Origin of the sequence: Streptomyces sp. NPDC047085 (genome assembly GCF_040643735.1) — a bacterium.
Classification (GTDB): Bacteria; Actinomycetota; Actinomycetes; order Streptomycetales; family Streptomycetaceae; genus Streptomyces.
The window spans coordinates 359,909-816,953 of record NZ_JBEYUW010000003.1 but is presented as its reverse complement, the minus strand read 5'-3'; the positions used below and the strand labels follow the sequence as shown (position 1 = coordinate 816,953).

At 71.3% G+C, this 457,045-nt stretch carries 401 protein-coding genes, 2 tRNA genes, 5 pseudogenes and 1 riboswitch (2 of these 409 cut by a window edge); of the genes and pseudogenes, 174 read left to right on the top strand and 234 right to left on the bottom strand.

Annotated features, from left to right (window positions below; translation table 11 throughout):
- The 3 genes from ABZ865_RS14715 to ABZ865_RS14705 all read right to left on the bottom strand — a co-directional run.
- Positions 1-400: the start of a serine/threonine-protein kinase gene (locus tag ABZ865_RS14715; protein WP_361229199.1), read on the bottom strand. It extends 608 nt beyond the left edge of the window; only the first 400 of its 1,008 coding nucleotides appear in the window; its start codon is at positions 398-400; its stop codon lies beyond the left edge, outside the window.
- A gap of 133 nt (positions 401-533) precedes the next feature.
- Positions 534-2,960 (bottom strand): endopeptidase La, encoded by a 2,427-nt coding sequence (gene lon / locus ABZ865_RS14710; protein WP_361229196.1) that lies wholly within the window; start codon positions 2,958-2,960, stop codon positions 534-536.
- 56 nt (positions 2,961-3,016) lie between these two features.
- Positions 3,017-3,946 (bottom strand): rhomboid-like protein, encoded by a 930-nt coding sequence (locus tag ABZ865_RS14705; protein WP_361229193.1) that lies wholly within the window; start codon positions 3,944-3,946, stop codon positions 3,017-3,019.
- A 407-nt stretch (positions 3,947-4,353) separates the two neighbouring features.
- Between ABZ865_RS14705 and ABZ865_RS14700 the strand changes: the two genes are divergently transcribed.
- The 4 genes from ABZ865_RS14700 to ABZ865_RS14685 all read left to right on the top strand — a co-directional run bounded on the left by ABZ865_RS14700 (position 4,354) and on the right by ABZ865_RS14685 (position 11,090).
- On the top strand, positions 4,354-5,031 hold the full coding sequence (locus ABZ865_RS14700; protein WP_361229190.1) for a spermidine synthase: 678 nt from the start codon (positions 4,354-4,356) through the stop codon (positions 5,029-5,031).
- A 118-nt stretch (positions 5,032-5,149) separates the two neighbouring features.
- Entirely contained in the window at positions 5,150-5,890 is a 741-nt protein-coding gene (locus ABZ865_RS14695) for a response regulator transcription factor (protein WP_100828203.1), read from the top strand.
- The gene (locus tag ABZ865_RS14690) at positions 5,887-7,008 is read left to right on the top strand and encodes an ATP-binding protein (protein ID WP_361229186.1); all 1,122 of its coding nucleotides are present in this window, start codon (positions 5,887-5,889) and stop codon (positions 7,006-7,008) included. Before ABZ865_RS14695 ends, ABZ865_RS14690 begins: the two co-directional genes overlap by 4 nt.
- A 290-nt stretch (positions 7,009-7,298) precedes the next feature.
- A complete protein-coding gene (locus tag ABZ865_RS14685) occupies positions 7,299-11,090 on the top strand; it encodes a multifunctional oxoglutarate decarboxylase/oxoglutarate dehydrogenase thiamine pyrophosphate-binding subunit/dihydrolipoyllysine-residue succinyltransferase subunit (RefSeq protein WP_361229183.1) in 3,792 nt (1,263 codons plus the stop codon).
- Positions 11,091-11,174: 84 nt separating this feature from the next.
- Here ABZ865_RS14685 and fxsT (ABZ865_RS14680) read toward each other — a convergent pair whose 3' ends face one another.
- From fxsT (ABZ865_RS14680) to ABZ865_RS14620, 13 genes are all read right to left on the bottom strand, one after another.
- Complete coding sequence (fxsT, locus tag ABZ865_RS14680) at positions 11,175-14,915, bottom strand: FxSxx-COOH system tetratricopeptide repeat protein (protein WP_361229181.1); 3,741 nt, start codon at positions 14,913-14,915, stop codon at positions 11,175-11,177.
- Positions 14,912-16,228, bottom strand: a complete 1,317-nt coding sequence (locus tag ABZ865_RS14675) for a CHAT domain-containing protein (RefSeq protein WP_361229178.1) — start codon at positions 16,226-16,228, stop codon at positions 14,912-14,914. The genes fxsT (ABZ865_RS14680) and ABZ865_RS14675 overlap by 4 nt, the downstream gene beginning before the upstream one ends.
- A complete protein-coding gene (locus ABZ865_RS14670) occupies positions 16,225-18,162 on the bottom strand; it encodes a magnesium chelatase (protein WP_361229176.1) in 1,938 nt (645 codons plus the stop codon). The genes ABZ865_RS14675 and ABZ865_RS14670 overlap by 4 nt, the downstream gene beginning before the upstream one ends.
- A gap of 8 nt (positions 18,163-18,170) precedes the next feature.
- Positions 18,171-19,115: an AAA family ATPase gene (locus tag ABZ865_RS14665; protein ID WP_361229173.1), complete on the bottom strand. Its 945-nt coding sequence runs from the start codon at positions 19,113-19,115 to the stop codon at positions 18,171-18,173.
- Positions 19,112-19,555, bottom strand: a complete 444-nt coding sequence (locus ABZ865_RS14660) for a CU044_2847 family protein (protein WP_361229171.1) — start codon at positions 19,553-19,555, stop codon at positions 19,112-19,114. Before ABZ865_RS14660 ends, ABZ865_RS14665 begins: the two co-directional genes overlap by 4 nt.
- Positions 19,556-19,659: 104 nt before the next feature.
- Positions 19,660-22,668, bottom strand: coding sequence for an FxSxx-COOH system tetratricopeptide repeat protein (fxsT, locus tag ABZ865_RS14655; protein WP_361229168.1), 3,009 nt, complete (start codon positions 22,666-22,668; stop codon positions 19,660-19,662).
- 128 nt (positions 22,669-22,796) lie between these two features.
- Complete coding sequence (locus ABZ865_RS14650) at positions 22,797-24,290, bottom strand: HEXXH motif-containing putative peptide modification protein (protein WP_361229720.1); 1,494 nt, start codon at positions 24,288-24,290, stop codon at positions 22,797-22,799.
- Positions 24,290-25,498: an FxsB family cyclophane-forming radical SAM/SPASM peptide maturase gene (locus tag ABZ865_RS14645; protein ID WP_361229165.1), complete on the bottom strand. Its 1,209-nt coding sequence runs from the start codon at positions 25,496-25,498 to the stop codon at positions 24,290-24,292. Before ABZ865_RS14645 ends, ABZ865_RS14650 begins: the two co-directional genes overlap by 1 nt.
- 170 nt (positions 25,499-25,668) lie before the next feature.
- Positions 25,669-25,887, bottom strand: coding sequence for an FxSxx-COOH cyclophane-containing RiPP peptide (gene fxsA, locus ABZ865_RS14640; RefSeq protein ID WP_361229162.1), 219 nt, complete (start codon positions 25,885-25,887; stop codon positions 25,669-25,671).
- Between the two features lie 40 nt (positions 25,888-25,927).
- Entirely contained in the window at positions 25,928-29,533 is a 3,606-nt protein-coding gene (locus ABZ865_RS14635; protein WP_361229159.1) for an SAV_2336 N-terminal domain-related protein, read from the bottom strand.
- Between the two features lie 7 nt (positions 29,534-29,540).
- A complete protein-coding gene (locus ABZ865_RS14630; RefSeq protein WP_361229156.1) occupies positions 29,541-30,572 on the bottom strand; it encodes a MoxR family ATPase in 1,032 nt (343 codons plus the stop codon).
- Between the two features lie 109 nt (positions 30,573-30,681).
- On the bottom strand, positions 30,682-32,976 hold the full coding sequence (locus tag ABZ865_RS14625; protein ID WP_361229153.1) for a trypsin-like peptidase domain-containing protein: 2,295 nt from the start codon (positions 32,974-32,976) through the stop codon (positions 30,682-30,684).
- Positions 32,973-33,605, bottom strand: a complete 633-nt coding sequence (locus ABZ865_RS14620; protein ID WP_361229150.1) for a CU044_2847 family protein — start codon at positions 33,603-33,605, stop codon at positions 32,973-32,975. The genes ABZ865_RS14625 and ABZ865_RS14620 overlap by 4 nt, the downstream gene beginning before the upstream one ends.
- Before the next feature lie 205 nt (positions 33,606-33,810).
- Between ABZ865_RS14620 and ABZ865_RS14615 the strand changes: the two genes are divergently transcribed.
- The 3 genes from ABZ865_RS14615 to ABZ865_RS14605 all read left to right on the top strand — a co-directional run bounded on the left by ABZ865_RS14615 (position 33,811) and on the right by ABZ865_RS14605 (position 36,490).
- On the top strand, positions 33,811-33,990 hold the full coding sequence (locus tag ABZ865_RS14615; protein ID WP_023586593.1) for a DUF6104 family protein: 180 nt from the start codon (positions 33,811-33,813) through the stop codon (positions 33,988-33,990).
- A 405-nt stretch (positions 33,991-34,395) separates the two neighbouring features.
- The gene (locus ABZ865_RS14610) at positions 34,396-35,376 is read left to right on the top strand and encodes a DUF4097 family beta strand repeat-containing protein (RefSeq protein ID WP_361229146.1); all 981 of its coding nucleotides are present in this window, start codon (positions 34,396-34,398) and stop codon (positions 35,374-35,376) included.
- A gap of 1 nt (position 35,377) precedes the next feature.
- Positions 35,378-36,490 carry a helix-turn-helix transcriptional regulator gene (locus ABZ865_RS14605; protein WP_361229143.1) on the top strand — a complete coding sequence of 371 codons (1,113 nt, stop codon included), beginning with the start codon at positions 35,378-35,380 and terminating at the stop codon, positions 36,488-36,490.
- A 96-nt stretch (positions 36,491-36,586) separates the two neighbouring features.
- Here the strand turns inward: ABZ865_RS14605 and ABZ865_RS14600 are convergent, their stop codons facing one another.
- Positions 36,587-37,552 carry a zinc-binding dehydrogenase gene (locus tag ABZ865_RS14600; RefSeq protein ID WP_361229140.1) on the bottom strand — a complete coding sequence of 322 codons (966 nt, stop codon included), beginning with the start codon at positions 37,550-37,552 and terminating at the stop codon, positions 36,587-36,589.
- A 191-nt stretch (positions 37,553-37,743) separates the two neighbouring features.
- Positions 37,744-38,967 carry an NADP-dependent malic enzyme gene (locus tag ABZ865_RS14595; RefSeq protein WP_361229138.1) on the bottom strand — a complete coding sequence of 408 codons (1,224 nt, stop codon included), beginning with the start codon at positions 38,965-38,967 and terminating at the stop codon, positions 37,744-37,746.
- 579 nt (positions 38,968-39,546) lie between these two features.
- Between ABZ865_RS14595 and ABZ865_RS14590 the strand changes: the two genes are divergently transcribed.
- Genes ABZ865_RS14590 through ABZ865_RS14580 form a run of 3 tightly spaced genes read left to right on the top strand, consistent with a single transcriptional unit; the run spans position 39,547 to position 42,266 of the window.
- Positions 39,547-40,509 carry an ABC transporter substrate-binding protein gene (locus ABZ865_RS14590; protein ID WP_361229135.1) on the top strand — a complete coding sequence of 321 codons (963 nt, stop codon included), beginning with the start codon at positions 39,547-39,549 and terminating at the stop codon, positions 40,507-40,509.
- Between the two features lie 30 nt (positions 40,510-40,539).
- Complete coding sequence (locus ABZ865_RS14585) at positions 40,540-41,469, top strand: amino acid ABC transporter permease (protein ID WP_361229132.1); 930 nt, start codon at positions 40,540-40,542, stop codon at positions 41,467-41,469.
- Positions 41,466-42,266: an amino acid ABC transporter ATP-binding protein gene (locus ABZ865_RS14580; protein ID WP_361229129.1), complete on the top strand. Its 801-nt coding sequence runs from the start codon at positions 41,466-41,468 to the stop codon at positions 42,264-42,266. The genes ABZ865_RS14585 and ABZ865_RS14580 overlap by 4 nt, the downstream gene beginning before the upstream one ends.
- A 225-nt stretch (positions 42,267-42,491) precedes the next feature.
- Here the strand turns inward: ABZ865_RS14580 and ABZ865_RS14575 are convergent.
- Positions 42,492-42,623 (bottom strand): annotated as a pseudogene (locus ABZ865_RS14575) (SigE family RNA polymerase sigma factor); the annotation flags it as partial.
- A 128-nt stretch (positions 42,624-42,751) separates the two neighbouring features.
- Positions 42,752-43,510: a class I SAM-dependent methyltransferase gene (locus ABZ865_RS14570; RefSeq protein ID WP_361229126.1), complete on the bottom strand. Its 759-nt coding sequence runs from the start codon at positions 43,508-43,510 to the stop codon at positions 42,752-42,754.
- Between the two features lie 100 nt (positions 43,511-43,610).
- On the opposite strand from ABZ865_RS14570, the gene ABZ865_RS14565 reads away from it, so the two are divergent.
- Positions 43,611-44,240 carry a CGNR zinc finger domain-containing protein gene (locus ABZ865_RS14565; protein ID WP_361229123.1) on the top strand — a complete coding sequence of 210 codons (630 nt, stop codon included), beginning with the start codon at positions 43,611-43,613 and terminating at the stop codon, positions 44,238-44,240.
- On the opposite strand, the gene sodX is transcribed toward ABZ865_RS14565, so the two are convergent.
- Positions 44,144-44,578 (bottom strand): nickel-type superoxide dismutase maturation protease, encoded by a 435-nt coding sequence (gene sodX / locus ABZ865_RS14560; protein ID WP_361229717.1) that lies wholly within the window; start codon positions 44,576-44,578, stop codon positions 44,144-44,146. The genes ABZ865_RS14565 and sodX overlap by 97 nt on opposite strands.
- Before the next feature lie 145 nt (positions 44,579-44,723).
- On the opposite strand from sodX, the gene sodN reads away from it, so the two are divergent.
- Positions 44,724-45,119 (top strand): superoxide dismutase, Ni, encoded by a 396-nt coding sequence (gene sodN, locus ABZ865_RS14555; protein ID WP_100828187.1) that lies wholly within the window; start codon positions 44,724-44,726, stop codon positions 45,117-45,119.
- Between the two features lie 126 nt (positions 45,120-45,245).
- Positions 45,246-46,028, top strand: a complete 783-nt coding sequence (locus ABZ865_RS14550) for a VOC family protein (RefSeq protein ID WP_361229119.1) — start codon at positions 45,246-45,248, stop codon at positions 46,026-46,028.
- 46 nt (positions 46,029-46,074) lie between these two features.
- On the opposite strand, the gene ABZ865_RS14545 is transcribed toward ABZ865_RS14550, so the two are convergent.
- From ABZ865_RS14545 to ABZ865_RS14530, 4 genes are read right to left on the bottom strand one after another with little or no spacing between them, the layout of a single operon-like run.
- A complete protein-coding gene (locus tag ABZ865_RS14545) occupies positions 46,075-46,407 on the bottom strand; it encodes a DUF952 domain-containing protein (protein ID WP_361229116.1) in 333 nt (110 codons plus the stop codon).
- A 9-nt stretch (positions 46,408-46,416) separates the two neighbouring features.
- Positions 46,417-46,839 (bottom strand): YciI family protein, encoded by a 423-nt coding sequence (locus ABZ865_RS14540; RefSeq protein WP_361229113.1) that lies wholly within the window; start codon positions 46,837-46,839, stop codon positions 46,417-46,419.
- A 7-nt stretch (positions 46,840-46,846) separates the two neighbouring features.
- Positions 46,847-47,065, bottom strand: coding sequence for a hypothetical protein (locus tag ABZ865_RS14535; protein ID WP_361229110.1), 219 nt, complete (start codon positions 47,063-47,065; stop codon positions 46,847-46,849).
- 26 nt (positions 47,066-47,091) lie between these two features.
- The gene (locus ABZ865_RS14530; RefSeq protein WP_361229107.1) at positions 47,092-47,676 is read right to left on the bottom strand and encodes a dihydrofolate reductase family protein; all 585 of its coding nucleotides are present in this window, start codon (positions 47,674-47,676) and stop codon (positions 47,092-47,094) included.
- Between the two features lie 142 nt (positions 47,677-47,818).
- On the opposite strand from ABZ865_RS14530, the gene ABZ865_RS14525 reads away from it, so the two are divergent.
- On the top strand, positions 47,819-48,409 hold the full coding sequence (locus ABZ865_RS14525; protein ID WP_361229105.1) for a TetR family transcriptional regulator: 591 nt from the start codon (positions 47,819-47,821) through the stop codon (positions 48,407-48,409).
- A gap of 74 nt (positions 48,410-48,483) precedes the next feature.
- On the opposite strand, the gene ABZ865_RS14520 is transcribed toward ABZ865_RS14525, so the two are convergent.
- The 3 genes from ABZ865_RS14520 to ABZ865_RS14510 all read right to left on the bottom strand — a co-directional run bounded on the left by ABZ865_RS14520 (position 48,484) and on the right by ABZ865_RS14510 (position 52,185).
- Positions 48,484-49,089: a GNAT family N-acetyltransferase gene (locus tag ABZ865_RS14520; protein ID WP_361229102.1), complete on the bottom strand. Its 606-nt coding sequence runs from the start codon at positions 49,087-49,089 to the stop codon at positions 48,484-48,486.
- A 401-nt stretch (positions 49,090-49,490) separates the two neighbouring features.
- On the bottom strand, positions 49,491-50,666 hold the full coding sequence (locus ABZ865_RS14515; protein ID WP_361229099.1) for a family 2 encapsulin nanocompartment cargo protein polyprenyl transferase: 1,176 nt from the start codon (positions 50,664-50,666) through the stop codon (positions 49,491-49,493).
- A 112-nt stretch (positions 50,667-50,778) separates the two neighbouring features.
- Positions 50,779-52,185, bottom strand: coding sequence for a family 2B encapsulin nanocompartment shell protein (locus ABZ865_RS14510; protein WP_361229096.1), 1,407 nt, complete (start codon positions 52,183-52,185; stop codon positions 50,779-50,781).
- Between the two features lie 196 nt (positions 52,186-52,381).
- Here ABZ865_RS14510 and ABZ865_RS14505 point away from each other — a divergent pair.
- A pseudogene (locus tag ABZ865_RS14505) lies at positions 52,382-52,657 on the top strand (N-acetylmuramoyl-L-alanine amidase); the annotation flags it as partial.
- Positions 52,658-52,735: 78 nt separating this feature from the next.
- On the top strand, positions 52,736-53,665 hold the full coding sequence (locus ABZ865_RS14500; protein ID WP_361229093.1) for a pyridoxal-phosphate dependent enzyme: 930 nt from the start codon (positions 52,736-52,738) through the stop codon (positions 53,663-53,665).
- Between the two features lie 51 nt (positions 53,666-53,716).
- Here the strand turns inward: ABZ865_RS14500 and ABZ865_RS14495 are convergent, their stop codons facing one another.
- A complete protein-coding gene (locus ABZ865_RS14495) occupies positions 53,717-55,312 on the bottom strand; it encodes a Na+/H+ antiporter (RefSeq protein WP_361229090.1) in 1,596 nt (531 codons plus the stop codon).
- A gap of 61 nt (positions 55,313-55,373) precedes the next feature.
- Between ABZ865_RS14495 and ABZ865_RS14490 the strand changes: the two genes are divergently transcribed.
- From ABZ865_RS14490 to ABZ865_RS14480, 3 genes are all read left to right on the top strand, one after another.
- Positions 55,374-55,634, top strand: coding sequence for a UBP-type zinc finger domain-containing protein (locus ABZ865_RS14490; RefSeq protein ID WP_361229087.1), 261 nt, complete (start codon positions 55,374-55,376; stop codon positions 55,632-55,634).
- A gap of 273 nt (positions 55,635-55,907) precedes the next feature.
- Positions 55,908-56,324 (top strand): anti-sigma regulatory factor, encoded by a 417-nt coding sequence (locus tag ABZ865_RS14485; RefSeq protein WP_100828178.1) that lies wholly within the window; start codon positions 55,908-55,910, stop codon positions 56,322-56,324.
- A gap of 17 nt (positions 56,325-56,341) precedes the next feature.
- Positions 56,342-57,415, top strand: coding sequence for an RNA polymerase sigma factor SigF (locus ABZ865_RS14480; protein WP_361229084.1), 1,074 nt, complete (start codon positions 56,342-56,344; stop codon positions 57,413-57,415).
- A gap of 29 nt (positions 57,416-57,444) precedes the next feature.
- Here ABZ865_RS14480 and ABZ865_RS14475 read toward each other — a convergent pair whose 3' ends face one another.
- Entirely contained in the window at positions 57,445-57,909 is a 465-nt protein-coding gene (locus tag ABZ865_RS14475; RefSeq protein WP_361229082.1) for a hypothetical protein, read from the bottom strand.
- A gap of 158 nt (positions 57,910-58,067) precedes the next feature.
- Between ABZ865_RS14475 and ABZ865_RS14470 the strand changes: the two genes are divergently transcribed.
- Together ABZ865_RS14470 and ABZ865_RS14465 are read left to right on the top strand one after the other, a co-directional pair.
- Positions 58,068-59,036 (top strand): diacylglycerol kinase family protein, encoded by a 969-nt coding sequence (locus ABZ865_RS14470; protein ID WP_361229079.1) that lies wholly within the window; start codon positions 58,068-58,070, stop codon positions 59,034-59,036.
- A gap of 319 nt (positions 59,037-59,355) precedes the next feature.
- Complete coding sequence (locus ABZ865_RS14465; RefSeq protein ID WP_003992873.1) at positions 59,356-59,613, top strand: WhiB family transcriptional regulator; 258 nt, start codon at positions 59,356-59,358, stop codon at positions 59,611-59,613.
- A 167-nt stretch (positions 59,614-59,780) separates the two neighbouring features.
- Here the strand turns inward: ABZ865_RS14465 and ABZ865_RS14460 are convergent, their stop codons facing one another.
- Together ABZ865_RS14460 and ABZ865_RS14455 are read right to left on the bottom strand one after the other, a co-directional pair.
- On the bottom strand, positions 59,781-61,256 hold the full coding sequence (locus ABZ865_RS14460; RefSeq protein ID WP_361229076.1) for a PAS domain-containing sensor histidine kinase: 1,476 nt from the start codon (positions 61,254-61,256) through the stop codon (positions 59,781-59,783).
- A 335-nt stretch (positions 61,257-61,591) separates the two neighbouring features.
- Positions 61,592-62,191: a TetR/AcrR family transcriptional regulator gene (locus ABZ865_RS14455; protein ID WP_361229072.1), complete on the bottom strand. Its 600-nt coding sequence runs from the start codon at positions 62,189-62,191 to the stop codon at positions 61,592-61,594.
- A gap of 117 nt (positions 62,192-62,308) precedes the next feature.
- Between ABZ865_RS14455 and nagB the strand changes: the two genes are divergently transcribed.
- Positions 62,309-63,094: a glucosamine-6-phosphate deaminase gene (gene nagB, locus ABZ865_RS14450; protein WP_361229069.1), complete on the top strand. Its 786-nt coding sequence runs from the start codon at positions 62,309-62,311 to the stop codon at positions 63,092-63,094.
- A gap of 78 nt (positions 63,095-63,172) precedes the next feature.
- Here the strand turns inward: nagB and ABZ865_RS14445 are convergent, their stop codons facing one another.
- The 4 genes from ABZ865_RS14445 to ABZ865_RS14430 all read right to left on the bottom strand — a co-directional run bounded on the left by ABZ865_RS14445 (position 63,173) and on the right by ABZ865_RS14430 (position 67,934).
- Positions 63,173-64,672 carry a glycoside hydrolase family 3 protein gene (locus ABZ865_RS14445; RefSeq protein WP_361229066.1) on the bottom strand — a complete coding sequence of 500 codons (1,500 nt, stop codon included), beginning with the start codon at positions 64,670-64,672 and terminating at the stop codon, positions 63,173-63,175.
- Positions 64,673-64,681: 9 nt separating this feature from the next.
- Complete coding sequence (locus ABZ865_RS14440; RefSeq protein ID WP_361229063.1) at positions 64,682-65,539, bottom strand: carbohydrate ABC transporter permease; 858 nt, start codon at positions 65,537-65,539, stop codon at positions 64,682-64,684.
- The gene (locus tag ABZ865_RS14435; RefSeq protein WP_361229060.1) at positions 65,536-66,522 is read right to left on the bottom strand and encodes a sugar ABC transporter permease; all 987 of its coding nucleotides are present in this window, start codon (positions 66,520-66,522) and stop codon (positions 65,536-65,538) included. The genes ABZ865_RS14440 and ABZ865_RS14435 overlap by 4 nt, the downstream gene beginning before the upstream one ends.
- A gap of 131 nt (positions 66,523-66,653) precedes the next feature.
- Positions 66,654-67,934: an extracellular solute-binding protein gene (locus tag ABZ865_RS14430; RefSeq protein ID WP_361229058.1), complete on the bottom strand. Its 1,281-nt coding sequence runs from the start codon at positions 67,932-67,934 to the stop codon at positions 66,654-66,656.
- A 406-nt stretch (positions 67,935-68,340) separates the two neighbouring features.
- Here ABZ865_RS14430 and ABZ865_RS14425 point away from each other — a divergent pair, with 406 nt between their 5' ends.
- The 6 genes from ABZ865_RS14425 to ABZ865_RS14400 all read left to right on the top strand — a co-directional run bounded on the left by ABZ865_RS14425 (position 68,341) and on the right by ABZ865_RS14400 (position 75,468).
- The gene (locus ABZ865_RS14425) at positions 68,341-69,105 is read left to right on the top strand and encodes a GntR family transcriptional regulator (RefSeq protein WP_361229055.1); all 765 of its coding nucleotides are present in this window, start codon (positions 68,341-68,343) and stop codon (positions 69,103-69,105) included.
- Between the two features lie 182 nt (positions 69,106-69,287).
- A complete protein-coding gene (locus ABZ865_RS14420) occupies positions 69,288-69,554 on the top strand; it encodes a DUF3311 domain-containing protein (protein WP_361229052.1) in 267 nt (88 codons plus the stop codon).
- Positions 69,551-71,179, top strand: coding sequence for a monocarboxylate uptake permease MctP (gene mctP, locus ABZ865_RS14415; RefSeq protein ID WP_361229049.1), 1,629 nt, complete (start codon positions 69,551-69,553; stop codon positions 71,177-71,179). Before ABZ865_RS14420 ends, mctP begins: the two co-directional genes overlap by 4 nt.
- Before the next feature lie 74 nt (positions 71,180-71,253).
- On the top strand, positions 71,254-71,760 hold the full coding sequence (locus ABZ865_RS14410; RefSeq protein WP_361229045.1) for a GNAT family N-acetyltransferase: 507 nt from the start codon (positions 71,254-71,256) through the stop codon (positions 71,758-71,760).
- A gap of 22 nt (positions 71,761-71,782) precedes the next feature.
- Positions 71,783-71,940, top strand: a riboswitch (cobalamin riboswitch).
- A gap of 124 nt (positions 71,941-72,064) precedes the next feature.
- On the top strand, positions 72,065-74,455 hold the full coding sequence (locus ABZ865_RS14405; RefSeq protein ID WP_361229042.1) for a ribonucleoside-diphosphate reductase subunit alpha: 2,391 nt from the start codon (positions 72,065-72,067) through the stop codon (positions 74,453-74,455).
- Positions 74,455-75,468 (top strand): ribonucleotide-diphosphate reductase subunit beta, encoded by a 1,014-nt coding sequence (locus ABZ865_RS14400; protein ID WP_361229039.1) that lies wholly within the window; start codon positions 74,455-74,457, stop codon positions 75,466-75,468. Before ABZ865_RS14405 ends, ABZ865_RS14400 begins: the two co-directional genes overlap by 1 nt.
- On the opposite strand, the gene ABZ865_RS14395 is transcribed toward ABZ865_RS14400, so the two are convergent.
- Positions 75,381-75,644 (bottom strand): hypothetical protein, encoded by a 264-nt coding sequence (locus ABZ865_RS14395; RefSeq protein WP_361229036.1) that lies wholly within the window; start codon positions 75,642-75,644, stop codon positions 75,381-75,383. The genes ABZ865_RS14400 and ABZ865_RS14395 overlap by 88 nt on opposite strands.
- Before the next feature lie 93 nt (positions 75,645-75,737).
- On the opposite strand from ABZ865_RS14395, the gene ABZ865_RS14390 reads away from it, so the two are divergent.
- The gene (locus ABZ865_RS14390) at positions 75,738-76,700 is read left to right on the top strand and encodes a helix-turn-helix domain-containing protein (RefSeq protein WP_361229033.1); all 963 of its coding nucleotides are present in this window, start codon (positions 75,738-75,740) and stop codon (positions 76,698-76,700) included.
- Positions 76,701-76,773: 73 nt separating this feature from the next.
- Here the strand turns inward: ABZ865_RS14390 and ABZ865_RS14385 are convergent, their stop codons facing one another.
- The 10 genes from ABZ865_RS14385 to ABZ865_RS14340 form a co-directional block, all read right to left on the bottom strand.
- Positions 76,774-78,144, bottom strand: coding sequence for a cytochrome P450 (locus tag ABZ865_RS14385; RefSeq protein WP_361229031.1), 1,371 nt, complete (start codon positions 78,142-78,144; stop codon positions 76,774-76,776).
- On the bottom strand, positions 78,144-79,223 hold the full coding sequence (gene cyc1, locus ABZ865_RS14380) for an epi-isozizaene synthase (RefSeq protein ID WP_361229028.1): 1,080 nt from the start codon (positions 79,221-79,223) through the stop codon (positions 78,144-78,146). The genes ABZ865_RS14385 and cyc1 overlap by 1 nt, the downstream gene beginning before the upstream one ends.
- Before the next feature lie 272 nt (positions 79,224-79,495).
- Positions 79,496-80,146 carry a peptide deformylase gene (def, locus tag ABZ865_RS14375; RefSeq protein WP_361229025.1) on the bottom strand — a complete coding sequence of 217 codons (651 nt, stop codon included), beginning with the start codon at positions 80,144-80,146 and terminating at the stop codon, positions 79,496-79,498.
- Positions 80,147-80,217: 71 nt separating this feature from the next.
- Positions 80,218-81,225, bottom strand: coding sequence for a hypothetical protein (locus ABZ865_RS14370; protein ID WP_361229022.1), 1,008 nt, complete (start codon positions 81,223-81,225; stop codon positions 80,218-80,220).
- Between the two features lie 131 nt (positions 81,226-81,356).
- Positions 81,357-82,565, bottom strand: a complete 1,209-nt coding sequence (locus ABZ865_RS14365; protein ID WP_361229019.1) for an HD domain-containing protein — start codon at positions 82,563-82,565, stop codon at positions 81,357-81,359.
- A gap of 28 nt (positions 82,566-82,593) precedes the next feature.
- Positions 82,594-83,907: an HD-GYP domain-containing protein gene (locus ABZ865_RS14360; RefSeq protein ID WP_361229016.1), complete on the bottom strand. Its 1,314-nt coding sequence runs from the start codon at positions 83,905-83,907 to the stop codon at positions 82,594-82,596.
- Between the two features lie 135 nt (positions 83,908-84,042).
- Positions 84,043-84,345 carry a mycothiol system anti-sigma-R factor gene (gene rsrA / locus ABZ865_RS14355; RefSeq protein WP_361229013.1) on the bottom strand — a complete coding sequence of 101 codons (303 nt, stop codon included), beginning with the start codon at positions 84,343-84,345 and terminating at the stop codon, positions 84,043-84,045.
- Complete coding sequence (locus ABZ865_RS14350) at positions 84,342-85,049, bottom strand: sigma-70 family RNA polymerase sigma factor (protein ID WP_361229010.1); 708 nt, start codon at positions 85,047-85,049, stop codon at positions 84,342-84,344. Before ABZ865_RS14350 ends, rsrA begins: the two co-directional genes overlap by 4 nt.
- A 258-nt stretch (positions 85,050-85,307) precedes the next feature.
- On the bottom strand, positions 85,308-85,934 hold the full coding sequence (locus ABZ865_RS14345) for an alpha/beta family hydrolase (protein ID WP_361229007.1): 627 nt from the start codon (positions 85,932-85,934) through the stop codon (positions 85,308-85,310).
- 50 nt (positions 85,935-85,984) lie between these two features.
- Positions 85,985-86,800 carry an SOS response-associated peptidase gene (locus ABZ865_RS14340; protein WP_361229004.1) on the bottom strand — a complete coding sequence of 272 codons (816 nt, stop codon included), beginning with the start codon at positions 86,798-86,800 and terminating at the stop codon, positions 85,985-85,987.
- Between the two features lie 50 nt (positions 86,801-86,850).
- Between ABZ865_RS14340 and ABZ865_RS14335 the strand changes: the two genes are divergently transcribed.
- From ABZ865_RS14335 to ABZ865_RS14320, 4 genes are all read left to right on the top strand, one after another.
- Positions 86,851-87,576, top strand: a complete 726-nt coding sequence (locus ABZ865_RS14335; RefSeq protein ID WP_361229001.1) for a M50 family metallopeptidase — start codon at positions 86,851-86,853, stop codon at positions 87,574-87,576.
- A gap of 180 nt (positions 87,577-87,756) precedes the next feature.
- Positions 87,757-89,064, top strand: coding sequence for a 3-phosphoshikimate 1-carboxyvinyltransferase (gene aroA / locus ABZ865_RS14330; RefSeq protein ID WP_361228999.1), 1,308 nt, complete (start codon positions 87,757-87,759; stop codon positions 89,062-89,064).
- Positions 89,065-89,080: 16 nt separating this feature from the next.
- Positions 89,081-90,091, top strand: coding sequence for a ribosome small subunit-dependent GTPase A (gene rsgA / locus ABZ865_RS14325; RefSeq protein WP_361228996.1), 1,011 nt, complete (start codon positions 89,081-89,083; stop codon positions 90,089-90,091).
- A gap of 84 nt (positions 90,092-90,175) precedes the next feature.
- Entirely contained in the window at positions 90,176-90,499 is a 324-nt protein-coding gene (locus tag ABZ865_RS14320; protein ID WP_361228994.1) for a multidrug efflux SMR transporter, read from the top strand.
- A 22-nt stretch (positions 90,500-90,521) separates the two neighbouring features.
- Here the strand turns inward: ABZ865_RS14320 and ABZ865_RS14315 are convergent, their stop codons facing one another.
- On the bottom strand, positions 90,522-91,127 hold the full coding sequence (locus ABZ865_RS14315) for a helix-turn-helix domain-containing protein (RefSeq protein ID WP_361228991.1): 606 nt from the start codon (positions 91,125-91,127) through the stop codon (positions 90,522-90,524).
- A 156-nt stretch (positions 91,128-91,283) separates the two neighbouring features.
- On the opposite strand from ABZ865_RS14315, the gene hisN reads away from it, so the two are divergent.
- Together hisN and ABZ865_RS14305 are read left to right on the top strand one after the other, a co-directional pair.
- Positions 91,284-92,084, top strand: a complete 801-nt coding sequence (gene hisN, locus ABZ865_RS14310; RefSeq protein WP_361228988.1) for a histidinol-phosphatase — start codon at positions 91,284-91,286, stop codon at positions 92,082-92,084.
- A gap of 178 nt (positions 92,085-92,262) precedes the next feature.
- On the top strand, positions 92,263-92,658 hold the full coding sequence (locus ABZ865_RS14305) for a CBS domain-containing protein (RefSeq protein ID WP_361228984.1): 396 nt from the start codon (positions 92,263-92,265) through the stop codon (positions 92,656-92,658).
- An 86-nt stretch (positions 92,659-92,744) separates the two neighbouring features.
- Here ABZ865_RS14305 and ABZ865_RS14300 read toward each other — a convergent pair whose 3' ends face one another.
- Positions 92,745-94,196, bottom strand: a complete 1,452-nt coding sequence (locus tag ABZ865_RS14300; RefSeq protein ID WP_361228980.1) for a catalase — start codon at positions 94,194-94,196, stop codon at positions 92,745-92,747.
- 142 nt (positions 94,197-94,338) lie between these two features.
- On the opposite strand from ABZ865_RS14300, the gene ABZ865_RS14295 reads away from it, so the two are divergent.
- A complete protein-coding gene (locus tag ABZ865_RS14295) occupies positions 94,339-94,755 on the top strand; it encodes a Fur family transcriptional regulator (protein ID WP_361228977.1) in 417 nt (138 codons plus the stop codon).
- A 113-nt stretch (positions 94,756-94,868) separates the two neighbouring features.
- On the opposite strand, the gene ABZ865_RS14290 is transcribed toward ABZ865_RS14295, so the two are convergent.
- The 4 genes from ABZ865_RS14290 to ABZ865_RS14275 all read right to left on the bottom strand — a co-directional run bounded on the left by ABZ865_RS14290 (position 94,869) and on the right by ABZ865_RS14275 (position 100,025).
- Positions 94,869-94,942, bottom strand: a tRNA-Met gene (locus ABZ865_RS14290).
- 81 nt (positions 94,943-95,023) lie between these two features.
- Positions 95,024-96,826 carry a tetratricopeptide repeat protein gene (locus ABZ865_RS14285; protein WP_361228974.1) on the bottom strand — a complete coding sequence of 601 codons (1,803 nt, stop codon included), beginning with the start codon at positions 96,824-96,826 and terminating at the stop codon, positions 95,024-95,026.
- A 204-nt stretch (positions 96,827-97,030) separates the two neighbouring features.
- Positions 97,031-97,104: transfer RNA gene (locus tag ABZ865_RS14280), tRNA-Met, on the bottom strand.
- Positions 97,105-97,145: 41 nt separating this feature from the next.
- Entirely contained in the window at positions 97,146-100,025 is a 2,880-nt protein-coding gene (locus ABZ865_RS14275; protein WP_361229714.1) for a UPF0182 family protein, read from the bottom strand.
- Positions 100,026-100,189: 164 nt separating this feature from the next.
- Between ABZ865_RS14275 and ABZ865_RS14270 the strand changes: the two genes are divergently transcribed.
- Positions 100,190-100,732 carry a PPA1309 family protein gene (locus ABZ865_RS14270; RefSeq protein WP_361228971.1) on the top strand — a complete coding sequence of 181 codons (543 nt, stop codon included), beginning with the start codon at positions 100,190-100,192 and terminating at the stop codon, positions 100,730-100,732.
- A gap of 180 nt (positions 100,733-100,912) precedes the next feature.
- On the opposite strand, the gene ABZ865_RS14265 is transcribed toward ABZ865_RS14270, so the two are convergent.
- The 4 genes from ABZ865_RS14265 to ABZ865_RS14250 form a co-directional block, all read right to left on the bottom strand.
- A complete protein-coding gene (locus ABZ865_RS14265; RefSeq protein WP_361228968.1) occupies positions 100,913-102,010 on the bottom strand; it encodes a PDZ domain-containing protein in 1,098 nt (365 codons plus the stop codon).
- A gap of 50 nt (positions 102,011-102,060) precedes the next feature.
- A complete protein-coding gene (locus tag ABZ865_RS14260) occupies positions 102,061-102,234 on the bottom strand; it encodes a hypothetical protein (protein WP_361228965.1) in 174 nt (57 codons plus the stop codon).
- Between the two features lie 160 nt (positions 102,235-102,394).
- Complete coding sequence (locus ABZ865_RS14255; protein WP_361228963.1) at positions 102,395-102,856, bottom strand: molybdenum cofactor biosynthesis protein MoaE; 462 nt, start codon at positions 102,854-102,856, stop codon at positions 102,395-102,397.
- 136 nt (positions 102,857-102,992) lie between these two features.
- Positions 102,993-104,105: an SDR family oxidoreductase gene (locus tag ABZ865_RS14250; protein WP_361228960.1), complete on the bottom strand. Its 1,113-nt coding sequence runs from the start codon at positions 104,103-104,105 to the stop codon at positions 102,993-102,995.
- A gap of 192 nt (positions 104,106-104,297) precedes the next feature.
- Here ABZ865_RS14250 and ABZ865_RS14245 point away from each other — a divergent pair, with 192 nt between their 5' ends.
- A complete protein-coding gene (locus ABZ865_RS14245; RefSeq protein ID WP_361228957.1) occupies positions 104,298-105,704 on the top strand; it encodes a zinc-dependent metalloprotease in 1,407 nt (468 codons plus the stop codon).
- Positions 105,701-106,222: an NUDIX hydrolase gene (locus ABZ865_RS14240; RefSeq protein WP_361228954.1), complete on the top strand. Its 522-nt coding sequence runs from the start codon at positions 105,701-105,703 to the stop codon at positions 106,220-106,222. The genes ABZ865_RS14245 and ABZ865_RS14240 overlap by 4 nt, the downstream gene beginning before the upstream one ends.
- Before the next feature lie 67 nt (positions 106,223-106,289).
- Here ABZ865_RS14240 and ABZ865_RS14235 read toward each other — a convergent pair whose 3' ends face one another.
- The 4 genes from ABZ865_RS14235 to ABZ865_RS14220 all read right to left on the bottom strand — a co-directional run bounded on the left by ABZ865_RS14235 (position 106,290) and on the right by ABZ865_RS14220 (position 110,173).
- Positions 106,290-107,045, bottom strand: coding sequence for an AIM24 family protein (locus ABZ865_RS14235; RefSeq protein ID WP_361228951.1), 756 nt, complete (start codon positions 107,043-107,045; stop codon positions 106,290-106,292).
- Between the two features lie 17 nt (positions 107,046-107,062).
- Positions 107,063-107,743, bottom strand: coding sequence for an AIM24 family protein (locus ABZ865_RS14230; RefSeq protein ID WP_361228948.1), 681 nt, complete (start codon positions 107,741-107,743; stop codon positions 107,063-107,065).
- A gap of 11 nt (positions 107,744-107,754) precedes the next feature.
- Positions 107,755-109,452 (bottom strand): TerD family protein, encoded by a 1,698-nt coding sequence (locus ABZ865_RS14225; protein WP_361228946.1) that lies wholly within the window; start codon positions 109,450-109,452, stop codon positions 107,755-107,757.
- Positions 109,453-109,576: 124 nt separating this feature from the next.
- Complete coding sequence (locus tag ABZ865_RS14220; protein ID WP_361228943.1) at positions 109,577-110,173, bottom strand: M48 family metallopeptidase; 597 nt, start codon at positions 110,171-110,173, stop codon at positions 109,577-109,579.
- 266 nt (positions 110,174-110,439) lie between these two features.
- Here ABZ865_RS14220 and ABZ865_RS14215 point away from each other — a divergent pair, with 266 nt between their 5' ends.
- Together ABZ865_RS14215 and ABZ865_RS14210 are read left to right on the top strand one after the other, a co-directional pair.
- Positions 110,440-111,738: a TOMM precursor leader peptide-binding protein gene (locus ABZ865_RS14215; RefSeq protein ID WP_361228941.1), complete on the top strand. Its 1,299-nt coding sequence runs from the start codon at positions 110,440-110,442 to the stop codon at positions 111,736-111,738.
- Positions 111,731-113,101, top strand: a complete 1,371-nt coding sequence (locus ABZ865_RS14210) for an AarF/ABC1/UbiB kinase family protein (protein ID WP_361228938.1) — start codon at positions 111,731-111,733, stop codon at positions 113,099-113,101. Before ABZ865_RS14215 ends, ABZ865_RS14210 begins: the two co-directional genes overlap by 8 nt.
- A 25-nt stretch (positions 113,102-113,126) precedes the next feature.
- On the opposite strand, the gene ABZ865_RS14205 is transcribed toward ABZ865_RS14210, so the two are convergent.
- The 5 genes from ABZ865_RS14205 to ABZ865_RS14185 all read right to left on the bottom strand — a co-directional run bounded on the left by ABZ865_RS14205 (position 113,127) and on the right by ABZ865_RS14185 (position 117,022).
- Complete coding sequence (locus ABZ865_RS14205) at positions 113,127-113,339, bottom strand: hypothetical protein (protein ID WP_361228935.1); 213 nt, start codon at positions 113,337-113,339, stop codon at positions 113,127-113,129.
- A 136-nt stretch (positions 113,340-113,475) separates the two neighbouring features.
- Entirely contained in the window at positions 113,476-113,802 is a 327-nt protein-coding gene (locus tag ABZ865_RS14200) for a hypothetical protein (protein ID WP_361228932.1), read from the bottom strand.
- On the bottom strand, positions 113,799-114,167 hold the full coding sequence (locus tag ABZ865_RS14195; protein ID WP_053664703.1) for a WhiB family transcriptional regulator: 369 nt from the start codon (positions 114,165-114,167) through the stop codon (positions 113,799-113,801). The genes ABZ865_RS14200 and ABZ865_RS14195 overlap by 4 nt, the downstream gene beginning before the upstream one ends.
- 174 nt (positions 114,168-114,341) lie before the next feature.
- The gene (locus ABZ865_RS14190; protein ID WP_361228929.1) at positions 114,342-114,662 is read right to left on the bottom strand and encodes a hypothetical protein; all 321 of its coding nucleotides are present in this window, start codon (positions 114,660-114,662) and stop codon (positions 114,342-114,344) included.
- 164 nt (positions 114,663-114,826) lie between these two features.
- Positions 114,827-117,022: an ATP-dependent DNA helicase UvrD2 gene (locus ABZ865_RS14185; RefSeq protein ID WP_361228926.1), complete on the bottom strand. Its 2,196-nt coding sequence runs from the start codon at positions 117,020-117,022 to the stop codon at positions 114,827-114,829.
- Positions 117,023-117,227: 205 nt separating this feature from the next.
- On the opposite strand from ABZ865_RS14185, the gene ABZ865_RS14180 reads away from it, so the two are divergent.
- Entirely contained in the window at positions 117,228-117,470 is a 243-nt protein-coding gene (locus ABZ865_RS14180) for a mycoredoxin (RefSeq protein WP_361228923.1), read from the top strand.
- A 96-nt stretch (positions 117,471-117,566) separates the two neighbouring features.
- Here the strand turns inward: ABZ865_RS14180 and ABZ865_RS14175 are convergent, their stop codons facing one another.
- The 6 genes from ABZ865_RS14175 to ABZ865_RS14150 all read right to left on the bottom strand — a co-directional run bounded on the left by ABZ865_RS14175 (position 117,567) and on the right by ABZ865_RS14150 (position 128,807).
- Complete coding sequence (locus tag ABZ865_RS14175) at positions 117,567-118,166, bottom strand: class I SAM-dependent methyltransferase (protein WP_361228920.1); 600 nt, start codon at positions 118,164-118,166, stop codon at positions 117,567-117,569.
- Between the two features lie 10 nt (positions 118,167-118,176).
- On the bottom strand, positions 118,177-119,121 hold the full coding sequence (gene nudC / locus ABZ865_RS14170) for an NAD(+) diphosphatase (RefSeq protein ID WP_361228917.1): 945 nt from the start codon (positions 119,119-119,121) through the stop codon (positions 118,177-118,179).
- A gap of 155 nt (positions 119,122-119,276) precedes the next feature.
- On the bottom strand, positions 119,277-120,680 hold the full coding sequence (locus ABZ865_RS14165) for a dipeptidase (protein WP_361228914.1): 1,404 nt from the start codon (positions 120,678-120,680) through the stop codon (positions 119,277-119,279).
- A 10-nt stretch (positions 120,681-120,690) separates the two neighbouring features.
- On the bottom strand, positions 120,691-124,359 hold the full coding sequence (locus ABZ865_RS14160; RefSeq protein WP_361228911.1) for an ATP-dependent DNA helicase: 3,669 nt from the start codon (positions 124,357-124,359) through the stop codon (positions 120,691-120,693).
- A 186-nt stretch (positions 124,360-124,545) separates the two neighbouring features.
- Positions 124,546-128,091 carry an ATP-dependent DNA helicase gene (locus tag ABZ865_RS14155; RefSeq protein WP_361228908.1) on the bottom strand — a complete coding sequence of 1,182 codons (3,546 nt, stop codon included), beginning with the start codon at positions 128,089-128,091 and terminating at the stop codon, positions 124,546-124,548.
- 284 nt (positions 128,092-128,375) lie between these two features.
- Positions 128,376-128,807, bottom strand: a complete 432-nt coding sequence (locus tag ABZ865_RS14150) for an MGMT family protein (protein WP_361228905.1) — start codon at positions 128,805-128,807, stop codon at positions 128,376-128,378.
- Between the two features lie 186 nt (positions 128,808-128,993).
- On the opposite strand from ABZ865_RS14150, the gene ABZ865_RS14145 reads away from it, so the two are divergent.
- The 3 genes from ABZ865_RS14145 to ABZ865_RS14135 all read left to right on the top strand — a co-directional run bounded on the left by ABZ865_RS14145 (position 128,994) and on the right by ABZ865_RS14135 (position 134,554).
- Positions 128,994-131,861, top strand: a complete 2,868-nt coding sequence (locus ABZ865_RS14145; RefSeq protein ID WP_361228903.1) for a lysylphosphatidylglycerol synthase domain-containing protein — start codon at positions 128,994-128,996, stop codon at positions 131,859-131,861.
- Between the two features lie 90 nt (positions 131,862-131,951).
- Positions 131,952-133,496, top strand: coding sequence for an alpha/beta hydrolase (locus tag ABZ865_RS14140; RefSeq protein ID WP_361228900.1), 1,545 nt, complete (start codon positions 131,952-131,954; stop codon positions 133,494-133,496).
- 884 nt (positions 133,497-134,380) lie between these two features.
- Complete coding sequence (locus tag ABZ865_RS14135; RefSeq protein ID WP_361228897.1) at positions 134,381-134,554, top strand: hypothetical protein; 174 nt, start codon at positions 134,381-134,383, stop codon at positions 134,552-134,554.
- A gap of 78 nt (positions 134,555-134,632) precedes the next feature.
- Here the strand turns inward: ABZ865_RS14135 and moeZ are convergent, their stop codons facing one another.
- The 12 genes from moeZ to ABZ865_RS14075 form a co-directional block, all read right to left on the bottom strand.
- On the bottom strand, positions 134,633-135,811 hold the full coding sequence (moeZ, locus tag ABZ865_RS14130; protein ID WP_361228894.1) for an adenylyltransferase/sulfurtransferase MoeZ: 1,179 nt from the start codon (positions 135,809-135,811) through the stop codon (positions 134,633-134,635).
- 63 nt (positions 135,812-135,874) lie between these two features.
- Positions 135,875-136,624 carry a spherulation-specific family 4 protein gene (locus ABZ865_RS14125; RefSeq protein WP_361228891.1) on the bottom strand — a complete coding sequence of 250 codons (750 nt, stop codon included), beginning with the start codon at positions 136,622-136,624 and terminating at the stop codon, positions 135,875-135,877.
- Positions 136,612-137,571 carry an NAD-dependent epimerase/dehydratase gene (locus tag ABZ865_RS14120; RefSeq protein ID WP_361228888.1) on the bottom strand — a complete coding sequence of 320 codons (960 nt, stop codon included), beginning with the start codon at positions 137,569-137,571 and terminating at the stop codon, positions 136,612-136,614. The genes ABZ865_RS14125 and ABZ865_RS14120 overlap by 13 nt, the downstream gene beginning before the upstream one ends.
- A 388-nt stretch (positions 137,572-137,959) precedes the next feature.
- Positions 137,960-139,117 carry a hypothetical protein gene (locus ABZ865_RS14115; protein WP_361229711.1) on the bottom strand — a complete coding sequence of 386 codons (1,158 nt, stop codon included), beginning with the start codon at positions 139,115-139,117 and terminating at the stop codon, positions 137,960-137,962.
- A gap of 509 nt (positions 139,118-139,626) precedes the next feature.
- Positions 139,627-141,366, bottom strand: coding sequence for a DUF3492 domain-containing protein (locus tag ABZ865_RS14110; RefSeq protein WP_361228885.1), 1,740 nt, complete (start codon positions 141,364-141,366; stop codon positions 139,627-139,629).
- A 227-nt stretch (positions 141,367-141,593) separates the two neighbouring features.
- Positions 141,594-143,264 (bottom strand): ABC transporter ATP-binding protein, encoded by a 1,671-nt coding sequence (locus ABZ865_RS14105; RefSeq protein WP_361228882.1) that lies wholly within the window; start codon positions 143,262-143,264, stop codon positions 141,594-141,596.
- Positions 143,261-144,259, bottom strand: a complete 999-nt coding sequence (locus ABZ865_RS14100; protein ID WP_361228879.1) for an ABC transporter permease — start codon at positions 144,257-144,259, stop codon at positions 143,261-143,263. The genes ABZ865_RS14105 and ABZ865_RS14100 overlap by 4 nt, the downstream gene beginning before the upstream one ends.
- On the bottom strand, positions 144,256-145,335 hold the full coding sequence (locus ABZ865_RS14095; RefSeq protein WP_361228876.1) for an ABC transporter permease: 1,080 nt from the start codon (positions 145,333-145,335) through the stop codon (positions 144,256-144,258). Before ABZ865_RS14095 ends, ABZ865_RS14100 begins: the two co-directional genes overlap by 4 nt.
- 3 nt (positions 145,336-145,338) lie before the next feature.
- A complete protein-coding gene (locus ABZ865_RS14090; protein WP_361228873.1) occupies positions 145,339-147,057 on the bottom strand; it encodes an ABC transporter substrate-binding protein in 1,719 nt (572 codons plus the stop codon).
- A gap of 191 nt (positions 147,058-147,248) precedes the next feature.
- Positions 147,249-147,344, bottom strand: a complete 96-nt coding sequence (locus ABZ865_RS14085; RefSeq protein ID WP_361228870.1) for an Ms4533A family Cys-rich leader peptide — start codon at positions 147,342-147,344, stop codon at positions 147,249-147,251.
- Positions 147,345-147,400: 56 nt separating this feature from the next.
- The gene (locus tag ABZ865_RS14080; RefSeq protein ID WP_361229708.1) at positions 147,401-148,882 is read right to left on the bottom strand and encodes a DUF3152 domain-containing protein; all 1,482 of its coding nucleotides are present in this window, start codon (positions 148,880-148,882) and stop codon (positions 147,401-147,403) included.
- Positions 148,883-149,268: 386 nt separating this feature from the next.
- Positions 149,269-150,315, bottom strand: coding sequence for an alpha/beta hydrolase (locus ABZ865_RS14075; protein ID WP_361228867.1), 1,047 nt, complete (start codon positions 150,313-150,315; stop codon positions 149,269-149,271).
- Positions 150,316-150,554: 239 nt separating this feature from the next.
- Here ABZ865_RS14075 and ABZ865_RS14070 point away from each other — a divergent pair, with 239 nt between their 5' ends.
- The 4 genes from ABZ865_RS14070 (at position 150,555) to ABZ865_RS14055 (ending at position 152,414) form a co-directional block, all read left to right on the top strand.
- On the top strand, positions 150,555-150,773 hold the full coding sequence (locus ABZ865_RS14070; protein WP_361228864.1) for a hypothetical protein: 219 nt from the start codon (positions 150,555-150,557) through the stop codon (positions 150,771-150,773).
- Between the two features lie 166 nt (positions 150,774-150,939).
- The gene (locus ABZ865_RS14065) at positions 150,940-151,581 is read left to right on the top strand and encodes a TetR/AcrR family transcriptional regulator (RefSeq protein ID WP_361228861.1); all 642 of its coding nucleotides are present in this window, start codon (positions 150,940-150,942) and stop codon (positions 151,579-151,581) included.
- 134 nt (positions 151,582-151,715) lie between these two features.
- Positions 151,716-151,943, top strand: a complete 228-nt coding sequence (locus ABZ865_RS14060) for a DUF3107 domain-containing protein (RefSeq protein ID WP_361228858.1) — start codon at positions 151,716-151,718, stop codon at positions 151,941-151,943.
- Positions 151,944-152,144: 201 nt separating this feature from the next.
- Positions 152,145-152,414: a hypothetical protein gene (locus ABZ865_RS14055; RefSeq protein WP_361228855.1), complete on the top strand. Its 270-nt coding sequence runs from the start codon at positions 152,145-152,147 to the stop codon at positions 152,412-152,414.
- Positions 152,415-152,571: 157 nt separating this feature from the next.
- Here the strand turns inward: ABZ865_RS14055 and ABZ865_RS14050 are convergent, their stop codons facing one another.
- Entirely contained in the window at positions 152,572-153,327 is a 756-nt protein-coding gene (locus tag ABZ865_RS14050) for a ferritin-like fold-containing protein (RefSeq protein WP_361228852.1), read from the bottom strand.
- 500 nt (positions 153,328-153,827) lie between these two features.
- Between ABZ865_RS14050 and ABZ865_RS14045 the strand changes: the two genes are divergently transcribed.
- Positions 153,828-156,287 (top strand): DEAD/DEAH box helicase, encoded by a 2,460-nt coding sequence (locus ABZ865_RS14045; protein WP_361229705.1) that lies wholly within the window; start codon positions 153,828-153,830, stop codon positions 156,285-156,287.
- Between the two features lie 108 nt (positions 156,288-156,395).
- The gene (locus tag ABZ865_RS14040; protein ID WP_361228849.1) at positions 156,396-157,277 is read left to right on the top strand and encodes an alpha/beta hydrolase; all 882 of its coding nucleotides are present in this window, start codon (positions 156,396-156,398) and stop codon (positions 157,275-157,277) included.
- On the opposite strand, the gene ABZ865_RS14035 is transcribed toward ABZ865_RS14040, so the two are convergent.
- Positions 157,274-158,179, bottom strand: coding sequence for an NYN domain-containing protein (locus ABZ865_RS14035; protein WP_361229702.1), 906 nt, complete (start codon positions 158,177-158,179; stop codon positions 157,274-157,276). The genes ABZ865_RS14040 and ABZ865_RS14035 overlap by 4 nt on opposite strands.
- A 196-nt stretch (positions 158,180-158,375) precedes the next feature.
- On the opposite strand from ABZ865_RS14035, the gene ABZ865_RS14030 reads away from it, so the two are divergent.
- Positions 158,376-158,528, top strand: a complete 153-nt coding sequence (locus ABZ865_RS14030) for a hypothetical protein (protein ID WP_184968404.1) — start codon at positions 158,376-158,378, stop codon at positions 158,526-158,528.
- Positions 158,529-158,616: 88 nt separating this feature from the next.
- On the opposite strand, the gene ABZ865_RS14025 is transcribed toward ABZ865_RS14030, so the two are convergent.
- The 4 genes from ABZ865_RS14025 to ABZ865_RS14010 all read right to left on the bottom strand — a co-directional run bounded on the left by ABZ865_RS14025 (position 158,617) and on the right by ABZ865_RS14010 (position 161,808).
- Positions 158,617-159,222, bottom strand: a complete 606-nt coding sequence (locus ABZ865_RS14025) for a MarC family protein (RefSeq protein ID WP_361229700.1) — start codon at positions 159,220-159,222, stop codon at positions 158,617-158,619.
- 135 nt (positions 159,223-159,357) lie between these two features.
- On the bottom strand, positions 159,358-160,215 hold the full coding sequence (locus ABZ865_RS14020) for a PHP domain-containing protein (RefSeq protein ID WP_361228845.1): 858 nt from the start codon (positions 160,213-160,215) through the stop codon (positions 159,358-159,360).
- 215 nt (positions 160,216-160,430) lie between these two features.
- Complete coding sequence (locus ABZ865_RS14015) at positions 160,431-161,072, bottom strand: DUF6758 family protein (RefSeq protein WP_361228842.1); 642 nt, start codon at positions 161,070-161,072, stop codon at positions 160,431-160,433.
- Between the two features lie 151 nt (positions 161,073-161,223).
- On the bottom strand, positions 161,224-161,808 hold the full coding sequence (locus ABZ865_RS14010; RefSeq protein ID WP_361228839.1) for a suppressor of fused domain protein: 585 nt from the start codon (positions 161,806-161,808) through the stop codon (positions 161,224-161,226).
- A gap of 459 nt (positions 161,809-162,267) precedes the next feature.
- On the opposite strand from ABZ865_RS14010, the gene ABZ865_RS14005 reads away from it, so the two are divergent.
- Together ABZ865_RS14005 and ABZ865_RS14000 are read left to right on the top strand one after the other, a co-directional pair.
- Positions 162,268-163,392, top strand: a complete 1,125-nt coding sequence (locus ABZ865_RS14005) for a magnesium and cobalt transport protein CorA (protein ID WP_361228836.1) — start codon at positions 162,268-162,270, stop codon at positions 163,390-163,392.
- Between the two features lie 41 nt (positions 163,393-163,433).
- The gene (locus ABZ865_RS14000; protein WP_361228834.1) at positions 163,434-163,961 is read left to right on the top strand and encodes a hypothetical protein; all 528 of its coding nucleotides are present in this window, start codon (positions 163,434-163,436) and stop codon (positions 163,959-163,961) included.
- Between the two features lie 67 nt (positions 163,962-164,028).
- Here ABZ865_RS14000 and ABZ865_RS13995 read toward each other — a convergent pair whose 3' ends face one another.
- On the bottom strand, positions 164,029-164,766 hold the full coding sequence (locus ABZ865_RS13995; RefSeq protein ID WP_361228831.1) for a hypothetical protein: 738 nt from the start codon (positions 164,764-164,766) through the stop codon (positions 164,029-164,031).
- Between the two features lie 199 nt (positions 164,767-164,965).
- Between ABZ865_RS13995 and ABZ865_RS13990 the strand changes: the two genes are divergently transcribed.
- From ABZ865_RS13990 to ABZ865_RS13980, 3 genes are read left to right on the top strand one after another with little or no spacing between them, the layout of a single operon-like run.
- Complete coding sequence (locus ABZ865_RS13990) at positions 164,966-166,342, top strand: CBS domain-containing protein (protein ID WP_361228828.1); 1,377 nt, start codon at positions 164,966-164,968, stop codon at positions 166,340-166,342.
- Positions 166,332-166,955, top strand: a complete 624-nt coding sequence (locus ABZ865_RS13985; RefSeq protein ID WP_361228825.1) for a DUF1003 domain-containing protein — start codon at positions 166,332-166,334, stop codon at positions 166,953-166,955. Before ABZ865_RS13990 ends, ABZ865_RS13985 begins: the two co-directional genes overlap by 11 nt.
- Positions 166,956-166,998: 43 nt before the next feature.
- Positions 166,999-168,132, top strand: a complete 1,134-nt coding sequence (locus ABZ865_RS13980; protein WP_361228822.1) for an Mrp/NBP35 family ATP-binding protein — start codon at positions 166,999-167,001, stop codon at positions 168,130-168,132.
- Between the two features lie 72 nt (positions 168,133-168,204).
- Here ABZ865_RS13980 and ABZ865_RS13975 read toward each other — a convergent pair whose 3' ends face one another.
- The 3 genes from ABZ865_RS13975 to ABZ865_RS13965 all read right to left on the bottom strand — a co-directional run bounded on the left by ABZ865_RS13975 (position 168,205) and on the right by ABZ865_RS13965 (position 171,362).
- Entirely contained in the window at positions 168,205-168,876 is a 672-nt protein-coding gene (locus ABZ865_RS13975) for a hypothetical protein (protein ID WP_361228819.1), read from the bottom strand.
- A 244-nt stretch (positions 168,877-169,120) separates the two neighbouring features.
- Positions 169,121-169,627, bottom strand: a complete 507-nt coding sequence (locus ABZ865_RS13970) for a sec-independent translocase (protein ID WP_361228816.1) — start codon at positions 169,625-169,627, stop codon at positions 169,121-169,123.
- Between the two features lie 85 nt (positions 169,628-169,712).
- Entirely contained in the window at positions 169,713-171,362 is a 1,650-nt protein-coding gene (locus ABZ865_RS13965) for a trypsin-like peptidase domain-containing protein (RefSeq protein WP_361229697.1), read from the bottom strand.
- Here ABZ865_RS13965 and ABZ865_RS13960 point away from each other — a divergent pair.
- Positions 171,357-171,572, top strand: a complete 216-nt coding sequence (locus tag ABZ865_RS13960) for a hypothetical protein (RefSeq protein ID WP_361229756.1) — start codon at positions 171,357-171,359, stop codon at positions 171,570-171,572. The genes ABZ865_RS13965 and ABZ865_RS13960 overlap by 6 nt on opposite strands.
- A gap of 633 nt (positions 171,573-172,205) precedes the next feature.
- On the opposite strand, the gene ABZ865_RS13955 is transcribed toward ABZ865_RS13960, so the two are convergent.
- Entirely contained in the window at positions 172,206-173,198 is a 993-nt protein-coding gene (locus ABZ865_RS13955) for an anti-sigma factor (protein WP_361228813.1), read from the bottom strand.
- Positions 173,195-173,908: an RNA polymerase sigma factor SigE gene (sigE, locus tag ABZ865_RS13950; protein ID WP_361228810.1), complete on the bottom strand. Its 714-nt coding sequence runs from the start codon at positions 173,906-173,908 to the stop codon at positions 173,195-173,197. The genes ABZ865_RS13955 and sigE overlap by 4 nt, the downstream gene beginning before the upstream one ends.
- A gap of 234 nt (positions 173,909-174,142) precedes the next feature.
- Here sigE and ABZ865_RS13945 point away from each other — a divergent pair, with 234 nt between their 5' ends.
- Positions 174,143-174,841, top strand: a complete 699-nt coding sequence (locus tag ABZ865_RS13945) for an O-methyltransferase (protein WP_361229694.1) — start codon at positions 174,143-174,145, stop codon at positions 174,839-174,841.
- A gap of 162 nt (positions 174,842-175,003) precedes the next feature.
- On the opposite strand, the gene ABZ865_RS13940 is transcribed toward ABZ865_RS13945, so the two are convergent.
- On the bottom strand, positions 175,004-175,171 hold the full coding sequence (locus ABZ865_RS13940) for a DUF3117 domain-containing protein (protein WP_018544333.1): 168 nt from the start codon (positions 175,169-175,171) through the stop codon (positions 175,004-175,006).
- 376 nt (positions 175,172-175,547) lie between these two features.
- Between ABZ865_RS13940 and ABZ865_RS13935 the strand changes: the two genes are divergently transcribed.
- Positions 175,548-176,351 carry an enoyl-CoA hydratase-related protein gene (locus ABZ865_RS13935; RefSeq protein ID WP_361228807.1) on the top strand — a complete coding sequence of 268 codons (804 nt, stop codon included), beginning with the start codon at positions 175,548-175,550 and terminating at the stop codon, positions 176,349-176,351.
- A gap of 20 nt (positions 176,352-176,371) precedes the next feature.
- On the opposite strand, the gene ABZ865_RS13930 is transcribed toward ABZ865_RS13935, so the two are convergent.
- Both ABZ865_RS13930 and ABZ865_RS13925 read right to left on the bottom strand, forming a co-directional pair.
- The gene (locus tag ABZ865_RS13930) at positions 176,372-176,947 is read right to left on the bottom strand and encodes a DNA-3-methyladenine glycosylase I (protein WP_361228804.1); all 576 of its coding nucleotides are present in this window, start codon (positions 176,945-176,947) and stop codon (positions 176,372-176,374) included.
- Positions 176,944-177,297 (bottom strand): DivIVA domain-containing protein, encoded by a 354-nt coding sequence (locus ABZ865_RS13925; protein ID WP_361228801.1) that lies wholly within the window; start codon positions 177,295-177,297, stop codon positions 176,944-176,946. Before ABZ865_RS13925 ends, ABZ865_RS13930 begins: the two co-directional genes overlap by 4 nt.
- 139 nt (positions 177,298-177,436) lie before the next feature.
- Here ABZ865_RS13925 and folP point away from each other — a divergent pair, with 139 nt between their 5' ends.
- The gene (gene folP, locus ABZ865_RS13920) at positions 177,437-178,297 is read left to right on the top strand and encodes a dihydropteroate synthase (protein ID WP_361228798.1); all 861 of its coding nucleotides are present in this window, start codon (positions 177,437-177,439) and stop codon (positions 178,295-178,297) included.
- Positions 178,298-178,396: 99 nt separating this feature from the next.
- Here the strand turns inward: folP and ABZ865_RS13915 are convergent, their stop codons facing one another.
- Together ABZ865_RS13915 and dapE are read right to left on the bottom strand one after the other, a co-directional pair.
- Positions 178,397-179,155, bottom strand: a complete 759-nt coding sequence (locus ABZ865_RS13915; protein ID WP_361228795.1) for a TIGR00730 family Rossman fold protein — start codon at positions 179,153-179,155, stop codon at positions 178,397-178,399.
- A gap of 116 nt (positions 179,156-179,271) precedes the next feature.
- Positions 179,272-180,351, bottom strand: a complete 1,080-nt coding sequence (dapE, locus tag ABZ865_RS13910) for a succinyl-diaminopimelate desuccinylase (protein WP_361228792.1) — start codon at positions 180,349-180,351, stop codon at positions 179,272-179,274.
- Between the two features lie 95 nt (positions 180,352-180,446).
- On the opposite strand from dapE, the gene ABZ865_RS13905 reads away from it, so the two are divergent.
- Complete coding sequence (locus ABZ865_RS13905) at positions 180,447-181,475, top strand: heavy metal transporter (protein ID WP_361228789.1); 1,029 nt, start codon at positions 180,447-180,449, stop codon at positions 181,473-181,475.
- Between the two features lie 276 nt (positions 181,476-181,751).
- The gene (locus ABZ865_RS13900) at positions 181,752-182,192 is read left to right on the top strand and encodes an ATP-binding protein (protein WP_361228786.1); all 441 of its coding nucleotides are present in this window, start codon (positions 181,752-181,754) and stop codon (positions 182,190-182,192) included.
- 159 nt (positions 182,193-182,351) lie between these two features.
- On the opposite strand, the gene ABZ865_RS13895 is transcribed toward ABZ865_RS13900, so the two are convergent.
- Positions 182,352-183,443, bottom strand: coding sequence for a bifunctional succinyldiaminopimelate transaminase/glutamate-prephenate aminotransferase (locus ABZ865_RS13895; protein ID WP_361228783.1), 1,092 nt, complete (start codon positions 183,441-183,443; stop codon positions 182,352-182,354).
- A gap of 120 nt (positions 183,444-183,563) precedes the next feature.
- The gene (gene fdxA, locus ABZ865_RS13890) at positions 183,564-183,884 is read right to left on the bottom strand and encodes a ferredoxin (RefSeq protein WP_355935930.1); all 321 of its coding nucleotides are present in this window, start codon (positions 183,882-183,884) and stop codon (positions 183,564-183,566) included.
- A gap of 140 nt (positions 183,885-184,024) precedes the next feature.
- Here fdxA and ABZ865_RS13885 point away from each other — a divergent pair.
- Positions 184,025-185,017, top strand: a pseudogene (locus ABZ865_RS13885) (GNAT family N-acetyltransferase); the annotation flags it as partial.
- Between the two features lie 374 nt (positions 185,018-185,391).
- Positions 185,392-186,243, top strand: coding sequence for a transglutaminase-like domain-containing protein (locus ABZ865_RS13880; RefSeq protein ID WP_361229691.1), 852 nt, complete (start codon positions 185,392-185,394; stop codon positions 186,241-186,243).
- A gap of 10 nt (positions 186,244-186,253) precedes the next feature.
- Here ABZ865_RS13880 and ABZ865_RS13875 read toward each other — a convergent pair whose 3' ends face one another.
- The 9 genes and pseudogenes from ABZ865_RS13875 to ABZ865_RS13835 form a co-directional block, all read right to left on the bottom strand.
- Entirely contained in the window at positions 186,254-186,868 is a 615-nt protein-coding gene (locus ABZ865_RS13875) for a response regulator transcription factor (RefSeq protein ID WP_361228779.1), read from the bottom strand.
- On the bottom strand, positions 186,865-188,058 hold the full coding sequence (locus ABZ865_RS13870) for a histidine kinase (RefSeq protein WP_361229688.1): 1,194 nt from the start codon (positions 188,056-188,058) through the stop codon (positions 186,865-186,867). Before ABZ865_RS13870 ends, ABZ865_RS13875 begins: the two co-directional genes overlap by 4 nt.
- Positions 188,059-188,063: 5 nt before the next feature.
- Entirely contained in the window at positions 188,064-188,804 is a 741-nt protein-coding gene (locus ABZ865_RS13865) for an ABC transporter permease (protein WP_361228776.1), read from the bottom strand.
- Complete coding sequence (locus tag ABZ865_RS13860) at positions 188,801-189,730, bottom strand: ABC transporter ATP-binding protein (protein WP_361228773.1); 930 nt, start codon at positions 189,728-189,730, stop codon at positions 188,801-188,803. The genes ABZ865_RS13865 and ABZ865_RS13860 overlap by 4 nt, the downstream gene beginning before the upstream one ends.
- A gap of 179 nt (positions 189,731-189,909) precedes the next feature.
- Complete coding sequence (locus ABZ865_RS13855) at positions 189,910-192,312, bottom strand: hypothetical protein (RefSeq protein WP_361228770.1); 2,403 nt, start codon at positions 192,310-192,312, stop codon at positions 189,910-189,912.
- 155 nt (positions 192,313-192,467) lie between these two features.
- A complete protein-coding gene (locus tag ABZ865_RS13850; RefSeq protein WP_361228766.1) occupies positions 192,468-192,884 on the bottom strand; it encodes a DUF6113 family protein in 417 nt (138 codons plus the stop codon).
- Positions 192,881-193,810: an N-acetyl-1-D-myo-inositol-2-amino-2-deoxy-alpha-D-glucopyranoside deacetylase gene (mshB, locus tag ABZ865_RS13845; protein WP_361228763.1), complete on the bottom strand. Its 930-nt coding sequence runs from the start codon at positions 193,808-193,810 to the stop codon at positions 192,881-192,883. Before mshB ends, ABZ865_RS13850 begins: the two co-directional genes overlap by 4 nt.
- Before the next feature lie 9 nt (positions 193,811-193,819).
- Positions 193,820-194,193: pseudogene (locus ABZ865_RS13840) on the bottom strand (ATP-binding protein); the annotation flags it as partial.
- 459 nt (positions 194,194-194,652) lie between these two features.
- Positions 194,653-194,847, bottom strand: a complete 195-nt coding sequence (locus tag ABZ865_RS13835) for a hypothetical protein (protein ID WP_361228760.1) — start codon at positions 194,845-194,847, stop codon at positions 194,653-194,655.
- A gap of 198 nt (positions 194,848-195,045) precedes the next feature.
- On the opposite strand from ABZ865_RS13835, the gene ABZ865_RS13830 reads away from it, so the two are divergent.
- The gene (locus ABZ865_RS13830; RefSeq protein ID WP_361228757.1) at positions 195,046-197,184 is read left to right on the top strand and encodes a prolyl oligopeptidase family serine peptidase; all 2,139 of its coding nucleotides are present in this window, start codon (positions 195,046-195,048) and stop codon (positions 197,182-197,184) included.
- 129 nt (positions 197,185-197,313) lie between these two features.
- Here the strand turns inward: ABZ865_RS13830 and ABZ865_RS13825 are convergent, their stop codons facing one another.
- From ABZ865_RS13825 to ABZ865_RS13805, 5 genes are all read right to left on the bottom strand, one after another.
- Positions 197,314-198,408 (bottom strand): dipeptide ABC transporter ATP-binding protein, encoded by a 1,095-nt coding sequence (locus ABZ865_RS13825; RefSeq protein WP_361228754.1) that lies wholly within the window; start codon positions 198,406-198,408, stop codon positions 197,314-197,316.
- Entirely contained in the window at positions 198,392-199,375 is a 984-nt protein-coding gene (locus ABZ865_RS13820; RefSeq protein ID WP_361228751.1) for an ABC transporter ATP-binding protein, read from the bottom strand. Before ABZ865_RS13820 ends, ABZ865_RS13825 begins: the two co-directional genes overlap by 17 nt.
- Before the next feature lie 263 nt (positions 199,376-199,638).
- Positions 199,639-200,622 (bottom strand): ABC transporter permease, encoded by a 984-nt coding sequence (locus ABZ865_RS13815; RefSeq protein ID WP_361228748.1) that lies wholly within the window; start codon positions 200,620-200,622, stop codon positions 199,639-199,641.
- Complete coding sequence (locus tag ABZ865_RS13810) at positions 200,615-201,538, bottom strand: ABC transporter permease (protein ID WP_361228745.1); 924 nt, start codon at positions 201,536-201,538, stop codon at positions 200,615-200,617. The genes ABZ865_RS13815 and ABZ865_RS13810 overlap by 8 nt, the downstream gene beginning before the upstream one ends.
- Before the next feature lie 6 nt (positions 201,539-201,544).
- On the bottom strand, positions 201,545-203,182 hold the full coding sequence (locus ABZ865_RS13805; protein ID WP_361228742.1) for an ABC transporter substrate-binding protein: 1,638 nt from the start codon (positions 203,180-203,182) through the stop codon (positions 201,545-201,547).
- Positions 203,183-203,696: 514 nt separating this feature from the next.
- Between ABZ865_RS13805 and ABZ865_RS13800 the strand changes: the two genes are divergently transcribed.
- The 7 genes from ABZ865_RS13800 (at position 203,697) to ABZ865_RS13770 (ending at position 211,724) form a co-directional block, all read left to right on the top strand.
- Entirely contained in the window at positions 203,697-204,725 is a 1,029-nt protein-coding gene (locus ABZ865_RS13800; RefSeq protein ID WP_361228739.1) for an ABC transporter permease, read from the top strand.
- 76 nt (positions 204,726-204,801) lie between these two features.
- Positions 204,802-206,562, top strand: a complete 1,761-nt coding sequence (locus ABZ865_RS13795) for an ABC transporter substrate-binding protein (protein WP_361228736.1) — start codon at positions 204,802-204,804, stop codon at positions 206,560-206,562.
- A 97-nt stretch (positions 206,563-206,659) separates the two neighbouring features.
- Complete coding sequence (locus tag ABZ865_RS13790; protein WP_361228733.1) at positions 206,660-207,640, top strand: ABC transporter permease; 981 nt, start codon at positions 206,660-206,662, stop codon at positions 207,638-207,640.
- A gap of 51 nt (positions 207,641-207,691) precedes the next feature.
- A complete protein-coding gene (locus tag ABZ865_RS13785; RefSeq protein WP_361228731.1) occupies positions 207,692-208,729 on the top strand; it encodes an ABC transporter ATP-binding protein in 1,038 nt (345 codons plus the stop codon).
- Between the two features lie 24 nt (positions 208,730-208,753).
- Positions 208,754-209,797: a dipeptide ABC transporter ATP-binding protein gene (locus ABZ865_RS13780; protein ID WP_361228728.1), complete on the top strand. Its 1,044-nt coding sequence runs from the start codon at positions 208,754-208,756 to the stop codon at positions 209,795-209,797.
- 240 nt (positions 209,798-210,037) lie between these two features.
- Complete coding sequence (locus tag ABZ865_RS13775; protein WP_361228725.1) at positions 210,038-210,787, top strand: methyltransferase domain-containing protein; 750 nt, start codon at positions 210,038-210,040, stop codon at positions 210,785-210,787.
- Positions 210,788-210,929: 142 nt separating this feature from the next.
- The gene (locus ABZ865_RS13770; protein ID WP_361228722.1) at positions 210,930-211,724 is read left to right on the top strand and encodes a BTAD domain-containing putative transcriptional regulator; all 795 of its coding nucleotides are present in this window, start codon (positions 210,930-210,932) and stop codon (positions 211,722-211,724) included.
- A gap of 7 nt (positions 211,725-211,731) precedes the next feature.
- Here ABZ865_RS13770 and ABZ865_RS13765 read toward each other — a convergent pair whose 3' ends face one another.
- The 11 genes from ABZ865_RS13765 to ABZ865_RS13715 form a co-directional block, all read right to left on the bottom strand.
- Positions 211,732-215,190, bottom strand: coding sequence for a BTAD domain-containing putative transcriptional regulator (locus tag ABZ865_RS13765; protein WP_361228719.1), 3,459 nt, complete (start codon positions 215,188-215,190; stop codon positions 211,732-211,734).
- A gap of 82 nt (positions 215,191-215,272) precedes the next feature.
- Positions 215,273-216,505, bottom strand: a complete 1,233-nt coding sequence (locus ABZ865_RS13760) for a hypothetical protein (protein ID WP_361228716.1) — start codon at positions 216,503-216,505, stop codon at positions 215,273-215,275.
- Positions 216,493-217,566, bottom strand: coding sequence for a HesA/MoeB/ThiF family protein (locus tag ABZ865_RS13755; RefSeq protein WP_361228713.1), 1,074 nt, complete (start codon positions 217,564-217,566; stop codon positions 216,493-216,495). The genes ABZ865_RS13760 and ABZ865_RS13755 overlap by 13 nt, the downstream gene beginning before the upstream one ends.
- Positions 217,567-217,629: 63 nt before the next feature.
- Positions 217,630-217,770 (bottom strand): hypothetical protein, encoded by a 141-nt coding sequence (locus tag ABZ865_RS13750; protein ID WP_361228710.1) that lies wholly within the window; start codon positions 217,768-217,770, stop codon positions 217,630-217,632.
- A gap of 138 nt (positions 217,771-217,908) precedes the next feature.
- Complete coding sequence (locus ABZ865_RS13745) at positions 217,909-219,048, bottom strand: dipeptide ABC transporter ATP-binding protein (protein ID WP_361228707.1); 1,140 nt, start codon at positions 219,046-219,048, stop codon at positions 217,909-217,911.
- Positions 219,049-219,070: 22 nt separating this feature from the next.
- On the bottom strand, positions 219,071-220,135 hold the full coding sequence (locus ABZ865_RS13740) for an ABC transporter ATP-binding protein (RefSeq protein ID WP_361228704.1): 1,065 nt from the start codon (positions 220,133-220,135) through the stop codon (positions 219,071-219,073).
- Between the two features lie 10 nt (positions 220,136-220,145).
- Positions 220,146-221,126 carry an ABC transporter permease gene (locus ABZ865_RS13735; protein ID WP_361228701.1) on the bottom strand — a complete coding sequence of 327 codons (981 nt, stop codon included), beginning with the start codon at positions 221,124-221,126 and terminating at the stop codon, positions 220,146-220,148.
- Between the two features lie 91 nt (positions 221,127-221,217).
- Positions 221,218-223,026: an ABC transporter substrate-binding protein gene (locus ABZ865_RS13730; RefSeq protein ID WP_361228698.1), complete on the bottom strand. Its 1,809-nt coding sequence runs from the start codon at positions 223,024-223,026 to the stop codon at positions 221,218-221,220.
- A 141-nt stretch (positions 223,027-223,167) separates the two neighbouring features.
- A complete protein-coding gene (locus ABZ865_RS13725; RefSeq protein WP_361228695.1) occupies positions 223,168-224,202 on the bottom strand; it encodes an ABC transporter permease in 1,035 nt (344 codons plus the stop codon).
- Positions 224,203-224,754: 552 nt separating this feature from the next.
- Positions 224,755-226,662 (bottom strand): translational GTPase TypA, encoded by a 1,908-nt coding sequence (gene typA / locus ABZ865_RS13720; RefSeq protein WP_361228692.1) that lies wholly within the window; start codon positions 226,660-226,662, stop codon positions 224,755-224,757.
- 141 nt (positions 226,663-226,803) lie between these two features.
- A complete protein-coding gene (locus ABZ865_RS13715; RefSeq protein WP_361228689.1) occupies positions 226,804-229,029 on the bottom strand; it encodes an ABC transporter family substrate-binding protein in 2,226 nt (741 codons plus the stop codon).
- Between the two features lie 290 nt (positions 229,030-229,319).
- Between ABZ865_RS13715 and ABZ865_RS13710 the strand changes: the two genes are divergently transcribed.
- The 4 genes from ABZ865_RS13710 to ABZ865_RS13695 all read left to right on the top strand — a co-directional run bounded on the left by ABZ865_RS13710 (position 229,320) and on the right by ABZ865_RS13695 (position 233,284).
- The gene (locus tag ABZ865_RS13710; protein ID WP_361228686.1) at positions 229,320-229,610 is read left to right on the top strand and encodes a hypothetical protein; all 291 of its coding nucleotides are present in this window, start codon (positions 229,320-229,322) and stop codon (positions 229,608-229,610) included.
- 109 nt (positions 229,611-229,719) lie between these two features.
- Complete coding sequence (locus tag ABZ865_RS13705; protein WP_361228683.1) at positions 229,720-230,541, top strand: hypothetical protein; 822 nt, start codon at positions 229,720-229,722, stop codon at positions 230,539-230,541.
- 23 nt (positions 230,542-230,564) lie between these two features.
- Complete coding sequence (locus tag ABZ865_RS13700) at positions 230,565-232,517, top strand: fumarate reductase/succinate dehydrogenase flavoprotein subunit (RefSeq protein WP_361228680.1); 1,953 nt, start codon at positions 230,565-230,567, stop codon at positions 232,515-232,517.
- Positions 232,514-233,284 carry a succinate dehydrogenase/fumarate reductase iron-sulfur subunit gene (locus ABZ865_RS13695; RefSeq protein WP_361228677.1) on the top strand — a complete coding sequence of 257 codons (771 nt, stop codon included), beginning with the start codon at positions 232,514-232,516 and terminating at the stop codon, positions 233,282-233,284. The genes ABZ865_RS13700 and ABZ865_RS13695 overlap by 4 nt, the downstream gene beginning before the upstream one ends.
- A gap of 49 nt (positions 233,285-233,333) precedes the next feature.
- On the opposite strand, the gene ABZ865_RS13690 is transcribed toward ABZ865_RS13695, so the two are convergent.
- Both ABZ865_RS13690 and ABZ865_RS13685 read right to left on the bottom strand, forming a co-directional pair.
- On the bottom strand, positions 233,334-233,633 hold the full coding sequence (locus tag ABZ865_RS13690) for a hypothetical protein (protein ID WP_361228674.1): 300 nt from the start codon (positions 233,631-233,633) through the stop codon (positions 233,334-233,336).
- 129 nt (positions 233,634-233,762) lie between these two features.
- Positions 233,763-234,896 carry a hypothetical protein gene (locus tag ABZ865_RS13685; protein ID WP_361228671.1) on the bottom strand — a complete coding sequence of 378 codons (1,134 nt, stop codon included), beginning with the start codon at positions 234,894-234,896 and terminating at the stop codon, positions 233,763-233,765.
- 173 nt (positions 234,897-235,069) lie between these two features.
- Between ABZ865_RS13685 and ABZ865_RS13680 the strand changes: the two genes are divergently transcribed.
- A complete protein-coding gene (locus ABZ865_RS13680) occupies positions 235,070-236,686 on the top strand; it encodes a hypothetical protein (RefSeq protein ID WP_361228668.1) in 1,617 nt (538 codons plus the stop codon).
- Positions 236,687-237,061: 375 nt separating this feature from the next.
- Here ABZ865_RS13680 and ABZ865_RS13675 read toward each other — a convergent pair whose 3' ends face one another.
- The 6 genes from ABZ865_RS13675 to ABZ865_RS13650 form a co-directional block, all read right to left on the bottom strand.
- Positions 237,062-239,650, bottom strand: a complete 2,589-nt coding sequence (locus ABZ865_RS13675) for a SpoIIE family protein phosphatase (protein ID WP_361228665.1) — start codon at positions 239,648-239,650, stop codon at positions 237,062-237,064.
- A 305-nt stretch (positions 239,651-239,955) separates the two neighbouring features.
- Positions 239,956-240,384, bottom strand: coding sequence for an ATP-binding protein (locus tag ABZ865_RS13670; RefSeq protein WP_361228664.1), 429 nt, complete (start codon positions 240,382-240,384; stop codon positions 239,956-239,958).
- 398 nt (positions 240,385-240,782) lie between these two features.
- Complete coding sequence (locus tag ABZ865_RS13665) at positions 240,783-241,193, bottom strand: (deoxy)nucleoside triphosphate pyrophosphohydrolase (protein ID WP_361228661.1); 411 nt, start codon at positions 241,191-241,193, stop codon at positions 240,783-240,785.
- Positions 241,194-241,242: 49 nt separating this feature from the next.
- A complete protein-coding gene (locus ABZ865_RS13660; RefSeq protein ID WP_100828050.1) occupies positions 241,243-241,434 on the bottom strand; it encodes an SPOR domain-containing protein in 192 nt (63 codons plus the stop codon).
- Between the two features lie 419 nt (positions 241,435-241,853).
- A complete protein-coding gene (locus ABZ865_RS13655; RefSeq protein WP_361228657.1) occupies positions 241,854-242,606 on the bottom strand; it encodes a GntR family transcriptional regulator in 753 nt (250 codons plus the stop codon).
- Positions 242,607-242,766: 160 nt separating this feature from the next.
- Positions 242,767-244,026, bottom strand: a complete 1,260-nt coding sequence (locus tag ABZ865_RS13650) for a DUF4190 domain-containing protein (RefSeq protein ID WP_361228654.1) — start codon at positions 244,024-244,026, stop codon at positions 242,767-242,769.
- Positions 244,027-244,135: 109 nt separating this feature from the next.
- Between ABZ865_RS13650 and ABZ865_RS13645 the strand changes: the two genes are divergently transcribed.
- Both ABZ865_RS13645 and ABZ865_RS13640 read left to right on the top strand, forming a co-directional pair.
- Positions 244,136-245,401, top strand: a complete 1,266-nt coding sequence (locus ABZ865_RS13645; RefSeq protein ID WP_361228651.1) for a serpin family protein — start codon at positions 244,136-244,138, stop codon at positions 245,399-245,401.
- Positions 245,398-246,597, top strand: coding sequence for a serpin family protein (locus tag ABZ865_RS13640; protein WP_361228648.1), 1,200 nt, complete (start codon positions 245,398-245,400; stop codon positions 246,595-246,597). Before ABZ865_RS13645 ends, ABZ865_RS13640 begins: the two co-directional genes overlap by 4 nt.
- Here the strand turns inward: ABZ865_RS13640 and ABZ865_RS13635 are convergent.
- A complete protein-coding gene (locus tag ABZ865_RS13635) occupies positions 246,586-247,035 on the bottom strand; it encodes a MarR family transcriptional regulator (protein WP_361228645.1) in 450 nt (149 codons plus the stop codon). The genes ABZ865_RS13640 and ABZ865_RS13635 overlap by 12 nt on opposite strands.
- A 134-nt stretch (positions 247,036-247,169) precedes the next feature.
- Between ABZ865_RS13635 and ABZ865_RS13630 the strand changes: the two genes are divergently transcribed.
- Positions 247,170-248,150, top strand: coding sequence for a superoxide dismutase (locus tag ABZ865_RS13630; protein WP_361228642.1), 981 nt, complete (start codon positions 247,170-247,172; stop codon positions 248,148-248,150).
- A gap of 20 nt (positions 248,151-248,170) precedes the next feature.
- Here the strand turns inward: ABZ865_RS13630 and ABZ865_RS13625 are convergent, their stop codons facing one another.
- Positions 248,171-250,885 (bottom strand): AAA family ATPase, encoded by a 2,715-nt coding sequence (locus ABZ865_RS13625; protein ID WP_361228639.1) that lies wholly within the window; start codon positions 250,883-250,885, stop codon positions 248,171-248,173.
- A gap of 264 nt (positions 250,886-251,149) precedes the next feature.
- Here ABZ865_RS13625 and ABZ865_RS13620 point away from each other — a divergent pair, with 264 nt between their 5' ends.
- Positions 251,150-251,956 (top strand): arylamine N-acetyltransferase, encoded by an 807-nt coding sequence (locus ABZ865_RS13620; RefSeq protein ID WP_361228637.1) that lies wholly within the window; start codon positions 251,150-251,152, stop codon positions 251,954-251,956.
- Between the two features lie 51 nt (positions 251,957-252,007).
- Here the strand turns inward: ABZ865_RS13620 and ychF are convergent, their stop codons facing one another.
- Positions 252,008-253,096 (bottom strand): redox-regulated ATPase YchF, encoded by a 1,089-nt coding sequence (gene ychF, locus ABZ865_RS13615; protein ID WP_361228634.1) that lies wholly within the window; start codon positions 253,094-253,096, stop codon positions 252,008-252,010.
- Between the two features lie 188 nt (positions 253,097-253,284).
- Between ychF and ABZ865_RS13610 the strand changes: the two genes are divergently transcribed.
- Positions 253,285-253,896, top strand: coding sequence for a DUF6542 domain-containing protein (locus tag ABZ865_RS13610; RefSeq protein ID WP_361228631.1), 612 nt, complete (start codon positions 253,285-253,287; stop codon positions 253,894-253,896).
- A 349-nt stretch (positions 253,897-254,245) separates the two neighbouring features.
- On the opposite strand, the gene ppgK is transcribed toward ABZ865_RS13610, so the two are convergent.
- Together ppgK and ABZ865_RS13600 are read right to left on the bottom strand one after the other, a co-directional pair.
- Positions 254,246-255,007 carry a polyphosphate--glucose phosphotransferase gene (ppgK, locus tag ABZ865_RS13605; RefSeq protein ID WP_361228628.1) on the bottom strand — a complete coding sequence of 254 codons (762 nt, stop codon included), beginning with the start codon at positions 255,005-255,007 and terminating at the stop codon, positions 254,246-254,248.
- A 73-nt stretch (positions 255,008-255,080) separates the two neighbouring features.
- Positions 255,081-256,097 (bottom strand): 4-hydroxy-3-methylbut-2-enyl diphosphate reductase, encoded by a 1,017-nt coding sequence (locus tag ABZ865_RS13600; RefSeq protein ID WP_361228625.1) that lies wholly within the window; start codon positions 256,095-256,097, stop codon positions 255,081-255,083.
- A 148-nt stretch (positions 256,098-256,245) separates the two neighbouring features.
- On the opposite strand from ABZ865_RS13600, the gene xseA reads away from it, so the two are divergent.
- The 3 genes from xseA (at position 256,246) to ABZ865_RS13585 (ending at position 258,485) form a co-directional block, all read left to right on the top strand.
- A complete protein-coding gene (gene xseA / locus ABZ865_RS13595) occupies positions 256,246-257,454 on the top strand; it encodes an exodeoxyribonuclease VII large subunit (protein ID WP_361228622.1) in 1,209 nt (402 codons plus the stop codon).
- Between the two features lie 23 nt (positions 257,455-257,477).
- Positions 257,478-257,720, top strand: coding sequence for an exodeoxyribonuclease VII small subunit (locus ABZ865_RS13590; protein WP_361228619.1), 243 nt, complete (start codon positions 257,478-257,480; stop codon positions 257,718-257,720).
- A gap of 174 nt (positions 257,721-257,894) precedes the next feature.
- A complete protein-coding gene (locus ABZ865_RS13585; protein ID WP_361228616.1) occupies positions 257,895-258,485 on the top strand; it encodes a malonic semialdehyde reductase in 591 nt (196 codons plus the stop codon).
- 81 nt (positions 258,486-258,566) lie between these two features.
- Here the strand turns inward: ABZ865_RS13585 and ABZ865_RS13580 are convergent, their stop codons facing one another.
- On the bottom strand, positions 258,567-259,091 hold the full coding sequence (locus ABZ865_RS13580) for a DUF4245 domain-containing protein (RefSeq protein ID WP_361228613.1): 525 nt from the start codon (positions 259,089-259,091) through the stop codon (positions 258,567-258,569).
- A 128-nt stretch (positions 259,092-259,219) separates the two neighbouring features.
- Here ABZ865_RS13580 and glpX point away from each other — a divergent pair, with 128 nt between their 5' ends.
- A complete protein-coding gene (glpX, locus tag ABZ865_RS13575; RefSeq protein WP_361228610.1) occupies positions 259,220-260,254 on the top strand; it encodes a class II fructose-bisphosphatase in 1,035 nt (344 codons plus the stop codon).
- Positions 260,255-260,346: 92 nt separating this feature from the next.
- On the opposite strand, the gene ABZ865_RS13570 is transcribed toward glpX, so the two are convergent.
- Together ABZ865_RS13570 and ABZ865_RS13565 are read right to left on the bottom strand one after the other, a co-directional pair.
- Entirely contained in the window at positions 260,347-260,721 is a 375-nt protein-coding gene (locus ABZ865_RS13570; protein ID WP_361228607.1) for a WhiB family transcriptional regulator, read from the bottom strand.
- Positions 260,722-260,861: 140 nt separating this feature from the next.
- Complete coding sequence (locus ABZ865_RS13565; protein ID WP_361228605.1) at positions 260,862-261,599, bottom strand: DUF1707 domain-containing protein; 738 nt, start codon at positions 261,597-261,599, stop codon at positions 260,862-260,864.
- Positions 261,600-261,775: 176 nt separating this feature from the next.
- On the opposite strand from ABZ865_RS13565, the gene ABZ865_RS13560 reads away from it, so the two are divergent.
- Positions 261,776-263,446 (top strand): fumarate hydratase, encoded by a 1,671-nt coding sequence (locus ABZ865_RS13560; RefSeq protein ID WP_361228602.1) that lies wholly within the window; start codon positions 261,776-261,778, stop codon positions 263,444-263,446.
- Between the two features lie 60 nt (positions 263,447-263,506).
- Here ABZ865_RS13560 and ABZ865_RS13555 read toward each other — a convergent pair whose 3' ends face one another.
- Together ABZ865_RS13555 and ABZ865_RS13550 are read right to left on the bottom strand one after the other, a co-directional pair.
- The gene (locus ABZ865_RS13555; protein ID WP_361228599.1) at positions 263,507-263,728 is read right to left on the bottom strand and encodes a DUF397 domain-containing protein; all 222 of its coding nucleotides are present in this window, start codon (positions 263,726-263,728) and stop codon (positions 263,507-263,509) included.
- Complete coding sequence (locus ABZ865_RS13550; RefSeq protein WP_361228596.1) at positions 263,721-264,521, bottom strand: helix-turn-helix transcriptional regulator; 801 nt, start codon at positions 264,519-264,521, stop codon at positions 263,721-263,723. Before ABZ865_RS13550 ends, ABZ865_RS13555 begins: the two co-directional genes overlap by 8 nt.
- A 79-nt stretch (positions 264,522-264,600) precedes the next feature.
- Here ABZ865_RS13550 and ABZ865_RS13545 point away from each other — a divergent pair, with 79 nt between their 5' ends.
- The 3 genes from ABZ865_RS13545 to ABZ865_RS13535 all read left to right on the top strand — a co-directional run bounded on the left by ABZ865_RS13545 (position 264,601) and on the right by ABZ865_RS13535 (position 269,183).
- The gene (locus ABZ865_RS13545) at positions 264,601-265,986 is read left to right on the top strand and encodes a class II fumarate hydratase (RefSeq protein ID WP_361228593.1); all 1,386 of its coding nucleotides are present in this window, start codon (positions 264,601-264,603) and stop codon (positions 265,984-265,986) included.
- Positions 265,987-266,092: 106 nt separating this feature from the next.
- Complete coding sequence (locus tag ABZ865_RS13540; RefSeq protein ID WP_361228590.1) at positions 266,093-266,782, top strand: DUF402 domain-containing protein; 690 nt, start codon at positions 266,093-266,095, stop codon at positions 266,780-266,782.
- Between the two features lie 295 nt (positions 266,783-267,077).
- Positions 267,078-269,183, top strand: a complete 2,106-nt coding sequence (locus ABZ865_RS13535) for a SpoIIE family protein phosphatase (RefSeq protein ID WP_361228587.1) — start codon at positions 267,078-267,080, stop codon at positions 269,181-269,183.
- An 89-nt stretch (positions 269,184-269,272) separates the two neighbouring features.
- On the opposite strand, the gene ABZ865_RS13530 is transcribed toward ABZ865_RS13535, so the two are convergent.
- Positions 269,273-271,612, bottom strand: a complete 2,340-nt coding sequence (locus ABZ865_RS13530; RefSeq protein ID WP_361228584.1) for a transglycosylase domain-containing protein — start codon at positions 271,610-271,612, stop codon at positions 269,273-269,275.
- Positions 271,613-271,865: 253 nt separating this feature from the next.
- On the opposite strand from ABZ865_RS13530, the gene ABZ865_RS13525 reads away from it, so the two are divergent.
- Genes ABZ865_RS13525 through ABZ865_RS13515 form a run of 3 tightly spaced genes read left to right on the top strand, consistent with a single transcriptional unit; the run spans position 271,866 to position 275,406 of the window.
- The gene (locus ABZ865_RS13525) at positions 271,866-272,390 is read left to right on the top strand and encodes a PadR family transcriptional regulator (protein WP_361228582.1); all 525 of its coding nucleotides are present in this window, start codon (positions 271,866-271,868) and stop codon (positions 272,388-272,390) included.
- Complete coding sequence (locus ABZ865_RS13520) at positions 272,387-273,076, top strand: ABC transporter ATP-binding protein (RefSeq protein WP_361228579.1); 690 nt, start codon at positions 272,387-272,389, stop codon at positions 273,074-273,076. The genes ABZ865_RS13525 and ABZ865_RS13520 overlap by 4 nt, the downstream gene beginning before the upstream one ends.
- The gene (locus ABZ865_RS13515) at positions 273,073-275,406 is read left to right on the top strand and encodes an FtsX-like permease family protein (RefSeq protein WP_361228576.1); all 2,334 of its coding nucleotides are present in this window, start codon (positions 273,073-273,075) and stop codon (positions 275,404-275,406) included. The genes ABZ865_RS13520 and ABZ865_RS13515 overlap by 4 nt, the downstream gene beginning before the upstream one ends.
- 55 nt (positions 275,407-275,461) lie before the next feature.
- On the opposite strand, the gene ABZ865_RS13510 is transcribed toward ABZ865_RS13515, so the two are convergent.
- From ABZ865_RS13510 to ABZ865_RS13495, 4 genes are all read right to left on the bottom strand, one after another.
- A complete protein-coding gene (locus ABZ865_RS13510) occupies positions 275,462-275,890 on the bottom strand; it encodes a hypothetical protein (RefSeq protein WP_361228573.1) in 429 nt (142 codons plus the stop codon).
- A 3-nt stretch (positions 275,891-275,893) separates the two neighbouring features.
- The gene (locus ABZ865_RS13505) at positions 275,894-276,280 is read right to left on the bottom strand and encodes a roadblock/LC7 domain-containing protein (protein ID WP_361228571.1); all 387 of its coding nucleotides are present in this window, start codon (positions 276,278-276,280) and stop codon (positions 275,894-275,896) included.
- Between the two features lie 61 nt (positions 276,281-276,341).
- Positions 276,342-277,256, bottom strand: a complete 915-nt coding sequence (locus ABZ865_RS13500; RefSeq protein WP_361228568.1) for a MarR family transcriptional regulator — start codon at positions 277,254-277,256, stop codon at positions 276,342-276,344.
- Positions 277,257-277,393: 137 nt separating this feature from the next.
- The gene (locus tag ABZ865_RS13495; RefSeq protein ID WP_361228565.1) at positions 277,394-278,386 is read right to left on the bottom strand and encodes a LysR substrate-binding domain-containing protein; all 993 of its coding nucleotides are present in this window, start codon (positions 278,384-278,386) and stop codon (positions 277,394-277,396) included.
- A gap of 133 nt (positions 278,387-278,519) precedes the next feature.
- On the opposite strand from ABZ865_RS13495, the gene ABZ865_RS13490 reads away from it, so the two are divergent.
- Together ABZ865_RS13490 and ABZ865_RS13485 are read left to right on the top strand one after the other, a co-directional pair.
- Positions 278,520-279,074, top strand: coding sequence for a peroxiredoxin (locus ABZ865_RS13490; protein WP_361228562.1), 555 nt, complete (start codon positions 278,520-278,522; stop codon positions 279,072-279,074).
- A 3-nt stretch (positions 279,075-279,077) separates the two neighbouring features.
- Positions 279,078-279,611, top strand: coding sequence for an alkyl hydroperoxide reductase (locus ABZ865_RS13485; protein WP_361228559.1), 534 nt, complete (start codon positions 279,078-279,080; stop codon positions 279,609-279,611).
- A 323-nt stretch (positions 279,612-279,934) separates the two neighbouring features.
- Here the strand turns inward: ABZ865_RS13485 and ABZ865_RS13480 are convergent, their stop codons facing one another.
- The 5 genes from ABZ865_RS13480 to ABZ865_RS13460 all read right to left on the bottom strand — a co-directional run bounded on the left by ABZ865_RS13480 (position 279,935) and on the right by ABZ865_RS13460 (position 286,717).
- Complete coding sequence (locus ABZ865_RS13480) at positions 279,935-281,338, bottom strand: AI-2E family transporter (protein ID WP_361228556.1); 1,404 nt, start codon at positions 281,336-281,338, stop codon at positions 279,935-279,937.
- 247 nt (positions 281,339-281,585) lie between these two features.
- On the bottom strand, positions 281,586-282,281 hold the full coding sequence (locus ABZ865_RS13475; RefSeq protein WP_361228554.1) for a transglycosylase SLT domain-containing protein: 696 nt from the start codon (positions 282,279-282,281) through the stop codon (positions 281,586-281,588).
- 421 nt (positions 282,282-282,702) lie between these two features.
- Positions 282,703-284,028, bottom strand: coding sequence for a PhoH family protein (locus tag ABZ865_RS13470; RefSeq protein ID WP_361228551.1), 1,326 nt, complete (start codon positions 284,026-284,028; stop codon positions 282,703-282,705).
- 469 nt (positions 284,029-284,497) lie between these two features.
- Positions 284,498-285,271, bottom strand: a complete 774-nt coding sequence (locus ABZ865_RS13465) for an isoprenyl transferase (RefSeq protein ID WP_361228548.1) — start codon at positions 285,269-285,271, stop codon at positions 284,498-284,500.
- A gap of 660 nt (positions 285,272-285,931) precedes the next feature.
- A complete protein-coding gene (locus ABZ865_RS13460; RefSeq protein WP_361228545.1) occupies positions 285,932-286,717 on the bottom strand; it encodes a class I SAM-dependent methyltransferase in 786 nt (261 codons plus the stop codon).
- A gap of 52 nt (positions 286,718-286,769) precedes the next feature.
- Here ABZ865_RS13460 and ABZ865_RS13455 point away from each other — a divergent pair, with 52 nt between their 5' ends.
- The gene (locus tag ABZ865_RS13455; protein WP_361228542.1) at positions 286,770-287,282 is read left to right on the top strand and encodes a DinB family protein; all 513 of its coding nucleotides are present in this window, start codon (positions 286,770-286,772) and stop codon (positions 287,280-287,282) included.
- Between the two features lie 21 nt (positions 287,283-287,303).
- Here ABZ865_RS13455 and ABZ865_RS13450 read toward each other — a convergent pair whose 3' ends face one another.
- Entirely contained in the window at positions 287,304-287,771 is a 468-nt protein-coding gene (locus tag ABZ865_RS13450; RefSeq protein WP_361228539.1) for a GNAT family N-acetyltransferase, read from the bottom strand.
- Between the two features lie 58 nt (positions 287,772-287,829).
- Positions 287,830-288,702, bottom strand: coding sequence for an LLM class flavin-dependent oxidoreductase (locus ABZ865_RS13445; protein ID WP_361228536.1), 873 nt, complete (start codon positions 288,700-288,702; stop codon positions 287,830-287,832).
- Positions 288,703-288,823: 121 nt separating this feature from the next.
- Here ABZ865_RS13445 and ABZ865_RS13440 point away from each other — a divergent pair.
- Positions 288,824-289,080: pseudogene (locus tag ABZ865_RS13440) on the top strand (hypothetical protein).
- A 128-nt stretch (positions 289,081-289,208) separates the two neighbouring features.
- Here the strand turns inward: ABZ865_RS13440 and ABZ865_RS13435 are convergent.
- The 3 genes from ABZ865_RS13435 to ABZ865_RS13425 form a co-directional block, all read right to left on the bottom strand.
- Entirely contained in the window at positions 289,209-289,670 is a 462-nt protein-coding gene (locus tag ABZ865_RS13435) for a hypothetical protein (protein WP_361228533.1), read from the bottom strand.
- Positions 289,671-289,731: 61 nt separating this feature from the next.
- The gene (locus ABZ865_RS13430; protein ID WP_361228530.1) at positions 289,732-291,576 is read right to left on the bottom strand and encodes an alpha/beta hydrolase; all 1,845 of its coding nucleotides are present in this window, start codon (positions 291,574-291,576) and stop codon (positions 289,732-289,734) included.
- A gap of 9 nt (positions 291,577-291,585) precedes the next feature.
- Positions 291,586-292,155, bottom strand: a complete 570-nt coding sequence (locus tag ABZ865_RS13425; RefSeq protein WP_361228527.1) for a hypothetical protein — start codon at positions 292,153-292,155, stop codon at positions 291,586-291,588.
- A gap of 395 nt (positions 292,156-292,550) precedes the next feature.
- Between ABZ865_RS13425 and ABZ865_RS13420 the strand changes: the two genes are divergently transcribed.
- The 4 genes from ABZ865_RS13420 (at position 292,551) to ABZ865_RS13405 (ending at position 296,484) form a co-directional block, all read left to right on the top strand.
- Complete coding sequence (locus tag ABZ865_RS13420) at positions 292,551-293,090, top strand: hypothetical protein (protein WP_361228525.1); 540 nt, start codon at positions 292,551-292,553, stop codon at positions 293,088-293,090.
- 60 nt (positions 293,091-293,150) lie between these two features.
- Positions 293,151-294,818 carry a hypothetical protein gene (locus tag ABZ865_RS13415; RefSeq protein ID WP_361228524.1) on the top strand — a complete coding sequence of 556 codons (1,668 nt, stop codon included), beginning with the start codon at positions 293,151-293,153 and terminating at the stop codon, positions 294,816-294,818.
- Positions 294,815-296,047, top strand: a complete 1,233-nt coding sequence (gene mycP / locus ABZ865_RS13410; RefSeq protein WP_361228521.1) for a type VII secretion-associated serine protease mycosin — start codon at positions 294,815-294,817, stop codon at positions 296,045-296,047. Before ABZ865_RS13415 ends, mycP begins: the two co-directional genes overlap by 4 nt.
- 68 nt (positions 296,048-296,115) lie before the next feature.
- Positions 296,116-296,484 carry a DUF192 domain-containing protein gene (locus ABZ865_RS13405; protein ID WP_361228518.1) on the top strand — a complete coding sequence of 123 codons (369 nt, stop codon included), beginning with the start codon at positions 296,116-296,118 and terminating at the stop codon, positions 296,482-296,484.
- An 82-nt stretch (positions 296,485-296,566) separates the two neighbouring features.
- Here ABZ865_RS13405 and ABZ865_RS13400 read toward each other — a convergent pair whose 3' ends face one another.
- The 16 genes from ABZ865_RS13400 to ABZ865_RS13325 form a co-directional block, all read right to left on the bottom strand.
- Entirely contained in the window at positions 296,567-296,959 is a 393-nt protein-coding gene (locus ABZ865_RS13400) for a hypothetical protein (RefSeq protein ID WP_361228515.1), read from the bottom strand.
- Positions 296,956-297,237 carry an Arc family DNA-binding protein gene (locus ABZ865_RS13395; protein WP_361228512.1) on the bottom strand — a complete coding sequence of 94 codons (282 nt, stop codon included), beginning with the start codon at positions 297,235-297,237 and terminating at the stop codon, positions 296,956-296,958. Before ABZ865_RS13395 ends, ABZ865_RS13400 begins: the two co-directional genes overlap by 4 nt.
- Before the next feature lie 73 nt (positions 297,238-297,310).
- A complete protein-coding gene (locus tag ABZ865_RS13390) occupies positions 297,311-297,934 on the bottom strand; it encodes an OmpA family protein (RefSeq protein WP_361228509.1) in 624 nt (207 codons plus the stop codon).
- Positions 297,935-297,941: 7 nt separating this feature from the next.
- Positions 297,942-298,517, bottom strand: coding sequence for a hypothetical protein (locus tag ABZ865_RS13385; RefSeq protein ID WP_361228506.1), 576 nt, complete (start codon positions 298,515-298,517; stop codon positions 297,942-297,944).
- A 26-nt stretch (positions 298,518-298,543) separates the two neighbouring features.
- Positions 298,544-299,077, bottom strand: a complete 534-nt coding sequence (locus tag ABZ865_RS13380) for a pilus assembly protein TadG-related protein (protein WP_361228503.1) — start codon at positions 299,075-299,077, stop codon at positions 298,544-298,546.
- 56 nt (positions 299,078-299,133) lie between these two features.
- Complete coding sequence (locus ABZ865_RS13375) at positions 299,134-299,331, bottom strand: hypothetical protein (RefSeq protein WP_100827996.1); 198 nt, start codon at positions 299,329-299,331, stop codon at positions 299,134-299,136.
- A gap of 113 nt (positions 299,332-299,444) precedes the next feature.
- Positions 299,445-300,203, bottom strand: a complete 759-nt coding sequence (locus ABZ865_RS13370) for a response regulator transcription factor (protein ID WP_361228500.1) — start codon at positions 300,201-300,203, stop codon at positions 299,445-299,447.
- A gap of 19 nt (positions 300,204-300,222) precedes the next feature.
- A complete protein-coding gene (locus ABZ865_RS13365) occupies positions 300,223-301,434 on the bottom strand; it encodes a histidine kinase (RefSeq protein WP_361228497.1) in 1,212 nt (403 codons plus the stop codon).
- 235 nt (positions 301,435-301,669) lie between these two features.
- Positions 301,670-302,557 carry a DUF5936 domain-containing protein gene (locus ABZ865_RS13360; protein WP_361229685.1) on the bottom strand — a complete coding sequence of 296 codons (888 nt, stop codon included), beginning with the start codon at positions 302,555-302,557 and terminating at the stop codon, positions 301,670-301,672.
- A gap of 21 nt (positions 302,558-302,578) precedes the next feature.
- Complete coding sequence (locus ABZ865_RS13355; RefSeq protein WP_361228494.1) at positions 302,579-303,523, bottom strand: type II secretion system F family protein; 945 nt, start codon at positions 303,521-303,523, stop codon at positions 302,579-302,581.
- 85 nt (positions 303,524-303,608) lie between these two features.
- Positions 303,609-304,946 carry a CpaF family protein gene (locus tag ABZ865_RS13350; protein ID WP_361228492.1) on the bottom strand — a complete coding sequence of 446 codons (1,338 nt, stop codon included), beginning with the start codon at positions 304,944-304,946 and terminating at the stop codon, positions 303,609-303,611.
- 35 nt (positions 304,947-304,981) lie between these two features.
- Positions 304,982-305,386: a TadE/TadG family type IV pilus assembly protein gene (locus ABZ865_RS13345; RefSeq protein WP_361228489.1), complete on the bottom strand. Its 405-nt coding sequence runs from the start codon at positions 305,384-305,386 to the stop codon at positions 304,982-304,984.
- 1 nt (position 305,387) lies between these two features.
- Positions 305,388-305,732, bottom strand: coding sequence for a TadE/TadG family type IV pilus assembly protein (locus tag ABZ865_RS13340; RefSeq protein ID WP_361229682.1), 345 nt, complete (start codon positions 305,730-305,732; stop codon positions 305,388-305,390).
- A 111-nt stretch (positions 305,733-305,843) separates the two neighbouring features.
- Entirely contained in the window at positions 305,844-307,097 is a 1,254-nt protein-coding gene (locus tag ABZ865_RS13335; protein WP_361228486.1) for an AAA family ATPase, read from the bottom strand.
- Between the two features lie 12 nt (positions 307,098-307,109).
- Entirely contained in the window at positions 307,110-307,817 is a 708-nt protein-coding gene (gene cpaB, locus ABZ865_RS13330; RefSeq protein WP_361228483.1) for a Flp pilus assembly protein CpaB, read from the bottom strand.
- A 242-nt stretch (positions 307,818-308,059) separates the two neighbouring features.
- A complete protein-coding gene (locus ABZ865_RS13325) occupies positions 308,060-308,929 on the bottom strand; it encodes a hypothetical protein (RefSeq protein WP_361229680.1) in 870 nt (289 codons plus the stop codon).
- Positions 308,930-309,311: 382 nt separating this feature from the next.
- Between ABZ865_RS13325 and ABZ865_RS13320 the strand changes: the two genes are divergently transcribed.
- The 4 genes from ABZ865_RS13320 to ABZ865_RS13305 all read left to right on the top strand — a co-directional run bounded on the left by ABZ865_RS13320 (position 309,312) and on the right by ABZ865_RS13305 (position 312,692).
- Complete coding sequence (locus tag ABZ865_RS13320) at positions 309,312-311,030, top strand: glycoside hydrolase family 18 protein (RefSeq protein WP_361228480.1); 1,719 nt, start codon at positions 309,312-309,314, stop codon at positions 311,028-311,030.
- Positions 311,031-311,418: 388 nt separating this feature from the next.
- The gene (locus tag ABZ865_RS13315) at positions 311,419-311,817 is read left to right on the top strand and encodes a hypothetical protein (protein ID WP_361228478.1); all 399 of its coding nucleotides are present in this window, start codon (positions 311,419-311,421) and stop codon (positions 311,815-311,817) included.
- Between the two features lie 52 nt (positions 311,818-311,869).
- The gene (locus ABZ865_RS13310) at positions 311,870-312,295 is read left to right on the top strand and encodes an Imm50 family immunity protein (RefSeq protein WP_361228475.1); all 426 of its coding nucleotides are present in this window, start codon (positions 311,870-311,872) and stop codon (positions 312,293-312,295) included.
- The gene (locus tag ABZ865_RS13305; RefSeq protein ID WP_361228472.1) at positions 312,282-312,692 is read left to right on the top strand and encodes an Imm50 family immunity protein; all 411 of its coding nucleotides are present in this window, start codon (positions 312,282-312,284) and stop codon (positions 312,690-312,692) included. Before ABZ865_RS13310 ends, ABZ865_RS13305 begins: the two co-directional genes overlap by 14 nt.
- Before the next feature lie 109 nt (positions 312,693-312,801).
- Here ABZ865_RS13305 and ABZ865_RS13300 read toward each other — a convergent pair whose 3' ends face one another.
- On the bottom strand, positions 312,802-313,695 hold the full coding sequence (locus tag ABZ865_RS13300) for a hypothetical protein (protein ID WP_361228469.1): 894 nt from the start codon (positions 313,693-313,695) through the stop codon (positions 312,802-312,804).
- 32 nt (positions 313,696-313,727) lie between these two features.
- A complete protein-coding gene (locus ABZ865_RS13295) occupies positions 313,728-314,135 on the bottom strand; it encodes an ATP-binding protein (protein WP_361228466.1) in 408 nt (135 codons plus the stop codon).
- A gap of 205 nt (positions 314,136-314,340) precedes the next feature.
- Between ABZ865_RS13295 and ABZ865_RS13290 the strand changes: the two genes are divergently transcribed.
- Genes ABZ865_RS13290 through ABZ865_RS13280 form a run of 3 tightly spaced genes read left to right on the top strand, consistent with a single transcriptional unit; the run spans position 314,341 to position 316,083 of the window.
- The gene (locus ABZ865_RS13290) at positions 314,341-315,192 is read left to right on the top strand and encodes a helix-turn-helix transcriptional regulator (protein WP_361229677.1); all 852 of its coding nucleotides are present in this window, start codon (positions 314,341-314,343) and stop codon (positions 315,190-315,192) included.
- An 8-nt stretch (positions 315,193-315,200) separates the two neighbouring features.
- Positions 315,201-315,398: a DUF397 domain-containing protein gene (locus ABZ865_RS13285; RefSeq protein ID WP_361229674.1), complete on the top strand. Its 198-nt coding sequence runs from the start codon at positions 315,201-315,203 to the stop codon at positions 315,396-315,398.
- 7 nt (positions 315,399-315,405) lie between these two features.
- Positions 315,406-316,083, top strand: coding sequence for a hypothetical protein (locus tag ABZ865_RS13280; RefSeq protein ID WP_361228463.1), 678 nt, complete (start codon positions 315,406-315,408; stop codon positions 316,081-316,083).
- A 372-nt stretch (positions 316,084-316,455) separates the two neighbouring features.
- On the opposite strand, the gene ABZ865_RS13275 is transcribed toward ABZ865_RS13280, so the two are convergent.
- The gene (locus tag ABZ865_RS13275; protein ID WP_361228460.1) at positions 316,456-316,914 is read right to left on the bottom strand and encodes a hypothetical protein; all 459 of its coding nucleotides are present in this window, start codon (positions 316,912-316,914) and stop codon (positions 316,456-316,458) included.
- An 11-nt stretch (positions 316,915-316,925) separates the two neighbouring features.
- Entirely contained in the window at positions 316,926-317,105 is a 180-nt protein-coding gene (locus ABZ865_RS13270) for a hypothetical protein (protein WP_361228458.1), read from the bottom strand.
- A gap of 153 nt (positions 317,106-317,258) precedes the next feature.
- Between ABZ865_RS13270 and ABZ865_RS13265 the strand changes: the two genes are divergently transcribed.
- The 3 genes from ABZ865_RS13265 to ABZ865_RS13255 all read left to right on the top strand — a co-directional run bounded on the left by ABZ865_RS13265 (position 317,259) and on the right by ABZ865_RS13255 (position 320,983).
- Positions 317,259-318,509, top strand: coding sequence for a DUF1266 domain-containing protein (locus ABZ865_RS13265; protein ID WP_361228455.1), 1,251 nt, complete (start codon positions 317,259-317,261; stop codon positions 318,507-318,509).
- Positions 318,510-318,889: 380 nt separating this feature from the next.
- A complete protein-coding gene (locus ABZ865_RS13260) occupies positions 318,890-319,357 on the top strand; it encodes a lamin tail domain-containing protein (RefSeq protein ID WP_361229672.1) in 468 nt (155 codons plus the stop codon).
- A 270-nt stretch (positions 319,358-319,627) separates the two neighbouring features.
- Positions 319,628-320,983: a M14 family metallopeptidase gene (locus ABZ865_RS13255; RefSeq protein WP_361228452.1), complete on the top strand. Its 1,356-nt coding sequence runs from the start codon at positions 319,628-319,630 to the stop codon at positions 320,981-320,983.
- A 15-nt stretch (positions 320,984-320,998) separates the two neighbouring features.
- Here the strand turns inward: ABZ865_RS13255 and ABZ865_RS13250 are convergent, their stop codons facing one another.
- From ABZ865_RS13250 to ABZ865_RS13230, 5 genes are all read right to left on the bottom strand, one after another.
- Positions 320,999-321,553 (bottom strand): hypothetical protein, encoded by a 555-nt coding sequence (locus ABZ865_RS13250; protein ID WP_361228449.1) that lies wholly within the window; start codon positions 321,551-321,553, stop codon positions 320,999-321,001.
- Positions 321,554-321,627: 74 nt separating this feature from the next.
- Positions 321,628-323,106 carry a gluconate:H+ symporter gene (locus ABZ865_RS13245; RefSeq protein ID WP_361228446.1) on the bottom strand — a complete coding sequence of 493 codons (1,479 nt, stop codon included), beginning with the start codon at positions 323,104-323,106 and terminating at the stop codon, positions 321,628-321,630.
- A 112-nt stretch (positions 323,107-323,218) separates the two neighbouring features.
- Positions 323,219-323,629, bottom strand: a complete 411-nt coding sequence (locus ABZ865_RS13240) for a RidA family protein (protein WP_361228444.1) — start codon at positions 323,627-323,629, stop codon at positions 323,219-323,221.
- A gap of 26 nt (positions 323,630-323,655) precedes the next feature.
- Positions 323,656-324,438 (bottom strand): IclR family transcriptional regulator, encoded by a 783-nt coding sequence (locus ABZ865_RS13235; RefSeq protein ID WP_361228441.1) that lies wholly within the window; start codon positions 324,436-324,438, stop codon positions 323,656-323,658.
- The gene (locus tag ABZ865_RS13230) at positions 324,435-325,634 is read right to left on the bottom strand and encodes a PfkB family carbohydrate kinase (protein WP_361229669.1); all 1,200 of its coding nucleotides are present in this window, start codon (positions 325,632-325,634) and stop codon (positions 324,435-324,437) included. The genes ABZ865_RS13235 and ABZ865_RS13230 overlap by 4 nt, the downstream gene beginning before the upstream one ends.
- A gap of 218 nt (positions 325,635-325,852) precedes the next feature.
- Between ABZ865_RS13230 and ABZ865_RS13225 the strand changes: the two genes are divergently transcribed.
- Positions 325,853-327,130 (top strand): alanine racemase, encoded by a 1,278-nt coding sequence (locus ABZ865_RS13225; RefSeq protein WP_361228438.1) that lies wholly within the window; start codon positions 325,853-325,855, stop codon positions 327,128-327,130.
- Positions 327,131-327,160: 30 nt separating this feature from the next.
- Complete coding sequence (locus ABZ865_RS13220; RefSeq protein ID WP_361228435.1) at positions 327,161-328,786, top strand: D-aminoacylase; 1,626 nt, start codon at positions 327,161-327,163, stop codon at positions 328,784-328,786.
- A gap of 49 nt (positions 328,787-328,835) precedes the next feature.
- On the opposite strand, the gene ABZ865_RS13215 is transcribed toward ABZ865_RS13220, so the two are convergent.
- Entirely contained in the window at positions 328,836-329,678 is an 843-nt protein-coding gene (locus ABZ865_RS13215; protein ID WP_361228433.1) for a serine protease, read from the bottom strand.
- Positions 329,679-329,849: 171 nt separating this feature from the next.
- Positions 329,850-330,740, bottom strand: a complete 891-nt coding sequence (locus tag ABZ865_RS13210; RefSeq protein ID WP_361228430.1) for a hypothetical protein — start codon at positions 330,738-330,740, stop codon at positions 329,850-329,852.
- 128 nt (positions 330,741-330,868) lie between these two features.
- On the opposite strand from ABZ865_RS13210, the gene ABZ865_RS13205 reads away from it, so the two are divergent.
- The 6 genes from ABZ865_RS13205 to ABZ865_RS13180 all read left to right on the top strand — a co-directional run bounded on the left by ABZ865_RS13205 (position 330,869) and on the right by ABZ865_RS13180 (position 337,324).
- Positions 330,869-332,080 carry a pyridoxal phosphate-dependent aminotransferase gene (locus ABZ865_RS13205; RefSeq protein WP_361228427.1) on the top strand — a complete coding sequence of 404 codons (1,212 nt, stop codon included), beginning with the start codon at positions 330,869-330,871 and terminating at the stop codon, positions 332,078-332,080.
- Between the two features lie 117 nt (positions 332,081-332,197).
- Entirely contained in the window at positions 332,198-332,617 is a 420-nt protein-coding gene (locus ABZ865_RS13200; RefSeq protein WP_361228424.1) for a hypothetical protein, read from the top strand.
- A gap of 264 nt (positions 332,618-332,881) precedes the next feature.
- Positions 332,882-333,964: a substrate-binding domain-containing protein gene (locus tag ABZ865_RS13195; protein WP_361228421.1), complete on the top strand. Its 1,083-nt coding sequence runs from the start codon at positions 332,882-332,884 to the stop codon at positions 333,962-333,964.
- Between the two features lie 30 nt (positions 333,965-333,994).
- Positions 333,995-335,194, top strand: a complete 1,200-nt coding sequence (locus ABZ865_RS13190; protein ID WP_361229666.1) for a toxic anion resistance protein — start codon at positions 333,995-333,997, stop codon at positions 335,192-335,194.
- Positions 335,191-336,735, top strand: a complete 1,545-nt coding sequence (locus ABZ865_RS13185; RefSeq protein WP_361228418.1) for a VWA domain-containing protein — start codon at positions 335,191-335,193, stop codon at positions 336,733-336,735. The genes ABZ865_RS13190 and ABZ865_RS13185 overlap by 4 nt, the downstream gene beginning before the upstream one ends.
- A complete protein-coding gene (locus ABZ865_RS13180) occupies positions 336,722-337,324 on the top strand; it encodes a hypothetical protein (RefSeq protein WP_361228415.1) in 603 nt (200 codons plus the stop codon). The genes ABZ865_RS13185 and ABZ865_RS13180 overlap by 14 nt, the downstream gene beginning before the upstream one ends.
- A 101-nt stretch (positions 337,325-337,425) precedes the next feature.
- On the opposite strand, the gene ABZ865_RS13175 is transcribed toward ABZ865_RS13180, so the two are convergent.
- The gene (locus ABZ865_RS13175; RefSeq protein ID WP_361228412.1) at positions 337,426-339,414 is read right to left on the bottom strand and encodes a calcium-binding protein; all 1,989 of its coding nucleotides are present in this window, start codon (positions 339,412-339,414) and stop codon (positions 337,426-337,428) included.
- A 316-nt stretch (positions 339,415-339,730) separates the two neighbouring features.
- On the bottom strand, positions 339,731-341,554 hold the full coding sequence (locus ABZ865_RS13170) for a phosphoenolpyruvate carboxykinase (GTP) (protein ID WP_361228409.1): 1,824 nt from the start codon (positions 341,552-341,554) through the stop codon (positions 339,731-339,733).
- A gap of 280 nt (positions 341,555-341,834) precedes the next feature.
- On the opposite strand from ABZ865_RS13170, the gene ABZ865_RS13165 reads away from it, so the two are divergent.
- From ABZ865_RS13165 to ABZ865_RS13150, 4 genes are all read left to right on the top strand, one after another.
- Positions 341,835-342,548, top strand: a complete 714-nt coding sequence (locus tag ABZ865_RS13165; protein ID WP_361228406.1) for a hemolysin III family protein — start codon at positions 341,835-341,837, stop codon at positions 342,546-342,548.
- A 149-nt stretch (positions 342,549-342,697) separates the two neighbouring features.
- On the top strand, positions 342,698-344,269 hold the full coding sequence (locus ABZ865_RS13160; protein ID WP_361228404.1) for a DHA2 family efflux MFS transporter permease subunit: 1,572 nt from the start codon (positions 342,698-342,700) through the stop codon (positions 344,267-344,269).
- A 2-nt stretch (positions 344,270-344,271) separates the two neighbouring features.
- On the top strand, positions 344,272-344,913 hold the full coding sequence (locus tag ABZ865_RS13155) for a TetR family transcriptional regulator (protein WP_361228401.1): 642 nt from the start codon (positions 344,272-344,274) through the stop codon (positions 344,911-344,913).
- 33 nt (positions 344,914-344,946) lie between these two features.
- On the top strand, positions 344,947-345,681 hold the full coding sequence (locus ABZ865_RS13150) for a Mut7-C RNAse domain-containing protein (protein ID WP_361228398.1): 735 nt from the start codon (positions 344,947-344,949) through the stop codon (positions 345,679-345,681).
- On the opposite strand, the gene ABZ865_RS13145 is transcribed toward ABZ865_RS13150, so the two are convergent.
- The 6 genes from ABZ865_RS13145 to ABZ865_RS13120 all read right to left on the bottom strand — a co-directional run bounded on the left by ABZ865_RS13145 (position 345,678) and on the right by ABZ865_RS13120 (position 355,136).
- A complete protein-coding gene (locus ABZ865_RS13145) occupies positions 345,678-348,074 on the bottom strand; it encodes a galactose oxidase-like domain-containing protein (RefSeq protein ID WP_361228395.1) in 2,397 nt (798 codons plus the stop codon). The two genes, ABZ865_RS13150 and ABZ865_RS13145, sit on opposite strands and share 4 nt — an antisense overlap.
- A gap of 37 nt (positions 348,075-348,111) precedes the next feature.
- The gene (locus tag ABZ865_RS13140; RefSeq protein ID WP_361228392.1) at positions 348,112-349,383 is read right to left on the bottom strand and encodes a glycosyltransferase family 2 protein; all 1,272 of its coding nucleotides are present in this window, start codon (positions 349,381-349,383) and stop codon (positions 348,112-348,114) included.
- Positions 349,380-351,032, bottom strand: coding sequence for a glycosyltransferase family 39 protein (locus tag ABZ865_RS13135; protein WP_361228389.1), 1,653 nt, complete (start codon positions 351,030-351,032; stop codon positions 349,380-349,382). Before ABZ865_RS13135 ends, ABZ865_RS13140 begins: the two co-directional genes overlap by 4 nt.
- Positions 351,029-352,297, bottom strand: coding sequence for a glycosyltransferase (locus ABZ865_RS13130; RefSeq protein WP_361228387.1), 1,269 nt, complete (start codon positions 352,295-352,297; stop codon positions 351,029-351,031). The genes ABZ865_RS13135 and ABZ865_RS13130 overlap by 4 nt, the downstream gene beginning before the upstream one ends.
- A 234-nt stretch (positions 352,298-352,531) precedes the next feature.
- Entirely contained in the window at positions 352,532-354,565 is a 2,034-nt protein-coding gene (locus tag ABZ865_RS13125) for a thioredoxin domain-containing protein (RefSeq protein WP_361228384.1), read from the bottom strand.
- Entirely contained in the window at positions 354,546-355,136 is a 591-nt protein-coding gene (locus tag ABZ865_RS13120; protein ID WP_361228381.1) for a helix-turn-helix domain-containing protein, read from the bottom strand. The genes ABZ865_RS13125 and ABZ865_RS13120 overlap by 20 nt, the downstream gene beginning before the upstream one ends.
- A 124-nt stretch (positions 355,137-355,260) precedes the next feature.
- On the opposite strand from ABZ865_RS13120, the gene ABZ865_RS13115 reads away from it, so the two are divergent.
- Both ABZ865_RS13115 and ABZ865_RS13110 read left to right on the top strand, forming a co-directional pair.
- Positions 355,261-355,698: a hypothetical protein gene (locus ABZ865_RS13115; protein ID WP_361228378.1), complete on the top strand. Its 438-nt coding sequence runs from the start codon at positions 355,261-355,263 to the stop codon at positions 355,696-355,698.
- A 77-nt stretch (positions 355,699-355,775) separates the two neighbouring features.
- The gene (locus ABZ865_RS13110) at positions 355,776-358,979 is read left to right on the top strand and encodes a tetratricopeptide repeat protein (protein ID WP_361228375.1); all 3,204 of its coding nucleotides are present in this window, start codon (positions 355,776-355,778) and stop codon (positions 358,977-358,979) included.
- Between the two features lie 8 nt (positions 358,980-358,987).
- Here the strand turns inward: ABZ865_RS13110 and ABZ865_RS13105 are convergent, their stop codons facing one another.
- Together ABZ865_RS13105 and mca are read right to left on the bottom strand one after the other, a co-directional pair.
- Positions 358,988-359,233 (bottom strand): hypothetical protein, encoded by a 246-nt coding sequence (locus ABZ865_RS13105; RefSeq protein ID WP_361228372.1) that lies wholly within the window; start codon positions 359,231-359,233, stop codon positions 358,988-358,990.
- Positions 359,226-360,107, bottom strand: coding sequence for a mycothiol conjugate amidase Mca (mca, locus tag ABZ865_RS13100; protein ID WP_361228369.1), 882 nt, complete (start codon positions 360,105-360,107; stop codon positions 359,226-359,228). The genes ABZ865_RS13105 and mca overlap by 8 nt, the downstream gene beginning before the upstream one ends.
- Before the next feature lie 102 nt (positions 360,108-360,209).
- On the opposite strand from mca, the gene ABZ865_RS13095 reads away from it, so the two are divergent.
- A complete protein-coding gene (locus ABZ865_RS13095; RefSeq protein WP_361228367.1) occupies positions 360,210-360,608 on the top strand; it encodes a DUF4307 domain-containing protein in 399 nt (132 codons plus the stop codon).
- A gap of 198 nt (positions 360,609-360,806) precedes the next feature.
- Positions 360,807-361,307 carry a transcription elongation factor GreA gene (gene greA, locus ABZ865_RS13090; RefSeq protein WP_361228364.1) on the top strand — a complete coding sequence of 167 codons (501 nt, stop codon included), beginning with the start codon at positions 360,807-360,809 and terminating at the stop codon, positions 361,305-361,307.
- Positions 361,308-361,380: 73 nt separating this feature from the next.
- Here the strand turns inward: greA and ABZ865_RS13085 are convergent, their stop codons facing one another.
- The 3 genes from ABZ865_RS13085 to ilvA all read right to left on the bottom strand — a co-directional run bounded on the left by ABZ865_RS13085 (position 361,381) and on the right by ilvA (position 364,678).
- Positions 361,381-362,238 carry an ABC transporter permease gene (locus ABZ865_RS13085; RefSeq protein WP_361228362.1) on the bottom strand — a complete coding sequence of 286 codons (858 nt, stop codon included), beginning with the start codon at positions 362,236-362,238 and terminating at the stop codon, positions 361,381-361,383.
- A complete protein-coding gene (locus ABZ865_RS13080; protein ID WP_361228360.1) occupies positions 362,235-363,218 on the bottom strand; it encodes an ATP-binding cassette domain-containing protein in 984 nt (327 codons plus the stop codon). The genes ABZ865_RS13085 and ABZ865_RS13080 overlap by 4 nt, the downstream gene beginning before the upstream one ends.
- 230 nt (positions 363,219-363,448) lie before the next feature.
- Positions 363,449-364,678, bottom strand: a complete 1,230-nt coding sequence (gene ilvA, locus ABZ865_RS13075) for a threonine ammonia-lyase (protein WP_361228357.1) — start codon at positions 364,676-364,678, stop codon at positions 363,449-363,451.
- 145 nt (positions 364,679-364,823) lie between these two features.
- Between ilvA and ABZ865_RS13070 the strand changes: the two genes are divergently transcribed.
- From ABZ865_RS13070 to ABZ865_RS13060, 3 genes are all read left to right on the top strand, one after another.
- Positions 364,824-365,345: a MarR family transcriptional regulator gene (locus ABZ865_RS13070; RefSeq protein WP_361228354.1), complete on the top strand. Its 522-nt coding sequence runs from the start codon at positions 364,824-364,826 to the stop codon at positions 365,343-365,345.
- A gap of 134 nt (positions 365,346-365,479) precedes the next feature.
- Positions 365,480-365,983, top strand: a complete 504-nt coding sequence (locus ABZ865_RS13065) for a sigma factor-like helix-turn-helix DNA-binding protein (RefSeq protein WP_361228351.1) — start codon at positions 365,480-365,482, stop codon at positions 365,981-365,983.
- 37 nt (positions 365,984-366,020) lie between these two features.
- On the top strand, positions 366,021-366,269 hold the full coding sequence (locus ABZ865_RS13060) for a hypothetical protein (RefSeq protein ID WP_361228349.1): 249 nt from the start codon (positions 366,021-366,023) through the stop codon (positions 366,267-366,269).
- Between the two features lie 7 nt (positions 366,270-366,276).
- On the opposite strand, the gene ABZ865_RS13055 is transcribed toward ABZ865_RS13060, so the two are convergent.
- Positions 366,277-367,434 carry a cystathionine gamma-synthase gene (locus ABZ865_RS13055; protein WP_361228346.1) on the bottom strand — a complete coding sequence of 386 codons (1,158 nt, stop codon included), beginning with the start codon at positions 367,432-367,434 and terminating at the stop codon, positions 366,277-366,279.
- 142 nt (positions 367,435-367,576) lie between these two features.
- Between ABZ865_RS13055 and ABZ865_RS13050 the strand changes: the two genes are divergently transcribed.
- From ABZ865_RS13050 to ABZ865_RS13040, 3 genes are all read left to right on the top strand, one after another.
- Entirely contained in the window at positions 367,577-368,695 is a 1,119-nt protein-coding gene (locus tag ABZ865_RS13050; protein ID WP_361228343.1) for a hypothetical protein, read from the top strand.
- Between the two features lie 267 nt (positions 368,696-368,962).
- On the top strand, positions 368,963-370,597 hold the full coding sequence (locus tag ABZ865_RS13045; protein WP_361228341.1) for a M48 family metallopeptidase: 1,635 nt from the start codon (positions 368,963-368,965) through the stop codon (positions 370,595-370,597).
- Between the two features lie 87 nt (positions 370,598-370,684).
- Positions 370,685-371,794 carry a hypothetical protein gene (locus tag ABZ865_RS13040; RefSeq protein ID WP_361228338.1) on the top strand — a complete coding sequence of 370 codons (1,110 nt, stop codon included), beginning with the start codon at positions 370,685-370,687 and terminating at the stop codon, positions 371,792-371,794.
- Positions 371,795-371,816: 22 nt separating this feature from the next.
- Here the strand turns inward: ABZ865_RS13040 and ABZ865_RS13035 are convergent, their stop codons facing one another.
- On the bottom strand, positions 371,817-372,416 hold the full coding sequence (locus tag ABZ865_RS13035) for a TetR/AcrR family transcriptional regulator (RefSeq protein ID WP_361228335.1): 600 nt from the start codon (positions 372,414-372,416) through the stop codon (positions 371,817-371,819).
- Between the two features lie 212 nt (positions 372,417-372,628).
- Here ABZ865_RS13035 and ABZ865_RS13030 point away from each other — a divergent pair, with 212 nt between their 5' ends.
- Complete coding sequence (locus tag ABZ865_RS13030) at positions 372,629-373,171, top strand: ATP-binding protein (protein WP_361228332.1); 543 nt, start codon at positions 372,629-372,631, stop codon at positions 373,169-373,171.
- Here ABZ865_RS13030 and ABZ865_RS13025 read toward each other — a convergent pair.
- The gene (locus ABZ865_RS13025) at positions 373,160-375,940 is read right to left on the bottom strand and encodes an AAA family ATPase (RefSeq protein WP_361228329.1); all 2,781 of its coding nucleotides are present in this window, start codon (positions 375,938-375,940) and stop codon (positions 373,160-373,162) included. The two genes, ABZ865_RS13030 and ABZ865_RS13025, sit on opposite strands and share 12 nt — an antisense overlap.
- A gap of 245 nt (positions 375,941-376,185) precedes the next feature.
- Between ABZ865_RS13025 and ABZ865_RS13020 the strand changes: the two genes are divergently transcribed.
- Together ABZ865_RS13020 and ABZ865_RS13015 are read left to right on the top strand one after the other, a co-directional pair.
- The gene (locus ABZ865_RS13020) at positions 376,186-377,400 is read left to right on the top strand and encodes an epoxide hydrolase family protein (protein ID WP_361228326.1); all 1,215 of its coding nucleotides are present in this window, start codon (positions 376,186-376,188) and stop codon (positions 377,398-377,400) included.
- Between the two features lie 187 nt (positions 377,401-377,587).
- Complete coding sequence (locus ABZ865_RS13015; protein WP_361228323.1) at positions 377,588-378,409, top strand: hypothetical protein; 822 nt, start codon at positions 377,588-377,590, stop codon at positions 378,407-378,409.
- Between the two features lie 76 nt (positions 378,410-378,485).
- On the opposite strand, the gene ABZ865_RS13010 is transcribed toward ABZ865_RS13015, so the two are convergent.
- Positions 378,486-379,526, bottom strand: coding sequence for an NAD(P)-dependent alcohol dehydrogenase (locus ABZ865_RS13010; RefSeq protein WP_361228320.1), 1,041 nt, complete (start codon positions 379,524-379,526; stop codon positions 378,486-378,488).
- Between the two features lie 179 nt (positions 379,527-379,705).
- Between ABZ865_RS13010 and ABZ865_RS13005 the strand changes: the two genes are divergently transcribed.
- The gene (locus ABZ865_RS13005) at positions 379,706-380,605 is read left to right on the top strand and encodes a helix-turn-helix transcriptional regulator (protein ID WP_361228317.1); all 900 of its coding nucleotides are present in this window, start codon (positions 379,706-379,708) and stop codon (positions 380,603-380,605) included.
- A gap of 238 nt (positions 380,606-380,843) precedes the next feature.
- On the opposite strand, the gene ABZ865_RS13000 is transcribed toward ABZ865_RS13005, so the two are convergent.
- The 5 genes from ABZ865_RS13000 to ABZ865_RS12980 form a co-directional block, all read right to left on the bottom strand.
- Complete coding sequence (locus ABZ865_RS13000; protein WP_361228315.1) at positions 380,844-384,152, bottom strand: S8 family serine peptidase; 3,309 nt, start codon at positions 384,150-384,152, stop codon at positions 380,844-380,846.
- A 242-nt stretch (positions 384,153-384,394) separates the two neighbouring features.
- The gene (locus ABZ865_RS12995) at positions 384,395-385,078 is read right to left on the bottom strand and encodes an ABC transporter ATP-binding protein (protein ID WP_361228312.1); all 684 of its coding nucleotides are present in this window, start codon (positions 385,076-385,078) and stop codon (positions 384,395-384,397) included.
- 41 nt (positions 385,079-385,119) lie between these two features.
- On the bottom strand, positions 385,120-386,556 hold the full coding sequence (locus ABZ865_RS12990) for an ABC transporter permease (RefSeq protein WP_361228309.1): 1,437 nt from the start codon (positions 386,554-386,556) through the stop codon (positions 385,120-385,122).
- 142 nt (positions 386,557-386,698) lie between these two features.
- The gene (locus tag ABZ865_RS12985) at positions 386,699-387,946 is read right to left on the bottom strand and encodes an Ig-like domain-containing protein (protein WP_361228306.1); all 1,248 of its coding nucleotides are present in this window, start codon (positions 387,944-387,946) and stop codon (positions 386,699-386,701) included.
- Positions 387,947-388,237: 291 nt separating this feature from the next.
- Positions 388,238-388,570 carry a hypothetical protein gene (locus tag ABZ865_RS12980; protein WP_361228303.1) on the bottom strand — a complete coding sequence of 111 codons (333 nt, stop codon included), beginning with the start codon at positions 388,568-388,570 and terminating at the stop codon, positions 388,238-388,240.
- Between the two features lie 109 nt (positions 388,571-388,679).
- On the opposite strand from ABZ865_RS12980, the gene ABZ865_RS12975 reads away from it, so the two are divergent.
- Together ABZ865_RS12975 and ABZ865_RS12970 are read left to right on the top strand one after the other, a co-directional pair.
- The gene (locus ABZ865_RS12975; RefSeq protein ID WP_361228301.1) at positions 388,680-389,030 is read left to right on the top strand and encodes an LAETG motif-containing sortase-dependent surface protein; all 351 of its coding nucleotides are present in this window, start codon (positions 388,680-388,682) and stop codon (positions 389,028-389,030) included.
- Positions 389,031-389,072: 42 nt separating this feature from the next.
- Complete coding sequence (locus ABZ865_RS12970) at positions 389,073-389,867, top strand: hypothetical protein (RefSeq protein ID WP_361228298.1); 795 nt, start codon at positions 389,073-389,075, stop codon at positions 389,865-389,867.
- Positions 389,868-389,974: 107 nt separating this feature from the next.
- Here the strand turns inward: ABZ865_RS12970 and hutH are convergent, their stop codons facing one another.
- The 3 genes from hutH to ABZ865_RS12955 form a co-directional block, all read right to left on the bottom strand.
- A complete protein-coding gene (gene hutH / locus ABZ865_RS12965) occupies positions 389,975-391,513 on the bottom strand; it encodes a histidine ammonia-lyase (protein ID WP_361229664.1) in 1,539 nt (512 codons plus the stop codon).
- Between the two features lie 85 nt (positions 391,514-391,598).
- Positions 391,599-392,741, bottom strand: coding sequence for a GGDEF domain-containing protein (locus ABZ865_RS12960; protein ID WP_361228296.1), 1,143 nt, complete (start codon positions 392,739-392,741; stop codon positions 391,599-391,601).
- 129 nt (positions 392,742-392,870) lie between these two features.
- On the bottom strand, positions 392,871-393,665 hold the full coding sequence (locus ABZ865_RS12955) for an enoyl-CoA hydratase-related protein (protein ID WP_361228293.1): 795 nt from the start codon (positions 393,663-393,665) through the stop codon (positions 392,871-392,873).
- Between the two features lie 291 nt (positions 393,666-393,956).
- On the opposite strand from ABZ865_RS12955, the gene ABZ865_RS12950 reads away from it, so the two are divergent.
- A complete protein-coding gene (locus ABZ865_RS12950; RefSeq protein WP_361228290.1) occupies positions 393,957-394,778 on the top strand; it encodes a hypothetical protein in 822 nt (273 codons plus the stop codon).
- 10 nt (positions 394,779-394,788) lie between these two features.
- Here the strand turns inward: ABZ865_RS12950 and ABZ865_RS12945 are convergent, their stop codons facing one another.
- Both ABZ865_RS12945 and ABZ865_RS12940 read right to left on the bottom strand, forming a co-directional pair.
- Entirely contained in the window at positions 394,789-395,913 is a 1,125-nt protein-coding gene (locus ABZ865_RS12945) for an adenylate/guanylate cyclase domain-containing protein (RefSeq protein ID WP_100827927.1), read from the bottom strand.
- A gap of 343 nt (positions 395,914-396,256) precedes the next feature.
- Complete coding sequence (locus tag ABZ865_RS12940; protein WP_361229661.1) at positions 396,257-397,096, bottom strand: biotin--[acetyl-CoA-carboxylase] ligase; 840 nt, start codon at positions 397,094-397,096, stop codon at positions 396,257-396,259.
- Positions 397,097-397,358: 262 nt separating this feature from the next.
- Between ABZ865_RS12940 and ABZ865_RS12935 the strand changes: the two genes are divergently transcribed.
- The 4 genes from ABZ865_RS12935 to ABZ865_RS12920 all read left to right on the top strand — a co-directional run bounded on the left by ABZ865_RS12935 (position 397,359) and on the right by ABZ865_RS12920 (position 400,056).
- Complete coding sequence (locus ABZ865_RS12935) at positions 397,359-398,954, top strand: acyl-CoA carboxylase subunit beta (RefSeq protein WP_361228288.1); 1,596 nt, start codon at positions 397,359-397,361, stop codon at positions 398,952-398,954.
- Positions 398,955-398,988: 34 nt separating this feature from the next.
- Entirely contained in the window at positions 398,989-399,198 is a 210-nt protein-coding gene (locus ABZ865_RS12930) for an acyl-CoA carboxylase epsilon subunit (RefSeq protein ID WP_361228285.1), read from the top strand.
- A gap of 83 nt (positions 399,199-399,281) precedes the next feature.
- Complete coding sequence (locus tag ABZ865_RS12925; protein ID WP_361228282.1) at positions 399,282-399,410, top strand: hypothetical protein; 129 nt, start codon at positions 399,282-399,284, stop codon at positions 399,408-399,410.
- Positions 399,411-399,432: 22 nt separating this feature from the next.
- Positions 399,433-400,056: a nucleoside triphosphate pyrophosphatase gene (locus ABZ865_RS12920; RefSeq protein WP_361228279.1), complete on the top strand. Its 624-nt coding sequence runs from the start codon at positions 399,433-399,435 to the stop codon at positions 400,054-400,056.
- Here ABZ865_RS12920 and ABZ865_RS12915 read toward each other — a convergent pair.
- Positions 400,022-400,621 carry a hypothetical protein gene (locus tag ABZ865_RS12915; RefSeq protein WP_361228276.1) on the bottom strand — a complete coding sequence of 200 codons (600 nt, stop codon included), beginning with the start codon at positions 400,619-400,621 and terminating at the stop codon, positions 400,022-400,024. The genes ABZ865_RS12920 and ABZ865_RS12915 overlap by 35 nt on opposite strands.
- Positions 400,622-400,996: 375 nt before the next feature.
- Here ABZ865_RS12915 and ABZ865_RS12910 point away from each other — a divergent pair, with 375 nt between their 5' ends.
- A complete protein-coding gene (locus ABZ865_RS12910; protein ID WP_361228273.1) occupies positions 400,997-402,769 on the top strand; it encodes a biotin carboxylase N-terminal domain-containing protein in 1,773 nt (590 codons plus the stop codon).
- Between the two features lie 96 nt (positions 402,770-402,865).
- Here the strand turns inward: ABZ865_RS12910 and ABZ865_RS12905 are convergent, their stop codons facing one another.
- Together ABZ865_RS12905 and ABZ865_RS12900 are read right to left on the bottom strand one after the other, a co-directional pair.
- A complete protein-coding gene (locus ABZ865_RS12905; protein WP_361228270.1) occupies positions 402,866-403,807 on the bottom strand; it encodes a DeoR/GlpR family DNA-binding transcription regulator in 942 nt (313 codons plus the stop codon).
- Positions 403,808-403,973: 166 nt separating this feature from the next.
- Positions 403,974-405,422 carry an NAD(P)H-quinone dehydrogenase gene (locus ABZ865_RS12900; RefSeq protein ID WP_361228268.1) on the bottom strand — a complete coding sequence of 483 codons (1,449 nt, stop codon included), beginning with the start codon at positions 405,420-405,422 and terminating at the stop codon, positions 403,974-403,976.
- A gap of 129 nt (positions 405,423-405,551) precedes the next feature.
- On the opposite strand from ABZ865_RS12900, the gene ABZ865_RS12895 reads away from it, so the two are divergent.
- The 5 genes from ABZ865_RS12895 to ABZ865_RS12875 all read left to right on the top strand — a co-directional run bounded on the left by ABZ865_RS12895 (position 405,552) and on the right by ABZ865_RS12875 (position 409,376).
- Complete coding sequence (locus ABZ865_RS12895; protein WP_361228265.1) at positions 405,552-405,989, top strand: gamma-glutamylcyclotransferase; 438 nt, start codon at positions 405,552-405,554, stop codon at positions 405,987-405,989.
- 27 nt (positions 405,990-406,016) lie between these two features.
- Positions 406,017-406,325 (top strand): hypothetical protein, encoded by a 309-nt coding sequence (locus tag ABZ865_RS12890; protein WP_361228262.1) that lies wholly within the window; start codon positions 406,017-406,019, stop codon positions 406,323-406,325.
- Entirely contained in the window at positions 406,322-407,146 is an 825-nt protein-coding gene (locus tag ABZ865_RS12885) for a purine-nucleoside phosphorylase (RefSeq protein ID WP_361228259.1), read from the top strand. Before ABZ865_RS12890 ends, ABZ865_RS12885 begins: the two co-directional genes overlap by 4 nt.
- Positions 407,147-407,218: 72 nt before the next feature.
- A complete protein-coding gene (locus ABZ865_RS12880; protein ID WP_361228256.1) occupies positions 407,219-408,850 on the top strand; it encodes a phospho-sugar mutase in 1,632 nt (543 codons plus the stop codon).
- 322 nt (positions 408,851-409,172) lie between these two features.
- Entirely contained in the window at positions 409,173-409,376 is a 204-nt protein-coding gene (locus tag ABZ865_RS12875) for a hypothetical protein (RefSeq protein WP_361228254.1), read from the top strand.
- Between the two features lie 416 nt (positions 409,377-409,792).
- On the opposite strand, the gene ABZ865_RS12870 is transcribed toward ABZ865_RS12875, so the two are convergent.
- Positions 409,793-410,494 (bottom strand): PH domain-containing protein, encoded by a 702-nt coding sequence (locus tag ABZ865_RS12870; RefSeq protein WP_361228251.1) that lies wholly within the window; start codon positions 410,492-410,494, stop codon positions 409,793-409,795.
- Between the two features lie 169 nt (positions 410,495-410,663).
- On the opposite strand from ABZ865_RS12870, the gene deoC reads away from it, so the two are divergent.
- Genes deoC through ABZ865_RS12855 form a run of 3 tightly spaced genes read left to right on the top strand, consistent with a single transcriptional unit; the run spans position 410,664 to position 413,969 of the window.
- Positions 410,664-411,623 carry a deoxyribose-phosphate aldolase gene (gene deoC / locus ABZ865_RS12865; protein ID WP_361229658.1) on the top strand — a complete coding sequence of 320 codons (960 nt, stop codon included), beginning with the start codon at positions 410,664-410,666 and terminating at the stop codon, positions 411,621-411,623.
- Positions 411,624-411,628: 5 nt separating this feature from the next.
- Positions 411,629-413,065: an aldehyde dehydrogenase family protein gene (locus ABZ865_RS12860; protein WP_361228248.1), complete on the top strand. Its 1,437-nt coding sequence runs from the start codon at positions 411,629-411,631 to the stop codon at positions 413,063-413,065.
- Positions 413,058-413,969, top strand: a complete 912-nt coding sequence (locus ABZ865_RS12855; RefSeq protein WP_361228244.1) for an aldehyde dehydrogenase family protein — start codon at positions 413,058-413,060, stop codon at positions 413,967-413,969. The genes ABZ865_RS12860 and ABZ865_RS12855 overlap by 8 nt, the downstream gene beginning before the upstream one ends.
- Positions 413,970-414,033: 64 nt before the next feature.
- On the opposite strand, the gene ABZ865_RS12850 is transcribed toward ABZ865_RS12855, so the two are convergent.
- Positions 414,034-414,438 (bottom strand): hypothetical protein, encoded by a 405-nt coding sequence (locus tag ABZ865_RS12850; RefSeq protein WP_361228241.1) that lies wholly within the window; start codon positions 414,436-414,438, stop codon positions 414,034-414,036.
- 338 nt (positions 414,439-414,776) lie between these two features.
- On the opposite strand from ABZ865_RS12850, the gene ABZ865_RS12845 reads away from it, so the two are divergent.
- From ABZ865_RS12845 to ABZ865_RS12805, 9 genes are all read left to right on the top strand, one after another.
- Positions 414,777-415,442, top strand: coding sequence for a helix-turn-helix transcriptional regulator (locus ABZ865_RS12845; RefSeq protein ID WP_361228239.1), 666 nt, complete (start codon positions 414,777-414,779; stop codon positions 415,440-415,442).
- Between the two features lie 231 nt (positions 415,443-415,673).
- The gene (locus tag ABZ865_RS12840; protein ID WP_361228237.1) at positions 415,674-415,937 is read left to right on the top strand and encodes a phosphopantetheine-binding protein; all 264 of its coding nucleotides are present in this window, start codon (positions 415,674-415,676) and stop codon (positions 415,935-415,937) included.
- 3 nt (positions 415,938-415,940) lie between these two features.
- The gene (locus tag ABZ865_RS12835; RefSeq protein WP_361228234.1) at positions 415,941-417,389 is read left to right on the top strand and encodes a methylmalonyl-CoA mutase family protein; all 1,449 of its coding nucleotides are present in this window, start codon (positions 415,941-415,943) and stop codon (positions 417,387-417,389) included.
- A 31-nt stretch (positions 417,390-417,420) separates the two neighbouring features.
- Complete coding sequence (gene ccrA / locus ABZ865_RS12830; protein WP_361228231.1) at positions 417,421-418,764, top strand: crotonyl-CoA carboxylase/reductase; 1,344 nt, start codon at positions 417,421-417,423, stop codon at positions 418,762-418,764.
- The gene (locus ABZ865_RS12825; protein WP_361228228.1) at positions 418,761-420,287 is read left to right on the top strand and encodes an amino acid adenylation domain-containing protein; all 1,527 of its coding nucleotides are present in this window, start codon (positions 418,761-418,763) and stop codon (positions 420,285-420,287) included. Before ccrA ends, ABZ865_RS12825 begins: the two co-directional genes overlap by 4 nt.
- Positions 420,280-420,528, top strand: a complete 249-nt coding sequence (locus tag ABZ865_RS12820; RefSeq protein ID WP_361228225.1) for a phosphopantetheine-binding protein — start codon at positions 420,280-420,282, stop codon at positions 420,526-420,528. Before ABZ865_RS12825 ends, ABZ865_RS12820 begins: the two co-directional genes overlap by 8 nt.
- Positions 420,512-421,780 carry an MFS transporter gene (locus ABZ865_RS12815; protein ID WP_361228222.1) on the top strand — a complete coding sequence of 423 codons (1,269 nt, stop codon included), beginning with the start codon at positions 420,512-420,514 and terminating at the stop codon, positions 421,778-421,780. The genes ABZ865_RS12820 and ABZ865_RS12815 overlap by 17 nt, the downstream gene beginning before the upstream one ends.
- Before the next feature lie 48 nt (positions 421,781-421,828).
- Positions 421,829-424,654, top strand: a complete 2,826-nt coding sequence (locus ABZ865_RS12810; protein WP_361228219.1) for a condensation domain-containing protein — start codon at positions 421,829-421,831, stop codon at positions 424,652-424,654.
- Positions 424,651-425,577 (top strand): diiron oxygenase, encoded by a 927-nt coding sequence (locus ABZ865_RS12805; protein WP_361228216.1) that lies wholly within the window; start codon positions 424,651-424,653, stop codon positions 425,575-425,577. Before ABZ865_RS12810 ends, ABZ865_RS12805 begins: the two co-directional genes overlap by 4 nt.
- 52 nt (positions 425,578-425,629) lie before the next feature.
- Here ABZ865_RS12805 and ABZ865_RS12800 read toward each other — a convergent pair whose 3' ends face one another.
- The 3 genes from ABZ865_RS12800 to asnB are packed head-to-tail and all read right to left on the bottom strand — an operon-like array spanning position 425,630 to position 431,083.
- On the bottom strand, positions 425,630-427,696 hold the full coding sequence (locus ABZ865_RS12800) for a condensation domain-containing protein (protein ID WP_361228214.1): 2,067 nt from the start codon (positions 427,694-427,696) through the stop codon (positions 425,630-425,632).
- Positions 427,689-429,245, bottom strand: a complete 1,557-nt coding sequence (locus tag ABZ865_RS12795; protein WP_361228211.1) for an AMP-binding protein — start codon at positions 429,243-429,245, stop codon at positions 427,689-427,691. Before ABZ865_RS12795 ends, ABZ865_RS12800 begins: the two co-directional genes overlap by 8 nt.
- Complete coding sequence (gene asnB / locus ABZ865_RS12790) at positions 429,245-431,083, bottom strand: asparagine synthase (glutamine-hydrolyzing) (protein WP_361228208.1); 1,839 nt, start codon at positions 431,081-431,083, stop codon at positions 429,245-429,247. Before asnB ends, ABZ865_RS12795 begins: the two co-directional genes overlap by 1 nt.
- Positions 431,084-431,300: 217 nt before the next feature.
- On the opposite strand from asnB, the gene hisC reads away from it, so the two are divergent.
- On the top strand, positions 431,301-432,407 hold the full coding sequence (gene hisC / locus ABZ865_RS12785) for a histidinol-phosphate transaminase (protein ID WP_361228205.1): 1,107 nt from the start codon (positions 431,301-431,303) through the stop codon (positions 432,405-432,407).
- A 63-nt stretch (positions 432,408-432,470) separates the two neighbouring features.
- Here hisC and ABZ865_RS12780 read toward each other — a convergent pair whose 3' ends face one another.
- From ABZ865_RS12780 to aroF, 7 genes are all read right to left on the bottom strand, one after another.
- The gene (locus ABZ865_RS12780; protein WP_361228202.1) at positions 432,471-433,661 is read right to left on the bottom strand and encodes an FAD-dependent oxidoreductase; all 1,191 of its coding nucleotides are present in this window, start codon (positions 433,659-433,661) and stop codon (positions 432,471-432,473) included.
- Positions 433,658-434,872 (bottom strand): nickel pincer cofactor biosynthesis protein LarC, encoded by a 1,215-nt coding sequence (larC, locus tag ABZ865_RS12775; protein ID WP_361228200.1) that lies wholly within the window; start codon positions 434,870-434,872, stop codon positions 433,658-433,660. The genes ABZ865_RS12780 and larC overlap by 4 nt, the downstream gene beginning before the upstream one ends.
- Positions 434,869-435,681 (bottom strand): nickel pincer cofactor biosynthesis protein LarB, encoded by an 813-nt coding sequence (gene larB, locus ABZ865_RS12770; protein ID WP_361228198.1) that lies wholly within the window; start codon positions 435,679-435,681, stop codon positions 434,869-434,871. Before larB ends, larC begins: the two co-directional genes overlap by 4 nt.
- Complete coding sequence (gene larE, locus ABZ865_RS12765; RefSeq protein ID WP_361228195.1) at positions 435,671-436,573, bottom strand: ATP-dependent sacrificial sulfur transferase LarE; 903 nt, start codon at positions 436,571-436,573, stop codon at positions 435,671-435,673. The genes larB and larE overlap by 11 nt, the downstream gene beginning before the upstream one ends.
- Positions 436,570-438,045, bottom strand: a complete 1,476-nt coding sequence (locus ABZ865_RS12760) for an isochorismate synthase (RefSeq protein WP_361228192.1) — start codon at positions 438,043-438,045, stop codon at positions 436,570-436,572. The genes larE and ABZ865_RS12760 overlap by 4 nt, the downstream gene beginning before the upstream one ends.
- Before the next feature lie 2 nt (positions 438,046-438,047).
- Positions 438,048-439,160 (bottom strand): phenazine biosynthesis protein, encoded by a 1,113-nt coding sequence (locus ABZ865_RS12755; RefSeq protein WP_361228190.1) that lies wholly within the window; start codon positions 439,158-439,160, stop codon positions 438,048-438,050.
- Between the two features lie 379 nt (positions 439,161-439,539).
- Complete coding sequence (aroF, locus tag ABZ865_RS12750; RefSeq protein WP_361228187.1) at positions 439,540-440,586, bottom strand: 3-deoxy-7-phosphoheptulonate synthase; 1,047 nt, start codon at positions 440,584-440,586, stop codon at positions 439,540-439,542.
- 459 nt (positions 440,587-441,045) lie between these two features.
- On the opposite strand from aroF, the gene ABZ865_RS12745 reads away from it, so the two are divergent.
- The 6 genes from ABZ865_RS12745 to ABZ865_RS12720 all read left to right on the top strand — a co-directional run bounded on the left by ABZ865_RS12745 (position 441,046) and on the right by ABZ865_RS12720 (position 448,062).
- Entirely contained in the window at positions 441,046-441,717 is a 672-nt protein-coding gene (locus tag ABZ865_RS12745) for a cyclase family protein (RefSeq protein ID WP_361228184.1), read from the top strand.
- 66 nt (positions 441,718-441,783) lie between these two features.
- Positions 441,784-443,001, top strand: coding sequence for a DUF362 domain-containing protein (locus tag ABZ865_RS12740; protein ID WP_361228181.1), 1,218 nt, complete (start codon positions 441,784-441,786; stop codon positions 442,999-443,001).
- Between the two features lies 1 nt (position 443,002).
- Positions 443,003-444,346 (top strand): aldehyde dehydrogenase family protein, encoded by a 1,344-nt coding sequence (locus ABZ865_RS12735; protein WP_361228178.1) that lies wholly within the window; start codon positions 443,003-443,005, stop codon positions 444,344-444,346.
- Between the two features lie 59 nt (positions 444,347-444,405).
- Positions 444,406-445,503 carry a hypothetical protein gene (locus ABZ865_RS12730; RefSeq protein ID WP_361228175.1) on the top strand — a complete coding sequence of 366 codons (1,098 nt, stop codon included), beginning with the start codon at positions 444,406-444,408 and terminating at the stop codon, positions 445,501-445,503.
- Between the two features lie 85 nt (positions 445,504-445,588).
- Positions 445,589-446,812 (top strand): ATP-grasp domain-containing protein, encoded by a 1,224-nt coding sequence (locus tag ABZ865_RS12725; protein WP_361228172.1) that lies wholly within the window; start codon positions 445,589-445,591, stop codon positions 446,810-446,812.
- Positions 446,809-448,062, top strand: a complete 1,254-nt coding sequence (locus tag ABZ865_RS12720; protein WP_361228169.1) for an ATP-grasp domain-containing protein — start codon at positions 446,809-446,811, stop codon at positions 448,060-448,062. The genes ABZ865_RS12725 and ABZ865_RS12720 overlap by 4 nt, the downstream gene beginning before the upstream one ends.
- A gap of 98 nt (positions 448,063-448,160) precedes the next feature.
- Here ABZ865_RS12720 and ABZ865_RS12715 read toward each other — a convergent pair whose 3' ends face one another.
- Positions 448,161-449,528, bottom strand: coding sequence for a hypothetical protein (locus ABZ865_RS12715; protein WP_361228162.1), 1,368 nt, complete (start codon positions 449,526-449,528; stop codon positions 448,161-448,163).
- 145 nt (positions 449,529-449,673) lie between these two features.
- On the opposite strand from ABZ865_RS12715, the gene ABZ865_RS12710 reads away from it, so the two are divergent.
- Positions 449,674-450,906 (top strand): MFS transporter, encoded by a 1,233-nt coding sequence (locus tag ABZ865_RS12710; RefSeq protein ID WP_361228159.1) that lies wholly within the window; start codon positions 449,674-449,676, stop codon positions 450,904-450,906.
- On the opposite strand, the gene ABZ865_RS12705 is transcribed toward ABZ865_RS12710, so the two are convergent.
- The gene (locus ABZ865_RS12705) at positions 450,880-452,274 is read right to left on the bottom strand and encodes an FAD-binding oxidoreductase (RefSeq protein ID WP_361228155.1); all 1,395 of its coding nucleotides are present in this window, start codon (positions 452,272-452,274) and stop codon (positions 450,880-450,882) included. The two genes, ABZ865_RS12710 and ABZ865_RS12705, sit on opposite strands and share 27 nt — an antisense overlap.
- Before the next feature lie 84 nt (positions 452,275-452,358).
- The gene (locus tag ABZ865_RS12700) at positions 452,359-453,351 is read right to left on the bottom strand and encodes a DUF5937 family protein (RefSeq protein ID WP_361228152.1); all 993 of its coding nucleotides are present in this window, start codon (positions 453,349-453,351) and stop codon (positions 452,359-452,361) included.
- A gap of 67 nt (positions 453,352-453,418) precedes the next feature.
- Between ABZ865_RS12700 and ABZ865_RS12695 the strand changes: the two genes are divergently transcribed.
- Both ABZ865_RS12695 and ABZ865_RS12690 read left to right on the top strand, forming a co-directional pair.
- Complete coding sequence (locus tag ABZ865_RS12695; protein ID WP_361228149.1) at positions 453,419-454,651, top strand: MFS transporter; 1,233 nt, start codon at positions 453,419-453,421, stop codon at positions 454,649-454,651.
- A gap of 103 nt (positions 454,652-454,754) precedes the next feature.
- Positions 454,755-455,390 carry a uridine kinase gene (locus tag ABZ865_RS12690; protein WP_361228146.1) on the top strand — a complete coding sequence of 212 codons (636 nt, stop codon included), beginning with the start codon at positions 454,755-454,757 and terminating at the stop codon, positions 455,388-455,390.
- A gap of 160 nt (positions 455,391-455,550) precedes the next feature.
- On the opposite strand, the gene ABZ865_RS12685 is transcribed toward ABZ865_RS12690, so the two are convergent.
- Positions 455,551-456,324 carry a SigE family RNA polymerase sigma factor gene (locus tag ABZ865_RS12685; RefSeq protein ID WP_361228144.1) on the bottom strand — a complete coding sequence of 258 codons (774 nt, stop codon included), beginning with the start codon at positions 456,322-456,324 and terminating at the stop codon, positions 455,551-455,553.
- 229 nt (positions 456,325-456,553) lie between these two features.
- Between ABZ865_RS12685 and afsQ1 the strand changes: the two genes are divergently transcribed.
- Positions 456,554-457,045: the 5' portion of a two-component system response regulator AfsQ1 gene (gene afsQ1 / locus ABZ865_RS12680; RefSeq protein ID WP_107069296.1), read on the top strand. 186 nt of this gene lie beyond the right edge of the window; the window shows 492 of its 678 coding nt (coding positions 1-492); its start codon is at positions 456,554-456,556; the stop codon falls past the right edge of the window.

Here is a 457,045-nt window from a genome sequence, read left to right as displayed (position 1 = left end):
GGGCGGCGTCGAGCGCGGACGCCAGCTGGGCGGCGATCCGCAGCGCCACCGGTACGGGCAGCGGGCCGTCCCGGTCCAGCAGGGCGCGCAGGTCGAGGCCGGTGACGTAGCACATCGCGATGTACAGGATCCCGTCGGTCTCGCCGGCGTCGAAGACGGGCACGATGTGCGGGTGGTCGATGGCGGCGGCCACCCGGGACTCGTGGGCGAACCGGCGCCGGAAGGCGTCGTTGCGGGCGTACTCGGGGGCGAGGAGTTTGAGGGCGACCGTGCGGCCGAGGCGCAGGTCGGTGGCGCAGTAGACGACGGCCATGCCGCCGTGGCCCAGCTCGCGCTCCACCCGGTAGCCCGCGATCTCCGCCCCGATCAGGGCGGAGGGCCGGCCCACCTGCCCACTCACGCCTGAATTCTACCGAGTTGACCATGCGCGTGCCTGCTCATGGCCAGGGCATGGCGGAGGCCCGGGCCTCCCTCACGGAACCCGGGCCTCGCCCTTCCCGCACCCGCGGGCGGAGCCCGCCATGGACACCGCGTCACGCCGCCACGGGAACCTCCGGCGTCGCGTCGTTCGCCGCCGTGGCGGGCGCGAGCGCCAGCTCCAGGACCTGGCGGACGTCGGTCACGGCGTGGACGTCGAGCTTGTCCAGCACCTCGGCCGGGACGTCGTCCAGGTCGGGTTCGTTGCGCTTGGGGATGATCACGGTGGTCACCCCGGCGCGGTGCGCGGCGAGCAGCTTCTGCTTCACGCCGCCGATGGGCAGCACCCGGCCGGTCAGCGAAACCTCGCCGGTCATCGCCACGTCCGTGCGGACCAGCCGGCCGGAGAGCAGGGAGGCGAGGGCGGTGGTCATCGTGATGCCCGCGCTCGGACCGTCCTTCGGGACCGCGCCCGCCGGGAAGTGGATGTGCACGCCCCGGTCCTTCAAGTCGGCCACCGGAAGCTCCAGTTCGGCGCCGTGGCTGCGCAGGAAGCTCAGCGCGATCTGCGCCGACTCCTTCATCACGTCGCCCAGCTGGCCGGTCAGGGTCAGGCCTGCCGCGCCCGTCTCCGGGTCGGCGAGGGACGCCTCCACGTAGAGGACGTCGCCGCCGGCGCCGGTGACCGCGAGGCCGGTCGCCACGCCCGGGACGGCCGTGCGCCGCTCGGCCGGGTCCTGGGCGGACTCGGGCACATGGTGCGGGCGCCCGATCAGACCGCGCAGGTCCTCGTCCCGGACGGTGAACGGCAGTTCCCGCTCGCCGAGTTCGTGCTGGGCCGCGACCTTGCGCAGCAGCCGTGCGATGGACCGCTCCAGGGTGCGCACGCCCGCCTCACGGGTGTACTCGCCGGCGAGCTTGCGCAGCGCGCCCTCGTCGATGGTGACCTCGTCCTTGTCCAGGCCGGCCCGCTCCAGCTGGCGCGGGAGCAGGTGGTCACGGGCGATGACGACCTTCTCGTCCTCGGTGTAGCCGTCCAGGCGGACGATCTCCATACGGTCGGCGAGCGCCTCCGGGATGGCCTCCAGGACGTTGGCGGTGGCGAGGAAGACCACGTCGGACAGGTCCAGTTCCACCTCCAGGTAGTGGTCCCGGAAGGTGTGGTTCTGGGCCGGGTCCAGGACCTCCAGCAGGGCCGCGGCCGGGTCGCCCCGGTAGTCCGAGCCCACCTTGTCGATCTCGTCCAGCAGGACCACCGGGTTCATGGACCCGGCCTCCTTGATGGCGCGGACGACGCGGCCGGGCAGCGCGCCGACGTACGTGCGCCGGTGGCCGCGGATCTCGGCCTCGTCCCGGACGCCGCCGAGGGCGACGCGGACGAACTTGCGCCCCATGGCGTGCGCGACGGACTCGCCGAGGCTGGTCTTGCCGACGCCGGGCGGGCCGACGAGCGCGAGCACGGCACCGCCGCGCCGCCCGCCGATCACACCCAGACCGCGCTCGCCGCGCCGCTTGCGCACGGCCAGGTACTCGGTGATGCGCTCCTTCACGTCCTCCAGGCCCGCGTGCTCGGCGTCGAGGACGGCCTGGGCGCCCTGGATGTCGTAGGCGTCCTCGGTCCGCTCGTTCCACGGCATCTCCAGGACGGTGTCCAGCCAGGTGCGGATCCAGGAGCCCTCCGGGGACTGGTCGCTGGACCGCTCCAGCTTGTCGACCTCCTTGAGGGCGGCCTCGCGGACCTTCTCCGGCAGGTCGGCGGCCTCGACGCGGGCGCGGTAGTCGTCGGACTCCTCGGCCGAGTCCTTGGAGTCGCCGTTCAGCTCGCGCAGTTCCTTGCGGACCGCCTCCAGCTGGCGGCGGAGCAGGAACTCGCGCTGCTGCTTGTCGACGCCCTCCTGGACGTCCTTGGCGATGGTCTCGGCCACGTCCTGCTCCGCGAGGTGGTCGCGCAGCTGCTGCGTGGCGAGCTTGAGGCGGGCCACCGGGTCGGCGGTCTCCAGCAGCTCGACCTTCTGCTCGGTGGTCAGGAACGGCGAGTAACCGGAGTTGTCGGCGAGCGCGGAGACGTCGTCGATGGCCTGGACGCGGTCCACGACCTGCCAGGCGCCGCGCTTGCGCAGCCAGGCCGTGGCGAGGGCCTTGTACTCCTTGACGAGTTCGGTGACGTGACCGGGCAGCGGCTCGGGCACGGTCTCGTCGATCCGCGCCCCCTCGACCCACAGCGCCGCACCCGGGCCGGTGGTCCCGGCGCCGATCCGCACGCGGCCACGGCCGCGGATCAGCGCGCCCGGATCACCGTCGGCCAGCCGGCCGACCTGCTCGACGGTGCCGAGCACACCGGTGCCCGGGTACGACCCGTCGATGCGGGGCACCAGGAGGACCTTGGGCTTCCCGGGCTCGGAGCGGGCGGCGGCCTGCGCGGCCTCCACCGCGGCGCGTACGTCGGGGTCGTTCAGGTCCAGCGGCACCACCATGCCGGGCAGCACGACTTCGTCGTCGAGCGGCAGCACGGGGAGGGTGAGCGATGCGGGCGTCGAAGCCATGATTTCCCCTTCGGCAGTCAAGTTGAGCTATGCCGACTCAACTGCGGGGCCTCGGCTCATGTTCCCGGGTTGCTGTTCGCTGTGAGCGATCGAGGGGTGACGTTGGGGTCCCCGCAGATGGGAGGGGTTGAAGTCCCCTGGGGCCGCTGGGGCCGCTGCGCCCAGCGGCGTACCAGAGGCCAGGTGGTGAGGCCGATCGTCAGGGCGATCAGGTGGCCCCAGTTGGTCATGGGGTCCTGGAAGGCGAGGAGGTCGTCGAGGAGGGTGGCGGCGAAGAGGGTGAGGAGGGGCCAGCGGAGCCAGGGGGTGAGCAGGCCGGCCAGGGCGCCGATGCTGGCGGCGACGCCGAAGCTGATGCCGTAGTCGAGGCGGTGCAGAGAGCTGACAGGGAGGTGGCCGGCCAGGACGGCGAGGCCCACCGGGACCTCCGTCGCCAGGGTGGCCAGGATGTGCCCGGCCAGGAAGACACCGGCCGCCCGCAGCCCGCCTATGCGCCGCTCCAGGGCGGTCAGCACCAGCACGAAGGCGGCCGCGTACGGCGACACGATCCCGCCCGCGACCCACAGCGCGCTGGCCACCAGCACCAGTACGGGGCTGTGCAGCAGGTGGGCGACGTCGGTGCTGGAGTCCTGGTAGAGGGTGTGCACCAGTCCGGGGTCGGCCAGGGCCGCCACCACGGAGGTGACGGCCAGGACGGCCGCGTAGGCGAAGGTGAACGGCGTGGCGGCGGGCGTCGGGAAAAGGCGCAGGGGGCGGGGGCGGCGGGAGGGCGCGGACACCGGGAAGGTGGCAGGCGCCGAGAGAGCCGCGGGCGCCGCAAGAGGCGCGGGCACCGGGAAGGTCGCGGGCACGCGCGGTCCGGGCATCGCGTCCAGGAGGCCGGCGACCTCCGTGAACGGCGGATCGAGCGTGACCGGCGGGTCGGGAAGGGGCGTGCCCGGGGGTGTCGGCACGGCCGCCGCAGGGCCCGTCGCGGTGCGTTCCACGGTGAGGCGCTCCTTCCGTCGCGCCCCACCCTTTGGGTTCCGCATGCCCCTGTCTATGACCGACGCCACGCGAGAGCGGATTCACAACAACCTCAGAGGCATCGCACGCGTCCGCCTCCCGGCACCCACCCGTTCCCGCGTCCCCGCCGGTCACGGAACGGCCGTTCATCGGTGACGAGTTCTACACTCCCGAGCGCAACTGGTGTGGTCGTTGCGCCGAGTTTGTGAAAATGAGGCCCCTGAGGCCCCCGTGAGGTGTGATCGCGATGTCCGGATTTCATCGCCCTCCGCCCACCTCGCCCGGGGCGGCTACAAGCGCGTGCGGGCGGGCTCGGCGCCGTCCGCGCGGTCGGCGTGTCATCGGAAATTCCCGTGTACGCCGAGCCCAGTTCAAGCAGGATGGCGGTATGACTGCCGTGTACGACACACCTGTGATCCTGGACCGGCGCGAGGGCCCCTACGGCGAAGTGGTGCTGCGCAGGCACGGGGATTTGCTGCAGATCATCGCCAACGGCTGCTTTCTGATGGACACCTCCGACGGCCGCTCGGAGCGGTTGCTGATCGACGCCGCGCGGGACGCGCTGGACGGCCGTCCGGCGCCGGACGTGCTGATCGGCGGGCTGGGCGTGGGATTCTCGCTCGCACACGCGGCCGCCGACCCGCGGTGGGGACGGATCACCGTGGTGGAACGGGAATCCGCCGTCATCGACTGGCATCGCACGGGTCCCCTGTCCGAGGTGTCCCGCGAGGCCCTCGCCGACCCGCGCACCGAGATCGTCGAGGCCGACCTGGTCGCGTACGTCAATGAGACATCGGCCACGTTCGACGTACTGTGTCTCGACATCGACAACGGCCCCGGCTGGACCGTCACCGAGGAGAACGACTCCCTGTACGCGCCGCCCGGACTCGCGGCTTGCGCAAGGGTGTTGAGGCCCGGCGGGGTGCTGGCGGTATGGTCGGCCGAGCCCTCTCCGGAATTTGAAGGAACCATGCGGAATGCCGGGTTCCAACAGGTGCGTACCGAAGAAGTGCCCGTTGCCCGGGGCGTTCCGGACGCGGTACACCTCGCTGTCCGACCTGGATAGCGACGGCACGGGGAGTCCCCGTAGGGTGCATCCCTGACGCGGATCATTCAAGCGTCAATCGCAGTCATGGGATCACCCCACGGATTCCGGAAAGCAACATAGGCAACAGGGGCGGGCGATGGAGCAGACACACACCTCCCAGACCGGCGCGGCGACGACCACTCCGGGTGCGCAGCGCCGGGTGCTGGTCGTCGAGGACGATCCCACGATCGTCGACGCGATCGCGGCCCGGCTCCGCGCCGAGGGATTCCTCGTGCAAACCGCGGGCGACGGTCCGGCCGCGGTCGACACGGCCGAGGCCTGGCAGCCCGACCTGCTGATCCTCGACATCATGCTGCCCGGCTTCGACGGGCTGGAGGTCTGCCGCCGCGTGCAGGCCCAGCGTCCGGTGCCGGTGCTGATGCTGACCGCGCGGGACGACGAGACCGACATGCTGGTCGGGCTCGGGGTCGGCGCCGACGACTACATGACCAAGCCGTTCTCGATGCGGGAGCTGGCCGCGCGGGTACACGTGCTGCTGCGCCGGGTGGAGCGGGCCGCGATCGCGGCCGCCACGCCGCGCTCGGGCATCCTGCGCCTCGGCGAGCTGGAGATCGACCACGCGCAGCGCCGGGTGCGGGTGAAGTCCGAGGACGTCCACCTGACGCCCACCGAGTTCGACCTGCTGGTGTGCCTGGCGAACACCCCGCGCGCGGTGCTCTCCCGGGAGCAGTTGCTGGCCGAGGTGTGGGACTGGGCGGACGCCTCCGGCACCCGGACCGTCGACAGCCACATCAAGGCGCTGCGCCGGAAGATCGGCGCCGAGCGGATCCGCACGGTGCACGGCGTCGGATACGCGCTGGAGACGCCGACGCCATGAGCGACGGGCGTAAGGCCGCACGCAGGAGCGCCCAGGGCCCCGGCGAGGATCCCTGGGGCGGCGTACGCCCGTTCTCGATCAAGACCAAGCTGGGCGCGCTGGTCGTCATCGCGGTGCTGATCACGACGGGTCTGTCGATCGTCGCGGTGCACACCAAGACGGAGCTGCGCTTCATCACGGTCTTCTCGATGATCGCCACACTGCTGATAACGCAGTTCGTGGCGCATTCGCTCACCTCACCGCTGGACGAGATGAACGCGGTGGCCCGCTCCATCTCGCAGGGCGACTACACGCGCCGGGTGCGCGAGAACCGCCGGGACGAGCTGGGCGACCTGGCCCAGACGATCAACGTCATGGCGGACGAGCTGGAGGCGCAGGACCAGCAGCGCAAGGAGCTGGTGGCCAACGTCTCGCACGAGCTGCGCACCCCCATCGCCGGCCTGCGCGCGGTGCTGGAGAACATCGTCGACGGGGTCACCGAGGCCGACCCGGAGACCATGCGCACCGCCCTGAAGCAGACCGAGCGGCTCGGCCGGCTGGTGGAGACCCTGCTGGACCTCTCCCGGCTCGACAACGGCGTCGTACCGCTGAAGATGCGCCGCTTCGAGGTGTGGCCGTACCTGTCGGGCGTGCTGAAGGAGGCCAACATGGTCGCCTCCGCGCGCGCGGGCATCGCCTCCGGCTCGGGCAGCCACACGCGGACGGACGTCCATCTGCACCTCGACGTGTCCCCGCCGGAGCTGACCGCGCACGCGGATCCCGAGCGCATCCACCAGGTCGTCGCCAACCTGATCGACAACGCGGTCAAGCACAGCCCGCCGCACGGCCGGGTGACCGTGAAGGCGCGGCGGGGGCCGCGGCCGGAGTCGCTGGAGCTGGAGGTCCTGGACGAGGGGCCGGGAATTCCCAGGTCGGAGTGGCACCGGGTGTTCGAGCGGTTCAACCGGGGCGCGGTCACCCGGCCGCACGGTCCGGGCAGCGACGGCGGCACCGGGCTCGGCCTGGCGATCGCCCGCTGGGCGGTCGATCTGCACGGCGGCCGGATCGGTGTGGCCGAATCCGAGCGGGGCTGCCGGATCATCATCACTCTCCCGGGACTGTCCTCCGTCCCAAGTTGACGTAAAGTTCGAACCGGAAGCCCAAGATCCACCAGCGTCCGCGCAGCCGGACACGTGTGATCAGGCACGGGCCCGGACGCCGTCGCGCCGGGCCTCCTTCGTCGCACCCGCACACCCTTATCCGCATGCGGAACCACGCTTGTTTCCCGCCAAATCAAGCCCTGAAACAAGATCTCCGGTGTGACTTACGCGACGATGAACGGGCCCGACCTCACCTTCGCCGTCTTGGAGGCGTAGCCTTTATTTCCGCTGTCCATCACCTTGTGAAGCGGAAGAGGGCGGTTGCCGCCGTGTCGCCACAGTCCCCCAGTAACCCGAGCGTCTCGACCGACGACCAAGCCGGGAAGAACCCCGCAGCTGCGTTCGGTCCCAACGAGTGGCTCGTCGACGAGATCTATCAGCAGTACCTCCAGGACCCGAATTCGGTAGACCGTGCCTGGTGGGACTTCTTCGCCGACTACAAGCCGGGCGCTCCTGCCGCCGCGGCTCCGGCGGGTACTGCGGCCGCGGGGGCCGCAGAGACCACCGCCACGGCTGCTCCCGCGGTCCCGGCGGCTCCCGCAGCCGCTCCGGCGGCCCCGAAGCCCGCCGCCGCGCCGGCCCCGGCCCCCGCTCCCGCGGCCAAGGCCGCCCCCGCCCCGGTCAAGCCGGCGCAGCCCGCACAGGCGCCCGCTCAGCCGAAGGCGAAGGCCGCCCCCGCCGCCGAGGCCCCGGAGGGTCCCGAGCTGGTCACGCTGCGTGGCCCGGCCGCCGCGGTCGCGAAGAACATGAACGCCTCGCTGGAGCTGCCGACCGCCACCTCGGTCCGCGCGGTCCCGGTGAAGCTGCTGTTCGACAACCGCATCGTCATCAACAACCACCTGAAGCGCGCCCGGGGCGGGAAGATCTCCTTCACGCACCTGATCGGCTTCGCGATGGTGCAGGCCATCAAGGCCATGCCGTCGATGAACTGGTCGTTCGGCGAGAAGGACGGCAAGCCGACCCTCGTCAAGCCGCCGCACGTCAACCTCGGCCTGGCCATCGACCTGGTCAAGCCGAACGGTGACCGCCAGCTCGTCGTGGCCGCCATCAAGAAGGCCGAGACCCTGAACTTCTTCGAGTTCTGGCAGGCCTACGAGGACATCGTCCGTCGCGCCCGCGACAACAAGCTGACGATGGACGACTTCACCGGCGTCACGGTCTCCCTGACCAACCCCGGCGGCCTCGGCACCGTCCACTCGGTCCCGCGTCTGATGCCTGGCCAGTCGGTCATCATGGGCGTCGGCTCCATGGACTACCCCGCGGAGTTCCAGGGCACCAGCCAGGACACCCTGAACAAGCTCGGCATCTCGAAGGTCATGACGCTCACGTCGACCTACGACCACCGGGTGATCCAGGGCGCCGCCTCCGGCGAGTTCCTGCGCCAGGTCGCGAACCTGCTGCTCGGTGAGAACGGCTTCTACGACGACGTCTTCGAGGCGCTGCGCATCCCCTACGAGCCGGTCCGCTGGCTCAAGGACATCGACGCCTCGCACGACGACGACGTCACCAAGGCCGCCCGCGTCTTCGAGCTGATCCACTCCTACCGGGTCCGCGGCCACGTCATGGCCGACACCGACCCGCTGGAGTACCGCCAGCGCAAGCACCCCGACCTGGACATCGTCGAGCACGGCCTCACCCTGTGGGACCTGGAGCGCGAGTTCGCGGTCGGCGGCTTCGCCGGCAAGTCGATGATGAAGCTGCGCGACATCCTCGGCGTGCTGCGCGACTCGTACTGCCGCACCACCGGCATCGAGTTCATGCACATCCAGGACCCGAAGCAGCGCAAGTGGATCCAGGACCGCGTCGAGCGCCCGCACTCCAAGCCGGAGCGCGAGGAGCAGCTGCGCATCCTGCGCCGTCTGAACGCGGCCGAGGCCTTCGAGACCTTCCTGCAGACGAAGTACGTCGGCCAGAAGCGCTTCTCCCTGGAGGGCGGCGAGTCCGTCATCCCGCTGCTGGACGCGGTCATCGACTCCGCCGCCGAGTCCCGCCTGGACGAGGTCGTCATCGGCATGGCCCACCGCGGCCGCCTGAACGTCCTCGCGAACATCGTCGGCAAGTCGTACGCGCAGATCTTCCGCGAGTTCGAGGGCAACCTCGACCCGAAGTCGATGCACGGCTCCGGCGACGTGAAGTACCACCTGGGCGCCCGCGGCACCTTCACCGGCCTGGACGGCGAGCAGATCGCGGTCAGCCTGGTCGCGAACCCCTCCCACCTGGAGGCGGTCGACCCGGTCCTGGAGGGCGTCGCCCGCGCCAAGCAGGACATCATCAACAAGGGCGGCACGGACTTCACCGTCCTGCCGGTGGCGATCCACGGCGACGCGGCCTTCGCGGGCCAGGGCGTGGTGGCCGAGACCCTGAACATGTCGCAGCTGCGCGGCTACCGCACCGGCGGCACGGTCCACGTGGTCATCAACAACCAGGTCGGCTTCACGGCCGCCCCGGAGTCGTCCCGCTCGTCGATGTACGCGACGGACGTGGCGAGGATGATCGAGGCCCCGATCTTCCACGTGAACGGCGACGACCCCGAGGCCGTCGTCCGCGTCGCGCGGCTCGCCTTCGAGTTCCGCCAGGCGTTCAACAAGGACGTGGTGATCGACCTCATCTGCTACCGCCGCCGCGGTCACAACGAGTCGGACAACCCGGCCTTCACCCAGCCGCTGATGTACGACCTGATCGACAAGAAGCGCTCGGTGCGCAAGCTCTACACCGAGTCCCTGATCGGTCGCGGCGACATCACCCTGGAAGAGGCCGAGCAGGCTCTGCAGGACTACCAGGGCCAGCTGGAGAAGGTCTTCACCGAGGTCCGCGAGGCTACGGCCCAGCCGGCCACCGGTGACGCCCAGGCCCCGCAGGACGGCTTCCCGGTCTCGGTCCCGACCGCGATCTCCTCGGAGGTCGTCAAGCGGATCGCCGAGTCCCAGGTCACCATCCCCGACCACATCACCGTCCACCCGCGTCTGCAGCCGCAGCTGCAGCGCCGGGCGGCCATGGTCGAGGACGGCACCATCGACTGGGGCATGGGCGAGACCCTGGCCATCGGCTCCCTGCTGCTGGAGGGCACCCCGGTCCGCCTCGCGGGCCAGGACTCCCAGCGCGGCACCTTCGGCCAGCGCCACGCGGTGCTGATCGACCGGGAGACCGGCGAGGAGTACACCCCGCTGCAGTACCTCTCCGAGGACCAGGCCCGCCTGAACGTCTACAACTCCCTGCTCTCCGAGTACGCGGCGATGGGCTTCGAGTACGGCTACTCGCTGGCCCGCCCCGAGTCCCTGGTGATGTGGGAGGCCCAGTTCGGCGACTTCGTCAACGGCGCCCAGACGGTCGTGGACGAGTTCATCTCCTCGGCCGAGCAGAAGTGGGGCCAGACCTCCGGCGTCACCCTGCTGCTCCCGCACGGCTACGAGGGCCAGGGCCCGGACCACTCCTCGGCCCGCCCGGAGCGGTTCCTGCAGCTCTGCGCGCAGAACAACATGACGGTCGCGATGCCCACGCTCCCGTCGAACTACTTCCACCTCCTGCGGTGGCAGGTGCACAACCCGCACCACAAGCCGCTGATCGTCTTCACCCCGAAGTCGATGCTGCGCCTGAAGGCCGCCGCCTCGAAGACGGAGGAGTTCACGAGCGGCGAGTTCCGCCCGGTCATCGGCGACAGCACGGTCGACCCGGCCGCGGTCCGCAAGGTCGTCTTCTGCGCCGGCAAGGTCTACTACGACCTCGAGGCCGAGCGTCAGAAGCGCGGCGCCACGGACACGGCGATCATCCGCATCGAGCGCCTGTACCCGCTGCCGGGTGCCGAGCTCCAGGCGGAGGTCAACAAGTACCCGAACGCCGAGAAGTACCTGTGGGCCCAGGAGGAGCCGGCGAACCAGGGTGCCTGGCCGTTCATCGCGCTCAACCTGATCGACCACCTCGACCTGGCGGTCGGCGCGGACATCCCGGCCGGCGAGCGGCTGCGGCGCATCTCGCGCCCGCACGGCTCGTCCCCGGCGGTGGGCTCCGCCAAGCGCCACCAGGCCGAGCAGGAGCAGCTGGTGCGTGAAGTGTTCGAGGCGTAGGCCTCCGGCGGCCCAGCCGAACACCTGGGGCCCGGCACCGAGTTCGTACTCGGCGCCGGGCCCTTTCGCCTCTTTGGGGTGCGCTCAGGTGGTCTGTGGTTCGAAGTCCCAGCAGGGGCGGTTGCGGGAGCGGGCCGAGACGGTGTGGACGTGCTGGGGGCCCAGCGTGGCGGCGAGGTCGGACAGCGCCGCCGCCTCGATCCGGTCCGCTCGTTGACGTTCTCTCATGGCTCGTAGGTCTGCCGCGTGGGCGACCCGGGCGGAGAGGGTGAGAGGGTGGGTGCCGCCCAGGGTCTCGGCGGCACGCCTCGCCGTGGCCTCGCTGAGCTCGGCCGCGGTCTCCACGTCACCGACCAGGTTGCGCAGCCCGGACGCGTTGACGGCACAGCCCAGGGTGTGGGGGTGCGTGTCGCCCAGTGCGGCGGTCATGTCGGCCAGTGCCTGCTCGCTGAGGACGTGGGCGTGCTCCCGCTCACCGACGGCGCGCAGGATCAGGGCGTGGTTCGCCTGGGCGCCGATGACGAACGGGTGCTCTTGCGGAAGGAGTACCTGGTAGCGGGCGAGGAGAGACTCACTCGTCTCGCGGGCCTGGTCGATGTCGCCGTGCTCCCGGGCGACGCAGCTATGGCTGACGGCGGCGCCGAGCGTCTCCAGATGCGTGTCGCCCAGCTTGCGGTCGTAGCCCTCCATCACCTGGGCCAGGAGCGCTCCGGCCGACCGGCGGTCGCCGGAACGGTACTGACACAGCGCCAGGTTGAGTTCGGCGCGGAGGGTCTGCGGGTTGCGGGGGCCCAGGACCAGGCGGCACTCCCGCACGGCCCGCTCCTGGACGGAGACGGCTTCGGGATAACGGCCGAGCAGCCGGAGGTCGATGGCGTAGGACGTCTCCGAGAAGAGCGTCCAGGGGTGGCGGCTCCTCAGCAGCCGGCGTCGTTCCTCCATCGTCCGCCGGTCGATGCCCAGGGCCTCGTCGTAACGTCCCAGCAGGCGCAGTGAGAAGCCCAGGTTGTTCAACGCGTTCAGGGTCCGCGCGTCCTGGTCGCCGAGCACTCCCCGGTAGGTCGTGTACAGCCAGTCGCACAGTTCCCGTGCCTCGTCGTACCGGCCCAATCCCCACAGGTCCGCCGCGAGGCCGCTCGCCGCCCGCAGGTACACCAGGTCGTCCGGGCCGCGCTCTTCCCGCAGGTGTTCCACGGCGGCCCGCTCGAAGGCCTCGGTGGTCGCGTAGTGGCCGGCCGAGCGCAGCAGGTTGGCGTAGTGGTAGGTCAGGTCCCAGATCTGCGGATGGGACTCGCCGAGCAGGTCCTGCCAGAGCTCCAGGGTGCGCCGACCCAGGTCGATCCCCTCCGCGTACTCGCCGGCGAACCACAGGTAGCGCAGGCAGTTGAGGACCAGTTTCTGCGCCTCGGGGTCGGTGCTGCGCATCATGTCGGCGTACGGCAGATGCGGCACGATCTCCGCGTACGAGGCCCAGGCGCGGGTGTCGGTGGGGCGCCCGGGATCCGCCGCGGTGAGCGCCCGGCGCACCACCTCGATGAGCTCCTGCCGGTCCTGCTCGGGCATGTCCCGGCGCACGGTCTGGTGGATCATGCGGTGCAGGTAGAGGGTCCCTCCGGAGTACGAGGCCTCGCCCGTGGCCGACTCCGGGGACTCCAGGCGGACGATCGAGTACTGGCGGAGCTGGTTGATCGCCTTGTTCCACAGCAGCGGATCGTCGAAAAGCGGGGACAGGTGCTCGGGCACCTCGTCGCGGGGCAACTCCCTCAGCAGGCGTACGGGGATGTGGCCCGGTGCGAAGAAGGTGCACAGGCGCAGCAGGTCGACGGACTCGGGGACGGTCTCGCGGAGTTTGTTCAGCAGTATCGACCACGCGGTCTGGAAGGCGAGCGGGAAGTCCGCCGAGACCTTGACGATGTCGTGGTCGATGCCGCCGTCCAGCAGGGCGATGTACTCCTCCACCGACAGGTCGGAGTCGCTCAGCCAGCCCGCCGTCTGGTCCAGCAGTAGCGGCAGGTCCTCCAGGACGCCGGCGAGCAGGTCGGCCTCCTCCTCCGACAGGCGGGGCGCGCGGCGCCGGATGAAGGCCACGGACTCGTCGCGGCCGTAGGCGGGCACTTCGAGGAGTTTGCTGTTGTGCTCACCCCACTCGGGGTTGCGGGAGGTGATGATCACGTGGCCGGGGCCGGTCGGGACCAGGTCCCAGATCTGTTCGGGTTCGTCGGCGCCGTCGAGGACGAGCAGCCAGCGGGAGTAGGGGTCGCCGCGGCGCAGTGAGTCACGGACGGCGCGCAGCCGTTCGCCGTACTCGTCGCCGGTGGACAGACCTAGCTTCGGCGCCAGATCGGCCATGAGGCGGCGGTAGGTCACCCGCCTCTCGGCATTGACCCACCAGACGACGTCGTACTCGGAGCCGAAGCGGTAGACGTACTCTGCGGCCAGCTGGGTCTTGCCGACTCCGGACATGCCGTGCAGGGTGAGGACGCCGGCGCCGGACCCGCTGCCCTGGAGCAGGTGATAGGCGTCGTTCAGGAGCGGCTCGCGGCCGGTGAAGCGGGTGTTGCGGCGCGGCACACCGCCCCACACCTCGGGCATGGCCGCCGGGAAGCGTGGCCCCCGCCGGCTCCCGGCGGGCTCGGGCAGGGGGAGGACCGGCAGGTTCAGCCGGTCCAGCAGGCGCCGTTCGGCCTCCTCCGCGCCCATGTTGGTCAGGTCGACCGCGGAGAGGACAGCGGCGCCGGAGGGCACCGGCGCGTTGGTGACGGACACCGCCGCGAACCGGGCCGGGTCGGGCGCCACGACCTCGCGCAGGGCCGCGTTCCACTCCTCGTGACTGCGCGAGCCGAGCTGGAAGTACCACTCGCTGACCACGATCAGGATCCGGCCCTCGGCCAGGGTGAGATCACGCAACAGGCCGGCGAGGGGCTCGTCCGCCGGCGGCTCCCAGCGCAGGTACACCACCCGCACACCGCGCCGTTCCAGCCTGTCCCCGATCCACGCCGCCCAGGCCCGGTTGAACCCGGCGAAGCTGATCGTGACCGTGGGGCGCCCGCTCTGTCCGGCCCGGCGGTCCCGCTCACGGCGTGCCTCTCGTACCGCTGCTGCCTCTCGTTCCTCTCGCTCCTCCTGGGCTCTGCGCGCCTCTCTGGCCTCGCTCTCCTCTCGGGCCCTTGCGGCCTCCAGTGCCTCCGATGGTGTCCCCGGCGCCCCTGGTGCCGCTCGCTGTGGCCGTTCGGCCGGGGCTGAGCCTTCGCCGCGCGCCCGTCCTCCGGTCTCCCCCTCCCGTCCGAGCAGCCGGGAGAGCGCGCGCCGGAAGTCGCGGCCGGTGCGGCTCGCCGAGGGCGCGGGGGCGGCCGGCGAGGGCAGCGCCGGGTGTTCGCCGGCGGGTCTGGCCGCCGGTGTCCCGCCGGGTTCGCGTGCGCGGATCTCCGCACGCAGCTCCGCCTTGCGCACGGGCACGCCCCACTGGTTGCTGACGGTCAGCCAGAGGGACGCGGTGCCGGTCTCGCGGCCCGTCGACACGGAGAACCGCGCCGGGCCGTACGTACCGCCGAACCGGTGCAGCACGACGCTGGGTTCGTCGAGGGCGGCGCAGACGAAGAACGGGGAGCCCTCCAGGGTGACGGTGAAGGCCAGTTCCTCCTCCGCGCCCGGCCAGCTGGGCTCGGCCCCCTCGTGTTCCGGGAGCGGGCCGCGCAGATCGACGGTGACCAGGTAGTCGCAGTCCGTCTCGGCCTGGCGCGGCCACGCGACGACAGGCTCGATCAGCAGCGGTGGCTCACCGGCCCCCACCGCGTCCGCGCCCTCTCGTCCGTCGCGCCCGGTCATCCTCGTCCGGTGCCCCCTCCCCCGTCGCACGCGACGAGCCGCAGCGTGGTGAGCGGGTGCCCGTAGTAGTGGAACATGAAGGCGTACAAGAGCCTCAGGACCCGCTTCTGTCCGACGCTGTCGACCTCGCCGTCGTCGTTGTAGATGCTCGGTATCGCGGCCAGCGGACCGAACTCCTCGACCGCGCGGGCCCGGAAGGCCCGCAGCTTCTCGGTGACCGGTTGCTGCGGCCGCGCGGCGACCTCCCGCACCAGCCGGCGCACCAGGGCCCGGGCTTCCAGGTCTCCGACCTTCCCCGCGGTGACGATGCAGCCGCCGGCCCCCTTGCGCAGGAACAGCTCGGCGAACCCGCGCAACGCCTCCTCGCCCTGTGCCCTGTTGTCGACGAAGCGGCCGGAGTGACAGGCGTTGAGGCAGACCAGGGCGCTGTCCCGGCGCAGCACATGCATCTTCTCGCCGTTGTACTCGGCCCAGGTGCGCTCCCCCAGCCGCAGCCCGCTGACGGTGGGGCCGTACCAGCCGTGGCAGCCCATGTAGACGAGGCCGGTGCGGTCCGCCGGATCGTCGAGGGCCTTGAGGAACGGGGTCAGCGTCCCGTGCATCCGGTGTGCGTAGGGCGCGAAGACGCTGCCGTCGTCGGCCATGTCCCGGTGCAGATAGCCGAGGACGCGGCCGTGGCTCTGGCCCGTCTCGCGCGGCAGGTCGTGGTCGACGTCGTGCACGGTGGTCCAGCGGGACATGACGACGAGCGCGCCCAGCAGCCCGCCCGGCATCCCGAGCCGCGGGTCGTCCGGGAGCCAGAACAGCTCCCACGGCAGTTCGTACCCGGTGTCGTCCCACACGATGAGGCGCAGCCCGGCGCCGTGCCGTGCCCGGGCCTGGTTGATCCAGTCGGCGAGCTGCCGCTGGTTGCCGGACCAGAGGCGGATGCCGCGCAGGACCTCCGAGGGGTATGCGCCGCCGTCGCCCTGTTTGAGGTTGGCGAGGCTGACGGCGGGAGCGGGGAGCCGGCCCGGCCCGGCCTCGCAGGTGACGGTCAGGGTGCCGCACCGGCCCTGCAGCCGGTACCCGTCCCGGCCGTCGGCGCTGTGGCTGCGCACCACGAACAGCACCGCGAAGCCCTCCGGCAGCCGGGCGCCCGGCCTGGCCGCCGTCGTTCCGAGGCCGGACGGTGGCTGCTCGGAGGGGCGCAGATGGGGTGCGGCGCCGGCCTCCCGGCGTACCGCCGCCTTCAGCCCGGGCAGCGCGGTCCGGCGTACGGCGCTGCCGGCCTGCGTCAGCCAGCGGGGGCCGCGCTGCTGCTCGGCGGTCACGGCCCGTCCCCCCGCTCCGGTGTGGGCGCGCGGCCCTCGACCACCATCCCGCCCAGGGCGTCGGCCAGTTGGCCCGGAAGGTGCCCGTAGGCGTCCGGGGCGGGATCGACGACGGCGGTGTGCACCCGGGTGCGGTCCATGGCCGCGATGCCTCGCGCGGTCTCCAACGCGTCCGCGACACCGGTCGCGCCGACCTCGCCGGCCGGCCTGCCGGTGTGACTGACGTCCAGCGGGACGTTGCCGCGGCCGTCGGTGACCGCGACGACCCAGGCCTCGGTGAGTCCCCTGCCGTGCTGCCGGAAGGCCCGCCGCAGCACGCGTACGGCCTCTTCGATGCCGTGGGCCAGCGGCGTGGCGCGGCCCGCCGGACGGTACAGGGCTTCGAGGACACGCGGGTCCAGGACGCTGCGGGCGGAGAAGGAGTCGGCTCTCAGTTCGTCCCGCGCCCGCGCGCTGCCGACCTCGATCGTCTGCACCGCGGCCCGCTCCGTGTAGGCCCACTGCAGGAACGGGGTGAGGGCGTCCTGCCAGTCCCAGTCCTCGGCGCGGCAGGTGTGGTCGAGGATCAGCACGAGCATGCGTTCGGGTGCGCCCGCGCGGATGTGGCTGTGCAGGTCGACCGGCGCGACGGTGAACCGCTCGGTGCGGCGCAGCCGTTGGTGCACGGCGGCCTCGCGGACCGTGCGCACGTGGGCGAGGTCCCGCAGGCTGCCGCCGCGCCGGGTGCCCACCACGGTGCCGCGCGCGGAGGCGGGGCCGGTGGTGCGCTGCCAGGGGCTGCGCAGCGGCGCGAAGTCGGGCGGCACGGTCGCGTCGTCCTCCGGGAAGGGGGTGACGAGGACGCCGGGAGTGGTTCCGGGGCCGCTGCCGATCGGCTCGGCGGGTTCGGTCTCCAGCAGGGGGCGTGCGGCGGCGGGGTCCCGCTCGTCGCGGCCCGTCGCGCCCCGGTCGGCGGTCCCGCCGCGCGGCGGAGGGGCGGACAGGAGCGAGGGCCCCGGGGGCGGTCCCGCGCCCGGAGCCGTGGGCCGGGGGATGTCCGGATCGGCCAGGCCGATGAGCCGCGCCGCCGCCTCGGCGTGACCGGGCCCGGCCGTGGGCTCGCCGCCCAGCGCCGCGACCGCCCGGGCGAGCCGGGCCAGGGCGAGTTCCCTGCGCACGCTCGGGCCGGGCCCGAGCAGTTGCCGTACCCGTGCGAGGGCCTCGTCGGTGACCGTCACGGAGGTGACGTCGCGGGCGGTGGTGTGCCACGAGGAGGCACCGTCGGCGAGCAGCCGTCCCGGCGCCGGGAGCCGGAGCCCGGCCACGGACAGCCGTACGGCGAACCGGTCCAGGAGATGGCCGCTCAGCCGTCCCGCGTCGGTCGAGCGGCAGGTGGCCAGCCAGCGCGCCCGCGGTCCGGCCGTGTGGCTGAGTCCGTTGTGTTCGACCACCGCGACGTCGGCGCCGAGCAGTTGTACGGCGGCACGCATGCCGGAGACGCTGAGCCGGGTCAGGTCGGGGACCACGACCAGGGGCGGCGGCCCCGGGCGGCCGTCCCCCTCGATCAGGGGGCCCGGCACCGTGCGGAAGGAGACACCGTCGCGCTCGGGGCGGAGCCGGACGCGCGTCCACAGGTCCTCGTCGCGGCTCGCGGCTCCCAGCATGACCGGCGCCGTCGCGGCCGGCTCGGTGGTCCCGGTGAGGATGCCGGTGAAGAGGCGGGCGACGGGTTCGACGAGCCAGGGTTCCAGGTCGAAGAGCAGCACCCCGGACAGGGCGGGGTCGGCCGCCGCGCAGGTCAGGGCGAGGGTGAGTCGCCTGGTGAGGGCGTCCGGGCCCGCGCCGAGCCCGTCGCGGGCGGGCGGATCGGGCGCGGGCGGATCGGGGGCGGGCGGGCGGGCGGCGAGCGGGCCGGCGGCGGGCGGGTCGGGGGTTTCGGGGCGCTCGGTGTCCATGGGGTGCTTCAGGCCGTCTCGAAGAGGTCACCGACGTGGGCGTCGTCCTCGGGCCCCCAGTCGAAGGCGGCGCCGTGGGCGGTCTCCGGTCTGCGGTGCCGCAGCGCCATGGGCAGGACGCGCCGCAGGTGTCCGGGACCGGCCTCGTCCGCCCCCTCCAGCGCGGCGAGGGCACGGGCCGCCAGGGTGGCGACGATCTCGCCCCGCTGTCCTACGGCACCCACCCGCTCGGCCGCCGTCGCGCACAGGCTCAGGACACCGTCGGGCACGTGGACGGACGACACGCGCTGCCGCGCGGCCTCCAGCCGCTTCCGTATGCCGGCGTCGTCCTCGCCGGCCGCCGCCAGCCAGCCGGACTCCTCCTTCGTCCGCTCCTGCTCGAAGTCGAGCACCGTGCGGATCATGCGCTGCCGGGCGGGCACGTCGAGCTGTCCGGCGGTGACCATCAGACCGAACCGGTCCAGCAGTTGGGGCCGCAGGCCGCCCTCTTCCGGGTTCATGGTGCCGACGAGCCCGAAGGACAGGTGTTTCGCGGTGGCCAGCCCCTCTCGCTGCACGGAGAGCACGCCGGTGGAGACGACGTCGAGGATGATGTTGACGAGGTGGTCGTCGAGGAGGTTGACCTCGTCCACGTAGAGCAGGCCCTTGTCGTCCGCCTCTTCCAGGAGGCCGGGCTGTGGGCAGGCCTCGCCCCGGAGGAGCGCGTTGAGCTCCCAGCCGCCGAGGACCCGGTCGTCGGTGGCGTTGATCGGCAGGGTGACGGGCAGCTCGCCGTGGGCCATGCGGGCGAACGCCCGGACGAGGGTGGACTTGGCGGTGCCGCGGGTGCCGGCCATCAGCACGCCGCCGATGCGCGGCTCCACGTGGTTGAGTTCGAGCGCCAGCTTCAGCTCTTCCTGCCCGACGACCCGCGAGTACGGCAGGATGTGCACGCCGTTCGCGGCCCGGCTCACGAACCGGCTCCTTGCGCGTCCCCGCCGCCCTGCGGGTCCCCGCCCGCCGCGCGCGCCCCGCTGCCGGGCCGCCACCGGAGGGTGATCTGCAGCTGGGCCTCCGCACCCGTCTTGACCAATGCCGCCACCGAGGCGTCGATCTTGATGGCGAGCTGCATCTCGACCTCTTCGGGCCGCACGCCCTCCCCGAGCGCCTCGAAGCGCCGCACCGCCTGTGCCGCGCACCGCCGGGCGAGGTCGAGCCCCTCGGTGTAGGCGTCCCGGGCGACCCGCACCACCCGCTGGGCGGCTCCGTCCCGGGTCGCCTCGTCGCCGTAGACGAGATCGAGTCCGTCGGTGGAATGGAGTCCGTCGGTGGAGGCGGGAACCAGGACCGCCTCGACCTCTACGGGAATGGGTCCGTCCGCTCCGTCGGGAGTGGGCCCCACTAAGATCGTCACACGTCCCCCTGGTGCAACTCACTTATGTCATAGGCAAGTTGAGAGACCCGGTACCTTCCCCGGCGCGCGTCGGGTTATGCGCGCCGAGGCCGGCACCGGACGGGTCAGCTCGCCTGGGGTTCGAAGTCCCAGTAGGGGCGGTTGCGGGAGCGGGCCGAGATGGTGTGGACGTGCTGGGGGCCCAGCGTGGCCGCGAGGTCGGACAGGGCTTCCTGCTCGACCTTCTCCGCCTGCTGACGGTCCCGCAGAGCCCGCAGGTCGGCCGCGTGGCTGATGCGCGCGGAGAGAGTGAGGGGGTGGGTGCGGCCGAGGGCCTCGGTCGCCCGGGTGATGGTGATCCTGCTGAGTTCGGCGGCGGACTCGGGCTCTCCGACGAGGTTGCGCAGGGCCGAGGCGTTGATGGCGCAGCCGAGGGAGTGCGGGTGGCTCTCCCCGAGGGCCGCGGACATGCCCGCCAGCGCCTCCTCCATGACCACGTGCGCGTGTTCCCGCTCACCGACGCTGCGCAGGATCAGGGCGTGGTTGGCGCGGGCTCCGATGATGAAGGGGTGGCCTTCCGGGAGCAGCAGTTCGTAGCGGGCGATGACCGACTCGCTGGCCTCGCGGGCCTGGTCGATGTCGCCGTGTTCGCGGGCGAAGCAGCTCTGGCTGACGGCGGCGGCCAGGGTGTGCACATGGGTGTCGCCCAGTTTGCGCTCGTAGCCCTCCAGGACGTGGGTGAGCAGTTCACCCGCGGTGGCCCGGTCACCGCCGCGCAGCTTGCACAGGGCCAGGTTGTGCTCGGCGCGCAGGGTGCTCTGATGGTCCCGGCCCATGACGAGATGGTGTTCCCGCACGTTCTTCGTCTGGGCGGACTCGGCCTCCGAGTACCGGCCGAGCAGGCGGAGGTCGACCGCGTACGACACCTCGGAGAAGAGGGTCCAGGGATGGCGGCCCTTGAGGAGCAGGCGGCGCGCCTCCAGCGTCTTCAGGTCGATGGCCCTGGCCTCCTCGTAGCGGCCCTGGAGCCGCATGGTGAAACCGAGGTTGTTCAGGGCGTTGAGGGTGCGTGAGTCCTGCTCGCCGAAGAGGTCGCGGTACGTCGGGTAGAGCCACTCGTCCAGTTGGAGAGCGTCGTCGTAGCGGGCGAGTTCGCGCAGGTCGGCGGCGAGTCCGCCGGCCATCCGCAGATGGTCCAGGTCGTGCTCGCCCCGGTCCTGCCGCAGCTGCTCCATCGCCGCCCGGTCGATGGCCTCCGTCTCCTGGAAACGGCCCGCGGAGCGCATCAGGTTGGCGTAGTGGTACGTCACCTCCCACACCCGGGGATGCGACTCGCCGAGCAGCCGGCGCCAGGCGCGCAGGGCTCGCGCGCCGAGCTTCACGCCGGCGGAGTACTCGCCCGCGAAGAGCATGTACCGCAGACAGTTCAACACCAGCGACTGCACCCTGCGGTCCTTGCTCTGCAGCACGTCCGCGTATTTCAGATGCGGCACGATCTCCGCGTACGCGTCCCAGTTGCGGGTGTCGGTGGGGCGGCCGGGGTCGGCTTCGGCGAGGGCTCGGCGGACGACTTCGATGAACTCGTGCCGGTCCTGCTCGGGCATGTCCTTGTGGACGATCTGGTGGACCATGCGGTGCAGATAGACGGACTCGCCGGAGGAGGCGGCCTCGTCGATGGCGGCCTCGTGGGACTCCAGGCGGACGACGGAGTACTGGCGGAGCTGGTTGACCGCCTTGTTCCACAGCAGCGGGTCGTCCAGCAGTCCGGCGAGCTGTTCGGGGAGGTCGTCGTGGGACATCTCCTTCAGCAGCCGGACGGGGATGAATCCGGGGGCGAAGAAGGTGCACAGGCGCAGCAGGTCGACGGACTCGGGGACGGTCTCGCGGAGTTTGTTCAGCAGTATCGACCACGCGGTCTGGAAGGCGAGCGGGAAGTCCGCGGAGACCTTGACGACGTCCTGGTCGATGCCGCCGTCCAGCAGGGCGATGTACTCGTCCACGGACAGGTCGGAGTCGTTGAGCCAGCCGGCCGTCTGGTCCAGCAGCAGCGGGAGGTCCTCCAGCGCCTCGGCCAGCTGGTCGGCGTCCGTCTCGGTCAGGCGGGGCGCGCGGCGCCTGATGAAGGCCACGGACTCGTCGCGGGCGTAGACGGGCACTTCGAGGAGTTTGCTGTTGTGCTCGCTCCACTCGGGGTTGCGGGAGGTGATGAGCACGTGGCCGGGGCCGGTCGGGACCAGGTCCCAGATCTGTTCGGGTTCGTCGGCGCCGTCGAGGACGAGCAGCCAGCGGGAGTAGGGGTTGCCGCGGCGCAGTGAGTCACGGACGGCGCGCAGCCGTTCGCCGTACTCGGGGCCGGTGGCCAGGCCGAGCCGGGGCGCGAGTTCGGCGAGGAGGCGGCGGTAGGTGACGCGCTTCTCGGCGCCGACCCACCAGACGACGTCGTACTCCGAGCCGAACCGGTAGACGTACTCGGCGGCGAGCTGGGTCTTGCCCACCCCGGACATGCCGTGCAGGGTGAGGACGCCGGCGCCGGACTCGCTGCCCTGGAGCAGGTGGTAGGCGTCGTTCAGGAGCGGCTCGCGGCCGGTGAAGCGGGTGTTGCGGCGCGGTACGCCGCCCCAGACGTCGGGCATCGAGGCGGGGAAGCGCGGGGCGGGGCGGCCCGCATCCGTGGTCACCGGCGTGTCGTAGGGCACGTCGAGGCGGTCCAGCAGGCGCCGTTCGGCCTCGTCCGCACCCATGTTGGTCAGGTCGACGGGGGCGAGGACGGCGGTGGCGGAGGGCACGGTGGTGTTGGTGACGGACACCGCCGCGAACCGGGCCGGGTCGGGTGCGACGACCTCGCGCAGGGCGGCGTTCCACTCCTCGTGGGTGCGCGGGCCGAGCTGGAAGTACCACTCACTGACCAGGATCAGGGTGCGGCCCTCGGCCAGGGTGAGGTCACGCAACAGACCGGCCAGGGACTGGTCAGGCGGGGCGTCCCAGCGCAGGTACACGACCCGCAGGCCGCGCCGCTCCAGCCTGTCCCCGATCCACGCCGCCCAGGCCCGGTTGAACCCGGCGAAGCTGATCGTGACGGTCTGCCTCGCGGCCCCCTTCCCGGTAGACCGGACCGGCGTACGAGCTTCAGACATGCAGCGGCCTCCAGCGCGTAGTCATGAAATCGTAGAACCTCGGCGCGGCTCTGGGGAGTCCGGCGACTGCCCCAGCGAAGGCCTCGGCGCGACGATCTTCCCGCAGCGAAGGGTGGGAATTCGGCATTTCACGGATTCGGGAGCGGGGGCGCCGGAGGCTGACGCTGCGTCCACAGGGTGCGAACGGCTTTGACGTACGCCTGAGCGCGCGCCGTGTACCCCCGGGGTGCCGGACGCGTGGCGAGCCGTTCGTGGACGGCGACCATGCCGTCGACGAAGCGCCGGCCGACCGGTGTCAGGTCGGGCGAGCCGACGAGCGCGGGCAGGGCAGCGCCGACCTGGGCGTGGTAGCGGGCGTGTTCCGCCCAGGCGGACTCCCGCCGGGCCGGGTCCGCCAGCGCCCGGCGCTGGAAGAAGTCCGCGAGCGCCAGGTGGGAGTAGGTGCCCTGGAGCAGTCCGTCGTACGGCCGCGGGTCCGGGCGCCAGGGGGCGAAGTAGCGGGCCTCGGGGCCGGCCCGGTGCAGTTCCACCATCTCGCTGAGCACGGCGAGTTTGGTGTGCTGCAGTTCGTGCACGAGGGTGGCGGCGAAGGCCACCGGGGTCGCGGGCGCGCTGCTGAGGAGCGCGCCGAACGCCTCGCGCCGGGTCGCACTGCAACTGCCGCGGCCGTCGGCGCCGGGCGGCAGCTCCAGCGGGACCAGACAGCGCAGCAGGGTGAGCGCCTCGGCGAGCCGGTGCTCGCCCCCGCTCCGCAGCACGGCCGCGGTGCCGGACCAGGTCCCCAGCCAGCGCTTGCGCTCGGCGTCGTCGGGGGCGGCGGGGCCGCTCAGCGCGTACTGGTCGGGCTCGCGGGGCGGGACGCGGTAGGGGTCGAGATCGTCCAGGGGCATGGGGGCGGCACCGGGCACCAGCCCGGGCAGGGCGTGGGCCGAGGTCCAGGCGGGCGTCCCGGACCAGGCGCCGATGCCCTGTTCCAGGTGCACGGTGACATCGGACGCACCAGGCCGGCGGAGCGTCAACCGACCGTCGGCATACCGGACTTCTACTCGTACGTCGTCCCGCTCGCCCGTGCGCAGGGCGCCGAGGGAGGGGAGGGTCAGCACGCCGTCGCGTGCGGTGAGGGACGTGGTGAACGGCAGCCCGGCGCGGGCCGCGGCGACGGCGGCGACCGCACTGAAGTGGGCGAGGTCCAGGAGGAGTTCGCGTCGGGCGTCCGCGGTGAGCCGATCCGCCGCGAGCGGGCCGGTGGGGGTCAGCCTGGTCAGGCAGCGCCGGACCCAGGGGCCCATCAGCGGGTGGAGCAGCCGCGCCCGGGCCGGCGAGTCGGCGCCCCCCATGTCATGCGCCGGCGCCCCGGCATCGCCCACACCGCGCGCCGGCGCGCCCGCACCGCCCCCGGTGGCCCGGTCGGCCGCCGTCAGCAGGGCCCAGTCCTCCAGCAGCCTGCGCTTGGCCGCGCCGGGGCAGACGGCGGGGTCGGCGGCCTCGGCGGCCTCGAGCACAGCGCGCAGCATGAGCAGGCGCCGGGTGTCCTGGTCCCTGACGAGGAGCGCGAGGGTCTCGGGTCCGCCCTCGGTGCGGCCGAGTTCGGCAAGTGCCCGGTCCGGGACCGCCGGAAGTATCACGGGGTGCCCCCTTCGAGAGAGGCCGGGACCGCGGGGCGGGTGCCCCGGGTGTCCCCGGCGAGCCGTCCGGCCACGTGCTGGATGAAACGCTGCAGGTCCGCGCAGTACACGGACGGGTTCCGGAAGCCCCCTCCGGCCCGGTAGCGGTGGGCGTAGTGGCCGCCGCCGCACACCGTGACCAGCGGACAGGCCCGGCAGCGGTCGGCGAGGCCCGCGAGGCCGGCCTGCCGCGCCGCCACCCCGGGGTGGCGCAGGGCCTGGTCGAAGTCGTGCCGGAAGACGTCCAGACCGGTCTCGGCGGCGCCCTCGTACGCCGACTTGAGGGAGTCGACCTGCTCGATCGAGCCGTCCGTCTCGACCACGACGGCGTCGAAGGGCTGGAGCCCGAGCGACTCGGTGGCGGCGGGCAGGCCGAGCAGCAGGGCGAGGCACTCCTCGAAGAGCCGCACCCGGGTCTCCCGCCGTCCGGCCGACCACCAGCGGTCGAAGACCCGGCACAGCCACTCCCCGTGCCGGGCGCCGCCCCAGTGCGGTGGCGGCGCCGACCAGTTCCCGTGCGGCAACAGCAGATCCAGCGCGGGCGGGCCGAGCGCGAGCAGGGACTCGTAGGTGTCCACCGGATCGCTGGTGGGGTCGACGACGAGGAGGAGGCCGGCGTACGACCCCGGGAAGTGCTCGGCGACCAGGCGGGCGCCGCGCTCGGCGGCGGGCCAGGAGGGCCGTCCGGCGTGGTCGACGCGCCGGGCGTTGTGCGTGGCGCGGCCGCCGTCGAGGCTGATGCCGACACGGATGCCGTGCCGGGCGAGGACGGTCATGCGCGCGTGGGTCAGCAGGGTGGCGTTCGTCTGGACGGTGGCCTGGACGGCGCAGCTGGCCGGGACGCGGGCGCGGACGTCGTCGGTGAAGCGGGCCAGCGTGTCCGCGCCGGCCAGCAGGGGTTCTCCGCCGTGCAGGACGAGGGAGACGGTGGTCAGGGCGTGGGCGCGGGCGTGCCGCGCGATGCGGTCGGCGGTGCGCTCCAGGACCTCGGCGGGGGCGGCGGCCGGGCGCGTGCGCCAGGTGTGGTCGGGGCCCTCGTACAGGTAGCAGTAGGTGCAGGCGAGGTTGCAGCGGCCGTGCACCTTCACGATGAACTGCCGGAAGGGACGGGAGGGTTCACGGCGAGGAGTCTCGGGCGGCGGCGGGGCGGCGGTGTTTCCGGACACTCCAGCACCCCCATGCCGTACGCCCCGCGCGGCTGCGATACGAGCGCGCCACGGCCCTTCCGCCCGTATGGACGCGCATTCCCGGCCAGTGGCTGGGGGCAAACCCCTGGCACTCTAACTTGGCTTTTTCTGCCCCTAGTTGACCGATAGTGTTGGTTGTTTCGTCACGTTCAGAGGCAGTTGTTGAAGCCCCAGAGCATCTCGCTCGGACGCTCCGCGCGCTCGCGCAGCCCCGCCAGCACCTCCCTGAGGACGGGGTGCTCGACGGTGCGCAGCTCCTCCAGGTCCAGCGCCGTGAGTTCCGGCAGATCCGGCAAATCCGGCACATCTGTCAGATCCTGCGGCGGCCCGGCGTTCTCCCGTGCGGGCGCGTCGTCCCGTGCGCTCATGTCCCCGTTCCCCTCTCCCCTGTGGCCCCTGCCTGCGTGCTCATTCCAGCTCGGCCAGCCGGCGCGCCGTGTCCGCGGCCGTCGGCCCGCCCGTGCCGAGGCTGCCGTCGGGCAGCCGCGACCACTCGGCGCGGGCCGCCCGGTAGGCCTCGCGGGCCGCGCGTGGGCGGGCGGCCGCCTCGTAGGACATACCCCGCCAGTGGTGCGCTTGCGCACCCAGTTCCACCGCGTCCTGGCGCCTGCGCTCCGTTTCGGCCTCCTCCTCGGCCTCCCGCGCCGACTCGGCCGCCGACCGGAAGGCGTCCACCGCGTCGTCCAGGCGGGTGGGCCGGCCCAGGCTCCGGTAGGCCTCGTACTGCGCCTGCCCCAGCTCCAGCCCGCAGCGGGCGGCCAGCAGCGGATCGTCCGCCTCCGCGGCCGCCAGGCCGAAGAGGTGCTCCGCCTCCCGCAGGTCGACCCGGTCGCCGCGCAGCCGGTAGCGCAGGATCAGCGCCCGGCCCAGCATCAGCAGCCGGTACGCCGTGTGCGGACTGCCCGTGGGTGTCTCCGTACGGCAGTCCCGCAGCACGCGGATCGCCCGGGACAGGGGTTCCCAGGCGCGGGCCGCGCTCTCCGCGCCCGCCCGGCGCAACAGCGCCTCGCCCCACTCGGCGAGCACGTCGGAGTAGCCGGCCGCGTCCCTCGACATGTCCCCGGCGGCCAGCGCGAACGAGGCGGCGGCGTCCCGCAGTTCGCGCAGATCGCCGGACTCGGCGTACCGGGCGGCCTTGACGCGTCCGGCGCGCACGTGGAGCAGGGAGCGCAGGCTGCGCCGGGTGGTGCTCGCCAGCGCCTCCTCGACCTGGTCCTGGGCCTCGGCCAGGTCCCCGCCCGACTTCAGCAGGGCGTCGACCAGGTCGAGGTGGATCCGGATCCGCTCCCGGGCCCGGTCGGCACCCCCCGGGGTCTCGCCCGGAGTCTCACCCGGGGTGGCGCCCGCGGTCTCACCCTGGGTCTCGCCCGAAGCCTCGGCCGCCAGCGCGTCGCGCAGGGACCGGGTGGCCTGCTCGGCGTAGCCGCGGGCCTGCTCCGGGTCGGTCGTGGCGTCCGCCAGGCGCAGCAGGAGCCTGCCGTGGGCGAGCGGGAGTTCGGGCGGGCGGTGCCGGCGGTCCGGCCAGATGTCGGCGAACGCCTCCAGCATGCCGACCGCGCCCTGGAGCAGCGCGCTGTCACCGCCGAGCCGCCACTGCGTCTCCAGCGCGCCCACCCGCTCCAGCGTCAGCCGCAGCGCCTCCTTCGGGTCCAGCTCGGGCGCGGCACAGGCCACCGCGTACTCCCGGTCGGCGCGACTCAGCAGGTCCAGGGCGCCGTGCTGGTCGCCGCGGCGCCTGCGGTCGGTGGCGGCGGCGCGCAGCACCCGGGCCAGCGCCGCCCGTTCGCGCAGCGCGTGCGGGTGCGCCACGGCCCGCTCGGCGGCATTCTCCGCCTCCCGCAGCAGCTCGGCCCCGCCCTGCACCTCCCACAGCCGCAGCGTGGCGTACGCGTACTCCGCCCACAGCCCGGGGTCGGCTCCGGCCGGGCGCTCGTGCCCGGTGGCGCCGCGCAGCAGCTGTACGGCGTCGATCACGTCCTGCACCATGCCCTCGGCGTCGAACCGGGCGAGCAGGGTGCGGGCCCGGACCACCGCCGGGTGTGTCGGCCGCTCCCCGGCCGGGGCGCCGCCGCCCCGGGTGCCGTAGAGGCGGAACTGTTCCGGCAGCGGCATGAAGCGTTCCAGCACCCGGGCGGCGACCTCGGCGAAGGGCTGCGGGACCAGCGTCGCGTCGCCGTTGTCGCCGTTCTCTCCGGGGTAGCCGGTGCCGGGCGTGTAGGCGCGTCCCGGGGGCGCGCCGGGCTCCTGCCCCCGCTCGGCCGCCAGGCCGGTACCGCCGCCGAGCTGGGCGAGCGCCAGGGCCGGGAAGTTGGCGCCGCCCTTGCCGAAGCGCTGCTCGATGTACTCGGAGCAGTGCTTGAGGACCAGGACCGCCTCGTCCCGGCCGAGCGTCGACAGCAGCGCCTCCCGCACGTCCGGATCCATCTCGTACCACTGGCCCGCGTCCCGCCCGTAGTCCTCCTCGGCCTCGGCGCGCTGGACGAGGCCGCCGAGCAGCACCTCGGCGAGTTCGGAGGGGCCGGAGCCGGGCAGCATGGTGCGCTGCACCAGCTGCATCACCGGCAGACACAGCGGGGCGGCGGCCAGATAGACGGCGAGGCGTCCGGCGGTCGGGGAGGCCGCGGAACGGAACCGGCTGACCCGCTCCACCGACGTCGGCCTGCGCGTCTGGCGCGGCCTCGGCGCGGGCGGCTGGTCCGCGCGCACCCAGCCCACCGCTCCGGCGACCGGCCCGGTGCCGGCCCCGGACAGCAGCCGCGCCCAGGCGCCGAGGGCCACCGGCTCGGGCGGCAGCACCGGTACGGGCAGGACGCCCGGCGGCGGGACCACCGGGGCACCGTCGGGGGTGCGCACCCGCAGCGCGGTGCCGCCCAGGGCGTCGCCGCGGGCGAGCCGGCCGTACGTCACGGGCAGCCGGGTACGGTTCCACAGGCGCTGGGGCAGCGGCTGGAGCACGGCGACGGGGGCGAGGCGGGCCAGGTGGTGCAGCAGGCGGTGCGCGTGGCCGCTGCGCCACAGCGGGCCGGCGCAGTCGCTGACCAGCAGGGTGATCCGGCGGCCGGTGGGGTCGCTCAGCCGGTCCGCGGTGTGCAGCGGGGCCGCCTCGGCGTCCGGGCTCCGGCTGACCGCGGGCCCGCCGTCCGGACCGGCGTGCAGATGGCTGACCTGGATGTCCCCGAAGGCGCCCAACTGGGCGAACACCTGCTGGAGTTCGGCGAACATGCGGTCCCACACCCGCATCGAGGGCGCGGCGTCCAGCACGAGCTGAAGGCGGGCGTCACCCCGGGTCACGGCGCGGTGGACGGGCAGGATCAGACCGCCCGCACGAGCGCTCAGCTCGGCCGTGGCCGTCTCGTCCAGCTCCGTGCGCAGCGGCGGCGCGGCACTGCGGTACGCCTGCAACGGCCGCAAGGCGCGCTGGAGTTCGAGCGGCGCGGGCAGGACGGGGGCGACGGGCACGCCGACCGGAAGCGCCGTGATCCGCCCGGTCGCCTGGGCGCTCGGGGCGCCGTCGCGAGGTAACGGGTACAGCGTCACCCGGCGGTCGGGCCCGGCGGCGGCCGGCTGTGGTTCCGGCCATCGCGCGGGCGGCTCGGTCGCGGGCTCGGGGCCGCTCCTGCCGCCCTGCCCGGACACGGTCTCGCCCGCTCCCGTCCCCGGCGGGACGGAGGTCCCTGCGGCGCCTGCCGTCCCCTTCGTCTCGTCCTCGTCCCCCGACCCGGCCCACCGCGCCAGCCACAGCGCGTCGCTCAGCCCCTCCGCATCGGGCTCCATCCCGATCTCCCGCAGCCGGAGCACGAGTTCGGCCAGGGGGTCGCCGCCGGTCGTACCGGCAGTGGGGCCGTCGTCGGTCATGCCGAAGGAGGGGTCGTTGCCGGTCATGTCGAAGGCGGGATCGCCGCCGGGCAGGCCGACGGTGGGGTCGGAGTCGGGCAGGCCAGGCCGGTCGGGCAGGCCGGGCCGGTCGGAGGGGTCCGGCGGGACCGGGCCGTGTCGTGCCGCTGCGTCGGGCATCGGCGCCTCACCTCGAACGGTCGAGCCGCTGGATGAGCAGATCGGCGAGTCGCTCGCGGCTGGGCGGGGCGGCCGCGTCGGTGAGGTAGATCGCGTTCAACAGCTGGTCGGCAGCGAGGAGTTCGCTGCGGGAGCGCTCCAGGAAGCGGGCGATCAGGTCGTCGCCCGCCCGCGCGGCCTCGTCACCGAGGTGGGCGCGGACGAAGGTGGCGAGCCGGTTGTGGTCGGGCCGGCCCAGCTCCAGGTGGATGCAGCGGCGCATCAGCGGGGCCGGGAAGTCCCGTTCCCCGTTGCTGGTGAGGACCACGAACGGGAAGGCGCGGCAGCGCACCCGGCCGTCGCGGACGCGGACCTTGGTGCCGTCGGCGGTGAGCACCTCGGCCTCGCCGTCGGGCAGCCGGTCGGCTATGCGCTGCAGCTCGGGTATCTCGAACTCGCCCTCCTCCAGCACGTTCAGCAGGTCGTTGGGCAGGTCGATGTCGCTCTTGTCGAGTTCGTCGATCAGCAGCACGCGCGGGGTGTCCGAGGGCAGCAGGGCCGTACCGAGCGGCCCGAGCCGGATGTAACTGCCGATGGCCTCGACGGCCCCGGGGCTGCCGGCCGCCGCCCCGTACCCGCCCTGCGCGGCGATCTGGACGTCCTGGAGCCGAGCGATGGCGTCGTAGTGGTACAGCCCGTCCTGGAGCGTGGTCCGGCTGACGATGGACCAGCGCAGCACCTCGCCCAGGCCCAGCTCGTACGCCACCGAATGGGCCAGCGTGCTCTTGCCCGCGCCGGGGCTGCCGGTGACGAGCAGGGGGCGGCGCAGATAGAGCGCCGCGTTGATCATCTCCAGCTCCTCGGCGCCGGGCCGGTGCAGTTCGGCCAGGTGCCGGTGCGCGCCGAGCCTACGGTCCCGGGAGCCGTCGCCGTCGCCTTCCCCGTCCGCGTCGTCCCGGCCGGAGAAGTCCCGCCAGGGCGGTGGCGGGGGCAGCCGGCTCATGCCGTCGTGCGGTTCCCCGGCGCCTCGGTAGATGAGCCACTCACTGGATTCGGTCATGTCCGGTCCTCGTCGTCACTCGTCCGCCACGGCAGCCGTCGAACGTGCATCACGGTATCGATCCGCTGGACACCTGGTAAGGGGATCCGGAGGGAACGCGCGCACCGCGTCACGGCGCCTCCAGAAGATCTCCGGTTCCCGGCAGGGGCCTGTGCGGATCGTCGTACAACAGTGCTACTCCATGGGCCCAGTAGGCTTCGGTGAGCCCCGCGTGCATCTGCTTGCGCAGCCCGTGCACCGCGTCGGGCAGGAAGGCCACGCCGTTGCCGTCGTCGACGACCGTCTTGGCGCCCCGGTGGAACTCCCCGCACACGGACTCGGGTTGCCGCCGCCAGCGGCGCCACATCGCCACCCCGAAGCCGGCCCGCAGGATCCGGCCGAGCGCGGCGGGGTCGCTCTCGTAGCGCAGGTCGCCCAGGCGGCACAGCACCGGCACCGTGTGCGGCGCGAGGCCGCGCAGCGCCGCCGTGTCCGGTACGGGTCTGCGCACCCCGTCGTCGCAGTCCAGCACTTCGGCCTGCGCCTGCCAGGCGTGCAGCCGGCGCCAGCGGTCCCGGCGCTCGCCGTCCTCGTCGCCCTCGTCGCCTTCGTCGCCGTACTGCTCCCAGGCCGCCGCCGGCCACGCGCCGGGGCCGTCCGCCCCCTCGTCGGGCAGCTGGTCGCGGTCCGAGCAGCGCACCAGGACCGGCCGTTCGACGCCGAGCGGGACGCCGTCGGACCGCAGCCGCCAGTCGTCCACCGCCGCGCCCAGGAGGAGGTGCGGCAGGGCCACGTAGAGGGTGGCGGGCCGCCCCGGCCCGTCGCACTGCCGGAACGCCTCGGTGAGCGGGGCGGCCACATGGGCGTCGAGGTCGGCGAGCGGGGTGCGCTCGGTCTCGTGCAGCAGCGTCGTGCCGCCGTCCGTGTCCGCCACCGAGATCGACCAGTCGCACCGGTCCGGCTCCCAGCCCCGGCGCAACACCACCAGCAGTACGGAAGGGCCGGGCGGCGCGAGAGACGGATGCTGCGCGGCGTGCTCGGTCAGCACCTGGCCGGGGCCGTCGTCGACCCGCTCGTGTGCGGGATGCGCACGGCCGAGCAACTCGGCGCGCTGCAGGGCGAGTTCGGTGCGGTAACCGGCGTCCAGTCCCGTCGACGCGTGCCTCACCCACTCCCAAAGGGCCGCTTCGGCGGCGCGCACACTGGGCCGCCGGTCGCGCTCGGCCGCCAGGATCCGCATCGCGTAGTCGATGACGAGTTTGCGCGCCCCGTCCTGCCGCGCGTGTTCGTACAGCACGCCCAGGCCGTCCCGCCAGCCGCGCGGGGCGGGCACCAGGGCCGGAAGCCGGAAGTTGGGCAGGGAACGGAGGATGTCGAGCAGGGTGCGGGTGCTGGCCGGCGGCGGTAAGTCGGCCAGCCGGCCGAGGAGTTCACCGCGCTCGTGCGGGCTGAGTGCACGCCCGGGACGCGCGCCGAGTTCGCCCTGGATGTCGGCCCAGGTGGGCGCCGGCGAGTCGGAGGGCTGCTGGCGGTCGCGGTGGTAGCGGTCGTGGGCGTGGAAGACGGCTTGGTAGAGGTCGGCGGGGTGGGGGGTGTCGGGAGGGGGGTTGTTCGGAGGGGGGTTGTCCGCATGGGTGCCGCTGGGGTGGGCTTCGGTCGGACGGGCGTCGGTCAGATGGGAACCGCTCTGCCGAGGGTCGATCGGGTGGGCGTCGGTGTGGCCGGTCCCTGGCGCACCCGTCGGCAACTGGAGGGTGCGAAGCTGCTCGACCCCGATGGACGTGCCGCCCGTACCGTGGTCCGCGCGTGACTTCAGAACGCCGACGACCTCACCCCGCACGGGATCGATCACCGGGCCGCCCGAGACACCGGGCGGCAGATCGTTCTGCCCCAGCCGCACCTGCTCCTCCGGCGACCAGGCGCTGATCGTCCCCTGGACGGAGAGGTATCCGTCGAGGATCTCGAGCCGGCCCCGGGCGCCCGTCCAGCCCGCGTAGTACACCCTGCTCCCGCCGAAGTGCGGGTTGGGACGCTCGGAGACGTACACACACGTGTGCCCGACGGGCTCACCGAGCCGGACCAGCGCGAGGTCCGGGGCGGGCCAACTGCCGGGCACGAGTCGGCCAGCGTGCTCGGGCAGGGTCGCCGCCACCTTTCCGGGCACGGCGCGCGGGTCCTCGTAGGGGCTGGTCCGGTACACCACGGTGACCTCGCCCCCCTCCTCGGCGTGAACCACGTGTGCGCAGGTCAGAACCCAGTTCGGCGCGACGAAGAATCCGCTGCCGAGGAAGCTGCCGGGCTCGTCGTGGGCATACCCGGCACCCGCGTGATGAATGCGCACGGTCGCCGCGAGAACGAGTTCACGGAGGGCAAGCTGGGCAGCATCGAAGCCGTCCGGTGCGCCCCCGTCGTACCGCTCCGTCATACCGCGCCCCCGACGCCGCCGCCCCCGACACCCCCGTGCCCCCGAACGCCGGTGGACGCGCCGGTGTGCGGGGAAGGAGTGGCGTCGCCGGAGAGGTCCGGTGCCGGGGTTGCGGGTGGGGCCGGAGGTGCTTGAGGTGTCGGCGGGGCGGGGGGTGCTGGTGGGACCGGGGGTATGGGTGGGGCCGGCTGGCCGGGGATGCCCTGGGGCGGGGCGGCGGGCGTGCCCGGGTCCGCGCCGGCGTCCGCGCGGGCGTCCGCGCGGGCGTCCGGGTCCGGCGGGCCGTCGCCGTTCCACGTCAGGGTGACCGTGATGGCGGCCTTGGCCTCGCCGTCCGCGAGCAGGCCCACCACCTTCCCGGCCTTCGCGGTCAGCTCGATGCCGAACTCGACGCTCACCTCGTCCGGCCGCACCGCCCGCAGCGGGCCGGACAGCGATCGGGCGACACCGGTGATCAGCGATTGCAGGCTCTCGACGCTCGCCTCCACCCGCTCGGCGAACCCGGTGTCCGTGTACGACAGCCCGCCGGACGACGGCGCGGACAGCTCCTCGGCCCCCGATATCCGGGCCCACACCGGCGTCCCGTCCGGCAGCTGGATCCTCGCTACCCGCGTCGACTGCTCGCTCATCGCGCTCCCCCGTCCCCTCGCCCCGTTGTCGCCCCGTCGCCCCGCCCGGACCGCCTGCCCGTCGGGCCGGACGGCCTGCCTATCATTTTCCTGTTCTCGCCCGGCTCCTCAGGCGGAAAAGCGGCATCTTCCACCTCTCACAGGTTGAGGGTTCTTCCCGCCCGGGAGCGGCCCTACCCCTGCACTGACCGACGGAGCGGCATCCATGTACTTCACCGACAGAGGCATCGAAGAACTGGAGAAGCGGCGCGGCGAGGAAGAGGTCACCTTCGAGTGGCTCGCCGAGCAGCTGCGCACGTTCGTCGACCTGAACCCCGACTTCGAGGTCCCGGTGGAACGCCTCGCGACCTGGCTGGCCCGCCTGGACGACGAGGACGAGGAGTAGTCCGGTCGTACGACAGCAGGCAGTACGAGCGTGAATCCGTACTGCTCACCAGGGGGCCGCCGCGTGCGGCCCCCTACGCAGTAGCAGCGCCTTCTCCTCTTCATCCGCCACGCAGGGGGCGATCTTCCGGCCATCGCCCAGGCCATCCCCGGCCATCCCCGGCCTGCGGACCCACGGCCCCCTCGACCGGACCCACGGCCCCCTCGACCGGACCCACGGCCCCCTCGACCGGACGCGCCCGCCCTCGCGGGCCCGCCCGCGCCGTTCCCCGCCTCCCGCGCCTTGGCTCACCAACCCGAAAGGGTGTCTTGACTTTCCGTGACCACGATATATCGTGAATGAGGAAAGACGCGATATGGCGTGTCGCGACCGCGCTCCGCCCCGCCGCGCCCGAGGAGGCCCCCCATGTCCGAGTGGTCCGTCGCCGAGCCCCAGAAGCTCACGTTCGACACCCCCGTGAGCGATCTGCACGTGCGCATCGTGAACGGAACGGTGAACGTCGTGGGCACCGACGAGGGTTCCGCGCGCCTGGAGGTCTCCGAGATCCAGGGCCCACCCCTGATCGTCACGCAGGAGGACGGCATCCTCACGGTGGCCTACGAGGATCTGCCCTGGAAGGGCTTCCTCAAGTGGCTCGACCGCAAGGGCTGGCGGCGCAGTGCCGTCGTCTCGCTCGCGGTGCCCGCCGACACGCGCGTGGAGGTGGGCGTGGTCGGCGCCGGCGCGGTCGTCTCCGGCATCCGGGGCCCATCGGTGGTCAAGGGCGTCACCGGGGACACGACCCTCGTCGGCCTCTCCGGCCCGGTCCGCGCGGACACCGTGTCCGGCAGCCTGGAGGCGCAGGCCGTCACCGGCGAGCTGCGGTTCAACTCGGTCTCGGGCGACCTGACCGTCGTGGAGGGCTCGGGCCCCACCGTCCGCGCCGACTCGGTCAGCGGCTCCATGATCATCGACCTGGACCCGGACGGCCCCACCGACGTCCGGCTGACCAGCGTCTCCGGCGAGATCGCCATCCGCCTGCCGCACCCCGCGGACGCGGAGGTCGAGGCGAACACGGCGAGCGGCACGATCTCCAACGCCTTCGACGGCCTGCGCGTGCACGGCCAGTGGGGCGCCCACAAGATCACCGGCCGCCTCGGCCCGGGCAACGGCAAGCTCCGCGCCACCACGGTCTCCGGTTCCATCGCCCTGCTGCGCCGCCCCCCGCGCGAGGACGAGGAGGACACCCCCTGGGAGACCGAGCCCCCGACCGCACCGGCATCCACCCCGACGTCCGGCCCGGCATCCGACCCCCAGCCCACCCTGGGAGACAATTCCGTCTCCGGTCAGAGCACCGAAGCCACCAGTGCTCCGTCCGACGGCACGACCGACAAGAAGGTGCTCTGACATGCCTCCCGTCTTCGCCCATGGCCGCCTCCGTCTCTACCTGCTCAAGCTGCTCGACGAGGCCCCGCGCCACGGCTACGAAGTGATCAGGCTGCTCGAAGAACGCTTCCAGGGTCTGTACGCCCCCTCGGCGGGCACGGTCTACCCCCGCCTGGCCAAGCTGGAGGCCGAGGGCCTGGTCACGCACACCACCGAGGGCGGCCGCAAGGTGTACGCCATCACCGACGCCGGCCGCGCCGAACTGGCCGACCGCAGTGGCGAACTGGCCGACCTGGAGCTGGAGATCCGCGAGTCGGTCGCCGAACTCGCCGCCGAGATCAAGGCCGATGTGCGCGGCGCGGCCGGGGATCTGCGCCGCGAGATGCGCGCGGCCGCCTCCGAGGCCCGCAAGGGCGCCACGGCTGGCACCGGCCGGACGGGGGCCTTCGGGGAGTTCGGCGACCTGGGCGAGGCCGAGGCCTGGCGGGCCGCCAAGGAGGAGATGCGCCGGGTCAAGCAGGAGTGGAAGGAGCAGGCCCGGCGCGCCAAGGACGAGAGCCGCCGCGCCCGCGAGGAGGCCCAGCGGGCCCGCCGCCAGGCCCAGGAGGCCCAGACGCGGGCCCGGGCCCAGGCGCAGGAGGAGATGCAGCGCATCGCCCGCCGGGTCCAGGGCCGGGTCCAGGACCACTTCACCCGCGGCGACTGGCCGACCGGCGTTCGGGAGGGCATCGCCGAACTCGCCAAGGAGTTCAGCGAGTTCGGCAAGGAGTACGGCGTCGACTTCGGCAAGGACCGAGGCCCCGGCCGTACCCCGGAAGGCGCCACCACGGGCCCGGACCTCCGCAAGTCGGCCCCCGCCAAGGGACCGAACCACCCCTCCCCGGCCGACTCCACCCCGCATTACTCCACCACCCCGGAGGACTTCCCGGCGGAGTACGAGCCCTCCTGGGCGCACGAGGACAGCACCGGCGACCCGGCCCGTGACCTGGACCGCCTGCTGGACCGCTTCCGCGACGACATCCGCGACGCGGCCCGCGACCACGGCGTGACCGACGACCAGCTCCGCGACGCCCGCCACCGGCTGTCGACGGCGGCGGCCCACATCGGAGCGATACTGCGCCGCCCCCGGGTCTGATCCACCGGCCACGGACGAGGCGGAGAAAGCGGCAGCGGAGGCGGACCCGGCACCCCGCCTCCGCCCCCGCCTCCCCGTCGCCTGACAAGGCCTGCCTCAGGAGTTCGTGAGCACGATCTTCCCGAACTGCTCGCCGGATTCGAGCCGTTCGAAGCCCTCGCGGGCCCGGTCCATGGGGAGCACCTCGTCGATGACGGGTCGTACGCCGGTCGCGGCACAGAAGGAGAGCAGGTCCTCCAGCTCCTCCTTGGTGCCCATGGTGGAGCCGACGACCTTCAGTTCGAGGAAGAAGATCCGGGTCAGCTCGGCGTGCGAGGGGCGGTCGCCGCTCGTGGCACCGGAGATGACGATCGTGCCGCCCGGCCGCAGGGACTTCACCGAGTGGGACCAGGTCGCGGCGCCCACGGTCTCGATGACGGCGTCGACCCGCTGCGGCAGCCGCGCTCCCGACTCCACCGCCTCGACGGCCCCCAGCTCCAGGGCTCGCTTGCGCTTCGCCTCGTCCCGGCTGGTGGCGAAGACCCGCAAGCCCGCCGCCTTGCCGAGCACGATGGCGGCCGTGGCGACTCCCCCGCCCGCGCCCTGTACGAGGACCGAGTCACCGGGCCGTACCCCGGCGTTGGTGAAGAGCATCCGGTACGCCGTCAGCCAGGCCGTCGGCAGACAGGCGGCCTCCTCGAAGGACAGCTCCTTCGGCTTGGGCAGGATGTTCCAGGTGGGTACGGCGACCTGCTCGGCGAAGGTGCCCTGGTAGCGCTCGGTGAGGATCGAGCGGGGCTCGTCGGGGCCGACGCCGTGACCGGTCTGGCCGATGACGGAGTGCAGGACGACCTCGTTGCCGTACTCGTCGATCCCGGCGGCGTCGCAGCCGAGGATCATCGGCAGCCGTTCCTCGGGGAGTCCGACACCCCGCAGGGACCAGAGGTCATGGTGGTTGAGAGAGGCGGCGCGGACCGTGACGTTACTCCAGCCGGGGCGGGCCTCGGGGGCCGGACGCTCCCCCAGCTCAAGGCCGGAGAGCGGCTGGTCGCGGTCGATTCGGGCGGCGTAGACAGCGAACATGGCGTCGACGATAGGTGCGCCGTGCAGTCAACGGAACCACAGGGCCCTGTGACACACGCCCTCTTGCGTGACGAGAGCGCTATGCATCCTGAGCCAGGGGCACCATCAGGGCACCCCCTGCTCACCCGGTCGGCGGGCGGGTGGGCAAAGAAATGGCCCCACCCGAACGGGCGGGGCCATTCAGCGGGGCGTCACCGACGCGCGACGCCCTCGGCACGAGCGGCGGCGGCCACCGCCGCCGTCACCGCGGGAGCGACCCGCTCGTCGAAGGGAGACGGAATCACATAGTCGGCGGCGAGATCGTCACCGACGACCGCGGCCAGGGCCTCGGCGGCGGCGATCTTCATGCCCTCGGTGATCCGGGTGGCCCGCACCTGCAGCGCGCCCGCGAAGATCCCCGGGAAGGCCAGCACGTTGTTGATCTGGTTCGGGAAGTCCGAGCGGCCGGTCGCGACGACCGCCGCGTACTTGTGCGCCACCTCGGGGTGGACCTCCGGGTTCGGGTTGGCCATCGCGAAGACGAAGGCGCCCTCGGCCATGGAGGCCACGGCCTCCTCGGCGACCGTGCCGCCGGAGACGCCGATGAAGACGTCCGCACCCGCCAGCGCGTCCTCCAGCGAGCCGGTGATGCCGGCCTTGTTCGTGAAGGAGGCCAGCTCCCGCTTGACCGAGGTGAGGTCCTCGCGGTCCGCCGAGACGACGCCCTTGCGGTCCGCGACCGCCACGTCCCCGATGCCGGCCTCGACCAGCATCTTGGCGATGGCGACGCCGGCCGCGCCGGCGCCCGAGATGACGGCCCGCAGCTGTCCGATCTCGCGACCGCTGAGCCGCGCCGCGTTCCGCAGCGCCGCGAGCGTCACGACGGCCGTACCGTGCTGGTCGTCGTGGAAGACCGGGATGTCCAGCCGCTCCTGGAGCCGACGCTCGATCTCGAAGCACCGCGGCGCCGAGATGTCCTCCAGGTTCACTCCGCCGAACGAGGGAGCGAGCCGGACGACGGTCTCGACGATCTCGTCCACGTCGGTGCAGTCGAGCGCGATCGGCACCGCGTCGACTCCGCCGAACTGCTTGAACAGGATCGCCTTGCCCTCCATCACGGGGAGGGAGGCCTGGGGACCGATGTCCCCGAGTCCGAGAACGGCCGTACCGTCGGTCACGACGGCCACCACGGAGGACTTCCATGTGTAGTCGTTGACCAGCTCCGGCTGTTCCGCGATCGCGGTGCACACGCGCGCGACGCCGGGCGTGTACGCGAGGGAAAGGTCGTCCTTGTCACGGACCGGCACCGTGGCCTGCACAGCCATCTTGCCGCCGCGGTGCAGCGCGAACACCGGGTCGAAGGAATCGAGGGGCTCGGCCCCGGACTCCTGATCCGTACTGTTGTCGCTGCGAGGATTGACGATCTCCGCTGCCACTTTGTCTTACCCCTTAGGTATGCATGGTTTGAGGGTCGACCACTCCTGGTGAGGGGTGGGCGGGCACCGCGTACGGCCCGAATGCTTGATACGTGCAGGCCCTACGCGACGGGCGCGCCGCACACGCGCCCTGAGCCCCGGATGAGGGGTGTAAAGAACCTTCTTACCGGACGGACGGCGCCGACGACGAGTCCAATAGGTGCAAGGTCACATCTGGCGACCAGAAAGCCACACGCAAGTGACACGCCGCTGACGGGTGCGCGGAGCGTGCGGCGGAGCGGGCACCCGGGGGCGCGAACGCCGCGAAAAGCCACCACTCCGGCGTCCACATCGTGAGATACGCCGAAGAATTTCCGGCTGGAGGGCTTGATTCCCGCAGATGTTCGATGGCGGTGAACCAAGGTTGTACCGACCTGAGACGGTTCGGGGGTCACCCGTTATCCGATTTTGACATGGCGACGCCCCTGAATGGCGTAGTCCGAATGGCAGGATGCCGTAAACCCACGAGGTCGCGACACACGATGGCGTGTGCTGTCGTCGACCCAACGGCATCTCCACACCTTCCGCGGAGGAACCACCATGACCGCAAGCTCCACCCGTCGTACGACCGCCCGTGCCAGGACTGCCGCGGTCGGTGCGATCGCGGTCGCTGGCGCCCTGATCCTCACCGGCTGCGGTGACCAGACGGACAAGGGCAATGACAGCGGCTCCACCTCGTCGTCCTCCGCCGCCGCGCCGCTCGCCGACAAGCTCCCCGCGGACATCAAGAAGTCCGGTGTCATCAAGGTGGGCTCCGACATCGCCTACCCGCCGGTCGAGTACATGGAGGGCGGCAAGGCCGTCGGTATCGACCCGGACATCGCGGACGCCCTCGGCAAGCAGCTGGGTGTGAAGTTCGAGTTCCAGAACGGCAAGTTCGACCAGCTCATCGTGGGTCTGCAGGGCGGCCGGTCCAACGTGATCATGTCGGCGATGAACGACACGAAGGACCGCCAGAACGGCATCGACTCCGACACCGGCAAGAAGGTCGGCAACGGCGTCGACTTCGTCGACTACTTCACCGCCGGCACCTCGATCCTGGTCCAGAAGGGCAACCCGAAGGGCATCAAGTCGCTGGACGACCTGTGCGGCAAGGTCGTGGCCCTGCAGCGCGGCACCACGTCCGAGGGCATCGCCAAGGCGCAGAGCAAGAAGTGTACGACGGACGGCAAGAAGGCCATCACGCTGCAGACCTTCGACACCGACCCCGAGGCGCTGCTCCGTCTGAAGCAGGGCGCGTCCGTCGCGGACCTGAACGACTTCCCCGTCGCGGCCTACAACGCCAAGACCTCCGGCGGCGGCAAGGACTTCGAGGTGGTCGGCGACCAGATCGAGGCCGGCCCGTACGGCATCGCGATCAGCAAGGACAAGGCCCAGCTGCGCGACGCGCTCCAGGCCGCCATGAACGCGATCATCAAGAACGGCGACTACCAGAAGATCCTGCAGAAGTGGAACGTCACGCAGGGCGCGGTCACCGAGGCGAAGATCAACGGCGGCTCCTGAGCAGCTTGAGCAACACTGAAGGGCTGTCCTGTGACTGACACGGTCGACAAGACTCCGGCGCCATCCGTGCCGCCGGAGCAGATCAAGGCCATCCCGGTGCGCCACTACGGCCGCTGGGTGGCGGGCGCCGCCGTCGTCGCCGTTCTGGTGCTGATCGGTATCGCCTTCTCGAACGCGAAGATCAACTACAGCATCATCCCGGACTACCTGACGGACGGAACGATTCTGTCCGGTGTCTGGCACACGCTGTACATCTCCGTGCTCGCCATGGCGCTGGGCCTCGTCCTCGGCGTCGTCCTCGCGGTGATGCGGATGTCGTCGAATCCGGTCACCAGCTCCGTCGCGTGGCTGTACATCTGGTTCTTCCGCGGCACCCCGGTGCTGGTGCAGCTGCTGCTCTGGTACAACCTCTCCCTCGTGTTCCCCATCCTCAACCTGGGGTTCTACAAGGACGAGATGAACCAGGTGATGACGCCGTTCCTGGCGGCGCTGCTGGGTCTCGGCCTGAACGAGGCCGCATACATGTCGGAGATCGTGCGCGCCGGCATCCAGTCGGTCGACCTGGGGCAGACGGAGGCCTCGCACGCACTGGGCATGACCCAGGGCAAGACGCTGCGCCGGGTGATCCTGCCGCAGGCGATGCGGGTGATCGTGCCGCCGACCGGCAACGAGTTCATCAACATGCTGAAGACCTCGTCGCTGGCCTACGCGGTGCAGTTCAACGAACTCATCAAGCGCTCGACGGACATCTCCAGCACCTCGCTGGCGGTCGTCGAGATGTATTTCGTCGCATCGATCTGGTACCTGATCCTCACCAGCGTCTTCAGCGTCGGGCAGTATTACCTTGAGCGGCGTTACGCCCGCGGTTCGACGCGCAACCTGCCGCCGACCCCGTTCCAGCGCCTGAAGAAGAACCTCCGACTGTTCGGTTCGTTCCGCCGCCCGGAGGTGGCCCGATGACCGGTCTCAGCAAGGACATCACCCCGCCCACCAGCGGCGCGCCGATGGTCAAGGCCGAGGGCGTGCACAAGTCCTTCGGGCTGTCGCACATCCTCAAGGGCATCGACCTGGTGGTGAACCCCCGCGAGGTCTTCTGCCTGATCGGCCCGTCCGGTTCTGGCAAGTCCACCTTCCTGCGGTGCATCAACCACCTGGAGAAGATCAGCGCCGGCCGGCTGTACGTGGACGGCCATCTGGTCGGCTACCGGCAGAAGGGCGACAAGCTCTACGAGCTGAAGGAGAAGGAGGTCGCGGCGCAGCGACGGGACATCGGCATGGTGTTCCAGCGCTTCAACCTCTTCCCGCACATGACGGCGCTGGAGAACGTCATGGAGGCGCCGGTCCAGGTCAAGGGCGAGGCCAAGGCGGTCGCCCGGGAGCGCGCCGAGCGACTCCTGGACCGGGTGGGCCTCGGTGACCGCAAGGGCCACTACCCGGCTCAGCTCTCCGGCGGTCAGCAGCAGCGCGTGGCCATCGCCCGGGCTCTGGCGATGCAGCCGAAGCTGATGCTCTTCGACGAGCCGACCTCGGCCCTCGACCCGGAGCTGGTCGGCGAGGTCCTCGACGTGATGCGGGACCTGGCCGAGGACGGCATGACGATGATCGTCGTCACCCACGAGATGGGCTTCGCCCGCGAGGTGGGCGACAGCCTGGTGTTCATGGACGACGGCGTGGTGGTCGAATCCGGCCATCCGCGCGATGTCCTGACGAACCCTCAGCACGAGCGGACGCAGTCGTTCCTGTCCAAGGTGCTGTAAGGCGTCACTGCACGAGAGGGCGGTACGGATTTCCCGTACCGCCCTCTCGCGTACTCCCGTTCGTCAGGGCAGCAGCTCCGGCTTCAGTACCAGTGCGCGCAGCTGGGCGCGGGTGAGCGGGAACGACTTCAGCACCGGGCCCTGGGAGCCCTTGCCGAGGAAGCCCTTCCAGTCCTGCACGTACAGCGCACGACCGTCCTTCAGCAGCAGCCGTGTCTGCAGCCCCTTCACGAGCGTCGTCTGGACGAGGTCCTCCGCCTCGTCGCGGTTGCCGCACAACAGGTATGCGCTGCGGAACAGCGCCGTGCGCCTGCCCTCGACGAAGGCCTGCAGAGCCGCTTCCCCGCCCCGCGTCATCCCTCCCCCTTTCCGCCGGCCCACCGGTTACGGACCGTCTCACCCGTACCAGTGCGGTGGGACGCCCGCGGGGACGCAGAAGAGGCGGTACGAATTTCTCGTACCGCCTCCGGCCTGCGTGGCGTGCCCTACTTCAGGGCGAGGAGCAAGGTGTCGGAGGGCGAGCACCACACCGCCCGGGCCTCCCCGAACCCCTTCTCCCGCAGGGTCCGCGCATGCCAGGCCACGGAGGGCATGTCCCCGTCGGCGTGCTCCCCGTAGATCTCGAAGCGGCGGGCGGTCGGCTCGGCGAGGACGGGGTCCTTCGCGGCCAGCTGCCACCAGTCGGCCCAGTCCAGCGCGCCGTCCCGCTTGGCCTGTTCCATGCGGGCGTGCCGCCGGGCGCGCTCGGCCGCGTTGATCCGGGGCGTGGTGTCGTCGATCATGTGGTCCGCGTTCATGAAGACACCGCCGTCGCGGACCAGTTCCGCGACCTGACCGTAGAGGGCCGCGAGGGGTTCGCTGTGCAGCCAGTGCAGGGCCGTGGCGGTCAGGACCGCGTCGTAGGAGTCGTACGGCAGTTTCGCCGGCCAGTCGGGGTCCTTGAGGTCGGCGGTGACGAAGGAGACGCGGTCGTCGCCCTCGAAGGTGCCCCGGGCGATGGCCAGCAGGGCCGGGTCGAGGTCGACTCCGGTGCTGGTCGCCTCGGGGAAGCGCGCCAGCAGCCGGGCGGTGATGCTGCCCGTGCCGCAGGCGAGATCGAGCACGCGCGGGGCCGTGCCGACGAGCGCCTCGACCATGTCGAGCATGATCCGGAACCGCTCCTCGCGGTCCGGCATGTACCACTCCTGCTGTCGGTCCCAGCTCTCCTGCCACGCGGCCCAGTCGGTTCCGGTACTGGTGGTCATGGATTCCCCGTCCCCTCACACACGCGTAATACCCTGGAAGCACGACCGGCTGTTACCCGACCGCAGACACGACCATAGAGCGCCCCCGTAAGGACTACAAGTGGAACTGGCCTATTACTCGGATTACGCCGTACGCCTCGTCAACAGCGAGGAGCCGGTCCGCGGCAAGGACTCCCTGACCTCGGTGGAGGCCGTCCGCGACCTCTTCGGCGCGAACTCGTCGGCGGCCCGCCGCGCCGGCGACGCCGACGTCACGCGCTTCCGCTCGGTCCGGGCCCGGCTGCGCGCGGTCTTCGAGGCGGCCGACAAGGGCGACGAGACGCTCGCCGTGGACCTGCTGAACTCCCTCCTCCTGGAGTTCCCGGTGAGCCCGCAGATCTCCGGCCACGACCACCGCGACGAGGACGGTCGCCCCCTGTGGCACATGCACCTGGCCGACCATCCGTCCAACCCGACCGCCGGCTACGCGGCGATCGCGGCGATGGGCCTCGCCTTCCACCTGACCGAGTACGGCGTCGACCGCCTCGGCCTGTGCCAGGCGGCACCCTGCCGCAACGCCTACCTGGACACGTCCACGAACCGCTCCCGGCGCTACTGCTCCGACCGCTGCGCGACCCGCGCCAACGTGGCCGCCTACCGGGCCCGCAAACGCCTGGAGGCCGACCGGTCCGACAGCAGCGGCCTGGCCGCCGAGAACGCCCAGCGCAGCAGCGCGAGCGGCGAACGCTGACCGCGCCCGAGCGGCCGGTAGCGGAACCACGCCTTCCCCAGGATCAGCTCCTCCGGCACCACCCCGTAGTCGGTGCTGTCCCCGCCCGCGTACGGGTTGTCCCCGAGCACCCACCAGCCGCCCTCGCGCCGCTCCACGGCACGCTTGACCACCAGCAGGTCCTGCTGGAACGGGTGGCGCAGGACGACGACGTCCCCCGGCCTGACCGAGGCCCCGTACTGGACCAGCAGCTGGTCCCCGTGATGCAGCGTGGGCACCATGGACGGCCCCGTCACCTCGGCCAGTCCGAAGGGCGCCACTGCCCTCCCCCGATCGGTCTCCTGCGACAGCTCCGGCATCCCCGGCACCTCCCCGGTCCGTTCCTCCACCAGTCTCAGTCTCACCCTGGACTTTTGTCCTAAGCCCTGGGGGGCACTCGGGAAAACCCGTCCCTCAGGGAGTAATGTCCCACCTGAGAAGACGATCACGAGGAAGGAATGCTCCATGCTTTCCCGCCTGTTTGCCCCCAAGGTCAAGGTCAGCGCGCACTGCGACCTGCCCTGCGGCGTGTACGACCCGGCCCAGGCCCGCATCGAGGCGGAGTCGGTGAAGGCCGTGCAGGAGAAGATGGCCGCCAACGACGACCCGCACTTCCAGGCTCGCGCCACCGTCATCAAGGAGCAGCGCGCCGAGCTTGCCAAGCACCACGTCTCGGTGCTCTGGAGCGACTACTTCAAGGCCCCGCACTTCGAGAAGTACCCGGAGCTGCACCAGCTGGTCAACGACACCCTGAAGGCCCTCTCGGCCGCCAAGGCGTCCACCGACCCGGCCACCGGCCAGAAGGCGCTGGACTACATCGCCCAGATCGACAAGATCTTCTGGGAGACCAAGAAGGCCTGACGGTTCTTCTCGTCGCCAGGGGCCCGGCACTCACCCACCGACCGGGCCCCTTCGCCGTCTCTGGGCCCCTTCGCCGCGTCCGGGCTCGGACCCTGTTGCCGGTTGTCCGTGCTTAGGATCACCGCCATGACCACCACGACCGCCATCCGCTGGACGTACGCCTTCGTCGACCGACCCGCCGACCGGCTCGCCGAGGCCGGGGCCTTCTGGTCGGCCGTCACCGGGACGCGGCTGTCCGAACCGCGCGGGGATCAGGGTGAGTTCATGACCCTGTTGCCCGAGGGCGCGGACACGGACGCGTGCGTGAAGCTGCAGGGGGTCGCCGACGGGGCGGGTGGCGCGCATCTCGACCTGTGTGTCGAGGACGTGCCCGCCCTGGTGCGGACGGCCCGGGAACTCGGCGCGGACCTGGTCGCGGACCACGGCGACTGGGCCGTACTGCGCTCCCCCGCCGGACAGTTGTTCTGCGCCGTGCCCTGGCACGAGGAGTCGGTACGGCCGCCCGTGATCGAGGGCAGCCGCCTGGACCAGGTGTGCCTGGACATCCCCCCTTCCCGGTACGACGCCGAGACCGCCTTCTGGACCGCGCTGACCGGCTGGGACCAACCGGGGGCCTCCCGGCCGGAGTTCCGGGTGCTGACCCCGCCGCCGGGGCTGCCTGTCCGTTTCCTCCTCCAGCGCCTCGGCGACGAACGCCCGGCCGGCGCCCACCTGGACATCGCCTGCGCGGACCGCCGGGCGACCCGTGCCCGGCACGAGCGGCTGGGGGCCGTGTTCGTCGCCGAGCAGCCCCACTGGACGGTGATGCGCGATCCGGTCGGCGGCACGTACTGCCTGACCGGACGCAACCCCGAGACCGGCGGGCTACCGGCGGCTGCCGACAAGCCCCCGGCGCCTGCGCGCGACTGACGTCACCCCTGTCACGCCCGTCACCCCCGTCGTCCCGTCGTCTCCGTCACCTCCAGGGCTCCACGTCCACTACGGCGTCGACCGGCACCGGGCCGTACACGTGCGGGAACTCCTCCCCGCCCGGCTTCATGGCCTCGTACTTGAGCGGCACGTCGAGCCGGGCCGGGTCCACCACGAGCACCACCAGCTCGTCCGGGCCCGCGTAGTCGCCGTACAGGAGGGCGCCGATGTGCGGGAGTTGCTCGCGGGTGGAGAAGTGGATGAAGCCCTCTTCCTGGAGGGTGCGGCCGCGGGTCGACACCTCATAGGTGCCGCGCTCGCGGGCCTCCTCCCACAGGGAGCGCTCGGTGACGTGGACGATGTGCGGAAGTTTCGGCATACGGCCACGCTACGGCCACGGCCCGGCCGCGGCACCGTCCATGATCGGCCGGATCACCACGGGATAGTCGGGCAGGCCCTCGGGTCCGGGGCAGCGGGTGACGCGTTCGGCGATCTCGGTGGCCCGGTCCAGGCCGGCGCAGTCCACCACCCAGTAGCCCACTATGTGCTCCTCGGTCTCCCCGTACGGCCCGTCGGTGATCACCGTGTTGCCGTCCTCGTCGCGCCCGACCAGCCGGGTCCGGGCGGGCTCGGCCAGGCCCTGGGCCTCGACGAGTTCGCCCGACTCGGCGAGGTCGTCGTTGATCGCGTTCATGTACAGATACATGGCCTTGAGCTGCACCTCGGTCCAGGCCGGGGAGTGCGCGGAGGGTCTGCCCGCCATCGCGTCGTAGTCCGCCTGCGTGCCCTGCACCATCACCAGGTACTTCATGGTCCGCTCAGGGTTCCTTCGCGGAGGATTCCTCGGGTCGCGGCTGGTCGTCGGTCCCGGACTCCGGTGCCGCCGGCTCGGCAGGTCCCCCGTAGGCCTCGCAGTCGGGGTTGTGGCACGGGCCGGGGGCCCACACCGGTACCCAGGCGCCCAGCGTCTTGTGCCGCCCCACGATGGTCCCGACGGGCTGTCCGCAGACGGGACAGACATGTTTCACCCTGCCCATGTCCCCAGGGTAGGGCGGGCGCGGGTTCAGCGCTTCCTGCGGTACGTCCGCATGAGCGCGCCGTTGCCGAAGGTGCGCACCGAGTCCAGGGTGAACTCCTTGATGTCGAGGCCGGTGCCGAACATCGGCATGCCCGTGCCGTAGACGATCGGGTAGGTCTTGATGACCAGTTCGTCGATCTCGTCGAGCAGGGCTCCCGCGAGCCGCGAGCCGCCGCACAGCCAGATCCCCAACCCACCCTGCTCCGCCTTCAGTTCCCGGACCCGGCCGACCACGTCCTCGGCGATGATCTCGATGTGCGGGTCGGGCGAGGCACCCAGGGTGCGTGAGGCGACGTACTCGCGCAGATGGGCGTAGGGGCTGGTGATGCCCTCCTTCAGCGCCGGTTCGTAGCTGCCCCGGCCCTGGATGACGGTGTCGAACCGCTTGTTCTCCAGGCCGTCGGCGCCGTACTGCTTGCGGACGTGCGTGGGCAGGGTCTCCGGGAACTCCGTCGTGAGGAACGCGAGGTACTCCTCGTCGAGGAAGCGGAACATCGCCGTGGCGTCGCCGGCTTCGTCGCCGATGAAGCCGTCGAGCGAGCAGGCGATGAGGTACGTGAGCTTTCGCAAGCTGTTCTCTTTTCGTAGGCTGCCGGGCGGCGGTGTAACCACTCCGGTTGTAGTGCTCCATTTGTAGTACTCCAGTTGTAGTGGTGCAAGGTGTTTCCGGGAGAAGTCTCGGGACGAGGGCAAGTGGGAGAGGTGGTTCCGCATGGCGGGGAATCCGGAACGGCGGGCGGCACTGGTGGACGCCGGGATCACGGTGCTCGCGCGGGAGGGCGCACGAGGCCTGACGTTCCGTGCCGTGGACGCCGAGGCGGGTGTGCCCACCGGCACCGCCTCGAACTACTTCACCGGCCGTGACGACCTGCTCCGCCAGATCGACGCCCGGCTGCACATCCGGCTCGCCCCGGATCCCGAGGTGATGGAGGGACTGCTGCGGGGCGCCCGGGACCGCTCGCTCGTCACGGCCCTCATGCGGGACCTCATGAACCGCGCGGTCCGCGACCGCACTGGCTACCTCGCCCTGCTGGAGATGCGCCTGGAGGCCACCCGGCGCCCCGAACTGCGCGCCTCCTTCACCACGTCGGTACGCGGCGACCTGGAGCAGGGCATGGAGTTCCACCGACAGGCCGGCCTGCCCGGCGGGGACGAGACCGTCACCGTCCTCTACCTCGCCATGCTCGGCCTCATCCTGGAACACCTGACCCTTCCTGGAGTCCTGGACGGCGCCCTGGACGGGGTGAGCGTGCCGGAGGGGCTGGTCGAACGGATCGTGGCGACGGTGGTCCCCGAGAAGTAGACCGACGGATCCAGGGGCTCGGCTTCAGGAAGCCGACTTCAGCAGGCCGGCTTCAGGAGGCCGGCTTCGGCAGGTCAGCCGCGCGGTTCCCGCCACATCGGCCATACGCGCGGGCCGTCGGGCAGGTCGAGGGGCTCGCGGTCGGTGAAGCCGAGGCGCTCGTACAGTCCCCGGCTGCCAGGGTTGCTGGCTTCCAGGTAGGCGGGCAGACCCTCGCGGTCGCAGCGGTCGAGGACGGGCCCGAGAAGTGCCGTACCCAGGCCCTTGCCCTGCCGGTCGGGCAGCACGCCTATCAGCGGCAGATACAGATGCGCACGGTCCGAGGGATGCGCCGCACCCGTCAACCGGCCCACCAGTTCCACGCGTTCGTTGTCCGGGTCGATCGCCTCGCGCAGCCGGGCCGGGCCGTCGTCCTCGGCGTGGGCGCCCTTGTCCCGCGCGGGCTCGGACAGCCACAGGGCGCATGCCGAGCCGTCCTCGGTGACGTCGGCCCACCCCTCGTTCAGCACGAGTCCGGTGAGGGCGGCCACCAGTCGGGGATGCACCGCACGGCGGTACTCCGGGTCCGGGAACAGCCAGCCGCTGACCGGATCGCTCTGGAAGGCCGCGTCCAGGATGCCGATCAACAGATCCCGGTCACCCTGCCCCGCCGTCCTGACCCTCACTGTCCGCTCGCCCATGGTCGCCCCCGCGCTCTTCCCCGTAGTCCCCGTGGTCTCCTGTCCCGTCCGGCTCCGCCGCCTTCGACGTCACCGGCCGTCACTGTGAGAACGCACCGCGTCTCCACCGGGTTCCCGAGCGATCGACTTTCGCGAGCGAATTTCTCGCGCCCTCTCCGCACCCGCGATGGAGATGGGGACGGGCCCCGCACACTGTGGGGATGTGCGGGACCCGAGGGCCGGAGCCCCCGGTGACCGTGCGGGGTCAGGAGCCGCACGGTCCCGGAGGCTCCGGGTTCTTGTGGCCGCCCGGGCCGATCGGCTGCCCTGGCCGACCGGCTGCCCAGGCCGCTCGGGCCGAGCCGCTCCGGCCGCTCGGGCCGCTCAAGCCGCTCGCGCGGCCGATCACTCTCGGCCCGGTCTCAGCTGCTGCGCCGGGTCACGAACTCCGCCAGTGCCAGCAGGCCGCCCGCCGAATCCGGGGCGGGCACGGCGCGGGCCAGCTCCTGCATCGCCCGCCCCATCCGGTCGGCCGCCTCGGCCTGCGCCCAGTCCCGGCCGCCCGCCTGCTCCACGGCCAGGGCCGTCCGCGCGAGCTCCCCGTCGTCCCCGCTCTCCGTCGCGACGTACGGCTTGCCGTACAGCTCGGCGAGTTCGGCCGCCGCCGGAGTGCCGGAGACGAGCGCCGCCACCACCGGCAGGGACTTCTTGCGGACCGCGAGATCCGCACCGGCCGGCTTGCCGGTGCGCCGCGGATCTCCCCATATGCCGATGACGTCGTCGATCAGCTGGAAGGCGAGCCCGGCCTGGCGGCCGAAGGCGTCCAGCGCCGCCACCTCCTCCTCCCCGGCGCCCGCGTACAGCGCGCCGAGTGCGCAGGCGCAGCCCAGCAGCGCGCCGGTCTTCGCCTCGGCCATGGCGAGCACCTCGTCCAGGGTGACCTCGTCGGGGGCGCGCTGCTCCATGGCGGTGTCGGTGTGCTGTCCGGCGCACAGTTCGACCACGCAGTCCGCGAGCCGGGCGGCGGCCGGACCGGAGGCCGGGTGCGGGTCCTCGGCGAGCAGCCGCAGGGCCAGCGCCTGCAGCGCGTTCCCGGCGAGGATCGCGTCGGGGACCCCGAACACCGTCCATGCCGTGGGCCGGTGCCGACGTGTGGTGTCCCGGTCCATCACGTCGTCGTGCAGCAGCGTGAAGTTGTGGATCAGTTCGACCGCGGCGGCGGCCCGCACGGCCGCCGCCCGCGCCCCCGGGCCGCCCAGCGCGGTGGCCGCGGCGAGCACGAGGGCGGGCCTGATCGCCTTGCCGGCGCTGCCCGCCGCCGGGGTGCCGTCCGCCTGCTGCCAGCCGAAGTGGTAGAGCGCGATCCGGCGCATGGGGCCGGGCAGCGACTCGACGGCCGCGCGCAGCTCCGGGTCGACGAGGGACCGGGTCCGCTCCAGCAGCGCCGGCGCCTCCTGCCCGTCGAGCGGACCGGTCCCGGCGTCAGCGCCCGGACCGCGCCGCTCGCGCGGTCCTGGTGGCGCGGGCTCCTCCCCCGGCCCGCCGGACCGTGTCTCCCCCGTTGCGTGCTGTTTGGTCTCCGTCATGAACTCGGCCATGGTTCCCCCTCGCGGAGTCCGCGGACGGCGGCGCTTCCGCTCCGGCTGGACGCATACCCCGAGGATGTACCCGCCCCGGAGGGCAGGAACACGGCCGCGAAGTGCGGAAACGTCACCGCCACCGGCCGATCTCGACGTTCTCCAGCACGCCGAGCGCGTCTGGCACCAGGACGGCGGCCGAGTAGTAGGCCGTCACCAGGTACTTGATGATGGCCTGTTCGTTGATGCCCATGAAACGCACGGACAGGCTCGGCTCGATCTCGTCCGGGATGCCGGACTGCCTCAGGCCGATGACACCCTGGTCCGCCTCGCCGGTCCGCATGGCGATGATCGAGGTCGTCCGGGCTTCGGTGACCGGGATCTTGCTGCACGGGTAGATCGGCACGCCCCGCCAGGTGGGGATGCGGTTACCGCCCATGTCGATGGTCTCCGGGACCAGTCCGCGCTTGTTCAGCTCGCGTCCGAACGCGGCGATCGCGCGCGGGTGGGCGAGGAACAGCTTGGTGCTGCGCCGGCGGCTGAGCAGCTCGTCCATGTCGTCCGGGCTCGGCACGCCGTCGTGCGGCTGGATCCGCTGGTCGTACTCGCAGTTGTGGAGCAGGCCGAAGTCCCGGTTGTTGATCAGCTCGTGCTCCTGGCGCTCCTTCAGCGCCTCGACCGTGAGCCGCAGCTGCTGCTCGGTCTGGTTCATCGGCTGGTTGTACAGGTCGGCCACGCGCGTGTGGATGCGCAGCACGGTCTGGGCGATGCTCAGCTCGTACTCGCGGGGCCGGGCCTCGTAGTCGACGAAGGTGTGCGGGATGTCGGGCTCACCGGAGTGACCGGCGGCCAGCTCGACCTCCTTCTCGCCGTACTTGTTGGTCCGCTGCTCGGGGACGGAGCGCAGCTGCTGGACGTGGTCGCGCAGCGAGTCGGCGCGCTCGGCGACCTGCTCGAAGTCCTGGCGGCTGAGGATCAGCACCGTGCACGCGGTGTCCGCGCGGGCGGTGTACTCCCAGATGGCGTCCGGGTCCACCAGCGCCTGCTCGCCGAAGTAGGCGCCGTCGGCGAGGACGCCGAGGACCGCGTCGTCGCCGTAGGGACCGGTGCCGACCTTCTCGACCCTGCCGTGGGCCAGCAGGTACACCTCGTCGGTCTGGCTGCCGAAGGACGCGATCACCTCGCCGGGCGCGTAGTCCCGCTGCCGGCAGCGCCGGGACAGCTCCGTCAGCACGTCGATGTCCTCGTACGACCGCAGCGCCGGCAGCTCGCCGAGTTCGGCCGGGATGACCTCCACCTGGTCGCCGGTCTTCACGAAGGTGATGCGGCCGTCGCCGACGGCGTAGGTCAGGCGCCGGTTCACCCGGTACGTGCCGCCGTGTACGTCCACCCACGGCAGGGTGCGCAGCAGCCAGCGGGAGCTGATCTCCTGCATCTGGGGTACGGACTTGGTCGTGGTGGCCAGGTTCCGCGCTGCCGCCGTGCCGAGAGACTGCTGCGGCTTGCCCTGATCCGTGCGGACCTCTTCGCCTACCGACATAAGGAAATGCCCTCCCATGTACGCCCGGTGCCGGATCTCACCTGGCACCGGTCTCACTGAAACGAGCCTTCCATCACGCAGAGCACGCGCACCATTACCCAAAAGAGCGGGAATGGATCATCCGACTACTGGGCAGAAAGAGGGATCTAGCCCTCTGTCGCCCTCGCTGCACCGATTGTCCGGATCGGCTCGCACAGGCCCCTGGGGCCCGGTCCACGGCGTGATGATCCACCACACCGTCACCCGGGGCGGCCGGCACACCGTCGAGCTCGGCGACGGCGAGGATCCCTGGCCCGAGGAGCAGCTCGACGCGATCGTGCGGGCCGCGGCGGCGGTGTGCCGACGGCACGGCTGGACGGAGCGGTCGGTCATCGGCCACCGGGAGTGGCAGCCAGGGGAGGGTGGATCCGCGGGGGTTCACGATGGCGTCCCTGCGGACCGGATCAGGGAACGGCTGAAGGACGGCGGCTGAGGAACAGCGGCAGAAGGACTGGGGGCCGACCCGCCCTGGGGCCGGGCGCGGGCTCCGCCGCTCGGCGACAATGGGCGCGTGACCAGCGCCGACCCGCTCGCCCCCGTGCTCCCCTCTCCCCTCCAAGAGGTCCGCGACGACCGATTCGAGCGGCAGAGTGTGCGGCTGCTGCTCAAGCGGGACGATCTGATCCACCCGGAGCTGATCGGCAACAAGTGGCGCAAGCTGATGCCGAACATCGAGGCGGCGCGGGGCCGGCCGCTGGTCACCTTCGGCGGGGCCTACTCCAATCATCTGCGAGCCACCGCCGCAGCGGGCCGCCTCCTGGGGCTGCCGACGGTCGGCGTGGTCCGCGGCCAGGAGCTGGCGGACCGCCCGCTCAACCCGTCGCTGTCCCGGTGCGCGGCCGACGGCATGCGACTGCACTTCGTCGACAGGTCGACGTACCGGTGCAAGGGCGAGCCGGAGACCTTGGCGGCGATTCTGCGCGCGGCCGGCGCGGAGGCGTCGTACGTCGTGCCCGAGGGCGGCAGCAACGCCGAGGCGGTGCGCGGCTGCGCGGCTCTCGGCGAGGAGATGCGCGGGCGGGCCGACGTCGTGGCGGTGGCCTGCGGCACCGGCGGCACCCTAGCCGGACTCGCCGCCGGGCTGGGCACCGGGCAGCGCGCGCTCGGCATACCGGTCCTCAAAGGCGGCGGCTTCCTGGAGGCCGACATAGAGGCCCTCCAGGAGCGCGCGTTCGGCGCCCGCACCGGCGTCTGGTCCCTGGACGACCGCTTCCACTTCGGCGGTTACGCCCGTACGACACCGGAACTGGACGCCTTCGCGGAGGACTTCGAGCAGCGGCACGGCCTGCCCGTGGAACGCCTGTATGTCGCCAAGTTGCTGTACGGACTTGTCGCCCTGGCGGAAGAAGGCGCCTTCGCGCGCGGGACGACGATCGCGGCGGTCGTCACCGGACGGCCCTTCCCGCCCACCCAGCCGGCCCAGCCGCCCCCGCCCTCCTAGCCCACCCAGACCAACCGGCCACGACGGCCGCCGGACAGCCCGCCGGGCCGCCTAACCCGCTTCCCGGTAGGCCGCCGCCTCCTCCAGGTCGAGCCTGCGCAGCAGCGCCCGCAGCATCTCGTCGTCGATGTAGCGCAGGTCGCGCAGCTTGACGAAGACCTCGCGCTCGGCGCCGATCATCTCGCGGGACAGCCGGCGGTAGGTGTCGTCGACGGACTCGCCGGTGACCGGGTTGACCTGGCCGAGCCGCTCCCAGACGGCGTTGCGGCGGCGCTCCAGGACGGCGCGCAGCCGGTCGGCGAGGGGCGGGGGCAGGGCGTTGCGCTCGTCGGAGAGGAGTTCGTCGAGGTGGGTCTCGGCGGCCCGGGAGGCCTGCGCCTGGGCGTTGGCCTCGGCGAGCGTCTCGGCCTGCTGGTCGCGGCCGGGAAACTTGAGCAGGTGGATCAGCGGGGGCAGGGACAGTCCCTGCACGACCAGCGTGCCGATGACGGTGGTGAAGGTCAGGAAGAGGATCAGGTTGCGCTGCGGGAAGGGCTGGCCGCCGTGCACGGTCTCGGGGATGGAGAAGGCGATGGCCAGGGAGACGACGCCTCGCATGCCGGCCCAGCTGGTGACCATCGCCCCTCTCCAGGTGGGGTTGTCCTCGCGTTGCCTGACGCGCTCCGAGAGCACGCGGGGCCCGAAGGCCGCCGGGTAGACCCAGACGAACCGGGCCAGCACGACGACGAGGAAGAGGGCGACGGCGTACCAGGCGGCGCGCGGGCCCTCGGACGCGCCGAGGCCCTTGAGGACGACCGGGAGCTGGAGGCCGATCAGGGCGAAGACCGCCGACTCGAGGATGAAGGCGACCATCTTCCACACCGCCTCCTCCTGGAGCCGGGTGGCGAAGTCGACCTCCCACGCGCGGTGGCCGAGGTAGAGCGCGACGACCACGACCGCGAGCACCCCGGAGGCGTGCACCTGCTCGGCGACGCCGTAGGCGACGAACGGGATGAGCAGGGACAGGGTGTTCTGCAGGAGGGCTTCCTTCAGGTGCGTGCGCAGCCAGTGCAGGGGCGCCATGAGGACGAGGCCGACGCCGACGCCGCCGACCGCGGCGATCAGGAACTCGCGGATGCCGCCCGCCCAGGTCGCGCCCTCGCCGATGGCGGCGGCCAGGGCCACCTTGTAGGCGGTGATCGCGGTGGCGTCGTTCAGGAGCGACTCGCCCTGGAGGATCGTCGTGATCCGGGACGGCAGCCCGACCCGGCGCGCGATCGCCGTGGCGGCCACCGCGTCGGGCGGCGCCACCACGGCGCCCAGCACCAGCGCGGCGGGCAGCGGCATCCCGGGGACGAGCAGATGGACGGCCCAGCCGACGACGACGGTCGCGAAGAGCACGTAGCCCACCGACAGCAGTGCCACCGGTCTGAGCTGGGCCCGCAGGTCGAGGTAGGAGCTGTCGCTCGCCGAGGTGTACAGCAGCGGGGGCAGCAGCAGCGGGAGGACGACCTCGGGGTCGAGGGTGTAGTCGGGCACCCCGGGCACGTAGGACACCGCGAGGCCGGCCGCGACCAGCAGCAGGGGCGCCGGCACGGGGGTCCGCCGGGCCGCGCCGGCGACCGCGGCGCTGCCCGCCACCAGGAGCAGCAGCGGCAACACGTCCATGATCCTCGCCCACCCTCTTTTTCCGCGCGGTCACCCGCACGCCCGTCGTAACCTGGCAATCATGAAACAGTGCACGCACGCCGACGCGCTGCCGCACCCGGAACCCGGGCCGCTCAGCGAGACCTGCCTGGAGTGTCTTGCGGAGGGGACGCATCCGGTACAGCTGCGGCTCTGCCTGACCTGTGGCCACGTCGGCTGCTGCGACTCCTCGCCGAAGCAGCACGCGACGGGGCATCACACGGAGTCCGGACACCCCGTGATGCGGAGCTTCGAACCCGGAGAGGACTGGCGGTGGTGCTTCGTCGACCACGTTCTCGTGTGACACTGCACGGGAGACGACATGCGGCCGCCACCGCGGACGGTTCGGGCGTCTGACGCCGGGGTACGTCAACCCGGCGCGCGCTCTTCCCATTTGGGCCCGCAAACCCTCTAGACACGGAGCGTATCCGCAGCTTTACTGTGAGTGACGCCAGGGGGTTGGGGTCCCAGGGACAGGAACGTTCCGAGCGCGATAGCGTCACCGCGGAACCACGTACGCGTTACCCCGGGGGGCGACCCTCGGCCCCGTAAAGCTTGTACCACCATGGAGGTGAGGGTGTCCCAGATCGCAGGCGAGCCCGCGGCGAACCAGGACTTCGTGGAAGTCCGTCTGCCGGCTGCGGGTGCCTACCTGTCGGTGCTGCGGACGGCCACGGCCGGTCTGGCGGCCCGCTTGGACTTCACCCTGGACGAGATCGAGGACCTGCGCATCGCTGTGGACGAGGCCTGCGCGATCCTGCTCCAGCAGGCCGTGTCGGGCTCCGTGCTGAGCTGCGTCTTCCGGCTCGTCGACGACTCGCTGGAGGTCACGGTGTCGGCGCCGACCACCGACGGCCACGCCCCCTCGCGGGACACCTTCGCCTGGACCGTGCTCTCGGCCCTCGCGGGCAAGGTCTCGTCCGCCGTCGACGAGGACAAGACCGTGTCGATCAGCCTCTACAAACAGCGCGGCGCGGGTCCCGGGCCGGCGTGAGGAACGGGGACGGTCCGGTGCGTGACGAAGAGCGCGGCACACGGGAGCTGCCGACGGGGGGCACCAGCCCCTCGAACGGCTCCCGACGCATGACCGACGGCATCGACGGCATCCCCGAGCAGGCCAGACCCCACCCGGAGGACGACTCCGCGCAGGTCGGCCATGACGGTGCCGTGCAGAGCGCGCCTGCGCAGGAGCGCGGCGGACCCCGGTCCGCCCCGCACGCGCAGGCGAGGGCTCGGGGAAGGGTGACGGGCGGGACGATGAGCGAGCACGAGCGAGACGCCGAGGACGCCGCGCCGGGCGCGGAGGCCGTGCAGGCGGCACAGCACGACCCCCAGGACCGGAGCGGGGCGCGCGCGATGTTCGTCGAGCTACGGGGGCTCAAGGAGGGCAGCCCGGAGTACGCGGAGCTGCGCAACCAGCTGGTCCGCATGCATCTGCCGCTCGTCGAGCACCTGGCGCGCCGCTTCCGCAACCGCGGCGAGCCGCTGGACGACCTCACCCAGGTCGCCACGATCGGCCTGATCAAGTCCGTGGACCGCTTCGACCCGGACCGTGGTGTGGAGTTCTCCACGTACGCCACCCCGACCGTCGTCGGCGAGATCAAGCGGCACTTCCGGGACAAGGGCTGGGCGGTCCGGGTGCCGCGCCGGCTGCAGGAGCTGCGGCTCGCGCTGACCACCGCGACCGCCGAGCTGTCCCAGCAGCACGGCCGCTCCCCCACGGTCCACGAGCTGGCGGAGAAGCTCGCCATCTCGGAGGAGGAGGTCCTGGAGGGCCTGGAGTCCGCGAACGCGTACTCCACGCTGTCCCTGGACGTCCCCGACACCGACGACGAGTCGCCCGCGGTCGCCGACACACTCGGCGCCGAGGACGAGGCGCTGGAGGGCGTGGAGTACCGCGAGTCGCTCAAGCCGCTGCTGGAGGACCTGCCGCCGCGCGAGAAGCGGATCCTGCTGCTGCGGTTCTTCGGGAACATGACGCAGTCGCAGATCGCGCAGGAGGTCGGCATCTCCCAGATGCACGTCTCCCGGCTGCTCGCCCGGACACTGGCCCAGCTGCGGGAGAAGCTCCTCGTCGAGGAGTAGGACCCCTGCGAAGAGTCCGCTGCGGGCGCCTACTCGGCGCGGCCCGGTCCCTTGATCCCGAGGGCCTGGGTCGTCGCCGGGTTCACCAGCAGCACCAGCGAGGCCACGGCGACCACCGCGAGCGCGATACCGGCGCCGATGGCCATGCTGTCGGCCTTGAGCAGGTTGTAGGCCACGGGAAGGGCCATGATCTGCGTGATGATGGCGGGCCCGCGGCTCCAGCCACGCCTGAGCAGCAGCCCGCGCGCGGCGAGCAGCGGCAGCAGCGCGAGCACGGCCAGCGTGATCCCGCCGGTCACGGCCTGCTGCCGGTCGTCCGGGTCGCCGGTGAGCCCGAGAACGAGGATCCAGACGCCCCCGACCACCAGGGCGAGCCCTTCCAGCGCGGCCAGCGCGGCCGCGTACGTCAGCCGACGCGGGCGCGCTCCGGCGGCGGCACCGGATGCCTCGGTGACCGGGGCGGTGTCCTGGGCGGGCTTCTGCTCACTGCTCACCCCAGAAGCGTAGCCCTGCGCCCTGCGGCGGCCGCCTCCACCCCGCGCGCCGCGCGGTCGTGGGCGCCGACGTGCGTGTCCAGGCTCACGCCCCCGTCTCTTACCGGATCCCTACCTCGGTCTGGGCCGAGTACCACCCAGTAGGTACGCTGCCATCCATGCGTGCACTTCTCGTGGTCAATCCGGCGGCAACCACCACAAGCGCACGCAGGCGTGATGTGCTCATCCACGCGCTGGCGAGCGAGATGAAGCTCGAGGTGGTCACCACCGAGTACCGCGGCCACGCACGGGACCTCGGCCGGCAGGCGGCGGAGAGCGACGACACGGACATGGTCGTGGCCCTCGGCGGCGACGGCACCGTCAACGAGGTCGTCAACGGTCTCCTGCACGGCGGCCCGGATCCGGAGCGGCTGCCCGGCCTCGCCGTGGTCCCCGGCGGTTCCACCAACGTCTTCGCCCGCGCCCTGGGCCTGCCCAACGATCCCGTCGAGGCCACCGGCGCCCTGCTGGACGCCCTGCGCGAGGGCCGCGAGCGCGTCGTCGGCCTGGGTCTCACCTCGGGCACGCCCGGCACCGAGGACGAGGCGGTGCCGGACCGCTGGTTCACCTTCAACGCCGGGCTGGGCTTCGACGCGGGCGTCGTCGGCCGGGTCGAGCAGCAGCGCGAGCGCGGCAAGAAGTCGACGCACGGGCTCTACGTCCGTCAGGTCGTCCGGCAGTTCCTCGGCGAGCCGCACCGCCGGCACGGCACGATCACGCTCGAACGGCCCGGCGCGGACCCGGTCACCGATCTTGTTGTCGCCATAGTCTCGAACACGTCCCCTTGGACGTATCTCGGCAATCGTCCGATGTACACGTCACCTAAGGCGTCGTTCGATACGGGCATCGACGTACTCGGTCTCAGCCGCCTGTCGACGGCCGCGGTTGCCCGGTATGGCACGCAGTTGCTCACTTCGTCCCCCGAGCGCGGACCCCACGGCAAGCACGCTGTCTCCCTGCACGATCTGGACCGCTTCACCTTGCATTCGAAGGCTCCTCTGCCCCTCCAGATGGACGGCGACCATCTGGGACTGCGTACGAGCGTGACGTTCACAGGCGTACGCCGTGCACTGCGTGTGATTGTGTGAGCGGAACAGGCAAAAGTCCTTTCACTCGAACGTTTAGGCCAGGGTCCACCCCATGGAAGTACGGCTGTGACCTAGTCGACACCGAGGAATCAAAAAAAACTTTCCGGAAGGGGTTGTATCCGCCGCTGAGGTTTGCGAGTCTCTACGTGGCGATCGGGACGGCCCGCAACACCGGCCTCCACAGATCACCGGAACCCCTCTTCAATCAAGGACCACGCCGGGGAAGACTCTGCGGTCGGCCCTTCACTTGTTGAGGGATTCGTGAAAGCGTTCACATTCACAAGCAACTTGCACGTAATACCAAGGAGAGGTAGCAGCCATGGACTGGCGTCACAACGCCGTTTGCCGCGAGGAAGACCCCGAGCTCTTCTTCCCCATCGGCAACACCGGTCCTGCGCTGCTGCAGATCGAGGAAGCCAAGGCCGTCTGCCGTCGCTGCCCGGTGATCGAGCAGTGTCTGCAGTGGGCGCTCGAGTCCGGCCAGGACTCCGGCGTCTGGGGTGGTCTCAGCGAGGACGAGCGCCGCGCCATGAAGCGTCGCGCCGCCCGCAACCGGGCTCGTCAGGCCTCCGCCTGACATCCCACCCCTGCTGACAGCCTGAGCTTGGCGGCGCGTACAGCACGTACGCATCTCCCGCCCCCGAGCCGCAGCGCGCAGTACCCCCGATGCGCATAGCTTCGAGCCTTCAGCCCCGGACCACGAAGTGGCCCGGGGCTCAATGCTGTTCGGGGCGGGGTCAGTAGCTACTTCTGCGCCCGCACCGGGATGTCGAGGATCACCCGGGTCCCCCGCTCCGGCGCCGGGACCATGTCGAAGGTGCCGCCCAGCTCCCCCTCCACCAGCGTCCGTACGATCTGCAGGCCGAGGTTGCCCGCGGTCTGCGGGTCGAAGCCCTCGGGCAGACCGACGCCGTCGTCCTGGACGGTGACGAGGAGGCGGGCCTCCTTGGTGGTGCCGCCGCGGACCGCGGAGACCTCGACCGTGCCGGTGTCGCCCTCGCGGAAGCCGTGCTCCAGGGCGTTCTGCAGGATCTCGGTGAGGACCATCGACAGCGGGGTGGCGACCTCGGCGTCGAGTATCCCGAACCGCCCGCTGCGCCGGCCGGTCACCTTGCCCGGCGAGATCTCGGCGACCATCGCGAGCACCCGGTCGGCGATGTCGTCGAACTCCACCCGTTCGTCCAGGTTCTGAGACAGCGTCTCATGGACGATGGCGATCGAACCGACCCGGCGGACGGCCTCCTCCAGGGCCTCCCGGCCACGCTCGGAGTCGATGCGCCGGGCCTGCAGCCGCAGCAGGGCCGCGACGGTCTGGAGGTTGTTCTTCACCCGGTGGTGGATCTCCCGGATGGTCGCGTCCTTGGTGATCAACTCCCGTTCACGACGCCGCAGTTCGGTGACGTCCCGGCACAGCACCAGGGAACCGGTGCGGGTGCCCTTGGGCTTGAGCGGAATGGCCCGGAACTGGATGACGCCGTCGTTCGCCTCGATCTCGAACTCGCGCGGGGCCCAGCCGCTGGCCGCCTTGGCGAGCGCCTCGTCCACCGGGCCCCGGGTCGGGGCGAGTTCGGCGGTGGTCTGCCCCAGGTGGTGACCGACCAGGTCGGCGGCGAGGCCGAGACGGTGGTAGGCGGACAGGGCGTTCGGGGAGGCGTACTGGACGATGCCGTCCCCGTCCAGCCGGATCAGGCCGTCGCCGACGCGCGGCGAGGCGTCCATGTCGACCTGCTGGTCGGGGAAGGGGAACGATCCTGCAGCGATCATCTGCGCGAGGTCCGAGGCGCTCTGGAGGTAGGTCAGCTCCAGCCGGCTCGGGGTGCGGACGGTCAGCAGGTTGGTGTTGCGGGCGATGACGCCGAGGACGCGGCCCTCACGCCGTACCGGGATGGACTCGACCCGTACGGGGACCTCTTCGCGCCATTCCGGGTCGCCCTCGCGCACGATCCGGCCCTCGTCGAGCGCCGCGTCCAGCATGGGCCGGCGGCCGCGCGGGACCAGGTGGCCGACCATGTCGTCCTGGTAGGAGGTCGGGCCGGTGTTGGGGCGCATCTGGGCGACGGAGACGTACCGGGTGCCGTCGCGCGTGGGGACCCACAGGACCAGGTCGGCGAAGGACAGGTCGGAGAGCAGCTGCCACTCCGAGACCAGCAGGTGGAGCCACTCGAGGTCGGAATCGCCGAGTGCGGTGTGCTGGCGTACGAGTTCGTTCATGGAGGGCACGTTGTGAGCGTACCCGGGGTCGCACGAGTGGCCGAAAAACACCCGCGGGCCGCGGCGCCTGGGAGGGACCCTCAACCCTCCCGGCACCGCAGCCCGGAGCATCATCGGCCGCGGGGTGTGCGGTCCCGGTCGGCCGAAGGTCGAGGAGCCGGGGCAGTCAGGGCAGAGAGCTCCGGTTCCTCGTCCGCCTTCCTGTGCGGGGAAGACGGAGGCTTCTTCACTTGGATTGTGGACTAGACCACAAAGGTGTGTCCATGGTCTTGTCGGTATGCACGAGACGCATGGCATCCGATCTACGGATGGCACCCGATGCCACGCAGCCTAGCCCGCCCGGGTCAGCTGCGGGGCCAGATGGCCATGGCAATTTCCGCGAGGGCCTCCAGTTCCTCCCGGCTCGCCCCGTCCCGGGCCTGCTGGGACATGCCCTGGATCATCGCCGCGGTGTGCCGGGCGAGCGCGGCGGAGTCGGTGCCGGCGGGCAGCAGGCCGGCCGTCGCATCGGCGCGGATCCGGGCTTCCAGGGCGGCGACTGCGGCGGTGCGCCGCTCCCGCAGCAGCCGCTCGACCTCGGGGCTGGTGCAGTTGGTGGCCGCGTGGGCGACCAGGCAGCCGTAGGGGTGGGCGGGGTCGGTGTACGCGGCGGCGGCCTGGCGCAGCGTGCGCTCGACGGCGGCGCGGGCGGTGGGCTCCTCGGCGAGGGCGCGGTCACCGAAGGCGCCGTGGGTGTCGGCGTAGACCCGGACGACCTCCTCGAACAGGGTCCGCTTGTCACCGAAGGCCGCGTAGAGGCTGGGGGCGCCGATGCCCATGACCCGGGTGAGGTCCGCGACGGAGGTGGCCTCGTAGCCGTGCCTCCAGAAGGCCAGGAGCGCCTTCTCCAGGGCGGTGGCACGATCGAAGGAGCGCGGGCGGCCACGCGATCCGGGGGTCACCATGGCGGGCATTTTATAGCGGACCCTAGAGAAATAAAGCGGCCCTCCGGGACCCCGATTCTGTTAGATTGGTCTAAACCAGTCAGACGTCCAGAGCCCTCTTCAGAACGGCAGGCCAGCGTGGAAGTTGTCATCGTTCCGGACGCCGCGGCGGGCGGCGAGCTGATCGCCGAGGCCATGGTCCAGCTGCTGCGGCGCAAGCCGGACGCCCTGCTCGGTGTGGCCACCGGCTCGACGCCGCTGCCCATCTACCAGGCGCTGACGGCCAAGGTGCGCTCCGGCGCCGTGGACACCTCGCGGGCGCGGATCGCCCAGCTCGACGAGTACGTGGGCCTGCCCGCCGAGCACCCCGAGTCCTACCGCTCGGTGCTGCGCCGGGAGGTGCTGGAGCCGCTCGGGATCGGCATGGACGCGTTCATGGGGCCGGACGGCACGGCCGAGGACGTCCAGGCGGCCTGCGAGGCGTACGACAGGGCGCTCGCCGGGGCCGGCGGCGTGGACCTCCAGCTGCTCGGCATCGGCACCGACGGGCACATCGGCTTCAACGAGCCCTGCTCCTCGCTCGCCTCGCGCACCCGGATCAAGACGCTGACCGAGCAGACCCGCGTCGACAACGCGCGGTTCTTCGACGGTGACATCGAGCAGGTACCGCACCACGTCATCACCCAGGGCATCGGCACCATCCTGGAGGCCCGGCACCTGGTGCTGCTGGCGACCGGCGAGGGCAAGGCGGACGCGGTCGCCGCGACCGTCGAGGGCCCGGTGGCGGCCGTCTGCCCCGCCTCCGCGCTCCAGCTGCACCCGCACGCCACGGTGGTCGTCGACGAGGCCGCCGCGTCCAAGCTGAAGCTGGCCGACTACTTCCGGCACACCTACGCCAACAAGCCGGAGTGGCAGGGGATCTAGAAACACGCCGCGCCCCTGAGGCAACGGAAGGCGCCGGTCGCTCTCATGCGTCCGGCGCCTTCCGTGTCGTAGGGGCTGCTACACCCCCGCGATCACCTCCGCCGCCGCCTGCCCGCACACCCGGGCCGCGCCGTGGGTGGCCAGGTGCAGGGCGCCTCGGGCGGGGGCCTGCGGAACGCCCATCTCGACCACGACGGTGTCGGGGCGGGCCGCGAGCAGGATGTCGAGGGCCTCGGCCATCCAGGGGTGGCGGTGTTCGTCGCGGACCACGGCGACGACGCGGCGCTCGCCCGCCGCGGCCAGCGCCTCCTTCCCCGCCGTCTCCCCCGTGAAGCTGCCGGTCTCGGTGCCGGGCAGCAGGCGGCCGAGTTCGGCGGCCACGCCCCACGGCGTCTCGTCGCCGACGGCGATGTTGGCGACGGGCGAGAACGCGGCGACGTACGGCGCTTCGGTCAGCGGTGTGAAGGACGCGCCGCCCGTCATCCTCAGGGCGCGACGGGCCGCGCGCAGGCCCACCTCGGGGTCGGGGGCGGTGTCGGTGCCGGCCGCAGCGGTCCGGGCGGCCAGCTCCCGTACCCGGCGGGCCGCGTCCGCGAGCCGCTCCGCGGGCAGTTCGCCGGAGCGCACCGCCGCCACCAGGGCGTCCCGCAGCCGCAGTACCGTTTCCTCGTCCGCAAGGCCGCCGCCCACGCAGATCGCGTCGGCGCCGGCGGCGACGGCGAGGACGCTGCCGTGCTCGATGCCGTAGGTGTCGGCGATGGCCCGCATCTCCATGCCGTCGGTGACGATCAGGCCGTCGTAGCCGAGTTCGCCGCGCAGCAGGTCGGTGAGGATGCCCCGGGAGAGGGTCGCGGGGCGGTCCGGGTCCAGGGCCGGGACCAGGATGTGCGCGCTCATCACGGCCCGGGTGCCGGCGGCGATGGCCGCGCGGAAGGGGACCAGGTCCCGGGCGTCCAGGACGTCGGCGGCCACGTCGATGCGGGGCAGCGCGTGGTGGGAGTCGACGGCGGTGTCGCCGTGCCCGGGGAAGTGCTTGGTGCAGGCCGCGACCCCCGCCGACTGGAGGCCGGTGACGTAGGCGGCGGTGTGCCGGGCGACCAGGTCGGGGTCGGCGCCGAAGGAGCGGACGCCGATGACCGGGTTCGCGGGGTTGGAGTTGACGTCGGCGGAGGGGGCCCAGTTGAAGTTCACTCCGCAGGCCGCGAGGCGGCGGCCGAGTTCGCGGGCCACGGCACGGGTCAGCTCGACGTCGTCCACGGCGCCGAGGGCGTGGTTGCCGGGGAAGCTGGAGCCGCCCCGCACCTCCAGACGCGTGACGTCTCCGCCCTCCTCGTCGATCGCGACCAGGACGTCGTCCCGTTCCGCGCGCAACTGGGCGGTCAGTGCGGCGAGTTGTTCCGGGGAGGCGATGTTGCGGCCGAACAGGCCCACGGACGCCAGGCCCTCGCCGAGGCGGCGGAGCAGCCAGTCGGGGGCCGTGGTGCCGGTGAAGCCGGGCTGGAGCACGGTGAGGGCGTCACGCGCGAGGTCGTCCTTGTCCGGGTCGAACGCGGTGATGCCGCCGGCGAGTGTCGTCATCGGGTGAGGTCATCCCTTCACGGCGCCGGCGGTCAGGCCCGCGGCCATCTTGCGCTGGACGAGGAGGAACAGGACGACGATCGGCACGGCCATCATCGTGGCGCCGGCCATCATCGGGGCGTACTCGGTGCCGTGCTTGGTGGTGAAGTTGCCGAGCCAGACGGTCGCGGTCTGGTGCTCCTGGCTGAGCAGCATCAGGGCGTACAGGTACTCGTTCCAGGCCTGGATGAAGGCGTAGACCGAGGTGGCGACCATGCCGGGGGCGAGCAGCGGGAAGACGACGCGGATGAAGGCGCCGGTGCGGGAGCAGCCGTCGACCATCGCGGCCTCCTCCAGCTCCCGGGGGATGTTGACGATGAAGCCGCGCAGCGTCCACACCGTGAAGGGGAGGATGAAGGTCAGGTAGGTGATGATCAGGCCGGACAGCTTGTCGTACTGGTCCAGGTCGTTGAGCAGCAGGAAGACCGGGATGATCATGGCGACCAGCGGGACCATCTGGACCGCGAGGATGCCGACGATCACGATCTTGCGGCCGCGGAAGGCGAATCGGGAGATGGCGAGCGCGGCCAGCATGCCGACGACGATGCCGATCGCCACGACGGCCAGCGACACGATCAGGCTGCGGCCGACCGGGCCCCAGAAGTCGGCGATGTCCAGCGCGCGGCGGAAGTTGTCCAGGGTGAAGCCCGTGGGCAGCAGGCTCGGGTCCGGGTCGATGGCGTCCTTGGCCGGCTTGAACGCCGTGTTCAGCATCCAGTACACGGGGAAGCCGGCGGTGACGAAGACGAGGAGGCCGAGGAGGTTCCAGCCGAGCCTCGGAAGCCGGCGGCGGCCCGTGGAGGCGGCGGCGCTGCTCATGCTGCTCATTCGACTTCCCCGATCTTCAGCATCTGGCGCATGTACACGGCGACCACACCGAGCAGCAGGACGACCGTGATGAGGGCGATCGCCGATCCCTGCGCGTAGTCGTTGACCACGAAGGCGCGGTCGTAGGAGTAGGTGGTCAGCAACTGGAACTCGGCCTCCGGGTGCCCGTTGCGCATCACGAAGACCTGCGGGAAGACGCCCATGTCCCAGATGACCGAGAGGGTCGTGAGCATCACGATGATCGGCTTCAGGATGGGCAGGGTGACGTACCGGAAGACACCCCAGGCGCCCGCGCCGTCGAGGCGGGCCGCCTCCTCCAGCTCCTTGGGGACCTGGGTGAGGCCGGCGCTGAGCGTGATGACGACGAAGGGGACCGCGCCCCAGACCACCAGCAGCATGATCACGGCGAGGCCCTCGGGGCCGCTCGCGAACCAGTTGTGGCCGATCATGTCGACGCCCGGCAGCTTGCTGATCAGGGCGTTGAGGATGCCGTAGTCGGCGTCGAAGAGCCACTTGAAGACGGTGGTGGCGACGATGACGGGCATGCCCCAGCTGGCCACCAGCGCGATGTTGATCAGGGTCTTCACCCAGCCGGAGACGCGCTGCAGCAGCAGGGCCACCAGCATGCCGAGGACCATGGTGAAGATCACCGAGCCGGCCGCGAAGACCATCGTGCGCAGCACGACCTGCCAGAACTCGCTGTCGCCCAGCACCGAGGAGAAGTTGTCGAACCCGGCGGACTCAGCCGGCTGGAAGCCCCACAGCTGGGACTGCCCGAACTTCTGGAAGGACAGGGTGACCAGGCGGACCAGGGGATAGCCCATGACCAGGGCGAGGACGATCAGACAGGGGGCGAGCAGCAGCCAGGGGGTGGTCGCTCCGCCGGTTCTGCTCGATCCGCGTGGTCGGTCGGGGGCGCCCGGTGGCGGCGCCTGCCGCGGCGGCGGCACCTTGGCAGGGGTGGTCGTGTCTGCGGCACTCATCGCGCGCTCCTCAGCGGTCCCTCTGGTCGTACGAAGCAAGGCCGCGCGGCGCCGGACACCGCGCGGCCGTACGGGGAGCGGGGCCCCTCCCCCGGTCACCGACCGAGATCGAAGGGGCCCCACGACTCAGGTCACTTGGTGTTGATGACCTTGTCGATCGCGGCGTCCGCTTCCTTCGCGGCGTCCTCGACCGACTTCTTGCCGGTGCCGATGTTCTGCAGCATGGTCTGCAGGACCTGGGCCTTCTCGACCTGGCCCCAGCCGGGGGCCATCGGGACGAACCAGTTGGACTCGGCCGCGGTGGCCGGGACGAGGGTCGCCGGGTCGTTCTTCAGGGTGGCGAGGTCCGTCTTGTTGTTGGGCAGGTTGCCCTTGGCCATCAGGCCCTTCTGCCCGGAGGGACCGGTGAAGGCGTTGATCCACTCGGCGGCGACGGCCTGGGCCTTGGACTTCACCGGGACGGCGAGGTCGGAGCCGCCGAGGAAGACCGGCATGTTCTTGCCGGACGGGCCGGGCAGCACGAAGTTCTCGAGGTTGTCCTTGAGCTTGCCGGTCTTGTCGTTCTTCGGGTCGGCGGCGGTCGCGCCCTCCCAGGCCGCGCCGAAGATCAGGTCCGACTTGCCCTGGCCGTAGACGATGTAGCGGTCGGACTCGTCCTTGGTCTTGTCGCCGTGCATGTACTTGTCGAGGACGCTCTTGAACTCGCCCAGACCCTTGAGGGACTCGGGCGAGGAGAGGTTGGCCTTCCACTGGCCGCCCTCCTCCTTGGCGATGGAGCCGCCGGCGTCGTAGACGAAGGACATGGCCGCGTACCAGTCGCGGGTGGGCTGGTACCAGGCGTTGAACTTGGCGCCCTGCTTCTTCTGGATCTTGTCCAGGTCGGCGGTCAGCTCGGCGTAGGTCTTCGGGGTCGCCTTGATGCCGGAGGCGGCGGCGATGTCCTTGCGCCAGGTGCCGACGCGGCCACCGGCGTAGTACGGGACGCCGTACGTCTTGCCCTGGTAGGTCACGGAGGCCTTGAGGCCGTCCAGCCAGGCGGAGGAGTTGTCGAACTTGGCCGGGTCGACGGGGGCGAAGGCACCCTTGACCATGTAGCCGAGCATCTCGGTGTTGCCCATCTCGACGACGTCGGGGGCCTTGTCGGTCGCCAGGACGGCGTCCAGCTTGGTGTTCTTGTCCGGCCAGCCGTAGTACTCGTGCTTGATCTTGATGCCCGGGTGGTTCTTCTGGACGGCGGCGTCGGCGGCCTTCACCAGGTTGGGCCAGTTGTTCTGGGCGTCGACGGTGAGCCAGACGGTCAGCTCCTTGGCGTCCGCCCCCTGTGCCTTGTCGTCCTTCTTGTCACTGCCACACGCCGCGATGGAGACGACCATGCCCGCGATACCGATCGCGGCTATCAGCTTGCGCTTCACGCCACCCTCCTCAGGGATGCCACAAACCCCCCTGCCTCCCCGCGGTGACCGTCAAGCCGTCGTACCGCCCGTGGGGCCGGGACTGGACCAATGGTGTAGACCAGCACCGGGAGCTTGGCCCAGACCAATAGGCCTGTCAAGGGTGTTCAAGCAGGCTCCGGGCGTCCGTGACGCGACCGAGATATGCAGGGACCTTTCATTACGCAAGCGACAGATCGGACGGACCAGTTCCGTTGGACCATTCCACCTCGCGGGGCGATGGACTAGACCAACCGAAGGTGCGACGGTATACAGAGGAGATCACGGAGCGTGCGGGTGAACCCCTGCCACGAAGCCGTGCCACGATGTGAGCCGTGGCCGATGGGATGTCGGTCGCTTTCGGCATCCGGAGCCGGGAAGGCAGAGCATGAGCACCGACGTCAGCAGTGCGGAGAACGAGGCCGGCGCGACCGTCCGTACCGCGCGCGTCCCCAAGTACTACCGCCTGAAGAAGCACCTCCTGGACATGACGGAGACGCAGGCGCCCGGCACGCCGGTCCCGCCCGAGCGCACGCTGGCCGCGGAGTTCGACACCTCCCGCACCACCGTCCGGCAGGCCCTGCAGGAACTGGTCGTCGAGGGCCGGCTCGAACGCATCCAGGGCAAGGGCACCTTCGTCGCCAAGCCGAAGGTCTCGCAGGCGCTGCAACTGACCTCCTACACCGAGGACATGCGCGCCCAGGGCCTGGAGCCGACCTCGCAGCTGCTGGACATCGGCTACATCACCGCCGACGACCGGCTCGCCGAGCTGCTCGACATCACGGCCGGCGGACGCGTGCTGCGCATCGAGCGGCTGCGCATGGCCAACGGCGAGCCGATGGCCATCGAGACCACCCATCTGTCCGCCAAGCGCTTCCCGGCCCTGCGCCGCTCGCTGGTGAAGTACACGTCCCTCTACACCGCGCTCGCCGAGGTCTACGACGTCCATCTCGCCGAGGCCGAGGAGACCATCGAGACCTCCCTGGCCACCCCGCGCGAGGCCGGCCTGCTCGGCACCGACGTCGGCCTGCCGATGCTGATGCTCTCCCGCCACTCCGTGGACCGCGAGGGCAAGCCGGTGGAGTGGGTGCGCTCGGTGTACCGCGGGGACCGGTACAAGTTCGTGGCGCGGCTGAAGCGGCCGGTGGACTGAGAACCGGCGGAGGGCCGAAATCCGGCCGAAACGGGCCTTGTGGCGGCGGGAGTTGCCGTCTTCACGGCACGCGCGCCAAATCGACATGCCGATATCCGGACGAGGTCTTCCGCTTCCACGACACCGTCACCTAGATTGCCTGCGCATTACACAGGTCATCAGCGAGGGGACGGAGCCGTGCCATGCCCGAAACGCCTGAAGTGAGACCACCGGTGGTGACACCGGTCCGCGTCGTCATCGCCCTGTGTCTCGTCGCGCCGTTCGCGGCGATGCTGTGGGTCGGCTCGTACGCCAAGACGGACCCGGCGTTCATCGGGATCCCGTTCTTCTACTGGTACCAGATGCTGTGGGTGCTGATCTCGACCGCCCTCACCATGCTCGCGTACCAGCTCTGGCAGCGCGACCAGCGTGCCCGGAAGGCCGCACGGGACGGAGGTGCGGCGAAGTGAAGGACGGAGTCAACGGCGTCGCGCTCGGCGTCTTCATCTTCTTCTTCCTGGCCGTCACGGTCATGGGCTTCCTGGCCGCGCGCTGGCGCAAGGCCGAGAACGAGCACTCCCTGGACGAATGGGGCCTGGGCGGACGGTCGTTCGGCACCTGGATCACCTGGTTCCTGCTCGGCGGCGACCTGTACACGGCGTACACCTTCGTCGCCGTACCGGCGGCGATCTACGCGGCGGGCGCGTCCGGCTTCTTCGCGGTGCCGTACACGATCCTGGTCTACCCGCTGATCTTCACGTTCCTGCCCCGCCTGTGGTCGGTCTCGCACCGCCACGGCTACGTCACGACCTCCGACTTCGTGCGCGGCCGCTTCGGTTCGAAGGGCCTGTCGCTGGCGGTCGCGGTCACCGGCATCCTCGCCACCATGCCGTACATCGCGCTCCAGCTCGTCGGCATCCAGGCGGTGCTGGACGTGATGGGCATCGGCGGCGGCGACAACACGAACTGGTTCGTCAAGGACCTCCCCCTGCTGATCGCCTTCGGGGTGCTCGCGGCCTACACGTACTCCTCGGGTCTGCGTGCGCCCGCCCTGATCGCGTTCGTCAAGGACGCGCTGATCTACATCGTCATCGCGGTGGCGATCATCTACATACCGATCAAGCTGGGCGGGTTCGACGACGTCTTCGCCAAGGCCGGCCACGCGTTCGGCCAGGTCAACCCGGTGACGGGCAAGCCGCGCGGCGCGCTTGTCTCGGGCGAGGCGCAGCAATGGACGTACGCCACGCTGGCGTTGGGCTCCGCGCTCGCGCTGTTCATGTACCCGCACTCGATCACCGCGACGCTCTCCTCCAAGAGCCGTGAGGTGATCCGCCGCAACACCACGATCCTGCCGCTGTACTCCCTGATGCTCGGCCTGCTGGCCCTGCTCGGCTTCATGGCGATCGCGGCCGGTGTGAAGGTCACCAACGGCCAGCTGGCGATCCCGCAGCTGTTCGAGAACATGTTCCCGGACTGGTTCGCGGGCGTGGCCTTCGCGGCGATCGGCATTGGAGCCTTGGTCCCGGCGGCCATCATGTCCATCGCGGCGGCGAACCTCTTCACCCGCAACATCTACAAGGACTTCATCAAGCCGGATGCCACGCCGAAGCAGGAGGCGCAGGTCTCCAAGGTCGTGTCACTGCTGGTGAAGGTCGGCGCGCTGGTCTTCGTCCTCACCATGGACAAGACGGTCGCGATCAACTTCCAGCTGCTGGGTGGCATCTGGATCCTGCAGACCTTCCCGGCCCTGGTCGGCGGCCTGTTCACCCGCTGGTTCCACCGCTGGGCGCTGCTCGCCGGCTGGGCAGTCGGCATGGTCTACGGCACGCTCGTCGCCTACGGGGTGCCGTCGCCGACGAACCCGACCCAGAAGCACTTCGGCGGCTCGGCGAAGGAGATCCCGGGCATCGGCGAGATCGGCTACATCGGCCTCACGGCGTTCGTCCTGAACCTGGCGGTCACGGTGGTCCTCACCCTCGTCCTCAAGGCCGTGAAGGCCCCCGAGGGCCTGGACGAGACCAGCCCTGGGGACTACACGGCGGACGCGGGCGACCCGGGCGTACAGCAGGAACTCCCGGCAGGCGCCGCTCACTGATCCACGTCACCACCTGCAGCGGGCCGCCGAAAATCAAGCACCACGGCGGCCCGCTGTCGTACACACTCACGCACATGGACATGCACATCCGCCTCGCCGAACCCGGCGAATACGCCGCTCTCGGCGAGATCACGGCCCAGGCCTACCTCCAGGACGGCCTCCTCGATTTCGGCGAGAGCGACTGGTACCTCGGCGAACTCCGGGACGTGGCCAAGAGGGCCGCCGCCGCGGACGTCCTCGTGGCCGTCCGCAGCGGCGTTCTCCTCGGCGGGGTCACCTTCGTCCCCTCCGGCGGCCCGATGGCCGACATCGCCCGCCCCGGAGAGGCCGAGATCCGCATGCTCGCGGTCGGCCACGCGGCCCGCGGCCAAGGCGCCGGCGAGGCCCTCGTGCGCGCCTGCGTCGACCGTGCCCGGGCCACGGCCGGCTGCACGGCCGTCGTCCTGTCGACCCAGCGCACCATGCACACGGCCCACCGCATCTACGAACGCCTGGGTTTCGTCCGCGTCCCGGAGCGCGACTGGAACCCGATCCCGGAGCTGGACGACATCACTCTCCTCACCTACGAGTTGACGCTCTGAGACCGGTACGACACAACATCTGGGGGTGACACGACAGCCCGGCACTAGATGTATGCTCATCCTCGCTGTCGCCGCAGGGGAATCCGGTGCGAATCCGGAACTGTCCCGCAACGGTGTACGTGCGTGCGTATCCGCACGCCTGTGTCAGTCCGAGGACCTGCCGGCAGCGTGCGCCCGGCCGTCCGGTCCGGGTGCCTTCAGACGTCCGGGCCTCGTGGAGTGGGTCGGTGGACGCGGACGCCGTGCGCGCTCGTGCTGCCCCTGCCCTCCGCCAGGCCCCGTGCCGAGCGAGGGAGAGCCCCACGTGACCATCGCGCCAGCCGACCCGGCTTCAGCCGTCCCGGCGACCGAGGCCCCGGTGGAGACCGACGGTCCCGGTGCCGCGCTGCTGCGGACCCTGACCGAGCTGACCGCCGACCTGCCCGACGCCGACCCCGGCCGGGTCGCCGCGGCCGCGCTGCGCGGCCGGTCGGCGCGGGCCGACGAGGCGGAGCTGCGCGAGCTGGCCACGGAGGCCGCCGCCGGTCTGATCTCCGAGGACCCCGCCTACTCGCGGCTGGCCGCCCGCCTGCTGACCCTCGCGATCCGCGCCGAGGCCGCCTCGCAGGGCGTGGCCTCCTTCACCGAGTCGGTGGCCGTGGGCCACCGCGAGGGCCTGATCGCCGACCGGACCGCCGCGTTCGTGCGACTGCACGCCGAGCGCCTGGACGCGCTGATCGACCCGGTCGCCGACGACCGCTTCGGCTACTTCGGCCTGCGCACCCTGCACAGCCGCTACCTGCTCCGCCACCCGATCACCCGCAAGGTGATCGAGACGCCCCAGCACTTCATGCTGCGGGTCGCCGCGGGTCTCGCCGAGGACGACACGACCCGTGCCCTCGACGAAGTCGCCGCGCTCTACGGGCTCATGAGCCGGCTCGACTACCTGCCCTCCTCCCCCACGCTCTTCAACTCCGGCACGCGGCACCCCCAGATGTCGTCCTGCTACCTCCTCGACTCCCCGCTGGACGAGCTGGACTCCATCTACGACCGCTACCACCAGGTCGCCCGTCTCTCGAAGCACGCCGGCGGCATCGGTCTGTCGTACTCCCGGATCCGCAGCCGCGGTTCGCTGATCCGGGGCACCAACGGGCACTCCAACGGCATCGTCCCGTTCCTCAAGACCCTCGACGCCTCGGTGGCCGCCGTGAACCAGGGCGGCCGGCGCAAGGGCGCGGCCGCGGTGTACCTGGAGACCTGGCACTCCGACATCGAGGAGTTCCTGGAGCTGCGGGACAACACCGGTGAGGACGCCCGCCGTACGCACAACCTGAACCTCGCGCACTGGGTCCCGGACGAGTTCATGCGCCGGGTCAACGCCGACGAGCAGTGGTCGCTGTTCTCCCCGGCGGACGTGCCCGAGCTGGTCGACCTGTGGGGCGCGGAGTTCGACGCCGCCTACCGCAAGGCCGAGGCGGACGGGCTCGCGCGGAAGACCATCCCGGCCCGTGACCTGTACGGCCGGATGATGCGCACCCTCGCGCAGACCGGCAACGGCTGGATGACCTTCAAGGACGCCGCCAACCGCACCGCCAACCAGACGGCCGAGCCGGGCCATGTCGTCCACTCCTCCAACCTCTGCACGGAGATCCTGGAGGTCACGGACGACGGGGAGACGGCGGTCTGCAACCTGGGCTCGGTGAACCTGGGTGCCTTCGTCGACACCGCGGCCGGCGACCTCGACTGGGAGCGGCTGGACGAGACGGTCCGCACCGCCGTGACCTTCCTCGACCGGGTCGTGGACATCAACTTCTACCCGACCGAGCAGGCGGGCCGGTCCAACGCCAAGTGGCGTCCCGTCGGCCTCGGCGCGATGGGCCTGCAGGACGTCTTCTTCAAGCTGCGCCTGCCCTTCGACTCCCCGGAGGCGCGCGCCCTGTCCACCCGTATCGCCGAGCGCGTCATGCTCGCCGCGTACGAGGCCTCCGCCGACCTCGCCGAGCGCAACGGTCCGCTGCCGGCCTGGGAGAAGACCCGTACGGCCCGGGGTGTGCTGCACCCCGACCACTTCGACGTGGAGCTGAACTGGCCCGAGCGCTGGGCGGCGCTGCGCGAGCGGATCGCCTCCGTCGGCATGCGCAACTCGCTGCTCCTCGCGATCGCGCCGACGGCCACCATCGCCTCCATCGCAGGCGTGTACGAGTGCATCGAGCCGCAGGTGTCCAACCTGTTCAAGCGCGAGACGCTGTCCGGCGAGTTCCTGCAGGTCAACTCGTACCTGGTGCAGGATCTGAAGGAGCTGGGCGTGTGGGACGCGCGCACCCGCGAGGCGCTGCGCGACTCGGGCGGCTCGGTGCAGGAGTTCGTGTGGATCCCGGCGGAGGTGCGGGCGCTGTACCGCACGGCGTGGGAGATCCCGCAGCGCGGGCTGATCGACATGGCCGCGGCCCGCACCCCGTTCCTGGACCAGGCGCAGTCCCTGAACCTCTTCATGGAGACGCCGACCATCGGCAAGCTCTCCTCGATGTACGCGTACGCCTGGAAGCAGGGCCTGAAGACGACGTACTACCTGCGTTCGCGCCCGGCGACCCGCATCGCCCGCGCCGCCCAGGGCCAGGCGCAGGCCAAGTCCCCCATCCCCGTGCAGCAGGTCGCCGACCCCGACGCCGTCGCCTGCTCCCTTGAGAACCCCGAGTCCTGCGAGGCCTGCCAGTAATGACCACCGAAGCCAAGAACCTGCTCGACCCGGGCTTCGAGCTCACCCTGCGCCCCATGCGCTACCCGGACTTCTACGAGCGCTACCGGGACGCGATCAAGAACACCTGGACCGTGGAGGAGGTCGACCTCCACTCGGACGTGGCCGACCTCGCGAAGCTGTCCCCGGAGGAGCAGCACCTGATCGGCCGGCTGGTGGCCTTCTTCGCGACGGGCGACTCGATCGTCGCGAACAACCTGGTGCTGACGCTGTACAAGCACATCAACTCCCCCGAGGCGCGGCTCTACCTGAGCCGGCAGCTGTTCGAGGAGGCCGTGCACGTCCAGTTCTATCTGACGCTGCTCGACACCTACCTTCCCGACCCGGACGACCGCGCGGCCGCGTTCGCGGCGGTGGAGAACATCCCGTCCATCCGCGAGAAGGCCGGGTTCTGCTTCAAGTGGATCAACGAGGTCGAGAAGATCGACCGCCTGGAGTCCCGGGCGGACCGCCGGCGCTTCCTGCTCAACCTGATCTGCTTCGCGGCGTGCATCGAGGGCCTGTTCTTCTACGGTGCCTTCGCGTACGTGTACTGGTTCCGCAGCCGGGGTCTGCTGCACGGTCTCGCCACGGGCACCAACTGGGTGTTCCGCGACGAGACGATGCACATGTCCTTCGCCTTCGACGTGGTCGACACCGTCCGCAAGGAGGAGCCGGACCTGTTCGACGACGAGCTGCGGCAGCAGGTCACCGACATGCTGCGGGAGGCCGTCGAGGCCGAGCTGCAGTTCGCGCGCGACCTGTGCGGTGACGGCCTCCCGGGCATGAACACCGAGTCGATGCGGCAGTACCTGGAGTGCGTCGCCGACCAGCGTCTGACGCGGCTCGGCTTCGCTCCGGTGTACGGCTCGGAGAATCCGTTCTCCTTCATGGAGCTGCAGGGTGTTCAGGAGCTGACGAACTTCTTCGAGCGCCGCCCGTCGGCGTACCAGGTCGCGGTGGAGGGCACGGTCGACCTGGACGAGGACTTCTGAGCCTCCTTTTCCCGCTTGTCCCGCTGATTGCCGGTCCTGGCCTCCTGGGCCTCCCTGAGCTGCCGGTCGATGCGCCTGTCGCGCACGATGCCGAGCACGGACGGGAGGACCAGGAGGACCAGGATGCCGAGCGTCGCGAGCATTCCGATCAGGCCTTCGATCTGGTTTCCGTTCATGGACACCACTGTCGCGCCTGACGCTCCTTACCGGGAGTGGCAGGACTGCCGCGTACCCTCGATTTACTGCCAGGACCGAGGCACACTGGCAGGATGCTGAAGAACGTGGCCGCCGTACTGCTGGACGGGGTGCATCCCTTCGAACTGGGCGTCGTGTGCGAGGTGTTCGGCATCGACCGCAGCGACGAAGGGCTGCCGGTGTACGACTTCGCCGTGGTCTCGGCGGAGGGGCCCACCCTGGGCACCCACTGCGGGTTCACGGTGTCGACCCCGTACGGCCTGGAGCGGCTGGAGGACGCCGATCTCATCGCCGTGCCGGCGGGCGAGACCTACGCGGCGCGGGAGTATCCGCCGGAGCTGCTGGCGGCGCTGCGCCGGGCCGTCGGCCGGGGCGCCCAGGTACTCAGCGTCTGCTCCGGGGTGTTCGTGCTGGCGGCCGCCGGGCTGCTGGACGGGCGCCGGTGCGCGGTGCACTGGCACCACGCCGAGCAGCTCGCCCGGCGCTATCCCCGGATCACCGTCGAGCCGGACGTGCTCTACGTCGACGAGGACCCGGTGATCACCTCCGCCGGCACCGCCGCCGGTATCGACGCCTGTCTGCACCTCGTGCGCAAGGAGCAGGGCCCCGAGGTCGCCAACAAGATCGCCCGGCGGATGGTGGTGCCTCCGCACCGGGACGGCGGACAGGCGCAGTACATCGAGCGGCCGCTGCCCACGAGCCCCTGCGACACCGTCGGCGAGGTCCTGGTGTGGATGGAGGAGCACCTGGCCGAGGAGGTGACCGTCGAACAGCTCGCCGCCCGCGCCCACATGGCGCCGCGCACCTTCGCCCGGCGCTTCCAGCAGGAGACGGGGACCACGCCGTACCGCTGGATCCTGCGCCAACGGGTGCTGCTGGCGCAGGAGTTGCTGGAGGGCTCGGACGAGACGATGGACGCGATCGCCGGGCGCACCGGGTTCGGTACGGCGGCCGCGCTGCGCCACCAGTTCGTCCGCGCGCTGGGCACGACCCCGAACGCCTACCGGCGCGCGTTCCGGGGCCCGCAGGCCGCCTGAGCGCGCGCCGGTACCAGGAGCAGTGCCAGGAGTGGTTACCAGGAGCCGGCCTTCCTCTCTGCCGCTCAGCCCCTCACCACGGCACGGGCTTCAGCAGCAGGTCGTGCGGGCGGAGCGTGATGCCCACACGGGTGGTGTCGTTCGACCCCCTGACCTGCTCGAAGCGGTACTTCGCCGAGATCGCCGCGGTGATCAGGCTCAGCTGGGTCATGGAGAAGTGGTCGCTGGGGCACTTGCGGTTGCCCACGCTGAACGGGCTCATCGCGTACTTCGGCACCTCCTTGGCCCGCTCCGGCAGCCAGCGGTCGGGGTCGAAGTCGAGATGACGCTCGTAGGAGCGGGCGTCGCGCTGAATGGCGTAGGGGCTGTAGATGATGTCCGCCCCGGCCGGAATGCGATAGCCGCCGAGCTCGGTGTCGTTCACCGCGCGCCGCGTCAATATCCATACGGCGGGCCTGAGCCGCATGGCCTCGGTGACGACATTGTTCGTGTGCGTGAGCGAGCGGACGTGCTCGAATCCGACGGGCCGGCCGCCGGTCACGGATTCGACCTCGGCGCGCACCCTCTCGGCGTGTTCCGGGTGTTCCGCGAGGACCTGGAGCAGCCACATGATCGTGGACGCGACTGTTTCGCTGCCGGGGGTCAGGATGGCGACGACCTGATCGTGGATCTCCTGTTCTCCGATGGGGTCGCCATTGTCGTCCTTCGCCTCCAGCAATGCCGTCAGCAAATCGTTCGGCTTTTGACCAGACGCCCTCCGCTCGGCGACGATCTCGTCGACCAGCAGATGCAAATCGGCCAGGGCTCGGTTGAATTCGCGGTTGGCCGGGAACGGCAGCCGGTACAGCGGCCCGAGCGGGACCACCATCCGGCGGTACATCCCGCGGAACACGGTGGCGAGGTCGATGCTCAGCCGTTCCGCGCGCTCGTCCATGTACTCGCCACGCAGCAGGCAGCGGGCGGCGATGCGCACGGCGACCCGGAACGACTCCGAGGTGCACTCGACGGTCTCCCCGGGCCGCCAGCGCTCGGTGAGCGCGTGCGCCTCCTCCTCCATGACCGGGCCGTAGTGGGGGATGGCGTCCAGCCGGAACGCGGGCTGGATGGTGCGTCGTTGACGGCGGTGCCGGGGGCCGTTCGCGGTGGCCACGCCCTCCTTGCCGAGCAGGCCCTCGAGGGACTCCCACAGGGGTCCGTCGATCTTGTAGTCGGGGTTGAGCGCGAGCGCGCCGGTGAGCGCCGGCGTGGTGACGGCGTACACGGTCTTGGGGCCGAGCTTGAGGCGTACGACGTCGCCGTGGTCGCGCAGCCCGGACATGAACGCGAGCGGATCTCGGACGAGCTTCAGGCCGTGCCCGAGCACCGGGACGGCGCCGCCGGCGAGAGGTGGTTCACGCAGCTCCGACGCCTCGGGCGTCACGGGCTTCACAGACTCCAGGGTCATCACTCACCTGCCGCTTCGTTGTTGACGTACGGGGGTGTGGACCGGTCGTCCCAGCTGTCGACCATGTACCGGCCGGACTCGTGGTGGAACCAGTAGACGGAGCTGAACCAGTTCCGCATATTGCCGACGCAGGCGCGCACGGCGACGCCGAGTTCCTTTCCGCGCACGGTGCCGTCGTCGAGTTCGTCGGCGAACCGCAGCGCGCCCTGCTCGGCGTCGAGGAATTCTCTGATGCATTCCTCGACGCGCCGCCGCACTTCTTCCACCGCTTCTTCGAGTGACAGTCCCTCATGGGCGATGAGACTGATTCCGAGATTGTGGACCTCGTCGCCCGCTATTTCCTTCGGCAGGGAGCACAGATCGTTGTACCAGGCGGCGAATTCCTGGCTGAGCAGTGCCGGACGGCGATAGGCCGGGTTTTTCCGTACGTCCTCCGGGAGTTCACATCCGGCGCTCGGCTCCAGCAGGTCCGTCCATATCCAGTGGGCGAAGGTGAGACGGCGCAGGGCGAGGTACTCCGCGACATCGGGGATGTATCCCCGGGTGCGATTGCGGAACTCCCGGTCGTACGCCTCGATCACGGCGTGGAAGTGGCGGGCGAACCGCTGGTTCCAGGTGCGCGGCAGGAACCCGTACAACCGCAGCACGCTGTCGGCGAACCCCGCGACCAGGGGGTCGGGATGGTACAGATGATGCCTGGGTGCGTCGAGTGCCGCGTGCAGGCGGTGCCTGAGCCGCCGCCAGTCACCGGTGCGGCCGTGGACGATGTCACGGTCGTGGCGGTCGTCCCAGACGAAGAACCATGCGCTGAAGTCCGCTATGGCCTGCAGGACCTCGTCCGGGGCACCCAGGTAGTACCCCGCCATGAGGTCCGTATAGCACAGGCCATCGGCATATTCCTTGACCTTGTCCGCCGGCATCAGCCGTTTTTCCAGCAGCCACTGGCGGGTCTTCTCCTGAAGTTTCGGCCAATACGGGTGGAGTTGCCGGGGAAACACGTCCTCGATCACCGGGAGGGCGAGAGACGGCGGTACTGCGACCGCGGTCGACGATGTGATGCCGTGTGAGAAAGCGTGCACGAACAGTCCCCTCTCAGCCGCCAGGAGCGCACGCCCCTCCATGTGGTGCCGGGCGTGCGCCGTTGCGTATCCCCGCACTTACCATTCAGCACCACAACTGACCGTTAAGGGAACGGATTTGCTTCATTCACCACCCCAACATGCCGGGAATCATGCGGCGAACATATGAACGACGCCCGGCCGGGAAGGATCCCGGCCGGGCGTCGCAGGGGGGCGTCGTCGCTGCTCCGTACGGTCGGGTACGTCCCGCGCGTACGGCCGCTCCGCGCCTCTCAGTCGTTGGCGACCACGGGGTAGCGTGGCTCGTTCTCGGCCATCTGCCGCAGCGCGTCCTTGCGGTCGCGCTTGGACAGCCGGTCGATGTACAGGTAGCCGTACAGGTGATCGGTCTCGTGCTGCAAACACCGTGCGAAGTACCCGGTGCCGCGGACCTTGACCGGGTTGCCCTTCTCGTCCTGGCCGGTGACCTCGGCGTAGTCGGGACGAGCGAGCGGCGCGTACGCGGTCGGCACCGACAGGCAGCCCTCGTTGCTCTCGTCCAGGTGGCGCCGGTCGGCGGGCAGGTCGACCAGCTTGGGGTTGCAGACCACGCCGACGTGCCGGGCGCCCTCGTCGTCCTGGCAGTCGTAGACGAAGACCTTCAGGTCCACACCGATCTGGTTGGCGGCCAGGCCCACGCCCTCCGCGGTGCGCTGGCTGGCGAACATGTCCGCGACCAGCTGCTCCAGCTCCGCGCCGAACTCGGTGACGTCCTTGCACTCCTTGTGCAGCACCGGGTTGCCGACGACCGTGATCGGCCGCGAGGTCCCCCGCTCCCGCCAGTCCTTCTCGCGCTCCTCGCAGTTCTCCGTGTCGACGACGTACCCCTCGTCGTCGACGGGGAGCACGCCCGCGTGCTGCTGATCGGTGTCCTGCTGGGCCATGACCGACGTAAGCCTTCCTGAAAGCCGAAAAATCTGCGAGTACAGCCTAAAGGGGGCTGGTCACGCGTGGCTCAGCAAACCTCTTCGAGGTCCCTCCAGTCCCGGGAATCGGGACTGTCCGCGACCCACCCGTCCAACAGCCCCCGCACGAGCGAGGCCGGCGCGGCCACCCCGCACTCCCGCTCGGGCACCCAGAGCTGGCCGTCCGTCCGATGCCCCAGGGGCCCGGGATGCCCGGGCTCACTGTGGTCGTGCGGATCCAGGTGGACGCCCTCGCCCTCGTCGGAGGGCATACGGGACTCCGAACACATCCGGCACAGCAGCCGCACCGAGGAGGACCAGTCCTCCGCGGCGAACCCCGCGTCGGCGGCCAGCTGCTCCAGCGCGTCCCGGTCCGCCTCGGTGGCCGCCTCCAGCAGCACCACCCAGGTGGGCACGGGTGAGGGTGCCCACAGCTCGATCTCGTCGAAGACCGGGTAGGAGTGCCCGGAGGACGTCGTCCGCTCGCCGTGCGGGACGCCGTCGTGCAGCACGACCTCGCCCCAGCGCCGCCCGGACGAGGGAAGCGGGATGGACAGCACCTCGATCCGGGCCGGGTCCAGCCTGCGGCCCCACACCACCTCGGCCTCCCCCTCCGGGGACAGCCGTACGGCCGCGCTGCCCAGCTCCATGCCGAGCGGCTCGCCGGAGGCGGTGGAGCCCGCCCCGGGCTTCGGCCGGGAGGAGCCCCCCGGCACCCTGAGCCCGTAGGCCTGCCAGGCGCGGCGGGCCAGCGGCCAGTCCTGCAGGGCGGTCGCGGCGATGCCGACGTTCCACCAGTCGGGGGCGCCGGTCGCCCGGTCGAGCAGGGCCACCGCGCGCAGCCCGGCGGCGCGGGCCTGCTCCCAGTCGTGCCGGAACTTGTGCAGCAGGGCGAGGTTGAACCAGGACTCGGACAGCCAGGGTTCCAGGTCGGCGGCGCGGGTCAGCAGTTCGCCCGCGTCCTCGTACCGGCCGTCACCGATGAGCGTGAACGCGCGGTCGGTCGCCTGCCGCCATGAGGCGGAGGGCCGGTGCCGTCCCTTGCCGAAGATCCTCACGATTCCCGCCTGCCAGTTCCAGATCCGCACAGTGGGCTGGCTTGTGCCCCCGGACACCCTCTCCCTCGCATCCAACCACGTACGGCGGGAGAGACGCTCATTACCCATGGGTTACCCAGCCGTGGGGACGGTCAGACAGCCCGGGAGAGAACCCGGGCCAGCGACTCCACGACCTCGGGAGCGTAGTCCCCGGCGGTGGCCAGGCGCAGCTCCTCCAGCGCCCTGAGCGGCCCCTCGGGCCCGGCTCGACGGGCCTTCTCCTCGTACGCGTTCACGGTCCGCACGATCCTCGCGGCGAGCGGCTGCTCCCGGTAGGGATCGGCCTGCCGCTCGACGACGACCGCGACCGCCGGGTCCACGCCGGTCTGCCGTACGACGGCCCCGCCGAGCAGTGCGATGCGCCGCTGCTCCTCGCGGGGCAGGCCGGCGGTGGCGCCCGCCGGGACCGGGTCGACGAGGCTGAGCTGACCGATGTCGTGCATCAGGGCCGCGTACTCCAGCACGGTCAGCTCGGGCCGCGACAGGCCGAGGTCCCGGCCGACGGCCCGGCTGAGGGCGGCGACGCGGTGGGCGTGCCCGGCGGGGGTGCAGCCGGCTATCTCGGTGGCCCGGGCGAGGGAGGCGATGGTCTGCCGGTAGGTGGCGCGCACGGCGGCGTAGCGGCGGACGGACAGCTGGGTGAGGAGCAGGGGCAGGCAGAACACCGGCAGCGCCCACAGCCCGGCGACGGCGACCGCGAGCGAGATCACCGCGCCGGTGGCGCACACCGCGGAGCCGATGCCGAGCAGTCCGCGCAGTTCGTCGCGCAGCAGCGGGCCGAAGGGCCAGCGGGTGCGGGAGTGGGCGAGGGCGGCGGCGAGGACGGCGTCGCACAGGACGGTGAGGACGAGCAGGGCGATCAGCAGCAGGGCATAGGCGGAGCCGTCCCAGGAGGTGAACACGCCCCGGTTGTAGAGGGGTTGGAAGCAGACGGCGGCGAAGCCGACGCTCAGGACGCGGCGCGCCAGGTGGTCCAGGGTCGGCGTGCGGCCCATCCAGATGTGCGGGACGCCGCCGAGCAGGGAGGCGACGAGGACGACGGTGACGACCTGGGCGGCGTCGTGCTGGGCCGGATGCCCGGCGTCGGCGCCCAGCAGGGCGTACGACAGCGATCCGGCGGTGCCCAGCGGCGCGGCCTGCCGTACCTGGGCGTCGCTCCAGCGGGTCAGCTCGCCGACGGCTATGAGCACTCCGAAGGCGAGTGCCACGCCCGGTTCGTCGGTGCCGGTCCACAGGGTGACGCCGAGGGAGACGGCCGCGGCGAGCGCGGCGGAGCCGTGGATGAGCCGTCGGGCGGTCATCCGCGGCCCCGGACGCGGGTGCCTCTGGTCATCGGCCGGCCCCCGTCCGGCTCTGGGCCGGCTGCTGCGCCGGCAGCCCGGGCGCGGGCTCGTCGGCCGTGACGGCCGGATGCCAGCCGAACCGGCGCAGGGCCCGGACGAGCGCCGTGACCATGCGGGGGTCGAACTGGGAGCCCGCGCAGCGCTCCAGCTCGGTGAGGGCCACCTCGACCGGTCGGGCCCTGCTGTAGGAGCGGGTGGAGGTCATCGCGTCGAAGGCGTCGGCGACGGCGACCACGCGGGCGGACTCGGGGATCTGGCCGCCCGCCAGGCCGTACGGGTAGCCGCTGCCGTCGAGCCGCTCGTGGTGGTGCAGGATCGCCGCGCGGGCCTCGCCGAGGAAGGAGATCCCGCGGACCATCTCGTGGCCGTACTCGGGGTGCAGTTCGATGATCCGCCGCTCCTCGGGGGTGAGCGGGCCGTCCTTGCGCAGCAGCCGGGTGGGCACGCCGAGCTTGCCGACGTCGTGCAGGATGCCGGCGAAGCGCAGCACCTCGACGCGTTCGTCGTCCATGCCGAGTTCGCGGGCGATCATCACGGAGGCCTGGCCGACCCGCTCGCTGTGGCCGCGGGTGTAGCCGTCCTTGATGTCGACGGCCTGCACCAGCGCGCGGATGGTGGCCTGGTGGGCGGCCCGCTCCCGGTGGTACTGGGCGAACACCCAGCAGGAGACGCCCATCGGCAGCAGCACGAGCAGGGCCGCGACGGGCCCGTAGGGGCTGCGCCACAGCACGGCCATCATCAGCCCGGCGAGCCCGTGCACGGCGACCGGCGCGAGGGAGCGGACGAACAGCCCGCGCCAGGCCCGCCGCAGCGGCACCCGCTCGGCGGCGGCGAGGATGCCGCCGTCGAGGAGGGTGAGCACCAGGCAGAAGGCGAGCACGGCCGCCCCGGCGGGCAGCAGGACGTACGGGAAGTGACAGGCGCCGACGGCGTCGTGGCCGTCGAGCACCCCGTGCACCTGGGCGGCGGCCCACACGGCGAGCGAGGGCCGCGCGGCCCGCCACACACGCCGCAGCAGCACCGGCGCGTGTTCCACGGGGGAGAGCAGGGCCGCGGACAGCGGCAGGAGCGCGGCGGCGGACGGGGGCAGCAGGAACGCCCCGGCGAGCAGGACGGGGTAGAAGGTGCCGTCGAAGCGGCGCTGTACGACGTGCTCGCAGACCGCGTAGAGGGCGGCGAGCAGGGCGAGCGCCCACCAGGGTGTGTAGGTGTCCGGCACGGGCAGGGCGCAGAGCACGGCCGCCAGGCCGACGCAGGCCACGTAGGCCCGTGCCCGCGCCTTCGCCGGAACCGCCTCCATCACGCCCTCCCCGACCGTGCCTGTCCGGGCTCGGAGCCTAGGGGCGGGGGTCGGGGGGTCGGGGCCTATGACCGGAGGATTAGCACATTCGGGTGATGGCTGTGGTCAGCAGGTAGTCGGCGCGGGTCGGCCGGGTCAGCTCTCCTGCGGCGTGGCCGTCACGTCGTGGTCGGGCACGGCCTGACCGGAGCGGATCAGGTCGATCCGCCCCATGACCTTGGCGCGCAGGTCGGCGGGTACGTCGTCATGCCCGCAGCACCGCTTGACCAGCTTCTTCACGGCCTGCTCCAGGCCGTACTTCTCCAGGCACGGAGAGCATTCCTCGAAGTGGTGCTGGATCTTGTCGCGATCGACGTCCGGCATCTCGCTGTCAAGGAACTCGTACAGGTGGTCGAGGACCTCACTGCAGTCCGTCTCGTGCGGCTCTCCGCAGCTCATGAGCCCGAGCCTTTCGCTTCGTTCGACTCTCCGGCGCCGGCCGGGACCAGCCCGCGCTCACGGGCGTAGTCCTCGAGCATGCCGCGCAGTTGACGGCGGCCCCGGTGCAGCCGGGACATCACCGTACCGATGGGTGTCCCCATGATGTCCGCGATCTCCTTGTACGCAAAGCCCTCTACGTCCGCGAGATAGACGGCGATGCGGAACTCCTCGGGGATCGCCTGCAGCGCTGCCTTCACGTCCGAGTCCGGCAGATGATCCAGCGCCTGCGACTCCGCCGAGCGCAGACCGGTCGACATGTGCGACTCGGCTCGGGCCAGCTGCCAGTCCTCGATCTCCTCCGCCGCACTGCGCTGGGGCTCGCGCTGCTTCTTGCGGTACGAGTTGATGAACGTGTTGGTGAGGATCCGGTACAGCCACGCCTTGAGGTTGGTGCCCTCACGGAACTGGTGGAAGGACGCGTACGCCTTGGCGTAGGTCTCCTGCACCAGGTCCTCGGCGTCGGCCGGGTTGCGCGTCATGCGCAGTGCGGCCGAGTACATCTGGTCGAGGAATTCGAGCGCGTCCCGCTCGAAGCGCGCACTGCGCTCCGCGTTGGACTCGGGACTCGTCCCCGAGCCCGGTTCCACGCTCATGCCCTGGCCCTCGGGCAGCTCCGCCTGGCCGTTGTCGGTCCCTGCGTCGGTCCCAGTGACCGGACCCACCTCCTCAAGATCCCGGGCAGGACCAAAACCGATCCCACTCGTTTCGGAGGATAGAACACCACCCGTGCCCGCCGCCCCTCGAATAGGAGCGGCCTTGGCCGCGTGCAGCACCGTCCAGTCCAGCTCAGCGCGGGTGTCGCGGCTCGGGCAGATGGTCGAACCCATGCGGCGGACTTCCTCTCTCCAGACATCGCGGTGCCGGTGCTCCAGCACTTCTGTCCGCCACAACAGGGATCCGCCGCGCAACATTCCCGGGGGTCACCCGAGTGACGCGACCCACTCCACGACAGCGTCGGTGACGATCTCCAGCGCTCGTTCCTGGGTGATGTCCGCGCGCTTCGGCACGGCGAACCCGTGATCGCCGTACGGCACCTCCACCAGCCCGTACGACCCCTCGGGGAACTCGTCCGGCTTCCCGAAGGGGTCGTTGCCGCCCTGCACGACCAGCGTGGGCACGCCGGACCCGAGCAGCTCGTCGGCCCGGGACTTCTCCGGCTTGCCCGGCGGGTGCAGCGGGAAGCTGAGCGCGAGGACGGCACGGGCGCCCAGTTCGCCGGCGGTGCGGCAGGCGACGCGGGCGCCCGCGCTGCGGCCGCCGGAGATCACCGGCAGCTCCATGCCGGCCAGCGCGGGCCAGATGCCGCGCCAGCCGGTGTCCAGGGTCTTCGGGGCGGGCGCGACCTTCTTGCCCGCGACCCGCCAGGGCTGCTCGACGAGGGCCACGGTCACCCCGTGGTCCGGGAGCACCCGGGCGAGCCCCTGCAGGTCCCGCGCCTCGATGCCACCGCCGGCCCCATGACTCACGGCCAGCACCAGCCGCGCCCGCTTCGCCCGGTGCCAGGTGATGCGCGCGGTCCCGACGTCGGTCTCGACAATCTCGATCACACCAGAAGGCTAGATCCTGGAGGCTGGATCCAGGAGGTCAGATCCAGGGGCTAGAAGAGCGTGCCCGCTTCGGGCGCCTCCAGCTCCTTCAGCAGTTCCGGGCCGTTGTTGCGGACGTTGCTGACGGCCGTGGAGACCGGGTAGGCACGCATCAGGCCCTCGGGCGGCGGGGCCAGCAGCGCGCGCAGGTCGTCGGGGTCGGTGCGGGCGGGGTCCAGCCAGGCGTCCCAGCGGTCCGGGGTGAGCATCAGCGGCATACGGGGGTGGATCTCGGCGAGCGAGTGCGGGCCCTCGGCGGGGGCGACGGCGAGCGGGGTCCGCTCCGCCTCGGTGGTGATCACCGAGCAGGTCACCCACCAGGCCCCCGGGTGGTCGTCGGGCAGGGTCCGGTCGCGCCAGAACTCGTACAGTCCGGCCATCGCGAACACCGAGCCGTCGGCGGGCAGCACGAAGTACGGCTGCTTGCGCGGCCGCTTCTTCTTCCCCTCGACCTCCAGGTCCCGCTCCTCCTTGCCGGTGACCCACTCGTAGTAGCCGTCGGCGGGGATGATGCAGCGCCGGGCGGCGAAGGCGCGGCGGTAGGCGGGCTTCTCGTGCACGGTCTCCGCGCGCGCGTTGATCATCCGGGCGCCGCCCTCGGGCGTCTTCGCCCAGGAGGGCACCAGTCCCCACTTCAGCTTGCGCAGCTGCCGAACCGGACGCGGCTCCTCCGCGTCTTTCAGGGGACGGTCCAGGACGGCGTAGACCTCCTTGGTCGGAGCCACGTTGTAGTCCGGCCCCAGGGTCTCCTCCGGCTCCCACTTCTCGATCTCAAAGATTCCTGCGAGATCCTCGGGCCTACGACTGGATGCATACCGTCCGCACATACGTGCCACACTGCCAGATTCCGTACCAGCACAGGGAGCCATCGCCGGACATGGACAGCCTCGCCGTCACCGCGTTGCCCGACGTCTGGGACCGGCTCACCGGTACCCAGCCCGACCCGGACCTGTGGGTGGTGCTGGCCACGCTGGGCGCCGCGCTCGCCGTGGTCGTCCCGCGCGGCCCCTGGCGCATATCCCGCAACGCCATCACCATCGCCCACGAGGGCGGCCACGGCCTGATCGCCCTGCTCACGGGCCGCCGGCTCACCGGCATCCGGCTGCACTCCGACACCAGCGGCCTCACGGTCAGCCACGGGAAGCCGTACGGCCTCGGCATGATCCTGACGGCGGCCTCGGGCTACACCGCGCCCTCGCTGCTGGGCCTCGGCGGAGCCGCCCTGCTGGCCGCCGGACGCATCACCCTGCTGCTGTGGGCGGCCACGGCCCTGCTGGTCGTGATGCTGGTGATGATCCGCAACGCGTACGGCGTGCTGACCGTGGTCGTGACCGGCGGCGCGTTCCTGCTCGTGTCCTGGCTGGCAGGACCACAGGTGCAGGCGGCGTTCGCGTACGCGGTCGTGTGGTTCCTGCTGCTCGGCGGGGTCCGTCCGCCCTTCGAACTCCAGGCCAAGCGGCGGTCGGCGGGCGGCGCCGGGGACTCGGACGCGGACCAGCTCGCCCGCCTGACGCACGTACCGGCGGGACTGTGGCTGTTCCTGTTCCACGCGGTGTCGCTGTGCTCGCTGATCGGCGGGGGCGGGTGGCTGCTGGAGTCGTGAGGCACGGCGGGGGTCTGCCGGCGCCGTGACGGGGGCCGGGCGCCTGCCGACATCGTGACGGAAGGCGGGTGTCTGCCGGCGTCGTGAGGGGGCCGGGCGGCTGCCGGCGTCGTGATCGGCCGGTCCGGACCCCGCACGCGGAGAACGCCCGCTCCCCGGCCCTCCTTATAGAGTGGCCCCATGCCCGAATCCCCCGCCCTCTGGCCCGCCCCGCACGCGAGCGGAGCCGTCGACGCGACGGTCCACGTCCCCGGGTCCAAGTCGGTCACCAACCGCGCCCTCGTGCTTGCCGCCCTCGCCTCCGAGCCCGGCTGGCTGCGCCGCCCGCTGCGCTCCCGCGACACGCTGCTGATGGCCGGGGCGCTGCGCGCGATGGGCGTGGAGATCGAGGAGGGGGTCGGCCCCGACGGTTCCGGAGAGGCCTGGCGGGTGCTGCCGACGGGCCTGCACGGCCCGGCCACGGTCGACGTCGGCAACGCCGGCACGGTGATGCGCTTCCTGCCGCCGGTGGCCGCGCTGGCCGACGGTCCCATCCGGTTCGACGGCGACCCGCGGTCGTACGAGCGTCCCCTGCACGGCGTGATCGACGCGCTGCGCGTGCTCGGGGCCCGGATCGACGACGACGGCCGGGGCGCGCTGCCGCTGACCGTGCACGGCAGCGGGGCGCTGGACGGCGGCCCGGTGTCGATCGACGCCTCCTCGTCCTCGCAGTTCGTCTCCGCGCTGCTGCTGTCCGGCCCGCGCTTCAACCAGGGCGTCGAGGTCCGGCACACGGGCGCGACCCTGCCCTCGCTGCCGCACATCCGGATGACGGTGGACATGCTGCGCGCGGTCGGCGCCCAGGTGGACACCCCGGAGTCGGGCGGCGAGCCGAACGTGTGGCGGGTGACGCCGGGCGCCCTGCTCGGCCGGGACCTGACCATCGAGCCGGACCTGTCCAACGCGCAGCCGTTCCTGGCCGCTGCCCTGGTCACCGGTGGCAAGGTGCTGATCCCGGACTGGCCGGAGCGGACCACCCAGCCGGGTGACCGGCTGCGGGAGATCTTCACCGAGATGGGCGGTTCCTGCGAACTGACCGAGTACGGGCTGGAGTTCACCGGTTCGGGTGCCGTCCACGGCATCGACGTCGACCTGTCCGACGTGGGCGAGCTGACCCCGGGCATCGCGGCGGTCGCCGCGCTCGCCGACTCCCCGTCCACTCTGCGAGGCGTGGCCCATCTGCGGCTGCACGAGACGGACCGGCTGGCCGCGCTGACCAAGGAGATCAACGAACTCGGCGGCGACGTCACCGAGACGGCCGACGGCCTGCACATCCGCCCGCGCGCGCTGCACGGCGGGATCTTCCACACCTACGAGGACCACCGCATGGCGACGGCCGGCGCGATCATCGGCCTGGCGGTCAAGGGCGTGCAGATCGAGAACGTGGCGACCACGGCGAAGACCCTGCCCGACTTCCCCGACCTGTGGACCGGGATGCTCGGGAACTGACGGGCGGACTGGAACCATGCGCCGCTACGGCAAGCACACCGACGAGGACGACATCCGGAGCCGTCCCAACCGCAAGGGCAACCGGCCGCGGACCAACATCCGGCCCAAGCACGAGGACGCGTCCGAGGGCATGGTCCTCACCGTCGACCGGGGCCGGCTGACCTGCCTGGTCGAGGACCGTCCGGTGGTCGCGATGAAGGCCCGCGAGCTGGGCCGCAAGGCGGCCGTGGTGGGCGACCGGGTGGCGCTGGTCGGCGATCTGTCCGGCAAGAAGGACACGCTGGCCCGGATCGTGCGGATCGAGGAGCGTGCCTCGGTGCTGCGCCGTACGGCAGACGACGACGATCCCTACGAGCGGGTGGTCGTCGCCAACGCCGACCAGCTCGCGATCGTCACCGCGCTCGCCGACCCCGAGCCGCGCCCGCGGCTGATCGACCGCTGTCTGGTCGCGGCCTTCGACGGCGGCCTGGAACCGCTGCTGGTGATGACCAAGTCGGACCTGGCCCCGCCGGACAAGCTGCTGGAGCTGTACGGCGACCTGGACATCCCGTACGTCATCACCAGCCGCGAGGAGCTGGAGAACGGGGACGCGGCGCAGCGGGTGCTGGAGCATCTGGGCGGCCGGGTCACCGCGTTCGTGGGGCACTCGGGCGTCGGCAAGACGACCCTGGTCAACGCGCTCGTACCGGTGGACCGGCGGCGTACGACGGGAGAGGTGAACGTGGTGACCGGCCGCGGCCGGCACACCACCACCTCGGCGCTCGCGCTGCCCCTGGCCGACGGGGAGGGCTGGGTCATCGACACCCCGGGCGTCCGCTCCTTCGGGCTCGCGCACATCGACCCGTCCCGGGTGATCCACGCGTTCCCGGACCTGGAGCCGGGCACCGAGGGCTGTCCGCGCGCGTGCAGCCACGACGAGCCGGACTGCGCGCTGGACGCGTGGGTCGAGGAGGGCCACGCGGACCCGGCCCGGCTGTACTCCCTGCGCCGGCTGCTGTCGACGCGCGAGCGCCGGGAAGGCGACTGAGCATCGCGTTGTTTGCCGGGGCCTACGGCCGGTAAGTGCATAATCGCACCGAGCCGGAGATCCGGATCAACGGGAGGACAGCACATGGCGTGGCTGCTGGTCATCGTGGCCGGACTTCTGGAGACCGGTTTCGCCGTGTGCCTCAAGCTCTCGCACGGGTTCACCCGGCTGTGGCCGACGGTCGCGTTCGCCAGCTTCGCGCTGGGCAGCTTCGGTCTGCTGACCCTCTCCCTGAAGAAGCTCGACGTCGGCCCCGCCTACGCCGTGTGGACCGGGATCGGCGCCGCGGGCACCGCGATCTACGGCATGGTCTTCCTCGGCGACCTGGTGTCCACCCTGAAGATCGTCTCGATCTCGCTGGTCATCGTCGGCGTGATCGGCCTCCAGCTGTCGGGCTCGGCGCACTAGGCGCCCACTGGGTGCCCACTCCTCAGGCCGGCTGGCGGTGCAGGGCGCCGCGCACCAGGGTCGCCATCCCGCCCTCGCCCGGCGGAGCCGCCACGCAGGAGACGGCGAGGCGGACGACCAGTTCGCAGGCGAGGGTCAGTTCGGCGGTGTCGGAGGGGGCGGCACCGGGGCCGGACAGGGCGGCCACGGCCCGGTCCCGCACCATCCGCACGAAGTCGCCGGGCGAGGGCAGCGGCCCGTCCGCCCGGCGCTGCGCCGGTACGGCGGAGGAGGACGGCACGCCGGCCAGGGCCGGCGCGGGCAGGCGCTCGCTCCAGGAGCCGGTGAGCATGGCCCGTACCAGTGCGTTGTCCCGGGCGGCGGAGGCCATCCACTCGGCGGTGGCGGTGAGCCGGTCGCGCGGGTCGGTGTGCGCGGCCAGCGCCCGCTCCACGCCGGCGAGGTAGCCGTCGGCCTCCCGCCGCACCAGTGCCCTGGCCAGGCCGTCCTTGCTGCCGAACTCGTTGTAGAGCGTCTGCCGGGACACCCCGGCCGCCGCGGCCACGTCCACCATCCGCACCGCGGACCACGGCCGGCGCGCGAGGGCCGTATAGGCGGCGTCCAGAAGCGAATCCCGGGCAGCAGGCATCCTCGCCTCCCTGGGGCAGACGGCACTGGCCCCAGAGTTGACGCGCGCACATGCACTGTCAAGAGTCTGCGGCGCGCAAGAAACGGCGCACGGCGGTGCCCTGCCCCCGAGGCCCCCCGTAGCCCCGTACCCACCACGGCAGATACCGTTCCTTGCATGCCGGACTACCTCGACGACCTGCGTCTCGCCCACGTCCTCGCGGACGCCGCCGACGCCGCGACCATGGCCCGCTTCAAGGCCCTCGATCTGAAGGTGGAGACGAAGCCGGACATGACGCCGGTGAGCGAGGCGGACAAGGCGGCGGAGGAACTCATCCGCGGCCAGCTCCAGCGCGCCCGCCCCCGCGACGCGATCCTCGGCGAGGAGTACGGCATCGAGGGCACCGGCCCCCGCCGCTGGGTCGTCGACCCGATCGACGGCACCAAGAACTACGTCCGCGGCGTCCCCGTGTGGGCGACCCTCATCTCCCTGATGGAGGCAGGGGAGGGCGGCTACCAGCCCGTCGTCGGCGTCGTCTCCGCCCCCGCCCTCGGCCGCCGCTGGTGGGCCGCGAAGGGTCACGGCGCCTTCACCGGCCGCAGCCTGTCCTCCGCGTCCCGGATGCACGTCTCCCGCGTCGGCAGGCTGGCGGACGCCTCCTTCGCCTACTCCTCGCTCTCCGGCTGGGAGGAGCAGGGCCGCCTGCACGGCTTCCTCGACCTCACCCGCGAGGTCTGGCGCACGCGCGCGTACGGCGACTTCTGGCCGTACATGATGGTCGCCGAGGGCTCGGTCGACATCTGCGCGGAGCCGGAGCTCTCCCTGTGGGACATGGCCGCCAACGCGATCGTCGTCACCGAGGCGGGCGGCACCTTCACCGGCCTCGACGGGCGCCCGGGCCCGCACAGCGGCAACGCGGCCGCGTCCAACGGCCTGCTGCACGACGAGTTGCTGGGGTATCTCAACCCGCGCCACTGAGTCACGGGAGACACCCGCGCACGCCCTCAACTGGCGTCGCGCGCCCTCTTGTTGACCTCTCCTTTACCTGGCACTCTGAGCCCATCCCCACTTGTGAATTTGTGCATTGCCCCCTTAGGCGCCGCCCGCGCCGGGCATGAGCTATTCACGGGGATCCCCAAGGAGGTGGCCCCAACCCATGCTCGTCCGTGACGCCATGAGCACGGTGGTCCTCACCGTCGGCCCCAACCACACCCTCCGCCAGGCAGCCGCCCTGATGTCCGCGCGTCGCGTCGGCGCCGCGGTGGTCCTCGACCCGGACGCCGGCGGCCTCGGCATCCTCACCGAACGTGACATCCTGAATTCGGTCGGTCTGGGGCAGAACCCGGACACGGAAACCACCGCCGCCCACACCACCACCGACGTGGTCTTCGCCGCCCCGGCCTGGACCCTGGAGGAGGCGGCCCGGGCCATGACCCACGGCGGCTTCCGCCACCTGGTCGTCCTCGACGGCGGCGAACCCGTCGGCATCGTCTCGGTCCGCGACATCATCCGTTGCTGGGTCCCGGCCAAGGAGCCGGCGCCGGCGCTCTGACAGAGCGCTGTCAGCCCCGTACGCATGCCGGGCGGGCCGGACCCCCGAGCACCTGGGGATTCCGGCCCGCCCGGGGCCGATGCGGTTCAGCCGCGCAGGGCCTGGACCGCGACGTCCAGCCGCTTGCCGAAGTCGGCGTCGGCGGCGCGGAAGTTGCCGATCGCGCGCTCGATGATGTCCTCGCGCGAGACCTTGGCGATGAAGCCCGCCAGGTTGGCGACCAAGCGCTCCTTCTCGTCCTCGGACATGAGGCGGTAGAGGTCGCCGGCCTGGACGAAGTCGTCGTCCTCGGCGTGTGCCGGGGTCGGGTGGTTGCCGGTGGGACCGTCGACAGAGGTGGCCTGCCACAGCGGGCGGCCGGTCTGCTGCGGCCCGCCGAAGCTGTTGGGCTCGTAGTTCTTCGCCCCGCCGTGCCGGCCGTCGTAGAGGAAGCCGTCCCGGGAGTTGGTGCGCGCCTCGGTGGCGTGCGGGCGGTTGACCGGCAGGTGGTCGGCATTGATGCCGACGCGGTAGCGGTGCGCGTCGCCGTAGGCGAACAGGCGGCCCTGGAGCATCTTGTCCGGGGACGGGCCGATGCCGGGCACGAAGTGCGCCGGGGAGAAGATCGACTGCTCGACCTCGGCGAAGATGTTCCGCGGGTTGCGGTTCAGCTCCAGCTTGCCGATCTCGATCGGCGGGTAGTCCGCGTGCGGCCACACCTTGGTGAGGTCGAACGGGTTGAACCGGTACGTCGCCGCGTCCGCCGCCGGCATGATCTGCACCTGCACGGTCCAGGTCGGGAACTCGCCGCGCTCGATCGCCTCGCGCAGGTCGCGCTGGTGGGAGTCGGGGTCCTTGCCCGCGAGCGCCTCGGCCTCCTCGGCCGTGAGGTTCTTGATGCCCTGGTCGGTCTTGAAGTGGTACTTGACCCAGAAGACCTCGCCGGCCTCGTTGTTCCACTGGTAGGTGTGCGAGCCGTAGCCGTTCATGTGCCGGTACGAGGCGGGGATGCCCCGGTCGCCGAACAGCCAGGTCACCTGGTGCGTGGACTCCGGCGACAGCGACCAGAAGTCCCACACGTTGTCGGCTTCCTGCGAGCCGGTGTACGGGTCGCGCTTCTGGGTGTGGATGAAGTCCGGGAACTTGATCGCGTCCCGGATGAAGAACACCGGGGTGTTGTTGCCGACGAGGTCGTAGTTGCCCTCCTCGGTGTAGAACTTCAGCGCCCAGCCGCGCGGGTCGCGCACCGCGTCCGCCGCGCCCAGGTTGCCCGCGACCGTCGAGAAGCGCAGGAAGGTCTCCGTCTGCTTGCCGACCTCGGAGAGGAACGCGGCCCGCGTGTACTTCGTGACATCGGCGGTCACCGTGAAGGTGCCGTAGGCCCCCGCACCACGGGCGTGCACCACACGCTCCGGGATGCGCTCACGGTTGAAGTGGGCCAGCTTCTCCAGCAGCAGCTGGTCCTGGACCAGGACCGGGCCGCCGACGCCCGCCGTCTCGCTGTTCTGGTTGTCGGCGACCGGCGCACCGGCCTCCGTCGTAAGCGGTCCCTGCGTCACGTGCGCCTCCTGCGTCCTGCTGACAGTCCTGTCCCTTGGCCAAAGCCGTTCCCGATCCTACAATGGACTTTGTCTAAGTCAATTTGCGTTCCAAAGTCACACCTGTTCGGGACCTGGTCCCCCTGCTGTTAGGCTGGTAGCCATGAGCGACCTTCTGGAACGGCTGCGTGGACGCGGATGGCGGATGACCGCGCAGCGACGCGTCGTGGCCGAGGTTCTCGACGGCGAGCACGTGCATCTCACGGCCGACGAGGTTCATGCCCGGGCTGTCGCCAAGCTGCCGGAGATCTCCCGGGCGACCGTCTACAACACGCTGGGTGAGCTGGTCTCGCTCGGCGAGGTGCTCGAGGTCACCACGGACAAGCGCGCGAAGCGGTACGACCCGAACGCGCACCGGCCGCACCACCACCTGGTCTGCGCCCGCTGCGGCTCGATCCGCGACGTCCACCCGACCGGCAACCCGCTCGCCGACCTCCCCGACACGGAGCGCTTCGGCTTCACGGTCTCGGACGTGGAGGTCACGTACCGGGGGCTGTGCCCGGACTGCGCGAGCGCGTAAAGAGCGGGAGAGCGAGGGAGGGGGCCGCGAGCCCCCTCTTTTTTTGCTGCCCGGGCGCCTGCAAACGACTGAGGGCCGGAATCCATGTCTGGATTCCGGCCCTCGGCCTTCAGTAGCGGGGACAGGATTTGAACCTGCGACCTCTGGGTTATGAGCCCAGCGAGCTACCGAGCTGCTCCACCCCGCGTCGGTGAACACGACATTACGTGAGGGAAGCCCACGGAAGCAAATCCGTTAGGGACGAGTGGTCGGCGTCACGCGGTCGGCGTCACGCCGAGAGTTCTTCCCGGAGCGCGTCCCGCAGCCGCCCCGCTCGCTCGGAGACTTCCGCCGGCCCCAGCGCCACCGCCCTGTCGGCCCACTTCTGCCCCTCCGCCAGCTCTCCGCGACGCGCGTAGACCAGGGCCAGCCGCAGCGCCGCCCGCCCGTGCCCGGCGTCGGCCGCCCGCTGCCACCACACGGCCGCCTCGGGCTCGCTGCCCTCCCGGGCCAGCAGCAGCCCGAGATTGAACGCCCCGTTGCGCGATCCGGCCTCCGCCGCCGCCCGGTACCAGCGCGCCGCGTCGACCACGTCGCCCCGGGCCGCCGCGAGCATGCCGACCCGGACCTGCGCCCGCCGGTGCCCCTGGGTGGCGGCCCGCTCGTACCACTCCTCGCACTCGGTCTTCTCGTGCACGGTCTCGCCCAGCTCGTGCGCGGGCTCCGGCGGGCGGCGCGCGTCGAGCACGGTGGCCAGCCGGTACGCCGCCTCCGCGCTGCCCCCGCCGGCCGCGCACCGCAGATGCCGTTCGGCCTCCCGCTCGTCGCCCTCGCGCAGCCGGGCGATCCCGACCTGCAGCGCGGCCTCGGTGTGTCCGGCGGCGGCCGCCCGCTCGTACCAGCGCAGGGCGACCGGCTCCTCGCCGCGCCCGGCGTGCAGGATGCCGAGGTTGAACGCGGCGTCCACGCTCCCGGCCTCGGCGGCCTTGGAGAACCACGGCTCGGCCCCGCTGGTGTCGCCGACCTGGAGCAGCAGGATGGCCAGCGCGTTCGCCGCCTCCCGGTGCCCGGCGTACGCGGCGCGCCGGTACCACTGCTCGGCCTGCGCGGTGCGCCCCTGCTCGGCGCAGAGCAGCCCGAGGTTGTACGCCCCGTTGTCGTCCCCGGCGGTCAGCGCGGCCCGGTACCAGCGCTCGGCGGTCTGTGTCTCCCCGCGCTCGGCGTGCAGCGCGCCGAGCGCGTTGGCCGCGTTGCCGTCGCCGTCCTGGGCGGCGCGCAGCCACCACACGGCCGCGCTCTCGGTGTCGCCGGCGTCGCGCAGCAGGAAGCCGAGCGCGCAGGCGGCCCGGGGCTCGCCGTCCTTGGCGGAGGTCAGGTACCAGCGCCCGGCCTCCTTCAGTTCCCCGCGCTTCTCCAGGATCGCGCCGAGGTGCAGCGCGGCGCGCCGGTGGCCGCGTGCGGCGGCCTGCCGGTACCACTGCTCGGCCTCCTCGACACCGTTGTCAGTCCGGGCCTCGTCCTCGGGGGCGGTCTGGCGGTCGAGCACGCGGGCCAGCCGGTAGGCGGCCTCCCGGTGACCGCGTTCGGCGGCGGCCCGCATCCACTGGTCGGCGCCGGCGTCCCCGCGGTGTTCGAGCAGGTCGGCGAGCGCGTAGGCGCCGAGCGCGTGGCCCTGCTCGGCGGACTGGCGCAGCCAGTACTCGGCGGCGGGTTCGTCGCCGCGCTCGCGGTGGTGGCGGCCGAGCGCGTGCGCCGCGGCGGCCGAGCCGGCGACGGCGGCGATCCGCCACCAGCCGGCGGCCTCCTCGGGGTAGCCGCGCTGGTGCAGGAGGACACCGAGGTTGTTGGCGGCGGCCCGGTCACCCGCTGCGGTGGCGGCACGCAGCTGGGGTTCGGCTCCGTCGAGGTCGCCGCGGCGCAGCAGCATGGCTCCGAGGACGCTGGCCGCCTCGACGTCGCCGGCCTCCGCGGCGAACCGGAGGCGTAGCTCCTCGGCGGCGTCCCCCATCTCGTCACGGGACGACTCCTCGCCCGAAGGCTGCGCAAATCGCCCTGTCTCGAACAGAGTTGCCTTCTCCCCCATAACGTCCATCGTCGCACCACCTGCAACCTGGGTACACCCGGTATACCGCAGCCCGTGAGGTCACTTCAGCGTTTTGTCGACATGCCCACAGAGAGATAAGTCAAACACAGCTGGCCCAACTCCCCACGGCGGCGCGGCCGTCGCTCCCTTCAGTACATGAGTTCGCACACCACGAAGGCCCGGATCCTTAAGGATCCGGGCCTTCGACTTCAGTAGCGGGGACAGGATTTGAACCTGCGACCTCTGGGTTATGAGCCCAGCGAGCTACCGAGCTGCTCCACCCCGCGCCGTTGCTCGGCAACCGTATCACGACACGGGGCGGCCTTGATCAGCTCTTCTTTCCTCCGGCGGCCTTGTCGACCTTGGCCTGGGCGTCCTCGGCCCGCTTCAGTGCGGCCTGCAGATCCTTCTGCGCCTTGGCGTACGCGTCCCAGTCCGGCCCCTCCTTCAAGGCCTGCTGCCCGGCGTCGAAGGCCTTCTGGGCGTCTTCCAGCGCCTGCCTGACCGTGGGATTGCTCGTGTCGGGCGGGTTGTTGCCGGTCTGCGGCGGCCTGGCGGCACTCTTCACGCCGAAGACCTCGTCGAGTGCCTCGTCCAGCGTGTCCTTGAAGGCGGTCTTGCCCTCGTAGGTGACCAACACCTTGCGCAGCAAGGGGTACTTCAGGGAACCACCCCGGACGTAGACCGGCTCCGCGTACAGCAGTCCGCCGTCCAGGGGCACGGTCAGCAGGTTGCCGTACTCGACCTTGGAGTGGCCTCTGCTGAGCAGACTGATCTTCTCGGCGATGTCCGACTCGGAGTTGAACTGGCTCTGCACCTGCTTGGGGCCGTCGAAGTTGGTGCTCGTCGGCAGCTTCAGGATTCTGATCTTGCCGTAGTCGCCGGCGCGCGGGTCGGAGTCGACGGCCATGAAGGCGCTGAGGTTGCTCCGGCCGTTGGGCGTGAACGTCGTCGTCAGCGAGAACGCCTGCGCGCTCTGGTCGGGCATCCTCATGCTCAGGTAGTACGGCGGCACCGCGCTGCCCGAGTCGTTGGTCGGGTCGTCCGGCACCTCCCACACCTCGCTGCCGCTGAGGAAGGTCTGCGCGTCCGGCACGTGGTAGCGGGCGAGCAGTTCGCGCTGGACCTTGAACAGGTCCTGCGGGTAGCGCAGATGGGCCATCAGGTCGGCGGAGATGTCCGAGCGGGGCTTCACCGTGCCGGGGAAGGCCTTCATCCAGGTCTTCAGCACCGGGTCCTTGGTGTCCCACTGGTACAGCTTGACCTCGCCGGTGTACGCGTCGACGGTCGCCTTCACCGAGTTGCGGATGTAGTTGACCTGGTTCTGCTGGGCCACCACCGCGCGCGAGGTGTTGGTCGCGGTCAGCGAGTCGGCCGTCGTATCGCCGAGGGTCGTACGGGAGGCGTACGGGTATCCGTTCGTCGTCGTGTACGCGTCGACGATCCACTGGATGCGGTTCCCCACCACCGCCGGGTAGGCGTCGCCGTCGATCGTCAGCCAAGGGGCGACCGCCTCGACGCGGTCCTTGGGCGTGCGGTTGTACAGGATCCGCGAGCCCTTGCCGATCGCGCCGGAGTAGAGGATCTGCGGCTCGTTGAACGCCACCGCGTACGCGGCCCGGTTGACCGGGTTGTCGAGGTTGACGCCGCTGTCGCCCCGGTAGCTGGTGGTCCGCTCGTGCTCGTTGTCGGGGTAGTCGACCTCCTTCTGGGGGCCTCCGACGATCGAGTACGTGGTGGTCTTCTCGCCGTAGTAGATCTGCTGCTGGTACGAGCCGAGGTCGCCCGTGGAGGGCAGGTTCTTCTCGATGAAGGCCGGCCGGCCCTCGGAGTCGGCCTCGGTGCCCTTGGCGGCGACCACGCCGTAGCCGTGCGTGTAGCGGAAGTGGTCGTTGATCCAGTTGTTCTTCGGGACGCCGTCCAGGTTCAGCTCGCGCAGGCCGATGACGGTGTCCTGGTCCTTGCCGTCCTTGGTGGTGTACCGGTCGACGTCGAGGTTGGTCGGGAACCCGTAGTAGGCCTTGATCTGCTGGAGCTGCTGGAACGTCGGCGAGACGACGTTCGGGTCCATGATGCGGATGCTGGCCGTGGCGTCGACCTGATCGCGCAGCTTGGTCTTGTCCTTGGTGGCGGACGTGCCCGGGTACTCGGTGACCTCGGTGTCGTCGATGCCGTAGGCCTCGCGGGTCGCCTTGAGGTTCTTCTGGACGTACGGGGCTTCCTTGGCCTGCTCGTTGGGCTGGACCTGGAACTTCTGCACGATGGCCGGGTACAGGCCGCCGATGAGGATCGCGGAGAGCACCATCAGGCCGAAGCCGATGACGGGCAGTTGCCAGGTGCGCCGCCACAGGGTGGCGAAGAACAGCAGCGCGCAGATGACGGCGATGCAGAACAGGATCGTCTTGGCCGGCAGATAGGCGTTGGCGTCGACGTAGCGCAGGCCGGTCCAGTTGCCGGTCGCCTTGAAGTCGCTGGACTTGACGGCCAGGCCGTATCGGTCGAGCCAGTAGGCGACCGCCTTCAGCGCCACGAAGATGCCGAGGAGCACCGACAGGTGTCCGGTGGCGGCGGCGGTGGCGCGCGCGCCGGGGCTGGTGACGCGCAGCCCGCCGTACAGGTAGTGGGTGAGCGCGGCGGCGATCAGGCACAGGATCGCGGTGGCGAAGCCGAAGCCGAGCAGGAACCGGTACCAGGGCAGGTCGAAGGCGTAGAAGGCGACGTCGAGGTGGAATTGGGGGTCCTTCTGGTGGAAGGGCACGCCGTTGACCCACAGCAGCCAGGTGCGCCACTGGCTCGACGCCGAGGCGCCCGCGATCAGGCCGACGAGGCAGGTGACGGCGAGCAGCAGCCACGCCTTGTACGGCGCGATGGCCATCCGGTAGCGGTCCAGGCTCTGCTGCTCCATGGACATGGCGCTCAGCGGGGGCCGCAGCCGGTGCGCGAGCCAGATGTTGAAGCCCACGGCGAGCGCCATCAGCAGGCCGAACACGAAGAACAGCCCGATCTTGGTCGACAGCGTGGTGGTGAACACGGACGAGTAGTGCACCGACCGGTACCACAGCCAGTCCGTCCAGAAGCCCGCGAACATGGTGAACGCCATGCCGAGGACGGCAAGGACGCCCAGGGTCAAGAGCAGGGTCCGGGCGCGCCGGGACGGGCGGCCCGCTCTGATCCGCGGCCCCGTCGGGCCTCCGCCGCGGTCCGGCATCTGGAAAGCCAAGGTGCGCACCTCGAAGTTCGCTGTCGATCCGTCAGGCCCTCGTGTTCGCGGGCCCTCCGTGGCCCCCCGTGATCGCGAGCCCACACCTATGCAACTTACTCACGGTTTGCTCGGTTCCCGATTCGGCCCGGGAACGAGGCAGGATTGTGACCATGTCCAACACTCCCATGGCAGCGAGCCCGCTCACCCGGGCCGTACTCGAGATCGACGAGTACGCCTCCGGCCTCGGCTGGGACCAGCCCGCTCGCCTCTTCGCCCTCGTAGACACCGCACGGCTGCGGGCCCAGGAACCCTCGCTCGCCGCCCAGCTCGGCCTGCAGGACGAGCCCGAGACCACCGGTCTCACCCCGATCGAGCAGGACGAGATCCCCGCGGACAAGCCGCTCGACGAGTTCCTCGGCACCATCGCCTGGCCGGACGCGGTGGTCGGCTGCGCGCTCACGGTGGAGCGCCTGATGCTGCCCCCGACGGCCGAGGCGCAGGTCCCGCAGGACCTGAGCGACGCCAAGCTGGCCAAGTGGGTGGCGAACCACCCCGAGCGCCAGGAGGTCCGCATGACGGTCGGGGTGCTGCGCGACGGCAGCCGCGAGTCGGCGCTGCGCCTGCGCGAGAAGGACTCCCCGACGGAGGTCCTGACGGGCCCGGACCTGGTGCCGGGCCTGGTGGCGGCGTTGGCGGCGACGTTCGAGGACTGACGCCTCGGGTACGGCGACGGGGGCGCCCCCTGGTCGGGGAGGTGCCCCCGTCGCCGTTACGAGCCGCTGTTACGAGCCGCCGTTACGGACCGACCTTGCGGGCGTTACGGACCACCCGTGCGGGCCGCCGTTGCGGCACCCCGTGCGGGCCGCGGTTCCGGGCCCGCCGTTTCGTGCGCGTCAGCTCTTGGTCGTGCACTTCGGCAGGGCGGCCGTGTCGCCGCTGCGGATGTCGTTGAGGGCGCCGAGCGCGTCGCCGATGGTCTTGACCTTGACCAGGGTGAGGCCGCTCGGCGTGTCCTTGGCGGCGGCCGCGCAGTTGTCGGCGGGCGTCAGGAAGTACTGGGCGCCCTTGTTGCGCGCGCCGACGGTCTTCATCTCGATGCCGCCGATCGGCCCGACCGTGCCGTTGTCGTCGATGGTGCCGGTGCCGGCGACGAACTTGCCGCCGGTGAGGTCGCCCGGGGTGAGCTTGTCGTAGATGCCGAGCGCGAACATCAGTCCGGCGCTCGGGCCGCCGACGTCGGCGAGCTTGATGTCGATGGTGAACGGGAAGGTGTGGTCGGTCCCGGCGGAGATACCGACGATGGCCCGCTTGGCGCCGCTGTCGTCGGAGGTCGCGGTCGTGATGGTCACGTTATGGGTCGTGGTCGCCGTCTTGTGGTCCTTCTCGGCGGCGGCCTGCTCCTTGGCCGGGACGACGGTGAAGACGACGTCCTGACCGGGCTTGTGCTTGGTGACCAGTTTGGCGACGTCGGACGGCTGCTTGACCGCCGTGCCGTCCACGGCCTTGATCACGTCACCGGCGTGCAGCCTGCCCTCGGCCGGGGAGCCCTTGATCACGGTGGAGACGATCACCCAGGACTTCACCGGGATGCCCAGCTCCTTCAGGGCGGCGACCTTGGCGCTCTCCTGGGACTGGCTGAACTCCTCGGCGTTCTCCTGGGTGGACTGCTCCTCCGTCTTGCCGTCCGGGTAGAGGGTGTCGTGCGGCACGATCTTGCTGTCGTGCGCCAGCCAGCCGTAGACGGCCTCGACCAGGTTCATCCGGAAGTCGGCACTGGTGACCCGGACGGTGGTCATGTTCAGGTGCCCGTCCGCCGGGTAGGTCTCGTGCCCCGAGATCTGCAGCACCGGCTCGCCGCCGTGGTCCCCGAGCGTGTTCACCGTCGGGCCGGGAGACATCTCCGAGTACGGCACGGGGATGAGCACTCCCGCGCACAGGAGCGCGATCAGCATCAGGGTGGAGGCGAGCATCGTCGCGGTGCGGCGTGGCATGCCTCGACAGTACGGGACGCCTCTGTCAGCGCACCGTCAGGGCACCCCCGTCACGCGCCGCGCGCACCCGGGTGGGACTTCTCCATGGCCTCGCGGAATCGCGCGTACCCGTCCAGCTCGGGCCCGTCACTGCGCACCCTGCGGGTGCGGTTGGCCCAGCTTCCCCACAGGCCGGCCGCAACCGCGGCGATAAGCGGAATCAGCAACCAGGCGAGAGCCGCCATGCCGACCTCCCAACCCGACGAGCGTCCGCAACTGACTGATCAGCAGATTAACCATCCGCACTGACAACGCTCACGCCAGGGGGCCGGTTACGCAACCGGAGGGACCGATGCGCCGAACGTGAAGGAGGAGGCACCCGATATCACCGGGCAAGGCGCCCTGTCAGCAGGCGCCGACCCATTCCTCGGTCCCGTCGGAGAACTTCTGGTGCTTCCAGATGGGCACTTCGTGCTTGAGATCGTCGATCAGCTTGCGGCACGCCTCGAAGGCCTCGCCCCGGTGGGGGCACGACACGCCGACGACGACGGCGAGGTCCCCGACCCTGAGGTCCCCCACCCGGTGCACGGCCGCCAGCGCCCGCACCGGATAGTCGGCGACCACCTTCTCCGCGATCCGCCGCATCTCGGCCTCGGCCGTGGGATGGCAGGAGTAGCCGAGCGCGTCGACGTCCGCACCCTCGTCGTGGTTCCGCACGGTCCCCACGAACAGCGCGATCCCTCCGGCGGCGTCGTCCCCGACGGCCTGGAACACCTCGTCCACGGACAGCGGGGTGTCCCGGATGCCGATCAGCTTGATGGGCTCCTGGGCCGCCTGCTCACCGGGGTGATCGTTCATAGCTGCCATGCCTCCATCGTGCCGCATGCCTCCGACAACCAGGAATACGACGTTCACCAGGCACGCGCGCGTGCCGCTTTGGAGCCTCCTACAGCACCGGTGAAGCGGCCCACCACCGGTGGAGCCGCCCGCCGCGCCGGAGGGCTCACAGGCGCCGCCGGGCCTTGCGGGCCCGCCGTACGACAGCTGCGGCGCCGAGCAGAGCCACCGTCGCGCCCGCGGCCCCCGCGGCCGTCGCGTCCTTGCGCCCCAGCCGGCGCCCGGCGACGGTGTGCCGCCCGGAGACCTCCTCAAGCAGCTCGGCCAGCACCTCCTCGTTGGTCCACCGGGGCCGCCAGCCCGCATCGTGCAGCCGGCTTCCGCTGACCACCCAGGGATACATCGTGTAGGCGAGGTCCCCGGCGGGAGACGGAGTGAGCCCGATCCGGTGCAGCCGGGCCGCCGCGCCGAGCGCGACCGCCGACGGCAGCTCCATCCGCCGGATCCCGCTCAGCTCCTCGACCTCCTCCTGCTCCAGCCACCCGTCGCAGCCGACGGACAGCTCCCCGTCGACCTTCTCGAGAACGGCGTACTCCAGCGCCCCGCACAGGTCCTCGACGTGGCAGAACTGCCAGGCCGGCCGGGACCCGGCCACGACCAGCAGCCGGGGCGACTCGAAGTACCGGGTCAGCGCGGTGTCCGTACCGCCGACCAGCACGGCGGGCCGTACGACGGTGACGTTCAGCCCCGGGTGCGCGCGCGGGGCGCGCCGCGCCAGCCGCTCGATCTCCAGCAGGTCCCCGACCCCGGTGGCCTCGGCGGTGGCCCGCAGCTCCGCGTCCTCCGACAGCGGCAGCTCGTTGTCGGGCAGTGCCCCGTACACCATCGCGGACGTGCACAGCACCACCCGGTGCACCCCGGCCGCCGCCGCGGCGGTCAGCACGGTCTGCGTCCCCCGGACGTTGTAGGCGGTGCGGGCGGCCGCGTCGCTGCCGAGGTCCAGGTCGAGCGCCAGGTGGACCACCACGTCCGCGCCCCGCAGCTTGTCCGCGATCGCCGGATCGCGCACGTCGAGGATGTGCCACTGCGCGGCCGCGCACTCCCCGCGCCGCTCGTCGATGGCGATGACCTGCTTGATCTCCTCGGAGGCGGCGAGCCGCTCGGTGAGCAGCGCGCCGACCCCGGTGGCTGCGCCGGTGACCGCGACGACGGGCCCGCGCACGGCGGGAGGGGTTGAGTGGTTTCGCGCTGCGCGAACCTGCGGATCTGGGGAACTCACCGGGCGTCTCCAGCGGTTGTCTTCAATACGAGCGCGAGTGACGCGTACGTACCAGGTGCATCCATCCTGCCGCAGCCCGTCCCTGGGCGAAGCACCGAGCCCCGATCGGGTCCGGGTGTCTACGCTGGGTGGTGAATGTCGGGCAGCCGCGCCGCCGGAGAAGACCGGCGGCCTTACCAGCCGAGGAACCCCGTGAGTGACACCCCATTCGGATTCGGCCTTCCGCCGGAGGAGCCGGAAGACGGCGACGAGGGCAAGAAGAAGGACCAGCAGAGCGGTGGTGGGCAGGGACCGGACAACCCGTTCGGTTTCGGGCTGCCCGGAGCCGGAGGCTTGGGCGGCCCGGGCGCCGACAATCCGTTCGCAGCGATGTTCGGTTCCCTGAACCCCAACGACCTGGGCGCCGCGTTCCAGCAGCTCGGTCAGATGCTCTCCTACGAGGGCGGTCCGGTGAACTGGGACATGGCCAAGCAGATCGCCCGCCAGACGGTCGCCCAGGGCACGCAGGACGGCGTCAAGGACTCGAGTGTCGGCACGGCCGAGCGCACCGCGGTCGAGGAGGCCGTCCGCCTGGCCGACCTGTGGCTGGACGATGCGACGTCCCTGCCGTCGGGCGCCGGCTCGGCGGTGGCGTGGTCCCGCGCGGAGTGGGTCGAGGCGACTCTGCCCGCCTGGCAGGAGCTGGTCGACCCGGTCGCCGAGCGGGTCGGCGCGGCCATGGGCGACGTCCTGCCCGAGGAGATGCAGGCCATGGCGGGCCCGCTGATCGGCATGATGCGCTCGATGGGCGGCGCCATGTTCGGCACCCAGATCGGGCAGGCCGTCGGCGTGCTCGCGGGCGAGGTCGTCGGCTCGACCGACATCGGGCTGCCGCTGGGCCCGGCCGGCAAGGCCGCGCTGCTGCCGGCCAACGTGGAGGCCTTCGGCAAGGACCTCGGTGTGCCGAAGGAGGAGGTGCGGCTCTACCTGGCCCTGCGCGAGGCCGCCCACCAGCGCCTGTTCGCGCACGTGCCCTGGCTGCGCTCGCACCTGTTCGGCGCGGTCGACGGCTACGCGCGCGGGATCAAGGTCGACACCGCGAAGCTGGAGGACGTGGTCGGCCAGTTCGACCCGCAGAACCCCGAGCAGCTGCAGGACGCCCTCCAGCAGGGCATGTTCCAGCCCGAGGACACGCCCGAGCAGAAGGCCGCCCTGGCCCGGCTGGAGACCGCTCTGGCGCTCGTCGAGGGCTGGGTGGACGCGGTGGTCCACGCGGCCGCCAAGCCGCGTCTGTCGTCCGCCGACGCCCTGCGCGAGACCCTGCGCCGCCGCCGTGCCACCGGCGGCCCCGCTGAGCAGACGTTCGCGACGCTGATCGGCCTGGAGCTGCGCCCGCGCCGGCTGCGCGACGCCTCCCGCCTGTGGGCCTCGCTCACGGACGCGCGCGGGGTCGACGGCCGGGACGGCCTGTGGGCCCACCCGGACATGCTGCCGACGGCCACCGACCTCGACGACCCGGACGGCTTCGTCCACCGCGAGCAGCTGGACTTCTCCGAACTGGACAAGATGCTCGGCGAGGCGGCGAACGGCTCCGCCGAGGAAGGCGACGACAAGGAGTGACCCTGCACAGCGACGCGGTCCGCGTACTGGAGGGGTACGAGGACCAGCAGGATCTCCGTCAGATCTACCTCGACCATCTCGACAGACATCCCGACGGGATGTGGAAGGACTGCGGGGACGGGCACATCACGGCGAGCGCGCTGGTGATCGACCCGGACGGCGAGCGGGTGCTGCTCACCCTCCACAGGAAGCTCCGCATGTGGCTCCAGATGGGCGGCCACTGCGAGCCGGGCGACACGTCGCTGGCGGCGGCCGCCCTGCGCGAGGCGACGGAGGAGTCCGGGATCGGCGGTCTGACTCTGCTGCCCGATGGTCCGGTGCGCCTGGACCGGCATCCGATCCCGCCGCCGTGCCACTGGCACTACGACGTCCAGTACGCGGTCCTGGCCCCGCGCGGCGCCGAGCACGCGATCAGCGACGAGTCGCTGGATGTGCGCTGGTTCCCCTACGACGAGGTGGCGGACGTGGCCGACGACTCGGTCGTACGGCTGCTTGACGCGACCCGGGCCCGGCTCTGAACGCGTCACCGGTTATGTAAGGGGCGGCCGCCTGCGCGACCGCCCCTTACGTTTGCTTTCCCTACGGTCAGCTCCAGACGTTGCCCTGGTTCTGTCCCCGCGCCCCGTGCTGGCCCATGCCGAACTGGGCGGCGAGCCCCTGGCCGATCACCGCGTTCTGCGGCGGCAGCAGCTCGCTGGGCTGCACCAGCGCGAAACCGGAGCCCATGAAGCTCAGCTCCCAGCCCTCACCGGTGTTGCCGCGCCGCCGCCACACGCCGGAGGAGTGCGTCTGGGCCTGCATCTGCACGCGCAGCCCGGTGGACCAGGCGACGATCGCGTCGGCGTCGCAGTTGACGTACTTGTCGGGCGTGACCTGCATCAGCAGCGGCGCGCCCGAGGTCATCAGGGCGACCTTGCCACGCCCGGTGATGTTGAGCTGGTACTTCCCCGAGCCGGAGATGCCGTAGAGGCTGTCGACGGCGATGACCTCGTGGTGCAGCGAGGAGTCCATGGCGAGGACGTAGGAGCTGTCGACGGTCAGCCCGTCCTGCTCGACGTCCATGACGTGCACGTGCTGGGCGAGGTTGGCGAGGTAGACGGTGCCCTGCCCGTGGCAGCGCATCAGGTCCAGGCCCTCGCCGGTGTGGGCGCGCGAGCGGCGCTGGGTGTTGCTCTGGTACTCGGCGTCGAACTCGACCAGGCCCTGGTAGGCGACCATGGTGCCCTTGCGGGCGAGGATGTCGTCGTGGCCCTCCAGGGTGACGCGGAGCATCTGCTTGTTCTGCAGGCTCCAGCGCTCCTGCGTCTGGAGGTCGTTGTGCGCGAAAAGCGGGCTCTGCATGGTGTTCTGGCTCCCCCTCAGCCCCGGAACCGGAGGCGGTCGGTGCTGTCCTCACTGGGCTGGACGACGACGATGCCCTGGCCGGAGAAGGCCATCTGGTAGGCCTCGCCGCTGCCCCGGCCGATCAGCGACTGCGCCTTGAAGCTGCGCTTGCCCTTCACCTTCAGGTTCGGGGACCAGGCGACCAGCGCGTCGGGGTCGACGTACGTCTCGTCCTCGCCGCCGCCGCAGTCGACGACGATCGGCTTGCCCCGGGAGGTCAGCGCGACCCAGCCCTGGCCGGAGATCTTCGTGTTCCACAGGCCCTGCCCGGCGAACTTGGCGAGCCCCTTGACGCGCTCGACGCCCCACTGCAGATGCGCGTCGAAGGCGAGCAGGTTGGTGGCGTTGACGGAGATGCCGTCGCCGTTGAGATTGATCACGACGACGTCCGCGCCGTAGTCGGCGAGGTAGAGCAGTCCGTCGCCGGAGCACTTCATCAGCGGGGCGCCCTCGCCGGTGATCCAGTCACGGGCGATCTGGCGGACGGCCGGCGGGTTGGGCTCGTACTGGACGAAGCCTTCGTAGGCGACCATCGACCCCACACGCGCGAGGAGGTCGTTCCCGGTCTGCATGGCGACCTTCAGCATGTGGTTGCCGTGGTTCTCCATGCGGGCGGTGACGGGTGCGGGAGCGTAGCCCGCGAGCGGCTGGTTCATGACGGGCTCCCTCAGACCTCGTACGGCTGGACGACGATGAAGTTGCCGGGCGCGCCCCGGAACTGGAGGTTGACGCTCTCCCCGGTGTCGCCGGGGTAGGCGTTGCGGCGCATCCGCACCTGGCTGGAGACGATCACCTGGGAGGCGGCCGACCAGGCCACCACCGCGTTGCAGTCGGCGAACGTCGTGGGCGTCACGGGCAGCACGACGGGCGTACCGTGCGTCTTGACGACGATCGTGCCGGTGCCCTGGAACTGCATGGTGAACAGCGCGCCGCCGGGGATGCCGTGGCCCTCGACGCGGCGGACCTCGTACTGGAGGCTCTCGTCGAAGGCGAGGACGTTCTCGGCGGAGACGCAGATCGCGTCGCCCTGGAGTTCGACGGGGTGCAGGTGGGTGGAGTTCTCGGCGAGGAACACCTGGCCCTGGCCGGTGCAGCGCATCAGCTGCATCTCCTGGCCGGTCGCGCTCCCGACGATCCGCCCGGCGAACCCGGCGCCCTTGTAGCTGAAGTCGACCTTGCCCTGGTAGAGCACCATGCTGCCCTGCCGGGCCAGCACGGGCTGTCCGCCGATGCCGAGGTCGACCCGGATGAGCTTCTTGTTCTGCTGCGTCCAGCGCTGTCCGGTGGGCGTCTCCTTGAACTTCTGGAGCGCGGCCGCCACGCCGGCGCCGCCCTGCGGTGCGCCCTGCGGCACGCCGTAGGGGGTGGTCTGCTGGCCGGGGACCTGGCCGTAGGGCGGCTGCTGGCCGTAGCCGGGGGGCATGGGCGCGGTGGGCTGGCCGCCGTAGGGCGGCTGCTGGCCGTAGCCCGGCGGCATCGGGGCGCTCGGCTGGCCGCCGTACGACGGCTGCTGCGGGGGCTGCGGGGGCTGACCGTAGGGCGCGGGTGCCGGGGCCGGCGGCGGGACCGTGCCTCCGGCGGGCGGGGTCAGCGGGGCGATGACGGTGGGCGCCGCGTGCACGTTCGGGGAGGGTGCCGGGGGCGGGGTCTGCCCGGGAGGCGGCGCGAAGCCCTGCGCGGGCTGCGGCGCGGGGGCGGGTGCCGGGGCGGGAGCGGGCGCGGGGGCGGCCGGGGCGGCGAACGCGGGCGGCGCGGAGGCCTGGGCGGGCGGGGCGAAACCGGGCGCGGCACCGGACCCCGGCTGCTGCGGGGCTGCGGGCGCTGCGGGCGCCTCCTCCTCCGCCACCTCGCCGCCGAAGTTCTTCAGCAGCGCCTCCAGTCCGCCGTCGAAGCCCTGTCCGACCGCGGCGAACCGCCACACGTCCTTGAAGTAGAAGTCACCGAGCATCACGGCCCGCTCGGTGGAGAACTCCGAGCCGTTGAAGGAGTACCGCGCGACCTCCTCGCCGCCCGCCACGATGCGCAGGTAACCGGGCGCGACCTGCGACATCTGTCCGGCGCCGTCGATGGTCGCGGTGAAGGACAGCTTGCGGATCTGCGGCGGGATGCGGTCGAGCGTGACCCGGAACGACTCCGTGTCACCCGACTGCGCACCCAGCAACTGGATGGACTCCTCCGGGGTCTTCGGCTGGTTGAAGAAGACGAAGTACCGGTCGTCCGAGAGACGCTCGTCGGCGTCCAGACCGAAGCAGCTGATGTCGAAGGTCAGTCCGGGGCCGGAGATCTGCACGCCTACGTACAGATCCGTGCCCGCCGTGAGGTCACTGATCCTGGCCTTGTGGCCGCGTTGGAATTCCCTGGCCATGCGTAACGACCGTCCCCCATCCCGAATGTGAGTGCGTCGCGCCAGGCTAACGGCAAACCCCGACATCGGACGCAGCCGGTACAGACCCGGTACACAACCGCTTCCGGCGGCTCACACCGGGCGCTCACCCACCGCGCGCGCCGGGCACATGCGGCAACCGCTCGGCGGCGACCACGCCTTCGAGGTAGCCGCGGGCCCGCTCGGTGCGCGGATAGGACTCCAGCAGCCGCCAGAAGTCCGGACCGTGACCGGGCACCAGCAGATGCGCCAGCTCATGGCAGAGCACGTAGTCGACGACGTACTCCGGCATCCCCTGCAACCGGTGCGAGAGCCGGATGCTGCCCTCGGCCGGAGTGCACGAACCCCAGCGCGTGTTCTGGTTGGTGACCCAGCGCACGGAGGCGGGGCGGGCCCGGCCGCCGAAGTACTGGGCCGACAACCGCTCGGCACGCTCGGTCAGCTCGGTGTCGCCCAGCACCCGTTTGCTCTCCTGGGCGGCGAGCTTGTCGAGCATGAGGGTCACCCAGCGCCGCTCCTCGGCCTCGGACATCCGGGCGGGGATGAGCACGACGGTGCGATCGCCCTCGCGGTACGCGGAGACCGTGCGGCGGCGCCGGGTACTCCTGCGGACCTCGATCGCGCTCGCCTTCGAGCCGCTCGGCGGCTGGCTCGTCGTGCTGCGGTGTGGCATTCCGGCGCGGTGCAGTGGGTCGGCGGGCACGCCCCGACGTTACCCGCTGGGCCACGCCGAAGTCCCGGCTCCGGAACGGTTCGATGCCGGTGCCCCACCGTGCGTTGGATTCGTACGACCGATATGCCCGACTGATACGGCCGACTCATACGACGATCATCCCGAGCCTGTGGACAACTCTCGGCACGCGTCACCACCGCCAGGCATCCTGACATGTGTCGGCGGAGCGTGACCGGCCCCACCGACGACCACGACGTTGCACGCATGTCCGACAGAGACGGATACGGGGGTCTGTCATGCATCCGATGGTGAAGCCGGCACTGCGCCGCGGCTGGCGCGATCTCAACACCGTGCAGTTCGGCATGACTCCGGCGCACGCGATGACACTGGGACCGGTGGACACCGCGACCGGGCACTTCCTGGAACTGCTCAACGGCACCCGCGGGCTGCCCCTGCTGCGCGAGGAGGGCCACCGCATGGACCTCCCGGACGGCCATGTCGACGCCCTGGTGGACCGGCTCAGCCGCGCGGGACTCCTCGACGACCCGCACGGCGGCGGACCGGCCGCGGACACGCTGCGCAAGCGGAAAGGCGTCCTGGAGCGACTGCGCCCCGACCTCGCCTCCCTGTCGCTGACCACGGCCGAGCCGGGCGGCGCACTCGACCGCCTCGCCGCCCGCCGCTCCCTGCGGGTGCAGGTACGGGGCGCGGGACGGGTCGGGGCCCTGCTGGCCTCGGTACTGTCCGGCGCCGGGGTCGGCGAGGTCGACGTGCGCGACGTGGGCCGCGTCGAGCCGTGGGACGTGGCCCCGGGCGGCCTGACCGCCGAGTCGGTCGGCGAGCGCCGCGACCAGGCGGCCCGAGCGGCCGCCCGCCGCGCGGCCCCCGATCACCCCCGCCGACGCCGCCCCGGACCACAGTCCTCCTCCCCTCCCCGCTCCTCTCCCTCCCCCGCTCCGTGCTCCTCCCCCTCCCCCTCTCCGCCGCCGCCCTCACCGGTTCTGTCCGGTGCGGACGAGCCGGGTCTGTCGCTGGTGATCCTCACCCCGCGCGACGACGTCGCCGTGCACGCGCCGGACCCGTTCACCGCCGAGCCGCTCATGGCCTCCGGAACACCGCACCTCTACGCGGGGGTCGTGGAGGGAACGGGCGTGGTCGGGCCGCTGGTGCTGCCCGGCGAGACGAGCTGCGCGGGATGTCTCCACGCGGACCGCGCGGACCGGGACCCGGTCTGGCCCCGGCTGGTCGCCCAGTGGCGTTCCGGCCGGGCCCGCCAGGTGGGCCCCTGTGATCTGGCACTGGCCACGGCGGTCGCGGGACTGGCCGCCGCGCACGCTCTCGCCTTCCTCGACGGGGCATCGCCGTCCAGTGCGGGCGCCCGCTGGGAGGCGTCCCTGCCCGGCCTGAACTGGCGCTCCCGGCCCGTGTGGCCGCACCCGGCATGCGGCTGCGGGGCGGTGGAGAAACACAAGGGGGAGCACTCCTCAACCGTCGGGGAGCCGCGCGAGACAATGGCGGTGCAACGGCCGTCGACGAAGCGGCGACGCGAGACAGGCGCGGCGCGGCCGACTGGGACCTGGAGGGCGCATGTCTGATCTTCCCCGGAAGGCGGTCACCCGGACCGCCAAGCTCGCCGCGCTCCCGCTCGGCTTCGCCGGCCGGGCGACCTGGGGGCTGGGCAAGCGGATCGTGGGCGAGTCCGCGGAGATCGTCGGCCGGGAGCTGCAGCAGCGCACGGCCGAGCAACTGTTCAAGGTCCTCGGCGAGTTGAAGGGCGGTGCGATGAAGCTCGGGCAGGCCCTGTCCGTCTTCGAGTCCGCCCTGCCCGAGGAGGTCGCCGGCCCCTACCGGGCGGCGCTGACCAAGCTCCAGGACGCGGCGCCGCCGATGCCGACCCGCACGGTGCACCTGGTGCTCGAGGAGCGGCTGGGCGCGGACTGGCGGGATCTGTTCCTGGAGTTCGAGGACAAGCCTGCGGCCGCGGCCTCGATCGGGCAGGTCCACCGGGCGGTGTGGCACGACGGCCGCGAGGTGGCGGTCAAGGTCCAGTACCCGGGCGCCGGCGAGGCACTGCTGTCGGACCTCAGCCAACTCAGCCGGTTCGCTCGGCTGTTGGGGCCGCTCATCCCGGGCATGGACATCAAGCCGCTGATCGCGGAACTCAGGGACCGCGTCTCCGAGGAGCTGGACTACGCACTGGAGGCCCAGGCCCAGGCCGCGCACGCGGAGGAGTTCGCCGGCGACCCGGACGTGACGGTTCCGGCGGTGGTCCACCAGTGCGAGCAGATCCTGGTGACCGAGTGGATCGACGGTATCCCGCTGTCGGAGGTCATCACGGACGGCACGCAGGAGCAGCGCGACCGGGCCGGCCAGCTCCTGGCCCGCTTCCTCTTCTCCGGCCCGGCCCGCACCGGCCTGCTGCACGCGGACCCGCATCCGGGCAACTTCCGGCTGCTGCCCGGCGGCCCCGACGGCGAGGAGGACTGGCGGCTCGGTGTGCTGGACTTCGGCACGGTCGACCGGCTCTCCGGCGGACTGCCGACGCCCATCGGCGTCTCACTGCGGATGACGCTCGACGGCGAGGCCGAGAACGTCTACGAACTGCTGTGCGAAGAAGGGTTCGTCAAGGAGTCCATCGAGCTGGACCCCGACGCGGTCCTCGACTACCTGCTGCCGATCATCGAGCCGGCCCGGGTCGACGAGTTCACCTTCACCCGCACCTGGATGCGCAGCCAGGCCGCCCGCGTCGCCGACCCCCGCTCCCCCGCCTACCAGCTCGGCAAGCGGCTCAACCTGCCGCCGGCCTATCTCCTGATACACCGCGTGACACTGAGCACGATCGGCGTGCTCTGCCAGCTCGGCGCCACGGTGCGACTGCGGGAAGAGCTGGAGGAGTGGCTGCCCGGGTTCGTACTCGATGACGAGCTCGGCGAGGAGGATCCGGCGGCGGAGGCCTGACTGGGGAGGGCCCCCGGAAAGGTTCTCACCACCAGGACGAATCCAGCCGCCCCTCGATCGCCCTCAGGTTCTCCCGGGAGCACCTGTCGCAGAAGTGCTGCCGGACGCCGTTCTCGACGGAGCAGGTCCAGGTGGCCGACTGGGAGCCGTCGGCCGAGGTGCCGCAGCGGGCGCACACGAGGGAGCGGCGCTCCCCGGTGGAGCCGCCCTGATCACTTCCTCCGGGAGGACTCGTCACCTCGTGACGATAACGCCGCTGCGGCCGATCGTCGCGCACAACGCACCGCGGGGGCCGGTCCGTTCGGACGGACCGGCCCCCGCGGGGAAGGTTTCGCCTCCCTCAGCCGGGAGGCCACCGCTTCTGGTGTGCTCGTCTACTGCATGACGGCCATGGCGAGCGCACGGCGGGCGCGCAGCGAGGCGCGCTCGGCCCGGCGCTGCATCCGCCGGGCGGTGGCCAGGCGCACGGCCCGGCGCTCCCGCGCGGCGTCATGCAGGCGCTCGTGCATATGCGCACGGGCCAGGGCTTCTGGGATGAGTTGCATCTCTCGGGTCCTGTTCTTCTGACGCGAACCGGTCGCGCCGTTGGTGGTGAAGTCTTGGGTCGCGGAGCCGGTGGGCTCGCTGGTGGACGGCTTCATCGGGGCCTGCTTCTTGGGGTCGTGCGTGAGGGGGCGGTCGATCGTTCCTGCGGTGTTCATGCCGTGACCGGGTTCTTGCGCGGGCGGCCACGCGGCCGCTTCCGGGCGACGACGACACCCTGGACGAACAGCTCGCCACCCCAGACGCCCCAGGGCTCACGCCGTTCCTTGGCACCGGCGAGGCAGGCCTCGATCAGCGGGCAGGTGCGGCAGAGGGACTTGGCGTACTCGACGTCCGCGGGCGACTCGGCGAAGAAGACCTCCGGGTCGTAGGAGCGGCAGGGGACGGGTACGCCGAGGTTCTCGATGGCGTCGTCGAGCGCGGTGAGCGCGGTGAGGGGGATCAAGGTGGAGTCCTCCGTGAGGCCGGGCGGGGGGATCGTTTGTGAAGGCGGTACGGACGGGGCGTGCGCTTCGAGTTGCACGGGGTGTCTTCCTCGTCTGGTCGTTCCGGCCGGTTGACCGGGTGTCGGCTTGGTACCGGGTTCTTTCCTTGTCCCGAGGCCCCTTCGCTCTGCTGTCCCCGTTCGGGGCAAACAGAAGGGCCGCGGATCCCGGATGGGGTTCCGCGGCCCTGAAGGCGCCGGCCTGATCGGCTGTCAGGCTGGATCACTCCAGGGTTCTGGCCCACGGAAGGCCCACATCAGGTGGTGCTGCGTCGTCTGCTTCCGGAATCCGGCACCGGCCGCCGCAAAGGCATAGGCGTGTGCCTGTGCCGCTACCGCTTCCAGTGCCTTGGTCGGTCGCTCATTGCGCTCACGGATGGGAAGACCCGCGAGAGACAGGGAGGACGCCGGACGGACGGCACGAATGCCGGACAGACCGGTGCCCTGGGTCGAGGCGCCGAGCATGCACAGGGAGACGGCCGAGCGATCGGTCATTTTGGCCGTGCTGATGAAGCTGGTGTTGATGCTGATCACTGGACTCGCCTCCTCTCGGCGTCTTGGGGACTGGGGTGAGCCAGTCCGCGCGGATATGCAAGTACAACACGGAACAGGGGCCTTGGAGAAGGCCGCCGCTTCCGTGCCTAGAACCTATGGGGATTGCCGGGGCATGTGCAAACTATTTTTTCGACGAGTTCGTATCAGTCGTCCTCGTCGTCTTCCCCGACATCGTGACCTGCGCAGATGGCCAGAACGTCGGCTCCGTAGCGCTGCAGCTTGCGGGTGAGGACGCCGGGGATGCGGGACAACTCGGCCGGGTTGTCCGGCCGGGCCTCGGCGATGGCCATGAGGGTCCGGTCCGTGAAGACGCAGAAGTCGGGCTGTCCGCTGTCCCGGGCCTGGACGGCGCGCCACTCCCGGAGCCGTTCGTAGAGGCCTTCGTCCATGTCGGAGGGGCAGTCCTCGCAGCGCATGAGCTTCATTTCGCCCGCGTCGGTGAGGGTGCGGCCGCAGACCCGGCAGCGTGCCGGGGTGCGCTGGGTGCGGCGGGGTGCTGCCGGGGTGCTGCCCGGGGCGCCGCGCTCGATGCCTCCGCCGGTGGCGGCTCCGGTGCGGCCGACGGTGGCGGTGGAGCCGGGGCGCAGGCCGTCCAGGAAGTGGCTGGGCCTGCGATTGGCGCGGCCGCCGGGTGAGCGGGACAGGGACCAGGAGAGGTGGAGCCGTTCTCTGGCGCGGGTGACGCCGACGTAGAGGAGGCGGCGTTCCTCCTCGATCTGCTCGTCCGTCTTGGCGTAGCTGATGGGCAGCATGCCCTCGGCGACGCCGACCAGGAAGACGACGTCCCATTCCAGGCCTTTGGCGGCGTGCAGGGAGGCCAGGGTGACGCCCTGGACGGTGGGGGCGTGCTGGGCGTTCGCCCGTTCGTCCAGTTCCGTGACGAAGTCGGCGAGGGTGGCCCTGGGGCGGGCGGCGGCGATGTCGTGGGCGAGGTTGACGAGGGCGGCGAGCGACTCCCAGCGCTCTCTGACGGCTCCGGAGCCGGCGGGGGGCTTGCTGGTCCAGCCTTCTCCGGACAGCACGGCGCGGACCTGTGAGGGCAGGTCGACGGTGTCGTCCAGCAGGGAGTCGTTGCCGCCGAAGCGGGCGGCGCCGCGCAGGGCGACGCCCGCCTTGCGGATCTCGGGCCGGTCGAAGAAGCGTTCGGCGCCGCGCAGCTGGTAGGGGACTCCGGCGTCGGCGAGAGCTTGCTCGTACGTCTCGGACTGGGAGTTGGTGCGGAACAGGACGGCGATCTCGGCGGCCGGGACGCCGGCGTCGATGAGTTCACGGATGCGGCGGGCGGCGCCCTCGGCCTCGGCGGGCTCGTCGGTGTACTCGGTGTAGCCGGGTTCGGGTCCGGCGGGGCGCTGGGAGACGAGTTCCAGCCGGTGGTCGGCGGCGCGGCCGGTGGCCTGGGCGAGCAGGCCGTTGGCGAGTCGCACGACCTGGGGGGTGGAGCGGTAGTCGCGGACGAGCTTGACGACGGTGGCGCCGGGGTGGCGGGTGCGGAAGTCGAGGAGGTGGTCTGGGGTTGCTCCCGTGAACGAGTAGATGGTCTGGCTGGCGTCGCCGACGACGCAGAGGCTGTCGCGGTCGCCGAGCCAGAGTTCCAGCAGCCGCTGCTGGAGGGGGCTCACGTCCTGGTACTCGTCGACGACGAAGTGCTGGTACTGGGCGCGGACCTGTTCGGCGATGTCGTGCCGGTCCTGGAGGATGGCGACGGTCAGCAGGAGGACGTCTTCGAAGTCGATGACGGCGCGGTCGCGTTTGACGTCTTCGTAGGCGGCGTAGAGGTGGGCGATCTCGGCCGGGTCTCGGGGGGTGTCGCGGCCGGCCTTCACGGCCGCGTACGGGTAGTCGGCCGGGACGGTCTGGGTGACCTTGGACCATTCGATCTCGGCGGTGACGTCCCGCAGCTCGCCCCGGTCGAGGCGGAGGTTGCAGGCGGCGGCCGCGTCGGCGACGAGCTGGATCTTGCGGTCGACGAGTCGGGGCAGGCCGCCACCGATGGCTTTCGGCCAGAAGTACTGGAGCTGGCGCAGGGCCGCGGAGTGGAAGGTGCGGGCCTGGACGCCGTGGGCGCCGAGCTGGCGCAGGCGGCCGCGCATCTCGCCTGCGGCGCGGTTGGTGAAGGTGACGGCGAGCACGCTGGACGGCTGGAGGATGCCGGCGCGGACCCCGTAGGCGATGCGGTGGGTGATCGCGCGGGTCTTGCCGGTGCCGGCTCCGGCCAGTACGCACACCGGCCCGTGCAGGGAGGTGGCCACCTCGCGCTGCTCGGGGTCGAGCCCTTCGAGCACCGCGTCGGCCGTGTCCGGTGCCTGCGGGAAGAGGGGGGAGTGCGTTGCTGCTGTCACACGGCCATGCTGCCAGGTCGCCCGGGGCTGCTGCGCCGGTTGTCCACAGGCGTGGGCTTGCGGTCGTACTAATGCGGCAGGCGTCACAGGTGCACGGGCGGGACACACCGGCCGCTGCGGATACCCCGGGCGGGAATGCGGGCCGGATCCCTTACGTTTGCCCCTTGCAGGACTTCCCCCGAGCTGCTTGAGGAGCGCGAGAGACATGCAGGGCACTGTGACGATGTACAGCACGACTTGGTGCGGCTACTGCCAGCGGCTGAAGAAGCAGCTGGACCGCGAGGGCATCGCCTACACCGAGATCAACATCGAGCAGGACCCGGAGTCCGCCGCTTTCGTGGAGAAGGCGAATGGCGGAAACCAGACGGTTCCGACCGTGCTCTTCGCGGACGGCTCCACGATGACGAACCCGTCGCTGGCCCAGGTGAAGCAGAAGCTGGCCGCGTGACGCTCCGCGGGTTTCCGCGGTGAAGCAGCAGGCAGGGCGGTCCCTGAGAGACGAGGGACCGCCCTGCTGTGTCTTGTCTCGCTGTGTCTGGTCTGACTATGTCTTGTCCCACACCAGCGTGTAGCGCCACAGGAGCCGGCGCCGGTAGTGGCTGCCGGGCAGCAGGCGGCGGGCGGCGTCGCGGACCTCGCCCCAGTGCATGTCGCAGTCCTCGACCGGCATGCCGGCCGGGCCGCCCTTGCCGCCGCGCAGCATCGAGTACAGGCGGCTGGCCGGGAGCCCGCAGCCGCTGATCAGCCAGTCCATGAGGGTGTGATTGTCCGCGAGGCCGACGATCATCAGCCGGCCGCCGGGCGCGACGAGCCGGGTCAGGCGGTCCACCGCGTCCTCGAAGCCGGTGTGGTGGACGATGGCGACGGCGCTGACGAAGTCGTGGACGCCGGCGCCGAGGGCGGCCTCGTCGAGGTAGTCGGCCTCCAGGAAGGTGACGTTCCGGGGCCGCTGCGCGCGGGCCAGCCGGATCATCTCCGGGGAGCGGTCCACTCCGGTGACCGTCTCCGCCTTGGTGGCGAGTTTGCGGGCGAGCAGGCCGTCGCCGCAGCCGACGTCCAGGGCCGTGCGGCAGCCGTCGGGTACGGCGGCGAGCACGGCCCGGTGGTAGTGGACGTTGTGGTTCCAGTACGGGTCGCCGGTCACCGGAGCCGCCTCAGACGACGCTCCGCATCGGAAGTGGCTTGCCGTACCACAGTTCGATCAGCCGGGCGGCGATGGAGATGCCGTACGGCGGCAGGACCTCGCCGGACTCGAAGGCGGCGTGGAGTTCCTCGCGGGAGAACCAGCGGGCCTCGTGGATCTCGTCGCCGTCGACGTTGATGTCGGTCGAGGTGGCGCGGGCCGTGAAGCCGAGCATCAGGCTGGACGGGAACGGCCAGGGCTGGCTGGCGACGTACTCGACCGGGCCGACGGTGACGCCGACCTCCTCGAAGACCTCACGGCGCACGGACTGCTCGATGGACTCGCCGGGTTCGACGAAGCCGGCGAGCGTGGAGAAGCGGCCTTCGGGCCAGTGGACCTGGCGGCCGAGCAGGAGGCGGTCGTCCTCGTCGGTGACCGCCATGATCACGGCCGGGTCGGTGCGCGGGTAGTGCTCGGCGCCGCAGGCAGGGCAGCGGCGGATGTGGCCGGCGGCGGCGATGACCGTGCGCTCGCCGCAGCGGGAGCAGAAGCGGTGGGTGCGCTGCCAGTTCTCCAGGCCGACGGCGTGCACCATGAGGCCGGCGTCGCGCGGGGAGAGCAGCAGGCCCGCTTCGCGCAGCCCGGCGGGGCGGGCGGACTGGTCGATGCGGCCGGGAAGCGTGTCCTTCTGGAGGGCGAAGTAGCTGACGCCCTCCGCGTCGTTGCCCAGGAAGTAGCGGTGTGCCTCGGTGAGCGGCGCCTCGAAGGAGGGGGTCATGACGAGTTCGGTCCGGCCGTCGGGCGTCTCGTCGATGAGTACCTGGCCGTCGGAGACCACGAAGCAGCGGGTCGTGGGGTGGCTCCACGCCGCCGCGAGCCAGGCCTCGTCGAGCCGGTGGTGGGCGGCGCGGTCGATGCCGCTCGGGGCGGTCAGCGAGATGGGTCGGTCGGCGGTGTGGTCGGTCCAGGTGGTCACGGGTGCTTCCAACTCCCCCAGTGGAACGGTTCGTTTCGGCGGGTGGTGCGGCGGGACGTGGGCCGGACGGCACCGGTGCGGGTGTGGGCGGGGCGTGCGGGGCGGTTGTTCCAGTGTGCCCCGCGCGCGGTGCCGTCCCGTACGGCGCCTGCCGGTCAGGGTGCGTGACGCCAGTTCTCGGCGAGGTCGCTCCACAGGTAGGCGCTGGTCTCGACGCCCTTGAGGAGGAGGTCCAGCTCGACCTTCTCGTTCGGGGCGTGCCAGCCGTCGGAGGGGACGGAGATGCCCAGGAAGAGGACGGGGGCGCCGAGGACCTCCTGGAGGTCGGCGGCGGGCCCGGAGCCGCCCTCGCGGGTGAAGCGGACGGGGCCCTGGAAGGCGCGGCCCATGGCGCGGACCACGGACTGCAGCGCGGGGTGGTCGAGGGGGGTCAGGCACGGGCGCGTGGCGGCACCGAAGTCGACCTCCAGCCGGATTCCGGCGGGCACCTGCTCGGCCGCCCAGGCACGGACGGCCTTCTCGATGTGGTCGGGGTCCTGGCCCGCGACGAGCCGGAACGACAGCTTCACGAACGCCGAGGAGGGGATGATCGTCTTGCTGCCGGCGCCCTGGTAGCCGCCGCCGATGCCGTTGACCTCGGCGGTCGGGCGGGCCCAGATGCGCTCCAGGGTGGTGTGCCCGGCCTCGCCGTGGGTGGCGCGGGACTTGGCGGTGCGCAGCCACTGCTCCTCGTCGAAGGGCAGCTCGGCGAACAGTTCGCGTTCGCGGTCGGTCAGCTCGACGATGCCGTCGTAGAAGCCGGGGACGGCCACGCGCGCGTGCTCGTCGTGCAGGGCGGCGACCAGGCGGGCGGCGGCGGTGGCCGGGTTGGGGACGGCGCCGCCGAAGGAGCCGGAGTGGATGTCCTGGTCGGGGCCGTGGAGCCGGATCTCGCACTCGGCGAGGCCGCGCATGCCGGTGCAGACGGTCGGGGTGTCCTCGGACCACATGCCGGTGTCGGAGACGATCACGGCGTCGGCGGCGAGCCGGCTGGCGCGCTCTTCGACGAGGGCCCGGAAGTGCGGGGAGCCGGACTCCTCCTCGCCCTCGATCAGCAGCTTGAGGTTGACGGCGGGGGCGGTGCGGCCGGTGGCGGCGAGGTGGGCGCGGACACCGAGTGTGTGGAAGAACACCTGGCCCTTGTCGTCGGCGGCCCCGCGCGCGTAGAGGCGCCTCTCGCGCAGGACGGGCTCGAAAGGCTCGCTGTCCCAGCCGTCCTCGCGGGCGGCGGGCTGCACGTCGTGGTGGCCGTAGACGAGGACGGTGGGCGCCTCGGGGTCGCCCGAGGGCCACTCGGCGAAGACGGCGGGCGCGCCCGGGGTCGGCCAGACCTCGACGGTCGTGAAGCCGGTCTCCTGGAGCTTGGCGGCGAGCCAGTCGGCGCTGCGCCGTACATCGGGGGCGTGGTCGGGCTGGGCCGACACGGAGGGGATGCGCAGCCAAGCGGCGAGGTCGTCGAGGAAGGCGGCGCGGTGCTGCTCGATGTACGTGCGGACGGCGCTGTCCGGGGTCTGGCTCATACCGACGAGCCTATCGGCCCGCGACGACATCCTCGGCGGGCGGTTCGTCACACCCGGGCGTCCCCGATTGGCCGTTTCGTACACCTGTGAGCAGTCGTTCCAGGGCGGCGCGGTCCGGCAGGTCCTGCGGCCGTACGACCTCGCCGGTGCGCACGTACAGGAACGCGGCGGTGACCGACTCGGGCGGGATTCCCTGCTGCTCGGCCCAGGCCAGCCGGTAGACGGCGAGCTGGAGCGGGTCGGCGGTGCGGGCGTGGCTGGTCTTCCAGTCGACGATCTCGTACGTCGCCCCGTCGCCGTCGCCGTTCTTGTAGACGGCGTCGATGCGGCCGCGTACGACCCGGCCGGCGAGGGCGAGCTGGAAGGGCGCCTCGACGCGGTACGGGGTGCGATGGGCGTACGCGGAGCGTTCGAAGGCTTCCTTGAGGGCTTCGAGGTCGCGTTCGTCGGCGATCTCGGCGTCGCTGCCGGGCAGCTCGTCCGGTTCGAGCATGGGCAGCGTCAGCTCCTCGAAGCGGGCTTCGACCCACGCGTGGAACCGGGTGCCTCGACGTGCGGCGGGTTGTGGGGGGCGCGGCATGGGGCGCGCGAGTTCCTGTGCGAGCCCGTCCGGGTCCGCCGCGAGGCGCAGCACCTGGGACGCGGTCAGCGTGGCCGGCAGGGGGACGTCCGTGACGCTCTGCCGCGCGCGCAGCAGCTCTCCGGCGAGGGCGTCGAGGTCCCGGTCCCAGGACGCGATGGCACGGGCCTCCTCGGGGGTGAGGGGCGCGGGGTGCGGCGGCGGGGTGGGGGCGGCAGTGTGCGCGTGCCGCTCGGAAGCGGGCGCGTGGGTGTGCTGCTCGGGGGTGCGCGGGTGGGTGTGCTCTTCGGGGGTGCGCGTGTGGGTGCGTTCCTCGGGGGCGGGTGCCTGGTGGGGGACGGTCGGGTGGCCGGCGGCATTCCAGGAGTCCCGGTCGACGGGCGCCTGTGCGGGGACGTCGTCGTAGAGAGGCTCGTCGCCGAACGGGTCCTCCTCGTACGGAGGCTCGTCGTACGGAGCCTCGTCGTGGTCGTAGGGGTCGGTGCCGTACAGGTCCTCGTCGTACGGGTCCTCGTCGTCCGGGGGTGTGGGCCAGTCGGGGTCGGTGAAGGTGTCGGGGTCGTGGGTGGCCGGCGGGGGGCCGGCGGGCTGGGCGGAGAGGGTGTCCAGGTGGGCGAGGACGGTCTCGGCGGCGGCGCGGCGGCGGGCCAGGGAGGCGTCGTCCAGGGGCAGCGGCCACACCTGGTCGGCGGTGGCCGTGTGCAGCGCCGGGTTCTCCTCGTCCTCGGCCGGCTCGTCCGCCCACGCCTCGATCTCGCCGTACCCGGCGGCGCAGTGGTCGTACAGGGCTTGGAGGAAGTCGGAGGGGCCGCGCGGCCTCTTCTGGCTGGGGCCCCACCAGTGGCCGGAGCCGAGGAGGAGGGAGCGGGGGCGGGTGAAGGTGACGTAGCCGAGGCGGAGCTCCTCGGTGTGCTGGTGCTCCTTCATGGCCTCGTGGAAGGCCTTCATGCCCCGGGAGTCCCAGGAGTCGATGTCGGGCAGCGTGTCGGTGTCGCCGCGCAGGGCGTGCGGGAGCACCTTGGCCTGCGCGGTCCACTTCTCGCGGCCCTGGGCGCTGGGGAAGGTGCCCGTGACCAGTCCGGGTACGGCTACGACGTCCCACTCCAGGCCCTTGGACTTGTGCGCGGTGAGCACCTTGACGGTGTTCTCGCCGCCGGGCAGGGCGTTGTCGAGGCCCTTCTCGTACTGGGCGGCGGTGCGCAGGAAGCCGAGGAAGGCCAGCAGGGTGGCGTCGCCGTCGCCGGCCGCGAAGGAGGCGGCGACGTCCAGGAAGTTGGACAGGGTCTCGCGGCGGCGGGCGGCCAGCGCGTGCGGGGACGCCGACAGCTCCACCTCCAGGCCGGTGACCGCGAGGACGCGGTGCAGGACGTCCATGAGCGGGTCGGACAGGGAGCGGCGCAGGTCGCGCAGCTCTGCGGCGAGCCGGGCGAAGCGCACGCGCGCGTCCGGGGAGAAGGGCAGTCCGTCGTCGTCCGCCATGTCCTCGTTCAGCGGCGACTCCAGGAAGGTGTCCAGGGCGTCCGCGAGGGAGATCACCTCGGACGGGTCGACCCCCTCGACGGCCTCGGCGAGCCTGCGGTCGGGGTCGTCGGTGTCGCCCGCGCGCGCGTGGGCGACGAGCAGGCGGGCGCGGCGGCCGAGGAGGGCGAGGTCGCGGGGGCCGATGCGCCAGCGGGGGCCGGTCAGCAGGCGGACCAGGGAGGCGTTGGCTCCGGGGTCCTGGAGGACTTCGCAGACGGCGACGAGGTCGGCGATCTCGGGCAGGTGCAGCAGCCCGGACAGGCCGACGACCTCCACGGGGATGTCCCGGGCGACGAGGGCGCCCTGGATCTCGGCGAAGTCGGTGGCCGTACGGCACAGGACGGCGATCTCGCCGGGTGCCGTGCCGGTGCGCACGAGGTGGGCGAGGGAGTCGGCGATCCAGTCGATCTCCTCGGCATGGGTGGGCAACAGGGCACAGCGGACCATGCCGTCGCGTTCGGCGCCGGGGGCCGGGCGGAGGGCCTCCACGCCCGCGTGCATGGCGCGCAGGGGCTCGGCGAGGCCGTTGGCGAGGTCGAGGAGGCGGCCGCCGCTGCGGCGGTTCTCGCTGAGCGCCTGGCGGGTGGCGGGGCGGCCGTCGGCGTGCGCGAAGTGCTCGGGGAAGTCGTCGAGGTTGGCCACGGAGGCGCCGCGCCAGCCGTAGATGGCCTGGCAGGGGTCGCCGACGGCGGTCACGGGGTGGCCGGTGCCCGCGCCGAAGAGTCCTGCCAGCAGGACACGCTGGGCGACGGAGGTGTCCTGGTACTCGTCGAGGAGGACGACGCGGAACTCCTCACGCAGCAGGCGGCCCACCTCAGGGATGCGGGCGAGGCGGGCCGACAGGGCGATCTGGTCGCCGAAGTCGAGGAGGTCGCGTTCGCGTTTGGCGGTGCGGTAGCGCTGGACGAGTCCGGCCAGTTCGCGGCGGGCTGCGGCAGTCTCGGGGACCTTGCGCAGGTCGGCGTTGGTGAGTCTGGCGCCCTGGAGGGTGTGCAGCAGGTCGGCGTCCCAGGCGCGCAGTTCCTCGGGGCCGACGAGGTGTTCGGCGAGTTCGGCGTCGAGGGTGAGCAGGTCGCTGACGAGGTCGGCGAAGGAGCGGGTGAGCGCCGGGTAGGGGCCGGGGGCCTCGCGCAGCACGCGTGCGGCGAGCTGGTAGCGGGTGGCGTCGGCCAGCAGGCGGGAGCTGGGTTCGAGGCCGAGGCGCAAGCCGTGGTCGGTGAGCAGCCGGCCGGCGAAGGCGTGGTAGGTCGAGATGACCGGTTCGCCGGGCGGGTTGTCCGGGTCGATGACGTCCGGGTCGGTCACACCGGCCTTGACGAGTGCCTTGCGGACGCGTTCGGCGAGTTCGCCCGCGGCCTTGTTGGTGAAGGTCAGGCCGAGGACCTGTTCGGGGGCGACCTGTCCGGTGCCGACCAGCCAGACCACGCGGGCCGCCATCACGGTGGTCTTGCCCGACCCGGCTCCGGCCACGATCACCTGCGGGGCGGGCGGCGCGGTGATGCAGGCCGTCTGCTCCGGGGTGAACGGGATGCCGAGGAGCTCTTTGAGCTGCTCGGGGTCGGTGATGCGGGCGGGCATGTCGTCAGAGGCTAGCGGCGGCCACTGACAACCGAGGACGGATCGGGCGCCCGGGACGGAAGAAGCGCAGGTCAGTGCGTGGGGTGCCGTACGTCACCCTGGCCTCTGGCGCTGGTCATCGAGTGCCGCTGGCGCTGGTCACCCGACTGCCTCTGGTGCCGGTCACTCGACTGCCTCTGGTGCCGGTCACTCGACCACGTGCCGTCCCTCGGGCCGGGCGCTGCACGAGGCGCGGAACGCGCAGTGCGTGCAGTGCTGGCCGGTGCTGGGCGTGAACCGCTCGTCGAGGACCTTCCCCGCGGCGGTGGCCAGCAGCTCGCCGACCCACTCCCCCTCCAGCGGCTCCTGGCCCTGCACCTTGGGCAGGCTCTCCCCACCGTCCCGCTTTGCTGCTGCTTGCCGGAGATGTACCAGTTCGGCGCCGCCGGGTTCGGGGCGGCGGCCGTCGAAGGCGGTGTCGACGGCGCCCTCGCGCACGGCGAGCTGGTAGACGGCGAGCTGCGGATGGCGGGCCACCTCGGCGGAGCTGGGCGCCTGCTTGCCAGTCTTGAAGTCCACGACGTACGCGCGGCCGTCGGCGTCCGTCTCCACGCGGTCCATCTGGCCGCGGATGCGGACCTCGTAGTCGCCCGCTTCGAGGGTGACGTCGAAGTCCTGCTCGCTGGCCACCGGGGTACGCCCGGTGCGGTCCAGTACGTGCCAGTTCAGGAAGCGTTCGAGCGCCACGCGCGCGTTGTCCTTCTCCTGGGACGACTTCCAGGGCGCGTCGAAGGCGAGCGCGTTCCACACCGACTCCAGGCGTTCCATCAGCACGTCCAGGTCGGCGGGGGTGCGGCCGGAGGCGACCTCGTCGGCGAGGACGTGGACGACGTTGCCGAAGCCCTGGGCGGCGGTGGCGGGCGCGTCGGCCTTCACCTCGCGGCCGAGGAACCACTGCAGGGCACACGTGTTGGCGAGCTGGTCGAGAGCGCTGCCGGAGAGCACGACCGGCTGGTCGCGGTGGCGCAGCGGCACCTTGCTCTCGGTCGGCTCGAACATGCCCCACCAGCGATACGGGTGCGCGGAGGGCACGAGGGGGCGGCCGTCCTCGTCGGCGAGGGCGGCGAGCCGGGCCAGGCGGCGCGCGGCGGCGTCCCGCAGGGCCGCCGAGGCGCGCGGGTCGACGGTGGTGGCGCGCAACTCGGCGACGAGCGCGGCCACGGCGAGCGGGCGGCGCGGGCGGCCGGTGACGTCGCGGGGTTCGACGCCCAGCTCGGTCAGGAAGCGGGAGGGCTGGTCGCCGTCGTCGGCCGGTGCCTTCACGGCGGTGACGACGAGACGCTCACGCGCGCGCGTGGCGGCCACGTAGAACAGCCGGCGCTCCTCGGCGAGCAGGGCGCCCGGAGTGAGGGGTTCGGCGAGTCCGTCGCGGCCGATGCGGTCGGCCTCCAGGAGGGAGCCGCGGCGGCGCAGGTCGGGCCACAGCCCTTCCTGGACACCGGCGACGACGACCAGCCGCCACTCCAGGCCCTTGGAGCGGTGCGCGGTCATCAGGCGGACGGCGTCGGGCCGTACCGCGCGGCGGGTGAGGGTGTCGGCGGCGATGTCCTGGGCCTCGATCTCCTCCAGGAAGTTCAGGGCGCCCCGGCCGCCGGTGCGCTCCTCGGCGCGCGCGGCCGTGGCGAACAGCGCGCACACGGCGTCCAGGTCGCGGTCCGCGTTACGGCCGGCCGCGCCGCCGCGCCGGGCGGCCCGCTCCAGGCGCCCGGGCCACGGTGTGCCCTCCCACAGGTCCCACAGCGCCTCCTCGGCCGTACCGCCGCCTGCGAGGCGCTCGCGGGCCTTGCGCAGCAGGGCGCCGAGCCGCTGCGCCCCGCGCGCGTACGCGGGATCGTGCGCGACCAGCCGCTCCGGTTCGGCGAGCGCCCGCGCGAGCAGCTCGTCGGAGGGCGGCGGCACCGGATTCCCGGCCACCCGCTCCTCCTCCCGCAGGGCCCGCCCGAGCCGCCGCAGATCGGCGGTGTCCATGCCGCCGAGGGGCGAGGCGAGCAGAGTGAGCGCGGTCTCCGCGTCGAGCCAGGAGGGGGTGCGAGTGGGGGTGGGCGCGTCGGGCTGTACGTGGTCGTCGAAATCGGCGCGCGGCGCCTGGTCGGTGGAGTCGGCGGTCGGCGTGGCGTCCGTCGCGGGCGCGGCCTCGCCCTGGGTCTCGGCCGACTCGTCGCCTTGGGTGTCGGTCGGCTCGCCGCCCTGGGCAGCGGTCGGCTCGCCCCAGGGAGCAGGTTCGTCGCCCTCGGCCGCCGCCGAGAGGCCGGGCTCGGCGGAGTGCCCTGTGGGCGTTTCCGCCTGGGGGCGCTGGGCGGCTTCCGCCGTGGCTGCCGCTCTGAGGGCCGTCAGCAGGGGGGCGACCGCTGGTTCGTGGCGCAGGGGGAGGTCGTCGCCGTCGATGTCCAGGGGGACGCCGGCCGCGGTCAGGGCGCGGCGGAGGGTGGGGATGGTGCGGGAGCCGGCGCGTACGAGGACGGCCATGTCGCTCCAGGGGACGCCGTCCTCCAGGTGTGCGCGGCGCAGGATGTCGGCGATGTTGTCGAGTTCCGTCCCGGACGTCGGGTACGTGTAGACCTCGACGCGGCCGCCGTCCCGTACCGCCGTCGGCTCGCGGTGCGCGCGTACCTTGTCGGCGGGCAGCCGGGGCAGCGGCATGCGCTGGGTGATCAGGCGGGTCGCGGCGAGCAGGCCGGCGCCGGAACGGCGGGAGGTGCGCAGCACCTCGACCGGGGCGGGTCGGCCGTCCGCGCGCGGGAACGCCTCGGGGAAGTCGAGGATGCCGTTCACGTCGGCACCTCGGAACGTGTAGATCGACTGGTCGGGGTCGCCGAAGGCGACCAGGGTGCGGCCGCCGCCCGCCAGGGCGTGCAGGAGCCGTACCTGGGCGGGGTCGGTGTCCTGGTACTCGTCGACGTACACGGCGTCGTACTGGGCGGCGAGCCGGGCCGCGGTCTCGGGGCGGCGGGCGAGCAGCACCGCGCGGTGGACCAGTTCCGCGTAGTCGATGACGCCCTGCAGGTCGATCACGTCGAGGTACTCGGCGAGGAACGCGGCGGCCGCCCGCCAGTCGGGGCGGCCGATGCGGCGGGCGAAGGCGTCCAGGGCGCCGGGTCCGAGGCCCAGCTCACGGCTGCGGGCGAGGACGGCGCGGACCTCGTCGGCGAACCCGCGCGTGGTCAGGCAGGCGCGCAGCTCGTCCGGCCAGCGCACGTGGTCGAGCCCGAGCCGCTCCAGGTCGGGCTGCCCGGCGAGCAGCTCGCGCACGGTGACGTCCTGCTCGGGGCCGGAGAGCAGCCGCAGCGGCTCCGTGAACAGGCCAGTGTCCTGGTGGGCGCGGACCAGGGCGTAGCAGTACGAGTGGAAGGTGGTCGCGCGGGGTGCGCGGACCGCGCCGATGCGCAGGGCCATGCGGTCGCGCAGGTCGACGGCGGCCTTGCGGCTGAACGTCAGCACCAGGATCCGTTCCGGGTCGCCGCCCTGGGCGATGCGGGCGGCCACGGACTCCACCAGGGTGGTGGTCTTGCCGGTGCCGGGACCTGCGAGAACGAGCAGTGGTCCGGCCTTGTGGTCAACCACGGCGCGCTGTGCCGCGTCCAGACGAGGGGGATCGACGTCGGCCGGCGGGGTACGGACCAGTCGGTAAGCGCCACGGTTCCCCTGCCGCACCGGAGGGTGCGGCAGGCGTCTGGTGGAGGAAGAGGAGCTCACGTGGTTCGCCGGTCCTGGTGGTCGTACTGGTGGGCAGGCGGTCACGCGTGCGAGGCGGTGGCCGCGGGGTGAGGGAGGCACGTGCAGCCGACGCTACGCCGCCGCACGGGACGGAAGCAGGGCTTCCGATTCTTCCCTCGCGACGCTCGCGACCGCCTCGGCTCTCGCGACACTCGCACCACGCGGGTCCCTCATCTCACGAACGTACGTCATGCCACGGACGTCCCCCGTGTCCCTCGTACGGGCCACAGGTTCCCGCCGGAGGCAACGGATGGCGGAAGCTGTCAGATGTGACCCCCTGCGCCCGCGTCCTCGGCGGCGATGTCCTCAGCAGCCATGTCCCCGTCGGCCATGTCGTCCGCGGCCATGTCGCCGTCCCACCGCGCCCGCCGCATGTCGAGCCGCGGCAGATGACCCTCGCCGCTCCTGCTCGCCTGCCTCAGCGGGGTGCCCTCCGCGCGGTAGTGGCCGAGCGCCTCCAGCTCGTGGCCGGGCAGCAGCACCCCGTCGGACCGCACCACGCGCCACCACGGCACCGCGCCGCCGTAGAGGGACATCACCCGGCCCACCTGACGTGGGCCGCCCTCTTCGAGCCACTCCGCGACGTCCCCGTACGTCATGACCCGGCCGGGCGGGATGCGCTCGGCGACGTCCAGCACGCGCTCGGCGTACTCCGGAAGCGCGTCCGTGTCCTCGGCAGGGGTCCGATCGCTCATTCGCCCCATCCTGCCGCATGGCACCGACAACGCGGCCCGGTCGGCCGGGGCCGGCCCCCTCGCCCCCTGGCGGCCCTTCCGGCAGACTGTCCGCTCCCGCATCTGCACCCTGATGCCCGCGTGTGTCGGCGGGGCATGCCACCATCGTGCGGGCGGTGACTGGTGATACGAGACCAAGAAGAGACCATGAAGCAGCAGGGCGTGCACCCCGAGGACGCGGAGGGCACCCCTGGCGCGGCCGCACGCGCCGGCACCGCCCGCGCGAGCGCGAACGACACGGGCACACCGGACGCCCCGGACGCCCTGGGCGCCTCAGACGCCTCGGGCACCCCGGGCAAGGACGAGGCTGTGCGCGAGCCGGCCACGCGCGCGCGTGACGACGCCGACGGAGCCCGAGGCCCCGGCAGAGAGCCCGGAGCGACCGCCGGGCCCGTCACCTGCGACGACGATCTTCACCCCGACGAGGTCGAGGGCGACGAGCCGCTGCTCCCCGCGCGCGTGCACCGCCCCTCCGACCTCATGCGGCTGCTGGTGGGCGTGCTCGCCATCGTCGTCCTGCTGGCGATCGCCGCGTTCGCGCACGGCACCACCTCGGGCCTCGAACAGGACATCAACAAGGGCACGGGCCAGGCCCCCGACCTGCTGATCAAGATCGCGGGGCTCGCGTCGAGCATCGCGATCCTGCTGGTGCCGGTCGCCTTCGCGATCGAGCGGCTGATCAAGCGGGACGGACTGCGGATCGCCGACGGCGTCCTGGCGGCCGTCCTCGCGCACGGAGTGACCCTCGCCACCGACCTGTGGGTGGCCAGAGCCGCCCCGCCCTCCATCCAGGAGGCGCTCACCCAGCCCTCACCGGGCGACATCCACGCCCTGACCGATCCGGTGCACGGCTATCTCGCGCCCGTCATCGCCTACATGACGGCCGTCGGCATGTCCCGCAGACCCCGCTGGCGCGCGGTGCTGTGGATCGTGCTGCTGCTCGACGCGTTCTCCATGCTGGTCACCGGCTACACGACCCCCTTCTCGATCATCCTGACGGTACTGATCGGCTGGACCGTCGCCTACGGCACGCTGTACGCGGTCGGCTCGCCCAACGTCCGGCCCACCGGGCGGACCCTGATGGCGGGGCTGAGGCACGTCGGCTTCCACCCGGTCAGCGCGGCCCGCGAGGAGATGCCGGACGCGGAGAACGGCGACCGGGCGCGGCGGTACTTCGTCACCCTGGAGGACGGCCCGCCGTTGGACGTCACGGTCGTCGACCGGGAGCAGCAGGCCCAGGGCTTCTTCTACCGCGCCTGGCGCAACCTGACCCTGCGCGGCTTCGCCACCCGCTCCAGTCTGCAGTCGCTGCGGCAGGCGCTGGAACAGGAGGCGTTGCTGGCGTACGCGGCGATCGCGGCCGGGGCCAACGCGCCCAAGCTGATCGCCACCTCCGAACTCGGCCCGGACGCGGTGATGCTCGTCTACGAGCACACCGGCGGGCGCACGCTGGACTCGCTGGCCGACGAGGAGATCACGGACGAGCTGCTGCGCAACACCTGGCACCAGGTGCGGGCCCTGCAGTCCCGGCGGATCGCGCACCGCAGGCTCGCGGGTGACGCGATTCTGGTGGATCGTTCCGGCAGGGTGATCCTCGCCGAGCTGCGCGGCGGCGAGATCGCGGCCGGCGACCTGCTGCTGCGCATGGACGTCGCCCAGCTGCTCACCACGCTCGGCCTGCGCGTGGGCGCCGAGCGGGCGGTGGCCTCGGCGGTCGGTGTCCTCGGCCCGGACGCGGTGGCCGACTGCCTGCCGATGCTGCAGCCGATCGCGCTGACGCGCTCCACGCGCGCGACGCTGCGCCGGCTGGCGCGGGAGCGGGCGCAGCGCGAGCGCGAGGCGGTGCTGGAGGCGTCCCGGCAGGCCAAGCTGGCCCGGCAGGAGGACTCCGAGACGGCCGGGACCGTGCTGGAGAAGCCCGACAAGAAGACGGTCCGCGCCGAGCAGCGAGCTGAGCAGCGGGCCGAGAAGCGGGCCATCGACGAAGCCCTGGAAGAGGCCCGCGAGGAGGATCTGCTCACCCAGATCCGGCACGAGGTGCTGCGGATCAGGCCCCAGGCCCCGGTGGAGCCGGCCCGCCTGGAGCGGGTGCGGCCACGCACCCTGATCAGCTTCATCGCCGGCGCGATCGGCGCCTACTTCCTGCTGACGCAGCTCACCCACATCGAGTTCGGCACGCTGTTCGCGAACGCCCAGTGGGGCTGGGTGATCGCCGCGGTGCTGTTCTCCGCGCTCAGCTATGTGGCCGCCGCGATGGCGCTGCTGGGATTCGTGCCGGAGCGGGTGCCCTTCCCGAGGACGGTGGCGGCCCAGGTCGCCGGGTCCTTCGTGAAGATCGTCGCGCCGGCGGCCGTCGGCGGCGTCGCCTTGAACACGCGTTTCCTGCAGCGGCAGGGCGTGCGCCCGGGGCTCGCGGTGGCGAGTGTGGGCGCGTCGCAGTTGTTCGGGCTCGGCTGCCACATCCTGATGCTGCTGTCGTTCGGCTATCTGACCGGCACCGAGAAGACGCCGTCGCTGTCGCCGTCCCGGACCGTCATCGCGGGTCTGCTGACCGTGGCGGTGCTGGTGCTCGTGGTGACCTCGGTGCCGTTCCTGCGGAAATTCGTCGTCACGCGCGTGAGGTCGCTGTTCGCCGGTGTCGTACCGCGCATGCTCGACGTGCTCCAGCGGCCGCAGAAGCTCGTCACCGGCATCGGCGGCATGCTCCTGCTGACCGGCTGCTTCGTGATGTGCCTGGACGCCTCCATCCGCGCGTTCGGCGACCAGTCGACCACGCTGAGCATCGCCAGCGTCGCTGTCGTCTTCCTCGCCGGAAACGCGCTCGGCTCCGCGGCGCCCACCCCGGGCGGCGTCGGTGCGGTCGAGGCGACCCTCACGGTCGGTCTGATCGCCGTCGGCCTCCCCAAGGAGGTCGCCGCCCCGGCCGTCCTGATGTTCCGGCTGCTGACCCTGTGGCTGCCGGTGCTCCCGGGATGGCTGGCCTTCAACCACCTCACCCGCAAGGGAGCCCTGTAGGGAGCCGGCGGCCCCCAGACCAGGCGGAACGTACCTCGTACGGCCCGCGCACCGCGCGCGCCCGTGCTCGCGCGCCCGCAGGATGGGGGTATGGCGAACCCTTCCCGGCTGCGTGCCGCCGCCCTGACCACCAGCGCCGCGCTGCTGGCCGCACTGCTGGCCGGATGCAGCAGTGGTTCCACGGACGGGGACCTGACGGCGCAGAAGCTGGACTGGAAGGACTGCCCGGCGCCGTCCGAGGCCGAGGGCGGCGGCACCGCCCCGTCCCCGCTGCCGAACGGCACCAAGTGGCAGTGCGCCACCATGAAGGCGCCGCTGGACTGGGGCAAGCCCAAGGGCGACACGATCGGCATCGCCCTGATCCGCGCCAAGGCCAGCGGGCCCGCGAGCAGGCGGATCGGCTCGCTCGTGTTCAACTTCGGTGGCCCCGGCGGCAGCGGCGTCACCACGCTGCCGGCGTTCGGCGATGACTACACGGCCCTGCGCACCCGCTACGACCTGGTGAGCTTCGACCCGCGCGGTGTCGGCCGCAGCGCACCGGTGGAGTGCGAGAACGACGCCCAGCTCGACGAGTTCTTCCAGCAGGACGCGACCCCCGACGACAGCGCCGAGCAGACCCAGCTGCTGGACCGCACCAAGCAGTTCAACAACGCCTGCGAGAAGAACTCCAAGAAGGTCCTGCCGCATGTGCGCACGACCGACGCGGCCCGCGACATGGACCTGATGCGCCAGGTCCTCGGCGACGACAAGCTGTACTACTTCGGCATCTCCTACGGCACCGAACTCGGCGGCGTCTACGCCCACTTGTTCCCGAAGCACGTCGGCCGGGCCGTGTTCGACGCGGTCGTCGACCCCACCCAGAACCCCGAGCAGAGCGCCCTCGGCCAGGCCAAAGGCTTCCAGCTCGCGCTCGACAACTTCGCCGAGGACTGCACCTCCAAGACCACCGAGTGCCCGATCGGGGACACCCCGCAGGACGTGAAGGACCGTATCGCCACCCTGCTGAAGGACCTGGAGAAGAAGCCGATCCCCGGCATCTTCCCGCGCCGGCTGACCCAGACCGCGGCGACCAACGGCATCGCGCAGGCCCTGTACTCCAAGGACTTCTGGGAGTACCTCACCGAGGGCCTTGAGCAGGCGTACGACAACGACGGCAAGATCCTGATGCTGCTCTCCGACTCGATGAACGGCCGCAGCGAGAACGGCGAGTACAGCAACATCACCGCGGCCAACATCGCCATCAACTGCTCCGACGAGAAGCCCCGGTACACCACGGACTTCGTCCAGCAGAGGGTTCCCGAGTTCCGCGCCGCCTCCCCGCTGTTCGGGGACTACCTCGCCTGGGGCATGGTCAGCTGCACCGACTGGGCCGTACCAGGCGCCGCCGACCACCCCGACGTCAGCGCACCGGGATCGGCACCCATCCTCGTCGTCGGCAACACCGGCGACCCCGCCACCCCGTACGCGGGCGCCCGCAGAATGGTGGACGCCCTCGGCAAGGGCGTCGGCGTCGAGCTGACGTACAAGGGCCAGGGGCACGGCGCGTACGACAGCAAGAACAAGTGCGTACAGGCCGTGGTCAACACCTACCTGCTGGACGGAAGGGTACCGAAGGCGGGCACGGTCTGCTCCTGACCGATCACAGCCTTGGCTCCGCTGTACCGTCTCGCTAGACGATCACAGAGGGAACAGATTGCCGAGCGATCTCCAGTTCAGTTGGGATCTGACCGGGGCCGGTTGGGCCACGTGCCTCATCGCGGACGGAGCGGCCGAGCAAACAGACCACGTCAGCTACTGCACGAATGCTCTCGCTGATCAGCATGAGGTGTCGTTCCCATAGAAGGCCCTGCCCCTCACGTGCCCAGCCCAGGTCGGCGACTCCACAGGCCAGGCGCCATCTGCATACGCGATCTTCCAAACCAGCGCTGTTGCCGGTGCACGCCTCGCTGCCTGTAGGCTCGCCAACCCGCCGCTGGTGAAGATGGGGAGCGTCATGGAGCTATCGCCGTTGATGCTGAACCGTCTCGCGAACAGCGCCCTCGGGGCAGCCCCGGCAGCTGGGGCCATTGCATATGTGGTGCAGGCCGGCGATCCCCTTCCGCGACTCGCCGCCTGCCTTGTCGCGATCGGGTTCGCGGTGATCGCCATCAGGGGGTACCGGCTCGGCGTGAGGTGCGAGCACGCGACATTGGTGATCCGTGGATATCTGCGCACGCGGGTGATCGCCCGAGAAAGCATCACAGGGATCACGGACTTTCCGGCGGTCAGATGGACGACTCACAGGGGGCGCAAGCGATGGACCCCCATCACGGCGTTCATGACGAGCTCGGACGAAATCTCGGCAACCCGGCGTCACAAGGAGCGAGCCCTCGGGAAGCTACGGCGGTGGGCGAGACCGTAGCTGGGACGAAGGGGTCGGTGCCGGCCACCGTGCGCACCGATGGAGCGAGCGACCGTGGTGCAACGGGTAGTCTCACCAGGGCCGTTCAGAGCGCAGTGGCTGACTTGGGGGACGCTCGGTGGACGAAGACGAGATCAGGCGCGCGGTGGCACGAGGGATGCAGGACTACGAGAGGTCCCGTCCGAAGCCGAAGGGGATTGTCGCGGAGGCGGAGAGCGCCGTAGGCGGCTGCGTAGCGATGTTCTTCGTGGCCCTGTTGGTGCTGGGCATCGCTGCCGCCTGCAGCAGGTGACAACGACAGAAGCCCACGGCATCCGACCAGGTCGGAGCCGTGGGCTTTGTCAGTGCCGCTGGTCAGCGAGAGCGGTGATCAGTAGACCGGCTTGTGCGGTTCGATCTGGTTGACCCAGCCGATGACGCCGCCGCCGACGTGGACGGCGTCCGCGAAGCCGGCGGACTTCAGGACGGCGAGGACTTCCGCACTGCGGACACCCGTCTTGCAATGCAGGACGATCTTCTTGTCCTGGGGGAGCGTCTCGAGGGCGGCGCCCAGGAGGAACTCGTTCTTGGGGATCAGCTTGGCGCCGGGGATGGAGACGATCTCGTACTCGTTCTGCTCGCGGACGTCGATGATCTCGATGTTCTCGCCGTCGTCGATCCACTCCTTGAGCTGCTTGGGAGTGATCGTCGAACCGAGCGCCGCCTCCTGGGCCTCCTCGGAGACGACGCCGCAGAAGGCCTCGTAGTCGATGAGCTCGGTGACGGTCGGGTTCTCGCCGCAGACCGCGCAGTTGGGGTCCTTGCGGACCTTGACCTGGCGGTACTGCATCTCCAGGGCGTCGTAGATCATCAGGCGGCCGACCAGCGGCTCGCCGATGCCCGCCAGGAGCTTGATGGCCTCGTTGACCTGGATGGAGCCGATGGACGCGCACAGGACGCCCAGGACGCCGCCCTCGGCGCAGGAGGGGACCATGCCCGGGGGCGGGGGCTCCGGGTAGAGGCAGCGGTAGCAGGGGCCGTGCTCGGACCAGAAGACGGAGGCCTGGCCGTCGAAGCGGTAGATGGAGCCCCACACGTACGGCTTGTTCAGCAGCACGCAGGCGTCGTTGACCAGGTAGCGGGTCGCGAAGTTGTCGGTGCCGTCGACGATCAGGTCGTACTGGCTGAAGATGTCCATCACGTTGTCGGCTTCGAGCCGCTCCTCGTGAAGGACCACGTTGACGTACGGGTTGATGCCCTTGACGCTGTCACGCGCGGACTCGGCCTTGGAGCGGCCGATGTCGGACTGGCTGTGGATGATCTGGCGCTGCAGGTTCGACTCGTCCACCTCGTCGAACTCCACGATGCCGAGCGTGCCCACGCCCGCGGCGGCCAGGTACATCAGCGCCGGGGAGCCCAGGCCGCCGGCGCCCACACAGAGCACCTTGGCGTTCTTCAGCCGCTTCTGCCCGTCCATCCCCACATCGGGGATGATCAGGTGGCGGGAGTACCTGCGGACCTCGTCTACGGTGAGCTCAGAAGCTGGCTCGACCAGGGGTGGCAGCGACACGGGGACTCCGTTGGTCGGTCGATCACTACGGTTGTTCTCCTCGTAACACTGCCACGGCCTTCTTCATTCCGAGACACCCGTTCCGACTCGCGAGACGATTTCGTCCCAGTAGCCGGGCATGGTCTCCCAGGGGTCCGCGCGCCCGCCGCGGTCGGTCCGGTCGGTGAAGTAGATCGTGGCCGCGCCCTGCCAGCGGGCGATGCGCAGCGCCTCCTCCAGGTGGCCGAGGGGCACGCCGTGCACGAAGTGGCAGAAACGGTCGGGCGGATAGTCCGCGGTCCACTCGGCGACCTGCGACCAGCGGTAGTCGGACCAGGAGCCGCTGAAGGTCACCAGCTGGTCGGCGTTCTCCGCGTACCCGGGGTGCGGGTGGGTGCCGTGGCCGAGGACGACGTGAGCGGAGTCACTGATCGCCCGCAGGGAGGTGACCGCACGGCGGACCTCGGGCAGGGCGGTCCGCTCGGTGGGACAGCGGTCCAGCAGGAAGCCGTCGGCCCGGTACCAGTCGAGGTAGCGGTGCGCGTCGGCGAGCACGTCGGCGAAGGCCCGGGCGCCATAGGCGAGGTCCACGTGGCCGAGGACACGCACGCCCCGGTTGCGCAGCCGCCCGGTGGCCTCCAGACAGTGCGGGTCGGGGCGGGTGCCGGGCCCGGCGGAGACGTTCAGGACGACCCAGTCCAGCGGGGTGCCGGGGCGGGCGAGTTCGGCCCACTGGGCCGGGGCGACCAGGGGGTGGGCGTAGCCGGGAACACCGAGGGCGGTACGGATCCCGGTGCTCGTGCCGCCCGCTGCGGTGCTGGTCAGATGCGGCATGCCGCCTCCATCCAGATGTCTGCGAGGGATTCTTCGAGGTTGATGCGGGGCCGCCAGCCGAGCCGGTCCCGCGCGGTACGCACGTCTGCCTGCTGCCAGCTGCCGCAGCCGTCCGGGTACGGGTACGCCACCGGCGCCGCGTGCTCGGCGTCCATGCGGGGGCCGGCGAGGGCGCCGCGCAACGGTCCCGGAGGGGTGTCGAGTTCGTGCAGGGCGCCGCCGTATCCGGCGACCCGGGCGAGGACGGCGGCGGCGTCGCGCAGGCGTACGGCGCGGCCGGAGCCGATGTTGATGACGCCCTGCGCGGCGGACAGCGAGGCGGCGTGCACCGCCCGGGCGACGTCGCGGACGTCGACGAAGTCGCGCTGGACGCCGAGGCCCCCGAGCTTGAGTTCCCCGTCGCCGGACTGCATGGCGCGGCGCATGGCCTCGGCGAGCCGGCCGAGCGGGGAGCCGGCCGGGGTGCCGGGTCCGGCGGGCGAGAAGACGCGCAGTACGACGGCGTCGAGGCCGGAGCCGAGGACCAGTTCGGTCGCGGCGAGCTTGCTGACGCCGTACGGGCCGCCGGGGCGCGGTACGGCGTCCTCGGCCGTGGAGGAGCCGGCCTGGCTGGGGCCGTACTCGGAGCCGCAGCCGATCTGCACCAGGCGGGCACCGCAGCCGCTGCGGCGCAGGGCTTCGCAGACGGTCGCCACGGCGACGGTGTTGTGCCGGGTGAGTTCGCGGGCGCCGCCCCGGGTGGCGCCGGCGCAGTTGACGACGACTCCGGGGTGGACCGCGTCCAGGAAGCGGGTGAGCGCTCCGGGGCTGCCGGTGGCGAGGTCGAAGCGGACGTCGGCGTCGTCGCCGCGGCCGAGCGCGGTGAGCTGGACGGCCGGGTCGGCGAGCAGACGGTCGGCGACGAAGCGGCCGATGTATCCGTTGGCTCCGATCAGCAGGACCCTCATCGGGCGGCTCCCGTCGTGTGCGCGCCGGCGGAACCGGCCGTGGCAGAGGCTCCGGTCGTCCCGGATGTGCGGGCCGTAGCGAAGGCTCCGGCTGTCCCGGATGCGTGGGCCCTGGCGAGGGCTCCGGTTGTCCCGGACGCTCTGGCGGTACCGGTGGCTCCGGACGCTCCGGGTCGGGAGGTGGTCATCTGGTCTTCTCCTTCAAAGGGGTGGTGCGGTTGCCTCCGGCGGTGGGCCGGGTGCCGACGGCCGCCTGGTGTTGTCACGCGTGCGCGGCGGAGGGCAGCGGGCTCGGCTGTCCGGCATGTGGGGCGGACGGCAGCGGGCTCGGGTGTCCCGCATGCGCGGCGGACGGCAGCGGGCTCGGGTGGGGCCGGTGGCGGAAGGTTCACTCGGGTGCTCCCGTGGGCGCGTGGGCCGAGGCCTGGGTGAGGGTGCGCAGGGCGTGGACCAGCAGGGTCAGGGCGGCGGTGCCGCAGGCCAGGGCCGGAACGGCGGCCGCCCCCCAGCTGTCCACCAGCGCCTGGACGGGGCTCGCCAGGAAGGCGCAGCCGGGCAGCCGTCCGGCCAGGAGCAGCGCGGGGGCCGCCAGTTCGACGGCGGCCGCCGCGCCGAGCGCGAGGGCGGGGGCGTGGCGGTGGCGGTGCACGGTGAGCAGGCGGGCGAGCAGCAGGAGGGCGCCGAGGGTGAGGCCCCCCGGGTAGCCCGCGTTCTCGTGCAGGGCGGCCGCGCAGAGGGCGAGCAGGGCGGTGAGGGCGCCGAGGAACAGGGCGAAGGTGCCGAGCAGCAACGGCCGGGCGGCGGCGCTGAAGTCCTCCAGGCCACGGCTTCCGGCGAGCCTGCGGCGGGCACCGACGCGGAGGAGGTGGGCGCACCAGGCGGCCGGGGCGCAGGCCAGGGTGAGGGCCAGGACGGGTGCGGTGGTCACCGGCCAGGGGCCGTCCGGGGCGCCGCTCGGCAGGGCGTCGGGGCCGGCCGTCACGATGGCGCCCACCAGTCCGTCGCCGAGGAGGGCGTACCCGAGCAGCCAGAGGGTCCACGCGCGCGTGCCGGGTTCCGTCGCCCAGGGGGCTGTGCCGGACCGGCCGGCGAGGGGGCCCCGGCGCAGGGCCGCGCGGACGGCCAGGGCGACGGCGGTCAGGCCGCCCAGCGCCACCAGCAGCCGGGCCTGGCCGTGGGTGACGCGCAGCCCCGTCACCGTGGCCGTGCCGAGCAGGCCGGGCAGGAGCGTGAGCAGAACCCAGTCGGCGCGGACGCGGGGTCCGGGTACGGGCTCGGTCTGGGGGCGCGGTTCGCCGTCGCGGGGCACGCGCGCGTACAGCTCCTCGGCGAGCGAGAAGACGTCGCGGTGGCGGAACCGGGCGGCGGTCCGGTCGGTGACCCCGTGCGCCTCCAGCCCGGCCGCGATCTCCAGCGGGTCCACGGCCCGCTCGCACAGCTCACGGTGCCGGTGCAGCAGGGCTTTCACGGGGTCGACGGCGCCTCGTCGGGAGGCGGTTCTACGACGGCTGCCGCCCTCGGGGTCCGCTTCCGGCTGCCCCGACATCGAGAGCGGGGAGGGGCGGGCCGCGTCGGCGGAAGTGGCTGCGGGCTCCGTGGGCGAGGGGGAATCCGTGCTGTGCGGAGCGGAACCGACAGTTGGCGGGGAGGGATCGGTGCCGGGCGTGGCGGAACCGAGGGTTGGCGGGGAGGGGTTGGTGCTCGACGAGGTGGAGACCGCTGCGGGCGTGAGCGCCTCGGCGGTCACCTCGGCGGTCACCTCACCCGCCGGCCACTCCCCTGACCGCTCGTCCCACGCCTCCGCGCCGCTCGGCGTCCCCGGGCGGTCCCGCTCGCTCGACTCGCCTACGACGCCCTCGGCCCGCTCGCTCACGATGCCCCCCGCCACCTCGTGCACGCTGTCCCCCTCGCTGCGGACGTCACCGGCGTCCCCGGCCGCGAAGGAACCGTTCTTCGCCGGGTGCTCACCGGAGCCGCTCATCGCGCCCCCACCGGAACCACCCACCGGTCCCGCACCCGAACCACCCACGGCGCTCCCGTTCACGGCATCCCCGCTCACAGCGCCCCCTCCGAAGCCGGCACGGGGGTCGCGCGGACCGGGTGGCCCGCGGCCCAGCCGGGGGCGCCCCGGGTCAGGACGCGGGCCGTGGGGCCGGTCCAGCGGCCGGGGACGTGGGCCTCGGCGGGGGTGGCGAACGGCAGCGGCTCGCCCGCCTCGTCGAGGACGACCCGGCGCACCGGACAGTGCGAGACGATCTCCAGGTAAATGCTGTGAAATGCCTCGATGTTCTGCTCGACGGTGAACAGTTCGAGCGCGCGGGCGCGCGCGGCGGCCCCGAGGCGCTCACGGCGCTCGGGATCGCGCAGCAGCGCCACGCACGCTTCCGCGAGCGCCCGCGGATTGCGCGGCGGCACGACGAGGCCCGTGCCGCCGATGACCTCGACCACCGCACCGACGTCCGTGGAGACGGTCGCGCGGCCGCAGAACATGGCCTCGGCCAGGCTGACCGGGAAGCCCTCGACGACGCTGGAGAGGACGACGACGGCGCCGGCGGCGTACGCGTCGGGGAGCGTCGGGGCCTCGGGTCCGCCGATCTCCTCGAAGGAGACGGGGTTGGAGCCGACGGCGTGCACACCCTCCGCCTCGTCCGGGAAGAGCTGGGCGGCGAGCGCCCGGCAGTGCCCCAGATACGCCTCGCCCTCCGCGCCCACGGGCGCGCCGACGATGCGCAGCCGGGCCTTGGACTCCTCCTTGCGCACCTCGGCGAACGCGTGCAGCAGCGACACCAGGTCCTTGGCGGGCTCGACGCGTCCGACCCAGACGAGCGTGTCCGGGTCGGCGCGGTCCGGGGACTCGCCGACCTCGGTGAAGCGGGAGGCGTCCATGCCCGGGTGGACGGTGCGGATCCGGGCGCGGGCGGCGCCGCAGCGTTCCTGCCAGCGGCGGGCGTGCGCGTTGCCCGGGGTGAGGACCTCGGCCCGGCGGTAGATCTCGGCGGCCAGCCGGCCGTGGAAGGCGGCGAGCAGCGCGCGTACGGCGGGGGCGGCCGCGTCGGGGCCGAGGGCCAGGTAGTGCGAGCGCAGTTGCACGCTGTACTCGGTGACCAGCAGGGGCACGCCGGAGAAGTGCCGGGCGAGCAGTCCGGGCAGGGCGGCCGGGCCGCCGGCGGTGGCGTGGCAGAGGTCGGCCGCGCCGAGGCCTTCGTCGCCGTACCAGTCGAGCGAGAGGGGGCGCAGGGCGCGTTCGAGGTGGGCGGTGACGGTCAGCAGATCGGGTACGCGCGCCTCGCGCGCCGTGCGCAGCGCGCCCGGGGCACGGCAGGCGCGCTCCAGGGCGCGTACGGCGGCGTCCGAGCGGAGGGCGCCGACCAATCCGCCCTCGTCGCGGGCGAGTTCGGCGAGGCCGTACAGCGCGTTGCCGAAACGGTCCGCCAGAGCGGTGACCGAGGCGGGGGACGCGTCATGAGACGTGGCGCCGGACGCGGCATCGGGCCCGGCACCCGTCCCCGCACACACCGCCGCGAGCAGTTCCCCGTAGCACTCGGCGAAGCGCCGGCGCGTGCGCCGTCCGTGCGCGACCCCGTCGTCCTCGGCCGTCCACAGCGGAGCCGTCCGTACGCGGCTGACCTGCGGCGGCAGCGGAACCCAGCCGCCGTCCTCCTGCTGCCGGCTACGGCTGAGCGCGTAGACGTCGAACTCGTGCTGCCCGAGCCCGCGCACGAGCCGGTCGCACCAGAGTCCGGCGTCACCGCTGACGTACGGATAGCCACCCTCCGTAAGCAGTCCGATGCGCACGTGGCACCCCCGATCTCCCGTGAGTGGGAGCCGCCGTCCCATCCCGACGGCTCGCAGCGGGACGAACGTATGCGGACAAGGCGGTGGCGCGACGGACGGTTGTCCGTCGCGCCACCAAAAGGGGTGAACGGTCGTAACTTTCGCGTGCGGGTCGCGTTTCGTCGCGCTAGCAGATCACACAGTGATCACGCACGCACGAAACGTTACGGCATGACACCGCGGCGGCATCACACCGCGGCGGGTTCGCGCCGCGCCGCGCGCCGTTGGGCCGCCAGTTGCGGATCCAGGGCCGGTACGGCGGCCAGGAGCTGCTTGGTGTACGGATCGCGCGGGGCGTCGTACACCTCGTCGGCGGGCCCGGACTCGACGACCTGTCCGCGACGCATGACCGCGACCCGGTCGCTGACCTGGCGGACCACGGCGAGGTCGTGCGCGACGAACACGAGCGCGAGGCCGAGTTCCCGCTGCAACTCGCCCAGCAGGGCGACCACTTGGGCCTGTGTCGTGACGTCGAGCGCGGAGACCGGCTCGTCGCAGACGATGACGCGCGGGTCGGCGGCGAGGGCTCGCGCGATGCCCACGCGCTGGCGCTGTCCGCCGCTGAACTCGTGCGGGTAGCGGTCGTAGTGCGCCGCTTCGAGGCCCACGCGCTCCAGCAGTTCCGTCACGCGCCCCCGGATGCGCCGCTCGTCGCGTTCCCCGCGCGCGCGAAGCGGGTCGGCGATGGACTCGCCCACGCTGCGGCGGGGATTGAGGGAGGAGACGGGGTCCTGGAAGACCATCTGGACGGCCGGGTTCACGCCGGTGTGCGGGCGCCCCGCGTAGCGGATCGCGCCGGCGGTCGGCTCCAGCAGTCCGACGAGCATGCGGCCCAGGGTCGTCTTGCCGCTGCCGCTCTCCCCCACGATCCCCAGGGTCTCGCCCCGGCGGACGGTCAGCGAGATGCCGTCCACGGCCGTGAAGGCCCGCTTGCCGCGCCCGAACACGCGCCGCAGCCCGGTGGCCTCCAGGACGACCTCACCGGACGTCGTCTCGCTGGATGTCTCACCGGACGTATCTCCTGACGTCTTGCCGGACGTCTCACCGAACGTCGTACCGGACTTCTCGGCAGGCGCGGGGCGCGGTGCGTCCACGCGCGGCACCGCGCCGAGGAGTTCGCGGGTGTACGCCTGTGCCGGCGCGCCCAGGACACCGCCCACGGGGCCGTGTTCGACGGCCCGGCCGTGCCGCATGACCAGCACGTCGTCGACGCTCTCGGCCGCGACACCGACGTCGTGGGTGACGAGCAGCAGGCCCATGCCGGTCTCCTCGCGCAGCGCGTGCAGCAGGTCGAGGATCTGGGCCTGCACGGTCACGTCGAGGGCGGTGGTGGGCTCGTCGGCGATCAGCAGTTCCGGCTCGCAGGCCAGGGCCATGGCGATGAGCGCGCGCTGGCGCATGCCGCCGCTGAACTCGTGCGGGCGGGAACGGGACCGCCGTACCGCGTCCGGAATTCCAACCCGCTCCAGGACGTCCACGGCACGCGCGCGTGCCGCTCGCCGCGACGCGCGCGTGTGGACGCGGTACACCTCGGCGATCTGGTCGCCGATCGCGTAGTACGGGTCGAGCGAGGACAGCGGGTCCTGGAAGACCATGGCCGCCTTGGCCCCGCGCAGCCGCCGCAGCTCCTCGTCCGAGGCCTGCCGCACGTCCGTGCCGGCGACCCGGACGGAGCCACCGACCCGCGCTCCGGTGCCCCGGTGCAGGCCCAGCAGGGCGCCCGCGACGGTGGACTTGCCGGAGCCGGACTCGCCGACGAGGGCGAGCGCGGCCCCCTTCTCCAGCCGGAAGGAGAGGCCGTCGACAGCGCGCAGGGAGCCGAACTCGACGCTGAGATCCTTGACTTCGACCAGGCTCATGCGAGTACCACCCGTCGGTCGGCCACCGCGTACAGGACGTCCGCGACGGCGTTGGCGATGACCACGAAGAAGCCGACGACCAGGACCATGCCGACGACCACCGGCAGGTCGACGACCTTCACCGCGTGCACCAGCTCCTGACCGATGCCCGGCAGGCCGAACAGGGTCTCGGTGAGGACCGCGCCGCCGATGGCCGAGCCGACGTTGTTGGCGTTCAGCGCGATGACGGGCGCGAGCGCGCCGCGCAGGGCGTGCCGTCCGACGATCGCGCGCTCGGACAGGCCGTACGCCCGGAAGGTGCGGATGTGGTCCTCGGCGAGGGTCTCCAGCACGGCCGTCCGGGTGAGCCGGGCGAACGCGGCGGCCTCGATGAGGGCGAGCGACAGCCAGGGCAGCAGCAGGTTCCACGCCCACTGTTCGGGGTCGTCGGCGAGGTTCACGTACTCCGGGAAGGGCAGCAGCTGGAGTTCGCCGCAGACGACGATCATCAGGATCAGGCCCAGCACGAAGACGGGCGTGGCCCATCCGGCGAGGGTGAGGACGGTGAGCACGCGCTCGGTCAGGCGGCCGCGCCGCCACGCGGACAGCACGCCGGTGCCGACGCCGAGGACGAGCCACAGCACCATCGCGCCGGCGACGAGCGAGAGGCTGACCGGCAGCTTGGTCAGGATGATGTCCAGCACCTGCTGGTCGCTCTGGTACGACAGCCCGAGGCACGGTGCCGGGCAGTGCGCCACCGCGGTGCCCGTCGAGTAGTCCTGGCCGGCGAGGAGGCCCTCCAGGAAGTGCCAGTAACGCAGGTAGAGCGGGTCGCCGAGCTTGAGCTGCGCGGCGACCTGGTGCACCTGTTCCGGGGAGCAGCGCGGGCCGCAGGTGATCTGGGCGACGTCGCCCGGGGTGGCGTAGAAGACGACGTAGACGAGCACCGAGATGGCGAGCAGCGTGACCGCCGCGCCGAGGGCGCGGCGCAGCAGGAATCCGCCGAAGCCGCTCATGAGGTCTCCTCCTTGCCGGCACCGGACTTCTCGGTGCCGGCCTCCCTGGTGCCGGCCTTCTCGCTGCCGGCCTTCCTGGTGCCGGCGCTGTCGGTCCGGTTCTCGCGGCCGGTGCCGACACGCAGGCGGGAGGCCGCGCGCGGGTCGAGGGCGGTGCGCACGCCGTCGCCGAGGACGGTGAGGGCGAGGACGGTGACGAACAGGGCGCCGGCCGGCAGCAGCAGGTATTGCGGTGCCGCCTGGTACCAGACGTCGGCGGCGGTGAGCATCTGTCCCCAGGAAGGGGTGGGCGGCTTCACGCCGACGCCGAGGAAGGACAGGCCCGCCTCGGCGGCGATGTTCGTGGGCACCAGCAGCGCGGCGTACGTGATGACGGGCGCGGCGAGGCCGGGCAGCAGCTCGCGCCGGGCGACCCGCCAGGAGCCCCAGCCGCTGAGCCGGGCGGCGGAGACGTGGTCGAGCCCCTTGAGGGCGAGGGTCTGCGCGCGCACGATCTTGGCGATGTTGCCCCAGGCGATGAGGCCGATGACGAGGGTGACCAGCACGGGCCGGGGGAAACTCGACGGGACGATCGCGAGCAACGCCAACGACATGATCATCAGGGGCAGGGCCACGATGATGTCCGTGACGCGGCTCAACAGTTGATCAACCCATCGGCTGCCGAGGGCGGAGGCCGCGCCGACCACGACACCGATGGCGACCTGGATGAGCGTGGCCGCCAGCGCCACCCCCAGGGAGACCCGCGCCCCGTACACCAGCCGCGCGAACAGGTCGCGGCCGGTCTGCGGTTCGACGCCGAGCCAGTGGTCGGCGCTGATGCCGCCGAGGGAGCCGATGGGCACGCCTCCGCGCGCGGAGTCGATCAGGGAGGGGTGGTACGTGGTCGGGTCCTGGCCCTCGACCGCGGTGAGCAGCGGGGCGGCCAGCGCCACCAGGACGAGCAGCGCGATGACGACGGCGGCGACCAGGGCGGCGCGCTGCGCCCGCAGCCGCCGCCAGAACGGACGGGCCCCCGAGGCCGCCGGGGCGGACGCGTCCGCCCCGGCGGCCTCGACGGCGACAAGTGCCTCGGACACGGGTTACTTCACCGCGACCTGGGAGATGTCCAGCACGCCGGTCCAGTCGCTGATGACGATGTTGCGGACGTCCTTGCCGTACAGGCGCTTGTAGACCGGGTGGAACAGCGGCACGACGAGGGCCTGTTCGCCGATCTTCTTGTCCAGTGCACCCCACCGCTTGGCGGCCTCGTCAAGGTCGGTCAACTTGTTGATCGCGTCAATCTCGTCATTGACCGACGTGTCGTTCAGCTGGCCCGTGTTGAAGTTCGCTCCATCCTTGACGATCTGCCGGCCGTCGAAGATCGGGGCGAGGAAGGGTCCGCCGGAGGGCCAGTCGGCACCCCAGTGGGCGAGGAAGAAGCCGGGCTCGGTCCTGACGTTGTGGATCTTGTCCGAGTAGTCGTTCTCCTCCAGCCCCTGCAGCTTGACCGTGATGCCGGCCTTCTTGAGCGCGTCCTGGAGGGCGGTGGCGATCTCCGGGCTGGTCTCGAAGTCCTTGCTGTTGGAGTGGGTGAGGGTGACGGTGAGCCCGTCCTTGTGGCCCGCCTCCTTCAGCAGCTCCCTGGCCTTGGCCGCGTTGCCGGCCTTGCCCGCCGGGAAGAGGTCGTACGGCGTGTAGCCGAAGGACTTCTGGTTGGGCAGGAAGGTGGTGGCGGGCTCGGCGAGCGCCGAACCGCCGGCCGCGTTGACGACGGAGGACCGGTCGACGGCGTACGCGATCGCCTGCCGCACCTTGGGGTCGTCGAACGGCTTCACCTTCGGGTTGAAGGCGATGTAGTTGGTGTAGCCGAAGTGGCCGGTGCCCACGCGCGCGGCCAGTTCGCTGTCGCCGGTGACCTTGGCGAGTTCGGCGGGGCCGAGGTTGGTGTCCGTGGTGACGGCGGCGGAGTCCGCGCCCTGGGACGCGGACAGCCGCTGGTTGATCACCGACGAGTCGAGCCCGGAGCGCACGTCGATGGTGTCCGGGTAGGCCTTGCGCTCGGCGTCCACGGCCGTGGACCAGTGCGGGTTGCGCTCCAGGACGAGGTGCTCACCGTCGTTCTCGTTCTTGACGACCTTGTAGGGGCCGGACGAGACCGGGTGCTCCTCGTACTTGGTGCCCGTGTCCTTGGCCTTCGGCACCGGCGTGAACTGCGTCTGGGTGGCGAGGTAGGGGAACTCGCCCTCGGGCTTGTTCAGGTGGAAGACGATGGTCCGCGCGTCCGGCGTCTCGATCGCCGTCAGGCCCTTCTTGTCCTTGTAGGGGCCCTGGTAGTCGGCCGCGCCGGCCAGCCAGTCCCGCAGGTAGGGGGCGCCGCCGGAGAGTTCGGGGGCAAAGGAGCGCTCGATGCCGTACTTGATGTCGGCCGACGTGATCGGTGTGCCGTCCTCGTACGTGAGGCCCTTCTTCAAGGTGTACGTCCACACGGTCGCGTCCTTGTTGGGGCGCCCGGTGTCGGTCGCGAGGTCCGGGACCACCTGGGCGCCGGCCGCGCCGTTCTCGCGGTTGCGCGTGGTGAGGGTGCGGAAGACCAGCGAGGGGACGTTTCCGCCGCCGGAGGTGTAGAGGCGCGCGGGGTCGAAGTCCTGCTGCGGGTTGGCGTTCAGGACCGTGAGCGTGCCGCCCTTGTGCGGCGCGGAGTCGCCACCGGAGCCCTTGGCATCGCCGTCCTTCGGGCCGCAGGCGGCGACGCCCGCTGCCACGACCAGGCTGACGGATGCCGCGGCCACGCGGCGCGCTGTGACGGACGTTTGACGCATGGGAATGACGACCTCTCGGGGAACTGATCGAGGATTTCTCGAAAAGTGAGACAGATGGACGAGGAGTGAGACGACTGCGGGCAGACGTCGGCCCCGGCGTCGGGTCGTCGAAGAACCCGTGACACGTCACGAAGGAAGGGTCACGAGGGAAAGGGAGGAGAAATCGCGACGCGAACGCCAGGGAGGCGGCGTCAGCGACAGTGGATGTCGGCCACGCAGAGAGCGGTCACGCCGATCAGCGCCAGCTCGATGGCGGCGCGAGGAGAGACGGCATGACTAGACCACATGGCCAAAAATATGAACGAACATACGACTCATGTCAATGTGACCTGAGAGGCAGCCGTCAACTCTTGGGATAGGGCCAGGGGTTCGGCAGACAGTGGATTCCGTCGTGGTCGAGGAACTTGGTCTGCTGCTGCATGACCGGCGCGAGTTCGCCGTCCTTGTCGCACGTCACATGGCCGTGGCCGAGGCGGTGGCCGACCTCGTGGTTGATGAGCATCTGCCGGTAGGCGTGGATTTCGTCCCCGTATGTCGTGCTGCCCTGTGCCCACCGGTAGGCGTTGATCATCACGCGCTCGGTGGACGCCGAGTCGCAGGAGACGTTGTCCTCCGTGGTGTCCAGACCGGACTTGGCGCACCACTTGGCGGTGGTGCCGGGGCTGGCGAGCGTGATCACGAAGTCGGGTTTCCCGGTGTAGACCCGCTCGAAGGTGCGGGCGCCGCCGTGGGCCCAGCTGCGGGAATCGTTGAGCGTCTTCTGCACGGCCTCGGCGAACAGCGCGCCGTCCAGGCCGAGCCCCTGCTCGACGTCGACACGGTAGGTGTACTTGCGCCCGGTGCCGGGCGCCTTGTCGAAGCCCGGTACGGCGTCGAACTTCCCCGAGCCGCGCAGCGTCGCGCTGAGCGGGTACTTCTGGCCCATCTTCTGGTCGTACGTCAGCGGGACGACGCTCGGCGCGGCGGACGGGGCCGGCTGACCGGGGACCCGGGCGTCGCGCGCCTGGTCGTCGGTGGCGGACCGGGACCGGGTGTCCGAGTCCGCACGATGGTCGGTGACATGCCCCGCGACGACGACCGCGAGCACCGTGGTCACCGCGGCGGCCGCGATCCCCGTGAACGCCCGCCCCTTGCCGCCGCTCCGCTGCGCGGGCACACCGGTCGGGGGCGCGTCGTCCTCGTCGGCACCGGCCCCGGATACGGCCGGCTGGACGGCACTGTCGTACGACTCCTGCGCCTCGACGGACCGGCCCGGGCCGACCACGCCGATCCCGGGACGGGGCGTGAAGACGTCGTCGTCCTCGTCGAACGCGTCCAGGTAGTCCTGCCGAGGACCGACGCGACGGCCACCGGCGCCGCCAGAGCCGCCAGGTCCGCCTGGTCCTCCGGGCCCCGTCTTCCGCTGCCGCGGAAGCGGAGCCGCAGTCCCGGGACCGCCCGCGCCCTGCCGCGCGAACTCGCCCCAGCCGCCCCCGTCTTCACGCTGCTCGGGGTGACCCCCACGAGCGGACCCAGCCCCGCCACCGACCTGCGGGAAACCCCGCGCGGGAGTGCCGTCGGGAAGCCGAGGCGTGCCGTGCGCGGGCGTGCCGTCAGGGAGCCGTGGAATGCCGTGCGCGGGCGTGCCGTCAGGGAACCGGGGCACTCCATGAGCTGGCGTGCCGTCCGGGAGCCGTGGAATGCCGTGCGCGGGCGTGCCGTCAGGGAACCGGGGCACTCCATGAGCCGGCGTACCGTCCGGGAGCCGTGGAATGCCGTGCGCGGGCGTGCCATCGGGAAGCCGCGGGACGCCATGGGCGGGAGTGCCGTCCGGGAACCGGGGCACTCCATGAGCCGGCGTGCCGTCTGCGAATCGGGGTACTCCGCGCGCGGGCGTGCCGTCCGCGAACAGCGGCGGGAAGCCCGGCGTGCCCTGCTGCGGAGCCCGTGGGCCGCCGTGGCCGGCGCCGTACGCGTGCTCGTTCCCCGGCCCACCCGCCATGCCCTGCAGGGTCGGTGCCCCCTGCGCGACTCGGGGCGCTCCGCCGCCGGGGCCCCCGCCGCCGGGCGCCTGCCGCTGCCCGGGCAGGCCCGGGTTGCGGGCGGCGTCGGGAGCCGGGGAGGCCGTGTCGCCCCCCGCGGCTCGCCGTGCGGCGGTGCCGGAGGCTCCTATGTCGGCGGGTTCGCCCTTGGGGGCAGGTCCGCGGCGGCTGTGACGTCCCACCTCGGCCCTCAGCTCCCCGCGCCCGTGACGGGAACGTCGTCCCCGGCGGTCGCGTCCGGACCGGCGTGCGACTCAGTCTCGTTGGCATACATCGCCGCCAACTTACCGGTGTCCGCGAGGAGTTCACGGAACGCCCCGCCGACCACCTCCGGGTACTCCATCATCGCCACATGCCCCGCCTCCGGCAGGGACAGCAGGCGGGAGCCGCGGAAGCAGCGGGCGGCCTTGTGGGCCATGCGGTAGCCGACCAGCTGGTCACGGCCGCCGTAGACCAGCAGGGTCGGGGCGAGCACGCGCTCGGCCTGGCGCCACAGCCCGTGCTGGCCGCCCAGGGTGTAGGCGTTGACGATCCCGCGCGCGGAGCGTGCCATCGCGTCCCAGAAGTACGGCAGTTGCAGTCGCCGCTCCAGCTCCTCCACGGCGTGCCCGAACGCCTCGGACGTGACGCGACCGGGGTCGCCGTAGCAGAGCCCCATGACGCCGCGCACCCGCTGCTCGGCCGTCCATTCCCGGGTGAGCCGGCTGAACAGCAGGGCCACACCGGGCACTCCCAGCAGGGCCGTCGGCGCCGCGGTCCGCTGGATCCGCAGCTCCGGCAGGGCGGGTGAGATCAGCGTGAGGGTGCGGACGAGATCGGGGCGAACGGCGGCCACGCGCGTGGCGACGGCACCGCCGAGGGAGTTGCCGAAGAGGTGGACCGGGCCGCGACCGGCGGCGTCGAGATAGCGGATGACCGCGCGCGCGTGCCCGGTGACGGAGTAGTCGCCGTCGTCCGGGGGCGGCGAGTCGCCGAACCCCGGCAGATCAACCGCCTCGCCGTCGACGTCGCCCTCCAGCTCGGCCATCAGCGCCGACCAGTTCTGGGAGGAACCGCCGAGCCCGTGGACGTACAGCGCGGCCGGAAGCCCCTCGCGCGCGGGAGGCCGGGAACGGATCGACAGGGTGACCCCCGGCAGTCCCACGGACCTCAGCCGCTCGCCCTCGCCGACCCTGACGGGCGCCACCCTCGGGAGCACACTGGCGGCCGACACGGACGGTGACTCGGTCGAAGACATGCGGCAATGTTACGAGACGATCACGCAGTGCCTCATGTGTTCGCCGTCACAGAAACAGGGGCAAGCGCTCCGCGGAGCGTCAGGCGACAGACGAACCGCACACGCATCGGCCCTCGATTCTCACCGTGAACGGGCCCGATGCCATGGCGTCCGCTTCGGCTGTCTCCTAGGCTCGTAGGGAGGGCACCCGCGTGTGGCCCCTGCTGCATCCAGGGACGTTCGTAGGAAGGGAGCCCATCATGGCCTATGACCCCACCGAGCCCGACGCGGTCGAGGACGTGGCTGACACCCCGGAGATCGACGTCGAGGCGCCCGAGGGCGACTCCGTCGAACAGCAAGCCGACGTCACACCGGAGCGCGACGACCCCCTGACGGCGGTCGACCCGGACCGGGGCAACGAGGCCGACCTGATCGAACAGACGCGTGTGGTCACGCTCGACGAGGACGACTACCGCTGACCTCGCGGGACCTCACGGGACCCGGCACACGGTGCCAGGCTCGCTGCACGGCTTTCGTCGCCGTCCGGTACGTGAAATTCTGCGCTCGCACCGCGCACACCACGGTTACCGAAAAGTACGATGGCCGCGCGGCCGACACCGCATGTGGACGACTTTGGGAGGCGGCGTGACAGCCATCGAGCAAACTGAGGCGGCACGCCCGCGTGGCACCCGTCTGCCACGCCGAGCCCGACGGAACCAGTTGCTGGGCGCCGCCCAGGAGGTCTTCGTCGCACAGGGCTACCACGCAGCCGCGATGGACGACATCGCCGAACGGGCCGGCGTCAGCAAGCCCGTGCTCTACCAGCACTTCCCCGGCAAGCTCGACCTGTACCTCGCGCTGCTGGACCAGCACTGCGAGTCACTGATCCAGGCCGTGCGCAGCGCCCTCGCCTCGACGTCCGACAACAAGCAGCGCGTACGGGCGACCATGGACGCCTATTTCGCGTACGTCGAGGACGACGGCGGGGCCTTCCGTCTGGTCTTCGAGTCGGACCTGACGAACGAGCCCGCGGTGCGCGAGCGCGTCGACAAGGTCACCAACGACTGCGCCGAGGCGATCTGCGAGGTCATCTCCGAGGACACGGGCCTCCCGCGCGCGGAGTCGATGCTGCTCGCCTCCGGGCTCGGCGGCCTCGCCCAGGTGGTGGCCCGCTCCTGGCTGCACAGCGACCGCAGCGTGCCCCGCGACCAGGCCGTACAGCTGCTGACGTCGCTGGCCTGGCGGGGCATCGCCGGATTCCCACTGCACGGCACCGAGCACCACTGACGTCCGTTTGTTCCCGAGGGGTGTTCGCTGTTGGCGTTCCGGCCCAGAGCGTGTACGTCCCCTCACCGGGCTAATGTGTGCTGCGTACGGCGCGGAAGATCGCGCACATCACTGACCGTCGGAGGGACATAGCCGTGGAGGTCAAGATCGGCGTGCAGCACGCGCCCCGCGAGATCGTTCTGGAGAGCGGTCAGAGCGTCGACGAGGTCGAGCGCTTGGTGGCCGAGGCGCTGGCCGGGAAGTCGCAGCTGCTGAGCCTCGTGGACGAGAAGGGCCGCAAGGTGCTGGTCCCGGCGGACCGCCTGGCGTACGTGGAGATCGGCGAGCCGACCGTCCGCAAGGTGGGCTTCGGCGCTCTGTAGCCGCCCGAGAGCAGACACGACGGAAGGGCCCGGAGGCACTGTGCCGCCGGGCCCTTCCGTATGGAGCATGTGTGCACGCAATCGGGTGAAATGCACACAGAACAATCACAAGTCACCCACAGGAGAGGATTGCAATCCGCAGGTCACGGGTATGACGGCCTACGACCGCGAAGCACGCTGGCCGTGGGAGGGAACCCCGACATGATCCTGGAAGCACTCGGATCCGCCGTGCTCGGTCTGGTCCTCGCCTGGGTGGCTGCACGCCGCCTCTCGCACCGCCTGCCGGCCCGCCCCCTGGTCCTCTCGACGGGCGTCGCCGGAGCCCTCTTCGGCGACTTCGTCACCCACAGCGCCCTGGGCTCCGCCAGCATTCTCCTGACGCTCCTCGGCGCCGCGATCGTCTCGGCCGCCTCCCTCTCGCTCCTTCTGCGCCCCACGGCCCGCCTCCGGCGCCGATCAGCGACGGCGTAGCCACCTACGCTTCCGGCAAGCTTTCAGCGAGGTCGAGCGGCGGCGCGCCCCAAAGGGGCGCGGGGCCGTGTTCGATATGCGGCTCCGCCGCGTGGGCGCGAGCAACCACAACGCACCCGCAGTCGCGCACATCCCCGCAACCACCCCCCATAGAGCGCTACGCAGCCAAACCGAGCGCTGCCATCCGCTTGGTGTGAGCCTCCGTGATCCGCGAGAACATCCTGCCGACCTCGGCGAGATCGAACCCGTCGGCGACACCGCCCACGAGCATCGTCGACAGCGCATCCCGGTCGGCGACGACCCGCTGCGACTGCGACAGCGCCTCCCCCATCAGCCGCCGCGCCCACAGCGCCAGCCGGCCACCCACGCGCGGGTCGGCGTCGATGGCCGCCCGCACCTTCTCCACCGCGAACCCGGCGTGCCCGGTGTCGTCGAGGACGGCCAGCACCAGCTCGCGTGTGTCGGAGTCGAGGCGGGCCGCGACCTCCCGGTAGAAGTCGCTCGCGATCGAGTCGCCGACATACGCCTTGACCAGGCCCTCCAGCCAGTCCGAGGGCGCCGTCTGCTTGTGGAAGCCGTCCAGGGCCGCGACGAACGGCTCCATCGCCGCCGTCGGCTCCTCACCGATCTCGGTGAGCCGGTCCCGCAGCCGCTCGAAGTGGTGGAACTCCGCCGAGGCCATGGCCGCCAGCTCCGCCTTGTCCGCGAGGGTCGGCGCCAGCTTGGCGTCCTCCGCGAGCCGCTCGAACGCCGCCAGCTCCCCGTACGCGAGCGCGCCGAGCAGGTCCACGACCGCGGCGCGGTACTGCGGGTCGGCGGAGGCCCGCGTCCAGTCCTGGGCGGCGACGCCGGTGGGTTCGGCGGAGGCGGCGGACGCGTTCTCAGGCTTGTCAGAGCTAGTCATGAGGCGCACAATAGCCCGCTCGCGGCCGCTCGGAAGCTCCCGGCAGACCAGTGTGACGACGACTACGTGACCAAATCGGCCATCGCATGTGCGCGAATCCGGGGTATGGTGGTAATGCGCCTGCCAGAGTGTGCGCCGACGGTGTTCGACGTCTCGCGACAGGCCGCACGCATGAGGATGCCCGGTCGGTGGCCCGATCGGCTCCGACCCGACAGCCCTCCGTGCCCGTACGGCACTGTGCGTACGCCGACCGGAGGGACCCCCTCAGCGGTTCGAGCGCTAGAGCGTCGGCAGAGGTCCCGTGTCATACGGCTTGCCCGAGTGGTTCGTCCGTACGGCAGCCGACGTCCCCCCGGCACGGTCAGCCATGACCCCCCGCGCTCGCCTCGCGCCGCACACACAGAAGAGGCATGACCCTGACTACGACCTTCCGACAGCTCGGTATCCTTCCCGAGACCGCCGAGGCCCTCGAAGCCGTCGGCATCATCACCCCCTTCCCCATCCAGGAGATGACGCTGCCCGTCGCCCTCTCGGGCACGGACGTCATCGGCCAGGCCAAGACCGGCACCGGCAAGACGCTGGGCTTCGGCCTCCCGCTCCTCGAGCGCGTCACCGTCCCCGCCGACGTCGAGGCCGGACGCGCCGCCCCCGAGGCCCTCACCGACGCGCCCCAGGCGCTCGTCGTCGTCCCCACGCGCGAGCTGTGCACCCAGGTCACCAACGACCTGCTGACGGCCGGCAAGGTCCGTAACGTGCGCGTGGCCGCGATCTACGGCGGCCGGGCCTACGAGCCCCAGGTCGAGATGCTGAAGAAGGGCGTCGACGTCGTCGTCGGCACCCCGGGCCGGCTCCTGGACCTGGCGGGGCAGAAGAAGCTGAACCTCGGCCACGTCAAGTGCCTCGTCCTCGACGAGGCGGACGAGATGCTCGACCTGGGCTTCCTGCCCGACGTCGAGAAGATCATCAACCTGCTTCCGGCCAAGCGCCAGACCATGCTGTTCTCCGCGACCATGCCGGGCGCGGTCATCGGCCTCGCGCGCCGCTACATGTCGCAGCCCACCCATATCCGCGCCACCGCGCCGGACGACGAGGGCGCGACGGTCGCGAACATCAAGCAGTTCGTCTACCGCGCGCACTCCCTGGACAAGCCGGAGATGGTCGCGCGCATCCTGCAGGCCGACGGCCGCGGACTCGCGATGATCTTCTGCCGCACCAAGCGCACGGCGGCCGACATCGCCGAGCAGCTGCAGCGCCGCGGCTTCGCCTCCGGCGCGGTCCACGGCGACCTCGGCCAGGGCGCCCGCGAGCAGGCGCTGCGCGCGTTCCGCAACGGCAAGGTGGACGTCCTCGTCTGCACCGACGTCGCCGCGCGCGGCATCGACGTCGAGGGTGTCACCCACGTCGTCAACTACCAGTCCCCCGAGGACGAGAAGACGTACCTGCACCGCATCGGCCGCACCGGCCGCGCGGGCGCGAAGGGTACGGCCATCACGTTCGTCGACTGGGACGACATCCCGCGCTGGCAGCTCATCAACAAGGCGCTGGAGCTGGAGTTCAACGACCCGGTCGAGACGTACTCGAGCTCGCCGCACCTGTTCTCGGACCTCGGCATCCCCGAGGGCACGAAGGGCACCCTGCCGCGCTCGGAGCGGACCCGCGCCGGTCTGGACGCGGAGGAGCTGGAGGACCTGGGCGAGACCGGCGGCCGCGGTGCGCGTGGCCGTGGCGGCCGGGGTGGCCGTGACGGCCGCGCCGAGTCCGCGCCGGCCGAGCGCGAGCGTCCGGCCCGCACGCCCCGCCGCCGTCGCCGCACCCGCGGCGGCACTCCGCTGGGCGACTCCCCCGCTACGACCGCCCCGGCGCCGACCGGCGAGACCGGCACCGCGGACGAGCCCCAGGCGACCCGCACGCCGCGCCGCCGTCGCCGTACGCGCGCCGGAGCCTCGGCGGAGGCGGTCACGGCCACTGCCACCACCGCCGGCACCACGGCCCCCGAGGCCGCGGTCGCCCTGGAGACGGCCGAGGGCCCGGCCACCGTGGACACCCCGGAGAAGCCGCGCCGCCGCCGCACCCGCAAGTCGGCGGAGGCCGTCGAGGCCCGAGCGGCGGAGGCGGCCCAGGCGCCGGAGTACACCGAGCCGATGTTCCAGACCCCGGAGCGCGCCGCCGCCGAGGCCGCCGCCAAGGCAGCCGAGGCCGCCGAGGCCGCCGTCGACACCGTCGAAGCCACCGAGGCCAAGCCCCGCCGCCGCACCCGCAAGACGGCCGAACCGGCCGCCGAAGCAGCGGTCGCGACGGCCGAGGCCACGGAGGAAGCCACCCCGGCGACGAAGCCGCGTCGCACCCGCAAGGCAGCCGCCACCGCACCGGAGACGGTCGAGGCGGAGGCCACGGAGGCCGCCGAGGCCAAGCCGCGCCGGACCCGCAAGACCGCCGCCGCTGCCGCCGAGGCCGCCGTGGAGACCGCCGAGGGTACGGAGGCCAAGCCGCGCCGCACCCGCAAGACGGCTGCCACCGCACCCGAGGCTGCCGAAGCGGACGCCGCCGAGGCCAAGCCGCGCCGCACGCGGAAGACCGCCGCTGCCGCCGCCGAGGCCGCCGTGGACACCGCGGAGGGCACGGAGGCCAAGCCGCGCCGCACCCGCAAGACGGCCGCCGCCGCGCCCGAGGCCCCCGAGGCCGAGGCCAAGCCGCGTCGTACCCGGAAGGCCGCTGCCGCCCCGGTGGACGCGGTCGACGGGGCCGAGGTGGCCGCGCCCAAGGCACGGCGGACCCGCAAGGCCGTCGCCGAGGCGGCTGCTCCGGAGATTCCGGCGCAGGCCACCGAGGAGCCCGAGGCCAAGCCGCGCCGCCGTACCCGCAAGGCCACGGCGTCCGCCGCCGAGGCGACCGGTGAGACGGCCGAGGCGACGCCCAAGCCGCGCCGGACGCGGAAGGCGACGGCGGCCGCGGAGGTTTCCGAGGCCTGATCCGCGCCGCCCGCTCACCCGGGCAGCGCAGAGCCTGTCCGACGGCCCGACCCCACTCAGGGGTCGGGCCGTCGTCGTTGTGCCGTGTCCGCCCGATAGCCTCTCCCCATGAGCAGGCCTGCCACCTTCGTCCCGCCTCCCGGTGCCCGTGCGTACTCCCTGCGGACCGCGCGTGGGGAGTTCGCCGTTGTCGACGCGCCCGCGGCCGACGGGGTCGAGCCCCGGGGTGTCGCGTTGCTGGTGCCGGGGTTCACGGGCAGCAAGGAGGACTTCAACCCGCTGCATGTGCCGCTGGCCGAGCGCGGGTACCGGACCGTGGCCGTGGACGGGCGTGGGCAGTTCGAGTCGGACGGGCCGAAACAGGACGAATCCGCTTACGCGCAGGAGGAGTTGGCGCGGGACCTGCTGGCCCAGACGGAGGCGCTCGGTGAGCCGGTGCACCTGCTGGGGCACTCGCTCGGCGGGCAGATCTCGCGCGCGGCCACGCTGATCGACCACACCTCCTTCCGCTCCCTCACGCTCATGGCCTCCGGCCCGGCGCAGATCTCGCCGTCCCAGCAGCAGCGCGTGAAACTGCTGCAGGACGCCCTCGCCGTGATGTCGATGGCGGAGGTGTGGGAGGCGATCCGGGCGATGGAGGCACCCGAGGAGACGGCCACCGCCAGGCTGGACGGCGGCTTGGACAACCGGGAGGACCTGCGCCGCCGTTGGCTGCATACCAAACCGGCCCAACTCGTCGCCACAGGACGCCAGTTGTGCAGCGAGCCGGACCGGGTCGCCGAACTGGCCGCCGTACCGCTGCCGTTCCACGTGCTGTCGGGCGCGCTGGACGACACCTGGCCGCTGGCGCTGCTGGACGAGATGGCCGTACGGCTGAAGGCCCGTCGGACGGTCGTCGAGGGTGCCGAGCACTCCCCCAACACCGACCGCCCGCTCGCGACGGCCCGCGCCCTCGCCGACTTCTGGGACCGGGCGGCGGAAGGACGCTAGTACTGCGTCTGCAGGTGTCCCCAGAAGCCGTCCCGCAGGGCGCGACGCAGGTCGGCCTGGCCGCGCAGGGAGTACTGGAGGAGGCTCTCGGCCTCGACCAGGAGGTCCTGGTCGACCGAGCCGGGCAGGTAGGGGTGGCCGGGGAGCAGCTCGACCAGCGCGTCGCGGCCCCGGGCCGCCAGCCACTTCGCCGCGATCTGGGCGCCGACGAAGCGAACGTCCTCGCGGGTGGGCCGGGTCCCGGTGCCGGCCTCGTAGACGGCGGCCGTGCGGCGGGAGACGTACGGCTTGAAGAACTCCAGGTCGAAGGTGCGCTGGCTGTCGACCTCCCAGAGCAGCGGCTCGGCCTGGTTGCGGCCCTCGGGCGCCTCGATGCCCCACAGGTGGACGCGGGCGCCGTACCCCTGGGCGGCCTCGACCGCCGACACCAGGTCCTCGTCGCCGCCGAGCAGCGCCGCGTCGCTGATGGCGCGATGGCGGGCGAGGGACTCCAGGTCGGAGCGGATCAGTGAGTCGACGCCCTTCTGCTGGTTGTTGGCGTTGAGGTTGCCGAGGCGGACCTTGACGTCGGGCAGCTCGGCGATGGACTGCTGCTCGGCGGTGTGGATGCGGCGGCGGGCGCCGTCGTACCAGTAGACGCGCAGCAGGCGGCTGTCCGCGAAGATCGAGCGGGCCTTGTCGATGAACGCGTCGATCAGGCCCTCGGCGTCCACGTCGAAGGCGCGGCGGTCCTCCGTCCCGGCGACCAGCCGGCCCGCGGCCGCGTACAGGTAGCCCGCGTCGACGAAGATCGCGTGGGTGGAGGGCGTCTTCGCCACTTCGGCGAGCATGCGCTGCAGCAGCTCGTTGGTGCGGTCGATGCGGGCGCCCAGGGCCGCCAGGTCGTCGTTCATCACCTCCATTGTCCCGGCGGTCACGCTGCGAACACAACTGGTCCCGTTGAGTCCCACGCGCAACGCTTACCGGTCAGTAATTAGTCGTTCGAAAAATTTCTTTAGCGTAGGGAATGTTTGTAACCTGAAGCGCGTTGACTCTCACGAGACACCACGTCACACCAGTAGTTCTCCTCAGGAGGATGACCAGGCGAAGGGAGAAGCCATGCGCTTCGAGATCATGCGACTCGACGAGGTCGACGGCACCACCGTGGACAGCACCGTCGTGGACGCCGCCTCCGTCAACCGGATCGTGCAGCAGGCCGCCGCCATCGGACAGCGCCTGTGGATCCGCCCGGCCGAGACCACGGCTTCATAACAGACGCGACAGACGCGGAACACCGCAGAAGCTTCAGAGCCCCCTACGGCACCGACGCCGTAGGGGGCTCTGCGTATACGACGAGGGCTCAGGCGCCCTTGATCACCTGCGTCACGCCGTTGATGATCTGCTGCACCGCGATCGCGGAGAGCATCATGCCCGCGAGCCGCGTCACGAGGACCACGCCGCCGTCCTTGATGACCCGGATGATCAGCAGCGAGTACCGCATCACCAGCCACAGCACGACATGGATCGCGAGGATCGCGGACCACACCGAGACCTGCGTGGCCACGCTGTCGGCCTTCTGCACGGCCAGGATCACGGACACGATGGCGCCGGGCCCCGCCAGCAGCGGCATGCCCAGCGGTACGAGGGCGACGTTCACGTCCTTGGTCTGCTTCGGCTCGTCGGTCTTGCCAGTGAGCAGGTCGAGCGCGATCAGCAGAAGCAGCAGACCGCCCGCGATCATCAGCGCGGGGACGGAGACGTGCAGGTAGTTCAGGATCTGGTGGCCCAGGACACCGAAGACGGCGATGACACCGGCCGCCACACAGACGGCCTGGAAGGCCATCCGCTTCTGCACCTTGGCCGGTCGTCCGGCGGTCAGGGCGAGGAAGATCGGGGTGATCCCAGGGGGATCCATGATGACAAAAAGGGTCAGGAACAGGGAGCCGAAGACGGCGAGGTCGAACATGGGGAAGTACAGGCCTTGCGGGAAGAAGGAGAAACGGGCATGAGTCGGCACGGGGTCGACTCTTGAAGGGAGAGGCCCTCGAGGGAATCAGCGCTTGGGGGGATCGACGTTTGAGGGGGTCGATCCAGGTGGGTCTCAGGCTCCGCCGGTACCCGGGACGGGGAACGCGCCGGTGGCACGCCGGATGATCTCCCCGTACACCTCGGGGTCCGTCGTGTACTCGCCGAGCGACACGTCCTTGCGGCTGCCGTGGTAGTCCGAGGACCCCGTGACCAGCAGCCCCAGCTCCTTCGCGAGGCCCCGCAGCCGCTCCCGGGAGTCGGCGTCGTGGTCCATGTGGTCGACCTCGATGCCGTCCAGGCCGGCCGCGGCCATCTCGGCGATGGCGGCCTCCGGGACCGTACGCCCGCGCTTGGCGGCGGCCGGGTGCGCGAAGACGGCCACGCCGCCCGCGCCCTTGATCAGCCGGATCGCCTCGAAGGGGTCCGTCTCGTGCTTCTCCACGTAGGCCCGGCCGCCGTCGGCCAGCCACTCCTTCGTGAAGGCGTCGCTCACCGTGGGCACCACACCCAGCTCGACGAGCGCGGAGGCGACATGCGGCCGCCCCACGGAACCGCCGGCGGCGATCCGCTCGACCTGCTCCCAGGCGACCGGCACACCCAGCGCGTTCAGCTTGGCGACCATGCCCTGCGCCCGCGGCACCCGGTCGTCCCGCACCAGCTCACGCTCGGCGAGCAGCGCGGGCTCCTCGGGGTCGAAGAGGTACGCCAGCATGTGCATGGAGATGCCGTCGATACGACACGACAGCTCGGCACCGGTGACCAGCGTCAGCCCCTCGGGCAGCGCGGCGATCGCCTCGGCGTACCCACGGGTGGTGTCGTGATCGGTCAGCGCGACGACGTCCAGACCGGCCGCCGCGGCATTCCGCACCAGCTCGGCCGGGGTGTCCGTACCGTCGGAGGCCGTGGAGTGGCAGTGCAGATCGATGCGCACGACGCGAACTCCAGGCGGTGACGGAACGAACGGGGACACCCAAGGATAACGGGGCCACGGCGGTGCCTGTCACACCCGCACATGACCAGCGCCCCCTACACCCGCCTACCTCAGGGGCGCGAGGCTGTATCGATATGCGGCTCCGCCGCGTGGGCGCGACCAGCCACCACGCACCCGCACCCGCCAACCGGCAGAACCCCCCACCCCACTGGGCGCTACGGCCGAAGCAAGCGCGGCGACAACGCTCCGCAGGGCACCAGATCCACCTCTGCCCCGGCATCCCGCAGATCCGTCAGCACCAGCTCGTCGTACATGAGCAGCCCCGACTGCTCGGGCCACATCACCGCCCACAGCCACATGCCCAGCGCCTCGCCGGCGAAGACGGCACGGTCGTCCGGTGTGCCGGAGACGTGCCAGAGCGGGGTGGGGCGCCCGGCGGCCAGAACCTTGGCCTGGGGCGGCTTCTCGACGTTCAGATACGACCCCGGGTCCGGGCCGTCGATGCCCGCGTACCGCGCACCGAGTCCGACGCCCAACTCCTCGGCGACCAGGATCAGCTCACCGGGGCCGCCGAGCGGGCCGGGACCGGAGCAGGCCACGACCGACGCGCGACCCCCGCTGCGCTCGTCCCCGGCGTAGGCCACACCGGTGAACAGCCACCCGACCGGCAGCGGCCACGGCATCCACACCGGGACCTGCGTGCGCTGCACGACGACGGTCAGGGCCTCGACGCTGGGCGGGATCACGGGCTGCAGCGGATACACCGTCCCGTGCACATCACACTGCCACGAATCGGCGAAGAGACCGGGAGCCCTGACCCGGCCACCACACCGCGGGCAACTGGGTTCGCCCCTCATAGGGCTCCACGGTCCTACCCCTTCAGCGCCACGTCAAGGACGATCACCCGTCCGGGCCACCGGGCGTGGCCTCGCCTTCGCGGTCGTCCTGCCGGCCGATTGCCAACTGGCCGGTTTCGGACTTGCGTTGGTGAGATGGGTCACGTCCCGCTCAGTCCAGCGGGACGGACCCGCGGCCGGGGTCCCGCAGATCCGTGCCGTTCGCGAGCCAGCGCTCCTGGAGGGCGCCCGCGCCGTGCACCCGCTTCCAGGCGGCCTCGTTCGGAGTCATCGGCAGCAGCGGCAGGAACCGTACGGGGTCCATCGGAGCGTCCAGTTCCAGGTCCTCGACGAGCCCGCCGGGCTCGCCCACCAGGACCGAGGTGAAAGGGGCGCCCGGCCACAGTGGGTCACCCACGTCCAGGGAGGCGCCGGGGGCCACGACCACGCCCTCCACCTGCGGAGTCGCGGCGAGCACGGCGAGCGGGCGGAGCACCTTGTCGGTGTCGGCGAGGCCCGCGCGGACGGAGAGGACCAGCTCGGCGCGGGGGCCCTTGACGGGGTCGGCGAGGGTCGCGGTGGGGTCCGTCATGGGCTGCGCGGACATGCCGAGGGTGGCGTAGCGGACGACGTCGCCCTCCTGGAAGCGGAGCACCTCGATGCGATCCGCGCCGAGGAAGGTGACCGCGGCGCGCGCGTCCGGCTCGCCCAGCGCGGTTCTCAACCGGGCCTCGACCAGAGGAAGAACATCAACCATGCGGTGAGCATAGAACTCGTCAGCGGCGGGCAAAGCGGCGCCTTGACACCATGGGCTGCTGCTACGCTGAGCCGGTGGTTCGGGGCAGCACGCAGAAGCGTCGCTATCAAGCCCCGACGCCGACGAGACTCCCTTACGAGGGACCGGCCGGAGGAGGTGGGGCTGTCATGGATCGAAGTCGACCGTGCAGTACCACTCGCTCTTCCGCCCGCTGATCGAGTTCCTGGCCGGCTGCCGCCTTCACGTTCGCGCCGTCGTTCGGAAGAGCACTTCGTTTCGCTCTGCCTGATCTGTCTGATCTGAATCAGTTCTGCATCAGCGGCGAAGTCGTCACCGCGACGGTGCGGTGCTCCCCGCTTTGTGGACGTGCCAAACATCCGTGCACAGGACGTCCCCATTCCGGGTAGTTCCAACCGTCGTCGGCATCGCTTCGCCGCCCGCCCGCGAAGGAGCCTGCCCATGTCGATGATCCGCGACCTGCGTGCCGTGGTCCGCCCGTCGTCCCGTCCGTCCCCGCGCAAGGAGACGAACGCGTCGTACGACACCACGCGCGACCCCGCGACGCCCTCGGCCGTCGTCGACTGCGCCGTCTACCGCGACGGCGCCCGTCTGGAGAGCCGCACGCCGCTGTCGCCGCAGGAGGCGATGCGGCTGGTGCGCCGTGACGGCGGGTTCGTGTGGATCGGGCTGCACGAGCCGACCGAGGCGGAGTTCGCCGGTATCGCGAGCGAGTTCGGGCTGCACCCGCTGGCCGTCGAGGACGCGGTGCAGGCGCACCAGCGGCCGAAGCTGGAGCGGTACGACGACTCGCTGTTCACCGTCTTCAAGACCATCCACTACGTCGAGCACGACGAGCTGACCGCCAACAGCGAGGTGGTCGAGACCGGCGAGGTCATGTGCTTCACCGGCCGGGACTTCTTCATCACCGTCCGGCACGGCGGTCAGGGTTCCCTGCGGGCGCTGCGTCACCGGCTGCAGGACGACCCGGAGCTGCTCGCCAAGGGGCCCTCGGCGGTGCTGCACGCCATCGCCGACCATGTCGTGGACGGCTACCTCGCGGTCGCCGACGCGGTGCAGGACGACATCGACGAGGTGGAGACCGAGGTCTTCTCGCCGGGCCGCAAGGGCGGGGTCTCGCGTGGTGTGGACTCGGCGCGGATCTACCAACTCAAGCGTGAGGTGCTGGAGTTCAAGCGGGCGGTGGCTCCGCTGCTGCGGCCGATGCAGCTGCTGAGCGAGCGGCCGATGCGGCTGATCGACCCGGACATCCAGAAGTACTTCCGTGACGTCGCCGACCACGTGGCCCGGGTGCACGAGCAGGTCGTGGGGTTCGACGAGCTCCTGAACTCCATCCTCCAGGCCAACCTGGCGCAGGCGTCGGTCGCGCAGAACGAGGACATGCGCAAGATCACCGCGTGGGCGGCGATCATCGCCGTACCGACGATGGTGTGCGGGGTGTACGGCATGAACTTCAAGTACATGCCCGAGCTGCACTGGAAGTACGGGTACCCGGTGATCATGGGGATCACGGTGGCCCTGTGTCTGGGCATCCACCGGACGCTGAAGCGCAACGGCTGGCTGTGAGGGGCCCTCGCGGCGGCGGGGCGGCTGGATAGGCTGGGCGCATGACAAGCGAGCAGCTCGATCAGGCCCTTCTCGACCTGGCCCTCATCGAGGAGGCCTGCAAGAAGTCCGGCCTCATCTGGGTGCGGGGCGCCGGGGCCCCCGCCGCGCGTGCGCTGTGGCACGTGTGGCACGAGGGTGCCGTGTGCCTGGTCGGCGACGGCCCCGGCGAGCAGCCGCTGCCGGGCCTGACCGACGGCGGCTCGGCCGAGGTGACCGTGCGCGGCAAGGACAAGGGCGGCCGCCTGGTGACCTGGCAGGCCACCGTCTCCGAGCTGCGTCCCGAGTCCCCCGAGTGGGAGTCGGCGGTCACCGAGCTGAAGGGCAAGCGGCTCAACGCCCCCGACAGCGAGGACATGCCCGCCCGCTGGGCCCGGTCCTGCCGGGTGCTCCGCCTGGTGCCGACGGGGTCCGTGGCGCCGCTGCCCTCCGACAGCCTGGCGGAACGCCCGCTGCCGTCCCCGGCGACGACGCGTCGGCCGATCCCGGCCGGTCTGCCGAAGCTGCTGGCGAAGCGCCGGAAGAAGTAGCCCCGGAGGAAATGGCACGGGGCGTATGCGGGCGCCCCACGCACCCGCCCGCCGCGTCCTGGACGGTTCAGGACGTGGGGAGTTGCCGGCCGTAGTCGACCGTGTCCGACTTGGCGGGTTCGGCGACGGGGAAGTCCTTGCCCCAGTCCGAGAAGCCGAGCGTGCCCGCGGAGCCGGCCCGCACCAGGCGGAGCGGGAACGGCTTGCCTTCGAGGGACACGTCGAGGGTGCCGCCGGCGCCGTCGTCGCCGGTGATGCGGATCGTGCGGGTACCCGACTGGTCGTGGCGGCCGTCCGTCGTGAGGTCGCCGTGCAGGGTCAGGAGGCCGGAGAGGAGGACGTCCTTGTCCGTGAAGCCGCTGAATTTCTTGTACGCCGGGTCCGTCTGGGGCACCTTCACGTACTTGCCCTCGAGTTTGCCGCCCGCGGAGGCGTCCCCGCCGTGGTTCCAGAAGTCCGCGTCGGCCTTCAGATACAGCTGCTTGCCGACCCGCAGGAGACGGAACGTGCCGGTCTTGGAGGTGACCGAGCCCGTCCCGCCGTCGGCCTTCAGCCGCATGTCCAGCGTGTAGGTCAGCCCGCTCGTGACCACGGTCCCGGACAGCCGCACCGCGGGCGCCGCGTCCGCCGCCGCCCGGGTCTTCGCCTGGATCGTGGCGGCCGGCAGCTTGCCCACCCCGTTCGTCCCCGCGTCGGGGTCGTCCGAGCCGCATCCCGTCAACGCCACCGCCCCCGTCACGGCCAGCGCGCATGTCGCGGCCACCCATGTGGTCCGGCGGGTTCGGCCCTGGGGAATCGCAGTCACAGGTGGAGCTGCCTTTCTGACGGTTCCTGAGCGGCGTACCGCAGCGTACCGGGGCCCCGCGCGCCCGGCGGAGCCAGTCCGTCCGGACCGCTCACCAGGGCGTATCCGATCAGTACGGGCTAGCCTGAAGCGCACGCGAGAGGGCAATTCCGAGCAATCAGCACAATCCCTACGCACCCCACGCAAAGGAAGCACAGTCATGGCAGCCGGTGCCCCCCGGATCTTCGTCTCGCACCTCGCCGGGGTTCCCGTCTTCGATCCGACCGGCGACCAGGTGGGCCGCGTCCGCGACCTGGTCGTCATGCTGCGCGTCGGCCGGCGGCCCCCGCGCGTCCTCGGGCTCGTCGTCGAGCTCTCCAACCGGCGCCGCATCTTCCTGCCCATGACCAGAGTGACCGGCGTCGACTCCGGCCAGGTCATCTCCACCGGCGTCCTCAACGTACGCCGCTTCGAGCAGCGCCCCACCGAGCGGCTGGTCTTCGGCGAGCTGCTGGACCGGCGGGTGAAGCTGGTGGAGACCGGCGAGGAGGTCACCGTCCTCGACCTGTCGGTGCAGCAGCTGCCCGCCCGCCGGGACTGGGAGGTCGACCGGGTCTTCGTGCGCAAGGGCAAGAAGGGCGGCGCGTTCCGGCGGGCCAAGGGCGAGACGCTGACCGTCGAGTGGTCGGCCGTCACCGGCTTCTCCCTGGAGGAGCACGGCCAGGGCGCCGAGAGCCTGCTCGCCACCTTCGAGCAGCTGCGCCCCGCCGACCTCGCCAACGTCCTGCACCACCTGTCCGCCAAGCGCCGCGCCGAGGTCGCCGCCGCCCTGGACGACGACCGCCTCGCCGACGTCCTGGAGGAGCTGCCCGAGGACGACCAGATCGAGATCCTCGGCAAGCTGAAGGAGGAGCGCGCCGCCGACGTCCTGGAGGCCATGGACCCCGACGACGCGGCCGACCTGCTCGCCGAGCTGCCCGAGGAGGACAAGGAGCGGCTGCTGAGCCTGATGCAGCCCGACGACGCGGCCGACATGCGGCGCCTGATGTCGTACGAGGAGCACACCGCGGGCGGTCTGATGACCACCGAGCCGATCGTGCTGCGCCCGGACGCCACCGTCGCGGACGCGCTGGCCCGGGTCCGCAACCCCGACCTCTCCCCCGCCCTCGCCGCCCAGGTCTACGTCTGCCGCCCGCCGGACGAGACCCCGACCGGCAAGTACCTGGGCACCGTCCACTTCCAGCGGCTGCTGCGCGATCCCCCGTACACCCTGGTCAGCGCGCTCATCGACGAGGACCCGCAGTCCCTGGGCCCCGACGACGCGCTCCCCGTCGTCGCCGGGTTCTTCGCCACGTACGACATGGTCGCCGCCCCCGTGCTCGACGAGTCCGGCTCGCTGCTGGGCGCGGTGACCGTGGACGACGTACTGGACCACATGCTGCCGGAGGACTGGCGGGAGACGGAGTTCCACCTGGACGACGAAACCGGCACGGGGGCGGATCAGGGGGCTGCCGGTCCGGGGGCTGCTGGCCAAGGGGCGGGGCAGGGGGCCACCGGCCACGGGGCGGGACAGGGGGCCGGTGATCATGCCTCCTGAGCGTGACGGCATCCGCGAGAGCCTGCGCGAGCGCACCCCGGTGGGGGCCACGGCCACCACCCGGCACCGCGTCCCCCGCCTGGACATGCCGCGCCCGCCCCGGCGCCGGTACCTGCCCGAGTGGGACCCCGAGGCCTTCGGTCGACTGTCGGAGAAGATCGCCCGCTTCCTCGGCACGGGCCGCTTCATCGTCTGGATGACGGTCGTCATCATCCTGTGGGTGGTGTGGAACGTCTTCGCGCCGGCCGCCCTGCGCTTCGACAACTACCCGTTCATCTTCCTGACCCTGATGCTGTCCCTGCAGGCCTCCTACGCGGCCCCGCTGATCCTGCTGGCGCAGAACAGGCAGGACGACCGCGACCGGGTCAACCTGGAGCAGGACCGCAAGCAGAACGAGCGGTCCATCGCCGACACCGAGTACCTGACCCGGGAGATCGCCGCGCTGCGCACGGGCCTGGGCGAGGTGGCCACCCGCGACTGGATCCGCTCCGAGCTGCAGGACCTGGTCAAGGAGATGGAGGAGCGGAGCCGCCCCGACGGCCACCGCAGGCATGCCGTATTCCCGGCGGAACGGTCGGAACGGTCGCCCGGACGTGACGCAGAAGACCGTTGAGGGGCTACCCGGAGGCCCCTGGGCTCGCCGTACCATCGTCCTTATGGCTACGGAAGACGCGGTGCGCGAGGCACTGGCGACGGTGAACGACCCCGAGATCAACCGACCCATCACCGAACTGGGGATGGTCAAATCGGTGGAGATCGGCGCGGACGGAGCGGTCGCGGTGACCGTGTACCTGACCGTCTCCGGCTGCCCCATGCGCGACACGATCACCCAGCGCGTGACCGACGCCGTCTCCCGGGTCGAGGGCGTCACCCGCGTCGACGTCACGCTGGACGTGATGAGCGACGAGCAGCGCAAGGAGCTGGCGGCGGCCCTGCGCGGCGGCCAGGCCGAGCGCGAGGTCCCCTTCGCCAAGCCGGGCAGCCTGACCCGCGTCTACGCGGTCGCCTCCGGCAAGGGCGGCGTCGGCAAGTCCTCGGTCACGGTCAACCTGGCCGCGGCGATGGCGGCCGACGGCCTCAAGGTCGGCGTGGTCGACGCCGACATCTACGGCCACAGCGTGCCGCGCATGCTGGGCGCCGACGGCCGGCCCACCCAGGTCGAGAACATGATCATGCCGCCGTCCGCGAACGGCGTGAAGGTCATCTCCATCGGCATGTTCACCCCGGGCAACGCCCCGGTCGTCTGGCGCGGCCCGATGCTCCACCGCGCCCTCCAGCAGTTCCTCGCGGACGTCTACTGGGGCGACCTCGACGTGCTGCTGCTGGACCTGCCGCCCGGCACCGGTGACATCGCCATCTCCGTCGCGCAGCTGGTCCCGAACGCCGAGATCCTGGTCGTCACCACGCCTCAGCAGGCGGCGGCCGAGGTCGCCGAGCGCGCCGGCTCCATCGCGGTCCAGACCCACCAGAAGATCGTCGGCGTGGTCGAGAACATGTCCGGCCTGCCCTGCCCGCACTGCGGCGAGATGGTCGACGTCTTCGGCACGGGCGGCGGCCAGCTGGTCGCCGACGGCCTGACCCGCACCACGGGTACGACGGTCCCGGTCCTCGGCAACATCCCGATCGACGTCCGCCTCCGCGAGGGCGGCGACGAGGGCAAGCCGGTCGTCCTGACCGACCCGGACTCCCCCGCCGGCTCCGCCCTCCGCGCCATCGCCGGCAAGCTGGGCGGCCGTCAGCGCGGCCTGTCGGGCCTGTCCCTGGGCATCACCCCGAAGAACAAGTTCTGACCCCTCAGCACGGCTGAACGACGAAGGGGCGCCGAACCGATCCGGCGCCCCTTTTCCGTCGATCCCGGCCGGCTACGCGTACGCGGTGATGTCCTTCACCACGGCGAACCCCAGCCCGTACGCGCTCATCCCCCGCCCGTAGGCGCCCAGATGGACCCCCGCCTCGGTGGCCCCGGCCAGCACCCACCCGAACTCCGACTCCCGGTAATGGAACGCGGTCGCCACGCCGTCCACCGGAAGGGAGAGCCTGGACCACTCCGGGCCCTCGAGGTCGTCGGCCAGGGCCCACGCCGTCTCCGTCTGCTGGTCCAGCCAGTCGTCCCGCAGACTGTGGTCCATCTGCCCGGGCCACGTGAACGACAGCAGCCCCACACCGGCCAGCCAGGCCGCCGAGGACACCGAGGTCGCCTCCAGCAGCCCCGTGCCGTCGGCGCTGTGCCGGGACGGGTTCACGGGCACGGTGACCACGACCGCGAACTTCTCCCTCGCCTCCTCCCCGGACGCGGCGACATGCTCGTTGCGGACGGAGGGCTCGTCGCCGTGTCCGATCGACCCGTGCTCGACGGCGCCGTCGGCCGCCGTACCGACCTGCATCAGCCAACGCGGCCCCGTGAAGGCCTCGTCGAGGCCGTACCACGGGAAGGGCGCCTGCAGGTAGCCGTCGACCGTGCGCGGGGCGGCGGGGAACTGCTGCTCACCCGCCACGGCCGGCGCCTGCGCGCCCACCCGACTCGTCGTCTCCATTACCCGGACGCCTCCTCGCTCTCGTCGGACCGGGGTGGCCCGCCCCCCTTCGGGCGTACTCGTCCGGTCCGCACAACAACTCGGCAGCATATCCACACCGCTGAAGACAGCAGGGAAAGCGCCGGGCGCGTGGGTCGTTCAGGCAGCCTGTTCACGGCGCCCGGGGCAGGTGCGCGCTGTGAAACGCGTCACGCCGCGCACACCGTGCGGTGCGCGTGTCGGGAGGCGGCCGCCGATGTCGTGACTACGTGGCGTCGTAGTCGAAGGGCGGGTGGTCGTCCTTGCCCGGCGTCTCGGGCTTCTTGGTCATGTCGAGACGCCCGCCGGACGAGGAGGACGACGCGTCCGAGGAGGAGGACGAGGAGGACGACGCGTCCGAGGAGGAGGACGAGGCGGACGACGCGGAGGAGGACGACGAGGCGCTGCCCTCATGGCCGTTGACCGCGTCCGTGATCTCCGCCATCTCCTTCTTCAGGTCGAAGCCGTTGCGGATCTCCTTGAGCCCCAGCTCGTCGTTGTCCAGCTGCTTGCGCAGGAACTGCTTGGGGTTCAGGTCCTCGAACTCGAAGTCCTTGAACTCGGGACCGAGCTCGTTACGGATGTCCTGCTTGGCGCTCTCCGAGAACTCCCGGATCTTCCGGATCGTGCGCATCGTGTCCTGGATGAACTTCGGGAGCTTGTCCGGACCGAACACGAGCACGGCGAGGACGATGAGCGTCACCAGCTCGAGCGGCCCTATGTCATTGAACACCTGAAAGCTCCTTGCGATGTCCTCGGTCGCTCAACGGTACCCGGCGTACCTGTCCGACCGGTACCGTCCCGAGGTGAGACTTGTGTCAGTTCTGCTCCGAGGCGCCCAACTCGAGCGGAACCTGACGTTCCACACCCCCGTGCTCGACGGTCAGCCGCAGCCGGTCGCCGGGGCGGTGGGCGCGGATCTTGACGATCAGCTCCTCGCCCGAGTGGACGCGCTGTCCGTCGACCTCGGTGATGACGTCGCCGGACCGCAGACCCGCGCGGTCGCCGGGGCCGCCGCGGTTGACGGCGGGGCCGCCGTTGCCGCCCTTGGTGCCGATGCGGGCGCCGTCACCGGTGTAGCCCATGTCGAGGGTCACGCCGATCACCGGGTGGGTGGCGTGTCCCTTGTTGATCAGTTCCTCGGCGACGCGCTTGGCCTGGTTGATGGGGATGGCGAAGCCGAGGCCTATGGAGCCGGCCTGGCCCTCGCCGGAGTCCGAGCCGCCGTCGGCCGAGCGGATGGCGGAGTTGATGCCGATGACCTGGGCGCGGGAGTCGAGGAGGGGGCCGCCCGAGTTGCCCGGGTTGATGGGGGCGTCGGTCTGCAGCGCGTCGACGTAGCTGACGTCGCTGCCGTCGCCCTTGTCGCCGCCGGCCGTGATGGGCCGTTCCTTGGCGCTGATGATGCCGGAGGTGACGGTGTTGGCCAGGTCGAAGGGGGCGCCGATGGCGACGACGGGGTCACCGACCTGGACGTCGTCCGAGTTGCCCAGGGCCATGGGGGTGAGCCCGCGGACGCCGCTGACCTGGACGACGGCGAGGTCGTATCCGGTGTCGCGGCCGACGACCTTGGCCTTCGCGGTGTCGCCGCTGCTGAACGTCACGGATATCTCGCCGCCGGACGCGGCGGGTTCGACGACGTGGTTGTTGGTGAGGATGTGCCCGCGCGCGTCGAGCACGAAGCCGGTGCCGGTGCCGGCCTCGTCGTCCCCGCGCACGTGAATCGTGACGACGCTGGGCAGGGCCCGGGCGGCGATCCCCGCCACGCTGTCCGGCGCCCGCCCGGCAGGCGCGGCGCCCGCCTGCGGCAGGTGGACGTCTCCGACGCCCTCCCGCTCCACATAGGCACCGACGAGCCCGCCGATGCCGCCCGCGACGAGAGCGACCGTCAGCGTCCACCCGGTGAGCAGGCCCCACGCCCGCCGCTTGCGCTGCTTGGCCGTCAGCACCTTGGCACCGGTCTGCTGCAACGGCACCTGCCCCTGCCCACTCCGCTGCTGCGACGGAGTCCCGGCAGCCCACGGGTCATACCTCCCCCCAGCCCCTCCCTCGGCCGCCACAGCCGGACCGGGAGCGCCCGGACTGTGCGGGGGCGCGGGCACCTGCGGCTGGGCCGGGTACTGCGCCTCGGCTGAGGGCTGTGCCGGAGCAGGGTCCTGCGGGACAGGGGCCGACGTCTGGGCGAGGGCCGGATCCGGTGCCGGGGCGGGGGCGGGGGCGGTCGGGGCCAGTGGCTGGGCGGGGGCCGGGGCCGGGACAGACCCGGTCGGGGCCATGGGCGCGGGCGCGACGGAGTCCACCGGCGCGTGTGCCGGCGGGACTGCGGGTGCGGGCATGGGCGCGGGCATCTGGGGCGGTACGACCGTCCCCTGCGCCGGTGTCGTCGCCGGGTGCTGCACCGGCGGCGCGGGGGCCCAGGGGCCCGGCTCACCGTACGGCGGGGTGCCGTAGGGATCGGGGTCGTGCAGGGGCCTGGGCCGCTCGGCGACGGCCTCAGGGCTCCCGCCCCCGACTGCTACCGAATCCGCCGCGACGGACTCAGCCAGGCGCTGCTCGACAGCGGTCGCCTCACCACCGCCAGGAACCACCCCGACCGGCTCGACACCGCCAGGAACCACCCTGCCCGGCTCGACACCGCCAGAGACCGCCCCGCCCGGCTCACCACCAACCGCACCTGACCGGGCCTGCTCAACCACACCCAGGTCGCCCTCGGCCGACTCAGCCCCGCCGGGAACCGCCCCGACCGGCTCGACACCACCAAAGACCGCCCCGCCCGGCTCACCGCCAACCGCACCCGACCGGGCCTGCTCAACCACACCCAGGTCACCCTCGGCCGACTCAGCCCCGCCAGGAACCGCCCCGACCGGCTCGGCAAAGCCAGAGACCGTCGCGCCCGGCTCGACACCGCCAGAGACCGCCCCAACCCGCTCACCGCCAACCGCACCGGGCGGGGACACCTCGGCAGCGCTCCGCTCGCTCTCCGCCGGGGCAGCCGACGGCTCCGGGGGCGTGGTGGTGCTCTCGGCCCCGCCGTGCTCCGTCACCGCCGCCGAAACCGCCGCAGGCCGCGGCTTGGGGAGTTCGAAGTCGCCGTCGGTCGGTATGGCCCCCGCCGACGGCTGTTCCCCGGGGTCCCCCTGCTCCTGCGGCGGGACGTGCGTCGGGTTCCCCTCGTTCATGCTCTCCCCACGGCTGGCCGCGGCCGCGCGTCTCGGCGGGGTCCGCGGAACGTCGATCCCGTGCCCGGGTCAGCGCCGCGGGCACGGCCTCAGGGGATTCAACCAGGTTCGGGGAGTCCGGCGCAGGGCCGGTCAGGGCGCCTGGTCCGGCGAGGGGGAGGGCGCGGAGGTGGTGTCGGGGACGGGGGCGGACAATGTGCCGGGGCCGGTGACCCCGGTCGCGGTGGGCCAGGGGCCCGGCGACAGCGGCGTGGTCTCGCTCAGCGGGCGTATCAGCGGGGAGACCGCCGCCGCACCGGCCATCACCGGCGCGGCCAGGTCGTGCACGGCGTCCCGGACCTGGCCGGTGTCGGGCCCCTGCACGCCGGGGACCAGCGGCGCGGACATGGAGGTCGGCGCCATCGGGGTCTGGCCGAGCAGGCCCCCGCCCTGGACGAGCAGCGGGCCCGTGGAACGACGCCGCTGGGTCTCCGGCGTCGCCGTGCCCGCGCCCGTGCCCGAGGAGCGGGCCGGGCTCACGTTGGTGCCCGCGCCGGACCCGCCGCGGGCGTCCGCGGTGACGTCGGCGGGGAGGGCGCCGGTGACGCCGCCGAGGGCGACGGCGGCCAGCGACACCGCCCCGGCGGCGACGAACGCGAACCGCAGGCCGCGCGAGGCGGAGCGGTCGGCGTCCGGACGGCCGACGGGATGGATGCGGAAGCCCCGCTCATCGGGCACGACGGAGGACGCGGGCACGGCGGAGTGCGCGGCGGCGGCCGGCACGTAGCCGAACTCGAAGCGCTCGCCGCGTCTCATTCCGAAGACGCCGTCGTCGGCCCCGCGCCCGAGGAATCCTCCCCCGGGCGTCGGCGCGCCGCCGCCGTTGACGTCACCTCCCGCGGGGAGGCCCTGGAGGCGGGCCAGGAAGCTCTCGGAGGGCGGGGGCGGTGCCGCCTCCGCGAACACGTTCTTCAGGCGCCGCTGCGCGTCCGCCTCCGCCTTGCACCGGGCGCAGGTGGCCAGGTGGGCGAGGACGCGCTCGCGCGACTCATGACCCAGCTCTCCGTCCACCAGGGCGGAGAGCCGGTCTCCCAGGTGCTGCTCGGCGAAGTGCGCCTCAGCGGGTTTCGGTCGGGATCCACTCACGCGGTCGCGCCCCCTCCCCCCAGAGCGGGGACACGGGCCGCGAAGGGGCGCCGCTCGGCCTTCCGCGCCTCCGGCGACCGGTGGGCGAGGGCCTTACGGAGCTGGGAGCGGCCACGGTGGATACGGGAACGGACCGTGCCGAGCTTCACGCCGAGGGTCGCGGCGATCTCCTCGTACGACAGTCCTTCGATGTCGCACAGGACGACGGCGGCGCGGAACTCGGGCGCGAGGGTGTCGAGGGCCTGCTGGACGTCCGCGTCGAAGTGCGCGTCGTTGAAGACCTGCTGGGGGGTGGGCTCGCGGCTGGGCAGGCGCTCGGCCGCGTCCTCGCCGAGGGCGTCGAAGCGGATGCGCTGCTTGCGCCGGACCATGTCCAGGAAGAGGTTGGTGGTGATGCGGTGCAGCCAGCCCTCGAAGGTGCCCGGCGAGTACGTGGACAGGGAGCGGAAGACGCGGACGAAGACCTCCTGGGTGAGGTCCTCGGCGTCGTGCTGGTTGCCCGTGAGGCGGTAGGCGAGCCGGTAGACACGGCCGCTGTGCGTGCTGACGATCTCCTCCCACGTGGGCGGAGTCCACGCCTGCCCGTCCGCGTCGGTGGAGAAGGTCGCGGTCTGGGTGTCGCCTGCGGCGAAACCGGTGGCGTGGCTGTCAGCAGCGGTGTCGGTCACGGATTTCGGCCTGCCTGCCGACCCGAGGAAGCGCCGCAGCACTCCTCCCCGATCCTCAGGCGCGGCCGCACCTCCCCTGTCGGCTCTGGTGGTGTCCAGTGGAGCCCCTACCATAGCCACCTCGCCCGTTAGCTCCGGATAAGCGGTTTTACGAGAATTTGATACACGCTGATCCGGCTCATACGGCTGCGTCAGCATGTGGTCGGCGTCCTGATCCACCTCTTACCCCCCGTCGTGTCCCGGGCCACCGGCTCAACCTCTTAAACGCACAGTCCCATCTGCGGGTTCCCGGCGCCAACGGATACAGTCACGCCGAGGCAACCACGGGGACAGGAGAGGGTCATTACCGGCAACCGGCAGACGAGCTGGGCGTTCGCCGACGCCTTTGTCGCCGAGGACGAAGCACTGCGCTGGGCCCGTGAGCGGGCCCGTGAGGCAGGGCTGCGCTCGGTGGCGCCCAGCACGGGCGCCGCGCTGCGACTGCTCGCCGCCTCCGTGGACGCGAAGGCCGTCGCGGAGATCGGCACCGGGTGCGGGGTGTCCGGAATCCATCTGCTGCACGGCATGCGCCCGGACGGTGTGCTGACCACCGTCGATCCGGAGCCGGAGCACCAGCAGTTCGCCCGGCAGGCGTTCCGGGCCTGCGGCTTCGCCAGCAACCGGGCCCGGTTCATCCCGGGCCGCGCCCTGGACGTCCTGCCCCGGCTCGCGGACGCCGGATACGACCTCGTCTTCTGCGACGGGGACCGGCTGGAGTACTCCGACTACCTCGCTGAATCGTTGCGCCTGCTGCGGCCGGGCGGTCTGGTGGTCTTCGAGGGCGTCTTCGCGAACGGCCGTACGGTCGACTCGGGGCCCCAGCCGACCGAGGTGCTGCGGCTGCGGGAACTGCTGCGCACGGTGCGGGAGAGCCAGGAGCTGGTGACGTCGCTGCTGCCGGTGGGCGACGGGCTGCTGTGCGCCGTCAAGCGCTGACGCACCGGTCCGGCCGGAAGACGGAGAACCGGCGGGAGACGGAGAACCGGCGGGAGACGGAGAACCGGCGGGAGACGAAAACCCTGCCCGGGTCCGGAAACGCGGCTGCCCCGGCACCGCATACGATGCCGGGGCAGCCGGAAGGCAAGGAATCCGGGCGCGTCAGACGACGACCTTCTTGAGGGCGTCGCCGAGCGCCTCGGCCTCGTCAGGGGTCAGCTCGACGACGAGTCGACCGCCGCCTTCGAGCGGAACGCGCATGACGATGCCCCGCCCCTCCTTGGTCACCTCGAGCGGGCCATCACCCGTCCGCGGCTTCATGGCCGCCATGCTCGTTCCCCTTCCTGAAACCAGGCTCATCGTCTGCCGACAGCCCTCGGAGGGCACCCGCGATCCTGAGGCGGACACGCGACACCGGCATCGAACACATTGCTTCCAAGCCATTATCCCGCATCTCAGGACCCGATGACCAACATCAGTCGGCATCGCTTGGGCAACGCGCGCGAGCAAAACCACTCAATTCGGGGATGTGGCTGCGATACTGCTCCGTCGCGCGGACACCTGCCGGGCGACTCCACTCCGGTTTTCTTTGACGCAGGTCACACGTTCGCTCCGGCCCGCGGACGACGATCTCCGCCATGCTGTCCTTCGGACAGAGACGTACCGAGCGGTACGTCACCAGCCGTGACACCGGAGGGGACACCCCATGGCCGACACCGTGCTCTACGAGGTGAGCGACGGACTCGCGACGATCACGCTGAACCGCCCCGAGGCGATGAACGCCCTGAACATCGCGACCAAGGTCGCCCTCCGGGAGGCGGCGGAGGCCGCGGCCGGGGACGCGGCCGTACGGGCGATCCTGCTGACCGCCGCCGGCGACCGGGCGTTCTGCGTGGGCCAGGACCTCAAGGAGCACATCGGACTGCTCGCCGCCGACCGGGAGACCGGGTCCGGGCAGACGATGAGCACGGTCAAGGAGCACTACAACCCGATCGTGAAGGCACTGGTCGGCGCCCCGAAGCCGGTGGTGGCGGGGGTGAACGGGGTCGCGGCCGGGGCGGGCTTCGGCTTCGCGCTCGCCGCGGACTACCGGGTGGTCGCCGACACGGCCTCCTTCAACACCTCCTTCGCGGGGGTCGCGCTGACCGCCGACTCCGGCGTGTCCTGGACGTTGCCCCGCGTGATCGGTCCGAGCCGCGCCGCCGACCTGCTGCTCTTCCCGCGCAGCATCAGCGCCCAGGACGCGCTGGAGCTGGGCGTCGCCAACCGGGTGGTGCCGGCGGCCGAGCTGCGCGCGGAGGCCGAGAAGGTGGCGCGGAAGCTGGCCGAGGGGCCGACGGTGGCGTACTCGGCGATCAAGGAGGCGGTGGCCTACGGGCTGACGCACTCGCTCGCCGAGACGCTGGAGAAGGAGGACGAGCTGCAGACGCGGGCGGGGCAGTCCGAGGATCACGCGATCGCGGTGCAGGCGTTCGTGAACAAGGAGAAGCCGAAGTACCTGGGGCGGTGACGCCCGCCGCGTGGCGCCCCTTACGGGGCGCTACGGGCCACGCACGCCTCCAGGTGGTCGTTCACCAGGCCGCACGCCTGCATCAGGGCGTAGGCCGTCGTCGGGCCGACGAACTTGAGGCCGCGTTTCTTCAGTGCCTTCGACAGGGCCGTGGATTCCGGGGTGACGGCGGGCACGTCGGAGAGGGCCTTGGGCACGGGGCGGGTGTCCGGGGCCGGGGCGTGGGACCAGATCAGGGTGTCCAGGTCGCCCTCGGACCAGTCGGCGAGGACGCGGGCGTTGGCGAGCGTGGCGTCGATCTTGGCGCGGTTGCGGATGATGCCCGGGTCGGCGAGGAGGCGGTCGCGGTCCTCGTCGGTGAAGGCGGCGACCTTCTCGATGCGGAAGTCGGCGAAGGCGGCGCGGAAGCCCGGGCGGCGGCGCAGGATGGTGATCCAGGACAGGCCGGACTGGAAGGCCTCCAGGCTGAGGCGCTCGAAGAGGGCGTCGTCGCCGTGGACGGGGCGACCCCACTCCTCGTCGTGGTACTCCACGTAGTCCTCGGTGGTCAGCGCCCACGGGCAGCGCCGCAGGCCGTCGGGTCCGATGACGGTCACGGCCGGTCCTCCTGCTCGGGCTTGTCCAGGCGGGTGTGCGCGGCGGCGGCGCGGGCGCCGGCCAGCGCGGACTCCAGGTCGGCGATACGGGCGTCACGCTCGGCGAGTTCGGCGGCGAGGCGGCCGAGCGCGTCGTCGACGTCCGCCATGCGGTAGCCGCGCGGGGTGACCGGGAAGCGCAGACTGTCCACGTCGGCGCCGCTCAGCGGGCGGTCCGGCGGCAGCGCGTCCTGGAGCCGCTCCGGGGCGGTCTCCGGGAGCGGGGCGCTCTCGCCGCCGCCCACCACGGCGAGTGTCACCGCGGTGACCACGACGGCCAGCGCGACGACCAGGAACAAGAACATCACCATCGGTAGAGGTCCCCACGTTCGATGAGCCGGACGCTGTGCCGGGCGCCAAATGTGTCTGGGTCCGATCGTGCCATGCGAGTCTGACAGTTAGGGTCGCAGGCGGCCGTGGTGCGGGATGCAAGAGGAGAGGTCACAGGGGATGCTCAGGCTGGGCAAGCGGGAATTCGGGCCGCACGAACCGGTGATCATGGCGATCGTGAACCGGACCCCGGACTCCTTCTACGACCAGGGGACCACGTTCCGCGACGAGCCCGCCCTCGCGCGCGTGGAGCAGGCGGTGGCCGAGGGTGCCGCGATCATCGACATCGGCGGGGTCAAGGCGGGGCCGGGCGAGGAGGTCACGGCCGAGGAGGAGGCGCGGCGGACCGTCGGGTTCGTGGCGGAGGTACGGCGGCGGTTCCCCGATGTGATCATCAGCGTGGACACCTGGCGGGCCGAGGTCGGCGAGGCGGTGTGCGAGGCGGGGGCCGATCTGCTGAACGACGCGTGGGGCGGCGTCGACCCGGGGCTCGCGGAGGTCGCGGCGCGGTACGGGGCCGGGCTGGTGTGCACGCACGCGGGGGGTGTGGAGCCGCGTACGCGTCCGCACCGGGTGACGTACGACGACGTCATGGCCGACATTCTCGAAGTGACCGTGGGGCTGGCCGAGCGGGCCGTGGCGCTGGGTGTGCCGCGCGAGTCGGTGCTCATCGACCCCGGGCACGACTTCGGGAAGAACACCCGGCACAGCCTGGAGGCGACGCGGCGGCTGGGCGAGATGGTCGCGACGGGGTGGCCGGTGCTGGTGTCCCTGTCCAACAAGGACTTCGTCGGCGAGACGCTCGACCGGCCGGTGAAGGAACGGCTGATCGGCACGCTGGCCACGACGGCCGTGTCCGCGTGGCTCGGCGCGCAGGTGTACCGCGTCCACGAGGTCGCCGAGACCCGTCAGGTCCTCGACATGGTGGCGTCCATCGCCGGACACCGTCCCCCTGCGGTGGCGCGCCGAGGCGTGGCCTAGGTACCAGGGGGCTCCGCCCCCCGGACCCCCGCTTTCCCACCCGCCCAGCCGTCTCGGTCGGCTGAAAACCGAGACGGGTGGGTGGGAAACGGGGGCGGGTCAGCGGCCGGCTTCCTTGGAGACCAGGGCTACCGCTTCTTCGACCTCGTCCGTCACGTGGAAGAGGAGGAGGTCCTTCTCGGAGGCCTTGCCCTGGGCGATCAGGGTGTTCTTCACCCAGTCCACCAGGCCGCCCCAGTACTCGCTGCCGAAGAGGACGATCGGGAAGCGGGTGACCTTCTGGGTCTGGACGAGGGTGAGGGCCTCGAAGAGTTCGTCGAGGGTGCCGAGGCCGCCGGGCAGGACCACGAAACCCTGCGCGTACTTGACGAACATCATCTTGCGGACGAAGAAGTACCGGAAGTTGAGGCCGATGTCGACGTACGGGTTCAGCCCCTGCTCGAAGGGCAGCTCGATGCCGAGCCCGACCGAGACGCCGCCCGCCTCCGACGCGCCCTTGTTGGCCGCCTCCATGGCCCCGGGTCCGCCCCCGGTGATCACCGCCCAGCCGGCCTCGACCAGCCCTCGGCCGAGCCGGACCCCCGCGTCGTACTCCGCCGAGTCCACCGGCGTCCGGGCCGAGCCGAACACGCTGATGGCTGGTGGAAGTTCGGCGAGCGTGCCGAAGCCCTCGATGAACTCCGACTGGATGCGGAGCACCCGCCAGGGGTCGGTGTGCACCCAGTCCGAGGGGGCCCGCTCGTCCAGCAGCCGCTGGTCGGTCGTGCTGGGCATCACCTGCCCTCGCCGTCGGAGGACCGGTCCGAGCCGCTGCTCGTCCGGCGGCTGCTTCTTCCCCGCGGGGTTGCCGGTAGCCATGTGCGCTCCCTCCGCTTGCCGGTAGTTCGACCTCAGCGTAGATCTACGCGGGTTACGGAGGGGGTACATATGAATGTCCGGAAAGGTTGCGCCTCCCGGGACCCGTCCCGCGATCCCTACGCGGTGAGCCAGTTCCGCAGTCGCTCCTCGCCCGCGAGGATCTTCGCCACCTCGACCCGCTCGTCCCGCTTGTGGGCCAAGTGCGGGTTGCCGGGGCCGTAGTTGACCGCGGGGATGCCGAGCGCGGAGAAGCGGGAGACGTCGGTCCAGCCGTACTTGGGCTGGGGGGTGCCCCCCACCGCCTCGATGAAGGCGGCCGCGGCCGGGTGGGACAGGCCGGGCAGCGCGCCGCCGCTGTGGTCGTCGATCACGAACTCCGCCACGCCGCAGTCGGCGAAGACCTCGCGGACGTGCGCGATCGCCTCCTCCTCGGTGCGGTCGGGGGCGTAGCGGAAGTTGACCGTGACCACGCACTCGTCGGGGATGACGTTGCCGGCCACTCCTCCGCCGATGCCCACCGCGTTCAGGCCCTCGCGGTACTCCAGCCCGTCGATGACCGGCCAGCGGGGCTCGTAGGAGGCGAGCCGGGCCAGGATGGGGGCGGCGGCGTGGATGGCGTTGGAGCCCATCCAGGCACGCGCCGAGTGGGCCCGCTCGCCGGTGGTCTTCAGCAGCACCCGCAGGGTGCCCTGGCAGCCGCCCTCGACCTGGCCGTCGGAGGGCTCCAGCAGGACCGCGAAGTCGCCCTCCAGCCACTCCGGGTGGGCATCGGCGAGGTGCTTGAGACCGTTGAGGTCGGCGGCGACCTCCTCGTTGTCGTAGAACACGAAGGTCAGGTCGCGGTTGGGGGCCGGGACCGTCGCCGCGATGCGCAGCTGGACCGCCACGCCGGACTTCATGTCGCAGGTGCCGCAGCCCCACAGCACGCCGTCCTCGTCCAGCCGGGAGGGCACGTTGTCGGCGATCGGCACGGTGTCGATGTGGCCGGCCAGGATGACCCGCTCCGCGCGGCCCAGGTCCGTCCGGGCGATCACGTTGTTGCCGTAGCGCTCCACGGTGAGGTGCGGCAGGGCGCGCAGGGCGGTCTCGATCGCGTCGGCGAGGGGCTTCTCGGTGCCGCTCTCGGAGGGGATGTCCACGAGCTGCGCGGTGAGCGCCGCGGCGTCCAGCGTGAGGTCAAGCGAGGTGTCGGCCATGGCCCCGACCCTAGCGCGCCCCTTGCGACGAGCGGGTTTCCGGCGGTCCGCGGACCCGCCGCGAGGCGGGTTTCGGACTCCAGTACCTTGTACGCGTGTCAGAGCCGTCCCCCACGCGTCCCAAGCGTCGCGGCCGCATCCTCCGTATCGGTGCCGCGCTTCTGGTCCTGTCCGCCGTCGGTGCCTACCTCGTGGTGCAGTACGTCACCGGAGGCGGGGCCGTGCGCGGGTGCAAGGTGGTCTCGGACACGCACGACGGGGCGTCGTACGAGTTCACGCCCGAGCAGGCGGCGAACGCGGCGACGATCGCCGCCGTCGGCACCGGCCGAGGCATGCCGGAGCGGGCGGTGACCATCGCGCTCGCGACCGCGCTGCAGGAGTCGGGGCTGCGCAACATCCGGCACGGCGACCGGGATTCGCTCGGCCTGTTCCAGCAGCGGCCCTCGCAGGGCTGGGGCACCGAGAAGCAGATCATGGACCCGGCGTACGCGGCGGGCATCTTCTACGCGCACCTGGCGCGGGTGCCGCAGTACACCGACCTGCCGCTGACGGTGGCGGCCCAGCGGGTGCAGCGCAGCGGCTATCCGCAGGCGTACGCCAAGCACGAGCCGGACGCCACGCTGCTGGCGGCGGCGCTCACCGGGTACGCGGCGGCGGCGCTGACCTGCGACGGACGCCCGGAGCACGCGGCCACGGACACCGGCACGGCCCCGGCGACGGGTCCGGACGCGGTACGGGCCGCGCTGGTACGCGACTTCGGGCGGGACGCGCTGCAGGAGACCGGTGCGGTGGTGGGCGGTACGGCCGTTCCGTCGCCGTCTCCGTCCCCGAGCGTGACGGCGACCGCGCACGGGCGGACGGTGACCGTTCCGGTGCCGCAGGGCACGCGGACGGACGCGACCGGGCGCACGGAGCGGGAGCGGGGCTGGCAGCTGGCGCACTGGGCGGTGGCCAACGCCTCGGGGCTGCACATCCAGCGGGTCGCGTACGCGGGCCGGGAGTGGACCGCAGGGAACGGCGGGGGCGACTGGCACAGCGTCGGGTCCACGGGGACCGCCGGGTCCACGGGGGCCTCGGGGGCGGAGCGGTCCGTGGGGGCGGTCCGAATCGTGACCGGACAGTAGTACGGCGCCTCACCCTGACGGGTTGTACGGCCGCGGACGGCACGGTTCGGCGGGCTTGTTCCACGTCCTTGTCGGCCGCCCTTGGGAATCAAGGGACGTAAGGATTCTGCGCGCTTTCAGGTGATCGGGCCTTTGCCCGTTTTTATCCACACCTGATAATGCGATGCGTTATCCATTCTTTACCTTTGGCGTCCGCAACCTTCGTCGGCTTCGAGCGGTAGTCACGGCGTCCGACTCCGGACACCAACACCGTTCTCTCCCGTCGAATGGAGCATCATGTCCCTCCCTCTGACCCGCCGGATCGCCCGTGCCGCGCTGCTCGTCGCAGCGGGAGCGGCTGCCGGGGTCGGTGCGGCCGGCTCTGCCGGCGCGGCCACGAACCTGCCGGCGGCCACCCCGAACCTGGGCGGTCTGACCGCTGTGGACGGGGCGCACGCGGGCAACACCGTCGACAGCGCCGCGCAGAACGTCACCGGTCTCGCCGGTGCGGCGGGCGGCCAGGCGGTCGAGAAGGCGGTGCCGGCCGCGGGCAAGACCGGCGGCGGTGCCGTGAAGAAGGCGGCGCCGGTGGCGCAGAAGGCCGCGGGTGACACGGCCGGGGCCGCGGCGGGCGTCCTCGGCGACGCGGCCTCCGGTGCGGCGAAGGGTGGCAACCTGCCGACGGACTCCCTGACCAAGGGTGGTCTGCCGCTGCAGGGGCTGCCGCTGGGCGGCTGACGTCCGCGGCCGACGGCCGATGCCGACGGGGTCCAGGGAGTTCCCTGGGCCCCGTTTGCTGTGTCCTACGTCAGCAGGGGCCGGGCGGTGCTGGGGCCGCACCCGGTGCCACAGGCTGTGCCCACCCGTTCCGCCCTGCGGAACGATTGCCCACAGCGGTTAAAGCCGAGAGACCGCTGCTCGGACCCGCTCGTCCGTTGCCGTGAAGGCCACGCGGACGAAGTTTTCGCCTGCCGTGCCGTAGAAGTCGCCCGGGGCCACGAGGATGCCGAGGTCGGCGAGGTGGGCGACGGTGGTCCAGCAGGATTCGTCGCGGGTGGCCCAGAGGTAGAGGCTGGCCTCGCTGTGCTCGATGCGGAAGCCGTGGCCCAGCAGGGCGGCCCGCAGGGCCTCGCGGCGGGCGGCGTAGCGTTCGCGCTGCTCGTGGACGTGGGCGTCGTCGCCGAGGGCCGCCACGACCGCCGCCTGCGTCGGCGCCGAGGTCATCATGCCGCCGTGCTTGCGGATCTCCAGGAGGGGCCCCAGGACGGCCGGGTCGCCGGCCACGAAGGCGGCGCGGTAGCCGGCCAGGTTGGACCGCTTGGAGAGGGAGTGGACGGCCACGATGCCGTCGTAGGAGCCGCCGTTGACGTCGGGGTGCAGGACCGAGACCGGGTCGGCCTCCCAGCCCAGTTCGAGGTAGCACTCGTCGGAGACGAGCAGGACGCCGTGTTCGCGGGCCCAGGCCACGATGCCGATCAGCTCGTCCTTGGAGAGGACCCGGCCGGTGGGGTTGGAGGGCGAGTTCAGCCAGAGGAGCTTCAGGTTCGTGGGGTCGAGGTCCCGCGGGTCGTCGTAGACCTCGTAGTCCGCGCGGGCGAGGCGGGCGCCGACCTCGTACGTCGGGTAGGCCAGGCGCGGGTAGGCCACCTTGTCGCCGGGGCCGAGGCCCAGCTGGGTCGGCAGCCAGGCCACCAGTTCCTTGGAGCCGACGACCGGCAGGACGTGGCGGTGGGTGACCTCGCGGGCGCCCAGGCGGCGCTCCAGCCAGCCGGTGATCGCGTCACGCAGTGCGGGGGTGCCCCAGACCGTCGGGTAGCCCGGTGAGTCGGCCGCGTCGATCAGGGCCTTCTGGATCAGCTCGGGGACCGGGTCGACCGGGGTGCCGACGGAGAGGTCGACGATGCCGTCCGGGTGCGCCGCGGCCGTCTTCTTGTAGGGCTCCAGCTTGTCCCAGGGGAAGGTGGGCAGACGATCGGAGACTGCGGACACGGAACTTGCTCTCTTTCGTCGGTACGGCAAACGCCTCGGTCCCGTACGGCGGCGATCAAGGCGATCGAGCCGTACGGGACCGAGGCGGCGCTGATACAGGCCGCTAAGCCGCGGCTACGGTCACTCGCCCTGCGGCGGCAGCGCGGCGATGAGGGGGTGGTCCCGCTCGATCAGGCCGAGCTTGCTGGCGCCGCCGGGAGAGCCCAGCTCGTCGAAGAACTCGACGTTCGCCTTGTAGTAGTCCTTCCACTCCTCCGGAGTGTCGTCCTCGTAGAAGATCGCCTCGACCGGGCAGACCGGCTCACAGGCACCACAGTCGACGCATTCGTCCGGGTGGATGTACAAGGACCGCTGGCCCTCGTAGATGCAGTCGACCGGGCACTCCTCGATGCACGCCTTGTCCTTGACGTCGACACAAGGCTGCGCGATGACGTAGGTCACGCTGTCGTTCCTCCTCGATAGGGCGCTGGCGGGCCTCCTCAGGCTCCGCCGCCTGGCGCGCGGGAGCGCGGCGTCGTCGATGCCCGCCCCTAGTATCTCCGTTCCGGAGCATGATCCGAACAGGAGGGGTGAACTGACCAGTGGAAATCTCGGCGGCAGGACAGCTCGAGGTCCGTATCACCCCTGCTGACGTGGGCAAACGAGTCTCCGTACGGCGGCTCACCGAAGCGGGTACCGCGAGTGAGAAGTTCACCGACACGGTGGGTGTTCTCACATCATGGGACGACGGCGTGCTCATGATCACACGACGGGACGGTCGACGGGTCCGTATCCCGGAATCCGCGCTGGTCGCGGGGAAGGTCGTGCCGCCCGCTCCGGCGCGTCGCCGGGGTCCCGCGGCCACCTACGAGGAACTCGCCCGCGTCACCGCCCGGGCGTGGCGCCCGGTGGAGAGCGAGCGGCTCGGCGGGTGGGAGCTTCGGGCCGCACAGGGGTTCACCCGGCGCGCCAACAGCGTGCTGCCGCTCGGCGATCCGGGGCTGCCGCTCGACGCGGCCCTGGCGGCCGTACGACGCTGGTACGACGAGCGCGGCCTGCCCGCCTACATACAGACCGCGACCGGCGCCGCGGGCACGCAGGAGCTGCTGTGCGCGGAGCTGGAGCGGCGCGGCTGGACGCGGGAGGTCACCGCCGAGCTGTGGACCGCGTCCCTGGCGCCGGTCGCGGACCGGGCCGAGGGTGCCGGGGTGGTGCTCTCGCGGGCGGCGGACGAGGCGTGGCTCGCCCGGTACCAGCGCAAGGGGGTGAGCGAGGTGGCCCTGCGGGTGCTCGGCAGCGGGCCGTCGGTGTGGTTCGCGACCGTGCCCGGTGCGAAGGGAGAGCCTCCGGCGGCGATCGGGCGGTGTGTCGTGGACGGGCGGTGGGCCGGGTTCGCCGCGGTCGAGGTCGACCCCGCGCGCCGGCGCCAGGGCCTGGCCACCGAGGTCATGGCCGCCCTGGCCCGCCGCGCCCTGGACGAGGGCGCCTCGGCGGCCTGGCTGCAGGTCGAGGAGGACAACGAGGCCGCACGCGCCCTGTACGCCCACCTCGGCTTCGCCCCACATCACGCGTACCACCACTACCGAGCCCCGGACGAGGACGAGGACCGGCCCCCGGCGCCGGAAGAGCACGACGCCCAGCACCAGGCACCAGTCGCGCAAGACAACCGACAGCCGGCTCAGGGCGAGAGCCCCGACCTGCACCGGGCGCCGGAAGAACGCGACGACCAGCGCCAGGCAGCACACGACGCGCAGGACAGCCGACACCCGGCCCCGGGCGAAAGCCCCGACCGGCACCCGGCGCCGGAAGGGCACGACGATCAGCGCCAGGCAGCACAGCCCGCGCAGGACAACCGGCACCAGGCGCCCGGCGCGGACGTAAAGCAGCGTCCTGGGCCGGATGAGACCGGCTCTCGGTGGGGATAGGGATCGGTGTGGACAGGCGTGAGCCTGCGAGGCGTCCTCCGTATCTGCCGCCCCCGTACCCCCCATCGCCGGAGCGGTCCGCCGAGGTGCGGCGGCGGTTCGCCGAGGAGGCGCGGTCGGAGCGGCCGGATCTGTCGGCGCTGTGTCTGCTGATCGGCGCGGAGGCGGACGGCTCGCTGGACGAGAACGGCATCGACGCGGCCCAGCTGGAGCTGGACCGGCTGGCCGGGCAGCTGCCGTACCGGCCGGGCGGCCCGTCGGCGTGGGCGGAGGCGCTGTGCCGCGTGCTGGGCGGGCGCTGCGGGTTCTCCGGCTCTGCCGGGGACTACGAGCGGCTGGAGTCCTCGCTGCTGCACGAGGTGCTGCGGCGGCGGCGCGGGCTGCCGATCCTGCTGTCGGTGGTGTGGCTGGAGGTCGCCCGGCGGGCGGGGGCGCCGGTGTACGGGGTCGCGCTGCCGGGGCACTTCGTTGTCGGGTTCGGCACGGCCGAGGAGCTGGTCCTGGCGGATCCCTTCGACGGGGGCCGGGTGCTGAGCGGCACGGATGTCGATCTGCTGGTGGTGGGGGCGACGGGGGCGCCGTTGCAGCCCTCGATGCTGGCGCCCGCGACGCCTCTGCAGGTGGTTCAGCGGATCGTGAACAACGTGCGGGCGTGGGCGACCGCTCGGCCCGAGCGGTCGGACGTGGCGCTGTGGGCCGTGGAGCTGGCCCTGTTGCTGCCGTCCCATCCGGCTCGGCTGCGCTACGAGCGGGCTCAACTCCTGGTGCAGAGAGGGGAGTTCGTCGAGGGGGCGGTGGAGCTGGACGCCTACGCCGATCTCGTGGGCGTGGTCGATCCGCACACCGAGGAACGCGCCCGGGCCCAGGCACGTGAGGCGCGCGCCCTGCTGAACTGACCGCCGTTCCTCACAGCCACCCCTTCTCCCGCGCGATCCGCACCGCCTCCGCACGGTTCCGTACCGCCAGCTTCTGGATGGCCGTGGAGAGGTAGTTGCGGACCGTGCCCTGGGAGAGGTGGAGGGCCTGGGCCAGCTCGGCGTTGGTGGAGCCGTCGGCGGCCGCGCGCAGCACCTCGCGTTCGCGGTCGGTGAGCGGGTTGGCGCCCTCGGCCAGGGCCGCAGCGGCCAGGGTGGGGTCGATGACGCGCTCGCCGCCCAGCACCTTGCGGACGGCGTCGGCGAGTTGGGCGGCGGGGGCGTCCTTGACGAGGAAGGCGTCGGCGCCCGCCTCCATCGCGCTGCGCAGATAGCCGGGGCGGCCGAAGGTGGTGAGGACGACGAGCTTCACGCCGGGGTGCTCCCGGTGCACCTGGGCCGCCGCCTCGATGCCGGTGCAGCCGGGCATCTCGATGTCGAGCAGCGCCACGTCCACGCCGTGCTCGCCGACGGCCGCCAGCACCTGGTCGCCGCGGGCGACCTGGGCGACGACCTCGATGTCGTCCTCCAGGCCGAGCAGGGCGGCCAGGGCCTCGCGGACCATCGACTGGTCCTCGGCGAGAAGGACCTTGATCGTGCTCGTCATGCCCCGGATCCTACGTCCGCCGAAGCGGCCGTAGGCACCCGGGCGACCAGCCGGAACCCGTGCTTGACCCGCCCCGCCTCCAGGGTGCCGCCGGCCTTCTCCAGGCGCTCGGTGAGCCCGGTCAGACCGTTGCCGGGGCCTTTGCCGTTGCCGCCGGATCCGTTGTCCTGGACGGTGAGTTCGAGGACCGGGCCGTCCAGGGTCTGGCGGTGCAGCAGCTCCACCGCGCACCGGTCGGCGCCGCTGTGCCGGACCACGTTGGTGACCGCCTCGCGCAGCGCCCAGGCGAGCGCGGACTCGGCCTCCTCGGGGACTCCGGCGAGGTCCTGTTCGCCGGGCAGCTCGGCGACGACCCCGGCGGCGGTCAGCGCGACCTGGGTGCCCGCGAGTTCCGCGGCGAGGCGGGGGCGGCGGTAGCCGGTGACGGCCTCGCGGACGTCGACCAGGGCCTGCCGGCTGACCTGTTCGATGTCGGCGACCTGCTGGGCCGCCTTGTCGGGGTGGTCGGGGAGCATCCGGCCCGCCAGCTCGCTCTTCAGCGTGATCAGCGACAGCGAGTGCCCCAGCAGGTCGTGCAGGTCGCGGGCGAGGCGCAGCCGCTCCTCGTTCGCGGCGAGCTGGGCGACGGTGGCACGGGCCTTGCGCAACTCGATGGTCGTACGGACGAGTTGGCCGACGCCGGTCATCGCGAAGCCGATCAGCACCACCAGCAGGACCAGGCCGCGGGCCTCCTTCTCGCTGGAGTGCAGGCCCACCAGGTACATCACGGCCCCCGTCGCCGGGATGGCCCAGTAGGCCGCCCGCAGCGGCAGGGTGGCCCCGCTGGCGACGGACAGGTAGACGAACAGGCCGAGCCAGGCGCTGCCGAGGGTGTAGGCCAGCACGGGGGCGAGGATGCCGAGGACGGCCAGCAGGACCACGACGACCGGGCCCGAGAACGGCCGGCCGATGTTGCGGAAGACCAGCGACAGGTAGACCCCGACGAAGGCGGCGAGGCCGAGCGCACCGGCCACGGTGGCGCCGGTGGTGTGATGGCCGCTGACCAGGTCGTGGACCGGCGAGCTGAGGAAGACCAGCCAGACGCCGATCCACAGCACCTTGACCGTCAGCTCACGCCGGTTGCGGGGCGGCCAGCCGATCCGCACCTCGTGCCGCGGGGGCGTCCGGCCGGTCAGCGGGTCTTCCGTCATCGTGCTCACGCCTTCAGCGTGTCCTTCCGGTACAGCCAGGCCGCGCCCCCCGCGAAGAGGACGAAGTAGACGGCGAGGATGGCGACGTCGGTGGCGTGCGGGGCCTGGCTCTGTTCGATCGCCCTCCCCAGGGCAGCGTACGCGTGGGTGGGCAGCCACTTGGCGATGTCCTGCAGGATCTGCGGGAAGCTCGTCGACGGCATCCACAGGCCGCCGAGGATCGACAGACCGAAGTAGATGATCATCGTGATGGGGCGGACCGCGTCCCCGGAGGCGACGTACCCGATGGCCACGCCGAGCGCGGCGAAGACCAGGCTGCCGGCCCAGATGACCCCGGTGAGGGCGAGCCACTGCCAGGCGTCCAGGCGTACGTCCTTGATGGCGGCGGCGGCCAGGAACACCACGATGATGGACGGCAGGCTGACCACGGCCGCGCTGGCGGTCTTGGCGAGGACGTAGCCGCGCCCGGGCAGCGGGGTCAGCCGCAGCTGCCGTACCCAGCCGCTCTCGCGTTCCTTGGCGATGCGCTCGCTGTTGCCCATCAGAACGGCGGTCAGGGCACCGAAGGAGGCCATGGAGACCATCAGGTAGGTGGCGACGGTCAGCCCGGTGCCGTCGACCTTCTCGTTCGAGCCGGAGCTGCTGGAGAAGATCAGGTAGATGAACGAGGGGTAGAGCACCGAGAAGAACAGGAACTTCTTGTTGCGCAGGGCACGGGCCAGTTCCAGCTTGATGAGGCTGTTCACGACTGCTTCGCCTCCTCGGCGGCGGTGATGGCGACGAAGGCCTGCTCCAGGCCGAGCCCGGCCACTTCGAGGTTGCGGGGGTAGACACCGAGGCCGTACAGGGCGTGGACGGTCGCGTCGGCGTCGGAGGACTGGATGCGGACGGTCTGGCCCGATACATCGATGGAGGTGAGGAAGGGCAGGCCGCGCAGGGCCGCCTCGTCGATCTCGCCCTCCAGGTCGAAGGAGACCCTGCGGGCCCCCGCCTTGGCCTTGATCTCGGCGGCGGTGCCGTCGGCGAGGATCCGCCCGCGGTGCAGCACGAGCACGCGGTCGGCGATGGCGTCGGCCTCTTCGAGGTAGTGGGTGGCGAAGAGGACCGCGCGGCCCTGGTCGGCCTGCTCGCGCATGGTGGCCCAGAAGGCCTGGCGGGCGGAGACGTCCATGCCGGTGGTCGGCTCGTCCAGGACGATCAGGTCGCTGTCGCCCGCGGTGGCGAGCGCGAAGCGGACCCGCTGGGCCTGGCCGCCGGACAGCTTGTTGACCTTGCGGTCGGCGATCTGCGTGATGCCCGCGTGGGCCATCACGTCGGCGGGCTTGTACGGCCTCGGGTGCAGCGAGCAGGACAGCTTCACCAGCTCCGCCACGGTGACCTCGTCCATCAGCCCGCCGCTCTGCAGCATGGCCCCGACCCGCCCGGCGACGATCGCCTCGCGCGGGCTGGTGCCGAACACGCTCACCGTGCCGGCGTCGGCGTGCTTGAGGCCGAGGAGCAGGTCGAGGGTGGTGGACTTGCCGGCCCCGTTCGGGCCGAGGAGGGCGACGGTCTCGCCCGGGTACAGCCTCAGCGAGAGGCCGTCGACGGCCCGGACGCTGCCGTACGTCTTGGTCACCTGGTCGAACCCGACCACCGGGGTGGTGGTGGGCGGTGCCGCTGTCGTTGTCATGGCGTCCATGCTCCCGGCGCGGGCCGGGTGCCCGGCAGTGTCGGCGGTCCTGACTGCCGGATGACAGATGTCATGCGGATCGGGTGACACCGGATGACACGGGTGACACCGGATGACACCGGGTGACACGACGGCGGGGGCGCCCGGTGGACGCCCCCGCCGTGTGGTCGTACGTGCTCCTAGCTCGGGTTCGTCGGGATGACCGCGACCCGGTTGGTCTTGCTCAGCAGTGCCTGGCGCAGGGCGACGTAGACGTCCTGCGGCGTGACGGGCGTCTTCTTGCCGGTCGCCCGGGTGATCAGCACGCCGTCGAACGTCTTGCCGTACAGCTGCTTCAGGGCGGCAAGGTCGGGCTTGTCCGTCAGCTTGCCGTCAGGCGTGGCCGCCACCCTGAGGAACTTCCACAGCGAGTTCTGCGGACTCATCGGGATCGAGTGCGCCGCGTCCGTCATCACGGTCACCCTGTCCGACATCGCGGGCTCGGCGAACTCCTTCATCTCGCGGTCGACCTCGGCGTTCGAGACCGTCGGCTGCTTGGTGGTCGTCGGCACGGTCACCGGGGCGGCCGTACCGGTCTCCACCAGCGTGCGGTACGCCTGCTCGACCGCCTGGGTCGACTGCGCCGCGTCGATGGCCTTGCCCGCCTTGCCGTACACGGGCACGGCCTTGCCGGACCGGAACGTGATGCCGCCCTCGGTGACGGAGCCGGAGCCGCCGCCGGTCTGCTGGAGCGCGGCCTGGAGCTTCTCCTCGTCCACCGGCATGACCGGCTCGATCTCCCGCTTCTGCCCGAAGAGGGAGCCGATCACGGAGACAGGGTTGTAGTCGCTCTTCGCGGCCTCGCCCACCGTGGCCTGGAAGTCGAACTGCAGGCCCGCGTTGTCCGGGGTGAGGGAGACCGTGCTGCCGCCCACGGCCAGCTTCAGCGGCTTGTTGACCCGGTCGCCGAAGGCGTCGTCGAGCTTCTTGACGGCCTCGTCACGGGTGCCGCCGCCGATGTCCACGCCGAGCACGGTGGTGCCCTTGGGCACGTCGGTGTGGTTCATCAGCAGCCCGGCGCCGTAGGCACCGCCCGCGATGACGACCACGCCGACGGCGAGCAGCACGAGCTTGCTGCGGCCCTTCTTCTTCGGCTTGGCCTGGGCCTTGGGCGGCGCGGCCGCGGCCGGCCTGGGCGCCGTGTGCGGGACCGGGCCGTCGGGGTGCGTGCCCGAGCCGAACGGGGCACCGCCGGCGGCCGGGACGACCGGGATGCCGCTGGTGACGGTGTGGCCGGAGACGTTGTCCGGGGCGCGGTAGCCGGGTCCGCCCGGCTCGGGGGCCGGGACCTGCGGGGTGAGGATCGCGGTGTCGTCGCTGAGCCCGCCACCGGGGCCGAGACCGCCGGGGGCCGTGCCCGGACCGGCAGGCGCGCCGGGGCCGCCGGGAAGGTCGAGGTCGGTGAGGGCGCTGCGCGGCGCACGGGCCGGACCCGCCGGGCCGCCGAAGGGCTCGCCGACACCCGCACCGAAGTCGAAGTCACCGCGGCCGTCGGCCGGCGGGGCCAGGGGGCTGTCGCCGGTGACCGGGCCGGTGGTCGGGCCCGCGGGGCCCTGCGGGCCGCCGGGGCCGCCGGGGCCGTTCGTCCCGCTGAACCCGCTGGGGCCGCCGGGCCCGCCGGGGACGCCCGCGCCGCCCACACCGGAGGCACCCGGGGCACCCGGGGCACCGAGGTTGCCCTGGCCGCCGTTGCCCGAGAAGTACGGCAGGTCGTCGCGGCTGGGCTCGCCCTCACCGTTCGCGCCGGAACGGGAGCCGCCCAGCGAACCGGCGGCCAGTGCCTCGGTCACGTCGAAGGAGCCGGTGCCGCCGCCGTGCCCCGGGGCGACGGGGCCGCCGGTGGCGCTGGGCAGACCGGAGCCCTTCGCACCGCCCGGACGGGAGGCGCCGGGGCGGCCCATGGAGCCGACGACGCCACCGGGCCGGCCGGCGGGACGTGCACCGGTGGCACCGGACGCGTCCGCGCCGCCCGGGGCACCGGGGGCACCGGGGCCACGCGTGCCGCCCTTGGGGGCCGCACCGCCTGTGGCGCCCGTACCGGCCGCGCCGCCCGAACCGTTCGGCCGGGCGCCGGAGCTGCCGGCCGCGGCGGCCGAACCACCGCTGATCCCGGCCCCGTTCGTGCCGCCGGCGCCCGGACCGCCCTTGGGCGTGCCGGACTTGCGGGGCGCGAACCAGTCGCTGGCGGGCTTCTCCTCGGCCTTCGCGGCGGGCTCGGCGGGCGGCTCCACGGTGCCGGTGGGCGCTGGTGCGGCGGGCGCCGGCCGCGGCTCGGCGGCCTTGTCGTCCCCGGCGCCCTCGGCGTCACCGACGGGCTTGCGCACGACGACCGGCGGGATGGGCCGCGATCCGGGGATGTTGATCCGGATCCGGGTCGTCAGCGTGGTCTCGGTCTTCTTCTCCTCCGGCTGCGTGCTCGAACGGCCCGCGTTCGCACCGGCGTCGGTAGCCATGGGGGTCCCGTACGGCGGCGTGCCGGAGGGGTATGCGGCTCCGCCGCGCCCGTTGGGCCCGGAGGACGGAGTGTCAGTTTCACGACTCAAGGCAGGTTCTCCCGGTTGGCTCCGCCGCCCGTCACGACCTCAGCGGGCATCTCGGCGGCGCGCACCACCATACTGGCCACGTCTGGCGCGTATCCCATGACCGCTGCGGAAACCCACACCGGACTCGCACGCGCGCCGCACGGCGAAGTGGTACGTCACTTGCCAAGTCGGGCAGGACCGCCCCCGGACTGACGCCCGGGGCCCATGGTGGCGCAGATCACAGCGACGGCCATCCCGCCGAGCAGGAAGAGGTACGAGCCTCCGCCCGCGCCGAACAGGAAGTCCCCTTCCGGACGGGCGGCGGTGAGCAGCAGGACGGTGACGACCCAGCCGACCACCGGCGCGACCGCCCCGGCGCGACTGCCCAGCGCGTACGCCCCGCCCAGGAACAGCCCGGCCGCGCCCGCGAGGGCGAGCAGCAGCCCGCCCGGGAACCAGGCGGCCTGCACCAGTGATCCCGCCAGCGCCACGACCGCGCCGAGCAGGAACAACCCCAGGTAGACGGCGATCCGCCCGGCCGAGGGCCGCTGCAGGGGCTGGGCGAGCATCGAACCGCGTCCGTCGCTGCTCATGACGCCTCCTCGACGGGGACACCGGGGATATCGGGGGCGCCGGGGACACCTGCGAACAGGTCGGTCTCGATCCCGGCTCCGCTTCCGTCGGGCCGCGCCTCGCCGCGCACCAGCTCGTAGTACTCGGTGGTGAACAGCGGCTGGGCCAGGTCGTTGGAGAGCGCGAAGTACGGCTCCGCCACGGCGATCTGGGTGACGTGGGCGCGCATCGCGGCGGCCTTGGCGGCGGCGTGGGCGGTGCCGTCGATCGCGGTGGTGACACGCTCGTCGTCCACCACGCCCGGAAGGTCGTCCACCGTGCCACTCTTTTCGAACGGCAGCGCGGACACCTCGTTCTGGAGGCCGCCCTGAAGCTCGTCCTGGAGGCGGGCGAAGGCCTCCTCGGCGACGGAACGCGGGATGCGGTTCCAGTAGACCTTGTCCATGACGTGCCCCCGCTCGGCCGCCAGCTCGACGGCCCGCATGGCCACGCGGTGGGCCTGGATGTGGTCCGGGTGGCCGTACCCGCCGTTGTCGTCGTAGGCGACGAGAACCTGTGGCCTGACCTCCAGGATCACCTCGGTGAGGGACCCGGCGGCCTCGTCCACGTCGGCCTGCCAGAAGCAGGCGGGGTCGTCGTTGTCGGGCAGCCCCATCATCCCGGAGTCGCCGTAGCGGCCGGCGCCTCCGAGCAGCCGGACGTCCGTGACGCCCAGCTCGCCCAGGGCCGCGACCAGCTCACCGCGCCGGTGCGCGCCCAGCGCGGCACCGCTCAGATGCCGCAGCTCGGGCGGGATGACCTCCCCGCGCTCACCGAGAGTGCAGGTGACCAGGGTCACATGGGCGCCCTCGGCCGCGTACTTGGCCATGGTCGCGCCGTTGTTGATCGACTCGTCGTCCGGGTGCGCGTGCACGAGCAGCAGACGCCGGGCGGGAAGTTCCGTCATGGGACCACCCTACGAGGCGGACGCCGCCGGTCCAGGACTCGGGCGCGGACCCGGCGGCGGGAGGCGCAGTTCGGCCCACACGGTCTTGCGCGGGAACCGCCCCTCGGCGACACCCCACCGCTCCGCGAGCGCGTCCACGAGGAGCAGGCCCCGGCCGGACTCCGCGTCCAGGGCTGCCATACGCCCTGGAGGGGCACCCGCAGCTCGGGCAGACGGTCACAGCGCGTGTCGGTCACCTCGATACGGAGAGTTTCGCGGATCACGTACAGCGTGAGACGGAAGCCGCGCCCGGGGAGCCGCCCGTGCGTGGCCGCGTTGGCCGCCAGCTCGGCCACGACATGGGCCGCCGCCTCGTGCGGAAGGCCCCAGGCAACCAGCCGGTCGGTACTGCCGTGGGGCGCTCCGATGGCGCCTTCAACAGTCGGCCCATCTCCGACCCCAAACACCTGCGCGGCCCTTGGGCCCGCTGCGTCGCGGGCCGGTACTGAGGGACGCGGTCGCGCCTCGCCAGCACGCCGGGCCGGCTTGGCGGCTGACGACCGGAGGGGGGCGGGTCTGTGACCCCATGAGTCACATGTGCCGCACACACCTCTCCCGTCCTCCCCTCGTCCGGTGATTGGTGGATCTGGGCCAGGACGCAGAGGGACAGTCGCAGGTCATGCCTGCTCCCGCAGGAGGGCACCTGCACCCCGTGGCCCATTCCTGCCAATCACCCCCCGGTGTGATGGAAGGGGCGGCCCTCCCCAGCGCGCACCCACTCCGCCCTGCCGAGAAACGGGCGGCCCCACGGCAACGCATCAACAGCGGCCGGCTCAAGCCCCGTCGGCGGTCGGCTCAGCTCCTCAGAACTTGATGCTGCCGATCATGCTCGCGACGTTGGTCGTCAGCTCGTTGATCGTGGGGGCGACGGTGGAGGAGGCCAGGTAGAAGCCGAGCAGGACGCACACGACCGCATGACCGCCCTTCAGTCCCGACCTCCTGATCAGCAGGAAGACGATGATCGCCAGCAGCACCACCGCCGAAATCGAGAGTGCCACGGCGGCTCACCTCCAAAGATCCCAGGGATGCGGGGGGTTCGGACTATGGGGGATGTAACTTCGGTACTCAGTACAGCCGACGCACGCGCGCGTCGGCAGGTTGATACCCACTCAGCGGTAGTGATCATAACTATCCGTGCTCGCGCATAGCTCGGCGCACTGCCGCACAAGGGGGCGCATGGCCAATATGGTCAGGGTATGACGACCGAGGTTGACTCCTTCCCCCGCCGGCACGCCCGAACGCAGCGGTTCACACTCGGCGCGCCGCGTGCGTTCACCGTGGCACCGGACGGTTCGCGTGTCGCGTTCCTACGTTCGAGTTCCGGCACGGACCGGGCCAACTCCCTCTGGATCCTGGACCCGGAGGACGGCTCGGAGCGCGTGGCGGCCGATCCCGGTGTCCTGCTGGGGGGTGTCTCCGAGCACCTGTCGCCCGAGGAGCGGGCGCGCCGGGAACGCAGCCGGGAGGGCGGTGCCGGCATCGTCGGCTACGCCACCGACACGGCCGTGGAGTTGGCCTCTTTCGCCTTGTCAGGGCGGCTTTTCGTGGCCGAGCTGCGGGCCGGGACGGCGCGTGAACTCGAGGTCCCGGGGCCGGTGATCGACCCGCGTCCGGCGCCCGACGGGCGGCACGTCGCATACGTCGCCCAGGGCGCGCTGCGCGTGGTGGACGCGCAGGGCGGGAACGACCGGGCGCTGCTGGAGAAGGAGGAGGAGCAGGTCGGCTACGGCCTCGCCGAGTTCATCGCGGCCGAGGAGATGGGGCGTTCGCGGGGCTTCTGGTGGTCCCCGGAGTCGGACCGGCTGCTCGTGGCGCGGGTGGACGACACACCAGTGCGGCGGTGGTGGATCGCGGACCCGGCCCACCCCGAACGTGAGCCACACCACGTGGCGTACCCGGCGGCGGGGACGCCCAACGCGGACGTACGCCTGTTCGTGGCCGGCCTCGACGGGACGCGCACGGAGGTCCTGTGGGACCGGACGCGGTATCCGTATCTGGCTCGTGTGCACTGGTCAGAGGCCGGGGCGCCGCTGCTGCTGGTGCAGGCCCGGGACCAGCGCAGCCAGCTGTTCCTGGCGGTGGACCCGGACTCCGGGGCGACCCGGATGGTGCACGCGGACGAAGATCCAACATGGCTGGAACTTTTCGCCGGGGTGCCGTGCTGGAACCCGTCCGGTCAGCTCGTGCGGATCGCCGACGAGGGTGGCGCGCGGGTGCTGTCGGTGGGCGAACGCCCGCTGACCGGGCCCCAGTTGCACATCCGTTCGGTGCTGGACGTGTCGGCGGACGACGTGCTGGTCACGGCCTCGGCGGGCGAGGCGGCAGAGGCCACCGAGGCGCCGGAGATCGGCGAGATCCACGTCTACCGGGTCAACGAACTCGGCGTGGAGCGCGTGTCTCAGGAACCCGGCGTGCACTCGGCGACGCGGTCCGGGAACGTGACGGTGCTGGTGTCCGCGACGCTGGACAGCCCCGGGACGCGTGTCCAGGTGCTGCGTGACGGGAAACGGACGGCGACTGTCACGTCGTACGCCGAAGATCCTGGTATGTCCCTGCGGGTGACCCTCAGGGAGGGGGGCGCACGCCGAATTCCGTGCGCCGTGCTTATGCCACGGGACTACCACGGCGACACGCCCCTGCCGGTGCTGCTCGACCCCTACGGCGGCCCGCACGGCCAGCGCGTGGTGGCCGCGCACAACGCCCACCTGACCTCGCAGTGGTTCGCCGACCAGGGCTTCGCGGTGATCGTCGCCGACGGCCGGGGCACCCCGGGCCGCTCGCCGGCGTGGGAGAAGGCGATCCGGGACGACAAGGCGGCCATGGTGCTCCAGGACCAGGTCGACGCGCTGCACGCCCTCGCCGAGGAGTTCCCGCTGGACCTGGACCGGGTGGCCATCCGGGGCTGGTCCTTCGGCGGCTATCTGGCGGCGCTGGCGGTGCTGCGCCGCCCGGACGTCTTCCACGCGGCCGTGGTCGGCGCCCCGGTCACCGACCTGCGCCTGTACGACACCCACTATGAGGAGCGCTACCTCGGGCACCCGGACGAACAGCCGGAGGTCTACCGCCGCAACTCGGTGATCGACGACGCGGGGCTGGTCGACCCGGCGGAACCGCACCGGCCGATGATGATCATCCACGGGCTGGCGGACGACAACGTGGTCGTCGCCCACTCCCTGCGGCTGTCCTCCGCCCTGCTGGCCGCCGGCCGTCCGCACGAGGTGCTGCCGCTGTCCAGGGTGACCCACATGACCCCGCAGGAGACCGTCGCGGAGAACCTGCTGCGGCTGCAGCTGGACTTCATCAAGCGTTCGCTGGCCCAGCGTTCGCTCGCATAACGCAGCAAACCGTCGTGAACTGCGTTAACACGCAGGCAACTTCACGGAAGCGGTACCGATATACGGACACGCGAGGGTGAACAGCGTACGGCCGTGCGGGTGCCGTTGAACGGGCCGGGGTGCGCCATGTCATCCCGGCCCGTTGCCGTTGCCCGACAGCTCTTCCGGAGGCACGACTTCCGGGGGCACGACCCGCTTCTCCTCCGCGAAGAGGCATGCCGAGTCGTGCGCCGCCGGGCCGGAGACGTCCGCGAGTACCGCCGGGACCGCCAGCGGCGGGACCTCCAGCGCGCAGCGCTCCTGCGCCTTCCAGCAGCGGGTGCGGAACCGGCAGCCGGAGGGGATCAGGGTCGGCGAGGGCACGTCCCCGGTGAGGATGATCCGCTCCCGGTGTTCCCGGGCGTCGGGGTCGGGGACCGGGACGGCGGACAGCAGCGCCTGGGTGTAGGGGTGCGTGGGGTGCTCGTAGATCTCCTCTTCCGTGCCGATCTCCATGATCCGGCCGAGGTACATCACCCCGACCCGGTCCGAGATGTGCCGGACGATCGACAGGTCGTGCGCGATGAAGACGTACGACAGGTCGAACTCCGCCTGGAGGCGGTCGAGCAGGTTGATCACCTGGGCCTGGATCGAGACGTCCAGGGCGGAGACCGGCTCGTCGGCGACGATGATGTCGGGGCGCAGCGCCAAGCCCCTCGCGATGCCGATGCGTTGGCGCTGGCCGCCGGAGAACTGGTGCGGATAGCGGTTGACGTACTCCGGGTCGAGGCCGACCACGTCCAGCAGTTCCTGCACCCTGCGGCGCCGGTCGCCCTTCGGGGCGACCTCGGGGTGGATGTCGTAGGGCTCCCCGACGATGTCGCCGACCGTCATGCGGGGGTTGAGGGAGGTGTACGGGTCCTGGAAGACCATCTGGATGTTGCGGCGCACGGCCTTCAGGGCCCGGCCGGACAGCCGGGTGATCTCCTCGCCCTTGAACCGGATGGAGCCGGCCGTCGGCCGTTCCAGGCTGCAAAGCAGCCGCGCCACGGTCGACTTGCCGCATCCCGACTCGCCGACGATACCCAGGGTCTCGCCCTTGGCGAGGGTGAAGTCGACGCCGTCGACCGCCTTCACCGAGCCGACCTGCTTCTTGAAGAGGATCCCCCGCGTGAGCGGGTAGTGCTTGACGAGGCCGCTGACCTCCAGGATCGGCTCGGTGACCTGCTCAGTGGTCGCGGCCATGCAGGCACTCCCTCCAGAAGTGGCACGCGCTGCCCCGGTCCTCGGAGACCTCGTAGAGCGGGGGCACGTCCGTGTGGCAGACGTCCTGGGCCATGGGGCAGCGGGGGTGGAAGGCGCAGCCGGGCGGGATGTTCATGAGGTTCGGCGGCAGGCCCTTGATGGCGTACAGCTGCTGGCCCTTCTGGTCCAGGCGCGGGATGGAGTCCAGCAGGCCCCGGGTGTAGGGGTGGGCGGCGCTCTTGTAGATGTCGTGGACGGGCGCCGACTCGACGATCTTCCCCGCGTACATCACCGCGATCCGGTCGGCGACGTCCGCGACGACGCCCAGGTCATGGGTGATGAGGATGAGCCCCATGTCGTACTCGCGCCGCAGCTCCGCGAGCAGGTCCATGACCTGGGCCTGGACCGTGACGTCGAGGGCGGTGGTGGGCTCGTCGGCGATGATGAGGGCCGGCTCGAGTGCCAGCGCCATGGCGATCATGATGCGCTGGCGCATGCCGCCGGAGAACTGGTGGGGGTAGTCGCGCACCCGCTGGGCGGCGCCGGGGATGCGCACCCGGTCCATCAGCTCGACCGCCCGGGCCCGCGCGTCCTTCCTCGACATGCCCCGGTGCACGACGAACATCTCGCCGAGCTGGTCGCCCACGGTCATCACGGGATTGAGCGCGGACAGCGCGTCCTGGAAGATCATCGCCATCCCGGCGCCCCGGATCCCGCGCCGCTGCTCCTCCTTCAGCTTCAGCAGGTCCCGGCCCTGGAAGAGGATCTCGCCGGCGGTGATCCGGCCCGGCGGCATGTCGAGGATGCCCATCACGGCCTGCGCGGTGACCGACTTGCCGGATCCGGACTCGCCGAGCACCGCCAGCGTCTCCCCCGCGTCGACGGCGTACGACACCCCGTTGACGGCCCGCGCGATCCCGTCCCTGGTCCGGAACTCCACGTGCAGGTCGCGTACTTCGAGCAGCACGGCGCCGTCACCTCAACTTCGGATCGAGGGCGTCGCGCACCGCGTCGCCCAGCATGATGAAGGCCAGGACAGTGACCGCCGGCGCGCCGGAGGCCCAGAGCAGCGCATCCACCGGCCCGGACCTCCCCCACCCCACCCCCCGGACAGCGCCCGCGACTCCACCACGCCCACCCCTCGACCGACCCCGCCGACCACCCGAGCCATCCCGCTCCCCGGCCCCGAAACCCACGCCCGGATCACCCGCTTCACACAGCACCACGCCCTCACCTCAACTTCGGATCGAGGGCGTCGCGCACCGCGTCGCCCAGCATGATGAAGGCCAGGACGGTGACCGCCAGCGCGCCGGAGGGCCAGAGCAGGGCGTGCGGGGCGTTGCGGATGTAGGGGGAGGCGGCGGAGATGTCGATGCCCCAGGAGACGCTGGGCGGCTTCAGGCCGACGCCGAGGTAGGACAGGGTCGCCTCCAGCGCGATGTAGGTGCCGAGCGCGATGGTCGCGACGACGATCACGGGCGCCACCGCGTTGGGCGCGATGTGCCGCAGCAGGATGCGGGAGTTGGAGGCGCCGAGGGCGCGGGCGGCCTGGACGTAGTCGTTCTGCTTGGCGGTGATGACCGAGCCGCGGGCGATTCGGGAGATCTGGGTCCAGCCGAGCAGCACCATGAACCCGATGACCGGCCAGACCGTGTTGCTGGTCACCACGGAGAGGAGGACGAGGCCGCCGAGGACGACCGGGATGGCGAAGAAGACGTCGGTGATCCGGGACAGGACCGAGTCCCAGACGCCGCCGAAGTAGCCCGCGAGGCCGCCGAGCACCGACCCGAGGAGCGCGACCCCGAGCGTGGCGCACACGCCCACCGTGACGGACGCGCGGGCGCCGTACACGGTCCGCGTGTAGACGTCGCAGCCCTGGCCGTCGAACCCGAAGGGATGGCCCGGCTGGGAGCCCTCCTGGGACTTGGCCAGGTCGCACTTGAGGGGGCTGCCGGGGGCGATCGCCGAGGGCCACAGGGAGATGAAGACCAGGAAGAGGATGACCAGCGCGGAGACGACGAAGACCGGGTTGCGGCGCAGGTCCCGCCAGGCGTCGGACCACAGCGACCGGGGCTTGGCCCCAGGTCCTGTGCCCTCAGGACCGCCGGGGGTCTTCTCCAGGGTGCTGGCCTCGCTGGCCGCGAGGTCCATCGCGCCGCCCATGCCGGTGCCGGCGATCGCGCCGCCGTCGGGCTCGTACGGCTGTTCAGGCATACCGGATCCTCGGGTCGAGTACGGCGTACAGCAGGTCCACGAGCAGGTTGGCGACCAGGAAGACCAGCACGAGCACGGTCACGAAGCCGACGACGGTCTGGGTGTTGTGGCGCAGGATGCCCTGGTAGAGCTGGTAGCCGACGCCGTGGATGTTGAAGATCCGCTCGGTGACGATCGCGCCGCCCATCAGCGCGCCGATGTCGAAGCCGATGAAGGTGACGACGGGGATCAGGGAGTTGCGCAGCAGGTGCCGGACGACGACCCGGCGGCGGGGCAGCCCCTTGGCGACGGCCGTACGGACGTAGTCGGAGCGCTTGTTCTCCGCGATGGACGTGCGGGTGAGCCGGGTGACGTACGCGAGCGAGACGGAGGCGAGGACCAGGCCGGGCACGAGCAGCTCGTCGAAGGTGCCGTTGTGGACCGAGGGGCTGATCCAGTGCCATTTGAGGCCGAGCAGCAGCTGGAGCAGCAGACCGGTGACGAAGGTCGGGACGGAGATCACCACGAGGGTGAGCAGCAGGACCGACGTGTCGACGGGCCGCCCGCGTCTGAGGCCGGTCACGACGCCGAGCGTGATCCCGACGACGATCTCGAAGAGGATCGCCACGATGGTCAGCCGGATGGTGACGGGGAACGCCGTCGCCATCAGCTCGGTGACCTTCTGGCCGTTGAACGCCGTGCCGAAGTCGCCGGTGAAGACGTGCCCCATGTAGGTGAGGTAGCGCTGTGGGAAGACCGGCTTGTCGAGCCCGAACTCCTTCCGGAGCTGGGCGGCGGTCGCCGGGTCGCAGGCGCGCTCGCCGCACAGCCCGGCGATGGGGTCGCCCATCACGTTGACCATGAGGAAGATCAGCAGGGTGGATCCGACGAACACCGGGATCATCTGGAGCAGTCGCCGGACGACGTAGCGTCCCATGGCGGGTCAGCTGACCCTGATCTCGTTGTAGACGGGGACGCTGAACGGGTTGAGCGCCACATGGGACAGCCGCTCGGAGTAGCCCGCGCTGCCGTTCTGGTACCAGAGCGGGATGGCGGCCATGTTGTCCCGCACGATCCCCTCGGCCTTCTGGAAGGTGGCGATGGCCTTGGCCTGGTCCGTCTCGGCGTTGGCCTGGTCGACGAGGCGGTCGAAGTCCTTGTTGGACCACTTGCCGTCGTTGGAGGAGGCGTTGGTGTAGTACAGCGGCTGGAGGAAGTTCTGGATGAGCGGGTAGTCCATCTGCCAGCCGGCGCGGAACGGGCCGCTCATCCGGTGCTGCCCGATCTGGTTGCGGAAGTCCGCGAAGGTGCCGACCGGGTTGCCGACGCAGGCCCGGTCGTTGCCGAGGGCGTTGTTGATCGAGTTGCACACGGCGTCGATCCACTCCTTGTGCGAGCCCGTGTCCGCGTTGTACGTGATCTTGACCTGGCCGCCGGGGAGTCCCCCGCCTTCCTTGACGAGCCGCTTGGCCTCGGTGGGGTTGTAGTCGCAGGCGGTGCCGCACAGGCCGGCCCGGAAGCCGCCGTCCGGGCCGAGCACCGGGGAGGTCCAGTCGGTGGCCGGGGTGCGGGTCTGGCGGAAGATCGTGTCGGTGATCTGCCGACGGTTGATCGCCATGGACAGGCCGGTGCGCACCTTCTCCGAGCCCGGCTTGTTCCACCTGGGGTCGTAGTACGGGAAGGCGAGGGTCTGGATGATGCCGGCCGGGGTGTTGATGTAGCGGTCGCCGAGGTCGCCCTTGACGTTCCTCAGCTGGGCGGCGGGGATGTCGTCGACGAGGTCGAGGTTGCCGGCCATCAGGTCCGTGTAGGCGGTGTTGCTGTCCGTGTAGACCCTGAGCGTCACTCCGCCGTTCTGGGCCTTGTCGGGGCCGGGGTAGGCGTCCCACTTCTTCAGGGCCATCTGTGAGCCCCTGGTGTAGGACTCGATGGTGTAGGGCCCGTTGCCGACCGGCTTCTTCAGCCAGGCCGCGTGGTCGGTGAAGAAGGCGCGGGGCAGCGGGGCGAAGGCGGCGTAGCCGAGGGTGTCCGGGAAGCTGGAGAACTTCTGGTCGAGCTTGACGGTGAAGGTGTGGTCGTCGACGACCTTGAGGCCGGACAGGGTGTCGGCGCTCTGGCTGCCGCCGGCGGGGTGGACCTTGTCGTAGCCCTGGATGTAGCCGAAGAAGTACGCGTTCCGCTGGTTGTTCTTGAGGCTCGCCCCGTAGTTCCAAGCGTCCACGAACGAGCGGGCGGTCACCTTCTCGCCGTTGGAGAAGGTCCAGCCGTTCTTGATCCGGACGGTGAAGTTCTGCGAGTCCGGGGTGTCGATGCTCTGGGCGAGCATGTCGGTGGCCTTGCCGGTCTTCGGGTCGTACTTCTTCAGGCCCCGGAAGATCATGTCGAGGACCTTGCCGCCCTGGACCTCGTTGGTGTTGGAGGGCTCCAGCGGGTTCTGCGGGTCGCCCCAGGAGGAGCTGAGCACCGCGGTGCCGACCGCGCCGCCGCTGCTCGAGCCGTTGCCCCCGCAGCCGGCGACGGCCAGCGCGACCGCCACCGGCAGCGCGCCGGCGGCCCATCGGGCGTGCGTGACTCCCCGCATGCGTGCCTCCTCCGTGCTCACCTCGCGATCACTGATCATTACCGGCCAATATCGGGTTATATGGCGCACGCCACATGCACGCCGCTCGATTGCAGCTGGATTACCGCTCGAATGTCGCCCGATTAGGCAGCCTTTAGGGGGACACGTCACCCGAATGCAGGCAGACGCCTGCATGCGCCTTGACGATCTTGCGCTGGGGGCGCAATGGATCTCCGCGCAACGTTGCCGAAACGTTGGATTGCGACGCGTCGATGTACGCATTTCGACACACCACCGTCCGCATAACGAACTCCTTGCCCGATTCGTCCAATTAGTCCGATGAGAAGCACGGATTGATTACGGCGTGCTACCCGCGTAGCTACGGAATGATCAAGTGCGGGTAAAGAAGGTAAAGAGACCACCAAGGCGACCGAGAATTTATTGACCTTGAATGAATTGCGTTGAAAAAGTCCGGCGTAGCCCGTAGGGGAGCGCCCTGCGGAGTCATCAGACCCTCCCTTGGGCCAGGAGCACCATGACCCCCCCAACTCCATCTGCGGCTGCCCCGCTCGAGGTGACCGACGAGACCGTCGAGAAGTCACCCTCGCCCTCCACCCCTAAGGGCAGCGAGAGCCGTTCCCCGGGCCGGCTGGCCTGGACCCGCTTCAAGCGCGACCGTACCGGCGTGGTGTCGGCGTACGTCGTGATCTTCTTCTTCGTGATCGCGATCGCCGCTCCGTTGATCGCCAAGCTCTACGGCAAGAACCCGTACGAGCAGTACGGCCAGGAGACCCCGGGTCTGCTCAACGACTTCGCCTACCCGGTCGCACCCAACGGCGGCATCTCCGCCGACTTCTGGTTCGGCATCGAGCCGCAGCTCGGCCGGGACGTCTTCACGTTCCTGCTCTACGGCATCCGCACCTCGCTGCTCATAGCCACCGCGGCCACGCTGCTGACCACGGCGCTCGGCGTGGTGGTCGGCGTCACCGCCGGCTACCTGGGCGGCAAGACCGACTACCTGATCGGCCGGGTCATCGACATCCTGCTGTCGTTCCCGTCGACGCTGTTCTTCATCGCCTTCATGCCGGTCGTCTACGGCATGTTCGTCCCCTTCGACGAGGATGTCCCGGCCTGGATGCGGGCCACCTGCCTGATCCTCGTCCTGTCCGCCTTCGGCTGGGCCTCCATCGCGCGACTGCTGCGCGGTCAGGTGCTGGGCCTGCGTGAGCGGGAGTTCGTGGAGGCGGCCAAGGTCACCGGTGCCTCCCCGGCCCGCATCATCTTCAAGGAACTGCTGCCCAACCTGTGGACCCCGATCCTCATCCAGTCGACCCTCATGCTCCCGGCCTACGTCACGGCCGAGGCGGGTCTCGCGTTCCTCGGTGTCGGCATGATCGACCCGACCCCGGACTGGGGCGTGATGATCGGACGCGGTGCACAGTTCTACTCGGACGACATCACGTTCATGATCTTCCCGGGCGTTTCGATGGTCCTCTTCGTCCTCGCCTTCAACCTCCTCGGTGACTCAGTGCGCGACGCGCTCGACCCGAAGTCCAAGCGCTGAGTCCCCATCCCCGTCCGGTCACCGCCGTCCGGCTGGTCAGCATCTCTCATCCATCGATCGACTAGGCAGGTAAGCCATGTCCTTTTCCCGCAGAAACTTCCTCATAGCCACGGGTGTGGCGGCCGGTGCAAGCACCGTTCTGAGCGCGTGCAGCAGCGGCAACGCGGGCGGCGCGGGCTCGAACAAGGCCCCCTCCGTGGACAAGGCCAAGGCCGCCACGATCGCCATCGGCACCAAGGCCGACTCCACCGGTCCGGCCCCCGAGGTTCCGGGCGCCCGCAAGGGCGGCACGATCTACACCCTCGACCAGATCGACTGGGACCACCTGGACCCGGCGCAGCTGTACTCCTCGTACGAGGGTGCCTGCTCCGTGCTGTTCCTGCGCGGTCTGACCGGCTACAAGGTCGACTCCAAGGGCAACACCACCCTCGTCGGTGACCTCGCCACCGACGCGGGCACCGTCAAGGACGGCGGCAAGACCTGGTCCTTCACCCTGAAGGACAACGTGAAGTGGGAGGACGGCGCCGACGTCACCATCGCGGACGTCCGCTGGACCTTCGAGCGTCTGTTCGCCAAGTTCGTCACCCAGGGCCCGCGCTACCCGCAGAGCTGGCTGGCCGGCGGCGACAAGTACAAGGGCCCCTACGAGGGCAAGCACCTCAAGTCGATCGAGGTGGACGGCAAGACCATCACGTTCAAGCTGAAGGAGGCCCACGCCGACTTCAACTTCATGCTCGCGATGCGCGGCTTCTCCATCGTGCCGAAGAAGCACGACACCAAGGAGAAGTACGACAAGCGCCCGTTCTCCTGCGGCCCGTACAAGATCGCCAACCGCAGCATCGGCAAGTCGGCCTCCCTGGTGCGCAACGAGCACTGGGTCGCCGAGACGGACCCGATCCGCAACGCCTACCCGGACAAGTTCGAGTTCCAGTTCGGCTTCCAGTCGCTGGCCTCCACCGACCGCTACATCGCCGACAAGGGCAACGACCAGTACACGCTGTCGGTGCTCAACGAGGTCGCTGCCGAGCGCATCCAGAAGGTGATGACGGACGCCACGCTGAAGCAGCGCGTCCTGACCCAGGTCGACACCACCTGCTACTACTTCGCGATCAACACCACGCGCGTCAAGGACGTCAAGGTCCGCCAGGCGCTCAACTACGCGTGGCCGTCGCAGCAGCTGAAGCAGATCCGCGGTGGTTCGCTGTCCACGGCGACCGCTACCACGATCATCAGCCCGCTCACCCCGGGTCACAAGGACTTCGACCTGTACGGCAAGAAGACCAAGCCGATGGGTGACCCGGACAAGGCCAAGGCCCTGCTGAAGGAGGCCGGCAAGGAGGGGCAGCGCATCGTCGTCGCGATGCAGCAGTCCGACAACTCCGTCAAGCAGGCCGTCGCCATCAAGACCGCGCTGACCAAGGCCGGCTTCACCCCGGTCCTCAAGCAGGTCGACAAGACGTCCTTCTACAGCCAGATCGGCCAGCTGGACAACGAGTACGACATGTTCGCCGCGGGCTGGGGCCCGGACTGGCCGGCCGGCTACGCCGTCATCCAGCCCTGCTTCGACGGCAGCCAGATCGCCGACGGTGGCGTCAACTGGCCGCAGCTGAACAACACCAGCGTGAACAAGGCGATCGCCGCCGCCACGGCCGAGACCGACGCGGACAAGGCCACCAAGATGTGGGGCGACGTCGACGAGCAGATCATGCGCCTCGCCGCGGTGGTTCCGGACTACAACCCGATCCGCAACTACTTCTACGGCTCCAAGGTCGGCGGCGTGATCTACGACTCCGGCAACACCTGCATCGCCCTGGGCAAGGTCTTCGCCAAGGCCTGATCCCGCTTACCGGGGCGGCGGCGACCCCGCCGCCCCGGTCCCATCCGACTCGCTTCCCCACATCCCGGCGACGGCGCCCCGTCCGGAAAGTCACGCCATGTTCCGTTTCCTAGTCCGCCGAGTGCTCGGCGCACTTGTCATTCTGCTGATCATCAGCGCCGTCACCTTCATGCTCTACTACGCGCTCCCGCGTGACCCGGCCCGTATGGCGTGCGGCAAGGTGTGCACGCCGGAACTGCTCGCCCAGGTCCGGCACAACCTCGGGATCGCCGACCCGCTGCCGGTGCAGTACTGGCACTGGCTGGAGGGCGTCTTCCTGGGCCGCGACTACGGTGGCCTCGGCAACTGCAACGCGCCCTGCCTGGGCTTCTCCTTCACCAACCGCGAGCCGGTCCTCGGCACGATCCAGGACCGCATGCCGCTGACCGTCTCGCTCGCTCTCGGTGCCGCGTTCTTCTTCCTCATCATCGGCGTCGGCACCGGCATGATCGCCGCGGTCAAGCAGGGCAAGGCGGCCGACAAGATCGCGAGCTCGTTCTCGCTGATCGGCTCCTCGCTGCAGATCTACTTCGTCGGCTACATCGCCATGTTCTTCCTGGTGCAGCAGCTCGGCATCCTGGACCAGCCCTCCTACACCCCGTTCACCGAGAACCCGGCGAAGTGGGCCTCTGGTCTGCTGCTGCCCTGGCTGGTGCTGTCGATCATCTTCACCGCCAACTACACCCGCATGACGCGCTCCCAGCTGGTCGAGCAGCTCAGCGAGGACTACGTGCGTACGGCCCGCGCCAAGGGACTGTCCCGGCGCTCGGTGTTCTTCCGCTTCGCCTGGCGCGGCGCGATGGGTCCGATCGTGACCATCTTCGGCATCGACATGGGAACACTGATCGGCGGTGCCATCATCACCGAGTCCGTCTTCAGCCTCCAGGGCATCGGCCGGCTCGCGCTGACCGCGGTGGACGCCAACGACCTGCCGATGCTGCTCGGGGTGACCATGGTCGCCGCTGCCGCCATCGTCTTCTTCAACATCCTCGTCGATGCCGTCTACGCCCTCATCGACCCGCGGATCCGGCTCGCCTGACCTCCGCCCCTACTCCCGACCCCCCGCATCACCCCCCCCAGGAGCGTCCCCGTGACGAGCACCGATCAGCAGCCGTTCCTCTCCATCAAGGACCTGAAGGTCCACTTCTCCACCGAGGACGGCACCGTCAAGGCCGTCGACGGACTCAGCTTCGACCTGGCCAAGGGCAAGACGCTCGGCATCGTGGGTGAGTCGGGCTCCGGCAAGTCCGTCACCAACCTGACGATCCTGGGCCTCCACGACCGCGCCCGCACCGCCATCGAGGGCGAGATCCTGCTCGACGGCAAGGAACTGCTCACCGCTTCCGAGAAGGAACTCGAGCAGCTGCGCGGCAACAAGATGTCCATGATCTTCCAGGACGCGCTGGCCTCGCTGTCGCCGTACCACACCATCGGCAAGCAGATCGGCGAGACCTACCGCAAGCACACGGGCGCCTCCAAGGCCGAGGCCCGCAAGCGTGCGATCGAGATGCTGCGCCGGGTCGGCATCCCGCAGCCGGACATGCGGGTCGACGACTACCCGCACCAGTTCTCGGGCGGTATGCGCCAGCGCGCGATGATCGCCATGGCGCTGGTCTGCGACCCGGAGCTGCTGATCGCCGACGAGCCGACCACCGCGCTCGACGTGACGGTCCAGGCGCAGATCATGGACCTGCTGAAGGACCTCCAGCAGGAGTTCGGCACGGCCATCATCTTCATCACCCACGACCTCGGTGTCATCGCGGACATCGCGGACGACGTGCTGGTGATGTACGGCGGCCGGTGCGTGGAGCGCGGCACCAAGAAGCAGGTGCTGAGCGAACCGGAGCACCCCTACACGCTGGGTCTGCTCAACTCCATGCCGAGCCTGAACGGTTCGGTCGACGTCCCGCTGACGCCGATCCCGGGTTCGCCGCCCTCGCTGCTCAACCCGCCGACCGGTTGCCGCTTCCACCCTCGCTGCACCTTCGTCGAGAAGGTGGCGGGCGGTCTGTGCTCCACCGAGCGCCCCCAGCTGGAGGTCCTGGAGGGCCGCGGCTCCGCGTGCCACCTCACCGCGGAGCAGAAGCAGGAACTCTTCGCCGACTTCGCCGGAACCCGGCACAACTGACGGACAAGACGGGATTTCACGATCATGAGCAACACGAACCCCCTCCTGGACGTCTCCGGGCTGACCAAGCACTTCCCGATCAAGGGCGGCTTCCCGATCCGGCGGACCGTCGGCGCGGTCCAGGCCGTGGACGGCCTCGACTTCCAGGTGGCCGAGGGCGAGAGCCTGGGCCTCGTCGGCGAGTCCGGCTGCGGCAAGTCCACCACGGGCCGGCTGATCACCCGGCTGCTGGAGCCGACCGGCGGCAAGATCAGCTACCGCGGCCAGGACATCACGCACGCGGGCCGCAGGCAGCTGGCGCCGATCCGGTCCGAGATCCAGATGATCTTCCAGGACCCCTACGCCTCGCTGAACCCGCGCCAGACGGTCGGCAAGATCATCTCCGGCCCGATGGAGATCAACGACATCAACCCGGCCGGCGGCCGCGAGAAGCGCGTCCGCGAGCTGCTGGAGATCGTCGGTCTGAACCCCGAGCACTTCAACCGCTTCCCGCACGAGTTCTCCGGCGGCCAGCGCCAGCGCATCGGTGTCGCCCGGGCGCTCGCCCTGGAGCCGAAGCTGATCGTGGCCGACGAGCCGGTCTCCGCGCTGGACGTCTCCATCCAGGCGCAGGTCGTCAACCTTCTCCAGAAGGTGCAGAAGGAACTCGGCATCGCGTTCGTCTTCATCGCCCACGACCTCGCGGTGGTCCGCCACTTCTCGCAGCGCGTGGCGGTCATGTACCTCGGCAAGATCGTCGAGATCGCCGACCGCGAGGACCTGTACGACAACCCGCGCCACCCCTACACCCGGGCCCTGCTCTCCGCCGTTCCCGAGGCCACGGTGGACGAGGTGCCGCGCGAACGCATCCGCCTCACCGGCGACGTGCCCTCCCCGATCAACCCGCCCTCCGGCTGCCGCTTCCGCACCCGCTGCTGGAAGGCGACGGAGAAGTGCGCCACGGAGGCCCCGCCGCTGGTCCAGGTCGAGGGCAACAAGCCCGGCCACCTGACGGCCTGCCACTACCCGGAGACGGCGGACACCATTCCGGCCCCCCGCCTCTCCAAGGACCCCGAGGCCGCGGTCTGACACACCCCTTTCCGTCAGCCGCCGCCTTGCGGAACGGACTTTCACCGGCCCATTGACCCGAGCCCATGAGCGTCCGCTCCAGGGGATCGAAGGCCCGTGTCTCCCCAGACGCGGGCCTTCCTCCTTTCCGGGAGGAATGAGGAATGCGGCAACCCGCAGGTGATGGTGAGGAGTTGAGAACCCCTCAAGAAGTGCGCCGATCCTGACCCGTCGTTCAACATCGTGTGGCACACTGCCGCGGTGGTGGATCACTCGTTCGGCGATCTCTCGCTCGCGGCGCTGTACGACGGCCTCAATCCATGGGGGCCGGGGGACGACTTCTACCTGGAGTTGGTGATGGCGGCCGGCTCGGTGCTGGACGTCGGGTGCGGTACCGGGCAGTTGTTGCGGCGGGCCAGAGCCGAGGGGCACTCGGGCCGGCTGATGGGGCTCGATCCGGCCGCCGCCATGCTCGTGCAGGCGCGCCGGGCTCGGCCCGACGTCGAGTGGGTGCTCGGCGACACGCGAGCGCGGCTCTGGCAGGGGGAGTTCGACCTCGTCGTCATGACCGGGCACGCCTTCCAGGTGCTGGTGACGGACGAGGAGATCCAGGTCTGTCTGCGCGCCGTCCGCGCGGCCCTCGGGGACGGCGGGCGGTTCGTGTTCGAGACACGGAATCCGGGCGCCCGTGCCTGGGAGCGGTGGACCCCGGAGCGGGTGTACGAGGTCACCGCCGACGACGGAACGCCGGTGCGGGTGTGGCACGAGGTGGAGGGCGGCCTGTCCGGCGGCCGGGTCCGGTTCACGGAGAACTATGAAGGCGTCGGCTGGCCGGCCCCCCGGGCCAGCCACAGCGTCCTCCGGTTCCTGGACAAGGAAGCGTTGGAAGGGTTTCTGACGGAGTCCGGGCTCACCGTCGTGGAGCAGTACGGGGACTGGGGACGGGGGCCGGTGACCCCCGGCTGTCCGGAGATCATCACGGTGGCGCGCCCGGCGGCGGGCCTTCGATGACCGGCCCCGGAGCAGCCGGGTGCCGCTGACGTTCCGGCCACGCGGGTTCCGCTGAGGTACTGGCCATGCGGGATCCGTGCGGCGGCCGAACAGCCGGCGTGCACAGTGGTGAACCCAGTTGTTCCGGATACGGGGGTACGCCATGGACATACAGTTGCTGGGCTGCGTGGAGGCACGCGCCCGTTCCGGCGACAGGGTGCCGCTCCCGCACGGCACGAAACTCCTGCTGGCCGCGCTGGCCTGGACCCCCGGCACCTTCGTGTCCGACGAGGTCCTGTCGGAGCGAGTGTGGCCCGAGCGGCGGCCCCAGCATCCGCGCGATGCCTTGTACATCCAGGCCACCCGGCTGCGCAAGGCGCTCGGCGGCGCCGGCCGGGAGGGCAAGTCCTTCGAACTGTCCCGCCGACGAGGCGGATACGTCCTCGCCGTCGACGAACAGAGCGTCGACAGCACGCGGTTCCGTGCTCTGGTACGTCAGGCCCAGCGGGTCGGACGCGACGGGCGGACGGAACTCGCCCTCGATCTGTACCAGCAGGCCCTGGAGCTGTGGCGCGGCGAGCCGCTGTCCGACGTGCGTACGGCATGGGCGGAATCCGCGCGGGTGACGCTGCGGCGCGAGCACCGGGAGGCGCTGGTCGGCAGCACCGAGCTGCTTCTGCGGTCCGGGCGGCACGACGAGTGCCTGCCGCAGCTGAACTGGCTGTCCCAGATGCATCCCTTCGACGAGAAGGTCGCCGGCCTGCTGATGCTCACCCTGTACCGCGTCGGCCGGCAGGCGGACGCGCTGGACTGCTTCCAGCTGCTGCGCCTGCGGATGACCGAGCAGCTGGGATGCGAGCCGGGCGCCGAACTGCGCGCCCTGCACGAGCGGATCCTGGCCGGGGACCCCGGCCTGATGCCCGCCGGCGCCACAACCTGGGCGGCGAGCCCGTGCTGAACCGGCCTCAGCCGTCGCTGTCGTCGCTGTCGTCGCTGCCATCGGCGAACTCGGTGAAGTGCTCGGTCAGATACAGGCCGAGCCGGGATTCCGCGTCCTGGGGCAGCTCGCGGTGCCGGTGCCGGGCCGGGGGCAGGTGCCGTCCGGGGCCGTGGGACGGGCCGGGCAGGGCCGCGCGGGCGAGGAGTGGGGTGCCGGTCGCGTCGAACAGGGCCGCGGCCTCGGCCCGGGCTGCCGCGGCCGACTCCGCCTGGCCGTACGCCTCGTGTACGGCGGCCAGGGCCAGGGCGGCGCGGGCGTGGACCAGGCGCTGACCGGAGTCCCGGGCCAGACCGACCGCCCGGGTCGCCGCGTCCAGGGCTCCGGCCGGGTCTCCGCTCTCCAGCCGGGTCACCGCCGCGGCGACGTGAACGCGGGGCAGGGTGAGCGGATTGCCGTCGGCGGCCAGACGCTCAGAGCGCTCCAGGTGCTCCAGCGCGTCGGCGGGCCGGCCGGCCGCGCGGGCGACGACGGCGCGTTCCAGCAGGATCTCGACCAGGCCCGCGCGGTGACCGGTGCGTTCGGCGATCTCGAAGGCGGCGTCCAGATGGCCGGTCGCCTCACCCGCCCGCCCGGCCCGCAGCTTGACGGACGCCAGACCCACCAGCGAGTCGACCTGGCAGTTGCGGTTCTCCACCCGCAGGGAGACGGCCAGTGCGTCCTCATAGGCGAGCAGTGCGTGCTCGTCCCGGCCCGCGTCGGCCCGCACCCGGCCAAGTGTTTCCAGGGCCACCGCCTCGGCGTAGGTGGAGCCGGAGTCGCGGGAGACGAGGAAGCAGGTGCGCAGCGCGGCCTCCGCCTCGGCGAACCTGGCCTGCTTCTGGCGGACCAGGGCGAGGTTGACCAGGGCCATCGCACGGTTGTGGTGCGCGGCCTCGCCGATCAGGGCCAGCGCCGCGGTCGCCGCCTCCTCGGCCGCGCCGATCCGGCCCAGGGCCAGGTTCAGCGAGGCGGTGTTGATCAGCATGATCTCCTCGTTCTTGACGTTGCCGAGCGCACGGTAGAGGGCGAGCGCGCGCCGGTAACAGGGCAGGGCGCGCAGCGGTTCGCCCAGCAGTTTCAGGGTGACGCCCTTGCCCTGGAGGGCGACGGCCTCGCCGTACGCCAGGTCGGCGCGCCGCGCCAGCTCCTCCGCCTGCTCGTACTCGGCCAGGGCGCCGCGCAGGTCTCCGTTGCGCCAGCGGGCGTGGCCCACGGACATGCGCATCGCGACCTGACCGGGCCGGTCCCCGGCGCGGTCGGCGGCCTCGCGGGCGAGGACGGCCAGCCGCATCCAGTCGGAGAGCGGCCGACGGTGGTGGAAGAGGTCCTGCAACGCGTCGACCAGCCACCAGACGAACCGGGCCGGCCCGTGCTCGGCGGCGTGACCGATGGCGGCCGCGATGTCGTCCCACGCGGCGTCGAACCAGGCGTACGCCTCCTCGATCGTACGGAACTCCCGTGGCCGGGAGCCGTCGACCGCGTCGGGACGACTGCGCATGACGTACAGACCCGCGGCGGCGGCCGCGTTGACGATGCTCTGCAGATAGTGGTCGAGAACGCGTTCGACGGCGGCGGCGCGTTCGGCGGCGGTGTCCTCGGCCGCCGTGCGGTCGCGGGCGTACTCGTGCACGAGGTCGTGCCAGGCGGGGCGGCCGTGGTCGACGTCCCGCAGCAGGTGGACGCGCTGGGCCAGCCGCAGCAGGTCGGCCGTGTGCGCCACGTCGGTGTGCGCGGCCGCGGCGGCCGCGGCGAGCGACCGGCCGGTGCCGGGCAGCAGGCCCAGGAAGCGGAAGGCCCGCCGGGCTTCCTCCGGAAGGACGCCGTACGACAGGTCGAGGGCGGCGCGTACGGCGACGCTCTCCTCGCCCTCGACGTGCAGCCGGGCCAGTCGGCCGCGGTCGGCGAGGTCGCGGACGTAGGCCCGGATGCTGCCGGGCCGGTCGCCGATCCAGGAGCCGGCCACGCACAGGGCCAGCGGCAGGCGGTCGCAGAGTTCGATCAGTTCGGCGGCGGCCCCCGGATCCGCGGCGACGGCCTCGGAGCCGACGGCGGCGCTGATCAGCTCCAGGGCGGCGGCGCTGTCGAGGACGTCGCACGACACCCGGTACGCCCCGTCCAGGGTGACCAGCCCGCTGAGCTTGTCGCGACTGGTCACGAGGGTCAGTGACCCGGCGGAGGCGGGCCGCAGCAGCCGTACGGTCGAGGCGTCCGCCACGTCGTCCAGGACGACCAGGACCCGGCGGTCCGCCAGCAGCGTCCGGTACAGGGCGGTCTGCGCGTCCGTGCCGAGCGGGATGTCGCGCGGGACGCAGCCCAGCCCCTGCAACAGCAGCGACAGCGCCTCCTCGGGGGTCATCGGCTCGGCGTTGTCGAAGCCGCGCAGGTCGAGGTAGAGCTGCCCGTCGGGGAACCGGTCCGCAACCCGGTGGGCCCAGTGCAGGGCCAGAGCGCTCTTGCCGACGCCGGCCGGGCCGACGATCAGGGCGAGTGGTTCGGCGGTCCGCAGGCAGGAGTCCAGGCGCCGCAGTTCGTCGTCGCGGCCGACGAAACGGCGGGGCACGGACGGGAGTTGGCGCGGTACGCGGCGCTCGGGCATGGCCGGGACCGCGGGTGCGGCCGAGGACGCGGGTGCCGTCGAGGACGCGGGTGCGGCCGGGGTGAGGAGCGGCCGGTCGGGAGGCCGTACGGCCGGCCGGGTGCCGCCTCCCAGGAGGCGCTGGTGCAGGGTCCGTATCTCGTCCGAGGGTTCCACACCGAGTTCGTCGACCATGCGGCGGCGCAGCGCGCCGTACAGCTCCAGGGCCTCGGCGGTCCGCCCGTCCCGTCGCAGGGCGCGCATCAGCAGGGCGTGCGGGCGTTCGCGCAGCGGGTGGGCGGCGGTGAGGCGCAGGAGTTCGGCGATCGCCTGCCGGTGGCGGCCGGTCTCGATGTCCGCCTCGGCCGCGCTCTCGCGGGCCACGAGGTGAAGTTCGCCGAGGCGCCGGCGTTCGGCCTCCTGGACGGCCGCCTCGGGCAGGTCGGGCAGCGGCTCGCCCCGCCACAGGCCGAGGGCCCGCTCGGTGTGGAGCCGTACGGTGTCCCAGTCACCGCGGGCGGCTGCGCGCGAGCCGTCCTCGACGAGGTTCTCGAAGGCGAGCAGGTCGAGTTCGTCGGGGCGGGCGTGCATGACATAGCCGGGTCGGCGCGTGGTCAGCAGGCTCGGGCCGGCGGGGCCGAGGGCGCGCCGGACCTCCGCGACAAGGGCCCGCACACGCGCGGCGCCCGCGCCGGGCGGGCGGTCGTCCCACAGGCAGTCGATCAGCCGGTCGACGGAGACCACGTGGTTCGCGTGGAGCAGGAGCGCGGCACACAGCGCGCGCTGACGCCCGGTGAGCACGACGGGTCGCCCGTCGATCTCGACTTCCAGGGGGCCGAGCAGGCGGAAGCAAAGCCGGGGGGTGCGCATTCACAGAACGTAATGCAGGGGCGATGGCCGGGCAACGTCCGTCCGACGTGCGGAGGTTCGCACACGGGCCCCGGCGGTCTCCTCAGACCGTACGCCGCTGCGCCCACCTCCGTACGGTCCGCACCGCCCCGCGTACCCGCCTTCCGTGCCGGCGCCACCACAGCCGCGCCCACAGCGACTGAAGTGCGGTCAGGAGCACGACCGTGACCAGGGCGTCGAGCCGCAGCAGCGGGTCCGCGTCGGTCACCAGGCGGTGGGCCGAGCGGGCCAGCAGGGGCCAGGTGACGTCCAGCAGGAGCCGCAGGCCGACGAAGACGCAGATGACCGTGCCCGCCACCGCGCCCGTCGCGTACGCCTTCAGCATGCGCCGCTCGCCGGGGCGCAGCGCGGCCAGCGGGTCCCGGCTCGGCCGTCGCAGGAGGCGGGCCGCGAGGTGGCGGAGGTAGGCCCCGGCATCGCTGTAGAGGTTGCGGCAGCCGGTGAGGTCCTGGACGACGAAGTACAGGTCGGTGCGCATGAAGACCAGGCACTGGTTGGCGAACGAGGTGACCAGGGTCATCGCCACGACGGGCAGCAGGGGCGAGCGGACGCCCGCCGCCAGGGCGAGGAGACAACCGCCCCAGACGGCGCCGTCCAGGGCGAGCCCGGACAGGTACACGGTGAGCCGTGCACGGCGGTCCTTCAGCCAGATCCCGGAGACCTCGGTCTGCGCCACCAGGAACTGCAGCCGGGTGCCCAGCCGGACCCGGCCGGCCACTCCGGCGGCCCGCGCGGTCACCAGGTGCGCCAGTTCGTGCAGGCCGATCAGGCACCAGGCGACGAGGGACTGCACAAGGAGGTTGACGGTGCCGTAGTGCGCCCACACCAGGTCGTCCCACGAGGGCAGACCACGCCGTCGCAGTACGACGGCCGTGAGCCCGGCGAGCGGCACGGCCAGGACGAAGGCGTGCAGGACGGGGTGCAGAGCCCAGCGGACGTGCCGCTGCCGCAGTCGGGGGAAGGAGACCGGAACCGGCTCGGTCTCGAACCGGCGCTCCCCGATCGCGGCGACCAGCCCGGCCGCCGCGAGCGACTCGGCGAAGGCCCCGACGTCGAGGTCACGGCCGGTGTCCCGGCGCAGTGCGGCCCGGGCCTGCCCCACCGTGCGGCCCTCGGTCAGCAGCCGCAGCGCGGCCAGTCCGATCTCGGGCAGTGCGACGACCTGCTCGTTGCCCTGCCGCCCGACGATCCACTCGTCCCGGTCCCGGCGCACCTCCAGCGGGTGCAGGACGACCATGGGATCCGGCTTCGGCGGTGCCGCCGTCACGGTCGGCACAGCCGGCAGTCGGGCCGGGCCGGGTGGCGGACGAAGACGTGCTGGTCGGGGGCGATCAGGTTCACGCCGCGCACGAAGCCGGGCGGGGTCGTGCCGATGCCGGTGAGCAGGGAGATCACCTCGTGGGCGATGAACTGCCCGGAGATCCCCGCGGCGGGGGCCAACGCGCCGGCGGTCCCCAGGTGCGGGGTCCAACCGGGCTTGAGTTTGGCTTCCTCACCCGCGCCGACGCACTCGAAGCAGGGACCCCCGGGTGCGTACACGCCGACGGTCGCCAGGGGGCCGCTGTAGCCGGCGGACACCCAGGGCACGCCGAGGGCGGCGCAGACCCGGTTCGTCATCTTCCGGATGAGGTCGCCGCGGGGCTCGTCCGCGCACAGGACGAAGACGTCCCGGTCCCGGGCGAGTTCGGTGAGGTCGGCCTCGGTGTCGGCGCGGCGGGTCTCGTGCGTGTAGCGGCCCGCCGAGTTGACGGCGGCGAGGCGGCGGGCCGCGGTCTCCGCCTTGGGGCGGCCGAGATCGGACTCGGTGTACAGCACCTGCCGGCTCAGGTTGGACTCCTCGACCACGTCGGGGTCCACCAGGTGCAGGTCGCCCACGCCGGCGGCGGCCAGCGACCAGGCGGCATGACTGCCCGCGCCGCCCACGCCCAGCACCGTCACGCGGGCCCGCTTCAGCCGCAGCTGAGAGGACCAGGGGTCGGTGCCGGGGCGGAGGTCGACGTACCGGAAGTAGGTGTGGTTCCTGCTGTAGCGCTCGCGCTCGCGGTCGGTGAGGCCGTCCGGAGGGTCGGCGGAGGCGTCCTCGACGTAGCCGGTCGCCAGCAGTTCGGCGAGCAGCCGACGGGCGCCTTCGGCTCCCAACGCGGGGTGCTTGTCCGCGAGTCCGCGCTCGATGCGGTCCGGCGGTGCGGTGCCGTCGAGCATGGTGAGCGCGTCCCAGATCCAGCCCTGTGGATCGGCGATCTCCGCCGCGACCCCGTAGACCCCGCCGCCGAGCCGGAGTGTCCCGTCGTCGAAGCGGTGCGGGGCGTGCTCCGCCTTGACCCGTGGCAGCTTCACGATCGTCTCCTTCGGAAGACGGCACCGGCGGCGGGCCAGGCCCGCCGCCGGTGTCAGCCGGTGTCAGCTGTCGATCTGCTTGTTCTGGATCGTCTCGATCTTGTCCAGGAGGCGGACCTGGATGAACTCGGGCTGCTGCGGCACCTCGGTGTCGGCGTGCAGGCCCTGGTCGCCGAACGATTCGGCGTTGATGGTGTGCTCCACGGTGCTCTCCCCTTCCGATGGAACGGACCCGGCGGGCAGCCGTCCATACCGGTCGCCCACCGCTGCGTTCCAGCATCGGGCAGGGGGCTTTCCGTGGTCTTTCACCGGTCTTTCACCGCTCCCGCGACGCGGCGGACGCTATGCCTGCCCCGAATTCCCCGAGTCCCCCGACTCCTCCAGCGCCGCCAACGCCGGGTCCAGCACGATGTCCTCGTCGCGGGCCTCGGTCGTCGGGTCCTCCGGGAAGTGGCAGGCCGTCAGGTGGTCGGTGCGGTTGCCGGAGATCTGGACCAGCGGGGGTTCCTCGGTGGCGCACTTGTCCTGGGCCTTCCAGCAGCGGGTGCGGAAGCGGCAGCCGGACGGGGGGTTGATCGGGGAGGGCACGTCACCCGCAAGGCGGATGCGTTCACGCGCGGGTGCGTCGTCGTCCGTGAGGCTCACCTCGGGGACGGCGGACAGCAGGGCGTGGGTGTAGGGGTGACGGGGGCGGGTGTAGATCGACTCCCGGTCGCCGACCTCGATGATCTTGCCGAGGTACATCACCGCCACGCGCTGCGAGAAGTGGCGGACCACCGCCAGGTCATGGGCGATGAAGAGGAACGCGATCCCCAGGTCCTTCTGCACCTGCTGCAACAGGTTCACGACCTGCGCCTGGATGGAGACGTCCAGGGCGGAGACCGGCTCGTCGGCCACGATCAGCTTCGGCTCCAGGGCCAACGCCCGGGCCACGCCGATGCGTTGCCGCTGGCCGCCGGAGAACTCGTGCGGGAAGCGGTTGTAGTGCTCGGGGTTCAGGCCGACGATCTCGAGAAGTTCGCGGACGCGCTTCTCGGTGCCCCCCTCCGGGTCGATGCCGTTGATCTCCATCGGACCCGAGATGATCTTGCCGACCGTCTGCCTCGGGTTCAGCGAGGAGTACGGATCCTGGAAGATCATCTGGATCTCGGACCGGATCGGCGCCAGCTGCTTGCGCGAGGCGTGGCTGATGTCCTGGCCGCGGTAGGAGATCGTGCCGCCCGACGGCTCCAGCAGCCGGGTGATCAGCCGGCCCGTGGTCGACTTGCCGCAGCCCGACTCGCCGACCAGACCGAAGCTCTCGCCCACGTGCACGGTCAGGTCGATGCCGTCGACCGCCTGGACATGCCCGACCGTACGGCGGATCGGGAAGCCGCCCTTGACCGGGAAGTGCTTGGTCAGCCCCGAGACCTGCAGCAGCGGTTCCCCGTCCGCCGCGGCGGCTTTCCGGCTCGGGGCCGGGAGGACCAGGTCCTCTGTCATGACGGTGTCCTCCTATGACGACCTAGCCCAGCCGGGGCTTGATCTCTTCGATGAAGATGGTCCGCTTCTGCTCCGCGGTGAGGTGGCAGGCGGAGGCCCGGTCCGGGGCCAGCAGGGGGCGGTCGCTGACGCAGCGGCCCGCGCCGTCGACGCGGTCCTGGAAGGTGCAGCGGGGGTGGAAGCGGCAGCCCGACGGCGGGTTGAGCAGCGAGGGCGGGGCGCCCGGGATGGGGGCCAGCGGCGCGTTCGGGTCGGAGTCGAGGCGCGGCATCGAGTTCAGCAGGCCCCAGGTGTACGGGTGCTGGGGCGCGCGCAGCACCTCGTCGACCGTGCCCCGCTCCACCGCGCTGCCCGCGTACATCACCATGATGTCGTCGGCCATGTCGGCGATCACGCCGAGGTCGTGGGTGATGAAGACGATGCCGGAGCCGAACTCCTGCTGGAGGTCCTTGAGCAGGTCGAGGATCTGCGCCTGCACGGTCACGTCCAGCGCGGTGGTCGGCTCGTCGGCGATCAGCAGGTCGGGGTCGCACACCAGCGCCATGGCGATCATCGCGCGCTGGCGCATACCGCCGGAGAACTGGTGCGGGTAATCCTTGGCCCGTTCCTTGGGGTTGGGGATGCCGACCTTGGCGAGCATCTCCACCGCGCGCTCCCAGGCCGCCTTCTTGGAGGCGCCGGTGTGCTTCATGAACGGCTCGGCGATCTGCCGGCCGACGGTGTAGTACGGGGAGAGCGCGGTCAGCGGGTCCTGGAAGATCATGGCGACCTTGTTGCCGCGCAGCTTCTCCAGCTCGGACTCCCGGGCGGTCGTCAACTCCTTCCCGTCCAGCAGGATCTCGCCCTCGACGGTGGTGAACATCGGGTTGTGCAGGCCGAGGACGGTCAGGTTGGTGACGGACTTGCCGGAGCCCGACTCCCCCACGATGCCGAGCGTCCTGCCGCGTTCCAGGTCGAAGGAGAGCCCGTCGACGGCCCGTACGACGCCGTCCTCGGTCTTGAAGCTGACGTGCAGGTCCCGCACCGAGAGCAGGGGGCCCGAGCCGGCCGGGACCGGAGCTTCGGCTTCCTTGGTCAGAGTGGTCACGACAGTGCTCCTAGGACAGCCGCACGCGCGGGTCGATGAAGGCGTACGCGGCGTCGACGATGATGTTGAACAGCAGGATCATGGCGGCGGCGAACAGCATCACGCCGAGCAGCAGCGGCAGGTCGCTGAAGAAGACGGACTGCACGGCCAGTTGGCCGAGTCCCGGCAGGCTGAAGGTGTACTCGGTGATGATCGCGCCGCCGAGCAGGGACCCGAGGTCGATGCCGAAGATGGTGACGATGGGGATCAGCGAGCCGCGCCAGGCGTAGCGGAAGAAGACGTACCGCCGGGACATGCCCTTGGCGCGGGCGGTGCGGACGTGTTCCTCCTGGAGCTGTTCGATCATCGACGAGCGCGCCATACGGGTGTACTGCGCGGCGAAGATCGTGGAGAGGATCACCCAGGGGATGATCAGCCCGGTGAACCAGGCGGCCGGGTCCTTGGTGAAGTCGTTGTACGCGGGCTTGTCGAACCAGTGGGTCTGGTAGACGAGGATCGCCAGGGCCAGCGGGCCGAGGAAGTAGATCTGCATCGAGCCGATGACCATGGACACGGCGGTCGCCGTCTTGTCGGCCAGCGTGCCGCGCCGCCAGGCCGCGAGCAGACCGGTGCCGAGGCCGAGGAGCAGGAAGCAGATGGCGCTGCCGAGGGTCAGCGAGACCGTGGTGGGCAGCCGGTCGATCAGCGTGCCCCAGACCTGCTCGTTGGTGTGGTACGAGTACCCGAAGCAGGGGGCGGGGCAGGGGCCCTGGGCGAACTGGTCGCTGCCCATGACGAGGTTGTGCAGGAAGATCCCGTACTGCTCGGGGATCGACTTGTCGAGGCCGAGCACATGGTGGATGTTGGCGATGCTGTCCGGGTTGCAGGTCTTGCCACACATCAGCAGCGCCGGGTCCCGGGGTACCCCGAAGAACAGAATGAACGTGACGATGCTCAGCAGGAAGAGGATGACGACGGCACCGAGGGTCCGGCGGACGAGGAAGCGCAGCATGGCAGGGGCAGCTCTCTGACGTCGGCGGTCCGGGGGTACCCGGCGCGCCCTGGGTGTGGGCGCGCCGGGTACCGGAGGGGGACGGGGACGGTTACTTGATGAACAGGCGACGCGGGTCGACGCCGCCGATCACGTCGTCATAGACGAGGCCGCCGACCTTGGAACCGGCGATCTGGGTCTGCTTGTAGTACGCGGTCGGGACGACGTTGACGCTGTCCTTCACGATGTACTGGTCGAGCTTCTCCCACTCGGCCGCGGACTTGACCGGGTCGGTGATCTGGTTGATGCGGTCGATCTCGCTGTTGATCTTCGGGTCGTTGATCTGCGAGTAGTTCTGCGCGCCGTCGGCGATCACGCGGCCGTCGTACAGCGGCGGGATCACGGTCGAGGCGGACGGCCAGTCGGCACCCCACGCGGTGTGGAAGATGTCGTAGTTGTTGTCCAGCTTGGAGACCTGGTCGTAGTAGGTCTCGGCCGGGATCTCCTGGCGCTGGACGTCGAAGCCGGCCTTCTTCAGGCCCGCCGCCATGGCGGTGGAGTACTGCTGGCCCTCGGGGGTGTTGATGTAGCCGAAGGTCAGCTTCATGTTGAGCTTGCCGGCCTTCTTCAGCAGCTCCTTGGCCTTGGCCGGGTCACCGGCGGGCTTCTTCTTCTTGCCCCACGGGTCGAAGGCGGCGTCGTAGCCGGAGACGGTCGGGGAGATCAGACCGCCGGCGACCTCCATGGCGTCGTTGCCGCCGAAGGCGCGCACGAACGGCGTGATCGGCAGGGCGTAGGCGATGGCCATGCGGACGTTCTTGTCCTGCAGCGCCGGGTGGTGCATGTTGATGTTCATCTGACCCACGTACGGCTGGTAGCCGGAGACCGTGCGGGCCTTCATCTTCGGGTCGCGCAGCACCTTGGAGAGGTTGCCCGCGTCGACCTGGTTGTTGAAGCTGATGCCGGTCTGGTCCGCGCCGCTGTCGGCGAGCAGGGCCTTGGTGGAGGTCTCGAACTGCTGGTTGAACGTGATGTTGAACTGGTCGATGTACTGGTGGCGGATCGGGTCCGTCTTCGGGTCCCAGTTGGTGTTCTTGACCAGCACCATCGACTTGCCGGACTTGAACGACTGGATCTTGTACGGGCCGGTCACCACGGGCGCCTTGTCGTAGCGCTCCTTGGTGTCGCCCTTCTCGGAGACGATCGCGTAGCCCGCCATGGCCAGCGCGTAGGGCAGGTCGGGGTGCGCGGTCTTGAAGTGGAAGACGATCGTTTTGTCGTCCGGGGTCTCCAGGACGGAGGCGGGCAGGTGCTTGCCCTTGTACGGGCCGTCCTTGAGGAGCGCGCGGTACTTGGCGCCCGGGGTGTCGGCCAGCCACTGCTGGAGGTAGGTGGGGCCCTGGTTGATGAACGGGGCGAAGAGCCGCTCGACGGTGTGCCGGACGTCCTTGGACGTGATCGGGGAACCGTCCTGGAACTTGATGCCGTCCTTCAGCGTGTACTTCCAGGTCTTGCCGCCGTCGGTGGTGGTGCCGGAGTCCGTGGCGAGGTCGCCCACGACCTCGTGCTTGGAGCCGTCGTCGCTGGTCGCCTTGTAGCCGGTGAGGCCTCTGTGGAGCAGCGTCGCGAGGGAGCCCTCGTCGGAGACGTAGATCTGCGCCGGGTCGAGGTGGGCGTAGCTGTCGCGCTGGAGGACCTCCATCGTGCCGCCGGGCTTGGCGCCGGGTACCTCGGCGGCCGGCCCCGTGGAGTCCGCCACGCCACCGAACTTGATGGACGCCTGCTGGCGCTTGGCGTTCTCCTTGTCCTTCTGGTTGTCGCCGCCGCTGTCGCTGCCGCCCTTGCTGCAACCGGTGAGCACAAGAGCTCCGGCCGCGAGCACGGAGAGTGCGCCGTATACGTGGCGTCCGCCCCTACTCATCACGAAGATTCCCACCCATCTGTGTGTCACCAGTGCGTTCTTGTGTCACCAGTGCGAAGAACTCTGCTGAAAGTGCAGTGATGTGCTGTGAATGTGCAGTGATGTGCCGTGATTGTGCGGTGATGTGCGTGAACCGCTCGGTCAGCGAGCCGTCTTGGGATCGAAGGCGTCCCTGACCGAGTCCCCGAGCAGGTTGAACGCGACGATGAAGATGATCATCGAGATGCCGGGGAAGAACATGTAGGTGATGTCGTTCTGCATCACCAGTTCGGTGGACGCCTTGGAGAACATCTGCCCCCAGTCCGGCGTCGGTTCGACGATGCCCACACCGAGGTAGGACAGGCCCGCCTCGGCCGTCACGAACGCGGGGAGCAGATACGTCGACTGCACGAGCAGCGGGGTGACGACGTTCGGCAGGATCTCCTTGCGGATGATCCGCCACGGCGAGGCGCCGCTGACCCGGGCCGCCTCGATGAACTCCCGTTCGCGCAGGGCGAGTGAGGTGCCGCGCAGGATGCGCGCGAGGCTCATCCAGCCCAGGAACCACTGGACGAGGATGAGGGCGACCACGCGGACGTAGGTGGGGGTCTCGTCGCGTGGGCTGACGAACAGTGAGACGACGACCGGCATGCTCGCGATGAAGAACAGCTGGGCCGGGAAGGCCAGCAGGAAGTCGATGATCCGGCCGATGATGAAGTCGGCCTTGCCGCCGAGGTAGCCGGCCGCGACGCCGAGCAGGATGCCGGTGATGACGACCGTGACGGTGACGGCGAGCGAGATCATCAGCGAGGTGCGGATACCGTAGAGCAGCTTGGTGAAGACGTCGTAGCCGTTGCCGGGTTCGAGCCCGAACCAGAACTCGCCGCTGATGCCGCCGTTGGGCTGCACCGGCACACCCGCGCTGTCGAAGAGCTCGGGGCGTTCGTCGGCGTAGATCGTGTAGGGGTCCTTGCCGTACAGCTTGGAGATCAGCGGCGCGAGCAGCCCGATCAGGAAGAAGAAGGCCACGACATAGGCCGAGATCACTCCGGAGCGGTCGCGCTTGAAGCGCATCCACATCAGCTGGCCGGGAGACCGGCCTTCGAGCTGGACGGACTCGGTCTTCGCCTTCGGCTCTGGTTCGCCGTCGACGACCACCGACGGCCCGCCGCCCTCGATGTCGATAGGACTTGTCACGGTTCGTCCGTTTCGCAGGTATGGGTGTGGGAGGTGTCCGGGTAGCTTGAGAGCGCGCGAGACCGCGGGAATCCGCAGGAGGACGCGCGTAGTTCTACGGCCGGATCACACCACTGGACGCGACGACCTGACCCACCTGGTGCGTGTGACACCGCGCATGGGGGTTCCTCCTCATGACTCCACGTGTTCACCTACAGGAGAGGGTTTCCGTCTTCCCTCCGACACCCCTGACGGAGGGTCAGACACCCCCTGGTGCTCGTGAGTCGGCGCTGTCCCCACAGCGCGAGACCCATTGACCCGAGCGCTACGCGGCTAACTATCTGCCATGGGTCGACCACCGACCACTGCCCGTAGATCTCAATTCAGTCACAGCTCGCGGCCGCATCTTCCAAAATCTGGACAAACTGTTCGACCGAAGAGTGCGCGAAACGGACTTGTTACATGGCTATCGGGCAGCGATCTCCGCAAGTCGGACATGGTCGCCCGGAAAACGGGTTGCAAAAAGCCCGGATGCCCCCATCCTGGGGACACCCGGGCTCAACTGCTCCGGAATCAGCCGTGCTTGGCGCGGCTGGCGGCGCGGGCGCGCTCACGCTGGTCGAGGTTCACCTTGCGGATGCGAACGGCCTCCGGGGTCACCTCGACGCACTCGTCGTCACGGCAGAACTCCAGCGACTGCTCCAGCGACAGCTTGCGCGGCGGCACGATCGACTCGGCCACGTCGGCCGTCGAGGACCGCATGTTGGTGAGCTTCTTCTCCTTGGTGATGTTGACGTCCATGTCGTCGGAGCGGGAGTTCTCACCGACGATCATGCCCTCGTACACCTCGGTGCCCGGCTCCACGAAGAGCACGCCGCGCTCCTGAAGGTTCGTCATCGCGAACGCGGTGACGGCACCGGAGCGGTCGGCGACCAGCGAGCCGTTGTTGCGGGTCTGCAGCGCGCCGAACCAGGGCTCGTGGCCCTCGTGGATCGAGTGGCCGATGCCCGTACCGCGGGTCTGGGTCAGGAACTCGGTACGGAAACCGATCAGACCGCGCGACGGGACCACGAACTCCATGCGCACCCAGCCGGAGCCGTGGTTGGACATGTTGTCCATGCGGCCCTTGCGGACGCCCATGAGCTGCGTGACCGCGCCCATGTGCTCCTCGGGCACGTCGATGGTCATGCGCTCGACCGGCTCGTAGACCTTGCCGTCGACGTCCTTGGTGACCACCTGCGGCTTGCCGACGGTCAGCTCGTAGCCCTCCCGGCGCATGGTCTCGACCAGGATGGCGAGCGCCAGCTCACCACGGCCCTGGACCTCCCAGGCGTCCGGACGCTCGGTCTCGAGGACGCGCAGCGAGACGTTACCGATCAGCTCGCGGTCCAGGCGGTCCTTCACCTGGCGGGCGGTGACCTTACGGTCCTTGACGGCCGACTTCGCGTCGGCGCCCTTGCCGGTGCCGCCGCGGCCGACCAGCGGCGAGGTGTTCGTGCCGATGACCATGGAGATCGCCGGCTCGTCCACCGTGATCAGCGGCAGCGCGACCGGGTTCTCCGGGTCGGCCAGGGTCTCGCCGATCATGATGTCCGGGATACCGGCCACCGCGCAGATGTCACCGGGGCCGGCCACCTCGGCGGGCTTGCGGGTGAGCGCCTCGGTCATCATCAGCTCGGAGATGCGCACGTTGCTGATGGAGCCGTCACGCTTGATCCACGCGACCGTCTGGCCCTTGCGCAGCTCGCCCTGCTCCACGCGCAGCAGCGCGATACGGCCGAGGAAGTTGTCGGCGTCCAGGTTGGTGACGTGGGCCTGGAGCGGCGCCTCCTCCTCGTAGGTGGGGGCCGGGATGTGCTCCAGGATCGTGGAGAAGAACGGCTCCAGGCTGTCGCTGTCGGCGGGGACCGTGCCGTTCTCCGGCTTGGTCAGCGAGGCGATGCCGTCACGGCCGCAGGCGTAGACGATCGGGAACTCGATCTGCTCCTCGTCGGCGTCCAGGTCGAGGAAGAGGTCGTAGGTCTCGTTGACGACCTCGTCGATGCGGGAGTCCGGGCGGTCCGTCTTGTTGATGCACAGGATGACGGGCAGGCGCTGCTGGAGCGCCTTGCGCAGCACGAAGCGGGTCTGCGGCAGCGGGCCCTCGGAGGCGTCCACCAGCAGCACGACACCGTCGACCATCGACAGACCGCGCTCGACCTCGCCGCCGAAGTCGGCGTGGCCGGGGGTGTCGATGATGTTGATGGTGATCGGGTCCCCGCCGTCCTTCGGGTGGTACTTGACCGCCGTGTTCTTGGCGAGGATCGTGATGCCCTTCTCACGCTCCAGGTCGTTCGAGTCCATGACCCGGTCGTCGACCTGGTCGAGCTGGTGGGCGGCGAACGCGCCGGCCTGCTTCAGCATGCCGTCGACGATGGTGGTCTTGCCGTGGTCGACGTGGGCGACGATGGCGACGTTGCGGATGTCGTGGCGCGTGGCCATATTGCGACGTACTCCCGGGGTGTGAGGAAGGCCCTCTGCGTACGTCCGTGTGACGCGGGCCCTGCCGGGCTTGACATGCCACGGCCTCACCCCATGTTACGTGGCCCCGAGGGGGTCGGCCTCCTCAGGGCCACGGGGGTCTCAGTTGCCGGACGGGCTCGGCGAGATCTTCGCCCCCTTCTTCAGGTAGCCCATGTCCTCGTAGATCGGCGTCTGGAAGCCGAACGCACCCGCGTTGACCAGGTTCTTCCGGGCGCCGACCAGCTGCGGCCGCTGGTACAGCGGGATGGAGCCGGCCGCGGCCCAGATCCGCGAGTCGGCCTTGCGGATGAGATCCCGCGCCTCGTCCTCGTCCAGTGTGGCCGCCGCCTCGTCGAAGAGCTGGTCGACCTGGTCGGTGCCGACCCGCGTGTAGTTCTGCTCGACGTTCACCGAGCCGTCGGCGGCCGGCACCGGCTTGGCGTAGATCGGCCGGGCGTCGGTGGCCGGGAAGGCGGTGGACGGCCAGGAGTACAGGGCGAGGTCGTAGTCGCCGGAGGCGATGTGGTCCTTGAAGTAGCTCTCGTCCGAGACCTTGGTGATCGTCGTGCGGATGCCGACCTTCTCCAGCATCCCGGAGATCCGCTGGGCCACGGTGTTCAGGGTCTCCGAGCCGGGGCCGGAGGGAAGGACGAAGCGCAGGTCGAGCGCCTGGCCGTCCTTGGCGAGCGGCGCGGCGACCGCGCCGGCGGGGGCGGCGGTGCCCTTCGGGGCGTAGGCGCCCGGGGCGCCGCCCTGACCGGAGTACTGCTTGCCGTCCTGGGCGAGGCGCTTGCCGCCCTCCCCGCCGTGGCCCCGGCGCTCGCTCTTGTCGTCCTTCTTGTCGCCCGTGTCGTCCTTGTCGTCCTCGCCCTTGCGGGCGCTGTCGTCCTGGTTCTTGTCGTCCTCGCCGACGATGTACGCGCCGTCCGTGCCGCCCTCGGAAGCGTCCTCGTCGTCCTTCGTGGCCTCGGGTCCGGCGGCCTTCTCGGCCTTCTTCTGCTCCTTGACCGGCCCTCCGGCGACCCAGCCGGCGTCCGCGAGCAGGGCCTGCGCCTCCTTGGTGTCCTGGCCGCCCAGGGCGTCGCTGTTGTCGGCGTAGTCCGCCTGCCCGGACAGGGCGAGGTGGCTGCCGACCGGAACGGCGGGCAGGCCCAGCGGGGTCAGGACGACCTTGGCCAGCTCCTTGCGGTCGAGGGCGCGGGCGACGGCGCGGCGGACCCGCTCGTCGGCGAGGGGGCCGCCGGCGCCGTTGAGGGCGAGCTGGGTGTAGGCGGGCTCCAGCGACCTGCGCACGTCGAAGGTGCGCAGCGCCTCCTGCTGCTCCAGGTACCGGCTGATGGCCTTGCGCAGCTTCTTCTCGCCGGCGTGCACGTCGTCGGAGTCGAAGCCGTGCGCGAGCGCCCAGGCGCGCAGCTTCTTGGCGGAGGTCCTGCCGCCGCCCACCAGCGGGCTGCCGGGGCCCTTCGCGCCGCCGGCGAGACCGATCCGCTCGGCCTCGGACGCGTCGATCTCGGCGAGGTCCACGGTCCCGTCGGCCAGTGAGGCGGCCCGCTGGTCGCGGGGCACGGCGTGCAGCACGATCTGGTCGAGCTTGGCGGGCTTGCCCCACCAGCGCGGGTTGCGGGTGAGGACGACGTCCTTGGTAGCGGTGTCGACCTTGTCGAGCATGAAGGGGCCCGCGGTCACGGGCAGCTTGCGCCGAGCGCCGTCGTTGAAGGCCTCCGGGGAGCCCATGACGTCCTTCGGGTACAGCGGGGAGAACAGCGACTTCCAGTCGGCGTAGGGGCGGGAGAAGGTGACCCGGACCTGGAGGTCGCTGGCGCCGCGCTCGATCTTCTCGATGCGGTCGTAGCCGGCGTTGCGGGCGGTCCAGTAGGCGCTGTCCTTGCCGGACAGGGCGCGCCACTGGGCGACGAAGTCGGCGGCGCCGATCTCCCGGCCGTCGCTCCAGACGGCCTGCTGGTTCAGCTTGTACAGCACCACCTGGCGCGGCTCGGTCTCGATGACCTTGGCGGATTCCAGGTAGGCGGGGTTGGCCACCGGACGCCCGTTCGCGTCGAGCCGGAACATCGAGGGCAGCACGGCCTGGGCGACCCGGGTGGTGCCCGCGTCGGCGTCGGCCTGGTAGGCGTTCAGGGTCTCCGGTACGGCGTCCACGGCCCACTTCAGCGTGCCGCCCGAGGCGACCTGGTCCCGGGCGACGAGGGCGATGTCCTGCGCGGCCAGCGGCTTGCTCGCCTCCTCGTCGGACCCGCACCCGCCGAGCAGGGGCACCGCGAGGACGCCCGCGGTGAGGAAGGCGACCGCACGCATCACCGCACGGGGGCTGACGCCGTCGTGGGACATCTCTGCTACCTCCGGAAAGCCGCGGGCGTTATGATCACGTTTGGGGGTATATGGAGCTGATCAGATCTATGCATCCACTGAAGAGGAAAGGATCCGGCGACTGCGGGAGACACGGCGACGACGGCGAGTAAGCCCACCCGTGCGGCGCAACACACATCCGGAGATGCACCGACGCGCCTGCGCCAATCGATGCACATCTCTTCACAGCACCAGGTGTGACGCGCAACACTCCAAGGCGCATGAACGTCGCCGCCCAGGGTCCCCGGGATCCGCGGAAGTGAGGTCACGTCATGTCCGTGCACGACGAACTGACATCCGTCCAGCGTTGCCTAGAGGACCTCAACCGGTCGCTCGGACGCCTGGAGAAGCAGATCGACAGCCGTGGGCTGGAGATGCGCCGCGTCCGGACGGACGCCGACCATCTGCGCGAGAGCGTGTCGCTGCTGCGGGACTCGGTGAACACCCCCGCAGCCGAACGCAAGCCCGAACTCGTCACGATCTCCGACGCCCCGTACGACTTCAACCTGTGGACGGACTCGGACGACGAGGGTCTGGGCGCCCGCGACCGGCACGCCCCCTGAGCGGGCACGCGCCCTGAGCGCGGCCGGCACGCCCCCGAGCGCGTCCGGCACGCGTCCAGGGGGCGCCCGGCCCGCTCCCCCGACCCCTGAACCGACCGGAGTCCTGACCTTGGCCACTGGTACGGAACCCCAACAGAACAGCGGCGGCGTACGCAGCGGTACGCGCGCCGCGATCGTCGCACCGCATCTGCGGACCGACCGCTGGTGGCTGGCGCCCGCCGTCACCGCGGCCGGTCTGTTCGCCTTCGTCGTGTACTCGACATGGCGGGCCTTCGCGAACGCGGACTACTACGCGGCGCCGTACGTCTCGCCGTTCTACTCGCCGTGCCTGGCCCAGAACTGCGAAACCATGCACGCGGGCCCGAACGCCGACGTGTTCGGCGGCTGGTGGGCGATCTCCCCCGCGATCATCATCCTGATCTTCCCGCTCGGCTTCCGGCTGACCTGCTACTACTACCGCAAGGCGTACTACCGCAGCTTCTGGGCGTCCCCGCCCGCCTGCGCGGTCGCCGAGCCGCACGCGAAGTACACCGGCGAGACCCGCTTCCCGCTGATCCTGCAGAACATCCACCGGTACTTCTTCTACGCGGCGCTCCTGGTCGCCGGCGTGCTGACCTACGACACCGTGCTGTCCTTCCGCGACACGCACTACCGCTGGGGCCACATGGGCCTCGGCACCCTCGTCTTCCTGGTCAACATCGTGCTGATCTGGGCGTACACGATCTCCTGCCACTCGTGCCGGCACATCGTCGGCGGCAAGCTCAAGCACTTCTCCAAGCATCCCGTGCGCTACAAGGCGTGGCAGTTCGTCGGCCGGCTCAACGCCCGCCACATGCAGCTGGCGTGGGCGTCGCTGCTGAGCGTGGCGCTCGCCGACTTCTACGTCTATCTCGTCGCGTCCGGGGTCTTCGACGACCCGCGCTTCTTCTAGAGACCCCAGTGAGGAACTGACTGATGTCCGTGGTGGACCGGCAGGAGTGGGACGTCGTCGTGGTCGGTGCCGGCGGCGCCGGGCTGCGGGCCGCGATCGAGGCGCGCGAGCGGGGCGCCCGTACGGCGGTGATCTGCAAGTCGCTGTTCGGCAAGGCGCACACGGTGATGGCCGAGGGCGGCATCGCGGCGGCGATGGCCAACGTCAACGAGCACGACAACTGGCAGGTCCACTTCCGCGACACGATGCGCGGCGGCAAGTTCCTCAACCAGTGGCGGATGGCCGAGCTGCACGCGCAGGAGGCCCCGGACCGGGTGTGGGAGCTGGAGACCTGGGGCGCGCTGTTCGACCGTACGAAGGACGGGAAGATCTCCCAGCGCAACTTCGGCGGCCACGAGTACCCGCGCCTCGCGCACGTCGGCGACCGCACCGGCCTGGAGCTGATCCGCACGCTCCAGCAGAAGATCGTGGCGCTGCAGCAGGAGGACTTCAAGGAGACCGGGGACTACGAGTCCCGGCTGAAGGTCTTCCAGGAGTGCACGGTCACGCGGGTCCTGAAGACCGTGCCCGACAGCGGCTCCGCCGCGGGTTCACGTGTGAGCGGAGTCTTCGCCTACGACCGCGAGACCGGCCGTTTCTTCGTCCTGGAGGCACCCGCGGTCGTGATCGCGACCGGGGGCATCGGCAAGTCCTTCAAGGTGACGTCGAACTCTTGGGAGTACACCGGCGACGGGCACGCCCTCGCCCTGCTCGCGGGCGCGCCGCTGCTGAACATGGAGTTCGTGCAGTTCCACCCGACGGGCATGGTCTGGCCGCCGTCGGTCAAGGGCATCCTGGTCACCGAGTCGGTGCGCGGCGACGGCGGGGTGCTGCGGAACTCCGACGGCAAGCGGTTCATGTTCGACTACATCCCGGACGTCTTCAAGGAGAAGTACGCGGAGTCCGAGGAGGAGGGCGACCGCTGGTACGAGGACCCCGACCACAACCGGCGTCCCCCCGAGCTGCTCCCCCGCGACGAGGTGGCCCGCGCGATCAACGCCGAGGTGAAGGCGGGCCGGGGCTCCCCGCACGGCGGGGTCTTCCTCGACGTGTCGACGCGGATGCCGGCCGAGGTGATCAAGCGCCGGTTGCCGTCCATGTACCACCAGTTCAGGGAGCTGGCGGACGTGGACATCACGGCGGAGCCGATGGAGGTCGGGCCGACCTGCCACTACGTGATGGGCGGCATCGCGGTCGACTCCGACACGGCGGCGGCGCGCGGGGTGCCGGGGCTGTTCGCGGCCGGTGAGGTCGCGGGCGGCATGCACGGCTCCAACCGGCTCGGCGGCAACTCGCTGTCCGACCTGCTGGTCTTCGGGCGCCGGGCGGGCTGGCACGCGGCGGAGTACGCGGCGGGCGTGACCGAACGCCCCGAGGTCGCCGACGCCCAGGTCAACCTGGCGTCCGCGGAGGCCCTGCGGCCGTTCTCCGCCGAGACGGAGGGCGAGGCGGGCCCGCCGGAGAACCCGTACACCCTGCACCAGGAGCTCCAGCAGACCATGAACGACCTGGTCGGCATCATCCGCCGCGAGGGCGAGATGGAGCAGGCCCTGCAGAAGCTGGCCGAGCTGCGGGTACGCGCCCGCCGGACCGGGGTCGAGGGGCACCGCCAGTTCAACCCGGGCTGGCACCTCGCGCTCGACCTCAGGAACATGCTGCTGGTCAGCGAGTGCGTGGCGCGGGCCGCCCTGGAGCGCGGGGAGTCGCGCGGCGGCCACACCCGCGAGGACCATCCGGCGATGGACCGCGCCTGGCGCAACGTGAACCTCCTCTGCACGCTCGTCGACCCCACCGGGGGACTCGCGGCGAGCGACCCGGCCCGGGGCCAGATCCGCCTCGCCCGGGAGACCACCGAACCCATCCGCCCGGACCTGCTCGCCCTCTTCGAGAAGGAGGAGCTGGTCAAGTACCTCGCCGAAGAGGAGCTGTACGAGTGAGCAGCTACGAGGCCCGCTTCAAGGTGTGGCGGGGTGACGTCGAGGGCGGCGGCCTGACGGACTACGCCGTCGAGGTGAACGACGGCGAGGTGGTCCTGGACATCATCCACCGCCTCCAGGCCACCCAGGCGCCCGACCTGGCCGTGCGCTGGAACTGCAAGGCGGGCAAGTGCGGTTCGTGCTCGGCGGAGATCAACGGCCGCCCGCGGCTGATGTGCATGACACGCATGTCGGTGTTCGACCGGGCGGAGACCATCACGGTCACGCCGCTGCGCGCGTTCCCGGTGATCCGGGACCTGGTGACGGACGTCGGCTTCAACTACCAGAAGGCGCGGGAGGTTCCGGCGTTCGTGCCGCCGGCCGGCCTCGGCCCCGGCGAGTACCGCATGATGCAGGAGGACGTGGACCGCTCGCAGGAGTTCCGCAAGTGCATCGAGTGCTTCCTGTGCCAGGACACCTGCCATGTGGTGCGCGACCACGAGGAGAACAAGAAGGCGTTCGCGGGCCCGCGCTTCCTGATGCGGGTCGCCGAGCTGGACATGCACCCGCTGGACGCGGCCGCCGAGACCGGCCTGGACCGCAAGACCACGGCCCAGGACGAACACGGCCTCGGCTACTGCAACATCACCAAGTGCTGCACGGAGGTCTGCCCCGAGAGCATCAAGATCACGGACAACGCCCTGATCCCCTTGAAGGAACGGGCGGTCGACCGCAAGTACGACCCGCTGGTGTGGCTGGGGTCGAAGATCAGGAGGCGGAGTTCGTAGAGGTCATGGGTCATGAAAGGAACGGCCAGAGGTAGACCACTCCCAGCGATCAGGGCCGGGGTCCGGGGGTGCGGCCGGGGCGCTGGGCGAGCGCCGTGACGCCCAGGCTCGCCATGAATATGAACCAGCCGCTGAGCGCGAGCAGATCGAACCGGGTGGGGAGGACCCCGAGGAACATCCAGAGGGAGAACCCGAACGCACCCATCAGCTGGCCGTACCCCCACAGCTTCGGCCGCAGGATCCGGTGCCGGCCGAACGGGATCACCCAGCCCCGCGTAATACCCGCGAGGCCGAACCCCACCATCAGCGCCACGAGCAACACGTCCGCGGCGACCAGGTACATGTGCATGACGAAAATGCTCCCACCGGGGTAGGAATCGCGCCAGGCTCGGCTCGGCGCTCCCGCGTATGGAATCCGTTAGGAACGACGGGCCCCGGTCAGGTCAGGGTCAGGCCATGGGTCAGGTCATGGGCCAGGTCAGGCGCACCAGTCCTCCCGGTACGCCCGCCAGTCCGCCTCCGTGGCCGCGAAGTCGACGTACAGGGCGACGCCGAAGCGGGCCCGGTCGGCGTCGGTGCGGGACAGGCCCAGGCGGACGCCGCGTACGGCGGCCGGGACGGTCTCGGCGCGGGCCCAGTGGCCGAGGTTGTCGTCGTGGTAGAAGGGCAGGCCCATCAGCAGGTCGGTCGAGTCGGGCGTGACCTCCAGGGCGAGGCTGGTCTGCTGGGCCACATAGCCGCCGTACAGGCTCTCCATCGGCTGCGCGGTGTCGTACGACATCACGGCGATCTGGTCGACGCGGCGGGCCACCTGGCCGAAATAGGCCTGCGACCACCACTTGGGGTGGCCGGTGAGCGTGCCCGCGACCGAGTGGAGGGCCGGGAGAGGGTCGATCTGGTGGGCGGCGACGGAGAGCTGCGCGTGGCGGGCGCGGGTGAGGGCGTGGAGGTCGTCGAGGAGGGTGAGGTAGTCGCGGTCGCCCGAGTGGAGCGGCTCCAGGTCGAAGTGGGTGCCCTCGAAGCCGGCGTCCAGGATCCGGCGGGCCGAGGCGAGGATCGCGGTGCGGGTGGCGGCGCGGTCCAGACGCAGGCCGTCGCGGTCCTCGGTCGCCAGCTTGTCGCCGAGCCAGGCCTGGACGCGGACGTGGGGCGCCGCGCGGTGCAGGGCCGATATCAGGTGGCGGGCCCTGGGATAGGCCGACTTCGGGAGGGTGCCGTCGTGCTCGAGGGGGCCCGCGTGGACGTACAGGTCCCGGATGCCGGTGCCTTCCAGGCGGTGGGCGAGGGCGGTGACGTCCGCGTCGGTCTTGCGGCCGTCGATCCAGGCATGGCCCAGCCAGAGGGCGTCCTTGTGGCGGGTGTGAGTGCCGTGTTTCGGGGTGCCGGCGTAGTTGAGGCGGAGGGCTGTCTCTGCGGTGAGGAGTGCGAGGAGGGGGAGAAGGAGGACCAGGAGGGTGGCGCGGCGAAGGGTGCGTAGGCGGTGGCGGGGGGTTTTGCCCTCGGCTTCGCCTTCGGTCTTTTCGCTCCCACCCGCACCACCCGTGCGGCTCACGTCGTCGGCTGCGGGTGGCCCCTGTGGGGGGTGCTCGCCGTCGGCGGCATCGGCGGTCACCGGGGCAGGCACTTCCGCTGGCTCTTCCGTCCGCACTTCCGCAGCCGCTTCCGTCGGTTCTTCTGCTTCTCGGTCGTGCCGTGCGCTGTCCATCCCGAACCCCTGTTGTTCTCGTCCCCCAGCCGTATCCGCCCCACTCGCGGAGGCGCCTACCTCCCCATACGCTCCGAAATGTGACGTCCTCCCTGGTTCGGGGCCGACCCCGGCGTGTCGCGGCGCAGATACGGGTGCGGGTGGCGCATGCCGTGGTGGGTGCCGTGATCGGCACCGGGTGGCTGGCGTTGCCGGTGATGACGGTCGGCGCGGGAGATCCGGTTCCCGTGGCCCCGGACCGGCCGGTCGCGAGTGCCGCCGCGGCGGATCAGGACGACACGTCGGCGACCGATCTGCTGATGCCCCTCGTCGTGGTCGGCGCGGCCGGGGTGCTGGCCGGGTACGGCTACCTGCGGCGCACCCGGCGGGCCCGGACCCGGACGACTCCGGGCCTGGTGTCGACGGCGCCGCCCGTGCCCACGCCGGCCGAGTCCGAGCGGCAGGCCCGTGCCGCGCTGGTGCTGGCCGACGACTGTGTGCGCGGCTGCAAGGAGGAACTCCCCTTCGTGGCCGACCGGTTCGGGGAGGAGGCCGTCGAGCCGTTCCGGCATGCCGTGCGGGCGGCGGAGACCGAGCTGGCGGCGGCGTTCGCGATATGGGGGCGGTACGAGGAGGGGGTTCCGGCGGAGGCGAGCGCCCGGCGGCAGGCGCTGGTCGGAGTGGTCGGGCGGTGCGCGGAGGCCGGGCGGCGGCTGGATTCCGAGGCGGACGCCATGGACCGGCTGCGGGGGCTGGAGGAGGGCGTGGACGGCGCGCTGGCGGTCGCCGAACGGCGCTTCCGGGACCTGACCGCGCGGACGGCGGCGGCCCATGGCACCGCGTCCGCACTGCACGACCGGTACGGCCCGTCGGCGGCCGAGCCCGTCATCGGATCCGTCGAACAGGCCAAGGACCGCCTGGTGTTCGCCACCTCCCAGCTCAACGAGGCCCGCCAGGCCGCCGACGCGCACGACGACCGGCGCGCGGCCCGGCATCTGCGCGCGGCCGAGGGCGCGATCGCCCAGGCCGGTGTCCTCGTGGGCGGAGTGGAGCGGCTCGCGGCCGAGCTGCGGGAGGCGGCCGGGATGGTGCCGGCCGCGCTGACCGGCGCGGAGGCGGAGATCGCGGCCGCGCGGAAGGGCGATGCCCCGGTCTCCCTCACCGCCGGCGAACTGCACGCCCGCCTCGCCCACGCCGACGGCGTGCTCGCCGCCGTACGGGAAGAGCTGACCGCGGGGCCGTACGACCCCGTCGACGCGCTACGACGGATCGCGCGGGCGGTGGAGCGGCTGGAGGTGGGCCGGTCCGGGGTGATCGAAGCCGCCGCCCTGCTCGTGGCCCGCAGCACGGTCGGCGAGGCGGAGGACTACGTCACCGTGCACCGGGGCGCGGTCGGCGCGGAGGCCCGGACACGACTGTCGGCGGCGATACGAACGCTGGACGGCGGTACGGCGACGGTCTCGGCCAAGACCTCCGGGATGTCCCTGCGCGAGCCGCCCGGACACAGCGCCGAGGCCGACACCCTCGCCCGAGAGGCCCGCGACCTCGCCGAACGCGACGTCCGCACCCACGGCAACCCCTACGCCGCCTCCGCCCCCCTGCCCGCCGGCCTCCCCGGCGCCGTCCTCGGCGGCATCCTCCTCACCGAAGACCCCGACGCAGGCCCCCCAACCACCTTCGGCGGCCCCCAAACCCGCAACCGCCTCCACCTCCACTGACCACACCCTGCCAACCCCCACGGCCCCAAGCTCCCTTCACGGCTGGCGGCTGACGGCTGCCCCCGACGGACCCATCTCGATCGGGACGCAACTGCGAGGCGATGGAGTGGCCTCAGCCCCAGACCCGGCCGACCCGATCACACCCATCCGGCCCACGATGGCACCCACACAGCCGACGGAGACTCCCGGCCGACACCCCCAGGCGCCCGAGCCGACAGCCCACCCCACCCGTGACCGCACCCACGCAGCCAGCCGGAACAGCACAACCAACCCCCGCCAGCACCCCCAGCCGACCGAGCCGACCAAGCCCACCTCACCCCTGTGACGGTCACCCCTGTAGCTGGCCGAGTCGGGTGGGTGGGTGGGCAAGCACGGTCAGAAGAGGCTCAGTAGCGCTTCCGCGGGGTCGGTGAGGGGGTTTTCGCCGCCGGGGAGGGGGAGTTCGAACCAGACCGTCTTGCCGCGAGGCGTCCGGCGGGAGCCCCACGCCGCGCTGAGGAGGCCGACCAGTTGCAGGCCGCGCCCTCCCTCGTCGGTGTCCCGGGCGCGGCGCCGGCGCGGTTGGACCAGGCCGGAGTCCCAGACCTCGCACACCAGCGTCCGGTCCAGGAGCAGGCGGAGTCTGATCTCGCCCTCGCCGTACCGCAGCGCGTTCGTCACCAGCTCGCTGACCAGCAGCTCCGTGGTGTCGACCAGCCCCTCAAGACCCCAGCTGAGCAGCTGCCCCCGGGCGTACTCCCGCGCCCGCCCCACGCTCCGCGGCTCACGCGGCAGCGTCCAGTCGCCGACGGACTCGGCGGGCAGCCCCTGCACCCGGGCCATGAGCAGCGCGATGTCGTCCTCGCCGTGGTGGGTGTCGAGGGTGTTGAGGACGTGGTCGCAGACGTCCTCCAGGGGGCGGGAGGGGTCGGTGAGGGCGCCGACGAAGGCCTGCAGGCCCTCGTCCAGCGGGTGGTCGCGGGACTCGACCAGGCCGTCGGTGTAGAGGGCCAGCAGGGCGCCCTCGGGGAGTTCGACCTCGACCTCCTCGAAGGGCTCGCCGCCCACACCGAGCGGCATCCCCGGGGGCACGTCGAGCATCAGGGCCGCCTCGCCGGGCTCCACCAGCACCGGCGGCAGATGCCCGGCGTTGGCGAACGTACAGCGCCGGGTGACCGAGTCGTACACGGCGTACACGCAGGTCGCGAGGTAGACCTCGGAGAGGTCCGCGTCGCGCGGCTGGCGGGCCGTCCGGGTGGCCTGCTGGACGCCGCCGGGCGTGCCGAGGCCCCGGGCGATCTCGTCCAACGCGGAGAGTACTTCGGCGGGTTCGAGGTCGAGCAGGGCCAAGGTGCGGACGGCCGTACGGAGTTCACCCATGGCGACCGCCGCGCGCAGCCCGCGCCCCATGACGTCGCCGACCACCAACGCCGTACGGTGGCCGGGCAGTTCGATGACGTCGAACCAGTCACCGCCGACCTCGGTGGCCGCGTTGCCGGGCAGATAGCGGCAGGCGATGTCCAGGCCGGACGCCTCGGGGTCGCCCGGCGGGAGCAGGGACCGCTGCAGTATCAGCGCGCGCTCGTGCTCACGGCGGTACAGGCGCGCGTTGTCGATGCAGACGGCGGCCCGCGCGGCCAGCTCGACCGCGAGGTCCCGGTCGCGGTCCCCGAACGGCTCGCTGCCCTTCGTACGGGCGAACCGCGCGAGACCTACGACCGTGTCGTGGGCGACCATCGGCACGGCCAGCGTGGACTGCACGAGCCCGCCCTCCTCGCCGGGGACGCGCTTCGGCCGTGCGGTGCGCAGGGCGTCCGCGCAGGGCGAGTTGAACGGGAAGTGGTGGACCGCGCCGACCGCGACGGACTCGCCGGAACCGGGGAAGGGTCCGTCGGAGACGGCGCTGGCGAAGGCGACGCGACGCAGCTCCGCGCTGCCGTCGGCGAGGCCGGGCGGGGTCTCGTCGCCGGTGAGCAGACCCTGGTAGAGGTCGACGGTGGCGAGATCGCAGAAGCCGGGGACGACGACGTCGAGGAGTTCGCGGGCGGTGGTCTCCAGGTCGAGGGAGTTCCCTATGCGGGCGCCGGCCTCGTTGAGCAGGGCGAGATTGCGCCGGGCGGCGGCGGCCTCGCGGGCCGCGGCGCGGCGGGCGGTGATGTCGGTGCCGAGCCAGGCGATACCGATCGGCCGGCCGCTGCCGCTGTGCACGCGGTAGAGGTTGACGGACCAGTGCCGGCGTTCCTCGGAGTCCGGTACGAAGCCCGTGACATGCATGTCGGTGATGGACTCGCCGGTCTCCAGCACCCGCCGCAGGGTGGCCGACACCCGCTCGGCCTCACCGCGCGGCAGATAGTCGTGCACCCCCTTGCCACGGTGGTCGTCGGGGGTCCCGCCGAAGATGGAGGCGAACCGCATGTTCGCCCGACGCACTCTCAGATCCGTGTCGATCAGCAGGAATCCGAAGGGAGACTGACCGAAAATCGCCTGCGAGGCGGCCAGGTCGGTCTCGATGCTGCGCAGGGTGCGGACGTCCACGACGATGCAGACGGCGGCCTTCTCCCCCTCGGCGGTCCGGGTGGGCATGACGTAGACCTCGGCGAGCCCGTCCTCGCCGCGCGCCCCGTCCTCCGCGTCCGGCGCCCGGAAGGGGACCACCCCGGTCCACTCCCGCCCGTCGAGGATCTCGGCCATCTTGCGCTGCCCGCGGTCGCGCAGGTCGGGGTCGATGAAGGCCTCTATGGGGTCCATGCCGACGGCGCGCCCGGCGGGGATGCCGAAGAGCTGCTCGGCGCGCAGGCTCCACTGGTCGACCAGTCCCCCGGGGCCGATGGAGAAGGACGCGACCTTGATGTAGTCGTAGATGGAGCCGGGCGGACTGCTCTGCCACATGGCGTCTCCGGGCACCGCGGCGCCTTCCGCGGCCTGACTCCCCGCGCCGTCCGACGGGTCCTCGGACTCCGTGGCCTTCGCTGGTATCTCGCTCACGCGAACCGTCCCCTCCAGCTCACCGCGCCCGGCACCGGTCACCGGGGGCGGCTGCCCGCAGTATCCAGCACTACGGCGCCGCATGACACGGTGTTCACGATCACAGCTCGGTCCAGGTGTTTTTCGGACCGGGCGGCGACAACACATCCAGTCTTCTAACCAGCGGACACGCCCTCGAATCACGCAACGGGCAATGCTCCGTTGGACAGAAATCGGCCATGGACGGCACACCGGCGCATGTACACCCCGCGCTGCTCCCCGCCGCCCCCGGCATGCCCCCGTCGCCACCCTGGTGTGCCCCCGGTTCACCCGGGCACCGCGAGTTCGAACCAGACGGTCTTGCCTGTCTCTCCGGGCCGGGTGCCCCAGCGCCGCGAGGAGCCGGCGACCAGTTGGAGTCCCCGGCCGTTCTCGTCCTCGGGGCGGGCGACACGTTCGCGCGGTGGGTCCGGCAGCGGATCGGAGACCTCCACCCGCAGGGCGTCGCCGGTCCGGGCCGGGCGCACCAGCCGTACCCCGATGGGTCCGGTGGCGTGTCGCAGGGAGTTGGTCACCAGCTCGCTGACCAGCAGCGCCGCGAGGTCGGCGAGGGAGCAGAGGTCCCACCCCTGCAACTGGCCGCGGACCGCGTCACGGGCACTGCGCACGGCGCCCGGCTCCGCGGGAAAGGTCCACTCGGCCCAGTTGCCTTCGGTGTCGATCACGCCGATCACTTCCCAGGCCAGCCAGCCCATACGTGTCCGTTTTCACGGGGTTAATGGGGACATACCCGGTATTCGCGGGGCAGTACCGCGCGGGTGGGCGCACAGTGGCACGAACGGCGTACGAGGCGCGCCGCACGGTCCGCACGGGGACCTGGGGACGCACCGCATGCCCCCCACCGTGCCGCACCGGCCCGGACGGGCACGCCAGGGATTCGGTGCCGCCGGCCCGCCGTGACACTCGGCGAACCGCCGACGAGCTCGGATCCCCTCGGATCCCGCGGCCCGCCAAGTCGCCTGTCCCGCCAAGCAGGTCGGGCGAAGTCGGTTGCGGTTCGGCAGCGCCCTGAAGGGGCGCGGGGAACTGCGCGACCAGCCACGACGGCGCCGCAGACAATCGACGGCACATCACGGCACTTCCAGCGGAGCGCTTAGCGCGTTCCGGCGGCCAGGCGGGCGGCGATCTCGCGGACCGCCGGGACGTCCTGGTCGAGCCAGGGGACCTCCCAGAGCCGGTCCGGGGTGAGCCAGCGCAGTTCGTCGTGGTCCTCGAGGGGCTCCGGAGCGGCCGAGCCGGGGAGCAGGCGGGCGGTCCACACATGCAGGGCGTAGGGGGCTTTCAGGGGCCACTCCCCCGGCACGCGCTCGACGGCCTCGGCCTCGACGCCGAGTTCCTCGCGCAGTTCGCGCACCAGGGCGTCCTCGGGTCGCTCGCCGGGCTCGACCTTGCCGCCGGGCAGCTCCCAGCGCCCGGCCAGCTCGGGGGGCGCGCTACGGCGTGCGGCGAGCAGCCGGCCCGCGTCGAGCAGGGCGGCTCCCACCACCACGATCCGTTCGGTCATGGGCGGAGCCTACGGGAGCCCTCCGATGGTCGGTCGGGGGCACCTGAGGTCAGTTGTGCGTGCCGTCGCCGTTCTGACCGATGCGCTCGACCCAGTAGAGCTGCTTGTGGCCGCGGTCATCGAGACTGTCGGCGATCTTCTGGGCCTCGGCCCGGGTGGCGTACCGGCCCACGCGGTAGCGATTGCCGTTGTCGTCCTGTCGTATGACGATCCAGGGCAGAGCGACCGCACCCTCACTCATCGCCCCCACCGTTCCTTCTCGCACTGCCCCGCCCTCCCCCACGCCCGGCTGCCTCGCCTAAGGAAACCGCAATCCGCATATGCCTGAGCGTACGCCCAACCTTCACGCAGCGAATACGTCTTTTCACAAAGAGGTACGCAACCAGCCAGAACACAGGGGGCGCACGACAACGAACGCGCCCCCGTGAGCACTGGTGTCATGGGGCGGGGTGGCACGGGCGGACACCCGATCACCTGGGAGAACGGCCGGATTGCAGCGGCCGATGGAGGAGTGGGCCGGGAGTTGGGCGGCGGGGCACGCCCGAGCGGCGTACCCGATGTGCGCTACTTCACAGGCCGCGCGCGGCGCTTCGCGGGCCGCACGCGGTGCCTTGCGGGTCCTCCGCGGTGCCTCGCTGGCGTGCGCGGTGGCCGTGGGCGCTACTTCACCGGCAGGTGATAGGCGACCCGGTAGCGGTCGGCCGGGATGACGACGTCGGCGGTCTCCACCGGGCGGCCGGAGGCGTAGTAGGTGCGCTGGATGACGAGGACCACGTGTCCGGGGACCCCGCCGAGAATGTGGAGTTCCTCGGCGAGGCCGGGGCGGGCGCCGATCTCCTCGGTGACGTTGTCCACGATGACGTCGATGGCCCGCATGCGCTCGACGACGCCCATCCCGCCGAGCGGGCCCTCCTCGGGGAGCATCACGGGGGTGCGGCCGGTGACGGCGAGGGGCTCCCAGGAGGTGGAGAGCATCATCGGCTCCCCCGACTCCCGGAACAGGTATTTGGTGCGCATGACCCGCTCGCCCGGCTTGATCGCCAGCCGCTCGGCGATGGCGGCCCCGGCCTCGGCCTGCTCGCTCCTGGACTCCCAGGTGCCGCGCGCCGAGGCCTCGGCCTGCTCCTGCCGAAAGGGCGTGGCGCCACCGGACGGCCGGTATCCGGAGCGGGCCACCCGCCTCGGCACCGGTCGCTCGCGCACGTACGTCCCCGAGCCGGAGCGGCCCTCGACCAGCCCCTCGGCCATCAGTACCTTGCGGGCCTCCAGCGCGACCGTGTCCGAGACGCCGTACTCCTCACGGATGCGGGCCTGGGAGGGGAGGCGGGTGTGGGGCGGCAGTGAACCGTCGACGATCTTCTTGCGGAGATCACCCGCGACGCGCAGGTACGCCGGCTGCTCACCGAAAGTCACTGGCCGCTCCCATCAGGTTGTACAGACAGCAACAGCCTGGCAACCGTGGGTTGTCCCACGCAAGCAAGGGCCAGAGAATCACTCGATGTGATGACTTGGCCCTGGGGAGGGCTTTACCCAGGCACTTTCTCCCCGCTATAGCTCCCCGCTCCACCGACGATCACACCTCGGCGGCCGCACCGCCTCCGTCGCCGGAGCCGCCGTCGTCCGAGCCGCCGTCGTCGTCGACTGGCGGGGTGGTCTCGAGCCCCAGGGCCTTGCGCGCGGGGACCGACACCTTCGGGGCGAGGAGTTTGAGGCCGGTGTCGTAGTGCAGGTAGAAGGCGTCGGCGTCCTCGGCCTTCGCCGCCTTCGTCCACTCCGCGCGCGCCCGGTCCAGGTCGGCGGCCACGGCGGTGACCGGCGTGCGGGCACCGGCGGGCCAGTCGTGCCCGCGCAGCATCCGGGCCTGCTCGGCCAGGGCCGCCGACACGCGCCCCGCCCAGGCCTTGTGCCCCGGCAGGTCGTCCTCGACGTACTCCGCGTCCGGTGCCGTGTTCATGGCCGCGTTGAGCACGTGGGCGGCCTTCAGATAGGCGACCTGGTCGGGGTCGAGGACGGTCTCGTCGTTGCGGAGCGAGCCGGTGAGGTTCTCGCCCTCGGTCACGTTGCCGAACACGCAGGTGACCTCGCGGTCGCCGGCCGTCCAGCTGTCCTCGGTGGGGGTGAGGTAGTACACGTCGACGTCGTCGGGGACGGCCCAGCCGTCCATCGCGTAGGTGTCCTGGAGGTCGTAGCAGCGCTTGTCCGCGCTGTCGGCCACGGAGTCGTCGCCGGGGTAACGGCCGTCGCGGAGCTGGAAGGAGGCGAACACCTCGCCGTCGTGCTCGCGTGCGCAGGGCACCTTGTCGACGTCGCGCGCCTCGCCGCTCAGCCGTCCGCCGGGCGCGTCGAAGCATTCGCCCTTGGCCAGCGAGACACTCGCGCCGTCGCGCGCGCCGTCCTTGATCCCCTGCCAGATGTCGGACGGGCCGCCCGTGGTGAGCAGCAGCACCCACAGCGCGAGCCCGATCCCGGACAGCACCGAGCCGCCGATCGCCAGCCCCTTGCCGCGCTGATCGCGGCCGCGGATCTGCCCCAGCGCGATCAGTCCGAGCAGCAGCCCCACGCCCGGCAGGCAGCACAGCACGCCGAGCACCAGGGAGGCGATGGCGAGGCCGTTGACGGGCGCCGGTTGGTTGTAGGGGCGGTAACCCTGGCCCCACGGCTGGTACCCGGGCGGCGCATAGGGGTTGTACGGCCCCTGCGGGTACGCCGAGGGGCCCGGATACGCCGGTGGCTGCGGGTACGACGGCGGCCCGTACGGCCCCTGCTGCTGCGGCTGGGGCGGCTGGGACGGCCCGTGTGGCTGGTGGGGGTCGCTGGGCGGAGGTATGGACACCGGTACCGTGCTCCTGGGTCGGGCGGCGGCAGCCGCGGGGGCGGCGAGCGGCAGGCGGCCGGGCTGATGTACGAGTGCGCATGGTAAGCGCGGCACAAGTGGGGGCGGAATGAGGGTGGGCAGCCGGTTCGACGGCGCGACGGTCCGGGCGGTGAACGGCCTCACCGCCCGCTGGGCGGCGGCAGCGCACCCGGAGGGCACAGCCTTCTCGGCGACCGCCGTCTGGCCCCTGCTGGCCCTCCTCGCGGACGGTGCGACGGGGGCGGCCCGGGCGGAGCTGGCGGAGGCCGTGGGGCTTCCGGCCGGTCAGGCGGCCGAGGCGGCACGGGAGTTGCTCGCCGGGTTGGCCGCCATGGCGGGACTGGACAGCGCCGTGGGCCTGTGGACCAAGCGCACCCTGGAGCTGCGCGAGCCGTGGGCGTCGGGGCTGCCCGCGGACACGCACGGCGTGCTCACCGGGGATCCTTCGGTGGACCACCAATCCCTGGACGCCTGGGCGCTGAAGCGGACCGGCGGCCTGATCGAGCGCATGCCGGTGGCCCTCACGCCGGACACCGAGCTGGTGCTGGCGAGCGCGCTCACCCTGCGGACACGGTGGCTGCGGCCCTTCGAGGAGACACCGCTGGAGACGGCGTACGAGCCCTGGGCCGGGACCGAGCGGCTGGGCCTGTGGCGGCGGACCTCCGTCCTGGACCGGGTCGGCGTGGCGGACACCCCGCACGGACACGTCACCGAGCTGCGGGTGCTCGGCACCGACGGGCTGGACGTCCATCTGCTGCTCGGGGAGGAGGGGATGACCCCGGGGCAGGTGCTGGGCGCGGGCATCGGCATCCTCGCGCGCGAGCACGCGGTCGTACCGGGCTCCCGGCTGCCGTACGGCGAGGTCGGGCCGGGCCTGTCCGTGGTGAAGCAGTGGTCCACGGCACCGGAGCCGCCCACGCTGGACGTCACCACGGCCGCGTACGACGTGACGGCGAGCCACGATCTGCTGGAACTGCACCGGCTGTTCGGGCTGACGACGGCCCTGGACGCCCGGCAGGGGCACTTCCCCGGCATCAGCGGCTCCCCGCTCGCCATCGGATCGGCCGGGCAGACGGCGACGGCACGGTTCGGGGCCCTCGGGTTCGAGGCGGCGGCGGTGAACGCGTTCGGGGGGATCCCCGGCGGCGCGGCACCAACCGTCCGTTACGTCACGGCCCAGGTCCGGGCCCGCTTCGACCGCCCCTTCGGCTTCCTCGCGCTGCGCCGGCACGCGCGACTGGTCCTGGCGGCGGGCTGGGTCACCGACCCGTTGGAGTTCGTCGAAAAGCCCTGGGAGGACTGGGAGAACGGGGAGGACTGGGACAACGGGGAGAACGGGGAGAGCACGGTATGAGCAGCGTCGCGGCCGAGACGGTCCGGAACGTCAACGGCCTCACCGCCCGCTGGGCGCACGCGCTTCCCGAAGGGACGGTGCTCTCGGCGCCGGGGGTGTGGCCGCTGCTGGCCTTCCTGGCGGATGGTGCGACGGGCGCCGCGCGGGCGGAGCTGGCCTCGGCGCTCGGGGTGCCCGCGGAGCAGGCGGCCGCCGCCGCGCGGGAGTTGCTGGCCGGGCTGGAGGACGTGTCCGGGCTGGACGCGGCGCTCGGGCTGTGGACGCATCAGGCGCTGCGGTTGCGGGAGGAGTGGCGGGCGGGGCTGCCGGCGCGGACGCAGGGCGTGTTCGGGGACGATCTGGTCACCGCGCAAGAGCGGCTGGACGCCTGGGCGGCGGAGCGGACCGGCGGGCTGGTCGAGCGGATGCCGGTGACGCTGACGCGGGACGCGCGGATGGTGCTGGCGAGCGCCCTTTCGCTGCGCACGGACTGGCGGCACCCGTTCACGGAGACGATGCTGCGCCCGGCGGCCGGGCCCTGGCAGGGCCGTTCGCTGCTCGGGCTGCACCGCCGGAGCGTACGGCCGGACCGGGTCGGCGTGACGAGCTCCCCGGACGGCTATGTGACCGCGCTGACCGTGCCCGGCGACAACGGCCTCGACGTGCATCTGGTGCTCGGCGAGGAGCGGATGACGCCGGGTCAGGTACTCGCGGCCGGGATCGGGGTCGTGGAGCGCGCGCTCGCGGTCACCGAGGGCGGGCGGCTCCCGCTCGGGCACGTCGGTCCGGGCCTGCACGTGGAGCGCGAGCCGGCCACCGCGCCGGAGCCGGTCACGCTGGACGTGCGGACGGCGGCGTTCGAGGTGCGCGCCGATCACGACCTGCTGGCGCGGGCCGGCCTCTTCGGGCTGGTCACGGCCCAGGACCAGCGGGCGGCCCACTTCCCGGGCATCAGCGACGCCCCGCTCGCCATCGGGACGGCCCGCCAGTCCGCCGTCGCCCGGTTCGGCGCGCTCGGCTTCCGGGCGGGCGCGGTGACGGCCGTCATGGCGGCCCCGGGCGGCGTCCCGCAGTACCGCTACGAGACCACGGTCGTCCGTGCCCTCTTCGACCGCCCCTTCGGCTTCCTCGCCGTCGACCGCGCGTCCCGGCTGGTGCTGGTGGCCGGCTGGGTGACGGATCCGTCGCCCTACCCGCCCATGGCCTCATGGTCCTGAGGGGCGCTGTTCCTCCAGCACGCGGACGCAGCGGGCGAGCAGCGCGGTCAGCGCGGTGCGCTCGTCGTCGGTGAACTCGGCGGCGAGGGCCCGCTCGACCCGTACGGCACGGGTGTCGGCGTCGGCGAGGACGGCACGCCCCGCGTCGGTGAGGCGGGTCTCCAGCACGTTCTTGTGCCACTCGTGCGGGGTGCGCACGATCAGGTCACGGTCCTGAAGGTTCTTCAGGACCGTGTTCATGGTGGGCGGGGTGACTCCGCACAGCCGGGCCAGGGCGGCAGCGGAGATGCCGGGGTTGCCGGAGAGGTTGAGCAGCGCGGCGTACTGCGCGACCGTCAGACCCGCCGGCTTCAGGACCGCGGTCTTGGTCGCGTTGAGGGCCTGCTCGGCCCGCTTGAGGTGGGAGCCGAGGCGCTCGGCGGCGGGCATGGACGTCATCCGCGCATGGTAGCGGGCACGTACACCCATTCGCGCTCTGGCTGAAATTAATCCCTTGTCGATGATTAGAGCTCTAACTTACGTTCATGTTCGTCGCTAAGCGAGAACCCGAATCGAACCGAGAGGCACTCATCGTGTCGACGCCCCGCCGCACGTTCCTGACCGCGACCGCCGCCGCCCTCGCCGTCGCCGCGGCCCCGTTCCCCGCCCGGGCGGCCACCCGGCCCCGCATCGCCACCGCCTTCACCCTCCCCGGCGACCGTGTCTACCCGGAGGGCATCGCCCTGGACCCGCGCACCGGCGACGCGTACGTCGGCTCGTACACGACCGGCGCCGTCTACCGCGCCGCGGCCGGCAGCCGCACCGCCGAGGTCTTCCTGCCGGCGGGAGCGGACGGCCGTACGACCGCCAACGGCCTGAAGGCCGACCGCGCGGGCCGGCTCTGGGTCATCGACTCCACCACCGGCGTCGACGTCTACGACCTGCGCGACCGCTCCCTCGTCGCCCGCTTCGAGGTACCGGCCGGCGACACCCGCTTCCTCAACGACCTGGTGATCACCGACGACGGCACGGCGTACCTCACCGACAGCGTGCTGCCCGTGCTCTACCGCGTCACCCCCGCCGAGGTGGCCCGCGCCCGGGGCGGCCGTCTGCCCCTCACCCCGCACTACGACCTGAGCGGCGCCGTGCCGTCCCACCCGTCCGGCTCGTTCACGCTCAACGGCATCGTCGCCGACCCGACCGGACGCCTGCTGTTCGCCGTCGACATGACCGGCGGCGGCCTCTTCCGCGTGGACACCGTCACCGGCGCCGTACGCCAGGTCACCCTCCAAGGCGGCGACCTCGTCCACGGCGACGGCCTGGAGCTGTCCCACCGCACCCTGTGGGCCGCCCACAACGCCACCAACACCCTCACCCGCTGGCGCCTGTCCGCCGACGGCACCACCGCCCGCCTCGAACACCGCCTCACCGACCCGGCCCTCCAGGTCCCCACCACCCTGGCCCGCTCCCACGGCCGACTCCTGGTCGTGCGCTCGCAGTTCGACAAGGGCGGCCCGATGGGACCGGGCGTACCGGAGACGCCGTTCACGGTGGCGCGGGTGTCGGGCATCTGAACCGCCCTCCCCGGGCGGGGTCAGCCGTGCCCCGCCGCCCTCACTCCGCGCTGCACCACCGTGCGCTGCCCGTGCAGCCGCAGTCCGGCCTTGGCCCACTCCGCGCGGCCTCGCTCGGCGAGAAGGTCGGCACCGCACCGGTCCGCCAGTTCGACACCCTCGGACAGCAGCTCGGCCACGCGGTCGGGGTGGCCGGCGCGCCTGAGTTCAGCGCCGAGGTCGATCAGCGCCTCCGCGTACGCGTGCTGGTTGGGGGACCCGCTCAGTACCTCCACGGCGCGCTCCCGCAGCGGCAGGGCGTCGCCGTCCTCGGCCACCGCCGCGCTGAAGGCCAGCGCTTCGCCGATGGCGGTCGGCGTGCCGTAGTGCTCCGCCCGGCGCAGCATCTCCGCGGCCAGGGCGCGGGCGCGCCCGGGGTCCTCGTCGGCGACGGCGACTGCGAGGTGTCCGGCCCACGGGCACCAGGTCGGGTTGAGGATGCCCTTGGCCTCCAGCCGCTTCCCGGCGGCGGTGAGCTGGGCCTCGGCCTCCTTGCGCAGACCGCGCGCGAGAAGCAGCCGTCCGCAGACCGTCTGGGTGTCGGGGAAGACCACCGCGTTCGGGTAGGGGGGCGCGAAGTCGTACGTCTCGGCGACGCGCAGCGCCTCCTCGACCCGGCCCCGGGTCAGCAGGACGTCGAGCAGCAGTCCGACCGCGTACCACTGGGCGGGCACGCGGGGGCCCACCCGCTCGGCCAGGCGCACTCCCTCACGCGCGCAGTCCTCCGCCTTGCCGAGCATCCCGCGCCGGTACCAGACCAGGCCGAGGAGGGTGAAGCCGAAGGAGAGGTGGGCGCCGCCCCAGCCGACCCGTTCGCACTCGGCGATGGCCGAGGTGAACAGTTCCTCCGCGCGGTCGCACTCGTCGGCGTACATGTAGCTGAGCGCGGTCATGCTCGGCAGTTCGAAGCCCCACTCCGGGTCGGTGTAGCTCAGGCCCAGGGAGCGTGCGGCGACGGCCAGCGTGTCGGCGGCCGGCTCCCCGCGCAGCATCGCGTCCCAGGTGCGCAGACACAGCAGGGCCCGTTCCTCGATGCCCGTTCCGGACAGTTGCTCGGCAAGCTGCGCCAGCCGGGCCGAGCGTACGGGCGCCTGCGCCTCGTGCGCGTCGAAGACCAGCCACAGATAGTGCGCCGCCTGCAGGCGCAGCCGCGCTCGGGGGGACTCCGTCCGGGCGGCCTCGGCTTCCGCGACGGCGGCCGCGTTGGCGAGCTGGTCGTTGTGCGCGAAGGCCTGGGCCAGCCGGAAGGTGACGTCCTCCCGGAGCGCGGAGTCCAGGGAGGGCTGCTCCAGGGCCGCCGTGAGGTGGTTGACGGTGGTGGCCGGGGCGGTGAGCAGGGCGGAGCAGCCGAGTTCGTAGAGCACGCCCGCGCGGTCCTTGGGCGCCGGTGGTTCGCGCAGCGCGCGTTCCAGACAGCGCCGGGCGGCGTCGGGCGCGCCCAGGCGGAGGTTCTCGCGCGCGGCGGCGCGCAGTTGCCGGACGGTCTCCGGGTCGCCCTCGGGATGGGTCTCCAGCAGGTGCCGGGCGGCGGCCGTGATGCCCAGGCCCGCGTCGGCCACCGCCCAGGCGGCCTGGCCGTGCATCGCGGTGCGGGTGGCCGGCGGGATGGCCTGGTACACGGCGGTGGCGATGAGCGGATGGATGAACTCCAGCGTGCGGGTGCCCGTGAGGATGCGAGCGACCCGCAGCTGGTCCAGTGCGCTCTGGGCCTCGGCCGGTGGCAGTCCGGCCACCGCAGCGGCCAGCTCCGGGGAGATCTCGGTACCGAGCACCGCGGCGGCCCAGGCGAGCCGGACGGCGGCGGGGCCGAGGCTCTCCAGCCGCTTGACCAGTCCGGTGCCGCGCGCGCTCGCGCCGAGTTCGCGCAGCAGCGGGACCGACTCCGCGTCCGGGGCGAGGCCGCGGTCCTGGGCCCTGGCGATGAGCTCGACGGCCTCGTAGGGGTTGCCGCCGGTGACCACCCAGCACTCGCGGCAGAAGAGGTCGTCGGCTCCCGCGCCGAGCGAACTCCGCACCAGCTCGCCCACCGCTTCCGGGCTGAGGGCGTGCAGGCGGATCGGGCGTGCGCTGCGGCCGTCGATCAGTTCGCGGAACGTCTGGGCCTCGGCGGGTACTTCGTCCGGGCGGTAGCCGAGGACCACCAGCACGGGAAGTTCCCGCGCCCGCACCGCGAACGCGGCCAGCCAGGCGAGCGACTCCAGATCACCCCAGTGGGCGTCGTCGAGGACGATCACGACCGGTGCCCGGCGCACGGCCACCTGGGTGACGACCCAGTCCAGGCCGTCCCGGACGCCCTGCGGGTCCGGTACGGCGGAACCGTTCTGCTGAGCGAACAGACCGACCGCCGGCCCGGCGATCTCGTACCACCCGCCGAAGATCTCGCGCCGCTCGGCCTCGCTGCAGGCCGCGAGGACGGGCTGCAGCAGCTGGCGTACGACGTGGAAGGGAACCGTGTGCTCCTGCTCGCTGCCTCGGGCGGACAGCACGGTGCAGCCCCGGGCGGCGGCTATGCGCCGGACCTCGCCCAGCACGGTCGTCTTGCCCAGCCCCGCGGCCGCGCTGAAGAACAGCAGGCCACCCCGCTTGCCCTCGCCGTCCCCGGCGCCCGCGCATATCTGCTCCACGGCGTACTGAGCGGCCGTCACCTCGTCTTCCCGCTCGTAGAGGTGCTTCTCCAGCCGATCGCGTCCGTCCACGACGGTGGCCCTCCCCTTACGGTGCCATCCCGACACTGCAGGGAAGCCTAGCGAACAGCGCATATATGCGGCAGAGTTGCGGAGAATTCACCCCGGAACCCACGAGTCCCCATCCCCCGACCCCAGAAATACGATACGGTCCGCCCGCCCCGGCCCGACCCGCTCCGCCGAGACCGGCCGTCGTCAACTCGCTGCCGAGAAGGTCGTGGGCGACAGGCTGTCATCAAGTGGGCCCGACGTGACGGGTGGCTGGAGACTGGGGGCATGGATGCCGCGCAGGCCGATGCCTATCTCCGCCGTCTCGGGGCCGCTCGCCCCGCCGCGCCCACCGACGCCGCCCTGCGGGAGCTGCAACTGCGGCACCTTCAGACCGTGCCCTTCGAGAACCTGTCGATCCACCTCGGTGAGGAGATCGTGCTGGAGGAGGGACGCCTGCTGGAGAAGGTGGTGGGCGCGCACCGGGGCGGGTTCTGCTACGAACTGAACGGGGCGTTCGGAGCGCTGCTCGCCGCACTCGGATTCGACGTGACGCTGCTGGCGGCGCGCGTGTACGGGAAGGAGGGGAAGCTCGGGATCCCGTACGACCACCTCGCGCTGCGGGTGCGGACGGCGGACGGCGGTGACTGGCTGGCCGACGTGGGCTTCGGGGCGCTGAGCCACTTCCCGCTCGTCTTCGGGGAGCGCGGTGAACAGGTGGACCCCGGCGGCACGCTGCGGATCGCGGCGGCCCCCGGCCCGGAGCCGCACGGCGACCTGGACGTGCTGCGGGACGACAAGCCCCAGTACCGGCTGGAGCTGCGCCCGCGCGCCCTCGGCGACTTCGTGGCCGGAGCCTGGTGGCACAGCACCTCGCCGGCCTCGCACTTCACACAGTCGCTGGTGTGCTCCCGCCTCACCAAGGACGGCGGGCGGATCACCCTCAGCGGCCGCACACTGACCACGACCGGGCTCGACGGAACCCGCGAGGTGCGGGAGCTGTCCTCCGACGACGAGGTGCTCACGGTGTATCAGGACAGCTTCGGCATCGGCCTCACCTCAGTCCCGGCCGTGCGGAACCACCACCGGAACTGACGCGGAAACCGCACGCCAAGAGAACCCAGTCGGCGTGCGGTAATCGCTCGGTCACACGTTGAAGCGGAACTCCACCACGTCGCCGTCCTGCATGACGTACTCCTTGCCCTCCATGCGGGCCTTGCCCTTGGCGCGGGCTTCGGCGACGGAGCCGGTCTCGACCAGGTCGTCGAAGGAGATGACCTCGGCCTTGATGAAGCCCTTCTGGAAGTCGGTGTGGATCACGCCGGCGGCCTCGGGGGCGGTGGCGCCCTTCTTGATGGTCCAGGCGCGGGACTCCTTGGGGCCGGCCGTCAGGTAGGTCTGCAGGCCGAGGGTGTCGAAGCCGACGCGGGCGAGGGTGGCGAGGCCCGGCTCGTGCTGGCCGACGGACTCCAGCAGCTCCAGGGCCTCGTCCTCGTCCAGCTCGGCGAGGTCGGCCTCCAGCTTGGCGTTCAGGAAGATCGCCTCGGCGGGGGCGACCAGGGCGCGCTGCTCGTTCTTGAAGTCGTCGTCGGTCAGTTCGTCCTCGTCGACGTTGAAGACGTAGAGGAAGGGCTTGGTCGTGAGGAGGTGCAGGTCGTGCAGGAGCTCCGCGCGCTCGGTGCCCTGGACGATGCCCTGGGAGAAGAGGGTGTCGCCCTTCTCCAGGATCTCCTTGGCCTCCTCGACGGCCTTGACCTTCGGCGCGACGTCCTTCTTGATCCGCGACTCCTTCTGGAGGCGGGGCAGGACCTTCTCGATGGTCTGGAGGTCGGCGAGGATCAGCTCGGTGTTGATCGTCTCGATGTCGTCCTTCGGCGAGACCTTGCCGTCGACGTGCACGACGTTCTCGTCCTTGAAGGCGCGGATGACCTGGCAGATCGCGTCGGACTCGCGGATGTTCGCGAGGAACTTGTTGCCCAGGCCCTCGCCCTCGGAGGCGCCGCGCACGATGCCGGCGATGTCGACGAAGTCCACCGTGGCCGGAAGGAGGCGCTCGGAGCCGAAGATCGACGCCAGCTTGGCGAGGCGGGAGTCGGGGACGCCGACCACGCCGACGTTGGGCTCGATCGTGGCGAACGGGTAGTTGGCCGCCAGCACGTCGTTCTTGGTCAGGGCGTTGAACAGGGTCGACTTGCCGACATTGGGCAGGCCGACGATTCCGATCGTGAGCGACACGTTGCGACTTCCCGTAGATGAGTGGGCCAGGGGGTGGGTGCCAGGGGCCAGAGACCGACACTGGCCGATCCACCAGTTTACGGCGTCCACGCCGGGCGGCTCCCGGGAGCGTCGAACGTCCGGCCAAGCTCTCCTCATCGGCGTGTCTGATGGGCGATTCGGCACATAAACAGACCTAAGTTGGTCCAATGGAGCAGCACAGAACGCGACCCCCGAACGACGGATCGCGACGCGGCACGCCGCCACCCGCGCACCTGCCGCCCCAGGCGCGGCGCCGCGCGGCCGACGTACGCAGGCCGTCCGACGTGCGCAGGCCGTCCGAGGTACGCCGCCCGGCCGACGTGCGCCGCCCCGCTCCGGCGGCGCAGCGGGACCCGCGGCGGGTCAGGGTCGCCCGGCCGGTGCCGCCCGGCCGGCGGCTGCCGAACCCCCGGCTCACCGGGCTCGGCGGGGGCCTGTTCTGCATGGCGGCCATGTTCCTGCTCGGCTGCCTGGACCAGGTGCTGTTCGGGGCGTCCCTGACGGTGTACGGGGTGCTGTTCCTGCCGGTGTGCGTGGCGACCGCGCTGTGGGTGCGCGGCAGCGACCTGCTGACCGCGCCGGTCGTCGTCCCCATCGCCTTCGCCGTGGGCCTGTTCCCGGTCGCCGACGGCAGCGCGGGGCTGCTCAGCCGGATGATGGGCCTGGTCACCGGGCTCGCCACGCAGGCGGGCTGGCTGTACGGGGGGACACTGGCCGCCGGGGTGATCGTGCTCGTACGCCGGGTGCGGTGGGTACGGAGGCGCCGGCGCCGCGGCTGAGCGACGGGCGGCCACCACCGGGCCGAGGCCCCGTCCCGCAAGCCCCTGCGGCCCGGCAAGGCCCCACCCCGCTGCTCGGCAAGCCCCCTGCGGCCCGACCCCGGCCCCCCTGCGGCCCGGCCCCGCTGCCGCCCGGCAAGCCCCTGCGGCCCGGCAAGGCCTCACCCCGCTGCTCGGCAAGCCCCCTGCGGCACGCCCCCGGCCCCCTGCGGCCCGGCCCCGCCGCCGCCCGGCAAGCCCCTGCGGCCCGGCAAGGCCTCACCCCGCTGCTCGGCAAGCCCCCTGCGGCACGCCCCCGGCCCCCCTGCGGCCCGGCCCCGCTGCCGCACGGCAAGCCCCTGCTGCCCGGCTACCCCTGGCCACCCTGCTGCATCTGGGACGCCCGCATCGCCGCTCCGACGATCCCCGCGTTGTTCTGCAGCTGCGCCGGCACGATCTCGGCCTTGACGCCCTCGATGAGCGGCAGGAACTTGTCGGCCTTGCGGCTGACCCCGCCGCCGACGATGAACAGCTCGGGCGAGAACAGCATCTCCACGTGGGCCAGGTACTTGCGCACGCGGCGCGCCCAGTGCTCCCAGGTGAGGTTCTCGTCCTCCTTGGCCTTGCTGGAGGCCCGCTTCTCCGCGTCGTGACCGCTCAGCTCCAGGTGGCCCAGCTCGGTGTTGGGGACCAGGACGCCGTCGACGAAGACGGCGCTGCCGATGCCGGTGCCGAAGGTGAGCAGGATGACGGTGCCCTGCCGGTCGCGGCCGGCGCCGAACTGCATCTCGGCGACGCCCGCCGCGTCCGCGTCGTTGACCACCGTCACCGGCAGGCCGCCCAGCCGGTCGCCGAACAGGGCACGCGCGTCCGTGTCGATCCAGCTCTTGTCGACGTTGGCAGCCGTACGGATCATGGCGCCGCCGGTGACCACTCCCGGGAAGGTCAGGCCCACCGGACCCGTCCAGCCGAAGTGGTCGATCACCTGCTTCACGCCGTCGGCCACGCCGTCGGGCGTCGCCGGGTGCGGGGTGAGCACCTTGCACCGCTCCTGGGCCAGGTCGCCCTTCTCCAGGTCCACTGGGGCACCCTTGATGCCGGATCCGCCGATGTCCACGCCGAAGATCTGCATGGCCCCACGTTACGACGCACGACGGACAGTCACGTCCTGGACGTACGGGACGACGTCCAGGACGTGGAAACGGTCACGCGTCCGCCGTACCCGATCCACCGCGCTCGGCGACCAGGGCGGCCGCCTCGTCGCGCAGGTCACGGCGGAGTTCCTTGGGCAGCGAGAACGTGATGGACTCCTCCGCCGCCTTGACCAGCTCGACGTCGCCGTAGCCGCGCTCGGCGAGCCACTCCAGGACCTGCTCGACCAGGACCTCCGGGACGGAGGCGCCGGAGGTGACGCCGACCGTGGTGACGCCCTCCAGCCAGGCCTCGTCGATCTCGCTCGCGAAGTCCACCAGGTGGGCGTCCCGGGCGCCGGCCAGCTTGGCGACCTCGACCAGGCGCTTGGAGTTGGAGGAGTTGCGCGAGCCGACCACGATGACCAGCTCGGCCTCGGCACCCATCTGCTTCACGGCGAGCTGGCGGTTCTGGGTGGCGTAGCAGATGTCGTCGCTGGGCGGGGAGACGAGGCCCGGGAACTTCGCCTTCAGGGCGTCGACGGTCTCCATCGTCTCGTCCACGGAGAGGGTGGTCTGGGACAGCCAGACCACCTTCGACTCGTCGCGGACCTGGACCTTGGCGACGTCCTCGGGGCCGTCGACCAGCTGGATGTGGTCGGGGGCCTCGCCGGAGGTGCCGATGACCTCCTCGTGGCCCTCGTGGCCGATCAGGAGGATGTCGTAGTCCTCGTTGGCGTAGCGGACGGCTTCCTTGTGGACCTTGGTGACCAGGGGGCAGGTCGCGTCGATGGTGGCGAGACGGCCGCGCGCGGCCTCCTCGTGGACGACGGGTGCCACGCCGTGCGCGGAGAACATGACGATGTTCCCCGGCGGCACCTCCTCCGTCCGCTCGACGAAGATGGCGCCCTTCTTCTCCAGGGTCTGCACGACGTACTTGTTGTGGACGATCTCGTGCCGGACGTAGATCGGGGCCCCGTACTGTTCCAGGGCCTTCTCGACGGCGATCACGGCGCGGTCCACACCGGCGCAGTAGCCTCGAGGGGCGGCGAGCAGGACACGGCGGCCAGGCGAAGCGGTCATGGGACCCATCGTAAGGCCGCGTTCGAGGGCGCCGAGATCGCGTGCCGGTCCCGTTCCGGGATGACGCGGGCGCATGTCCGACACCGGCCGCGACCCGGGGGCAGGCCGCGGGGCGACGGCGGGGCGGGTTGTCGGTGGGGGCCGTTACGCTCGGCGCATGGCTGTGAACACGTCGCCCGAAGCGCCGCTCCCGGTCGGTGAGGTCTCCCGGCTCATCGGGGGCTGGATCGACCGGCTCGGGGCGGTGTGGGTCGAGGGGCAGATCACGCAGTTGTCGCGGCGGCCGGGCGCCGGGGTCGTGTTCCTGACCCTGCGGGATCCGTCGTACGACATCTCGGTCAGCGTGACGTGCTACCGGCAGGTGTTCGACGCCGTCGCCGATGTCGTCGGCGAGGGCGCCCGTGTCGTCGTGCTCGCCAAGCCGGAGTGGTACGCGCCCCGGGGGCAGCTGTCGTTGCGGGCCGCCGAGATCCGGCCCGTGGGCGTCGGCGAGCTGCTGGCGCGGTTGGAGCAGCTGAAGAAGGCGCTCGCGGCGGAGGGGCTGTTCGCGGCGGAGCGGAAGAAGCCGCTGCCGTTTCTGCCCCAGCTGATCGGGCTGGTCTGCGGCCGGGCCTCCGCGGCGGAGCGGGACGTGCTGGAGAACGCCCGGCACCGCTGGCCCGCCGTCCGCTTCGAGGTGCGCAATGTCCCGGTGCAGGGCGTGCACGCCGTCCCGCAGGTCGTGCAGGCCGTGAAGGAGCTGGACGCGATCGAGGACGTGGACGTGATCATCGTCGCGCGCGGTGGCGGCAGCGTGGAGGACCTGCTGCCCTTCTCCGACGAGCAGCTGGTGCGGGCGGTGGCGGAGTGCCGTACGCCCGTCGTCTCCGCCATCGGGCACGAACCGGACAACCCGCTGCTGGACCACGTCGCCGACCTGCGCGCCTCCACGCCCACCGACGCGGCCAAGAAGGTCGTACCGGACGTGGGCGAGGAGTTCGAGCGGGTGCGGCTGCTGCGGAACCGGGCGCGGCGGTGCGTGGGGGCGTTCCTGGAGCGGGAGGAGCGGGGGCTCGCGCACGCGCTGGCCCGGCCTTCGATAGAGGACCCGCACCGGATGATCGACGAGCGTGCCGACCACGTCTCCTCGCTGCTGGACCGCGGCCGGCGCACCCTCGGCCACCTCCTGGACCGCGCCGACTCCGAGCTGACGCACACGCACGCGCGCGTGGTGGCCCTCTCCCCCGCCGCCACGCTCAAGCGGGGTTACGCGGTGCTGCAGAGGGCCGACGGGCACGTGGTGCGCGATCCGGAGGAAGTGACGGAGGGCGAGGCGCTGCGGGCGCGGGTCGCCGAGGGTGAGTTCACGGTTCGTGTCGATGGCTGATGGCCGCTGTCTAGGGTGGGTGGATGACCAGCAAGGTGGATGAGGCGCTCTCGTACGAGCAGGCGCGGGACGAGTTGATCGAGGTCGTACGGCGGCTGGAGGCCGGCGGTACGACGCTGGAGGAGTCCCTGGCGCTGTGGGAGCGCGGCGAGGAGCTGGCCAAGGTGTGCCGGCGCTGGCTGGAGGGGGCGCGGGCCCGCCTGGACGCGGCGCTGGCCGAGGAGGAGGCGGAGGAGGCCGCGCAGGCCGAGGGGGAGGGCGAGTAGGCAGCGCGTGGGGCGATGCGGTGGATCAATCAGCACCGTCCAGCGGATCTGCGCTGTGAAGCGGCTCACCACACCCCGGTTTTTGTTGAAGGTTGAACATACCTCGCGTAGGTTCGTCACCGTCAGCCGGCCCTGTCCGTCACGGGCCGGACGCGCACCCCGAGGAAGTCACGCATGTCTCTCGTTCTTGACCCCGCCGCCCAGGACCTGCTGTTCCGCGAGGCCCGCACCGCGAACGCCTTCACCGACGAGCCGGTGACCGACGAGCAGGTCCAGGCGATCTACGACCTGGTCAAGTACGGCCCCACCGCCTTCAACCAGACCCCGCTGCGCATCACGCTGGTCCGCTCTTCCGAGGCCCGCGAGCGCCTGGTGCAGCACATGGCCGAGGGCAACCAGGCCAAGACCGCCACCGCCCCGCTCGTCGCGATCCTCTCCGCGGACAACGAGTTCCACGAGGAGCTGCCCGCCCTGTTCCCGGCCTTCCCGCAGGCCAAGGACGTCTTCTTCGCCGAGCGCCCGGCCCGCGAGGGCTCCGCCGCGATGAACGCCGCCCTGCAGGCCGCCTACTTCATCGTCGGCGTCCGCGCAGCCGGCCTGGCCGCCGGCCCGATGACCGGCTTCGACTTCGAGGGCGTCCGCAAGGAGTTCCTGGACGACGACCACACCCCGCTGATGGTCGTCAACATCGGCAAGCCGGGCCCGGACGCCTGGTACCCGCGCTCGCCGCGCCTGGCCTTCGACGACGTCGTCACGACCGTCTGAGCCCCCGCGCCCCCACACCCCCACGAGAAGAGGCCCCCGGCAGTGCCGGGGGCCTCTTCTCATGTCTCGTGCGCCGAGCGCTCACTTCAACTGCAGCGCCGTCGCCATCTTCGTCAGCCGGTCGAAGGACGCGGTGCCCGCGACCACCGTGGTGGAGCCGGGGGTGTCCTCCAGGACGAGGGCGTCGTAGCGGCCACCCGTGTAGCGGGTCCAGGTACGGCCGTCGATCCGCTCGGTCCGCTTCGTCGCCGAGCCGCCCTGGCTGGCCTGGTCGATGACGTCGGCGCGCTTCTCGGTGGACTGCTCGATCTGCACGTACTGGCCGTCGGGGTCCTGGAACCCGAGGTGCCAGCGGTCGCCCTCGTCGCCCTGGAAGCGTACGGAGGTCGCCTTCCAGGTACTCGGCAGTCCCTCGGGTGCCGCCACCGGGTAGCTCGCCGCACGCCGTGCCGTGAGCAGCTCGACCCGGTAGTCGACCCTCTTGATGTCGGGAGCGTGATCGTCGTGCGGGACGAAGACGTAGATGACCGCCGCCGCGATTCCGATCACGGCCAGGGAGAGGATCATGTCCCGGACCGTCTTCTGCTTGCCGTACGTACCTGCCACGCCCCCTATCGTCGCAGGTGCCCGGAGCGCTCATCCGTGGGGTCCCCTGCTCATTTTGTCTGCCTAACGATAGAGTCGGAGTTCAACACCCTCATCCGGCCGTCGTCGTATCAGAAAGGTGCGCTCCGATGACCGAAAATCACCACCTGCCGTCCGAGCTCGACGTACCCTCCGAGGCTCCCGACCGGAACCTCGCCCTGGAGCTCGTCCGGGTCACCGAAGCCGCGGCGATGGCCGCGGGCCGCTGGGTCGGGCGCGGTGACAAGAACGGCGCCGACGGCGCCGCGGTGCGCGCCATGCGGACCCTCGTCTCCACCGTGTCGATGAACGGCGTCGTCGTCATCGGCGAGGGCGAGAAGGACGAGGCCCCGATGCTCTTCAACGGGGAGCGGGTGGGCGACGGCACCGGGCCCGAGGTCGACATCGCCGTCGACCCGATCGACGGCACCACGCTGACCGCCAAGGGCATGCCCAACGCGATCGCCGTCCTCGCGGCCGCCGAGCGCGGCGCCATGTTCGACCCGTCCGCCGTGTTCTACATGGACAAGCTGGTCACCGGCCCGGAGGCGGCCGACTTCGTCGACATCGACGCGCCCGTGGCCGTGAACATCCGCCGGATCGCCAAGGCGAAGAAGTCCACGCCGGAGGGCGTCACCGTCGTCATCCTCGACCGGCCGCGGCACGAGGGCCTGATCAAGGAGGTCCGGGAGGCCGGCGCCCGGATCAAGCTGATCTCCGACGGTGACGTCGCCGGCTCGATCTACGCGCTGCGCGAGGGCACCGGCGTCGACCTGCTGCTCGGCATCGGCGGCACGCCCGAGGGCATCATCTCGGCCTGTGCCGTGAAGTGCCTGGGCGGCACCATCCAGGGCAAGCTGTGGCCGAAGGACGACGAGGAGCGGGCCCGGGCGATCGACGCCGGGCACGATCTCGACCGGGTGCTGACGACCGAGGACCTGGTGAAGGGCGAGAACGTGTTCTTCGTCGCCACCGGCATCACCGACGGTGAGCTGCTGCGCGGCGTGCGGTACCGGTCCGAGACGGCGACGACCGACTCCATCGTGATGCGGTCCAAGTCCGGGACCGTGCGGAGGATCGACTCCGAGCACCGGCTGAGCAAGCTCCGGGCCTACAGCGCGATCGACTTCGACCGGGCCAAGTAACAACCGACGGGCCAGGCAACACCTGGCCTGCCGCATGGCAATGGGCGCCCTCTGTGCGGAGAGGGCGCCCATCGTCGTGTCTACGGCCTGCCTCAGCCCGCCATGCGGTTCGCCGCTGCCCTCGCCGTCTTCTTCAGCTCGACCTCGCGCCGGCGGCGCCTCGCCAGGACCACGCGGCGTTCGGCCGCGGTGAGGCCGCCCCAGACGCCGTAGGGCTCGGGCTGGAGGAGGGCGTGTTCGCGACACTCGACCATGACGGGGCAGCGGGCGCAGACGCGCTTGGCCGCCTCCTCACGGGAGAGCCGGGCGGCGGTGGGCTCCTTCGACGGGGCGAAGAAGAGGCCGGCCTCGTCTCGCCGGCACACCGCGTCGGTGTGCCACGGTGTGTCCTGGTCCCTGTCGCGTGCTGGCACCCGCTGGGCCGGAACGGCAGCTACCTGCAAGGACGAGATCGGCGGTTGCAGCACGGTCTACTCCTGACGACGGCTTCGCGAGCGAGAGACGATGCAGCAAGCCCTACCCGCTGTACGCGCGCCTATGCACAGCGTTTCCAACCGCGGGCGTGCAGATGGCGCGTTCACGCCCCCCGTCGGCGGTCCACCGGCCGTCAGCGGTCCAGGTGTTTGCGCAGCTTCTTGTCGAGCTTCTCCTGGACCCGCTCCTGCACCCGCTCGTGGACCCGCTCCAGGATGTCCGCCACGCGCTTGCCGCGCCTCGGGCGCGCCTCGACGTTGCCGAGCACGGCCCAGCCGTCGACGTAGACCACGGGCGCGTCGGACTCGACCGAGTCGAGGGTGTCGACCTCGAAGTTGCCGAGGACACCGCCGCCGGTGCCGCGCAGCGTCACGTTCTCGGGGACGCGGATCTGGACGTCGCCGAAGACCGAGACGGCCTTGATCACGACCTGCTGGTACTCGAAGATCGCCTCGCTGAGGTCGATCTCGACGCTGCCGAAGACCGCGTACGCGTGCAGCCGGCGCCCGGCGCGCCAGCGGCCCCGGCGCATGGCGCTGCTGAAGACGGCCACCACGCTGGCGTCGGCCTCGTCGGGGATCGTGCCGGGCGCCGGGCGGGGCGGGACCGGCGCGTAGGCGGGGGCGGTCGCCTGCTGGTGGGCGGCGGGCAGATCGCGGATGAAGGCGTCCAGCTCGCCGACCGTCTTGGTGTGCAGCACCCCCTCCACGCGCTCGGCGTGCTCCTCGGCGGTCAGCCGGCCCTCGGCCAGGGCCTCGCGGAGGATGTCGGCGACACGGTCACGGTCGGCGTCCGAGGCGCGCAGGTCGGACACGCGCGGCGCGGTGTCCGGCGCGGTGTCCTGGGGCTGGGCGTGCTTCTGAAGGTCCACGACAGCAGCGTACCGAAACGCGATAGATCGCGACTAGGGGGTGTGGACGGCGCGCGTGTCCGATGATCGCGCCGAGTGAGCCTTACCTCACAGGTTCCGCGCCGTCGGCAGGTTCTACGCTGGTGAGGCCCGCCAGCGTCGGCGGGCGCCGTCCGTAGAGTGAGGAATGGGCTGAGATGCCTGAGTTCGCGTACACCGATCTGCTTCCCCAGGGAGAGGACACCACCCCCTACCGGCTGGTGACCTCGGAGGGCGTGTCCACCGTCGAGGGACCGGACGGGCGCACGTTCCTCAAGGTGGAGCCGGAGGCGCTGCGCAAGCTGGCCGAGGAGGCCATCCACGACATCCAGCACTACCTGCGGCCCGCCCACCTGGCCCAGCTGCGGCGCATCATCGACGACCCCGAGGCGTCGTCCAACGACAAGTTCGTCGCCCTGGACCTGCTGAAGAACGCGAACATCGCAGCGGCCGGCGTGCTCCCGATGTGCCAGGACACCGGCACCGCGATCGTCATGGGCAAGCGCGGCCAGAACGTCCTCACCGAAGGTGAGGACGAGAGGCACCTCTCGCACGGCATCTACGACGCCTACACCAAGCTCAACCTGCGCTACTCGCAGATGGCTCCGCTCACGATGTGGGAGGAGAAGAACACCGGCTCGAACCTGCCGGCGCAGATCGAGCTGTACGCCACGGACGGCGGCGCCTACAAGTTCCTGTTCATGGCGAAGGGCGGCGGCTCGGCCAACAAGTCCTTCCTGTACCAGGAGACGAAGGCCGTCCTGAACGAGGCCTCCATGATGAAGTTCCTGGAGGAGAAGATCCGTTCGCTCGGTACGGCCGCGTGCCCGCCGTACCACCTGGCGATCGTCGTCGGCGGTACGAGCGCCGAATACGCGCTGAAGACCGCGAAGTACGCCTCCGCGCACTACCTGGACGAGCTGCCCGCCGAGGGCTCGCCGCTCGGTCACGGCTTCCGGGACAAGGAGCTGGAGGAGAAGGTCTTCGAGCTGACGCAGAAGATCGGCATCGGCGCGCAGTTCGGCGGCAAGTACTTCTGCCACGACGTCCGCGTGGTCCGCCTCCCCCGCCACGGCGCCTCCTGCCCGGTCGCGATCGCCGTCTCCTGCTCGGCCGACCGCCAGGCCGTCGCCAAGATCACCGCCGAGGGCGTCTTCCTGGAGCAGCTGGAGACCGACCCGGCGCGCTTCCTGCCGGAGACGACCGACGAGCACCTGGACGAGTCCTCCGACGTGGTGAAGATCGACCTCAACCAGCCGATGGACACCATCCTCGCCGAGCTGACCAAGTACCCGGTGAAGACCCGGCTCTCGCTGACCGGCCCGCTGGTCGTGGCCCGCGACATCGCGCATGCCAAGATCAAGGAGCGGCTGGACGCGGGCGAGGAGATGCCGCAGTACCTGAAGGACCACCCGGTGTACTACGCGGGTCCGGCGAAGACCCCCGAGGGCTACGCCTCCGGCTCCTTCGGTCCGACGACGGCCGGCCGCATGGACTCCTACGTGGAGCAGTTCCAGGCGGCGGGCGGCTCCAAGGTGATGCTCGCCAAGGGCAACCGGTCGAAGCAGGTCACCGACGCGTGCGACGCCCACGGCGGCTTCTACCTCGGCTCCATCGGCGGCCCCGCCGCCCGTCTCGCCCAGGACTGCATCAAGAAGGTCGAGGTCCTGGAGTACGAGGAGCTGGGCATGGAGGCGGTCTGGAAGATCGAGGTCGAGGACTTCCCGGCGTTCATCGTCGTGGACGACAAGGGCAACGACTTCTTCCAGGACCCGGCGCCTCAGCCGACGTTCACGTCGATCCCGGTGCGGGGTCCCGGGCTGGCGTGACACCCGCGGTGTGGCGGGGGACGGTTCTCGCCCCCGCCGCCCCTGCCCGTCCCCTCTCCGTCAAACGCCGGACGGGCCGACAACCCAGGTCACGAACGACGACCAGGCCGACGCGCCGAACACCAACGCCGGGCCGTGCGGGGCCTTTGAGTCGCGGACGGGGAGGCCGTGGGGGTGGTGGTCCAGCACTTCGAGGCAGCTGCCCTCGTTCCCGCCGCTGTACGACGACTTGCGCCAGCCCTTCAGTGCGGAGGCGTCGGGAATTACGTGCTGCTCAGTCATGGTGACCGTATTCCTTCGCGATCGACCGCATCAGAGCCAGCGACTCCTTCTGCGGGAGAGCATCTCCAAGCACGAGATCGTAGGCGCCCCGAATTCGCTCGACCAGGGCCGGTTCGTCGTGCAGCGTGCCCGCGAAGGCGCCTTCCTCATAGGCGGCCGGAGGCTGATCCTCGAACCACATCAGGGTGACCATGCCACCGAGCAGCGGGTGGCCTCCATGCCCCATCGGCACGATGTGCAGCCGGATCCGCTCAGCCTCGACCAGCCGTCCGAGGTGCTCGAGCTGACCCGCCATCACTTCCGGCCCGCCGATCTGCCGCCGCAACACGACCTCGTCGAACAGTGCCCAGACCATCGGCGCGCGGGGGTTCTCGAGGATCCGCGCCCGGTCGATTCGTGTGGCCACAGCTTGCGCACGCTCCTCCCCGACCAGCGGCGGGAAGGACGTATCCCGGAACACCGCATGCGCGTACGCCTCCGTCTGGAGAATCCCAGGAACGAACGACAGCGCGAACTCCCGGATGACCGACGCCTGTTGCTCCAACGCCATCGCCGCCTCGAAATGCGCCGCAACCGGTCTCCGCTCACTCCCCGGCCGGAAACTGGTCAGCGCGCCCCGCGTACCCAGCACCCCGTCCAGCCTCCGCGCGTCCTCCTGAGACGGCACCCTCCTCCCCGCCTCGATGTGCGCGATGTGCGTCCGCGACATGATCGCCGCCTCCGCCAACTCCTGCTGCGTCAGCCCCGCCGTCTCCCGCTGCTGTCGGAGCCAGTCACCGTACGCAGAACCCACGACGTACCCCCTTGCGGTCGATCACTCACTCAGCGTAACGAACGGGAACAACCCGGCGTGCCCGATCGCTATAACCGCCATGAGCGACTACCGCATCGAGCACGACTCCATGGGCGAGGTCCGCGTCCCCGCCACCGCCAAGTGGCGCGCACAGACGCAGCGTGCCGTCGAGAACTTCCCGATCTCCGGACAGCGACTGGAACGCGCCCACATCGCGGCGCTGGCCCGGATCAAGGGCGCCGCCGCCAAGGTGAACGCCGAACTCGGCGTACTCGACAAGGAGACGGCCGACGCGATCCAGGAGGCCGCCGCAGAGGTCGCCGAGGGCAGGTGGGACGACCACTTCCCGGTCGACGTCTTCCAGACCGGCTCCGGCACGTCGTCCAACATGAACACCAACGAGGTGGTCGCGACGCTGGCGAGCGAGCGGCTCGGCCGGGACGTGCACCCGAACGACCACGTCAACGCCTCCCAGTCGTCCAACGACGTCTTCCCGTCCTCGATCCACATCGCCGCTACGGCCGCCGTCACCCATGACCTGATCCCCGCCCTCGACCACCTGGCCGCCTCGCTGACGCGCAAGTCCGAGGAGTTCACCGACGTCGTGAAGTCGGGGCGTACGCACCTCATGGACGCCACGCCCGTGACCCTCGGGCAGGAGTTCGGCGGGTACGCGGCCCAGGTGCGGTACGGCGTCGAGCGGCTGAAGGCCTCCCTCCCCCGGCTGGCCGAACTCCCCCTCGGCGGCACCGCCGTCGGCACCGGGATCAACACCCCGCCCGGGTTCTCCGCCGCCGTGATCGAGGAGGTCGCCCGGGTCACCGGGCTGCCGCTGACCGAGGCCCGCGACCACTTCGAGGCGCAGGGCGCCCGGGACGGGATCGTGGAGACCAGCGGGCAGCTGCGGACCATCGCGGTCGGGCTGACGAAGATCGCCAACGATCTGCGCTGGATGGCGTCCGGTCCGCGCACCGGGCTCGCCGAGATCCGGCTGCCCGACCTCCAGCCGGGCTCCTCGATCATGCCGGGCAAGGTCAACCCGGTGATCCCCGAGGCCGTGCTCATGGTCGCCGCCCAGGTGATCGGCAACGACGCGACCATCGCCACCGCCGGCGCCTCCGGGAACTTCGAGCTGAACGTGATGCTCCCGGTCATCGCGAAGAACATCCTCGAATCCGTCCGGCTGCTCGCCAACGTGTCGCGACTGCTGGCCGACCGGACCGTCGACGGCATCGAGGCCGACCGTGAACGGGCCCGTGAGTACGCCGAGTCGTCCCCCTCCGTGGTGACCCCGCTGAACAAGTACATCGGCTACGAGGAGGCCGCGAAGGTCGCCAAGAAGTCCCTCGCCGAGCGCAGGACGATCCGCGAAGTCGTCCTGGAGGGCGGCTACGTGGAGCGCGGCGACCTCACTCTGGAACAGCTGGACGAGGCGCTGGACGTGCTGCGGATGACCCGCCCGTAGCGCGTCCGTAGCGTGCTCGCAGCCGCGAGCGAATCTTTCCGGCCACCTGCCCGCAACCGTGACCCGCGCCGCAGCGTCGTATGCCTAGGCCACCTAATATCTGTCCATGACGGACGACGGAGCGGTGAGACGAGTGGAAGCGGGCCCTGCGACCTACTGGACCCCCGGGAGCCAGATCCTGTGGCGGTACCGGGAGAACGCCGGCGATCACGTCCACATCGCGCGGCCCGTCACTGTCGTCCGGGACGACAAGGAGCTGCTCGCGGTGTGGCTCGCCCCCGGCACGGAATGCGTGAAGCCCGTGCTGACCGACGGCACGCCCGTGCACGTGGAGCCGCTGGAGTCCCGCTACACCAAGCCGCGCACGGTGCAGCGGGACCGCTGGTTCGGCACCGGTGTGCTCAAGCTGGCGCGGCCCGGCGAGCCGTGGTCGGTGTGGCTGTTCTGGGAGCCGGGCTGGCGGTTCAAGAACTGGTACGTCAACCTTGAGCAGCCGTTGGTCCGTTGGGCGCACGGTGTGGACTCCGAGGATCACTTCCTGGACATCTCCGTGCACCCGGACCGCAGTTGGCACTGGCGTGACGAGGACGAGTTCGCGCAGGCCCAGCGGGACGGGCTGATGGACGCGGGGACCGCCGAGCGGGTGCGGGCGGCCGGCGGGGCCGCGGTGGACGTGATCCGCGCCTGGGGTTCGCCGTTCGCGGACGGCTGGCAGCACTGGCGCCCGGATCCGTCCTGGGCGGTACCGTCACTCCCCGAGGACTGGGACCGTACGCCCGTGCACATGTCCTCATGAGACCCTTGATGCGCCCCCGGACCACAACCGTAGGATCGTCCTCCGCAAGGGCGCTGAGTTGTAACTCCCGGAGCATGCGCCGGGCTTGACCGAACGTCACCGAGGGGCGGCAGGACGTGAGCGAGGGGTACGAGGGCAAGACGGAGGCGGGCCCTGCGGGCTTCGCCGCCGGCACACGAGCAACCTCTGACCACGCGGGAATTCCGTTCCTGGGGCACGTATTCCGGGTATCGGGATTTCGGCGGGACCAACTGCGCGCCGGGCGCGCAGCCCCGGACGGATGGATTCGACACGCGTGACGGAGCAGCCCACCTCCTACGAACGCCCCCAGCCGGGCGTCGACCCCGCGGAGACCCGCGGGGCGCTCCTGCGTACCCCGGATCCGCTCGGCCCCTCGGCCTTACCGGCACAGGCGCGAGCGGACGGCCCACCCTCCGGTCCGGGGACGACAGCGCCCTGCGGCAAGGGGAACAAGGGCAAGAACCAGGGGAAGGAGCCCCCAGTCAACGGCCCCGAGCACTCCCAGCCGGCCACCGCGGAGTCCGGCACCCATCGGCCGCGTCCGGCGGAGGCCATTCCTCCGCAGCCGGGCGCCGAGCAGGAGCGGGCGCCGGGCGGCCAGGAGCGCCGTACCGGGCGGGGTCTGCCGCCGGGGCGGCCGATGCCGATGCGCCGCGACGGGGACCGGCTCCGGTTCGTGGGCGCGGCGACCCGGCGGATCGCCCGCGGCATCGATCTGGACGAGATCGTGATGGGGCTGTGCCGGGCCACCGTGCCGACGTTCTCGGACGCGATCCTGGTCTATCTGCGCGACCCGCTGCCGGTCGGCGACGAGCGGCCCACCGGCCCGGTGGTGCTGCGGCTGCGCCGCGCCGACCGGATACCGGACGAGCGGGGCGCCGAGGGCCAGCTGCCGCCGCTGTTCCCGGAGCCGGAGCCGGACCCCTCGGGCCTGGCCGCGTTCTCCGGGCCGTCGGCGGTGACCGCCGAGCTGTGCGAGGTGCGGCCGGGCGGCGCGCTCAACGAGGTGCTGCGCGGGGTGCGGCCGGTGTTCGCCGACACCCCCGGCGCGCGTGCCGCGCTGCCGGAACTGCTGGGCGAGGACGGTGAGTCGCTGGTCCCGGGCGGGCAGCACGCGATCCTCGCGCCGCTGCGCGGCCGGCGCCGGGTGATCGGCGCGGCGCTGTTCCTGCGCCGCCCGGAGCGGCTCGCGTTCGAGGCGGACGACCTGCTGGTGGCGGCGCAGCTGGCCACGCACAGCGCGCTCGGCATCGACAAGGCGGTGCTGTACGGCCGGGAGGCGTACATCGCCGACGAGTTGCAGCGCACCATGCTGCCCGAGACGCTGCCGCATCCGACGGGGGTGCGGCTGGCCTCGCGCTATCTGCCGGCCGCGGAGACGGCGCGGGTGGGCGGCGACTGGTACGACGCGATCCCGCTGCCGGGCAGCAGGGTGGCGCTGGTCGTCGGTGACGTCATGGGGCACTCCATGACCTCGGCGGCGATCATGGGCCAGCTGCGCACGACGGCGCAGACCCTGGCCGGGCTCGACCTGCCCCCGCAGGAGGTGCTGCACCACCTGGACGAGCAGGCGCAGCGGCTCGGCACCGACCGCATGGCGACCTGCCTGTACGCGGTCTACGACCCGGTCACGCACCGCATCACGATCGCCAACGCCGGTCATCCGCCGCCGGTCCTGCTGCATCTGGGCGGCCGGGCCGAAGTGCTGCGGGTGCCGCCGGGGGCGCCGATCGGGGTCGGCGGTGTCGACTTCGAGGCGGTCGAGCTGGACGCGCCCGCCGGGGCGACGCTGCTCCTCTACACCGACGGCCTGGTGGAGTCCCGGCTGCGGGACGTGTGGACCGGCATAGAGCAGTTGCGGGAGAAGCTGGCCGCGACCGCGCAGCTGACCGGTCCCGATCATCCGCCGCCGCTGGAGGCCCTCTGCGACGAGGTGCTGGACATGCTCGGGCCGGGCGACCGGGACGACGACATCGCGCTGCTCGCGGCCCGCTTCGACGGGATCGCGCCGAGCGATGTGGCGTACTGGACGCTGGAGCCGGAGGACGCGGCCCCCGGCAAGGCGCGTCGGCATGCCCGGAAGGCGCTGTCCCGCTGGGGTCTGGAGGACCTGACGGACTCGGTGGAGCTGCTGGTCAGCGAGGTGGTCACGAACGCGGTGCGGTACGCCGAGCGTCCGGTGACCCTGCGGCTGCTGCGCACGGACGTGCTGCGCTGCGAGGTCGGCGACGACGTGCCTCAGCTGCCGCGGCTGCGCCAGGCCCGCGCCACCGACGAGGGCGGCCGGGGTCTGTACCTGGTCAACAAGATGGCTCGGCGCTGGGGCGCGACCCGGCTGTCCACCGGGAAGGTGGTCTGGTTCGAGCTGAACCGGAGCTGACCTCCGCCGACAGGTGGTGTGACGACGCGAAGGGCGCCCGGCGTGTGCCGGGCGCCCTTCGCTGTGCCCTGTGTGGACCGTGGGCCGTGTTACTGAATCTGGCCGTCGGGGTTCAACGGTTCCTCGGGCGAGGTGCCCGTCGTCGGCAGCCCGGTGGTCGGCGTCTGCGTCGGAGTCTGCGTGGGCGGTGTCTGGGTCGGGGTGGTGGTCGTCGGCGTCTGCGACGGCGTCCGGGTCGGCGGCTCGGACGTCGGCGCTTCAGTGGTCGGCGTCTGCGACGGCGTCTCGGTCGGGGACTCGCTGTACGTCGGCGTGTCCGTCGGCTCGACGGCGGCGCCCTGGGTGGTGTTCAGGTCGAACTTGGCCGCGTCGGTCACGCCGAAGGTGTAGGCCGCCCAGATCTTGGCGGGCGGACCGCCGCCGTTGACGCGGCCGCCGCCCATCGCGCCCTTGAGCGAGACATGGGCGAACTTCTTGATCGGCTGTCCCTCGCAGCTGGTGCCGCCGTCCTTGGCCGCCTCGCCGAACAGTCCGACGGAGGTGACCAGGTCCGGGGTGTAGCCGGTGAACCAGGCCGAGCGGTTGCAGTCGGAGGTACCCGTCTTGCCGGCCACCTGCTGGCCGTCGCGCAGCGGGTTCCGCGCCACCGAGTCCCGGGCCGTACCGTCGTCGACCACGCCGGTCAGCACGGAGGTGACGGTGTCGGCGGCGGTGCGGCTGATCACCTGGCTGCCGATCGGGTCGGGCATCTCGACGGAGTGGTCCTTCTGCTCCGCCGACTTCACGATGCTGGGGGTCACCTTGTAGCCGTGGTTGTCGAAGGTGGCGTAGATGCCGGCCATCTCCAGCGGGCTGGCCCCCATCGAGCCGAGGGTCTGGGCGGGCACCGCCTGCATGCCCTCGGTGTCCATGCCGAGTTCCTTGGCCGTGTCCATGACCTTGGGCATGCCCACGTCCACACCCATCTGGGCGAAGACGGAGTTGACGGAGTTGTTCATCGCCTTCTGGACGGTGATCTTCCCGTAGCTGCGTTCGTCCTCGTTGGGCGGGGCGAAGCCGACCTTGCTGCCGTGGTCGAGGACCGGGCGGCGGTTGGTGCCGTCGTAGACGGTGTCGGCGTTGATGGGCTTGTCGTTCTGCGTGGTGGCCTGGTCCTCCAGCGCGGCGGCGAGGATGACCGGCTTGAACGTCGAGGCGGGCTGGAAGTCCTTGCGGGTGACGTTGCTCTGCCAGTGCTTGAAGTAGTCCGTGCCGCCGTACAGGGCGACGATCCGGCCCGTCTTGGGGTCGACGGACACGGCGCCGGCCTGGACGTCACCGTCGACCTTGCGCTTCTTCGGGTCCAGCTTGCTGGTCAGCTCGGCCTTGACGGCCTTCTCCAGCGCCGCCTGCTTCTTCGGGTCGATGTTCAGGGTGATGGTCCAGCCCTGGTCCTCGACCTTGGCGGCCGCCTCGGACCGGGTGAGGCCCTCGTCCTTCATCAGCTTCTGTTCGAGCTGGGAGTTGGCGAGGGAGACCAGGTAGCCCTTCTGGCCCTCCATGCCGGGGGCACCCTTGGGCTCCTTGGGGAAGGGGAACTTCATGCCCTGGCGCTCGGACTGGTCGAGCCAGCCCTCCTTGACCATGTTGTCCAGGACGTAGTTCCAGCGTGCCGTCACCAGACGCTTGCCGGTGGGGCTCGCGGCCGCCCAGTCGTACTGACTCGGCGCCTGGAGCAGCGCCGCCAGGTAGGCGCCCTGCGCGACCGAGAGCCTCTGGGCGTCGACGCCGTAGTAGGCCTGCGCGGCGGCCTGGATGCCGTAGGCGCCGCGGCCGTAGTAGCTGGTGTTGATGTAGCCCGCGAGGATCTCGTCCTTGGACTTCTCCCGCTCGACCTTGAGCGAGATGACCAGTTCCTTGAGCTTGCGGGTGACGGTCTGGTCCTGGTTCAGGTAGTAGTTCTTGACGTACTGCTGGGTGATCGTCGAGCCGCCCTGCTTGCCCTTGCCGGACAGCGTGTTGACCAGGCCGCGGGCGGTGCCCTTGAGGTCGACGCCGGGGTCGCTGTAGAAGGACTTGTTCTCGGCGGCGACGAAGGTCAGCTGGACCTTCCGCGGCACCTTCGACAGGTCGACGATCTCGCGGTTGACCTCGCCGTCGCGCGCCAGGATCGAGCCGTCGCTGTACTTGTAGACGTTGCTCTGGCGCTGGGCGGCGATGTTGCCCTTGTTTGGGACGTCGACCGACATGTACAGGACGATGAAGCCGCCGATGCACAGCAGGCAGAAGCCGAAGAACGTGCCGAGGATCTTCTTCCAGGTGAAGAGCCGGCGTATTCGGCCCTTGGGGGGCTTGCCGGACGCCGCGGTCGCCGGGGACCCCGAGCGTCGCCTGGGCGCCGCGCGGTGGCCGCCGCGCTGCCGCGCTCGTCTCTCTTCCGCTCGTCCCATGGGTCTCTTGGCTCCGCTTCCGTGTCGGGGTCAGCTCCGAAAGCTAACACCCGCCTCTATGACAAAGGGCGTCTGATCCGCTCTTTTACGGACGTGAGAATCAGCACCCGCCCCAAGGGAACCGACGGCTCCCGCTGCCGCAGGGTTGCCTGACGATCGGATTCCGCTTGGCCGGCGGTTCACCGTGGGCTGTTGCGGAACTATGACACGGGGCGTATACACACCGCGTATACACCGTGTGTAGAGTGCGGGCATGTCCATCGGTCACACCCTCCTAGGACTCCTGGAGTCCGGCCCCCGACACGGCTACGACCTGAAGCGGGCCTTTGACGAGAAGTTCGGTCACGACCGGCCGCTGCACTACGGCCAGGTCTACTCGACCATGTCCCGGCTGCTGAAGAACGGGCTCGTGGAAGTCGACGGGATCGAGACGGGCGGCGGACCCGAGCGCAAGCGGTACGCCATCACCGACGCCGGCGTCACCGACGTCGAGCGCTGGCTCGCCACCCCGGAGAAGCCGGAGGAGTACCTCCAGTCGACGCTGTACACCAAGGTCGTCCTCGCGCTGCTGACCCACCGGAACGCGGCCGACATCCTCGACACCCAGCGCGCCGAGCACCTGCGCAGCATGCGGATCCTCACCGACCGCAAGCGCAAGGGCGACCTCGCCGACCAGCTGATCTGCGACCACGCCCTGTTCCATCTGGAGGCGGACCTGCGCTGGCTGGAACTGACCGCCGCGCGCCTCGACAAGCTCAGCGCGGAGGTGGCCCGATGACTCCCCCGCCCGGCTCCCTGCTCGCCGCCGAGGACCTGCGCAAGGCCTACGGCCCCACGGTCGCCCTGGACGGCGCCGCGTTCTCCATCCACCCCGGCGAGGTCGTCGCCGTGATGGGCCCCTCCGGGTCCGGCAAGTCCACCCTGCTGCACTGCCTCGCCGGGATCGTGCCGCCCGACTCGGGTTCGATCACCTATGCCGGCCGTGAGCTGGCGACCATGTCCGACGCCGAGCGCAGCGCGCTCCGGCGCAGCGAGTTCGGGTTCGTCTTCCAGTTCGGGCAGCTCGTACCGGAGCTGACCTGCGTGGAGAACGTGGCGCTGCCGCTCAGGCTGAACGGCACCTCCCGCAAGGCGGCCGAGCAGGCTGCACTGGGCTGGATGGAGCGGCTCGAGGTCGACGACCTGAAGGGCAAGCGGCCCGGCGAGGTCTCCGGCGGCCAGGGGCAGCGGGTCGCGGTGGCGCGGGCGCTGGTCACCGGGCCCCGGGTGCTGTTCGCCGACGAGCCGACCGGCGCGCTGGACTCGCTCAACGGCGAGCGCGTGATGGAACTGCTGACGGACGCGGCCCGCTCGACCAACGCGGCCGTCGTCCTCGTCACGCACGAGGCCCGGGTCGCCGCCTACTCCGACCGCGAGATCGTCGTACGCGACGGGAAGTCCCGGGACATGGAGCGCGCCATATGAACGTGCGGCAGTGGTCGCGGGACCTCGGCATGGGGGCCCGGTTCGCCTTCGCCGGCGGGCGCGAGGGGTGGGTCCGGATGCTGCTGACCGCGGTCGGCGTCGGACTGGGCGTCGCGCTGTTGCTGCTGACGACCGCGCTGCCGAACGTGTTCACCATGCGCGACCGGGTCGGGAACGCCCGCTACGACTACTCCTCCTCCAGCACCGCCCCGCCCAAGGCCGACAACACCCTGCTGCTCGCGTCGACCGACACCACATGGCACTCGAAGGACGTCCGGGGCCGGCTCCTCGAACCCGAGGGCGCGCGGGCGCCGCTGCCGCCGGGCCTCGACCGCTTCCCGGGCCCGGGCGAGATGGTGGTCTCGCCCGCGCTGAAGGAACTGCTCTCCTCCGACGGCGCGAAGCTGCTGCGCGAGCGGCTGCCGTACCGGATCACCGGCACGATCGGCGAGAGCGGCCTCATCGGCTCGCACGAGCTGGCGTACTACGCGGGCGCCCGGGGCATGCACCCCGGGGACGGGGGCTCGCGGGTGGAGCGGCTGACCGCGTTCGGTGTTCCGCACCCGACGTCCGAGAAGGCCGACCCGGTGCTGATCATGATGGTCCTGGTCGTGTTCGTCGTCCTGCTGATGCCGGTGGCGGTGTTCATCGCCGCGGCCGTGCGCTTCGGCGGCGAGCGGCGCGACCGCAGGCTGGCCGCGCTGCGACTGGTGGGCTCCGACAGTCGGATGATCCGGCGGATCGCGGCCGGCGAGGCACTGGCCGGGGCCCTGCTCGGGCTGGTCGTCGGTACGGGGTTCTTCCTGGTCGGGCGCCAGGTGGCGGGCTCGGTGGAGATCCTGGGCGAGAGCGTGTTCCCCAGCTACCTCGACCCCTCCCCCGCGCTCGCCCTGCTGGTCGCGGTGGCGGTCCCGGCCGCCGCCGTCCTGGTCACGCTGTTCGCGATGCGCGGGGTGGTCGTCGAGCCGCTCGGCGTGGTCCGCACGGCCAAGCCGGCGCGCCGGCGCCTGTGGTGGCGGCTGCTGCTGCCCCTGGCCGGCCTCGCGGCGCTCTACCCGATGGTCGGCCAGGGCCGGGAGAACGGGAACTTCAACGAGTACCTCGTCGTCGGCGGCGTGATGCTGCTGCTGGTCGGCGTGACCGCGCTGCTGCCGTGGGTCGTGGAGCGGGTCGTCGCCCGGCTGGGCGCGGGCTCGGTGTCCTGGCAACTGGCGGTACGACGGCTGCAGTTGAGCAGCGGTACGGCGGCCCGCATGGTCAACGGCATCGCGGTGGCGGTCGCCGGGGCGATCGCGCTGCAGATGCTCTTCGCGGGCGTGCAGAGCCAGTACACCAAGGACACCGGCCGGGACACCGGCCGGGCACAGATGCAGATCGACCTGGACCGTACGGGCCGACTGGCCGACGTGGAGCGGGAGTTCGACCACACCAAGGGCGTGCGGGTCTCGGTCGCCCTGGCCGGCGGATCGTATTCGGAGAAGCGTCTCGACCCCGACCAGAACATCAGTCTGACCATGGGCGACTGCGCGGCCCTGCGCGAGGTGGCCCATCTGCCGTCGTGCCGGGACGGCGACGCGTTCGCGCTGCGCGACACGGCGGACGACGCCACGGCACGCGCCATGATGCGGCCCGGCCGGCACGTGTACATCGACGCCTCGTACGGTGACGGGACGCGCGGCGGTGAGGTCACGTGGACCGTTCCGGCCGGCGTGCGGAAGGTGACCAGCCGCGAGGACTCCCTGCTGCACGGCGGTGGCGGCCTGCTGGTCACCCCGTCCGCCCTGCCCGCCAAGGCCCTGCCGACGCTGTACAACCAGGTCTACGTCCGGCTCGATCCGTCGGTGCCGGACGCGGAGGAGTACGTGCGGAACACCGCGGCGCGGGTGGACCCCCTCTCCAACGCGTGGCGCTGGTCGTCGACCGAGGAGTCCTCGAAGTTCGCCTCCCTGCGCACCGGCCTGTTCATCGGCGCGGCCTGCGTGCTGGCGCTGATCGGCGCGAGCCTGCTGGTCTCCCAGCTGGAACAGCTGCGCGAGCGGCGCAAGCTGCTGTCGTCGCTGGTCGCCTTCGGCACCCGGCGCCGCACCCTGGGCCTTTCGGTCCTGTGGCAGACGGCCGTCCCGATCGCCCTGGGCCTCCTGCTGGCCTCCCTGGTGGGCCTCGCCCTCGGTGCGGTCCTGCTCCGCATGGCGGCCACCCCGGTCACCGTGGACTGGGCAAGCGTCCTCTCCATGACCGGCTTCGGCGCGGCCGTCGTCCTGGCGGTAACCCTCCTCAGCCTCCCCCCACTGCTCCGCCTGATGCGCCCGGAGGGACTGCGGACGGAGTAGGCATGGGCACGAGGGCCCCTCTCCGGCACGGGGAAGGGGCCCTCGTGCCGTTCCGTCACAGGTTGTGTTCGCGGACGACCCTTCGGGACTGGGCGAAGAGCATGCCGACGTTGACGGATTTGCGGCAGACGACCACGGCGACGACGTCCTGCTGCTCGGTCATGCGGATGAACAGGTGGGTGAGGTTCTCACTGTTGACGAGGATCTCCTGGAAGAAGTGGGTGTCGTCGGCGATGCCCCGGCGCTCCTTGAACACGTCCTCGATCATCACGACCGTACGGCCCTGGAACAGGTCGAGGGTGGCGCCCGCCAGCAGGTCCAGCACCTCCGGCGGGTGGTTGTCGACCGTCTCGTACGACAGCAGCATGCCGGTCGACATGTCGACCACACCGGCCGCGACACAGTCCGGCGCGTCCGTGCGCAGTGACTTCACCAGGCTCATCACCTGGTCGGAAAAGCCCGGCGTCATCCGCTTCGTCGCCATGGTTCACACTCCCTCAGGGGTCTTGTCGGTGAGGATCGAGTCGATACGGTCCAGGGCCGGGTGGGTCGCCCGGTGCAGGCGGTCCACGTCCAGGCCCTCGTCGCCGAGCACCACCATCAGGGCGGTGTCGCCGACGGCGTAGTAGGCGACGCAGCCGTGGCTGCCGTAGGTCACCGTCTGCCGCAGCGCTCCGCGCGCGGTGGCCTCGGTGGTGCGGCGCGCGAGGCCCAGACCCGCGGCCGCGAGGGCGGCGAGGCCCTCGGGGTCGATCGTGTCCGTGGTGTCGGCGGCGATGAGTATGCCGTCGGCCGCCGCGAGCGCGGTGTCGGTTATTCCGGTGACCCGTTCTCGCAGCCCGCGCATCTCCCGCGCCAGGGCTTCGTGGTCCATTGTGGTGAACTCCCTCGTTTCTCAACTGGGTTCGGCCGCTACGGCCGACAACACGGCGTTCTCAATCGGCGGCGTGGTGCCGCAGGCGGAAGAACCCCCTCCAACTCGTCCCGCTCTTCGGCGGATCGAGAGCTTCGGTGATGCCGCTGGCGCCGGGATCACGGCGCGGCAGTTCGGCGGGGACGGGGGCCTGCTCGGGTGTGTGCTGCGGCGGGGGCGACGGCTCGCGCGGACGTACCAGGGGCGCCCGTGACGGCAGCCGGACCGGGATCTCGGCGGGCCGCGGAGCGCACTCCAGGATTCCCTCGCCGAGCATGCGCGCGATCTCCACGGTCACGGTGTAGACCCCGCGCCCGGTGCGGAAGGCGAGGTCGCGGGCGGTGCAGCGGCCGTCGGCGTGGGCGAACAGCTCCCGCTGCAGCGGGGAGAGCGGCCAGGCGGGCGGGGCCGCGGCGGGGCGGGGACGCTCCCGGTCCGGTCGCACGGGGTACGGCAGCCCGGCCAGGGCGGTCAGTTTGCGGACGGCTTCCTGGAGCAGCCGGGCGGGCGCCTCGCCGACGGCGATCGGGGCGTGCGGTTCGGTGCCGGTGACGCGTTCGCAGGCGTCGACCGTGCCCGCGAGGACGGCGAACGCCGCGTCCTGCAGGGCCATCACGCACACGACTCTGAGCTGGGCGGCCCCCGCGTAGCCGTGGGCGATCAGCCCGGCGGCCGGCCAGCTCGCCCCGTCGGACTCCCGTACGAGCCGGGCCCACTGCTCGCCGTCGATCCGGTCGGAGCGCAGCAGCAGCGCCTCGGGGCCGGGGGAGCCGGGGCTCGCCGCGGCGACGACGAGCCCGTCGCGGAGGTGGAAGGCACCGCCGGGGCTGCCGGACACCCGCAGTTCTCCGGTGAATCCCTCGCGCCCGCACTCGGTCAGCGCGTGGGCGAGCCGGCCGTAGCCGGCGCCGTCGAGGGCATTCCGAACGTCCGACATCACACCCCTTGGCTTTTCGCACAGACGCCTGACACGTCGCACCGAGGGGGTATGTGTATCAGTTCGGGGGCATATTTCAGCCGGGTATTTCCCGGCTGTCCTGAGCTGACAGAAGTTGGGCCTTCGAGGCGCTCATATCACCTTTGTTCGACACTCATTTGATCGATTTGATCAACCTGAGACCGGTCCTCGAGGACCCGTACCGGCAGCGGGTTCATGGCCTCGCGCAGCGCGGCCGCCAGTTCCCGGTACTCGGCGCCGCGGGCGGCGCCGCCGCGCATGGCGAGGGCGATACGGCGGCTCGGCGCGGGATCGGCGAACGCGCCGGTGAGGAGCTGGGTGCTGCGGGTCGTCTCCAGCTTCAGGGCGGTGCGCGGCAGCAGCGTGCAGCCGAGGCCGCCGGCGACGAGCTGGACCAGGGTGGAGAGTCCGGCCGCGGTGGTGGTGACCGGGGCGTTCTCGCGCCCGGCCTCCCGGCAGATGTCCAGGGCCTGGTCGCGCAGGCAGTGACCCTCGTCCAGGAGCAGCAGGTTCAGCTCCTTGAGCGCCTCGCGCGGGATGCCCTCGCGGCCGCCGAGCCAGTGGTCCAGCGGGGTGACGAGCACGAAGTCCTCGTCGAACAGCGGGAGTTCGACGACCCCGGGCACACCGAGCGGCACGGCCAGCAACAGCAGGTCGAGCCGTCCGGAGTTCAGGCCCTCGACGAGGCTCGCGGTCTGCTCCTCGTGCACCTGGAGGTCGAGCTGCGGGTACCGCTCGTGCACCAGCCGCAGCACGGTGGGCAGGAGATACGGCGCGACGGTCGGGATCACCCCGAGGCGCAGCGCCCCGGTGAACGGCGCCCGGACCGCCTCCGCCTCCTCCAGCAGCGCCCCGACCTCGTCCAGCACCGCCCGGGCCCGCACTGCGAGGCGCTCACCCGCGGGCGAGAGCAGCACCTTGCGCGTCGTACGCTCGAGCAGGGTGACACCCAGGGCCTCCTCCAGCGCCGAGACCGCGCCGGACAGGGCGGGCTGGCTCATGCCGATGGCGGCGGCCGCGTCCCGGAAGTGCAGGTGCTCGGCCACGGCGACGAAGGCCCGCAGCTGGGAGAGGCTCGGCTGCTTCCGCTTGCCGCTACTGACAGTCACTGATAACTACCTCCGATCAACATGACCGAGTGTAGCTATTTCCCTAATCAATGCACCCTGTGCCAACATCATCAGCGTCCAACCCATGGGAAACACCCTCAAAAGGGGTCTTTCCTCGCTGCAAGGAGAGCATGTGCTCACTGTCGGTGACAAGTTCCCCGAGTTCGAACTGACCGCCTGCGTCTCGCTGGAGAAGGGCAAGGAGTTCGAGACGATCAACCACAAGACCTACGAGGGCAAGTGGAAGATCATCTTTGCGTGGCCCAAGGACTTCACCTTCGTGTGCCCGACCGAGATCGCCGCGTTCGGCAAGCTGAACGACGAGTTCGCCGACCGTGACGCCCAGATCCTCGGCTTCTCCGGTGACTCCGAGTTCGTCCACCACGCCTGGCGCAAGGACCACGACGACCTGCGTGACCTGCCCTTCCCGATGATGGCCGACTCCAAGCACGAGCTGATGCGCGACCTGGGCATCGAAGGCGAGGACGGCTTCGCCAAGCGCGCCGTCTTCATCGTCGATCAGAACAACGAGATCCAGTTCTCCATGGTGACCGCCGGCTCCGTCGGCCGTAACCCCAAGGAGGTCCTGCGGGTCCTGGACGCCCTGCAGACCGACGAACTGTGCCCCTGCAACTGGACCAAGGGCGAGGACACGCTGGACCCGGTCGCGCTGCTGGCCGGTGAGTGACCCATGTCGCTCGACTCGCTGAAGTCCCGCATCCCGGACTACGCCAAGGACCTCAAGCTCAACCTGGGCTCGGTCATCGGCAACTCCGACCTGCCCGCGCAGCAGCTGTGGGGCACGGTGCTGGCGACCGCCATCGCCTCCCGTTCCCCGATCGTGCTGCGCGAGCTGGAGCCTGAGGCGAAGGCGAACCTCACGCCCGAGGCGTACACCGCGGCGAAGTCCGCGGCCGCGATCATGGCGATGAACAACGTCTTCTACCGCACCCGGCACCTGCTGTCCGACCACGAGTACGGCACCCTGCGCGCGGGTCTGCGGATGAACGTCATCGGCAACCCCGGTGTCGACAAGGTCGACTTCGAGCTGTGGTCGTTCGCGGTCTCCGCGATCAACGGCTGCGGGCTGTGCCTGGACTCGCACGAGCAGGTGCTGCGCAAGGCCGGCGTCGACCGTGAGGTGATCCAGGAGTCGTTCAAGATCGCGTCCGTGATCCAGGCGGTCGGCGTGACCCTGGACGCCGAGGCGGTCCTGGCCGAGTAGGCAGAACCGGCACCGGCACCGGCAACCGCACCGGAGCCGGCAAGGGCAACGGCGCCCGAAGGCCCCCTCCCACTCTCCGTGGGCGGGGGCCTTCGTCATGCCGCCGGTGCGGACCCGGACCGGGGCCTGGGCGATGGCTAGGGCCTGTCTTCCGGATCAGGCCGGCTCCTGCCGACCGAGCCTCCTGGCGGACCCGAGCGGGGTCTGGTGCGTGCAGCTGCAAGGCGGAGGAGGGAGTCGACGCGGAGCGTCGGCGACCGACGACAACGCCGCAGATGTGCGTGCCAGACCCCGCGACCCCGGCAAGATCCGGAAGACAGGCCCTAGGCGTTCTCCTCGGCGGTGGCCGGGGCCACCGCCGGTTGCTCCGCGTCCGTGCGGGGCGTCGCCGTGGATTCCGATGCCGTCGACGGCGCGGGCTGCTTCAGGGCCGCTTCCTGGGAGTACACGCGCAGATAGCCCACCACCGTGTTCGTCACCGCCACCAGCGGTACGGCCACCACCGCGCCGCCGATGCCGGCCACCATGCCGCCGGCGGCCACCGTCAGGACCACCGCGAGCGGGTGGACGCGGACCGCCCGGCCCAGGATGAACGGCTGCAGGATGTGCCCCTCGATCTGCTGGACCAGTAAGACGACCACGAGGGTCATGACGGCCGCGAAGACACCCTGGGTCACCAGCGCCACGATCACCGCGAGCGCGCCGGAGGCGACCGCGCCGACGAGCGGGATGAACGAGAACAGGAAGATGAAGACGGCCAGCGGGACGGCCATCGGCACGTCGAGCAGGTAGATGCCGATGCCGATGCAGATGGCGTCGATCAGCGCGACCAGGACCGTGCCGCGGACGTAGGCGGTCAGCGTGCGCCAGGCGCGCGGACCGGCGCCGGCCACGCCCGGGCGGGCGGCGGCGGGCACCAGCTTGAGGAACCACTGCCAGATGCGCTCGCCGTCGTACAGCAGGAACAGCGTCGAGAAGAACACCAGCAGAATGCTGGTCAGCGTCTCGACGACGACCTGAACTCCCTCCAGCCCCGCAGACGTTATCTGGTCGGTGTTGGCGCCGATGGCCTCGCGGAGGTTCTTGGCTATCTGGTTGATCTGCTTGTCGGTGACGTGGAAGGGGCTCTTCAGCAGCCAGTTGCGCAGGTCGTCGATGCCGCTCTGGATCTGGCTGGAGAGGGTGTCGATGTTCTCCATGACCTGCCAGGTCACGAACCAGCCCATCAGCCCGATCACGACGAACCCGGAGATGGCGGTGAGCGCGGTGGCCGGCCCGCGCGGCACGCCGTAGCGGCGCAGCCGGGCGACGGTCGGCTGGAGCAGCGCGGTGATCAGCAGGGCGATGACGAAGGCGAACACCACCAGTTGGACGGCGCTGATGACCCGCATCAGGACCCACACGGTCCCGGCGAGCACCAGCACGCGCCAGCCCGCCTCGGCGGCGACCCGCACACCCCAGGGCACGGCCTGCGCGGGGTCGGGGCGGGAGCCGGCCGGCGCGGTGGCCGGCGGGGCGGGGGCCGCGGGCTCGGCGGCGCGGCCGTCGGCGGCCGGTTCCGGGCCGGCGGGCGAGGAAGCGGTGGCCGAGGAGATGGTGACCGAGGGGGCGGTGGAGCCGGGGTCGCCGTGTTCCTTCTCCACCTCGGCCCGGCGTTCGTCCAGGCGCTCGCTGATCTCGGTGAGCCCGGCGCCCAGTCGGCCGAGCCACCCTGGCACTCGCGACATGATCCGTCCTCTTCCCCCGCGTCCCCGGGTGCTCGCCACCACTCCCCCCTGGAGTCGTCGCGTACGACCGTACAGGGCGAAAGCCCCTCCCCCTAGGACGGGGAGGGGCTGCGCAAGGTTGAGCGAGTCCACCGGGCGCGCCCCCCAAAGGGGCGCGGGGCCGCGTTTGATATGCGGCTCCGCCGCGTGGGCGCGACCAGCCACATCCGGCCCGCACTTGCTCAGTCGGCCGAACCCAGCGGAGCGCCTAGTACCAGTGGTTGGCCTGCCAGAAGGACCACGCGCCGCAGGGGCTGTGGTAGCGGCTGTTCATGTAGTTGAGGCCCCACTTGATCTGGGTGGCCGGGTTGGTCTGCCAGTCGGAGCCGGCCGACGAGTACTTGCTCGCGGGCAGGGCCTGGAAGAGACCGTAGGCACCCGAGGAGGCGTTGACCGCGTGGTAGTTCCAGCCGGACTCGTGGGACACGATGTTGCTGAAGCACTGGAACTGGTCGGCCGCGACCATCTGGCGCGCCATCGCCTGGATCTGCGCGACGGAGTACGAGCTCTGGACCGGGAAGCTCGAGGCGTCACGGGCGCTGTCGCGGCTCGCCGCGGCCTTCGCCTCCAGGCGCTCCTTGGCTTCCTTGGCGGCCTTCTCGGCAGCGGCCTTCTTCGCGATGGCGGTCTCGGCGGCAGCCTTGCGGGCCGCGGCCTCGGCGTCCTTCTTGGCGCTCGCGTCGGCGGCGATGGCCTGCGCGTCGGCCTGCTGCGTCAGGGACGCGGTCTGCACCTGGGCCTGCTGGCCGGCGGGTATGTCCGCGAGGAGGGTGGCGTCTGCCGCCGTCGCCTCGGCGTCGTTGTTCTGCGCGGTGCTGCCCGAGGCAACGCCGACGACGCTTCCGACAGCGGTGACCGCGGTGGCCGAGGCCACTGCGAATCCCCGGACCGAAATCCGGCTCACACGGTTTCCTTCCAGCATCGCCCGCTTCGGTGACCCTGGCGGACGCAATCGTGCCCCTGGCACTGGCCTCCCAACTGCGGGGTCACGGGAGGCGCGGGCCCGGTGGGCAACTCCCCCGAGGGGAGCGCCGCGTGGTGCTCGGGCGGCATACGACGAACTCTATGGAGTTGGTGGTGCTTCTGTGGTGCCGTACCGCTGGGGGTACAGGTGTGTCGTATGCGGGGCCTGACAGGAGTGAGACTCTGCCGCAACCGGACGCCGCGTGGCAATTCTGCGTTGCGTGTGAAAGCTCACATCCTGTTTGGCCCTGGGGATTTCAGGAAAGCTCCACGCGCGTCGGCGCCGCCCGGCTAGGCTCTTGGCCTTTGCCGGACGGCGCCAACACATAAGGGATCAGCGTCAGATGTCCGTCAGATGTACATCAGACGTGCCCGTCCTCCAGCATTTCGGTCACAAGCGCCGCAATCTGGGACCTCTCGGAGCGCGTCAGGGTGACGTGCGCGAAGAGCGGGTGTCCCTTCAGCTTCTCCACGACGGCGACCACACCGTCGTAGCGCCCCACGCGCAGATTGTCCCGTTGTGCCACGTCATGCGTCAGAACCACCCGTGAGTTGGCACCGATGCGGGACAGAACGGTCAGCAGCACGTTCCGTTCCAGCGACTGCGCCTCGTCCACGATCACGAACGCGTCGTGCAGCGACCGGCCGCGGATGTGGGTGAGCGGCAGCACCTCCAGCATCCCGCGCGCGGTGACCTCCTCGATGACCTCGCGACTGGTGACCGCCGACAGCGTGTCGAAGACGGCCTGGGCCCAGGGGCTCATCTTCTCCGCCTCGGTGCCCGGCAGATAGCCCAGCTCCTGCCCGCCGACCGCGTACAGCGGCCGGAAGACCATCACCTTCTGGTGCTGGCGGCGCTCCAGGACCGCCTCCAGGCCCGCGCACAGCGCGAGCGCCGACTTGCCGGTGCCGGCCCGGCCGCCCATCGAGACGATCCCGACGTCCGGGTCGAGCAGCAGGTCGAGCGCGATGCGCTGCTCGGCGCTGCGGCCCTTGATGCCGAACGCCTCCCGGTCGCCGCGCACCAGGCGGACGTTGCCCTCGGCGGAGATCCGGCCGAGCGCCTTGCCGCGCTCGGACTGGATGGTCAGACCCGTGTGCACGGGGAGGTCGGAGACCTCCGGGACGTACACGTGTCCCTCCTCGAAGAGGATGTCCACCTGTTCGCCTGAGAGCGTCAGTTCGGACATTCCGGTCCAGCCGGAGTTCTCCGTGATGGCGAGTTCGGCGCGGTACTCCTCGGCCAGCAGGCCGACGGAGGAGGCCTTGATCCTGAGCGGCAGGTCCTTCGAGACGACGGTGACGTCGTACCCCTCGGCCTGCAGGTTCCGAGCCACCGCGAGGATGCGGGAGTCGTTGTCCCCCAGGCGGTAGCCGGTGGGCAGCACGCTGGGGTCCGAGTGGTTGAGCTCGACACGCACGGTTCCGCCCAGTTCCCCGATCGGAATGGGGGCGTCGAGGCGACCATGCTTGACCCGGTAGTCGTCCAGCAGGCGCAGGGCCTGGCGGGCGAAGTAGCCGAGCTCGGGATGGTGCCGCTTGGCCTCCAGTTCCGTGACCACGACGATCGGGAGCACGACCTCGTGCTCGTCGAAACGGGTCAGGGCGTTCGGGTCGGCCAGCAGGACGCTGGTGTCGAGAACATAGGTGCGCCGGTCGGGCTTGTGGCGCTTTGTGCTGGTCACCACGGAAGGACGTACCCCCTCGGATGAGGTCGGGGAGCGACGAAGTGGAAGCCGGGCCGGGAGGGAAGGAGCATTGCGGCCGGTCCCCGGCCTCCGCGCAGGGCGGGCCGGACACCGGCCCTCCGCGGCTGCTTCCGTGCGGTGGCTGCACGGTCGGGCTGGTGCAAAGGGCCTCCCGGGCGGACGGCCACGTGCCGCCCGCTGAGATCCGACGCCCGTGGTTCGGGCGTCGACCTGCTTGGCTTATGCCCTCGAATATGCACAGCCATGCAAAAGCGGCCATCGGCGCCCCGGTGAACTCCTGGTTACTTCCGCCCCAAGCGGGATGAGTCGAACGCCCCGCCTCGGTGGTGAGGGGCGGGGCGTTCGGGGTGGGCCGGGGTGCGGCGGACGCGTGGCGGGCCGGCGGGGGCGTACGGCCGGGCGGTGCGATCCGTGCTGTTCAGCCGTGCTCAGCCGGGTCCGGCCGGGCTCAGCCGCCGTAGCGGCGGTGGCGCGCGGCGTAGTCGCGCAGGGCGCGCAGGAAGTCGACCTTGCGGAAGGCCGGCCAGAAGACCTCGCAGAAGTAGTACTCGGAGTGGGCCGTCTGCCAGAGCATGAAACCGGACAGCCGCTGCTCGCCGCTGGTGCGGATGACCAGGTCCGGGTCGGGCTGGTCGCCGGTGTAGAGGTGACGGCCGATCATGTCGATGTCGACGGACTCGGCGAGGTCCTCGATCGACACGCCCTTGTCCTGGGCGTCGAGGAGCATGGAGCGCACGGCGTCGGCGATCTCCTGGCGTCCGCCGTAGCCGATGGCCACGTTGACGAGTATCCCGTCGACGTGGGCGGTGGTCTCCTCCGCCTCCTTGAGGGTGCGCTGCATCCCGGCGGGCAGCAGGTCGCGGGTGCCGACGTGGTGCACCCGCCAGCGGCCGTCGGCGGCGAGAGTGCGGACGACGTCCTCGATGATGCCGAGGAGCGGGACCAGCTCCTCCTGCGGACGGTCGAAGTTGTCGGTGGACAGCAGCCACAGGGTGACGACCTCGACGTCGGTCTCGGTGCACCAGCCGAGGAATTCCTCGATCTTCTCGGCGCCGGCCCGGTGGCCGTGCACCGTGGTGGAACCGGCGGCCTTCGCCCAGCGGCGGTTGCCGTCCATGATGACGCCGATGTGCTTGGGCACCTGAGCGTGGTCCAGGTGGCCTTCCACCCGGCGTGCGTAGAGCCTGACGAGCAGGCCGCGCAGCTTGTCGCGCAGGTTCACGGGACCCTCCGGGGGTTGGGCGGGTTTTGCAGCGTACCCGTGCAGGGGGCGCCCCTCGGGTGGGGGACGGTTGCCGGGTGCTTTGAGGTTCCCCATGAAATCAGGCTTCGCGGGTCCCATGGAAAGGGCCGCTCGGGTCCCCATGAAAAAACGGGCCGGTCCGTGGGGGGGAGACGGACCGGCCCGAGGGGGGGCTTCCACCATAACCCTTCGTAAGGGATGGTGCGTGCATCGGCGCAACACAACTACTCTGCGGAGTCGTCCGGCGACGCCCCGGTGCCTCCGGAACGCCGCCTTCAGCGGTGTTTCATGGCTTGTTCACAACGGATTCCCAGGGAATCCGGGCGGATCGCAAGGGATCAAGAGGGTTTGGGCCGTCTTGGTGACCGATCGGCGGGTCGCCTCGGGGTCCCTCCGACGGGCTACCCGGTCAGCGAACGGTGACTTGACCGTTCCGCTCCGTGGTTCCGGGGTATCGCAGCACCGCGCAGCCCCCTCCACTGCGCGGTGCCGCCCGCGCAGTTTTGCTGACGCGAATTACCTTGGTCTGAACTTACGTGACGTGTGGGACGGATGTGAACCGCGGCGGATAACGATGTGGAAACCGCAGAGAAACCGTGAGTGGACTGCGAGCCTGTTTGTCCCCATCCATCCCTCTTGCTACAGCGTCGACTTTCGGACGTCGAAGAGCTGCCGGGTGCTGTGCGCCACGAACGGGCCCTCCTTCTCGATCCGCTCGTGCAGGGCGCGCAGCTGGGGCTCGTACGCCACGACCGTGAAGCCCGGGACCATCCAGATCACCTTGCGCAGGAAGTGGACGACGGCGGCGATGTCGTGGAACTCCATCCGCAGCCGCTCCGCCCGCAGGTGCACGACCTCCAGTCCGGCCGCCTCCGCCCCGGCGCGCTCGCGGTCGGGGTGCCGGGCATTGCGCGTGGCGTCCGGCTGAGGTCCGACGAAGTGCTCCACCAACTCGAACACGCTGCTCGGCCCGACATGCTGGGCGAAGTAGGTGCCGCCCGGCCGCAGCACCCGCGCGATCTCCGCCCAGTGCGGGGTCACCGGGTGCCGGCTGAGCACCAGGTCGAAGGCCTCGTCGGCGAAGGGCAGCGGCGCGTCGTCCGGCGCCGCGACGACCACCACACCGCGCGGCCGGAGCAGCGCGGTGGCCTTGGTCACGTTCGGCGGCCAGCCCTCCGTGGCGGCGAGCAGCGGCGGACGGGCCGGGGCGGCCGTGGCCAGCGCGAAGTCGAACACCTCGCCACCCCCGGTCTGGATGTCGAGCGCGGCCTCGGCCCGGGCCAGCCGCTCCCCCGCCGACCGGGCGTACCCCCACGAGGGCCGCTCCTCGGTGGCCCGTCCCTCGAACCAGGAGAAGTCCCATCCCTCGGTGGGCACGGCGGCACCCTCCGCCACCAGGTCCTCGAACGTGCGATCAGCAGTCATGCGCGCCATGCTCCCAAGGCGTTGTCAGTGCGTCCTGCTAATTTCCGCGGCCATGACGAACCGAGAGGCTGGCTACACCGCCGCCGAGAAGGACATCCTGCACGCGAGCCTGAACCGCCACCGGGACGCGGTGCTGTGGAAGCTGGACGGACTGGACGACGAGCAACTGCGCCGCCCGCTGACCCCGACCGGGACGAGCCTGCTCGGCCTCGTGAAGCACCTGGCCTCGGTGGAGTACGGCTGGCTGGTGGAGACCTTCGGCCGCGAGGCGGAACCGCTGTGGTTCGACCCGTACAAGAGTGAGGACATGTCCGTCGCCGCCGACGAGACGACGGAGCAGATCCTCGCCTTCTACGGCCGTGCCCGCGAGGCGGCGGACCGTACGATCACCGAGCTGTCCCTGGACGCGCTGGGCCGCCCGGCGTGGCGGGACCACTCCGTGTCCCTGCGCTGGACGCTGGTCCACATGGTCACGGAGACCGCGCGGCACGCCGGCCACATGGACATCGTGCGCGAGCTCATCGATGGCGCGACCGGAGAGCGCCCGGCCACCGACACCGACTGACCGTCCCCCGGGGGCGGGCTCCTACCTGAGCATCAGGAGAACGAACCCGTCGTCCTCCTCGCCGTTCATGTCGACACGTTCGAAGCCGTGCCTCTCCAGCAGGGCGACGGACGCGGTGTTCCCGGCATGGGGGTCGGCGTACAGGGGCCGGACGGGGTCGAGCGCCAGGAAGAGGCCGAGGGCGCGGGTGCCGACGCCCCGGCCCCAGTACGCGCGCCCGAGCCAGTACCCGACGAACCGCCGCCCCTCCTCCGCCGTCCAGGACACGATGCTCCCGGCCACCTCACCGTCGACGGTGACGGCCCGCACCAGGCCGTCGGGATTGCCGAGCACGCGCTTCCGCCAGTGCTCCAGGAAGGCGTCCTTCGGCCGGGGCGTGAACCTCGACCGTCGGACGGCTTCCGGGTCCTGTTCGTAGGCGTGGAGGACGAGCAGGTCTTCCTCCGTCACTTCCCGCAGACTCACGTCGCTGCTGTGCGCATCCGTCATGCCTGGGAGTGTGACACCCGCCACTGACAATGCCCGGCGACCTGCGAAGCTCCGAACGCTACGGCACCAGGGGCCGGACCTCCTCCGCGACGAACCGCAGGAAGCCCTCCATGTCGGGCTCGTCCGCCGTCGGCTGGAGGACGACGGTGTCGGCGCCCGCCTCGGCCATCCGCTGCACGGCCTTGGCCACCGCACCCGCGTCCCCGGCGACACCGACGTCCGGCGCCGACCCCAGTCCCTCGGCGGTGAGTTCGGCACGCAGCCGGGCGGCCGCGTCGGGCCCCGTGGCGGCCAGCAGATAGACGACGACCTGGTGCGGCCCGCTCCGCCCCGCCTCCGCTCGCGCCTCCTCGATGATCCGGCGGGCCTGCCGTACGCCGTCCGGCGAGGTGGAGGCGGTCAGCAGGGTGCCGTCGGCACGGGCGCCGGTGAGGGCGAGGGTACGGGGCCCGGTGGCGCCGGCGAGGACCGGCATCGGGGCGGCCGGGGGCCAGTCGAGGGCGACGTCGTCGAGGGTGACGTATCGGCCGCGCACGTTCAGCCGCTCCCCGCGCAACAGGGCGCGCAGCGCGTCCAGATGCTCACCGAGGAGCGTGAGGGGCGAGGCGGCCCGCGCGCCGACCTGCCCCATCCAGTCCTGCACGCCGTGCCCGACGGTCAGGACGGCCCTGCCGGGGAACATGCGCTCCAGCGCGGCGGCCTCCATCGCGGTGACGGCCACGTTCCTCAGCGGCACGGGCAACAGCCCGATCCCGACCCGCACCCGCTCGGTCCAGGCGAGCGCGGCCGCGGCCGTGGACACCCCACCTTCTAGAAAGCAGTCCTCCCACAACCACAGCTCCTCCAACCCCACCTCATCCGCAAGCCGGGCCACCGCCCGAAGCCGCTCAGGAGGAAGCTGAGGACGGAACACGACACCGAGTCCAGTCATGGGGCCTTCCTAGTGGCTGGCGCCGAGTGGGACAACTCCATTACTCCCGAGGGCCTTTGGACAGGCGTTCACCACAGCCTCATGGGTACGGTCCCTGCGGAGGTGGCCTGAGGATGGCACATTGGCGGACGGGCAGGGGAAGTTGATCGTCCACGGGAGTCGCGGCGGGGCCACGGTCTCCGTTCCACTGGAGATCGCGACCTCCTATCGGGCCCGGGTTAAAGGATGCCGATCGACGTCGTCTATCTCGACCGCACCCTCACCGTCATAGCCGTACGCACGATGAAACCGGGCCGCCTGGGCCTGCCCAGGCTCCCTTCCCGGCATGTACTGGAGGCGGAGGCCGGGGCTATGGCGGGGTGGGACCATCTGCTGTAGCCGCCAGAAGATCAGGCAACAGGCCGAACCCAGCTCTTCTCGCTCGGCGAAGCCGAGGGGATCGGGGCCGTAGACCCACGAGCGTTCACCCTGGGTCGAATGCCCCGAAACCCCTGGTCCCTCTTTTTCTAACCCGTTTCGGGCGCAGTACCGGACTTACTGCGGAAACAATCGGAAACGACAGTGGCTTCGATCATTGAAGAGCGCTTGCTCTCGGCGGGCTCGATCCAAAGCCGGAGGTCGGCGGACACGTGACCGTCGGGCGAGTTGGCCACGATTTGCGGAAGCTTTGCCTTGCTCTTGTCGGGGCCGTCCTTGACGATTTTCCAGCCCTTAGCGGGAAGTTCCTTTCGTAGTCGATCCATGGCCTTCTTTAGGTCTTCGCCCGGCACGCCGTAGGAGCTCCACGGGTGACGCATGCGATGCACCTTATCTTCGGAGGCATAGGACGAACAGGGGACGGAAAAAGCACCCGACTCGGTCACCTTTCCCTTCACCGCCAGGATGTCGAGAATCTCACTGGAAGCACGCTCGACGCTCTCCTTGACAGCCTGCTCGTCACGGATTTCAACCTTCTTCTCGCCGCTCACGTGAAAGCACCCTCCCAAGAGGACGGCCGTCAATGCCGTGCATACCGAGATAGCATGTGCCTTATTCAAGGGTCACCTTGTCATATTGTCCAGCGATGACGAGACCTTGATTGCGCAGGCTCGTCGAACCGTCGTCCCAGAAAGCTCCGTGATCCTCGGCATCCGATTCCATGAGGTTCGCACCGAATTCGGGATCGGTGGGAATCGTCCAGTCATCCCCCAAGCCGGCAAGGTACTTTCCGCCAACTCGCACCAATTCATCGTCTCCGCCTCCCTTCATGGCCCACACATGATCGCTTCTGATGCCAAGGTCCGCGGCGTGCTTCACCTGCATGCCCGGACTGCCTGCGGCAATGATGTCGTCCACCGGAAGCGGCCCCTCAGGCCAGCCACGCGTCTTCGCCGCATCTCCGATGAGCGTGGTGCCGTAACTGTGCCCGATCAGGGTGATGTGACCCGGGTTGTTCCCGGACTCCGCCCGATGGGCTGCGAGATTTCCGTCAAGGAAGTGCTGCAGGCCTGGTGCACCCTTCGCCGCCCATTCATCGGACATTGCTTCCGGGAAAAGGCCGGCGCCCTTGTCGAAGGGCTTCGCCTGCAGCGGTGCATCGTAGTCGAACCAAGTGATCGTGGAGACCTTTTCGCCCTGTGCGTACCTGTGTGCTTCATGCCACAGGGCCTCCCCGCGTTTCGTGTCCTTCTCGATGTCTTGCAGCAGCGTCCCCGTACCAGGGACATAAATGCCCGTATGGTCAGCCGTGTCCGGGTTCCCGTTCGCCAGAATGACCTTACCGTCATGCCCCTTACCCTCAGGGTCGAACCCGAGAAGGTATGCCTCAGGAAGACCGTCGGTTCCGGTCGCATCGAAGCGTCTCTGAATGGCATCCATTCCCCTGATTCGACCCTCCAGATCCTGCTTTTTCTCGTTCCACTCCTTCCACTCATCGGTCTCGACCTGCGCACCCTTCACTTCAAGCCCTGTGACAGGGCTGATGTACGCACGGTAGCGCTCAGGCTCCTTCTTCATCCAGGCATCCAGCTTGCCCTGGTACTCGCCCCTGCTCTCGGCCAGCACGACGCGGTTGGCATCGTCGCGCACGGTGGCGGGGAGCCCGTCCATTGCGCCGATGGAGTCGGGGTGGACGGAGATGTAGGCGGCCTTCTCCTCGTCTGTGAGGCTCTTCCACCACTCCGCGTTTGCCTCGGGATCGCCGTCCTTGGGCGGCTTCTTGAGGGAGCCGAGGTACTTGTCGGCCCCCTTCAAGACTCCACCGGTGTCATCCTTGACATCGGTCCAGTCCCGGTTGGTGACCACGAGGTCGTCGTCGGCCTTGAGGGCACGCAGCTTCGGCGCCCACTTCGCGTCCGCGTCCGTCGCTTCCTGCAGAGCGTCGCCGATGCGGTTCGCGAACTCCTGCGCCTTCCCGAAATTTGGATTCGGGTGGATGTTGGCGGCCGAACGCTCCAGCGACGCCGACGTCGGATCCGTCGGGCTCGTCCCCGGTGGCATGGTGCCGCCCTCAGGCACCTTGCCGTCGACTTCCTTGCCGCCTGCCGGATAGGTGACCGAGCCGTCCGTGCCCACCGTGCAGCCGGCCGCGCGCGCGTCCTCAAGCACCGCCTCCAGCTTCCGCTTCGCCGCCGCCATGTCGAACGCGAGACCGTTCAATGCGGTGCTGACCAGGCCGCACTCGGTCTGTATGTAGTGGAAGTTCTTCGACAGCTCCTTCAGCTCCCGCAGAGCGGCCTCCGCGGTCTCGCCCTTCAGCTGGTCGCGGATCCCTGCGGAGATCTGGTTCTCGACCGTGTCCTTGGCCGAACTGGCCATGTCACCCGTGGCCCGGTACCCGTCGGCGGCTTCCTCGTACTCGGAGGGCTTGAAAGCCTTCAGCGTCGCAAGATCCATGGCCGCCGGTTACCTGCCCTTCGCCTGGCCACCGAGCGCCTCGGTGTCCTGGTACTTCAGCTTGATCTTGTCCAGCTCCGCCCTGACGTCCGAGTCGAGCATGTGCAGGTCGTGCCCCGAACGCTCCAGCAGCCCGCCTAACTCGCCGCAGCGGTCGCTCACATCACCGACGTACTTCTTCCAGGAGTCGCACAGCTCCTTCTGCGCCGCCGCCGACTGGCAGCCGGACGTGTCCCCCAGGCCCGACTGCCCGTCCTCCAGCTTCTTCAGCGCCTTGCCGACGTCGCCCTTCAGGCCTTTGACAGCTTCGCCTACCTTGACCCAGACCCTCTTCTCCGACTTCAGACGGCCCGAGACCGCACCGCCTGAAGCGCCCGAAGCACCACCCAAATCGGCCGGAAGCTGGTTCAGCCGCATGTGAGTGGAGCCGCGTGCCACCGCATCCGCCTTCAGCTGCTCCCACTCGTCCCACGCCACCAGCGATCCCTCCCCCTTGTACGCCTCAACGGCGCTGCCTGAGCCTGCTGTTGCGGACGTTACTTCGCAGTCACAACGCACGTTATCCGCGCGCTCCGCCACGGCGACTGAGTACTCCTACTCATGTCGAGGGATGTGACCAGCTGCAACAGTGGCCACGACAGGGTGAATCCGCGACTCGGCGCTGTCGGGTGAGGGAGCCGGACCACCGTCTCGCATCGGCCATTCTCGGCACGGTCTCCGCGCCTTGCGGCAGCCCGCTCTCACCGAGCCGCCGCGTCTGAGCAGGCCGGACGTGGCAGCAGTGAGGCGGCTCGGCGCGCGGTGTGCCCGGAATTCGGCCAGCCTCACGCCACGAGGGCAACGGGATTCGGTGAAGACACAAGATCGCGGATATCTTGCGTAAGTCGCTCCAGTTACACACAGGTATGACTGGGGCACCGTCAGTGAGCGACCCGAGGTGCTCATGGAGAAGCTGGCCGTAGGGGGAGGGCGTGATGGCCGTCGACAGCGCGGGGGAACCGCACTCAACTGTCGCAGATCTGGCGGCGGTTGCGGGAGCGATCGCCGCCTCGGGACTCGGTTCCTTCGCAGGCGTCGGCGCTGCCACGGCACTGAACCTACGCGTCGAGAACGAAACCCTGACGACCTTCAAGAACCGCGTGGATGACCTCCTGACCCGGCTGGAGCATTCGAAGGCCGCCCCGCACAGGATCGCGCACGGCGCCCTGCCAACGGGCCGTCTGGGCACCTTCGACGAAGCCGACGCGCTGCACGCCGCCTACACCCGGGTGCATACCCAACTGGAGACGCTGTCCAAGATGCTGGCGCTGCAGATCGAAGGGCTGGTTGTCACGGTTGAAGCGTCGAAGCGCAACTATCGCGGTGTCGACGACGACGTACGCGCCCGGCTCAGCCGGATCCGGGTCGAGGCCGACAGGTTGACTGCCCACAGCGGTGGACTGAGCAGCGCCCGCGGTGCGAGCCACGGCCCGCAGGGGTCCGTGCCGGAGGACACGGAAGCGGGTGGTCTGTGATGCCCGTGTCGGACAAGCGCGGCAGTGGGGCGTTGCCGACGGCGAACGAGGGGCGGACCCATGTCTGACATGGGCAGCCGTCTGTGGGAGACGGTCCGGCAGTCCCGGTTCCTGGTTCAGGACCCTGAGCAACTGTGGGCCATGGTCGAGTCCGCGGACGGGCCGACGGCCAGTGCCCTCGGTGACCTGCTGGTCGACGCAGCGAAGACGATCACCGAGATCGGCGGCGACCTGCGAACCCACAGCTTGGCGGTCGAGTGGCATGGTGAGGGCGGTGATGCCTTCCGCACGTGGTGCCATCAGGCTGCGCTGGCCACGTTGAGCCTGGGCGACTACAGCGAGACGGCAGGCAAGTGGCTCGGCCATGCGGCGGACACGCTGCATGAGGTCAAACCACAACTGGAGAAGCTGAAGGACCAGAGCGCCACCGCGCGCTCGGTGCTCGACGCGCACGCGGCGAAGGCGACGGACGTCGGTAACCACGACGGCGGCCCGTCGGACTCCGAGGTGAGCAGGGCCAAGACCCAGTACGCCAACGACGGCGCCGAGGCCGGCATGCTGATGATGAAGCTCGCCCAGTCGTACACGGCCTCGACGGAGCGGATCAACTCGCTGGAGGCGCCGAGGTTTCCGGAGTTGCCGGAACAGTTCGTGCCTACTGACATTCGCGGCGACGTACCCGTCGCGGTCCCGACCACGACGGCGGACACCGACGCAAGTACGGCCGGGCGAAAAGAGCCGTACGCACGCGAGAGGACCATCGGCCCCAGTCCTGGCGGGACGGATCCGGCACCTTGGGTAGTCACGCAGTCCCGCCTGAGGAACCCGGCTGACAGCCCCGATGCCCCACTGAATCCCGTGCACGTGACGAATACGGCGGTCGACAGCGCAGAAACCGTGCCGTCGACTCCAGCAGTTCATCCCTCCCCTTCGGTGTCGCCAGTAGGACCGACTGTTCCGGACGGCTGGGCACCGTCGACGAGCGGGCCGATCCCGCCTCCGTTCACGGCCGGACCGACACTGAGGCCTGGTGTACCGGAAGAGGTTGAACGCCCTGGGTACGGGGGCCGGGGCTCACTGGCCACCCGGTCCGGGCACGGCACGTCTACTGGTCCGCAGATGCCGGGGCGCGGAGTCTGCGGCCCTTTCGGCCCCGGCATGACCGGCGGGCAGCCCGGCCCTGTACGCGGACCCCTTGGCTCCGCCCCCGCCAGGGGCGCCAACGGCGTCACCGGCGGCCGTCCACTCTCGCCAACAGCGGGACGGCCCACTGGGGCGATTCCCCGGGGGAATGTGATCGGCGGTGCCCCCAGTCAGCAGATGCCCGTGGGTCGTGGCAGCGTGCCGGCCGGTGGCAACACCAGGGCGACGCCGACCCGCGGCAAGGACCGCGTGGCAAACTCTCAGGGCGGATCGAAGGACCCTCGAACGCCCGCGCGTTCCGGCGGAATCATCGGGGGCCAACCCAGGAAGTCCCCACAGCGTGGACAGGCAGGAGTTGGCCCGCAAGGGGCCGGACCCGCACGAGGAACGAGCACAAATGCTTCGGTGCCGCACGGCGGCGGAAGCCGCGACGCCTCCACCTCATCACCGAAGCGTGGCGAACGGTCTGCTCATGACGAGCGCTCGCACATCCTCACGACTCACGGCTCAGAGGACGGGACCGACCGACCGAGCACGCCCGGCTTGCGCAGCGGGCCTGATGAACACGCACAACGAGAAGGATGACCATGCGCACCCGCAGCAAGCAGGCCAGACGACGCGGACGCTCCGTGGCGGCCGTCGCAGGCTCCCTGTGGGCGATCGCCGCCGTTACGCCCGCGCACGCTGACACCATCCGCAACCAGCAGTGGCACCTTGACGCCATGCAGGCCGAGCAGCTGTGGAAGACCAGCACGGGCAAGGGCATCACGGTCGCGGTGATCGACACCGGCGTACAAGCCAACATCCCCGACCTACGCGGTCAAGTGGTGGCAGGGAAGAACCTCTCCAATCATCCCGGTAACGAACGCACCGACTACGACGGACACGGCACCGGCATGGCTGCCCTGATCGCCGGCACCGGGGGCCGAGATGCGGCCAATGGTTCGTACGGCTTGGCACCGGGCGCGAAGATCCTGCCGATTCGCATCCCGGACTTCATCGAGCAAAGTCGCGATGACGGCAACCCGGACGACTACCCCACATACATGGCCAAGGCCATCCGGTTCGCGGCTGATTCAGATGCTCAGGTCATCAACATCTCGCAGGGGAGTACCGCGCATTCGGGGGAACTGGACAAGGCCGTCTCCTACGCACTGACCAGGGGAAAGTTGATCTTCGCTGGCGTAGGCAACACGGGTGACGCCCTTAACGAGTTGGAGTTCCCGGCCGCTACTCCTGGCGTGGTGGGCGTCGGGGCGATCGACAGAAACGTCAAGGCAACTCGGGAGTCCCAGCACGGCCCCCAGGTCGACCTGGTCGCGCCGGGCGCCGACATGGTCGCATCGTGCATCAACAGCGCCACAGGAGTCTGCAAGACACATGGCACCAGCGACGCCACCGCCATCGCCTCAGCCTCCGCCGCCCTGATCTGGTCCGAGCACCCGGACTGGACGAACAACCAGGTCCTGCGGGTCATGCTCCACACCGCGAGCAAGCCCAAGAGCGGCAAGGAGCGCACGGACTATCTGGGTTACGGTGCGGTACGCCCCCGTATCGCTCTCACGGACCCTGGCGACCCCGGCCCTGCCGATGTGTACCCGCTGCCCGACTTCACGTACGCCGCGGCCAAAACGCCGGCCACGTCACCCTCGGCTTCGTCGAAGCACGAGGAAGCCGCGCCAGCCGCGTCCACGAGCACGGGAAGCAAGGGCGGGACAACGCCATGGCAGCTCTGGGGTGTTGGTGGTGGCGTACTGATCGGTGTGGCTGCGTCCGCGGTGTGGTCCGTCCGCAGGCGTCGACGCGTTCGATGACCCCACGTGCACAACCCGCAAGCGTTCACGGCAGCGTCGTGGGTACGGTCACGGCGAGGTGATCGAGGATGGGACGTTGGCGGGACGGGTACGGGAAGTTGATCGTCCACGGGAGTCGCAACGGGGCTGCAGTCTCCGTGCCCTTGGAGATCGCGGCGTCTTATCGTGCGCGCACCAAAGGGCTGTTGGGCCGTGACGGGGTCGACGGCGTCATGCTGCTCTCCCCCGCGAACAGCGTGCACACCTTCCGTATGCGCATCCCCATCGACGTTGCGTACCTGGACCGCCGCCTCACCGTGATTGCCGTACGCACGATGAGGCCAGGCCGGCTGGGCCTGCCGCGCCTGCGGGCCCGGCATGTGCTGGAGGCGGAGGCGGGTGCGATGGAGGGGTGGGGACTGGAGGTGGGGGTGCGGGTCGAAGTCGCGACGCGGTAGCCGCCGACGGCCCCACCCTCGACCCTCTCCGTCAACCATGCTTCGCGTCGGTCTCCCCGCCTCCCCGTTGGAGTCGAGATCGTCAGCGGTTCAGGTCCATGACCCCGACTCCGAGCCCGTCGTAGGCTTCCGGCGCGACGGTGGCCACCAGCGCCCCGTCCGGAAGCATCGGATTCGGTCGTGCAACGTGCGCCGCTGCCGCGACGCCGAAGGCGACACCGTCGCGAAGCAACTCGGCGACGGTCATGGCCATCGCGTAGTCGTCATCGATGACCCGGAGTACGTCCAGCAGCATCCCCGCGTGGGCGACGACCCCCGCACGCTCGCGCTCAGCTTCCAAGAGGCTCAGGACGGGCACCCACAGGCGCACGTCCTCGCTGGACGCCGCGGCATGGATAAGACCGGAGACCTGCTTGTCTCCTCCCATCGCCAGCAGTGTGGGACTGTCGAGGACGTAGTGTTCGATCTGGTTCAACGGGACGACTCCGCCTCTGCGAGAGCAGCCCGGTGAGCGGCGGTGGCCTCCCGCATCTTGCGCCGCATCTCGGCGGATTCCTCATCCGTCACGTAATGCCCGAACCGCTCGGCGAGCAGGGCACGGGTGCGCTCCGCCCGCGCTTTGATCTGCTCGGGAGTCAGCACCTGAGCAGCTATCTCCTGCATGAGGGCACGGAGACTGGTTCCTCGCGCTTCCGCTACGGCGGCGAGCTGGTCACGGACTTCGGCGGGCACGCGAATCATGACGTCAGGCATGCCATGAGTATACGCAACGTATACGCCGACGGTCTCCTCATCGGCCGAAAGCAATGGGCGGCTGTCGGCCCCATCAGTTCTCCGTGCGAGGGAAGGAGACCTCGACCCGGCGGTTCTTCTTACGGCCCGCTTCGGTGGAGTTGTCGGCGATCGGGTACTGCTCGCCGTAGCCGCGTACCTCGAAGGTGATGTTCGGGTCGTTCAGGTCCTGGTCGAGGACCGCCTGTACGGCGTTGGCGCGCTGCTTGGAGAGGACGTCGCCGTGGGCGGAGGTGCCGAGGTTGTCCGTGAAGCCGAAGACGCGGATCTGGGTCGCGTGCTGCTTCTTGATCTCCTCGGCGATCGTCGCGATACGGGCCTTGGCCTCGGCGCTCAGCTTGGCGCTGTCCTTGCTGAAGAGGACTTCGGCTTGCAGGGCGAAGGTGACGTCGGCATTCGTGTCCTCCCGGCGTTCGTCCCCGCTCTGGTCCTCGACGACCGACTTGATGTCCAGCACCTTCGGCTCCGCCAGGGTGGCGCCCTCCGGGAGCTTCAGGTCCGGATCGGTGGGGTCGATCTTCACCGGCGCGGTGGCGGACGGCTCGGTGCCCGGGGGTTCGCTGGGGTCGGTGTCGTCGGCGTGGGCGAGGGTGAGGTGGGTCGCGGCGAGGAGAGCTGCGGCGGTGAGGGTGAGGGTGAGGCGGGGTTTGGTGGTCACTTGGGCCTCACCCGGAGATTTTGATGGTGGCGGCCGGGAAAGTCGGCAGCTGGAAGTCGACCTCGGAAGTGCTCGCCGGAGGCGCCGGGAACTGCATGAACACCGGAAGATTGTCACCGGACCTGAGCATCGAGAAGCCCGTGGTGGTCAATGGTCGACCGTCCGTGTCACGCAGGACGTAGTACCGCTTCTTGCCCTGGGGATCGACCAGCGTGGCACCCCCGAGGGACTTGCCGTTACGGATGATCTCCGTTTCGTTGCCGCTCAGGGCCGACGGGATGACGAGGCTCTTGGCGCCGTCGTTCCTCAGATCGCCGTTCACGGTGATGAAGCCACCGGCATCACGCTGAGCGGAGATGATCTGAAGGAGCAGTCCGTCCGACCCCTTCAATTCGGCCATGGGCTCACCCGACTGCCCCTCCTGGGTGCTGGGGTTCGGCCCACGGGACGAGGACGCGGAGCGTTCCGGCTTCTTGTCGTCGCCCCCTCCACCGCCGCAGCCGGCCACACCCAGGGCCAGACCGGCCGCCAGCGTCAGGGCGACCATCCCCCTGTTGGCCTTCCGAGTGCACCGAATCCTCATGGCTCTGCTTCCTTCTTTACACGTTGTCAGTCGGCCAGGTGGACGTCGAAGAGATCCTGGGGCCCGGGCAGGTGGGTGAGGTCATCCGGGTTCAGATCCCAGTCCCGGTCCTTACAGTTCAGTCGCGGCAGCACCTTGTGGCCCCCGCCCCCATCAGGGAGTTCGAACGTGCAGAGGGGCTCGATCACAGCCCTGGCGGAGGCCTTCGAGTGGAATTCCTCGCTGCCGGGAACGACAGAGCGTCCGACGGACTTGTTGGTCTCGGCCCGGACCGTGAAGGTGAGGGGATCCGGCGAGTCGCAATGCGCCTGCGCGTCGTTCTGAGCGGCCAGCTGATCGGCGCGCCAGCACGATGGATCGATTTGCACCTCGCCGTCGAAAATGGCCTGCCATTGGGTCGGGTCCAGTACGTCCTTCACCCATTTCCCCGCGAGTTGGTCACGCCTGTCCTGTGCCGCGGCGAGCGCCGCCGCGTCGGCCGCTGTCTGGGCACCGCTCCGATTGACCGCGGCCTGCCCCACAGCCAGATAGGCGAGCGCAAGAAAGAGCAGACCCGCCACCACCGTGATGTAGATGGGGAAGGCCTGCCCTGCGTCGCGACGGGAACGGAGGCGGATCAGCCGCCCGTGACCTCGGAGATCTTCTGTGTGATCGCGTCGAAGATCGTCTGGCCGATGCTCGTACCCGTGATCGCCAGCACGATCGCCACGACCACCGCGATGATGCCGAGGTACTCCACCGCGGTCTGCCCCTTGTCGTTGCGGGCAGCACGGGCCTGCAGGTTCGCAACGACGGTGTTGAACCAGGCGCTCATGATGTTCCCCTCCAGCTTCGCCTCCGATCCGCACAACGTACGGCGGACCACCCGGACTCTCGGAGGGTCCCAGGACCCAACCCCGGACCCATTCGTTCCCCCGAATCCCCACCTCAAGCCACCCCCAACCACTTCGCGGCAGCTTGAGACCTGTTGGTGCTGTGGAGCTTGGCGAAGATGCGGTTGATGTGGTTCTTGACGGTCTTCTCGCTGATGAAGCACATGGCGGCGATCTGCTGGTTGGTCATGCCGGACGCGATGAGGTCCATGATCTCCGCCTCTCTGGTGCTCAGCTGGAACCGCGACCGGTATGACTGTCCCACAGGGGATTGCAATTGCGAAAGAGGATTGGGTGGAAAATGGTTTGCAGGAGTGGGTTGTTCTAGGATCGCGTGTGCAGTCGCACTTGAACGAAGCTCCGTCAGCAACGCCTTCGCCGCCCCCGGTGTCACATGCGGTCGGCCCTCGCTGACATCCCGTACGGCCCTCACCAACTGCTCCGTCGTGAACTCGCCGTGCACCAGATAGCCCCCCGCCCCGAGCCGCAGTGCCTCCCGTACGGTCTCCGTCTCGTGGCTGTAGGTCAGCATCATGACGGGGGCCAGCCGGACGAGGTGCGGCAATGCGGAGATTCCGTCGACGCCGGGCATGCGGACGTCGAGGAGGATGACGTCGGGGCGGTGTCGTAGGGCCGCTTCGTAGGCTTCTCTGCCGTCTGTTGCCTCCGCCACCACCGTCGTGTCGACGCGGTCGGAGAGGAGGGCGGTGAGGCCTGCTCGGACGACCGGGTTGTCGTCGGCGACCACGAGGCGCAGTGGGGGCGGTGAGGGCAGTGGTGGTGGGAAGTCCTGGCGGGGGGTGGGGGGTTGCATCGGGTGCCTCCTCTCGGGCTCAGGTGTGTTGTGAGGAAGGGGGAGGGGGAGAGGTCAGGGTTCGTAGGGGCAGGTCCACTCGGACTTCCGTGCCTCGGTCGTGGTCGCCCCGGCCCACGCGGATCCGCGCTCCCGCCGACGCGGCCCGTTCGACCATGCCGAGCAGGCCGAAGTGGCCGGTGTGGCGGAGGTGTTCGAGGGTGGTGCCCGGGGGCAGGCCGCGGCCGTCGTCGTAGATGGTCAGGCGGAGTTGGTCGCCCTCGACGCCGGCCGTCACCTCGACCCGCGTCGCCTGCGCGTGGCGGTGGGCGTTGTCCAGGGCCTCGGCGGTGATGGCGAGGAGGTGGCGGGCGAGGGGTGGGGGGAGGAGGGGGGTAGTGGTGGGTGGGGGGTGGTAGGTGGCTCGTAAGCCTGTGCGGGTGGTGAAGTCGGTTGTGTGTGACTCCAGTTCTGTCCAGAGGTCTCGCCCGGTCTCCGTGGCCCCTTCGCTGCGCAGGTCCGTGAGCAGTTCCCGGGACTCCGCCGCGGCTCTGCGGGCCGAGCGGGACACCAGTTCCGCCTGGCGGCGGATGCGGGCCGGGTCGGGGGCCTCGGCGGACGCGGTCGCCGCGAGGCCGTCGGCCGCCAAAGCCACGCCGTGCAGGGTCTTGGCCACCGAGTCGTGCATCTCGCGGGCCAGCCGTGCCCGTTCCGCGTTCACCGCCTCCGTCGCCGCCAGGCGGGCCTGGACCGTCGTCAGGGCCTCGGTGGCGGCGCCGAAGCGGAGCATCAGGTTGCGCAGGGTGGAGCCCATCGCGCCGGCGATGACGCACAGGCCGGGCAGGAGGAGGGATTCGGCCACGCCTGTCTGGCGGTCGGCCTTCAGTGTGGCGTGGACGAGCAGCAGGATCAGTGACTGCAGCGAGGCGAAGCAGGCGGCGCCGCGCCAGCTGTAGACCAGGCCGGCCAGCAGGGGTGTGCAGACGCTGACGTAGGCGAGGGTGGTGTCCGGGCCCGCCGAGACGAGGAGGAGGGAGCCGAAGAGGGTGTCGGCCGCGAGGAGGGTGGGGTGGCGCAGGAGGAGGGGGCCGAAGCGTTCCCAGTCGCGGAAGAGGACGTAGGACACCATGAAGGTGACGACCACGGCGGCGCCGACCAGGCGGGCGCCGAGGCCGGGGGCGGCGTTGAGGAGGGCGGCGGGGGTGGCGAGGACGATCATGGCCAGGCGAAAGCCGAAGACTTGGCGGCACATGGCCTGGAGGGCGCGGATCTGGAGTTTCTCGGGTGCGGGTGCGAGTGCGGGTGCGTGGGGGTACGTCCGGCCTTCGGCCGGATTTGTGATCCCACCCGCACCACCTGTACAACTTTCGTCGTCACCTGCCGGTGGCCCCTGTGGGGCGACCTCGCCGTCGGCGGCGAACCGTCCGCGCCACCGCCGCCTGATCGGCCCCTCCCCCATCATCGTCGCAGCCATCAGCTCACCCCACCTACTTCCCCGTCAGCGAGCCGAAGTCGACGCCGGAGCCCAGGATCAGCCCCGCGCCCAGCAGGAGCATGGTCGCCGGGACCATGAAGGTGGTGATCATCAGCGTGGCCTTGGGCACCGCGCGAGCGGCCTTGCGGCGGGCGTTCTGGGCGTCCGTGCGGCGCATGTCCTTGGCCAGGGAGACGAGGGTGTCGACGATCGGGGCGCCCAGTTCCTCCCCCTGCTGGAGGGCCGTCACGAACATGGCGACCTGCTCGGAGTCGTTCCGGCGCCGTAGCTCCGCGAAGGCCTGGCGGCGGCTCATGCCGAGGTCCATCTGGCGGAGGGTGATGCGCAGTTCGTCCGCCCAGGGGCCCTCGTAGCGCGTGGCCACCCGGTCGAGGGCCTGGCGGAAGCCGAGGCCGGCGCTCACGACCACGGCGAGGACGTCCAGGAAGTCCGGCAGGGTCCGTTCGATCACGTCCTTGCGGACGCGGATCGCCGACCAGATGCCGACCTCTGTCCAGAAGGCCCCGAACAGCAACAACAGCAGGGCTACGAACCACTGGCCGCGCAGCAGGAACACCAGGAAGCCGACGCCGCCGAGGGCGCCGTAGACCGCGCGGCGGGCGGCGTAGCGGTCGATGGTGAGGCCGCCGGGGTTGCCCGCGAGGTCGATCTTGCGGCGGTACTTGGCAACCAGGCGGGGGCCCATGAGGCGCAGGACCGCGGGGGCGTAGCGCATGCCCATGCGGTCGATCAGGGAGTTCGCGGCGCCGGTGCGGGTGGCGCCGACCTCCAGGGCGACGGCCAGGTCGCCGGGGAGTTTCGCGTCGGCGCGGTACATGCGCAGGCCTGCGAAGGCGCCCCAGACGCCGAGGGCCATGAGCAGCGCGAGCAGGATCGCGATCATAGGGTCAGCCCACCGCCCTCACACGTCGATCCGGCTCATCCGGCGGATGAGCACGAAGCCGACGGCGTACAGGGCGAACGCGATGATCACGCAGGCCTGGCCGACGGGCGAGCCGGTCATGCGGTCCAGGGCGCCGTCCTTGACGCCGTTCATCAGGAAGAGGGCGCCGACACCGAGGACGGGGACGGCGTACGAGGTCATCGTCACCTGGGAGAGCTGGGTGCGGATCTCCCGCCTCGTCTCCTTGCGCTCCTCCAGCGTTTCCGTCAAGTTCCGGAGCGCCGAGACGACTTGGCCGCCGGCGCGGTTCGACAGCACCAGGGTGGTGACGAGGACGACGAGTTCGCGGGACGGGAGGCGGTCGGCGAGTTCGCCCAGCGCGTCCTCCATCGACTGGCCGATCGCCAACTGGTCAGCGACCTTGGCGAGTTCCTCGCCCGCCGGGGCCTCCAGCTCCTCCGCGGCCATGCCGATGGCGGTGCGCAGGGCGAGGCCGGCCTGGGTGGCGTTGGCCAGGATGCGGGCCAGTTCGGGTAGTTGGTTGATGAACCGCTCGATGCGCTTCTGCCGCTGCCAGTTGAGGAACTGGACCGCCGCCCCGACGCCGAGGAGCCCGGCGAGCGGGCCGAAGAAGGGGGCGAGGGTGGCCTGCCCGATGAGCCAGAGGGCGGCGACCGTGGCGAGCATGTAGGCGAAGAACTCGCCCGGGGTGACGTCCAGGCCGGTGGCGGCCAGCCTCAGCTCCAGTCTGCGGCCCAGTGCCGTACGGCGCAGCCGGCGGTCCAGACCGCGGAAGCGGCGCCGGCGGCCGGAGGCCGGGGCGGGTCCCGTGAGCGAGAGGCGGTCGATGAGGGCGGCGCGCTGGGCGCGGCCGGAGGCGTAGGTGTGGACGCCGACGACGGCCAGGACGCAGGTCAGCAGGGCGATGCCCGTGGTGAGCTGGGCGAGGGTGTGGAGTTCCATGGGGGTGACCTGCCTACCTGTACCTGGCTTCTCGGGGCGCGAGCGGGGCGAGCTGGGCAACGGTGTCGAATTCCATGGGGCCTACCTACCTGGCTTCTCGGGTGGCGAGCTGGTCCGCGGAGTGGGCGACGCCGAAGGCCTGAGGGAGGGGCTGGCTCGCCATGTAGAGGCGTTCGGCGGTACGGCGCGGCAGGGGGAAGTACTGGAAGGTGCCGTACACGCGGCCGTCGGGGGTCATCGGCTCGGGGGCGAAACGGGCCACGGTCGCCAGCCGGTACGGCTCCCCACCGTGGCTGTCGAGCAGCGCGATCTCGGTGATGCGGCGGGCGCCGTCGGCGAACCGGGTCAGCTGCACGATGACGTCGACCGCGCTGTTGATCTGGTCGTGCAGGGCGACGAAGGGCACCTCGACGTCGGACATGGAGGCGAGGGTCTGCAGGCGGGTGAGGGCGTCCTCGGCGCTGTTGGCGTGGACGGTGGCGAGGGAGCCGTCGTGGCCCGTGGACATGGCCTGGAGCATGTCGAGGGACTCGCCGCCGCGGACCTCGCCGACGACGATCCGGTCGGGCCGCATGCGCAGGGAGTTGCGGACGAGGTCACGGATGGTGACCTCGCCCTTGCCCTCCACGTTCGGCGGCCGGGACTCCAGGCGGACCACATGGGTCTGCTGGAGCTGGAGTTCGGCGGAGTCCTCGATGGTGATGATCCGCTCGTGCGCCGGGATCAGCCCGGAGAGGGCGTTGAGCAGGGTGGTCTTCCCGGTGCCGGTGGCGCCCGAGACGATGATGTTGAACTTCGCCTGCACCAGCCCCGCCAGCAGGAACACCATGTGCTCGTCGAGCGAGCCGAAGCCGATCAGCTCCTGGAGGGTGAAGGAGCGCGGGAAGCGGCGGATGGTGAGGGTGGGGCCGGTCAGGGACAGCGGCGGGATGATGACGTTGACGCGTTCGCCGGAGGGGAGGCGGGCGTCCACCATGGGGTTGGACTCGTCCACCCGGCGGTTGACCGTCGACACGATCCGCTCGATGGTCTGCATCAGCTGGTCGGCGGAGACAAAGCGCAGCGGCAACTGCTCGACGCGGCCGCCGCGTTCGACGAAAATCGCGTCCGGCCCATTTACCATGATCTCGGTGATGGAGGCGTCTTCGAGGAGCGGCTCCAGGATGCCGAGGCCCAGCGCCTCGTCCACCACCCGGCGGATCAGCTGCGAGCGCTCCACCGTCGACAGCACCGGGCCCTCGCGGCTGATGATGTGCCCGAGCACCCGTTCCAGCCGCGCCCGGCGGTCGGCGGCGGCCAGCGAACTCATCTCCGCGAGGTCGATCTCCTCCAGCAGCTTGGCCCGGTACGAGGCGACCAGGTGCCCGTCCTCGCCCCGGCTGCCGTGCTCCTCCGGAGTGTTGATGCGTGCCCGCAGACTCATGGGTTCGCTTCTCCTGGTCCTGGTCCTGGTCCTGGTCAGTGGTCGAGCGGCATGGTCGCGGTCTTCTCGGCGGGGTCGAAGTGCCAGCCGGGGACGATCCCGGGGATGTCGACGGACGCGGTGACGGTGACCGAGTCGTCCCCTTCGGCGGACGAGCACCGCACCGTCAGCCCACCGCTGACGGCGTCCGCGCACGCCTCTTGCGCCGACTGCCCCAGCGACGCCGCCCGCGCCCCCGCCCTGGCCGCCGTACCGGCCTGCTCGGCGGCGTAGGCGACCGCCCCGATCTGGAACCCGGCCAGCCCGACGATCAGCAGGACCGGGATGAACCCGAGGTACTCGATGGCGACCTGGCCCGCGTCCCGCCCGTCGCGCCGCTTACACCTCTCGCGCGGCTTACAGCCTGTACGCCCCTTACACCCCTTACGCCCGTACGGCATCTCAGTCCTTCACCTCCTCCACGGCGCCGGCGTGGCCGTGCACCGTGACGGGGAAGTCGATGGAGCCGGGAAAGAGGACGGGGACCTTGAGGTCCACGTCAGCCGTGACATAGCCAGAGGGACTGCAACTCACCGACGCGCCCCCCTTCCACGCCCCCGACAGGTGCTTCAGCCCGGCCGCCCGGCACGCTGCCTGCCGCTCGCCGCCCCGATGCGCCGCCGTCCCCGCCCGCACCCCCTCGTCCGCAGCATTCCCCGCGAGCGTGTACGCGTACCCCACGAGCACGCACTGCCACATGAGCACCAGAGTCAGGATGATCAGCGGCGTCATCCCGAGGAACTCGATGGCGACCTGCCCTCGGTCCCGGTGCTGGACCCGGTGCTCGGCCCGGAGCTGCTGGTGCTGGTCCCGGTACTGGTCCCCGTCCCGGGCCCCTCCCTGCCGTCTCAGCACCCGTCACTCCTTCCGCCGCCGGAAGCCGGCCGACCCCCGGTCGCCGCGCTGCCGGCCACCGCCCCGGTGGGAGGAGCCCTCGGGTGCCTTGGCCAGGCCCAGCTCCCCGGCGAGACCCCACAGGGCTTGCTTGACCGTGCTCCTGCTGTCCAGCTCGTGCAGCCGCCCGGCGTCGACCACGCCCTGCAGCTCCTTGAAGTTGGCGGGAACGGCGGTACGGGCCAGCGCGGTGCCGGTGATGCGCTGGACGAGGGCCGGCTGGATCTCCGTACTGCGCGTATGGCGGTTGACGACCACCGTCGTCTCCTCGGCCTTGCGGATCTGCAGCCGGTCCCACATGCGCACGGTCCGTTTCGCGGCGCGTACGGCGACGACGTCAGGGGTGGTGACCAGCAGGGCCGTGTCGGCCATCTCCACCGCCGCCGCCCCCGCCCCGCTCAGCTGGGCGCCGCAGTCCACCACGACCACCTCGTAGCGGGAACGCAGGGCGCCGATGATCTGGCGGGCGGCCCGGTCGGTGACCTCCTCGCCGCGCTCGCCCTCGCCGGGGGCGAGGAGCAGGGCGAGGCCACTGTCGTGGCGGAAGACGGCGTCGGCGAGGACGCGCGGGGAGATGTCGGTGATGGCGGCGAGGTCGGCGACCGAGCGGCGGAACTGGACGTCCAGGTAGGAGGCGACGTCGCCGGTCTGGAGGTCGAGGTCGGCCAGGGCGGTCGTACGGCCGGAGGCCTGCGCGGCGAGCGCGAGCTGGATGGCGGTGAGGGTGGCGCCGACGCCCCCCTTGGCGCCGCTGACCGTGACGACCGTACCGCCGACGCCACCGACGAGGTCGGACGCGCCGTGTCCGAGGTGGCGCCGCACGCCGGTGGACCACTGGGCGACGGCGTGGACGCGGTGGGCGAGTTCCTCGTACGACAGCGGGAGCGAGACCAGGCCGCGGGCGCCGGAGTCCATGGCGGCGGCGAACAGGCCGGGTCCTGCGTCGGTGGTGACGAGGATGACGCCGACGGCCGGGTGGCGCAGGGCGACCTCGCGGATCAGCTCCAGCGCGGGGACGGGGCCGATGCGTTCATGGACGACGACCACTTCCGGGAGTTCCTCGACCGACTCGGCGGCGAGCCGGGCCAGGGTGTCGACCAGCTGGGTGGAGTCGGCGACGGGCGGCTGCGGTTCGGCGTCGGGGAGCTGGCTGAGCAGGGTGGTGAGGGAGCGGACGGCGTCCGGGTCCGCGCCGGCCGGGAGGATCCTGGTGGGCATGCGGGCCGCCTCTCACTTGTCCGTCGCGAGTTCGTAGGTGCGGTCCTTGTCCGGGACGCTGGTCTCGGTGCCGGGTGCCACGAGCGCGAGCCGGACCCGCTGGGCGAAGGACTCGGCGTACGTGACGCGCTGGGCGTCGAGGGTGGACAGCGCGAAGGTGATGGGGACGGCCTCGGTGGGCTGTTGCTGGTCCTTGCTGCGGTCGGGGTCGAGGGCGGTGATGTGACCCACGTCGAGAACCCGGGCGTTGGTGACGATGATCTTCGACTGGTCGGGGGCGCCCTCCTTCTTTCCCTCGAAGGTGGCGTAGACGTTGACCCGCGACCCCGGGGTGATCTTGCCCGCGACACCGGTCGCGGCGTCGATCATGATGGCGACCTCCTGCTGGCCGGCCTGGAGGGCGGGCTGGTCGACGATCATGTCGGTCTGGAGCAGGGAGCCGGCGCGCAGCGTGGTGACGGCGATCTTGCCGCGAATCTGCCGGAGATCGGTGACGGCGTTGCCGGACAGCCACCGCCGGGGCATCGTTATCTTCTCGAACTGGCCCGTATCCAGCGCGGTGTACGGCTTCACGTCGGACCGGACCCGGTAGGCGGTGACCTCGGGGCCGACCTTTGACTGCACGTTGTGGATGACGGAGAGCACGCCGGCGAACGCGCCGAGAGCGCACAGGACCGAGAGGATCAGAAGTATCACGCCGCGGCGCTGACGGGAGTTCATGAACCGTGCAACCTCATTGGGGGAATCGGTCGAGCGGGATGTGAGTCGCGTTCGTACGGGTCAGGCATCTGGCGGGTCGGGTTCTCGCGAGTCGGGTATCTCGCGGGCCGGCGAGTCGGGTATCTCGCGGGCCGGCGAGTCGGGTTTCTCGCGGGTCGACGGGTCGGTTTCACATGGGTCGGCGGGTCAGGCTTCACGCTCCACTTACGCAGGTCGGGTACGCAGGTCGGGTTTCTCGCGGATCAGGCGGGCGTTTGTTGCTCCAGTGCGCCGCGCGGTCGCCGCTGTTCCAGGGCGCGCGGGGCCGGAGTCTCGTACACGGGCGGGGTGGCCGAGCAGAAGACGCAGCGGTCGCCGATGACGTCGAGGCCGCACCAGTGGCAGCTGGACTGCCGTACCGAGGTGACGAGTTGGTACAGCACGGACAGGTCGGCGAGGTAGCTGCAGAACTCGACGAGACGCCCGGTCCCCCACCACACCGGGGACTCGGCGGGCAGCGGCGTCTCGCGCAGCCCGTGCGCACCCCACTCCGTGGCGAGGCCGCCGATCCAGTCGCTCTGCAGCTGCCCCTTGGCGAGGAGCATCCAGGTGCTGAACTCGGGCCCCTTGAGCGTGACGCCGGGTCCGGTGCGCACGAGCTGCGGCTCGGGATGGGCGACGACGGCGAACTGGCTGCCCGGCACCCAGGACTTGGCGTGCGCCTTCAGCCCGACCGGCACCCGGTCGAGGCGGGCGACCGAGCCGAGGACGGCACCGGCGTGGATGTAGTGGGTGAGCAGCCTCCCCGCCGAGGCCAGCACGCCCGGACTCAGGTCGCAGGAGGCGAGCTGCCGCAACTGCCGGGCGAGGACGGCGATGCCGAGCGGGGGCAGTTCGGGCCGGAAGAGCGCGATCCGGTCGCTCTCCAGCAGGGAGCGCAGGGTGTGCAGCCGTCGTACGACGCTCTCGGGGGTGGCATGCGAGCACACGACGACCAGGTACCCGTACTGCTCGGTCAGGGCGTGGAGTTCGGTGAGGGTCTGCTCGAGGGGGCGCTGGTCGAGGTCGGACAGCACGACGGCGGGCATGGTCCGCTCGTCCTGCGCCGGCAGCGCCAGGTCGGCACTCGTCACGGCAACGGCAGTTGGCACGCACAGCTCCCCGCTCTTCACACCCTTCGACCCACCGGTGTAACTCCAATGGGCCAGGACGACTTCATTGCGTGACTACCTGAGCACTGTATCCACGCCCCAATGACCGGAGAACAGCGTTTGTGTAGCTCGTGTGGAACTCTCTGGTCACAAGTCACGCCAAAACCGGACAGGTTGAGCGAGGAACCGAAGACGAGGTTGGTCTGGACCTCTTGACAGTCTGATTGGTCTGGACCAACTTGTACGCCAACGGTGGCCACCGTCCCTCTCCGCACGTGCTGTTGCGCCCCCTTCCTTCCCCGTCTCCCCATCTCCCTCCCCGTCAACTCCCCCACCGGAGGCCCCAGTGGACCGCGTACCAGGCATGCCCAGACGCAGAGGACGGATCCGCACACGCAGCGGACGGGTCCGCACATGGTCGGCGGCGACGGCCCTCGCCCTCTCCCTCGCGGGCCTCGCCGCCGCCCCCGCGTCCGCGGCGGACGTCAACAACGCCAAGAACGCCGGCTTCGAGTCCGGCCTCGCCAACTGGACCTGCACCGCGGGCAGCGGCACGACGGTCTCCTCCCCCGTGCACAGCGGAGCCTCGGCCCTCAAGGCGACCCCGGCCGGTCAGGACAACGCCCAGTGCACTCAGTCGGTGGCGGTCAAGCCCAACTCGACGTACACGCTGAGCGCGTGGGTCCAGGGCGGTTACTCCTTCCTGGGTGTGACGGGCACCGGCACGACGGACGTCTCGACCTGGACCCCGGACGCGCCGGCCTGGAAGCAGCTCTCGACGACCTTCACGACCGGCGCCTCCACGACCTCGGTCACGGTCTACACCCACGGCTGGTACGGCCAGGCCGCCTACTACGCCGACGACATCTCGGTCCTCGGCCCCGACGGCGGCGGTGGCGGCGACCCGACCCCGACGGTCCCGCCCGCCCCGAGCGGCCTGACGGTCACGGGTACGACGTCCTCGTCGGTCTCGCTCTCCTGGTCCGCGGTGTCGGGCGCGACGGGCTACAACGTCTACCGCGACGGTACGAAGGTGACGGCGGTGACGGGCACGTCGGCGACGGTGACCGGCCTGTCGGCGTCGACCTCGTACTCCTTCCAGGTCACGGCGACCAACGCGGCGGGCGAGTCGCCCAAGTCGACGGCGGCGACGGCGACAACGGCGTCCTCCGGTGGCGGAGGGGGCGGCGGTGGCACCCTGCCCAAGCACGCCGTGACCGGCTACTGGCAGAACTTCAACAACGGCGCCACGGTCCAGAAGTTGTCGGACGTCCCGTCCGCCTACGACATCATCGCGGTGGCCTTCGCGGACGCCACCTCGACGCCGGGAGCGGTGAGCTTCACGCTCGACTCCTCCGGCCTCGGCGGCTACACGGTCGACCAGTTCAAGGCGGACATCGCCGCCAAGCACGCGGCCGGCAAGAAGGTCATCATCTCGGTCGGCGGCCAGAACGGCACGGTGTCGATCAGCGACTCGGCGTCGGCGACGAACTTCGCGAACTCGGTGTACTCCCTGATGCAGACGTACGGCTTCGACGGCGTCGACATCGACCTGGAGAACGGCCTGAACGCGACGTACATGACGCAGGCGCTGCGGTCGCTCTCCGCGAAGGCGGGCTCCTCGCTCATCATCACGATGGCCCCGCAGACGATCGACATGCAGTCGACGTCGAACTCCTACTTCCAGACGGCCCTGAACATCAAGGACATCCTCACGGTCGTCAACATGCAGTACTACAACAGCGGTTCCATGCTGGGCTGCGACGGCAAGGTGTACTCGCAGGGCTCGGTGGACTTCCTGACGGCTCTCGCCTGCATCCAGCTGGAGGGCGGCCTCTCCCCGTCCCAGGTCGGCCTGGGCCTGCCGGCCTCGACCCGTGCGGCGGGCAGCGGGTACGTGTCGCCGACCGTGGTCAACAACGCCCTGGACTGCCTGGCCAAGGGCACGGGCTGCGGCACCTTCAAGCCCTCCAAGACCTACCCCGACCTGCGGGGCGCGATGACCTGGTCGACAAACTGGGACGCGGCGTCCGGCAACGCGTGGTCGAGCGCGGTGGGGGCGCATGTGCATGCGTTGCCGTAACGGGATGCCGTAGCGGGACTCCCTAGCGGGAGCTTCGCCCCCATCTCGGCGTAAGGACGCCCGGATCTCTCCCTTGGGGTCCGGGCGTTTCCGTGTGCGCGCTCGGGGGTGACAGCATCCCGGTGAGACCCACTACGAGTGGATGCCAATGGTCGAGAAGAAGCCAGGTCGTTCGGACCTCCGCCCGGGTCGGTGGACGAAAAGCGGACCGTGGAGGGCACGGGAAGGCGGGCGATGAGTGACAACTACCTGACGGTGATTCCGGCTGATCCTTACTGGCAGCCCCGTAAGGATGCGGCGGATCGTGCTGCGGCCATGCTGTCCGGCATGCTTCCCGACGACGACGCCCGTGATTGCAGGTTACATGCCGACTCGAAATGTGCAAGCAATGCGCGCCCTCAGCAGATTTGGAGAGCTTTCCTGGTTTAAATTGCCTTTGGAATACAATTCCGTGCATGGCTATAACCAGGTGCCCTACATGGGATGGCGTTACACGTCCCCTCGGGAAGGCATCGCACAGCTCATCGAAAATGCGGTAGGGGAACTTCCCACTCAAGTCGAATGGATGCTTGACAGAAAACGGAGGAACTGGCTTCTGCTGCCGAATAGAATTCTTCGCGAAGCACAAGGGCTCGAGAATCCGGCTTTCGCGAACGCAGTCCACTCCATCAACGTCCAGGACCAGGAATTTTGCCTCAAAGCGCTTTCAGATTTGGACCTGATCATCCTACACCTTCAGGAGATCCCGATAACACCGCCTCCATGTCCATCGACGACTTTTTCCTGAACCCTGAAGCACTGCAGTCCATCTATGGACACACGCCTAAGTAGGCGATCACGTGAGGATTCGGTCGGTCAACCTGAGTTGGCGTGGACCTACATTGATCATCCGCATCGATCTCCCGTATTTTCCGGATGCGGCACCGCAGGACTGGGTGGCGTCTGAGTTTGACACGGTCCAGTGTCATCTGGGGTTCCTGGCGGTGCAGAACTTGGCAATCCACTCATGGAGGCCGCCGGCCTTTGGTCGCCTGGAAGCAGCTCCCAGGACAGGGGAAAGATGGCGCCATGTTGACATCAATGGCGACGGAGTAAATCTCGAATTCGACTGCGCCGACTCGGTCATGGTCGGCCATGTCAGCGCTTTCAAAATCGGCACTGACGGCTCGGACCAGGGTCCACGCTCATTCGTAAGCCGGATCGATTCCCGTCGGTATGCTTCCCTGCCTGAGACCTGGGAGAAGAGCTACTATGAGCGCACCTGAATGGCAGTTGCTCCTTGCGGATTCACAGTTTCTGGGGGAGCTCTACGAGGGCAGCGCCCCTGCTCGTGAGGCATGTGAACTGTCCTACGTCCATCTGGACGAACGAGGCGACTCGGTGACTCTCGGATTCGACACAGGACACCTGCCTTCACGTCCCGATCAAGGGTGGCACGAAAGACCCTATAATCGATTCGAGTTCTACCTGCTGTTTTCCGGCGTGACGGATTTTCAAGTCAACGGATGGACCGACTCGGAGGCCCGAGAGGTCAACATCAGGGCAAAACCGGAGGCGTTGATTTCAGTCTCCTTGGGGCACGAGGGTTCCGGGATCGACTTTCGCGCATCATCTATGCGGCTGGCCCACGTCCGTGTCTACCTTGCGGCCGAAGGCTCCTGATCATACGGCGTGCCGAAATGTCGATGCCTGGAATCTCGGGCGTGCCTTCCTCGCTCCCCTCACTCCCCGGTGAACACCTCGTCCTCGTACGTCTCGCCGGATCCCACACTCACTCCTCGACGAACAGCCCCGTTGCGTCCGCCGCGTGCACCGCCCGCTGCACCCAGGTCTCAAGCTGGTCCAGATCCGGGCATGCACCCACACGCTCACGGACTGCGTCTGGCACCGGGATACCGCGCGACTCCAGAATGCCGAAGATCAGCTCGCGGAGCCTCTGACGTCCTTCCTCAAGCCCCTCCTCACGCCCTTCCTCGCGCACCTGCTCCGCCAGTTGGTGTCGCCAGAAGTACTGGGTCGCCGTCATCAGGTCCCTCCAGATCTGTTTCGCCTGAGGGTCGGTCAGGCACGAGTCGACGAACTGTACGAAGGCCGCGGCGCTGTCGGGGTCGATGTCCTGAAGGGCGGCCACGAGGGATTCCAGTATGGCGGCGGCGCGTGGCCCCCGCCCGTGTGTCATGGCCGAGAGAACCGCAAGAGGTGGGTCCTGTCTGGCCTGTCGCTCGTCGGCGATCACCGGCACGTTGTCCGGGCCGAGCACGAGTGGCCGTACCGTCATTGAGTACCAGCCGGGGAAGCCCAGCTGGATGGGGCGCGATGCCCACCTCGCCGTGGCGCTGCTCTGGGTGATGACGATGAGCACCGGTTCGCAGCGGTACTTCTCGTACAGGAACGACAGGTAGTAGGGCCAGCTGCCCCGCTTGCGTTCGTCCACCTTGCCCTGGGACTCGACCACGAGGAGATACGTCCCCTCGTCGGTCTCCGCCCGCAGCAGCGTGTCCACGCGGCGCTCGACCGGTTCGATCTCCGTCAGGTCCACGTTCAACGCGGCGATCTCCCGAGGCTTGGGAAACGGCACGTTCAGCACGCGCTGTAACGCCGTCGTCAGCAGCTCAGGTTCCTTCTGGAAGATGCGGTGCAGCGCCTCGTGCGACGAGCCGACCATCAGCTCTCCTTTCGTACGACGTGATCAACGAGCTACGCGGCCACAAGTTCGCACCACACGTATTTGCCCCGGTTCCCGAACCGGGCCGACGGCTGCCAGCCCCACACCTCCGCGCAGGCCCGGACCAGGGCAAGGCCCCGGCCCTCCTCCTCCAGGTCGGCGACCTGGTCGAGTCGTTGTGGAGGGTCCGGCGGCGCGGGGTCCGTGTCCCAGGCCCCGATCCAGATCACCCCCTCCGTGGTTCGGCGGACGCGGAGGGCGGCCGGCCCCTTGGTGTGTCGCACGGCGTTGGCGACCAGCTCCGTCGCCAGGAGTTCGGCCGTGTCCACCAGCCCGATCAACCCGTGCAGCGTCAGAATCAGGCGCAGGGTGCGGCGACAGACGGTCACCGCTCTGAGGTCGTTGGGGATGTAGAGGGTGTAGTCCCAGGTTTCGGGCATGCGTCATCAACTCCGACCAGAAGAAGGGGATTTCGCGTGCGGTGGCATTGCCGCAGCCGTCATGGCAGGACAGAGCGGTGCGCTTCCGTTGCGTGTGCATTGCGTCACTGACGGTAGGGCATAAATTTCATTCGCTGCAAGCCGGTCGCGTAATCTGACGCCCGAACGAGGTGCACCACCAAGGCCGTTGAGGAAAGAGGACGCCGTGCCGGCACGACGCCACCCCACAGCACGTCAGGTGCGCTTGGGGACCGAACTCCGGAGACTGCGGGAAGCCGCTGGGCTCAAGGCAACCGAGGCAGCCGGCCTCCTCGGGGTGAACTCTGTCCAGATGAGCCAGATCGAGTCCGGCATTGCGGGAGTGAGCGAGCAGCGAGTACGTCGGCTTGCCGCCAACTACGCCTGTGCGGATGAGAAGCTGATCGACGCCTTGGTGGCGATGACGACCGATCGCACACGGGGCTGGTGGGAGGCGTACCGAGGTGTGCTTCCCGCCGCCTACCAGGACCTCGCCGAGCTGGACCATCACGCGAGGTTCCGTCACGACGTGGCGGTCATCCATGTGCCGGGGCTCTTCCAGACGGAGGCCTACGCCCGAGCGCTCTTCGCCTACATGAATCCCGAGTTCCCGGACAGCGAGGTTGATCTCCGGGTGGAGCACAGGATGAAGCGGAGGGTCGTCATCGACAACCCCGACCCCATCCCGTACGAGACCGTGATCCATGAGGCGGCGCTCCGTACGAGAGTGGCCGGGCGCGAGGCATTCCGGGCTCAGCTGGGTCGCATTCTGGAGGTGTCCGAGGCCAACCATGTCACCGTTCGGGTCATCCCGTTCACGCTGGACGACTTCGCAGGAGGCGGTAGCAGCATGGTGCACCTGGGTGGAGCTGTTCCCCGGCTGGACACTGTCGTGCGCGATGCTCCTCACGGCACAGCCTTCGTCGACTCCGAGGCCCAACTGGAGCACTTTCGAAAGCTCTTCCGTAGGGTGAAGGAACAGGCACTGCCCCCACAGCAGTCACGTGACCTCATCCACCAGTTGGCCAAGGAGCTGTGAGGACCGACATGATCACCTTCACCGAGTGGAAGAAGTCGTCCTACTCCGGCGGAGGCGAGGGCAACGACTGCGTCGAGATCGCACACCTGGACAGCCACATAGCCATCCGCGACTCCAAGACCCCCGCCCGAGCCACCCTCACCTTCCCTACCGCCGCCTTCGCCCCCTTCGTCGAAGCCCTGAAGAAGGCCGACCAGGCGCTCTGAGCCGGAGATGCCCCCACGTCTGAGAGAAACGCTGGCCGCCATAGAGGCGTATGAAGGTCCGGGCGCGTACGACGCGTTCCTCAACGCGCTCGGCGGTTCACTGGCCCGGCTACCCGTGTTGATCAGGTGCGCCGAGATCGCCCTGGACGTGTCGGAACTCGACGCCGACCAGCTGAGAGATGCCCTGCGCACCGCCGTCGAAGATGCGGGGCAAGTCGTCTGGGCGGCCTGGCCAGCTGAGCGTACGGCCGTGCGGGTCGGCTATCGGGCCGTGCTCGAGCGGATCGACGATCTCTGGTACCCGAGCGCGGACGATCTGGTGATCATCGACGGTCACGACCGCGTCCTCGTCCTGGACCACGAGGAGCGGCTCTTCCTCACGCGGGCCGACGCGCGGCTGCAGATCTGCTCGGTGGAGGAGCGGGACGCGGTGAGTGCCACGTGCGTCGTGCGGTGCGTGGGTGGTGTCGTGCGCGTCGGGCAGCGGTTCGGTGTCGGGCCCGACGGTGGCACGAGGGATGGCGCGCCGCTGGTGAGTCTTGAGGGCATTCTTCGCTATGAGCGGCCCACGGACTTCGTGGATCCTCCCCACAGCGCCAAGGTTCACCTCACGGGCGGGGGCGTGGCCCTGCTGGAGGAGGGATGGGTCATCACCGCTGTCCTCGACGCGCCGCCCGTCCGCTGAAGCCGCCGTCCTCTCGCCCCTTGCATGACGGGGTAAGTCACGTGGCGCCAGTGCCGGTCCGAGCCCCTTGAGCGCGAACCGGCGCGCGCGGTTCGATCGATCCGTCAGTGGCCGTGGCCGCCGTCGTGGTCGCCGTGGCCGACAATCGTCCAGGGGCGCATCAATCGTCGTCTTCCTGTTCGAGAATGTGGCAGTGGTGGGATGGTTCGGAACGCTGCCGCAGCACGCTGGGCCGGCCTGGGAATTCACTCGTTGAGCTCTTTCAGCGTGGCCGCTGCAGCGGCGGGGGCGGCGCAGGTTTGCTGACCTTTCCGGAGTCGCGGGGAACGGGCGATTGCTGCACCGGCTCCTATGCCGAGGCCGAGAACCCGTCTACGCGTCAATCTCGCTGTCACGCGGTGCGTTTCTGTACTTGTAGCGGTTGATGAGAAGCAGGGCGGAGCAGGCAACGGCGCAGGCCAGCCCTGCGTACAGCAGAGGTCGGACCCAGAACCACACCTCTTCGGTGCTGTGGCCGCTGGTCCAGTGGCAGGTGATGGACGGTGGGAAGCTGTCCACGCTCGCCGATGTCAGCCTGTAGTCCCGTCCGGCATCCACGTACACGCCGGCGCCGGTCTTGTCCCCGCATACGTCGAGCGGGTTGGTGAAGGCGAGCCCGTAGACGGTTCCGGCCCCGTACGCCGCGATAGCTGCCGCGATCCCGATCACAGCCCAGCGGGCCGGCTGCGAAGGCTTCCTCCTGACCACCCACGACGCGTACGGGAATGCCCCAACCGCGAAGAGAAGGAGGGTGATTGCAGGCGGGCCGAAGAATGTGAACACAGACACCATGCATCCTGACGTTACTTCGAGCGGAAAGATCGCGGCTGGTTCGCCCGGTACTCAGTCCGTCGGAGCGTTTCCGTGGAGGCGTGCTGCACCAGGTTGTCGCCGAACGTGTTGCACCACTCGTCGAGCCGACCGCCGGGGAGAAGGTGCGGCATCAGGGTGCCCGTGCCGCCGGTGGAGGAGAGCTCCGTCATCACCGCCGTCCTCGGCGCACCGCCCGCCCCGCTGAGGCCGCCGTCTTCGCGTCCCATAGCATGACGGGGCACGTCAAGTCGTATCAGATGGCGATAGGTTGAAGAGGGTAAGCCATGTCGTTCGGTCCGCCGCCCGCAGGGTTCGGGTCTGCGATGCCACCCGCCTCGACGCCGCCCGCCTGGATCCCGCAAGCCCCGCCCGCGTGGACTCCGCCGACGAAGATCGAGCAGGCCCTTTTCGAGGCCAAGGCGCGTGAGGACTGGAAGGCGTACTTCGACACCCTCGCGGACAGCCGGCTGTACTTCGAGATACGGCGCGACGGGGCCGATGCCGAGCCGAGCAGGACCATTCCCGTCTTCGGGCACGATCCCCGTGTTGCCGGCGGCCGGATCTGGGCCGTGTACACGGAGGGGATGCTGCCCGTGCCGGACCCGCACCGGGTGCTGGACTGGCAGAAGCTCGGGTGGTTCGCCCGGGTGTGGGAACCGAACGATCCGGCCATGATCGTGGTCAATCCGGGCAGTCCGTGCGAGGCGTTTCTGCCCTCAGCGCCACCGCACTCCGCCGTGTGGGCGCAAGCCCAGGCGAAGGGTCCGCTGAACCGGACGCGGGTGAGCACGCTCCGGCTCGGCGGGCCTCTGGAGGGTCCTGTCGCACAGGGGCTGGCCTGCGGCGCACTGCTCGTCGTGTGGCACGGGCTGCCCTGGAACGCCATGGCGTATCACGGCAACGGCTATCCCGCGGAGCGCAAGTCGCTCCGGGAGTGGTGGGGGGTCAGCAGTCGGGAGGAGTGGCAGGTCCAGCAGCGTGCGCTGCTCGACCCCGACGGCGCCAATCCCGTGTGGGAGTTCGCCCTCGGGCTACGACGTACCATCGCGCGTGACTTCGGCGGCCATGTCGACACCGCCTACTGGCGGGACGCGGTCGCCCGGGTGCTGCGCGGTCGTGCGGAGGGCGAGACGGTCATCACCCCGGACGGGGTCACCAGCACCCCCACCGTTCCGGAGGCGGAGACCGAGGCTCGGATCAAGGGCGTGCAGCATCTGGTCGGGCGCATCACGCGTTACGAGGCGCGTTTCCGGGCCGACGGCATCCTGGACGAGAACCGGTTCGTCGGTTCCGTCGACGCGTGGAACTTCGGGCGGGCGTCCGGCATGGCCCGCTGGGGGCTGGGGTCCCGGTACTGCTCGCTACAGGAGGCCGAGTCCGCCGTCATCGAGGCCGGGCGGGCCGCCGCGCGGTCGTACAAGTCCTGGAAGGACTTCGCCGCCGGGTACATCCTCGGGCGCTGTCTGCATTTCGACGATGAGGAGTTCGGGACCTGGTACACGGACATGGTCGACGTCCACCGGGTGCTGATGTCCGAACCCGACAGCCCCTGGCTCACCGTTCCGTTCAAGTGAGGCGCAGTCATGTGCGCCATGTGTGCCATGGGCGCCATGTGCGTCGCGTGGGGGCTCATTGACTGTTACACATTTTCGGGTCCCGTGTTCGGACACGATTCGACAGAACAGGCATAAACAGGCATCTATGCCTGCATTCGTCATGTAAGTGGACATTACAGCCGTGAGTCACAGATATATCCACGAATCGTAACAGCGCCAGTACTTCCTCGATCAGCCCTCCGCACGGCTGCAAGGTGTGGGCGTGCGGCCGACCGGCCGCCACCCGCACCCTTGCGAAGGGGGACTTCGTGTCCGTTTCCGTTTCTGTCACCGCACGCCGTGTCGCCGCACGCCGTGTCGCCGCAGCCGCCGTCGCGGTGACCGCCGTCGTGGGCGCCATGGCGCTGCCGGCCTCGGCCGCCGACCGCGACCACCACCACGACAACGACCACGGCCGCTCGTACGGCACACAGGTGGTCATCAGCGACGTGCAGCACGGCGCGTGGGGCCGCTCGGAGCGGTCCCTGAACAGGGAGTACGTGGAGGTCACCAACGAGGGCCACCGGGACGTGAACCTGGACGGGTGGACGCTGTCGGACGAGGACGGCCACACCTACACCTTCCCGCACTTCCGGCTGGCGGGCCACGCCACCGTGCGCGTCCACACCGGCTTCGGCCGGGACAGCAGGAACGACCTCTACCAGGACCGCCGCCGGTCCGTGTGGGACAGCGACCACGACACCGCGACCTTGCGCAACGACCACGACCGCCTCGTCGACTCCACCTCCTGGGGCTACGACCGCCGTGACGGCGGCCGTGACGACCGCGACGACCGCGACGGCGGATGGCACGGTCGCCACCACTGACCCGCCCCACCCCCCCCCGTCCGTACACCGGTCGGCCCCCCGGCATCCGGCACGCTTCTCCCGCAGCGCGCCACTCCCCCCTGGAGTGGCGCGCTGCCGACGTTTTCATGCCATCCCTTTTTGGCGAGGGACTAGATATTGACCTGACCATGCCAACGCCTCACCATGAGCGCCAACCCGCACGTCGCACTGAAGCACCCATCGACATCTCCCAGCTCCGCTCCCCCACATCCGGCGACCCCGGAATTCCTGGAGACCCAAGGAGAGTTCATGCGACTTCGCATACGCGGCTCCGGCGCTCGTGGCAGCAGGCGTACCGCCGCACTCGGCGCGCTGCTGGCCCTCGCCCTCGCCGCCCCCGTCTCGGCCACCGCCACGCACGCCACCGCCGACAGCGCCCGGAAGGCCTCCTCCTCCGGCGAAGACTCCCGGCAGGACATCCGGCAGTACGAGATCCATCAGGGCACCACTCCCGTGACCCGTACGGCCATCCAGGCCACCGGTGTCACCGTGGACGAGGCCGACGAGGAGACCGTGGTCGTCTCCGGGCGGGCCGAGCAGATCAGCAAGCTACGGAAACTCGGGTACGAGGTACATCCGTTGGGTGCGGCGCCCCAGCGGGCCGGCGCCCGGCTCTACGACTTCCCCAGCGCCGACTCCAAGTACCACAACTACGCCGAGATGAACGCCGAGATCGACCAGCGGCTGGCGGCCTACCCGAACATCATGAGCAAGCGCGTGATCGGGAAGTCGTACCAGGGGCGGGACATCGTCGCCATCAAGGTCAGCGACAACGTGGCGACGGACGAGGACGAGCCGGAGGTGCTGTTCACCTTCCATCAGCATGCCCGTGAGCATCTGACCGTGGAGATGGCGCTGTATCTGCTGCGCGAGTTCGGCGCCGGGTACGGGACCGACTCCCGGATCACGAACCTCGTCAACAGCCGGGAGATATGGATCGTCCCGGATCTGAATCCGGACGGAGGCGAGTACGACATCGCCAGCGGGTCGTACCGGTCGTGGCGGAAGAACCGGCAGCCCAACTCCGGTTCGTCGTACGTCGGGACCGACCTGAACCGGAACTGGAACTACAAGTGGGGCTGCTGCGGGGGGTCGTCGGGCTCGAAGTCGTCCGAGACCTACCGTGGTTCCGCCGCCGAGTCCGCGCCCGAGGTGAAGGTCGTGGCCGACTTCGTGCGGAGCCGGGTCGTCGGGGGCAAGCAGCAGATCAAGGCCGGCATCGACTTCCACACGTACAGCGAGCTGGTGCTGTGGCCGTTCGGGTACACGTACGCGGACACGGATACCGGGATGACCGCCGACGACGCCGCCACGTTCAAGGCCGTGGGGCAGAAGATGGCCGCCAGCAACGGGTACACGCCCGAGCAGTCGAGCGATCTGTACATCACCGACGGGACCATCGACGACTATCTGTGGGGTACGCAGAAGATCTTCGACTACACCTTCGAGATGTATCCGACGTCCGGTGCGGGCGGGGGGTTCTACCCGCCCGACGAAGTCATCGAGCGGGAGACCTCCCGGAACAAGGACGCGGTGTTGCAGCTGTTGGAGAACGCCGACTGCATGTACCGGGCGATCGGGAAGGCCGCCCAGTACTGCAGTTAGGCCCTGTCGTTCGGATCAGGCCTCTTCGAAGTAGGCGTCGAGGACCGCGTCCAGCTGGTCCTCCCACTCCTTGAAGCGCGCCCTGGCCGCCGCCTCGATCTCGATCGGGTACCAGCGGCGGTCGGGGGTGTGCACGGTGACGGTGAACCGCTTGCCGAAGCGGGCGGACTCCGTCTCGACCGCGGCGATCTCGGTCCAGCGGAACTCGCAGGCCTCCTCGTCCAGGCTGAGGCGGACGCCGCGGTGGTCGGCGACGATCTTGGCCCGGCGGTCGGAGGCCTCGAAGACGGGACCTTCGGGGGACGGTTCCTCGGCGTCGGACGACTCCGGTGCCTCGTCGGCCGTCGGTGCCTCCGCCGTCTTCGGCGCCGCGTCCGCCTTCGGCTTCTCCTCGGCCGTCGCGTCCTCCGCCGGCTTCACGTCCACCGGCTGCTCCGGCTTCGTGTCCTCCGGCTCCGCCGCCGTCATCGACGGTGCCGTGATCCCGGGGATGAAGGCCGGGTCGAATCCGGCGCCCTTGACGGGCTCGCCCTTCAGGGGCTGGCTGCTCGATCCTATGCGCTGCTCCACGGCGGCAGTATGGACGACTTCCCTGTGCCGGAACCAGTCAGCCCGCCCATCCCCGGTTTCACTCACGTCACGTTTCACACGAACATGCTCACCACCCCGGCGGCCGCGAAGCCCGCCACCGACAGCACCGACTCCAGCACCGTCCAGGTCCGCAGGGTGTCGCGCTCGCTGATGCCGAAGTACTTGGCCACCATCCAGAAGCCGCCGTCGTTGACGTGCGAGGCGAAGATCGAGCCGGCGGAGATGGCCATGATGACCAGGGCGACGAAGGCCTGCGAGTGGTGGCCCTCCGTCAGCAGCGGGGCCACGATGCCCGCCGTCGTCACGATCGCGACCGTGGCCGAGCCCTGGGCGACCCGCAGCACGAGCGAGATCAGGTACGACAGCACGATCACCGGCAGGCCCACGCCGTGGAAGGTGTCGGACAGGGCCTGGGCGACCCCGCTGGCCTTGAGGACGGCGCCGAAGACCCCGCCCGCGCCGACCACCAGCAGGATGTTGCCGACCGGCTTGAGGGACGACGTCGACACCGTCTCCAGGGACTTGCGGGACCAGCCGCGCCGGATGCCGAGGAGGTAGTAGGCGAGGAGCAGGGCCAGGGTGAGGGCGACGAAGGGGCTGCCGAAGAACTCCAGGACCGAGCGGCCCGCGGAGGGGTCCAGCGCGATGGAGGAGAAGGTGGCGGCGAGGATCAGCAGCAGCGGCGTACCGATGATGGCCAGGACGGTGGCGAGCGGTACGGGCTTCTCCTGCGGCCGGACCCCGGCCTTGCGCTGTTCCTCGGCCACAGCCCGCCTGGCCTCCTCCGCGGCCTCCACCATGTCCTGCGGTACGGCGACGAAGATCCGCTTGCCGATCCACGCGGAGTACGCCCAGGCGGCGAGGACGGCGGGGATGCCGCAGACGATGCCCATGAGAACGACCCAGCCGAGCTGGACGTGGAGGAGACCGGCGGCGGCCACCGGGCCGGGGTGCGGGGGCAGGAAGGCGTGCGTCATGGACAGGCCGGCCAGCAGGGGCAGGCAGTAGAGCAGGATCGACTTGCCGGAGCGCTTGGCGGCCGCGTAGACGATCGGTGCCAGGACGAAGATGCCGACGTCGAAGAAGACCGGGATGCCGAAGATCAGGCCGGTCAGGCCCATGGCGAGGGGCGCGCGCCGCTCACCGAAGAGGTGCAGCAGGCGGGAGGCCAGCACCTCGGCGCCGCCGCTGACTTCGAGGATCGCGCCGAGCATGGTGCCGAGGCCGATGATGATGGCGACGTGGCCGAGGATGCCGCCCATGCCGGACTCGATGGTGGAGACGGCGTCGGAGCGCTGGACGGTGCCGAAGATTTCGGTGACCGAGAGACCGGCGAGCAGGCCGACGGCTATGGAGACGGCCAGGAGGGCCACGAAGGGCTGCAGCCGGACCTTGATGATCAGGAAGAGCAGCAGGGCTATGCCGATGCCGGCGACGGTGAGCAGGCCGGGGGTGCCGTCGAGGAGGAGGAGCAGGCCGCCGGTGTGGGGTGGTGGGGCGGCGGGGGCGGGGGCGGCGAGCGGGAGGGACATACGGGGGTCCTCTTCGTAAATGCATTGCGCTTTCGGGCAGGGGGGATCGCGGCACGGCGCCCCGAGAGGTGCCGTGCCGTGTGCGTGGTACTGGTGTCGCGGGAGCGTCGGCTCAGCCCAGAACGGCGAGCGCGTCGATCTCGATGAGGAGGCCGGCCGGGAGTCGGACGTAGACCGTCGTGCGGGCGGCGGGCGGCTGGGTGAGGCCCTGCTCCTCGAAGTAGGCGTTGTAGATCTCGTTCATCTCGGCGAAGTGGTCCACGTCGGTGAGGTAGACGCGGATCATCATCACGTCGTCCCAGCTCGCGCCGCCCTCTTCGAGGATCGCCTTGACGTTGGCGAGGGTCTGGAGGGTCTGCTCGCGCAGGGTGGGGCCGGCGGGCGTGGGGGGCTTGCCCTCCTCTGCGGGCAGGAAGCCGACCTGGCCGGCGGTCTGGAGGATGTTGCCCTTCTTCACGCCGTGGGAGAACTTCGCGGGCGGGGTGGTGTGGGTCTTGGGGGTGAGTGCGATCTTCTCGGTCATGCGGGGTCCTTCGTGGTCCGTTGTGGTCATGTGGGGTCCCTCGTGGGGTCCTTCGGGTCCGTCACGGGCGTTCTTCCGGAGTACTCGCCGCTGATGGCGTCCGCGGTACGGCGCACCAGCGGGAGCAGGGTGAGGAGTTCGTCGGCGGTGACGACGACGTTCGGCGCGGAGACCGACATCGCGGCGACGACCCGGCCGTCGGCGCCGCGGATGGGAGCCGCGACGCAGTTGATGGACTCCTCGTGGCCGCCGAGGTCGGTGGCCCAGCCCTGTTCGCGCACCTTCTCCAACTCCCGTAGGAAAGCAGGGGCGTTGGGGGTGGAACGGGGCGTGTACATGGGGTATTCGAGCTTGTCCGCGAGGGCGCGGCGCTCGGGTTCGGGCAGGTCGGCGAGGAGGAGCTTGGCCACGGCCGCGACGGTGATCGCGACGGGCTTGCCGATGCGGGAGTACATGCGCACCGGGTAGCGGCTGTCCACCTTGTCGATGTAGAGGACCTCGCCCTCCTCGTACACGGCCAGGTGGACGGTGTGTCCGCACTGTTCGTTGAGCCGGGCCAGGTGGGGGTGGGCGATCTCGCGGATGTCGAGGTTCTCTATCGCCTCTTGCGCGAGGGCGAAGAGGCGGGCGCCGAGGCGGTAGCGCTGGTCGGACTGGCGGTAGACCAGGCCGTGTTCGTGCAGGGTGCGCAGGAGGCGCAGGGCCGTGGACTTGTGGACGCCGAGACGGTCAGCGACCTGGCCGAGGTCGGCGGGGCCCTCGGCGAGCAGCGGCAGGATGCTCAGGGCGCGGTCGACGGTCTGACTCATGGGGTGATCGCCTCCTCCGGGGCCTGCTCGGCTTGCGTCCAGCCGGGGCCGAGTCGAAGTCTCCCCCATGCGTCGTCGTCCAGGGCGGCGAGCCGGTCGGCGTGGCTCCGGGTGGGCGGAGGCGCGAGATCGCCGGGGGTGGTGAGGGCGGCGGCGGCCATGAGGTGGCCGTGGCGGAGGCGGGCGCGGAGGGGGAGGCCGCGGAGGGTGGCGGAGAGGAACCCCGCGGCGAAGGCGTCGCCGGCGCCGACGGTCGCCACGACGTCCACGGCGAGGGCGGGGACGAAGGTGCCGCGTGTCGGTGCGGGCCAGCGGTGGGTCACGCTGCCCGGCGCAGGCGGGGTGCCGCCTTTCGCCGACGGGTTGCCGCTCTTCGCTGACGGGGTCCCGCCTTTCGCTGACGGGGTCCCGCCCTTCTGTGGGGCGGGCGCCGCCCCGGCGGCACGACTGCCCGCGGGGAACGGACATGGCCGACCGCCGTCCCCACGCTCGCGCTCGAACACGGTCGCTCCCCGTGCCCCCTCCTTGACCACCAGCACGGAGGGCTCGGCCAGCAGCGTGCGGATCGAGTCCGGGCCGCCGGTCACGCCCCAGGCGGCCTCGGCCTCGTCCTCGCCGACGAACACGATGTCCGCGCGCCTCGCCAGTTCGAGCAGCACGCGCGGTCCGTCGGGGTCGCGCCACAGGCCGGGACGGTGGTTGACGTCGAAGGAGATCAGCGGGCGGCCGGGGCTCGGTGCCGTCAGCTCGCGCAGCAACTCCCGGCACTCCCCCGACAACGCCGCCGTGATCCCCGACAGATGCAGGACCCGGCCCGCGCGTACCGCCGCCAGGTCCACGTTGTCCACGGTCATCGCGGAGGCGGCCGAGCCGGACCGGTAGTAGGCGACTTCGTGGGCGGCGGTGGCGCGGTCGGCGGCGGTGCGGAAATAGATGCCGGTGGGGCGGGTCGGGTCGCGCCGGACGTGGGCGACGTCGACGCCGTACGCGCCGACCGCTTCCACCAGGTGGTCCCCGAAGCCGTCGGCGCCGACCCGGCTCACCCAGCGCGCCGAGTGGCCGGTGGCGGCCAGGGCGCAGGCCACGTTGGACTCGGCTCCGCCGATGGCCCGGTCGAAGGAGGGGACGTCGGCGAGGCGGCCGGGACGGGTGGGGAGGAAGGTGACCATGGATTCGCCGAGGGCGACGACATCCACCACGTCCACGACGTCCACATCCACCACGCCCGCCGCATCCACGGTGTCTGGGGCGGTGCTGGGATGTCCGTCGGCGGTCACGATGGTGGTGGCTCCTCGTCCGTGTGCCGGGGCGTCGGCTTCCGTTGACCCCGTGTCGGCCGAGATGTTAGACAGCAGTGAGCGACATACGCAATGAGCGTTGCAAATACTGCAACGCCGCAGATCAGGAGGCCTGTATGCCCCGCGACACCGGCACCGAAGCGCTCGCCCGCCTCGCCGAGGAACGGGTGGACCACCGCTTCAAGGGCCTCCCGCCGGACGCCACGGGCCTGACCGTCGCCGAGCTGGCCGCCCAGCGCCGCAACCTCTTCACCGACGGCTTCACCACCCCCGTCCTCGCGCTGTCCGCCGAGCGCCTGGAGCACAACCTCCAGGTCATGGAGACGTACGCGGCCCGGCACGGCCTCGCCTTCGCTCCGCACGGCAAGACCTCGATGGCCCCGCAGCTCTTCCACCGCCAGATCGAGCACGGCGCCTGGGGCATCACGCTCGCGGTGCCGCACCAGGTGTGGGTGGCCCGGGCGTTCGGCATCCAGCGGATCTTCCTGGCGAACGAACTCGTGGACCCGGCCGCCCTGCGCCGCATCGCCGCCGACCTGGCCGCCGACCCCGGCTTCCGTTTCGTCTGCTACGTCGACTCCGTGCGCGGCGTCGAGCTGATGGACGCGGCCCTGCGTGGCGCCGCCCGTCCGGTGGACGTCGTGGTGGAGCTGGCGGGCGGTGAAGGGGCCCGTACCGGCGTCCGTACGGAGGTGGAGTGCGCGGCCGTCGCCGACGCCGTGGCCGGTGCGGAGCATCTGCGGCTGGTCGGGGTCGCGGGGTACGAGGGCGAGGTCCCGGCGGCCGATCCCGAGCGGGTGACGGCCTATCTGCGCCGGCTCACCGCGCTCGCCGCCGGCTTCGACAAGGACGGCCGGTTCGCCGGGACGGACGAGATCGTGGTGAGCGCGGGCGGCAGCGCCTGGTTCGACGCGGTCGCCGACGTCTTCGCGGACATCCCCGCCCTGTCCCGTCCGGTGCTGAAGCTGCTCCGCTCGGGCGCGTACGTCTCGCACGACGACGTGCACTACAGCAGGCTCACCCCGTTCAACCGGGTGCCCGAGGAGGGGGCTCTGGAGCCCGCGTTCCGGCTGTGGGCCCAGGTCGTCTCCCGCCCCTCCGACGAGCAGGCCTTCGCCAACGCGGGCAAGCGGGACGCCGCCTACGACCTCGACCGGCCCGTGGCCCATGTGGTGCGCCGGGACGGCACCGAGCGCCCGGCGGCCGGGATCGAGGTGACCGCCCTGTCCGACCAGCACCTGTGGCTGCGGACCGCCCCGGAGGCGGACGTCGCGGTCGGCGACTGGGTCGGCTTCGGCCTGTCCCACCCCTGCACGTCCTTCGACAAGTGGCAGATGATCCCGGTGGCCGAGGCCGACGGCACGGTCGTCGACTACGTCCGTACGTTCTTCTAGTCCGCAGGTTCTTCCAGGAGGTCAGCGACCGTGGAACAGCTCGTCATCCGGGACGCGGACGTGGTCGACGGCAGCGGTGAGCCGTCGTACCGCGCCGATGTGGTGGTCGACGACGGCCGGATCGTCTCGATCGTCAAGGAGGCCGCGGCGGCCGGCTGCCAGCGCCCGCGTGCCATGCGCGAGCTGGACGCGGAGGGCCTGGTCCTCTCGCCCGGCTTCATCGACATGCACGCCCACTCCGACCTGGCGCTGCTGCGCGACCCGGACCACAGCGCGAAGCTGGCGCAGGGGGTCACGCTGGAGGTCGTCGGGCAGGACGGGCTGTCGTACGCGCCCGTGGACGACCGCACGCTGGAGGAGGTCCGCCGGGCGATCACCGGGTGGAACGGGTACGGCGACGACATCGACGTCGACTGGCGGACCGTCGGCGAGTACCTGGACCGGCTGGACTCCGGGTTCGACGGTCGCGGGATCGCCGTGAACGCCGCGTACCTCGTCCCGCAGGGCACGGTCCGGGCGCTCGCCGTCGGCTGGGAGGACCGCGCGGCGACGCCCGCGGAGCTGGACCGGATGCGGCGGCTGGTCGCGGAGGGGCTGGAGCAGGGCGCGGTCGGCCTGTCCTCCGGGCTCACCTACACGCCCGGCATGTACGCCGAGGACGCCGAACTGACCGAGCTGTGCCGGGTGGTGGCGTCGTACGGCGGCTACTACTGCCCGCACCACCGCTCCTACGGCGCGGGCGCCCTGGAGGCCTACGCCGAGATGGTCGCCCTGACCCGGGAGGCGGGCTGCCCGCTGCACCTCGCCCACGCCACCATGAACTTCGGCGTGAACAAGGGCCGCGCGCCCGAGCTGCTGGCCCTGCTCGACCAGGCGCTGGACTCCGGCGCGGACATCACGCTGGACACCTATCCCTACACGCCCGGCTGCACCACCCTCGCCGCGCTGCTGCCGGGCTGGGCGAGCGAGGGCGGCCCCGAGGAGATCCTGGCCCGGCTCACCGACACGGCGACGGCCGAGCGGATCCGGCACGACCTGGAGGTGACCGGCTCGGACGGCTGCCACGGCGTGCCCGTGGAGTGGGAGACGATCGAGATCGCGGGCGTGTCCGAACCGGCGCTCGGCGAGTACGTCGGCCGTACGGTCCGGGAGTCGGCCGCCCTGCGCGGCGAGACGCCCTGGACGACCGCGCGGCGCCTGCTGGTCGAGGACCGCCTGGGCACCACGATCCTCCAGCACGTGGGCCACGAGGAGAACGTCCGCACGATCATGCGGCACCGCGCGCACACCGGCGGCTCCGACGGCATCCTCCAGGGCACCAAGCCGCACCCGCGGGCGTACGGCACCTTCCCGCGCTATCTCGGCTACTACGTACGGGAGTTGGGCATCCTGTCGCTGGAGGAGTGCGTCGCGCATCTCACCGCGCGGCCCGCGGCCCGGCTGCGTCTGCCGGACCGCGGACTGGTGCGCGAGGGGTACCGGGCCGACCTGGTCCTGTTCGACCCGGCGACGGTCGCGGCCGGCGCCACGTTCGCGGAGCCCCGCACGCTTCCGACGGGAATCCCGCACGTGCTGATCGACGGCCGGTTCGTCGTCGAGGACGGCCGGCGGACGGACGTACTGGCGGGCCGATCGGTCCGCCGTACGCCCCTCTAGGCCGCCACCGTTACCGCTGCCGCTACCACCACTGCCACCGCCACCGCTGTCACGGCTTGGGGAGCACGCAGCCTGCCGCGTTCAGGTTCAGCTTGTTGCCGGTCGTGAAGCAGGCGGGGATCTGGTAGGTCTCCTCGGCGTAGTTGATGCCCTTGCGGACGGTGACGTTGCCGCTCGTGTCGACCTCGCAGGGGTTGTTCTCGGTGCAGGTCTCGCCGTCCTCGTTGCCGGTGTTGTTCACCGCGACGACGTTGCCGGTGGCGGTGTCGATCACCGGGGAGCCGGAGGTGCCGCCGATGGTGTTGCAGGCGGAGGTGTAACGGACCGAGTCCTTCCAGGTCCAGTCGCCCTCCTTCAGCCGGTACACGAACCCGTCGATGTTGCAGCTGTAGATCCGCTTCCAGTACCCGGAGACGACCTTGATGCCGGCGCCGGCGGTCGGGTGCGTGTTCTGCACGGTGAGCGCACTGATGCCGTACGCGCTCTTGATCGCCGCGTAGGTGGTGGTCAGCCGGTAGATCGTGACGTCCGTGTCGGTCATGGTGGAGTACACGACCTGGTTGGCGCGGAGCGTGCCGATCCTGCTGCCGTTGGCGTTCAGCAGCCCGAAGCTGCGGCTGGAGGACTGGCCGGTGATGACCTCGCCCGGGCTCGGGAAGCCGGTCTCCAGGCAGTGGCCGTTGGTCATCACGAGCGCGGGGTCGCTGTCCGCGGAGCCGGGGAAGCGGACGACCGAGCCGGAGCAGTTGCTGAGCGACACCGTCCCGGCGAAGTTGACGGTCACCGCCTTGACCGTCTTGACCGCCTTGGCCTGCGGCGCGGCCACCGCGGGCGCCGCGCCGACCCCGGCTATCGCCAGGGCGGACAGGGCGGCCAGGAGAGGCTTGTTCATGTGGGGGTCCCCTCTTACGACGTGGGCGACCGGAGGTCTTCCGGTCGCCTGCTGTCTTGTCATGAACATTCTCATGACGGGGGCGCACATGGGCAAGGACTTGTCCCGGAGTTGACTATGAACAGCCTCCCGACGAACAGCCTTCCCGATGAGCCGTCAATTCTGCTTGCTCTACCGGGGTTTCCTGCCGTGACCGTGTCCCTTGCTCCACGGGCTGTCGGTGGCGGACGCGGTCACCGAAGGGCTTGTCGCCGAGGGCGCGGGGGTCGTCCGCTCGGCGGAGGACGAGGGCGAGGACGAGGGCGTGGTGCTCGTCGGGCCGCCGGCCGTCGTGGCTCCCGAACCCGGCCCGGCCGTGGTGCCGGTCCCCGCGGGAGCGGCGGAGGCGGCGGGAGTGGCACCGGCGCCGGTCTCGGCGTCCGGGGAACCCGTGGCCGACTCCCCGGTCTCGGTACGGGAGGCGCCGGGGGCACGCTCCCCCTTCGCGGGACCGTTCCCGCCGGCCGGGGAGCCCGAGCCGGCCAGTCCCGCGATCACGGCGACGGTGCCGGCCGCGCCGACGACACCGGCGACGATCGCCAGCCGCCGACGCCCGCCCCGCTGCCGCTGCCGCCGGAGATCGGCCCGGCCACGCGACCCGCCGCCCGCTCCGGTCACGGCGGGGACTCCGGGCGCGTCGGGGTGGCGAGGCTCCGCCGGGTTGTGCGGGTCGTACGGCTCGTGCGCGTCGGCGGCGTACGGCTGATCCGAGCCGTACGGCTGGTGCGCGTCGGCCGCGTACGGCTGATCCGAGCCGTGCGGCTGGTCCGAGCCGTACTCCGAGCCGTACGGCTCATGCGGCACCTGCGCCTCATAAGCCCCGTCCGCCACAGATATCGCGGGCAGCTCGCGGGTCTCGTCGTAGGCGTTCTGCCAGCCGTGGGCGGTGGCCGGGTCGGCGTAGCCCTCGTACGAGGGGGTCGGGGCCCCCTGCGGGTGGTAGACGTTGGGCAGGGCCGGTGGCTCGTCACCCGCTCCATGCGCGCCGTACGCCCCCGCCCCTTGCCGGCGTTCGGTGGTCATGACGGCGAATTCTAGAGACGCAAGTGACGCGTGAGACAGCTACCGGCGATAACAACGCAAACTCGCCGTTGTCTCGCGTGGTGGAAAACACGGGCCATGAGCCGCTGCCGGGCCGTAAGCTCACGAGCATGCAGGTGATCCAGTCGACCAAGCTCGCCAACGTCTGTTACGAGATCCGGGGTCCGGTGCTCGAGGAGGCGATGCGGCTGGAGGCTGCCGGTCACCGCATCCTGAAGCTCAACACCGGCAACCCTGCCGCGTTCGGTTTCGAGTGCCCGCCGGAGATCCTGGAGGACATCCTCCGCAACGTCTCCTCGGCGCACGGCTACGGCGACGCCAAGGGCCTGCTCGCCGCCCGCCGCGCGGTCGTGATGCACAACCAGACCATCGGCATCGAGACCGACGTCGAGCACGTCTTCATCGGCAACGGCGTCTCCGAGCTGATCGTGATGGCGATGCAGGGGCTGCTCGACGACGGCGACGAGGTGCTCGTACCGGCGCCGGACTACCCGCTGTGGACCGCCGCGGTCTCCCTCTCCGGGGGCACCGCCGTCCACTACCGCTGCGACGAGCAGTCCGACTGGATGCCCGACCTGGCCGACGTCGAGCGCAAGGTCACCGACCGCACCAAGGCCATCGTCATCATCAACCCGAACAATCCCACGGGCGCGGTGTACGACGAGGCGATGCTGAAGGGCCTGACCGACATCGCCCGCCGGCACAACCTGCTGGTCTGCTCCGACGAGATCTACGACAAGATCCTCTACGACGGCGCCACGCACATCCCGACCGCCAAGGTCGCCCCCGACCTGCTGACGCTGACGTTCAACGGCATGTCGAAGGCGTACCGGGTGGCCGGGTACCGCGTCGGCTGGATGTCCGTCTCGGGCCCGCGCGCCCACGCCGACTCCTACATCGAGGGCCTGACGATCCTGGCGAACATGCGCCTGTGCGCGAACATGCCGGGTCAGCACGGCGTCGTGGCCGCGCTCAGCGGGCGCCAGTCGATCAACGACCTGGTGCTGCCGGGCGGGCGCCTGAAGGAGCAGATGGACACGGCGTACGAGCTGCTCACCCAGATCCCGGGGGTGAGCTGCGTACGGCCCAAGGGCGCGCTGTATCTCTTCCCGCGCCTCGACCCGCAGGTCTTCAAGATCAAGGACGACCGGCGGATGGTCCTGGATCTGCTGCGCCAGGAAAAGATCATGGTCGTCCAGGGCACCGGCTTCAACTGGCCCGAACCCGATCACTTCCGGGTCGTGACCCTGCCGACGGTCGGGGACCTGCGGGACGCGGTGACCCGGATCGGGGCGTTCCTCGACGGGTACGGCCAGCCGTGACGGAAGCGGGCGCGACGGACACGGGCGGCCATGGCCGGACCGCAATCCGTGACACGGCTCAACTTTAGACGAAATCCAAGCTAGGATGGTTTCCTGTTGGACACAGGAGGCCATCCCATGTACGAACCGATCCGCACCAAGTCGGTCCACAGCACGATGGCCGGCACCACCTCGGACTTTCCCCACCGGTCGCGCGAGGAGGAGCTGGACATCCAGCTGGCCGGTCACCTCTCCGCGCTGCTCGCCGTCACCGACGATCTGCGCGCCCTGACGCCGTCCGCCGACCTGGACACGGCCGCGGAGCGGCTGTCCGAGCAGGTGACCCGGCTCCGGGGCGGCCGCGCACCCCTGCGGGCGGCCTCGTCCGCCGCCGGTGAGCCCACCGCCCTCCACCAGCGGGCCCACGCGCTCGCGGGCCGTGCCCTCGTCGTCGCCGCCTCCCGCGCGGACACCTCGGCGGCGATCCTCGCGGCCGAGCGCATGGACGCGCACGCCGCCGCGCTCGCCGAGCCGAAGCACCTCAGCACGGCCCACTGACCCGACCCCGGGTCCCCCTGAACGGCCCCGGTCCGCGCGCACCCGCAGCGACGCGCGGACCGGGCGCCATGGCACTGCGTTGGCTTGAGCCGGGGTGCGTTTCGCCGTAGGGGCTGATCTCATCCTGCGGCTGCCGGCCGTTTGTGGCTTGTCGCGCAGTTCCCCGCGCCCCTTGGGGCGCGTTGCAGTGCCGGGGCCGGTTTGACACCGTCCGTTCATCCGTCGCCCCGGGGAACGTTGGATTCCGGGAGCACGCTCCCCGGCGTGAGACGTATCGCGGGAATCGTCCTCGCGGTCCTGCTGATCGGCGGCGTGGTGGCTGCCGTCGTCGCGGGGCGGCACGGTGAGGACAAGGGCACGGCAACGAAGACCGTGCGAGGAGTGATCGGGTCGGAGAAGGCAGACTTCTTCGCCGATCCCGACGTGGTGAAGGCCCTGGCCGCCAAGGGCTACACCGTGAAGACGGAGGCGTCCGGATCCTGGGCCATGGAGGGCCTGGACCTCAAGGGATTCGACTTCGCCTTCCCGTCCAGCCAGGCGCCCGCCGACCAGCTGGCCGCCAAGTACCACGTGCGGGAGCCGCTGCCCCGGCCCTTCTACTCGCCCCTCGTGGTGGTGGCCCACCGCAGCGCCGCCGAGGTGCTCGCGGCGAACGGGCTCGCCGCGCTCGACGGGACGAGCCGGGGCACGCTGAAGATGGCCGCCTATCTGGACGCCGCCCGGCACAACCGCACCTGGCAGCAGCTCAAGGGCGCTGCCCGGCACGGGGAGTTGACCGGCACCCTCTACGTCGCGAGCACCGATCCGGAGTCCTCCAACTCCGGCGCGCTGTACCTCGCCGCCGCCTCCTACGTCGCCAACGGCGGCAAGGTGGTCGCGGGCAAGCCGGACCTCGACCGCACCGCTCCCCTGCTGCACCAGCTGGTCAGCGTCCAGGGCGCCCAGCAGTCCAGCTCGGACGCGGTCTTCCGGGACTTCGTCAGCGGCGCCGGGAACCCCCTGGTGCTGGTGTACGAGTCCCAGGTCGCCTCGCTGCTCGCCGGTCAGAAGGGCGCCGGCGCGGACGACCTCGTGGTCCTCTACCCGGACACCACGGTCAACAGCGACCACACGGTCGTACCGCTCGACGCGAACGGGCGTGCGCTCGGGGAGCTGCTCGGCACCGACCCCACCCTGCGCAGGCTCGCCGCCCGGCACGGATTCCGGCCGCAGGGCGACGCCGCCGAGTTCGTCACGGCCACCGCGGCCCACGCCGCCTACCTCAACCAGAAGCTGACCGGCGTCCGGCAGGCGCCCGTGCCCACCTCCGCGGTGCTGCACGAGATGGCCCGCCGGGCGCGCGGATGACGGGGGGATCCTGTGAGCAACTTCGACAAGATGGTGCCGAGCGGCGGTGAGCACACGCCCACGCTCAGCGGCGAGGACGTCTTCACGCTGACCCCGCCCGAGGCCGTCGCGCCCGTGCCGCGGGACAAGGCCGGCGGGCTGGTGCCCGTCGAGGACGGGGTGCGGGCCGACATGGCGCGCAAGGCCACCGACTACGTCAAGGGGCTCGCCGCGCTCGATGCCCGCTCGCCCGAGTTCGCGGGCAAGGTCGGCGAGATCACCGCCCTCGGCGCCGGTGACATGCGCACCGCCGCCGCGCAGTCCAACCGGATGCTGGAGCGGGCCGTGCGCAGCCTGCCCGACAAGGGCGGGGACGCCTCGGCGAAGGTCGCCGGCTCGCTCGTCGAACTCCGGCGCGTGGTCGAGGATCTGGACCCGCGCGACCTGCCCGCGAGCAAGGGCCGCAAGTTCCTCTCCAAGCTGCCCGGCGGCAACAAGCTGCGCGACCACGTCGCCAAGTACGCCTCTTCGCAGGGCACGTTGAACCGGATCGTCGGCTCGCTGCGCGGAGGGCAGGACGAACTGCGCCGGGACAACGCCGCGTTGCAGACCGAGCGGGTGCGGCTGTGGGAGACCATGGGCAAGCTCCAGGAGTACGTCGTCCTCACCGAGGCCCTGGACAGGGCCGTCGAGGACCACATCGGCCAGGTCCCGGATCCCGAGCAGGCCGACTCCCTGCGCGCCGACGTCCTCTTCCCGGTGCGGCAGAAGCACCAGGACCTGCTCACCCAGCTCGCGGTGTGCGCGCAGGGCTACCTCGCCATGGACGTCGTACGCCGGAACAACGACGAGCTGATCAAGGGCGTCGACCGGGCCGCCACGACCACCGTCTCGGCGCTGCGCATCTCGGTGATGCTGGCCTCCGCGCTCGACAACCAGAAGAAGGTGGTCGAGCAGGTCAACGCCCTGCGCGGCACGACGGAGGACCTGATCCGGGCCAACTCGGAGATGCTCGCGACGCAGAGCGGGGAGATCCAGCGCATCGCCGCCGACCCGGCCGTCGGCGTGGAGACGCTGCGCTCGGCGTTCCAGCAGATCTACCGCACTCTGGACGCCATCGACACCTACAAGGTGCAGGCGACCGAGGCGATGGCCTCCACGGTCCAGTCGCTGACGGACGAGCTGCACAGCGCGAGCACGTACCTGGAGCGCAGCCGGTCGCAGGGCGCGCTGGAAGGCGGCCTCGGATGACGAGACGCACCACGCGCGCGCTGGCCCTGCTGGCGGCCACGGCCGCGCTGCTGACCGGCTGCACGGCCTCGGGGCACGAGGACGATCCGGCGGCTCCCGAGCCCGGCACGCTCCGTGTCCTCGCCTCCAGCGAACTCAGCGACATGACCGCCGTGTTCGACCGCGTCCACAAGGACACCGGCGTCACCATCCGGCCCACCTACATGGGCACCCTGGACGCGGTCGACCTGGTCGCCCGGGGCAAGGCCGACGGGGCGTACGACGCGCTGTGGCTGTCCTCGAACGACTATCTGCGGCTGCGCCCGGAGGCCGCGAAGAAGGTGGTCTCCGAGACGCCGGTCATGTCCAGCCCGGTCGCGATCGGGGTCAAGCAGGCCACCGTCCAGGCGCTCGGCTGGAAGCCCGAGCAGGTCACCTGGTCCCGGATCGAGCAGGCCGTGCAGGACGGCAGGCTGACCTACGGCATGACCGACCCGGCCCGCTCCAACTCCGGCTTCTCCACCCTCATCTCGGTCGCCTCGGCCCTGTCCGGCGCGCAGTCCGCGCTCACGGACGCGGACGTGGCGAAGGCGACGCCCCGGCTGAAGGAGTTCTTCAAGGGGCAGAAGCTGACGTCGGGCTCGTCGGGCTGGCTGGCGACGGCGTACCGGCGGCGCGGCACCGTGGACGCCCTGCTCAACTACGAGTCCGTCCTCAAGGGCATCCCGGGCCTGACCGTGATCCGCCCCCGCGACGGCGTCGTCACCGCCGACTACCCGCTCTCCTCGCTCACCGCGACCGACGCGCGGACGCGTGAGGACGTGCGCAGGGTGACGGAGGACCTGCGCACCGACGCCGTGCAGAAGCTCATCACCGACACCACCCACCGCCGCCCGGTCGTCGCCTCCGTGCCGCCCGCGCCCGGCCTCGACACCAGCCGGCGGCGCGAACTGCCCTTCCCGGGCAGCCGTTCCGTCGCCGACGGGCTGCTCGACTCGTACGAGAACGAGCTGCGCCGCCCCTCCCGGACCGTGTACGTCCTCGACACCTCCGGCTCGATGGAGGGCGGGCGGCTGTCGGCGCTGAAGACGGCGCTGACCGGTCTCACGAGCGACTTCCGTGACCGCGAGGAGGTCACGCTGATGCCGTTCGGGTCGGACGTGAAGAGCGTACGGACGCACGTCGTGGACCCCGGGAACCCGAAGGCCGGGCTGGACGCGATCCGGCGGGACACCGAGGGGCTCGAAGCCGACGGCGACACCGCGATCTACACCTCGCTGGAGAAGGCCTACGACCATCTCGGCGCCGACCGCGACACGTTCACGTCGATCGTGCTGATGACCGACGGCGAGAACACCACCGGCGCGAAGGCCGGGGAGTTCGACGACTTCTACCGCCGGCTCACCGGCGCCCGGCGGGACACCCCCGTCTTCCCGATCGTCTTCGGCGACTCCGACCGCGCGGAGCTGTCGCACATCGCCGACCTGACCGGCGGCCGCCTCTTCGACGCCGAGCACGGCTCGCTGGACGGCGCCTTCAAGGAGATCCGTGGCTACCAGTAAGGTCCTCGGCTATCTCGAGTCCCGCAAGAACCTCGCCGGCGGCGCCTGCGGGCTGCTCGGGCTGGTGCTGACCTTCACCGGGGTGGCGGGCCCGTACTGGCCGGTCGTGGTGGCCGGGCTCTACGGCGCGGGTGCGCTGATCGCCCCGCCGGAGCGGCCCGCCCTGCCCGACTTCCCGAGCCCGTCGGCACAGCTGGACGCGGTGCGCGCCGACTTCGAGAAGCTCGGCGGCTATCTCGCCGACGTCGATCTGCCGCCCGCCCTCGCCGCGAGGCTCACCGAACTGACCGAGCTGCTGGCCGCGTTGCTGGAGCCGGGCTGGGTCGCCGAGGCCCTCGCCCAGGACCCGGAGGGCGTGCACACCGTCTCCCGGGCGGTACGGCAGGACGTGCCCGAGGCCGTGGACGCCTTCGTCCGCACCCGCTGGTGGACCCGCATGGCCCCGGGCACGGAGCCCCCGGAACGCCACCTGGAGCGCCAGCTGGGGCTCCTGCGCGAGGAGGCCGAACGCCTGGCCTCGGCCCTGCGGGACACCGAGGCGCGCCGCCAGGAGTCGCACACGCGGTACCTGGAGGACCGCTCGCAGTAGCCGGCCCGGGCAGGGTGAGGCCGGGCGCGGGTGAGGCAAGGCACCGGTGAGGCCGGCCTCCCGCACCTCGGGAAGCCGGCCTCGTCCTGTGGGGTGGTGGGTCAGGGGCAGCTGATCCGGACGTCACCCGAGTCGGTCGTGCAGGTGTCGAAGTTGGGGCCGCCGTTGGCGGTGTCGTTGCCGGAGACGTTGTCGACGGTGTTGAGGTTGTCGCTGCCGTAGTTGCCGATCAGGTTGTCGTTGCCGGGGCCACCGTTCAGGGTGTCGTTGCCGTAGCCGCCGTCGAGGCGGTCGTTGCCGTAGCCGCCGTACACCGTGTCGTTGCTGTAGCTGGCGTTGACGGTGTCGTCGCCGCCAAGGGCGCAGATCACGTCGTTGCCGTAGGTGCCGGTGATGGTGTCGTTGCCGCTGGTGCCGGTGATGGTGCAGCCGCGGGCGTTGTTCACCGTGGTGGTCGCCGTGGCGGTGTTGTTGCCGGGGACCGGGTCGGACTGCGTGGCGCTGACCGTGGCCCGGTCGGTGAGGGTGCCGGTGGCCCGGGGCTCGGCGGCGACCATCACCCGGACGCTGGAGTTGGGGGCGAGGGTGCCCAGGGAGCAGCTCGCGCCGGTGCCCGTGGTGGTGCAGGTCCCCGAGGTGGTGCTCGCCGAGACGACCGAGGCAGCGACGCCGCTGATCGTGTCGGACAGCGAGACGTTGGTGGCGGCGGTCGTGGTGCTGTTGTTGGTCACGGTGATGCTGTAGGTGGCCCGGTCACCGATGCTGACCGTGCCGGGACCGGACTTCGTCAACGACAGGTCCACGCCGGCCGGGGGCGGTGTGGCGGCGACCTGGTAGCGGACCAGGCCGCGGTCGTCGCCGGTGTTGCCGGAGGCGACGATCTTGCCGTCGGACTGCACCGCCACCGCGGTGGCCGTGTCGAAGAAGCCGTTGTCGACGTCGGTGGTCACCTTGCCGCCAGTGCCGAATCCGCTGTCGAGGCTGCCATCGACGTTGTAGCGGGCCACCGCGAAGTCGGACTGGCTGATGCCCGCGGCGACGATCTTGCCGTCGGACTGCAACGCCACATCGGAGCTCCCGTCCAGCGTGCCGGGCCCGAAGCTCGTGGTGACCTTGCCGTCGCCGTCGAACCCGCTGTCGAGCGTGCCGTCGGTGTTGTAGCGGGCCAGCGCGAAGTCGAAGTCACTGCTTCCGGCGACGACGATCTTGCCGTCGGTCTGCACCTTCACCCCGCCGGCGACGTCGGCCTCGCCGAAGGGGGTGATCACCCTGCCGCCGCTCCCGAATCCGTTGTCGAGGCTCCCGTCGGGGGTGTAGCGGGCGAGCGCGAAGTCGGAGGCGTTCGCCGGGTAGTTGTACCCGGCCCGGCCGGCGACGACGATCGCGCCGTCGGTCTGCAACGCCACGTCGTAGGCAGTCGCGCTGCCGCCCGCGAAGGCCGTGGTCACCTTGCCCCCGGTGCCGAATCCGGCGTCGAGGCTGCCGCCGGGGTTGTAACGGGCGATCGCCACATCGGCACCGCTTTCGCCGACGGCAACGATCGCGCCGTCGGACTGCACCGTCACTGCGTAGGCCTCCTGGGGGCCGCCGAGGCCGAAATCGGTGAGCGCGATGCCGTCGCCGTCGAAGCTGGCGTCGAGGGTGCCGTCGCCGTTGTAGCGGACCACCGTGAACGCATTGCCCCCGCTGCTCGCGGGATCCGCACTGCGGCCGACCACGACGATCTTGCCGTCCGGCTGCACGGCCACCCCGTCGGCGATGTCCTCGTCACCGCCGCTCACGTCGGTCAGGACCTCGCCACCGGTCCCGAATCCGCTGTCGAGACTGCCGTCGGGGTTGTAGCGGGCCACCGCGAAGTCGGCCGCGCCGCCCGCCGGAGGTTCGTTGAGACCGACGGTGACAATCTTGCCGTCGGACTGCACCGCCATGTCGCGGCTCTCGTCGTAGCCGCCGAAGTCGGTGACGACCTTGCCGTCGCCGTCGAAGGTGGGATCGAGATCGCCCGGTGCGGCAAGCGCGGCTCCGGGCAGGGCCAGAACGAGCGCCAGGACCGTGGCCGCCACGCCCCCGGCCCGGGCCGTGAGAGACACGGTGCGCCGTGCGCCGCTTCGGCGCCACCCTGATCGCGCAGAACGAGTGAGCGATCGAACATGCGGTGTGATCGATCGCACAGAAGGTGTGAACATGGGCGACAGCGTCCCGGCCTTCGCACACAGGTCCGTCCGCCACGAGCCGTGTTGCGCCCACCGGGTGCGGCAAACCACCCGCGCGGGTGAGGGGAAGGCAACGGCAAGGGCCCCGCACGCCGTTGTGCGGGGCCCCGGTCGGGGTTGTCACCACGGCCGGCCGTGACGATCGCTGGTCAGGGCATCCCAACCGGCCGTGGAGTCTTTCGGGGTGCGGGGCTCAGCCCAGGCGCTCCACCAGTGCGCGGTGCTGGTCCCACAGCTCCTTCGGGGTGTGGTCGCCGAAGGTGTTGAGGTGCTCGGGGACGAGGGCCGCCTCCTCGCGCCAGACCTCCGTGTCGACCTTGAGGAGGAAGTCCAGGTCGGAGTCGGCCAGTTCGAGGCCGTCGGTGTCCAGCGCGTCCCGGGTCGGCAGGATGCCGATCGGGGTCTCGACGCCCTCGGCCTTGCCCTCGAGACGCTCCACGATCCACTTCAGGACGCGGCTGTTCTCGCCGAAGCCCGGCCAGACGAACTTGCCCTCGTCGTTCTTGCGGAACCAGTTGACGTAGTAGATCTTCGGCAGCTTGGACTGGTCCTTGTCCTTGGCCACGTCGATCCAGTGGGCCATGTAGTCGCCCATGTTGTAGCCGCAGAAGGGCAGCATCGCGAAGGGGTCGCGGCGCAGCTCGCCGACCTTGCCCTCGGCGGCGGCGGTCTTCTCGGAGGCCACGTTGGCGCCGAGGAAGACGCCGTGGTTCCAGTCGAAGGACTCCGTCACCAGCGGCACCGCGGTGGCGCGGCGGCCGCCGAAGAGGATCGCCGAGATCGGCACGCCCTTCGGGTCCTCCCACTCCGGCGCGATGATCGGGCACTGGGAGGCGGGGACGGTGAAGCGGGCGTTGGGGTGGGCGGCCGGGGTCTCGGACGCCGGCGTCCAGTCGTTGCCCTTCCAGTCCGTCAGGTGGGCGGGCGACTCCTCGGTCATGCCCTCCCACCACACGTCGCCGTCGTCGGTGAGCGCGACGTTGGTGAAGACCGCGTTGCCCCACAGCGTCTTCATCGCGTTGGCGTTGGTGTGCTCACCGGTGCCGGGCGCGACGCCGAAGAAGCCGGCCTCGGGGTTGATCGCGTACAGGCGGCCGTCCTCGCCGAAGCGCATCCAGGCGATGTCGTCGCCGATGGTCTCCACGGTCCAGCCGGAGATCGTGGGCTCCAGCATGGCGAGGTTGGTCTTGCCGCAGGCGCTCGGGAAGGCGGCGGCGACGTACTTGGACGCGCCCTGCGGCGGGGTGAGCTTGAGGATCAGCATGTGCTCGGCGAGCCAGCCCTCGTCACGGGCCATGACGGAGGCGATGCGCAGGGCGTAGCACTTCTTGCCGAGCAGCGCGTTGCCGCCGTAGCCGGAGCCGTAGGACCAGATCTCACGGCTCTCGGGGAAGTGCGAGATGTACTTGGTCTGGTTGCAGGGCCACGGCACGTCCTCCTGGCCCTCCTCCAGCGGGGCGCCGACGGAGTGCACGGCCTTGACGAAGAAGCCGTCGGTGCCGAGCTCGTCCAGGACGGCCTGGCCCATGCGCGTCATGGTGCGCATCGACACGGCGACGTAGGCGGAGTCGGTGATCTCCACGCCGATCGCGGAGAGCTTCGAGCCGAGCGGGCCCATGCAGAACGGGACGACGTACATGGTGCGGCCGCGCATCGAGCCGCGGAAGACGCCCTTCTCCCCGGAGAAGACCTCGCGCATCTCGGCGGGGTCCATCCAGTGGTTGGTGGGGCCGGCGTCCTCCTCCTTCTCGGAGCAGATGAACGTCCGGTCCTCGACGCGGGCGACGTCGGTCGGGTCGGAGGCTGCGTAGTAGGAGTTGGGGCGCTTGATCGGGTCGAGCTTCTTGAAGGTGCCCTTGGAGACCAGCTCCTCGCAGAGCCGCTCGTACTCGGCCTCGGATCCGTCACACCAGACCACGTTGTCCGGCTGGGTCAGTTCGACGATCTCGTTGACCCACGAGATCAGTTCCTGGTGCTGGGTGGGGATGCCGGTGGGAGCCGCGATGTCGCGCGCCACGATTGCTCCTAATTGAGGGATTTTGTGTTCAGTCGCCCCGTGGGGGCCGCGACCCGGATGCTTCGTAGCCGCTCATCCGGTGCCGACCACTCTCATTTGATCATCTGATTCTAGTGCGCATCTGTCTAGAGGGCATCACAGGTGAGCGACGTGAGGAATCACACGGTTTCCCGGATTCTTTGCGTGCACATGGAGTTCAACGGAAGGACCTTTTGCGTTACGGCCGTTGACCAGGACGCGCTGATACGCGACTTACGGTGTCGTAGGTACCATGCGGGCCATGACTGCGCCCGTCCCCGACGCGCCCACGGACAGGCCGGCCGCCGGCCGGGGCCCCGTCGCGCTCTCCCTGCCGCACCCGATCAAGCCCCGGCTCCGCGGCTGGCTGCACCTTGGCATGTTCCCGGCGGTCCTCGTCGCGGGCCTGGTGCTCACCGCCCTCGCCGACTCCACCCGGGGCCGCGTGGCCTGTGGGATCTACGTCCTCACGGCCTGCCTGCTCTTCGGCGTCAGCGCGCTGTACCACCGGGGCAACTGGAGCCCCAGGATGGACGGCATCCTGCGCCGCCTCGATCACGCCAACATCTTCCTGATCATCGCGGGCACCTACACCCCGCTCACCATGCTGCTCCTGCCCGGCGCCAAGGGTCAGTGGCTGCTGTGGGGCATCTGGGCCGCGGCGGCCGCGGGCATCGTCTTCCGGGTCTTCTGGGTCGGCGCCCCGCGCTGGCTGTACACGCCCTGCTACATCGCGATGGGCTGGGCAGCGGTCTTCTTCCTGCCCGACTTCATGCGCAGCGGCGGCATCGCCGTCCTGGTCCTGGTGATCGTCGGCGGTCTGCTGTACAGCGCCGGGGGCGTGATCTACGGCATCAAACGCCCGAACCCCTCACCGCGCTGGTTCGGCTTCCACGAGGTCTTCCACTCCTTCACGCTGGCCGCCTTCGTCGTCCACTACGTCGGCATCTCCCTGGTGGCGTACCAGCACGCGTAACCCGCTCTCTCCCTGATGGCCACGGCTCACGAGCCGTGGCCATTTTTCGTGCGCCGGGGCGCCGTCGACCGCGTCCGGGACGCCGTCGACCGCATCCGGAAGTCACTACTGGTTGACACTCCCTAGATTTTGAGAGCTACTCTCATTTCATGGTTACTGTCACGTACCTCGACGAGCCGCGGCGTGATCCCCGCCGCTGGTGGGCCCTCGGCGCCCTGGTCGCGAGCATGCTCACGCTCGGCTTCGACATGACGATCCTCAACGTGGCGCTGCCGACCATGGCGGAGCAGCTGGGCGCCACCACCGGTCAGCAGCAGTGGATGGCGGACACGTACGTCGTCGTCTTCGCCTCGCTGATGCTCCCCGCGGGACTCCTCGGCGACCGGTTCGGGCGGCGCCGGATGCTGGTCGCCGGGCTCGGGATCTTCCTGGCCGGCTCCGTCCTGGGCGCGCTGGCCGGGGACGTGAACTGGGTGATCGCCGCCCGCGCGGTCATGGGTGTCGGCGCCGCGCTGGTCACCCCGCTGGCGACGTCGGTGCTGCCGTCGCTGTTCACGCCCGACGAGCAGGGCAAGGCCGTCGGCCTCGTCTCCACCGGCTCCGCGCTGGGCCTGCCGCTCGGCCCGATCATCGGCGGCTGGCTGCTGGACCACTTCTGGTGGGGCTCGATGTTCCTGATCAACGTCCCGATGGTCGCGATCGGCATCACCGCCTGCCTCTTCCTGCTCCCCGAGACCCGCGACCCCGCCTCCCCCAGGGTCGACGCCCTCTCCACCGCGTTCACCACCGCCGGGCTCGGCGCCCTCATCTACGGGATCATCGAGGCCCCCGACCGCGGCTGGGGCGACCCGCTGATCCTCGGCATGTTCGCCGGCGGCGCGGTCCTGCTCGCCGGGCTGGTGCTGCGCGAGCGCCGCATGGCCCGCCCCATGCTCGACATGACGCTCCTCGGCCGCCGCGACTTCCTGGTCAACGCCGTCACGGCCACCCTCGTGATGTTCGTCCTCTCCGGCCTGCTGTTCGTGCTGCCGCCCTACCTCCAGGCCGTCCTCGGCAACGACACCCTCGGCACCGGCGTCCGGCTGCTGCCGATGGTCCTCGGCCTGTCCGTCGCCGCGAAGTTCGCCCCGCAGGTCGCCACCCGCTTCGGAGCCCGAGCCGCGGTCACCGGGGGCCTGGTGGTCCTCGCCTTCGCCGGGCTGCTCGGCAGCCGTACGACGACCGACGCGGGCTACGGCTTCACCGCGCTGTGGCTCTCCATCGCCGGTCTCGGCTTCGGCTTCGTGCTGGTCCCGAGCATGACTGGCGCCCTCGCCGCCCTGCCCCGCGACCGCGCCGGCAGCGGCTCCGGACTGCTGCTGACGCTGCGCCAGGTCGGCTCCGCGATCGGCATCGCCCTGCTCGGCAGCCTGCTCGCGGGCGCCTTCCGCGACCGCCTGGACGTCACTGGTCTGCCGCCCGAAGCCGCCCGCACCGCCGGTGACTCCGTGGTCGCCGCGCACCTCGTCGCCGCGAAGGCGGGCCCCGAAGCAGCCCACCTCGCAGGCTCCGCGAACAGCGCGTACGTCCACGGCATGGGCCTGGTCCTGCTGGTGTGCGGGATCACCGCCCTCGTGGCCGCGCTGGCGGCCGCGGCGCTCCTGCCCGGGACAGCGACCGAGACCGGCGGAGACCAGATGCGCGACACCCCGGAGATGGCCGCCACCGGGAGGGATGCCTGAGAATGACCTCCATGACGGCCGCACGATCCTCCTTCTCCCCCGCCGACCGCCCCCAGCTCGGCCTGCGCGAACGCAAGAAGATCAAGACCCGCGAGGCGATCCGCACCGCGACGTACGCGCTGATCGGGGAGCAGGGTTACGACGCCACGACGATCGAGCAGATCGCCGAGCGGGCCGAGGTGTCGCCGTCGACCGTCTTCCGTTACTTCCCGACCAAGGAGGACATCGTCCTCACGGACGAGTACGACCCGCTGATGGCCGAGGAGTTGCGCGCCCGGCCCGCCGGGGAGCCGTGGATGGACTCGCTGCGGCACGTGATCCGCAGGGCCATCGAGGCGATGGCGGAGGACGACCCCGAGGTGCTGCGGATCCGGGCGCACCTCGGGGTCCAGGTCCCCGCCGTCCGCTCCCGGATGGTCGAGAGCATGTCGGAGACCGGGCGTCTGCTGCGCCTCGTCCTCGCCGAGCGCACCGGCCTGGACCCCGACGGCCTCCAGGTGCGCGTCTACGCGACGTCCCTCGTCGGCGGCATGATGCAGGTCTACCTGTACTGGGCGGAGCACGGCTTCGAGGACGACCTCCTCGACCTCGTGGAGCAAGGCCTGGACGTCCTGGAGCACGGCCTCCCCGCCGAAAACCCCTGAGCCCCTCCCCGCCGGCCGTGACATCCTGACCGGGTGAACGGTCCCGAGATCCACGTCGAGTTCGACCCCGGCCTGGCCCTGTTCGTCACGAGCGAGCGGCGCCGGGGCGCCACCCCCCTCGCCACCGACGGCGTCTCCACCCTGGGCCATGTCGTCGAGTCGGCCGGCGTCCCGCTGACCGAGGTCGGATCCCTGTGGGTGAACGGCCGCGAGGTGCCCACGTCGTACGTCCCCGTGGCAGGCGACGCGGTGCGGGTCCGGGCCGTCGAGCGCCCCCAGCGGGTCCCCGGCGCTCCCCTCCGCTTCCTCCTCGACGTCCACCTCGGCACCCTCGCCCGCCGCCTGCGCCTGCTCGGTGTGGACACGGCGTACGAGGCGACCGACATCGGCGACCCGGCGCTCGCCGCCCGCTCGGCCGCCGAGCAGCGGGTCATGCTCAGCCGCGACCGGGGCCTGCTGCGCCGCCGCGAACTGTGGGCCGGCGCCTACGTCTACAGCACCCGCCCCGACGACCAGCTCCACGACGTCCTCGACCGCTTCGCCCCCGACCTGCACCCGTGGACCCGCTGCACCGCCTGCAACGGCCTGCTGAAGGAGGCCACCAAGGACGAGGTGGCCGACCAGCTCAAACACGGCACGCAGCGCACGTACGACGTCTTCGCCCAGTGCACGGAGTGCGGCCGCGCCTACTGGAAGGGCGCGCACCACGACCAGCTGGAAGCGATCGTGGAGCGCGCCCTGGCGGAGCACGGTCAGCGAGCCGGCTAGCGCCTGCTCACATCCGCCTTGTCACAGGCGGTTCCGTTCCGGTTCCGGTCCAACCCGAGGGGGTCGTCCCCGCCGTTGACCTTCAGCCGGCCGTAGTGGTTCTGCTTGAGCCAGGTGCACCGGGCGGCGGCCGTCTTCTTCACCTGCGGCGGGAACACGGTCGGCACGCACACGTTGACCGAGCCGTAGTGCCGGTCGCAGCCGGAGATCGTCGGGCTGACCTTCTGCGAGGCCCGCTTCTTGCCGGGCTCGGCGACCGTGCCCTGCAGGGAGTCGGCGAAGGAGTGGACGTGGGCGGACGGCGCGGACGCGCTCAGCGCGGTCGGGCCCGTCAGGTGCACCCACTTGGCCACCGACGGCACCCCGTTGGCGTCCACCGCGAAGAGCATGTACCAGCCGGGCGGGGCCAGGTTGGGGTTGCTCGTCACGTTCAGGTCGACGTTGTTGCCGCTGACGGACAGCGGCAGGTCGACGAACCGCTGGTTCGGGTCGGAGGAGTGGGTGACCGCGGCCGGACGGATCAGCTCGGCCTTGGCGATGGGCCGATCGACGGTGATCCGCTGGGTGTCGCCGTACTTCCACTCCTGGTTGATCAGCGAGGTGATCGTCGGGCGGGTGCCCTTGAAGAGGTAGGACGGGGAGTAGATCGACACGTTCTGGTTCCAGGTGCCGTTGCCCGGGTTGTCACCGGTGGCCATCACGCGGCCGTCGGGCAGCAGGAACGCCGAGGAGTGGTAGCCGCGGGACTCGGGGTCGGCGGCGACGGACTCGAAGGTGTTCCGGGCCGGGTCGTAGATCGACGACTCGTACACCGGGTTGGCCCGGTTGTGCAGGGCGCCGCCCGTCTCCAGCACCTTGCCGTCGGGCAGCAGCACCGCGGAGACGTACATCTTGCCCTGGTTGCCGGTCTCGGCGACCTTGCCGTTGCCCAGGTCGACCGTGCCCTGCGGGAGCGGGGGACCCGCGACGTACGCCGGGTTCGGCTGCTTGAGGTCGATGACGTCGGTGAGCCGGTTGGCGTCGGGGTTGGAGTCGATGTTGCCGCCGCCGATGGTCAGCACCCGCTGGTCCTGCGCCGGGGGCAGCAGCACGCTCGCCGACTGGTCCCGCTCGTCCTTGTTCTGGAGCCCCGGGATCTGCGTGGTCGTGTTGGCGTCGTAGTCGTAGATCGCCGAGCCCGTGCCGGGGATGTTGTTGCCGAAGACATGGCTGCCGGAGTAGAAGAGGCGGCCGTCCTGCATCAGGATCATCGACGGGTACAGACCCCAGTACGACCAGGTCTGGTTGACCTGCGACAGCGGCAGCCACTGCTGGTTCTTGTCCGACCAGCGCTCGGCGGTCACCGAACCGCTGGAGTCCTCGCGCAGACCGCCGAAGGATATGACGTCACCGTTGCCCAGCTCGGTCGCCGAGGGGTACCAGTGGCCGTCGTTGAGGTCGTTGGTCTTGCTGTAGGTCTCGGTCTTCGGGTCGAAGATGTACGAGTCCTTGAACCCCTCGTAGCCGTGCACGCCCGCGACCGGGTACGCCTTGTTGCCGCTCATGACGAGCACGCGGCCGTCCTGGAGCTGGACGTGCCCCGCGCAGAACATGTCCTTCGGCGTGGGGATGACCTTGTAGCTGCCGTCGGCCGGGTTGTAGACCGCCGACGTGAACGTGCCCGCGTTGAAGGCCTCCTCGCTGTTGCCGGAGCCGGCGATCAGCAGCACCTTGCCGTTGTTGAGGACGACGGAGTGCATGGAGCGGACCGGGTTCTGCGTCGGCTGCACCGTCCAGCTGCCGTTGTCGCAGATCTGCCGCGTGGCCGTGCAGTTGGGCGGCGGGAGCGTGTCCGGCACCTGGTCCATGGTGTAGTCGTCGGTGGTCGCCGAGCCGGTGCCGTACACCGACACACCCCAGGTGATGCGGTCCGTGCCGTCCGGGACGCCGGGCGTGCGGACCGTGGCCTTGGTCCACGCCGACGCCATGTCCAGGGTCTTGAGGTCGGTCCAGTACTGCCAGCCGGCGGTGGTGTCGTGCCGGAACAGGGTGATGCTCGCGTCCGGCGTCGTGGTCTTGTACCAGAGCCCCAGGTCGTACTGCTTGCCGGGCGTCACCGTCGGCGCGCACGTGGTGGACTCGGTGATCAGCGCCTTGCGGTCGCCGTCGACCCGCCGGGTCAGCGAGACCTTCATGGCCTTGGTGCCGGTGTGGGCGTCCGACACCGTCGAGAAAGTGAAGTCGTTGTTGCCCCAGCCGGACTTCTCCCAGCAGTACGGCATGCCGTCCGTACCGGCGGTCTCGAAGCCCGGGTTCTTGACGAGGTTGGCGGCCTCGGCGCTCTGTGGCGAGGTGAGAAGCAGACCGGCGGCCAGGGCCCCCACCCCGGCCAGCGCGGTCCGTCTGCGGCGCATTTTCACACGGCTCTCCTAGCGGTTGTACGACAGCGCTTCATTGGGCGGACTCCGGGGCGCTCCAGTCGCCGTCGAGAGCCCGATCGTGCTCAGCCCTTTGGGCCTGCGCGCGTTCGACCTCTCGACGCCGACGCGCCCCTGCGCCCGCCCTGTTCCCGCCCTTGCGGCGCGGGAGATACACCAGTGCCTCGGTCCCGGCGAAGCGCAGGACGAACGTCGTCACCAGCGCGAGCGCGGTCGCGGTCAGCGCGCCCATCCCGAGCCGGTCGACGAACAGGGCGATCAGCGGGATCCGCAGCACCAGGTCGGCGTTGGCGAGCAGCGCGAACCGGCCCAGACGGTCCCACCAGCGGCGGTGCGCGCGCCGGTCACGGAACAACAGCTGCTCGATGAGCACGAAGTTCCATGCGACGCCGAACTGGTTGGCGAGGATCTCGGCCGGTACGTAGTGCAGACCCAGCGCGGTCAGCGCCCACAACCCGACCAGGTTCGGCACGAAACCGCTCGCCCCGATCAGCCCGAAGCCGATCATACGTGCGACCGGTGAGGCGGTGCGCAGCCCCACCAGATGACGCAGGAAGCGAAAGCCCTCCCGCGCGGTCGACTTGGACTCGCCCGCGAACCGGTCCTGGAAGACGAACGGCACCTCGGCGACCTGCCGGGGACGGCTGCGCACGGCCAGCTCCAGCAGGATCTTGTAGCCGAGCGGCTTGAGCACGTCCGCCGTCACCGCGCTGCGCCGGATCGCGAAGAAGCCGCTCATCGGGTCGCTGATGCCGCGCAGCCGGCGCGGGAAGAGCGCCTTGGTCAGCCAGGTCGCGCCGCGCGAGACGGCCACCCGGTAGCCGCCGGCCAGCCCGGCCCGGCTGCCGCCCTCGATGTACCGGGAGGCGACGACGAGCCCGGCGTTCGCCCGTTCGCCGGTGGCGACCAACTCCGGAACCAGGGACGGCGGATGCTGGCAGTCGCCGTCCATGACGACGATCCACTCCGAGTTCGCCGTCCGCAGCCCCTCCACCACCGCCCCGCCGAGCCCGCCCACGGGCTCCTCGCGGTGCAGCACGGCCACCGGGAACGGGCAGTCCTGGGCGGCCTCGCGGATCACCTCGGGGGTGTCGTCGGTGGAGTCGTCCACGAAGACGACCTCGCAGGGCAGCCGCGCGGGCACCGACTCGGTGATCCGGTGCAGCAGCTGCCGGATGTTCGCGGACTCGTTGAAGGTCGGTACGACGATGGTGACGGCGCCCGGCTCCGCGACCTCCGCGGCGTCCAGGCCCTCGGCGGGAACCGTGTACTCGTGGCTGCTCATCGGACGCCTCCCGCTGCTGCCGTGCCGATCTGCCGGATCTCGATGCGGTCCTCTCCGGTGCCGAAGGTCGCGACCGGCTCGGAGTGCTGGATGGCGGCCCGCACGTTGGGCAGGTCCTTGGCGTCCCGCCGGACCGTCGGCGAGGCCACGACGTAGTCGAGGTCCCGCCAGCCGTGCGGCATGGTCTTGATGACGGCCGGGTCGAGGTCCGCCTTGTAGAACCAGATGACGCCGAGCCCGGGCCGGTACCCGGCGTGCACGAGGTCCAGCCAGAGCGCGTCGTCGACGAGGACCCGGGTGTGCCCGGGGTCCGCGACCTTGCGCTCAAGCCACTGGGACGCCTGCCGGTAGGGCTTGTTGGCGTCGGCCGTGACGGCGGTGCGGTCACCGTCGTACCAGTGTGGGACGACGTAGGCGCCGGCGGCGAGGGCCAGGACGGCGGCGAGCGCGTACCGGCCGCCGGTGACGTACCGCTTCTCGCCCTCCGAGCGCCACCGGCGCAGCACCGCGTGGGTGACGGAGGCGGCACCGCCGGCCAGCACCAGGGCGAGGAAGGGCAGGGCGCCGATGATGTACATGGCGGGCAGATAGCCGGCCGGGCGCATGGCCACGGCGGCCAGGATCGCCACGGTCAGGGCGGGTCCGGCGAGCGCGCGGGCGGTGACGGACCAGCGCCAGGTGACGAGCAGCAGCAGGGCTCCGGCGAGGCCGCCCAGGGGCAGGACACGGTCGTAGTACAGCCACGAGTGCAGCACGCCGTGGGAGCCGGAGGAGGCGTCCAGGATGAAGCCGGAACCGGGCCTGGACATCTGGTACTTGATGCCGTCCCAGAGCGAGACGTGCCCGCTGCCCGGGAACAGCTCGCCCTTGAGCAGGGCGAACAGCGGGTAGGAGAAGCCGATCAGCGCGCAGGCGGTGACGGCTCCGGTGAGGGCGAACTTGCGGGTGTCGCGGTGGCTGTGCCGCCACATGGTGACGAACAGGGCGGGCAGGACGACGAGCATCGTCTCCTTGGTGAGCACGCCCGCGGCCGCGGCGAGACCGGCGCCGAAGTGGTGCCAGAGGTGCCGACTGGGCGAGGCGGCCAGGCAGAACGCCAGCAGCAGCCACATCACGGCGATGTTGTCGAGGAAGATCTCCCGCTGGAGGACGACCGCGAGCGGGGAGAGCCCGAACATCACCATGCCGAGCCCGGCGGCCCAGCGGGGCAGGGACAGCCGGCGCCCGAGGACGTAGACGAGGACCGCGCTGACCGCGCTGATCACCAGCATGACGACGCGCATGGAGCCGACGGTCATCGAGCCGGGGCTGATCGCCGAGGGTATCCAGCTGAGCAGGGCGATCTGGACCCAGCCGAGCGGCGGGTGGTCGTACCAGTAGGTGTAGTGCGCCAGGCCCTTGCCCTGCTGCACGGCCCAGGCCTGCGCGAGGTAGGTGCCCTCGTCGTCGCTGAGGGTCGGGTAGTCGGCGATGTTCCAGCCCTGGACCACGAGGATCGCCACGAGCAGGACACCGCACAGGAGCAGGTCGGAACGGGAGGAGCGGAGCCGCTCCGGAGGTGCCGGCCGCCCCGCCCGGGGCGTGTCATGGGCAGGCTTGCGCTGCGCGGGGACCGTCGGGGTGGTCACCGCGGGAAGAGTGGAGGTCACGCGGGAACGTCCTCTCGGATCGGCTCGGCCGCGGTGAGGTGCGCGCCGACGTGCGTGGTCAGCTCCCAGTCGTTGCGGCCGCGTTGCTCACGCCACACGGCGCGGATCGCGGCCCCGGCGAGGAGGACCTGGTAGAAGGGGCCGCCCACGATGAGCTTGACGTAGTGGACGAGGCGCACCCGGAGCCCGTACTGCTTGCCGAAGTCGTGCAGCCCGACCACCTCGAAGACGAAGGTGACGGCGGCCGTGACCAGCGGCAGGAAGGTGACGAAGGCGATGCCGACGGGCACGTCCAGGAAGAGCGCTACGCCCACGTTGACCGGGATGATCACGCCGGAGAAGGCCTGAAAGAACGGCGTCATCAGCGTGTACCGGGCGAGCAACCGCTGCCGCAGGGCGGGCAGTTGCTTCCAGTCCTTCTTCCGGTACACCTGCAGGAAGCCCTGGTTCCAGCGGGTGCGCTGCTTGAGCAGCGACATCAGCGAGCCCGGGGTCTCCTCGCGGGTGACCATGTCGGAGTCGTAGGCGACGACGACCTTCTTGCCGACGCTGGACAGCCGGACACCCAGGTCGCAGTCCTCGGCCAGGCAGTTCGGGTCCCAGCCGTCGGCCTCCCGCAGCACGTCCGTGCGGACGAAGACGGTGTTCCCGCCGAGCGGGATGAACCCCTTCTGCGCGTGCAGGTGCAGCCGGGAACGGAACCAGAAGAAGTACTCCAGGCAGTTGCGCAGGCTGTACCAGCTGGAGTGGAAGTTGATGAGCTGCACGCCGCCCTGGACCACGTCCGCCCGGGTCGTCCGGAACGCGTGGTCGACGTGGGCGAGCAGCTCCGGGTGGACCTGGTCCTCGGCGTCGAAGACCCCGACGACGTCACCGCGGCAGTGCGGCAGCGCCGTGTTCATGGCCTTCGGCTTGTTCTTCTTCTCGTGGGTGTCGACGACGACACGGACCCGCGGGTCGCGCGCGGCGGCCCGCTCGGCCACCGCCGTGGTCTCGGGGTCGTCGTGCCCCACGATCACGATGATCTCGAAGTCGGTGTGCGTGGACTCGAGCAGCCGCTGGATGGTGTGGTCGAGCACGGCCTGCTCGTGCCGGGCCGGCAGGAGCAGCGAGAACGACAGGTGCTCGCCCCCGTCCGGTCTGCTGAACCGGGTGGAGGCGAGCACCTCGGGCGTGCGCCACGCGTGCATCTGCCACCACAGGGTGAAGGCCGCCATCCAGAACAAGGCAAGCGAAATGGCAGCGATGAAGACAGACGTCAGCAAAAAGATCCCCCCAGATCCCCAATGCCCCCGGAAAACCCCCTGGCGCGACAGCGAGTAATCGCCATCGCGCCACTGTGCAGAGACTAAGGGGGATCTGTGAAGTGCGGGAGGTGTTCCGATAAATAACGTGTTTCGTATCGGTGGTGCGGGAAGCGGTATCTATCCGAACACCTGCTCACATTCGGACAGTTCACCGTCTCCGCTCCCCCGCCTCCCGGTGCTCCTTCGCGCCGCTCAGCGGGTCCGCAGCGCCGCGCGCAGCAGTTCCGGATCCGTCGTCGGGACGTCACAGGTGAAGTTACGGCAGACGTACGCGGCCGGTTCACCGTCCACGAGCGGACGGTCGGCGAGCAGGGGGAACTCGTCACTGTCCGGAGTCCCGGCGGCGACGACGGCGCCCGGCGCGGTGCCGAGCAGGGCCGTGCGGTGCAGGGCGGCCGTCCGTTCGTCGGTGAGGGACGGTCCCACGACCGCGACCTCCCGGGGCCCGTCGAGCAGCCCCTCGGCGACGGCCAGCCCCCAGCCGATGAACCGGGGCACGCGCGGCCCGAGCGCCCGCACGACGCCCAACGCCCGCTCTGCGGCGGTCCGGTGGGCCTCGGAGCCGGTGTGCGCGGCATAGCCCAGCAGGGCGCCGGCCGCGGCGGTCCAGCCCGAGGGGGTGGCGTTGTCGGTGGGGTCCTGCGGTCGGCGGATGAGCCGCTCGGCGTCGGACGCGGTGTCGAACAGGGCGCCGTTCTCCGGATCGGTGAAGCGCGCGAGCACGTGGTCCAGGAGCAGCCCGGCGAAGTCCAGCCACACCCCCTCGCCCGTCACGGACGCCAGCGCCAGGAAGCCCTCGGCGACGTCGGCGTAGTCCTCCAGCACCCCGGCGTTGGCACCGGCCCGGCCGTCCTTGCTGGTGCGGGCGAGACGGGCGTGCTCGTCCAAATGCACGCGTACGAGCAGGTCGGCGGCGGCCAGGGCGGCCTCGACGAGATCGGGCCTGCCGAAATAGGCGCCGGTCTCGGCGAGCGCGGCGATCGCGAGCCCGTTCCAGGCGGCGACCACCTTGTCGTCCCGGCCCGGCGCGGGCCGCTGCGCCCGCTTCTCCAGCAACCGCTCTCTGACGGACGCGATGCGCTTCGCATCGAACACGCCCTCGCTCTGCGGAAGTTGCAGTACGGACTGCCCGTGCTCGAACGTACCCTCGTCGGTCACGCCGAAGTACTGCACCGCGAGGTCCCCGTCCTCCTCCCCGAGGACGGCGCGCAGCTGCTCGGGGGTCCACACGTAGTACGCCCCCTCGACGTGCCGCCCGCTGCCGTCGTCGCTGTCGGCGTCCAGCGCGGAGGCGAACCCGCCCTCGTCCGTGCGCAGTTCGCGCACCAGGAAGTCGGCGGTCTCCAGCGCGACCCGGCGGGCGAGGTCCGACCCGGTGGCGCGCCAGAGGTGGGCGTAGACGCGGCACAGAAGGGCGTTGTCGTAGAGCATCTTCTCGAAATGGGGCACGACCCAGTCCCGGTCGACGGAGTACCGCGCGAACCCGCCCCCGAGCTGGTCGTAGATCCCGCCCCGCGCCATCCGCTCGCACGTGTCCTGAGCCATCTGCAGCGCGCCCTCGGCGCCGGTGCGGGCGTGGTGCCGCAGCAGGAACTCCAGCACCATGGACGGCGGGAACTTCGGCGCCCCGCCGAATCCGCCGCGCTGCGGGTCGTACTCGCGGGTGAGTCCGAGCAGGGCCTGCGCGAGCTCCTGCTCCCCGGGGGCCTGGCCGGTCTGATAGCCGATCTCCCGCTGGGCGAGATCCCGCACGATCTTCCCGGCGACCTCCCCGACCTCCTCCCGCCGCTCCTCCCACGCCTGCCGCACCCCTTCCAGCACCTGCCGGAACGAGGGCATCCCGTGCCGGGGCGCGGGCGGGAAGTACGTCCCGAAGTAGAAGGGCTCGGCGTCCGGCGTCAGGAACACCGTCATGGGCCAGCCGCCCTGCCCGGTGGCCGCCTGAACGGCCTCCATGTAGACGGCGTCGACGTCGGGGCGTTCCTCGCGGTCGACCTTGATGCTGACGAAGTGGTCGTTGAGGTAGTCGGCGGTGGCCTGGTCCTCGAAGGACTCGTGAGCCATGACGTGGCACCAGTGGCAGCTCGCGTACCCGACGCTCAGCAGCACGGGTTTACCGGTCGTGCGGGCCTCGTCGAAGGCGGCGGCCGACCAGGGCCACCACTCGACGGGGTTGTCGGCGTGCTGGAGCAGATACGGGGACGTCTCATGGGCCAGTCGGTTCACCGTTCCACTCTCCCACGGGCTCCGGTACCGCGTAGAAACGCATCCACACCGGGCGTGCCCCCTCCGGGGCGTCCTCGCGAGGGTGGCCGTGGCGTGCGAGGAGGGCTCGGTAGTCGCGCATGAAGGCGAGGAGCTCGTCCTTGGTCATCCAGGTGCCGTGGCGCTGGACCTGGGCCCAGCCCTCGGGGCCGCGGTACTCCTGGTGGGCGCGGCGGAAGAGGGCGGTGTCGACCTCGATCTTGAGGTGGGCGAGCTGTGCCGCGGCCGCGTACTCCTCGGGGGTCATGGTGGCCGGGTCGGGTGTGGTGTGGCTGAAGGGCAGGGCCCGCCACCAGCGCTCGCGGCCGCCGGACTTCTCGGGGATCTCCTCGATGAGCCGCTGCTCGGCGAGTTTGCGCAGGTGGTAGCTGGTGGTGCCGGAGCTTTCGCCGAGTTCGCGGGCGAGGACGGTGGAGTTCGCCTCGCCGTGCCGGCCGAGGTAGTCGAGGATCCGGCGGCGCAGGGGGTTGCCGAGCGACTTGTAGAGAGCGGTGCGCTCCAGGCTGGTCATCTCGGGCATGCCGTCGGTCATGCGGTCACGGTAACCCTGAGAACCCTGAGTCGTCCCTGATGTCCGCCGAATTTTCTTTGCAGAATTTTCTCTGCGTTTTAGGGTGGAGGCGGAGCATGGCGGAACGCGACGGAACGGGGCTGCGATGAAGTCGACGAAGACGAAGGCGCCGCTGAAGAGGTGGCTGCTGGTCCTGCTCGGGGCGGGCGCCGTTCTGCTGGTGCCGTGGATGGTGGTGCTCGCGCTGACCCTGCCGGGCAGCACGGAGGTGCGGCACTGGTCGCTGGCCTGGATCGGTCTGGACGTGCTGATGGCGGCGGGCTGCGCCGCGACCGCCCTGCTGGGGCTGCGCGCCGACCCCCGTGCCCGCCTGACGGCCTCCGCGACGGCGGCGGTGGCGGTGCTGGACGCGTGGTTCGACATCACGACATCCCGGTCGGGCGGCGATCTCGTCCAGGCCCTCGCGTGTGCGGTGGCGGAGGCGGGGCTGGCGTGGGTGTGCGTGGCGCTGGCGCTGGCGGAGCCGCCGCGCAGGACGGCACGGCGCGAGGGGATACCCACGAAACCCTCACCCTCCCCCTGATCGCCGACCCCTCGCGCTCCCGCCTTCCCCCAAGGACACTCGTAGGCGACGGAGTTGGCGCCGGAGGGGGACGGGACATGCGCGACGGCCATCGTGCGGAGGCCGAGCGGCTGCTGGTGCGGGCCGTGGAGGAGGAGGTGCGCCGCTCGGGCGGCCGGACCGACGGGCAGTTGCTGCTCTCGCGGGCGCGCGACGCGCTGGACTCCATGGCACAAACGGCGGCCGAGGAGTACGAGGCCTACACGCGCGCGCTCGACGCGGCCGAGGCGGGCCGGCTCTCCTTCGGCCAGAGCTACGCCCGCGAGGGCGCCGGAACGGCCTTACTGGTGGCCGCCGTCGCCGCGGTCGCCGCCGCCGTCGCGGACCTGTCCCTGGGGACCGGCGCGGGCACGGCGGTCGGTGCGGGCGTGGCCGCGGGGGTGGTGGGCGCCGCCGCGACCGTGGTGAAGGTGGCCGGTTCGCATCTGCCCGCCGCCCACCATCGCGCGGGCGCGGCCGGCCAGCCCGGTGGCCCGGAGCAGCTGCGACTGCAGTGGCTGACCGCGCTGGAGGTGCGGGGCATCCGCCCGTTCCTCGACCAGCAGCGGGTGCTCAGCGCCTCGGCGGGCCCGCAGAAGAAGACGGGTGGCCCGTCGCTGCGCGGCGCGGACAAGAGCGCGGCGGCCCGCAGGCGCACGGTACTGGAGCAGTCGTTCGGTCAACTCCCGGAGCCGGAGGGCCCGTTCGCGGGGCGTCGGCAGGAGATGGCGCGGATCAGGCAGTGGGCGCAGGCGGCGCGGGCGGCCACGGAGACCCGGCCGACGGTGGTGGTGCTGTACGGCGAGCCCGGTTCGGGTCGTACGACGCTTGCGGTGCGGGCGGCGCACGAGCTGCGGGACCACTTCCGTGGCGCGGTCGTGGTGGATCTGCGCGGGGGCCGGGAGGAGCCCCCGCTGCCGACCCGGGACGCCCTGTTGCATCTGCTCAACCGGCTCGGGGCGCCCCGCGAGCAGCTGCTGTTCCGCGAGCGTTCCTCCCCGGACCAGCAGGTCAAGCGGCTCGGGGAGCTGTACCACCAGCATCTGACAGGCCTGCCGGTGACGATCGTGCTGGACGACGCCTCGGACCCGGAGCAGGTGCGGGCGCTGGTGCCGGAGCGGTCGGACAGCCTGGTGCTGGTCACCGCGCGCACGCCGCTGGAGCTGCCCGCGGACCTGCCGGCGTGGGTGCACCGGCTGCCGGTGGAGGCGCTGGACGCGGCGGGCGCGGAGGAGCTGCTGAACGCGGCCGCCCAGGACACGTCGGGGCCGTACGACGCGGAGTCCGCCGACCGGATCCGGCAGCTGTGCGGGGGTCTGCCGCTGGCGCTGCGGGTCGCGGGTTCCGCGCTGGGTCCGCGCTCGCCTCGGCAGCTGGCCGCGGATCTGGGGGCGTACGGTCCGGTGGAGCCGGTGGAGCGGGTGCTGTGGCTGCGCTACAGCGACCAGCCGGAGCCGACGCGTCGGCTGCTGAGGAGACTGGCGCTGGCGGGCCGGGCCTCGCTGGGCGCGGCGGCGGCCGCGGCGCTGCTCGCCACGGACGAGCAGGAGGCCACCCGGCATCTGGTCGCGCTGGCGCGGGCCGGGCTGCTCGACCATGTGCGCGGCAGCCGTTACCGGCTGCACGACCTGGTCCGTGGCTTCGCCCAGGCCCGGCTGCTGGACGAGGAGGAGCCGGCGGAGCGCGCGGCGGCACAGGAGCGGCTGATCGCGAACTACGCGGAGCTGGCGGACTCGGTGCTGCGTCTGGTCGACGGCAACATGTCGACGCGTTCGGACCGGTTCGGCCCGCACGGCTTCACCTCGCTGGACGAGGCGCTGCGCTGGCTGGACGACGAGTCGAGCTTCATCACCTCGGCGCTGCGGCAGGCGGAGGGCGTGGACCGGGCGGCGGTGCGGAACCTGCTGGGCGCCCTGTGCGACTACTGCCTGCTGCGCGGCGATCTGTACCGGCTCGGTGAGATCAGCGAGCTGGCGCAGGCGGTGGACGAGGGGCTGCTGCTGCGGTCGGTGCAGTGGCGTACCGGTATCGCGGCCCGGCAGCTGGGCGAGCTGGACAAGGCCCGCACCACGCTGGCCTCGGTGGTGGACCTGTACCGGGAGGCCCATCACGACGCGGGGGCGGCGCGTGCCCTGGGCTCGCTCGGGATCACCCTGCACCACCAGGGCAACCTTCTCGAGGCGGCCGCCAAGCTGCAGGAGGCCCTCGATCTGCAGGCGGCGCCCGAGCTGGCGACGGACCGCGCCTGGACGATGCACGCGCTGGCGGCGGTGCAGCGTGACCGGGCCCGTCTGGCGGAGGCCCTGGACCTGCTCACCCGCTCACTGGTCCTGCACCGCGAGGGCGGCTCGGTGCACGGCGAGGCGTGGGCGCACTTCCAGCTGGGCCAGCTGGCGCTGCGCATGGGGGACGTGCCGAGGGCGCAGACGGAGCTGCGGGCGGCCCTGGAGCGGTACGGGCGGACGCAGGACGCCCGCGGGGAGGCCTGGGCGCTGACCCAGCTGGCTCGGGCGCGGCTGGTGGACGGCGACGCCGCCCCGGCCGTCGAGGATCTGCGTCGGGCGGCCGCCCGGCACCGGGACAACGAGGACGTGCGCGGGGAGGCCTGGACGCTGTACTACCTCGGCCAGGCGCTGGAGGAGACCGGTGACCTGGACCGGGCGGTGCGTGAGCTGGAGCGGAGCCGGACGATGTTCTCGCGGATGCGTGACGTCTACGGGCTCGCCTGTGCCCGGCACCACTCGGCGCGGGTCACCCGGGACCAGCGGGCGGCGCAGACCGGCTCCCTGCGCAACTCGGGCTTCGCCCGCCAGCTGCTGGTGGACGCCCGGGCCGACTTCCAGCGCATCGGGGTCGCGCACGGCGAGGCCTGGACCTGCCTGGAGCTGGCCGTGGTGGACGCGGGCAACGCCCGTACCCCGCAGGCGCTCGCCCTGTGCGACGAGGCGCTGATCCTGTTCACGTCCTACGGTGACCGCCGCGGCGAGGACTGGGCCCGCTTCCTGCGCTGCACCCTGCTGCCGTACGCGGCGCCGGGCGGGGTGGAGGTGGGTACGGCCGTGGCCCAGGAGGAGCTCGCCCAGCTGGCCCGTGCCACACATCCGCTGCGGGACGAGAAGCTCGCCGAGTACGTGCCGGCGTACGCGCTGCTGCTGGAGCGGGGCATCACACTGGAGACGGGCTGGGAGGCCTGGCGGCTGCGCATGACGCCGGACCGCCACGCCCGCGAGGTGATGGGTGTGGCGGTGCCGGCGAGGGGCTGACCGGGCGGTCAGCCCCGCTGCGCGGTGGGGTCGGCCGTCTCGTCGGCCCCGGCGGACCCGGAGGGCTTCTCCTGGAAGTCGACCCGCTGCATGTGCTTGTTCATGGACTTCATCAGGCGCCACACGGCCAGGGCCATCACCGCGAACACGATGAAGCCCAGGACACCGGGGGTGACCTTGTTCTCGTCGACCTCCTTGGCGAGGGGGACGAGGTGGGTCACTGCGAGGCTCACGCTTGCACTCATGTCAGGCATTGTCGCGGATGCCCGCGAAGAGGTCGTCCTCGGGGAGGGAGGTGTCCACGAGCGACTTCGCGAGCTCGTACTCCTCCGTGGGCCAGACCTCCTTCTGCAGCTCCATCGGCACCTTGAACCAGCCGCCGTCGGGGTCGATCTGCGTGGCGTGGGCGATCAGCGCCTTGTCGCGGATCTCGAAGAAGTCCGCGCACGGGATGTGCGTGGTCAGCGTGCGCTCGGTGCGCTCGAACTCCTTCCAGCGCTTGAGCCACTCCCCGTACGGCGACTCCAGGCCGCGCTCCAGCATCGCGTGGTGCAGCGCCTCGGTGCGGGGGCGGTTGAAGCCCTGGTTGTAGTAGAGCTTGAGCGGCTGCCAGGCCGGGCCGAACTCGGACTCCGGGTACTTCTCGGTGTCCGCCGCGCCCTCGAACGCCATCATGGAGATCTTGTGGGTCATGATGTGGTCGGGGTGCGGGTAGCCGCCGTTCTCGTCGTAGGTGGTGATCACCTGCGGGCGGAAGGCGCGGATCTTGCGCACCAGCTCGCCGGCCGCCTTGTCGACGTCCTCCAGGGCGAAGCAGCCCTCGGGCAGCGGCGGCAGCGGGTCACCCTCGGGCAGACCGGAGTCGACGAAGCCGAGCCACTCCTGCTTCACGCCCAGGATCTCGCGGGCCTCGTCCATCTCCTTCTTGCGTACTTCGTGGATGTGCTCCTCGATGTAGCTGTCGCCCTGGAGCTTGGGATTGAGGATGGACCCGCGTTCTCCGCCGGTGCAGGTCACCACCAGCACGTCCACCCCCTCGGACACGTACTTCGCCATCGTGGCCGCGCCCTTGCTCGACTCGTCGTCGGGGTGCGCGTGAACGGCCATCAGTCGCAGCTGGTCAGTCAAGACTCAATCCTCGGGTCAGTCGGCGCCCCGTGTCTTCGGCGCGATCGGCGGCTTCTATAGTGACGGAATCGGGGGGCGAATAATTCCGCGGAGAGGACGACCATGAGCACGGCGAGCGCGCGGCTGCCCGAGGGCCGCTACGGCCGTTCCTCGGACGAGCGTGCCGACCGGAGGCTCAAGATCGCGGGAGTGGTGCTGGGCGGCGTCCTGCTCGCGGTGGTCGGCTTCTTCGCCTACCACTACGTCGCCCAGAACGAGATCAGCGGCCAGGTGATCGCCTTCCAGGCCTCGGACGACGCGGTCAAGGTGCATCTGGAGGTCCACAAGGACTCCGGTGTGGACGGCTACTGCACCCTGCGTTCCCAGTCGGCCGACGGCGCGGAGGTGGGCCGGGCGGACTTCCGTTTCACCGGTTCGGCCACGCGTATCGACAAGGTCGTCACGCTCCGTACGACGGCCCGGGGCACGACGGCCGAGCTGCTGGGCTGTCATACCGGCTGATCTGGCCGGCCAGGCGGGGTGAGCGGGTCGAATCACCCACAATGCGTACACGCTGACCTGCATTGATGCGATTCTTATGGCTTATGTCCTCCCCCTTTCGCCATTGAATTGTTAGGCTCGTGGTTTCGCCCATCCAGGAGGGAACATTCTTCTTGGAGGGCGATGCTTTGTATTCCCAGTACCGACGAGGAGCACCCTGTGACCCAGACCAGCGAGAACGTCACCTGGCTGACCCAGGAGGCGTACAACAAGCTCAAGGACGAGCTTGAGTACCTTACTGGTCCTGCGCGCACGGAGATCGCCGCCAAGATCGCGGCCGCGCGCGAGGAGGGCGACCTGCGTGAGAACGGCGGGTACCACGCGGCCAAGGAGGAGCAGGGCAAGCAGGAGCTCCGTGTGCGCCAGCTGACCCAGCTGCTCGAGAACGCCCAGGTCGGAGAGGCTCCGACCTCCGCGGACGGTGCCGTCGCGCCCGGCATGGTCGTCACGATCGCCTTCGACGGTGACGAGGACGACACGCTCGAGTTCCTGCTCGCCTCCCGCGAGTACGCGAGCGCCGACATCGAGACGTACTCGCCGCAGTCCCCGCTGGGCGCCGGCGTCATCGGCCACAAGGTCGGCGAGGACGCGGAGTACGAGCTGCCCAACGGCAAGAAGGCCTCGGTGAGGATCCTCAAGGCCGAGCCGTACTCGGGCTGACCCGGTCTTCCTGATGGGGCGAAGCCCCCGGTGTCCACGGACGCCGGGGGCTTCGTCATGCCGTCGGACGGTGTCAGGCGGTGGCCGAGCGGTACTTGCGGACCGCCAGGGTGCGGAAGACCAGGATGATCAGCAGGGAGTAGAGCAGCGAGGCCCACACCGGGTGCTCCATGGGCCAGGCGCCCGAGTGGGACTGGCCCGGGTTGCCGAAGAGCACACGGGCCGCCTGGACGGTGGCGCTGAACGGGTTCCACTCCGCGATGTGCCGCAGCCAGGGGGTCATGTTGCCGGTGTCCACGAACGCGTTCGAGATGAACGTCACCGGGAACAGCCAGATCAGACCGCCCGACGTGGCCGCCTCGGGGGTGCGTACGGACAGGCCGATGAGGGCGCCGATCCAGGTGAACGCGTACCCGAGCAGGAGCAGCAGGGCGAAGGCGCCCGCGACCTTGGCCGCGTTGGTGTCCTGGAAGGTCCCGACCCGCCAGCCGACGATGAGCGCGACGATGGCGAGGACCAGCAGGGTGAGCGCGGTCTGCACCAGGTCGGCGAGGGTGCGCCCGGTCAGGACCGCACCGCGCGCCATGGGCAGGGAGCGGAAGCGGTCGATGAGGCCCTTGTGCATGTCGTCGGCGATGCCGGCGCCGGAGCTGGCGGTGGCGAACGTGACGGTCTGCGCGAAGATGCCGGCCATCAGGAAGTTCGTGTAGTCGACGGCGCTGGTGCTGCCGCCGATCTTCATGGAGCCGCCGAACACGTAGGTGAACAGCACCACGAACATGATGGGCTGGATGAGCCCGAAGATGACCATCTCCGGGATCCGGGACATGCGGATCAGGTTGCGCTTGGCGACGATCATCGAGTCCCGGACGGACCGGCTCACGGGGTTGCCGGGCGCCTCGATACGGGCGGCGTCGGTCACGGCACTCACTTCACGGCCTCCTTGCCGTTCGCCTCGCCCTGTTCGGCAGCCTCGGCCACGTGTCCGGTCAGGGACAGGAACACGTCGTCGAGGGTGGGGCGGCGCAGTCCGATGTCGTCTATCTCGATCCCGCGGGTGTCCAGCTCCCGGATGACCTCGGCGAGCAGCTTGGCGCCGCCGGTGACGGGGACGGTGAGCTTGCGGGTGTGGTTCTCGATGGTGGTCTCGCCCTTGCCGAAGCGGCCGAGCACCTCGGCGGCCCCCGCGATCTGCTCGGGCTCGTGCACCACGACCTCGACGCGCTCGCCGCCGGTGCGGGCCTTGAGCTGGTCGGAGGTGCCCTTGGCGATGACACGGCCGTGGTCGACGACGGCGATGTCGTGGGCCAGGTGGTCGGCCTCTTCGAGGTACTGGGTGGTGAGCAGCAGGGTGGTGCCGCCGGAGACGAGCTGCTTGATGACCTCCCACAACTGCTGGCGGTTGCGGGGGTCGAGGCCGGTCGTCGGTTCGTCCATGAACATCACGGGCGGTGAGACGACGAGGGCGGCCGCGAGGTCGAGCCGGCGGCGCATGCCTCCGGAGTAGGTCTTGGCGGGGCGGTCGGCGGCGTCCGTGAGGTTGAACTGCTCCAGCAGCTCCGCCGCACGCTCCTTGGCCGCCTTGGCCTTCATCTGGTAGAGCTGGCCGACCATCTGGAGGTTCTCGCGGCCGGTCAGGTACTCGTCGACCGCCGCGAACTGGCCGGACAGGCCGATGGAGCGGCGGACGGCGTCGGGGTGCTTGAGTACGTCCACGCCGGCGACCACCGCCTTGCCGCTGTCCGGTCGCAGCAGGGTCGTCAGACAGCGGACGGTCGTCGTCTTGCCGGCACCGTTCGGCCCGAGGAGGCCGAGGACGGTGCCCTCGGGGACATCGAGGTCGACGCCGTCCAGTGCCTTTACGTCACCGAAGGTCTTCACCAGGCCTTCGGCATAGATGGCGCCTGGCATATCTGTCTCCACGTCGTCGGGGGATGTTTCGGAAGGGCAGGCTAGGTTCTGCTCGCCGGTGGGCGCCTGTGGTTTTCCACACGCGGACGGAACACCGTCCTCCCGGCCACACGACACACCATAACGCGATGTATCGCGTCTCTCAATGGGCTTGTCGCGGGATTGCTCGAACGAGTGATCATCCGGTGCCGGCGGTCGTGCCCGGCCTCGGTCGTCGGTCGCGCCCGGCCTCAGTCGATGACCGTGTAGCCCGCCTCGCGCAGGGCCTGGCCGACCTCGGCGCAGTGCGCCGGACCCTTCGTCTCGAGGTGCAGCTCCACCTCCGCCTCCGTGAGCCCGAGCCGGGGATCGGTTCGGACGTGGCTCACGTCGAGGACATTAGCGTCCACCACTGACAACACCCCGAGGAGCGTGGCGAGGGCGCCCGGCCGGTCCATCAGCCGCAGCCGAACCGCCAGGTAGCGGCCCTGCGCGGCCATGCCGTGCCGCAGCACCCGCTGCAGCAGCACCGGGTCGACGTTGCCGCCGGACAGCACCGCGACCACCGGTCCGGGGAAGGCGCCGGGCTCGCCGAGCAGCGCGGCGACCGGGCTCGCCCCGGCCGGTTCCACGACCAGCTTGGCCCGCTCCAGGCACAGCAGCAGCGCCGCCGACAGCTGGTCCTCGCTGACCGTGCGCACCTCGTCGACCAGCTCGCTGATGATCCCGAACGGCACCTCGCCGGGCCTGCCCACCTTGATGCCGTCGGCCATCGTCGCCGGGCTCTGCACCGACACCGGACGCCCGGCGGCGAGCGAGGGCGGATAGGCCGCCGCACCCTCCGCCTGCACCCCGACGATCCTGACGTCCGGCCGCAGCGTCTTCACGGCGACCGCGATGCCGGCCGCGAGCCCGCCGCCCCCGATGCCGACGATGATCGTGCCCACCTCCGGGCACTGCTCCAGGATCTCCAGGCCGACCGTGCCCTGACCGGCGATCACGTCCGGGTGGTCGAAGGGGTGGATGAACACCGCGCCCGTCTCGGCCGCGTACTCCTGGGCCGCGGCCAGCGTCTCGTCCACGACATGGCCGTGCAGGCGCACCTCGGCGCCGTACTCCCGGGTCGCGCTGATCTTGGGCAGCGGGGCGCCCTTCGGCATGAACACGGTGGCGTGCACCCCGAGCAGCGCGGAGGCCAGGGCCACGCCCTGCGCGTGGTTGCCGGCGCTCGCGGCCACCACCCCGGCGGCACGTTCCTCCGGCAGCAGCCCGGCGATGCGGACGTAGGCGCCGCGCAGCTTGAACGAGCCGGTCCGCTGCAGGTTCTCGCACTTGAGGTGCACCGGCGCGCCGACCAGCTGGGACAGGTGCCGGCTGCCCTCCATCGCGGTCACCCGCGCCACACCCGAGAGCATCTTCTGGGCCCCGCGCACATCGTCGAGGGTGACGGAAAGCAAGGAGTCAGCCGTGCCGTAGCTCATGACTCAAGTCTCGCAGTTCGCGGTCGCACATGACGGGAGCGACCAAGCTCCGAGACCGGGTTTGCGCAGCGCTGGTACGGCCTGCCGCCGGGCCGCGTACCCTGTCCCCCAACCCAGCACCCCTTCATGAAGCGAGCCTCCGGCCATGCCCACACCTGAAATGTCGATGGACATGACGACCGTCGGTGACACCGGTCTTCTCGACACCCTCCAGCACGAGGTGGCGGTCTTCGCCCGGCGTGCCGAACAGACCCGGCTCGGCGGCGTCGGACAGGTGCGCAACTCCATGGACCGCGCCGCGTATCTGCTGCTCAACCGCCTCGACAAGGAAGGCCCCATGGGCGTCAAGGCGCTGGCCGCGAGCATGGGGATCGACTCGTCCACGGTGACCCGGCAGGTGGCTCCCCTGGTCGACACCGGGCTCGTCAAGCGCACCTCGCACCCGGAGGACGGCCGCGCGGTGGTGCTCCAGCTGTCCCCGCGCGGGCTGTCCCGGCTGGAGGAAGTGCGTTCCTCCCGCCGTCAGTTGATGGCCGAGCTGACCCAGGACTGGGCGCCGGAGGAGCGCGAGCAGTTCTGCGGGCTGCTCACGCGCTTCAACACCGCGCTGTCCGCCCGCATGACGGTGCAGGGAGTTCCCGCGGCGGAGCCCCCGGCCGCCTCCTGAGGCATCCGCCGACGCCTCCGTGCGGTCCGGACTCTTGACCTTGGGCCACCGCTGGCCTCATATGAGACCGGGTCCTGAGTCGTACACGGTTCATCCGATCCGTAGCCGACAGGACTCCCTCAGGGGGAGGCGCGGTGCGTGAGCGGCAGGCACGGCACGATGCCCGCCGGGCCCGGGAGTTCGAGGCGTTCGTCGCGGGCGCGGCAGGACGGCTGCTGCATGCGGCGACCCTGCTCACCGCCGAGGCCCCGGACGCCAACCCGCGCGCGCGGCGCCTGCTGACGCTGGCGCTCGCCCACACGTACGCCCGCTGGGACCGGCTGCGCGGCGAGGACCCCTACGACTGCGCCCGCCAGTACCTCGCCACCCGCTTCGCGCGCGGGACATGGCACCACTACGGCGCCCTCGGCCGCGCCCGGCCCGATCCGCGCAGCCCGCTCGCCGCCCTGAGACCGCAGGAGCGGCTGATCCTGGTGCTGCGGCTGTACGAGGGGGTCGCCGAGGAACAGACGGCGGCTCTGCTGGGCCTGCCCGCCGAGCGGGTGCGCACCCTGTGCGACCGCGCGACGGCCACCGTGCTGCATCCGGCGCGCACGGCCGCCCCGCGCGCGATGGGCGCGAAGGTGGCACCGTCATGAGCCGTCGGCGGGACGGGCGGCCCGAGGGGAGGCCCCGGTGAACCGGTCCGAACGGGAGGCCGCCGTACGGCAGCTCATGGAACAGGCGCCGGCGCCCGTGCCGCCGGATCTGTACGGCGAGGTCGTCCGCCGCGGCGCCCGGTTGCTGCGCCGCCGCCGGCTCGCCCGCGGTCTGCTGTGGCTGCTGCTGTGCGCCGCGGCCGTGGCGTTCACCGTCTGGGCCGTCGAGGCGCAGCCCTGGGTGGAGCCGCCCTCCCAGACGACCCCACCCATCACCGGCTGGTGACCCCGGTCTACTTGCCCAGGGCCTGGTCCAGGTCCTCCAGCAGGTCCTCGACGTTCTCGATGCCCACCGACAGGCGCACCAGGTCCGCCGGGACCTCCAGCGCGGAACCGGCCGCGGAGGCGTGCGTCATCCGGCCCGGGTGCTCGATGAGCGACTCGACGCCGCCCAGGGACTCGCCGAGGGTGAACACCTGGGCGCGGTTGCACACCTCGACGGCCGCCTCCTCGCCGCCCTCGACCCGGAACGACACCATGCCGCCGAACGCCTTCATCTGCTTGGCGGCGGTCTCGTGGCCGGGGTGCTCGGGCAGGCCCGGGTAGAGCACGCCGGTCACGCGCGGGTGCCGAGTCAGCATGTCGGCGATCTTCGTGGCGTTCTCGCTGTGCCGGTCCATGCGCACCGCGAGGGTCTTCGTGCCGCGCAGCACCAGCCAGGAGTCGAAGGGGCCGGCGACGGCGCCCATCGCGTTCTGGTGGTAGGCCAGTTCCTCGCCCAGCGCCTGGTCGGAGACGATCAGCGCGCCGCCGACCACGTCCGAGTGGCCGCCCATGTACTTGGTCAGGGAGTGCACGACGACGTCCGCCCCGAGCGACAGCGGCTGCTGGAGGTAGGGCGTGGCGAAGGTGTTGTCGACGACGAGCCTGGCGCCCGCGTCGTGCGCGATCTGGGCGACGGCGGCGATGTCGGTGATGCCGAGCAGCGGGTTGGAGGGGGTCTCCACCCACACGGCCTTGGTCCTCGAAGTGATCGCAGCCCGCACGGCGGCCGGGTCGCTGGTGTCGGCGACGGACCACTCCACGCCCCAGCGGGTGGCGACCTTGGCGAAGAGACGGAAGGTGCCGCCGTACGCGTCGTTCGGGATCACCACATGGTCGCCGGGGACGAGCAGCGTGCGCAGCAGGGTGTCCTCGGCCGCGAGGCCGGACGCGAAGGCGAGGCCGCGGCGGCCGCCCTCCAGCGCGGCGAGGTTCTCCTCCAGGGCGGTCCTGGTCGGGTTGGCGCTACGGCTGTACTCGTAGCCGCCGCGCAGGCCGCCGACGCCGTCCTGCTTGTAGGTCGAGACCTGGTAGATGGGCGGGACGACCGCGCCGGTGAGGGGATCCGCGGTGTTGCCCGCGTGGATCGCGAGGGTCTCGAAATGCTGACTGATGTGCCTGTCGCTCATGTGCACCGAGCGTAGTGCGCCTGGCCGGATAGTGGCGCCCGCGCGGGCGCACGGCACGGTCGCGCGGGGCCGAGCCGGAGTTTTCCACAGGCTCGGCGGAGGGGGTTGGCCAATTGTCGGCGCCGTCTGGTTCGCTTGGGGCATGGCGATTCTCTGGCTGCTCATGGCGCTGCTCATGCTGAGCTTCGTGCTGCTGCCGCTGCTGCGGCGCGGACGCGGGGCGATCGGGCAGGTCCCCCCGGGCCACCCGGACGGCGCCGACCCGGAGGCCTACGGCTTCCTGCGCCAGGAGGACCTGGACGTGCGGATGCCCGGCCCCGACCAGGACCTGCTGGACGTCCTGGACCTGGTGCAGCGCACGCAGGACTACCGCGCGGCCGCCCAACTGCTGGCGGGCACCGCGGCCGAGGGCGAGGAGCGCTGGCAGCGCGTGCAGGCCTTCGGCGGCGCGGCGGCGCTGGAGCTGCGGGAGCGTCCGGGCGGGATACACGAGGTGCCCGGCGGACAGTGGCTGCGGGTGTGGCGGGCCGAGCGGCCCGAGGACGCGGGGTGCGCGGCGGTGTACGCCGAGTTCCTGGCGCAGCAGGCGTGGCGGACCTCGCGGCCGGGCACGGAGGACTTCCGGATCATCATGGAGGAGGCCCGGGCGGCGTGCGCGGAGGCCGCGCTGCTCGCCCCCGGCGACCCGGTGCCGTACATCGTCGAGCTGTCCGTCGCGCGCGGCGTCGCCTGTCCGCGGCCGGAGTTCGAGAAGCTGTGGCTGGACATCCTGGACCGCGCTCCCCACCACATGGGCGCGCACCTGGCCGCGCTGCACTACTGGTGCGAGAAGTGGCACGGCTCGCGCGAGCAGGCGTACGCCTTCGCCGAGGCCGCGGCGGCCCGTGCCCCCGAGGGCTCGCTGCTGGCCGCGCTGCCGCTGTTCGCCGTCTTCGAGCACCTGCCCGAGGTGAACCTGGTCGCGAGCTTCTACCAGAGCGAGGTCGTCACGAAGGCGATCCACGGCGCGCTGCACGCGGTGCACACGGCCCTCCCCGAGGACCCGATGCTCGCGCACGTCCGCCATCTGCTGGTCTTCTTCCTGGTACGGGCCGAGCGCTGGGCGGAGGCCATGGACCAGCTGATACACGTCGACGGCCATGTCGGCGCGCTGCCGTGGACGTTGTACGACGACCCGGCCGCCGAGTTCGCCCTCTTCCGCGCGGTGGCGGTGGCGGGGTACGAGGCCAACGGCGGCAGCCCCGCGACCCTGCCCGGCTGACCGGCCCGCATTCAGGATTGCCCCGCTGACCTGCGGTGGGGCATACTCCGCTTGCTCCGGCTTTGCTGTTGCTTTGCCCGAGCCTGCGCGAGCCCGCGCTGAGCCCCCCACACTCACCGGCGGCACCGCCCCGCGGTACCCACCGGAACCGTTCCACCAGTTCCTGTTCCGCGTTCCTGCTTCTCGCTCCTGCTTCTCGTTCCTTCTTCCTGTTCCTGCTTCTCATTCCTGTGTCTTGTTCCCGGGTCCTGTGGGGGGATCTGCCCGATGGGCGCAACTCTGCGCGCGCTGCGCGCCCTCGTCCTGCTCTGCGGGTTCTACCTGCTGAGCCTCGTCCTGCTCGCGGCGCTGATCGGCCTCGACATCGCCGTGTTCGACTGGGTGCACGGCGCGGCCGCCGTGAAGATCGCCATCGTCTCGGTGCTGCTGGCGATCCCCGTCGTACGCGGCATGTTCATGCTGCGCATTCCCAAGGGTGAGGGCCGGCCCGGCATCGAGGTCACCGAGGCCGACGAGCCCCGGCTGTGGGCGCTGGTACGGGAACTCGCGGCGGCCACCGGCACCCGTGCCCCCGACCGCATCCTGCTCACCGCCGAGGTCAACGCGGCCGTGAGCGAGGAGCCGCGCCTGCTCGGCCTGCTCCCGGGCCCGCGCCGCCTCTACCTCGGTGTACCGCTGCTGACCGGACTGAGCGAGGCGCAGCTGCGGGGCGTGCTCGCCCATGAGTACGGCCACTTCACCAGCGGTGACACCCGGCTGGCCGCGCTCGTGGTGCGCGGCCGGGTGCAGATCGGCCGGGTCATCGACCAGTTCCACGCGAGCGCGGACGGCAAGGCGGCCGCCGAGCGCGCCCGCCAGGAGGAGGCCTCCGCCAAGCGGGTCGCCAAGGGCAAGACGGCCAGGGAGATCAACACCCGCGGGGCCGGCGCGACGTACCGCATGATGGCGGCGATCTACACCCTCTACGCCAAGCTCTACCTGCGCGCCTCGCAGTCCACCGCCCGCGCCCAGGAGTTCGAGGCCGACCTCGCGGCCGCCCGTATCGCCGGACGCGACGCCACCGCCTCCGCACTGCGCGAGATCCCGGTCCTCGTCGCCTCCCACGGCTTCTACCTCGACTCCTACGCCACCCTGGGTCTGCGGGCGAAGGTGCTGCCGCCGCGCGGCGAGTTCTTCGGCGGCTTCGGCCGGCTGCTGACGGCCCGCGAGCTGGAACTGGCCGATCTGCGTGCGGAGTTGCCGTCGGAGCCCGCCTCGCCGTACGACTCCCACCCGCCGATCGCCGAGCGCGTGCGCCGGATCGAGGCGCTGCCCGCCGACGGCCGCGCCGAGGAGGCGAAGGGCGCCGCGCTGGACCTGCTCACCGACCTCGGGCGCACCCTGGCCGCGCTGGAGGACGCGGTCCTCAAGCCGGAGGTGCTGGCCTTCCGGCGCGCCGAATGGCAGGAGCTGCTGAGCGCCACCATGGCCGAGGGCCTGTCGTCGGTGAACACCCCGTTGCAGCGGGCGCTGGCCGAGTACACCGGGCAGCCGGCGACGCTCTCCGCGCTGCTGGACGTCATCGACGACGGCCGGCTGTGGCGGCTGGCCGAGAAGCTCCCCCTGTCCGAGGAGGCGGCCGCGGCGAAGGGCCGCGCCTTCCGCGAGTTCGTACGCCCCGGGCTCGGCGACTCGCTGCGCACGATGGTGCTGTCCGAGTTCAGCGAACGTTCGCTGCTGCACTGGGAGTTCTCCTGGTCCCAGGCGGCCACCGTCCGCCTGCCCGGCTGGGACGCGGAGCACACCGACGCCGACGGCCCCGAGGCCGTACTCGAGGCGGCCGTCGCCGCGGCACTCGCCGACCACCCCGACACCGCCCCGCTCCGGGCCCTGCTGCCCCCGGCGGCGCCCCAGCCCGCATAAGGCCGCCGGCCCTCCGCCCCGCCACCGGCGCTCCACCCCCACCACCGGCACCCCGCCGCCCCTCCGACGAACGGACCGCACCCTGCCATGACCGTCCTGCTCTGGATCCTGGCCGCCCTGGGCATTCCCGCGCTGCTCTTCGTGCTGTGGCTGGCCGGGGTGTTCCTGAAGGAGTTCTTCAAGCCGAGCCCGGACGACGGCGCCGAGGCGGCGGACGCGGCCGAGGAGGCCGTGACCGCCGCGAAGCTCGGGCTGCTGCCCGTCGAGCGGCAGAACACCGAGTACGCCGCCCCGCTGCCCGCGGACTGGGCGGCCGCGCTCGCCGCGGTGCGCACCGGCGACTGGGAGCCCGCCGCCGAGCTGCTGCGCGGCATCGGCCGGGACTGGGAGCGCCGCTCGGCCGTCGCGTTCCTGCTCGCCGAGCCGGCCGCGCGGGACGACGAGTGGCTGCTGGCCTGGGAGGCCGCGCGTCCCGACGACCCGGACGCGGCCGTCGTACGGGCGCGCAGCACGGTGAAGCTCGCCTGGGAGCTGCGCGGCGCGAAGCAGGCCCAATACACGACGCGGGAGCAGGCCGAGGGCTTCCACCGCACGCTGCGGAGCGCCCGCGAGGAGATCGCGCGGGCGGCGGCCCTGAACCCCGACGACCCGACGCCGTACGTCGCGGAGATCTGGGTGGCGCTCGGCCTCGGCTACTCGAACGCCGAGATGGACAAGCTCTGGGCGGAGATCATCACCCGCGCCCCGCACCACTACGAGGCCCACTTCTCGGCGCTCCAGTACTGGTGCGCGAAGTGGCGGGGCTCCAAGCGGCTGGCCTTCGAGTTCGCCGAGCGCGCGGCTGCCGAGGCGCCGCTGGGCAGCCTGCTGACGGCGCTGCCGCTGATCGCCCACTTCGAGCACGACGAGTCCGAGGACACGGCCGCCGACAACACCCCCGAGATGCTGGCCCGCGTCAACGCGGCCCTCGCGGACGCGGCCGCCGCCGACCCCGCCCACCCGCGTCTGCCGGAACTGCGCCACCTCCTGGCGTTCTACCTGCACCTGCAGGACCGGAACGAGGCGGCACTGGAACAGTTCAAGCTGGTCGACGGCCACGTCAACGCACTGCCGTGGCGCTACCGCGGCGACGGAATGGCGAGGCACTACTGCCAGGTTCGCAACACGGTGGCCCATGCGGTGACGGCGACCGCCTGATCCGGCTTCCCGGGCACGGTCGTCACGTCCTCGTGTGCCATCCGGGTTCCAGGCTGTCGAGCAGTGCCTGGAACGCCTTGTCGGCACGCTCCCAGTGGCCGTCCGCCAGCGGGGCGATCAGGAGGCCGAGCGTGGCGTAGATCAGGAGCGTGGCCTGGGTCCGGGCCCGGTCCTGGCCCATGCCGATGCCGGCGAAGACGGAGACGAGCAGGTCCGTCCACTCGGTGGCGATGTCGCGGACGACGGTCCCGTAGCGGTCCGGGTGAAAGACACCGGCACTCAAGATCTCGAGGTAGAGCGGGAGTGTGGCGCGTACGTCGGGCTCGCCGGACTGTCGCCACACCTCCTCCATGAAGCGGCGCAGGCCCGCGGGGTCCGTGGGCGAGCCGACGGTTTCCAGCAGATCGCGGGCGCGCAGGAGGGGCCGGCGCTCGAAGACGGTGAGTGCCTCGGCGACCATCCGTTCCTTGGTGCCGAAGTAGTACAGAAGCATGCGGTCGCTCGTGCCCAGGGCCTGGGCCAGCGGGCGGAGGGAGAGGTCCGCGAGGCCGTTGCGCAGAACATACGCACGGACCTGGGCTAGTAGGGCGCGCCGCTTGGCTGGATCGGGTGGGCGAGGCATGGAGGCTCCTGGATGCGCGCCGGGCGACTGAACGCGTACGGGGACGACGGTTCCCGATCGTCCGTTTCATCACTTTTTGGTGATGTCTTTACTGTAGCGCCCATTACGTCTATATTTTAGGTGTAGCGGCCGCTACATGTATGCGCGCCTGGCGCATACGCGGCCCGCTCCCCGGCGGAGTGACCGCCGCGTTTCGGAAGGGACTGATCCCCATGGTCATCGTGGCCGTCGGCCGTTCCATCGCCCGCAGCCGGGAAGGTCGGTCCTCACGTGCCGCCGCGCCCTCGTGGATCGCCAGGCAGTGGGCCCTGTGGTCCCGCGCGCTCGCACCGCTGCGACCGCTGGACGCGCCTCGTGGCCGCGCCACCACCTGGGACGCTTCCTGGCCCCTGGAGCGGGAACCGGTCTCGGTGCGCCGGGCCCGGCGTCTGGTGACCGCGCAGCTGGGCGACTGGGGTGTGGGCCACCTGTCCGACACGGCCGAGCTCCTGGTCAGCGAAGTGGTCACCAACGCCCTGCGCCACACGCGCGGCCCCCTCCGGCTCAATCTGCGCCTGAACGACTCCCGTCTGCTGTGCGAGGTCGAGGACACGGAGTCCGCCGACCCCGTGCGCAACGTCGCCGACCTGGACGCGGAGGGCGGCCGCGGCACCGAACTCCTCGACCTGCTCGCGGCCGCCTGGGGCAGCATGCTGACGGGCACCGGCAAGACCGTCTGGTTCGAACTGCCCGCCGAGGCCGGGTCATTCGGGTGACGGCAGAGTCAGCACCGAGCGAAGCTGCCTTCGTGATCCGACTCCGAGCTTGGCGAACGCGTTGCCGAGGTGCCATTCCACCGTGCGCGGGCTGATGAAGAGCTGGGCGGCGATCTCCTGGTTGGTGTGCCCGTCTCTGGCCAGCCCGGCGATGCGGGCTTCCTGGCCGGTGAGTTCGGTGTCGGCGCCCGCCGTCCGCTTGCGTACGGTTTCTCCGGTCGCCAGGAGTTCCGTGCGGGCGCGCTCCGCGAAGCGTTCGGCTCCGAACCGGCCGAACGCCTCGTAGGCGGCACGCAGTTGGGCGCGGCTTTCCTGGCGTCGGCCCCGGCGGCGCAGCCACTCGCCGTACAACAGGCGGGCACGGGCCAGGTGCACGGCCATCCGGCAGCGTCCGAGGTGCTCGATCGCCTCCTGGTAGAGCGAGTCGGCGACCCGGTCGTCGCTCACCAGCGCGCGCGAGCAGGCCTCCGTGCCCCGGGCCCACTCGGTTCCGGCGGCGCGGGTGCGTTCGGTGAGCCGGTCCAGCGCCGCGGCGGCGGTCTCCGGCTGCCCGCTGCGGGCGGCGGCCTCGATCAGTTCGGTCAGTGCCCATCCGAAGAAGCCCAGATCCTCGTACCGGCATGCGCGTGTCGCGGCCGACAGCGCGTCGTCGTAGCGGCCGAGGCCGTTGTACAACAGGGCCCTCGCGTATTCGGCGAGGCCGAGCGAGCGTCCCTCGCCCCGGGCGCGCACCTCTTCGACGGTGGTCTCGATGAGCCGCAGCGCCTGGGATTCCGGTGCCCGCCAGGCGCCGAGCACCAGTGACGTGTACATCATGGGCGCGCCGCCCACCGCTTCCGAGATCGCCGTGGCCTCGTCGACCAGGGCGGCCGCGGTGTCGAACGCGCCGGCATGGACGTGGGAACACGCCTCGTAGGTCAGCGCCATCGGAAGGACGGCGAGCGCCCCCGCGTCGCGGGCGATGCGGACGGCGCCGCTCGCCAGCTCGTGCCATTCGTCGTCGTCCCAGAGCTCCGGCGCGATGGGCTCGGGTATCACTCGGAACGCCAGCCACAGCCAGCGTTTGTCCGCGTCCGTCGCGCCGGACGTCTGTTCCCGCCGGGCGACGCGCAGCGCGTGCCGGAGCGGGGCGACGCCGGCGGCGTAGCCGTCGATGATCCGGCTGACGAGGCCGTCCAGAAGGATGTCGACCATCCGCGGCGGCGTCGGCGACGGGGGTCCGGCGCGGGCCGCCTCGGCCACCTCTCGCTGTCCGCGTCCCGTACCGAGGCGGCCGGCGAAGATCGCCGCGCCGAGCGCTTCCAGCAGGGTGTCACGGGCGAGGGTGGCGTCGAGGGGTGCCAGCCGGTGTGCGGCGTCGAGCAGGAGCCGGGGCGCGTCGCCGCCCCGCAGCCGGGAGAAGACCAGCCGGGCGCGCAGCCGCTCGAGCCGGGCGCGCAGCAGGTCGTCGAGGGGGCCGGCCTCCGCGGCCGCCAGCATGGTGCGGGCCGCGGTCGTCTCGCCGGCGTCGATCGCGGCCTGGGCGGCGGTCAGCGCCCGGGTGACGCGGAGTGCGGGATCGGGCGTCAGGTCCGTCGCCCGCCTGAGGAACGAGGCTGCCGCGGCGGCTCCTCCCCTGCCCCGGGCCCGGCCGGCCGAGCGTTCCAGTTCGTCGGCGACGCCCGCGTCGGGCCGGGTGGCGGCGTGCGCGCTGTGCCACGCTCTGCGATCCGGGTCACGGTGAGGGTCGGTGGCCTCGGCCAGCGCCCGGTGCGCCGCCCGTCGCTCCGGTGCGGACGCGCTCCGGTAGACGGCCGAACGTACCAGGGGGTGGTGGAACCGCACCCGGGCGCCGTATTCGACCAGTCCCGCGGCCTCGGCCGGCGCCGCGGCGTCCTCCGGCAGCGCCTGGAGACCGGCCGCACGCCACAACAGGTGCGCGTCTCCGGTCGGTTCCGCCGCAGCGGTGAGCACGAAGCGCCGGCTGTCCTGCGGCAGTGACCGGAACCGCTGGGTGAAGGCGTCCTCGATGCGGCTCGCCACGGGGCGCCTGCCGGGAAGCCAGAAACCGCCCGCCAGCTCCGCGGGCGCGTGCGGCACCTGCAGCAGGGCCATCGGGTTGCCGTGCGCCTCGGCGAGGATCCGGTCCCGTACCAGCGGATCGAGGGGCACGCGGACGGCCGAGGCCAGCAGGGTGCGCGCGTGAGCCTCGCCGAGGCCTTCGACGATCAGTTCCGGCAGACCGGCCAGCTGCCGACGGTCGTCGGGCTCGCGCAGGGCGAAGATCAGAGCCGTCGGTTCGGCCATCAGCCGCCTGGCGACGAACGCCAGCATCTCCAGGGACTCCTCGTCCAGCCACTGCGCATCGTCGACGAGACAGGCCAGTGGCCGGGGCTCCGCGGCGCCGGCCAGCAGACCGAGCGCGGCCAGGCCCACCAGGAGTGGGTTCGGCGCCTTGCCCTCCCGCAGCCCGAAGGCGACGGACAGCGCGTCGCGCTGCGGTCCCGGCAGCTCGGGGAGGCGCTCCAGCAGGGGCGCGCACAGCTGGTGAAGACCCGCGAACGGGAGCCCCAGCTCCGACTCGACGCCCGACACTGCGACGGTGCGGAATCCGACGGCCCGGCGCGCGGCGTGGTCCAGCAGCGCGGTCTTGCCGATGCCGGCCTCGCCGCGCAGGACCAGGACCGCGCTGCTGCCCGCCCGCGCCGTGGCCAGCACCCGCTCCAGCGCGGCGAGCTCCCGGTCCCGGCCCAGCAGTCCGACCCGCGTATCACCGACCGGCACGCCCATGGTCGTTCTCCTGACCCGCTGCTCGGAGGCCTCTGACCCCTCCCTCCATATGGTGCTCGCCGCAGTCTGATCCCGCGCGGCCCGGCGACACCCCGGGGTCCGGCCCGAGGTACGGCCCGGAGTCCGACCCCGGGGACGCACCCCGGGACGAACCCCGGGGGTTTCCCGGGGCCGACGCATGCCCGATCCCGCGATGGTGGACGAGCCGACGACGCGAGGTCGCCGGTAACAGCAAGGAGATACACATGTCCGCCACTCCCGGCACTGCCGCCACTCCCGGCGCTCCGGAGATCCGGCCGTTCACGTTCGAGTTCCCCGAGGCGGAGCTCGAGGATCTGCGCGCACGCATCAAGGCGGCGCGCTGGCCCGAGAAGGAGACCGTCGCGGACCAGTCGCAGGGCCCGCAGCTGGAGACGATGAAGGAACTCGCGCGGTACTGGGCGTCGGAGTACGACTGGCGCAAGGCCGAGGCGAAGCTGAAGGCCGTGCCGCACTTCATCACCGAGATCGACGGGCTGGACATCCACTTCATCCACGTCCGCTCGAAGCACGAGGACGCTCTGCCGCTGATCGTCACCCACGGCTGGCCGGGCTCGGTCGTCGAGCAGCTGAAGATCATCGACCCGCTGACCAACCCCACCGCCCACGGCGGGAGCGCGTCGGACGCCTTCCACCTGGTGATTCCGTCGATGCCCGGCTACGGCTTCTCGGGCAAGCCGGCCACGACCGGCTGGGGCCCCGAGCGCATCGCCCGTGCCTGGGGCGAGCTGATGAAGCGCCTGGGCTACACGAAGTACGGCGCGCAGGGCGGCGACTGGGGTGCGATCGTCACCGACCTCATGGGCGCCCAGGAGCCCGAGGGCCTGATCGGCATCCACACCAACATGCCCAAGGTGATCCCGGCCGCCATCGACGCCGCGCTCGCCGTGGGCAACCCGCTGCCCGAGGGTCTGTCGCTCTCGGCCGACGAGCAGGCGGCGGTCGAGCAGCTGGACTTCGTGTACCGGCACGTCTACTACGCGTACATGATGGCGTCGCGCCCGCAGACGCTGACCGGACTGGTGGACTCCCCCGTCGGTCTCGCGGCGTTCCTGCTCGACCACGACGCGGCCAGCCTGGCCCTGATCTCCCGGTCCTTCGCCGGTGTCGCCGAGGGCCTGACCCGGGACGACGTCCTGGACAACATCACGCTGTTCTGGCTGACCAACACAGCGGTCTCCGCTGCCCGCCTCTACGCGGAGAACAAGACGTCCTTCTTCGGCATCAACGGCGTGAAGCTGCCGGTCGCCGTGAGCGTCTTCCCCGACGAGCTCTACCAGGCCCCCAAGAGCTGGACGGAGCAGGCCTACCCCAACCTCGTCCACTACAACAGGCTCCCCAAGGGCGGCCACTTCGCGGCCTGGGAACAGCCGGAGCTACTCGTCGACGAGGTCCGCGCGGGCTTCCGGACGCTGCGCTAGCTGACCGGGTCTTCCGACCGTCCGGACAGGCCCTAACCGCGTGAGGCGGCCGAGTGTTCCGAGTGGCTCCACTCCACCCGGAGCACTCGGCCGCCCCGAGCTGTATCGACGGCTGTCGGGTAATTCGGGTGACGGCGGGCGGGGTGCGGCCTAGATTCGCCCCTCGCGGAATGCGCGGGAGCCGCAGATGACGCCGAAGACGCAGAAGACGCAGAAGACGCGGGAGCCGCAGGAGATGAGGGGGCGACGGATGAGTGGTCGTACGTTTCTGATCGGTGGGGGTTGGGACGCACCGGAGGTGTACGAGCCGTTTCTGCGGCGGGCGAAGGACCGGGCCGGCGGGGTGCCGCGGATCGGGTGCCTCGTCGTGGACGAGGGGGACGGGGCGGCGCAGTTCGAGCGGTATGCGGTGGCGCTGGGGAAGACGGGGGTCGCGGCTGAGGCCGTGCCGTTGCTGGTGCCGCTGGGGGAACGGTTCGAAGCCGGGGCCGCGCTGGACGGCCTCGACGGGCTGCTCGTGTGCGGCGGGCTGACGCCGGCGTATCAGGAGGCGTTCGCCGGCTGTCTGGAGCGGTTGCCGCGGTTGCTCGCCGAGCGCGGGATGCCGTACGCGGGCTTCTCGGCGGGCGCGGCCGTGGCGGCGCGGCACGCGGTGGTCGGCGGGTGGCTGCTGGACGGGGTGCCGGTGTGCCCGGAGGACACCGGAGAGGATCTGGAGGAGGTCGCGGTACGGCCGGGGCTCGGGCTCGTGCCGTTCGCGGTGGATGTGCACGCCGCCCAGTGGGGGACGCTGGCGCGGCTGGTCGCGGCCGTGGGACGCGGTGCCGTGCCGTACGGCGTGGCCGTGGACGAGAACACGCTGGTGGAGGTGGCCGACGACGGCGGGTGCCGGGTGTCGGGGCGCGGACGTGTGCATGTCGTACGGCCCGCGGAGGGTGCGGGCGCGAGCGGCGGCGCTGTCGTGCGGTCGTACGCCGCCGGGGAGGTCTTCGGGGGCGACGAGTCCTGACGAGCCACGGAGAGAACAGAAGTGATCGCTGACCGAAGCAGGCTCTGCCTCGGTCAGCGATCAGCCTCGGCCACCGTCAGATCGTCGCCGTGTCGATCACGAAGCGGTAGCGGACGTCGCTCGACAGCACACGCTCGTACGCCTCGTTGATCTCGGCGGCGCTGATCAGCTCGATCTCGGCGCCGATGCCGTGCTCGGCGCAGAAGTCGAGCATCTCCTGGGTCTCGGCGATGCCGCCGATCATGGAGCCGGCGAGCGTCTTACGGCCGCCGATCACCGAGAAGAGGTTCAGGGAGATGGGTTCCTCGGGCGCGCCCACGTTCACCAGCGCGCCGTCGACCTTGAGCAGAGAGAGGAGCGCGCCGAAGTCCATCGGCGCCGAGACGGTCGAGACGATCAGGTCGAAGGTGCCGGCCAGCTCCTCGAAGGTCTTCGGGTCGCTGGTGGCGTGGTAGTGGTCGGCGCCCAGCTTGAGCCCGTCGTCCTTCTTGCGCAGGGACTGCGACAGGACGGTCACCTCGGCGCCCATCGCGTGCGCGATCTTGACGGCCATGTGACCGAGGCCGCCCAGGCCGACGACGGCGACCTTCTTGCCGGGGCCCGCGTTCCAGTGGCGCAGCGGGGAGTACGTGGTGATGCCGGCGCAGAGCAGCGGGGCGGCCTCGTCCAGGGACAGGCCGTCCGGGATGCGGACGACGTAGTTCTCGTCGACGACGATCTTCTCGGAGTAGCCGCCGTAGGTGGGCTCGCGGTCCCTGCCGACGGCGTTGTAGGTGCCGACCATGCCCTTGAGGCAGAACTGCTCCAGACCGGCCTTGCAGTTCTCGCACTCACGGCAGGAGTCGACCATGCAGCCGACGCCCACGCGGTCGCCGACCTGGTACTTGGTGACACCGGAGCCCACCGCGGAGACGACACCCGCGATCTCGTGCCCCGGAACCATCGGGAAGATCGCCTCGCCCCAGCCCTCCCGGGCCTGGTGGATGTCCGAGTGGCAGATGCCGGCGAACTTGATGTCGATCAGCACGTCGAACTCGCCGACCTCACGACGCTCGATCGTGGTCCGCTCCAGCGGGGCCTTCGCGGCGGGCGCGGCGTACGCGGCAACAGTGGTCATGTCGGGATGCTCCTAGCGGGGGGTTCGTGCCCGGCTGCCTTCCACCGGGTACGGCGTCCAGCCTGCCGCGGCCGCCGCGGCTCACCCAGACCACAGCTCTTCGTACGACTGCCGTGCCTACCACTGACGGGGTCAGGCTCCCGTGCGTACGACCACGGACGACCACGGATACTGGCGGTATGGACGAACAGCGGGAAGCGGCGCCCGCCGGCCGGCCCCTGGACCGGCGGGCCGAGCTGAGCGAGTTCCTGCGCAGCCGGCGGGCCCGGCTGAAGCCGGAGGACGTGGGCCTGCCCGACTTCGGCAGGCACCGCCGGGTGCCGGGGCTGCGCCGCGAGGAGCTGGCCCAGCTGGCCGGGGTGTCGGTGGCGTACTACACGCGCCTGGAACAGGGCAACGGACGCAACGTCTCGGCGGAGGTCCTGGGCTCGATCGCCCGCGCCCTGCGCCTGACGGACGCCGAGCACGCGCACCTGACCCACCTGGCGAAGCCGAAGACGCACAAGAAGAAGCCGGCGGCGCGGCAGCAGCAGGTGCGGTCGGCGCTGTGGCAGCTGCTGGACGCGATGGAGGGCGTGCCGGCCTACGTCGTCGGCCGGCGCTCGGAGGTCCTCGCCTGGAACCGGATGGCGGCGGCCGTCTTCGGCGACTGGGGCGAGCTGCCGGCCGCCGAGCGCAACTGGGCGCGGATGGTGTTCCTGCGCCCCGAGTACCGCGAGCTGTTCGTCGACTGGGAGCAGAAGGCGATCGACATCGTCTGCGCCCTGCGCATGGACGCCGGCTGCTATCCGGACGATCCCCGGCTGTCCGCACTGGTCGGTGAACTGTCCGTCAAGAGCGGGGAGTTCCGGCGGCTGTGGGCGACGCACGACGTCAAGGAGAAGAGTCACGGCGTGAAGCGGCTGCACCACCCGCTGGTCGGCGATCTCTCCCTGAACTTCGAGGGTTTCCGCCTCGCGGGCGACTCCGACCTCTCCCTGGTCACCTACCACGCGGAACCGGGCTCCCCCTCCGCCGAGGCCCTGCGCCTGCTGGCCAGCTGGGGCACGGACGCGACGCGCCCGGTGCCGTCGGCCTGAAGCAGGCAACGGAAAACACCACCTAGTCCCCGATCCCCAGATCGGCCCACATCACCCGGCGCATCGTGGTCAGCAGCGGCTCGGCCTGCTTGAGGTCCACCAGGGTGCGGTGATGGCAGCAGTCACGCGGGGGACCCTACGGCACCGCACGCGAACGGCCCGCCGGAAGAGGTTCTTCCGGCGGGCCGCCTTCGCCGTGGGCCTGGTCAGCCGCTACGACCTACTCGGGTGCCGCGGCTCACTTGCCGAAGTACGCGTTGTAGATCGTGATCTGCGACGTGTTGCCCTTCTTGTCGGTGATCTTGGCGCGGAACGAGATGCCCTTGTTCTTCGCCGGGTTCTTCACGGTGATCTTGCCGCCGCGGACGGTGACCTTCTTGAAGGTCTTGCCGTCGTAGGAGACGTACACCGTCAGCGACTTCAGGTTGCTGCCCGCGGCCGCGCCCTCGACGGCGACCGGGAAGGTGACCGTCTTGCCGGCGGCGACGCGGCCGTCCAGGCCGGTCTTGGCGCCGAAGTACAGGGCGGAGACGGGGAGCTTGGCGGTGCTGGTGCCGGCCGGCTTCTTGGAGCGGAACGTCCAGGCCGCGTCGATCCGCGAGGAGTCCGCCGCGACCTTCGACGAGCGCTTGACCGAGGTGGTCAGCTTGTAGGCGGCGTCACCGGACGGAACCTTGAAGGCCTCCTCGCCGAACAGCGGGTCGTGGTTGGAGCCGACCTTGGTGCCGTTGCGGTACAGGGTCGTGGTGACCGAGGAGAACGCCGACGAACCGGGGTTCTTGGCGCTGTCGGCGAACAGCGGCAGCGAACCGTAGATCTCGTTGCCGTCCCGGAAGACACCGAAGTCGGAGTTGACGAGCGGCGCGAACACCGCGGTGTTGACCGTCTTCGTGTACGACTTGCCGGCGGTGAAGCCGTACGAGCCGAGCGAGTAGTACGCGTCGGAGATCGGGAAGCCGTCCTGGTCGCGGCCGCCCTGCTGCTCGAACTCCAGCTGCCAGGTCACGCCGCCCTTGGCGGACAGGTGCAGGGTGCGGGTGCCGGGCAGCGTCTGCGGGACTCCGATGGAGGAGGCGCCGGAAGCGCCGGGCAGCCAGCCGACCGCGCCGACCGCGCCCTTCTTGCCGCTCGCGGACACGCCCATGCGGACCTTCACCGTGGCCAGGTCGCTCGCCTTGTAGTGCTTGGTGTAGCCGGTGGCGAGCTTCCTGACCGGACCGCCGGCCGTGGTGTCGTACTCCTCGGTCGCACCCTTGGTCCAGTGACCGTCCCACTGCTGGGTCAGCGTGCCCGCGGGCAGCTCCGGGCCCAGGTGGGCGGTGTGGAAGTTGCGGTACGAGTCGAGGAACCAGCCGTAGCCGTACTCGCCGTCACCGGCCACGACGTCGAAGCCGGGCGCGGCGAACGCGGACTTGGCACCCGAGGCCGGGACGGTGATGTCCACCGGCTTGGCCTTGCGCGCGTCGATCGTGATCGTCTGCTTGCCGGAGACGGTCAGCTTCGGCTGGGCGAGCCAGTCGATGCCCTTGGTGGCGTCCCGCGGGTCGCCGTAGACCGAGGTGTTGAGGATGTACGTGCCCTTGGGCGCGCGCACCTTCACCGTGCCGGACTTGTCGTACGGGTTCATCCACTGGCCGTTGGCCAGGCCCGCCACGCCGGTCAGGTCGACGTCGTAGTACGGCGCCGGCTTGCCGTCACGGCCGATGAACTTGAGCGTGACGTCGTACGACTCCACCTCGCGCTGCACCGCGGCGGCCGTGCGGACCGTCTGGCCGTCGCCCGTCGCCGTCACGTAGGCGGAGTAGGCGCCGTCGAGGGTGCCGCCCAGCTTGGTGTTGACCGTGAGGTCGACGGCGGCGGTGCCGTGCGCCGGGACGGTCACCTCGGTCGCACCGAGCGTGAAGAAGCCCGCCGGGGCCGGCTGGTGCTTCGGGTTGGTGGCGGTGCTGGCCAGCTTGAGCGTGACGTCCTTGTCGCCGAGGTTGCGGTACGTCAGCTTCTTGGTGACCGGGGTGTCGTCGGTGTGCGGCCACTGCTGGGTGCCGAAGCTCACCGACACCGGGTCGGCCACGATCGACTGCTTGATGGCCTTGTCGACCTGGATGCGGCCCGAACCCTGCTGGAACGGCGTGTAGTTGCCGCCCTTGGTGGAGCCGGTCAGGGCGCCCTTCAGCTCGGTGTAGCCCCAGTCGGGGTGCTCCTGCTTCAGGATCGCGGCGGCGCCCGCGACGTGCGGGGTGGCCATCGAGGTGCCGGAGATGGTCAGGTAGCCCTCGGGCTTCTCGCCGACCTCCTGGTCGATGACGCTGCCCTTGGCCGCGGCGGCCGTGATGTCCACGCCGGGCGCGGTGACGTCCGGCTTGATGGCACCGTCGCCGTTGCGCGGGCCGGTCGAGGAGAAGTCGGCCAACTTGTCCTTGTCGTCGACCGCGCCGACGGTGAGCGCGGCGTCCGCGCTGCCCGGCGAACCGATCGACTGGGGGCCCTCGTTGCCCGCGGCGATCGCGAACAGCACGCCCTTCTCGGCGGAGAGCTTGTTGACCTCGGCCTCGAGCGGGTCCACCTCGGGCGTGTCGTAGCCGCCGAGGCTCAGGTTGATGACGGAGGCGCCCTGCGAGACCGCCCACTCCATGCCGGCGAGGATGCCGGAGTCGTCACCGGAGCCGGTGTCGTCCAGCACCTTGCCGTTGAGGATCTTGGCGTCCGGGGCGACACCCTTGTACTTGCCGCCGGACTTGGCGCCGGTGCCCGCCACGATGGAGGCGACGTGCGTGCCGTGCCCGAAGTGGTCCTTGGCGTCGGCGGCGGTGGTGAAGTTCTTGGAGCCGATCACCTGGTCCTTGAGGTCCGGGTGACTGGCGTCCACACCCGTGTCCAGGACGGCGACCTTGACTCCCTTGCCGGTGTAGCCGGCGGCCCACGCGGTCGGGGCGCCGATCTGCGGCACGGACTTGTCGAGCGAGGCCTTGCGGACGCCGTCGAGCCAGACGTGCGCGATGCCGGAGGCGGCCCGGTCGCCGTTGGTGACGGCGTCCCACAGCTCGGCGGTGTCCTTGACCGGGGTCTGCACGGCGTCCGCGTTGAGCGCCTTGAGGCTGCGGCGCAGGGTGCCCGCGTCCCGGACGTCGGTCTTGGCGGCCGTCGCGGCGCCGCTGTAGCCGACGATGACCTTCAGGCCGTTCTTCTGGGCCTTGCGGGTGGCGGCCTTGTTCAGCTCGGTGACGTCGAACAGGCGCTGGTCCAGCTTGCCGGAGGCGACCAGATGGGCCGCGTCGGCGGGGACGACCAGCGTGTGACCGGCGGCCTTGCGGACCTGGAAGGGTATGTTCTCCCGCCCCTTGGCCCGTTCGAGGCCCACGACCCGGCCCTTGGCGTCGAGCGCGACGCGGTCGCCGGTGATCAGGGTGACGTGGTGCTTGGCGGTGATCGAGGACGCAGCGGCCGTGGCGGCGTGCTGCGCGGGCTTCGCCGACGCGGGGCTGGTCATACCCGCTGCGAGGGCGACGGCTGCGGCGGTGGCGACGGTGGCCGCAGCTGCTCTTTTCACTTGTCTGCGCAAGTTCTCCCCCTGGAGATGGAGTACCGGGCGAATTCCCCATTCACCCGGCGGGGGGATGTCCCGCACATCCGCACGTCAACCCCCCCGGATCACGAAGTATGCCGGGGGGTGATCAGACGGCTCAACAGACTTGAGGAGGGTGAGAGGTCGGCGGGGAAACTGTTACGCCGCAGGGGGGACACCGTTACAGAACCGCGAAGTGCCGTACGTGTGAACAGTGTTATACGACGTCAGGTGGCCGCGTTCTCGCGCACGGTGATCTTTCCCTTGCGGATGGTGGCCAGGCGCGGCGCCTTCTTCGCGATGGCGGAGTCGTGGGTGACCATGATGAAGGTCAGCCCGTGCTCCTTCCACTGGCGTTCGAGTACGTCCATGATCTCGTCGCGCATGCCCTCGTCGAGGTTGCCGGTCGGCTCGTCGGCGAGCAGGACCTTCGGCCGTTTCACGAGGGCGCGGGCGATGGCGACGCGTTGCTGCTGGCCGCCCGACATCTCGCCGGGGAGGTGGGCGAGGCGTTCGCCGAGGCCCACCGACTTCAGTGCCTCGGCGGCGAGTTCGCGGCGTTCCCTCGCCTTGATGCCGAGGGGGACGAGGGCGGTCTCCACGTTCTCCTGGGCGGTGAGGGTGGGGATGAGGTTGAAGGACTGGAAGACGAAGCCGATGGTCTCGCTGCGGACCCGGGTCAGGCGGGCCTCGGAGAGCTCGGCCAGGTCGGTGCCGTCCAGGACGACTTCGCCGGAGGTGGGGCGGTCGAGGCCGCCGAGCATCTGGAGGAGGGTGGACTTGCCGCCGCCGGTGGGGCCCTGGATGACGAGCCGGTCTCCGTCGCCGATGGTGAGGTCGACGCCGTCGAGGGCGTGGACGGTCTCTTTGCCCTTGGTGTAGCGCTTGGTCACGTTTCTGAGGTCGTACATGGTGGCTCCTGGGGTGGGTTCGGGGGACGCTTCAGCGGGCCTTACTCGACACGGCGCAGCGCGTCCGCCGGACGGAGCCGCGACGCCCGCCAGCCGCCGAAGGCTCCCGCGATCAGGCCGCCCGCCACCGCCAGGCCCACGGCCAGGGCGATCGTGGTGACGCTCACCGGGGCCGTGAGGGCGACCTCCAGGGTCTTGGCCGCCTGGCGGCCGGGGCCGGCGAAGGCGGCTCCGCCGAGGCCTCCGCTGCCGCCGCCCAGCTGGGCCTGCAGAGTCGGGCTGACGGCGGTGACGGCGTACGCGCCCGCCAGACCGAGGGCGATGCCCAGGGCGCCGCCGACCAGGCCGTTGACGATGGCCTCGCCGACCACCTGGCGGGTCACCCGGCCCGACTTCCAGCCGAGGGCCTTGAGCGTGCCGAACTCGCGGACGCGGCGGGAGACCGCGGAGGAGGTGAGGAGGCCGGCGACCAGGAAGGCGGCGATCAGCACCGCGATGGACAGCCACTTGCCGACCTTGGTGGCGAGGGAGGACGCGGTGGAGAGGGAGCCGGAGACCGTCTTGGCGAGGTCGGCGGAGGTGGTGACCGTCGTGCCGGAGACGTTCTTCTGGATGGCGCTCTTGACGGAGTCGATCTGCTGGGAGTCGGTCGCCTTGACGTAGATCGTGGTGACCTTGTTCTTCTGGTCCGCGAGGGTCTGGGCCTGCTTCAGCGGGATGTAGAGGTTGGCGGCCGAGTCACCGCTGTCGGCGGTGGCGATGCCGATGACCGTGAACTTGGTGCCCTTGACGGTCACCGTCGAACCGACCTTGTACTTCTTCTGCTTGGCGTACGCCGAGTCGGCCACGGCCACCTTGGCGTTCGTCTCGGTGGTCCTGAAGGTGCGGCCGCTGGTGATCTTGGAGGAGGACAGCGGGCCCAGCGCGGTCTTCGTAACATCGGTGCCGAAGACGGTGTACTGGTTGATGCCGAAGTCGGCGCCGCCGCCCTTGACCTCGCCCTCCGGCTGACCGGTGCCGCCGCCGCGCTGGAAGACTCCGCCGCCCCCGTTCTGCTGGAACTGACCGCGCGTGAACTGGCCGCTGACCTTGAACACGTTGAGGCTCAGCCCGCCGACGGCCGACGAGACGCCCTTCTGGTCCGCGACCTCGGCGACCGTGGAGGAGGCCAGGGTGGTGAAGCCCTGCACCATGACCCGGTCGCTGCTCTGCTTCGAGTCGTCGTCGTCGCTGCGTGCGTCGAAGCGGAAGCGAGGCCCCTGGGAACCGCTGGAGGTCGGCGCCTGCGCCTTGGTGACGGTCATGTCCGTGCCCAGGCCGTACAGGGACTGCAGGACCTTGTCCTGGGCCTTCCCCATGCCGCTGGACACGGAGTTGACCACGATGACCAGCGCGATGCCCAGCGCGAGTCCGGAGGCGACGACGAGGGACGCCTTTCTGCGGCGGCGCAGTTCGCGCCTCAGGTAGGTGAAGAACATGGCCCGCAAGCTAGGGACGGACCGTGATGACTCGATAAGGCCGGACTGAGAGCCGGATGAGAAGGCGTCACAGGGGCCGGAAACGCCGGTGCCGCCCACGAGGGGCGGCACCGGTGTCACTCGGGGAGTCGGCGAGGCCGGGTCAGATCGCCGAACCGGCCTTCCACTGCGCCCAGTCCAGGTTCCAGCCGTTGAGGCCGTTGTCCGGGGCGACGGTCTTGTCGCCGGTGTGCTGGACGACGACGACGTCACCGATCAGGGAGTTGTTGTACATCCACGCGGCCGGCGTGTTCGGGTCCTTGGCGCCCTTGGTGTCGGACAGGCCCACGCAGCCGTGGCTGGTGTTGACGCTGCCGAAGATGGACTTGGCACCCCAGTAGTTGCCGTGCAGGAAGGTGCCGGAGTTGGTCAGGCGGATGGCGTGCGGCACGTCCTTGATGTCGTACTCGCCCTTGCCGTCGTCGTCGGTGAAGCCCACGGTCGCGCCGTTCATGCGCGTCTCGGTGAACTTCTGGGACATCACCATGATGCCCTGGTACGTCTTGTTCTCCGGCGAACCGGCGGAGATCGGGATGGTCTTGACGACCTTGCCGTCCTGCGTGACCTTCATCTGCTTGGTCTGCGCGTCGACGTAAGAGACCTGGTTGCGGCCGATGTGGAAGGTGACCGTCTTCTGCTGGACGCCGTAGACACCGCTCGCGCCCTGGACGCCGTCGAGCGCCAGCTTCAGCGTGACGGTGGAGTTCTCCCGCCAGTACGTCTCCGGCCGGAAGTCGATGCGGTTGGCGTTGAACCAGTGGCCCACGACCTCCTGACCGCTGCTGGAGGTGACCGTGATGCCCTTCTGGACGGCGGCCTTGTTGGTGATCGCCTTGTCGAAGGTGATCGACACCGGCATGCCCACGCCGACGGTGGAACCGTCCTCCGGCGTGAAGGTGCCTATGAAGCTGTTGGTCGGGGAGACCGTGGTGAAGGAGGCGTTCTCGTGGGCGACCCGGCCCTCGGAGTCCTTGGCCTCGGCGGCGACCTTGTAGGTGGTGGAGCGCTGCAGCTGGGCGGTGGGCTTCCAGCTGGTCTTGTCGGCGGAGAGCGCGCCCGCGACGGCGGTGCCGTCGGCGGTGGTCATGGTCACGCCGGTGAGGGTGCCCTTGGTGACCCGGACGGCGGCGGAGTTGTTGATGGAGGCGTTGTCGGAGCCGTCCTTGGGCGTGATCGTGATCAGGGCCTCGGACGACTTCTTGGCCGCGGCCTCGTCGGCCTTGGCCTGCGAGGTGTCGCCGCTGTCGGACGCCTTGGCGTCACCACCGCCGGAACAGCCGGTCAGCACCAGCACACCACCGAGCAGTGCGGACGCGGCCATCAGACCCCTGCGCCGCATACTGTCCGTCATCACACGCTTCTCCATCGTTGCCGAATCCTGAAAACCCCAGAGTTCCCCGCGAGAACCTCCAACGCTACGGACACACCACCCCGTTCCACAGACCGGGGTTATGTGGCCCACACCACGTCCGCGCGGGGTGGTTGGTACGGAAGGCGCCCGAGCGCCCCCGAGTACTCCCGAACGCTCCTGAGCACTCCCTAACGCTCCCGAGCGCTCCCGAGCGCTCCCGGAGACGACGAAACCCCGGACGGCGGTTGCCGTCCGGGGCCATGAACACCCGGGACTCCAGTCGATTTCGCCCTATTCGTCCTCGTCGTCCCCCCCGTCTTCCTCATACAGGTCCCAGTCCGGCGAGTCCGGGTCGTAGTCGATCCGCTCGCTCGCCCAGGAGGCCTGCTGCAGCTCGACCCCGGGCACCCCGCCGACCAGACTGAACGGGTCCACGAGGTAGGCCAGGGCCTCCGCGGTGTCTTCCGTCACAGCCCCCTCGGCGTGGGTCCGTTCGGCGTCCGGGAGCTCCGGATCCTCGGCGATCCGGCGCAGGGCGGCCTTGGTCAGCTCGTCCCCGTCCTCGACCTCGACGACCAGCTCGACGCGAAGCCGTACAAACCGTGATGTCTCTTCAGCGCTCATGACGGGAGCGTAGAGCCGAAACCTCCCGTGACTTTCCTGTGACCCGCGACTTTCACTAACATCGCTCCACACGGCCAATTCGCCAGCGTCACAAGGGGATCGATATTCCGTGTCATCCGCTCGCCGCCCGCTGCTGACCGCCACCGCCGCCGGCACCCTGCTGTGCGCCCTGTGGTTCGTCCCGTCCGCCAACGCCTCGCAGGACGACTCGGCGAGAGCGGCGGCGCAGGCGGCCTCCGCGACCTCGGCGACGCAGGTCACCCAGCAGGCCCGGGCGGTGTCCGCGTCGACCGCGCGGACCATGGAGGACACGGCCGACGTCACCGGCCTCGGCGACACCGAACTCGCCGACACCGGCAGCTTCGACACCACGCCGTACGTCGTCGGCGGCAGCCTGTTCCTCGCCGTGGGCGCGGGGTTCGTGGTGTATTCGGTACGCCGCGAACGCCTGGGCTTTTAATCGCGCTTGACGTTTCTTTGACCGGGAACGCATAGTCCGCCCATGAAGAGATCATCGGGTGTGCGGCTGTGCGCCACCGCGGCTGTGAGTGCGCTGTCGCTCGCCCTCATCACGGGCTGTTCCGACGAAGGTTCCAAGGACTCCGGGAACGGCAAGGGCGGGGAGGCCGGGAAGCCGGCCGCGAAGGCGCTGAGCGCCGCCGAGCTGGGCAAGCTGATCATCGCCAAGGGCGAGGTGCCCGGGTTCAAGGTCGGGCCCGTCGAGGGCGGCGTCCCCGCCGACGACGCGGTCAAGGCGGACGACGCCGCGTGCGACCCGCTGCTGGACGTCCTGACCGGTGTCGCGCCCGGCGACCCGGCGGCGAACACCAGCCGAGAGGCCACCGAGGACAAGAAGGACCCCACGGACGACGCGACGTCCATGGAGGACATGGCCGACGGCAAGTTCGAGGACGCGATCAAGGAGTCCATGGACCTGGACGTCACCGTGGTCACCCTGTCCTCGTACGACGGTGACGGCGCCGAGAAGGCCCTGAAGGCGGTCTCCGACGCGGTCAAGGCCTGCTCGGGCGGCTTCTCCGGCGTGCAGGACGGCGAGAAGGGCAAGTTCACCAAGGTCGCCGAGGAGAAGTCCTCGGGCCTTGGCGACGAGTCGTTCGCCTTCACGGCGACGAACGACGCGGGCAAGGACGGCGCCCTGCCCCTGCACGCCGAGCTCGTGCGGCACGGCAACACCCTCGCCGGGTACAGCACCATCAACATCGGCGCGATGATGAGCAAGAAGGCCTACACGGTGTCGGCCCCGGTCCTCAAGGCCCAGGACGCCAAGCTGAAGTGACGTTCCGGAACGTGACGTCACGAACCTGATGTCAGGAACGTGACCTCCCGGAACGTGAGAGGGGCCCCGTCCGCTGCCGGACAGGGCCCCTCTTCTCACCATGTGCCTTACTGCAGCGGTCCGGTGACCGTCTCCACGGCGGCGACGAGGTGACCCCCACGCACGAACGCGTCGGCGGCGGCCAGGTCGGGCGCCAGGAACCGGTCCGGACCCGGCCCCTGCACGCCCGCGGCGCGCACGGCCTCGATCACGGCCTGCGAGGCGGGCGCCGGGGCGAGGCCCTCGCGCAGCTCGATGCCGCGGGTGGCGGCGTACAGCTCGACGGCGATGATCCGGGTGAGGTTGTCGACGGCGGTACGCAGCTTGCGCGCGGCCGACCAGCCCATGGACACGTGGTCCTCCTGCATCGCGGAGGACGGGATGGAGTCCGCGGAGGCGGGCACGGCCAGCCGCTTCATCTCGCTCACCAGCGCCGCCTGCGTGTACTGGGCGATCATGAGCCCGGAGTCCACACCGGCGTCGTCGGCGAGGAACGGCGGGAGCCCGTGGCTGCGGTTCTTGTCCAGCAGCCGGTCCGTGCGGCGCTCGGCGATGGAGCCGAGGTCGGCGGCGGCGATGGCGAGGAAGTCCAGGACATAGGCGACCGGGGCGCCGTGGAAGTTGCCGTTGGACTCGACGCGGCCGTCGGGCAGGACGACGGGGTTGTCGACGGCGGAGGCGAGTTCCCGCTCGGCGACGAGACGGGCGTGCGCGAGCGTGTCCCGGCCCGCGCCGGCGACCTGCGGGGCGCAGCGCACCGAGTAGGCGTCCTGGACGCGGGGCGCGTCGTCCTGGTGGTGCCCGGTGAGCTGGGAGCCCTTGAGCACGGCGAGCATGTTTGCGGCGGAGGCGCCCTGGCCGGGATGGGGCCGGATGGCGTGCAGTTCGGGCGCGAGCACCTTGTCCGTGCCGAGCAGCGCCTCCAGGCTGAGGGCGGCGGTGACGTCGGCGGACTTGTAGAGGGTGTCCAGGTCGGCGAGGGCCATGATCAGCATGCCGAGCATGCCGTCGGTGCCGTTGAGGAGGGCGAGGCCCTCCTTCTCGCGCAGCTCGACGGGCTGGATCCCGTGCTCGGCGAGCAGTTCACCGGCGGGGCGGACGCTCCCGTCGGGACCCTCCGCGTCTCCCTCTCCCATCAGCGTGAGGGCACAGTGGGACAGCGGGGCGAGGTCACCGGAGCAGCCGAGGGAGCCGTACTCGTGCACGACCGGGGTGATCCCGGCGTTCAGCACGTCGGCCATGGTCTGCGCGACCTCGGGCCGGACACCGGTGTGCCCGGAGCAGACGGTCTTGAGACGCAGGAACATCAGGGCGCGTACGACTTCCCGCTCCACCCGCGGGCCCATGCCGGCGGCGTGCGAGCGGACGATGTTGCGCTGCAGCTGGGCGCGCAGTTCCTGGCTGATGTGCCGGGTCGCCAGGGCTCCGAAACCGGTGGAGACGCCGTAGACCGGGTCCGGCTTCGCCGCCAGCGCGTCCACGATCTCCCGGGCCGCCGCGAGGGCCGCCACAGCCTCCGGCGACAGCTCGACCCGGGCGCCGCCGCGCGCCACGGCGAGAACGTCGGACGCCGTGACACCGGACGTCCCCACCACCACAGTGTGCATATCCATATTCAGAAGCGTACGCATTGAATGCAGAGATGTCACTAGTGGGGAGCGGCAGTGCCCCTTACCGATGCTGTGCTTCGGGTCACGGCCGACGGCCCCGGAAGGTGCGGCGTTCGGCTCGTGCGGGCGACGGTTCGTCCGCCAGCCGTACGACCGGGTCGTCCGGGCCCTCCCGCCCCGCCACCACGGGCCGGTCGGCGCGCAGCGCCTTCGCCCGGTACTGCGCGGCGTCGGCCAGCCGGAACAGCCGCCGGGCGTCGTCGACCGGCCCGATCGGCTCCTCGGTCGAGGCGACCCCGCACGCCACCCCCTCCCCCAGCTCCAACTCCCCGGCCCTGCGGCACAGTTCGTCCGCCGCCTTGACGACGTCGTCGGCCGGCGGCCCCACCGCGAGCAGACAGAACTCGTCCCCGCCGAGCCGCGCGGCCAGCGCGCCCGGCACCATCGCCCCGCACAGCGACAGCACGGACCCGAACCGCTCCAGGAGCCGGTCGCCGACGGCGTGCCCGTGGGTGTCGTTGACCCGCTTGAGCCCGTTGAGATCACAGACGACGAGACTGACGACCACGCCCTCCGTACGGTGCCGCTCCACCGCCTCCTCCAGGCGTACGTCCACGGCGCGGCGGTTGGCGAGCCCGGTGAGGGAGTCGGTGAACGCGAGCCGGCGGGCCTCCTCCAGCCGCTCGGTCTGCGCGAGGCCCGCGGCGACGACGGCGGCGAGGACGGTGGCGAAGTCGGCGTCGGCGCCGTCGAAGACGGGTGTGTCGACCGCGCGGGCGACATACAGCTCGCCCCAGGCCCTGCCGTGCAGTACGACGGGGGCGACCACGCAGCAGCCCCGGCCCCTGCGGCGCAGGGCGGCGACACGCTGGTGGAAGTAGCCGGGGGTGCCGGCCGCGGTGCCCTCGGCGGTCTCCACCCAGGCGTTCGGCCCACGCCCGCCCGCCCAGCGCTCGTGCAGGAACTCGGTGATCTCCGGGAACTGGTGCACCGGGTAGGCCTCGGCCTCCGGGAACTCCTCCTCGTCGGGGCGGCGCTCCCCCACGTTCACGAGGACCCGCAGCCGGCCGAGTTCCCGCTCCCAGACGGACAGCGCCGCCATGCTCCCGTCCAGCGCCCGGCACGCGCCGAGCGCGGCGGCCCGCCACGACTCCCGCGGAGCGCGCGCCGCAGCCATCCCCTGAGCCAGCGCCACCACCGCGGCGAGCCGGTTGTCCTCACCCATTACCCCAGGTTAGGGAGGAAATGGAGTATTCGGGACATTGGCGAGGCGATCAGAGGGAAAGGGGTTGGGCGGTGCGGCCGGTGCGGACCGACGACCGCCATGCGCCTCCCCGTCGGCCGCAGTACCGGGTCACTCCCCGGGCCACTCCGGCTTGCGCTTCTCGTTGAAGGCGGCCACGCCCTCCGCCCGGTCCCCCGAGAACGCCGTCGCTCGCCATGCCGCGTCCTCGACGTCCAGTCCGGCCCGCAGATCCAGCCCCTGCCCCAGCCGCAGCGCCCGCTTCGCCGACCGCAGCCCCACCGGCGAGTTCCCGGCGATCCGCGCGCCCAGCGCCAGCGCCTCCTCGCGGTCGCGCCCCTCCTCGACCAGCTGGTCCACCAGCCCCAGCTCGGCGGCCTCCGCCGCCTCCACCCGCCGCGCCGAGAAGATCAGCTCGGCCGCCCGGGCCGCCCCGACCCGCCGCGGCAGCAGCTGCGTGCCGCCCCCGCCCGGAATGACACCCACGGACACCTCGGGCAGCCCCACCACGGCCGTACGGTCCGCGACGATCAGGTCGCAGGACAGCGCCAGCTCGAAGCCACCGCCCAGCGCGAACCCGTGCACCGCCGCGATCGTCGGCATCGGCAGCTCCAGCACCCCGGTGTACGCCCCGCGCGCCACCGGCCGCTGCCGCACCAGGTCGGCGTCGGTGAAGGAGTTCCGCTCCTTCAGGTCCGCCCCGACGCAGAACGCCCGTTCGTGCGAGGACGTCAGCACCACCACCCGCGCATCCCGGTCGGCGGCGAGCGCCGCGCACGCCCCCGCGATGGAGCGGGCCATCTCCGTCGAGACGGCGTTCATGGCCTTGGGCCGGTCCAGCACCAGCTCAGCCACGTGCCCGTGCCGCCGCACCAGCACGAACTCCCCGAACCGCTCCTCACTCATGACACCCTCCGGTTAACGCGGGTTAACTGACTACGACCCCGATCATCGCAGCCGTACCCCATCCCGTGAAGCCCGGAGGGCTACACCCGTTCGAGTGACATCCCACCCGTCTCACCTCACACCACCCACAGGAGCGCATAGCGTGCGCACCGCCACGACGCGCTCCAGGCGCGCGGTGGGCGCCCGGCGGGGAGGGATGTCATGAGACCGCAGACGACGAAGACGACAGAGCCATCGAAGGCACCGATACCTGGGCGGGTTCCGGCCCAGCCCTCGGACTCGAACTCGGGCTTGAACTCGAAGGAGGCTCCGGAGCAGTCCGGTCCGGCCTCGCCGACTGAGGCGACCGAGGCAGCCGGGGCGGACGGGGTGTCGTCGGACGCCGGGCCGGCCGAGGCCTCGAAGGAGGACTCGAAGCCCGCCGAGCCGGTACCCGCGCAGGTCGCCAAGGCCCCCGAGCCCGCCCGATCCGCCGCGTCGGTGCACACGTCCAAGTCCCCCAGGCCCGCCGAAGCCGCCGAGTCCGTTGAGTCCGCCGAATCGTCCGTATCGGAAGTTCCCGGCGGACCGCTCGGTCGCCGGGGGCGGCACCGTAAGCCGCGGCCCCGGAAGGTGCTGCTCGCCGCCGGTGGTCTCGCTCTGGCGGCCGGTGTGCTGAGCCTCGTACGGGTCGCACCGGAGTCCGGGCTCGGGACGCCCGGCACGGCGGAGGCCGAGCCCCGGCACGACCCCGTCGGCGGTGCCGCCGACCGCTCGGCGAACACGTCCGCGACGATCGCGGCCGCTCCCACGGCCCTGCCCTCGGCCTCGTCCGTCATGGGCGCGGTGAGCGCCCGGCCGACGGGCACGGCCACGGCCGGGCCGACGTCTTCCACGACCCCCACACCGCTCCCCGCGGACACATCCGTCCCGACCACCATCCCGACGGGCGCCCCGCAGCCCCCGAACGCCCCGCCGACCACCGCGCCCCACCAGCCGCCGGCGACGACGCCCGCACCCACGACCCCCGCGCCCACCCCGACCCCGAGCCAGAGCACGCCCGCACCCGATCAGGGCGGGTTGTGCGTACCGGTGATCGGCCTGTGTGTGGACCTGCTGGACGCCTTGGGGTAGAGCAGGCGGGTCAGGGCCGGCCGTCGCGGCGGGCGAGCTGCCACGGTTCGATGACGCCGAGGCCGCGGACCGGGCGCTGCCACATCGGCTGGAGCGCGTAGCGGTACGTCGGCGGCTCCTCGCCCTCCTTCTCCGCGGCGGCCGCGGCCTCGGCCGCCTCCGCCTCCGAGGCGGGCGCCTCACCGGTGCGGATCAGTTCCTCCGCGAACGCGCTGTCCACCAGCACGCCGTCGCGCGGGGCTATGGAGGTCAGCCGGGAGGCGAGGTTCACGGTCGTACCGAAGACATCGCCCATCCGGGTGGTCACCGTGCCGAACGCCATGCCGACGCGCAGCTCGGGCATCGTCTCGTCGTTCGCCATCGTCTCGACCAGGCGCAGGGCGATGTCCGCGGCCGTGCCCGAGTCGTCGGCGACGTAGAGCACCTCGTCGCCGAGGGTCTTGATGAGCCGGCCGCCGCGTGCGGCGACCAGGTCGGCGGCGGTCGTCTCGAACGCCTCGACCAGCTCGCCCAGCTCCTCCTCCTCCATCCGGCGGGTCAGCCGGGTGAAGCCGACGAGGTCGGCGAAGCCGACGGCCAGGCGCCGGTCGACCATCTCCTCGTCGTCGCCGGTCTGCACGACACGGCCGGCCGAGGCGGCGAGCTGGCGGCGCCAGACGTAGACGAGGAACTCCTCCAGCTCGGGCAGGAGCAGCTCGACGATGGGGTACGTGACCTCGGTGCGGGTCATGCCCGGCTCGGGGGGCTCGGTCAGGCCCTCCAGGAAGGAATCGAACTGCCATTCCGCCAGCCGGGCGGTGGTCTGCCCGGTCGACCGGGCCACCTGCACCGCCATGGCCTCGCTGAGCAGGCCCGCCTCGACCAGACCGGCGAGGCGGCGCAGGGCGAGTACGTCGGCCTCGGTGAGGGCCTTGGCCTGGCCGATGTCGGCGAAGCCCATGGCCCGCCAGAACCGTGACGCCAGCTCCATGGAGACGCCGGCGCTGCGGGCCGCCTGGAACGGGGTGTAGCGCCGCTCGGCGCCCAGGATGAGCTGTTCCAGGCGCAGGGCGAGCGGGTCCTCGCCGGGGGCCGCGGCGTCGGGTTCCACCCGGTCGTCCGCGCCCGCGCCGGAGCCCGTGTCGTCGACGGTCACGCCTGCTGCCCTTCCGATCTGCCGCGGTCACGTATCGACCGGCCTCAACTCTACGGCAGGTGTGCGCCAGCTCACTCCGTTGGGTTGGGCCGACGGAGCAGCTCAGCTCCGCTGGTTAGGCACCGTGCACTGCGGTGGGCCTCCTGGGGGCTGCCGCCCCCAGACCCCCGCCTGGGGCCCATCCGTCGTGCGTACCTGCGGCCCGGTGGGGGCTTGTCGCGCCCACGCGGCGGAGCCGCAAATCGATACAGCCCCGCGCCCCTAGGGAAACTGCAGTACTGCGCGCTTCTATCGCCCCCTACTCAGCTGCGGGCAAGCGAAACCCACCCACCCCCGTACACCCTCACGCAGGCCGCAGATGGACGATGTCGCCTGCGCCGACCGGTTCCCGTAGGCCGTCCTTCGTTGCGATGACCAGCCGCCCGTCCCCGTCCACGGCCACCGCTTCGCCCACCACGGCCCGGTCTCCCGGCAGCTCCGCGCGGACCTCGCGGCCCAGCGTGGCGCAGCCCGCCGCGTAGGTCTCCTGGAGGCCGCTGGCGGCCGGGTCGCCGCCCGCCGCGCGCCAGCGCCCGTACCAGTCCTCCAGGGACCGCAGCATCGCCCGCAGCAGCGGATCCCGGTCCGTGGACACCGCTCCGGCCAGCGCCAGCGAACCCGCCTGGGGGACGGGGAGTTCCTCGGTGCGCAGGGTGACGTTGATGCCGACGCCGAGGACGACGGCGTCGTCGCCGGCGCGCTCGGCGAGGATGCCGCCGGCCTTGCGTTCCTCGCCGGCGACGGTGACCAGGAGGTCGTTCGGCCACTTCAGCGACGTGTCGACGCCCGCCGCGCGGGACAGGCCGGTCGCCACGGCCACGCCGGTGAGCAGCGGGAGCCAGCCCCAGCGGGCCACCGGCACCTCGGCGGGGCGCAGCAGGACGGAGAAGAAGAGGCCGGAGCGGGGCGGGGCGGTCCACTGCCGGTCCAGGCGGCCCCGCCCGGCCGTCTGCTCCTCGGCGACGAGCACCGCGCCCTCCTCGGCCTTCCCCTCGGCGGCGCGGGCCACCAGGTCGCTGTTGGTGGACCCGGTGCGCTGCACCACCTCCACCTCCGTCCACAGGCCGCCCTCCCGCACCAGCCCCCTGCGCAGGGCGGCCGCGTTGAGGGGAGGGCGGTCGAGGTCCGACCAACGGCCCGGCATCGGCTCGCGGCCCCCGTCGGGCGGGTTTCCTTGTGCACCTGGCGACGTATTCATGCAAGCCACCCTAGGTTTGACAGCCTCCATCCCGCAGGGGGAGTGGATTGCAACCGCGTCGCCTGGTCGCCCGTTCGGTGGATCTCTTCCTTCCGATGTGAAGAGGGCAGCGGTGTGGCAAACACCGCACTGCTGATCCGTAGGCACGCCACTACGCTACGGATGAGTAATCGTCCCCCCTTTTGAGCAGGCAGGGAGCCGCATCCCGATGTCCGAGCCGGAAGAGATCGACATCCACACGACCGCGGGCAAGCTCGCGGATCTGCAGCGCCGTATTCACGAAGCGACGCATGCCGGTTCGGAACGCGCCGTCGAGAAGCAGCACGCGAAGGGCAAGCTGACGGCCCGTGAGCGGATCGAACTGCTACTCGACGAGGGGTCGTTCGTGGAGCTCGACGAGTTCGCGCGGCACCGCTCGACCAACTTCGGGCTGGAGAAGAACCGCCCCTACGGAGACGGTGTCGTCACCGGCTACGGAACCGTGGACGGCCGGCCCGTCGCCGTGTTCTCGCAGGACTTCACCGTCTTCGGCGGCGCCCTCGGCGAGGTCTACGGCCAGAAGATCGTCAAGGTCATGGACTTCGCCCTGAAGACCGGCTGCCCGGTGATCGGCATCAACGACTCCGGCGGCGCGCGGATCCAGGAGGGCGTCGCGTCCCTGGGCGCGTACGGCGAGATCTTCCGCCGCAACACGCACGCCTCCGGTGTCATCCCGCAGATCAGCCTGATCGTCGGTCCGTGTGCGGGCGGTGCGGTGTACTCGCCGGCCATCACCGACTTCACGGTCATGGTCGACCAGACCTCGCACATGTTCATCACCGGCCCGGACGTCATCAAGACCGTCACCGGCGAGGACGTCGGCTTCGAGGAGCTGGGCGGCGCCCGCACCCACAACAGCGCCTCCGGCGTGGCCCATCACATGGCCGGCGACGAGAAGGACGCCATCGAGTACGTCAAGCAGCTGCTGTCGTACCTGCCGTCCAACAACCTCTCCGAGCCCCCGGTCTTCCCCGAGGAGGCCGACCTGGCGGTCACCGACGAGGACCGCGAGCTGGACACCCTCGTGCCGGACAGCGCGAACCAGCCGTACGACATGCACACGGTGATCGAACACGTCCTGGACGACGGCGAGTTCTTCGAGACCCAGGCCCTGTTCGCGCCGAACATCGTCACCGGTTACGGCCGGGTCGAGGGTCACCCCGTCGGCATCGTCGCCAACCAGCCCATGCAGTTCGCCGGCTGCCTGGACATCGCGGCCAGCGAGAAGGCCGCCCGCTTCGTGCGGACCTGCGACGCCTTCAACATCCCCGTGCTGACCTTCGTCGACGTGCCGGGCTTCCTGCCGGGCGTCGGCCAGGAGCACGAGGGCATCATCCGGCGCGGCGCCAAGCTGATCTACGCCTACGCGGAGGCGACGGTCCCGCTGATCACCGTGATCACCCGGAAGGCGTTCGGCGGCGCGTACGACGTCATGGGCTCCAAGCACCTGGGCGCCGACCTCAACCTCGCCTGGCCGACCGCCCAGATCGCCGTCATGGGCGCCCAGGGCGCGGTCAACATCCTGCACCGGCGGACCATCGCCGAGGCGGAGGCGAACGGCGAGGACCTGGAGGCGGTGCGGGCGCGGCTGATCCAGGAGTACGAGGACACCCTGCTCAACCCGTACATCGCGGCCGAGCGCGGCTACATCGACGCGGTGATCATGCCGTCCGACACCCGCGCGCACATCGTCCGGGGCCTGCGTCAACTGCGGACCAAGCGGGAATCCCTGCCCCCGAAGAAGCACGGAAACATCCCTCTCTAGGCTCTTCCAGGCCCAGCGGACCCTTGGAGCGGTCATGAACATCAAGGTCGTACGAGGCAACCCCACCCCGGAGGAGCTGGCCGCCGCCCTGGCGGTGGTCCGCGCCCGCGCCGCGGCGGCAGCGGTCCAGCCGTCCGGCGCGGAGGGCCCGAGGGACGCGTGGTCCGACCCGTCCCGCATCGCGGGGCAGCGCGTCCCCGCGCCGGGCCGGGCCTCCTGGACCCGCACCTACTGGCCGAGCTGAGCCCGCACCTCCTGGCCGAGCCGAGCCGCGATCTGAGTACGGCTACTCAGGCACCCGGCGTCGGAAAGCCACAGGCTGGTGGAATGCTGTGGTCAGACCCCGAAGACGAGCCGCCGAAGGAACTCCGCGACATGGAGGAGACGCTTCGGCGGCTCGGTTTTTTCCTGGCACTGGCCATGGTCCTGGTGATGGTGGTGATCGGGCTCAGATGACCAGCGGCGATACCCTGGCGGCATGACAGACCACCCGCGCCGTCGCCTCGTTCTCGCCTCCAAGTCCCCCGCCCGGCTCGGCCTGCTGCGGCAGGCGGGCCTCATGCCCGAAGTGATCGTGAGCGGGGTCGACGAGGACGCCGTCACCGCGCCGACCCCGGCCGAACTGGCGCTCGCCCTGGCCGAGGCCAAGGCCTCCGTGGTCGCGGCGAAGCCGGAGGTGCAGGGCGCCCTGGTGATCGGTTGCGACTCGGTGCTGGAGCTGGACGGGCAGGCGCTCGGCAAGCCCGCCGACGCCGAGGAGGCCACCGCCCGCTGGAAGGCCATGCGCGGGCGGGCCGGGACCCTCCAGACGGGCCACTGCGTCTGGGACACGGCGGCCAAGCGGTACGTGGCGGGGCTCGCCTCCACGGTCGTGCACTTCGGCGAGCCCACGGACGAGGAGATCGCCGCGTACGTCGCCTCCGGCGAGCCCCTCTATGTCGCCGGGGCCTTCACCCTGGACGGCCGCTCGGCACCGTTCATCGAGGGCATCGACGGCGACCACGGCAACGTGATCGGCATCAGCCTGCCCCTCGTACGCCGCCTGCTGGCCGAACTGGGCATCGGCATCACCGAGTTGTGGGCACCAGCTGACGCGGAGTGAGCTGGGCGGGGACGGTGTCCTGCGGCTCGTCGTCCCCGTCGGCCCCGTCCTGCGGTTCGTCCGTACGCGCCCCCGGCACGGTCTCCCCGGCCGGGGCGGGAGCCGGCTCGGGCGCGGCCGTCGGGTCGCCGCCCTCCTCGGAGGCGCCGCCGGCCACCTGCTGTCCGGGGCCGTCCTGACGGTCGTACGTCATCAGGATCAGGACGATGAGCGCGAACACCACGACCATGAACAGGAACGACGTCCAGCCCACCAGGCCCCAGGTGATGGCGCCCAGCAGGGCGTGCACCACGGCGGCGCTGATCAGCAGGACGCGCCCGAGTCCGGCCGGGGCGCGGTTGCGTATCGCGACCAGCACGGCCACCAGGGCGCACAGGGCGAAGTAGAGGCCGAAGATCACGCCGCCGATCTTCGAGGACGTCGACATGACGTCGGGGTCGAGACCGGCCAGCGACATCCGCTGGCGGTCGGCGACCACCCCGAGGAACCAGTTGAGCGCCGCGATCACGAACGCCTCGGCCAACAGGACGACCGCCACGATCCACGCCACCGGTCTGCGCACCACCGGCCCCCACCCACTTTCGACCTCAGCCCGAGCAGAGCTGCTGTTACCTGAAGTACGTTCGAGTCACCGCGAACGCTACTAACGGGTAAACCGAGGGACAAGGGTTTGGGCACCGGCAAAGAACCATTGGGCCATTCGTAGGAAGTCGACAAAGAAACCGAGTGGCCCGCAGCACCCTCTCACAGAGACCTTGACCACATGGCCGGGCTAGGGTTTTCCGGTGGAGTCCTGCGTACGCCGGTGCGACAAGGGCTTTCGCGGGTCGAGCGGGCCTGGCATCACGCTCCGTGTGGGCAAGCTCACCATTGGGGACGGGTCGAAGTGCCGTGTCGGCAGTCCCTAAACTCGGCTTGTTTCAAGGAGGGAGCCTCAATCGTGCGCAAGGTGCTCATCGCCAACCGTGGCGAAATCGCTGTCCGCGTTGCCCGGGCCTGCCGGGACGCCGGGATCGCGAGCGTGGCCGTCTACGCCGACCCGGACCGGGACGCTCTGCACGTCCGGGCCGCGGATGAGGCGTTCGCCCTGGGCGGTGACACTCCGGCCACCAGTTACCTGGACATCGAGAAGGTCCTGAACGCGGCGCGGGAGTCGGGTGCGGACGCGATCCACCCCGGCTACGGCTTCCTCTCGGAGAACGCCGAGTTCGCGCAGGCGGTGCTGGACGCCGGCCTGATCTGGATCGGCCCGCCGCCGCAGGCCATCCGCGACCTGGGTGACAAGGTGGCCGCCCGTCACATCGCCCAGCGCGCGGGCGCGCCGCTGGTCGCCGGTACCCCGGACCCGGTCTCCGGTGCCGACGAGGTCGTCGCCTTCGCCGAGGAGCACGGGCTGCCGATCGCGATCAAGGCCGCCTTCGGTGGCGGTGGCCGCGGTCTGAAGGTCGCCCGCACCCTCGAAGAGGTCCCGGAGCTGTACGAGTCGGCGGTCCGTGAGGCGGTCGCCGCCTTCGGCCGCGGCGAGTGCTTCGTCGAGCGCTACCTCGACCGCCCGCGCCACGTGGAGACGCAGTGCCTGGCGGACCAGCACGGCAACGTGGTCGTGGTCTCCACCCGTGACTGCTCCCTCCAGCGCCGCCACCAGAAGCTGGTGGAGGAGGCCCCCGCGCCGTTCCTCTCGGACGAGCAGGTCGCCGAGCTGTACCGCGCCTCCAAGGCCATCCTGAAGGAGGCCGGCTACGTCGGCGCGGGCACCTGTGAGTTCCTGGTCGGCCAGGACGGCACGATCTCCTTCCTGGAGGTCAACACCCGCCTCCAGGTCGAGCACCCGGTCACCGAGGAGATCGCCGGCGTCGACCTGGTCCGCGAGATGTTCCGCATCGCCGACGGCGAGGAGCTGGGCTACGGCGACCCGGTCCTGCGCGGCCACTCCTTCGAGTTCCGCATCAACGGCGAGGACCCGGGCCGCAACTTCCTGCCGGCCCCCGGCACGGTGACGAGGTTCGACGCGCCGGCCGGTCCCGGTGTCCGCCTGGACGCGGGCGTGGAGTCCGGCTCGGTCATCGGCCCGGCCTGGGACTCCCTGCTGGCCAAGCTGATCGTCACCGGCCGCACCCGCAAGGAGGCCCTGGAGCGGGCCGCCCGCGCCCTGGACGAGTTCCAGGTGGAGGGCATGGCCACCGCCATCCCGTTCCACCGCACGGTCGTCAAGGACCCGGCCTTCGCCCCGGAGCTGACCGGCTCCGCCGAGCCGTTCACGGTCCACACCCGCTGGATCGAGACCGAGTTCGTCAACGACATCAAGCCCTTCACCGCCCCGGCCGACGCCGAGGCCGAGGAGGAGGCCGGCCGCGAGACGGTCGTCGTCGAGGTCGGCGGCAAGCGCCTGGAGGTCTCCCTCCCGTCCTCCCTGGGCATGTCCCTGGCCCGCACCGGCCTCGCCGCCGGCGCCAAGCCCAAGCGCCGCGCCGCCAAGAAGTCCGGCCCCGTCGCCTCCGGCGACACCCTCGCCTCCCCGATGCAGGGCACGATCGTCAAGATCGCGGTCGAGGAGGGCCAGGAGGTCAAGGAGGGCGACCTGGTCGTCGTCCTGGAGGCCATGAAGATGGAACAGCCCCTCAACGCCCACAAGGCCGGCACCATCAAGGGCCTCACCGCCGAAGTCGGCGCCTCCATCACTTCGGGCGCCGCCATCTGCGAGATCAAGGACTGACGCCAAGAGTCACAGTGACGCCCGGTGGGCCGGACACTCCGGTCGGCCGGGCGTCCGGCTTTCCGGGTGACATCGATCTATCAGGCAAACGCGCCCTCAACGCCGACGAAGGTCAGCGACGCGGCCCCGCTCGGCTCCGCTCGAGGGTTCGCCCAACATGCCTCGCAGGCCGTTTCCGTTGACCTGGCCGCGCCTGGGTCCCGGCAGGGGGGCCGCGCGACGTGCCGGGGGCCCTTGCTCACCCCCTGGGGGGCTGTTTGCTCCCGCCACGGCGATCTGCACCCCCTGATCGGCGAGAGCCTGAAGCTCGGTGGCGGCACGGTCGTCGTGCGCGGGCGGCTCGTCGGTGACGAGGCGGGTGATGACGTCCGTCGGCACGGTCTGGAACATCGTGTCCGTGCCGAGCTTGGTGTGGTCGGCGAGGACCACGACCTCCGCGGCCGCCTGCACCAGCGCCCGGTCCACGGACGCCGACAGCATGTTGGACGTGGAGAGTCCGCGCTCGGCGGTCAGGCCACTCCCGGAGAGGAAGGCCTTGGACACCCGCAGCCCCTGCAGGGACTGCTCCGCACCGGAGCCCACGAGCGCGTAGTTGGAGCCGCGCAGGGTGCCGCCGGTCATCACGACCTCCACCCGGTTGGCATGGGCCAACGCCTGGGCGACCAGGAGGGAGTTGGTGACGACGGTCAGGCCGGGGACCCGGGCGAGCCGGCGGGCCAGCTCCTGCGTGGTCGTACCCGCCCCGACGACGATGGCCTCGCCCTCTTCGACGAGACCCGCGGCGAGGTCGGCGATGGCCGTCTTCTCGGCGGTCGCGAGATGGGATTTCTGCGGAAATCCCGACTCGCGCGTGAACCCACCCGGCAGTACCGCACCGCCGTGCCGGCGGTCGAGGAGTCCTTCTGCCTCCAGTGCCCGCACGTCCCGTCGTACGGTCACTTCTGAGGTCTGGACGACGCGGGCGAGTTCACGGAGCGACACGGCCCCGTTCGCTCGCACCATTTCGAGGATCAATTGGCGACGTTCTGCAGCGAACACGAAACTGACAGTAACCCCAACGACCGTCTGCTTTCAGCAGTTTGCGCCGAATAACAGAAGTTGTTCGCATGGCAGGGCGGGAAGTGGTATAAGGCCTAACCCACCCGACTATGCCGCACGCATGTCCGGCAACTCCCCGTGACCAGCGGGGAGTCCGGGCCCGCCGTCAGAACTCCGCGGTCGTCCTGCGCCCGTGGAGCTGTCGCGCCACCTCGGCGATCGACCCCGAAAGGGAGGGGTACACCGTGAACGCGTTCGCGATCTGCTCGACCGTCAGATTGTTGTCGACAGCGATCGAGATGGGGTGGATGAGTTCCGAGGCGCGCGGCGCGACGACCACACCGCCGACGACGATCCCGGTGCCGGGCCGGCAGAAGATCTTGACGAAGCCGTCCCGGATGCCCTGCATCTTCGCGCGCGGGTTGCGCAGCAGCGGCAGCTTCACCACCCGGGCGTCGATCTTGCCCGCGTCGACGTCCGCCTGGCTGTAGCCGACGGTGGCGATCTCGGGGTCGGTGAAGACGTTCGAGGAGACCGTCTTGAGGTCGAGCGGGCTCACCGTGTCGCCGAGGAAGTGGTACATGGCGATACGGCCCTGCATCGCGGCGACGGACGCGAGGGCGAAGACACCGGTGACGTCACCTGCCGCGTAGACGCCGGGGGCGGAGGTGCGGGACACCCGGTCGGTCCAGATGTGCCCGGACTCCTTCAGCTTGACGCCGGCCTCCTCCAGGCCGAGCCCCGCGCTGTTCGGGATGGCACCGACGGCCATGAGGCAGTGGGTGCCGCTGATGACGCGGCCGTCGGCCAGCGTCACCTCCACCCGGTCGCCGACGCGCTTGGCGGACTGCGCGCGGGAGCGGGCCATGACGTTCATGCCACGGCGGCGGAAGACGTCCTCCAGCACGGCGGCCGCGTCCGGGTCCTCACCGGGCAGCACGCGGTCGCGGGAGGAGACCAGGGTGACCTTGGACCCGAGCGCCTGGTAGGCGCCGGCGAACTCGGCACCGGTGACACCGGAGCCGACCACGATCAGCTCTTCCGGCAGCTCGGTGAGGTCGTAGACCTGGGTCCAGTTCAGGATGCGCTCGCCGTCGGGCTGGGCGTCGGGCAGCTCGCGCGGGTGACCGCCGGTGGCGATGAGGACGGCGTCGGCGGTGAGGGTCTCCTCGGTGCCGTCGGCGGCGGTGACGACGACCTTGCGGGAGCCGTCGAGGGCCTGCATGCCCTCCAGCCGGCCGCGGCCGCGCATGACCCGGGCGCCGGCCCGCGTGACGGAGGCGGTGATGTCGTGGGACTGGGCGAGGGCCAGCCGCTTCACACGGCGGTTGACCTTGCCGAGGTCCACGCCGACCACCCGGGCCGCCTGCTCCAGCGGCGGGGTGTCGTCGGCCACGATGATGCCCAGCTCCTCGTAGGAGGAGTCGAAGGTGGTCATCACCTCGGCCGTGGCGATGAGGGTCTTCGACGGGACGCAGTCGGTCAGCACCGACGCCCCGCCCAGGCCGTCGCAGTCCACGACGGTCACCTCCGCGCCGAGCTGCGCGGCTGTCAGCGCCGCTTCGTATCCGCCGGGTCCGCCACCGATGATCACGATCCGAGTCACGTACCCCATTGTCCCGCACGCCTCAAGGTGCTACTGCCCCGGGGCGGCGCCCGTGGGAGGAACGGGAGCCGAATGAGAGCCGAACGGGACGCCCGGGACGCGTGAGACGCGAGTTTTCCACTGCCGTACCCTCTCCCCATGTCGCTCTATGCCGCGTACGCCGGCAACCTCGAAACGCGGCTGATGTCCCGCCGCGCCCCGCACTCCCCGCTGCGCGCCACCGGCTGGCTGAACGGCTGGCGGCTGACCTTCGGCGGCGAGCAGCTGGGCTGGGAGGGCGCGCTCGCCATGATCGTCGAGGAGCCCGGGGCACAGGTCTTCGTCGGTCTGTACGACATCGCCCCCATGGACGAGGAGTCGCTGGACCGCTGGGAGGGCGTCGGCCTCGGCATCTACCGGCGCGTCCGGGTGCGCGTGCACACCCTGGACGGCGAGGAGCCGGCCTGGACGTACGCCCTCAACGGCTACGAGGGTGGCCTGCCCTCGGCCCGCTACCTCGGCGAGATCGCCGACGCGGCGGAATCGGCGGGGGCCCCACACGATTACGTGATGGAGCTGCGGAAGAGACCGTGCTGACGGCGCCCGTCCGGCAGTCTCAGCCAGGTGACCGCATCGAGCGATTACCAGGTCTGCTACGTGGAACAGGCCGCCGCCGGCCGAGATCTGCTGGACGCGCGGCGACGCGCCGGCTTCGATCGAGGCATCGCCGCACTGGCCCGCGATCCCTTCCCGCCCGAGTCCCGCGCCGTGGCCGCGACGGAGGCGACCCGCATGATCCGGCTCAATCCTCGTGCCCGATGCCTGGCAGGCCGCAAAAGCACCCCTCGTCGAAAACGACAAGACAACGATCGCAATACCGTGGGCATTGTCATCTACGCGCGTAGGCAAACACCGGCTACCCTCATCCCGTGAACGCTTCTCTTCTTCCGGACGACATCCAGGGCGATCCCTACGCCGCCGCCGACGCCGCCGCCGCGCGCCTGCGCGAGCTGACGGGCGCCGAGACCCACGATGTCGCCCTCGTGATGGGCTCCGGCTGGGCTCCGGCCGTCGACGCCCTGGGCGCACCCGACGCCGAGTTCCAGGTCACCGAGCTGCCCGGCTTCCCGCCGCCGGCCGTCGAGGGGCACGGCGGCAAGATCCGCTCGTACTCCTTCGGTGACAAGCGCGCCCTGGTCTTCCTGGGCCGCACCCACTACTACGAGGGCCGCGGGGTCGCCGCCGTCGCGCACGGCGTCCGCACGGCCGTCGCCGCCGGCTGCAAGACCATCGTCCTCACCAACGGCTGCGGTGGCCTGCGCGAGGGCATGCGCCCCGGCCAGCCGGTCCTGATCAGCGACCACATCAACCTCACGGCGACCTCCCCGATCGTCGGCGCCAACTTCGTCGACCTGACGGACCTCTACTCGCCGCGCCTGCGCACCCTGTGCAAGGAGATCGACCCCTCCCTGGAGGAAGGCGTCTACGCGCAGTTCCCCGGCCCGCACTACGAGACCCCGGCCGAGATCCGCATGGCCCGCGTCATCGGCGCGGACCTGGTCGGCATGTCCACGGTCCTGGAGGCCATCGCCGCCCGTGAGGCGGGCGCCGAGGTGCTGGGCATCTCCCTGGTCACCAACCTGGCCGCGGGCATGACGGGCGAGCCCCTGAACCACGAAGAGGTCCTCCAGGCCGGCCGCGACTCGGCAGCCCGCATGGGCCAGCTGCTGGCGCAGGTGCTGGGCAGGCTGTAAGCGACGCAAACGGGGGTCAGGGGCGGAGCGCCCAGGTAACCGCACCATGAACAACGAGAGGTTGACCACGACGTGCACGACGATCTGATCGCCAAGGCCCAGGCATGGCTCGCCGAGGACCCCGACGCGGAGACCCGTGAGGAACTCGCCAAGCTGATCGACGCCGGTGATGTGACGGAACTGTCGGCCCGTTTCAGTGGCACCCTCCAGTTCGGCACCGCAGGCCTCCGAGGCGAACTCGGCGCCGGCCCGATGCGGATGAATCGCTCGGTCGTCATCCGAGCCGCCGCCGGCCTCGCCGCCTACCTGAAGAAGAACGGCCAAACCGACGGAGTCGTCGTCATCGGCTACGACGCCCGCCACAAGTCCGCCGACTTCGCCCGGGACACCGCCGCCGTCATGACCGGCGCCGGCCTGCGCGCGGCCGTCCTCCCCCGCCCCCTGCCCACCCCCGTCCTGGCCTTCGCCATAAGGCACCTCGGCGCGGTCGCGGGCGTGGAGGTCACCGCCAGCCACAACCCGCCCCGGGACAACGGCTACAAGGTCTACCTCGGCGACGGCTCCCAGATCGTCCCGCCCGCCGACGCGGAGATCGCCGCCGAGATCGACGCGATCGTCTCCCTGCACGACGTCCCCCGCCCGGACTCCGGCTGGGAAACCCTGGACGAGGGCGTCCTCGACGCCTACCTGGCCCGCACGGACGCCGTCCTGGCCGCCGGCTCCCCCCGCACCGCCCGCACGGTCTACACGGCCATGCACGGCGTCGGCAAGGACGTCCTGCTCGCCGCCTTCGCCCGCGCCGGTTTCCCCGAGCCCGTGCTGGTCGCCGAGCAGGCCGACCCGGACCCGGACTTCCCGACGGTCGCCTTCCCCAACCCGGAGGAGCCGGGCGCGATGGACCTGTCGTTCGCGCAGGCCCGCGCGACCGACCCGGACCTCGTCATCGCCAACGACCCCGACGCCGACCGCTGCGCCGTGGCCGTGAAGGACGGCGGCGACTGGCGCATGCTGCGCGGCGACGAGGTCGGCGCCCTGCTCGCCGCCCACCTGGTCCGGCGGGGCGCGACCGGCGTCTTCGCGGAGTCGATCGTCTCCTCCTCCCTCCTCGGCCGCATCGCCGAGAAGGCGGGCCTGCCCTACGAGGAGACCCTGACCGGCTTCAAGTGGATCGCCCGCGTGGACGGCCTGCGCTACGGCTACGAGGAGGCCCTCGGCTACTGCGTCGACCCCGAGGGCGTGCGCGACAAGGACGGCATCACCGCCGCGCTCCTGATCACCGAGCTGGCCTCGGTCCTCAAGGAGGAGGGCCGCACCCTGCTCGACCTCCTCGACGACCTCGCCGTGGAGCACGGCCTGCACGCCACCGACCAGCTGTCGGTCCGCGTCCAGGACCTCTCGGTCATCTCCGACGCGATGCGCCGCCTGCGCGAGCAGCCGCCGACCGAGCTGGCGGGCCTGGCCATCACCCGCGCCGAGGACCTCACCCAGGGCACGGACCGGCTCCCGCCCACCGACGGCCTGCGCTACACCCTCGACGGCGCCCGCGTCATCGTCCGCCCCAGCGGCACGGAGCCCAAGCTCAAGTGCTACCTGGAGGTCGTGGTCCCGGTCACCACCCACACCGACCTCCCGGCCGCCCACACCCGCGCGGCCGACCTGCTCGCCGCCATCAAGCGGGACCTGTCGGCGGCGGCGGGTATCTGAGCGGTACGACTGCGACGTCTGCGACATGGATGGGGTGCCCCGGTTTGGGGCACCCCATTTCGTCATTCCCGAGTTCCCGTGACCAGTGACGCACGAGTAGGCGGTGCCGGGTATTAGGCAGCCCCTGGCGGCTCACGTACCTCACCGGTCACAGCTGACGGCGCAATTGGTGGCTCTGGGCCACGCCCGCAGTCGGTTGCCTGGGCTGTCTTCTCCAGCCGTGGCCCACATACTCCAATCACCTGCGCCCCATGTCCGTACGCCACCACGTGACCATTAATCGCAGCGGTGCTCACGCTCCGGGCACTAGTCTGCTGGGCTCATGGAACAGCTGCCCGAAAGTGTCGATCGCGACATCCTGGAGCGCCGGATCGTCCGCGCCCTCAAGGCGATCCGCGAAGCACGCGACTGCACGCTTCATCAGGCATTGGACATCTTCGTGGAACGCTACGAGGAACTCCGGCGGGACCGCCCGGACGACTTCACGCTGCCCCGCGAGGAATACGGCCGAGGCTTCTACTCCTGACGGACGGGCTGCTGGCCGTGGCGCCGCCCACCGGCCGTTCGCCGCCGAACCCACCCGGCGTGCAGGCCAGGCGCCCCCGCGCAGGCCTCGCCCACCCACTCACCGCAAGCCGCCGAGAGCAGCCGGCGTGCGCCCGCCCAGCCGCCGCGCCCCCTCCGCCGACGGCACGATCGCAGCGGACCCAGGGGCCCGGTCCCGGTAAGCCGCCCACTGCTTCCCCGGCCGCTCGCTCGCTTCTTACCCGTGCTGGAGTGGGCCGAGTCAAGGGTGGCCCGGAGGGCCATCGCCGAAGGCGACGCGCAGCGCCCTTTACTCGGGTCGCGGAAGCACGACACTGGTGCAGAAGCGAGCGGCCCCACGGTCACTGATCAGCCCCGACGGGATCAAGCACCGGCGGCCGGCAACCCCAGTGGGCGTCAGCCGGTTGCCAGCAGGATGGCCAGCAGGATCGCTCCCGCGATCGCCGGGGCCGCGACCTCGTAGGCCCAGCGCACCGTGATCTCGCCCTGGGCCGACTCCGCCTCGCCGCGCCGCTCAAGGTCGTCGCGCAGGTCGTCCATGACCTTGTCGGTCTCCGCGCGGATGGGCCCCTCGGCGGCGGCTTCCACGCCGCCGAACCCGCCGAGGCCCCCGCCGCCCAGGAGCCCGCCGCGGGTGCGCTCGCCGCGGGCGGCGCGGGCCGCCTCGGCCGCCGCCCGGTTCTGCCGGCGCGTCGCCTTCTTGCGGGCGCGGAGCGAGACGGGGATGGCCCACAGCTGGTACTTGGTGCCGGACTTGGTGATGACCTCGTTGGAGTAGCTGGACCGCAGGGAGGCGATCTCGCCCCAGGGCACGGTGATCACCCGGAAGGGGTTGCGGATCCGCAGCCGGTCGTCGTTGGCGAAGACCGCCGGGCGGACCGTGAAGGCGACCACCAGCGGGATGAGCAGGATCATCCCGGCGAGCGCCAGCCAGGGCGTGCGTCCGTGGCCGCGGATCAGCGCGTCGACGCCCAGCCAGGCGACGAGCGCGAGCAGCAGCACGCCGCCCACGAGTGCCATGGGCGAGCGGTAGATCCGGTCCTTGGCGGTGGGGGCCGGAGGCTGTGACGCGGGAGACTGGTGGTCCGGGGTGGTCATGCTGCCGATTGTGCACCACGGCTGTGCCGCCCGGCCGCCCGCCCGAGGGCCGTAGCGGATCTTTGCCCCTCAGGTCTGCCCTCAGGTCGGCTCGCTTCCCCGCGCCGCCCGGGATCGACACCCGGGGCTGTACAGCTGCTACGCGCGTAGATATGCTCGTCTGGTGACCATGCCCATCACCGCATCCCCCGCACATGCTCTCGCCGACGTCACCGCGTCCGACAGCACGCTGCGCCGCTTCCTCCACGGGCTGCCCGGCGTCGACGCGGTCGGCCTGGAGGCGCGCGCCGCCTCTCTCGGCACCCGTTCCATCAAGACCACCGCGAAGGCGTACGCCATCGACCTCGCCATCTCGATGGTCGACCTGACGACGCTGGAAGGCGCGGACACCCCGGGCAAGGTCCGGGCGCTCGGCGCCAAGGCCGTCCACCCCGACCCGACCGACCGGACGACGCCGACCACGGCCGCCGTCTGCGTCTACCCCGACATGGTGGCCGTCGCCAAGGAGGCCGTCGCCGGTTCCGGCGTCAAGGTCGCCTCGGTCGCCACCGCCTTCCCGGCCGGCCGTGCCGCGCTCGAGGTGAAGCTGGCCGACGTGCATGACGCCGTCGCCGCCGGCGCCGACGAGATCGACATGGTCATCGACCGGGGCGCGTTCCTCGCCGGCAAGTACCTCAAGGTGTACGACGAGATCGTCGCCGTGAAGGCGGCCTGCGGTACGAGTGCCCGCCTGAAGGTCATCTTCGAGACCGGCGAGCTGTCGACGTACGACAACATCCGCCGGGCGAGCTGGCTGGGCATGCTGGCGGGCGCGGACTTCATCAAGACGTCCACCGGCAAGGTCGCCGTCAACGCGACCCCCGCCAACACCCTCCTCATGCTGGAGGCGGTGCGCGACTTCCGCGCCCAGACCGGGATCCAGGTCGGCGTGAAGCCCGCCGGCGGCATCCGCACCAGCAAGGACGCGATCAAGTTCCTGGTCCTGGTCAACGAGACCGCGGGCGAGGACTGGCTGGACAACCACTGGTTCCGCTTCGGCGCCTCCTCGCTCCTGAACGACCTGCTGATGCAGCGTCAGAAGCTGGCCACCGGCCGCTACTCCGGCCCCGACTACGTGACGGTGGACTGATCACCATGGCATCCGCATTCGAGTACGCACCGGCGCCCGAGTCCCGCTCCGTCGTCGACATCGCCCCCTCCTACGGCCTGTTCATCGACGGCGAGTTCACCGAGGCAGCCGACGGCAAGGTCTTCAAGACCGTCAGCCCCAGCACGGAAGAGGTGCTGTCCGAGGTCGCCCAGGCCGGCGAGGCCGACGTCGACCGTGCGGTGAAGGCCGCCCGCAAGGCGTTCGAGAAGTGGTCGGCGCTGACGGGCTCCGAGCGCGCGAAGTACCTGTTCCGCATCGCGCGGATCATCCAGGAGCGCAGCCGCGAGCTGGCCGTCCTGGAGACGCTGGACAACGGCAAGCCGATCAAGGAGACCCGCGACGCGGACCTCCCGCTGGTCGCCGCGCACTTCTTCTACTACGCGGGCTGGGCCGACAAGCTGGACCACGCCGGCTTCGGGGCGAACCCGAAGCCCCTCGGTGTCGCCGGCCAGGTCATCCCCTGGAACTTCCCGCTGCTGATGCTGGCGTGGAAGATCGCCCCGGCGCTGGCGACCGGCAACACGGTCGTCCTGAAGCCCGCCGAGACGACCCCGCTCTCCGCCCTCTTCTTCGCGGACATCTGCCGTCAGGCCGGCCTGCCCAAGGGTGTCGTCAACATCCTTCCGGGCTACGGCGACGCGGGCGCCGCGCTGGTCGCGCACCCGGACGTCAACAAGGTCGCCTTCACCGGCTCCACGGCCGTGGGCAAGGAGATCGCCCGCACGGTGGCCGGCACGAAGAAGAAGCTCACCCTCGAACTGGGCGGCAAGGGCGCCAACATCGTCTTCGACGACGCCCCGATCGACCAGGCCGTCGAGGGCATCGTCACCGGCATCTTCTTCAACCAGGGCCAGGTCTGCTGCGCCGGCTCCCGCCTCCTCGTCCAGGAGTCCATCCAGGACGAGCTGCTGGACTCCCTCAAGCGCCGCCTGTCGACCCTGCGCCTCGGTGACCCGCTGGACAAGAACACCGACATCGGCGCGATCAACTCCGCCGAGCAGCTGGCCCGGATCACCGCGCTCGCGGACAAGGGCGAGGCGGAGGGCGCCGAGCGCTGGTCGCCGGCCTGTGAACTCCCGTCGTCCGGCTACTGGTTCGCCCCGACGCTCTTCACGAACGTCACCCAGGCGCACACCATCGCCCGCGACGAGATCTTCGGCCCGGTGCTGTCCGTTCTCACCTTCCGCACGCCGGACGAGGCGGTCGCCAAGGCGAACAACACCCAGTACGGCCTCTCCGCCGGCATCTGGACCGAGAAGGGCTCCCGGATCCTGGCCGTCGCGAACAAGCTGCGCGCCGGTGTCGTCTGGTCCAACACGTTCAACAAGTTCGACCCGACCTCGCCGTTCGGCGGCTACAAGGAGTCGGGCTTCGGCCGCGAGGGCGGCCGCCACGGCCTGGAGGCGTACCTCGATGTCTGAGAAGACCGAAAAGACCGAGCGTTTCGACCGTCTGTCGGTCTTCAAGACCTACAAGCTGTACGTCGGCGGGAAGTTCCCGCGTTCCGAGAGCGGCCGGGTGTACGAGGTGACGGACTCGAAGGGCAAGTGGCTGGCCAACGCTCCGCAGTCCTCCCGCAAGGACGCCCGTGACGCGGTCGTGGCCGCGCGCAAGGCGTTCGGCGGCTGGGCCGGCGCGACCGCCTACAACCGCGGTCAGATCCTCTACCGCGTCGCCGAGATGCTCGAGGGCCGCAAGGAGCAGTTCGTCCGCGAGGTCGCGGACGCGGAGGGCCTGTCGAAGGCGAAGGCGGCCGCGGTCGTGGACGCCACGATCGACCGCTGGGTCTGGTACGCGGGCTGGACCGACAAGATCGCCCAGGTCATCGGCGGCGCGAACCCGGTCGCGGGTCCGTTCTTCAACCTCTCCTCCCCGGAGCCGACCGGCGTGGTCGCCGTCCTGGCCCCGCAGGAGTCGTCCTTCCTGGGCCTGGTCTCGGTCCTCGCCCCCGTGATCGCCACCGGCAACACGGCGGTCGTGGTCGCCTCCGAGAAGGCCCCGCTCCCCGCCCTCTCCCTGGGCGAGGTGCTGGCCACCTCCGACGTCCCGGGCGGGGTCGTCAACGTGCTGTCCGGCCGTACGGCGGAGATCGCGACGCCGCTGGCCGCACACCAGGACGTCAACGCGATCGACCTCGCGGGCGCGGACGAGGAGCTGGCGAAGGAGCTGGAGATCGCGGCGGCCGACAACCTGAAGCGGGTGCTGCGTCCACAGGCTGTGGATTACGCGGCGACTCCGGGGATCGACCGGATGACCGCGTTCCTGGAGACGAAGACGGTGTGGCATCCGACCGGTTCGCTGGGTGCGTCCGGGTCGTCCTACTGAGGCACGGGAGAGGGGCGGGGCTGCTGTCGCAGACCCCGCCCCTCTCTTGTTCTTTCAGGGCGCCTCAGCGGCCCAGCCCTCCGAGCACCGGGCCCACCACCGGCGCACTTCCCACGGACGGTGCCTGAGCCAGCGGAGCGGTCAGCGTCTGGGAGCCGACCGGCTTGAAGTCGGCCAGTTGGGTGCCCACGCCGTTGTCCAGGGGGTCGACGCCCGTGCCCGCCAGCGGGTTGGGCTTGAGGCCGGCCACCGGGCCGGTGACGTGGCCGACCGTGCCGGTGACGGCCTGGAGGCCGGCCTGGGGGTCGATCTTGCCGAGCGAGGTGGGCCGCCACGGCACGTCCACGGCGGGGGTGCCGGTCTCCGCGTGTGCCGTCGCCGCGCCGGCGCCCAGGGCCGCTCCGGCGGCCGCGAGGGCGATCAGGGTGCGCCGCGCGGTGGGGTGCTGGGAGGAAGTGTGTCGGGCCATCGCTGGTGCCACCTTCTGGTGCGCAGGGTAATGGGGTCGACACGTAGGGTAGTTGAGATGCGGGTCACAATTCAAAGGCGATCTACAAGCATCGCAAGCGATCACTCTGCACGGCAACCGACATACGACATTCGAGCCGTCGACCGATAATCGTCCTTGCCGTACGCTCATGATCGACTGCCGGGAACGAATGGACGACCCCTTCCGTCCCGAACGCATCGATCGCCGAACTCTTCGACCCAAGAGTGACAATTGAGACCGGGGGAATCGTGTCTCTTCAAAGAGTGGATCCACAGGAACGCGTGCTCGCCGCTGCGCACGATTCCGTGCAACTTTCAATGGAACTTGTGTGCCCGCTCGACGGCGCCGCGGTCGGCGAGGTATTCCGCCGCGCACTCGCCGAGGCGCCGCACACCCGAGGATTCATGCAGTTGAGCGGGCGCTTCGCCACCGAGGTCGTGCGCCATCCGAATTCGGACTTCTCGCGCCTGATCCGCACCGAAGTCCTCGAACGCGGCCACCGCCTGCGGCTGCTGGCCGCCCGGATCGCCGTACCCAACACCGGCACGCGCGCTCTGCTCTACGGCGTCCCGGCCCGGCAGGTGCACCTGCGTGTCTCCGACGCGCCACTGCCCGACCTGACCCTGCTGGGCACCGAACTCGCCCTGGTCCGCGCGGCGGGGCCGGAGGGACAGCCGCAGATCCTGCTCGCCCGCCACGAGGCCACCGCCGCGCTGTACCAGTTCCATCAGGTGCTGTGGGGACACGCCAAGGCACTGCTGCCGCCCCCCTCGGACCGTCCGCTGAGCCTGGACGACGCCCAGCGGGAAGTGCTGCGGATGCTCGGCTCGGGCATGAAGGACGACACGGCCGCACGGCAGATGAACGTGTCCGTCCGCACCTACCGGCGGCACGTCGCGGCCATCCTGAGCTCCATGGACGTCAACACCCGCTTCGAGGCGGGCCTGAAGGCCGCCGCGTTGGGTCTGCTGTCCGTGAACTGACCGGACCGCGGCGGACCAGGGCCGGGCGCTGGCAGGTTTCTGCCGACTTTGCCACCCGAGATCTGTTGCTGCCGCGGCGCTCGGACTTCTAAGTTGATCAGCAGATCACGGACCCGGTGCGGCCCCCTGTGCGGGGGCCGCACCCCTGTCCAGCCCATTAGCCCCGCAAGGGACTTGTCCCCCGCTATTCCGTGCCGCGCGCACGCGCAGCGGGCAGAAACGGATGACGGAATGTCCATTGCTTCGGTCACCCTTGCCGATGTCGAAATCGCCGTACTGGCCGTGACGGCCGAGGCTGTCGGTCTCCCCGAAGTGACCCTCGACGACAATCTCCTCGAACTCGGCGTCGACTCGCTGGTCGCCACTCGGATCGTGGCGGTACTGCGCACCCGGTTCGGCGCGGACATCCCGCTGCTCAACGTTTTCGAATACCCGGAGCTGCGCGAGTTCGCCGTATCGGTCCTGGACACGATCCACGACGCGTCCCAGGTATGACCCATGGGCATACCGGGAGAGTTTCCCTACGACGCCGGGCTGCATCCGGGGGGATACACGACACGGCTGTGGACCATGCGGCAACTGGCGGGTCTGTGCAGCGCCGAGACCACCAACAGCCGCTTCAAGTACCTCCTGGAGATGGGCGAGACGGGCCTGTCGCTCGCCTTCGACCTGCCGACCCAGCTCGGCCTCGACCCCGACGAGCCCGCCGCTGACGGCGAGGTGGGACGCACCGGTGTCTCCGTCGCCACCGTGGACGACCTGAAGACGGTGTTCTCGGAGATCCCGCTCGACCGGGTCTCGGTGTCCTTCACCATCAACGCCACCGCCCCGATGCTGCTGGCGATGTGGATCGTGGCCGCCGAGGAGTCGGGCGTGGACCCCGCCGCCCTGCGCGGCACCCTGCAGAACGAGATGCTCAAGGAGTTCCTCGCCCGCAAGGCCTACGTCTACGACCTCGACACCAGCGTGCGCTACGCCCTCGACGTCGTCGAGTACTGCATGGAGCATCTGCCCGGCGTCAACCCCATCTCCGTCTCCGGCGGGCATGCCCGCGAGGCCGGGGCGGACGCCGCGCTGGAGGTCGCCTGCGCACTGGCGAGCGTCGACGCCTACCTGGCCGGGATGGTCGAGCGCGGTCACTCGACGGAGCAGGTGGCCTCCCGGCTCAGCTTCATCTTCGGCACCGACATGGAGGTGTTGAAGGAGGCCGCCAAGCTCCGGGTCGCCCGCCGGCGGTACGCCGAGCGGATGCGCGACCGCTGGGGCGTCACCTCGTCCCGGGCGATGAAACTGCGCGCGCAGGTCAACACGTTCGGATCGGCCCTCGCCTACCAGGAACCCCTCAACAACATCGTCCGGGCCACCCTCCAGGCGGTCGCCGCCGTACTCGGCGGCACCCAGTCGCTGCACGTGTGCAGCTTCGACGAGGCCGTACAGACCCCCGGTCCGCTGGGTGCCCGGATCGCGCTGCGCACCCAGCAGATCCTCGCCCACGAGACCGACCTCGCCCGCTACACGGACCCGCTGGGCGGCTCCCATGTGATCGAGGCACTCGTCGACGAGCTGGGCAAGGACGTCGACGACTGGCTGGAGCGGATCGAGGAACGCGGCGGTATCGCGGCCTGTATCCGCAGCGGCTGGCTGGAGGGGCAGATCGAGGAGCTGGCCTTCCGCGACCCCGGCCCCACCGTGGGCGTGCTGGAGACCTCCCCCTCGGCATCCGAGCAGCAGCTGCTCCAGGCCGAACGCCACACCACGACGGGCGGCCGGCGCGATGTCGAACGCCCGTCCTGCGAGCCCGAGCTCGCCCGGCTGCGCGACGACGCCCGCGCGGGTCGCAACGTCCTGCCGGCCCTCATCGAGGCGGTCCGGCGGCGGGCCACCATCGGGCAGCTGTGTGCCGCCATGCGACCGGCGGACAACGCGTCGGCCCCGCACCAGTCCTGACGCGACCCCACCCCCAGCGGAGTACCCACTCATGCCCCATCTGATCGAGGCGGTCCAGCACGGCGCGGACCCGGACGAACTGCTGGCCTGCCAGGTCCCCGAGTCCTACCGCGCGGTCTTTCTGCGCCGCGAGGACGAGCAGCTGTTCCAGGGCGTCGACAGCCGCGCCAAGGACGTACGGCGCACCCTGCACGTCGGTGATGTCCCCATGCCGGAGCTGGCGCCGGACGAGGTGCTGGTCGCGGTGATGGCGTCGGCCGTCAACTACAACACCGTCTGGTCCGCGCTGTACGAGCCGGTCTCCACGTTCCGTTTCCTGCGCCAGTTCGGCCGCCAGGGTCGCTGGGAGGCGCGGCACGACCGCGACTACCAGGTCGTCGGATCCGACGCGGCCGGCGTGGTGGTCCGGGTGGGCAGTGCCGTACGGCACTGGGCGCCCGGCGACCGGGTGGTGGTCAACCCGCCCTACATCGACGAGCAGGATCCGGTCGCCCAGCGGGACGGAATGCTGACCACGGGCATGCTCGCCTGGGGGTTCGAGACCAACTTCGGCGCGTTCGGCGACTTCGCCGTGGTCCGCGCCTCCCAGCTCATCCCCAAGCCTCCGCACCTGTCGTGGGAGGAGGCCGCCTGCAACACGCTGTGCCTCGGCACCTCGTACCGCATGCTGATCGGTGACCACGGCGCCCGGATCAGGGCCGGGGACATCGTGCTGATCTGGGGTGCGGCCGGCGGGCTCGGCAGTTACGCCGTGCAGCTCGTGCGCCAGGCGGGCGGGATCGCCGTCGGCGTCGTCGGCTCCGGCGACAAGGGCGACCTCGTGGACCGGCTGGGCTGTCATCTCGTCATCGACCGCAACAGTGTGGGCCTGGGCGACCAGGACGACGACGCGTCGGCGTGGCGGGCGCTGGGCTCGGTCATCCGCAAGGAACTCGGCGAGGACCCGCACGTCGTCTTCGAGCACGTCGGCCGGTCCACCTTCGAGACCTCGGTGAACGTGGTGCGGCGCGGCGGTGTGGTGGTGACGTGCGGATCCAGCAGCGGGTACCGGCACGTCTACGACAACCGCTACCTCTGGATGAAGCTCAAGCGGGTCATCGGCAGCCACGGCGCGAACATCGACGAGGCGTGGGAGGCGAACCGGCTGCTGCGGCTCGGCATGGTCGTGCCCGCGCTGTCCCGGGTCTTCCCGCTGGAACAGGCGCCGGAAGCGACCCGCTCGGTGCAGCTCAACGCGCACGAGGGCAAGGTGGGCCTGCTGAACCTGGCGACCGCCGAGGGCCAGGGCGTGGAGGACCCCGGGCTGCGCGAGCGGATCGGCGAGGACCGGCTGCGGCTCTTCCGTGACCACGCCGGGCAGGTGGCGCGGTCGTGACCACCGTCGAATCGACCCCGGCGCAGCCGCCCCGTAGTGTCGCCGAGGCGTTCCGCCGGCAGGCCGCCCGCACGCCGGAGGCGATCGCCGTCGCCACCGCGGACGCGGAGCTGAGCTACCGCGAACTCGACCGCCGGTCGGACGCGTTGGCACGGGCGCTCATCGCGCGGGGTGTCCTGCCGGGCGACCGGGTCCTGGTGTGCCTGGAGCGGTCGGCCGCGCTGGTCGTCGGTCTGCTCGCGGTACTCAAGGCGTCGGCGGCGTACCTTCCGGTCGACCTGGGCGAAGCCCCCGAACGGCTGGCGGGGATCGTCGCGGACGCCGAGGTGCGGCTCGCCCTGTGCGACGCGGCGGGTGGCGACGTGCTGGCGGCCCACGACGTGCCGCTGCTCCGCCACGACCAGCCCGGTGCTGACGCCGGCTCCGGCCCCGCACTCCGGGCCACCCCGGAGGACGTCGCCTGTGTGATGTACACCTCCGGATCCACGGGTCGGCCGAAGGGCGTCATGGTGCCGCACCGGGCGGTGCTGAACCTGGTGCGGGAACCGAACTACGTGACGCTGGACGCCCGCGACCGGCTTCTCCAGCTCGCCCCGGTCGCCTTCGACGCGGCCACCTTCGAGATCTGGGGTGCCCTGCTCAACGGCGCCCGGCTGGAGGTGGCGCCGCCCGGTCCGCTCGACCCGGCCTCGCTGGGCGAGCTGCTGCGGGCACGGAGCATCAGCGTCCTGTGGCTGACCGCTGCGCTCTTCCACCGTCAGATCGATTTCTCGGCACGGTCGTTGGGCTCGCTGCGGGTGGTGCTGGCCGGCGGTGACGTGCTGTCCGTGGAGCACGTCCGCCGGCTCCGGGAGGCCGCCCCGGGCCTGGAGATCGTCAACGGCTACGGCCCGACCGAGGCCACCACCTTCTCGCTGTGCCACCGGATCGCGCCGGACGAGGAGTTCCCCCGCTCGGTCCCGATCGGCGTGCCGGTCCAGGGCGCCGAGGCGGAGTTGCGGGACGACTCCGGCGCGGTCGTACCCGAGGGCGCCGAGGGCGAGTTGTGGATCACCGGCGCGGGGGTCGGCCTCGGCTACTGGCGCCGCCCGGACCTGACCGTGGAGCGGTTCGTCGCGGACGACACCGGACGCACCTGGTACCGCACCGGCGACCTGGCCCGCCGCCGGGCCGACGGTGCCCACGAGTTCCTCGGCCGGATCGACGGGCAGGTCAAGCTGCTCGGGCACCGCGTCGAGCCGGGCGAGATCGAGAACCTGCTGGCGGAGCATCCGCACATCGGGCAGGCCGCCGTGGGCGTGCGCACCAATCTCGTCGGCGATCCGAAGCTGGTCGCCTGGGTGACCGTCACCGGCCCGCTGGACCGCCGGGCGCTGCGCGCCTCGCTGCGCCGAAAGCTGCCCGAGTACATGGTCCCGACCCTCTTCGCGGCCATCGACGCGCTGCCCGTCACCGCCAACGGCAAGGTCGACCGGACCGCCCTGCCCACCCCCGAGTGGCGACGTAAGGAGAACTATGTCTGAGGTGCGCGACCGGCTGGCCGGCACCGTCACCGCGGTCTGGACCGAGGTGCTCGGCATCGACGGGATCGGACCCGACGACGACTTCTTCGACCTCGGCGGGGATTCGCTGGTGGCGACCAGGCTCACGGTTCTGCTGGAGGAGCGGCTCGGTGTCGAGGTCCCCCCGCTGATGGTGTTCGACCACCCCACGGTCGACGAGCTCACCACCGAACTGGAGAAGGCCCATGCCGACCGATTCTGAAGCGTCCCAGGCCCGGACCCCGGGGAAGCGGGACGTCCGGCTGTGGATCGCCGGGACCAGCGTCTCGCTGTTCGGCGACGCCGCGCTGTGGATCGCCCTCGGCATCTGGATGAAGGACCTGACGGATTCCGACGGCGCGGCCGGGCTGGCCTTCGCCGCCTATGTGGTGCCCCGGCTGGGCGCCCCGTTCCTCGGTCTGGTCGTGGACCGCTACCGGCGCAGACCGCTGATCGCACTGATCAACTTCGTCCTGGCCGGATGGGTCTGCCTCGCCTTCCTCGTCCAGGACAAGGACCAGGCGTGGCTGCTGTATCTGGTGTTGTTCGGCATCGGCCTGGGCGTCGGCATGCACAACGCGGCGGGCAGCGCGCTGCTCACCCGTCTGGTGCCGCCCGACGATCTGGGGACCACCAACGCGCTGATGCGGACGCTCCAGGAGGGCGGCATGCTCGTCGCGCCCGCCGTCGGCACGCTTCTGTACACCATGGTCGGCGCGCGCGCCGTGGCCGCCCTGGAGGTGGTGACCTTCCTGTTGTGCGCCGTGTGTGTGCTCGCGGTACGGGTGGACGAGCCCGAGCCGCAGCGTCCGGAGGGCCGGCTCAGGCAGGAACTCCTGGCCGGCGTACGGCACCTGGCGCGCACCCCGCGGCTGCGTGCGGTGTCGGTGGCGATGGGGTTCGGCCTGCTGGGCTTCGGCTTCATCGAGACCCTGATCTACGCGGTCACCGACGAGGGACTGCACCGCAGCGCGACGTTCGTCGGTGTGCTCACCGTCACCAAGGGTGTCGGCTCGGTGCTGGGCGGTGTGGCCGGGGGCCGGGTGCTCAAGCGGGTGGGTCCGGGCCGGGAGGCGCTGCTGACCGTCCTCGGACTCGGCACGATGGGCCTCGGCTGCGCCCTGCTCATCCTGCCCGGAGTGGCGGTGGCGCTGGCGGGCGTGTTCGTGATCGGCCTGGGCATCCCGGGCGCGGTCGTCGGCCTGTACACATCCGTGCAGCGCAACTCCCCGGACGGACTCCAGGGCCGCGTCGCGTCGGCCGCCAGCATGCTTGCGACCGCGCCCCAGGTGCTGGCCGTGGCCACCAGCGCCGCGCTGATCGCCGCCGTCGACTACCGGGTGCTGCTGGGCGTCATGGTCGTCCTGATCGTGAGCAGCTCCTGCTATCTCGGCCTGCGGGTGCGGACCTTCACGACCGCGCCGGGGCCCGGCCCCGCCGCGCAGACGCACTCCGCGTCCGCCGCCGCGGAGTGACGTGCCGCCACGCTCCGGCAGGCCACCGCATCCCCAGAAGGAGAACCCATGACGAGGGCACCCCTGGTGCTGCCTCTGACGCCCCAGCAACGAGGGGTGTACTTCCTGCACTGCCTGGCCCCGGACAGCGCGGTGTACAACGTGCCGATCGTGCTGCGGGTGCGCGGTGGCCTGGACCGTGCGCGGCTGCAGCACGCGGTGGACGTCCTGGTGGCCCGGCATCAGGCGTTGCGGCTGACGGTCCGGGAGAGCGACGGCCAGGTGCTCCAGGTGATCCACCCGGCGGAGTCGGCGCCCCGGGTCGAGGTGAACTGGACCCGGCTGCCGGGCGTGGACCTGCCCACGGCCGCCGCCGAGGTCGTCCGGTACGCGGGCCGGCCCTTCGACGTGGTGCGCGGCCCGCTGCTGCGCGTCGACGTGGTGGAGCTGGGGCCCGAGGAGCACGCGATGGCGCTCTGCTTCCACCACCTGATCATCGACGAGGTCGCGGCGACCGCGCTGGCCGGCGAACTGCACCGGCTGTACGCCGATCCGGCCGCCCTTCCCGAGTCGGGGCCCGAGCACCCGTACGCCGAGTTCTGCTCCGGGCTGCTGGCCGAGCCCGACCCGGCGGGCCTGCGGTTCTGGCAGGAGCGGCTGGCCGGGCTGCCGGTGCTGCCGCTGCCCGAGGAGCATGTCCCCGAGGACCATGGGCTGTTCACCGGTGACCGGGTCGGCTTCACCGTGCCCGAGGCCGTCTCCGCGCGGCTCGCCGAGGTGAGCCGCTCCCACCGGGTCTCGGAGTTCATGGTGTTCCACGCGGCGCTGCTGGTGCTGCTGCACCGGTGGACCGGTGCCGCGGACATCGCGGTCGGCACGCCGATGAGCGGCCGGACCGACCAGCGTTTCGCCGAGACCGTGGGCTTCTTCCAGAACACGGTCGTGCTGCGCGGCGAGGTCGCCCCGGAGCAGAGCTTCGCGGCGCTGCTCAAGGCCTCCCGGCGGACCGTGCTCGAAAGTCTCCAGCGTCAGCACGTGCCCTTCGAGGCCGTCGTGGACGCCACCCGGCCGTCCCGGGAGTCCACGCGCAACCCGCTGTTCCAGGTGGCGCTGGTCTTCAACCGCCGCAAGGTCGAGCAGGACTGGGGGCTGCCCGGTCTCACGGTGGAGCCGCTGCCGTTCCCGTGGCCGACCTCGCACTTCGACCTGGCACTCACCCTGCTGCACGAGTACGGGGTGCTCAAGGGCGACTTCGCCTACAGCGCGCAGCGGTTCTCCCGGGCGACGGCCGAACGGCTGGTCTCGGTGTTCCTGCGGCTGCTCGACGGCCTGCTGTCGGATCCGGACACACCGGTCGCCGACGTGGAGTTGATGGACGATCAGGAACGCGAGCGGGTCGGCGCACTCGGCGCGCGGGCCGGCCGGTACGTGCTGGACGAGCGGCTGCGTCCGCTGCCCCTCGGGTTCTACGGCGCCGTGCACGCCGAGGATCCGGCGACCGGGGAGCTCGTACCGACCGGGGAGCGGGGCCGGTTCGCCCCGGACGGGCGGTTCGAACTGTGGCGGGACCCCGCGGAGGCGGCCCTGGCGGCCCATCCCGGGGTGCTGGCCGCCGCGGTGGTGCGCGGCGACGGGAGCGAGGGCGGCGAACAGGACGTGGCCTGCGTCGTGCCGTGTCCGGGGGCCGAACCGCCCGGGCAGCGGGAGCTGTCGGCCCATCTGCGGGCCCGGGTGCCGGCTCACCTGATCCCCCAGCGGATCGTGGTCCTGGACTCGCTCCCCACCGGGGCGGACGGCCGTCTTGACGCGTCCGTGCTGACCGCCGTGCGTCCGCAGGCGGGGCAGGAACCGGCCGGTCCCGACGACGAGGCGCCGCGCGACGCGGTCGAGCGCCGGCTGGTGGAGCTGTTCGAGGAGCTGCTCGGAGTGCCCGGCCTCGGCCGGCACGACAACTTCTTCGACTTCGGCGGCCAGTCGCTGCTGGCGGTACGGCTCGTGGCACGGGTCGCCGAGGAGCTGGGCCGGCCGCTCGGTGTGGGCGTGTTCATGAACAACCCGACGGTGGCGGCGCTGGCCCGCGTCCTCGCCGAGGGCGCCGCGGCCGAGCCCGGCGGCCTGGTGCGGCTGCGGACTCCCGCGTCGAGTCCGGGCGACGTGGCGGTGGCACTGATCCATCCGGTCGGCGGCACTCTCATGTGCTACGGCGAGCTGGTCGCCCTGCTCCCCGGCGACACGGAGGTCGTCGGCCTGGAGCGGGTGGCGGGTGTCCACCCCGACGACGCCTCCTACGCGGACCTGGTGGACCGGTACGCCACCACCCTGGCCGAGGCCCTGCCCGGTCGTCGGATCGCGCTGCTCGGCTGGTCGCTGGGCGGTGTGCTGGCCCATTCGGTGGCCGGCCGGCTGACCGAACTCGGCCACGACGTCGCCCTGGTGGCCCTGCTGGACTCGCTCGCGCAGCGCACCGACGACGACGCCGAGCGGATGTCCGCGACCGGATCGGAGCTGTTCGCGCTCGCCGAGTCGGTGGGCCGGGACGGCACCGGGGTGCTGGGGACCACCGCCGAACAGCGACTGCTGATGCGGCGCTTCGGCGTCGACCTGGACCTGCTGCGGGAGACGCCCGCGGACCAGGCCGCGCGCATGCTGCGGGACTGGGGCCGGCTGCTCGGGCTGGTGGCCGAATGCGACCCGGCGAAGACGGCCGCGCCGGTCCAGCTGTTCCTGTGTGCGGACAACCCGGCCGGCTACCCGGAGGCGCTCGCCGGGAGCTGGGAGGGGCTGAGCGGGGAACTGGAGCTGCGCCGGGTGCCCGGAACGCACATCGAGGTCCTCGGTTCTCCCGCCGTGGAGCAGATCGCGGAGGCGTTCACAGAGCGGATCGGAAGGTCATGACGGAGCCCAGGGTCGCCCCGGACTGGTACGAGAGCGCCAGTGTGCGCGGTGGCCCGCGCCGGATGCTGGAGGAGGACCAGGAGGCCGGGCTGACGGTCTTTCCCGAGCACCTGGTCCCGCATCTGCACCACGAGGGGCTGGCCGGTGCCGGCGCGGACACCCGCCGGGCACTGCTCACCCAGCACTTCTACCAGTACATGCTGTTCACCTCGCACCTGGAGACCAAGGTCGTCAACCGGGGAGCGGCACTCGTGGCGCACGGGGAGACCGACGTCGAACTCGGTCCCGACGCCCGGCTGGACGCGTTCAAGATCTACAGCGACGAGGCCTACCATGCGCTGTTCAGCCTGGACGTGGTCCAGCAGGTGGAGAAGACCACGGCGGTACCCGTGCTGCCGTACGACTTCGGCCCGCGCATGGCCCGGCTGGACCGGACCGGGCGGGAGTTCCTGCCGGACCACGGCACGCTGGCCCACATCCTCCAGGTGGTCGCCTTCGAGACCGTGGTGACGAGGATGCTGGCCCGCATACCGCGCGACGAGACGGTCTTCAGGGTGGTGCGCGAGGTCGTGGGCGACCACGTCCGTGACGAGGTGCACCACCACGCCTACTTCGCCCGCTACTTCAAGGAGCTGTGGGCGGGTCTGTCGCCGGCGACACGGGTGAAGGTGGCGTGCAGCATGCCGCACTTCGTGAACGACTGCCTGCGACCGGACATCGCCCCGGTGCGGGCCGCTCTGCGCTCGGTCGGCATGCCCGCCGACCGGGCGGAGGAGGTCCTGCGCGACTGCTACCGCGAGGAGGTCCTGACCGCGGGTGTGCGGGACGCGGGACGGCACACGCTGCGGCTGTGCGAGTCGGTGGGCGCGTTCGACATTCCCGAGGCCCGCGAGCAACTGCATCTGCTGGGCCTCGCCGACTGACCGGCCCCCGGCGGCGCCGGCCGCCGGGGGCCCTGCTCCGGGAACCCGGAGGTCACTCCTCCACCAGCGCCGACAGCGCGGCGGCGTCCACCGCGCCGGACGGCAGCCGGGGGAGCCGGCCGAGCACGTGCACGGTGGGGGGCGGCCAGCCCGCGGGCCAGGCGCGGCGGACGACGCGGCGCCAGAGGTGGGGCTCGGTGTCCGCGCCCGCGCACGGCACGACGGCCGCCCGGACCCTGGGCGCTCCCCCGGTGCCGGAGCCGACGACGACCGCGGCCTCGTGGACCCCGGGCAACGCGGCGATCGCCGCCTCGGCCTCGGCACGGTCCAGGGTGCGCCCGACCCAGTGCCGTATCTGGTCCGCCGTTCCCGACAGGCGGACGCGGTCCTCAGGGTCGATCCAGGCGCGGAACACGCCGGGGCGCGGGTCGTCGGCGACACCGAGCAGTCCCGTGACGCCGCGCGGCAGGGTACGCCCGGCGGGGTCGGTCACCCGCAGCCGACGGCCGGGGGCCGGGTCGGTGAGCCAGATGCCGTACGGGTCCCGCGCCCGCCAGGCGCATACGCCGAGCCGCCCGACGACGGGATCGACGACATCCAGCAGGACTCGGCCGCCCGCGGCGGAGTACGCGGCCACCGCGGGCGTCGGCAGGAACTGCTCGACCGGGCAGTGGGCGACCGGCGTGCCGGCCGGTCCGGTCGCCGCCACGGCGGCCAGTTCGGGGAACGACCCGCGTGCGACGGGCGGTTGGTCGGCCTCGGCGGGGTGTACGCGCGTCCCGGCGGGGCGTACGCAGGTCGCGGCCAGGGTGTGCAGCGGTGCGTCGGGCCGGTCGGTGAGCACGTCGAGCAGCCGGGTGAAGTCGGCCGTGAACCGGGCCGCGCCCGCCCGGTCGAGGGCGGCCGGGGTGAAGTCCAGGCGCCCGTAGGCCGCGTCGCCCTCGCGACGCAGTTGCAGGATGAGATCGAAGGACCGCGTCGAGTTGGGGGCGAAGAAGTCCCAGTCGAACTCCAGCCCCGGCACCTCGCCGAGATCCCGCGCGACCGACGGGTACGACACCCCGATCCGGTCGAAGGCGCCCTGGCTGACATCCACGCCGTGCCGTCGGCGCAGTTCGCGCAGCACCCAGCTGAACGGGACCCGGCGGTGCCGGTGGACGAGGCGGAGTGCCTCCCCGCTGCTCGCCAGCAGGTCCCGGAAGGTCGCCTCGGGCCCCACCTCGATCAGGCAGGGGACGACGTTGACCTGGAGGCCGATGTGGTCCCGGGTCTCGGGCACGCTGGTGTCCACCGGGATGCCCAGGACGAAGCGGCGGTTGCCGTACTCGTGGAGCACCGCCGCGGCACAGGCGACCAGACCGGTGAAGAAGCTGACGTCCGCACGCCGGGTCAGCTCGCGCAACCGGGCGCAGTGCTCGGCCGGCAGATCGAAGCGGGGCGTCGGCCGTACCCTGCCGTCCGGCTCGGTCCCGGCGGCCCTGGGCAGAACGAGTCCGGGGAGGGTGGCCAGGTCGGCGGTCAGCCAGTACCGGACGACCTGCTCCAGTTCCTCGTCGATCGCCGGGTGCTCGGGCACCGTCCGTTTCTCGCGCGGGGGTCGGGGGCCGGTCGCGCGGACGCCGGCGAGGGCACGCAGGAACTGACGGGCGAAGACGAACTTGGAGCGTCCGTCGAAGGCGATGTGGTGGACGCCGACGACCAGGGTGTGCCGGTCCGGGGCGTGGGTGAGCAGGGAGAAGGTGATGGGCGAGCGGGTGGTCAGGTCCCAGGGCCCCACGCGGTGCTCCCGGTACCAGGCACGGGCCGCCGTGAGCTCCTCGCCCGGCGCGGCCGCCAGGGGCTGCTCCTCGAACTGGAGCACGGCCTGGGCCGAGTGAACGGCCAGCCGGGCCTCGGTGGTGTCGGTGACCAGCCCGCGCAGCTGTGGGTTGTCCTCGCACACGGTCAGGCAGGCGGCCCGCACCTGTTCGGCGGTCACCTCGCCGGTGACGAGGACCGAGAGGAAGCCGCCGTTGATGGACCGCGGATGCAGTTGCTGCTCCAGCCACATCGCCTCCTGCGCCGGGGACAGCCGCACCAGGTGCGGTGCGGCGTCGGCCGCCTCCGCCGTCTCAGCCACGGTCCGCCTCCGCCGTCCCCGTCCTCGCCGTCCTCGCCGTCCCCGTGCCCGCCGTGCCCGGCAGTTCCCGCCGGGCGATCTTCCCGTTGGCCGTCAGCGGCAGCTCCGGCACGACGACGAAGCGGGCCGGGACCATGTAGTCGGGCAGGGCGGCGGCGCAGGCGGCCCGCAGTGTCGCGGTGTCCAGCCGGTGGGCGCCGTCCTCGGCGACGGGTACGACGTAGGCGTGCAGCGCCGTCGTCCGGCCCCCTCCGTGTCCGACCACGGCGGCCCTGCGCACGCCGGGGACCGCACTCAGGACGGCCTCGATCTCACCCGGCTCCACGCGGTATCCGCGCACCTTGAGCTGGTCGTCGATCCGGCCCACGAAGTGCAGCAGACCGTTCTCCAGGCGCACCAGGTCGCCGGTGAGATAGCCGCGCCGGGTGCCGCCGGTGACGTACGGCAGTTCGCGGAACCGCTCCTCGGTCAGCCGCTCGTCGCCGAGGTAACCCGCCGCCAGGCAGCGGCCGGTGACGACGAGTTCGGCCTCCTCGCCCTCCTCGAAGGGCCCGAGGATCCCCTCCCGCAGCCGCGTCAGGCCGGCCCCGGCCACGGGTCCGCCCAGCGGCGGGTGCGCGGGCCAGGCCGCCGGATCCGCCGGCAGGCGGTACTCGGTCACCACGTGGGTCTCACTGGGGCCGTACTGGTTGACCAGGGTCGCGTCGAGGTCCGCGAACAGCGCGCGTACCTCCTCGTTGACCACCAGCCGCTCTCCCGCGACGACGACCTCCCGCAGCGCGGGCAGGCGGTGGCCGGTCACCGGCACCGCGACGGCCAAGGCGTGCAGGGAGGCCACCGGGAGGAAGGCCCGGGCGACGTCGTACCGCTCCAGCAGGGCCGCGAGCAGGAACGGGTCCCGGCGCGTCACGTCGTCGGCCACGACCAGCGGCGCGCCCGCGGCCCAGGTCGCCACCAGCTCCTGGAAACCGACGTCGAAGCCGACCGACGCGGCGTGCAGGGTGCGCGGCGGCTCGGGCCGCTCCCAGGCGTCCAGGTGCCAGGCCGCCAGATCCTCCAGCACCACGGGCGGGACCGCCACGCATTTCGGTGTACCCGTGGAGCCGGATGTGGCGACGACGTAGGCGACCGGACCGGTCACGTCGGGCGCCGGGTCCGGGCCGGTGGCCACGGCGAGTTCCCCGGCCGCGAGCACGGTCACCTCCGGGCCGAGGCCGACGGCGGGCGCCCCGCCGTCGGCCAGCGCCAGCCGGACTCCGGCGGCCCCGGTGATCCGGGCCAGCCGCTGTTCCGGCAGGCTCGGGTCCAGGGCGACGACCGCGGCGCCGGCACGCCAGACGCCCAGCACGGCGGCGCACCGCCACCAGCCGCGCGGCGCCAGCACCCCGACCGCCTGGCCGGGAACCACGCCGCGCTCGGCCAGCCCGGCCGCGATCCGGGCGGAGGCGCTGTCCAGCTGCGCGTAGGTGTATGCGGTGTCCCCGTGCATCACCGCGATTCGGCTCGCGTACTTCTCGCCGGCGGTGACGAGCAGGTCGATGAGCGGCATCAGAGCTCGACCCGCACACCGGACTCGAACCAGTGGTGCAGCTGCACCGCCGCCTCGATGCTCATCCGGGTCACCCCGGCCCGCAGGCCGAAGGTCGGGTCGCCGAGGACGGACTCGACCCGCGCGGGGTCCAGCAGGTCGTTCACCCGGGCCCCGGACCGCGTGGTGATGTCCCTCAGCTGGGCCCGCAGCGCCGTGCGGTAGGCGGGGTCCTGGACGGTCGGGTACGGGGACTTCTTGCGTTCCAGCACCGACTGCGGCAGCAGATCGCGGACCGCGGCGCGCAGCAGGCTCTTCTCCCGCCCGTCGGCGACCTTCATCTCCCACGGCACGCTGTAGACGTACTCGGCGAGTTCGTGGTCGCAGAACGGCACCCGGCCCTCGATCGAGGCGGCCATCCCGAGGCGGTCCTTGCGGTCCAGGATGACCCGCAGGTAGCGGGTCATGTTGAGGTACGTGATCTCCCGCATCCGGCGCTCGTGCGCGGACTCCTCACCGGTCAGCGGGACCTCGGTGAGCGCCTCCTCGTAGCGGGCCTGCGTGTACCCGGCGAAGTCGAGCTCGTGGTACAGCTCGCGGTCCAGGAGTCCGGACAGGAACTCCATCCGGTGCGAGGCGCCGAGCCAGGGGAAGGTCCGGGACTTCACGTAGAACGGGTCGTGGAACCACATGTATCCGCCGAACAGCTCGTCCGAGCCGTCGCCGGTGAGGGTGACCGTGCAGAAGCGGCGGACCTCCTGGGAGAGCCGGTACAGCGACACGTACATGTCGAGTCCGGCGACGGGCCGGTCGTGGGCCCGCACCACGGCCGCCTGGGCCTCGGGGTCGGCGAGGTGGTCCCTGTCGATCAGCAGCTCACGGTGCTCGCTGCCCAGGTGCGCGGCCATCTTGGCGACGTACGGGGCGTCCGGGGAGTCGTGCACCTCGTCGGGACGGAAGTTCTCCAGGTGGTAGGCGAACTCCATGGAGAAGGTACGCAGTTGCTCGTCACCGCCGAGGGAGCGGTTGACCAGGGCGCAGACCGCGCTGGAGTCCAGGCCGCCGGAGAGCATGGAGGAGATCGGCACGTCCGCCGTCACCTGTCGCCGGATGATGTCCTCCAGCATCTCGCGCACGGTCCGCTCCGTGGTGGCAAGGTCGTCCGTGTGCTCGCGGGGGGTGAAGTTCCAGTACCGGGCGCGGCTGACGCCCGCGCGCGAATAGCGGACCACCTCGCCCGGGATCACCTCACGGGTGTGCCGGAACACCGACAGGCCCGGCGTGGGGGTGAAGGACAGCGCCTCCAGCAGGCCGGCCCGGTCCACGACCGGGTCGACCAGTCCTGTGGTGAACAGCGCCTTGGGCTCGGAACCGAAGGCGAAGCCGTCCGGCGTCTCGGCGTAGAACAGCGGATAGATGCCGAAGCGGTCGCGGATCAGGACGAGTTCCTCGCGCCGCACGTCCCACACGGCGAAGGCGAACATGCCGCGCAGCCGTTCGGCGCAGGCCGGGCCCCACTCCTCGTAGGCGCGCAGCACCACCTCGGTGTCGCTGCGGTCGCGGAACCGATGGCCGCGGCGGCGCAGTTCGTCGCGGAGTTCGGCGAAGTTGAAGACCTCGCCGGTGTAGCTCAGGACGACGGTCTCGCGGCCGGCCTCGTCCGTCGCGACGGCGGGCTGGTGGCCGCCCTCCAGGTCGACCACGGCCAGCCGGCGGGGCACGAACAGCGCCCGCGGGGAGGACCAGTCGCTCACTTCGTCCGGACCGCGCAGAGCGAGCGCGCCACGCATCGACTCGGCCAGGTCGGGGCGGTGCGAGAGGTCTTGGGTGAAGGAGACGAGGCCGACTATGCCGCACATGGAAAAGCGCTCCCAGCGTCGCAGTCCCCGCGTGGGCCTCGGATCAAGGCGGGTGCGAGGACCCGGGGGTGAAAGACGGTGTTGGAGAACGAGGATCACGCGTGGCGCCCCGCACGTCACCCCGGATGGCAGCTAGTTGCCAGGTCTCGTGTTCCGGCTTCCGGATGCGCTTGTCGCGCGCGGAAGGTCTTCGGGAGAACCCGAAGTTGGAGAGTGCATGTCCGAACCCACCCACGAAGCCCCTCGCACCGAGCCGACGGCGCGTCTGCGTCCGGTGCTCGACAGGATCGTGAGCTACAAGCCGGGCGGGCCGGTGCGCTCCCCCGACGGGCGGTCGTATCCGCTGGCGTCGAACGAGTCCCCCTACGAGCCGCCGCCCGCGGTGGTGAAGGCGATCGGCGCGGCCGCGCTGGGCGTGCACCGCTATCCGGACGACGCCGCCACCGAGCTGATCGCCGAGATCGCCCGGCATCTCGGTGTCGCCGAGGACGCCGTCGCGGTGGGGTGCGGTTCGGTCGGGATCTGCCAGATGCTGCTGGAGGCCGTCGCGGAGCCGGGGGCCGAAGTGCTGTACGCGTGGCGGTCGTTCGAGGCGTATCCGCTCCTCACCGCGCTGTCGGGCGCCACGTCCGTGCAGATTCCGCTGCGGGACGGCGTGCACGACCTCGCCGCGATGGCGGACGCCCTCACCGAGCGGACGCGTCTGGTCTTCGTCTGCAACCCGAACAACCCGACCGGAACGGCGGTGCACCGGGCCGAGCTGGCGTCCTTCCTCGACCGGGTGCCGGCCGACTGCCTGGTGGTCCTCGACGAGGCCTATCGCGAGTACGTCCGTGACGAGCGCGTGCCCGACGGGCTCACCCTGCTGGCGGGCCGGCCCAACGTGCTGGTGCTGCGCACCTTCTCCAAGGCCTACGGCCTGGCCGGGCTGCGCGTCGGCTACGCGGTGGGCGACCCGGCGCTGATCGCGGGCGTCCGCAAGGCCCACCTCCCCTTCAGCGTCAACAGCGTCGCCCTGGCCGCAGCGCTCGCCGCGCTCGGGTCGGAGGCGGAGCTGATGGCCCGGGTGGAGTCCACGGTCCAGGAACGCGGACGCGTCCGCGCGGCGCTGATCGAGCAGGGCTACTCGGTACCCGCCGGCGAGGCCAACTTCCTCTGGCTGGAGCTGGGCGACCGGTCCGCCGCCTTCGCCGCCGCCTGCGCGGCCGCGGGCGTGGCCGTGCGGGCCTTCGCCGGCGACGGGGTCCGTGTGTCGATCGGCTCCCCCACGGAGAACGACGCGTTCCTCACGGCAGCGGCCGCCTTCACCGGCCGGCACGGCTGACCCCCGCCGGCCGGCGGGCCCCGCACGGCGCCGCCGCGCCACGGGCCCGCCGGCACGGCCGCCTCAGGCGCGTGCCGCCTTGCGCAGCGGCACGGTGGGGTCGGCGGCGAGGTCCGGGTCCAGCGTGGTTCCGGCCTCGATCAGCCGGCGGCCCTGGACCATGTCGCGCGGACGGTCGACGGTCAGCAGGGCCGTCGGCCGGTCGCCGGTGAACCAGAGCACGGCCCAGTCGGGGTCGTCGGGAGAGCCGCGCAGCACCATCCGTTCGGCGGCCTGGTGATGACCGGCGTACTGCACCATCCGGCCGAACTGCTCCGACCAGAAGTACGGTGCCGGGTCGTACGCGGCGTCCTGGCCCAGCAGCGCGGCGGCGGCGACGTCGGGAGCGTTGAGGGCCGTGTCCCAGTGCTCGACCAGGAGCCGTCGCCCGTAGCGCGCCGACCACCAGGCGGCGCAGTCCCCCACCGCCACCACCTCGGGCCGGGACGTGCGCAGCGAGCCGTCGACGACGATCCCCCGGTCGAGCTCCAGCCCCGAACCCTCCAGCCAGGCGACCTCCGGGCGGGCGCCGATGCCGGCCACCACCGCGTCGGCCGGCAGGAACTCCCCGTCGGCCGTGGTCAGTCCGCCGGGGTCGACCGAGACGACCTTGACCCCGCACCGCAGTTCGACGCCCGCCTCGGCGTACCAGCCGGCGGTCAGTGCGCCGACCTGGCTGCCGAGCACCCCGGCCAGCGGGGCGTCACCCGCCTCCAGCACGGTCACCCGGCAGCCGCGCCGGGCCGCCAGTGTGGCCACCTCGGCCCCGATCCAGCCCGCGCCGACCATCACCACCCGCGCGCCCTCGTGCAGGGCGGCCCGCAGCACCCGCGCGTCGTCCACCGTCCGCAGGACGTGCTGGGGTCCGGTGCCGGGCAGCCTCACCGGCGCGGCACCGGTGGCGATCACCAGCCCGTCGAAGTCCAGCGGTCCGGCGGACGTCCGCAGCACCCCGCCGGGCCGGTCCGGGTGCGGGCGCAGTTCCTCGGCGCGGTGCCCGAGCCGGGGCACACAGCCCAGCCGTGCCCAGTCGACGGGGAACGTCGTGTCCCCGCTCTCTCCGGACAGCACGGCCTTCGACAGCGGCGGCCGGTCGTAGGGTTCGTGGATCTCCGCCCCCACGAGGGTCAGTTCCCCGGCGAAGCCCCGCTCGCGCAGTGCCTCGACCGCACGCAGCCCGGCGAGACCGCCACCGACGACGATCACCTTCTTCATCGGTCCAGCTCCCGTTCCTGCTTGTCGATGGTGTCCTCGGCCGCGGCCACCGCCTTCGCCAGCGCCCGCTTGACCGGTATGCCGAGTTGCCGCGCCGCCGCGGCCACGTCCTCGTACTCCGGCTGGACGTTGACGACGCGCCCCCGGTATGAGCCGACCTTGACCCGGATGGCGGCACCGGCCACGTCGACGGTGACGAACGCCCGCTCCAGTTCGCGCTTGGCCACCGGGTACTCGCGCAGCCCGAGGGTGGGCGTCTCGGTCAGCACGGTCTCCCGGACGGCCGGCAGCAGCGCGGGCGGGCAGAGGACCGACAGTGTGTGCGCGGGTCGTCCCTTCTTCATCAGGATGGGGGTGAGCCAGGCGTCGAAGGCGCCGGCGTCCATCAGCCGGGCCAGGACCCGCGGCCAGATCCGCGGGTCGAGGTCGTCGACGTTGGTCTCGACGATCACCGCCTCCCGGGCCGCCGGTGCGGGCCCCCGCTCCTCGCCGAGGACCACCCGTACGACGTTGGGGACGCCCGGCAGATCCCGGGTGCCGGCGCCCGTGCCGGTGCCGAGCACCCGCAGCGGGGGCAGACCGCCCCACCCCGAGCAGAACTCCAGCACGAGTGCGGCGCCGGTCGGGGTGCACATCTCGAAGGGCAGGTCACCGGAGTGCGCCGGTGCCCCGTGATCGGCGAGCAGCCGCAGCACCGCCGGCACCGGCACCGGGATCTCCCCGTGGGCACTGCGGGTACGGCCGCCGCCCAGGGTCAGGGGGGTCGCTGTCGCCGTGCCGATACCCAGCTCATGGAAGGCCGCGCAGGCACCGACCACGTCCCCGATCGCGTCGAGCGCGCCGACCTCGTGGAAGTGGACGTCGTCGACGGCGATGCCGTGCACGGCCGCCTCGGCGTGCGCCAGCCGGGAGAAGACGGACAGCGCCGACTGCCGCACGGGCTCGGGCAGTTGTGCCTCCGCCAGCTGTGTCCGGATGGACCGCCAGGTGCGGTGCGGGGGCTGGACGGCGGTGTCCACGTGCACCTTCGTCGCGGCCAGTCCGCAGCGTGTGACCTGCTCCGTCCGCAGGGTGATCGCACCGGGTGCGACCGCCTCGACGGCCCGCCGGACAGCCACCGGGGAGGCTCCGGCGTCGATCAGGGCTCCCAGGAGCATGTCCCCGGACGCCCCGGACGAGCAGTCGAACCAGGCGGTGGTCCGCGTGCTCATGCGCTCACCGGCCCCGGCTCGGCCACCCGGGCCCGCACCATGCGGCGGGTCATCCGGGCCGCCGCGACGGCCGCGCCGAACCCGTTGTCGATGTTGCACACCAGCACACCGGGGCCGCACGAGTTGAGCATGGTGAGCAGCGGCGCGATGCCGCCCAGGGCGCTGCCGTAGCCGACGCTGGTGGGCACCGCCACGACCGGCACGCCGACCAGCCCGGCGACCACGCTGGGCAGGGCGCCGTCCATGCCGGCGACCACGATCAGACAGTCCGCGGCGTCCAGTTCGTCCCGCACCGCGATGACCCGGTGGATGCCGGCCACACCGACGTCGCGCACCTGGCCGGTGGCGCAGCCGAACTCGGCCGCGACGAAGGCGGCCTCACGGGCCACCGGTTCGTCCGAGGTCCCGGCGCTGACCACCAGGACCCTGCCGCCGGAGTCCGCCGGCTCGCCGAGGGCGGCGCAGCGGGCCACCGGATCGATCCGCGCGTCGGGGAACGCCTCGCCGATCGCCCGCAGCGCCTCGTCCGTCAGCCGGGTCGCCAGCGCCGAGCGGTGTCCCGGCTGTTCCCGCAGCGCCCGGAGCAGGGCGACGTTCTGGTCCGGGGTCTTGCCCGCGCCGTAGACGACCTCGGGGTCGCCGGTGCGCAGGGCGCGATGGGTGTCCAGGCGGGCGAAGCCGAGGTCCTCCGCGCCGGTTCCGGCACCGCCGCCCAGCGGTCCGCGCACCAGCGTCGACAGCGCCTCGTCGGTCGTCGCCGTGCCCGCGGACACCCGCTCCAGCAGGGCCCGCACCTCGTCACGATCCATGGCTCGGCCGCTCCTCGTCCGTCCCGGTCCCCGAGTTCTCGTTGAGAGAGCCGGACCGGAATCCGCGCGGGTCGACGTCCACGGCGGCGAAGCCCGCGCGCCGTACGGAGTCCAGCGCGTCCGCGCAGGCCAGTACGGCGGCCACCGCGGACCGGTCGACCTGGATCAGGGCCCGCTCGCCGAGGTCACGCACCCTCAGGTCGTAGCTGTCGATGCCCGCGCGCCGCAGACTGGCCCGCAGCGACCGCTCGGCGTCGTCGATCCGGGCCAGCCGCTCCCGGGTGATGCCCAGTCCGTAGGCGACCCGGCTGGACAGACAGGGCGAGGCCGGTTTGTCCCAGGTCGGCAGGGACCAGGCCCGGCTCACCGCGCGGACCTGGTCCTTGGTCAGTCCGGCGTCGGCCAGCGGGGTGACCACGCCGTGCCGGGCGGCGGCGCGGATACCGGGGCGGAACCGGTCCACCCGGTCGTCCGCGTTGGTCCCGGTCGCCACGTGCGCGAAGCCCTGCTCGGCGGCGAGCGCGATCAGCCGTCCGGCCAGCTCGTCCTTGCAGAACCAGCAGCGCGCGGGCGAGTTCTCCCGGTATCCGTCCGAGTCCAGCTCGTGGGTGGGGACGAAGATGTGGCGCGCGCCGATGTCCCGGGCGATGTCCTGGACCGCGGCGCGCTCGGTGCGCGACAGGCTGGCCGAGTCGCCGGTGGCGGCGAGCACCCGGTCCGGGCCGAGCGCGCGCAGTGCGGCCGCCAGCAGCAGTGCGGAGTCGGCGCCGCCGGAGAACGCCACGATCACCGAGCCCAGGGCGGTCAGCTCCGCGTGGAGTGCGTCGAGCCGGTCGGCCGGCAGCTCGGGCGGGACATCGGCGCGCGGGGCCGGTTCGCGTGTCGGTGTCACTCGATCTCCAGCGCGGACAGCATCGGGCGGAGCTTCGCGCGGGTCTCCGCGTACTCCACCGCGGGGTCGGAGTCGGCGACGAGACCGCAGCCGGCGTACAGCGACGCGGAGGCCCCGGCCAGCAGGGCGGAGCGGATGGCGACGGCGAACTGCCCCTGTCCGGACGGATCGGCCCAGCCCACCACGCCCGCGTACCAGCCGCGGTCGAAGCCCTCGTTGTCGGTGAGCCAGCTCAGCGCCTCCCGACGCGGCTGGCCGCCGAGCGCGGGCGTCGGATGCAGCCCCTCCACGAAGTCGAGGATGCCCGTGCCGCTGTCCGCGCCCAGTCTCCCGCAGACCTTGGTGGACAGGTGCTGCACATGGGCGAGCTTGACCACGCGGGGCGGTGTCTCGGCGGTGACCTCGACGCACCCGTCGGCGAGCGCGTCCCGCAGCATCTGGACGACGACGTCGTGCTCGTGCTGGATCTTGGCGCTGTCGACCAGCTCGCGCTCGCGGGCCGCGTCCTCCTCGGGCGTGCCGCCGCGGGGGGTGGTTCCGGCCAGCCCCAGGGCGTGTACGTCGCGGCCCTCGACGCGGACCAGGTACTCGGGGGTGGCGCCGAGGAAGGTGTACTCGTCGTGGCCGACCGCGAAGACGGTGGTGCCGGGGTCGGCGGCCAGCAGCCGGTCGGCCGCGGCCGGTATGTCGAAGGCGGCGGACGCGGTGACCTGCACCTCGCGTGCCAGGACCACCTTCTCGAAGTCCCCGGCGCGGATCCGGCCGGTGGCGCGGCGGACCAGGTCCCGCCAGTCCTCGGCGGTCGGCTTCTCGGTGCTGTGCCAGGTGCGCTGTGCCGTCGGCGTCGTCGGCACGCCGGGCTCGTCCTCGGCGGCGAGGTACAGCTCGGCGATCCGGCCGAGTTCCTTGGCCGCCTGCTCCGGGTCGTCGTCCCGGGTCAGGACGGCGTTCAGGCGCAGTTCGGCCGGGCCCGGACGGTCACCGGCGTCGGCCGCTCGGGAGCGGAGCTGGAACGCGGGCACCCAGACCAGGGTGTCGGGCAGCGGCCCTTCCGGTCCGGTGCCGTCGGGGCTGAACGCGAACCCGCCGATCGCCAGCGGGCCGTCGCCCGAGGGCTGTGCGGGGTCGGCGGTACCGCCGTGGACCAGGTCGTGCGAGAGCTGTGCCCAGGCGGACCGTACGGACCGGACGCGAGCTGTGCCCCGGCCCGGCAGCTCGTGTGCCGTGTCGAGGGCGACGACGCAGCCCTGGTCCCACGCCGAGCGCCACAGCAGGGAGCGCCGGGTCAGCGGGCGGGCACTGCGCCATACCGCCATCGGGTCGACGGCCGGCAACGGTTTCGCCCAGCTGACGAGCACCGGGCGGCCGTCCCGTCCGGCCCGCGCGTGGCCCTCGCGGCAGGTGTCGAGCAGACTCGAGCGGTCGGTGTCGTCGAAGTCGCCGGCCGCCGCTGCCTCGGTGGGGGCCGCCATGTCTAGTACACCCCTTCGACGACGCTGGAGCCGCCGTCCACGGTGAGGGGCTGGACGTCCGCCAGCCCGTCCTGCGGGTAGCGCGAGGTCGGTTCGACGCGGATGACGGAGTCGCGCTCCAGGGTCCAGGGCAGCAGCAGGTCCCGGGTGACCAGGGAGATCCTGGCCTGGCCGCGCTCGCCGTAGCCGACCGGTACGACGGGGTTGTCGGGGTCGACGACCGTCACCCGGCTGAAGGGGTGGAAGGGCACGAAGACGCAGCCCTCGCCGCCCGCGCCGGTGTCCGGTCCCCCCTGGCCGCCCGGGCGCTGCGGGGCGATGCCCATCATGGTGTTGCCGTACAGGCCCACGACCGGCGTGTCCGGGAAGATCTCCTCCTCGAAGGCGCGCAGGGTCTCGGGGCTGACGCTGGTGCCGGCCCAGATGATGCCGCGCACCTTGCGCTGGACGAGGTCCAGCAGCTTCTCGTCGGCGGCCAGCGCCTCCAGCACCGGGGGTGTGGCGAAGAGGACGGAGACGGGCTGGGTGGAGAGCACGTCCTGGGCCTGCGCCAGGATGTGGCGCACATAGCGGCCGGCCTCGTCACGCCGGCCTTCCTTGACCGCCTTCTTCACCCAGCGCGGGTCGAAGTCGATGTAGTGGCAGAACGTGCGGCGCAGCTGGGCCAGGAGTCCGACGGAACGGCCGACGATGTGCGGCCCCGTGGGGCCGATGTGCAGCCAGTGGCCCGCGTCCTCGCCGGGGATGCCGTGTTCGGCGAGCACCTCGCTCACCCACAGCACGCCGTTGCGCCGGGACCTCGACTCCACGATGCGCTTGGGCCGGCCGGTCGTGCCGCCGCTGTCGAACACCTGGAAGTCCCAGCCCGCGCGGTCGATTCCGACCGGCACCAGCTCGTCGACGGGTACGTCCCGCCACTCCTCGCTGACGTCCGGGAACCGGTCCAGATCCGCCCAGGTGCGGATGTCGGTCAGCGGATCGAAGTCGAGCCGCGCGGCACGCTTCACCCAGAACGGCGAGCCGGTCGCCGGGGAGAAGTGCCACCGCATCGCGGCCTGGACGAAGTCGTCGGGCGCGAGATCCGCGCCGAAGGGCTCTGCCGTGCTGTCGATCATGTCTTCCTCCAGAGAGGGGTGACCAGGGGAGAGTGCGAAGGGAGGGGCGGGTGAGGGAGAGGCCGCCGACGGCAACGGCGCTGGGGCGGGCCAGGGCCGGGCTCGGTGCGGGGTCCACGCGGCGCGGCGCCGCGACCGGGCCCGGGGCTCCCCGCGCCCGGCGAGCTGTGCCGAGCCGATCCGAGCTGTGCCGAGCTGTGCCGATGCGAGCCGTGCGGAGCCGTGTCGACGCGGCATCGAGTCGGCTCGCGGCCGGTCGACGTACGGTCCGCGTGGGCGAGCCGGGCCCGTCCGCCGGTCCCGGGCCGGGCGGACGGACGGGGATCAGGAGAGACGCGGCCGGCCCCGGGTGGGAACGGGGCCGGCCGCGATCAGTCGGTCAGACCGAGGCCAGGGAGGGGGCGGACGCCGGCGCCAGGGTGCGGCCGACCGCTTCCACCACCGGACCGAGACGGCTCATCAGCGTGGTGAACTGCTCCCCGCTGAGCGCCTGCGCCCCGTCGCACAGCGCGCTGCGCGCGTCGGTGTGCACGTCGACGATCAGACCGTCCGCACCTGCCGCCGCGGCGGCCAGGGACATCGGCGCGACCAGGTGCGGCCGGCCGGTGCTGTGGCTGGGATCGACGATCACCGGAAGATGAGTGATCCGCTTCGCCTCCGCCACCGCGCTGAGGTCGAGGGTGAACCGGGTGCTGCGGTCGTAGCTGCGAATCCCCCGCTCGCACAGCACGACATCCCCGTTGCCCGCGTGCATGACGTACTCGGCGGCGAGCATCCACTCCTCTATCGTGGCGGCCATCCCGCGCTTGAGCAGCACCGGCTTGCCCGCGGCCCCGGCCTCCCGCAGCAGTTCGAAGTTCTGCATGTTGCGGGTGCCGATCTGCAGCATGTCGCTCTCCTCGGCGACACACTCCACGTCCTTCGGCGTGACCACCTCGGTGACGACCGGCAGCCCCGTGCGCGTGCGCTGCTCCGCGAGGAGGGTCAGCCCGGCCAGGCCCAGGCCCTGGAAGCTGTACGGGGAGGAGCGGGGCTTGAAGGCTCCGCCGCGCAGCATCACCGCACCGCCGGCCACGACCACGTCCACGGCCGCCGTCATCTGCTCGCGGGTCTCCACCGCGCAGGGCCCGGCGATCACGGCGAACCCGGGGCCGCCGATCACCGTCTCCGCGCGGGAACCCACGGTCACCCGGGTGCCCTCCTCGCGGAACGCCCTGCTGGTGAGCCGCTGCGCGCCGGGGACGACCGCCACGCGTTCGACGCCCGGCGACTTCTCCAGCCGGCTCGTCAGTTCCTGTGTACCGCTGCCTTCCGTAATGACGGTCACGGTGTCGTGCACGACTGCGGAGACGGCGGAGAGGTCCTCTTCGTGGAGTATCTGAATTACGGCGTTTACCTGTTCGCGAGTTGCACTCGGATCGAACATCACAATCACTGGCGGGCACCTTCCATGGGGGCCGTCGTTCATGTTCTGGATTCAGAAGCCGCCGCAAGCTAACGCGAACATTTCTGGCACTGCAACTCGTTTCCAGCATGGTCAACATAGCCCAGACAATGAGCCACCGGGGGCTTTTCGCGTGTTCCTGTCAGGAAGCTGCCAACGAAGCATCCGAATGGCATCTATTTCCGGCCAACAACTTCCGGACAGTAGTTTACGAATCTCTCATTCCACTTAGTCTTCGCAGGTCAGAGGCGGTATGGCAAACAGATTGAAAACAGTGGGCGGCGCAACGAATAGCACTTGCCATGGCGGAAACCTGTCCGTAAGGTCACCTGGGCGCCCTGCCCGCCGCCGCATCGACAGCGCGCGTTCGAGCCTCTTCACTGGCGCCCAGAACACATCGAACCGATAGCCCCCGCAAAGCCGGAACAAGGGAGCCAGATCATGCAGATGATTGACATCAGCCAGGGCTGGTACGAGGGAATGCCGTCCTACGACGCACCCTGGTACCCGGAATTCGGAATCCGCCGGGCCATGACCCCGGAGACCGATCCGGCGCGCGGCGGCCGCACTTTCTCGGACCTCCAGATTTTCCCGCACAACGGCACCCACGTGGAATCGGGTTACCACTTCTTCGAGGACCGCGAGAAGATCGACGAGGTCCCCCTGGAAACCTTCGTCGGCCGCACCTGCGTCGCGGACCTCTCCTACAAGGGCGACCTCGACCCGGTCACCGGTGAGGACCTGGAGAAGGCGCTGCGCGACGTGTGGCAGCCGGGCGACCGCCTGCTGGTCCGCACCGACCACCCCAACCGCTACCTGGGCCGGCCGGACTACTGGGACAACCCCCCGTACCTCACCCTGTCCTCCGCGGACTGGATGGTGGACAACGGCGCCTCCCTCGTCGGCATGGACTGCATCACCGAGCGCCCCTCCGACCGGAGCGGCCAGGTGCACCGCCGCCTGCTGTCCGCCGGGATCCCGATCCTGGAGAACATCCAGAACCTCGACAAGATCACCAACCGGGTCGTACAGCTGATGGCCCTGCCGATCAAGATCTCGGACGTGGAGGCGGCCCCGGCCCGCGCCGTCGTCTTCGACGGATGGCAGTTCTGACGCGCAGACAGTTCTGACGAACAGTCGTCACAGGTACGAGGTCAGGTACGAGGTCAGGGAGTTGTCATGACGGGGGACCGCACGCCGGTCGCGCTCACCAGAACCGAGTCCGATACGACCGCTTCGGTCGACCGGGCGGTCGAGGAGGCTCTGGACCTGCTCGGCGATCCGCTGCGGGACGTGGGCAAGGGCGACCGGGTCGTCATCAAGCCCAACATGTTCCAGCGCAAGCCGGGGTTCAGAACCAGCCCCGAACTCCTGCTCGCCGTGGCGAAGCGGGCCTCGGCGCGCGGCGCCGAGGTCTTCGTGGCGGAGCGCACCCATGTGCTCAAGGAGATACTCGACGGCAGCCCCCTGCACCGCTACGCGCAGGTGGTGAGCTTCGACGACCGGCCGCTGCGCGTGGTGCAGGTCCCGGGCGCCACCTCGCTGCGGGTGCCGGTGGCGATGCCCGACCTCGTCACCGACTGCGACTTCTTCATCGGCGCCCCCCAACTGCGCACGCACTCCAGCGTCGTCCTCACGAACGCGATGAAGAACCTGGTGGGCCTGTTCCCCGGGTTCACCACCCGGATCGTCCACATGGCCGGCGTCGAGGAGTCGATCGTCGACCTCAACCTGCTCCGCCCGCAGCACCTCGTGGTCTGCGACGCCATCACCGTCATCGAGGGCAACTACCCGATGGCGGGCAGCACCCGCGCGGTGGGCCTGGTCGCCGCCTCGCGCAACGCCGTCGCCCTGGATGTCACCATGGCCGCGGTCGCCGGGGTCGAGACCTGGGAACTCGCCTATCTGCGGGACGCCCACCGCCGCGGCCTGGGACCGGGCGACCTGCGGGACATCGAGGTGCGCGGCGCCTCCGTCGCGGAGGTCGCGTTCAAGCTCGACCGCGCCCCGGTCGACCTCACCCCGCCCCGGGAAGGCATCCACATCCACGCCGACACGGCGTGCGAGGACTGCCGCCGCTGGCTGGCCGCCGCCCTGCACCTGCTCCGCGACGAGCTGCTGCGTCACCCGGGAGAGCTGACGATCGTGTCCGGCCCCATGGAACGGCTTCCCGAACCGCGGGGTGCGGTGGTCCTGGTGGGCAACGCCATGTACGAGCACCGCGAAGCCGGCGTCTACCTGGAGGGCTGCCCGCCCCGGGCGATCCAGACGGCCGGACTGCGCCATGCGATGGGCCATTCCGTCACCGACCAGGAACGCACCCAGTTCCGGGTCCCGTCGCACGACGGACCGGACACCGAGGGTCTGCCCTGGCCGGCACCCGAGGAGTTGATCTGAGATGTTGCCGTCCATACCGGTGCTCCGAGGCGGTCAGGAGCGGACCTCGCGCGACACGCGTGTCCTGCGCGACGTGCACGGCGCACCGCTCGCCGAGGTCCACGAGGCTCCCGCCCTGGTGACGAAGCTGACGGTGCGGGCCATGCGTCAGGCCTCGCCGACGGCCCGCGACGAGCGACTGGCGGTGCTCGCCGAGGCCGGCCGGCTGTTCGCCAAGGGCACGCCGGGCGGGCAGACACCCGAGGAGTACTGCCGGATCCAGTCGCTGGCCTCCGGCGTTCCCGTGTCCGTGGCCCGGGCCACGCTCGACCGCATCGGCAACGACTGCGCGCTGCTCGGTGAGGTCGTCGGCCGGCAGGCTCCGGTGGGAGCCGGCCGCACCGCCCGCTGGGTGCGTCGCGGCCGGGTCTTCGGCGTGGTGGCCCCCAGCAACCACCCGGCGACGCACGGCGCCTGGCTGCAGGCCGTGGCGATGGGCTACCAGGTCGCGGTACGGCCGGGCACCCGGGACCCGATCACCCCGCTGCGCCTGGTCCGGGCGTTGCTCGAAGCGGGCCTGGACCCGGAGGGCATCGCCCTGCTGCCGGGCAGCCACGCCTCGGCCGACGCGCTCGTGGACGCGGTCGACCTGGCTCTGGTCTACGGCGGCGAGGACACGGTCGCCCGGATGCGGGGCAACGACCGGGTCCTGGTGCGCGGCCCCGGACGCAGCAAGGTCCTCGTGGACGGTCCGCTGGACGACGCCACGCTCGACCACCTCGTCACCGAGATCGCCGCGGACGGCGGCGTGCGCTGCACCAACGCCACCGCCGTGCTCACCAGCGGCGACCCCCGGGAACTGGCCGAGGCCCTCGCGGAGCGGCTCGCCCGGCTGCCGGTGCACCCGGTCACCGACGACCGGGCGGTCCTGCCGGTGCGGCCCCTGCGGGAGGCGGAGGCTCTCAGGGCGGCGATCGACAGGTCGCTGGACGGTGCGGTCGAGGTGACGGCCCGTCACTACGGCGACGGTCCGCTGGGCGCGGTCGGCTCGAACGCGGCGGCGCTGCGACCGGCGGTGCTGCGCGTGGATCGCTCCGACCACCCAGGGCTGGGCGTGGAACTGCCGTTCCCCTGCGTGTGGGTGGCGCCCTGGCGCCGTGCGGAGGGGGTGGGACCGCTGGACGACTCGCTGGCTCTGACCCTGCTCACCGACGACACCGCACTCGTCCAGGAGGCCCTGGACTCCCCCGGCGTCCGCACCGTGCTGCACGGCCGGGTTCCCGGCTGGTGGAAGGACCCCTTCCTGCCCCACGACGGATACCTGGGGCAGTTCCTCCAGGAGGCACGCGGCTACGCCGCTTCGTGAGGCCGCCGCCCGTCCGGCGTCCGCACGGCAATTCCGAACATTCCCGAGGTGATTGAGACATGTCTGCTGCCTGCCCCGACCTCCCGGTCGTCGTCCTGCCCGAGAACCAGCTGGTGCGTGCCCGCACCCGTCCCGCCGTCCCGGTCGAGTCCGCCCTGACGGAGACGGTCGAGGCCCTGCTCAGCCTGCGCGCCGAACTGCTGAACCCGGCCGGAGCGGGCGGTTCGCTGCAGGACGCGGCGGACGCGGCGGTGAAGCGGGCCGACCGCCTCGCCGCCGTGGCCCGCCTCGCCCCGATGGACACCGCCTCGCTGGTCCCGATCGTCCCCAACCACGAGTACTTCGGGGTGCGGACGGCGCCCGTCGACGACGCCCGCCTCGTCTGCGAGGTGACGACGATCGTCGCGCGTGCGCTCACCGACCTGTGCGAGGCCCGGCTGGACCTCAACGACCAGGCGGCGGAGGTCCTTTCGATGGTCCAGGTCCTCGCGGGCCTGGCTCCGGCCGACGCCCCGCGGGCGGCGGAGGAGGCCGACGGCGGTGCCGAGCCGCCCGCCCCGTACGCCGTGGGCCGCGACGAACTGACCCGGTGGGTCATCACCCACCACTTCTACTTCGTGCTCAACCTCGCCGCCGCGGACGCCGTCTCCCGCGCGACGGCGGCGCTGAAGGAGTCGGACCGGGAAACCGCCCGCGCCGCCCTCGACGAGGCCACCGTGTACGTCCGCGGGTTCACGGCGGCCATGATGCACTCCGGTGACATGTCGGCGCCGTGCTACGACGCGATGGTCCGCCCGACCATGCAGCCGCCGGCCGTGCCGGTGGCCCTCACCGGCCGCACGCAGCCGGAGCACAAGGCCTTCCGCAAGGCGATGCGCACCCTGGTCAAGGTGTCCGCGGAGCCCTTCGCGGAGCTGGCCGAGACCGACGCGGAGCTGGCGCTGGCCCGCGACGCCCTGCTGGAGGCCGACCTCCAGGACATCGAGCGGCACATCGCCGTCACCGCGGCCCTGGTCGGCGACGACCGCTCCATCGTGCAGGGGGAGGCTTCCGCCGAGAGCGCGATCGCCGTACTGCGCACCATGCGTCACACCCGCGCGGAGACGTACCGGGGGCTGATGCGGTTCGGCGACCCGGTCACGCTGGTCGAGGCCTGACCGGCCCGAGCAGCCCCGTCCCGTCAGAAATCTGTGCGGCGCCGGGCCCGTCGGCCCGGCGCCGCCTACCTGGGAGGTTCCTGTAATGGCTCCGCGCATCGCCTTGTTGGGCGGCCGGCTCAACGTGCTGAAGTCCGCCTCGGACCTGGGCTGCGAAGTGGTCCTCGTCCACACACCGGGGAGGTACGACACCGACGCCGCCGCGCGGTACTGCGTGGACGTGGTCGAGGCCCCCCTGGCCGACGAGGAGGCGGCCGTCGCCGCGGGCCGCGCGCTGTTCGCCCGGCAGCCGGTGGTCCGCTTCTTCTCGCCCAGCGAGCTGGGCCTGGTCCCCGCCGCCCGGTTGAACGAGGAGTTCGGTCTCGGCGGCAACTCCGTGCACACCGTACGACTGCTCAAGGACAAGTCCGCGATGCGCCGGCGGCTGGCCGAGGTCGGGCTCTCCCCGGTGCGCTTCAGGGTGGTGCACAGCGCGGCGGAACTCGCCGAGTTCCTCTCGGAGCTGGGCGGCCCCGCGATGGTCAAACCGCTGGACTACGGCGGTAGCGCCCACGTCCACCGGGCCGAGGCCGCCGCCGATGCCGCCGGGATCTGGGAGAAGGCGGAGGCGGCGGGCCGTGACCGCATGCTGGCCGAGGAGTTCCTGGTCGGCCACGAGGTCAGTGTGGAGGCGTTCACCGACGACGGCGCGCACACGGTCGTCGCGGTGACCGACAAGCTGCTCGGCGCCGGCGGTTTCATCGAGGCGGGTCACTCCGTTCCGGCCCGTGTCGACGAGGCCACCCGGCAGGAGATCGTCGAGCTGACGACGCGGTTGCTGGACGCGGTCGGGCTCGTGGAGGGGCCCTCGCACACCGAGATCATGATCACCGGTTCCGGGCTGCGGATCATCGAGTCCCACAACCGCGCGGGCGGCGACAGCATCCCCGAACTGGTGCGGCAGGCCTACGGCGTGGACCTGGTGCGCAGCGCGGTCGCGGTACCGCTCGGCATCGAACCGTGGCAGCCCGAGGTTCCCCCGGCCGTCGCCGGGTCGGCCATCCGGTTCGTGCCCGCGGAGCCGGGTGTGGTGACCGGCGTCGAGGTGTCCGACGACATGCCCGAGGGTGTCACCCTCGATGTGAAGGCCCGGCCGGGCATGGTCGTGCCGCCGCTCACCTGGTCCGTCGACCGGGTCTGCGGCCAGGTGATCGCGGTCGGCACCGACGCTGCCGACGCCGCCGCGCGCTGCGACAAGGCCGTGGCCGGCATCCGGATCACGACCACCCCCGAGACCACCGTCGCCGGTGAGGCAGGAGAACGAGCGTGACCACCGCTTCCCGTACGGTCGTCATCGTCGACGCCTTCGCGAGCGCGCGCTGCCTGGCCCCGCTGTTCCGGGCCCGTGGCTACGACTGCGTTCACGTGCAGAGCACTCCGACGATTCCGGCGGCGTACGCGCCGAGCTTTCAGCCGCAGGACTTCGTCGACAACATCGTGCACGACGGGGACGTGGCCGAGACCGTCGCCGCCATCGCCCGGCATGCCCCCGTCGGTCTGCTGGCCGGCATCGAGCGGGCGGTCGTCCTCGCGGACGAGCTGGGCGAGGAGCTGGGCCTGCCCACGAACGGCACCGCGCTCAGCGCCGCCCGCCGCGACAAGTTCCTGATGATCGAGACGGTCCGCGAGGCCGGTGTGCCCGGAATCGAGCAGATCCTGGTCTCCGACGCCGACACGCTGCTGAGCTGGTACGAGCAGTCCGGCGGCGGCCGTGTGGTGCTCAAGCCGGTGAGCAGCGCGGGCAGCGACGGCGTCCACTTCTGCGACGGACCCGCCGAGGTCCGCAAGGCGTTCGAGGCGCTGATCGGCACGAGGAGCGCGCTGGGCCAGGACAATCACGCGGTACTGGCCCAGGAGTACCTGGTCGGCGGCGAGTACATCGTCAACACCGTGAGCCGCGACGGCCGTCACCACGTCACCGACATCTGGAAGATGCACCACCTGAGCGCCAACGGGGTCAAGGACCTGCCGGCCGGTGCGGAACTGATGTCCCGGCACGGCGAGGAGCAGGACCAGCTGGCCGAGCACACCTTCCAGGTGCTCGACGCCCTGGGCATCCGCAACGGCCCGGCCCACACCGAGCTCAAGCTGACGCCGCAGGGCCCGCGTCTGGTCGAGACGGGCGCCCGGGTGTGCGGAGCCGACGTGCACGTGCCGACCGGAGCCGCGCTCGGGGAGAGCCAGCTGGACTGGGCCGTGGACGCCTGCGTCGACCCCGAGCGATTCCAAAAGCGCTGCGACACTCCCTACGAGGTGCGGCGGCACGCGCGGATCGTCAACATGGTCTCGCCGGGCGCCGGGACCCTCGTGTCGTATCCGAGGATGGAGGAACTCCGGGCGCTGGAGAGCTTCCACGACGTGCTGTACCGGGTGCGCCCCGGGGCGCCGGTCCATCGCTCGGTCGACGACTGGACCTTCCCGCTGCGGGTGTACCTGCTGCACCCGACGGCGGCCACTGTCGCCCGCGACGCCCTGACCACTCGGTACATGGACGGCGAGGGCTTCTACGAGATCGACTGACCCGGCCCTCGTGGAGGCGGGCCGCGGGAAGGGGCCGGGCGCGAGGTTCTCGCGCCCGGCCCCTTTTGCCTGCCGTGCCTCTCCCGTCGTACCGGTCGTCAGCCCGCCGGCTCGGCTTCCTCGTGCAGTACGGCGCCCGCGTGCGCGCCGCCCGCCGTGTTCACCACGACCTCACCGGAGTCCACGGTGGTCGCCCGGGCGAAGGCGCCGCCGTAGCCACTGGCCACGGTGAACACCCCCCACAGAGCCGTCCACGGCCTCAGTTCGCCGTCCTCGTCGGGGAACAGCTCCAGCGCCGGCCGGATCCTGCGCTGGATGACGTAGGGCCCGTCGAGCGCGGCGGTGATCTGCTCGCGCCACTCCTGTGCGCTCAGCCCGGGCGCCCAGCCGAGCACCACGCCGTTGCCGCCGGACATCAGGGTCGGCTTGAGCGCCAGGTCCTGCTGGTTCGCCAGGGCGTACTCGACCAGGTCCACGCGCTCGCCGCTCTCCAGCGTGACCTGACCCGGGCGGACCATACGGGTCCACGGCAGGATGCGGTCCAGACTGTCGCGTTCCGCCGCGCTGAACAGATGCCGGTTCCGCTCGTCCGAGAGCATCGCGAGCGCGCCCTTGCTGGCGTACGCGGAGCAGTCCATCGGCGTGAAGATCTTCACCTCACCCCGCTCGGCGGCATCCAGGACCGGATCCATCAGGGCCGGGGCCTCGGGCGACTCCAGCAGATCGGCGATCAAGAAGGTGCGGAAGACGATGTCCACCGGCCGCCGGCCCAGCCACACCCGGCCGTCGCGGACCTCCAGCTGGCCGATGTGGCAGGGGTGGGCCTCCAGCCCGAGCTCCCGCCAGCGCCCGCACAGCAGCTTCATGTACGGGATCATGTTGTCGTAGCTGCTCGGCCAGTCGGTGAGCGCGACCACGGGCTTGTCCTCGGGCCTGAAGCCGCTCTCCACGATGATGTTGTTCACCTGCTCGCGCAGGGTGTCGACGTATCCGAGCCCGCGCTCCTGTGCGAAGTCGGCCAGCACCGGGTGTTCGAGCAGGGCGCGGCACATGTCGGCGTTGTCCATGCCGCCGACGGCGCTGCCGATGTTGAGTTCGAGCAGCTTGAAGCCGCTGTCGTCGACATACAGGTCGGCCCGGGTCTGCCGGGTCAGCGACGGTCCCCGCCCGCGCATGATGGCCGAGACCTGGACCTCGGTCATGCCCACCGCCCGCGCGAACGCGGCGAGGTCGCCGCCGAACAGCCGGTCGGGGAGGCTGCCCAGCGCCGACAGCAGGTTCTCCAGGTCGGCGTGCAGCCGGATCCGCTCGTCGTGACCGAGGAAGAGCGGACGGGACAGGTACTTGCCCTTGTAGAACGTGTTGAGCAGCTCGGACTCCGGCTGCCTGCCCACCAACTCACCGGCCTTGGCGCCGCTTTCGGCGACTCTGGCCAGATACTGCGTCGTCAAGGAGACGCGATCCATGAACGGAACCCTTCCTCACTGCCGTCGGCATACCCGAACCGAAGCCTTGCGAACACCGCGTCCCGGGGCGAGCGTTCGGCAGGTTCCTGCCGGTCCTCACGCGCGCGGAGCCGGCTCCCGCGGGCGCCTGTCATGATCGTTGGCCATGACTCCTGACAGCGGCGCGGTGCGGCGGACCCTGAAACTCCAGGTCCTGGTCAACACGGTCGGCAACGGGATGTACATGACCGCGGGCGTCCTCTACTTCCTCCGCGTGACAGGGCTCTCGGCCGCGCAGGTGGGTGCCGGGCTCAGCGTCGCCGGTCTGGTCGCCTTGTCGGCCGGGGTGCCGGTCGGGCATCTGGCGGACCGCCGGGGAGCGCGCCGGGTCTATGCCGCGACCCTCGTCGCCAGTGGTCTGGGGATGGCCTCGTTCCTGCTGGTGCACGGGTTCTGGCAGTTCCTTGCCGTGGCGTGTCTGTGCGGTCTGGCGCAGAACGCGGGCGCGGCGGCCCGCGGGCCGATCGTCCGGGCGTACGGCGGTGAGCGCCCGCAGCGTTTCCGGGCACAGCTGCGGGTGGTGACCAACATCGGCATCTCGGCGGGGGCGGTGCTGGCGGGTGCCGTCGTGCAGGCGGACACGCGGACCGCGTACGTCCTGCTGATCGCCGGCAACGCGGTGTCGTTCCTGGCCGCCGCCGCGATGACGCTCGCGGTTCCGCCGCCGGCCCCCGTGCCGCCGGGACCGGCCGGGCCGAGCTGGACGGCGGCGTTGCGGGACCGTCCGTTCGTCCTGGTGGCCGCGCTGGACGGGATGATGAGCATCCAGTTCCGGGTGGTGACGGTGCTCTTCCCGCTCTGGGCGGTGACGCACACGGCCGCGCCCCGATGGATCGTCGGCGCCGGCATGCTGGCCAACACCGCGCTGGTGGTGGCGTGTCAGGTCCGGGCGGGCCGGGGCGTGGACAGCCCGTCCGCCGCGAGTGCCGCGATGCGCCGCGCGGGGCTGGCGTTCGTGCTGGCCTGCGGCGTGTTCGCGGGCGCCCAGGGAACACCGGGCTGGGCGGCGGCGCTGCTGCTCCTGGCCGGCATGACCGTGCACACGCTGGGGGAACTCTGGCACTCCGCCGCCGGGTTCGAGTTGTCCTACGCCCTCGCGCCGGACCACGCCACGGGCCAGTACCTGGGGCTGTGGGGCATGGGCATGGGCTTGGGCGGTGCGTTCGCGCCCGCGCTCCTGACCACCCTGTGTGTGTCCTGGGGCCGGCCCGGATGGGCGGTGGTGGGGGCCTTGTTGCTGTTCACCGGCCTGCTCTCGCCGGCGGCGACCCGGTGGGCGGTGCGCACCCGCCCCCGGGCCGGCACCGAGACGTCAGCGGGCGCGGTGGCCGGCGGCTGACGCGCCCGCCGCCCGGGGCAGCAGGGCTCCGGGGTTGAGCAGCCCGGCGGGGTCCAGGGCGGACTTCACGGAACGCATCACCTCGATCTCGGCGGGCGACCGGCTCAGGTGCAGATAGCGGGACTTGGCCCGGCCGACCCCGTGCTCGGCGCTGATGCTGCCGCCGACGGCCGCGACCCTCTCCAGCACCTGCCCGGTGACCGCCTCCTCGTCCGCCGCCGCCACGTCGAGCAGGTTGACGTGCAGATTGCCCTCGGCCAAGTGGCCGAAGAGATACGGCCGGGCCCGCCCTGCCAGCAGTACGGGCAGGTCGGCGACGAAGCCGGGAAGCTCGGCCAGGGGGACGGTGACGTCGAGCTTGAGGGGGACTCCCTCGGCGTTGATCGACTCGGTGTGCCGTTCCCGGTAGGCGGCCAGCCGCCGGCGGTCGGTGCCCTGCAGGGCGACGGCCGTCTCCAGCGGGCCCGGCTTGTCGAGCACGTCGAACAGTTCCTCGGCCGGATCGCGCTGCCCGGCGCACTCGACGAGGAGGTAGACGGGGTGCGCGGTGCGGAACGGGGCGGGCAGCCCGCTCTTGTCCAGGACCAGGGCCAGTCCGTCGGCCGTGAAGAACTCGGCCAGTTCCAGCGAGTCCAGCGTCCGCAGCCGGGACACCAGGTCGATGGCGCTGGCCGGCGAGTCGAGCGCCACCAGGGCGGTGACCCGCTCCGGCGGACGGGGCACCAGCCGCAGCCGGGCCCGGGTCACCACGCCCAGGGTGCCCTCGCTGCCGACCAGCAGGTTGGTGAGGTCGTACCCGGTGTTGTCCTTGGGCAGCCCGGCCAGCCGGTCCAGCACGGTGCCGTCGGCCAGCACCGCCTCGACACCGGCCACGTTGGCCCGGGTGGTGCCGTACCGCACGACCCGCTCCCCGCCCGCGTTGGTCGCGATCATGCCGCCCAGGGTCGCCGAGTCCCTGGCGGCCAGATCGACACCGAACTCCAACCCGTGGGAGGCGACCCGGCTCCGCAGGTCGGACAGCACCACGCCCGCGCCCACGGTCACCTGGCGTGCGACGGTGTCGACCGGGTCGATGCCGTCGAGCCGGCGCAGGGACAACACGACCTGGGTGCCGGCCGCGGTGGGCACCGAACCGCCGACCAGCCCGGTGTTGCCGCCCTGGGGAACGACCGGTGCCGCGGCCCGGTGGCACAGCCGCAGCACCTCGGCCACCTGGGCGGTGTCGGCGGGCCGGACCACGAGCCGGGCCCGGCCGGTGTAGCGGCCGGTGAAGTCGGTCTCGTACGAGGCGCGCAGAGCTGGGGCGCTCAGTACGTGGGCGGGACCGACCACGGCGGAGAGCTGCTGGGCGAGACGATCGGTTTCCACGGGGTCCGGCCACTCCTCATCGTCGGGTGAACTCATCCGGGCGGAGCCCCTGTTGGGCCGGCCCCGCCCGCAAACTCCCCGATCCTACGGAAGGACCGCTCCGAGCAGGGACTCGGCGACCGAGGTCCGGGCGTAGAGCACGGACCGGCCGGCCCGGTGGGCGCTGACCAGACCGGCGTCCCGCAGCGCCATCAGCTGCTGGGACACCGCGGCGGGTGACAGCCCGGTACGCCGGGCGAGTTCAGTGGTGGAGGCAGGCGCCTGGAGCTCGGCCAGCAGCAGGGTGCGCGAACGCCCCAGGACGGTGGCCAGGGCGTCGCTTCTGAGCACCGGCCGGGACTCCCAGAGGGTGCCCACCCCGCGTGCCGGATAGGCGAGTTGGGGCGGCTCCGGCTGCCGTACCCGGGTGAGCAGACCGGGTCCCGCGAAGACCGAGGGGATCAGCAGCAGCCCGGAGCCCGCCGCCCGCCGGGTCAGTCCACGCCGGCGCCGGATCAGCCGCAGCGCGTTGTCGTTCCAGCTCACCGATTCGTGCAGGTCGTTGAAGAGGTGCCCGGCGCCGTGCTCGGCGACCTGCCGAGCCCGGTGGAAGACATCGGCGTCCAGCACCGCCCGGACCCGAGCCCAGTAGGGTGCCAGTGCCAGTTCCCAGTAGACCTCGATCTCCTCGGCCACCTTGCCGATGCAGGCGCCCGGATCGGCGGACAGTGCACGCGACCGGGGCCCGCGAGAGCCCAGGTGACCGCAGAGGTGGTCCAGGTCGCGCCGTATCCGGTCCTCGGAGGCGGCCACGATGGCGGCGAGTTCCTCGCCGAGCGCCGGCGCGGGATGAGTGGGAGCCGGGTTGAGGAAGTCGGGCAGATAGCCCGACGGCGGGATCAGTTCGGCCAGCCACCCCCGGTCGAGTCCGGCGGTGATGACGCGCGGCCGCACCTGCTCGATCCAGGCACGGTGCACGGGATGCGGGGCGCCGGAGGCCAGCAGGCGGAAACTGGCCACGACCTCCCACATCGGGGAGACGGCGAACCGCATCTGCGCCAGGTCGCTCGCCGAGAACGCCAGCTCAGCCAGCTCCATCACCCCATGGATTCACGTATATCCGAATCGATGGCCGCCAGCCTACCGAGCCGCGATGATCCCGGACATGCTCTCCACCTTCAGCGGCCTGCCCCGAACGGCCTGGATCGTCTTCGCCGGCACGATCGTGAACCGGCTCGGCTTCATGGTGACCCCGTTCCTCGTCTACTACCTGGGTTCGCGCGGCATCAGCACCGACCAGGTGCCGTACGTCCTGGGAGCCCTGGGCGCGGGCAACCTGGTCGGCCCGATCGTGGGCGGCCTCCTCGCGGACCGGCGCGGACGCCGGCCGACCATGGTGACCGGGCTGGTCGGCGTGGCAGCCTCGCACGGCCTGTTGTTCGCCGCGCCGAATGTGCTCTTCCTCGCACTCGCGGCCGTGCTCCTCAGCATCACCGGCAGCATGGTCAGCCCGGCCGCGTCCGCGCTGGTCGCGGAGTCCGTCGGTCCGGAGCGCCGCCGCTCGGCGTTCTCGCTGGTCCACTGGGCGGTGAACATCGGCACCGCGGGCGCCGGCATGCTCGGCGGCTTCCTGGCCACCAAGGGCTACTGGCTGCTGTTCCTGGTGGACGCCTCCGGCTCGCTCACCTACGCCGTCATCGCGGCCACCCTGCTGCCGGTGGGCTCCCGCTCGAAGTCCACCGCGGCCGACGGCGGCGGGATCGGGTACGGCGTCGTCTTCCGCGATCCGCTGATGCGGATGCTCCTGCCGCTGCTCGGTGTCTCCATCGCGATCTACTCGCTCACCGAGGCCGGCCTGCCGCTCGCCATCCGCGACGACGGTCTGTCCCCGACCGTCCTCGGCCTGATGGCCACGGTCAACGCCGTCCTGGTCGTCATCCTCCAGCCGATCGCGACGTCCGTGCTGTCGGGCCTGCCGCAGCTGCGGGTGTACGTGGCGGCCAGCACGCTCATCGCGATCGGGGTGGCGCTGACCGGTGTCGCCAACACCGCCTGGGGCTATGCCGGAACGGTCGTGCTGTGGTCCCTCGGCGAGGCCTCGATCGGCGGCATCCACTCCTCGATCATCCAGAGCATCGCCCCCGAGCACGCGCGCGGCCGCTACCAGGGCGCCTTCCAGTGGTCGTGGGGCATCGCCCGGTTCTCCGCGCTGACCATCGGCACCGCTGTCTACGCCCATGCCGGGCCCGCCGTCCTGTGGTGGTTCAGCGCGGTGGCGGGCGTGGCCGCCGCCCTCGGCGTGGGCGCCCTCGCCCCCGCGATCAGCCGGCGCACCGCCGTCCCGGAACCGGCGCCGGAGCCGGAACCGGAACCTGACGCTGATCCCGTCGCCCGGTGACGCCCCGCTCCCGGGGCAGCGCCGCGGCAGGGATAATGGTCTGGGGGTTCCCGACCGGAGCCCCCAGACCGCCCATGAAACCGCAGGTGAGAAGGACAGCACAGTGGGTTCCCATCCGCCCGTACCGACCCGGGTCGTACTCCTGTGCGGCCCGTCCGGTTCCGGCAAGTCCCTTCTCTCCGCCCGCTCCGGCCTTCCGGTCCTGCGGCTCGACGACTTCTACAAAGAGGGCGACGACCCGACGGTGCCGCAGGTCCTCGGGAGCACCGACATCGACTGGGACCATCCCGACTCGTGGGACGCCGACACGGCCGTGACCGCGATCGAGCGACTGTGCCGTACGGGACGTACGACCGTGCCGGTGTACGACATCTCGCTGAGCGCCCGCACCGGTGAGACGACGCTGCACATCGACCGTGCCCCGCTGTTCATCGCGGAGGGCATCTTCGCCGCGGAGATCGTCGAGCGCTGCCGTGAGCGGGGCGTGCTCGCGGACGCGCTGTGCCTGTCCCGCGGTCCGGTCGCCACCTTCCGCCGGCGCTTCCTGCGCGATCTGAAGGAGGGCCGCAAGTCGGTGCCGTTCCTGCTGCGCCGGGGCTGGCGGCTGATGCGCGCCGAGCGCTCGATCGTGGCCCGCCAGGTCTCCCTGGGCGCCCACCCCTGCGACCGGGACGAGGCACTGGGCCGGCTCGCGGCGGCCGCGGCGGGACGGCAGCCGCGGCAGCAGACGGCGGCGTAGGGGGCGTACCCGGGGATCACGGCACGCGCGGACCCCGTACACACAGAAGCGGGACTGGATCGGCCTTCCGGCCTCCAGTCCCGTCCTGCTTCTCCCCCGTGGGCCCACCCCCCAGTGGTCCCCCGTTCCCCCGTTGCTCCCCCGTTGCTCCCCCGGACCTTCAGGCGACCAGTTCGCCGAAGGCGTCCTCCTCGTCACGGCCGAAGCTGAGGACCTCGTCCTCGCGCAGCCGGCGCAGCGAGCGCCAGATGCTGGACTTGACCGTGCCGACACTGATGCCGAGGATGTCCGCGATCTCCGGGTCCGTGCGGCCCTCGTAGTAGCGCAGGACCAGCATGGTGCGCTGGAGTTCGGGCAGCCGGGCCAGCGCCTGCCACAGGACCGCGCGCAGTTCGGTGCCGCGCATCGCGTCCGTCTCGCCGGGCGTCTCCGGCAGTTCCTCGGTCGGGTACTCGTTGAGCTTGCGGCGCCGCCAGGCGCTGATGTGCAGGTTGGTCATGGTGCGGCGGAGGTAGCCGCCGACCGCCGCCTTGTCGCTGATCCGGTCCCACGCCTTGTACGTCGAGAACAGCGCGCTCTGCAGCAGGTCCTCGGCCTCGAAGCGGTCGCCGGTCAGGTGGTAGGCGGTGGCGTACAGGGAGGCGCGGCGCTCCTGGACGTAGGCGGTGAACTCCGCCTCCGTCAGCGAGCGGCGCTCCCCCGGTTCCTCCCTGTACGCGGATCCCCCGTGCGATTCCCCCGTGTACGCGTCAACCACCGTCATGTAGCCGGTGTGCTGACGCCCGGTGCTACGAGCGCACCCCCGCCCTCCCCCACGCTCGAATGAGCTCGCGCGGGAGGTGCCCCCCTCAACACCGGACTTCTCCGAGCCCCGGTGCACGTCGTGCAGACGCGTGACCACTGCGCTGGTGCTCATGCTGTGCAGCGTGTTCATCTCGCGCTCCCCGTCGTGGACTTCCGGTGCTGGGCTGGTTCGGCGGTGCCGTCTTGCCTGTGCCGAAAAGCTTGCCGATCGACCTTCATCGCCGTGTCCGCCGACTGTCACAGACCTGTCACAGGGCCCGGGCCGGGTGTGGTCACAGAATGCGCACAGGTGACGGCGGTACTGAGGGCGCGATGCGGGTGGGTCGTGGAACAGCCCTTCCATGGGCCAGAATGTGCCCGTGCCTTCCCTGTTGCTGATCGAGGACGACGACGCCATCCGCACGGCCCTGGAGCTCTCCCTGACGCGCCAGGGACACCGGGTGGCCACCGCTGCCAGCGGTGAGGACGGTCTGAAGCTGCTGCGTGAGCAGCGGCCGGACCTGATCGTGCTGGACGTGATGCTGCCCGGCATCGACGGCTTCGAGGTGTGCCGGCGCATCCGGCGCACCGACCAGCTGCCGATCATCCTGCTCACCGCGCGCAGCGACGACATCGACGTGGTGGTCGGGCTGGAGTCCGGCGCCGACGACTATGTCGTCAAGCCCGTGCAGGGCCGGGTGCTGGACGCCCGGATCCGGGCCGTGCTGCGGCGCGGGGAGCGCGAGTCCAGCGACTCGGCGACGTTCGGGGGCCTCGTCATCGACCGGTCGGCGATGACCGTGACCAAGAACGGCGAGGACCTCCAGCTGACCCCGACCGAGCTGCGGCTCCTTCTGGAGCTGAGCCGGCGG

Coding starts and splice junctions, on each gene's coding strand:
- lon (WP_361229196.1), bottom strand. CDS start 2,960: ATGGCTTCGACGCCCGCATCGCTCACCCTCCCCGTGCTGCCGCTCGAC.
- ABZ865_RS14700 (WP_361229190.1), top strand. CDS start 4,354: ATGACTGCCGTGTACGACACACCTGTGATCCTGGACCGGCGCGAGGGC.
- ABZ865_RS14695 (WP_100828203.1), top strand. CDS start 5,150: ATGGAGCAGACACACACCTCCCAGACCGGCGCGGCGACGACCACTCCG.
- ABZ865_RS14690 (WP_361229186.1), top strand. CDS start 5,887: ATGAGCGACGGGCGTAAGGCCGCACGCAGGAGCGCCCAGGGCCCCGGC.
- fxsT (WP_361229181.1), bottom strand. CDS start 14,915: ATGACCGGGCGCGACGGACGAGAGGGCGCGGACGCGGTGGGGGCCGGT.
- ABZ865_RS14670 (WP_361229176.1), bottom strand. CDS start 18,162: ATGGACACCGAGCGCCCCGAAACCCCCGACCCGCCCGCCGCCGGCCCG.
- fxsT (WP_361229168.1), bottom strand. CDS start 22,668: ATGTCTGAAGCTCGTACGCCGGTCCGGTCTACCGGGAAGGGGGCCGCG.
- fxsA (WP_361229162.1), bottom strand. CDS start 25,887: ATGAGCGCACGGGACGACGCGCCCGCACGGGAGAACGCCGGGCCGCCG.
- ABZ865_RS14635 (WP_361229159.1), bottom strand. CDS start 29,533: ATGCCCGACGCAGCGGCACGACACGGCCCGGTCCCGCCGGACCCCTCC.
- ABZ865_RS14630 (WP_361229156.1), bottom strand. CDS start 30,572: ATGACCGAATCCAGTGAGTGGCTCATCTACCGAGGCGCCGGGGAACCG.
- ABZ865_RS14625 (WP_361229153.1), bottom strand. CDS start 32,976: ATGACGGAGCGGTACGACGGGGGCGCACCGGACGGCTTCGATGCTGCC.
- ABZ865_RS14620 (WP_361229150.1), bottom strand. CDS start 33,605: ATGAGCGAGCAGTCGACGCGGGTAGCGAGGATCCAGCTGCCGGACGGG.
- ABZ865_RS14615 (WP_023586593.1), top strand. CDS start 33,811: ATGTACTTCACCGACAGAGGCATCGAAGAACTGGAGAAGCGGCGCGGC.
- ABZ865_RS14610 (WP_361229146.1), top strand. CDS start 34,396: ATGTCCGAGTGGTCCGTCGCCGAGCCCCAGAAGCTCACGTTCGACACC.
- ABZ865_RS14605 (WP_361229143.1), top strand. CDS start 35,378: ATGCCTCCCGTCTTCGCCCATGGCCGCCTCCGTCTCTACCTGCTCAAG.
- ABZ865_RS14600 (WP_361229140.1), bottom strand. CDS start 37,552: ATGTTCGCTGTCTACGCCGCCCGAATCGACCGCGACCAGCCGCTCTCC.
- ABZ865_RS14590 (WP_361229135.1), top strand. CDS start 39,547: ATGACCGCAAGCTCCACCCGTCGTACGACCGCCCGTGCCAGGACTGCC.
- ABZ865_RS14580 (WP_361229129.1), top strand. CDS start 41,466: ATGACCGGTCTCAGCAAGGACATCACCCCGCCCACCAGCGGCGCGCCG.
- ABZ865_RS14570 (WP_361229126.1), bottom strand. CDS start 43,510: ATGACCACCAGTACCGGAACCGACTGGGCCGCGTGGCAGGAGAGCTGG.
- sodX (WP_361229717.1), bottom strand. CDS start 44,578: ATGCCGGAGCTGTCGCAGGAGACCGATCGGGGGAGGGCAGTGGCGCCC.
- sodN (WP_100828187.1), top strand. CDS start 44,724: ATGCTTTCCCGCCTGTTTGCCCCCAAGGTCAAGGTCAGCGCGCACTGC.
- ABZ865_RS14550 (WP_361229119.1), top strand. CDS start 45,246: ATGACCACCACGACCGCCATCCGCTGGACGTACGCCTTCGTCGACCGA.
- ABZ865_RS14545 (WP_361229116.1), bottom strand. CDS start 46,407: ATGCCGAAACTTCCGCACATCGTCCACGTCACCGAGCGCTCCCTGTGG.
- ABZ865_RS14540 (WP_361229113.1), bottom strand. CDS start 46,839: ATGAAGTACCTGGTGATGGTGCAGGGCACGCAGGCGGACTACGACGCG.
- ABZ865_RS14535 (WP_361229110.1), bottom strand. CDS start 47,065: ATGGGCAGGGTGAAACATGTCTGTCCCGTCTGCGGACAGCCCGTCGGG.
- ABZ865_RS14525 (WP_361229105.1), top strand. CDS start 47,819: ATGGCGGGGAATCCGGAACGGCGGGCGGCACTGGTGGACGCCGGGATC.
- ABZ865_RS14520 (WP_361229102.1), bottom strand. CDS start 49,089: ATGGGCGAGCGGACAGTGAGGGTCAGGACGGCGGGGCAGGGTGACCGG.
- ABZ865_RS14515 (WP_361229099.1), bottom strand. CDS start 50,666: ATGGCCGAGTTCATGACGGAGACCAAACAGCACGCAACGGGGGAGACA.
- ABZ865_RS14510 (WP_361229096.1), bottom strand. CDS start 52,185: ATGTCGGTAGGCGAAGAGGTCCGCACGGATCAGGGCAAGCCGCAGCAG.
- ABZ865_RS14495 (WP_361229090.1), bottom strand. CDS start 55,312: ATGGACGTGTTGCCGCTGCTGCTCCTGGTGGCGGGCAGCGCCGCGGTC.
- ABZ865_RS14490 (WP_361229087.1), top strand. CDS start 55,374: ATGAAACAGTGCACGCACGCCGACGCGCTGCCGCACCCGGAACCCGGG.
- ABZ865_RS14470 (WP_361229079.1), top strand. CDS start 58,068: ATGCGTGCACTTCTCGTGGTCAATCCGGCGGCAACCACCACAAGCGCA.
- ABZ865_RS14465 (WP_003992873.1), top strand. CDS start 59,356: ATGGACTGGCGTCACAACGCCGTTTGCCGCGAGGAAGACCCCGAGCTC.
- ABZ865_RS14455 (WP_361229072.1), bottom strand. CDS start 62,191: ATGGTGACCCCCGGATCGCGTGGCCGCCCGCGCTCCTTCGATCGTGCC.
- ABZ865_RS14445 (WP_361229066.1), bottom strand. CDS start 64,672: ATGACGACACTCGCCGGCGGCATCACCGCGTTCGACCCGGACAAGGAC.
- ABZ865_RS14440 (WP_361229063.1), bottom strand. CDS start 65,539: ATGAGCAGCATGAGCAGCGCCGCCGCCTCCACGGGCCGCCGCCGGCTT.
- ABZ865_RS14435 (WP_361229060.1), bottom strand. CDS start 66,522: ATGAGTGCCGCAGACACGACCACCCCTGCCAAGGTGCCGCCGCCGCGG.
- ABZ865_RS14425 (WP_361229055.1), top strand. CDS start 68,341: ATGAGCACCGACGTCAGCAGTGCGGAGAACGAGGCCGGCGCGACCGTC.
- ABZ865_RS14420 (WP_361229052.1), top strand. CDS start 69,288: ATGCCCGAAACGCCTGAAGTGAGACCACCGGTGGTGACACCGGTCCGC.
- ABZ865_RS14410 (WP_361229045.1), top strand. CDS start 71,254: ATGGACATGCACATCCGCCTCGCCGAACCCGGCGAATACGCCGCTCTC.
- ABZ865_RS14400 (WP_361229039.1), top strand. CDS start 74,455: ATGACCACCGAAGCCAAGAACCTGCTCGACCCGGGCTTCGAGCTCACC.
- ABZ865_RS14395 (WP_361229036.1), bottom strand. CDS start 75,644: ATGAACGGAAACCAGATCGAAGGCCTGATCGGAATGCTCGCGACGCTC.
- ABZ865_RS14390 (WP_361229033.1), top strand. CDS start 75,738: ATGCTGAAGAACGTGGCCGCCGTACTGCTGGACGGGGTGCATCCCTTC.
- ABZ865_RS14385 (WP_361229031.1), bottom strand. CDS start 78,144: ATGACCCTGGAGTCTGTGAAGCCCGTGACGCCCGAGGCGTCGGAGCTG.
- def (WP_361229025.1), bottom strand. CDS start 80,146: ATGGCCCAGCAGGACACCGATCAGCAGCACGCGGGCGTGCTCCCCGTC.
- ABZ865_RS14365 (WP_361229019.1), bottom strand. CDS start 82,565: ATGACCGCCCGACGGCTCATCCACGGCTCCGCCGCGCTCGCCGCGGCC.
- ABZ865_RS14360 (WP_361229016.1), bottom strand. CDS start 83,907: ATGGAGGCGGTTCCGGCGAAGGCGCGGGCACGGGCCTACGTGGCCTGC.
- rsrA (WP_361229013.1), bottom strand. CDS start 84,345: ATGAGCTGCGGAGAGCCGCACGAGACGGACTGCAGTGAGGTCCTCGAC.
- ABZ865_RS14340 (WP_361229004.1), bottom strand. CDS start 86,800: ATGTGCGGACGGTATGCATCCAGTCGTAGGCCCGAGGATCTCGCAGGA.
- ABZ865_RS14335 (WP_361229001.1), top strand. CDS start 86,851: ATGGACAGCCTCGCCGTCACCGCGTTGCCCGACGTCTGGGACCGGCTC.
- aroA (WP_361228999.1), top strand. CDS start 87,757: ATGCCCGAATCCCCCGCCCTCTGGCCCGCCCCGCACGCGAGCGGAGCC.
- rsgA (WP_361228996.1), top strand. CDS start 89,081: ATGCGCCGCTACGGCAAGCACACCGACGAGGACGACATCCGGAGCCGT.
- ABZ865_RS14320 (WP_361228994.1), top strand. CDS start 90,176: ATGGCGTGGCTGCTGGTCATCGTGGCCGGACTTCTGGAGACCGGTTTC.
- ABZ865_RS14315 (WP_361228991.1), bottom strand. CDS start 91,127: ATGCCTGCTGCCCGGGATTCGCTTCTGGACGCCGCCTATACGGCCCTC.
- hisN (WP_361228988.1), top strand. CDS start 91,284: ATGCCGGACTACCTCGACGACCTGCGTCTCGCCCACGTCCTCGCGGAC.
- ABZ865_RS14305 (WP_361228984.1), top strand. CDS start 92,263: ATGCTCGTCCGTGACGCCATGAGCACGGTGGTCCTCACCGTCGGCCCC.
- ABZ865_RS14295 (WP_361228977.1), top strand. CDS start 94,339: ATGAGCGACCTTCTGGAACGGCTGCGTGGACGCGGATGGCGGATGACC.
- ABZ865_RS14285 (WP_361228974.1), bottom strand. CDS start 96,826: ATGGACGTTATGGGGGAGAAGGCAACTCTGTTCGAGACAGGGCGATTT.
- ABZ865_RS14275 (WP_361229714.1), bottom strand. CDS start 100,025: ATGCCGGACCGCGGCGGAGGCCCGACGGGGCCGCGGATCAGAGCGGGC.
- ABZ865_RS14270 (WP_361228971.1), top strand. CDS start 100,190: ATGTCCAACACTCCCATGGCAGCGAGCCCGCTCACCCGGGCCGTACTC.
- ABZ865_RS14265 (WP_361228968.1), bottom strand. CDS start 102,010: ATGCCACGCCGCACCGCGACGATGCTCGCCTCCACCCTGATGCTGATC.
- ABZ865_RS14260 (WP_361228965.1), bottom strand. CDS start 102,234: ATGGCGGCTCTCGCCTGGTTGCTGATTCCGCTTATCGCCGCGGTTGCG.
- ABZ865_RS14255 (WP_361228963.1), bottom strand. CDS start 102,856: ATGGCAGCTATGAACGATCACCCCGGTGAGCAGGCGGCCCAGGAGCCC.
- ABZ865_RS14235 (WP_361228951.1), bottom strand. CDS start 107,045: ATGCAGAGCCCGCTTTTCGCGCACAACGACCTCCAGACGCAGGAGCGC.
- ABZ865_RS14230 (WP_361228948.1), bottom strand. CDS start 107,743: ATGAACCAGCCGCTCGCGGGCTACGCTCCCGCACCCGTCACCGCCCGC.
- ABZ865_RS14225 (WP_361228946.1), bottom strand. CDS start 109,452: ATGGCCAGGGAATTCCAACGCGGCCACAAGGCCAGGATCAGTGACCTC.
- ABZ865_RS14215 (WP_361228941.1), top strand. CDS start 110,440: ATGCATCCGATGGTGAAGCCGGCACTGCGCCGCGGCTGGCGCGATCTC.
- ABZ865_RS14210 (WP_361228938.1), top strand. CDS start 111,731: ATGTCTGATCTTCCCCGGAAGGCGGTCACCCGGACCGCCAAGCTCGCC.
- ABZ865_RS14200 (WP_361228932.1), bottom strand. CDS start 113,802: ATGAACACCGCAGGAACGATCGACCGCCCCCTCACGCACGACCCCAAG.
- ABZ865_RS14180 (WP_361228923.1), top strand. CDS start 117,228: ATGCAGGGCACTGTGACGATGTACAGCACGACTTGGTGCGGCTACTGC.
- ABZ865_RS14165 (WP_361228914.1), bottom strand. CDS start 120,680: ATGAGCCAGACCCCGGACAGCGCCGTCCGCACGTACATCGAGCAGCAC.
- ABZ865_RS14160 (WP_361228911.1), bottom strand. CDS start 124,359: ATGCCCGCCCGCATCACCGACCCCGAGCAGCTCAAAGAGCTCCTCGGC.
- ABZ865_RS14150 (WP_361228905.1), bottom strand. CDS start 128,807: ATGAGCGATCGGACCCCTGCCGAGGACACGGACGCGCTTCCGGAGTAC.
- ABZ865_RS14145 (WP_361228903.1), top strand. CDS start 128,994: ATGAAGCAGCAGGGCGTGCACCCCGAGGACGCGGAGGGCACCCCTGGC.
- ABZ865_RS14140 (WP_361228900.1), top strand. CDS start 131,952: ATGGCGAACCCTTCCCGGCTGCGTGCCGCCGCCCTGACCACCAGCGCC.
- ABZ865_RS14125 (WP_361228891.1), bottom strand. CDS start 136,624: ATGCCGCATCTGACCAGCACCGCAGCGGGCGGCACGAGCACCGGGATC.
- ABZ865_RS14120 (WP_361228888.1), bottom strand. CDS start 137,571: ATGAGGGTCCTGCTGATCGGAGCCAACGGATACATCGGCCGCTTCGTC.
- ABZ865_RS14115 (WP_361229711.1), bottom strand. CDS start 139,117: ATGTCGGGGCAGCCGGAAGCGGACCCCGAGGGCGGCAGCCGTCGTAGA.
- ABZ865_RS14105 (WP_361228882.1), bottom strand. CDS start 143,264: ATGAGCCTGGTCGAAGTCAAGGATCTCAGCGTCGAGTTCGGCTCCCTG.
- ABZ865_RS14100 (WP_361228879.1), bottom strand. CDS start 144,259: ATGAGCGGCTTCGGCGGATTCCTGCTGCGCCGCGCCCTCGGCGCGGCG.
- ABZ865_RS14090 (WP_361228873.1), bottom strand. CDS start 147,057: ATGCGTCAAACGTCCGTCACAGCGCGCCGCGTGGCCGCGGCATCCGTC.
- ABZ865_RS14085 (WP_361228870.1), bottom strand. CDS start 147,344: ATGTGGTCTAGTCATGCCGTCTCTCCTCGCGCCGCCATCGAGCTGGCG.
- ABZ865_RS14075 (WP_361228867.1), bottom strand. CDS start 150,315: ATGTCTTCGACCGAGTCACCGTCCGTGTCGGCCGCCAGTGTGCTCCCG.
- ABZ865_RS14070 (WP_361228864.1), top strand. CDS start 150,555: ATGGCCTATGACCCCACCGAGCCCGACGCGGTCGAGGACGTGGCTGAC.
- ABZ865_RS14055 (WP_361228855.1), top strand. CDS start 152,145: ATGATCCTGGAAGCACTCGGATCCGCCGTGCTCGGTCTGGTCCTCGCC.
- ABZ865_RS14045 (WP_361229705.1), top strand. CDS start 153,828: ATGACGCTGCCCGTCGCCCTCTCGGGCACGGACGTCATCGGCCAGGCC.
- ABZ865_RS14040 (WP_361228849.1), top strand. CDS start 156,396: ATGAGCAGGCCTGCCACCTTCGTCCCGCCTCCCGGTGCCCGTGCGTAC.
- ABZ865_RS14035 (WP_361229702.1), bottom strand. CDS start 158,179: ATGGAGGTGATGAACGACGACCTGGCGGCCCTGGGCGCCCGCATCGAC.
- ABZ865_RS14030 (WP_184968404.1), top strand. CDS start 158,376: ATGCGCTTCGAGATCATGCGACTCGACGAGGTCGACGGCACCACCGTG.
- ABZ865_RS14025 (WP_361229700.1), bottom strand. CDS start 159,222: ATGTTCGACCTCGCCGTCTTCGGCTCCCTGTTCCTGACCCTTTTTGTC.
- ABZ865_RS14015 (WP_361228842.1), bottom strand. CDS start 161,072: ATGAGGGGCGAACCCAGTTGCCCGCGGTGTGGTGGCCGGGTCAGGGCT.
- ABZ865_RS14010 (WP_361228839.1), bottom strand. CDS start 161,808: ATGGTTGATGTTCTTCCTCTGGTCGAGGCCCGGTTGAGAACCGCGCTG.
- ABZ865_RS14005 (WP_361228836.1), top strand. CDS start 162,268: ATGTCGATGATCCGCGACCTGCGTGCCGTGGTCCGCCCGTCGTCCCGT.
- ABZ865_RS14000 (WP_361228834.1), top strand. CDS start 163,434: ATGACAAGCGAGCAGCTCGATCAGGCCCTTCTCGACCTGGCCCTCATC.
- ABZ865_RS13990 (WP_361228828.1), top strand. CDS start 164,966: ATGGCAGCCGGTGCCCCCCGGATCTTCGTCTCGCACCTCGCCGGGGTT.
- ABZ865_RS13985 (WP_361228825.1), top strand. CDS start 166,332: ATGCCTCCTGAGCGTGACGGCATCCGCGAGAGCCTGCGCGAGCGCACC.
- ABZ865_RS13980 (WP_361228822.1), top strand. CDS start 166,999: ATGGCTACGGAAGACGCGGTGCGCGAGGCACTGGCGACGGTGAACGAC.
- ABZ865_RS13975 (WP_361228819.1), bottom strand. CDS start 168,876: ATGGAGACGACGAGTCGGGTGGGCGCGCAGGCGCCGGCCGTGGCGGGT.
- ABZ865_RS13940 (WP_018544333.1), bottom strand. CDS start 175,171: ATGGCGGCCATGAAGCCGCGGACGGGTGATGGCCCGCTCGAGGTGACC.
- ABZ865_RS13935 (WP_361228807.1), top strand. CDS start 175,548: ATGGCCGACACCGTGCTCTACGAGGTGAGCGACGGACTCGCGACGATC.
- ABZ865_RS13925 (WP_361228801.1), bottom strand. CDS start 177,297: ATGGTGATGTTCTTGTTCCTGGTCGTCGCGCTGGCCGTCGTGGTCACC.
- folP (WP_361228798.1), top strand. CDS start 177,437: ATGCTCAGGCTGGGCAAGCGGGAATTCGGGCCGCACGAACCGGTGATC.
- ABZ865_RS13915 (WP_361228795.1), bottom strand. CDS start 179,155: ATGGCTACCGGCAACCCCGCGGGGAAGAAGCAGCCGCCGGACGAGCAG.
- dapE (WP_361228792.1), bottom strand. CDS start 180,351: ATGGCCGACACCTCGCTTGACCTCACGCTGGACGCCGCGGCGCTCACC.
- ABZ865_RS13900 (WP_361228786.1), top strand. CDS start 181,752: ATGTCCCTCCCTCTGACCCGCCGGATCGCCCGTGCCGCGCTGCTCGTC.
- ABZ865_RS13875 (WP_361228779.1), bottom strand. CDS start 186,868: ATGACGAGCACGATCAAGGTCCTTCTCGCCGAGGACCAGTCGATGGTC.
- ABZ865_RS13870 (WP_361229688.1), bottom strand. CDS start 188,058: ATGACGGAAGACCCGCTGACCGGCCGGACGCCCCCGCGGCACGAGGTG.
- ABZ865_RS13860 (WP_361228773.1), bottom strand. CDS start 189,730: ATGACAACGACAGCGGCACCGCCCACCACCACCCCGGTGGTCGGGTTC.
- ABZ865_RS13850 (WP_361228766.1), bottom strand. CDS start 192,884: ATGAGCAGCGACGGACGCGGTTCGATGCTCGCCCAGCCCCTGCAGCGG.
- mshB (WP_361228763.1), bottom strand. CDS start 193,810: ATGACGGAACTTCCCGCCCGGCGTCTGCTGCTCGTGCACGCGCACCCG.
- ABZ865_RS13830 (WP_361228757.1), top strand. CDS start 195,046: ATGACGACCGAGGTTGACTCCTTCCCCCGCCGGCACGCCCGAACGCAG.
- ABZ865_RS13825 (WP_361228754.1), bottom strand. CDS start 198,408: ATGGCCGCGACCACTGAGCAGGTCACCGAGCCGATCCTGGAGGTCAGC.
- ABZ865_RS13815 (WP_361228748.1), bottom strand. CDS start 200,622: ATGCCTGAACAGCCGTACGAGCCCGACGGCGGCGCGATCGCCGGCACC.
- ABZ865_RS13810 (WP_361228745.1), bottom strand. CDS start 201,538: ATGGGACGCTACGTCGTCCGGCGACTGCTCCAGATGATCCCGGTGTTC.
- ABZ865_RS13805 (WP_361228742.1), bottom strand. CDS start 203,182: ATGCGGGGAGTCACGCACGCCCGATGGGCCGCCGGCGCGCTGCCGGTG.
- ABZ865_RS13800 (WP_361228739.1), top strand. CDS start 203,697: ATGACCCCCCCAACTCCATCTGCGGCTGCCCCGCTCGAGGTGACCGAC.
- ABZ865_RS13795 (WP_361228736.1), top strand. CDS start 204,802: ATGTCCTTTTCCCGCAGAAACTTCCTCATAGCCACGGGTGTGGCGGCC.
- ABZ865_RS13790 (WP_361228733.1), top strand. CDS start 206,660: ATGTTCCGTTTCCTAGTCCGCCGAGTGCTCGGCGCACTTGTCATTCTG.
- ABZ865_RS13780 (WP_361228728.1), top strand. CDS start 208,754: ATGAGCAACACGAACCCCCTCCTGGACGTCTCCGGGCTGACCAAGCAC.
- ABZ865_RS13770 (WP_361228722.1), top strand. CDS start 210,930: ATGGACATACAGTTGCTGGGCTGCGTGGAGGCACGCGCCCGTTCCGGC.
- ABZ865_RS13765 (WP_361228719.1), bottom strand. CDS start 215,190: ATGCGCACCCCCCGGCTTTGCTTCCGCCTGCTCGGCCCCCTGGAAGTC.
- ABZ865_RS13745 (WP_361228707.1), bottom strand. CDS start 219,048: ATGACAGAGGACCTGGTCCTCCCGGCCCCGAGCCGGAAAGCCGCCGCG.
- ABZ865_RS13735 (WP_361228701.1), bottom strand. CDS start 221,126: ATGCTGCGCTTCCTCGTCCGCCGGACCCTCGGTGCCGTCGTCATCCTC.
- ABZ865_RS13730 (WP_361228698.1), bottom strand. CDS start 223,026: ATGAGTAGGGGCGGACGCCACGTATACGGCGCACTCTCCGTGCTCGCG.
- typA (WP_361228692.1), bottom strand. CDS start 226,662: ATGGCCACGCGCCACGACATCCGCAACGTCGCCATCGTCGCCCACGTC.
- ABZ865_RS13715 (WP_361228689.1), bottom strand. CDS start 229,029: ATGTCCCACGACGGCGTCAGCCCCCGTGCGGTGATGCGTGCGGTCGCC.
- ABZ865_RS13710 (WP_361228686.1), top strand. CDS start 229,320: ATGTCCGTGCACGACGAACTGACATCCGTCCAGCGTTGCCTAGAGGAC.
- ABZ865_RS13700 (WP_361228680.1), top strand. CDS start 230,565: ATGTCCGTGGTGGACCGGCAGGAGTGGGACGTCGTCGTGGTCGGTGCC.
- ABZ865_RS13690 (WP_361228674.1), bottom strand. CDS start 233,633: ATGCACATGTACCTGGTCGCCGCGGACGTGTTGCTCGTGGCGCTGATG.
- ABZ865_RS13670 (WP_361228664.1), bottom strand. CDS start 240,384: ATGGGCTGGCTGGCCTGGGAAGTGATCGGCGTGATCGACACCGAAGGC.
- ABZ865_RS13665 (WP_361228661.1), bottom strand. CDS start 241,193: ATGACCGAACGGATCGTGGTGGTGGGAGCCGCCCTGCTCGACGCGGGC.
- ABZ865_RS13660 (WP_100828050.1), bottom strand. CDS start 241,434: ATGAGTGAGGGTGCGGTCGCTCTGCCCTGGATCGTCATACGACAGGAC.
- ABZ865_RS13645 (WP_361228651.1), top strand. CDS start 244,136: ATGAGGGTGGGCAGCCGGTTCGACGGCGCGACGGTCCGGGCGGTGAAC.
- ABZ865_RS13640 (WP_361228648.1), top strand. CDS start 245,398: ATGAGCAGCGTCGCGGCCGAGACGGTCCGGAACGTCAACGGCCTCACC.
- ABZ865_RS13635 (WP_361228645.1), bottom strand. CDS start 247,035: ATGACGTCCATGCCCGCCGCCGAGCGCCTCGGCTCCCACCTCAAGCGG.
- ABZ865_RS13620 (WP_361228637.1), top strand. CDS start 251,150: ATGGATGCCGCGCAGGCCGATGCCTATCTCCGCCGTCTCGGGGCCGCT.
- ABZ865_RS13610 (WP_361228631.1), top strand. CDS start 253,285: ATGGAGCAGCACAGAACGCGACCCCCGAACGACGGATCGCGACGCGGC.
- ppgK (WP_361228628.1), bottom strand. CDS start 255,007: ATGCAGATCTTCGGCGTGGACATCGGCGGATCCGGCATCAAGGGTGCC.
- ABZ865_RS13600 (WP_361228625.1), bottom strand. CDS start 256,097: ATGGGTCCCATGACCGCTTCGCCTGGCCGCCGTGTCCTGCTCGCCGCC.
- xseA (WP_361228622.1), top strand. CDS start 256,246: ATGGCTGTGAACACGTCGCCCGAAGCGCCGCTCCCGGTCGGTGAGGTC.
- ABZ865_RS13590 (WP_361228619.1), top strand. CDS start 257,478: ATGACCAGCAAGGTGGATGAGGCGCTCTCGTACGAGCAGGCGCGGGAC.
- ABZ865_RS13585 (WP_361228616.1), top strand. CDS start 257,895: ATGTCTCTCGTTCTTGACCCCGCCGCCCAGGACCTGCTGTTCCGCGAG.
- glpX (WP_361228610.1), top strand. CDS start 259,220: ATGACCGAAAATCACCACCTGCCGTCCGAGCTCGACGTACCCTCCGAG.
- ABZ865_RS13560 (WP_361228602.1), top strand. CDS start 261,776: ATGCCTGAGTTCGCGTACACCGATCTGCTTCCCCAGGGAGAGGACACC.
- ABZ865_RS13555 (WP_361228599.1), bottom strand. CDS start 263,728: ATGACTGAGCAGCACGTAATTCCCGACGCCTCCGCACTGAAGGGCTGG.
- ABZ865_RS13545 (WP_361228593.1), top strand. CDS start 264,601: ATGAGCGACTACCGCATCGAGCACGACTCCATGGGCGAGGTCCGCGTC.
- ABZ865_RS13540 (WP_361228590.1), top strand. CDS start 266,093: ATGACGGACGACGGAGCGGTGAGACGAGTGGAAGCGGGCCCTGCGACC.
- ABZ865_RS13530 (WP_361228584.1), bottom strand. CDS start 271,612: ATGGGACGAGCGGAAGAGAGACGAGCGCGGCAGCGCGGCGGCCACCGC.
- ABZ865_RS13525 (WP_361228582.1), top strand. CDS start 271,866: ATGTCCATCGGTCACACCCTCCTAGGACTCCTGGAGTCCGGCCCCCGA.
- ABZ865_RS13520 (WP_361228579.1), top strand. CDS start 272,387: ATGACTCCCCCGCCCGGCTCCCTGCTCGCCGCCGAGGACCTGCGCAAG.
- ABZ865_RS13515 (WP_361228576.1), top strand. CDS start 273,073: ATGAACGTGCGGCAGTGGTCGCGGGACCTCGGCATGGGGGCCCGGTTC.
- ABZ865_RS13510 (WP_361228573.1), bottom strand. CDS start 275,890: ATGGCGACGAAGCGGATGACGCCGGGCTTTTCCGACCAGGTGATGAGC.
- ABZ865_RS13505 (WP_361228571.1), bottom strand. CDS start 276,280: ATGGACCACGAAGCCCTGGCGCGGGAGATGCGCGGGCTGCGAGAACGG.
- ABZ865_RS13500 (WP_361228568.1), bottom strand. CDS start 277,256: ATGTCGGACGTTCGGAATGCCCTCGACGGCGCCGGCTACGGCCGGCTC.
- ABZ865_RS13485 (WP_361228559.1), top strand. CDS start 279,078: ATGTCGCTCGACTCGCTGAAGTCCCGCATCCCGGACTACGCCAAGGAC.
- ABZ865_RS13480 (WP_361228556.1), bottom strand. CDS start 281,338: ATGTCGCGAGTGCCAGGGTGGCTCGGCCGACTGGGCGCCGGGCTCACC.
- ABZ865_RS13460 (WP_361228545.1), bottom strand. CDS start 286,717: ATGACTGCTGATCGCACGTTCGAGGACCTGGTGGCGGAGGGTGCCGCC.
- ABZ865_RS13455 (WP_361228542.1), top strand. CDS start 286,770: ATGACGAACCGAGAGGCTGGCTACACCGCCGCCGAGAAGGACATCCTG.
- ABZ865_RS13450 (WP_361228539.1), bottom strand. CDS start 287,771: ATGACGGATGCGCACAGCAGCGACGTGAGTCTGCGGGAAGTGACGGAG.
- ABZ865_RS13445 (WP_361228536.1), bottom strand. CDS start 288,702: ATGACTGGACTCGGTGTCGTGTTCCGTCCTCAGCTTCCTCCTGAGCGG.
- ABZ865_RS13430 (WP_361228530.1), bottom strand. CDS start 291,576: ATGGATCTTGCGACGCTGAAGGCTTTCAAGCCCTCCGAGTACGAGGAA.
- ABZ865_RS13420 (WP_361228525.1), top strand. CDS start 292,551: ATGGCCGTCGACAGCGCGGGGGAACCGCACTCAACTGTCGCAGATCTG.
- ABZ865_RS13415 (WP_361228524.1), top strand. CDS start 293,151: ATGTCTGACATGGGCAGCCGTCTGTGGGAGACGGTCCGGCAGTCCCGG.
- mycP (WP_361228521.1), top strand. CDS start 294,815: ATGACCATGCGCACCCGCAGCAAGCAGGCCAGACGACGCGGACGCTCC.
- ABZ865_RS13405 (WP_361228518.1), top strand. CDS start 296,116: ATGGGACGTTGGCGGGACGGGTACGGGAAGTTGATCGTCCACGGGAGT.
- ABZ865_RS13395 (WP_361228512.1), bottom strand. CDS start 297,237: ATGCCTGACGTCATGATTCGCGTGCCCGCCGAAGTCCGTGACCAGCTC.
- ABZ865_RS13385 (WP_361228506.1), bottom strand. CDS start 298,517: ATGAGGATTCGGTGCACTCGGAAGGCCAACAGGGGGATGGTCGCCCTG.
- ABZ865_RS13375 (WP_100827996.1), bottom strand. CDS start 299,331: ATGAGCGCCTGGTTCAACACCGTCGTTGCGAACCTGCAGGCCCGTGCT.
- ABZ865_RS13370 (WP_361228500.1), bottom strand. CDS start 300,203: ATGCAACCCCCCACCCCCCGCCAGGACTTCCCACCACCACTGCCCTCA.
- ABZ865_RS13365 (WP_361228497.1), bottom strand. CDS start 301,434: ATGTGCCGCCAAGTCTTCGGCTTTCGCCTGGCCATGATCGTCCTCGCC.
- ABZ865_RS13355 (WP_361228494.1), bottom strand. CDS start 303,523: ATGGAACTCCACACCCTCGCCCAGCTCACCACGGGCATCGCCCTGCTG.
- ABZ865_RS13350 (WP_361228492.1), bottom strand. CDS start 304,946: ATGAGTCTGCGGGCACGCATCAACACTCCGGAGGAGCACGGCAGCCGG.
- ABZ865_RS13345 (WP_361228489.1), bottom strand. CDS start 305,386: ATGCCGTACGGGCGTAAGGGGTGTAAGGGGCGTACAGGCTGTAAGCCG.
- ABZ865_RS13335 (WP_361228486.1), bottom strand. CDS start 307,097: ATGCCCACCAGGATCCTCCCGGCCGGCGCGGACCCGGACGCCGTCCGC.
- cpaB (WP_361228483.1), bottom strand. CDS start 307,817: ATGAACTCCCGTCAGCGCCGCGGCGTGATACTTCTGATCCTCTCGGTC.
- ABZ865_RS13320 (WP_361228480.1), top strand. CDS start 309,312: ATGCCCAGACGCAGAGGACGGATCCGCACACGCAGCGGACGGGTCCGC.
- ABZ865_RS13315 (WP_361228478.1), top strand. CDS start 311,419: ATGCGCGCCCTCAGCAGATTTGGAGAGCTTTCCTGGTTTAAATTGCCT.
- ABZ865_RS13305 (WP_361228472.1), top strand. CDS start 312,282: ATGAGCGCACCTGAATGGCAGTTGCTCCTTGCGGATTCACAGTTTCTG.
- ABZ865_RS13300 (WP_361228469.1), bottom strand. CDS start 313,695: ATGGTCGGCTCGTCGCACGAGGCGCTGCACCGCATCTTCCAGAAGGAA.
- ABZ865_RS13295 (WP_361228466.1), bottom strand. CDS start 314,135: ATGCCCGAAACCTGGGACTACACCCTCTACATCCCCAACGACCTCAGA.
- ABZ865_RS13285 (WP_361229674.1), top strand. CDS start 315,201: ATGATCACCTTCACCGAGTGGAAGAAGTCGTCCTACTCCGGCGGAGGC.
- ABZ865_RS13280 (WP_361228463.1), top strand. CDS start 315,406: ATGCCCCCACGTCTGAGAGAAACGCTGGCCGCCATAGAGGCGTATGAA.
- ABZ865_RS13275 (WP_361228460.1), bottom strand. CDS start 316,914: ATGGTGTCTGTGTTCACATTCTTCGGCCCGCCTGCAATCACCCTCCTT.
- ABZ865_RS13270 (WP_361228458.1), bottom strand. CDS start 317,105: ATGACGGAGCTCTCCTCCACCGGCGGCACGGGCACCCTGATGCCGCAC.
- ABZ865_RS13265 (WP_361228455.1), top strand. CDS start 317,259: ATGCCACCCGCCTCGACGCCGCCCGCCTGGATCCCGCAAGCCCCGCCC.
- ABZ865_RS13260 (WP_361229672.1), top strand. CDS start 318,890: ATGGCGCTGCCGGCCTCGGCCGCCGACCGCGACCACCACCACGACAAC.
- ABZ865_RS13255 (WP_361228452.1), top strand. CDS start 319,628: ATGCGACTTCGCATACGCGGCTCCGGCGCTCGTGGCAGCAGGCGTACC.
- ABZ865_RS13245 (WP_361228446.1), bottom strand. CDS start 323,106: ATGTCCCTCCCGCTCGCCGCCCCCGCCCCCGCCGCCCCACCACCCCAC.
- ABZ865_RS13240 (WP_361228444.1), bottom strand. CDS start 323,629: ATGACCGAGAAGATCGCACTCACCCCCAAGACCCACACCACCCCGCCC.
- ABZ865_RS13235 (WP_361228441.1), bottom strand. CDS start 324,438: ATGAGTCAGACCGTCGACCGCGCCCTGAGCATCCTGCCGCTGCTCGCC.
- ABZ865_RS13225 (WP_361228438.1), top strand. CDS start 325,853: ATGCCCCGCGACACCGGCACCGAAGCGCTCGCCCGCCTCGCCGAGGAA.
- ABZ865_RS13215 (WP_361228433.1), bottom strand. CDS start 329,678: ATGAACAAGCCTCTCCTGGCCGCCCTGTCCGCCCTGGCGATAGCCGGG.
- ABZ865_RS13210 (WP_361228430.1), bottom strand. CDS start 330,740: ATGACCACCGAACGCCGGCAAGGGGCGGGGGCGTACGGCGCGCATGGA.
- ABZ865_RS13205 (WP_361228427.1), top strand. CDS start 330,869: ATGCAGGTGATCCAGTCGACCAAGCTCGCCAACGTCTGTTACGAGATC.
- ABZ865_RS13200 (WP_361228424.1), top strand. CDS start 332,198: ATGTACGAACCGATCCGCACCAAGTCGGTCCACAGCACGATGGCCGGC.
- ABZ865_RS13190 (WP_361229666.1), top strand. CDS start 333,995: ATGGTGCCGAGCGGCGGTGAGCACACGCCCACGCTCAGCGGCGAGGAC.
- ABZ865_RS13185 (WP_361228418.1), top strand. CDS start 335,191: ATGACGAGACGCACCACGCGCGCGCTGGCCCTGCTGGCGGCCACGGCC.
- ABZ865_RS13165 (WP_361228406.1), top strand. CDS start 341,835: ATGACTGCGCCCGTCCCCGACGCGCCCACGGACAGGCCGGCCGCCGGC.
- ABZ865_RS13160 (WP_361228404.1), top strand. CDS start 342,698: ATGGTTACTGTCACGTACCTCGACGAGCCGCGGCGTGATCCCCGCCGC.
- ABZ865_RS13155 (WP_361228401.1), top strand. CDS start 344,272: ATGACCTCCATGACGGCCGCACGATCCTCCTTCTCCCCCGCCGACCGC.
- ABZ865_RS13145 (WP_361228395.1), bottom strand. CDS start 348,074: ATGCGCCGCAGACGGACCGCGCTGGCCGGGGTGGGGGCCCTGGCCGCC.
- ABZ865_RS13140 (WP_361228392.1), bottom strand. CDS start 349,383: ATGAGCAGCCACGAGTACACGGTTCCCGCCGAGGGCCTGGACGCCGCG.
- ABZ865_RS13120 (WP_361228381.1), bottom strand. CDS start 355,136: ATGACCGACGGCATGCCCGAGATGACCAGCCTGGAGCGCACCGCTCTC.
- ABZ865_RS13115 (WP_361228378.1), top strand. CDS start 355,261: ATGAAGTCGACGAAGACGAAGGCGCCGCTGAAGAGGTGGCTGCTGGTC.
- ABZ865_RS13110 (WP_361228375.1), top strand. CDS start 355,776: ATGCGCGACGGCCATCGTGCGGAGGCCGAGCGGCTGCTGGTGCGGGCC.
- ABZ865_RS13105 (WP_361228372.1), bottom strand. CDS start 359,233: ATGCCTGACATGAGTGCAAGCGTGAGCCTCGCAGTGACCCACCTCGTC.
- ABZ865_RS13095 (WP_361228367.1), top strand. CDS start 360,210: ATGAGCACGGCGAGCGCGCGGCTGCCCGAGGGCCGCTACGGCCGTTCC.
- ABZ865_RS13080 (WP_361228360.1), bottom strand. CDS start 363,218: ATGCCAGGCGCCATCTATGCCGAAGGCCTGGTGAAGACCTTCGGTGAC.
- ilvA (WP_361228357.1), bottom strand. CDS start 364,678: ATGAGCTACGGCACGGCTGACTCCTTGCTTTCCGTCACCCTCGACGAT.
- ABZ865_RS13070 (WP_361228354.1), top strand. CDS start 364,824: ATGCCCACACCTGAAATGTCGATGGACATGACGACCGTCGGTGACACC.
- ABZ865_RS13055 (WP_361228346.1), bottom strand. CDS start 367,434: ATGAGCGACAGGCACATCAGTCAGCATTTCGAGACCCTCGCGATCCAC.
- ABZ865_RS13050 (WP_361228343.1), top strand. CDS start 367,577: ATGGCGATTCTCTGGCTGCTCATGGCGCTGCTCATGCTGAGCTTCGTG.
- ABZ865_RS13045 (WP_361228341.1), top strand. CDS start 368,963: ATGGGCGCAACTCTGCGCGCGCTGCGCGCCCTCGTCCTGCTCTGCGGG.
- ABZ865_RS13040 (WP_361228338.1), top strand. CDS start 370,685: ATGACCGTCCTGCTCTGGATCCTGGCCGCCCTGGGCATTCCCGCGCTG.
- ABZ865_RS13035 (WP_361228335.1), bottom strand. CDS start 372,416: ATGCCTCGCCCACCCGATCCAGCCAAGCGGCGCGCCCTACTAGCCCAG.
- ABZ865_RS13030 (WP_361228332.1), top strand. CDS start 372,629: ATGGTCATCGTGGCCGTCGGCCGTTCCATCGCCCGCAGCCGGGAAGGT.
- ABZ865_RS13025 (WP_361228329.1), bottom strand. CDS start 375,940: ATGGGCGTGCCGGTCGGTGATACGCGGGTCGGACTGCTGGGCCGGGAC.
- ABZ865_RS13020 (WP_361228326.1), top strand. CDS start 376,186: ATGTCCGCCACTCCCGGCACTGCCGCCACTCCCGGCGCTCCGGAGATC.
- ABZ865_RS13015 (WP_361228323.1), top strand. CDS start 377,588: ATGACGCCGAAGACGCAGAAGACGCAGAAGACGCGGGAGCCGCAGGAG.
- ABZ865_RS13010 (WP_361228320.1), bottom strand. CDS start 379,526: ATGACCACTGTTGCCGCGTACGCCGCGCCCGCCGCGAAGGCCCCGCTG.
- ABZ865_RS13005 (WP_361228317.1), top strand. CDS start 379,706: ATGGACGAACAGCGGGAAGCGGCGCCCGCCGGCCGGCCCCTGGACCGG.
- ABZ865_RS12995 (WP_361228312.1), bottom strand. CDS start 385,078: ATGTACGACCTCAGAAACGTGACCAAGCGCTACACCAAGGGCAAAGAG.
- ABZ865_RS12990 (WP_361228309.1), bottom strand. CDS start 386,556: ATGTTCTTCACCTACCTGAGGCGCGAACTGCGCCGCCGCAGAAAGGCG.
- ABZ865_RS12985 (WP_361228306.1), bottom strand. CDS start 387,946: ATGACGGACAGTATGCGGCGCAGGGGTCTGATGGCCGCGTCCGCACTG.
- ABZ865_RS12980 (WP_361228303.1), bottom strand. CDS start 388,570: ATGAGCGCTGAAGAGACATCACGGTTTGTACGGCTTCGCGTCGAGCTG.
- ABZ865_RS12970 (WP_361228298.1), top strand. CDS start 389,073: ATGAAGAGATCATCGGGTGTGCGGCTGTGCGCCACCGCGGCTGTGAGT.
- hutH (WP_361229664.1), bottom strand. CDS start 391,513: ATGCACACTGTGGTGGTGGGGACGTCCGGTGTCACGGCGTCCGACGTT.
- ABZ865_RS12960 (WP_361228296.1), bottom strand. CDS start 392,741: ATGGGTGAGGACAACCGGCTCGCCGCGGTGGTGGCGCTGGCTCAGGGG.
- ABZ865_RS12955 (WP_361228293.1), bottom strand. CDS start 393,665: ATGAGTGAGGAGCGGTTCGGGGAGTTCGTGCTGGTGCGGCGGCACGGG.
- ABZ865_RS12940 (WP_361229661.1), bottom strand. CDS start 397,096: ATGCCGGGCCGTTGGTCGGACCTCGACCGCCCTCCCCTCAACGCGGCC.
- ABZ865_RS12935 (WP_361228288.1), top strand. CDS start 397,359: ATGTCCGAGCCGGAAGAGATCGACATCCACACGACCGCGGGCAAGCTC.
- ABZ865_RS12930 (WP_361228285.1), top strand. CDS start 398,989: ATGAACATCAAGGTCGTACGAGGCAACCCCACCCCGGAGGAGCTGGCC.
- ABZ865_RS12925 (WP_361228282.1), top strand. CDS start 399,282: ATGCTGTGGTCAGACCCCGAAGACGAGCCGCCGAAGGAACTCCGCGAC.
- ABZ865_RS12920 (WP_361228279.1), top strand. CDS start 399,433: ATGACAGACCACCCGCGCCGTCGCCTCGTTCTCGCCTCCAAGTCCCCC.
- ABZ865_RS12900 (WP_361228268.1), bottom strand. CDS start 405,422: ATGGGGTACGTGACTCGGATCGTGATCATCGGTGGCGGACCCGGCGGA.
- ABZ865_RS12895 (WP_361228265.1), top strand. CDS start 405,552: ATGTCGCTCTATGCCGCGTACGCCGGCAACCTCGAAACGCGGCTGATG.
- ABZ865_RS12875 (WP_361228254.1), top strand. CDS start 409,173: ATGGAACAGCTGCCCGAAAGTGTCGATCGCGACATCCTGGAGCGCCGG.
- ABZ865_RS12870 (WP_361228251.1), bottom strand. CDS start 410,494: ATGACCACCCCGGACCACCAGTCTCCCGCGTCACAGCCTCCGGCCCCC.
- deoC (WP_361229658.1), top strand. CDS start 410,664: ATGCCCATCACCGCATCCCCCGCACATGCTCTCGCCGACGTCACCGCG.
- ABZ865_RS12860 (WP_361228248.1), top strand. CDS start 411,629: ATGGCATCCGCATTCGAGTACGCACCGGCGCCCGAGTCCCGCTCCGTC.
- ABZ865_RS12855 (WP_361228244.1), top strand. CDS start 413,058: ATGTCTGAGAAGACCGAAAAGACCGAGCGTTTCGACCGTCTGTCGGTC.
- ABZ865_RS12850 (WP_361228241.1), bottom strand. CDS start 414,438: ATGGCCCGACACACTTCCTCCCAGCACCCCACCGCGCGGCGCACCCTG.
- ABZ865_RS12845 (WP_361228239.1), top strand. CDS start 414,777: ATGGAACTTGTGTGCCCGCTCGACGGCGCCGCGGTCGGCGAGGTATTC.
- ABZ865_RS12840 (WP_361228237.1), top strand. CDS start 415,674: ATGTCCATTGCTTCGGTCACCCTTGCCGATGTCGAAATCGCCGTACTG.
- ABZ865_RS12835 (WP_361228234.1), top strand. CDS start 415,941: ATGGGCATACCGGGAGAGTTTCCCTACGACGCCGGGCTGCATCCGGGG.
- ccrA (WP_361228231.1), top strand. CDS start 417,421: ATGCCCCATCTGATCGAGGCGGTCCAGCACGGCGCGGACCCGGACGAA.
- ABZ865_RS12820 (WP_361228225.1), top strand. CDS start 420,280: ATGTCTGAGGTGCGCGACCGGCTGGCCGGCACCGTCACCGCGGTCTGG.
- ABZ865_RS12815 (WP_361228222.1), top strand. CDS start 420,512: ATGCCGACCGATTCTGAAGCGTCCCAGGCCCGGACCCCGGGGAAGCGG.
- ABZ865_RS12810 (WP_361228219.1), top strand. CDS start 421,829: ATGACGAGGGCACCCCTGGTGCTGCCTCTGACGCCCCAGCAACGAGGG.
- ABZ865_RS12805 (WP_361228216.1), top strand. CDS start 424,651: ATGACGGAGCCCAGGGTCGCCCCGGACTGGTACGAGAGCGCCAGTGTG.
- ABZ865_RS12795 (WP_361228211.1), bottom strand. CDS start 429,245: ATGCCGCTCATCGACCTGCTCGTCACCGCCGGCGAGAAGTACGCGAGC.
- asnB (WP_361228208.1), bottom strand. CDS start 431,083: ATGTGCGGCATAGTCGGCCTCGTCTCCTTCACCCAAGACCTCTCGCAC.
- hisC (WP_361228205.1), top strand. CDS start 431,301: ATGTCCGAACCCACCCACGAAGCCCCTCGCACCGAGCCGACGGCGCGT.
- ABZ865_RS12780 (WP_361228202.1), bottom strand. CDS start 433,661: ATGAAGAAGGTGATCGTCGTCGGTGGCGGTCTCGCCGGGCTGCGTGCG.
- larC (WP_361228200.1), bottom strand. CDS start 434,872: ATGAGCACGCGGACCACCGCCTGGTTCGACTGCTCGTCCGGGGCGTCC.
- larB (WP_361228198.1), bottom strand. CDS start 435,681: ATGGATCGTGACGAGGTGCGGGCCCTGCTGGAGCGGGTGTCCGCGGGC.
- ABZ865_RS12760 (WP_361228192.1), bottom strand. CDS start 438,045: ATGGCGGCCCCCACCGAGGCAGCGGCGGCCGGCGACTTCGACGACACC.
- ABZ865_RS12755 (WP_361228190.1), bottom strand. CDS start 439,160: ATGATCGACAGCACGGCAGAGCCCTTCGGCGCGGATCTCGCGCCCGAC.
- aroF (WP_361228187.1), bottom strand. CDS start 440,586: ATGTTCGATCCGAGTGCAACTCGCGAACAGGTAAACGCCGTAATTCAG.
- ABZ865_RS12745 (WP_361228184.1), top strand. CDS start 441,046: ATGCAGATGATTGACATCAGCCAGGGCTGGTACGAGGGAATGCCGTCC.
- ABZ865_RS12740 (WP_361228181.1), top strand. CDS start 441,784: ATGACGGGGGACCGCACGCCGGTCGCGCTCACCAGAACCGAGTCCGAT.
- ABZ865_RS12735 (WP_361228178.1), top strand. CDS start 443,003: ATGTTGCCGTCCATACCGGTGCTCCGAGGCGGTCAGGAGCGGACCTCG.
- ABZ865_RS12730 (WP_361228175.1), top strand. CDS start 444,406: ATGTCTGCTGCCTGCCCCGACCTCCCGGTCGTCGTCCTGCCCGAGAAC.
- ABZ865_RS12725 (WP_361228172.1), top strand. CDS start 445,589: ATGGCTCCGCGCATCGCCTTGTTGGGCGGCCGGCTCAACGTGCTGAAG.
- ABZ865_RS12715 (WP_361228162.1), bottom strand. CDS start 449,528: ATGGATCGCGTCTCCTTGACGACGCAGTATCTGGCCAGAGTCGCCGAA.
- ABZ865_RS12710 (WP_361228159.1), top strand. CDS start 449,674: ATGACTCCTGACAGCGGCGCGGTGCGGCGGACCCTGAAACTCCAGGTC.
- ABZ865_RS12700 (WP_361228152.1), bottom strand. CDS start 453,351: ATGGAGCTGGCTGAGCTGGCGTTCTCGGCGAGCGACCTGGCGCAGATG.
- ABZ865_RS12695 (WP_361228149.1), top strand. CDS start 453,419: ATGCTCTCCACCTTCAGCGGCCTGCCCCGAACGGCCTGGATCGTCTTC.
- ABZ865_RS12685 (WP_361228144.1), bottom strand. CDS start 456,324: ATGAACACGCTGCACAGCATGAGCACCAGCGCAGTGGTCACGCGTCTG.